At 31.8% G+C, this 461,373-nt stretch carries 416 protein-coding genes and 15 tRNA genes (2 of these 431 cut by a window edge); 244 read left to right on the top strand and 187 right to left on the bottom strand.

The window, feature by feature from the left end; translation table 11 throughout:
* The 4 genes from pnuC to LOS89_RS11500 all read left to right on the top strand — a co-directional run.
* Positions 1-331, top strand: partial view of a nicotinamide riboside transporter PnuC gene (gene pnuC, locus LOS89_RS11515; RefSeq protein ID WP_231835390.1) — the 3' portion only. The gene continues 284 nt to the left of window position 1, outside the view; only the last 331 of its 615 coding nucleotides appear in the window; its start codon lies beyond the left edge, outside the window; it ends in the stop codon at positions 329-331.
* Positions 301-1,836: a DUF4301 family protein gene (locus tag LOS89_RS11510; protein WP_231835389.1), complete on the top strand. Its 1,536-nt coding sequence runs from the start codon at positions 301-303 to the stop codon at positions 1,834-1,836. The genes pnuC and LOS89_RS11510 overlap by 31 nt, the downstream gene beginning before the upstream one ends.
* On the top strand, positions 1,829-2,230 hold the full coding sequence (gene arfB / locus LOS89_RS11505; protein ID WP_231835388.1) for an alternative ribosome rescue aminoacyl-tRNA hydrolase ArfB: 402 nt from the start codon (positions 1,829-1,831) through the stop codon (positions 2,228-2,230). The genes LOS89_RS11510 and arfB overlap by 8 nt, the downstream gene beginning before the upstream one ends.
* 231 nt (positions 2,231-2,461) lie before the next feature.
* Complete coding sequence (locus tag LOS89_RS11500; RefSeq protein WP_231835387.1) at positions 2,462-4,648, top strand: TonB-dependent receptor; 2,187 nt, start codon at positions 2,462-2,464, stop codon at positions 4,646-4,648.
* A 56-nt stretch (positions 4,649-4,704) separates the two neighbouring features.
* On the opposite strand, the gene LOS89_RS11495 is transcribed toward LOS89_RS11500, so the two are convergent.
* Positions 4,705-5,127 carry a Rieske (2Fe-2S) protein gene (locus tag LOS89_RS11495; RefSeq protein WP_231835386.1) on the bottom strand — a complete coding sequence of 141 codons (423 nt, stop codon included), beginning with the start codon at positions 5,125-5,127 and terminating at the stop codon, positions 4,705-4,707.
* 156 nt (positions 5,128-5,283) lie between these two features.
* Here LOS89_RS11495 and greA point away from each other — a divergent pair, with 156 nt between their 5' ends.
* From greA to LOS89_RS11480, 3 genes are all read left to right on the top strand, one after another.
* Complete coding sequence (gene greA / locus LOS89_RS11490) at positions 5,284-5,760, top strand: transcription elongation factor GreA (protein ID WP_231835385.1); 477 nt, start codon at positions 5,284-5,286, stop codon at positions 5,758-5,760.
* Between the two features lie 11 nt (positions 5,761-5,771).
* Entirely contained in the window at positions 5,772-6,161 is a 390-nt protein-coding gene (locus tag LOS89_RS11485) for an HIT family protein (protein ID WP_231835384.1), read from the top strand.
* Positions 6,162-6,288: 127 nt separating this feature from the next.
* Entirely contained in the window at positions 6,289-7,380 is a 1,092-nt protein-coding gene (locus tag LOS89_RS11480; protein ID WP_231835383.1) for a transglutaminase domain-containing protein, read from the top strand.
* Here LOS89_RS11480 and LOS89_RS11475 read toward each other — a convergent pair.
* Positions 7,370-8,527, bottom strand: a complete 1,158-nt coding sequence (locus tag LOS89_RS11475) for a sensor histidine kinase (protein ID WP_231835382.1) — start codon at positions 8,525-8,527, stop codon at positions 7,370-7,372. The genes LOS89_RS11480 and LOS89_RS11475 overlap by 11 nt on opposite strands.
* A 104-nt stretch (positions 8,528-8,631) precedes the next feature.
* Between LOS89_RS11475 and LOS89_RS11470 the strand changes: the two genes are divergently transcribed.
* From LOS89_RS11470 to LOS89_RS11450, 5 genes are all read left to right on the top strand, one after another.
* Positions 8,632-9,507, top strand: a complete 876-nt coding sequence (locus LOS89_RS11470) for a flavin reductase family protein (protein WP_231835381.1) — start codon at positions 8,632-8,634, stop codon at positions 9,505-9,507.
* 11 nt (positions 9,508-9,518) lie between these two features.
* Entirely contained in the window at positions 9,519-9,896 is a 378-nt protein-coding gene (locus LOS89_RS11465) for a DUF3127 domain-containing protein (protein ID WP_231835380.1), read from the top strand.
* Between the two features lie 101 nt (positions 9,897-9,997).
* On the top strand, positions 9,998-10,636 hold the full coding sequence (gene aat / locus LOS89_RS11460; protein ID WP_231835379.1) for a leucyl/phenylalanyl-tRNA--protein transferase: 639 nt from the start codon (positions 9,998-10,000) through the stop codon (positions 10,634-10,636).
* Between the two features lie 117 nt (positions 10,637-10,753).
* Complete coding sequence (locus LOS89_RS11455) at positions 10,754-12,364, top strand: sensor histidine kinase (RefSeq protein ID WP_231835378.1); 1,611 nt, start codon at positions 10,754-10,756, stop codon at positions 12,362-12,364.
* Positions 12,357-13,007, top strand: a complete 651-nt coding sequence (locus tag LOS89_RS11450) for a LytR/AlgR family response regulator transcription factor (protein ID WP_231835377.1) — start codon at positions 12,357-12,359, stop codon at positions 13,005-13,007. Before LOS89_RS11455 ends, LOS89_RS11450 begins: the two co-directional genes overlap by 8 nt.
* Before the next feature lie 285 nt (positions 13,008-13,292).
* On the opposite strand, the gene LOS89_RS11445 is transcribed toward LOS89_RS11450, so the two are convergent.
* The 7 genes from LOS89_RS11445 to rplM form a co-directional block, all read right to left on the bottom strand.
* Positions 13,293-13,505 (bottom strand): VF530 family protein, encoded by a 213-nt coding sequence (locus LOS89_RS11445; RefSeq protein WP_231835376.1) that lies wholly within the window; start codon positions 13,503-13,505, stop codon positions 13,293-13,295.
* 4 nt (positions 13,506-13,509) lie between these two features.
* On the bottom strand, positions 13,510-14,070 hold the full coding sequence (locus tag LOS89_RS11440; protein ID WP_231835375.1) for a DNA-3-methyladenine glycosylase I: 561 nt from the start codon (positions 14,068-14,070) through the stop codon (positions 13,510-13,512).
* Positions 14,060-14,713 (bottom strand): queuosine precursor transporter, encoded by a 654-nt coding sequence (locus tag LOS89_RS11435; RefSeq protein WP_231835374.1) that lies wholly within the window; start codon positions 14,711-14,713, stop codon positions 14,060-14,062. The genes LOS89_RS11440 and LOS89_RS11435 overlap by 11 nt, the downstream gene beginning before the upstream one ends.
* A 90-nt stretch (positions 14,714-14,803) precedes the next feature.
* Positions 14,804-15,625 carry a translation elongation factor Ts gene (tsf, locus tag LOS89_RS11430; RefSeq protein ID WP_231835373.1) on the bottom strand — a complete coding sequence of 274 codons (822 nt, stop codon included), beginning with the start codon at positions 15,623-15,625 and terminating at the stop codon, positions 14,804-14,806.
* A 138-nt stretch (positions 15,626-15,763) separates the two neighbouring features.
* Positions 15,764-16,525 carry a 30S ribosomal protein S2 gene (gene rpsB / locus LOS89_RS11425; protein ID WP_008256012.1) on the bottom strand — a complete coding sequence of 254 codons (762 nt, stop codon included), beginning with the start codon at positions 16,523-16,525 and terminating at the stop codon, positions 15,764-15,766.
* Between the two features lie 187 nt (positions 16,526-16,712).
* Positions 16,713-17,099, bottom strand: coding sequence for a 30S ribosomal protein S9 (gene rpsI, locus LOS89_RS11420; RefSeq protein ID WP_231835372.1), 387 nt, complete (start codon positions 17,097-17,099; stop codon positions 16,713-16,715).
* Positions 17,099-17,554, bottom strand: a complete 456-nt coding sequence (gene rplM, locus LOS89_RS11415) for a 50S ribosomal protein L13 (RefSeq protein ID WP_231835371.1) — start codon at positions 17,552-17,554, stop codon at positions 17,099-17,101. Before rplM ends, rpsI begins: the two co-directional genes overlap by 1 nt.
* Positions 17,555-17,748: 194 nt before the next feature.
* Here rplM and LOS89_RS11410 point away from each other — a divergent pair, with 194 nt between their 5' ends.
* A complete protein-coding gene (locus LOS89_RS11410) occupies positions 17,749-18,771 on the top strand; it encodes a LacI family DNA-binding transcriptional regulator (protein ID WP_231835370.1) in 1,023 nt (340 codons plus the stop codon).
* Here LOS89_RS11410 and LOS89_RS11405 read toward each other — a convergent pair.
* The 6 genes from LOS89_RS11405 to polA all read right to left on the bottom strand — a co-directional run bounded on the left by LOS89_RS11405 (position 18,766) and on the right by polA (position 25,659).
* The gene (locus tag LOS89_RS11405) at positions 18,766-19,476 is read right to left on the bottom strand and encodes a nicotinamide mononucleotide transporter family protein (protein WP_231835369.1); all 711 of its coding nucleotides are present in this window, start codon (positions 19,474-19,476) and stop codon (positions 18,766-18,768) included. The genes LOS89_RS11410 and LOS89_RS11405 overlap by 6 nt on opposite strands.
* 2 nt (positions 19,477-19,478) lie before the next feature.
* Positions 19,479-20,846 (bottom strand): serine hydrolase domain-containing protein, encoded by a 1,368-nt coding sequence (locus tag LOS89_RS11400; RefSeq protein ID WP_231835368.1) that lies wholly within the window; start codon positions 20,844-20,846, stop codon positions 19,479-19,481.
* A 42-nt stretch (positions 20,847-20,888) separates the two neighbouring features.
* On the bottom strand, positions 20,889-21,650 hold the full coding sequence (locus tag LOS89_RS11395; protein WP_231835367.1) for a GLPGLI family protein: 762 nt from the start codon (positions 21,648-21,650) through the stop codon (positions 20,889-20,891).
* Between the two features lie 68 nt (positions 21,651-21,718).
* On the bottom strand, positions 21,719-22,369 hold the full coding sequence (locus LOS89_RS11390) for an SdpI family protein (RefSeq protein ID WP_231835366.1): 651 nt from the start codon (positions 22,367-22,369) through the stop codon (positions 21,719-21,721).
* A 3-nt stretch (positions 22,370-22,372) separates the two neighbouring features.
* Positions 22,373-22,627 (bottom strand): autorepressor SdpR family transcription factor, encoded by a 255-nt coding sequence (locus LOS89_RS11385; protein ID WP_008256034.1) that lies wholly within the window; start codon positions 22,625-22,627, stop codon positions 22,373-22,375.
* Between the two features lie 179 nt (positions 22,628-22,806).
* Complete coding sequence (gene polA, locus LOS89_RS11380; protein ID WP_231835365.1) at positions 22,807-25,659, bottom strand: DNA polymerase I; 2,853 nt, start codon at positions 25,657-25,659, stop codon at positions 22,807-22,809.
* Positions 25,660-25,784: 125 nt separating this feature from the next.
* Between polA and LOS89_RS11375 the strand changes: the two genes are divergently transcribed.
* Together LOS89_RS11375 and LOS89_RS11370 are read left to right on the top strand one after the other, a co-directional pair.
* Positions 25,785-27,014 carry a metallophosphoesterase gene (locus tag LOS89_RS11375; protein ID WP_231835364.1) on the top strand — a complete coding sequence of 410 codons (1,230 nt, stop codon included), beginning with the start codon at positions 25,785-25,787 and terminating at the stop codon, positions 27,012-27,014.
* Positions 27,015-27,089: 75 nt separating this feature from the next.
* Positions 27,090-27,386 (top strand): thioredoxin family protein, encoded by a 297-nt coding sequence (locus LOS89_RS11370; protein ID WP_026724375.1) that lies wholly within the window; start codon positions 27,090-27,092, stop codon positions 27,384-27,386.
* Here LOS89_RS11370 and LOS89_RS11365 read toward each other — a convergent pair.
* The gene (locus tag LOS89_RS11365; RefSeq protein ID WP_231835363.1) at positions 27,383-28,021 is read right to left on the bottom strand and encodes a polysaccharide deacetylase family protein; all 639 of its coding nucleotides are present in this window, start codon (positions 28,019-28,021) and stop codon (positions 27,383-27,385) included. The genes LOS89_RS11370 and LOS89_RS11365 overlap by 4 nt on opposite strands.
* A 75-nt stretch (positions 28,022-28,096) precedes the next feature.
* Positions 28,097-31,297 carry a glycosyltransferase family 117 protein gene (locus LOS89_RS11360; protein ID WP_231835362.1) on the bottom strand — a complete coding sequence of 1,067 codons (3,201 nt, stop codon included), beginning with the start codon at positions 31,295-31,297 and terminating at the stop codon, positions 28,097-28,099.
* A 156-nt stretch (positions 31,298-31,453) separates the two neighbouring features.
* On the opposite strand from LOS89_RS11360, the gene LOS89_RS11355 reads away from it, so the two are divergent.
* A tRNA-Gln gene (locus LOS89_RS11355) sits at positions 31,454-31,524 on the top strand.
* Between the two features lie 119 nt (positions 31,525-31,643).
* Here LOS89_RS11355 and LOS89_RS11350 read toward each other — a convergent pair.
* Positions 31,644-32,468: a universal stress protein gene (locus tag LOS89_RS11350; RefSeq protein WP_231835361.1), complete on the bottom strand. Its 825-nt coding sequence runs from the start codon at positions 32,466-32,468 to the stop codon at positions 31,644-31,646.
* 170 nt (positions 32,469-32,638) lie between these two features.
* Between LOS89_RS11350 and rimP the strand changes: the two genes are divergently transcribed.
* From rimP to infB, 3 genes are read left to right on the top strand one after another with little or no spacing between them, the layout of a single operon-like run.
* On the top strand, positions 32,639-33,106 hold the full coding sequence (gene rimP, locus LOS89_RS11345) for a ribosome assembly cofactor RimP (RefSeq protein WP_231835360.1): 468 nt from the start codon (positions 32,639-32,641) through the stop codon (positions 33,104-33,106).
* 13 nt (positions 33,107-33,119) lie between these two features.
* Positions 33,120-34,361 carry a transcription termination factor NusA gene (gene nusA / locus LOS89_RS11340; protein ID WP_231835359.1) on the top strand — a complete coding sequence of 414 codons (1,242 nt, stop codon included), beginning with the start codon at positions 33,120-33,122 and terminating at the stop codon, positions 34,359-34,361.
* Positions 34,362-34,410: 49 nt separating this feature from the next.
* Complete coding sequence (gene infB, locus LOS89_RS11335) at positions 34,411-37,233, top strand: translation initiation factor IF-2 (RefSeq protein ID WP_231835358.1); 2,823 nt, start codon at positions 34,411-34,413, stop codon at positions 37,231-37,233.
* Between the two features lie 60 nt (positions 37,234-37,293).
* On the opposite strand, the gene LOS89_RS11330 is transcribed toward infB, so the two are convergent.
* Complete coding sequence (locus LOS89_RS11330) at positions 37,294-37,683, bottom strand: SPOR domain-containing protein (RefSeq protein ID WP_231835357.1); 390 nt, start codon at positions 37,681-37,683, stop codon at positions 37,294-37,296.
* Between the two features lie 216 nt (positions 37,684-37,899).
* Between LOS89_RS11330 and LOS89_RS11325 the strand changes: the two genes are divergently transcribed.
* The 28 genes from LOS89_RS11325 to LOS89_RS11190 all read left to right on the top strand — a co-directional run bounded on the left by LOS89_RS11325 (position 37,900) and on the right by LOS89_RS11190 (position 73,149).
* A complete protein-coding gene (locus LOS89_RS11325; RefSeq protein WP_231835356.1) occupies positions 37,900-39,171 on the top strand; it encodes a c-type cytochrome in 1,272 nt (423 codons plus the stop codon).
* A gap of 33 nt (positions 39,172-39,204) precedes the next feature.
* Positions 39,205-42,258, top strand: a complete 3,054-nt coding sequence (locus tag LOS89_RS11320) for a TAT-variant-translocated molybdopterin oxidoreductase (RefSeq protein WP_231835355.1) — start codon at positions 39,205-39,207, stop codon at positions 42,256-42,258.
* A 31-nt stretch (positions 42,259-42,289) separates the two neighbouring features.
* The gene (gene nrfD / locus LOS89_RS11315; RefSeq protein ID WP_231835354.1) at positions 42,290-43,699 is read left to right on the top strand and encodes an NrfD/PsrC family molybdoenzyme membrane anchor subunit; all 1,410 of its coding nucleotides are present in this window, start codon (positions 42,290-42,292) and stop codon (positions 43,697-43,699) included.
* A gap of 4 nt (positions 43,700-43,703) precedes the next feature.
* Positions 43,704-44,228, top strand: a complete 525-nt coding sequence (locus tag LOS89_RS11310; protein ID WP_231835353.1) for a DUF3341 domain-containing protein — start codon at positions 43,704-43,706, stop codon at positions 44,226-44,228.
* A 9-nt stretch (positions 44,229-44,237) separates the two neighbouring features.
* Entirely contained in the window at positions 44,238-44,783 is a 546-nt protein-coding gene (locus LOS89_RS11305; RefSeq protein WP_231835352.1) for a c-type cytochrome, read from the top strand.
* Between the two features lie 27 nt (positions 44,784-44,810).
* A complete protein-coding gene (locus LOS89_RS11300; RefSeq protein WP_231835351.1) occupies positions 44,811-46,301 on the top strand; it encodes a quinol:cytochrome C oxidoreductase in 1,491 nt (496 codons plus the stop codon).
* 19 nt (positions 46,302-46,320) lie between these two features.
* Positions 46,321-47,481, top strand: coding sequence for a cytochrome c oxidase subunit II (locus LOS89_RS11295; protein WP_231835350.1), 1,161 nt, complete (start codon positions 46,321-46,323; stop codon positions 47,479-47,481).
* A 31-nt stretch (positions 47,482-47,512) separates the two neighbouring features.
* Positions 47,513-49,279, top strand: a complete 1,767-nt coding sequence (locus LOS89_RS11290; RefSeq protein ID WP_231835349.1) for a cytochrome c oxidase subunit I — start codon at positions 47,513-47,515, stop codon at positions 49,277-49,279.
* Positions 49,280-49,353: 74 nt separating this feature from the next.
* A complete protein-coding gene (gene ruvB / locus LOS89_RS11285; RefSeq protein WP_231835348.1) occupies positions 49,354-50,376 on the top strand; it encodes a Holliday junction branch migration DNA helicase RuvB in 1,023 nt (340 codons plus the stop codon).
* A gap of 1 nt (position 50,377) precedes the next feature.
* Entirely contained in the window at positions 50,378-51,304 is a 927-nt protein-coding gene (gene queG, locus LOS89_RS11280) for a tRNA epoxyqueuosine(34) reductase QueG (RefSeq protein ID WP_231835347.1), read from the top strand.
* An 89-nt stretch (positions 51,305-51,393) separates the two neighbouring features.
* The gene (locus LOS89_RS11275; RefSeq protein ID WP_231835346.1) at positions 51,394-52,278 is read left to right on the top strand and encodes a DUF808 domain-containing protein; all 885 of its coding nucleotides are present in this window, start codon (positions 51,394-51,396) and stop codon (positions 52,276-52,278) included.
* 104 nt (positions 52,279-52,382) lie between these two features.
* The gene (locus tag LOS89_RS11270) at positions 52,383-54,668 is read left to right on the top strand and encodes an NADP-dependent malic enzyme (RefSeq protein WP_231835345.1); all 2,286 of its coding nucleotides are present in this window, start codon (positions 52,383-52,385) and stop codon (positions 54,666-54,668) included.
* 10 nt (positions 54,669-54,678) lie between these two features.
* Positions 54,679-55,260, top strand: a complete 582-nt coding sequence (gene ruvA, locus LOS89_RS11265) for a Holliday junction branch migration protein RuvA (protein WP_231835344.1) — start codon at positions 54,679-54,681, stop codon at positions 55,258-55,260.
* A 63-nt stretch (positions 55,261-55,323) separates the two neighbouring features.
* Entirely contained in the window at positions 55,324-62,496 is a 7,173-nt protein-coding gene (gene sov / locus LOS89_RS11260; protein ID WP_231837072.1) for a T9SS outer membrane translocon Sov/SprA, read from the top strand.
* A 133-nt stretch (positions 62,497-62,629) separates the two neighbouring features.
* A complete protein-coding gene (gcvH, locus tag LOS89_RS11255) occupies positions 62,630-63,010 on the top strand; it encodes a glycine cleavage system protein GcvH (RefSeq protein ID WP_231835343.1) in 381 nt (126 codons plus the stop codon).
* Entirely contained in the window at positions 62,979-63,371 is a 393-nt protein-coding gene (locus tag LOS89_RS11250; protein ID WP_231835342.1) for a VanZ family protein, read from the top strand. The genes gcvH and LOS89_RS11250 overlap by 32 nt, the downstream gene beginning before the upstream one ends.
* Before the next feature lie 44 nt (positions 63,372-63,415).
* The gene (locus tag LOS89_RS11245) at positions 63,416-64,153 is read left to right on the top strand and encodes an energy transducer TonB (RefSeq protein WP_231835341.1); all 738 of its coding nucleotides are present in this window, start codon (positions 63,416-63,418) and stop codon (positions 64,151-64,153) included.
* A 91-nt stretch (positions 64,154-64,244) separates the two neighbouring features.
* The gene (locus LOS89_RS11240; RefSeq protein WP_231835340.1) at positions 64,245-65,009 is read left to right on the top strand and encodes an energy transducer TonB; all 765 of its coding nucleotides are present in this window, start codon (positions 64,245-64,247) and stop codon (positions 65,007-65,009) included.
* 76 nt (positions 65,010-65,085) lie between these two features.
* Positions 65,086-65,829 (top strand): deoxyribose-phosphate aldolase, encoded by a 744-nt coding sequence (gene deoC / locus LOS89_RS11235; protein WP_231837071.1) that lies wholly within the window; start codon positions 65,086-65,088, stop codon positions 65,827-65,829.
* A 12-nt stretch (positions 65,830-65,841) separates the two neighbouring features.
* On the top strand, positions 65,842-67,947 hold the full coding sequence (remB, locus tag LOS89_RS11230) for a gliding motility outer membrane protein RemB (RefSeq protein WP_231835339.1): 2,106 nt from the start codon (positions 65,842-65,844) through the stop codon (positions 67,945-67,947).
* 90 nt (positions 67,948-68,037) lie between these two features.
* Positions 68,038-68,940 (top strand): heme o synthase, encoded by a 903-nt coding sequence (gene cyoE / locus LOS89_RS11225; protein ID WP_231835338.1) that lies wholly within the window; start codon positions 68,038-68,040, stop codon positions 68,938-68,940.
* Between the two features lie 2 nt (positions 68,941-68,942).
* Positions 68,943-69,530, top strand: a complete 588-nt coding sequence (locus LOS89_RS11220) for a cytochrome c oxidase subunit 3 (RefSeq protein ID WP_231835337.1) — start codon at positions 68,943-68,945, stop codon at positions 69,528-69,530.
* Between the two features lie 45 nt (positions 69,531-69,575).
* Positions 69,576-70,556: a cytochrome c oxidase subunit 3 gene (locus LOS89_RS11215; protein ID WP_231835336.1), complete on the top strand. Its 981-nt coding sequence runs from the start codon at positions 69,576-69,578 to the stop codon at positions 70,554-70,556.
* 19 nt (positions 70,557-70,575) lie between these two features.
* Positions 70,576-70,926 carry a cytochrome C oxidase subunit IV family protein gene (locus tag LOS89_RS11210; RefSeq protein WP_231835335.1) on the top strand — a complete coding sequence of 117 codons (351 nt, stop codon included), beginning with the start codon at positions 70,576-70,578 and terminating at the stop codon, positions 70,924-70,926.
* A 77-nt stretch (positions 70,927-71,003) separates the two neighbouring features.
* On the top strand, positions 71,004-71,705 hold the full coding sequence (locus tag LOS89_RS11205; protein WP_231835334.1) for a hypothetical protein: 702 nt from the start codon (positions 71,004-71,006) through the stop codon (positions 71,703-71,705).
* Positions 71,706-71,710: 5 nt separating this feature from the next.
* A complete protein-coding gene (locus tag LOS89_RS11200; protein ID WP_231835333.1) occupies positions 71,711-72,337 on the top strand; it encodes an SCO family protein in 627 nt (208 codons plus the stop codon).
* Position 72,338: 1 nt separating this feature from the next.
* Positions 72,339-72,881: a DUF420 domain-containing protein gene (locus LOS89_RS11195; RefSeq protein ID WP_231835332.1), complete on the top strand. Its 543-nt coding sequence runs from the start codon at positions 72,339-72,341 to the stop codon at positions 72,879-72,881.
* Positions 72,871-73,149 carry a CAMCR motif-containing small membrane protein gene (locus tag LOS89_RS11190; protein WP_374107724.1) on the top strand — a complete coding sequence of 93 codons (279 nt, stop codon included), beginning with the start codon at positions 72,871-72,873 and terminating at the stop codon, positions 73,147-73,149. Before LOS89_RS11195 ends, LOS89_RS11190 begins: the two co-directional genes overlap by 11 nt.
* Before the next feature lie 31 nt (positions 73,150-73,180).
* Here the strand turns inward: LOS89_RS11190 and LOS89_RS11185 are convergent, their stop codons facing one another.
* Positions 73,181-74,572 carry a DUF4403 family protein gene (locus LOS89_RS11185; RefSeq protein ID WP_231835330.1) on the bottom strand — a complete coding sequence of 464 codons (1,392 nt, stop codon included), beginning with the start codon at positions 74,570-74,572 and terminating at the stop codon, positions 73,181-73,183.
* A gap of 101 nt (positions 74,573-74,673) precedes the next feature.
* Between LOS89_RS11185 and LOS89_RS11180 the strand changes: the two genes are divergently transcribed.
* The 3 genes from LOS89_RS11180 (at position 74,674) to tsaB (ending at position 78,088) form a co-directional block, all read left to right on the top strand.
* A complete protein-coding gene (locus tag LOS89_RS11180; RefSeq protein WP_231835329.1) occupies positions 74,674-75,996 on the top strand; it encodes a TolC family protein in 1,323 nt (440 codons plus the stop codon).
* Between the two features lie 19 nt (positions 75,997-76,015).
* A complete protein-coding gene (locus tag LOS89_RS11175; protein WP_231835328.1) occupies positions 76,016-77,329 on the top strand; it encodes an efflux RND transporter periplasmic adaptor subunit in 1,314 nt (437 codons plus the stop codon).
* 99 nt (positions 77,330-77,428) lie between these two features.
* The gene (gene tsaB / locus LOS89_RS11170; RefSeq protein WP_231835327.1) at positions 77,429-78,088 is read left to right on the top strand and encodes a tRNA (adenosine(37)-N6)-threonylcarbamoyltransferase complex dimerization subunit type 1 TsaB; all 660 of its coding nucleotides are present in this window, start codon (positions 77,429-77,431) and stop codon (positions 78,086-78,088) included.
* Positions 78,089-78,090: 2 nt separating this feature from the next.
* On the opposite strand, the gene LOS89_RS11165 is transcribed toward tsaB, so the two are convergent.
* Positions 78,091-78,909, bottom strand: coding sequence for a mechanosensitive ion channel family protein (locus LOS89_RS11165; protein ID WP_231835326.1), 819 nt, complete (start codon positions 78,907-78,909; stop codon positions 78,091-78,093).
* A gap of 324 nt (positions 78,910-79,233) precedes the next feature.
* Here LOS89_RS11165 and LOS89_RS11160 point away from each other — a divergent pair, with 324 nt between their 5' ends.
* On the top strand, positions 79,234-81,486 hold the full coding sequence (locus LOS89_RS11160) for an inorganic phosphate transporter (protein WP_231835325.1): 2,253 nt from the start codon (positions 79,234-79,236) through the stop codon (positions 81,484-81,486).
* 46 nt (positions 81,487-81,532) lie between these two features.
* Here the strand turns inward: LOS89_RS11160 and LOS89_RS11155 are convergent, their stop codons facing one another.
* On the bottom strand, positions 81,533-82,432 hold the full coding sequence (locus LOS89_RS11155; protein ID WP_231835324.1) for a NifU family protein: 900 nt from the start codon (positions 82,430-82,432) through the stop codon (positions 81,533-81,535).
* Between the two features lie 323 nt (positions 82,433-82,755).
* Here LOS89_RS11155 and LOS89_RS11150 point away from each other — a divergent pair, with 323 nt between their 5' ends.
* A complete protein-coding gene (locus LOS89_RS11150; RefSeq protein ID WP_231835323.1) occupies positions 82,756-83,757 on the top strand; it encodes a PorP/SprF family type IX secretion system membrane protein in 1,002 nt (333 codons plus the stop codon).
* A 63-nt stretch (positions 83,758-83,820) separates the two neighbouring features.
* A complete protein-coding gene (locus LOS89_RS11145) occupies positions 83,821-84,333 on the top strand; it encodes a gamma carbonic anhydrase family protein (RefSeq protein WP_231835322.1) in 513 nt (170 codons plus the stop codon).
* A gap of 1 nt (position 84,334) precedes the next feature.
* Here the strand turns inward: LOS89_RS11145 and murI are convergent, their stop codons facing one another.
* The 8 genes from murI to LOS89_RS11105 form a co-directional block, all read right to left on the bottom strand.
* Positions 84,335-85,117 carry a glutamate racemase gene (gene murI / locus LOS89_RS11140; protein ID WP_231835321.1) on the bottom strand — a complete coding sequence of 261 codons (783 nt, stop codon included), beginning with the start codon at positions 85,115-85,117 and terminating at the stop codon, positions 84,335-84,337.
* Positions 85,118-85,190: 73 nt separating this feature from the next.
* Positions 85,191-85,694 (bottom strand): OmpH/Skp family outer membrane protein, encoded by a 504-nt coding sequence (locus LOS89_RS11135; protein ID WP_231835320.1) that lies wholly within the window; start codon positions 85,692-85,694, stop codon positions 85,191-85,193.
* 38 nt (positions 85,695-85,732) lie between these two features.
* Positions 85,733-86,797 carry an OmpH/Skp family outer membrane protein gene (locus LOS89_RS11130; protein WP_231835319.1) on the bottom strand — a complete coding sequence of 355 codons (1,065 nt, stop codon included), beginning with the start codon at positions 86,795-86,797 and terminating at the stop codon, positions 85,733-85,735.
* Positions 86,798-86,909: 112 nt separating this feature from the next.
* Positions 86,910-89,603, bottom strand: coding sequence for an outer membrane protein assembly factor BamA (gene bamA, locus LOS89_RS11125; protein ID WP_231835318.1), 2,694 nt, complete (start codon positions 89,601-89,603; stop codon positions 86,910-86,912).
* Entirely contained in the window at positions 89,521-90,276 is a 756-nt protein-coding gene (uppS, locus tag LOS89_RS11120; protein ID WP_231835317.1) for an undecaprenyl pyrophosphate synthase, read from the bottom strand. The genes bamA and uppS overlap by 83 nt, the downstream gene beginning before the upstream one ends.
* 1 nt (position 90,277) lies before the next feature.
* Complete coding sequence (gene porG, locus LOS89_RS11115; RefSeq protein WP_231835316.1) at positions 90,278-90,961, bottom strand: type IX secretion system protein PorG; 684 nt, start codon at positions 90,959-90,961, stop codon at positions 90,278-90,280.
* Positions 90,962-91,079: 118 nt separating this feature from the next.
* Entirely contained in the window at positions 91,080-91,964 is an 885-nt protein-coding gene (locus tag LOS89_RS11110; RefSeq protein ID WP_231835315.1) for an NAD kinase, read from the bottom strand.
* Positions 91,965-91,976: 12 nt separating this feature from the next.
* Positions 91,977-92,636, bottom strand: a complete 660-nt coding sequence (locus LOS89_RS11105) for a CBS domain-containing protein (RefSeq protein WP_231835314.1) — start codon at positions 92,634-92,636, stop codon at positions 91,977-91,979.
* A 93-nt stretch (positions 92,637-92,729) separates the two neighbouring features.
* On the opposite strand from LOS89_RS11105, the gene LOS89_RS11100 reads away from it, so the two are divergent.
* The 8 genes from LOS89_RS11100 (at position 92,730) to clpX (ending at position 101,128) form a co-directional block, all read left to right on the top strand.
* Positions 92,730-93,443 carry a pyridoxine 5'-phosphate synthase gene (locus LOS89_RS11100; RefSeq protein ID WP_231835313.1) on the top strand — a complete coding sequence of 238 codons (714 nt, stop codon included), beginning with the start codon at positions 92,730-92,732 and terminating at the stop codon, positions 93,441-93,443.
* Between the two features lies 1 nt (position 93,444).
* On the top strand, positions 93,445-94,209 hold the full coding sequence (locus LOS89_RS11095; RefSeq protein ID WP_231835312.1) for an alpha/beta fold hydrolase: 765 nt from the start codon (positions 93,445-93,447) through the stop codon (positions 94,207-94,209).
* A 121-nt stretch (positions 94,210-94,330) separates the two neighbouring features.
* The gene (locus LOS89_RS11090) at positions 94,331-95,569 is read left to right on the top strand and encodes an OmpP1/FadL family transporter (protein WP_231835311.1); all 1,239 of its coding nucleotides are present in this window, start codon (positions 94,331-94,333) and stop codon (positions 95,567-95,569) included.
* A 17-nt stretch (positions 95,570-95,586) separates the two neighbouring features.
* A complete protein-coding gene (locus LOS89_RS11085) occupies positions 95,587-97,149 on the top strand; it encodes an SGNH/GDSL hydrolase family protein (RefSeq protein ID WP_231835310.1) in 1,563 nt (520 codons plus the stop codon).
* A 77-nt stretch (positions 97,150-97,226) separates the two neighbouring features.
* The gene (locus LOS89_RS11080; protein WP_231835309.1) at positions 97,227-97,571 is read left to right on the top strand and encodes a phage holin family protein; all 345 of its coding nucleotides are present in this window, start codon (positions 97,227-97,229) and stop codon (positions 97,569-97,571) included.
* A gap of 101 nt (positions 97,572-97,672) precedes the next feature.
* Positions 97,673-98,998, top strand: a complete 1,326-nt coding sequence (gene tig / locus LOS89_RS11075; protein ID WP_231835308.1) for a trigger factor — start codon at positions 97,673-97,675, stop codon at positions 98,996-98,998.
* Positions 98,999-99,159: 161 nt separating this feature from the next.
* Entirely contained in the window at positions 99,160-99,816 is a 657-nt protein-coding gene (clpP, locus tag LOS89_RS11070) for an ATP-dependent Clp endopeptidase proteolytic subunit ClpP (protein ID WP_231835307.1), read from the top strand.
* 79 nt (positions 99,817-99,895) lie between these two features.
* Positions 99,896-101,128, top strand: a complete 1,233-nt coding sequence (clpX, locus tag LOS89_RS11065) for an ATP-dependent Clp protease ATP-binding subunit ClpX (RefSeq protein ID WP_231835306.1) — start codon at positions 99,896-99,898, stop codon at positions 101,126-101,128.
* A 221-nt stretch (positions 101,129-101,349) separates the two neighbouring features.
* Here clpX and LOS89_RS11060 read toward each other — a convergent pair whose 3' ends face one another.
* Both LOS89_RS11060 and LOS89_RS11055 read right to left on the bottom strand, forming a co-directional pair.
* On the bottom strand, positions 101,350-102,912 hold the full coding sequence (locus LOS89_RS11060) for an OmpA family protein (RefSeq protein WP_231835305.1): 1,563 nt from the start codon (positions 102,910-102,912) through the stop codon (positions 101,350-101,352).
* 368 nt (positions 102,913-103,280) lie between these two features.
* A complete protein-coding gene (locus LOS89_RS11055; RefSeq protein WP_231835304.1) occupies positions 103,281-104,792 on the bottom strand; it encodes a GH3 auxin-responsive promoter family protein in 1,512 nt (503 codons plus the stop codon).
* 100 nt (positions 104,793-104,892) lie between these two features.
* Between LOS89_RS11055 and LOS89_RS11050 the strand changes: the two genes are divergently transcribed.
* Positions 104,893-105,684 (top strand): DUF2797 domain-containing protein, encoded by a 792-nt coding sequence (locus LOS89_RS11050; protein ID WP_231835303.1) that lies wholly within the window; start codon positions 104,893-104,895, stop codon positions 105,682-105,684.
* A 96-nt stretch (positions 105,685-105,780) separates the two neighbouring features.
* Here LOS89_RS11050 and LOS89_RS11045 read toward each other — a convergent pair whose 3' ends face one another.
* The 4 genes from LOS89_RS11045 to sppA all read right to left on the bottom strand — a co-directional run bounded on the left by LOS89_RS11045 (position 105,781) and on the right by sppA (position 112,782).
* Positions 105,781-107,385, bottom strand: coding sequence for an Ig-like domain-containing protein (locus LOS89_RS11045; RefSeq protein ID WP_231835302.1), 1,605 nt, complete (start codon positions 107,383-107,385; stop codon positions 105,781-105,783).
* Positions 107,386-107,407: 22 nt separating this feature from the next.
* Positions 107,408-107,965, bottom strand: coding sequence for an outer membrane beta-barrel protein (locus tag LOS89_RS11040; protein ID WP_231835301.1), 558 nt, complete (start codon positions 107,963-107,965; stop codon positions 107,408-107,410).
* A 295-nt stretch (positions 107,966-108,260) separates the two neighbouring features.
* Positions 108,261-110,876 (bottom strand): AsmA-like C-terminal region-containing protein, encoded by a 2,616-nt coding sequence (locus LOS89_RS11035; RefSeq protein WP_231835300.1) that lies wholly within the window; start codon positions 110,874-110,876, stop codon positions 108,261-108,263.
* Positions 110,877-111,015: 139 nt separating this feature from the next.
* Positions 111,016-112,782, bottom strand: coding sequence for a signal peptide peptidase SppA (gene sppA, locus LOS89_RS11030; RefSeq protein ID WP_231835299.1), 1,767 nt, complete (start codon positions 112,780-112,782; stop codon positions 111,016-111,018).
* Between the two features lie 115 nt (positions 112,783-112,897).
* On the opposite strand from sppA, the gene folK reads away from it, so the two are divergent.
* Positions 112,898-114,028, top strand: coding sequence for a 2-amino-4-hydroxy-6-hydroxymethyldihydropteridine diphosphokinase (folK, locus tag LOS89_RS11025; protein WP_231835298.1), 1,131 nt, complete (start codon positions 112,898-112,900; stop codon positions 114,026-114,028).
* Between the two features lie 10 nt (positions 114,029-114,038).
* Positions 114,039-114,557: a hypothetical protein gene (locus LOS89_RS11020; RefSeq protein ID WP_231835297.1), complete on the top strand. Its 519-nt coding sequence runs from the start codon at positions 114,039-114,041 to the stop codon at positions 114,555-114,557.
* Between the two features lie 8 nt (positions 114,558-114,565).
* Here the strand turns inward: LOS89_RS11020 and LOS89_RS11015 are convergent, their stop codons facing one another.
* Positions 114,566-115,093, bottom strand: a complete 528-nt coding sequence (locus LOS89_RS11015; protein ID WP_231835296.1) for an RNA methyltransferase — start codon at positions 115,091-115,093, stop codon at positions 114,566-114,568.
* Between the two features lie 165 nt (positions 115,094-115,258).
* Here LOS89_RS11015 and mutS point away from each other — a divergent pair, with 165 nt between their 5' ends.
* The 5 genes from mutS to LOS89_RS10990 all read left to right on the top strand — a co-directional run bounded on the left by mutS (position 115,259) and on the right by LOS89_RS10990 (position 118,720).
* Positions 115,259-117,826, top strand: a complete 2,568-nt coding sequence (gene mutS / locus LOS89_RS11010; protein WP_231837070.1) for a DNA mismatch repair protein MutS — start codon at positions 115,259-115,261, stop codon at positions 117,824-117,826.
* A gap of 117 nt (positions 117,827-117,943) precedes the next feature.
* Positions 117,944-118,016, top strand: a tRNA-Gly gene (locus tag LOS89_RS11005).
* Between the two features lie 19 nt (positions 118,017-118,035).
* Positions 118,036-118,121 (top strand) — tRNA-Leu (locus LOS89_RS11000).
* A gap of 61 nt (positions 118,122-118,182) precedes the next feature.
* Positions 118,183-118,268 (top strand) — tRNA-Leu (locus LOS89_RS10995).
* Positions 118,269-118,366: 98 nt separating this feature from the next.
* Complete coding sequence (locus LOS89_RS10990) at positions 118,367-118,720, top strand: YegP family protein (protein WP_231835295.1); 354 nt, start codon at positions 118,367-118,369, stop codon at positions 118,718-118,720.
* Between the two features lie 43 nt (positions 118,721-118,763).
* On the opposite strand, the gene LOS89_RS10985 is transcribed toward LOS89_RS10990, so the two are convergent.
* The 4 genes from LOS89_RS10985 to LOS89_RS10970 form a co-directional block, all read right to left on the bottom strand.
* Positions 118,764-118,991 carry a PG1828 family lipoprotein gene (locus LOS89_RS10985; protein ID WP_231835294.1) on the bottom strand — a complete coding sequence of 76 codons (228 nt, stop codon included), beginning with the start codon at positions 118,989-118,991 and terminating at the stop codon, positions 118,764-118,766.
* A 93-nt stretch (positions 118,992-119,084) separates the two neighbouring features.
* The gene (locus LOS89_RS10980; protein ID WP_231835293.1) at positions 119,085-119,294 is read right to left on the bottom strand and encodes a hypothetical protein; all 210 of its coding nucleotides are present in this window, start codon (positions 119,292-119,294) and stop codon (positions 119,085-119,087) included.
* A gap of 164 nt (positions 119,295-119,458) precedes the next feature.
* Positions 119,459-121,612, bottom strand: a complete 2,154-nt coding sequence (locus LOS89_RS10975) for a S46 family peptidase (RefSeq protein WP_231835292.1) — start codon at positions 121,610-121,612, stop codon at positions 119,459-119,461.
* Positions 121,613-121,664: 52 nt separating this feature from the next.
* A complete protein-coding gene (locus LOS89_RS10970) occupies positions 121,665-122,909 on the bottom strand; it encodes a 3-deoxy-D-manno-octulosonic acid transferase (protein ID WP_231835291.1) in 1,245 nt (414 codons plus the stop codon).
* Between the two features lie 96 nt (positions 122,910-123,005).
* On the opposite strand from LOS89_RS10970, the gene LOS89_RS10965 reads away from it, so the two are divergent.
* Both LOS89_RS10965 and galE read left to right on the top strand, forming a co-directional pair.
* The gene (locus LOS89_RS10965; protein WP_231835290.1) at positions 123,006-124,133 is read left to right on the top strand and encodes a DegT/DnrJ/EryC1/StrS family aminotransferase; all 1,128 of its coding nucleotides are present in this window, start codon (positions 123,006-123,008) and stop codon (positions 124,131-124,133) included.
* A gap of 65 nt (positions 124,134-124,198) precedes the next feature.
* The gene (gene galE, locus LOS89_RS10960; RefSeq protein ID WP_231835289.1) at positions 124,199-125,212 is read left to right on the top strand and encodes a UDP-glucose 4-epimerase GalE; all 1,014 of its coding nucleotides are present in this window, start codon (positions 124,199-124,201) and stop codon (positions 125,210-125,212) included.
* Between the two features lie 70 nt (positions 125,213-125,282).
* On the opposite strand, the gene LOS89_RS10955 is transcribed toward galE, so the two are convergent.
* From LOS89_RS10955 to LOS89_RS10880, 16 genes are all read right to left on the bottom strand, one after another.
* Positions 125,283-125,501 (bottom strand): hypothetical protein, encoded by a 219-nt coding sequence (locus tag LOS89_RS10955; protein WP_231835288.1) that lies wholly within the window; start codon positions 125,499-125,501, stop codon positions 125,283-125,285.
* A gap of 67 nt (positions 125,502-125,568) precedes the next feature.
* Positions 125,569-125,952 (bottom strand): DUF3037 domain-containing protein, encoded by a 384-nt coding sequence (locus tag LOS89_RS10950; RefSeq protein WP_231835287.1) that lies wholly within the window; start codon positions 125,950-125,952, stop codon positions 125,569-125,571.
* Positions 125,930-126,718: a HipA family kinase gene (locus tag LOS89_RS10945; RefSeq protein ID WP_231835286.1), complete on the bottom strand. Its 789-nt coding sequence runs from the start codon at positions 126,716-126,718 to the stop codon at positions 125,930-125,932. Before LOS89_RS10945 ends, LOS89_RS10950 begins: the two co-directional genes overlap by 23 nt.
* 119 nt (positions 126,719-126,837) lie before the next feature.
* Complete coding sequence (locus tag LOS89_RS10940; protein ID WP_231835285.1) at positions 126,838-127,092, bottom strand: hypothetical protein; 255 nt, start codon at positions 127,090-127,092, stop codon at positions 126,838-126,840.
* Positions 127,093-127,122: 30 nt separating this feature from the next.
* On the bottom strand, positions 127,123-127,995 hold the full coding sequence (gene fabD, locus LOS89_RS10935; protein WP_231835284.1) for an ACP S-malonyltransferase: 873 nt from the start codon (positions 127,993-127,995) through the stop codon (positions 127,123-127,125).
* Positions 127,996-128,131: 136 nt separating this feature from the next.
* Complete coding sequence (locus LOS89_RS10930; protein WP_231835283.1) at positions 128,132-128,659, bottom strand: YceI family protein; 528 nt, start codon at positions 128,657-128,659, stop codon at positions 128,132-128,134.
* Positions 128,660-128,743: 84 nt separating this feature from the next.
* Positions 128,744-129,274: an NADPH-dependent FMN reductase gene (locus LOS89_RS10925; RefSeq protein ID WP_231835282.1), complete on the bottom strand. Its 531-nt coding sequence runs from the start codon at positions 129,272-129,274 to the stop codon at positions 128,744-128,746.
* Positions 129,267-129,497, bottom strand: coding sequence for a (4Fe-4S)-binding protein (locus LOS89_RS10920; protein WP_231835281.1), 231 nt, complete (start codon positions 129,495-129,497; stop codon positions 129,267-129,269). Before LOS89_RS10920 ends, LOS89_RS10925 begins: the two co-directional genes overlap by 8 nt.
* Before the next feature lie 74 nt (positions 129,498-129,571).
* The gene (locus tag LOS89_RS10915; protein WP_231835280.1) at positions 129,572-129,853 is read right to left on the bottom strand and encodes a GNAT family N-acetyltransferase; all 282 of its coding nucleotides are present in this window, start codon (positions 129,851-129,853) and stop codon (positions 129,572-129,574) included.
* 25 nt (positions 129,854-129,878) lie between these two features.
* Positions 129,879-130,595, bottom strand: a complete 717-nt coding sequence (locus LOS89_RS10910; RefSeq protein ID WP_231835279.1) for a pirin family protein — start codon at positions 130,593-130,595, stop codon at positions 129,879-129,881.
* Between the two features lie 78 nt (positions 130,596-130,673).
* A complete protein-coding gene (locus LOS89_RS10905) occupies positions 130,674-131,249 on the bottom strand; it encodes a Crp/Fnr family transcriptional regulator (RefSeq protein ID WP_231835278.1) in 576 nt (191 codons plus the stop codon).
* A gap of 77 nt (positions 131,250-131,326) precedes the next feature.
* Positions 131,327-133,198: a peptidase U32 family protein gene (locus tag LOS89_RS10900; RefSeq protein WP_231835277.1), complete on the bottom strand. Its 1,872-nt coding sequence runs from the start codon at positions 133,196-133,198 to the stop codon at positions 131,327-131,329.
* A gap of 281 nt (positions 133,199-133,479) precedes the next feature.
* Complete coding sequence (locus LOS89_RS10895) at positions 133,480-133,803, bottom strand: DUF6370 family protein (RefSeq protein ID WP_231835276.1); 324 nt, start codon at positions 133,801-133,803, stop codon at positions 133,480-133,482.
* A gap of 3 nt (positions 133,804-133,806) precedes the next feature.
* Positions 133,807-134,973 carry a formate-dependent phosphoribosylglycinamide formyltransferase gene (purT, locus tag LOS89_RS10890; RefSeq protein WP_231835275.1) on the bottom strand — a complete coding sequence of 389 codons (1,167 nt, stop codon included), beginning with the start codon at positions 134,971-134,973 and terminating at the stop codon, positions 133,807-133,809.
* Positions 134,974-135,016: 43 nt separating this feature from the next.
* Entirely contained in the window at positions 135,017-136,201 is a 1,185-nt protein-coding gene (locus tag LOS89_RS10885; RefSeq protein ID WP_231835274.1) for a pyridoxal phosphate-dependent aminotransferase, read from the bottom strand.
* 58 nt (positions 136,202-136,259) lie between these two features.
* On the bottom strand, positions 136,260-137,354 hold the full coding sequence (locus LOS89_RS10880; RefSeq protein WP_231835273.1) for a fatty acid desaturase family protein: 1,095 nt from the start codon (positions 137,352-137,354) through the stop codon (positions 136,260-136,262).
* A gap of 107 nt (positions 137,355-137,461) precedes the next feature.
* Here LOS89_RS10880 and rsmG point away from each other — a divergent pair, with 107 nt between their 5' ends.
* Complete coding sequence (rsmG, locus tag LOS89_RS10875; RefSeq protein ID WP_231835272.1) at positions 137,462-138,091, top strand: 16S rRNA (guanine(527)-N(7))-methyltransferase RsmG; 630 nt, start codon at positions 137,462-137,464, stop codon at positions 138,089-138,091.
* Positions 138,092-138,186: 95 nt separating this feature from the next.
* Here rsmG and pruA read toward each other — a convergent pair whose 3' ends face one another.
* The 5 genes from pruA to LOS89_RS10850 form a co-directional block, all read right to left on the bottom strand.
* Positions 138,187-139,812 carry an L-glutamate gamma-semialdehyde dehydrogenase gene (gene pruA, locus LOS89_RS10870; protein WP_231835271.1) on the bottom strand — a complete coding sequence of 542 codons (1,626 nt, stop codon included), beginning with the start codon at positions 139,810-139,812 and terminating at the stop codon, positions 138,187-138,189.
* A gap of 160 nt (positions 139,813-139,972) precedes the next feature.
* Entirely contained in the window at positions 139,973-140,359 is a 387-nt protein-coding gene (gene apaG / locus LOS89_RS10865; RefSeq protein WP_231835270.1) for a Co2+/Mg2+ efflux facilitator ApaG/CorD, read from the bottom strand.
* 3 nt (positions 140,360-140,362) lie between these two features.
* A complete protein-coding gene (locus LOS89_RS10860) occupies positions 140,363-140,905 on the bottom strand; it encodes a hypothetical protein (RefSeq protein ID WP_231835269.1) in 543 nt (180 codons plus the stop codon).
* A gap of 95 nt (positions 140,906-141,000) precedes the next feature.
* A complete protein-coding gene (locus tag LOS89_RS10855) occupies positions 141,001-141,441 on the bottom strand; it encodes a DUF3667 domain-containing protein (protein WP_231835268.1) in 441 nt (146 codons plus the stop codon).
* 2 nt (positions 141,442-141,443) lie between these two features.
* Entirely contained in the window at positions 141,444-142,691 is a 1,248-nt protein-coding gene (locus LOS89_RS10850; protein WP_231835267.1) for a type IX secretion system plug protein, read from the bottom strand.
* A 195-nt stretch (positions 142,692-142,886) separates the two neighbouring features.
* On the opposite strand from LOS89_RS10850, the gene LOS89_RS10845 reads away from it, so the two are divergent.
* The 9 genes from LOS89_RS10845 to LOS89_RS10805 all read left to right on the top strand — a co-directional run bounded on the left by LOS89_RS10845 (position 142,887) and on the right by LOS89_RS10805 (position 153,184).
* Positions 142,887-144,236 carry a Na(+)-translocating NADH-quinone reductase subunit A gene (locus LOS89_RS10845; RefSeq protein WP_231835266.1) on the top strand — a complete coding sequence of 450 codons (1,350 nt, stop codon included), beginning with the start codon at positions 142,887-142,889 and terminating at the stop codon, positions 144,234-144,236.
* Positions 144,237-144,241: 5 nt separating this feature from the next.
* Positions 144,242-145,408: an NADH:ubiquinone reductase (Na(+)-transporting) subunit B gene (locus LOS89_RS10840; RefSeq protein WP_231835265.1), complete on the top strand. Its 1,167-nt coding sequence runs from the start codon at positions 144,242-144,244 to the stop codon at positions 145,406-145,408.
* A gap of 2 nt (positions 145,409-145,410) precedes the next feature.
* The gene (gene nqrC / locus LOS89_RS10835) at positions 145,411-146,094 is read left to right on the top strand and encodes an NADH:ubiquinone reductase (Na(+)-transporting) subunit C (RefSeq protein WP_231835264.1); all 684 of its coding nucleotides are present in this window, start codon (positions 145,411-145,413) and stop codon (positions 146,092-146,094) included.
* Between the two features lie 5 nt (positions 146,095-146,099).
* A complete protein-coding gene (locus tag LOS89_RS10830; protein ID WP_231835263.1) occupies positions 146,100-146,765 on the top strand; it encodes an NADH:ubiquinone reductase (Na(+)-transporting) subunit D in 666 nt (221 codons plus the stop codon).
* Between the two features lie 5 nt (positions 146,766-146,770).
* Positions 146,771-147,529 carry an NADH:ubiquinone reductase (Na(+)-transporting) subunit E gene (nqrE, locus tag LOS89_RS10825; RefSeq protein ID WP_231835262.1) on the top strand — a complete coding sequence of 253 codons (759 nt, stop codon included), beginning with the start codon at positions 146,771-146,773 and terminating at the stop codon, positions 147,527-147,529.
* 25 nt (positions 147,530-147,554) lie between these two features.
* A complete protein-coding gene (gene nqrF / locus LOS89_RS10820) occupies positions 147,555-148,847 on the top strand; it encodes an NADH:ubiquinone reductase (Na(+)-transporting) subunit F (RefSeq protein WP_231835261.1) in 1,293 nt (430 codons plus the stop codon).
* Positions 148,848-148,927: 80 nt separating this feature from the next.
* On the top strand, positions 148,928-149,293 hold the full coding sequence (locus LOS89_RS10815) for a DUF8840 domain-containing protein (protein WP_309508550.1): 366 nt from the start codon (positions 148,928-148,930) through the stop codon (positions 149,291-149,293).
* Entirely contained in the window at positions 149,268-150,284 is a 1,017-nt protein-coding gene (locus LOS89_RS10810) for an FAD:protein FMN transferase (protein ID WP_231835260.1), read from the top strand. The genes LOS89_RS10815 and LOS89_RS10810 overlap by 26 nt, the downstream gene beginning before the upstream one ends.
* Positions 150,285-150,376: 92 nt before the next feature.
* The gene (locus tag LOS89_RS10805) at positions 150,377-153,184 is read left to right on the top strand and encodes a M16 family metallopeptidase (protein ID WP_231835259.1); all 2,808 of its coding nucleotides are present in this window, start codon (positions 150,377-150,379) and stop codon (positions 153,182-153,184) included.
* A gap of 53 nt (positions 153,185-153,237) precedes the next feature.
* Here the strand turns inward: LOS89_RS10805 and LOS89_RS10800 are convergent, their stop codons facing one another.
* Genes LOS89_RS10800 through map form a run of 3 tightly spaced genes read right to left on the bottom strand, consistent with a single transcriptional unit; the run spans position 153,238 to position 155,623 of the window.
* A complete protein-coding gene (locus LOS89_RS10800; RefSeq protein ID WP_231835258.1) occupies positions 153,238-154,002 on the bottom strand; it encodes a class I SAM-dependent methyltransferase in 765 nt (254 codons plus the stop codon).
* A complete protein-coding gene (locus LOS89_RS10795) occupies positions 153,999-154,787 on the bottom strand; it encodes a DUF3667 domain-containing protein (protein ID WP_231835257.1) in 789 nt (262 codons plus the stop codon). Before LOS89_RS10795 ends, LOS89_RS10800 begins: the two co-directional genes overlap by 4 nt.
* Positions 154,788-154,804: 17 nt before the next feature.
* On the bottom strand, positions 154,805-155,623 hold the full coding sequence (gene map / locus LOS89_RS10790) for a type I methionyl aminopeptidase (protein ID WP_231835256.1): 819 nt from the start codon (positions 155,621-155,623) through the stop codon (positions 154,805-154,807).
* Positions 155,624-155,802: 179 nt separating this feature from the next.
* Between map and LOS89_RS10785 the strand changes: the two genes are divergently transcribed.
* Together LOS89_RS10785 and rbp are read left to right on the top strand one after the other, a co-directional pair.
* Positions 155,803-157,080, top strand: a complete 1,278-nt coding sequence (locus tag LOS89_RS10785) for an acetyl-CoA hydrolase/transferase family protein (RefSeq protein ID WP_231835255.1) — start codon at positions 155,803-155,805, stop codon at positions 157,078-157,080.
* Between the two features lie 220 nt (positions 157,081-157,300).
* On the top strand, positions 157,301-157,636 hold the full coding sequence (gene rbp / locus LOS89_RS10780; RefSeq protein ID WP_231835254.1) for an RNA-binding regulator: 336 nt from the start codon (positions 157,301-157,303) through the stop codon (positions 157,634-157,636).
* A gap of 72 nt (positions 157,637-157,708) precedes the next feature.
* Here rbp and LOS89_RS10775 read toward each other — a convergent pair whose 3' ends face one another.
* The 8 genes from LOS89_RS10775 to LOS89_RS10740 all read right to left on the bottom strand — a co-directional run bounded on the left by LOS89_RS10775 (position 157,709) and on the right by LOS89_RS10740 (position 170,759).
* Complete coding sequence (locus tag LOS89_RS10775) at positions 157,709-161,314, bottom strand: T9SS type B sorting domain-containing protein (RefSeq protein WP_231835253.1); 3,606 nt, start codon at positions 161,312-161,314, stop codon at positions 157,709-157,711.
* 78 nt (positions 161,315-161,392) lie between these two features.
* Complete coding sequence (locus tag LOS89_RS10770) at positions 161,393-162,781, bottom strand: TolC family protein (protein WP_231835252.1); 1,389 nt, start codon at positions 162,779-162,781, stop codon at positions 161,393-161,395.
* Positions 162,781-164,127: an HlyD family secretion protein gene (locus LOS89_RS10765; RefSeq protein WP_231835251.1), complete on the bottom strand. Its 1,347-nt coding sequence runs from the start codon at positions 164,125-164,127 to the stop codon at positions 162,781-162,783. Before LOS89_RS10765 ends, LOS89_RS10770 begins: the two co-directional genes overlap by 1 nt.
* Before the next feature lie 3 nt (positions 164,128-164,130).
* Positions 164,131-165,783: a peptidase domain-containing ABC transporter gene (locus LOS89_RS10760; RefSeq protein WP_231835250.1), complete on the bottom strand. Its 1,653-nt coding sequence runs from the start codon at positions 165,781-165,783 to the stop codon at positions 164,131-164,133.
* On the bottom strand, positions 165,780-166,451 hold the full coding sequence (locus LOS89_RS10755; RefSeq protein ID WP_231835249.1) for a TetR/AcrR family transcriptional regulator: 672 nt from the start codon (positions 166,449-166,451) through the stop codon (positions 165,780-165,782). Before LOS89_RS10755 ends, LOS89_RS10760 begins: the two co-directional genes overlap by 4 nt.
* Positions 166,452-166,564: 113 nt before the next feature.
* Positions 166,565-166,750, bottom strand: a complete 186-nt coding sequence (locus LOS89_RS10750; protein ID WP_231835248.1) for a hypothetical protein — start codon at positions 166,748-166,750, stop codon at positions 166,565-166,567.
* On the bottom strand, positions 166,750-168,267 hold the full coding sequence (gene gpmI, locus LOS89_RS10745; RefSeq protein WP_231835247.1) for a 2,3-bisphosphoglycerate-independent phosphoglycerate mutase: 1,518 nt from the start codon (positions 168,265-168,267) through the stop codon (positions 166,750-166,752). Before gpmI ends, LOS89_RS10750 begins: the two co-directional genes overlap by 1 nt.
* Positions 168,268-168,350: 83 nt before the next feature.
* Entirely contained in the window at positions 168,351-170,759 is a 2,409-nt protein-coding gene (locus tag LOS89_RS10740) for a DUF5916 domain-containing protein (RefSeq protein ID WP_231835246.1), read from the bottom strand.
* 190 nt (positions 170,760-170,949) lie between these two features.
* Here LOS89_RS10740 and LOS89_RS10735 point away from each other — a divergent pair, with 190 nt between their 5' ends.
* Positions 170,950-171,681 carry a murein L,D-transpeptidase catalytic domain family protein gene (locus LOS89_RS10735; protein WP_231835245.1) on the top strand — a complete coding sequence of 244 codons (732 nt, stop codon included), beginning with the start codon at positions 170,950-170,952 and terminating at the stop codon, positions 171,679-171,681.
* Between the two features lie 51 nt (positions 171,682-171,732).
* Here LOS89_RS10735 and LOS89_RS10730 read toward each other — a convergent pair whose 3' ends face one another.
* Together LOS89_RS10730 and LOS89_RS10725 are read right to left on the bottom strand one after the other, a co-directional pair.
* A complete protein-coding gene (locus tag LOS89_RS10730) occupies positions 171,733-173,322 on the bottom strand; it encodes a L,D-transpeptidase family protein (RefSeq protein WP_231835244.1) in 1,590 nt (529 codons plus the stop codon).
* A 42-nt stretch (positions 173,323-173,364) separates the two neighbouring features.
* Positions 173,365-173,808: a GNAT family N-acetyltransferase gene (locus LOS89_RS10725; RefSeq protein WP_231835243.1), complete on the bottom strand. Its 444-nt coding sequence runs from the start codon at positions 173,806-173,808 to the stop codon at positions 173,365-173,367.
* A 156-nt stretch (positions 173,809-173,964) separates the two neighbouring features.
* On the opposite strand from LOS89_RS10725, the gene LOS89_RS10720 reads away from it, so the two are divergent.
* Positions 173,965-174,037, top strand: a tRNA-Gly gene (locus tag LOS89_RS10720).
* Between the two features lie 34 nt (positions 174,038-174,071).
* Positions 174,072-174,144 (top strand) — tRNA-Gly (locus LOS89_RS10715).
* A gap of 36 nt (positions 174,145-174,180) precedes the next feature.
* Here the strand turns inward: LOS89_RS10715 and pepE are convergent.
* Entirely contained in the window at positions 174,181-174,888 is a 708-nt protein-coding gene (pepE, locus tag LOS89_RS10710; RefSeq protein WP_231835242.1) for a dipeptidase PepE, read from the bottom strand.
* A 113-nt stretch (positions 174,889-175,001) separates the two neighbouring features.
* On the opposite strand from pepE, the gene LOS89_RS10705 reads away from it, so the two are divergent.
* From LOS89_RS10705 to LOS89_RS10680, 6 genes are all read left to right on the top strand, one after another.
* Positions 175,002-175,778 carry a carboxypeptidase-like regulatory domain-containing protein gene (locus LOS89_RS10705; RefSeq protein WP_231835241.1) on the top strand — a complete coding sequence of 259 codons (777 nt, stop codon included), beginning with the start codon at positions 175,002-175,004 and terminating at the stop codon, positions 175,776-175,778.
* Positions 175,768-176,601: a BamP family beta-assembly machinery protein gene (locus LOS89_RS10700; RefSeq protein WP_231835240.1), complete on the top strand. Its 834-nt coding sequence runs from the start codon at positions 175,768-175,770 to the stop codon at positions 176,599-176,601. The genes LOS89_RS10705 and LOS89_RS10700 overlap by 11 nt, the downstream gene beginning before the upstream one ends.
* A 16-nt stretch (positions 176,602-176,617) precedes the next feature.
* Entirely contained in the window at positions 176,618-177,124 is a 507-nt protein-coding gene (locus tag LOS89_RS10695; RefSeq protein ID WP_231835239.1) for a DUF6702 family protein, read from the top strand.
* Positions 177,125-177,139: 15 nt separating this feature from the next.
* Complete coding sequence (locus LOS89_RS10690) at positions 177,140-179,416, top strand: M1 family metallopeptidase (protein ID WP_231835238.1); 2,277 nt, start codon at positions 177,140-177,142, stop codon at positions 179,414-179,416.
* Positions 179,417-179,516: 100 nt separating this feature from the next.
* The gene (locus tag LOS89_RS10685) at positions 179,517-179,864 is read left to right on the top strand and encodes a twin-arginine translocase TatA/TatE family subunit (protein WP_231835237.1); all 348 of its coding nucleotides are present in this window, start codon (positions 179,517-179,519) and stop codon (positions 179,862-179,864) included.
* A complete protein-coding gene (locus LOS89_RS10680; protein ID WP_231837068.1) occupies positions 179,864-180,424 on the top strand; it encodes a phosphatase PAP2 family protein in 561 nt (186 codons plus the stop codon). The genes LOS89_RS10685 and LOS89_RS10680 overlap by 1 nt, the downstream gene beginning before the upstream one ends.
* 14 nt (positions 180,425-180,438) lie before the next feature.
* Here LOS89_RS10680 and LOS89_RS10675 read toward each other — a convergent pair whose 3' ends face one another.
* Complete coding sequence (locus LOS89_RS10675; protein ID WP_231835236.1) at positions 180,439-181,080, bottom strand: O-methyltransferase; 642 nt, start codon at positions 181,078-181,080, stop codon at positions 180,439-180,441.
* A gap of 71 nt (positions 181,081-181,151) precedes the next feature.
* Between LOS89_RS10675 and rlmN the strand changes: the two genes are divergently transcribed.
* From rlmN to dnaG, 7 genes are all read left to right on the top strand, one after another.
* Entirely contained in the window at positions 181,152-182,192 is a 1,041-nt protein-coding gene (gene rlmN, locus LOS89_RS10670) for a dual-specificity RNA methyltransferase RlmN (protein ID WP_231835235.1), read from the top strand.
* A 107-nt stretch (positions 182,193-182,299) separates the two neighbouring features.
* Entirely contained in the window at positions 182,300-183,457 is a 1,158-nt protein-coding gene (locus LOS89_RS10665; protein ID WP_231835234.1) for a carboxypeptidase-like regulatory domain-containing protein, read from the top strand.
* Between the two features lie 121 nt (positions 183,458-183,578).
* On the top strand, positions 183,579-184,559 hold the full coding sequence (locus LOS89_RS10660; protein ID WP_231835233.1) for a polyprenyl synthetase family protein: 981 nt from the start codon (positions 183,579-183,581) through the stop codon (positions 184,557-184,559).
* Positions 184,560-184,650: 91 nt separating this feature from the next.
* A complete protein-coding gene (locus tag LOS89_RS10655; protein ID WP_231835232.1) occupies positions 184,651-185,229 on the top strand; it encodes an RNA polymerase sigma factor in 579 nt (192 codons plus the stop codon).
* A 70-nt stretch (positions 185,230-185,299) separates the two neighbouring features.
* On the top strand, positions 185,300-185,983 hold the full coding sequence (locus tag LOS89_RS10650; protein WP_231835231.1) for a hypothetical protein: 684 nt from the start codon (positions 185,300-185,302) through the stop codon (positions 185,981-185,983).
* Positions 185,984-186,017: 34 nt separating this feature from the next.
* Positions 186,018-187,622 carry a hypothetical protein gene (locus LOS89_RS10645; RefSeq protein WP_231835230.1) on the top strand — a complete coding sequence of 535 codons (1,605 nt, stop codon included), beginning with the start codon at positions 186,018-186,020 and terminating at the stop codon, positions 187,620-187,622.
* Positions 187,623-187,751: 129 nt separating this feature from the next.
* Positions 187,752-189,728 carry a DNA primase gene (gene dnaG, locus LOS89_RS10640; RefSeq protein ID WP_231835229.1) on the top strand — a complete coding sequence of 659 codons (1,977 nt, stop codon included), beginning with the start codon at positions 187,752-187,754 and terminating at the stop codon, positions 189,726-189,728.
* On the opposite strand, the gene LOS89_RS10635 is transcribed toward dnaG, so the two are convergent.
* Entirely contained in the window at positions 189,725-190,357 is a 633-nt protein-coding gene (locus tag LOS89_RS10635; protein WP_231835228.1) for a response regulator transcription factor, read from the bottom strand. The two genes, dnaG and LOS89_RS10635, sit on opposite strands and share 4 nt — an antisense overlap.
* Before the next feature lie 79 nt (positions 190,358-190,436).
* A complete protein-coding gene (gene nadE / locus LOS89_RS10630; RefSeq protein ID WP_231835227.1) occupies positions 190,437-191,243 on the bottom strand; it encodes an NAD(+) synthase in 807 nt (268 codons plus the stop codon).
* 81 nt (positions 191,244-191,324) lie between these two features.
* On the opposite strand from nadE, the gene gldB reads away from it, so the two are divergent.
* Both gldB and gldC read left to right on the top strand, forming a co-directional pair.
* Positions 191,325-192,287 (top strand): gliding motility lipoprotein GldB, encoded by a 963-nt coding sequence (gldB, locus tag LOS89_RS10625; protein WP_231835226.1) that lies wholly within the window; start codon positions 191,325-191,327, stop codon positions 192,285-192,287.
* An 8-nt stretch (positions 192,288-192,295) separates the two neighbouring features.
* The gene (gldC, locus tag LOS89_RS10620) at positions 192,296-192,622 is read left to right on the top strand and encodes a gliding motility protein GldC (protein ID WP_231835225.1); all 327 of its coding nucleotides are present in this window, start codon (positions 192,296-192,298) and stop codon (positions 192,620-192,622) included.
* A gap of 43 nt (positions 192,623-192,665) precedes the next feature.
* On the opposite strand, the gene yihA is transcribed toward gldC, so the two are convergent.
* Together yihA and LOS89_RS10610 are read right to left on the bottom strand one after the other, a co-directional pair.
* On the bottom strand, positions 192,666-193,289 hold the full coding sequence (yihA, locus tag LOS89_RS10615; protein WP_231835224.1) for a ribosome biogenesis GTP-binding protein YihA/YsxC: 624 nt from the start codon (positions 193,287-193,289) through the stop codon (positions 192,666-192,668).
* 35 nt (positions 193,290-193,324) lie between these two features.
* Positions 193,325-194,080 (bottom strand): alpha/beta fold hydrolase, encoded by a 756-nt coding sequence (locus LOS89_RS10610; protein WP_374107723.1) that lies wholly within the window; start codon positions 194,078-194,080, stop codon positions 193,325-193,327.
* Between the two features lie 336 nt (positions 194,081-194,416).
* Here LOS89_RS10610 and mraZ point away from each other — a divergent pair, with 336 nt between their 5' ends.
* The 17 genes from mraZ to LOS89_RS10525 all read left to right on the top strand — a co-directional run bounded on the left by mraZ (position 194,417) and on the right by LOS89_RS10525 (position 212,333).
* Positions 194,417-194,887, top strand: a complete 471-nt coding sequence (gene mraZ, locus LOS89_RS10605; protein ID WP_231835222.1) for a division/cell wall cluster transcriptional repressor MraZ — start codon at positions 194,417-194,419, stop codon at positions 194,885-194,887.
* A complete protein-coding gene (gene rsmH, locus LOS89_RS10600; RefSeq protein ID WP_231835221.1) occupies positions 194,862-195,770 on the top strand; it encodes a 16S rRNA (cytosine(1402)-N(4))-methyltransferase RsmH in 909 nt (302 codons plus the stop codon). Before mraZ ends, rsmH begins: the two co-directional genes overlap by 26 nt.
* A gap of 4 nt (positions 195,771-195,774) precedes the next feature.
* A complete protein-coding gene (locus LOS89_RS10595; RefSeq protein WP_231835220.1) occupies positions 195,775-196,131 on the top strand; it encodes an FtsL-like putative cell division protein in 357 nt (118 codons plus the stop codon).
* A complete protein-coding gene (locus LOS89_RS10590) occupies positions 196,122-198,107 on the top strand; it encodes a PASTA domain-containing penicillin-binding protein (RefSeq protein ID WP_231835219.1) in 1,986 nt (661 codons plus the stop codon). The genes LOS89_RS10595 and LOS89_RS10590 overlap by 10 nt, the downstream gene beginning before the upstream one ends.
* Positions 198,104-199,567, top strand: a complete 1,464-nt coding sequence (locus tag LOS89_RS10585; RefSeq protein WP_231835218.1) for a UDP-N-acetylmuramoyl-L-alanyl-D-glutamate--2,6-diaminopimelate ligase — start codon at positions 198,104-198,106, stop codon at positions 199,565-199,567. The genes LOS89_RS10590 and LOS89_RS10585 overlap by 4 nt, the downstream gene beginning before the upstream one ends.
* Positions 199,568-199,603: 36 nt before the next feature.
* Positions 199,604-200,824, top strand: a complete 1,221-nt coding sequence (gene mraY / locus LOS89_RS10580) for a phospho-N-acetylmuramoyl-pentapeptide-transferase (protein ID WP_231835217.1) — start codon at positions 199,604-199,606, stop codon at positions 200,822-200,824.
* Position 200,825: 1 nt separating this feature from the next.
* Positions 200,826-202,160, top strand: coding sequence for a UDP-N-acetylmuramoyl-L-alanine--D-glutamate ligase (gene murD, locus LOS89_RS10575; RefSeq protein ID WP_231835216.1), 1,335 nt, complete (start codon positions 200,826-200,828; stop codon positions 202,158-202,160).
* Positions 202,161-202,172: 12 nt separating this feature from the next.
* The gene (locus LOS89_RS10570) at positions 202,173-203,528 is read left to right on the top strand and encodes an FtsW/RodA/SpoVE family cell cycle protein (protein WP_231835215.1); all 1,356 of its coding nucleotides are present in this window, start codon (positions 202,173-202,175) and stop codon (positions 203,526-203,528) included.
* Complete coding sequence (gene murG / locus LOS89_RS10565) at positions 203,528-204,616, top strand: undecaprenyldiphospho-muramoylpentapeptide beta-N-acetylglucosaminyltransferase (RefSeq protein ID WP_231835214.1); 1,089 nt, start codon at positions 203,528-203,530, stop codon at positions 204,614-204,616. The genes LOS89_RS10570 and murG overlap by 1 nt, the downstream gene beginning before the upstream one ends.
* A gap of 3 nt (positions 204,617-204,619) precedes the next feature.
* Complete coding sequence (murC, locus tag LOS89_RS10560; protein ID WP_231835213.1) at positions 204,620-205,966, top strand: UDP-N-acetylmuramate--L-alanine ligase; 1,347 nt, start codon at positions 204,620-204,622, stop codon at positions 205,964-205,966.
* Positions 205,953-206,675, top strand: a complete 723-nt coding sequence (locus LOS89_RS10555; RefSeq protein WP_231835212.1) for a cell division protein FtsQ/DivIB — start codon at positions 205,953-205,955, stop codon at positions 206,673-206,675. Before murC ends, LOS89_RS10555 begins: the two co-directional genes overlap by 14 nt.
* Positions 206,676-206,683: 8 nt before the next feature.
* Positions 206,684-208,063 (top strand): cell division protein FtsA, encoded by a 1,380-nt coding sequence (gene ftsA, locus LOS89_RS10550; protein ID WP_231835211.1) that lies wholly within the window; start codon positions 206,684-206,686, stop codon positions 208,061-208,063.
* 11 nt (positions 208,064-208,074) lie between these two features.
* The gene (gene ftsZ / locus LOS89_RS10545) at positions 208,075-210,051 is read left to right on the top strand and encodes a cell division protein FtsZ (RefSeq protein WP_231835210.1); all 1,977 of its coding nucleotides are present in this window, start codon (positions 208,075-208,077) and stop codon (positions 210,049-210,051) included.
* A 157-nt stretch (positions 210,052-210,208) separates the two neighbouring features.
* Positions 210,209-210,658, top strand: a complete 450-nt coding sequence (locus tag LOS89_RS10540; RefSeq protein WP_231835209.1) for a GatB/YqeY domain-containing protein — start codon at positions 210,209-210,211, stop codon at positions 210,656-210,658.
* A gap of 78 nt (positions 210,659-210,736) precedes the next feature.
* A tRNA-Arg gene (locus LOS89_RS10535) sits at positions 210,737-210,810 on the top strand.
* Positions 210,811-210,896: 86 nt separating this feature from the next.
* Positions 210,897-211,751 carry a zinc-dependent peptidase gene (locus LOS89_RS10530; protein WP_231835208.1) on the top strand — a complete coding sequence of 285 codons (855 nt, stop codon included), beginning with the start codon at positions 210,897-210,899 and terminating at the stop codon, positions 211,749-211,751.
* A 165-nt stretch (positions 211,752-211,916) separates the two neighbouring features.
* Positions 211,917-212,333, top strand: coding sequence for a CBS domain-containing protein (locus LOS89_RS10525; protein WP_231835207.1), 417 nt, complete (start codon positions 211,917-211,919; stop codon positions 212,331-212,333).
* Between the two features lie 40 nt (positions 212,334-212,373).
* On the opposite strand, the gene rpe is transcribed toward LOS89_RS10525, so the two are convergent.
* From rpe to LOS89_RS10500, 5 genes are all read right to left on the bottom strand, one after another.
* Positions 212,374-213,033: a ribulose-phosphate 3-epimerase gene (gene rpe / locus LOS89_RS10520; RefSeq protein WP_231835206.1), complete on the bottom strand. Its 660-nt coding sequence runs from the start codon at positions 213,031-213,033 to the stop codon at positions 212,374-212,376.
* Between the two features lie 189 nt (positions 213,034-213,222).
* Positions 213,223-214,086, bottom strand: coding sequence for a sigma-70 family RNA polymerase sigma factor (locus LOS89_RS10515; protein ID WP_166236498.1), 864 nt, complete (start codon positions 214,084-214,086; stop codon positions 213,223-213,225).
* 141 nt (positions 214,087-214,227) lie between these two features.
* Positions 214,228-216,396 carry a polyribonucleotide nucleotidyltransferase gene (locus LOS89_RS10510; RefSeq protein WP_231835205.1) on the bottom strand — a complete coding sequence of 723 codons (2,169 nt, stop codon included), beginning with the start codon at positions 216,394-216,396 and terminating at the stop codon, positions 214,228-214,230.
* Positions 216,397-216,530: 134 nt separating this feature from the next.
* A complete protein-coding gene (gene rpsO, locus LOS89_RS10505) occupies positions 216,531-216,800 on the bottom strand; it encodes a 30S ribosomal protein S15 (protein ID WP_026711936.1) in 270 nt (89 codons plus the stop codon).
* Positions 216,801-216,893: 93 nt separating this feature from the next.
* On the bottom strand, positions 216,894-217,349 hold the full coding sequence (locus LOS89_RS10500) for an XrtF-associated fRMsr-like GAF protein (RefSeq protein WP_231835204.1): 456 nt from the start codon (positions 217,347-217,349) through the stop codon (positions 216,894-216,896).
* Between the two features lie 54 nt (positions 217,350-217,403).
* Between LOS89_RS10500 and xrtF the strand changes: the two genes are divergently transcribed.
* Genes xrtF through LOS89_RS10465 form a run of 7 tightly spaced genes read left to right on the top strand, consistent with a single transcriptional unit; the run spans position 217,404 to position 223,780 of the window.
* Complete coding sequence (xrtF, locus tag LOS89_RS10495; protein ID WP_231835203.1) at positions 217,404-217,973, top strand: exosortase family protein XrtF; 570 nt, start codon at positions 217,404-217,406, stop codon at positions 217,971-217,973.
* Entirely contained in the window at positions 217,954-218,397 is a 444-nt protein-coding gene (locus LOS89_RS10490; RefSeq protein WP_231835202.1) for an exosortase F system-associated membrane protein, read from the top strand. Before xrtF ends, LOS89_RS10490 begins: the two co-directional genes overlap by 20 nt.
* Before the next feature lie 33 nt (positions 218,398-218,430).
* Positions 218,431-219,255, top strand: coding sequence for a restriction endonuclease (locus tag LOS89_RS10485; RefSeq protein WP_231835201.1), 825 nt, complete (start codon positions 218,431-218,433; stop codon positions 219,253-219,255).
* An 11-nt stretch (positions 219,256-219,266) separates the two neighbouring features.
* The gene (locus LOS89_RS10480; RefSeq protein WP_231835200.1) at positions 219,267-220,622 is read left to right on the top strand and encodes an MBL fold metallo-hydrolase; all 1,356 of its coding nucleotides are present in this window, start codon (positions 219,267-219,269) and stop codon (positions 220,620-220,622) included.
* A 45-nt stretch (positions 220,623-220,667) separates the two neighbouring features.
* Positions 220,668-221,075 carry an HYC_CC_PP family protein gene (locus LOS89_RS10475; RefSeq protein ID WP_231835199.1) on the top strand — a complete coding sequence of 136 codons (408 nt, stop codon included), beginning with the start codon at positions 220,668-220,670 and terminating at the stop codon, positions 221,073-221,075.
* A gap of 54 nt (positions 221,076-221,129) precedes the next feature.
* Positions 221,130-223,412, top strand: a complete 2,283-nt coding sequence (locus LOS89_RS10470) for a TonB-dependent receptor (RefSeq protein WP_231835198.1) — start codon at positions 221,130-221,132, stop codon at positions 223,410-223,412.
* Between the two features lie 23 nt (positions 223,413-223,435).
* On the top strand, positions 223,436-223,780 hold the full coding sequence (locus tag LOS89_RS10465; RefSeq protein ID WP_231835197.1) for a heavy-metal-associated domain-containing protein: 345 nt from the start codon (positions 223,436-223,438) through the stop codon (positions 223,778-223,780).
* 57 nt (positions 223,781-223,837) lie between these two features.
* Here LOS89_RS10465 and groL read toward each other — a convergent pair whose 3' ends face one another.
* From groL to miaB, 8 genes are all read right to left on the bottom strand, one after another.
* Positions 223,838-225,463 (bottom strand): chaperonin GroEL, encoded by a 1,626-nt coding sequence (gene groL, locus LOS89_RS10460; protein WP_231835196.1) that lies wholly within the window; start codon positions 225,461-225,463, stop codon positions 223,838-223,840.
* A gap of 50 nt (positions 225,464-225,513) precedes the next feature.
* Positions 225,514-225,789 carry a co-chaperone GroES gene (locus LOS89_RS10455; protein ID WP_231835195.1) on the bottom strand — a complete coding sequence of 92 codons (276 nt, stop codon included), beginning with the start codon at positions 225,787-225,789 and terminating at the stop codon, positions 225,514-225,516.
* A 139-nt stretch (positions 225,790-225,928) separates the two neighbouring features.
* Positions 225,929-226,294: a preprotein translocase subunit SecG gene (gene secG / locus LOS89_RS10450; RefSeq protein ID WP_231837067.1), complete on the bottom strand. Its 366-nt coding sequence runs from the start codon at positions 226,292-226,294 to the stop codon at positions 225,929-225,931.
* Entirely contained in the window at positions 226,294-227,100 is an 807-nt protein-coding gene (locus LOS89_RS10445) for a tetratricopeptide repeat protein (RefSeq protein ID WP_231835194.1), read from the bottom strand. The genes secG and LOS89_RS10445 overlap by 1 nt, the downstream gene beginning before the upstream one ends.
* Positions 227,101-227,115: 15 nt before the next feature.
* Positions 227,116-227,619, bottom strand: a complete 504-nt coding sequence (locus tag LOS89_RS10440; protein ID WP_231835193.1) for an LptE family protein — start codon at positions 227,617-227,619, stop codon at positions 227,116-227,118.
* The gene (locus LOS89_RS10435; RefSeq protein ID WP_231835192.1) at positions 227,619-228,875 is read right to left on the bottom strand and encodes a sigma-54 interaction domain-containing protein; all 1,257 of its coding nucleotides are present in this window, start codon (positions 228,873-228,875) and stop codon (positions 227,619-227,621) included. The genes LOS89_RS10440 and LOS89_RS10435 overlap by 1 nt, the downstream gene beginning before the upstream one ends.
* Before the next feature lie 44 nt (positions 228,876-228,919).
* Complete coding sequence (locus LOS89_RS10430) at positions 228,920-229,291, bottom strand: GxxExxY protein (RefSeq protein ID WP_166236522.1); 372 nt, start codon at positions 229,289-229,291, stop codon at positions 228,920-228,922.
* Between the two features lie 41 nt (positions 229,292-229,332).
* Positions 229,333-230,781 (bottom strand): tRNA (N6-isopentenyl adenosine(37)-C2)-methylthiotransferase MiaB, encoded by a 1,449-nt coding sequence (gene miaB / locus LOS89_RS10425; RefSeq protein WP_231835191.1) that lies wholly within the window; start codon positions 230,779-230,781, stop codon positions 229,333-229,335.
* A gap of 253 nt (positions 230,782-231,034) precedes the next feature.
* Here miaB and topA point away from each other — a divergent pair, with 253 nt between their 5' ends.
* From topA to LOS89_RS10390, 7 genes are all read left to right on the top strand, one after another.
* Entirely contained in the window at positions 231,035-233,536 is a 2,502-nt protein-coding gene (topA, locus tag LOS89_RS10420; RefSeq protein ID WP_231835190.1) for a type I DNA topoisomerase, read from the top strand.
* Between the two features lie 5 nt (positions 233,537-233,541).
* Positions 233,542-234,690 carry a formimidoylglutamase gene (locus LOS89_RS10415; protein WP_231835189.1) on the top strand — a complete coding sequence of 383 codons (1,149 nt, stop codon included), beginning with the start codon at positions 233,542-233,544 and terminating at the stop codon, positions 234,688-234,690.
* Positions 234,691-234,846: 156 nt separating this feature from the next.
* Positions 234,847-236,229 (top strand): T9SS ring complex lipoprotein PorK/GldK, encoded by a 1,383-nt coding sequence (gene porK, locus LOS89_RS10410; protein ID WP_231835188.1) that lies wholly within the window; start codon positions 234,847-234,849, stop codon positions 236,227-236,229.
* 57 nt (positions 236,230-236,286) lie between these two features.
* Positions 236,287-236,919 carry a type IX secretion system motor protein PorL/GldL gene (gene porL, locus LOS89_RS10405; protein WP_231835187.1) on the top strand — a complete coding sequence of 211 codons (633 nt, stop codon included), beginning with the start codon at positions 236,287-236,289 and terminating at the stop codon, positions 236,917-236,919.
* Positions 236,920-236,968: 49 nt separating this feature from the next.
* Positions 236,969-238,501: a type IX secretion system motor protein PorM/GldM gene (gene porM / locus LOS89_RS10400; protein WP_231835186.1), complete on the top strand. Its 1,533-nt coding sequence runs from the start codon at positions 236,969-236,971 to the stop codon at positions 238,499-238,501.
* Positions 238,502-238,550: 49 nt separating this feature from the next.
* Complete coding sequence (gene porN / locus LOS89_RS10395) at positions 238,551-239,477, top strand: type IX secretion system ring subunit PorN/GldN (RefSeq protein ID WP_231835185.1); 927 nt, start codon at positions 238,551-238,553, stop codon at positions 239,475-239,477.
* Between the two features lie 65 nt (positions 239,478-239,542).
* Positions 239,543-240,598, top strand: a complete 1,056-nt coding sequence (locus tag LOS89_RS10390) for an NAD(P)/FAD-dependent oxidoreductase (protein ID WP_231835184.1) — start codon at positions 239,543-239,545, stop codon at positions 240,596-240,598.
* A gap of 14 nt (positions 240,599-240,612) precedes the next feature.
* Here the strand turns inward: LOS89_RS10390 and LOS89_RS10385 are convergent, their stop codons facing one another.
* On the bottom strand, positions 240,613-241,026 hold the full coding sequence (locus LOS89_RS10385; protein WP_231835183.1) for a DUF983 domain-containing protein: 414 nt from the start codon (positions 241,024-241,026) through the stop codon (positions 240,613-240,615).
* Between the two features lie 83 nt (positions 241,027-241,109).
* Here LOS89_RS10385 and LOS89_RS10380 point away from each other — a divergent pair, with 83 nt between their 5' ends.
* Positions 241,110-243,032, top strand: a complete 1,923-nt coding sequence (locus LOS89_RS10380) for an ABC-F family ATP-binding cassette domain-containing protein (protein ID WP_231835182.1) — start codon at positions 241,110-241,112, stop codon at positions 243,030-243,032.
* Between the two features lie 189 nt (positions 243,033-243,221).
* On the opposite strand, the gene LOS89_RS10375 is transcribed toward LOS89_RS10380, so the two are convergent.
* From LOS89_RS10375 to LOS89_RS10350, 6 genes are all read right to left on the bottom strand, one after another.
* Positions 243,222-243,878, bottom strand: coding sequence for a response regulator transcription factor (locus tag LOS89_RS10375; protein WP_231835181.1), 657 nt, complete (start codon positions 243,876-243,878; stop codon positions 243,222-243,224).
* Between the two features lie 10 nt (positions 243,879-243,888).
* Positions 243,889-245,664: a tetratricopeptide repeat-containing sensor histidine kinase gene (locus LOS89_RS10370; RefSeq protein ID WP_231835180.1), complete on the bottom strand. Its 1,776-nt coding sequence runs from the start codon at positions 245,662-245,664 to the stop codon at positions 243,889-243,891.
* Between the two features lie 322 nt (positions 245,665-245,986).
* Positions 245,987-247,801, bottom strand: coding sequence for an outer membrane protein assembly factor BamB family protein (locus LOS89_RS10365; protein WP_231835179.1), 1,815 nt, complete (start codon positions 247,799-247,801; stop codon positions 245,987-245,989).
* Positions 247,802-247,818: 17 nt separating this feature from the next.
* Positions 247,819-248,190 carry a hypothetical protein gene (locus LOS89_RS10360; RefSeq protein WP_231835178.1) on the bottom strand — a complete coding sequence of 124 codons (372 nt, stop codon included), beginning with the start codon at positions 248,188-248,190 and terminating at the stop codon, positions 247,819-247,821.
* An 8-nt stretch (positions 248,191-248,198) separates the two neighbouring features.
* Entirely contained in the window at positions 248,199-248,717 is a 519-nt protein-coding gene (locus LOS89_RS10355) for a YbjN domain-containing protein (RefSeq protein ID WP_231835177.1), read from the bottom strand.
* A gap of 39 nt (positions 248,718-248,756) precedes the next feature.
* On the bottom strand, positions 248,757-249,719 hold the full coding sequence (locus LOS89_RS10350) for a GSCFA domain-containing protein (protein WP_231835176.1): 963 nt from the start codon (positions 249,717-249,719) through the stop codon (positions 248,757-248,759).
* Positions 249,720-249,831: 112 nt separating this feature from the next.
* Here LOS89_RS10350 and LOS89_RS10345 point away from each other — a divergent pair, with 112 nt between their 5' ends.
* The gene (locus LOS89_RS10345) at positions 249,832-251,577 is read left to right on the top strand and encodes an ABC transporter ATP-binding protein (protein WP_231835175.1); all 1,746 of its coding nucleotides are present in this window, start codon (positions 249,832-249,834) and stop codon (positions 251,575-251,577) included.
* Between the two features lie 43 nt (positions 251,578-251,620).
* On the opposite strand, the gene LOS89_RS10340 is transcribed toward LOS89_RS10345, so the two are convergent.
* Complete coding sequence (locus LOS89_RS10340) at positions 251,621-252,352, bottom strand: hypothetical protein (RefSeq protein ID WP_231835174.1); 732 nt, start codon at positions 252,350-252,352, stop codon at positions 251,621-251,623.
* Positions 252,353-252,441: 89 nt separating this feature from the next.
* Positions 252,442-255,078 (bottom strand): alanine--tRNA ligase, encoded by a 2,637-nt coding sequence (alaS, locus tag LOS89_RS10335; RefSeq protein WP_231835173.1) that lies wholly within the window; start codon positions 255,076-255,078, stop codon positions 252,442-252,444.
* Positions 255,079-255,254: 176 nt separating this feature from the next.
* On the opposite strand from alaS, the gene LOS89_RS10330 reads away from it, so the two are divergent.
* From LOS89_RS10330 to LOS89_RS10310, 5 genes are read left to right on the top strand one after another with little or no spacing between them, the layout of a single operon-like run.
* Positions 255,255-256,232 (top strand): M23 family metallopeptidase, encoded by a 978-nt coding sequence (locus LOS89_RS10330; protein WP_231835172.1) that lies wholly within the window; start codon positions 255,255-255,257, stop codon positions 256,230-256,232.
* Positions 256,232-256,564: a MerR family transcriptional regulator gene (locus LOS89_RS10325; RefSeq protein ID WP_073580604.1), complete on the top strand. Its 333-nt coding sequence runs from the start codon at positions 256,232-256,234 to the stop codon at positions 256,562-256,564. Before LOS89_RS10330 ends, LOS89_RS10325 begins: the two co-directional genes overlap by 1 nt.
* 32 nt (positions 256,565-256,596) lie before the next feature.
* On the top strand, positions 256,597-257,199 hold the full coding sequence (locus LOS89_RS10320) for a LemA family protein (RefSeq protein WP_231837066.1): 603 nt from the start codon (positions 256,597-256,599) through the stop codon (positions 257,197-257,199).
* On the top strand, positions 257,199-257,636 hold the full coding sequence (locus LOS89_RS10315) for a TPM domain-containing protein (RefSeq protein ID WP_231835171.1): 438 nt from the start codon (positions 257,199-257,201) through the stop codon (positions 257,634-257,636). The genes LOS89_RS10320 and LOS89_RS10315 overlap by 1 nt, the downstream gene beginning before the upstream one ends.
* Before the next feature lies 1 nt (position 257,637).
* On the top strand, positions 257,638-258,402 hold the full coding sequence (locus tag LOS89_RS10310; RefSeq protein WP_231835170.1) for a TPM domain-containing protein: 765 nt from the start codon (positions 257,638-257,640) through the stop codon (positions 258,400-258,402).
* Between the two features lie 73 nt (positions 258,403-258,475).
* Here LOS89_RS10310 and LOS89_RS10305 read toward each other — a convergent pair whose 3' ends face one another.
* Together LOS89_RS10305 and der are read right to left on the bottom strand one after the other, a co-directional pair.
* A complete protein-coding gene (locus tag LOS89_RS10305) occupies positions 258,476-261,259 on the bottom strand; it encodes an outer membrane beta-barrel protein (RefSeq protein WP_231835169.1) in 2,784 nt (927 codons plus the stop codon).
* 132 nt (positions 261,260-261,391) lie between these two features.
* Entirely contained in the window at positions 261,392-262,702 is a 1,311-nt protein-coding gene (gene der, locus LOS89_RS10300) for a ribosome biogenesis GTPase Der (protein ID WP_231835168.1), read from the bottom strand.
* Between the two features lie 161 nt (positions 262,703-262,863).
* On the opposite strand from der, the gene LOS89_RS10295 reads away from it, so the two are divergent.
* From LOS89_RS10295 to LOS89_RS10270, 6 genes are all read left to right on the top strand, one after another.
* Positions 262,864-263,355, top strand: coding sequence for a hypothetical protein (locus tag LOS89_RS10295; RefSeq protein ID WP_231835167.1), 492 nt, complete (start codon positions 262,864-262,866; stop codon positions 263,353-263,355).
* A 241-nt stretch (positions 263,356-263,596) separates the two neighbouring features.
* Entirely contained in the window at positions 263,597-263,923 is a 327-nt protein-coding gene (locus tag LOS89_RS10290) for a hypothetical protein (protein ID WP_231835166.1), read from the top strand.
* Positions 263,924-264,000: 77 nt separating this feature from the next.
* Positions 264,001-266,214, top strand: a complete 2,214-nt coding sequence (locus LOS89_RS10285) for a TonB-dependent receptor (protein ID WP_231835165.1) — start codon at positions 264,001-264,003, stop codon at positions 266,212-266,214.
* A gap of 42 nt (positions 266,215-266,256) precedes the next feature.
* Positions 266,257-267,120 carry a heme/hemin ABC transporter substrate-binding protein gene (locus LOS89_RS10280; RefSeq protein ID WP_231835164.1) on the top strand — a complete coding sequence of 288 codons (864 nt, stop codon included), beginning with the start codon at positions 266,257-266,259 and terminating at the stop codon, positions 267,118-267,120.
* Positions 267,120-268,148 (top strand): FecCD family ABC transporter permease, encoded by a 1,029-nt coding sequence (locus LOS89_RS10275; protein ID WP_231835163.1) that lies wholly within the window; start codon positions 267,120-267,122, stop codon positions 268,146-268,148. Before LOS89_RS10280 ends, LOS89_RS10275 begins: the two co-directional genes overlap by 1 nt.
* Position 268,149: 1 nt before the next feature.
* Entirely contained in the window at positions 268,150-268,917 is a 768-nt protein-coding gene (locus LOS89_RS10270; RefSeq protein WP_231835162.1) for an ABC transporter ATP-binding protein, read from the top strand.
* A 35-nt stretch (positions 268,918-268,952) separates the two neighbouring features.
* Here the strand turns inward: LOS89_RS10270 and era are convergent, their stop codons facing one another.
* Positions 268,953-269,837: a GTPase Era gene (era, locus tag LOS89_RS10265; RefSeq protein WP_231835161.1), complete on the bottom strand. Its 885-nt coding sequence runs from the start codon at positions 269,835-269,837 to the stop codon at positions 268,953-268,955.
* 117 nt (positions 269,838-269,954) lie between these two features.
* Here era and LOS89_RS10260 point away from each other — a divergent pair.
* The 9 genes from LOS89_RS10260 (at position 269,955) to LOS89_RS10220 (ending at position 281,717) form a co-directional block, all read left to right on the top strand.
* Positions 269,955-270,027: transfer RNA gene (locus LOS89_RS10260), tRNA-Met, on the top strand.
* A gap of 28 nt (positions 270,028-270,055) precedes the next feature.
* Positions 270,056-270,128: transfer RNA gene (locus LOS89_RS10255), tRNA-Met, on the top strand.
* Positions 270,129-270,390: 262 nt separating this feature from the next.
* Positions 270,391-271,596, top strand: a complete 1,206-nt coding sequence (locus LOS89_RS10250; RefSeq protein WP_231835160.1) for a site-specific integrase — start codon at positions 270,391-270,393, stop codon at positions 271,594-271,596.
* Between the two features lie 57 nt (positions 271,597-271,653).
* Positions 271,654-274,077 carry a DEAD/DEAH box helicase gene (locus LOS89_RS10245; protein WP_231835159.1) on the top strand — a complete coding sequence of 808 codons (2,424 nt, stop codon included), beginning with the start codon at positions 271,654-271,656 and terminating at the stop codon, positions 274,075-274,077.
* A gap of 143 nt (positions 274,078-274,220) precedes the next feature.
* Positions 274,221-275,087 carry an AAA family ATPase gene (locus tag LOS89_RS10240; protein WP_231835158.1) on the top strand — a complete coding sequence of 289 codons (867 nt, stop codon included), beginning with the start codon at positions 274,221-274,223 and terminating at the stop codon, positions 275,085-275,087.
* Positions 275,065-276,120 (top strand): DUF3871 family protein, encoded by a 1,056-nt coding sequence (locus tag LOS89_RS10235; RefSeq protein ID WP_231835157.1) that lies wholly within the window; start codon positions 275,065-275,067, stop codon positions 276,118-276,120. Before LOS89_RS10240 ends, LOS89_RS10235 begins: the two co-directional genes overlap by 23 nt.
* Positions 276,121-276,181: 61 nt before the next feature.
* Complete coding sequence (locus LOS89_RS10230; protein WP_231835156.1) at positions 276,182-278,590, top strand: dsDNA nuclease domain-containing protein; 2,409 nt, start codon at positions 276,182-276,184, stop codon at positions 278,588-278,590.
* Between the two features lie 52 nt (positions 278,591-278,642).
* Positions 278,643-280,027 (top strand): IS3 family transposase gene (locus LOS89_RS10225; RefSeq protein ID WP_374107722.1). Its coding sequence is split into 2 segments (ribosomal slippage): positions 278,643-278,958 and positions 278,958-280,027, totalling 1,386 coding nucleotides; the frame shifts between segments, so codons are not numbered across the junction.
* A gap of 64 nt (positions 280,028-280,091) precedes the next feature.
* A complete protein-coding gene (locus tag LOS89_RS10220) occupies positions 280,092-281,717 on the top strand; it encodes a hypothetical protein (protein WP_231835155.1) in 1,626 nt (541 codons plus the stop codon).
* A gap of 21 nt (positions 281,718-281,738) precedes the next feature.
* Here the strand turns inward: LOS89_RS10220 and LOS89_RS10215 are convergent, their stop codons facing one another.
* Entirely contained in the window at positions 281,739-282,503 is a 765-nt protein-coding gene (locus LOS89_RS10215; protein ID WP_231835154.1) for a hypothetical protein, read from the bottom strand.
* Between the two features lie 469 nt (positions 282,504-282,972).
* Between LOS89_RS10215 and LOS89_RS10210 the strand changes: the two genes are divergently transcribed.
* Entirely contained in the window at positions 282,973-283,368 is a 396-nt protein-coding gene (locus LOS89_RS10210; protein WP_088399729.1) for a hypothetical protein, read from the top strand.
* Positions 283,369-283,425: 57 nt separating this feature from the next.
* Positions 283,426-283,860 (top strand): JAB domain-containing protein, encoded by a 435-nt coding sequence (locus LOS89_RS10205; protein WP_231835153.1) that lies wholly within the window; start codon positions 283,426-283,428, stop codon positions 283,858-283,860.
* Between the two features lie 134 nt (positions 283,861-283,994).
* On the opposite strand, the gene LOS89_RS10200 is transcribed toward LOS89_RS10205, so the two are convergent.
* Positions 283,995-284,261, bottom strand: a complete 267-nt coding sequence (locus LOS89_RS10200; RefSeq protein WP_088399733.1) for a helix-turn-helix domain-containing protein — start codon at positions 284,259-284,261, stop codon at positions 283,995-283,997.
* A gap of 68 nt (positions 284,262-284,329) precedes the next feature.
* Between LOS89_RS10200 and LOS89_RS10195 the strand changes: the two genes are divergently transcribed.
* From LOS89_RS10195 to LOS89_RS10125, 15 genes are all read left to right on the top strand, one after another.
* Positions 284,330-284,776 carry a hypothetical protein gene (locus LOS89_RS10195; RefSeq protein WP_231835152.1) on the top strand — a complete coding sequence of 149 codons (447 nt, stop codon included), beginning with the start codon at positions 284,330-284,332 and terminating at the stop codon, positions 284,774-284,776.
* Between the two features lie 19 nt (positions 284,777-284,795).
* Entirely contained in the window at positions 284,796-285,716 is a 921-nt protein-coding gene (locus tag LOS89_RS10190; protein WP_231835151.1) for a hypothetical protein, read from the top strand.
* 21 nt (positions 285,717-285,737) lie between these two features.
* Positions 285,738-285,995, top strand: a complete 258-nt coding sequence (locus tag LOS89_RS10185; RefSeq protein ID WP_231835150.1) for a hypothetical protein — start codon at positions 285,738-285,740, stop codon at positions 285,993-285,995.
* Between the two features lie 46 nt (positions 285,996-286,041).
* Positions 286,042-287,426, top strand: a protein-coding gene (locus LOS89_RS10180) for an IS3 family transposase (RefSeq protein WP_370515718.1) whose coding sequence is annotated in 2 segments (ribosomal slippage) — positions 286,042-286,357 and positions 286,357-287,426 — 1,386 coding nt in all. Because the reading frame shifts where the segments join, the coding sequence is not laid out codon by codon here.
* A 224-nt stretch (positions 287,427-287,650) separates the two neighbouring features.
* Complete coding sequence (locus LOS89_RS10175) at positions 287,651-288,067, top strand: hypothetical protein (RefSeq protein WP_231835149.1); 417 nt, start codon at positions 287,651-287,653, stop codon at positions 288,065-288,067.
* Between the two features lie 258 nt (positions 288,068-288,325).
* Positions 288,326-288,775, top strand: coding sequence for a KTSC domain-containing protein (locus LOS89_RS10170; protein WP_231835148.1), 450 nt, complete (start codon positions 288,326-288,328; stop codon positions 288,773-288,775).
* 56 nt (positions 288,776-288,831) lie between these two features.
* Positions 288,832-289,314, top strand: a complete 483-nt coding sequence (locus tag LOS89_RS10165) for a DUF1761 domain-containing protein (protein WP_231835147.1) — start codon at positions 288,832-288,834, stop codon at positions 289,312-289,314.
* A 66-nt stretch (positions 289,315-289,380) separates the two neighbouring features.
* Positions 289,381-290,526 (top strand): peptidogalycan biosysnthesis protein, encoded by a 1,146-nt coding sequence (locus LOS89_RS10160; RefSeq protein WP_231835146.1) that lies wholly within the window; start codon positions 289,381-289,383, stop codon positions 290,524-290,526.
* A gap of 80 nt (positions 290,527-290,606) precedes the next feature.
* Positions 290,607-292,685 (top strand): OmpA family protein, encoded by a 2,079-nt coding sequence (locus LOS89_RS10155; RefSeq protein ID WP_231835145.1) that lies wholly within the window; start codon positions 290,607-290,609, stop codon positions 292,683-292,685.
* A 38-nt stretch (positions 292,686-292,723) separates the two neighbouring features.
* Complete coding sequence (locus tag LOS89_RS10150) at positions 292,724-293,410, top strand: DUF4230 domain-containing protein (protein ID WP_309508547.1); 687 nt, start codon at positions 292,724-292,726, stop codon at positions 293,408-293,410.
* A 65-nt stretch (positions 293,411-293,475) separates the two neighbouring features.
* Positions 293,476-293,730 carry a hypothetical protein gene (locus LOS89_RS10145; protein WP_231835144.1) on the top strand — a complete coding sequence of 85 codons (255 nt, stop codon included), beginning with the start codon at positions 293,476-293,478 and terminating at the stop codon, positions 293,728-293,730.
* A gap of 46 nt (positions 293,731-293,776) precedes the next feature.
* A complete protein-coding gene (locus LOS89_RS10140) occupies positions 293,777-295,633 on the top strand; it encodes a tetratricopeptide repeat-containing sensor histidine kinase (protein WP_231835143.1) in 1,857 nt (618 codons plus the stop codon).
* Between the two features lie 2 nt (positions 295,634-295,635).
* Positions 295,636-296,283, top strand: a complete 648-nt coding sequence (locus LOS89_RS10135) for a response regulator (RefSeq protein WP_309508546.1) — start codon at positions 295,636-295,638, stop codon at positions 296,281-296,283.
* A gap of 67 nt (positions 296,284-296,350) precedes the next feature.
* The gene (locus tag LOS89_RS10130) at positions 296,351-298,696 is read left to right on the top strand and encodes a T9SS type A sorting domain-containing protein (protein ID WP_231835142.1); all 2,346 of its coding nucleotides are present in this window, start codon (positions 296,351-296,353) and stop codon (positions 298,694-298,696) included.
* A 5-nt stretch (positions 298,697-298,701) separates the two neighbouring features.
* Entirely contained in the window at positions 298,702-299,151 is a 450-nt protein-coding gene (locus tag LOS89_RS10125; RefSeq protein WP_231835141.1) for a hypothetical protein, read from the top strand.
* A 49-nt stretch (positions 299,152-299,200) separates the two neighbouring features.
* Here the strand turns inward: LOS89_RS10125 and LOS89_RS10120 are convergent, their stop codons facing one another.
* From LOS89_RS10120 to LOS89_RS10060, 12 genes are all read right to left on the bottom strand, one after another.
* Complete coding sequence (locus LOS89_RS10120; RefSeq protein ID WP_231835140.1) at positions 299,201-299,509, bottom strand: rhodanese-like domain-containing protein; 309 nt, start codon at positions 299,507-299,509, stop codon at positions 299,201-299,203.
* Positions 299,510-299,674: 165 nt separating this feature from the next.
* Positions 299,675-301,435, bottom strand: a complete 1,761-nt coding sequence (locus LOS89_RS10115; protein ID WP_231835139.1) for an aromatic amino acid hydroxylase — start codon at positions 301,433-301,435, stop codon at positions 299,675-299,677.
* A 106-nt stretch (positions 301,436-301,541) separates the two neighbouring features.
* Positions 301,542-302,591 carry a DUF6340 family protein gene (locus LOS89_RS10110; RefSeq protein WP_231835138.1) on the bottom strand — a complete coding sequence of 350 codons (1,050 nt, stop codon included), beginning with the start codon at positions 302,589-302,591 and terminating at the stop codon, positions 301,542-301,544.
* 49 nt (positions 302,592-302,640) lie between these two features.
* Positions 302,641-305,520, bottom strand: coding sequence for an AsmA-like C-terminal region-containing protein (locus LOS89_RS10105; RefSeq protein ID WP_231835137.1), 2,880 nt, complete (start codon positions 305,518-305,520; stop codon positions 302,641-302,643).
* 116 nt (positions 305,521-305,636) lie between these two features.
* Positions 305,637-306,164, bottom strand: a complete 528-nt coding sequence (locus tag LOS89_RS10100) for a DUF4136 domain-containing protein (protein ID WP_231835136.1) — start codon at positions 306,162-306,164, stop codon at positions 305,637-305,639.
* A gap of 78 nt (positions 306,165-306,242) precedes the next feature.
* Entirely contained in the window at positions 306,243-308,228 is a 1,986-nt protein-coding gene (gene hutU, locus LOS89_RS10095; RefSeq protein ID WP_231835135.1) for a urocanate hydratase, read from the bottom strand.
* A 133-nt stretch (positions 308,229-308,361) separates the two neighbouring features.
* Entirely contained in the window at positions 308,362-308,538 is a 177-nt protein-coding gene (locus LOS89_RS10090; RefSeq protein ID WP_177169118.1) for a C1orf53 family protein, read from the bottom strand.
* A 351-nt stretch (positions 308,539-308,889) separates the two neighbouring features.
* The gene (locus LOS89_RS10080; protein WP_231835133.1) at positions 308,890-310,308 is read right to left on the bottom strand and encodes a phage tail-like protein; all 1,419 of its coding nucleotides are present in this window, start codon (positions 310,306-310,308) and stop codon (positions 308,890-308,892) included.
* A gap of 198 nt (positions 310,309-310,506) precedes the next feature.
* On the bottom strand, positions 310,507-313,386 hold the full coding sequence (locus tag LOS89_RS10075; RefSeq protein ID WP_231835132.1) for a RemA C-terminal-like gliding motility protein: 2,880 nt from the start codon (positions 313,384-313,386) through the stop codon (positions 310,507-310,509).
* A gap of 96 nt (positions 313,387-313,482) precedes the next feature.
* Complete coding sequence (locus tag LOS89_RS10070; protein WP_445156334.1) at positions 313,483-315,360, bottom strand: glycine-rich domain-containing protein; 1,878 nt, start codon at positions 315,358-315,360, stop codon at positions 313,483-313,485.
* Between the two features lie 367 nt (positions 315,361-315,727).
* Positions 315,728-320,812, bottom strand: a complete 5,085-nt coding sequence (locus LOS89_RS10065) for a beta strand repeat-containing protein (protein WP_309508545.1) — start codon at positions 320,810-320,812, stop codon at positions 315,728-315,730.
* The gene (locus tag LOS89_RS10060) at positions 320,809-321,015 is read right to left on the bottom strand and encodes a hypothetical protein (protein ID WP_231835130.1); all 207 of its coding nucleotides are present in this window, start codon (positions 321,013-321,015) and stop codon (positions 320,809-320,811) included. The genes LOS89_RS10065 and LOS89_RS10060 overlap by 4 nt, the downstream gene beginning before the upstream one ends.
* An 848-nt stretch (positions 321,016-321,863) precedes the next feature.
* Between LOS89_RS10060 and LOS89_RS10055 the strand changes: the two genes are divergently transcribed.
* The 4 genes from LOS89_RS10055 to hemL all read left to right on the top strand — a co-directional run bounded on the left by LOS89_RS10055 (position 321,864) and on the right by hemL (position 327,002).
* A complete protein-coding gene (locus LOS89_RS10055; RefSeq protein WP_231835129.1) occupies positions 321,864-323,699 on the top strand; it encodes a DUF8693 domain-containing protein in 1,836 nt (611 codons plus the stop codon).
* A gap of 240 nt (positions 323,700-323,939) precedes the next feature.
* Positions 323,940-324,851, top strand: coding sequence for a 1-aminocyclopropane-1-carboxylate deaminase/D-cysteine desulfhydrase (locus LOS89_RS10050; protein WP_231835128.1), 912 nt, complete (start codon positions 323,940-323,942; stop codon positions 324,849-324,851).
* Positions 324,838-325,716, top strand: a complete 879-nt coding sequence (locus tag LOS89_RS10045; protein ID WP_231835127.1) for a glucosaminidase domain-containing protein — start codon at positions 324,838-324,840, stop codon at positions 325,714-325,716. The genes LOS89_RS10050 and LOS89_RS10045 overlap by 14 nt, the downstream gene beginning before the upstream one ends.
* Entirely contained in the window at positions 325,716-327,002 is a 1,287-nt protein-coding gene (hemL, locus tag LOS89_RS10040) for a glutamate-1-semialdehyde 2,1-aminomutase (RefSeq protein WP_231835126.1), read from the top strand. The genes LOS89_RS10045 and hemL overlap by 1 nt, the downstream gene beginning before the upstream one ends.
* Before the next feature lie 32 nt (positions 327,003-327,034).
* Here hemL and LOS89_RS10035 read toward each other — a convergent pair whose 3' ends face one another.
* The 4 genes from LOS89_RS10035 to lysS form a co-directional block, all read right to left on the bottom strand.
* Positions 327,035-327,400 (bottom strand): hypothetical protein, encoded by a 366-nt coding sequence (locus LOS89_RS10035; RefSeq protein ID WP_231835125.1) that lies wholly within the window; start codon positions 327,398-327,400, stop codon positions 327,035-327,037.
* A gap of 78 nt (positions 327,401-327,478) precedes the next feature.
* Positions 327,479-327,898, bottom strand: coding sequence for a DUF4890 domain-containing protein (locus tag LOS89_RS10030; RefSeq protein ID WP_231835124.1), 420 nt, complete (start codon positions 327,896-327,898; stop codon positions 327,479-327,481).
* Positions 327,899-327,966: 68 nt separating this feature from the next.
* Complete coding sequence (locus tag LOS89_RS10025; RefSeq protein ID WP_231835123.1) at positions 327,967-329,502, bottom strand: hypothetical protein; 1,536 nt, start codon at positions 329,500-329,502, stop codon at positions 327,967-327,969.
* A 55-nt stretch (positions 329,503-329,557) separates the two neighbouring features.
* Positions 329,558-331,255: a lysine--tRNA ligase gene (gene lysS, locus LOS89_RS10020; protein WP_231835122.1), complete on the bottom strand. Its 1,698-nt coding sequence runs from the start codon at positions 331,253-331,255 to the stop codon at positions 329,558-329,560.
* A gap of 133 nt (positions 331,256-331,388) precedes the next feature.
* Between lysS and LOS89_RS10015 the strand changes: the two genes are divergently transcribed.
* Both LOS89_RS10015 and lipB read left to right on the top strand, forming a co-directional pair.
* Positions 331,389-332,219: a hypothetical protein gene (locus LOS89_RS10015; protein ID WP_231835121.1), complete on the top strand. Its 831-nt coding sequence runs from the start codon at positions 331,389-331,391 to the stop codon at positions 332,217-332,219.
* A complete protein-coding gene (lipB, locus tag LOS89_RS10010) occupies positions 332,219-332,923 on the top strand; it encodes a lipoyl(octanoyl) transferase LipB (protein ID WP_231835120.1) in 705 nt (234 codons plus the stop codon). Before LOS89_RS10015 ends, lipB begins: the two co-directional genes overlap by 1 nt.
* A gap of 20 nt (positions 332,924-332,943) precedes the next feature.
* Here the strand turns inward: lipB and rnhB are convergent, their stop codons facing one another.
* Positions 332,944-333,603 carry a ribonuclease HII gene (rnhB, locus tag LOS89_RS10005; protein WP_231835119.1) on the bottom strand — a complete coding sequence of 220 codons (660 nt, stop codon included), beginning with the start codon at positions 333,601-333,603 and terminating at the stop codon, positions 332,944-332,946.
* A 198-nt stretch (positions 333,604-333,801) separates the two neighbouring features.
* Here rnhB and LOS89_RS10000 point away from each other — a divergent pair, with 198 nt between their 5' ends.
* From LOS89_RS10000 to LOS89_RS09980, 5 genes are all read left to right on the top strand, one after another.
* Positions 333,802-337,041 (top strand): SusC/RagA family TonB-linked outer membrane protein, encoded by a 3,240-nt coding sequence (locus LOS89_RS10000; RefSeq protein WP_231835118.1) that lies wholly within the window; start codon positions 333,802-333,804, stop codon positions 337,039-337,041.
* Positions 337,042-337,053: 12 nt separating this feature from the next.
* A complete protein-coding gene (locus LOS89_RS09995; protein WP_231835117.1) occupies positions 337,054-338,553 on the top strand; it encodes a RagB/SusD family nutrient uptake outer membrane protein in 1,500 nt (499 codons plus the stop codon).
* 16 nt (positions 338,554-338,569) lie between these two features.
* A complete protein-coding gene (locus tag LOS89_RS09990) occupies positions 338,570-339,391 on the top strand; it encodes a DUF4832 domain-containing protein (RefSeq protein ID WP_231835116.1) in 822 nt (273 codons plus the stop codon).
* Positions 339,392-339,514: 123 nt separating this feature from the next.
* On the top strand, positions 339,515-341,458 hold the full coding sequence (locus LOS89_RS09985; RefSeq protein ID WP_231835115.1) for a putative porin: 1,944 nt from the start codon (positions 339,515-339,517) through the stop codon (positions 341,456-341,458).
* A gap of 89 nt (positions 341,459-341,547) precedes the next feature.
* Complete coding sequence (locus LOS89_RS09980) at positions 341,548-342,909, top strand: pyridoxal-phosphate dependent enzyme (protein WP_231835114.1); 1,362 nt, start codon at positions 341,548-341,550, stop codon at positions 342,907-342,909.
* Between the two features lie 31 nt (positions 342,910-342,940).
* Here LOS89_RS09980 and LOS89_RS09975 read toward each other — a convergent pair whose 3' ends face one another.
* On the bottom strand, positions 342,941-344,629 hold the full coding sequence (locus LOS89_RS09975; protein ID WP_231835113.1) for a GLPGLI family protein: 1,689 nt from the start codon (positions 344,627-344,629) through the stop codon (positions 342,941-342,943).
* A gap of 66 nt (positions 344,630-344,695) precedes the next feature.
* On the opposite strand from LOS89_RS09975, the gene LOS89_RS09970 reads away from it, so the two are divergent.
* The 25 genes from LOS89_RS09970 (at position 344,696) to LOS89_RS09850 (ending at position 367,631) form a co-directional block, all read left to right on the top strand.
* The gene (locus tag LOS89_RS09970; RefSeq protein ID WP_231835112.1) at positions 344,696-345,964 is read left to right on the top strand and encodes a DUF2851 family protein; all 1,269 of its coding nucleotides are present in this window, start codon (positions 344,696-344,698) and stop codon (positions 345,962-345,964) included.
* Positions 345,965-345,990: 26 nt separating this feature from the next.
* The gene (locus tag LOS89_RS09965; RefSeq protein ID WP_231837061.1) at positions 345,991-346,212 is read left to right on the top strand and encodes a PspC domain-containing protein; all 222 of its coding nucleotides are present in this window, start codon (positions 345,991-345,993) and stop codon (positions 346,210-346,212) included.
* Positions 346,213-346,287: 75 nt separating this feature from the next.
* On the top strand, positions 346,288-348,108 hold the full coding sequence (locus LOS89_RS09960) for a sodium-dependent transporter (RefSeq protein ID WP_231835111.1): 1,821 nt from the start codon (positions 346,288-346,290) through the stop codon (positions 348,106-348,108).
* The gene (locus tag LOS89_RS09955; RefSeq protein WP_231835110.1) at positions 348,105-348,260 is read left to right on the top strand and encodes a hypothetical protein; all 156 of its coding nucleotides are present in this window, start codon (positions 348,105-348,107) and stop codon (positions 348,258-348,260) included. The genes LOS89_RS09960 and LOS89_RS09955 overlap by 4 nt, the downstream gene beginning before the upstream one ends.
* Before the next feature lie 12 nt (positions 348,261-348,272).
* Positions 348,273-349,151 (top strand): ComEA family DNA-binding protein, encoded by an 879-nt coding sequence (locus LOS89_RS09950; protein ID WP_231835109.1) that lies wholly within the window; start codon positions 348,273-348,275, stop codon positions 349,149-349,151.
* Between the two features lie 42 nt (positions 349,152-349,193).
* Positions 349,194-350,363 carry an acyl-CoA dehydrogenase family protein gene (locus LOS89_RS09945; RefSeq protein ID WP_231835108.1) on the top strand — a complete coding sequence of 390 codons (1,170 nt, stop codon included), beginning with the start codon at positions 349,194-349,196 and terminating at the stop codon, positions 350,361-350,363.
* 72 nt (positions 350,364-350,435) lie between these two features.
* Positions 350,436-350,630 carry a 30S ribosomal protein S21 gene (rpsU, locus tag LOS89_RS09940; RefSeq protein ID WP_231835107.1) on the top strand — a complete coding sequence of 65 codons (195 nt, stop codon included), beginning with the start codon at positions 350,436-350,438 and terminating at the stop codon, positions 350,628-350,630.
* Between the two features lie 67 nt (positions 350,631-350,697).
* The gene (locus LOS89_RS09935) at positions 350,698-351,588 is read left to right on the top strand and encodes a tyrosine-type recombinase/integrase (protein WP_231835106.1); all 891 of its coding nucleotides are present in this window, start codon (positions 350,698-350,700) and stop codon (positions 351,586-351,588) included.
* Positions 351,589-351,620: 32 nt separating this feature from the next.
* Positions 351,621-351,923: a ribosome hibernation-promoting factor, HPF/YfiA family gene (gene hpf, locus LOS89_RS09930; RefSeq protein ID WP_231835105.1), complete on the top strand. Its 303-nt coding sequence runs from the start codon at positions 351,621-351,623 to the stop codon at positions 351,921-351,923.
* Positions 351,924-352,015: 92 nt separating this feature from the next.
* Positions 352,016-352,089, top strand: a tRNA-Thr gene (locus LOS89_RS09925).
* Between the two features lie 31 nt (positions 352,090-352,120).
* Positions 352,121-352,202: transfer RNA gene (locus LOS89_RS09920), tRNA-Tyr, on the top strand.
* 71 nt (positions 352,203-352,273) lie between these two features.
* Positions 352,274-352,345: transfer RNA gene (locus tag LOS89_RS09915), tRNA-Thr, on the top strand.
* Between the two features lie 57 nt (positions 352,346-352,402).
* A complete protein-coding gene (tuf, locus tag LOS89_RS09910) occupies positions 352,403-353,590 on the top strand; it encodes an elongation factor Tu (protein WP_231835104.1) in 1,188 nt (395 codons plus the stop codon).
* Between the two features lie 53 nt (positions 353,591-353,643).
* A tRNA-Trp gene (locus tag LOS89_RS09905) sits at positions 353,644-353,715 on the top strand.
* 15 nt (positions 353,716-353,730) lie between these two features.
* Positions 353,731-353,925, top strand: coding sequence for a preprotein translocase subunit SecE (gene secE, locus LOS89_RS09900; protein WP_231835103.1), 195 nt, complete (start codon positions 353,731-353,733; stop codon positions 353,923-353,925).
* A gap of 10 nt (positions 353,926-353,935) precedes the next feature.
* Complete coding sequence (gene nusG, locus LOS89_RS09895) at positions 353,936-354,487, top strand: transcription termination/antitermination protein NusG (protein ID WP_231835102.1); 552 nt, start codon at positions 353,936-353,938, stop codon at positions 354,485-354,487.
* Positions 354,488-354,552: 65 nt separating this feature from the next.
* Positions 354,553-354,990 carry a 50S ribosomal protein L11 gene (rplK, locus tag LOS89_RS09890; protein WP_026724872.1) on the top strand — a complete coding sequence of 146 codons (438 nt, stop codon included), beginning with the start codon at positions 354,553-354,555 and terminating at the stop codon, positions 354,988-354,990.
* A gap of 21 nt (positions 354,991-355,011) precedes the next feature.
* Positions 355,012-355,701, top strand: coding sequence for a 50S ribosomal protein L1 (rplA, locus tag LOS89_RS09885; RefSeq protein WP_166236612.1), 690 nt, complete (start codon positions 355,012-355,014; stop codon positions 355,699-355,701).
* Positions 355,702-355,723: 22 nt separating this feature from the next.
* Positions 355,724-356,221 (top strand): 50S ribosomal protein L10, encoded by a 498-nt coding sequence (gene rplJ / locus LOS89_RS09880; protein ID WP_231835101.1) that lies wholly within the window; start codon positions 355,724-355,726, stop codon positions 356,219-356,221.
* A 55-nt stretch (positions 356,222-356,276) separates the two neighbouring features.
* A complete protein-coding gene (gene rplL, locus LOS89_RS09875; RefSeq protein ID WP_231835100.1) occupies positions 356,277-356,651 on the top strand; it encodes a 50S ribosomal protein L7/L12 in 375 nt (124 codons plus the stop codon).
* Positions 356,652-356,894: 243 nt separating this feature from the next.
* Positions 356,895-360,707, top strand: a complete 3,813-nt coding sequence (gene rpoB / locus LOS89_RS09870) for a DNA-directed RNA polymerase subunit beta (RefSeq protein ID WP_231835099.1) — start codon at positions 356,895-356,897, stop codon at positions 360,705-360,707.
* Between the two features lie 68 nt (positions 360,708-360,775).
* Complete coding sequence (gene rpoC, locus LOS89_RS09865; protein WP_231835098.1) at positions 360,776-365,074, top strand: DNA-directed RNA polymerase subunit beta'; 4,299 nt, start codon at positions 360,776-360,778, stop codon at positions 365,072-365,074.
* Positions 365,075-365,180: 106 nt separating this feature from the next.
* Entirely contained in the window at positions 365,181-365,489 is a 309-nt protein-coding gene (locus LOS89_RS09860; protein ID WP_073580526.1) for a DUF3467 domain-containing protein, read from the top strand.
* A gap of 47 nt (positions 365,490-365,536) precedes the next feature.
* Positions 365,537-366,028, top strand: coding sequence for a GNAT family N-acetyltransferase (locus tag LOS89_RS09855; RefSeq protein ID WP_231835097.1), 492 nt, complete (start codon positions 365,537-365,539; stop codon positions 366,026-366,028).
* Positions 366,029-366,143: 115 nt separating this feature from the next.
* Entirely contained in the window at positions 366,144-367,631 is a 1,488-nt protein-coding gene (locus LOS89_RS09850) for an AAA family ATPase (protein WP_231835096.1), read from the top strand.
* 37 nt (positions 367,632-367,668) lie between these two features.
* Here LOS89_RS09850 and rluF read toward each other — a convergent pair whose 3' ends face one another.
* The 3 genes from rluF to LOS89_RS09835 form a co-directional block, all read right to left on the bottom strand.
* Entirely contained in the window at positions 367,669-368,457 is a 789-nt protein-coding gene (rluF, locus tag LOS89_RS09845) for a 23S rRNA pseudouridine(2604) synthase RluF (protein ID WP_231835095.1), read from the bottom strand.
* Between the two features lie 109 nt (positions 368,458-368,566).
* Positions 368,567-369,346, bottom strand: coding sequence for a zinc ribbon domain-containing protein (locus tag LOS89_RS09840; RefSeq protein ID WP_231835094.1), 780 nt, complete (start codon positions 369,344-369,346; stop codon positions 368,567-368,569).
* A gap of 2 nt (positions 369,347-369,348) precedes the next feature.
* A complete protein-coding gene (locus tag LOS89_RS09835) occupies positions 369,349-370,443 on the bottom strand; it encodes a Nif3-like dinuclear metal center hexameric protein (protein WP_231835093.1) in 1,095 nt (364 codons plus the stop codon).
* Between the two features lie 110 nt (positions 370,444-370,553).
* Here LOS89_RS09835 and lpxK point away from each other — a divergent pair, with 110 nt between their 5' ends.
* The gene (gene lpxK / locus LOS89_RS09830; protein WP_231835092.1) at positions 370,554-371,567 is read left to right on the top strand and encodes a tetraacyldisaccharide 4'-kinase; all 1,014 of its coding nucleotides are present in this window, start codon (positions 370,554-370,556) and stop codon (positions 371,565-371,567) included.
* Positions 371,539-372,351: a purine-nucleoside phosphorylase gene (locus tag LOS89_RS09825; protein WP_231835091.1), complete on the top strand. Its 813-nt coding sequence runs from the start codon at positions 371,539-371,541 to the stop codon at positions 372,349-372,351. Before lpxK ends, LOS89_RS09825 begins: the two co-directional genes overlap by 29 nt.
* Here the strand turns inward: LOS89_RS09825 and LOS89_RS09820 are convergent.
* The 15 genes from LOS89_RS09820 to recF form a co-directional block, all read right to left on the bottom strand.
* Complete coding sequence (locus LOS89_RS09820) at positions 372,326-374,536, bottom strand: tetratricopeptide repeat-containing hybrid sensor histidine kinase/response regulator (protein ID WP_231835090.1); 2,211 nt, start codon at positions 374,534-374,536, stop codon at positions 372,326-372,328. The two genes, LOS89_RS09825 and LOS89_RS09820, sit on opposite strands and share 26 nt — an antisense overlap.
* 58 nt (positions 374,537-374,594) lie before the next feature.
* Positions 374,595-375,593 (bottom strand): type I glyceraldehyde-3-phosphate dehydrogenase, encoded by a 999-nt coding sequence (gene gap, locus LOS89_RS09815; protein WP_231835089.1) that lies wholly within the window; start codon positions 375,591-375,593, stop codon positions 374,595-374,597.
* A 37-nt stretch (positions 375,594-375,630) separates the two neighbouring features.
* The gene (gene lipA, locus LOS89_RS09810; protein ID WP_231835088.1) at positions 375,631-376,506 is read right to left on the bottom strand and encodes a lipoyl synthase; all 876 of its coding nucleotides are present in this window, start codon (positions 376,504-376,506) and stop codon (positions 375,631-375,633) included.
* Between the two features lie 340 nt (positions 376,507-376,846).
* Positions 376,847-378,136 carry an HlyD family secretion protein gene (locus LOS89_RS09805; protein ID WP_231835087.1) on the bottom strand — a complete coding sequence of 430 codons (1,290 nt, stop codon included), beginning with the start codon at positions 378,134-378,136 and terminating at the stop codon, positions 376,847-376,849.
* A gap of 2 nt (positions 378,137-378,138) precedes the next feature.
* Positions 378,139-380,331, bottom strand: coding sequence for a peptidase domain-containing ABC transporter (locus LOS89_RS09800; RefSeq protein ID WP_231835086.1), 2,193 nt, complete (start codon positions 380,329-380,331; stop codon positions 378,139-378,141).
* Position 380,332: 1 nt separating this feature from the next.
* Positions 380,333-381,631 (bottom strand): amidohydrolase family protein, encoded by a 1,299-nt coding sequence (locus LOS89_RS09795; RefSeq protein WP_231835085.1) that lies wholly within the window; start codon positions 381,629-381,631, stop codon positions 380,333-380,335.
* Between the two features lie 5 nt (positions 381,632-381,636).
* On the bottom strand, positions 381,637-382,758 hold the full coding sequence (locus LOS89_RS09790; protein ID WP_231835084.1) for a hypothetical protein: 1,122 nt from the start codon (positions 382,756-382,758) through the stop codon (positions 381,637-381,639).
* A complete protein-coding gene (locus tag LOS89_RS09785; RefSeq protein WP_231835083.1) occupies positions 382,748-383,905 on the bottom strand; it encodes an aspartyl protease family protein in 1,158 nt (385 codons plus the stop codon). The genes LOS89_RS09790 and LOS89_RS09785 overlap by 11 nt, the downstream gene beginning before the upstream one ends.
* Positions 383,898-384,092 (bottom strand): hypothetical protein, encoded by a 195-nt coding sequence (locus LOS89_RS09780; protein ID WP_231835082.1) that lies wholly within the window; start codon positions 384,090-384,092, stop codon positions 383,898-383,900. Before LOS89_RS09780 ends, LOS89_RS09785 begins: the two co-directional genes overlap by 8 nt.
* Positions 384,093-384,274: 182 nt before the next feature.
* Entirely contained in the window at positions 384,275-384,946 is a 672-nt protein-coding gene (locus tag LOS89_RS09775) for a response regulator (RefSeq protein WP_231835081.1), read from the bottom strand.
* Positions 384,947-385,024: 78 nt separating this feature from the next.
* Positions 385,025-385,588 (bottom strand): RNA polymerase sigma factor, encoded by a 564-nt coding sequence (locus tag LOS89_RS09770; protein WP_231835080.1) that lies wholly within the window; start codon positions 385,586-385,588, stop codon positions 385,025-385,027.
* The gene (locus LOS89_RS09765; protein WP_231835079.1) at positions 385,579-386,688 is read right to left on the bottom strand and encodes a glycosyltransferase; all 1,110 of its coding nucleotides are present in this window, start codon (positions 386,686-386,688) and stop codon (positions 385,579-385,581) included. The genes LOS89_RS09770 and LOS89_RS09765 overlap by 10 nt, the downstream gene beginning before the upstream one ends.
* 12 nt (positions 386,689-386,700) lie before the next feature.
* Positions 386,701-386,904, bottom strand: a complete 204-nt coding sequence (locus tag LOS89_RS09760) for a hypothetical protein (protein ID WP_026724852.1) — start codon at positions 386,902-386,904, stop codon at positions 386,701-386,703.
* A 339-nt stretch (positions 386,905-387,243) separates the two neighbouring features.
* On the bottom strand, positions 387,244-388,278 hold the full coding sequence (gene murB, locus LOS89_RS09755) for a UDP-N-acetylmuramate dehydrogenase (protein ID WP_255671095.1): 1,035 nt from the start codon (positions 388,276-388,278) through the stop codon (positions 387,244-387,246).
* A gap of 10 nt (positions 388,279-388,288) precedes the next feature.
* Positions 388,289-389,368 (bottom strand): DNA replication/repair protein RecF, encoded by a 1,080-nt coding sequence (gene recF, locus LOS89_RS09750; protein WP_231835077.1) that lies wholly within the window; start codon positions 389,366-389,368, stop codon positions 388,289-388,291.
* Positions 389,369-389,503: 135 nt separating this feature from the next.
* Here recF and LOS89_RS09745 point away from each other — a divergent pair, with 135 nt between their 5' ends.
* The 8 genes from LOS89_RS09745 to LOS89_RS09710 all read left to right on the top strand — a co-directional run bounded on the left by LOS89_RS09745 (position 389,504) and on the right by LOS89_RS09710 (position 396,545).
* Positions 389,504-390,289, top strand: coding sequence for a tetratricopeptide repeat protein (locus LOS89_RS09745; RefSeq protein WP_231835076.1), 786 nt, complete (start codon positions 389,504-389,506; stop codon positions 390,287-390,289).
* Positions 390,290-390,291: 2 nt separating this feature from the next.
* On the top strand, positions 390,292-390,780 hold the full coding sequence (gene ribH / locus LOS89_RS09740; RefSeq protein WP_231835075.1) for a 6,7-dimethyl-8-ribityllumazine synthase: 489 nt from the start codon (positions 390,292-390,294) through the stop codon (positions 390,778-390,780).
* 110 nt (positions 390,781-390,890) lie between these two features.
* Positions 390,891-391,190, top strand: coding sequence for a hypothetical protein (locus LOS89_RS09735; protein ID WP_231835074.1), 300 nt, complete (start codon positions 390,891-390,893; stop codon positions 391,188-391,190).
* A 9-nt stretch (positions 391,191-391,199) separates the two neighbouring features.
* On the top strand, positions 391,200-391,868 hold the full coding sequence (locus LOS89_RS09730; RefSeq protein WP_231835073.1) for a Crp/Fnr family transcriptional regulator: 669 nt from the start codon (positions 391,200-391,202) through the stop codon (positions 391,866-391,868).
* 82 nt (positions 391,869-391,950) lie between these two features.
* Positions 391,951-393,807: a DNA mismatch repair endonuclease MutL gene (gene mutL / locus LOS89_RS09725; protein ID WP_231835072.1), complete on the top strand. Its 1,857-nt coding sequence runs from the start codon at positions 391,951-391,953 to the stop codon at positions 393,805-393,807.
* On the top strand, positions 393,804-394,601 hold the full coding sequence (locus tag LOS89_RS09720; protein WP_231835071.1) for a rhomboid family intramembrane serine protease: 798 nt from the start codon (positions 393,804-393,806) through the stop codon (positions 394,599-394,601). Before mutL ends, LOS89_RS09720 begins: the two co-directional genes overlap by 4 nt.
* A 30-nt stretch (positions 394,602-394,631) precedes the next feature.
* Positions 394,632-395,495: a rhomboid family intramembrane serine protease gene (locus LOS89_RS09715; protein ID WP_231835070.1), complete on the top strand. Its 864-nt coding sequence runs from the start codon at positions 394,632-394,634 to the stop codon at positions 395,493-395,495.
* 3 nt (positions 395,496-395,498) lie between these two features.
* The gene (locus LOS89_RS09710; RefSeq protein WP_231835069.1) at positions 395,499-396,545 is read left to right on the top strand and encodes an endonuclease/exonuclease/phosphatase family protein; all 1,047 of its coding nucleotides are present in this window, start codon (positions 395,499-395,501) and stop codon (positions 396,543-396,545) included.
* 1 nt (position 396,546) lies between these two features.
* Here the strand turns inward: LOS89_RS09710 and LOS89_RS09705 are convergent, their stop codons facing one another.
* From LOS89_RS09705 to LOS89_RS09665, 9 genes are all read right to left on the bottom strand, one after another.
* Positions 396,547-397,158, bottom strand: coding sequence for a WbqC family protein (locus LOS89_RS09705; RefSeq protein ID WP_231835068.1), 612 nt, complete (start codon positions 397,156-397,158; stop codon positions 396,547-396,549).
* A gap of 57 nt (positions 397,159-397,215) precedes the next feature.
* The gene (locus LOS89_RS09700; RefSeq protein ID WP_231835067.1) at positions 397,216-397,584 is read right to left on the bottom strand and encodes a four helix bundle protein; all 369 of its coding nucleotides are present in this window, start codon (positions 397,582-397,584) and stop codon (positions 397,216-397,218) included.
* A gap of 36 nt (positions 397,585-397,620) precedes the next feature.
* A complete protein-coding gene (gene lepB, locus LOS89_RS09695) occupies positions 397,621-399,180 on the bottom strand; it encodes a signal peptidase I (protein WP_231835066.1) in 1,560 nt (519 codons plus the stop codon).
* Positions 399,181-399,221: 41 nt separating this feature from the next.
* Complete coding sequence (dapB, locus tag LOS89_RS09690) at positions 399,222-399,923, bottom strand: 4-hydroxy-tetrahydrodipicolinate reductase (protein ID WP_231835065.1); 702 nt, start codon at positions 399,921-399,923, stop codon at positions 399,222-399,224.
* Between the two features lie 44 nt (positions 399,924-399,967).
* Complete coding sequence (locus tag LOS89_RS09685; RefSeq protein WP_231835064.1) at positions 399,968-400,474, bottom strand: DUF5683 domain-containing protein; 507 nt, start codon at positions 400,472-400,474, stop codon at positions 399,968-399,970.
* A gap of 53 nt (positions 400,475-400,527) precedes the next feature.
* Entirely contained in the window at positions 400,528-401,427 is a 900-nt protein-coding gene (locus tag LOS89_RS09680) for a ParB/RepB/Spo0J family partition protein (RefSeq protein ID WP_231835063.1), read from the bottom strand.
* A 9-nt stretch (positions 401,428-401,436) separates the two neighbouring features.
* Positions 401,437-402,201, bottom strand: coding sequence for a ParA family protein (locus LOS89_RS09675; protein ID WP_231835062.1), 765 nt, complete (start codon positions 402,199-402,201; stop codon positions 401,437-401,439).
* A gap of 155 nt (positions 402,202-402,356) precedes the next feature.
* The gene (locus LOS89_RS09670; RefSeq protein ID WP_231835061.1) at positions 402,357-404,792 is read right to left on the bottom strand and encodes a T9SS type B sorting domain-containing protein; all 2,436 of its coding nucleotides are present in this window, start codon (positions 404,790-404,792) and stop codon (positions 402,357-402,359) included.
* A gap of 192 nt (positions 404,793-404,984) precedes the next feature.
* On the bottom strand, positions 404,985-406,112 hold the full coding sequence (locus tag LOS89_RS09665; protein WP_231835060.1) for a methionine aminotransferase: 1,128 nt from the start codon (positions 406,110-406,112) through the stop codon (positions 404,985-404,987).
* A 74-nt stretch (positions 406,113-406,186) separates the two neighbouring features.
* On the opposite strand from LOS89_RS09665, the gene LOS89_RS09660 reads away from it, so the two are divergent.
* Entirely contained in the window at positions 406,187-406,747 is a 561-nt protein-coding gene (locus tag LOS89_RS09660; protein ID WP_231835059.1) for a hypothetical protein, read from the top strand.
* Between the two features lie 26 nt (positions 406,748-406,773).
* Here the strand turns inward: LOS89_RS09660 and LOS89_RS09655 are convergent, their stop codons facing one another.
* The 7 genes from LOS89_RS09655 to udk all read right to left on the bottom strand — a co-directional run bounded on the left by LOS89_RS09655 (position 406,774) and on the right by udk (position 414,389).
* On the bottom strand, positions 406,774-408,081 hold the full coding sequence (locus LOS89_RS09655; protein WP_231835058.1) for an MvaI/BcnI family restriction endonuclease: 1,308 nt from the start codon (positions 408,079-408,081) through the stop codon (positions 406,774-406,776).
* 28 nt (positions 408,082-408,109) lie between these two features.
* Positions 408,110-409,372, bottom strand: a complete 1,263-nt coding sequence (dcm, locus tag LOS89_RS09650; RefSeq protein ID WP_231835057.1) for a DNA (cytosine-5-)-methyltransferase — start codon at positions 409,370-409,372, stop codon at positions 408,110-408,112.
* Positions 409,369-409,590 carry a helix-turn-helix domain-containing protein gene (locus LOS89_RS09645; RefSeq protein WP_231835056.1) on the bottom strand — a complete coding sequence of 74 codons (222 nt, stop codon included), beginning with the start codon at positions 409,588-409,590 and terminating at the stop codon, positions 409,369-409,371. The genes dcm and LOS89_RS09645 overlap by 4 nt, the downstream gene beginning before the upstream one ends.
* A 138-nt stretch (positions 409,591-409,728) precedes the next feature.
* On the bottom strand, positions 409,729-411,849 hold the full coding sequence (gene scpA, locus LOS89_RS09640; RefSeq protein ID WP_231835055.1) for a methylmalonyl-CoA mutase: 2,121 nt from the start codon (positions 411,847-411,849) through the stop codon (positions 409,729-409,731).
* A 195-nt stretch (positions 411,850-412,044) separates the two neighbouring features.
* Complete coding sequence (locus LOS89_RS09635) at positions 412,045-413,406, bottom strand: methylmalonyl-CoA mutase subunit beta (protein ID WP_231835054.1); 1,362 nt, start codon at positions 413,404-413,406, stop codon at positions 412,045-412,047.
* A gap of 11 nt (positions 413,407-413,417) precedes the next feature.
* Entirely contained in the window at positions 413,418-413,777 is a 360-nt protein-coding gene (locus tag LOS89_RS09630) for an FtsB family cell division protein (protein WP_231835053.1), read from the bottom strand.
* A gap of 3 nt (positions 413,778-413,780) precedes the next feature.
* Entirely contained in the window at positions 413,781-414,389 is a 609-nt protein-coding gene (gene udk / locus LOS89_RS09625) for a uridine kinase (RefSeq protein ID WP_231835052.1), read from the bottom strand.
* Positions 414,390-414,578: 189 nt separating this feature from the next.
* On the opposite strand from udk, the gene LOS89_RS09620 reads away from it, so the two are divergent.
* Positions 414,579-414,653: transfer RNA gene (locus tag LOS89_RS09620), tRNA-Pro, on the top strand.
* 133 nt (positions 414,654-414,786) lie between these two features.
* Positions 414,787-415,734, top strand: coding sequence for a thioredoxin-disulfide reductase (gene trxB, locus LOS89_RS09615; protein WP_231835051.1), 948 nt, complete (start codon positions 414,787-414,789; stop codon positions 415,732-415,734).
* Positions 415,735-415,800: 66 nt separating this feature from the next.
* Here the strand turns inward: trxB and LOS89_RS09610 are convergent, their stop codons facing one another.
* Positions 415,801-417,249, bottom strand: a complete 1,449-nt coding sequence (locus LOS89_RS09610; RefSeq protein WP_231835050.1) for a glyceraldehyde-3-phosphate dehydrogenase — start codon at positions 417,247-417,249, stop codon at positions 415,801-415,803.
* A 190-nt stretch (positions 417,250-417,439) separates the two neighbouring features.
* On the opposite strand from LOS89_RS09610, the gene LOS89_RS09605 reads away from it, so the two are divergent.
* Complete coding sequence (locus LOS89_RS09605; RefSeq protein ID WP_231835049.1) at positions 417,440-418,078, top strand: acyloxyacyl hydrolase; 639 nt, start codon at positions 417,440-417,442, stop codon at positions 418,076-418,078.
* Positions 418,079-418,133: 55 nt separating this feature from the next.
* On the opposite strand, the gene LOS89_RS09600 is transcribed toward LOS89_RS09605, so the two are convergent.
* On the bottom strand, positions 418,134-419,516 hold the full coding sequence (locus tag LOS89_RS09600; RefSeq protein ID WP_231835048.1) for a Do family serine endopeptidase: 1,383 nt from the start codon (positions 419,514-419,516) through the stop codon (positions 418,134-418,136).
* Between the two features lie 125 nt (positions 419,517-419,641).
* Here LOS89_RS09600 and dapF point away from each other — a divergent pair, with 125 nt between their 5' ends.
* The 5 genes from dapF (at position 419,642) to LOS89_RS09575 (ending at position 423,764) form a co-directional block, all read left to right on the top strand.
* Positions 419,642-420,430: a diaminopimelate epimerase gene (gene dapF / locus LOS89_RS09595; RefSeq protein ID WP_231835047.1), complete on the top strand. Its 789-nt coding sequence runs from the start codon at positions 419,642-419,644 to the stop codon at positions 420,428-420,430.
* 14 nt (positions 420,431-420,444) lie between these two features.
* The gene (locus LOS89_RS09590; protein WP_231835046.1) at positions 420,445-420,975 is read left to right on the top strand and encodes a GNAT family N-acetyltransferase; all 531 of its coding nucleotides are present in this window, start codon (positions 420,445-420,447) and stop codon (positions 420,973-420,975) included.
* 13 nt (positions 420,976-420,988) lie between these two features.
* A complete protein-coding gene (gene mltG / locus LOS89_RS09585; protein WP_231835045.1) occupies positions 420,989-422,029 on the top strand; it encodes an endolytic transglycosylase MltG in 1,041 nt (346 codons plus the stop codon).
* Positions 422,030-422,141: 112 nt separating this feature from the next.
* Complete coding sequence (locus LOS89_RS09580; protein ID WP_231835044.1) at positions 422,142-423,023, top strand: DUF2279 domain-containing protein; 882 nt, start codon at positions 422,142-422,144, stop codon at positions 423,021-423,023.
* Positions 423,024-423,119: 96 nt separating this feature from the next.
* Positions 423,120-423,764 (top strand): peptidoglycan-binding protein LysM, encoded by a 645-nt coding sequence (locus tag LOS89_RS09575; protein WP_231835043.1) that lies wholly within the window; start codon positions 423,120-423,122, stop codon positions 423,762-423,764.
* 1 nt (position 423,765) lies between these two features.
* Here LOS89_RS09575 and LOS89_RS09570 read toward each other — a convergent pair whose 3' ends face one another.
* Genes LOS89_RS09570 through dnaA form a run of 3 tightly spaced genes read right to left on the bottom strand, consistent with a single transcriptional unit; the run spans position 423,766 to position 426,390 of the window.
* The gene (locus tag LOS89_RS09570; protein ID WP_231835042.1) at positions 423,766-424,500 is read right to left on the bottom strand and encodes an SAM-dependent methyltransferase; all 735 of its coding nucleotides are present in this window, start codon (positions 424,498-424,500) and stop codon (positions 423,766-423,768) included.
* 3 nt (positions 424,501-424,503) lie between these two features.
* Positions 424,504-424,959, bottom strand: a complete 456-nt coding sequence (locus LOS89_RS09565) for a low molecular weight protein-tyrosine-phosphatase (RefSeq protein ID WP_231835041.1) — start codon at positions 424,957-424,959, stop codon at positions 424,504-424,506.
* A gap of 3 nt (positions 424,960-424,962) precedes the next feature.
* On the bottom strand, positions 424,963-426,390 hold the full coding sequence (gene dnaA, locus LOS89_RS09560) for a chromosomal replication initiator protein DnaA (RefSeq protein ID WP_231835040.1): 1,428 nt from the start codon (positions 426,388-426,390) through the stop codon (positions 424,963-424,965).
* A 204-nt stretch (positions 426,391-426,594) separates the two neighbouring features.
* Here dnaA and LOS89_RS09555 point away from each other — a divergent pair, with 204 nt between their 5' ends.
* Positions 426,595-427,005 carry an acyl-CoA thioesterase gene (locus tag LOS89_RS09555; protein ID WP_231835039.1) on the top strand — a complete coding sequence of 137 codons (411 nt, stop codon included), beginning with the start codon at positions 426,595-426,597 and terminating at the stop codon, positions 427,003-427,005.
* Here LOS89_RS09555 and LOS89_RS09550 read toward each other — a convergent pair.
* The 4 genes from LOS89_RS09550 to ribD are packed head-to-tail and all read right to left on the bottom strand — an operon-like array spanning position 427,002 to position 430,120.
* The gene (locus LOS89_RS09550) at positions 427,002-427,616 is read right to left on the bottom strand and encodes an IMPACT family protein (RefSeq protein WP_231835038.1); all 615 of its coding nucleotides are present in this window, start codon (positions 427,614-427,616) and stop codon (positions 427,002-427,004) included. The two genes, LOS89_RS09555 and LOS89_RS09550, sit on opposite strands and share 4 nt — an antisense overlap.
* Position 427,617: 1 nt before the next feature.
* Entirely contained in the window at positions 427,618-428,478 is an 861-nt protein-coding gene (locus tag LOS89_RS09545; protein ID WP_231835037.1) for an EamA family transporter, read from the bottom strand.
* 6 nt (positions 428,479-428,484) lie between these two features.
* Entirely contained in the window at positions 428,485-429,087 is a 603-nt protein-coding gene (locus tag LOS89_RS09540; protein ID WP_231835036.1) for an HAD family hydrolase, read from the bottom strand.
* A complete protein-coding gene (gene ribD, locus LOS89_RS09535; protein ID WP_231835035.1) occupies positions 429,080-430,120 on the bottom strand; it encodes a bifunctional diaminohydroxyphosphoribosylaminopyrimidine deaminase/5-amino-6-(5-phosphoribosylamino)uracil reductase RibD in 1,041 nt (346 codons plus the stop codon). The genes LOS89_RS09540 and ribD overlap by 8 nt, the downstream gene beginning before the upstream one ends.
* Positions 430,121-430,201: 81 nt before the next feature.
* Between ribD and LOS89_RS09530 the strand changes: the two genes are divergently transcribed.
* From LOS89_RS09530 to LOS89_RS09515, 4 genes are all read left to right on the top strand, one after another.
* On the top strand, positions 430,202-430,681 hold the full coding sequence (locus LOS89_RS09530; protein ID WP_231835034.1) for a GNAT family N-acetyltransferase: 480 nt from the start codon (positions 430,202-430,204) through the stop codon (positions 430,679-430,681).
* Between the two features lie 12 nt (positions 430,682-430,693).
* Positions 430,694-431,605, top strand: coding sequence for a CDC27 family protein (locus LOS89_RS09525; protein WP_231835033.1), 912 nt, complete (start codon positions 430,694-430,696; stop codon positions 431,603-431,605).
* The gene (gene prmC / locus LOS89_RS09520; protein ID WP_231835032.1) at positions 431,605-432,486 is read left to right on the top strand and encodes a peptide chain release factor N(5)-glutamine methyltransferase; all 882 of its coding nucleotides are present in this window, start codon (positions 431,605-431,607) and stop codon (positions 432,484-432,486) included. Before LOS89_RS09525 ends, prmC begins: the two co-directional genes overlap by 1 nt.
* Positions 432,487-432,565: 79 nt before the next feature.
* On the top strand, positions 432,566-432,931 hold the full coding sequence (locus tag LOS89_RS09515) for a four helix bundle protein (RefSeq protein ID WP_231835031.1): 366 nt from the start codon (positions 432,566-432,568) through the stop codon (positions 432,929-432,931).
* Between the two features lie 55 nt (positions 432,932-432,986).
* Here LOS89_RS09515 and LOS89_RS09510 read toward each other — a convergent pair whose 3' ends face one another.
* Positions 432,987-434,228, bottom strand: coding sequence for an ABC transporter permease (locus LOS89_RS09510; RefSeq protein ID WP_231835030.1), 1,242 nt, complete (start codon positions 434,226-434,228; stop codon positions 432,987-432,989).
* Positions 434,229-434,522: 294 nt separating this feature from the next.
* Here LOS89_RS09510 and hisS point away from each other — a divergent pair, with 294 nt between their 5' ends.
* Together hisS and LOS89_RS09500 are read left to right on the top strand one after the other, a co-directional pair.
* Entirely contained in the window at positions 434,523-435,956 is a 1,434-nt protein-coding gene (gene hisS / locus LOS89_RS09505) for a histidine--tRNA ligase (protein ID WP_231835029.1), read from the top strand.
* Between the two features lie 8 nt (positions 435,957-435,964).
* The gene (locus tag LOS89_RS09500; RefSeq protein WP_231835028.1) at positions 435,965-436,312 is read left to right on the top strand and encodes a hypothetical protein; all 348 of its coding nucleotides are present in this window, start codon (positions 435,965-435,967) and stop codon (positions 436,310-436,312) included.
* Between the two features lie 2 nt (positions 436,313-436,314).
* On the opposite strand, the gene LOS89_RS09495 is transcribed toward LOS89_RS09500, so the two are convergent.
* The 3 genes from LOS89_RS09495 to LOS89_RS09485 all read right to left on the bottom strand — a co-directional run bounded on the left by LOS89_RS09495 (position 436,315) and on the right by LOS89_RS09485 (position 439,862).
* Positions 436,315-437,262 (bottom strand): tRNA dihydrouridine synthase, encoded by a 948-nt coding sequence (locus tag LOS89_RS09495; RefSeq protein WP_231835027.1) that lies wholly within the window; start codon positions 437,260-437,262, stop codon positions 436,315-436,317.
* A gap of 18 nt (positions 437,263-437,280) precedes the next feature.
* The gene (locus tag LOS89_RS09490; RefSeq protein ID WP_231835026.1) at positions 437,281-437,958 is read right to left on the bottom strand and encodes a carboxylesterase family protein; all 678 of its coding nucleotides are present in this window, start codon (positions 437,956-437,958) and stop codon (positions 437,281-437,283) included.
* 401 nt (positions 437,959-438,359) lie between these two features.
* Positions 438,360-439,862, bottom strand: coding sequence for a glucose/sorbosone family PQQ-dependent dehydrogenase (locus LOS89_RS09485; RefSeq protein ID WP_231835025.1), 1,503 nt, complete (start codon positions 439,860-439,862; stop codon positions 438,360-438,362).
* A gap of 63 nt (positions 439,863-439,925) precedes the next feature.
* Between LOS89_RS09485 and LOS89_RS09480 the strand changes: the two genes are divergently transcribed.
* A protein-coding gene (locus LOS89_RS09480; RefSeq protein WP_370515718.1) for an IS3 family transposase occupies positions 439,926-441,310 on the top strand; the annotation gives its coding sequence in 2 pieces (ribosomal slippage) (positions 439,926-440,241 and positions 440,241-441,310; 1,386 coding nt in all).
* Between the two features lie 12 nt (positions 441,311-441,322).
* Here the strand turns inward: LOS89_RS09480 and LOS89_RS09475 are convergent.
* Positions 441,323-441,883: a hypothetical protein gene (locus tag LOS89_RS09475; protein WP_231835024.1), complete on the bottom strand. Its 561-nt coding sequence runs from the start codon at positions 441,881-441,883 to the stop codon at positions 441,323-441,325.
* Between the two features lie 356 nt (positions 441,884-442,239).
* Positions 442,240-442,313: transfer RNA gene (locus LOS89_RS09470), tRNA-Met, on the bottom strand.
* 153 nt (positions 442,314-442,466) lie between these two features.
* Between LOS89_RS09470 and LOS89_RS09465 the strand changes: the two genes are divergently transcribed.
* Together LOS89_RS09465 and LOS89_RS09460 are read left to right on the top strand one after the other, a co-directional pair.
* Complete coding sequence (locus tag LOS89_RS09465) at positions 442,467-442,859, top strand: START-like domain-containing protein (RefSeq protein WP_231835023.1); 393 nt, start codon at positions 442,467-442,469, stop codon at positions 442,857-442,859.
* A 53-nt stretch (positions 442,860-442,912) separates the two neighbouring features.
* Positions 442,913-443,752, top strand: coding sequence for an aminotransferase class IV (locus tag LOS89_RS09460; RefSeq protein ID WP_231835022.1), 840 nt, complete (start codon positions 442,913-442,915; stop codon positions 443,750-443,752).
* On the opposite strand, the gene LOS89_RS09455 is transcribed toward LOS89_RS09460, so the two are convergent.
* From LOS89_RS09455 to LOS89_RS09435, 5 genes are all read right to left on the bottom strand, one after another.
* Positions 443,745-444,305: a YqgE/AlgH family protein gene (locus LOS89_RS09455; protein ID WP_231835021.1), complete on the bottom strand. Its 561-nt coding sequence runs from the start codon at positions 444,303-444,305 to the stop codon at positions 443,745-443,747. The two genes, LOS89_RS09460 and LOS89_RS09455, sit on opposite strands and share 8 nt — an antisense overlap.
* Before the next feature lie 124 nt (positions 444,306-444,429).
* Positions 444,430-444,705: an HU family DNA-binding protein gene (locus tag LOS89_RS09450; RefSeq protein ID WP_008256752.1), complete on the bottom strand. Its 276-nt coding sequence runs from the start codon at positions 444,703-444,705 to the stop codon at positions 444,430-444,432.
* 176 nt (positions 444,706-444,881) lie between these two features.
* Positions 444,882-445,829, bottom strand: coding sequence for a methionyl-tRNA formyltransferase (gene fmt, locus LOS89_RS09445; RefSeq protein ID WP_231835020.1), 948 nt, complete (start codon positions 445,827-445,829; stop codon positions 444,882-444,884).
* Positions 445,829-447,715: a RecQ family ATP-dependent DNA helicase gene (locus LOS89_RS09440; protein ID WP_231835019.1), complete on the bottom strand. Its 1,887-nt coding sequence runs from the start codon at positions 447,713-447,715 to the stop codon at positions 445,829-445,831. The genes fmt and LOS89_RS09440 overlap by 1 nt, the downstream gene beginning before the upstream one ends.
* Before the next feature lie 38 nt (positions 447,716-447,753).
* A complete protein-coding gene (locus LOS89_RS09435; RefSeq protein WP_231835018.1) occupies positions 447,754-448,293 on the bottom strand; it encodes an AAA family ATPase in 540 nt (179 codons plus the stop codon).
* A 126-nt stretch (positions 448,294-448,419) separates the two neighbouring features.
* Between LOS89_RS09435 and LOS89_RS09430 the strand changes: the two genes are divergently transcribed.
* The 6 genes from LOS89_RS09430 (at position 448,420) to LOS89_RS09405 (ending at position 452,031) form a co-directional block, all read left to right on the top strand.
* A complete protein-coding gene (locus LOS89_RS09430; protein WP_231835017.1) occupies positions 448,420-448,704 on the top strand; it encodes a DUF493 family protein in 285 nt (94 codons plus the stop codon).
* 5 nt (positions 448,705-448,709) lie between these two features.
* Positions 448,710-449,411 carry a DUF4290 domain-containing protein gene (locus tag LOS89_RS09425; RefSeq protein WP_231835016.1) on the top strand — a complete coding sequence of 234 codons (702 nt, stop codon included), beginning with the start codon at positions 448,710-448,712 and terminating at the stop codon, positions 449,409-449,411.
* An 8-nt stretch (positions 449,412-449,419) separates the two neighbouring features.
* Complete coding sequence (gene murA, locus LOS89_RS09420) at positions 449,420-450,730, top strand: UDP-N-acetylglucosamine 1-carboxyvinyltransferase (RefSeq protein WP_231835015.1); 1,311 nt, start codon at positions 449,420-449,422, stop codon at positions 450,728-450,730.
* Between the two features lie 84 nt (positions 450,731-450,814).
* The gene (locus LOS89_RS09415) at positions 450,815-451,582 is read left to right on the top strand and encodes a sulfite exporter TauE/SafE family protein (protein ID WP_231835014.1); all 768 of its coding nucleotides are present in this window, start codon (positions 450,815-450,817) and stop codon (positions 451,580-451,582) included.
* 69 nt (positions 451,583-451,651) lie between these two features.
* Positions 451,652-451,837 (top strand): hypothetical protein, encoded by a 186-nt coding sequence (locus tag LOS89_RS09410; RefSeq protein ID WP_073584122.1) that lies wholly within the window; start codon positions 451,652-451,654, stop codon positions 451,835-451,837.
* Positions 451,837-452,031, top strand: a complete 195-nt coding sequence (locus LOS89_RS09405) for a type II toxin-antitoxin system YafQ family toxin (RefSeq protein WP_231835013.1) — start codon at positions 451,837-451,839, stop codon at positions 452,029-452,031. The genes LOS89_RS09410 and LOS89_RS09405 overlap by 1 nt, the downstream gene beginning before the upstream one ends.
* Before the next feature lie 191 nt (positions 452,032-452,222).
* Here LOS89_RS09405 and LOS89_RS09400 read toward each other — a convergent pair whose 3' ends face one another.
* The 4 genes from LOS89_RS09400 to LOS89_RS09385 form a co-directional block, all read right to left on the bottom strand.
* The gene (locus LOS89_RS09400; protein ID WP_231835012.1) at positions 452,223-452,507 is read right to left on the bottom strand and encodes a hypothetical protein; all 285 of its coding nucleotides are present in this window, start codon (positions 452,505-452,507) and stop codon (positions 452,223-452,225) included.
* A 1,015-nt stretch (positions 452,508-453,522) separates the two neighbouring features.
* Complete coding sequence (locus tag LOS89_RS09395) at positions 453,523-454,254, bottom strand: T9SS type A sorting domain-containing protein (protein ID WP_231835011.1); 732 nt, start codon at positions 454,252-454,254, stop codon at positions 453,523-453,525.
* Between the two features lie 9 nt (positions 454,255-454,263).
* Complete coding sequence (locus tag LOS89_RS09390; protein WP_231835010.1) at positions 454,264-454,596, bottom strand: hypothetical protein; 333 nt, start codon at positions 454,594-454,596, stop codon at positions 454,264-454,266.
* A 16-nt stretch (positions 454,597-454,612) separates the two neighbouring features.
* On the bottom strand, positions 454,613-457,393 hold the full coding sequence (locus LOS89_RS09385) for a beta strand repeat-containing protein (protein ID WP_231835009.1): 2,781 nt from the start codon (positions 457,391-457,393) through the stop codon (positions 454,613-454,615).
* Positions 457,394-457,793: 400 nt separating this feature from the next.
* On the opposite strand from LOS89_RS09385, the gene LOS89_RS09380 reads away from it, so the two are divergent.
* Positions 457,794-459,020, top strand: coding sequence for a LuxR family transcriptional regulator (locus tag LOS89_RS09380; RefSeq protein ID WP_231835008.1), 1,227 nt, complete (start codon positions 457,794-457,796; stop codon positions 459,018-459,020).
* Between the two features lie 300 nt (positions 459,021-459,320).
* Here the strand turns inward: LOS89_RS09380 and LOS89_RS13105 are convergent, their stop codons facing one another.
* Positions 459,321-459,431 carry a DUF8694 domain-containing protein gene (locus tag LOS89_RS13105; protein ID WP_508349351.1) on the bottom strand — a complete coding sequence of 37 codons (111 nt, stop codon included), beginning with the start codon at positions 459,429-459,431 and terminating at the stop codon, positions 459,321-459,323.
* A 290-nt stretch (positions 459,432-459,721) separates the two neighbouring features.
* Here LOS89_RS13105 and LOS89_RS09375 point away from each other — a divergent pair, with 290 nt between their 5' ends.
* Positions 459,722-460,003, top strand: a complete 282-nt coding sequence (locus LOS89_RS09375) for a hypothetical protein (RefSeq protein WP_231835007.1) — start codon at positions 459,722-459,724, stop codon at positions 460,001-460,003.
* Between the two features lie 58 nt (positions 460,004-460,061).
* On the opposite strand, the gene LOS89_RS09370 is transcribed toward LOS89_RS09375, so the two are convergent.
* Both LOS89_RS09370 and LOS89_RS09365 read right to left on the bottom strand, forming a co-directional pair.
* The gene (locus tag LOS89_RS09370) at positions 460,062-460,808 is read right to left on the bottom strand and encodes a hypothetical protein (RefSeq protein ID WP_231835006.1); all 747 of its coding nucleotides are present in this window, start codon (positions 460,806-460,808) and stop codon (positions 460,062-460,064) included.
* 410 nt (positions 460,809-461,218) lie between these two features.
* Positions 461,219-461,373, bottom strand: partial view of a hypothetical protein gene (locus LOS89_RS09365; protein ID WP_231835005.1) — the 3' portion only. It continues 142 nt past the right edge of the window; 155 of the gene's 297 nt are visible here — the last part of the coding sequence; its start codon lies beyond the right edge, outside the window; its stop codon occupies positions 461,219-461,221.

Here is a 461,373-nt window from a genome sequence, read left to right as displayed (position 1 = left end):
AGTAATGAAAAAGAAAGACTTTTTTATTTCCAGCTTGATTTTTATCGGAACTTTGATTTTTGTAGCCTTTATTTACCATTTTTTTGATAAATTTACAGATTGGACAGCATATGTAGACACATTTACAACAGGTTTGTTTTTTGTGGGGATGTGGCTCATGGCCAAAAGAAAAATTGAAAACTGGATAATTTGGATTGTTGCCGATATTATTTCAGTTCCTTTGTATTTCTATAAAGGGTTAACGTTTTCTAGTATGCAATTTTTTGTATTTACAATTATTGCTATTTACGGTTATTTAGAATGGAAAAAATATTTACAGAACAAGATATAAAATACATTACGGAAAGAGGAAATTCATTAGAAAAAGTGCAACAACAGTTGGATTTTTTTATTCAAGGAATTCCTAAAATAAATTTAGTAAAATCGGCTACCATTAATGATGGAATTTGGCAATTTTCTAAAGAAGAAATCGATTCGTTTGTTGATTATTTTGATAAATATAAAAATCAATACACGATTGAAAAATTTATTCCAGCTTCTGGTGCTGCAACGCGTATGTTTAAGTTTCTGAATGAATTTTTAAATGAATTTGATTTTGAAAACGACACTATCAACGGTTACATCAATAAAAAGAATGCTAAAGACGTTTCTATTTTTATTTTTGGTTTGAAGAATTTTCCGTTTTATAGAGAATTAAAACAAAGAACAATTCAATTATATCCAAATTATTACTCATTATCAAGTGATAATAAGCATTATTTTTTAATTAAAACGCTTCTAAGCAAGGAAGGATTGGATTTTGCAAACAAACCAAAAGGGATATTACCTTTTCATGTAAAGGGCGAAAAAATTACAACTCCAATCGAAGAAAATATTTTTGAAGCTCATTTTTTCAAAAAGGAAAATCAAAAAACAAAAATTCACTTCACAATTACAGAAGAATTTCTAGCTGATTTTACTAAAATTACCAATCAATTTCCAGAATGTGAAGTTAGTTTTTCATATCAAAATCAATCGTCTGATACTTTAGCGGTTAATGAAGATAATTCGCCATTTAGAATTGAAGACAATCAATTGTTTTTTAGACCAGGCGGACACGGAGCTTTGATAGATAATTTAAACTCGATTCAATCAGACATTATTTTCATTAAAAATATTGATAATGTATCTCAAAACCATGTCGATATAATTGCAACTTATAAGAAGGTCTTAGGCGGTGTTTTAATTCGAATGCAATATCTAATATTCGAATATTTAAAAAAATTATCAGAAGGAAATGTTACGGAATCTGAAATCAACGAGATAAAAGATTTTGCAGAAAATAAATGTTCATTTCCGTTACCTGAAGAGTTTAATTTCTTTCAAACAGCTTATAAAATTGAGTACTTGATAAAAGTTTTAAATCGTCCAATTCGCGTTTGTGGAATGGTTAAAAATGAAGGTGAGCCTGGTGGTGGACCGTTTTGGGTTCAAGACGAAAAAGGCAGATTGACTTTGCAAATTGTTGAGACATCTCAAATTGACATGAATAATAAATCTCAAAAAAGCATAGTTAAAGAAGCAACTCATTTTAATCCTGTGGATATTGTTTGTGGGGTTAAAAACTTTAAAGGCGAAAAATTTGATTTAGTAAATTTTATTGATCATAATGCCGCTTTTATTACTGAAAAAACGAAATATGGCAAACCAATTAAAGCTTTTGAACTTCCAGGTTTATGGAATGGTGCCATGGCAAAATGGACAACTATATTTGTTGAGGTGCCGTTAGAAACTTTTAATCCTGTTAAAACTGTAAACGATTTATTAAAATCGGCTCATCAACCAGATAATGGATAAAACTATTTTACAATCCGAGTTTACTTTCAAAGCGGTAAGAAGTAGCGGAGCTGGCGGACAGAACGTCAATAAAGTATCTTCAAAAGTGGTGCTTAATTTCGATTTGGCTAATTCTAAAGGATTATCTGAGGATGAAAAAGTGTTGCTGCAAACAAAAATTGCTACAAAACTTAAGCAAGATGGAATTTTAATTTTAACTAGCGAAGAAGATAGAAGCCAACTTAAGAACAAGGAAAAAGTCATTAAGAAGTGTTTTAAGTTATTAGAAAATGCACTAAAGGTTCAAAAAGAAAGAAAAGAAACAAAAATTCCTAGAGCTGTTAAAGAAAAACGCCTTAATTCAAAAAAAGTAATGAGTGTTTTAAAACAAAACAGAAAAAAAACAAACTTTTAATTCTTTAAACTTGGAAGTTTGAAATAAAGAGTCCTATCTTTGCCGCGTCTCAAAGGGGTGCTCAAAATATCGAGCTGAGATCATACCCATAGAACCTGGGCGGGTAATGCTGCCAAGGAAATAGAGAAAAAAAGACATTGAAGGCCAAAGTGTGCTTTTATTCTCGCGAGTATCAATATTTAATTTTTAAACAAGGAATAATTACCCCTTTTATTCGTATTTATTTTACGAATGAAAACTTTATTCAAAAAAGAGGGCTTATTGCCAAAAACAAAGAATAACTATTTTAGTTTTCTTTTACCTTTTACCTTTTGCCTTTTACCTTTTGTGTCTTATTCTCAAGAAACTCAGAAAGACACTACTAAAGTAACCGAATTAAAAGAAGTTACTGTTTCGTCTGTTAGAGCGAAAGACAAAAATCCAATTACTTACACTAACGTTTCAAAAGAAGAAATTGCTCCAAGAAATTTGGGTCAAGATGTTCCAGTTTTAATGCAATATTTGCCTTCTGTTGTTAGCACTACCGATGCTGGTAACGGAGTTGGTTACACTTACATGCGCGTGCGTGGTTCCGATGGTTCTCGTATTAACGTAACATTAAATGGTGTCCCTTTTAACGATAGTGAAAGTCAAGGGACTTTCTTTGTTAATTTACCTGATTTTGCATCTTCATTAGAAAGTGTTCAGTTGCAAAGAGGTGTTGGAACATCTACAAATGGTGCTGGTGCATTTGGTGCGAGTTTGAACATGGAAACCAAATCGTATCAAGAAAAAGCATATGCTGAGGTTGCCAATTCTTTCGGAAGTTTTAATACAAGAAAGCACACATTATCTTTTGGAACGGGTTTGCATAATAATTTCGAATTAAATGCAAGAGTTTCAAATGTTGCTTCTGATGGTTTTATTGATAGAGCAACTTCTAATATGTTTGGTTATTTCTTTAATGCTAATTATGTGAAAGAATCTACTTTAATCAAGCTTTTAGCATTTGGAGGAAAAGAAAAAACCTATCAAGCTTGGTACGGGATAGAAGATTTAGATGGTGATAGAACTTTTAATCCAGCAGGGATGTACTTTGATGATAATGGTGATATGCAGTTTTATGATAATGAAACCGATAATTATTGGCAAAATCATTTCCAATTACATTGGACAGAAAAGTGGTCTGAAAAATGGATTTCAAATGCTGCATTACACTACACAATTGGAAAAGGTTATTTCGAACAATATAAAGAAGACGAAGATTTAACTGATTATAATTTACCAGCTTTTAATGGTAATTCTATTTCAGATTTAGTAAGAAAGCGTTGGTTAGATAATGATTTTTTTGGAGCAACATTCTCTTTAAATTACAAAACATCACAATTAGATTTATTGTTTGGTGGTGCAGCCAATCGTTATTTAGGATTGCATTATGGAGAAGTAGTTTGGACACCTAACTACATTCCAGCGCCAAATCGTTACTATGATAATTATGGAAACAAAGACGATATGAATGTGTATACAAAAGCATCTTACAATATTACAAGTAAGTTAAATTTGTTTGCCGATTTACAATATAGAATGGTTTTTTATAATGCAACAAGCGTAAAATTTGACGATGTTAATGATACGTTCCGATTTTTCAATCCAAAAGCAGGTTTGAATTTTCAATTGGATGAAAAGAATGCTTTTTATGGTTATTTTGGAGTTGCAAACAAAGAACCAAGACGCGACGATTACGAAAGTGGAGCAATTAAACCAGAACGTTTATTTGATTATGAATTGGGTTGGAAATACAACACTAAAAATGTGAAATTGTACGCAAATGCATTTTACATGAGATACAATAATCAGTTGGTAATGACAGGAGCCTTAAACGATGTGGGTTCTCCAATTTTCACAAATAGTGGAAAAAGTTACCGATTAGGTTTAGAAGTAGAATCTACAATTGTATTAACAGATAAGTTAATATTAAATCCAAATGTTACGATTAGTCAAAATAAAAATGAAGACTTTTATTTTCAGAGAGATGGTGTAGTTCAAAATTTAGGAAATACAAATATTGCGTATTCACCTAATTTTATCTTTGGAAATAGATTTACTTTCTTACCAGTTAAAGGATTACAACTTTCGTTATTATCTAAAATGGTAGGTGAACAATATATGGGGAATATTGATTCGGACAAGTCAAAATTAGATGGTTATTTCATAAACGATTTTAATGTTTCGTATGATTGGAAAATCAATAAAGGTATTAAGTCGATTGTGTTTTCTGGTTTAGTAAATAATATTTTTGATATAGAATATGAGTCTAATGGCTATTTCTATACGTATGACGATACTTGGTCAGGCCCAACTCCAGTTACTATTGAAGGAACAGGTTACTATCCGCAAGCTGGGATTAATTTCTTAGTTGGAGCAACCTTAAAATTTTAGTTAAATTAAGTTAAGTTAAAAAAAGCCTGAAAAAATAATTTTTTCAGGCTTTTTTGTTAGTTGTAAACTCGTAGCGAGAGCGCGTCTAATTGCTCTACTCGATATTGTTTCATTGAATATTGCATTCCTTGTGCCTGACCAGAAAACAAACTATATCTTGCGTTATCACAAGGGCAAATAGCTTCAATACCGCTTAATGTCATAGTTGAACAAGAACTTAAAGCTTGATTAGGACAAGCAGCATCAAAAGCTACATAACCACTTCCTGTGTTAAACACAAAAATTCCTCTAACTCCAACTCCCGCACTGCTAATATAAACAGCATTACTTGGAAATTGTAAAGAGCTATATTGTGGTAAATTCATATTAATATTCAAATTAAATCCATAGTTTGGAAGATAAGGATTGTTGTTTTGAAAACTTTCTTTTTCGCACCCAAAAAATAAAGGAATTAAAAAGAGTAAAATGTATTTTTTCATTCGATTTTTACTTTCAATTGTAAAACAAATTTAAATAATTACTTTTGACTAAACATTACGATATTACTTAAATTAATATTAAAAATAAATTACTATCTTTGTGAAAAGGAATCCCATGCAGGTGGGATTCTTTCTATTTATATAAACTATGAAGTTATGAGTACAGTATCTTATTACACAGCAGAAGGATTAAAAAAATTAAGAGAAGAATTAGACCAACTTAAAAGTATAGAACGCCCAAAAGCGTCACAAGCAATTGCAGAAGCAAGAGATAAAGGAGATTTATCAGAGAATGCAGAATATGATGCTGCAAAAGAAGCACAAGGATTATTAGAAATGAGAATTTCTAAAATGGAAGAGTTAGTTGCAAATGCACGTTTAATTGATGAATCACAATTGGATTTGTCAAAAGTATTGGTATTGTCGACTGTTAAGATTAAAAATCAAGCTAATGGTATGGAAATGAAATACACATTAGTAGCAGAAAGTGAAGCTGATTTAAAAACTGGAAAAATTTCTGTTACATCACCTATTGGTAAAGGATTGTTAGGGAAATCTGTTGGAGAGGTTGCAGAGATAAACGTTCCAAATGGTGTGTTAAAATTTGATGTTTTAGAAATTACAAGAGACTAATTTTACACAAAATGGCTAGTATTTTTACCAAAATAGTAAACGGCGAAATTCCGTGTTATAAAATTGCTGAAGATGAAAATTATTTGGCATTTTTAGATGTTAATCCAAATGCAAAAGGACATACATTATGTATTCCGAAGCAAGAGATTAATAAAATCTTTGACATGGATGAAGAACTTTATTTAGGATTGATGAAGTTTTCTAGAAAAGTTGCAAAAGCCATTGAAAAATCAGTAGAATGTAAGCGTATTGGTGTTGCAGTTGTTGGATTAGAAGTGCCTCATGTACATGTGCATTTAATTCCGCTACAGGATATGGACGATATGCGTTTTCAAAGAAAAACAAGTTTAACGCCTGAAGAGTTTCAGGATTTAGCAAAGCAGATAAGTTCTAATATATAATAATAAAACACCGTTAAGGTGTTTTTTTGTGTTTATTTTTATGAGATATTTAATTATAGCCCTTTTATTTTTTCAAACAGTAGTATTGTCACAACAAAAGAATATTTATACTACTGTTGAAAAGTCAATGCGACAAATTCCTGAAAATCAAACAAAATCTGTAGCTCAAATTTCAGATTATATTAAATTACATTTTAAAGGAGAGGAATTGCAAATTAAGGCGGCATATTTTTTTGTCATTTCTACAATTTCTTATGATGTAAATTTTAGTTTTACAACTGAATTATTTAGTAGTGATGAAGATTTTGTATCCAAAACAATAGCAAATAAATCAGGGGTTTGTATTCACTATGCTAAGCTTTTCAAAGCTTTGCTTGATCAATTAGGATATCAATCTCAAATCGTTTCAGGTTATACAAAACAAAATAATCAAATTGCAAAAGTTTCTCACGCTTGGTGTGCAATAAAGATGAAAGATACTAATTGGTATGTTTTTGATCCAACCTGGGATTCTGGATATGTTACAACAAGCAATATGTTTGTTTCTAATATTGCTTCTAAACATTATAAGATGTTGCCTTCAGAAGCCGTTAAATCGCACATGCCATTTGATTTTTTATGGCAATTTTCTAAAGAACCAATTTCAAATCGTGAATTTTATAACGGTAAAAATTATGATAACAAACCTTTAGTGAACTTTGATTATCAAAATGAGATAGACAAATACAACAAGTTGTCGGAAATTGATAAAGCTTTTGAAAGTTCGGAAAGAATTCAGAATAATGAAATTATAAATGATTTAATTTTAGAAGAGTACAACTATAAAAAAAGTGTATTCAATGCTACAAGATTAAATAAGAATATTGAGAAAGTAACCGAAATTATCGAAGATTACAATGTGGCAATTGTTTTATTAAACGATTTTATAATTTACCGAAACAAAGGGTTTACCCCAACTTTTTCTGATGCAATTCTTTTAGAGATGATTCAAACACCAAAAGAAAGATTGGAAAATATTCAAAGAGAAATTTTCGGGATTAGTAGTGTTGGAAAAGAAAATGCAGCAAGTTTTAATGAGTTAAGATCTTCTATAGCAGATGCAGTTAAACAATCTCAAGAACAGTATGATTTTGTAAAAGATTACATTTCAAAAAGTAAAAAGGATAGAAAAAAAATGGTGGATAAAGTAATTTGGTCTGGAAAGCCAGTTAAACAATAGTGGATTTTTTAAAACTCATTTGCATAGTCGTTCCTTTTCCAATTTCTGAATGTTCTACTTTGATTTTTCCTTTGTGATAGTCTTGAACAATACGTTTTGTTAATGATAATCCTAATCCCCATCCACGTTTTTTGGTTGTAAAACCTGGTTCAAAAACTTTTGAAAATTGGTTCTTAGGAATCCCTTTACCAGTATCGGTAATTCGGATTTTAACAAAGTTTTCAAGTTCGGTTATGTTGATGTTCAACGCACCTTTTCCTTTCATTGCATCAATCGCATTTTTTACTAAATTTTCTATTGTCCAACTATGTAAAGCTGGATTAAATTCAACATAAATAGGATGTTGAGGTGCTTTAAAAGTAAAGGAAACCTGTTGCGATACACGACTTTGTAAATATTCAACGGTATTTTTAGTGTCTTCAATGATATCGCGTTTTTCTAATACAGGTTCACTTCCAATTTTAGAAAAACGATCTGTAATTGTTTGAAGCCGCGAAATGTCTTTTTCAATTTCGGTAATCGTACTTTCTTCAACATTGTCCAATTTTAAAATTTCTAACCAACCAATTAATGAAGAAAGTGGCGTTCCTATCTGGTGAGCTGTTTCTTTTGCCATTCCTGCCCAAAGTTTGTTTTGAGTGGCCATTTTTGTAGCTCGGTAAAAATTATACACTACTGCTCCAAATAAAATAATGATCAATAAAAGTGCAACAGGATAATATTTCAATTTGTTTAAAAGAGGCGAATTTCCGTAATATACCAATTGGTATTTGTTGTTGGAACGCTCCATTTTAATGGGTTGGTTGTCGTTTTTTATCGAATTGAAATACTTGTTTAAAGCAATACTATCTTTTGAAATTTCTTCATCAATATTGTTGAAGTCGATAATATTTTCTTTGCTGTCGGTAATAAAAATGGGAATGGTAGTATTATTGGTAATAATTTGAAAAGGAAGTTCTACATCGGTATGTTCATTGGCATTAGCTAATGTTTTTTGTGCACTTGCCCAAAATTCCATTTTTGCTCTTTCTTCATTTTTAAAAATTTGAAAAAAGTTATAAGTATTCCAAAGTATTAAAGTTACTATGAAAAAAGAAGCAATTATGATAAACCAACGCGTTAGATTTCGCTTTTCTGAAAACTGCATGTACCAATATTTGATGTAAAAATAATAAAACCTTTTTAATTTGATGCTGGTTCTTGTAATTGAACTTGCAATTGTTTGTTATCTTTGTAGAAAATAATTTCAGCATGTTAAGCATCGATCCAAAAGAAATAGCGCCAGCAAAATTACAAGGGTATTTACAGAGTGCGGTTGCGCCTAGACCAATTGCATTTGCTAGTACAATTGACTCTAATGGGAATCCAAATTTATCACCATTTAGTTTCTTTAATGTGTTTAGTTCTAATCCACCGATTTTAATTTTTTCACCGGCAAGACGTGTTCGCGATAATACGATTAAACATACTTTGATTAATGCAAATAGCACAAGAGAAGTAGTAATTAATGTGGTAAATTATGATATTGTTCAGCAAATGTCATTATCGAGTACAGAATATCCTGATGGTGTAAATGAGTTTGAAAAAGCTGGATTTACAATGCTAAAATCAGATAAAGTAAAACCATTTCGCGTGGCAGAAAGTCCAGTGCAATTTGAATGTAAAATTAATGATGTTGTTGCTTTAGGAGATCAAGGTGGTGCTGGGAATTTGATTATTTGTGAAGTTGTAAAAATTCACATTAATGAGTCGGTTTTAGATGCAACCGGTATGATTGACCAACACAAAATTGATTTGGTTGCCCGAATGGGAGGAAATTGGTATAGCCGTTCTAATGTAGGGATGTTTGAAGTAGAAAAGCCGCTTACAACTCTTGGAGTAGGAGTAGATATGATTCCAGATTTCATCAAAGAAAGTGGTTATTTTAATGGAAACGATTTGGGTAAATTAGGAAACATAGAAAATATTCCAACAGAAGAAGAAATTGCTATATTTGTAAAAGAAAATTTTGAGGTAAAAGCAGTTTTAAGCGCTGATGATTTGGATACAAAATTTCAAAAAGCAAAAGAGTATGTAGATAATGGAAGAGCGATTGACGCTTGGAAATTATTATTAGCAAAGAAATAAATTTAAGTATTATGGAAGTTTTAGGAAGAGTAAAATTAATTAACCCAGTACAACAAGTAAGTGCATCTTTCAAAAAAAGAGAGTTAGTAGTTACTACAGAAGAGCAATATCCTCAACATATTTTGATTGAGTTTGCACAAGATAAAACCGATTTATTGAACAATTATAATGTAGGTGAACAAGTAAAGGTTTCTATCAACTTAAGAGGAAGAGAATGGGTTAATCCGCAAGGAGAAACAAAATATTTTAACTCTATTCAAGGTTGGAGAATTGAAAAAATGCAAGCTGAAGCTCCAGTAGCTCCACAAATGCCTCCAATGCCTGCTTCAGAAGCTTTTGAACCTGCAACAAACTTTAAAGAAGAAGAGCACGACGATTTACCTTTCTAAAAGTTAAAAGTCGGAAGATAGAAGTCAGAAGTTTAAGTGATGCTTAAATTTCTGACTTTTTTATTGAACTTGAATTTTATTTTGTAATTGTAATTGACCAAATGTATTTCCTTACCAAAGAATTGTATTTTCCTCCTGTTGAAATGGCTTCTCCTGAAGGTATTGTTGCTGTTGGTGGTGATTTGTCTCCAGAACGATTGGTTTTGGCATATAATTCAGGGATATTTCCTTGGTTTGAAGACGATGAACCTATTTTATGGTGGAGTCCACCTGAGCGAATGGTGTTGTTTTTTGAAGATTTAAAAATTTCGAAAAGCATGCGAAATATCATCAATCAAAAAAAGTTTAAAGTAACGTTTAATACAGCTTTTAGAGAAGTAATTGTAAACTGCAAAAAAATTAAACGAAAAGACCAGCCAGGTACTTGGATTACTAATAATATGGTGGAAGCGTATTGCCAGCTTCATGAGCTTGGTATTGCTAAAAGCGTTGAAGTTTGGGAAAACGATGAATTGGTTGGTGGTTTGTATGGTGTTGATTTAGGACACGTCTTTTGTGGTGAAAGTATGTTTTCAAAGGTTTCCAATGCAAGTAAAATAGCTTTTATAGCATTGGCAAAACAATTGGAATTTGCTAATTATCGTTTATTAGATTGTCAAGTTTATAACGATCATTTAGCAAGTTTGGGTTGTGTGGAAATCGAAAGGGAAGATTTTTTAATGGTTTTGAAAAATATTTAAGCCTTGTTCTAATTTTTTTTGATAAGTTTATATTTCAATAAAATAAACAAAATGATTATCAAGAGATATCACTTTTTTATTGCAACTTTTTTCTTTTTAAATATTGCTTATTGTCAATTGAATCCTGATGCTAAAATCAAAGTTTTTATTGATAATTGTCAGTATGATTCTGCCTATGTATATACTCAAAAGGTAATCAAACAATCTGCTAAAAATCCCTCAAAACTTGCAGATTATTACGTTAAGTATGCTAAAATTTTAAAATCAATTTCAAAATCTGATAGTTGTTTTTTCTATTTGGATAAAGCCGAAAACTATTATAAGAAAGAAAATAATACGGATGAGCTTTTTAATATATTAACAATACGTGCTGAAATTTCTAGATACTTGGTTAAGAGAAATATAGCATGTAATTATATATATGAAGCTGAAAAATTATATACTAAAAACAAAAATTTAGAGTACAAATTTTATTTTTTGAATAGAAGAATGGCATTGTTGGCAGAATACTACAACAATGTTCCAGATTCAGTAGTTAAAATTAAAGAAATTGGGAATTTAATTCTTAGTAATGAATCAAAAATAAAAGATAAATCTGTTATAGTATATACTTTAAATGAATTGGGTTTTTTAGACTTTAATAAAAGACCTAAAAAAGCGTTACCATTTTTTTTAAGAGCTTATGATGTTGCTAAAAAGTATGATACTAAGATGGCTTTTATAGATGTTTCTATTAACCTAGGGCGATATTATCAGCAAAAAGAAGATGATTTTGATTCAGCTATAAAGTATTATACAGAGGCTGTTAAACAAGCTAAAATAATAGACAACTTATGGCAACTGCAGCAATGTTACAATGAATTAAAAAATTCAACAGCATTAAAGAATGATTTTAAAACAGCCCTTGTTTATAGCGATACTTTAATTGGTGTAAATAATGAAATAGCTTTTTATACTAGTAATAAAAAATATGAATTGTTAGAAAACAAAGTTATTATCGATGCTAAAGAAAAAGAGTTAACTAATTCGAAGAAAAACCAATTACTATTGCTAATTATTTTAATATCAGTTTCTTGTGGTTTGGCGGTTTTATGGGTTTTTATGAAAAAAATCAAAAAAACAAACATACAGTTAGAAAAACTACATAAAGAGAACGAGTTTTTGGTAAGAGAAACCAACCATCGTGTTAATAATAATTTACAATTAATTTCAATTCTTATTTCGGATACTTTGAAGAAGAATATAAGTTCGGAAAGCAAAAACGATTTTATTAGATTGCTTTCTAAAGTTGAAACAATTGCTTTATTGCATAGACATTTATATACTTCAAAAAATAAAAATGAGATTCATTTAAATAGATATTTGATTGATGTTTTAAATAATTTTGATGAAATTTTTGCAGAGAAGAACATTTTAATTAAATACGAAATTGATGAATTGTATATCGATTCTGATACAGCAATGTATTTGGGATTGTTGATAACCGAATTGATAATAAATTCAATTAAGCATGCCTTTGAGGAAAATCAAACAAAGGAAGTTTTATTAGGAATATTAGATTTAGATGAAAGTATAAAATTTGTATATCAAGATAATGGAGAAAAACCAAAAGAAAAAATAGTAAAGCCAAAATTAATTGACCAACTTTGCTTGCAATTAGAGGCGGATTACGAGATTGATATTTCAAAAGGGTTTAAATTAACTTTTAATATAAATAAACATGACTAAAATATTGATTGTTGAAGATCAAGTTTTAATTGCTAATCATATTAAAGAGATTTTAATTGAAGTTTATGATTTTCAGGTTGAGCTCGCTTTTAAAATAAGTCAGGCAACAGAAAAGTTGCAAAATTTTATGCCAGATATTATTCTATTAGATATTAATTTAGGTGAAAAAATGTCTGGGATTGAATGGGCTCAAGAGAATATTAAAAAAGAAAAAGTAATATTTATTACTGGACAAACCGAAATTGAAACCATAAAAAACGCTTTAACAATTCACCCCATTGCTTATCTAACAAAACCTATAAAATCTGTTGATTTAATTGCTGCAATCGAATTAGCGCAAGAACAATTAAAGTCTAAAACTATTGTGATTAAAGATGGTTACAATGAAATTAAATTAAATTTTGACGAAATATTATTCATTAAAAGCGATAAAAATTACATTGATATACAACTGTCAAATCGAAAGATTACTACACGAAATACACTTGAAAATATCTCAAAACAATTGCCTGAAGAAGTTTTTATTAAAGTGCATCGTTCTTATGTGATTAATAAAAGCAAAATTTTGGTAAAATCTACAAATGCAATTCAAATTGAGAATTTTGAAATACCATTGTCAAGAAATTTAGCAGTAGGATTATAGCTCGTATACAAAGTCCTGCAGTTTGTCCCACAAACTAAAAAATTATTTATTTTAAAATTACTTTTGTTTTAAGTAAGCGTTTTTCATTTTTTGGAAGTATATGTTTTTCTAATACATCGTTAAATATGAGAAGTTGCTAAAAAAGTAACTAGAAATAATGAATTTTTTCAATAAAAATAAACTTGTAATTTTATTAATAATACTCTACATATTATTAGGAGTAATAGCGGTTTATATTTATACAATGTAATTAAAAAGGACTATCATTTGATAGTCCTTTTTAATTTATAATTTCGGCAAAGTCCTAATGTACAATTCCTCAACTTTTTTTCTAGCCCAATCCGTTTTTCTTAAGAATTTTAGACTTGAATTTACAGATGGATTTTCCTTAAAACATTTAATGTTTATTAGTTCTGCTAAAGTGTGAAATCCATAAAAACCAACTAATTGTTCTACAATAGTTTTCAAAGTTTTTCCGTGAAGTGGGTCGTTGCTCATAATTTTATTTTCTTGTCCAACAATCTATTACATGATCATTTACCATTCCAGTTGCTTGCATGTGAGCGTACACAACCGTAGAGCCGACAAATTTAAAGCCACGTTTTTTCAAATCTATGCTTAAAGCATCTGAAATAGGAGTAGTGGCTGCTACATTTTTTAATGTTTTAGGTTTGTTGTCAATCGGTTTTCCATCAACAAATCCCCAAATATATTTTGAAAAAGACCCAAATTCTTCCTGTACTTTTAAAAATGCTATTGCATTGGTAACCGTAGCCTTAATCTTTAATTTGTTTCGAATAATTCCTGTGTCTTCTGCTAATTCAGCCATTTTATCTTCTGAATAATTGGCTACTTTTATCAAATCAAAATTGTCAAATGCTTTTCTGAAGTTTTCTCTTTTTGCTAAGACCGTATACCAACTCAATCCCGCCTGAAACGTTTCTAAAACCAAAAATTCGAAAATAGTGGCATCGTCATAAACGGGTTTCCCCCATTCGTTATCATGATAATTACGGTACAAATCGTCTTTTTCGCACCAAGCGCAACGGTTTTTATTTTCCATCTTTTGCTAAGTATTTTTCAATTAAAAAATGTCCTAAATAAATTAATGGAGTCAATCCAATAGCAATTAATAGTTTTACTGTATAGCCTGTTAATGCAGATGCTATAAACATTTTAGTATCGATTTTTCCGGGTAGCCAAAAGGCTATCCCTAAGACAATGAAACTATCAAAAAGTTGTGAAATTACGGTTGAACCTGTACTTCTCAACCAAATCATTTTTTTTCCTGTTCGGTTTTTTACAAAGTGGAAAATGGTAACATCAATTAATTGAGATACCAAAAAAGCCGTGATACTTCCCACAATAATCCACATGCTTTGCCCGAACACAGCTGTGAATTGTTCATCCGTAATTAAACCATCGCCTTTAACGGCAGGAATTTGTAATCCAATTAATAATAGGAAAAATGTATAAGCAATTAATCCGGCTGTAATAAATGATAACTTTTTTACTCCTTTTTCGCCAAAATATTCGTTGATTAAGTCGGTTGTAATGAAAACTATGGGCCAAGGTAAAATTCCTAAGCTCATTACAACATCTCCGATGTAAATCAATTTTCCACCTATTAATTCGGCAACTAGAGCATTGGTTATAAATATTCCAACAAGAATTACATAAATAATATCTTTTCTTCTTTGAAACATAGCAATTGTTTTACCAAAAGTAGAGAATTATATTGCAAAAAAAAACTTCAACCCTAAGATTGAAGTTTTTATATAATTGGTTTTAGAATATTATCCTAAAGCAACTCTTCTGAATCCAGTTACAGTTAAGTTAGCATCTACAGATTTAATGTAGTTAGCAACACTCATAGAACTGTCTTTGATGAAATCTTGGTTTACTAAAGTATTGTCTTTGTAGAAACGTTGGATTTTTCCTTTAGAAATGTTATCTAACATTGCTTCTGGTTTACCTTCAGCTCTTAATTGCTCTTTAGCGATTTCGATTTCTTTTTCAATGATTGCAGCATCAACACCAGCTTCGTTTAAAGCAATTGGGTTCATAGCAGCAGCTTGCATTGCAACGTTTTTAGCAGCTTCGTCAGCACCAGCAACGTTAGCAGATAAAGCTACTAAAGTAGCAATTTTACCAGCGTGGATGTAAGATCCAACAAATGCACCTTCTAATCTTTCAAAAGCACCGATTTCGATTTTTTCTCCGATAACTCCTGTTTGCTCGATTAATTTCTCAGCAACAGTAATTCCGTTGAAATCAGAAGCTAATAATTCTTCTTTAGTAGCATAGTTTAATGCTTGGTTAGCTAAATCGTTTGCTAATTTTACGAATGCTTCATTTTTACCTACGAAGTCAGTTTCACAGTTTAAAGTGATTGCAACTCCAGCAGTATTATCAGCATTGATAACAGCAACAGCAGCTCCTTCAGTAGATTCTCTATCTGAACGGTTAGCAGCTACTTTTTGACCTTTTTTTCTTAAGTTTTCGATAGCTAAATCGAAATCTCCTTCTGCTTCCACTAATGCTTTCTTGCAATCCATCATTCCAGCACCAGTGATAGTTCTTAATTTATTTACGTCTGCAGCAGTAATATTTGCCATTTTGTATTTTTTTTATTTGTTGTTTATAAAAGTAAAAAATCCCAATCACTAAATCCCAAATTCCAATTTTACTAAATTGCTAACGAATGGTTAGAACAAGTTTGGAATTTGGAATTTAATTCTTGGAATTTAATTTATTTATGCTTCAGTTTCAGTAGCAGGAGCTTCAGTAGCTTCTACTTCTTTAGCTGGTAATTCGTCTTTTTCAACTTTTCTATCAGAAAGACCTTCGATTAAAGCAGCAGATACTAAAGATAAAACTTTATCAATAGATTTAGAAGCATCGTCATTTGCAGGAATTACGAAATCAATTGGACGTGGATCCGAGTTCGTATCTACCATTGCGAAAACTGGAATGTTTAATTTTTGTGCTTCTTTAATTGCAATATGCTCCGCTTTAACGTCTACTACAAAAAGAGCTGCTGGAAGTCTAGACATGTCAGCAATAGAACCTAAGTTTTTCTCTAATTTAGCACGTAAACGATCTACTTGTAATCTTTCTTTTTTAGATAAAGTCATGAAAGTACCGTCTTTCTTCATTCTATCAATAGAAGCCATTTTTTTAACAGCTTTACGGATAGTTACGAAGTTAGTTAACATACCACCTGGCCATCTTTCAGTGATGTAAGGCATGTTACATGCAGCTGCTTTCTCAGCAACGATATCTTTTGCTTGTTTTTTGGTAGCAACGAATAATACTTTTCTACCAGATGCAGCAATTTTTTTCAAAGCTTCGTTAGCTTCTTCAATTTTAGCTGCAGTTTTATATAAGTTAATGATATGAATACCATTACGTTCCATATAAATGTAAGGAGCCATGTTTGGATCCCATTTACGAGTCATGTGTCCGAAATGTACACCTGCTTCTAATAACTCTTTAACGTCAATTTTGTTTGCCATTGTGTAATAGTTTACGTTCCGTGATTAGCAATGTTCCGTTGGGCTTTAAGCTTTAAGCTTTAGGCTTTAGGCTTCATTTAGATGCTAAACTAATTCCCTTTTTACAAGGAATATCGACAACTTTGTTTTTAATTCAATTTTAATTGTAAAAATAAATCTGAAAATATATTCTGATAAATATCGAATATTAACGTTTCGAGAATTGGAATCTCTTACGTGCTTTTTTCTGACCGAATTTTTTACGTTCAACCATTCTAGGATCTCTTGTTAATAATCCTTCTGGTTTAAGGATAGCTCTGTTTTCAGCTTCAACCTCACACATAGCGCGAGCGATAGCCATTCTTACAGCTTCTGCTTGTCCTGTAGTACCACCACCATAAACGTTTACTTTAACGTCAAAGTTTGATGCATTTTCAGTCATAGCTAAAGGTTGCATTACTTTGTACTGTAAAGTTGCAGTTGGGAAGTAGTTACTGAATTCTCTTTTGTTTACAGTGATTTTTCCTGTTCCTTCTGAAACATAAACACGTGCAACAGCGCATTTTCTTCTACCGATTTTGTGAATAGCTCCCATTACTTAAGATCGTTTAGGTTAACGGTTTTAGGTGTTTGAGCTGCATGTTTGTGCTCAGAACCTACATATACATTTAAATTGCGGAATAATTCAGCACCTAATTTGTTTTTAGGTAACATTCCTTTTACAGCTTTTTCTACTAATAATGCAGGATTTTTTTGTTGCATTACTCTAGCAGTTAAACTTCTTTGTCCTCCTGGGTAACCAGTGTGTCTGATGTACGTTTTGTCATCTAACTTGTTACCAGTAAGGTTGATTTTTTCTGCGTTGATAACAATTACGTTATCTCCACAGTCAACGTGCGGTGTATAACTTGGTTTGTATTTACCTCTTAATAGCATAGCTACTTTTGTAGATAAACGACCTAAGTTATGCCCTTCAGCGTCCACAACAATCCACTGCTTGTCTGCAGTTGCTTTGTTTGCTGATACTGTTTTGTAGCTTAATGTGTTCACAATAATTAATTTAAATTAAACATTCCATTCCCAATAAAGGGAGTGCAAAAGTACAATTATTTATTAGAATTGCAAACACACTTTGTAAAATATTATTTTTTCTCTTCGGTTAGTTGATTTTATTGGTGTAAAAAACAAAATTAGTTGTTTCATAAATTAAAGAATTTACTAATTTTACCAAATAACAACTGTATATGAAAGCAAAAGCAACTCTAAAACAAATTGCACTTGAATTTGGTGTGTCAATTTCAACGGTATCTAAAGCATTAAGTGATAGCCCAGAAATAAGTGAAGCAACTAAAATAAAAATTCAAGAATATGCTGCTTTAAAAAATTATAAACCAAATAGCATTGCTAAGAATTTAAAAAACCAACGTACTAATACTATTGGTTTAATAATTCCAAACATACTAAATCCTTTTTTTGCTAAAGTTTTTAGTGGAATTGAAAAGAAAGCATTAGCAAGCGGTTATAATGTTATTACGGGAATTTCAAATGAATCTTTTAGAAAAGAAAAACAAGTAATGGACATGCTAAACAATGGAACCATTGACGGATTTATTGTTTCTGTTGCTGAAGAAACACAGTCGTTAAAAGATTACAAGCATTTTAAAGATATTATGAATAGTGGTACTCCTATTGTAATGTTTGATAGAGTGGCTGACGGGATTAATTGCGATAAAGTAGTGGTAGATGATTTTGATTCTGCTTATGATGCTACTTCTCATTTAATTAAATTAGGAAGTAAAAAAATTGCATTGCTTTCAACTGTAAATAATCTTAGCGTTGGGAAATTACGTTTAGAAGGATACAAAAAAGCATTAACAGATGCCAAAATAGAAATAGATAAAGAATTGATTGTTCTGGAAACGGCCACAGATGATTTAGATGTTAAATTACAAAAATTGATTTCTGCAAAAAAAATGGATGCTGTTTTTGCATTAGACGAACACAGTTCTACTATGACAATGCGAATGGCTTTGAAGCAAGGAACAAAAATTCCAGAAGAATTAAATATCATTGGTTTTGCTGATGGTGTTTGGTCAAGAAGATTAACGCCTAGTCTATCAACCGTGAGCCAACACGCGCCAGAAATTGGAGCTAAAGCAGCCGAATTGTTAATTCACAAACTCAATTCTAAAGATGAGTTTTACCAACCGCAAACTGTTGTAATAAAAACAGAGTTGCGTCAGAGAGAATCGACTAGGAAGTTATAGTTGCTTTGCTTTATCATCCTTCCAAGTGATATAACCCAAAATCGCATTGAACATATAAAACACGTATTTTGCGGTGTTGGCAATGTTCATTAGCATTACATTTTGTATGATTTTGAATAAATTATATACTTGCCAGTTAATCCAATTATCAGGATACATTCTTCCTATATTAAAGGTGCCACCAAAACTAATTCCGGCTGGAATAGCAATCGCAAAAAACAATAGCCAATCAATCGCTTTGTCTGAAAATGTTGTGAAGGCAATGTAATTCAATACTAACGAAAGTAGTAAACCAATTGCCATATTTCGGAAAAAGATACCGTCAATAGCATTCAAATATTGTTTCTTTTTCCAAATTCTGAAAGCAAAATAATTTCCAAAAAACGAAACTGGATATGTTAAAATCGCACCAATATTTCCTAAAAGATAATCGATAGAACCACTAAGTAATGTATTACAAGTACTAATTAGATTTCCAATGTTGTTTTTCTTGGTAACCAATCGCGTTGCCATCATCGACAAACACGTGTTTAAAATTGAAAAGTAACCCAAATAAAAAGAGTAATTTTTTCCGTCCCAATTAAAATCAAATGTGGTTTTGTAATATTCAAGATATACCGAAACGCCCACCACCAAAACCACTCCAATAAAATCGAGATATTTGCTATTGGTAATGCTTTTGATGGTAGCGATAGTGTTTGGCATAGTTATTCTTTTGTGAAGTTAAATTTTGCTCCGCCCTGATTTAGAACGAAAGAGTTATCTCCAAATACCATCTCAATTCCAGCAGCGGCAAAAACGAAAGTCTTTTCTTCTTTAAATGTCAATGGAAAAGCGCCTTGTCCTGTTGCTTGTGCTGATAATTCGCCATTCTTTTCAGAAACGGTAATTTTTATAGGAATGTCTTTTGATGCATAAGTTCCAGTAAATTTTGCTAATTCTGCTTTATCCATTTTCATGAATTGAGGAAAAGGAAACGGCATTTTGTAATAAATACTCAAAATTCCAATGATAATATCGTTTTGCACAAAATTATCGCCATTTGAAATCAAAGAAAAACTCAATTTCTCGGTTGGATAATAACCTAACATCGAACTGAAATTTTCAATTCTTCCACCATGACCATAAAAACGTCTTTCGCCAAAAGGAAACTGAATTAAGGCTTTTCCATAACCTTCTTTGATTTCTTTCATTTGCTCTAAAGAAGCTTGATTAACTAGTTTTCCATTGAAAAGGGCATAAATAAATTTTGTTAAATCGGCAGGAGTAGAAGTAATGCCGCCAGAAGCAAACGCAATCGAATTATGATTTTCTGGTGATTTTACCCAATTTGTGCCATCAAAATAATAGGAATAACTTTCTTTGCCTTCTGTATTTGTAGCTTCTTCACTAAAATATGTTGTAGGAATAAATACTTTTTTAGTTACAGCACCTTTATCCGTCATTTCGGTTTTGTTTTCGTAAGTGCCTAATTCTGCCTTTTTTACGATTCTATTTTGAAGATTTTCTGCGTATGATTTTTTGGTCAGTTTTTCGATAATACAACCTAAAATAAAAAAGTTAGAATTGCTGTATTCGTATTTGCTTCCAGGTTCAAAATTCGATTTATAAGCTGTAATTACTTTTAAAATGTCTTCTTTCGAATGTTTTTTATCTATTACTTTATGAAAAGTAGTGTCCTGATTTACTAAATCTACTATTCCGGTTCTATGGTGCAGTAAGTCATAAATCGAAATCTTTTCAGCATTTTTAATTTTTGGATAAAAACGATTTAATTTGGTTTGCAAGGTTAGTTTTTTCTCTTCAATCAATTGCATCACCATTACAGCGGTGAAAGTTTTAGAAATTGAACCTATTTTGTATCGTGTTAAGCGATTGGCTTTGATATTTTTTTCAACATCAGCAAAACCATACGCTTTATTAAAAACCACATTTTCCCCTTCGCGAATGGTTAACGAACCCATGAATTTGTTGTTTTCGTATAAATAGTTTAATAAACTATCCATACGGGTGAACTTATCTTGCGCAAAAGTGAAACTCGAAAAAGCAAATACAAAAAGAAGTAATTTTTTCATGGTATTTCTGTTTTTCTAATTAGTAGTTGAGATTTTATTTTGTTACTGATTTTTGATTTTATTATCAAACTCAATCTGATATTTATTGTTTAACTTATTGATCTCTTTTTCTAGTTCTTTTAGTGTCAGTTTTTTGCCTTCAAAAGTTGGTTTTTCTATTTGAATATTCTCTTTCTTTTTATGAATTTCATAGGCAATTATTTCGTTTTTTTCAGAACTAATTTTTAAAATTAAACCAGGTAATCCAGTATGATTAAATGGGCCATCCGAGATAGGTATTTCTTCTGTATAATATGCTGTTTTTATCGATCCATATTTATTTGTAATTGCTTTTTTACATTTGTAACCAAGGATTTCTTCTGTTCCTTTTATTGGTTTCCATTCCCAATTGATTAAAGAATCTTTTACAATAACTTTACTTTCTAGTTTTCTTTCAAATTCTAAAGTCTTAGAATTAAAATCTTTAAGGATTAAACTTTCTTTTGATGAATAATCAAAAGGTTTTGTATTTTTTTCTTCTACCACGATATGTTTATCACCAAAGATTTCATATAATTCAATTTCATTAATTGTGTCATTTTCTAGCGAGATTTCTACAATTTTATCATTTTTAAAAACAGAAATGTTATTACTGTTAATTAATGTGTATGAATAGTGATTTTGAGCATAGTTTGGTTTAATTTCTTTGGGAATATATTCTACAATTTGATCCGATTTAAAAATTTGATTGTTATAATATTTAACTTCTACTGTTTGCGAAAGGCCAAAAAAAGGAAATAGTAAAAACAAAGAGTGAATTTTCATGTTGTTTATTTTTAAAGGTTTAAAGTTTAAAAATATAATTTCAAATGTAAATTTGTCAGAAAAAAACGTTAAAAGTGATTAGGTTTCTTGATTTTTTTGAATTTCAAATACGAATACACAATCGGAACAATACTAATAACGGCAGTAATTCCCATAAAAGTATAGAATTGAACATTATTTGGCAATACAAATGTCAACGCCATTAAAAGTCCGCCTACGAACCATAGTTTCCCGCCTAGTATATGTGTTTTTTTCCAAACTTCTTCGTTTTCTAATGTCCAAGGCGTTCTGATTCCAATGAAATAATTAGGTTTTATGGTTTTGAAATAATTGCCTAAGAATGTAAATAGCAAACCAATAATAACAAAAATCATTTTAGGATTTGAGTTTTTCATTTGAATGCTATACACTATAAATAATGCCAATAAGGTTAAAAATACACTTATTATATATCTTAAATTATGCAATTTGTTTCCCATTTTATCTAAATTTCCTTTAGGATCTAATGACGGAATAATCAAAAATGTAAAATAACCAATTCCACTAATCAGCAACAGTGGAAAAATTATTTCTATCTTTTTACCCCAATCGTCAATCTCACCAGAACCATTCCAATGCATCGGAATTTCATCGGGTAGATTATTCCAAATAAATGCTAAATAAATGAAAGGTAATAATGAAATAATGATAAACGGAATTTCTTTTTTCAACTTCTCCATACTTTATTTTTTTAGGGTAATAATCCATTGTAAAATGTCGTCAACAATTGTAGTGTTTAAAGAATAGACTACAAATTGCCCTTTTTTCTCGCTCGTGACTAAATCGGCACGTTTTAAAATATCTAAATGATGCGAAATACTGGGTTTTGAAATATGAAATTGATCCGCAATATCGCCAGCCGTCATTTCCTGTTTGCGCAGCAATTCCAGAATATCTCTTCTGGTTTCGTCGTTTAAGGCTTTGAAAATTGCGTTCATATTAATTTATATATTTAGACAAATATCTAAATATTATTTGAAATGGCAAAATGTTTTCAAAAAATAAACCCGATAGGTTTTGTAACGTATCGGGTTTGAGGTTATATAATGTGATTTCTACTTCGTTGAAATGACAAAACTAATCCAACTGCCAACTGCTACTGTCCACTGACCACTAATTAATGCGCTTCCAACCAATTTTTACCCAATCCAATTTCTACATCTAACGGAACTGCCATTTTGAAAGCATTTTCCATTTCGTGTTTAATCATCGGTTGTATTTTCTCTAATTCGGAGTTGTGCACGTCAAATACTAATTCGTCATGTACTTGCAATAGCATTTTAGATTTCCAATTTTCAGCCGTTAGTTTTTTGTGAATGTTAATCATCGCAATTTTAATAATATCGGCTGCCGAACCTTGAATTGGCGCATTTACCGCATTTCGTTCCGCACCGCCACGAACAATCGCATTGGCTGAGTTGATGTCTTTTAAATATCGTCTTCTTCCTGAAATCGTTTCTACATAACCATGTTCTCTAGCAAAATCTACTTGCTCTTGAATAAACGATTTTAATCTTGGATACGTTTTGTAATATGCTTCAATTAAATCGGCACTTTCTTTTCTTGATAAATTGGTTTGGTTGCTCAATCCAAAAGCTGAAACCCCATAAATAATTCCGAAGTTTACGGTTTTAGCATGGCTTCTTTGTTCTTTTGTCACTTCATCTAAAGGTACATTGAATACTTTTGCAGCCGTACTTTTGTGAATGTCTTCGTGATTTTGAAACGCTTTAATCATATTTTCTTCGCCACACAAAGCGGCAATGATGCGCAATTCAATTTGAGAATAATCGGCAGAAAGTAAGGTATAATTTTCATCGCGTGCAATGAAGGCTTTTCTAATTTGTCTTCCTCTTTCGGTACGAATTGGAATGTTTTGTAAATTCGGATTATTCGAACTCAAACGACCTGTAGCAGCAACCGTTTGCATATAATCCGTATGCACTCTTCCTGTTTTTTTATCGACCTGATTTGGCAAAGCATCAATATAAGTGCTTTGCAATTTCACCATTTGACGCCATTCTAAAATATCGCGTACAATTTGATGTTCGTTTGCTAAATAACTTAACACTTCTTCACCAGTGGCATATTGACCGGTTTTGGTTTTCTTTTGTTTCGCACCACCGATTTTTAGTTTGTCGAATAAAATATCGCCCAATTGTTTTGGAGAAGCCAAATTGAATTTCTCACCCGCCGTTTCATAGATTTGTTGTTCAAACGCATCGATTTCTTTTTGCATGTCAACCGACATACTTTTTAGAAATTCCACATCCAAACGAATCCCTTCTTTTTCCATATCCGCTAAAACGGGAACTAACGGAATTTCGATTTCGTCAAACAATTTTTTTGTACCTACTTTTTCTAAAATCGGTTGGAAATGTTCTTTTAGTTGGAAGGTAATATCAGCATCTTCGGTTGCATATTCTTTTATGTCTTCCAGAGGGACATCACGCATTGACAATTGATTTTTTCCTTTTTTACCAATTAAAGTTTCAATCGATTTTGGTGCATATTTCAAATACGTTTCCGACAACACATCCATATTATGACGCATATCTGGATTAATTAGATAATGCGCAATCATGGTGTCGAATAATTTTCCTTTGACTTGAATGTTGTAATTCGAAAGAATTTTCAAGTCATATTTCATGTTCTGACCAATTTTTTCGATGGTTTCATTTTCGAAGAAAGGTCGGAATTTTTCAATTAGATTTTGCGCTTCTTCCTGATTTTCTGGAAACGGAACGTAAAATCCTTTCCCTTTTTCGAAAGAGAATGACATTCCTACTAACTCGGCATTCAAAGCGTCAATTCCAGTAGTTTCAGTATCAAAACAAACCGAAGTTTGGTTTAATAAATTCTGCATTAACAATTTTACTGGTAAATCACCTTGAACGATTTGGTAGAAATGCGTTGTGTTTTCTAAAGTCGCATAATAGGAATGATTCGCAGTTGGTTCATCCGATTCATCACTAAAACCAAACAAATCAAATTGGTCTTCGTTTGATTTTTTTACTGGCGCTTTTTTTGTTGGTTGTGGAATTTCAGAAGTATTGCCATTGCTGTCAATTTCGTCATATTCTTTTCCAGTTCCAAATAACTTATCAAATTGCGCTTTCATTTGGCGGAATTCTAATTCCTGAAATAACGCATCGGTTTTTTCCACATCAGGTTTTGATAATTCGTAATCGTCAGCATCAAAAGTCACTGGGCAATCGAGTAGGATAGTCGCTAATTTTTTGGATAGAATCCCTAATTCTTTATTCGCTTCGATTTTATCTTTCATTGCACCTTTTAATTGATGCGTGTTGGCTAGCAAGTTTTCTAAAGTTCCGTATTCCGCTAAGAATTTTTTAGCTGTTTTTTCACCCACACCAGGCAATCCTGGAATATTATCGGCAGAATCGCCCATCATTCCTAAGAAATCAATCACTTGTTCTGGGCGCTCGATTTCAAATTTTTCTAAGACTTCGGGAATTCCCCAAATCTCGATGTCATTCCCCATTCGGGCAGGTTTGTACATGAAAATATTTTCCGAAACCAATTGCGAAAAATCCTTATCTGGCGTTACCATGAATACTTGAAAACCTTCTTTTTCGGCTTGTTTGGCTAAAGTTCCAATCAAATCATCGGCTTCAAAACCTGCTTTTTCGATAATTGGAATGTGCATCGCTTTCAATAATTCTTGAATATAAGGAACCGCAATTTTAATCGCTTCTGGAGTTTCGTCACGATGCGCTTTGTATTCTTGATACATTTTAAAACGATAATCGCTTCCGCCTTTATCAAACGCTACCGCTAAATGATCTGGTTTTTCGCGCTTAATAACATCCATCAAAGAATTCATAAATCCCATAATGGCAGAAGTATCCATTCCTTTAGAATTGATTCTTGGGTTTTTGATAAAAGCGTAATATCCTCTAAAAATTAAGGCGTAGGCATCGAGTAAAAAAAGACGTTTTTGTGACATTGTTCAGAAATTTCATTTAAAATGTAAAAGTACAATTCTTTGTTTAAAAAAACTTTGTTAAATTTCATTTAATGTAGCATCAATTTGTACAACTTGTTACTTACTTTGCAAAAAAAGAATAGCTAATGATTCGTTGGATTGTTTTTTTAGTATTTGTTGTCATTCTGGAAATCTATGCGTTTCAGGCATTTAAAACTTTGATAAAATCGAAGTGGTTTTTTATTTTCTATTATATAACATCTGCAATTGCATTAGCTTATATTATTTATCAATTGTATCATTTTGATAGAAGTGTAGGGCAAACACCAAAAACAATGATGACAATGGGTTTGTTGTTACTATTATATGTGCCAAAATTATTAGTAACTATCATTCTATTTGGAGAAGATATTGTTCGTTTTTTTGTTGGGATATTTGGTGTAATAACTAAAAGTGGTTCTGAAAGTTTTTTACCCGAAAGAAGACGTTTTGTGAGTCAAATTGCTTTGGGAATTGCGGCTATACCGTTTGCTTCTTTTTTATACGGAATTACTATTGGAAAGTACAATTACAAAGTAATCAGACAAACGCTGTTTTTTCCAGATTTGCCTGATGCTTTTGATGGAACTACAATTACGCATATTTCGGATGTTCACAGTGGAAGTTTTGATGATGCTGAAAAAATTCAGTATGCAATTGATTTGATTAATGAGCAAAATTCGGATATGGTTTTGTTTACGGGTGATATTGTGAATACTCATGCAACCGAAATGGATCCATGGATTGATACTTTTAAAGGAATTCATAATCCAAAATATGGGAAGTTTTCTGTTTTAGGAAATCACGACTATGGAGAGTATGTGGATTGGCCGTCAAAACAAGATAAAGCCCGAAATTTTGAGAATATCAAAGCGATTCATGATAAGATTGATTTCAAGTTGTTATTGAATGAGCATGTAAAAATCAAAAAAGACAATCAGGAATTAGCAATTGTTGGAGTTGAAAACTGGGGAAGAAAATTCGGTGAGCGTGGCGATTTGAATTTGGCCTCAAAAGGATTATCTAAAGAAGATTTCAAAATTGTAATGAGTCACGATCCAAGTCATTGGGACGAGAAAATTCAGCATGACGACAATCATTATCATTTAACACTTTCGGGTCATACGCATGGTTTGCAATTTGGGATTGAGATTCCTGGTTGGGTAAAATGGAGTCCGGTTCAATATGTATACAAACAATGGGCTGGATTGTACGAAAATGCTGGAAGATACATTTATGTAAATCGTGGTTTTGGCTTTCATGCTTACCCTGGTAGAGTAGGAATTATGCCTGAAATTACGGTAATTGAACTAAAAAAAGGAGAAAAAGTAGTGTAATTCAGTAAAAATGCTACATTTGTATATTATTTTCGTGTGAAAATTAATATTTTTGATACTAATAAATTGCAATTTATGTCAAAATTTGGAGAACTAATCGATGCTCAAGTACCTGTACTAATCGATTTTTTTACAGAGTGGAATGAGCCTTCAGTAGCTATGAATGAAGTAATTCGTCATGTAGCAGCTGCTTTAGGAGACAAAGCACGTGTAATTAAAATTGATGTAGACAAAAATCAGGAATTAGCCGAAGCGCTTCGTATAAAAGGTTTACCTACTTTAATGATTTATAAAGAAGGTCAAATGGTATGGAGACAAAGCGGAGAACTTGATGCAAACACATTAATTTCATTAGTGCAAGAACAAGCCTAAGAAATTACATCAAAGACAAAGCCCTTTTCTTTTAAAACTTTAATTGCTTTAGGTAAAGCAAACCTCAGATTTTTTTCTGATTTAATACTATCGTGAAATACGATAATACTTCCTTGTTGCGTATTCGAAATGACATTTTCTAAACATTTTTCAGGTGAAACTGTAGCATCAAAATCGTAACTCAATACATCCCACATAATTATCTTGTAGCCTAATTGTCGAATTGCTTTTGATTGTCTTGTCTTGATTTTTCCGTACGGAGGACGAAAGAGTTTTGAGTTTTGAGTTTCGAGTTTTAACTGTTGAGTTTCGCACAACTTGAAATTATCGATATAATTACTAGTTTTTGTTTTCCAACCGTTTAAATGATTGAAAGTATGGTTTCCTGTTTGATGTCCTTCAGACAAAATTCTTTTATAAACTTCAGGATGTTTTCGGATGTTGTCGCCAATACAAAAAAAAGTAGCTTTAATCCCTTCCGATTTTAAGAGTTCTAAAACCCATTCAGTAACTTCTGGAATTGGGCCATCATCAAATGTTAAATAGATTTTTTTATCCGAATTGGGTATGTCCCAAATCAGTTTATTGAAAATTATTTTGATTAGTTTGTTAGTTTTTACCCAATAGAAGTTCATATTGTAAAATTACTATAAAAAAAATGTTCCAAACGAAATTTCTTTCACTTGGAACATTTTATGATTTGAAATTAGTTATTCCATTTTTCTACCAAAACGCTTGAACATTTTGTTGAAGTTGTTGAATTTTACTTTCTCTTGATTGTAAAATTCTAAATCATCTGCTGATTCAGCAACCTTGATTAAATCTCGATACATTTCAATGTCTGTAACAATATCCATTATTGAAAAATTCTGCTCACTAGGTTTCCAACTATTGTAGAAAGTTAGGTTCTCTTGGTATTTTTTAACAACCTGAGAAATAAGCGCTCTTGCTTTTTCTTTTTTGCCTACTTCGTAGTAGCCAATTGCAAATGGTTCAAGCATCGAATAGTAGCCAAAGTATTGAACAGGCATTTTTTCCATAGCCAAATCGATTACTTTTTCAGCTTTATCTAACTTCTCTTCATAAATTAATGTTTCCATTAAACGAGCCAAATTAGTTCTGTAGCTAATACTGTTTTTACGTGTTTCCGGATCGTAATAAATAATTGGTTTTCCACTATTACCCCAATCCCATTTCATAACAATATTGTACATTTTTTCAGAATCAATATGTCCCATTCTCATTGGGCTTGGAGTTTCTACTTCAGTTTTAATTGGAACTAACTTAAAGCACATTCCGTCTAATTGTAAGTAGTTTTTCATCCAAATGTAATCGTCTTCACCAAAACTTCCACCAGTAAAGTAAATAGGGCGTTTCCAGTTATTTTGGTTGATGATGTCAAGCATCATTAAACGATTTTTGTAAAGCGCCTTTTCTTTAATTTCAAATTCAATTGTAGGAACAATAGAATCATAGAATTTCTCAGAAACCACTTTGTTTTTTATTACTGCTGCTTTATCTACAGGATAAATAACTTTTTTAGATGGGAAGTAGTTTATTTTACGACCATTGTTCAATTCAATTTTTGCTCTTTCATCATCAAGTGCAATGAATTTAATCATTTCGTCTAATAATAATGGTTCTTTAGTTCTTTCTACATACAAACTGTAGTCTCTATTACTTCCTTTGTATTGATCTCTATTAAACGAACTTGGAATAGGATCAGAACTATGAGATTTCATTTTCATTTGATCAATATACCAATCGGTCATAAATAAACTTGTATTTACAATTCTAATATCGGTTCTGTAACCTTCAATTTCTTGCATGTACCAAAGCGGGAAAGTATCGTTGTCACCAATGGTAAATAAAATTGCATTTGGTTCACAAGAATCTAAATATGCTTTGGCCATTGTGTAAGCTGTGTCTTTGTTAGAACGATCGTGATCGTCCCAGTTTTGAGCAGCTAAAATAACTGGTGAAGCTAATAACGAAGTTGCTAAAACAACTGGAACAGCAACCTTTGGTTGAATGTATTTTTTGATTGTTTCAAAAATAGCAAAAACCCCATAGGCAATCCACATAGCAAAAACATAGAACGAACCTACCAAAGCATAATCTCTCTCTCTTGGTTCAAACGGTCTTTCGTTTAAGTAGATTTTTAATGCAAAACCTGTAAATAAGAATAAAACAAGTAAAACATAGAAGCTCTTTTTATCTCGCATAGCATGGAAAACCATTCCAATTATAGCTAAAATAAAAGGTAAAAAGAAATAAGTGTTTCTTCCTTTGTTGTTTTGCATATCAGGTGGAAGATTTTTCTGAGTTCCAATAAAAATCTCGTCAATAAAATTGATTCCACTTAACCAGTTTCCATTAGTGTTGTCATATTTCCCTTGAACATCGCTTTGTCTTCCTACAAAATTCCACATTAAATAACGAACATACATGTAACCAAATTGATATTGGAACATGAATTTCATATTGTTGAAGAAGGTTGGCTTGTCTATTATCAAATATTCACCATATCCTTTTAAGAATTTGTCATAATCTTTTGTGTCGATTTCTCCTGCTTGATAAGCTTGTCTAAATTGCGTAACAATCTGAACTAATTCATCTTCGTGAGCGTATTCTGGATTAATTCTAAACTCTAACGGTTCAGTGAAAATCATGTAATTTTCGTTGTGCTCGTTACTCCACATTCTTGGTAAAAATGCTTTGTGAGCATCATCGGTATTTTGTTTGGCGTTTTTGTAATCGTTAGTAATTACATATTTTTTTGTTTTATAATCACGCTCATAATTTGGTTTGTCATCTAAATATGGAGTAACTGGATCCAATCCTGAATAAGTATCTGAAAATTGTGGTCCGTAGAATAATTTTTGTTCACCATATTGCTCACGATTATAGTAAGCTAAAACTTCTGCGGCATCAGAAGGTTTGTTTTCGTTAATTGGTGTATTAGCATTTGCGCGTATTGGAAGCATCATCCAAGTCGAAAATCCAATTAATATAAAAAGTGTTGATAATATTAAAGTATTGTAAAAAACATGACCTTTTTTCTTGGTGTAGTTTAATCCAAAATAAAAAGCAGCTACAATTAATATAAAAGCGAAAATAGTTCCTGAATTAAATGGCATTCCAAGACTGTTAACCATGAAAATTTCCGTTTTTCCAAAGAATGCAAGTGTATAAGGAAGCAAAAGCTTGAATATGAAAAGTAAGATTGCAACAATAACAACATTTGCGATTAAAAAAGATTTTACTGTAATGTTGTTGTATTTTTTAAAGAAGTATAGAAATCCAATTGCTGGGAAAGTTAACAAAGCCATGAAGTGAACTCCAAATGAAAGTCCTATTACAAGCGATATTATTAATAACCATTTGTTTCCTCTTGGTGTGTTGATTTCTTGTTCCCAACGTAATCCCAACCAAAAAAGTAAGGCAATTAAGAAAGTAGCCATGGCATAAACCTCTGCTTCAACTGCATTAAACCAAAAACTATCAGTAAAAGCAAAAGATAAAGAAGCTACCGCAGCACTTCCTAAAATCATTACACTGTTGTTTGTAGAAAGTTCTTTTTCGCCAACAATCAATTTTTTTAGTAAAATTGTCAATGACCAAAACATAAATAAAATGGTAAAGGCACTTGAAAATACAGAAAGATAATTAACCATTAAGGCAATCTTGTCTAGACTAAAAGCAAACATTGCGAAAAAAGCACCTAACATTTGAAATAATGGTGCTCCTGGTGGGTGTCCAACTTCTAAGTTGGCAGAAGTTGCTATATACTCACCACAATCCCAAAAACTAAGGGTTGGTTCAACGGTTAATGAATAAGTAATTAATGCTACAATAAAAGTAGACCATCCTAAAATAGTGTTCCACTTTTTAAAGTTGAATGAATTCATATTGGATTTTGGTTTTTCTATATTCTCCTACAAAGAAACTATTTTTTTGTTTACGATATTGATTAAATAATTTTTTTAATATTTTTTTTAGAAAAATTTGCAGAATAAAAAATATGTTCTACATTTGCACTCGCAATCGAAAAGGTTGTTAGGTATTGGCCCATGGTGTAATGGTAACACTCCGGTTTTTGGTACCGTCATTCAAGGTTCGAGTCCTTGTGGGCCAACAAAACTCCACTCATTTTTGAGTGGAGTTTTTTTATTTTTTATATGTTTGATTTTGAGTGTAATATCAAATAAAAAAGACCGCAAATTTGCGGTCTTTTTTATTTAAAAAATCTTAAAATTAGATTTTGAAAGTAATTACAGGTCTTTTAGCATGATTTACTAAATCTTCACTAATACTTCCGTTAAAGAAGTGAGATAATCCTTTTCTTCCGTGTGTACTCATTCCTATAATGTCTGCGTCAATGCTTTTTGCAAAGTGTAAAATTCCTTTTTCAACATTAACATCATTATAAATATGAGTTGAATAGTTGTCAATTTTAAAATTTGCAACAAATTCATCCATTTGTTTTTGAGCAACTTTAGTTGATTTAAAGTTGTTTGGAGTGTTGATGTTTGCTAAATGAAGGTGAGAACCAAATTTGTTAACAAATTCAACTACTTTTTCAAATGGTTTTTTTATTTCATCAGAGAAGTCAGATGCAAAAACAAATTTTGATGCATTGAAATTTTCTTCTTCTCTTTTGATAACTAATACAGGTACATTAGAGTGTCTTACTACTTTTTCAGTATTTGATCCAATAAACATTTCTTGGAAACCACTAGCTCCGTGAGAACCCATAACAATTAAATCTACATTGTGAGCTTCGCCGTTTTTCAAAATTCCGTCAAAAGCCATTTCGAATTGGATAATTCTAGAAATTTTAACGCCATCTAGGTAAGCAGCGTCCATTAATTCATCTAGCTTAGCGACAGCTGCGTTTTTAAAGAACATTAATTCTGGAATATCGTGAGCTCTTGTAACGGCATCATTTCCTGAAGTTGGTAATTCCAACATATGTACTAAAAAGATTTCACCATCATTCTTTTTTGCTATTTGTGCTGCAACTTTTAATGCGTATTCGGCGTGTTTTGAAAAATCGGTTGGTACTAAAATTCGTTTCATAAGTTTGTTTTAGGTTAATTTATAATCGTGAATAAATTTATACTATAAAAGTACAAAAAATATCCTAACTGACAATCTTTTTTTTAATTCAAAAAAATTTGTATATTTGCAACGTTATTAAACAACAAAGGGTTATGAGGCACGCACAGCGTGCCTCTTTTTATAAAAATATGACATTTAAAAATAAAGTTCAGGAGTTGTTAGATGTTGCTTTAGCGCAGCGTGAGCATCTTTTTTTGATTGATTTATCTATAAACGAAGCTAATAAAATAAGTATTGTTTTGGATGGAGATTCGGGTGTTAATTTGCAAGATTGTATCGATGTAAGTAGAGCAGTTGAGAGTCAATTAGATCGTGAAGAGCAAGATTTTTCTTTAGAAGTAGCTTCGGCTGGGGTTTCAAGTCCGCTGAAATTAGTTAGACAATACAAGAAAAATATTGGAAGAACCTTAAAAGTTAAAACGATTTCATCTGAAGAAATTGAAGCTAAATTAACTTTGGCTGACGATGAAAAAATAACTTTAGAATGGCAGGCGCGTGAGCCTAAAAAGATTGGTAAAGGGAAAGAAACAGTTGATAAAAAACTAGAAATCCCTTATGAAAATATTAAAGAAGCAATTGTTATAATATCATTTTAAATAAAGAGTTGACATGGAGAATATTGCATTAATCGAATCGTTTTCAGAATTTAAAGACGATAAACTCATAGATAGAGTTACACTAATGGCAATTTTAGAGGATGTATTTAGAAATGCATTAAAAAAGAAATATGGATCAGACGATAACTTTGATATCATCATTAATCCTGATAAAGGAGATATGGAGATTTGGAGAAATCGTGTTGTTGTAGAAGATGGTGAAGTAGAAGATCCAAATTCTGAGATTTCTTTGTCTGAAGCAAGAAGAATCGAGCCTGATTTTGAAGTTGGGGAAGATGTTTCTGAAGAAGTGAAATTAATTCAATTAGGAAGAAGAGCTATTTTGGCATTACGTCAAAACTTAATTTCTAAGATTCATGAGCACGATAATACAAATCTTTATAAACAATTTAAAGATTTAATTGGTGATATTTATACTGCTGAAGTGCACCATGTTCGTCCAAAAGCTGTAATTTTGATGGACGATGAAGGAAATGAAATTGTTTTACCAAAAGAAAAACAAATTCCTAACGATTATTTCAAAAAAGGAGATAACGTAAGAGGTGTTATTGAAAATGTTGAATTGAAAGGTAATAAGCCGCAAATCATCATGTCAAGAACAGCTCCTGAGTTCTTAGAAAAATTATTCGAACAAGAAATTCCTGAAGTTTTTGATGGTTTAATCACAATCAAAAAAGTAGTTCGTATTCCAGGAGAAAAAGCAAAAGTTGCTGTTGATTCTTATGATGATAGAATTGATCCAGTTGGAGCTTGTGTAGGAATGAAAGGATCTCGTATTCATGGAATTGTTCGTGAATTAGGGAACGAGAATATTGATGTTATCAATTATACAACTAATGCACAACTTTATATTACAAGAGCGTTAAGTCCTGCAAAAGTTTCTACAGTTAAAATTAACGAAGAGGCAAAAACTGCAGAAGTGTTCTTGAAAATTGAGGAAGTTTCAAAAGCTATTGGTAGAGGTGGAAACAATATCAAATTGGCTAGCTTATTAACTGGTTATGAAATTGATGTTATCCGTGAAGGAGTTGCTGAAGAAGAAGATGACGTAGAATTAAGAGAATTCTCAGATGAAATCGAAGCTTGGGTAATTGAAGAATTTGAAAAAATCGGTTTAGATACAGCTAGAAGCGTATTAAATCAAGATGTTGCTGACTTGGTAAGAAGAACAGATCTTGAAGAGGAGACTATTTTAGATGTAATCAATATATTAAAAGAAGAATTAGAAGGATAATTCTTTAACCAAACAACACAACAACATACAAGAATTTTAAAAAGGTTATATGTCTGAAGAAAGAGTAATAAGAATAAACAAAATTTTAAGGGAGTTAAATATTTCTCTTGATAGAGCTGTGGATTTTCTGAAAGAAAAGGGTCATGAAATTGAATCTAGTCCAAATGCTAAAATATCACAAGAGGAGTATAAAGTCTTATGCGGTCAATTTTCTGCTGACAAAGGGAATAAGGAAGCCTCTCTTGAAGTAAGTGAAGAAAAGCGAAAAGAGAAAGAGGCTCTTAAGCGTGAACTTGAAAGAGAGCAAGAAGCAAAACGTTTGCAGGAAGAGGAACGTCAAAGACAAGAGGTTATCAAAGCTAAAGCAATTTTATCTGCTCCAAAAGCTGTTGGTAAAATCGAATTAGATCCTAAAAAACAAGAAGTTAAGTCTGAAAAGCCTGTTTCTGAAGAAAAACCAGTTGAAAAAGTTGAAGAAAAGCCTGTTGTAGCTGAACAAAAACCAGCAGTTGAAAAACCAGCTGAGCTAGTTAAATCGGAAGAGAAGAAAGAAGCTCCGGTTGCTAAAGCTGATGAATCTTCAAAAAATAAAGAAGTAGTTTCTAAAAATGAAAGTGCTGGAGAAGAAGTTGCAGAAGAAAAAATAGAAACACAATATCAAAAATTATCAGGTGCAACTTTTACAGGTCAAAAAATTGATTTATCTCAGTTTGAAAAGCCTAAGAAGAAAAAAGAGGAACCTAAAAAAGATTTTAAGAAGCCGGGTACCCCTCAAGCGCAAAACGCTGGAGGTCCTAACGCTGGGAATAATAAAAATAAACGTAAGCGTATTGTTAAACCTGGTACTCCAGGAGCGCCAGGCGCTAATAGTAATCAACCAGGCGGACCTAAGAAAGAGTTTGTTAAAGGTGGTGGAGCAGGTGGTTTTAATAAAGGGAAAAAACCTATTATTCAAAAAGTTGAGCCTTCTGAAGAAGATGTAAAAAATCAAATTAAAGAGACTCTTGAAAGATTACAAGGTAAAGGAAATAAATCGAAATCTGCTAAATATCGTAGAGATAAGAGAGATTCTCACCGTCAAAGAAACGAAGAGGAGTTACAAGCACTTGAAGAAGGCAGCAAAACATTAAAAGTAACAGAATTCGTTACTGTAGGTGAAATTGCAACTATGATGGATGTGCCTATTACTAAAGTAATCGGAACTTGTATGTCATTAGGTATCATGGTAACCATGAACCAACGTTTGGATGCTGAAACTTTGTCAATCGTAGCAGATGAGTTTGGATATGAAGTCGAATTCATTACTACAGATATCGAAGAAGCTGCTGTTGTTGTTGAAGATAATCCAGAAGATTTAGTTCATAGAGCGCCTATTGTTACGGTAATGGGTCACGTTGACCACGGTAAAACCTCTTTATTGGATTACATTCGTAAAGCTAATGTTATTGCGGGTGAGTCAGGAGGAATTACTCAGCATATTGGGGCTTATGGAGTAATCTTAGAAAATGGTGAAAAAATCACATTTTTAGATACACCAGGTCACGAGGCGTTTACCGCGATGCGTGCACGTGGAGCTCAAGTTACCGATATTGCAATTATCGTAGTTGCTGCCGATGATGAAATAATGCCGCAAACAAAAGAGGCTATCAGTCATGCTCAAGCTGCTGGAGTTCCTATGATTTTTGCAATCAATAAAGTGGATAAGCCAACGGCTAACCCTGAAAAAATTAAAGAGCAATTAGCAGGTATGAATTTACTAGTTGAAGATTGGGGTGGAAAATACCAATCTCAAGATATTTCTGCTAAATTTGGTCAAGGTGTTCCTGAGTTATTAGAAAAAGTATTATTAGAAGCTGAAATTTTAGAACTTACTGCAAATCCAAAAAAACCTGCATTAGGAACTGTTGTAGAAGCTCAATTAGATAAAGGTAGAGGATATGTATCTACTATCTTAGTTCAAGCGGGTACTCTTCGTATTGGAGATTATGTTCTAGCTGGTAAAAACCATGGTAAAATTAGAGCCATGTTTGACGAAAGAGGTCACCAAATTAAAGAGGCAGGACCATCAACTCCAGTTTCTGTTTTAGGTTTAGATGGTGCGCCAACAGCTGGTGATAAGTTCAATGTTTACGAAGATGAAAGAGAAGCAAAACAAATTGCAGCAAAACGTACGCAATTACAACGTGAGCAGTCTGTTCGTACACAAAAACATATTACGCTTGCAGAAATTGGTCGTCGTATCGCATTAGGACAATTTAAAGAGTTGAATATTATTCTTAAAGGAGACGTTGATGGTTCTGTTGAAGCATTATCGGATTCGTTCTCTAAATTATCTACAGAAGAAATTCAAATTAATATAATTCATAAAGGAGTTGGTGCAATTACTGAATCTGACGTATTGTTAGCCTCTGCTTCTGATGCAATTATTATTGGATTTAACGTTCGTCCTCAAGGAAATGCGAAACAGTTGGCAGAGAAAGAAGAAATTGATATCCGTAACTATTCAATTATTTACGATGCAATTGACGACTTGAAAGATGCAATGGAAGGAATGTTATCTCCAGAAATGAAAGAAGAGATTACAGGTACTGCAGAAATTAGAGAAATCTTTAAAGTTTCTAAAGTAGGTACAATTGCTGGATGTATGGTAACTGATGGTAAGATTCTAAGAAACTCTAAGATACGTTTAATTAGAGAAGGTGTTGTAATTTACACGGGTGAATTAGCTACTTTAAAACGTTTCAAAGACGATGTTAAAGAGGTTTCTAAAGGATACGATTGTGGTATGCAGATTAAAAATTACAACGATATTCGTGAGTATGATTTAATTGAAGGATTCCATGAAGTTGAAGTTAAGAAAAAGTTGAAATAATCAACTTATAGATATAAAAAAAGCCATTCTTTCGAATGGCTTTTTTTATTTTGCACTTTATTAATTTGTTGGTTTTATAATTAATGCTGTTGGATATTTTTTCTTAATATCAACCATTGCTTTTTCAACTTCAATTCTTGTTTTAAAATTGCCAATCCACACCTTATAGTTTGGGCTATTAAAGATTATTGTTCCATCTAAATCTTTGAACTCTTTTTTAAACTCTATCAGCTTTTTCTTAGACTCTTCACTATTTCCATAGAAAATTTGAATTTTATAGCCTTCGTTTAAAAACAAACCTGTGTTTAGTTTTCTTTTTTCTTTTAACAATTGATCAATTTTAGGGTCTACCGAAATTGTGGTTTTATTTTCTTGTCCTCTTGTTGAAAAACAGAAAATTGATGATAGAATAAAGAAGTACAATAAGTTATGTTTTGATAAGTTTTTCATATGCAAATGATTTTAATACAAAAATACAATTTAAGACGATATTTGAATACTTAAATATTATTTAGAACAAATATAAATTACATTTTAAGATAAAATTAAGGTTTTAATAATAGTTCGAATATTGTATTTTTGTCGGAGTTTTGAAAAAATAACGTGTTGTTTTTAGATTAAGTATATCTAAAAGTATACCAAATTAAGTCGATAATCATTTTAAATATGAAAAAGGTGGGTAACCATAAATCGTTTTCAAAGATTTTCTTCAGTTTAGCATTCGTGCTAGTAACTTCTTTATCGGCATTCGCTCAGGATGCAGTAAAAGGTAAAGAATTATTTAATACCAATTGTGCCGCTTGTCATAAATTAGATGCAAAAGCTACGGGTCCTGCACTTCGTGGGGTTGCTTCTAAGTATGATGCAGAATGGATTTACAAATGGGTAAAAAATAGTGGAGAATTAATCAAGTCAGGAGATGCGCAAGCTGTAAAAGTTTTTGAGGAAAATAACAAAGTTCCTATGACTGCATTTCCACAATTGTCAAATGAAGATATTGACAATATTTTAGCGTATACTTCAGAGCCAAAACCTGAGGCTCCTGCTGTAGCTCCTGGAGCTGCTGTGGCTGGTGGTGTTACTGCTGATTCTGGTGTTTCTAATAATGTGATATTAGGAGTTCTTTCTTTAGTAATGTTGATGTTAGTTGTTATGTTGTTCTTGGTGAACAATATGTTGACTAAAATTGCTAGCGCTAAAGGATTAGAAGTTGAGCAAAAAGATCGTTCTTTAATGAATCTTTTCAGGGCTTATGCTAAAAATCAATTTTTAGTTTTGGTTTCTGTAATTTTACTTTTATTGGTATCGGCGTACTTTGCTTATGGTTATTTAATGCAAGTTGGTGTTGATCAAGGGTACGAGCCAGTTCAACCAATTCACTATTCTCACAGAATTCACGCTGGTGAAAATGGAATTGACTGTAAATACTGTCACTCTTCTGCTCGTGTAAGTAAAACTTCAGGTATTCCTTCTTTAAATGTTTGTATGAACTGTCATAAAAACATTAGTGAAGTAGCTGAAACTACTGCAACTGAAGAGCATACAAAAGCATTCTATGATGCGCAAATTGCAAAATTATATGATGCAGTTGGATGGGATAAAACATTACAAAAATATACAGGGAAAACTAAACCGGTTAAGTGGGTTAGAATTCATAATTTACCTGATCACGTTTATTTCAATCACTCTCAACACGTAACTGTTGCTGGAGTTGAGTGTCAAACTTGTCACGGTCCAGTTGAAGAAATGGAAATCATGAAACAACATGCTCCATTAACAATGGGATGGTGTATCAACTGTCACAGAGAAACAAATGTGAAAGTAGAAGATAATGCTTACTACAAAAAAATCCATGAAGAGCTTTCTAAAAAATACGGAGTATCTCAGTTAACTACTGCTCAAATGGGAGGTTTAGAATGTGGTAAATGTCACTATTAATAAAAATAATTTAAGAAGCTAATATACTATACAATGGCATCAAACAAAAAATACTGGAAAAGTGTTGAGGAGCTAAACGAAAATAGCTCTATTGTTGAGACGCTAAGAAACAACGAGTTTGTGGAACCAATTCCGGTTGACCAATTTTTAGGAGATAAAGAAACTTTGTCTGCTTCGTCAACTACTCGTCGTGACTTTTTAAAATATGTTGGATTTAGCACTGCTGCTGCTTCATTAGCAGCTTGTGAGGGTCCTGTTGTAAAGTCAATTCCTTACGTAGTTCAACCAGAAGAAATTATTCCTGGTGTTGCGGATTATTATGCAACAACAATGGCTGATGGTTTTGATTTTGCTAATATTTTAATCAAAACTCGTGAGGGTCGTCCTATTAAAGTAGAAAACAATAATTTAGAAGGAGCTAAAACTGGAGCTAACGCAAGAGTTCATGCTTCTGTTCTTTCATTATATGATGGTTTACGTTTAAAACAACCTAAAATTGCTGGTAAAGATGCAACTTGGGCTGATGTAAACACTAAAGTTAAAGCTAGCTTAGAAGATGCAAAAGCTAAAGGTGGAAATGTAGTTGTATTAACTAATACAATGGCGAGTCCTTCAACTGATGCTTTAATTGCTTCTTTAGTGGCTAAATATCCTACAACTAAGCATGTTGTATATGATGCGGTTTCTGAATCAAATGCATTAGATGCTTTTCAAGCTGTTTATGGAGTTAGAGCTTTAGCTAATTATGATTTTTCAAAAGCTAACACAATTGTTTCTGTTGGTGCTGATTTCTTAGGTGATTGGCAAGGTGGAGGTTTTGATGCAGGATATGCTCAAGGTCGTATTCCTAAAAACGGAATGATGTCTAAACATATTCAAATCGAAGCTAACATGTCTTTAGCAGGTGCTAATGCTGATGTTAGAATTCCGTTGAATGTTGCAGCTCAAAAACAAGCGTTAGTAAAAATATATAATATTGTTACAGGTGCTGCTGTAAGTACATCTAAAATCGAGAAATACGATGAGGCTGTAGTTAAAGCGGCTAAACAATTAAAAGCAGCTGGTTCAAAAGGAGTTTTTGTAACTGGTTTAGACGATGTTAATGCTCAGTTATTAGCTTTAGCAATTAACAACGCTTTACAATCAGAAGCATTCAATCCTTCAGATGCTATCCTTACAAGAAAAGGTGATGCAAAAGCTGTTGCTCAGTTAGTAGCTGATATGAAAGCTGGAAAAGTTCATACTTTAATTATGAATGGTGTTAATCCGGCTTATACTTTAGCAAATTCTAAAGATTTCGTTGCGGCTTTAAAATCAGTTAAGCTTTCTGTAGCTTTCTCTATGAAAGAAGATGAAACTTCATCTTTGACTACAATTGCTGCTGCGGCTCCACACTATTTAGAGTCTTGGGGAGATGTTGCGATTACAAGAAGTAATTACAGCATTATGCAACCAACGATTCGTCCTTTATTCAATACAAAACAATTCCAAGAAGCTTTATTGACTTGGACAGATAATACAGTTGCTTATTATGATTTCTTAAAGTCTTTCTCTGCTGCTTCTTTAGCAGGAAAATCTTGGAATCAAGCAGTTCATGATGGTTTTGTTGCTTCTGAAGCTTCTCCATTAGCAGCAACTTCTGCTGATTATGCTGGTGCCGCTTCTGCTTTAGCGCAAGCAAAATCTAACAATTTCGATTTAGTATTATATACTAAAGTAGGAATGGGAGATGGTCAGCAAGCAAACAACCCATGGTTACAAGAGTTCCCAGATCCAATTACAAGAGTATCTTGGGATAACTACGTAACTATTTCAAAAGCGGATGCTGATAAAGGTGGATTTAAAAACTGGAATGTTGCTAACGGAGGTTTAAACGGAAGTTACGCTACAATTAAAGTAGGAAATGCTACTTTAGAAAATGTACCAGTTGTTATCCAACCAGGTCAAGCAAAAGGAACTTTAGGTTTGGCTTTTGGATATGGAAAAAAATTAGGATTAAAAGAAGAAATGCAAGTTGGTGTTAATGCTTATGCATTATATGCTAACTTAAATTCTAATCAATCTGCTACTATTACTGTTGCTAACGGTGAGCATGAATTTGCATGTGTACAGTTACAAAAAACGTTAATGGGTAGAGGAGATATCGTTAAAGAAACTACTTTAGAAGTTTTCAATACTCAAAAAGCAGAAATTTGGAATCCAGTTCCAATGGTATCATTAGATCACAAACCAACTGCTACTACTGAAGTTGATTTATGGGATTCTTTTGATAGATCAACAGGTCACCATTTCAATTTATCTATCGATTTAAATGCTTGTACAGGATGTGGAGCATGTGTTATTGCATGTCATGCTGAAAACAATGTGCCAGTAGTTGGTAAATCTGAAATCAGAAGAAGTAGAGATATGCACTGGTTACGTATCGATAGATATTATTCTTCACAAGATACTTTTGCTGGTGATATTGAATTTAAAGATGGTTCTGCTGGTTTAATGAACTCTATCGATACTTTCGCAAGTATGGAAGATCCTTCAGAAAATCCACAAGTTGCTTTCCAACCAGTAATGTGTCAACACTGTAATCATGCTCCTTGTGAGACTGTTTGTCCAGTAGCTGCTACATCTCATGGTAGAGAAGGTCAAAATCATATGGCTTATAACAGATGTGTTGGTACTCGTTATTGTGCAAACAACTGTCCATATAAAGTAAGACGTTTCAACTGGTTCTTATATAACAAAAACAGCGAGTTCGATTATCATATGAATGATGATTTAGGTCGTATGGTTATCAACCCAGATGTAAATGTACGTTCTCGTGGAGTTATGGAGAAATGTTCTATGTGTATCCAAATGACTCAAGCTGTAAAATTAAAAGCGAAACGTGAAGGTAGAGAAGTAGGTAAGGATGAATTCCAAACTGCATGTTCTGCTGCATGTTCAAGTGGAGCTATGAAATTTGGTGATATTAACAATTCAGAATCAGATGTTGCTAAATTAGTTGAGTCTGATAGAATGTATCATTTGTTAGAGCACATCGGAACAAAACCAAACGTGATGTACCACGTGAAAGTTAGAAACGATAAATAAGTATTAATTAATAGAAACAATATAAAGGATTATGTCGTCTCATTACGAAGCACCCATTAGAAAACCTTTAGTAGTAGGAAGTAAGTCTTACCACGATGTAACGGTAGATGTGGCTAAACCTGTAGAAGGTAGAGCAAACAAACAATGGTGGATAGTATTTTCAATCGCATTAGCCGCTTTCCTATGGGGATTAGGTTGTATGATTTATACTGTAACCACAGGTATTGGAACATGGGGATTAAATAAAACAGTAGGTTGGGCATGGGATATCACCAATTTCGTTTGGTGGGTAGGTATCGGTCACGCCGGAACTCTTATCTCAGCCGTATTATTATTATTCCGTCAAAAATGGAGAATGGCGATTAACCGTTCTGCAGAAGCAATGACGATTTTCTCAGTAATGCAAGCAGGTTTATTCCCAATCATTCACATGGGTCGTCCATGGTTAGGATACTGGGTATTACCAATACCAAATCAATTCGGATCATTATGGGTTAACTTTAACTCTCCATTATTATGGGACGTATTCGCAATCTCAACTTATTTATCAGTATCATTAGTATTCTGGTGGACTGGTTTATTACCTGACTTTGCAATGTTACGTGATAGAGCTGTAACTCCTTTTACAAAAAGAATTTATTCGACTTTATCTTTTGGATGGTCTGGTAGAGCTAAAGACTGGCAACGTTTTGAAGAGGTTTCTCTTGTATTAGCTGGTTTAGCAACTCCTCTTGTACTTTCTGTACACACAATTGTATCATTTGACTTTGCTACTTCTGTAATTCCAGGATGGCATACAACAATCTTACCTCCTTACTTCGTAGCAGGTGCGATTTTCTCAGGATTCGCAATGGTAAACACATTACTTATCATCATGAGAAAAGTTTCTAACTTAGAAGATTATATCACAATTCAACATATTGAATTAATGAACATCGTAATCATGATTACTGGTTCTATCGTAGGTTGTGCTTATATCACTGAGTTATTCGTAGCTTGGTATTCTGGAGTAGAGTACGAACAATATGCTTTCTTAAACAGAGCAACAGGTCCTTACTGGTGGTCATACTGGTTGATGATGACTTGTAATGTAATTTCTCCACAAGTTATGTGGTCTAAGAAAATTAGAACAAACATTATGGCTTCTTTCATCATTTCGATTGTAGTAAACGTAGGAATGTGGTTTGAGCGTTTTGTAATCATCGTAACTTCATTACACAGAGATTATTTACCATCTTCTTGGACAATGTTCCAACCAACTTTTGTTGATGCTGGTATCTATATTGGAACTATCGGATTCTTCTTTGTATTGTTCTTATTATATTCAAGAAGTTTCCCAGTAATTGCTCAAGCAGAGGTTAAGACTATCTTAAAATCATCTGGAGATAATTACAAGGCAGAAAGAGAAAAACACGGTCATAATCATTCAGATAATCATTAATATCATGAGTAATAAAGTAATACACGCTATATATAATGATGATGATGTTTTAATGGATGCTGTAAAACAAACTAGAGCAGCTCATCATCATATTGAAGAAATTTATACACCTTTTCCAGTTCACGGATTGGACAAAGCAATGGGGTTAGCGCCAACAAGAATTGCAATTTGTGCATTCATCTACGGATTAGTTGGACTTTCAATTTACACGGCTTTGATGAATTTCATTATGATTAATGATTGGCCACAAGATATCGGTGGTAAACCAAGTTTCAGTTATATCGATAACATGCCTGCATTTGTGCCTATCATGTTTGAAGGTACTGTATTCTTTGCTGCTCACTTAATGGTAATCACTTTTTATATGAGAAGTAAATTATGGCCATTCAAAAAAGCAGAAAATCCAGATGTAAGAACAACTGATGATCATTTTTTAATGGAAGTTGGAGTTCATGGTAACGAAGAAGAATTAGTTTCTTTCTTTACAAACACTGGAGCAGTTGAAGTTAAAGTTGTAGAAAAGCATTAATAGATAGTTATGAAAAGTTTATATAAAATAGTAGCAGTAGTAGGTTTGTCTTTTATGGCAACTTCATGTTTCGATAAAGCAAAACCTAACTATCAGTTCATGCCAAACATGTATGAAGCAGTTTCTTATGAAACGTATTCTGAGCATGATATTTTTAAAGGTGGAGTTGAAGCTCAATTACCTGCAAAAGGTTCTATTAAAAGAGGTTTTGTACCTTATGAAATTCCAAATACACCAGAAGGGTATGCTTTAGCTAAAGCTACATTAAAATCACCTTTGGATTCAATTTCTTTAAATCCTGAAAAAGGAAAAGAATTATTCAATATTTACTGTGCTATTTGTCATGGTGAAAAAGGTGATGGTAAAGGAAATTTAGTAGTTAAAGAAAAATTCCTTGGAGTTCCAAGTTATAAAGATAGAGAAATTACAGAAGGAAGTGTTTTTCACGTAATTACTTATGGATTAAATTCTATGGGTTCTCATGCTAACCAATTATCTCAACAAGAGAGATGGCAAGTAACTGATTACGTTTTAAAACTTAAATCTGGATTATAATATTAATACTTTTTGAAAATAATAGATATGTACACGTTTTCAAGTAAATTAAAAACTTTTTCATTCGTCCTAATGCTTTTAGGTGCAATCGGTATCGGAATTGGTTTCATGGCCGCTCCTAAAACAATTGAGGATGTAGAGAAAATATTAGCTGCAGATAGTCATCATGGTCACGAAGCTGCTCATGTAGAAAAAGAGGTGTCTCATGCTACTGAAGCTCATGCTACAGAAGAACATGTTGTAGTTGATACTATGAAAGTTGCTGATACTCATGTTGTAGATTCAACTCATGCAGAAGCTCATATGGTAGTTGATAGTGTAGCAGCACACGCCGAAGCTCACGCTGATAATCATGATGCTCACGCTAAAGCAGATGCTCATTCTCATGATGATCACAAAGCACATTTAGAACACGTTCTACACCAATTACAAAATAAACCTTGGGCTGCTTTATATGTAGCTTGTATCTTCTTCATGTTAATTTCTGTTGGGGTTTTAGCTTTCTATGCTATCCAATATGCTGCACAAGCAGGTTGGTCTCCAATTTTATTTAGAGTTATGGAAGGTATTACAGCTTACTTATTGCCAGGTTCTATTATTTTCTTTGTTTTATTAGTAGCTGCTGGAATGCATTTCAACCACTTATTTGTTTGGATGGATCCAGAAGTTTTAGACAAAGCAAGTGTTAAATACGATAGATTAATTGATTTAAAATCGGGTTACTTAAACGTGCCTTTCTTCTTAGGAAGAGCTGCTGTTTTCTTAATCGTTTGGAATTTATACCGTCATTTCTCTAGAAAAAATTCATTAGCTCAAGATGCTGCTTCTGACAATTCATTCTACAAGAAAAACTTCAAAATGGCTGCGGCTTTCTTAGTTTTCTTTATTGTGTCAGAATCTATTATGTCTTGGGATTGGATTATGTCAGTTGATCCTCACTGGTATAGTACTTTATTTGGATGGTATGTATTTGCAAGTTTCTTCGTAAGTGGTATTACGGTAATTGCAATGATAACATTATACTTAAAATCTAAAGGATATTTAGAATATGTAAATACAAGTCATATACATGATTTAGCTAAATTTATGTTTGGTATCAGTATTTTTTGGACATATTTATGGTTCTCTCAATTCATGTTGATTTGGTATTCAAATATTCCAGAAGAGGTTACATATTTCGTAACTAGAATCGAGCACTACAAATTACCATTCTTCGGAATGTTAGCAATGAACTTCATCTTCCCATTATTAATCTTAATCAACACTGATTTCAAACGTTTGACTTGGATTGTTGTAATGGCTGGTATCGTAATTTTATGTGGTCATTATATTGATTTCTTCAATATGATTATGCCTGCAACAGTTGGTGATCAATGGTTTATTGGTATTCCTGAAATCGGAGCTTTATTGTTCTTCTTAGGTTTATTCATTTTCGTTGTATTCTCAGCTTTAACTAAGGCTCCATTAGTTCCAAAAGGAAATCCTTTAATCGAGGAGAGTAAACATTTTCATTATTAATAGTTAAAAAGAAATAAAAATGACAAGTTTCTTGGTATTTATAATTTTAGTTCTAGTAGGTATCGCTGTATGGCAATTGACTAAAATTTTTGATTTAACCCAAATTGGCGCATCTTCAGAAAATTCTGAAATCGCTAATGATAAAGATAATACTGTAAATGGTTACTTAATGTTTGCCTTTGTTGGTTTCATTTATGTATTTACTATTTATTCATTATATGCTTGGGGAGATTTAGTATTAGGTACTCCAGCATCTGAACATGGACCAGATTATGATAACTTAATGTATATTTCATTTGCTATCATTTTCTTTGTACAAACAATTACACAGTTTTTATTACACTATTTTGCTTTCAAATATAGAGGTAAAGAGGGTCAAAAAGCACTTTACTTTGCTGATAACAATAAATTAGAAGCAGTTTGGACAATTATCCCAGTTATTGTTTTAGCAGGTTTAATTATGTATGGTTTATATACTTGGAACAACATTATGTTTGTTGACGAAGAGGATAAACAAGATGCAATTGTAATTGAATTATACGCAAAACAATTTGGTTGGGAAGCTCGTTATGCAGGTGATGATAAAACATTAGGTAAAGCGAATGTAAGATTAATTGAAGGTATCAATACTTTAGGAGTTGATTTAGCTGATCCAGCTGCTCAAGATGATAAAGTTGTTACTGAATTACACTTACCAGTTGGAAAAAAAGTAATTTTCAAAATGCGTTCTCAAGACGTATTACACTCTGCTTACATGCCTCACTTTAGAGCGCAAATGAATTGTGTGCCAGGTATGATTACTCAGTTTGCATTTACTCCAACAGTAACAACTGCTGATATGAGAAATGATGAAGCTATTATGGCTAAAGTGGATAAAATCAATAAAATTCGCACGGAGAACAGTAAGAAAATTGTTGCTGAAGGTGGAACAGCTTTAGACCCTTATACATTTGATTATTTATTATTATGTAATAAAATTTGTGGTGCTTCTCACTACAATATGCAAATGAAAATTGTTGTAGATACACCAGCAGATTTCAAAAAATGGTTAGCTGAAAAACCTACATTAGCACAACAATGGAAAGAAGCTAATGCTCCTGCACCTGCTGCTGCTCCAGCAGAAGCTACTAATGCAGTAGCTGTTGATTCAACTAAAGTTGTAGCTCAAGTTATTAAATAAGTTATTTTATATTAAATATAATAGAATTAGTATGTCACACGAACACGGTCATCATAAAGAAACTTTCATCACTAAATACATCTTTAGTCTTGATCACAAAATGATAGCGAAACAATACCTTATTTCAGGTTTATTGATGGGTATTGTTGGAGTTGTTTTATCTTTATTCTTCCGTATGCAAATTGCATGGCCAGAAGAATCTTTTGAAGTATTCAAGATTTTCTTGGGAGATAATTTTGCACCAGATGGTGTAATGCGTAATGATATTTACCTTGCTTTGGTAACTATCCATGGAACAATCATGGTATTCTTTGTACTTACCGCTGGTTTGAGTGGTACATTTAGTAACTTATTAATTCCATTACAAATTGGAGCTCGTGATATGGCTTCAGGATTCATGAACATGCTATCTTTTTGGTTGTTCTTTGTTTCTTGCATTATCATGATTAGTTCTCTATTTGTTGAATCAGGACCGGCATCTGCGGGTTGGACAATTTATCCTCCTTTAAGTGCTTTGCCTCAGGCAATTCCTGGATCTGGTTTAGGTATGACTTTATGGTTAGTTTCTATGGCTATATTTATTGCTTCTTCTTTGATGGGGTCATTAAATTATGTTGTAACAGTAATCAACATGAGAACTAAAGGTATGACAATGACTAGGCTTCCATTAACAGTTTGGACTTTTTTCTTAACTGCTATTATCGGTATAGTTTCTTTTCCAGTTTTGTTTTCTGCTGCTTTGTTATTGATTTTTGATAGAAGTTTTGGAACATCTTTCTTCTTGTCAGATATTTTCATTCAAGGTGAGGTTTTACATTATCAAGGAGGTTCTCCAGTATTATTTGAGCATTTATTTTGGTTTTTAGGACATCCTGAAGTATACATTGTTATTTTGCCTGCAATGGGACTTGTTTCAGAGATTATTGCAACAAGTTCTAGAAAGCCAATTTTTGGTTACCGAGCAATGATTGCTTCTGTTATTGCAATTGCTTTTTTATCTACAATTGTTTGGGGGCACCATATGTTCGTTTCTGGAATGAATCCTTTCTTAGGTTCAGTATTTACATTTACAACCCTATTAATTGCAATTCCTTCTGCTGTTAAAGCGTTTAACTGGATTACAACTCTATGGAAAGGTAATTTACAATTGAATCCAGCAATGTTGTTCTCTATTGGTTTCGTTTCTACTTTTATTACTGGAGGTTTAACAGGTATTATTCTTGGAGATTCAACTTTGGATATTAACGTTCACGATACATATTTCGTAGTGGCTCACTTCCACTTAGTAATGGGTATCTCTGCATTATACGGATTCTTTGCTGGTGTTTACCACTGGTTCCCTAAAATGTTCGGAAGAATGTTAAATAAAAACTTAGGTTATGTTCATTTCTGGGTAACGGCTATTTGTGCTTACGGAGTTTTCTTCCCAATGCACTTTATTGGAATGGCTGGTTTACCAAGACGTTATTATACAAATTCAGCTTTCCCATTATTCGATGAATTAGCTGATGTTAATGTTTTGATTACAGTTTTTGCAATCGTTGGAGCAGCGTTCCAAATCGTATTCTTCTGGAACTTCTTCTATAGCATTTTCTACGGTAAGAAAGCAACTCAAAATCCATGGAAATCGAATACTTTAGAATGGACTACACCAGTGGAACATATTCACGGAAACTGGCCTGGTGAAATTCCTGAAGTACACAGATGGCCTTACGACTACAGTAAACCAGGTCACGATGAAGATTTCGTTACTCAAGTTACACCAATGAAAGAAGGAGAAGAAGTTTTACATCACTAAGATTTTTTCCACAATATACAAACCTCTCCAATCGGAGAGGTTTTTGTTTTATAACTTTACTTATCTTTGCTTTTATGAACGATAATTTGAATCCCAATAAAGAATCCTATTCTCCGCAAGATATTGATATCGAAAAAGCGTTACGCCCTTTAAGTTTTGACGATTTTTCTGGTCAAGAACAAGTACTAGAAAATTTAATTGTATTCGTTAAAGCGGCTAATCTACGTAATGAAGCTTTAGATCATACGTTGTTTCATGGTCCTCCAGGATTAGGTAAAACTACTTTAGCTAATATTTTGGCGAATGAATTAGGAGTAGGAATTAAAATTACTTCGGGTCCTGTTTTAGACAAACCTGGTGATTTAGCAGGATTATTGACGAATCTTGAAGAACGAGATGTATTATTTATTGATGAAATTCATCGTTTAAGTCCAATTGTAGAGGAATATTTGTATTCGGCTATGGAAGATTTTAAGATTGATATCATGATAGAATCAGGTCCAAATGCTAGAACAGTTCAAATTAATTTAAATCCATTTACTTTAGTTGGTGCTACAACACGTTCTGGTTTATTAACTGCGCCAATGCGTGCTCGTTTTGGTATTCAAAGTCGTTTACAATATTACAATACGGAATTATTAACTACGATTGTTCAGCGAAGTTCTTCCATTTTGAAGATGCCAATTACAATGGAAGCGGCTATCGAAATTGCTGGAAGAAGTAGAGGAACGCCTCGTATTGCTAATGCGTTATTACGTCGTGTTCGTGATTTTGCTCAAATAAAAGGCAATGGGAAAATCGATATTGAAATAGCTAAATTTGCTCTAAAAGCTTTAAATGTTGATGCGCATGGATTGGATGAAATGGACAATAAAATTTTAGCTACTATTATCGACAAATTTAAAGGAGGTCCAGTTGGTTTAACTACTCTTGCAACTGCGGTTTCAGAAAGTGGAGAAACTATAGAAGAGGTTTATGAACCTTTCTTAATTCAAGAAGGATTTATTATGCGAACTCCACGTGGTAGAGAAGTGACTGAAAAAGCATACAAACATTTAGGAAAAATTAAAAACAACATTCAAGGAGGATTGTTTTAATTTGATAAACAATAAAGAAAAATATTCAGAGATGATAAAAGCCGAATCCAAAAGACTCGGCTTTTTGTCTTCTGGTATTTCTAAAGCTGGCTTTTTAGAAGAAGAAGCGCCAAGATTGGAAAATTGGTTGCAAAATTCGATGAATGGTCAGATGAGTTATATGGAAAATCATTTTGACAAACGTTTGAATCCAAATTTATTAGTTGATGATGCTAAAAGTGTGATTTCGTTATTGTTGAATTATTATCCTTCTGAATTTCAAAATGATGATTCCTATAAAATTTCCAAATACGCTTACGGTCAAGATTATCATCACGTCATAAAAGAAAAATTGAAGGAATTATTACATTTCATCCAAACCGAAATTGGTGAAGTTTCAGGAAGAGCTTTTGTGGATTCAGCACCTGTTTTAGACAAAGCTTGGGCTGCGAAAAGTGGTTTGGGTTGGGTTGGTAAAAACAGCAATTTAATTACCCAAAAAGTGGGTTCGTTTTATTTCATTGCGGAATTAATAATTGATTTAGAATTGGATTACGATACTCCAACAACTGATCATTGTGGAAGTTGTACAGCTTGTATAGATGCTTGTCCTACGGAAGCTATTGTGGCGCCTTATGTGGTAGATGGAAGTAAATGTATTTCGTATTTCACGATTGAATTGAAAGAGAATTTACCGCAAGAAATGAAAGGCAAATTCGACGATTGGATGTTTGGTTGCGATGTTTGCCAAGATGTTTGTCCGTGGAATCGATTCTCAAAACCTCATAATGAACCACTTTTTGAAGCAAATTCAGATATTTTGAATTTCTCAAAATCCGATTGGGAAGAAATTTCAGTAGATACTTTTCAAAAGGTATTTAAAAATTCTGCGGTGAAACGCACCAAATATGAAGGCTTACTTCGTAATATCAATTTTTTGAAGAAATAAAATGATATAGTGTTTTTCAGACAAAAAATATTTTCAATTTCAAAACTTTGCTGTAGTTTTGAGGGTTATTAAAAAGAAAAAATACAATTATGGCATCAGGATTTTTCGCAATCTTAGACGATATCGCTGCATTGATGGACGATGTAGCAATGACTAGTAAATTAGCAACCAAAAAAACAGCAGGAATTTTAGGTGACGACTTAGCAGTTAATGCGGAAAAAGCAACGGGATTTTTAGCTTCTAGAGAAATTCCGGTATTGTGGGCAATTACAAAAGGTTCGTTTATCAATAAATTGATTATTCTACCAGTAGTTTTTGTTTTGAATTGGTTATATCCACCAGCAATTAAAGTAGCTTTAATCATAGGAGGAATTTACTTGGCTTATGAAGGTGTGGAGAAAATAATCGAATATTTTTTTCATCATACTAAAAAAGGAGAAGAAGTTATTGCGGAAAGCGAATTAGAGGAAAATGACGAAAATTCTGAAAAAGCAAAAGTAAAATCGGCTATCAAAACCGATTTCATTTTATCCCTTGAAATTGTTATCATCGCTTTAGGAACTGCAATGGAAAAACAGCATCCGCTCATTACCCAAATTTTGAGTGTAACTTTTGTAGCAATTATTGCAACCATCGGAGTATACGGAATTGTAGCCTTTATTGTTCGAATGGATGATGCTGGATTTTATTTGATGAGAAAATCAGATAACAAAGGATTTATGTCATCTGTAGGTGGAATTTTAATCAAAGCTTTGCCACTAGTGATTAAAGGACTTGCTGTTTTAGGAACTATTGCACTTATCTTAGTTTCAGGAGGTATTTTTCTTCATAATATCGACTACTTACATCATTTAATTCCTCATAGCATTCCATCAACACTAGCTGAATTTGGTGTGGGAATCGCATTTGGGTTAGTAGCAGTTTTGTTGATTACGGGGTTTAAGAAGATAAAATTTTTTGTAAAAAACCAGTGATTTTGCTTAATTTACAGCTCAAAACTTTTTTCAAAAGAATCCCAAAATAATTTCTCATTTTATGCGTATACTACTATATTTGTAAGTTAGTAAAATAAAAAACCATGCATAAAGATAGTAAACGTAGAGAAGCCTTATTATATCACGCAAAACCAACGCCAGGAAAAATTCAGGTAGTTCCTACCAAAAAATATGCAACTCAAAGAGATTTAGCTTTGGCTTATTCTCCAGGAGTAGCAGAACCTTGTTTAGAAATTGAAAAAGACGTTAACAACGTTTATAAATATACCGCAAAAGGAAATTTAGTAGCTGTAATCTCAAACGGAACCGCAGTTTTAGGTTTAGGAGATATTGGTCCAGAAGCCTCAAAACCCGTAATGGAAGGAAAAGGTTTGTTGTTCAAAATCTTTGCCGATATTGATGTTTTTGATATTGAAGTGGATACTAAAGACGTAGACAAATTCATAGAAACGGTAAAAAATATCGCGCCAACTTTCGGTGGAATTAACTTAGAAGATATCAAAGCACCAGAATCTTTCGAAATTGAAAGACGTTTGGTAGAGGAATTGAATATTCCAGTAATGCACGATGACCAACACGGAACTGCTATTATTTCATCAGCCGCTTTATTGAATGCAGTAGAGTTAGCAGGAAAGAAAATGGATGAAGTGAAAATGGTTATTTCTGGGGCGGGTTCGGCTGCCATTGCATGTGCTAATTTATATGTTGCATTTGGTGTAAAGCCAGAAAATATCGTGATGTTCAATAGTAAAGGAGCATTACGTAAAGATGACCCTCGTGTTACAGATATGCAACGCCCTTATGCAACAGATAAACATTATGATGATTTGGCACACGCCATGAAAGGTGCTGATGTATTTATCGGATTGTCTTCTGGAGATATCGTTACGCCTGAAATGTTATTGTCTATGGCAGATAATCCAATTGTTTTTGCAATGGCAAATCCTACACCAGAGATCAACTACAATTTAGCTATCGATACGCGTAAAGATATCATTATGGCAACAGGTCGTTCAGATCATCCTAACCAAGTAAATAATGTATTAGGTTTCCCATTTATTTTCAGAGGGGCGCTAGATGTTAGAGCTACGAAAATTAATGAGGAAATGAAGAAAGCAGCCGTTGTAGCTTTAGCAGAATTAGCAAAAGAGTCGGTTCCAGAGCAAGTAAATATTGCCTATGGTGAAACAAAATTAACGTTTGGTCGCGATTATATTATTCCAAAACCTTTTGATCCGAGGTTAATTGCAGCAGTTCCGCCAGCCGTAGCCAAAGCTGCTATGGAATCAGGTGTAGCAACAGCTCCAATTACGGATTGGGAAAAATACAAAGACGAATTATTAGAGCGAATGGGTTCTGATAACAAAATGATTCGTTTGCTAACCAATAGAGCAAGAACCAATCCAAAACGCATTATTTTTGCTGAAGCGGATCAAATTGATGTATTGAAAGCGGCTCAAATTGTTCATGAAGAAGGTATTGGTTTCCCAATTTTATTAGGAAATTTAGAAATTATAAAAGAATTAAAAGAAGAAATTGGTTTTGATACTGAAGTGCCAATTTTTGATCCAAAAACCAAAGAATCTGAAGCGAAACGATTAGCGTATGCAAAACATTTTTGGGAGACCAGAAAGCGCAAAGGCATCACCTTGTTAGATGCAGAGAAATGGATGCGCGAGCGTAATTATTTTGGATTAATGATGGTTAACACGGGTGAAGCGGATGCAATGGTTACAGGATATTCTAGAAGTTACCCAACTACTATTAAACCTGTTATGCAATTGATTGATAAAGCACCTGGAGTTTCAAAAATTGCGACTACAAATATGATGATGACGGCAAGAGGACCAATTTTCTTGTCTGATACCGCAATAAATCCAAATCCTTCAGCAGATGATTTAGCAAGAATTGCTTTGATGACAGCTAAAACTGTTCGAATGTTCGGAATGGAGCCTGTTATTGCAATGGTTTCTTATTCAAATTTTGGTTCATCACATAATGAAGGACCAAGTAAAGTAAGTCAAGCTGTAGCTTATTTACATGAAAATTTCCCAGATTTAATTGTCGATGGAGAAATTCAAACAGACTTTGCATTAAATTCGGATATGTTAAAGAGTAAATTCCCGTTTTCAAAATTGGTAAATAAAAAAGTAAATACACTTATTTTTCCTAATTTAGACGCAGCAAATATTACTTATAAGTTATTGAAAGAGTTGAATAAAGCAGAATCTATTGGTCCAATTATTTTAGGATTAGACAAACCTGTACACGTTTTTCAATTAGGAGCTAGTGTAGAAGAAATGGTAAATATGGCTGCTGTAGCAGTTGTAGATGCTCAAGAAAAAGGAAGAAAACAAAATAAATTATAAGAAAGAAAGTATGATAGCCCATATCCAAGGTAGATTAGTTGAAAAAACACCAACCGAAGTCGTTATAGATTGTAATGGTGTGGGGTATCATATTAATATTTCATTACATACGTTTTCTCTATTACCAGAATCAGAAAGTTTAAAATTATTTACGTTTTTGCAAGTAAAAGAAGATGCTCATACGTTGTATGGTTTTGTTGAAAAACAAGAACGCGAATTATTTAAATTATTACTTTCGGTTTCAGGTGTTGGAGCTAGTACAGCAAGAACTATGTTGTCTTCACTTGCACCAAGTCAAATTATACAAGCGATTGCTTCAAATGATGTAGCCACAGTACAGTCTATGAAAGGAATTGGAGCTAAAACAGCACAACGTATTATTTTGGATTTGAAAGAAAAAGTGTTAAAAGTGTATAATTTAGATGAAGTTTCGGTAGTTCAAAGCAATACAAATAAAGATGAAGCGTTATCTGCATTAGAAGTTTTAGGATTTGCTAGAAAAGCAGCCGAAAAAGTAATAGATAGGATTATAAGAGAAACCCCAAATGCCTCTGTAGAGAACTTAATAAAACAAGCTTTAAAAAATTTATAAAACTTGAAAAATTTAATCTTAAAAGCTATAAATAAATTACAATATAGTCTTGCATTATTCTGTATGTTTTTTTCATTTTCACTACAAGCTCAAGTAGATGAAGAAGAAAAAGATTCTATTAAAACAGGTGTTGATTTGGGAAAATTGACTATGCCAAATCCTGTTAGTATATTAGATAGATATGTTTATGACGCAGCTTCGGATCGTTATATTTATACGAGTTCGGTAGACGGATTTAATATTAAGTATCCTATGATATTGACTCCAAAACAATATCAAGAGTTGGTCTTAAGAGAACAAATGCGTAAATATTACCAGGAAAAATCGTCGGCGATGGATGGTAAGAAAGATGGTTCTGAAGCGGCTAAAAAGAATTTGCTACCAAGGTATTATGTAAATTCGAAATTCTTTGAGAGTATTTTTGGAAGTAATACTATTGATGTAAAGCCAACTGGATCTGTAGAATTGGATTTAGGAGTGCGTTTTACAAAACAAGATAATCCTTCATTTTCGCCAAGAAATAGAAAAACTACAAGTTTTGATTTTGACCAAAGAATTAGTGTTGGATTACAAGGTAAAGTTGGTACGCGTTTAAATGTAAATGTTAATTACGATACGCAGTCAACTTTTGCTTTTCAGAATTTAATCAAATTAGAGTACACACCAACGGAAGATGATATCATTCAAAAAATTGAAGTTGGTAACGTAAGTTTTCCTTTGTCAAATTCATTGGTAAGAGGTGCGCAAAGTCTTTTCGGGGTTAAAGCACAATTGCAATTTGGGAAAACAACTTTTACAGGAGTTTTTTCAGAGCAAAAATCTCAAACGAAATCGGTTACATCGCAAGGAGGTGGTACTTTACAAGATTTTGAAGTTTTTGCATTAGACTATGATGCAGATCGCCATTATTTCTTATCGCAATATTTTAGAAACAATTATGATAGAGCACTCGAAACGTTTCCATATATAAATTCTCGTGTTCAAATTAATAGAATTGAAGTTTGGATAACGAACAAACAAAATAGAGTTAATTCAACTGAAAACAATCTTAGAAATATAGTAGCTCTTCAAGATTTAGGAGAAGCGCCATTAACTGGAGTATTGCCTCAAGAAACGGTTCATATTAATTTAGCAACCAATGCAGGTTTTTTTAATGTAGGAAATAATACACCTACAGACAACTCTAATAATAAGTATGATCCTAATGCAATAGGAAGTAACCTTTTAAATAGTTCTATTAGAGATGTTTCTTTAGCATCAAATGGATTCGCTACAAGTGTTGGTGCTTCAGAAGGTATAGATTTTGCTAAATTAGAAAATGCTAGAAAATTAACTCCTTCAGAATATACATATCATCCTCAATTAGGATACATCTCATTAAACCAAAGATTAGCTAATGACGAAGTTTTAGCTGTTGCTTATCAATATACAGTAGGTAGTGATGTTTATCAAGTAGGGGAATTTGGTACAGACGGTGTTGATGCTACTAACGTTGGGGGAACTGGTGTTCCAAATTCGCAAGCCTTGATTTTAAAATTATTGAAAAGTAACTTAACAATAAATGAATATACACTTTCGGGAGTAGATTATACAATGCCAACTTGGAATTTGATGATGAAAAATATTTATCAAATTCCTGGAGGATATCAATTACAGCAGGAAGATTTTAAATTAAACATTTTATATACGGATCCATCACCTTTAAATTATATTACAGCTGTAGACCCTAATGTTTTAGATTTGCCAAATGATGTCAAAAACACTCCTTTGCTTAAAGTGTTCAATTTGGATCAGTTAAATTATACTAATGACCCTCAAGAAGGTGGAGATGGTTTTTTTGATTTTTATCCAGGTTTAACAGTAGATACACAAAGAGGAAAAATTATTTTCCTAAAAGTTGAGCCTTTCGGAAGTCATTTATTCAACAAATTAGATGTTCCTGCATTACCAGAAAATTACGATGACCCATTAACATACAATAGCAATCAGGCAAAATACGTCTTCAGAAGTATGTATAAAAATACTCAAGCGGCTGCTTTGCAAGAAAGTGCTAAAAACAAATTCCAATTGAAAGGACGATTCAAGTCGATGGGTGGCGATGGAATTTCTATTGGGGCATTTAATGTGCCACAAGGTTCTGTTGTTGTAACTGCAGGAGGAAGAGTTTTAGTAGAAGGAGTTGATTATACGGTTAACTATCAAATGGGTAAGGTTAATATTTTAGACCCTTCACTACAAGCTTCTAATACACCAATTGAGGTTTCGGTTGAAAACAATTCGGTTTTTGGTCAGCAAACTAGAAGATTTTGGGGTTTAAATGTTGAGCACAAGTTTAATGATAAATTTTTAATGGGTGCTACCATTTTAAATATGTCTGAAAGACCGTTTACTACGAAATCAAATTACGGTCAAGAATCTGTAAACAATACAATTTTTGGATTCAACACTAATTTCTCTACAGAAGTTCCATTCTTCACAAGATTAGTAAATAAATTACCAAATATTGATACCGATGTTCCATCGAATTTGTCATTTAGAGCGGAAGTTGCCTACTTAAAACCTGGAGCGTCTAAAGCGGATCAGTTTAATGGTGAAGCAACAACTTATATTGATGATTTTGAAGGTTCGCAAACAACCATTGATATGCGCTCTCCGCAAGCTTGGACACTAGCAAGTGTGCCGCTTGAAGATAATTACGATGGTGTAGCTACTTCTGCTGAACCATTAATTGATGATTTGAGTGTTGGTAATAAAAGAAGTAAATTATCTTGGTATACAATTGACCCTGTTTTTTATACGCAAACACCATCTGGAATTGATGATAATGATATTTCGTTTAACAAAACAAGACGCGTTTACAGTAGAGAATTATATCCAGTTACTGATATTGCTCAAGGACAAACTACTGTTATTAGTACATTGGATTTGTCATATTATCCAAAAGATAGAGGGCCATACAATTATAATCCGAGTTTAAGTGCTACAAATCAGTTTACTGATACTGAAGCGCCAGAAACATGGGCGGGAATTATGCGTTCTATAAGTTCTACTAATTTTGAACAATCAAATGTAGAATATATTCAATTTTGGGTAATGGACCCATATTATGGTAATCCAGGTGATGTTGCAGACCCAACAAACGAAGGGAAATTGGTGTTCAATTTAGGTGAAATTTCTGAAGATATCCTTAAGGATGGTAGAAAATTATACGAAAACGGTCTGCCTGAAGTTGGTTCTACGCAACCAACAATTACTACAGAATGGGGGCAAGTTCCAGCATCTCAATCGTTGATTTATGCATTTGATACAAACGATGGGAATAGAGCTGTTCAGGATGCTGGTTTCGATGGTTTAACTGACGCTGAGGAAGCTGCAAAGTTTACCGATTTTGCTTCTTACCCAGATCCATCAGCGGATAATTATAGATTTTATTTAGATAGATCTGGAGATATTGTTACTCGATATAGAGATTATAATGGTTTTGAAGGTAATTCGCCGGTTTCAGTTACAAATGATAATAGAGGAAATACTACTTTTCCAGATGTAGAGGATGTAAATCGTGACAATACGATGAATACTATTAATGCTTACTTTAAATTTGAGGTTCCTTTTCAGTACTATCCTGATGGAGCTGTTCCAGTAGGTCAAAATTATATTGCTGATGTTAGAGAGGTTAGTAATGTTGATTTACCTAATGGAAATACAGGTAAAGCAAGATGGATTTTGTATAAAATTCCTATTTTAGAATTTACTGATGCAAATAAAGTTGGTCCAATTAATGATTTTCGTTCTATCCGTTTCATGAGAATGTACATGAGTGGTTTTAAAGATGAAGTGACTTTGCGTTTTGGAGCTTTAGATTTGGTACGTGGTGAATGGAGAAGATATACGGGTAATTTTGATGAATTAGATACAGATCCAGATGATCCAAATACTGGGTTTGATGTTGTTGCTTTAAATATTCAAGAAAATGGTCAGCGTTCGCCTATCAGATATGTTACGCCGCCAGGAGTAGTTCGTGAACAATTGTATAACAATAATACAGTAATCAATCAAAATGAACAATCACTTTCACTGCGTGTTTATGACAAATTAGGCGGTACAGTTAATGGTTTGGAACCAAATGATGCAAGAGCTGTATTTAAAAATGTAAGTGTTGATATGCGTCAGTTTAAAAAACTACGTATGTTTTTACATGCAGAAGGTGTTCAAGATGGAGACTTACAAGATGATGAATTAATTGCTTTTATTCGTTTTGGGAATGATTTTACTGATAATTTTTATCAAGTTGAAATTCCGTTAAAGGTTACAGATTTTGGGGCTTCGACAGCTGAAGCAGTTTGGCCAGCTGAAAATGAAATCGAATTGCCTTTAGATTTTTTAACTAAATTAAAGATTTTAAATCTTCAAAATGACCCAGCAATTGATTATACTGATCCTAGTGGAATTGGATTTATAGAGGAAGAAGATGTTAAAATAGGTTCTTCAGATAATAGGTTAACATTAGGTATTAAAGGAAATCCGAACTTTGGTTTGGTTAGAACTTTAATGATTGGGATTAAAAATAAAACAGGTAATATTCAACGTGGAGAAGTTTGGTTCAACGAGCTTCGTATGTCGGATATGGACAACAAAGGAGGTTATGCTGCTGTTGCTAATTTAGACACTAATTTAGCTGACTTTGCTACTGTTTCTGCTACAACTCGAATGAGTACAATTGGTTTTGGTTCATTAGAACAAGGTCCAAATGAAAGAAGTAGAGAAGATGTATTCCAGTATGATTTAGTAACAAATGTGAATCTTGGGAAATTATTGCCAAAAAAATGGGGAATAAATTTACCATTCAACTATGCGGTTGGAGAAGAGACAATTACACCAAAATTTGATCCGTTCTATCAAGATATTGAATTGGATCAATTGTTAGATATTACTTCAAATCCTGATGATCGTGCTAATTATGAAAACAGAGCTATAGATTATACTAAACGTACAAGTTTTAATTTAATAGGTGTTAAGAAAGAGAAGAATCCTGAAAAGAAAGCACATTTTTATGATGTCGAGAATTTAACATTATCGTACTCATTAAATGAAACAGAACATCATGATTATGAAATTGAAAATTTAATTGACAAGCAAAATAGAACTACTGTTGATTATGCTTATACATTTAAACCAAAAACTGTTGAACCTTTTAAAAACACTAAGTTGTTCAAGAAAAGTGGTTATTATAAAATGTTGAGCGATTTCAATTTTAACTTCTTGCCAACAAATATCTCGTTTAGTTCTAATATTATTCGTCAGTTCAATAGGCAGCGATTTAGATTAGTTGATGTAGAAGGAATTGGTCTAGGAGATTTGTATAGAAGAAATTATTTCTTTAATTACACTTATGGTTTTAATTATAATTTAACGAAGTCATTACGATTTAATTATACGGCTTCATCTAATAATATTGTGCGAAATTATTTAGATGAAAATAACTTACCAATTGATGGTTTGGATATTTGGGATGATTATTGGAATATTGGACAGTCAAATCAGCACAATCAACAATTGGTTGTTAATTACGATTTGCCAATAAATAAAATACCGGTTTTCAGTTTTGTTAAGTCTACTTATACGTATACAGGAGATTATAACTGGCAAAGAGCTTCAGATGCTTTTACAACAATTACTGGTGAAGATGGAAATGTTTATGCTTTAGGGAATACCATTCAAAATGCAAATTCTCATAAGTTGAATACAACTTTAAATATGGATTTGTTCTATAAATATGTAGGTTTAACTAAAACTAAAAACACTAAGAAAAAACAAGCTAATAACACCAAAGATAAAAATGCTGTTCCAAAACCTGGGCAACAAATAAAAGCGCCAAAAAACACTATTTCTTCTGAAAGAAGCGTTTTTATGAGTGGCTTAATTGGGGTAATTACTAGTGTTAAGAATATTCAGATAAATTATACGGAGAGTAATGGTACAGTTTTACCAGGTTATTTGCCAGGATTAGGTTTCTTCGGTACGTCTAAACCAACTCTAGGATTTGTTTTAGGAAGTCAATCGGATGTGCGTTATGAAGCAGCAAGAAATGGTTGGTTGACTTCTTTTCCGGAATTCAATCAGAACTTTACGCAAGTTCAAAATAAGAAATTGAATTTAACAGCTCAAATGGAAGTTTTTCCTGATTTGAAAATTGATTTAACTGCAGATAGAACTTATGCTTATAATTTCTCTGAACAATATGATGTAACAGGAGGTCAGTATAATTCTCGTTCACCATACGATTTTGGTAATTTTAATATTTCTACAATATTAATCAAAACAGCATTTTCACAAAGCGATGTGAATTTCTCTCAAGCTTTCCAAGATTTTAGAGATAATAGATTGGTAGTTGCAAATAGATTGGCTGAAGGATATTATGGAGGAACAACATTCCCAAGAGATGCTGAAGGATATCCTGTAGGTTATGGTAAAAATAGTCAACAAGTATTATTACCTTCATTCTTGGCCGCTTATTCTGGGCAAAGTGCTGATAAAGTTTCAACAGGTGTATTTAGAAATATGCCACTTCCAAATTGGACAATTAAATATACTGGTTTAATGCGTTACCAATGGTTCAAAGATAATTTTAAACGTTTTTCATTGCAACACGGATATAGAGCTAGTTACAACGTAAATGCATTTCGTTCCAATTTGAACACAGCTCCAGTTGATGCTAACGGTAACTTTTTTGCATCTAAAATTGTTTCAAATGTTAACTTAGCTGAGCAATTCAATCCACTAGTAAAGGTTGAGTTTGAAATGAAAAATTCAATCAAAGTTTTGGCAGAAATTAAAAAAGATAGAACTTTAAATATGAGTTTTGATAATAACTTGCTTACCGAGGTTAGTGGTAACGAATATATAATTGGTTTAGGTTATAGAATAAAAGATGTAACTATTAATTCTGCTTTAGCTGATAACGCAAGCGGAATTATAAAAAGTGATATTGAGATTAAAGCAGATTTTGCATTAAGAAAGAATAATACAATAGTTCGTTATTTAGATTATGATAATAACCAATTAGGCGGTGGACAAGATTTGTGGTCAATTAAGTTGACGGCGAATTATTCTTTTAGTAAAAATTTATCAGCTTTGTTCTTTTATGATCATCAGTTTTCACAAGCTGTTATTTCAACGTCTTTCCCTATTACAAATATTAGAGCCGGATTTACATTGCGATACAATTTTAGTAATTAATACTACTTTATAAAATATTTACAAACCATCTAAAATCTTATTTAGATGGTTTTTTTATTCAAAAAAATAACAAAAACCTTTTTTTCAATTCAATAAATACAATTACATTTGTACGTCAAAAAATTAAAACCAAATGAATATACCAACTAATTTAAAATACACTAAAGATCACGAATGGGTTTCAATCGATGGTGATGTTGCTACTGTAGGAATTACTGATTTTGCTCAAAAAGAATTGGGTGATATTGTATATGTTGAAGTAGAAACTTTAGATCAAACTTTAGATAAAGACGAAGTGTTTGGAACAGTTGAGGCTGTTAAAACAGTTTCTGATTTATTTTTACCTTTATCAGGTGAAATTATTGAATTTAATGATTCTTTAGAGTCTGATCCAGAAAAAGTAAACTCTGATCCTTATGGAGATGGTTGGATGGTAAAAGTAAAAATTTCTGATGCGTCTGAAGTAGATGCACTTTTATCAAGTGAAGATTATAAAGCGCTTATCGGAGCATAAATTTCTATTACTTGCCATTCTTTGGACAGTTGCAATAACTGTCGCTAGTTTGGTAAGTATGAGTTCGCTTCCAAGAGTTAAAATTGTTGGGAACGATAAAATAATACATTTTGTTTTTTACTTCGTATTTGTCATTTTGTGGGGCTTAGCTAATAAAAAATCTTATTTTAAGATAAAAAATGATTGGTCAATAGTCCTTTTTGCAATTGTTTATGGCATAATTATTGAGGTATTACAAGGCGTATTAACCAAAACAAGACAAGCTGATATTTATGATGCGCTAGCTAATTCATCAGGAGCCGTTGTAGGTTTTGTTAGTTTGTATTGTATGAAAAATAAAATTTTTAATAAATTTTTTTAAAACAGTTCTAATATTAACTATATTAGCACCTCAAAATTAAAATTATGGAAGTAAAGAAAAATCCTAATGTAGATCCTAAGAGAAATAGTTCGCTATATTTCCTTGTAGGTCTTACTGCTGTGTTATTGTTGACTTACGTTGGCATTGAGCTTAAATCAGAAGATCCAAGAGTAGAGGTTGAAAAATTAGATATAGTGGATAATTTTGTAGAAGATGAAGAGGCAATCTTAACTATGCCTCCTGTGCAAAAATTACCACCACCACCACCGCCAGCACCAGAAGTAATCCAAATCGTAGATAACAAACAAGTTATTGAAGATAAAAAAATTGAAACTACAGAGGTTGATGAAAACAAACCAGTTGTTGTAGTTAACAATGCATCTCAATATGGTAGCGAAGGTGGAACAGCTGAAGAAATTGATGAAGAAGTTCCTTTTGCAGTTATCGAAGATGTTCCTGTTTTTCCTGGTTGTGAAAAAGAGCCAAAAAATAGACGTTTAGAATGTTTTATGGAGCAAATGGCTAAGCATATTAAAAAGAATCAACAATATCCAGAGAGAGCGATGGAAGATGGAATTCAAGGTAGAGTTTCAGTTTTATTCGTAATCGATAAAGATGGTGGAATTACAAATGTACAAGTTAGAGGTCCTAAAGGTGGAGAGCTTTTAGAGAAAGAAGCAAAAAGAGTTATTGAAAAACTTCCTAAGTTTAAACCAGGAATGCAAAGAGGTAAACCTGTAAAAGTAAAATACAGTCAGCCAATTACATTCAAATTACAATAATATCAGATCCCAACTTTTTAGTTGGGATTTTTTTTGGCACATAAATTGTATAGGTTAATTAACAAACTGTTAACTATAAATCTATATACTTATGAAAGCAAATGTTGAGTTTCCGAAAAGAGCGAAAAATAGTTTCATCTATTTTCAAGTTGGTTTAATTGCCACTATGCTTGTTGTATTGTTTGTTCTTGAATTTAATTTCAAAAATGAGTCTAAGGCTGTTGCTTATATACCAACAACTGAAATATTTCCTGAGCCTACATTTGTTTATAATCCCGCACCGGCAACTAAACCACAAGAGTTAAGTAAGCCTGTAGTTGCAAAAGTTCCTAGAGTTGCTCATGTTTTTAAGCCAACAATAGATGAACCAAAGAAAGAAGATTCTAACACACAAATAGCAACACAAGACAATCCGAATAATACAAATACTGAGACAAATACTACTCCAAGCGATACTGATACTGGTAAAGAAAAAATACCTGTTGATAATCCAGTAGAGCCAAATGTTTTTTCTGTTGAAAGATTGCCAATGTTTCCAGCTTGTAAAGGTTTGAGTAGAGATCAACAAAAGGCATGTTTTGATGAGCAATTGGCCAAAGCTATTGTAAGAAATTTAATGTATCCTGAAGTGGATTTAAGTGATGGAAAACAAGGTGTTGCTCAGGTAGAGTTTGTAATTGATGAAAAAGGTGCGATTACTAATGTAAAAGCTATCAGCAATAAAAGATCAACTTTAGAAATGCAATTAGCTGCTGAAAAAGCGGTTAAAAAATTACCAAAAATAATTCCTGCAATGCAAGGAGATAAAGCGGTAAAAATCAAATACTCTATTCCAGTTGTGTTTAAAATTAGATAATGAAATATTATTTCTATAAAAAAGTCCCATTTCGATGGGATTTTTTTATTTTTACACTTTCGTAATCCAACGTAATATGAATATTAAACAATATTTAGATTCAACTTACCTTAAAACGGCTGCTCAAGCCAATCTTTCAGAAAAGGAAAACACCAAAGTTGTTGAGAATTGTATCCAAGAAGCGATCGATAATGATTTTAAATTAATTATGATTCGACCAGATAAAGTGGCTTTGGCTAAAAAAATGATTCAAGAAGCCAATTCCAAAGTTACAATTGGAACAGTGATTGATTTCCCTGAAGGTAATGGAACTCTAGAAGATAAGCTTGGTGAAGCAACTCAGGCTATCAAAAATGGTGTTGACGATTTGGATTATGTTGTCGATTATGAAGCTTTCAAAAGAGGTGAAATTGAAGCTGTAAAAGAACAAGTTTTTGAAGGAACAAAATTAGGATTAGCTCACAATAAAATAGTAAAATGGATTATTGAAGTGGCTGCGCTTGATAATCATCAAATTGTGCAACTTACAGCATTAATCAAAAATGTGGTAATTGCTAACTTTAGTGAAAAAGAATACGATAAAGTGTTTGTGAAATCTTCAACAGGTTTTTATAAAACTCCAGAAGGTGTTCCAAACGGAGCCACTTTTGCTACAATTAAATTAATGTTGGAAAACTCATGTCCGCTACCAGTAAAAGCGGCTGGTGGTGTTAGAACATACGAAGAAGCTGTTGAAATGATTCAACTTGGCGTTAAAAGAATTGGAACATCTGCTGCTAAAGCAATTGCGAATGGTGAAATAGCAAACAGCAATTATTAAAAAAGAGATTTAATGAGAAAAATATATTGTGTATTACTAATGGTTTTGGGTTTTGTAACGAATGCTCAAAATACTTCAAACGAACAATTTCCTAAATTTCCTGAATGTGAAAACGCAATAGGAAAACAACAAGAAAAATGTTTTTACAATACTCTTCAAAATTATTTTTACAACAATTTTAAAGTTCCGCAAGAGCTTCAAGAGCAAAATTACAAAGGTGTAGTTATTGCCGTTTTTGAAGTAGATACTATCGGGAATTTCAAAGTATTATACACAGATGCAGCACACGAATCTCTAAAAAATGAATCAAATCGTGTTTTTGGAACGTTGCCAAAAATCAAACCGGCTACTTATTCGGGAAAACCAACGTATTCTAAATTCTCTATTAAGATAAATATTCCGTTGGTTCCTTCAATGAGCGATGAGGAAGCTCAGGAAGCTATATTGACCAAGACCAATACAAGACTTATTGATAATAAGAAAGAATTGTTGGAATACGACGAAATAAAATTAAAACCTTTCGAAAATCCACAATTCAAAAGTACTGGAATTGTACAATTTTCACATCAAAATTATGGTGTTTTTGACGCGTTGTTAAATCAAGTAGGAAGTAATAACCATACAGCATCTAAACCATATTCTTATGATGAAGTTGCAAAATATTATGATTTTGAAACAGTAAATCAATCTTTTGCTAAACAAAAAGCTTCTTGGTGGGGAAGAAAATTATGGAATGAAAATTTAGTAGCCATTCAAGGCGAAGGTTATTGGTTTACATTGAATCCAATTTTTGATTTTAGATTAGGAAAAGATACAGAAAGTGAAGCTTCTAATACTTTTGTAAATACCAGAGGTTTGATTGTGACAGGAGGTTTGGGTTCACAATTGACTTTTACAACTTCGGTTTATGAAAGTCAAGGTCGATTTGCAGATTATTACAATACGTATGCCGAAAGTATTCGACCTTCAGGAGGAAATCCTGCTATTATTCCTGGCGTTGGAATTGCAAAACGTTTCAAAGAAGATGCGTACGATTTTCCTTTGGCCGAAGCTAATATCAAATATCAGCCAAGTAAGTTTATCAATCTTCAATTGGGTTACGGTAGAAATTTCTTAGGTGATGGATATCGTTCGTTATTGCAAAGTGATGCCACTAGTCCGTATCCGTATTTTAAAATCAATACTACATTTTGGAAAATAAAATACACCAATACCTACATGTGGTTGAAAGACGTTCGCGATGCAGCAACAATCGACGGAACCTATGCTACAAAATATATGGCAAGTCATTATTTGAGTTGGAATGTTACAAAACGATGGAATTTAGGTTTCTTCGAAAATGTTGTTTGGACAAATGCTAATGATAGAGGTTTTGATTTCAATTTTGTAAATCCATTGATTTTCTATAGAACTGTGGAGTTTGGTTCTTCTTCTAAAACAGGAAATGCATTATTAGGATTGACTTCAAAATACAAATGGAACAATCAAATTAATTTCTACGGACAATTTTTAATTGATGAATTTGCTATTGGCGATGTGAAAGAAAGCAATCAAAGTTGGAGAAATAAATTTGCTTACCAAATTGGAGCAAAATATTACGATGCTTTCAAAATAAAGAATTTATTACTACAGATAGAATACAACCAAGTGCGTCCTTACGTGTATTCGCATAGTAATCCAATAACAAACTACGGGCATAATAATCAAAGTATGGGACATGCTTGGGGAGCAAATTTCAGAGAATTAGTTGCAATTGCTCGTTATTACAGAGGAAGATATTTTGCAGATGCGAAGTTAATTTATGGACAACGTGGATTTGATTTTAACAACGGAACCGATAACTTCAACTACGGAGGGAATATTTATTTGGACTATGACGAAAATCGTCCTTATGACACCGGAGTTTCAATTGCGCAAGGAAACAAAACAACTGTTATGATTGCTGATTTGCAAGTAGGTTACTTAGTGAATCCAGCATATAATTTAAAAGTTTTCGGGAATGTGTTGTTAAGAAATTTCGATCCAACAGCTGAAACGGCTACATCTGTAAAATCAAACACGACTTGGTTTTCAATTGGACTTAGAAGCGATTTATTTAACTGGTATTTTGATTATTAGTAGATTTAACGAATTTTCTAAATTGTAAATTCTAAAATCTAATTTTCATATCGTATCTTTGCGCGCAATTTCACAGCGAAAAACACAAAAGTGGACACGAATACACAACCTCAAATTCAGAAATCGTTATACAAAGACTTTGTAGAAATTACTAAGGCACGCTTGTCTATTAGTGTAGTGGTTTCTACCATTGCAGGATATTTGTTAGGATTTAATGAGGAACAACCTTTTGAATGGTTGGTTTTATTGCTTTTGGTTGTTGGTGGTTATTGCATGGTGGGTGCTTCTAATGTTTTCAATCAAATCATCGAAATTGAATTGGATGCCAAAATGGATCGAACTAAAAATCGTCCGTTACCTTCTGGTCGTATTTCTAAACAAAAAGCGTTTATTTTAGGTTTTATTTTAACCGTTTTAGGATTGACTATCTTGTATAATGTAAATCCTAAAACCGCTATGTTTGGTGCAATTTCGATTTTCATGTATGTGAGTTTGTATACGCCATTAAAAACCGTGACACCTTTGTCGGTTTTTGTAGGTGCTTTTCCAGGGGCAATTCCTTTTATGTTGGGTTGGGTTGCGGCTACAGGTCAATTTGGAATAGAAGCAGGAACTTTATTTATTATACAATTCTTTTGGCAATTTCCTCATTTTTGGGCAATCGGCTGGTTTTTATATGAAGATTATGAAAAGGCAGGATTTTTCATGTTACCAACAGGGAAACGCGATAAAAAAACAGCTTTACAAACCATTTTATATACTATTTGGATGATTTTAGCTTCGGTAATTCCAGTTTTTGGGTTTACAGGTAAATTAATGTTGTCTAAAATTTCGGCAGGATTGGTTGTGTTGTTAGGATTATGGATGTTGTTTTATGCGGTTAAACTTTACAAAGAAATGGATGCGAAAGCGGCAAGAAAGCTTATGATAATTAGCGTTTCTTATATTTCTTTGTTACAAATAATATATGTTTTAGATAAATTTTTACGATAGTTATGGAAAATAGAATGACATTCGAAGAAGAACAAGCTAGAAAAGGAAGAACTTACAAAATGTTGTTGTGGTTTGGAATGATTAGTATTTGTATGATTTTCGCTGGTTTAACAAGTGCTTATGTAGTAAGTAAATCACGACCAGATTGGTTAAAAGATTTTGTTCTGCCTTCGGCTTTCGTAGCGAGTACTGTGGCAATGTTAGTTAGTAGTTTTACTTTTTATTTAGCGTTGCAAGCAACAAAAAAAGATAATAGAAGTGGTGCTTCAATGTTTTTATTGATTACATTAGCGCTTGGAATTACATTTATAGTATTACAGTTTAAAGGATTTGGGCAAGTAATCGAAAATGGCTATTTTTTTACTGGAAGTGAAAGTAATGTAACAACTTCATTTTTATATATTGCTGTTTTAGTTCATATTGCGCACCTTTTAGGAGGTATAATTTCACTTTTAGTAGTAATTTATAATCATTATAAACAAAAATACAATTCGGCTCAAACCCTTGGTATAGAGCTAAGTGCGATGTATTGGCACTTTATGGATTTTATTTGGGTTTATTTGTTTTTATTTTTCTATTTTTTCAAATAGAAAAAAAATAATAAATTTGGGAACTTTTTAACAATTAAAAAATTTATGGGAGCGACAGTTATTTCAGACGAACACGCTTTAGACGGAGGTCCAGGACCATTAGGGGCAACCTATGGTAAAATGATGATGTGGTATTTCATCTTATCAGATGCATTAACCTTTTCTGGTTTCTTAGCTGCGTATGGTTTTTCAAGATTTAAATTCATTGAAACTTGGCCTATCGCGGATGAAGTTTTTAACCACTTTCCATTTTTACACGGTGTAAACGCGCCAATGTATTATGTAGCGTTAATGACTTTTATCTTAATTTTCTCTTCAGTTACTATGGTTTTAGCTGTTGATGCTGGTCATCACTTGAAAAAATCGAAAGTAGCTTTCTACATGTTTTTAACTATTATTGGAGGTTTTATCTTCTTAGGTTCTCAAGCTTGGGAATGGAAAAATTTCATCAAAGGAGAATATGGAGCTGTTGAAACAAAAGGTGGTTCTATCTTACAATTTGTTCAAAAGCAAGAAGACGGAACTTATAAAAGAGTTGCTTTAGCTGATTTTGCTGCTACTTTACCAGAAGCAAGAGAGCAATTGAATAGAAATAACGGTATGTGGTTTATGAGCGAAGCTTCATTACCATCTTATTCAGTAAATGAAGTTGTTGAAGGTTTTAAAGCTGATGAGTCTATTTTAGTTCGTTCGGAGTTTTTAAATGCTGAAAAACATAAAACGGTTTTATCTAGAGAAGAATCTTTAAAAAGATTAAGCGAAGCTAAATATGTTGTTGAAGGAGCTAACTTAGTTAGAAACGAGTACGGACATAAATTATTTGCTAATTTCTTCTTCTTCATTACTGGTTTCCACGGTTTCCACGTATTTACAGGAGTATTAATTAATATCATCATTTTCTTTAATGTGTTATTAGGTACTTACGAGAAAAGAAAAAGCTACGAAATGGTTGAAAAAGTTGGATTGTACTGGCACTTTGTCGATTTAGTGTGGGTATTCGTATTTACTTTCTTCTATTTAGTATAATTATATAATAAGATTTATCATGGCACACGCACACGAATCAAATACAAAAAGAATTTGGGTAGTTTTTGGAATACTATCTGTAATTACTATCGTAGAAGTTTTATTCGGTATCTATAAACCAAAATCATTACATTTTACTAATGTTTTAGGTATGAACTTACTTAACTGGTTGTTCATCATCTTAACAATTGTAAAAGCTTACTATATTACTTGGGCTTTCATGCACATGGAAGGTGAGAAAAAATGGTTTAGAAGATCTATCGTTTGGACAGTAGTATTCTTAATCCTTTACTTATGTTTTATTTTATTAGTAGAAGGAGACTACATTTATGAAGTTTATAAAACTGGTCACTTAAAGTGGATATTTTAACACTAGTTTCTAATATATAATCCCGATTTACATCGGGATTTTTTTTATTTTTGTACGAACAAAATTAGTTTCATTTAATGAAAAATAAATTAGTCCTCATTTCTCTTTTTATATTGCCTATCGCCATTTATTTGGTGTTTTCTACGGCATCTCATAATTCACTTTTTTTACCAACAATCTCTAAGAATAATAAAGATATTCCAGCCGATTGGATTGGTTTAGAAGGTACAAAAGAATCAATGAAAGGAAAAATCACCGTTCTTGGTTTTGTTGGAGATAAAGTAATTGAAAATCGCGGCAACTTTTTTAATCTAAATCAGAAGATTTACAACAAGTATAAAGGCTTTAAAGATTTTCAAATGATTATGGTAGTGCCTTTAGGAAATGAAAAGGATTGTCAACAAATTATTGATGAATTAGCACCTATTACTGGTGATATGAGTGGTTGGAAATTTGTTTTTTCAACACCAGAGAAGATTCAAGAATTTTACGATAGTTATAAATTGATTGGGCAACTTGATGAGAATAAAGGAACGCCTGCTGTTATAATAGTTGATAAAGAATTGAATCATCGTGGTAGAAAAGGAAAAAACAAGCAAGGCGAAAGCGAGTATAAAGAAAGTTATAATACAATTTCGGCTGCTGATTTACACAATGAAATGACGGATGATATCAAAATCATTTTGCGTGAATATAGATTAGCGCTTAAAAAGAATAAAAACGAAAGAAAAGACGCTTTTAGAGATAATATTAAAGAGAATATTGAAAAACAAAAATAAAGAGAATGAAAAATAAATCGTATATTGGGATTTCATTTATTGTTTTAATTTTCGGGATTTGGGCAGTACCAAAAATTGTTGGAAAATTTCAAAAATCTGATTTAGTTGAAATCGGTCCAGTACCAGCTTTCAAACTAACCAATCAAAATAATAAAACTATTTCAAATGAAGATTATCTAGGTAAAGTATATGTGGTTGAGTTTTTCTTTTCAACTTGTCCTACTATTTGTCCAAAAATGAATCAAAGCATGTTGCAATTGCAAGATGAATTTTATGGTAATCCTAATTTTGGTATTGCATCTATTACAATTAATCCAGAACATGATACTTCAAAAGTATTAAAAGAACATGCTGATTTGTTAGGCGTAAAGCATTATAACTGGCATTTTTTAACTGGAGATAAGGCGTATATTTTCAATTTGGCAAATAAAGGATTTAATTTATATGCTGGTGTGAATAATAAAGTCGCTGGCGGATTTGAGCATTCGGGATTATTTGCTTTAATTGATAAAGAAGGAAAAATTAGATGTAGAAAAGACGCTCAAGGAAATCCAATTTTATATTATGATGGATTGGAAGAATCAGGAGTAGAAGCAATCAAAGAAGATATTAAAAAATTATTAGAGGAGTAATATGAGTTCATTAAGTAAAGAAACAAAGTATAACAAGTTAATTGTTGTTTTGTCGGTTGTTATACCAGCAGTAGTTGCATTGTTATTTGGTGTGAATTTAAGAAAGCTTGGTTATGATGTGCAACCATTGTCTTTTTTACCGCCAATTTACGCAACAATAAACGGTTTAACCGCTGTTCTTTTGGTTAGTGCTGTCGTGGCTATAAAAAATGGTAATAGAAAATTGCATGAAAATTTAATGAAATTTGCGATTGCTTGTTCTGTTGCTTTTTTAGCTATGTATGTAGCTTATCACATGACATCTGATTCGACTAAATTTGGTGGAGAAGGAGCAATTAAATACGTATATTATTTTATATTAATTACTCATATTTTATTGTCAATTATTATTATTCCATTAGTTCTGACTACTTATGTAAAAGCATGGTCAGAGCGTTTTGACAAACACAAAAAAATAGCTAAAATTACATTTCCTATTTGGTTATACGTTGCAGTTACAGGTGTAATAGTTTATTTAATGATTTCTCCTTATTATGCATCTTAAAGTGAAAAGTAAAAAGTTAAAAGTAAAAAAAACAAAGCAGGAAGTATTTAATAAAATACTTTTTACTTTATGCTTTTTGCTTTTGCCTTTCATTGCTGAGGCTCAGTGTGCTATGTGTAGAGCGGCACTTGAAAGTGAAGAAGGTGGAGTGCAAGCCGAAGCAGTAAATGATGGGATTGTATATTTAATGGCAATTCCTTACATCTTAGTAGGCATTTTAGGATATGCGATATATCGATTAAAATACACTAAAAAGAAAGTAGAATAAAAAATGCGTTTCATTAAAACGCCTTTTTTATTTATTCTAATCCATCAATCTTAATGTCCATTTTTCCTGATGTTGCTATAAATGCAATAATTGCTTTATCGGTAAGTTCAACTTTTTCAAATTCAAAATCGTTGATTGTTCCGTTTACAAAAACACCTTTCATTGGAGAATAATTGGTTAAATATGGTTTTAAGTTTTGCTTGCCTTCTTCTAAATTTCCTTTTATGGAATAGCGACAGTTCTCTTGAATACTTTTCAAAATAGTGCCATGTAATAACCAATTGGCCGATTTCATCAAAACACTTTTGGTATTTAAAACATATTCCATTTGGTCAAAATAAATTTCTTTTGTTACTGAGTTGTAATTTGGAATTCCAGATAAATAGATGGTTCCGTTGATGCTTCCCATAACATCTAAAGCAATAATCATTTTACCATCTTTTTGCCACAAGTCTACTTTTTGAACTACAATTTTTCTACTTCCCGATGCAAATTCTTGTCCTTGGAAATTTTTAGTTACAATTTTGCTTGCACTTTCAAAAGTTGAAACAGCCACCACAGATACGTTGGTGTTGTCTGGAATTGTAGCGACAGGTTTTAAAACAATTTTTGTGGCATCAAAACCGTTTTTTGGTTCTTGTCCTACCATAGTTTGCATGTTGCATTTCAATCCCATGTTCAACATGATTTTGGTTTTGTTGAGTTTTGCTTCAGTAACATACAATTCTAAAGGAACCATTTTAAACCAAGTTTCGTATTGTTCGCTAGTTAAAATCGGATTGCTTAATTTTTGTAATGCATCTAAAACATGAGGTTTAAAATCGCAGTTTTCGTTAATTGCTTTGTCAATCATTCTTGAAATTTTCGATTTAAACATGCTAAGTGTTGGGTTGATAATGTATGTTATTGGAACCTTTTTTCCAGCCACAACAATATTTGGACTTTCACTCCATTCAAAGTCTTCGATTTTTGAATCAGTAGTCAATTTCCAATTGGTTAAATGTGTTTTGCTATCAAGAGTAATGGTGCCGTTAAGATTGATTTCTCTGGTATCATTTAATCCCATAAAATCGGTTCCGTATTTGAATTTTGCCCAAATTTTTAAAGGAATAACCGATATAATATTACCGTCTTTCTCACTTAGCTTAATAGGAGCCGTTTTCCAAATCTTCATTTCGGTTTTATCGTCATTTAAAATCGAATCGTTGTAGATTAAACCCGTAACATTTTTATTTAGTTGCTGTTCTAATTCCTTTAAAGTGATTTCAACTGGCATCGAAATAAAAGAAACTTTGTTTTTAAAAACTACAGGATTGTTGTTTGATGGAGCCGGTTTTAATGCTTCTATTTTATTTGAAGTGCCACAAGAAATAGTGAAAAGCAATACTGATATTAAGGAGATTGCTACTAAAAGAGTTTTCATTAAAATGATTTTTTGAGTGTAAAAGTAAAATTTTAATTGATATGCTGTAACAAAATAATGAAAAAGAGGTCTTATAGGAAATGAGAATTAAAGCACATAAAATGATAACAAAAAAAATAGTTTTTTTTCTATTGTTGATAGGTTTTCAACTTTCGGCTCAAAGTAAAAAATGGACTTTGGAAGAATGTGTAGATTATGCTATTAAAAATAATATTTCCGTTAAGCAGTCAGAATTGGATTTAAAAACTTCAGAAGTTGAAAAATTAGAAGCGATAGGTGGTTTTTTACCGACATTAAGCGGTAATGCTAATTATAGTGTAAATACTGGGGCAAGTATTAACCCGGTTACGAATCAATTTCAAAATCAAACTTTTAAATCATTTTCTGCTTCTGCTAACTCAAATATTGTTTTGTTTAATGGTTTGGCTAATTGGAAAACATTACAGAGAACTAAGTTAAATAAAATTGCTAATTCGTATCGTTTAGATAAAATGAAAGATGATATTGCGCTTTCTGTAGCAAATTCATACTTGCAAATTCTATTTAATAAAGAACAATTAAAGGTTCAGTTAAATCAAAATTTAATTACCAAAGAGAATCTGAAAAGAACTCAAGAACTTATTGATGCAGGTTCTGTTCCAGCTGGAGATATTTATGAATTGCAAGCAACAGATGCAACACAACAACAGCAAATAATTAATACTGAAAATGCACTTTTGATTGCTAAAATTGGTTTGTGTCAAACATTGTTAATTGAAGATTATGCAACATTTGATATTTCTGATGAAGTGATTGATTTGCCTATTACAAATATTCAAAACGAATCTCAAGAAGCTATACTAGAAAAAGCAAGAGAGTCTGTAAAAGATGTAAAAATTGCTATGTCAAATGTTGATGTTGCAAAAAAAGATGTTGCAATTTCTCGTTCTTCGTACTTGCCAACATTAGCTGGTTTTGTTGGATATAATACACGTTGGTCTGAAAGTACACCTTTTAATTTTATTGATCAGTTAACATTGTTTGATGGAACGGCAGTAGGATTACAATTGAATGTGCCTATTTTAAATGGTTTTGCAAGTAGAGCAAGAGTTCAAAGAGCAAAAATTAATCAAGAGCGTTCAGAGTTTCAGTTAAAACAAGCTGAGTTGGATTTAGAACGTAATGTTTATCAAGCATATAATGATGTTTCGAATGCTAAGAAAGCGTTTGAAGCTGCTCAAAAAACATTAGAAGCTCGTAAACAAGCATTTGATTTTTCTAAAGCAAGATATGAAGTTGGCTTGTTAAATGCATTTGATTTTTCTCAATCAACAATTGCCTTAGAAAACGCACAATCAGAAGTTTTAAGAACCAAATACGATTATATTTTTAGAACCAAAATATTAGAATTCTATTTCGGAATTCCATTAATTAAAAAACAATAGTTAAAATAAATACTTAGTCATGTCAAAGAAAACCATATTCATTTTATTAGGAAGTGCAATCGGATTAATCTTATTGTTAGTTGGACTTAAAAAAGGTGGTGTTATTGGAAATAATGATGATTCAAAAATTGTTGAGTTATCAAAAGTTGCGGAAACTACAATTATAGAAACAGTATCTGCAACAGGAAAAATCCAACCTGAAATAGAAGTTAAAATATCTTCTGAAGTTTCGGGTGAAATTATTGCGTTGCCTATAAAAGAAGGACAACAAGTTAAAAAAGGAGATTTATTAGTAAGAATCAATCCTGATTTATATGAATCTGGTGTAAACCGTTCTGTTGCTTCTATGTCAACAACTAAAGCGGGTTTAAGTCAGGCAGATGCGCAAGTAAAAGAAGCAAAAGCAAATTACGATAGAAATCAAAGATTATTTGAAAAAGGAATCATTTCAAAGTCAGAATGGGATAAAGTGGTTTCATCTTATGAAGTGGCTGTAGCAAATAAACAATCGGCTTACTATCAAGTACAAAGTGCTTCGGCAACAGTTACAGAAGCTAAAGATAATTTAGGAAGAACTACAATTTATGCTCCAGCTGATGGAACAATTTCATTGTTAAATGTAGAGTTAGGTGAAAGAGTTTTAGGAACGCAACAAATGGCGGGTACTGAAATTTTGAGAATTGCGAACTTAAACAATATGGAAGTTGAAGTTGATGTAAACGAAAATGATATTGTTAAAGTTAATATCGGTGATTCTGCAAAAATTGAAGTTGATGCATATTTAAAAAGAGAGTTTAAAGGAATTGTAACAAGTATTTCTAACTCGGCTAGTACGGCTTTAACTGCAGATCAAGTAACTAATTTCAAAGTTAAAGTTAGAATTTTGAAAGAGTCATATATGGATTTATTAGAAGGTAAGCCTGAAAATTATTCACCATTTAGACCTGGAATGACAGCTACGGTTGATATTATTACAAAACGTAAAGAAAAAGTTGTTGCGGTGCCAATAAGTGCAGTTGTTGTAAAAGACGATACAACTTCGGTTAAAAAAGATGTTGTTGCTGAATTAGAAAAGAAAGAACAAGAACAAAAAGGAAATGCTCCTAAAAGTGATAAAAAATACGAATGTGTTTTTGTAAAAGTAGGAGATAAGGCTAAGTTAAGAGTTGTAAAAACAGGAATTCAAGATGATAGCAATATAGAAATCATGTCTGGATTAAAACCAGGTGAAGAAATTATTATCGGACCATATACAACGGTTTCAAAAGAATTAGCATCTAACGATAAAGTTAGAGTAGAAACTGAAAAAGATAAAAAAGAAAGTAAGAAATAGATTTCTTATAATTTAATTTGGGTTGATAAGGCGTAGGAAACTACGCCTTATTTTTTTTACGATTATAACTTCTTAACTTTGCATTTCAAAAACTCAATTATGGCGATTATACTTAATATAGAAACGGCAACAAAAAATTGTTCTGTAGCTTTGGCAAAAGAAGGGAAAACAATTGCTTTCAGAGAAATTGCTGAGCAAAATTTTTCTCATGCTGAAAAATTACACGTTTTTATTGAAGCATTATTGGCTGAAAATAATTTGCAGTTTAAAGATTTGTCAGCAGTAGCTGTTAGTCAAGGTCCAGGCTCTTACACTGGATTGCGAATTGGAGTTTCCTCTGCAAAAGGCTTTTGTTATGCTTTAAATATTCCATTAATAGCAATTGATACGTTGCAACTTTTGGCAAAACAAATTAAAGTAGAAAGTGGAATCATTATCCCAATGATCGATGCTCGCAGAATGGAAGTATTTACTGCTATTTATGATAAAGACTACAATTTAATAAGAAAAACAGAAGCTGAAATAATCGATGAGAATTCGTATCAGGAAATAAATGAAAATATTCATTTGGTAGGAGATGGTACTGAAAAATTCAAAATGACTTTAATAAATGAAAAATTCAAATTTCATTCTGATGTTGTTTTTCCATCTTCAAAAGAAATGAGCGAGTTGTCATTTGATAAGTACAAAAAAAGCGACTTTGTTGATGTCGCTTATTTTGAACCTTATTATTTAAAAGACTTTGTTTTAATCAAATAATTTTATTCTTTATGAATTTCAACTTGGTGTGGATATGGTATTTCAATTCCAACAAGATCGAATTCTTTCTTAATTTTTTCTAACACATCTGATTTTACTTTCCAAAAGTTTTCATTTTCTGTGTAAGGTCTAACAGTAAAATCAATTGAACTTGTAGCTAATTCGTTTATAAAAATTGTAGCTTCAGGTTGTTGTAAAATTTCTGGAATAGATTTTAAAACTCTATCAATAGTGTTTTTTGCTAATTGTAAATCGGTATTGTAATCTACCGAAATTATTAAATCAACTCTTCTAACACCATTTGCTGTAAAGTTGGTTATAACACCATTTGAAAGAGAAGCATTTGGAATTACAATTTGTTTATTATCTGGAGAAGTAATTACTGTGGAAAATATTTTAATGTCTTTTACTGTTCCAGCTACTCCTTGTGCTTCGATAAAATCTCCTAATCGGAAAGGTTTGAATAAAATAATCAAAATTCCTCCAGCAAAATTGGATAATGAACCTTGAAGTGATAGACCTATTGCTAAACCAGCTGCTCCTAATATAGCTACAAAAGAAGAAGTTTCTATTCCTAATTTTGAAATTACAGTTACAAAAAGTAAAATGCGTAACGTCCAGAAAATAACATTTCCAATAAAGTTAGATAACGTTGATTCGACATGGCGTTTTACCATGATGCGTTTTGCTGTTTTGGTAATGAAACTTGTTCCCCAAAGTCCAATAAGTAAAATTAGTATTGCTGCAACAAATTTTGGCGAGTATTCTAAAACTAAATTTTGAATGGTTGTAAAGTAATTTTGTATTTCAATTGCTTGCATATTTTTTTTTACAAAGATATTGAAACCAATTTTAAATTAAAAAAAGGATAAGACGCTTTCATTAGAGGTTTTGATGTTTTAAAGGAATTCTAATCTGTTATGAATTGATAATTCGATTGATATATTCAACAACTAACTATTTAAATTTCAGTAAATTTGTTTAAAGGATTTTAGGTTTTTTAGTATTTATATTGCATTAAATTTGTTTTAAATTAAGATTAACTGCTTAATTTTGAAAATGGACTGTGGTAAAATTGATAACATTAAGTTAACATAAGATTCAAAATCTTGAAGGACTTTTGTACAAAATTAATTCATTAAAGAATGGAACAAATTTATATTATAATGTTGATTGCATTAGCAATACTTGCAATTACCGATTTAATGGTAGGAGTTAGTAATGATGCAGTTAATTTCTTAAACTCAGCAATTGGGTCAAAAGCAGTTTCTTTTAAAACTATTATGATTGTTGCGAGTTTAGGTGTTGCAGTTGGAGCTCTTTATTCTAACGGAATGATGGAAATTGCTAGAAATGGTATTTTCACGCCAAGTATGTTTAGTTTTAACGATGTTATTATAATATTCCTGGCAGTAATGATTACCGATGTATTGTTGCTAGATGTATTTAATACGTTAGGTTTGCCAACATCAACAACGGTTTCTGTAATTTTCTCTTTATTAGGTTCTTCAGTTGTTTTAGCAGTTTATAAAGTATATGTTGCTGATGGTAATTTTGATGCTTTAGGAACTTATATTAACACTAAGAAAGCAACAGAAATTGTTTACAGTATATTGTTGTCAGTAGCATTATCTTTTGGATTAGGTTCCCTAGTTCAATATATTTCTCGTTTATTATTTAGTTTTCATATCGATAAAAGATATAAGTATGTAGGTGCTATTTTTGGTGGTTTTGCCATGACAGCTATTACTTTCTTTATCTTAGTAAAAGGTTTGAAATCGGTTACTTTTGTTCCTTCAGATGTTAAAGATTTCATTAAAGAAGAGCCATTTACAATTATTGGATATTCATTGGTAATTTGGACAATTATATGTCAGTTTTTAATGAGTGTTGTTAGATTTAATATTTTTAAATTTATCATAATCGTTGGAACTTTCGGTTTAGCTTTAGCTTTTGCGGGTAATGACTTAGTAAATTTTATTGGAGTTCCAATTGCAGCTTATCAAGCTTATGAAATGTATGCTGCTCCTGGACAAACTTTAGGTGCTACTGAATTCATGATGTCTGGTTTAGAAGGTGAAAATCTTCCTGCTCCATTCATTTTCTTAGCTGCAGCTGGTGCTATCATGGTTTATACTTTATGGACTTCTAAAAAAGCAAGAACCGTTTTAGAAACAGAACAAAATCTTTCAAGACAAGGAGAAGGAAATGAAAAATATAACGCAAATAATTTATCTAGAAATTTAGTTCGAGCTATAATGTATGTAGGTAATATTATTAGTTTTATTTTACCTAAATCATTACAAAAAAAATTAGACGCTCAGTTTGTTCAACCTGAATATACTGGAAAAAGAGATGAGCAACCAATGTTTGATATGGTTCGTGCATCTGTTAACTTAATTGTTGCATCTGTATTAATTTCTATTGGTACTTCAATGAAATTACCTTTATCTACTACTTATGTAACATTTATGGTTGCAATGGGTTCGTCTTTTGCGGATAGAGCTTGGGATAGAGAAAGTGCTGTTTACCGTGTTGCGGGTGTGTTCAATGTAATTGGAGGTTGGTTTGTAACAGCTATCGCAGCGTTCTTGTCATCAGCTATTATTGCTTATATTTTATTCATTGGAGAAGTTTTTGCTTTCTTCGCATTTATGATTATCGTAGCTATTTTCTTTTACAGAAGTAATCAAATTCATAAAAAGAAAGTTAAAGAAGAAGAAGAGATTAAAAGTTTGAGAAAAGAAGATATTGTAACATTAAAAGAAATGATTACAGAAAGTTCTTCTCAGATTTCTAAAGTACTAAGAAAAACTAGCGCATTATATTCTAATGTAATTGATAATTTAGGTTTACAAGATTTAGCGAAACTTAAGGAGAACAAGAAATCACTTAAGAAGTTAGAAAAAGAAATTGATGAATTAAAAAGTAATGTTTTCTATTTTATCAAGAATTTAGATGAGAATTCTGTTGAGGCAAGTAAGTTTTATATTTTAATTTTAGGTTACTTACAAGATATGGTACAGTCAATTGATTTTATTACGACAAGTAGCCATTCTCACGTAAATAACAATCACAAGAAATTAAAATTCAATCAAATTCGCGATCTAAAAACTGTAGATACGCAGTTACAAGAATTGTTTAGTCGATTAGAATCTAGTTTTAAATCAGAAGATTTCTCTAAATTAGATGAGATTTTAAATGATAAAAAAGTATTCTTAGATTCTGTTTCTGATTTAATTTCAAAACAAATTATCAGAATTAGAACAACAGAAACTAGTCCAAAAAACAGTAAGTTGTATTTTGCTTTACTTCTTGAAACAAATGATTTAATTAAATCGATTATGAATTTGTTAGAGATGTTCAAAGAATTCAATCAACACAATAATAAGAAATAAAAAAAGAGCCGAAAGGCTCTTTATTTATTTTATAATGAATTAGTGATTAACCGTTGATTGCTTCAACTTTAATTGCTTCATCTTTAAGCATGTCTTTTAACATGTTTTCGATTCCATTTTTCAAAGTAAATGTAGATGATGGACAACCGCTACAAGCGCCTTGTAAAACTACTTTTACTCTTTTTTCTTCTGGATCAAAAGATTCAAACATAATGTTTCCGCCATCACTTTGTACAGCTGGTTTAACATATTCTTCAATGATATTAATGATTTGTTGTGAAGTTACATCTAAAGCATCAAAATATGCTTCTTGTTGTTTTTGATGAATTTCTGTCTTTACAATGGCAGATTCATCAATTACTACATTTCCGTTTTCAATATACTCCTTAATGAAAGTTCTTAATTCAAGAGTGATTTCGTCCCATTCTGTTACTGCAAATTTTGTAACGGAGATGTAATTTTCGTCAATAAATACTTCTTTAACAAATGGGAATTTAAAAAGTTCTTTTGCTAAAGGGGATGCGCTTGTTTCGTCAATGTTTTTACATTCAAGAGCAGTTTTAGTTAATAGTTTATTAGAAACAAATTTAAGAACCGAAGGATTTGGAGTTGTTTCTGCGTAAATTGTAATAGGTTGTTTTTTTGCTTTATTTTCGTCTACATTAATTACAATTCCACCGTTAGTTATAAAATCATTGATTTGATTGGCTACATCCTCTTTTACGTCTTCCCATTCAACTATTGAAAATTTTTCAATAGCTATGAAATTACCAGAAATGTAAACTGTTTTTACAAATGGTAAAAAAAACAATTGTTTAGCTAAAGGAGAATTTTGAGTTTCATCAATGTTTTTGAATTCAAAATTTTCAGTTCTAACTATAATTTCATCCAATTCAAATTTTACAATGGCAGGATTTTGAGTTATTTTAGTTGCGATTACTTGCATGATGATTATTTTTTTTGCAAAGATACAAAGTTAGATAGACATCTTTGTTTATTTTAATTGGAGACTTTTTTATTTAACTTTTTATTATATTTTGACCAATTAAATCAACAATTTTCCGATTTTTAAATTTTAACATTAAAAATCACAAATTAATCTTAAGAATATTTTAAGCGAATTGTAAAAGAAACACAAAAATTTATATCTTTGGCAAGTTCGTAGTAAAAAAGGAGAAATTTCAACTTTTTTAATCACGATATCCTAAACTTAAAGTTAAGTTTTGGTTAGGATAGTAAGAAGTATGTTTTCATTAAACAATAACTACAATGAATTTTAAAAAGAGTTATTTTATTTTAGCATTTTTATTAGCTCAATTTTCTTTTTCTCAAGAGGGGGTAGCTGTGTATTCGGATTATTTATCGGATAATTATTATTTGATTCACCCTTCAATGGCAGGTGCTGCTAATTGTGGTAAAATTAGACTTACAGCTCGTCAGCAATGGTTTGGTCAGGAAGATGCACCAGCTTTACAAACAATCAGTTTCAATACTGCATTAGATGAAGATGGAAGATCTGGTATGGGAGTTATAATGTTTAATGATAAGAATGGGTATCATTCACAAAAAGGAGCAAAATTAACTTATGCTCACCACTTAAGATTCTCAAGAGGAACTTTAGATTTAAATCAGTTATCTTTTGGTTTAAGTGCTGCTTTTGTACAAAGTACTTTAGATGGAACCGATTTTGTTAGTCAACCATTTGATCCAGCAGTTGTTCCTGGTGTAATTACAAAAGATGCTTATTTTAATGTTGATTTAGGAGTTTCATACCATTATATGGATTTCTTTACTCATTTCACAATTAAAAATTTCCTAGCAAACAAAAGAGAATTGTATACAGATGTAGAATCGGATAATTTAAGTAAATATTTATGGAGTGCTGGTGCTGTTTTTGGTAATGAAAACAATTTAATGTTCGAACCATCATTCATGTTTCAATATACTTCAGAAACTAAAGAAAAAGCGATTGACTTAAACTTAAAGGTTTATAAACAATTAGATTTTGGAAAACTTTGGGGTGGTTTATCATATAGAAGAAGTTTTGATGGAGCACAGTTTGCTTCAGATGGTTCTTTAGAAGAGCAAAAATTGCAATGGATTACTCCAATTGTTGGTTTAAATTACGATAAATTCATGTTTTCTTATACTTACTCTCATGTTATGGGTGATGTTAAGTTTGATAATGGAGGATTTCACCAAATTACTCTGGGTATGAATATCTTCTGTAAAGATAAAGCTTGGGATTGTAACTGTCCTGCGGTTAACTAAAAATATAAATTCAAATATACTTGTCCCGATTTATCGGGACATTTTTTTATAAAACAAATAGTTATGTTGATTAAAGAAGTAAATGGAAAATTTCCTCAAATACCAGAAGATTGTTATGTTGCTGAGAATGCAACTATTGTTGGTGAAGTAACTTTTGGCGCAAATTGTAGCGTTTGGTTTAATGCTGTAATAAGAGGTGATGTTAATTCAATTTCAATTGGAAATAAGGTAAATATTCAGGATGGAGCTGTAATTCATTGTACTTATCAAAAACATCCAACGGTTATTGGTAATAATGTTTCAATAGGACACAATGCAATTGTTCACGGGTGTACTATTAAAGACAATGTTTTGATAGGAATGGGGGCTATTGTAATGGATAATTGTGTTATAGAGAGTAATTCAATTGTTGCGGCGGGTTCAGTTATTACACAAAACACAATTGTTGAATCTGGATGCATTTATGCAGGTGTTCCTGCTAAAAAGGTAAAAGATATTGATCAAAGTGATTTCGCTGGAGAAATTGAGCGTATATCTAATAATTACGTAATGTATTCTGGTTGGTTTAAAGAATAAACTAGAAGTTTTTAAAAACTACTTTTTCGGAATAATTTAGAATTTTTTCTAAAACTTCAGGCTCGCTATTTGTATAAAAAATTTGCGAGCTTTTTTCGTTAGAATTATTAAGTAAATTGTGTAGCTCTAATATCTTTTTAGTTTGTTTGGCTACAGCTTCACCAGAATCGATAATTTTAATATGAGAAGGTATTATCTTTTTGATTTGCGGAATTAAATAGGGATAATGACTACAGCCTAAGACCAAATAATCGATGTTTTTCTCAATCATCGGTGTTAAATAACTTTTAAGCAATTCTTCCATTTCAGGAGAATCCATATCGCCATTTTCAATTAATTGCACTAATCCGTGCCCTATTTGCTCTATAATGTTTACTTCAGGATGATTAGCAACGCTTTTGTGAAATAAATCGCTATTTAAGGTTCCTTTAGTAGCTAATATGCCAATGGTTTGCGTTTGCGACTGTAATGCTGCAGGCTTTATTGCTGGTTCAATACCAATAAAAGGAATGTCGTGGTATTTAGCTCTTAGTTCTTTTATTGCATTTGTGGTTGCTGTATTGCAAGCCACAATTATCATTTTGCAATTTTGATTCAATAAAAACTCCGTGTTTTTAATGCTTAAAGCAATAATTTCTTCTTTAGATTTTAGTCCATATGGAGCATTAATACTATCGGCTAAATAGATTGTATTTTCGTTTGGTAATAATGCGTGAACTTCTTTCCAAATAGAAGTGCCGCCAATTCCCGAATCAAATAACCCTATAGGACATTCATTTTTCATAGTAACAAAAATAAAAAAAACTGTTCAATCTTAACTTAGATTGAACAGTTTTTAAATTCTATTTTTGAATTAATTAGAAACCTAATTCTTTTTTAACGTCTGCTAATAAGTCAATTCCTTCAGCGAAAAGAACTCCAGAACCTGTTGTAGAATCTAAAACGTAGTTAACACCTTTAGCTTTAGCTACTTTTTGGATTGCTTTTTGAGCTTTTTCCATAATAGGTTTGATTAAATCTAATTCTTTTTGACCTAATTCTTTTTTTGCAGTTTGTTCAAATTGTTGAATTCGGCTACCCATATCTTGCATTTCTTTTGAACGAGTTTCATTTAAAGCGTCACCAGCTGTTGGAGCTTCTTGCTCGTATTTTTGCAATTTAGTTTGGTATTCTGCAACCATGTTTTTGTAATCTTTATCGTAAGTATCCTGAATCTTTTTCATTTGCTCTTGAGCTGTTTTCATTTCAGGCATAGTAGTCATTAATGTTTGAACATCTATATGCGCTACTTTTGATTGAGCTGAAACCTGAGTTCCAATGAAAAGTACGATTGCGATTGCTAAAGTTTTTAATTGTTTCATTTTTAATTTTAAAATTTAAGTTATTTAATTTCTGTTCTCTATTCAGTTTTCTGTTCTTTCTCTTTTTTAGCGGCTTCTTTTTCTTCAGCCATTTTTTTCTTTTTTTCTTCGATAGCCTTTTTGCGCTCTTCTAATTTTTTATTTCTATCGTCGATAGCTTTTTGTCTTATTTCAGCAGGAGTTAATTTTTTCTCTCCTTCATCTTTAACTTCGCCATCTTTTTTTGCTTCAGTTTCAGTTTTTACTTCACCTTCTTTTTTTGTTTCAGATTCTTTTGCTCCTGATTCTTTAGATTTTGTTTTTGTGTCGTCCTTAGTTTCAGTCTTGTTAGAATCTTTTTCAATTACTGTGCCATTTTTTTTAGCATCTCTCTCTTCAAGTAATTTTTTTCTTTTTTCTGCAGCTTCAGCTTTCTTTTGTTCGGTAGCTTGTTTGCGTTCTTCAATTAGCTTTTCTCTTGCTGCTTTTTTCTCGTCTAAGATTCTTTGGCGTTCTGTAAAAGCGGGGTTTTCTTCAACAGCTTCCTCTAAAGCTTCTTTAGCTTCCTGTGCTTTAAGTTGTTTTTTAGTCATTTCTTCTCTTTTTTGAGAAGCAGCTAATTTCTTAACGACAAAATCACTAATATCATACTTTTGAGCGGCAAACAACATGGTTAAATCTGAAGATTTGTCGAAGATAAAGTCGTATTTTCTTTGTTCTGCTACATCTTGAACAATTGTAAAGATTTGATCTTGTATAGGTTTAACTAAAACAGATTTTTGAATAATTAAATCACCTGCTGGTCCAAATCTTTTTTCTTGATAATCAAGTAATTCCTTTTCTTGGTGAGCGATTTCTTCTTCTCTTTCTTCAATTAGTTCTTTTGTTAAAAGAACTCTTTCTGTTTTTAAAGCTTCTTTTAACTTGTTGATTTCATTTTTTTTAACTTCTATTTCTTGCTTCCATTTTTGAGCTTTTTGCTCTAATTGATTCAAGGCATCTGCATAATCAGGCACTTTTTCTAGGATATATTCCATATCTATGTAGCCAATTTTAACACCTCTTGCGGTTTGGGCATTGGCAGAAAAAGAGATTAAAGCAAGTATAAATAATAGTTTTTTCATTTCAATTTAGTTTTGTTGGTGGTTGAATCTTTATGATTCTACTTTAATAAGTATCAAACGTAATTAATGATAAAATATTTTTACGAATTTAACAAAAAAGTACAAACAAACCTTAAAATTGTTGACCAATAATAAAGTGTGTTTGCCAACCACTTTTAACTGTCTCTCCAGGAATTGCATCAAAACCATGAGCAAAGTCAATACCAAGTAAACCGAATGCTGGCATAAATACACGAATACCAACACCAGCAGAGCGTTGAAGTTTAAATGGATTGTATTCTTTGAATGTGTCAAACGCAGAACCTGCTTCTAAGAAACTTAATGCGTAAATAGATGCGGACTGATTTAATGTAATTGGATAACGTAGCTCTAATGAAAATTTATTATAAATTGTTCCTCCATCTTGTGATGATAATGAGTTATTAGGATATCCTCTTAATTGTATAACTTCTCTTCCGTCTAAAGAAAAGTTAGCTAAACCGTCACCACCTAAGAAGAATCTTTCAAATGGAACTAAACCTCTGTCAGAGTTATAAGCCCCCATAAATCCAAACTCAGCATTAGTTCTTAAGACTAATTTTTCATAAACACGAGTATACCAATCTGCTTTAAATTTGATTTTATAATATTCTAACCAGTTGAACCTTTTTTGATCTACTTTTCCTTGGTCTACAGCAGCATCAGCAGGGTCTGTAACAGGATAACCTTCACTATTTAAATAACTTCCGGCAGGATAGTTGGATCCGTCTGGAGCTTCTCCGGCTTCGGTAGCTCTAATTTTATATGCTGCCTGGTTTTTTAAATCTGCATAGTCAATTCCATTAAATAGAGAGTAAGGCAGCGTAAATTTTCCACTGATACTGAATTCGGAACCAGTTGTAGGGAATATTGGGTTTACTCCTTTACTGTTTCTAGAAAGGCCAATTGTGTAAGCTAAGTTTCTAGAGGCTCCATTTCCAAATGTAAACAATCCAGTATTGTAGTTGTTTAAATCATAATATTGGAAAGAAACAGCTTGTGATAATACAAAATAATCATCTGGTACTTTTAATCTTTTTGCAATACCAACAGATAAAGAGGTAATATTAAAGCTTTGGTTTCTATTGACATCTCTGGATCTATAATTGTATAAAAATTGTTTACTATGAGATAAAGATGTAGAAAAACTTACGGGTTTTTTTCCTCCAAACCATGGTTCAGAGAATGATAAACTATACGTTTGGAAATACGAACTTCCTTGTAAGCGTAAGGCTAATTTTTGCCCATCTCCCATAGGTAGCGGTTTGTAAGCATCTTTTTTGAACATTTTTCTTGCAGAGAAATTATTGAAAGATAATCCTAAAGTCCCAATAAATCCACCTCCACCGTAGCCTCCTTGAAGTTCTACTTGACTCGAACCTTTTTCAACTACATTATATTCGATGTCAACTGTTCCTGCTTGAGGGTCAACATTTTTGAAATCAGGTTTGATCGCTTCAGGATCAAAGAATCCTAATTGGCCAATTTCACGAATCGAACGAACTAAATCTTCTTTGCTGTATTTTTGCCCAGGTCTTGTTTTAAGTTCTCTATAAATTACATGGTCGTTTGTTTTGTCATTACCAACAACTGTAATTTTGTTGAAATAAGCAATTGGTCCTTCGGTAATTCTGATTTCAAAATCAATGGTGTCATTTACTGTTCTAACTTCAACAGGGTTGATACTTGAAAATAAATATCCAGTGTTCTGATATAAGTTTGTTAAATCTTCCCCATCTGGTTTTGTATTGTCAGCAATTCTTTTTTGCAGGATTGTTCCGTTATACACATCTCCTTTTTTAATTCCTAAAATTGAGTTTAACTGATTGTCAGTATAAACGGTATTTCCTAAATAGCGTATGTCGCCAAAATAGTATTTTCTACCTTCTTCTAATTTTACTTTAATAGATAAAGTATTAGAAGATTTATCGTAAATAACAGAATCTGAAATTATTCGAGCATCTCTGTTTCCTTTTTCTTTATATTTATCAATTACAGAAGCTAAGTCTTCTTTGTATTTTTCTTTGATAAACTTTGATTTTTTAAAAATGCGAATTGGATTACGTTGCTTTGTGTTTTTAAAAGCTTTTCTCAACTTTGCATCACTAAGTTGTTCATTGCCTTCAAAATCTATATTTTTTACCTTTACTTTGTTTCCTCTATCAATGTTGATTACCATTTTAACTTCAGTATCAATACTATCAGGAATTGTGTTGATAACAACTTTAGTTTGGTAATAACCTTCTTTTTTATATTTATTTTCGAAGTAATTTTTTGTTGTAGTGATCAAATTTTCATTAACAATTTTCCCCTTTTTTAAGTCGGTTTCTTTAATTAGTTCTTCAGATTTACCTTTTTTAACCCCTTTTATTTTTACATCAGAAATTTTAGGTAATTCATTAATATTCAATTCTAGAAAAATACTATCTCCTTTAATTTCATTTACATAGAAGTTTACATCAGAAAACAATCCTAATTTCCATAGTTTTTTAATTGCAATACTAATGTCTTCCCCTGGAACCATTATTGTTTGTCCTTTTTCGAGTCCTGTAAAAGTAGTAACAGTTTGCTCGTTATAGGAAATTTTTCCTGTAACTTGAATTTTAGCTAAAATATATTCTTTTCCATTTTCAAGTTTAGTTTCTTGAGCAAAAATAGAAATGTTATTCAGTAATAATAGGATAGAAAATAATTGTATTGCTTTTTTAAACATTTTTTTCGGGTATAATTTGTTCGCTGGTTTTTCCAAATCTGCGTTCACGTTTTTGATAACTAATAATTGACTCATATAAATCGTTCTCTGAAAAATCTGGCCAAAGGACATCTGTAAAATAAAATTCGGCATATGCAATTTGCCATAATAGGAAATTACTTATTCTGTGTTCACCGCTAGTTCTAATTACTAAATCTACATCTGGCAAATTGTGTGTGTAAAGATGCTGATTAATAATTGATTCGTCAATAGCCTCTTCAGAAATTATATTATTTTTAACTTTGTTTGATATTTTTTTAACAGCTTGTATTAACTCTTCTCGTGAACCATAGCTTAGCGCTAGTGTTAACGTCATTCTTGTGTTTTCAGCTGTTTTATTGATTACTTCTAGTAATTCTTTTTGCACGCTATCGGGTAAATTTGTTAAATTTCCAATTGCATTTAATTTGATATTATTGCTTTGTAATGTTTTAATTTCTTTTTTTAATGAAGAAACTAATAACTTCATTAGGGTGTCAACTTCTAATTTTGGTCGATTCCAGTTTTCAGTTGAAAAAGCATAAAGTGTTAGGTTTTTAATACCTAGTTTTGCACATGCTTCTACAGTTGTTCTTACTGATTTGGTTCCATTTTCATGCCCTAAAGCACGTAACATTCCTTTTTGTTTTGCCCATCTTCCATTGCCATCCATTATAATAGCTAAATGGTTGGGTAAATAATCGGTATTTATCTTTTGTAATAATTCCATATTATTCAGAACAAAAACATGGGTTTTGCCCAAATGTGTAAGTTAGTGTTAATCCAGTAAACACATACCAATCGTTACTGTTTAAATTTCCAAAGCGTAAAGTTTCAAAATTATCATTTTTTGGATTACTTCCATCTAAATTATCAGTGAAAGAATATCGTAATCCTACCTCAGCTCCAATAATAAAATTTTCAAAGAAACGTCCTTTTAAACCTACTATTATAGGGATAGCAAATGTGCTGCTTTGATAATCTTCGTTGCTTTTATTATTTAGTATGTATATTTCATCATAAATAAAATAGCTAATTCCGCTATAAACATATGGAGATATTTTAGTTTTTGAATCATGTAAGTCAAAGTCCAGGAAGTTAAATTCTAAACCAGCTGAAAATTCTTTAACACTATTTTTAAATGAAAACCCTCTTAAATTTCTACTAGGAACATCACTGTCTTTATCATTTGAAGTTAAACTTCCTTGGGTATATGAAAATCTGTAAGAATGCCTCGGACTTCTATTCCATCTGTATAGTATTCCTATTGCAGGCTCATTTGGAGATATGTAACTTGTTGGACCTACATCACCTATATAGTTAACACCCCCAACAAAAACACCTAATTCGTTGATTTGAGAATAAGCATTGAAGTTGCAGAAAATCAGTAATGTGTAAAATAATAGGTACTTCATTTTTTTAAATAGTTTGCAAATATAATAATATTGATTTCTTATCCCTATTTTATGAGATTTTTTTGTTATTAATTATAAATAGAAACGCTAAAAAATGAATAATGATATAAGAAAGATGTTAATTTCTTTTATCTTCTCCCCAAAGTAATTTTTTTCTGATAGTGTTTAAAAAAGATTCTTCTTTGAACTCAATTATTGAAATGGTAAACGGAGATTTTTTAATTTTTACAACGGTATCTTTAGAAACTGCTGATATCCTCGAATCTAACGAAATTAAAAACTGTTCTTCACGTCCTGAAATGCGAAGTTCAATTTCCATATCATCTGGAATAACTAAAGGTCTTGCATTTAGGTTGTGTGGTGCCATTGGTGTAATTACCAAACTTTCTACATTTGGAGTAAGAACTGGTCCTCCACAACTTAAAGAATACCCTGTTGAGCCTGTAGGTGTTGAAATAATTAAACCATCTGCCCAATATGAAGTAAGATATTCGCCATTTAAATAGGTTATAATAGTAATCATCGAAGTGGTGTCTTTTCGGGCAACGGTAACTTCGTTTAGAGCAAAATCTAATTCGCTAAAATTGTCGTATTCTGGAGTAGTTTTAATACTCAATAAAGTTCTTTTTGAAATAGCATAATCATTATCAAGTAGTTTTTGCAAAAGTGGTTCAATGTTATCAAACTGAATCGTTGCTAAGAAACCTAATCTTCCAGCGTTAATTCCAATAATAGGAATATTTTTATCTCTAACAAATGTGGCGGCTTTTAGTATTGTACCGTCACCGCCAATGCTAATTAAAGCTTTAAAATCATTATTTAATGTTTTGTGGCAAGAGTATGTTTTATAATTTTTTGAAACGATATTTTTTTCTTTTAAAATGTCTAAAAAATGTGCTTCAAAAGCAATTTCAATATCTTTTGACTCTAAAAATGAAACTACTTTTTGTACCGTTTCGGCCGTACTATTTTGATAATATTGACCAAATAATGCTATTTTCATTACGATCTATTTTTAAATATTTAAATATTTGTCTAAGTAATCTGAACGTTCTTTTAAGCTATTTAAATAAGAATCTTCCTGATGTTCCGAAATGATTTCATATTCATAACGTCTAAAAGTTTGAATAATATCGTTTAAGCCACTTTGACTGATTTTTATAGTAATTTCTACTTTTTTTCCCACAACATTTGAGATAAATGATCCTAAAATTTTGGCGTTATTACTTTCTATGATTTGGGACACCTGACTCATAGAAAATTTATCCGATTCTTTTTTAACTACAATAATTCCACCTTCTTCTTTTAAGAATGGCGTTTCATGAAAAAAGCGAATTACATCTTCAAGTTCATAATATCCTAAATAAGTATTTTTGTCATCTAAAACGGGAATTAAGTTGCTTTCGTTTTTAGCAAAAATCTCCAATACATCAAGCCAAATGGTAGTAGTACGAACAAAAAAACGTTCAAAATGAAATCGACTATCATTAATGATAGAATCACTATTTAATAGTTCTACATTTTCTTTGCTCACGCAGCCAATATATACACCATCTTCGGTTACTGGAAAATGACTGTATCGAAAGTCTAAAAATAAATCCTGTGCTTCCGCTATTGAATCCGTGTGTTTTAATGGTTTTATTTCGTTAGTGATGTAGCTTGTTAAATTATTCATTGTAGATAAGATGAAAATATATCGCAAATTAATCAAAAAATACTACATGCTAGCTAACTTATACTTTGTATTTTTGTATAAATTAAAATTATTATGACAAAGTTATCTGTAAATATTAATAAAATTGCCACACTTCGAAATTCAAGAGGAGGAAATGTTCCTGATTTATTGAAAGTTGCAAAAGATATTCAGCAATTTGGAGCACAAGGAATAACCATTCATCCAAGACCCGATGAAAGACATATTCGCTATCAAGATGCACGCGATTTAAAATCGGTTGTGTATACCGAATATAATATTGAAGGAAATCCACAACATAATTTTATCGATTTGGTTTTAGAATGTAAGCCTACTCAAGTGACTTTGGTTCCCGATGCTATTGGAGCTTTGACTTCTAATGCGGGTTGGGATACTATAAAACATCAATCGTATTTAATAGAAGTTATTCAAGAATTTCAAAGAAACGGAATCCGAACATCTATTTTTGTGGATGCCGATGAACGAATGATTGAAGGAGCAAAAGCTACAGGAACAGAAAGAATTGAATTGTATACCGAATCTTTTGCTCACGAATATGGATTAGGAAATAAAAGCGGAATTGAGCCTTACGTAAAAGCCGCAATCAAAGCGAATGAACTAGGATTAGGAATTAATGCAGGGCATGATTTGAGTTTGGATAATATCAAGTTTTTCAAAGACAATATTCCTGGATTGCTTGAAGTTTCGATTGGTCATGCTCTGATTTCAGAATCTTTATATTTAGGATTGGAAAATGTAGTGAATATGTATCTTCAAAAATTGAAATAAGATGTTATTGCATTCAAGAATAGAAGGCGAAGGAAAGCCATTAGTAATTATCCACGGTTTTTTAGGAATGTCAGACAATTGGAAAACTTTAGGAACTCAATTTGCAAATGAAGGTTTTCAAGTTCACGCTTTAGACTTAAGAAATCACGGCAAAAGTTTTCATTCAGAAGATTTTTCATATGATATCATGGTAGAAGATGTAAAGCAATATTGCGATTATCATAAACTAGCAGATATCAGTATTATAGGGCATTCTATGGGTGGAAAAGTTGCAATGCTTTTAGCAACAACATATCCTGAATTAGTTTCTAAATTAATTGTGGCTGATATTGGTCCGAAATATTATGCACCACATCACCAAACCATTTTAGCAGCTTTGAATGCGGTTGATTTTTCTAAAAAACCGAGTAGAGGAGAAGTGGAAGAAATAGTTTCGGGCTACATAAAAGACTTTGGAACAAGACAATTTTTATTAAAAAATTTATATTGGGCTGCTCCAGAACAATTGGCTTTTCGTTTCAATCTAAAAGTTTTTAATGAAAAAATAGAGACCATTGGAACAGCATTGCCTTTTGAAAATATATTCTATAAAGAGGCCTTGTTTTTAAGAGGAGATAAATCGGATTATATATTGGATAGTGATTTTGAAACCATTTATCACCACTTTCCAAAATCCAAAATTGAAACAATAAAAAATGCAGGACACTGGTTGCATGCTGAAAACCCAATCGATTTTTTTAACTATGTAATAGATTTTATTAAATAAAACGTCAAAAAATTATGCATGCATAATTTTTTAGTTAAAAAAATTGTAAAATTCATATTTTGTTATACTTTTGAAGTATTGATTTATTATAACAAAGAAAAAACTAACACATTTTTACATTATGAGAAAATTACTTTCTTTAACATTATTGGCTTTAGCTGGCTCTTCTGCTTTTGCAGGAGGATACAGAGTTAGTATTCAAGGCCAAAAACAATTAGCTATGGGGCACACAGGTGTTGCTGTAGTAAATAGTGCAGAGGTTGCTTTTTTTAATCCTGCAGGTATGGCTTACCTAGATAAGAAATTTAATTTATCTGTTGGAGCAAATGGGCTGTTTGCTAACACTAAATTTCAAAATTCTCAATATGGTTGGGAAGCTGATACTAAAAATTTTGGAACTCCTTTTAGTGTTTATGCAACTTACAAGTTAAATAACTGGTTTACGGCTGGTTTAGCTGTTTATACACCTTACGGAAGTGCTGTTGAATGGGATCAAGATTGGCAAGGTTCTCACTTGGTAAATAATATTGATTTGCAAGCTATTTTTGTTCAACCTTCTCTTTCTGTAAGAATAGGAGAGCATTTTAGTGTAGGTGGCGGTCCAATTTTTGCTACAGGATCTGTTAATTTTAATAGAAACGTAGATAGATCAACTACGAACTCTGGTGGTGAAAGAACAGATTTAACTATTGAATCAAAAGGAATCACCGCTTGGGGTTATACAGCAGGATTCATGTTTAATCCTACAAATAAATTACGTATTGGGATGAACTATCGTTCAGAAATAATCATGGAGGCTAGAGATGGTGATGTTACTTTTGGAGATTATCCAGAATTCGGTACTGCACCAACTACAAAATTTAATGCAGATTTACCATTACCTGCAGAATTAACAGTAGGTATGTCATATAAGGTTACTGATAAATTCTTAGTTGCATTTGATTATAATAGAGCAATGTGGAGTGCTTACAAAAGTTTAGATGTTGACTTTACTAATAATACACCAACACTTCAAGATTCTCATAATCCTAGAAATTACAAAAATGCAAGTACTTATAGAGTGGGGATGCAGTATGTTGCAAATGATAAATTTACTTTTAGAGCAGGATGGTATTTTGATGAAAGCCCTGTACAAGATGGTTATTTTGCACCAGAAACACCTAGAAATGACTCTATGGGATATACAGGAGGTTTAACTTATCAAGTAAACAGTAAATTAGGTATTGACCTTTCTTTCCTTTACTTACATTTTGATGAAGTTGATAATTCTTACGACCATGTTAGTGATGGAAGTAGCTTTGGAGGAACATATAAATCTGTTGTTTTCTCTCCAGGAATTGGTATAACATACGGGTTTTAATTTTTAATATTTGAAAGATGAAAAATAAATTTATATACTTAGCTATTTTAGCTGCTGGTTTTGCTTCTTGTGAACCAGAATTTGAAAACGAAGTAGATGCAAATTATACTTCAGGTGATGCTGATTTTACATCATATGTGGCTATTGGTAATTCATTAACTGCTGGTTATATGGATGGTACGGTTTCAAGAGTGGGTCAAACCTATTCTTTCCCAAATTTATTAGCTCAAAAATTTGCATTAGTAGGTGGTGGTGCATTCACTCAACCTTCTTATGAAGATGATGCTAGCAATTTAGGAGGATTAATGTTGTTTGGTAATCAAATTGGTTCTACAAGATTAGTGATTGACATTTCTCAAGGTCGTCCAGAAAATTTATCTGGAACTCCATCTATTGAAGTTTCAAATTTACAAGCTACTGCATATAATAATATGGGAGTTCCAGGTGCAAAATCCTTTCATTTAGTTGCTCCTGGTTATGGAAATTTAGCAGGCGTTGCTCTTGGTCAATCTAACCCTTATTTTGTTAGACATGCAACTTCTCCATCAGCTACTGTTTTAGGAGATGCGATGACTAAAAATCCTACTTTCTTCACTAACTGGATTGGAGCAAATGATGTATTATCATATGCAACTAACGGTGGTGCTAAAGCTGACGGTGTTACACCTGCTACTGATCATAATATTACAGGAAATATGAATCCTGCTACTTATGGATCTAATGATATTACAAATTCAAATCTTTTTGCAGGGGTTTATTCAAATATTATTAATACGTTGACTTCTAATGGCGCTAAAGGAGTTGTTGCTACAATCCCAAGTGTGACTTCTATTCCTTATTTTACAACCGTTCCTTATAATGCATTACCAGCAGAAGCTACGGCGACTAATGCTACTGCAATTGCATTATATCAATTTTTATCAGTTGCTACAGGAGGTAGAATTTCTCCTTTAAATACAACACCTGGTTCAAAAAATCCAGTATTAATTAAAGATACAGATTTAACAAACATTAGTGCAACAATTCAAGCATATGCTGCTGGTTCTGGTAATTCTTTGTTGATGGCTAATGCTGCTGCATTAGGAGCAATTTATGGTCAAGCTAGACATGCTACTGCGGAAGATTTATTTGTTTTACCATCGAGTTCTATTATTGGTCAAGAAAATCCTGCAGGAACAGCTCCTTTTAATGTTAATGGTGTAACATTACCATTAGCAAATAAATGGGTTTTAACAACAAATGAAAAAGTAAAAGTTGTAAATGCTACTTCATCTTACAATGCTGCTATCAGATCAATCGCTGCTTCAAAAGGTTTGGCAGTTGCAGATATGAATTTAATCATGAATCAATTGGTTTCTGGGTTGAGAATTGATGACGGTACCATTTATACTGCAAATTATTTCTCACCTACAACCGCAAGTTCTGTGTTGTTTTCATTAGACGGTGTGCATCCAAATCCAAGAGGTTATGCTGTAATTGCTAATGAGATTATCAAAGTGATTAATAATCATTATCATGCTAATATTCCAATTTATTCTCCAGCTAATTTCCCTGGTATAAGTATTGTACCATCAAATTAAGAGTTTAAAAATAATTAAAAAAGAGGCATCATTATTGATGCCTTTTTTTGTAACTTTAAATTTTAAATAAAATCATAATGAATTTAATTATTAAACTTCTTATTAGTACAATTGTTGTTTTTGTACTGTCTTATTTTTTGCCAGGTGTTCATGTAACTGATTTAACCGGAGCTTTATTGGTAGCGGTTGTTTTGGGACTTTTAAATACATTTTTAAAACCTGTTTTAGTTTTGCTTACGATTCCTGTTACTTTTTTTACACTTGGTTTATTTTTATTAGTAATCAATGCTATAATAATTTTAATCTGCGATTATTTTATTATAGAATTCAGTGTAGACAGCTTTGTTGATGCCCTTTTGTTTAGTGTCTTATTATCAATTACACAATCCATTCTGAATAAAATTTTTGTTAGTGAAGATTAATTTTTAGCGAATTGAATTTCAATAAATTAAAAACTTGTTTGGGTTGCAAAAATTCTATAATTTTGCAACCCAAATTTTATGGTACTTAAACAAAAGAAATAATGAACATTACAAAAACGCAAGTTGATGATTTAAATGCTATTGTAACAGTAGCAATTACAAAAGAAGACTATTCTGATAAAGTAGAAAAAGTATTAGCTGACTATAGAAAAAACGCATCAGTTCCAGGTTTTAGAAAAGGAGGAGTTCCAATGAGTTTAATTCAAAAGCAATATGGTAAAGCCGTGTTGTTAGATGAAGTAAACAAAATTTTACAATCGTCTTTAAACGATTACTTAGTAGCAGAAAAATTAGATATTCTTGGAAATCCACTTCCAAAAGTAACAGAAGATTTCAACTGGGATAATGATAATTTGTCTTTTGATTTCGAATTAGGATTAGCACCTCAATTTTCAGTAGATTTAACTGCTAAAAATAATGTTACTAAATTCAATGTTATCGCAGATGATAAAATGTTGAATGAGCAAGTAGAAAGAATTCAAAAACAATACGGAAAGTTAATTTCTCAATCTGAAGTTAAAGCAGATTACGAAGTAAGAGGAACTTTTACTAACGAAGAAAAAGGAATCAGCGCTCCAGCTAATTTTGCATTAGATATTTTTGCTGATAAAAAAGCAGCAAAAGCTTTCATTGGTAAAAAAGTAGGTGATGTGGTAACTATCGGAACTAAAGGTCTATTTGACGATGACCACAAATTAATGGATTACTTAAAAGTAGGTCATGATGATGTTCATGGTTTAGATATCAATGTTGATTTTACAATTGAGGAAATCAATTCAGTTGAAAAAGCAGAATTAAACCAAGAATTATTCGATAAATTATTCGGACCTGGAGTTATCTCTTCTGTAGAAGAATTAAAAGCGAAAATCAAAGAAGATGCAGAAGCACAATTCGCACAACAAGCTGATCAAAAATTCTTAAACGATGTTACAGAATTCTTAATCGAAACTACAAAATTCGATTTACCAGCTGAATTCCTAAAAAAATGGATTCAAACAGTTGGTGAAACACCTTTAACTGCTGAACAAGCTGAAGAAGAATTTGCAAGATCTGAAAAAGGATTACGTTTCCAATTAATTGAAGGGAAAGTAATGGCTGAAAACAATTTACAAATCACTTTCGAAGATTTACAATCACATACAGCTGATTTAATCAAGAAACAAATGGCACAATTTGGTCAATTAAATCCTTCAGAAGATGAAATTAACGGAATTGTAGCTCGCGTAATGTCAAACCAAGATGAAGTAAAACGTTTATCAGAGCAAGTAATGAGCGAAAAAATGTTAGGTCTTTACAAAGAAAAAGTAAAAGCTAAAACTAAAGAAGTGAATTACGAGCAATTTATCAAAGAAATGTACGGAGAATAATATCTCACAAAAAATAATTATCTTTGAGCGTCAGACTAGTTTTGGCGCTTTTTTATTGAAGACATTTCTTTCATAAAATAAAAGATAATCATTTAAAATATAATGTTTTTTAGTTCAACTCATTTAAACTTTTAAACGCTTAAACATTTAAACAAAAAATTATGAACTACGGAAAAGAATTTAAAAAATATGCTACTAAGCATCACGGAGTAAACAGTTTATATTACGATAAAATCGTTAGCAGTATGACGCCATATATTATTGAAGAACGCCAATTAAACGTAGCTTCGATGGACGTTTTCTCTCGTTTAATGATGGATAGAATCATTTTCTTAGGAACGGGTGTTGATGATTATGTGGCGAATATTATCCAAGCGCAATTGTTGTTTTTAGAAAGTGTTGACGCTTCAAAAGATATCAGTATTTATATCAATTCACCAGGAGGAAGTGTATATGCTGGATTAGGAATTTACGATACCATGCAATTTGTAAAACCAGATGTGGCTACTATCTGTACCGGAATGGCGGCTTCTATGGGAGCAGTTTTATTATGTGCAGGAGCAGAGGGGAAACGTTCTGCTTTACCCCATTCTAGAGTGATGATTCACCAACCATCTGGAGGAGCACAAGGTGTGGCTACCGATATGGAAATCAACTTGAAAGAAATGTTGAAATTAAAAGAAGAATTATATCAAATCATTTCACATCATTCAAAACAACCTTACGATAAAGTTTATAAAGACAGCGAAAGGGATTATTGGATGAAAGCAGCTGAAGCTAAAGAATATGGAATGATTGATGAGGTTTTAACAAGATAATAAAAAGGTGTTAGGTAATGGGTTATAGGTAAAAGGTTTGCCCATCACCCATTAGCCAAAACCTTTAACCAAGAAAAAAATGGCTAAAGAAGTATTAGAGTGTTCATTCTGCGGAAGGAAAAAGCCTGAAACCAATTTATTAATTGCAGGAATTAATGCGCATATTTGCGATAAATGCATCGAACAAGCTCACGGAATTGTATTAGAGGAATTAAAGCAATCAGGAAATTCAGAATTGGTTGCTGATTTGATTCTTTTAAAACCAAAAGAAATTCGTGCGTTTTTAGATGACTACGTTATTGGACAAGATCAAACTAAAAAGGTAATGAGTGTAGCGGTTTATAATCATTACAAGCGTTTGATGCAAATTCAATTAGAAGACGAAGTTGAGATAGAGAAAAGTAATATCTTGATGGTTGGACAAACCGGAACAGGGAAAACATTAGTAGCAAAAACCATTGCTAAAATGTTGAATGTTCCTTTGGCTATAGTTGATGCAACTGTTTTAACTGAAGCTGGTTATGTAGGAGAAGATGTAGAAAGTATCTTAACTCGTTTGTTGCAAGCTGCCGATTATGATGTAGCTAAAGCCGAAAGAGGTATCGTTTTTATTGACGAGATTGATAAAATTGCCCGTAAGAGCGATAACCCTTCTATAACCCGAGATGTTTCGGGTGAAGGAGTACAGCAAGCTTTATTGAAACTGTTAGAAGGAACCGTTGTAAACGTACCACCTAAAGGAGGAAGAAAACATCCAGATCAAAAATTTGTTGAAGTAAATACTCAAAATATCTTATTCATCGCTGGTGGCGCTTTTGATGGTATTGAAAGAATCATTTCAAAACGTTTGAACAGACAAGCAGTGGGGTATAGTTCGTCTATTGGAACTGACCATATTGATAAAGATAATTTGTTGCAATATTTGATTCCAAAGGATGTTAAAGATTTTGGATTAATCCCAGAAATTATTGGCCGTTTACCCGTTTTAACACACATGGATCCTTTGGATGCAAAAACGTTAAGAGCTATTTTAACAGAGCCTAAAAATGCCTTAGTAAAACAATATAAAAAATTGTTTGAAATGGATGAAGTGACTTTAGATATCGAAGAAGAAGCTTTGGATTATATTGTTTCTAAAGCTTTAGAGTATAAACTTGGAGCAAGAGGTTTACGTTCGTTATGTGAAGCAATTTTAACCGATGCTATGTACGAATTGCCAAGTTCTGACGACAAACACCTTCAGGTTACAAAAGAATATGCTGAAAACAGTTTGAGTAAAAATTTATTGCAAAGATTGAAAGCAGTTTCTTAAGGAAATAACTAATAAATAAAAAGGTCGCCATTGGCGACCTTTTTTTATGATTAAGCATTTTTCTTTTGCTCGATTGTTTTAGTTTGTTTAGCATTTACATAGCTTGATTTACAACTCCAGCCGCTAGAGCATGATGTTAATAATACAATTGTTGATAAGGCTAATACTAGAGAGATTTTTTTCATTTTTTTATAGTTGTGATTAATTGAGAGAGTGCTTTTTTATTTTACGATTTTGAATTCAACCCTTCTATTTGTTTGGTCTTGTTTAGCTGAACATTTCTCGCATTTTTCTAACAATTCGCTTTCACCAAAACCTTTGTAAGTTAATTGCGTTGCTGGAATACCTTTTTTAAGTAAATATTGATATGCAGATTTTGCTCTACTTTCTGAAAGTGTTTGGTTGTAAGTTTCAGAACCTTTGCTATCAGTGTGAGCATTAATTGTAATACTCATGTTTGTATTGTTCTTAAGAACTTCAACAATTTTGTTCAACGATAATTCAGATTCTTTTTTAATTGTTGATTTATTGAAATCAAAATAAATATTTTCAATTACAATTGCGTCTTCAGTAACAACTGCTTTCTTTTGAGTTAAAGCAATGTTTTTATCTGTATCACCAGTAGCAATGTTTGTTTTCTTAGTTTCGTAACCATCTTTCATAACTTCAACGTTATAAAAAGTTAATGGTTCTAAAGCTAATTTAATTTTGCCATTATTATCAGATACAGTCTCTGCTAATTTAGTTCCAAATTCGTCAGTTACAACAACTGTTGCGTTTGGTAAAGCTGTTTTAGTAACTTCTTCAACTACAGTATAGCTAAAGTGTAAATTCTCTTGCTTTTTAATTTCGAATTTTAAAATATCAAAATTACCCGATTGTTTTTTATCCGTTGAAATATATCCTTTAGATGGAGAAGTCATTACAAAAGCAACATCGTCTCTTCTTGAATTTAAATCAGTACCTAAATTCATTGCCGTTAAGAATGAATTGTCAACATAAGCCGATCTAAATACATCATAACCACCTAAATTTAAATGTCCTTTAGAAGAAAAATATAAATATTTGCTGTCAGAAGACATGTATGGATATTTCTCATCGTCTGCAGTATTTACGTTTGGACCTAAGTTAACTAATTTCCCAATAGTTCCATCTTGCGCAATAGTAGCTTCATAAATATCAAATCCACCAAATCCACCAGGAATGTTTGAAGCAATATAAATTTTCTTTCCGTCAGGAGAAACGCTTGGAGTTTCAGCTGAATATTGCTCAGGAACCACATTTAAATTGGTGATGTTTGTCCATTTTTTAGCATCTTTCTCATTAAGAGTTGCTTTGTGTAGGGTAAATAATTGTTTATTATTAGGGTTTTCTTGAGTAAAGAAAATAGTTCTTTGATCAGAAGAAAATCCGATTGAACCTTCATCGTTTTCAGAATCCAACGCTTGAGAGAAAAGTAGTGGAAAAGATAAGTTTCCGTCTTCTTTCACATCTACACAATATAAGTTATTGTTTGGAGTATTTGTAATTGGATTAACAGTTACATCAGCATGTCTTCTTTTTTTATTAGATAAGATGATGTATTTGTTTTTAAAGAAAGTGGTACCAATTTCATTTAATTCCGTATTGATTCCTGTATCACTAGTAATGAAGCTAATTCCTTTTGTGTTTTTATTAATGGCATTTACAATGGCTTCTGCTCCTTCTGAACGTTTAGGTTCTTGTCCAAATGATAAAAAGCTTCCTAATAGTAAAAATAACGTAAGGATTTTGTTTAGTTTCATAAATTTAAATACTTAAATAATAGTTAGTTAATCTAGGGGTTAAATCGGGCGCAAATTTAGAGCTATTTTTTGTAAAAAAAATTATATATGCATTTATTTATTGATAACCAGCTAAAAATCCGATATAATGCAAAAAAAATCGATTTACTGCATTTTGAGTAAATCGATTTTCTTAAAGATTTCGCAATAAAATCAAATTAACAATATTGGTTTTTATAGAATTCGTTGTTAAAAGAACTTTTTTTAGTTTTTTCTATTGTGTTTTCGCACTTTCTGTAAGGTCCACATTTATAACGTCTTGGTCCGCAAGATACTGTAATTAGGACTAATGTCATAAGAGAATATATTATCTTCTTTTTCATACTGTTTTATTGTAGTGTTAATAGGCTTTCTAGATAATTTCGTTCATTAGAAAGTCGTGGTACTTTGTGTTGACCACCTAGTTTATCTTGTTGTTTTAACCAATCATAAAAAAGATTTTCACGAGCCACATTTAATACTAACGGATTTAAGGTCATGTTGTTGTAACGTTTGGCTTCATAATCAGAATTGACACTTTGAAGATTTTCGTCTAAAGCCTTTTGGAAATTCTCAATATTATTTGGTTTGGTTTTAAATTCTATTATCCATTCGTGAGCGCCTTTTTGTTTATCGTTCATAAAAATGGGAGCCACCGTATAATCCATAATTTCACAATTGAATTCTTTGCAAGTTTTGGTTAGAGCTGTATCGGTATTTTCAACCATCAATTCTTCACCAAAAACGTTGATATGATGTTTGGTTCTTCCTGTAACTTTAATTCTGTATGGGTTTAACGATGTAAAACGAATGGTGTCGCCAATTAAATAACGCCACAAACCTGAATTAGTTGTAATTACCAATGCGTAGTTTTTGTTTAATTCTACTTCATTAAGTCGGATTACTCGTTGGTTTAAAGTGCCGAAAGTTTCCATTGGAATGAATTCGTAGAAAATTCCATAATCCAACATTAATAACAATTCGTTGGAATCATTTTGGTCTTGGATTGCAAAAAATCCTTCCGAAGCATTGTATATTTCGTAATATTTGAAATCACTTTTTGGGAACAATTTTTTGTATTGTTCTCTATAAGGGTCAAAATTTACTCCACCATGAAAGTACACTTCAGCATTTGGCCAAAGTTCCAACATATTTGATTTTCCAGTGGTTTCCAATGATTTTTGTAACAAAACCATCATCCAACTAGGAACTCCAGCTAAACTAGTTACATTTTCATTGATAGTCTCATTTATAATTGCTGGAAGTTTGGTTTCCCAATCTCCCATTAAGGAAATTTTACTACTAGGAGTAGAGCTAAACTCGGCCCATATTGGCATATTGTCAATTAAAATGGCAGATAAATCACCAAAGAACGTATTATTATCTTCATACAATTGCTTGCTACCGCCAAGACGAAGACTTTTTCCTACAAACAGTTGTGAATCTTCATTATTATTTAAATACAAACACAATAAATCCTTACTTGCTTTGTAATGACAATTTTCTAATGCTTCTGAACTTACAGGAATGAATTTGCTCTTAGCATTAGTAGTTCCGCTTGATTTTGCAAACCATTTAATATTCGTATTCCAAAAAACATTTTGTTCTCCTTGTCTTGTTCGTTCAATTAAAGGTTCTAAATCTTCATAAGTTGAAATAGGTATGCGTTCATTAAATGTAGCATAATTTTTTATGGATGAAAATTCGTATTTTTTTCCAATTAGTGTATTTTCTGCCGATTTAATTAAGCTAAAAAGTAATTCTTCTTGAACTTCTTGAGGATATTTTAAAAACAATTCCATTTGATGAATTCGCTTCTTCAATATCCAAGTGGCAACAGAATTTATAATTTGCAGTGGCATTTACCTATTTCTAATTTTGAATTATTAATTGGGAATAATAACTTTACCAAAAATAGCATTTTTTTTAAATAATAATACTAAAAAGTAAATCTTAACACAAATGAATTATCAAGGCACGCTAAGTAAAATGCAAACCGAATTTGGGAATCCAATTCAATACTATCTGGTTTTTGAAAACAGTTTTTTAAATCTGAATCAATTATTAGGAAAACCAATGGAAATTGAATTTCAAGGCTACCAATGTTTGAATTGCGGAAAAGCCAAGAAAATTTTTCGTCAAGGATTTTGTTACGATTGTTTTATGAGCAGCCCAGCAGTTGGCGATTGGATTATGAAGCCCGAATTAAGTACCGCGCATTTAGATATTGAAGATAGAGACTTGGAATATGAAAAACGCATACAATTACAACCTCATGTAGTGTATTTAGCCTTATCAAGTGAAGTAAAAGTAGGGGTAACAAGAAAAACACAAGTTCCTACTAGATGGATAGACCAAGGCGCTGTGCAAGCTATTCCAATAGTTGAAGTTCCAAATAGGTATTTAGCAGGAATTACAGAAGTTGCCTTGAAAAATCATTTTGCAGATAAAACCAATTGGCAAAAAATGTTAAAAAATGAATATCTAGAGATGGATTTAATTGCTAAACGAAATAAAGTTTTCGATTGGTTGCCAACTGAAGTAAAAGACTATTTTCCAAAAGAAGAAAAAATTATCCAACTAGATTTTCCAGTATTGCAATATCCTAAAAAAATTACGAGTTTGAATTTAGATAAAACACCAAACTTCTCTGGAACGCTAACCGGCATTAAAGGTCAATATCTGCTATTTGAAGATGGAACCGTTTTTAATGTTAGAACTTATGAAGGTTATGTGGTGAAGATGAGCTTGTAGAATATTAATTTCTTTAATAAAAAACAAAAATGATAATAGCGACTTTCAATTAAACGAAAGTCGCTATAGAAAATTAAGATTAAATATAAGTATGAGTTAATTGGCAGGTGTTAATACATTTCCTCCACCTGTGCCTCCTCCACCTGTACCTGCACTAATTACGTCAAATAATTTATAAAACCAATCTGTGCAACCGCATTCATTCCATGCTCTTATGCCAATATTTAATTGATCACTACTCCTTGGATTTACATCTTTGTAAGCAGTGTCGGTATAATTTCTCACATAGCTATTAGGGATTATCCATTCGTAAGTTAAATTATAATTTCCACTTTCAGGGTAAATAAGTGCGCTATAAGTTGCCTTTAGAGTTGTCCAACTACCAGCATAAAAATCATAAGAACCAATTTTAAGTATGTTTAATCCTGAATTTTCAGGTAAACCAACCCAAACTCCTTTTCTAATTTCAACATTTGTATTTGGAATAGTATATGAAATGTAACCCGAATTTTGATTGTCAGATGGATTTTTAATTACAGTTACACTATTTGAATTTTGAGAAATTATTTGCAAGTTTGGAGAAACATCCCAATTAAAAGTGGTTATACAAGGATGACTTGCTTCTGTGATTGTGTAAGTATAATACTGATTTGAACAAACAGAACTAGAACCTGAAATAACGGCATCGTTTACATTACTAGGAATTCCAATTTGTATATTTTCTTTAGAAATCGTTGCTATTTGATTACAAGTATTTTGAACAGTAGCAGAAATAGAAACAATACCATCTGAAACTTTTGTAACTAAAATTTCATTAGTACCAGTTAAACTAACTGTTGCAATATTATTATTTGATGATGTAACAGATTGAATAACTACACTACTTGGTAGATTGTTTATGGAATAAATACCAGTATCACAAACATAATTATTACCCGAAATTGAAAGTGTGTTTGTATTAAAAGGAGCACGGCTGACAACGCAAGTTTTAGTAGCTTGAGTAACACTATTAATACTTGGGGTTACGGTTACATTTGAAGGTAAATTATTAGTAGAATTTGGTTGTAAAGTTCTAGAAGTAGCTGTTGAACTAACTAATGTCCAACCTGGATGATTCCAACTATAAGTTACATTTGCCCCACTTGGAATATTTGCTGGAGTAATAGTAAATGTTCTTAGGCTTGTATCACCACAACCTAAACTTACTGTTGAAGGTGATAATGAAAATGACGGAGGAGGGGTTTTGGTAATTGTAAAGCTACAAGCAGTTTGATATTCAACATTTCCACTTGACTTAAAAACTACAAATAAAGTACCACCAGAAGTATTAAAATCGGAAGAATTTATTGAGAAATTAGCAGTTGTAAGATAGGTACTTGGTTCTGATGTACTCCAAAATGATTCTTGAATTTGTATCCAACTTCTTTCAATTCTCGAGTCTGAGGAGGATTTCTGAGTATAAACACGCAAATCACTTAAACCAACAACTTGACCATTAGGTTTACTTAAATTTATACTTAAATATAATGATGTGCTAATACTTGATGCTAAATCTATATTCCCACAATTTGATGGATACACAGTAGGTTGACCATTATTTGTATATTGTAAATTTTGTACACTTACTGTTACTTGAGAATGAGTATTAAAACTAAAAAATAGTATTACAACTAATTTTAAAAACTTTATTTTGTTTTTCATTTTATTGTTTTTTAAAAGATTTTTATTTTTTCTCTAAATGTATTTGAAAACCAATTCCAACTGTAAAATTATTAGATTTTACATCTGAATTAAACTTTGATGAATCATAATTAAGCGAGAGTTCAAGAGCAACACTACTGTTTAAAAAAATAGCTGAACCTCCTTTAATTGTATATCCAGTGCTTTTATTTGATCCCCCTGAATCACTTTTACCTTTACTTAAACTATAACCCGTTTGTAAAAAAGGGTTAATCATTTTATCAGATTTTCTAAAGTAATATCTAATAAAGGGTGATAAACCATAACCTTGACTATTATTGTTGTCACCAGATGGATTTGAAAAGCTAAAACTTACAATAGAACCAAGAACAACATTATCTACAATAAAGTAGCCTAAATTTGGAGAAATATTTAATGCACTCCCTGTTTGACTAATTTCGGTATTACCGCTTTGAAAAGTACTTTTATAATTTGTGAAGCTTCCAGTGCCTCCAACCATCCAATTCCCTTTTGTAATTTGAGCGTTAGTTGTTAAAAATGATAATAATGCAATAGTGATAAATAATTGAATTGTCTTCATGTTTGTAATGTGTTAAATATTAAAAATGTAAAGTTAATTTTTCTTTTTGGAGGGCTGTTCCCTTGCGAAAATTTAGTTATTTTTTGTTTCATTTTTGTATAATTAAAAAATTTACACAAAAATCGGTATTAAAAATAATCTGATTTTACGGTTTTACCGTAAAAATGTTACGGTTTTTACTTTTTTTGAAGATGGAACCGTTTTTAATGTTAGAACTTATGAAGGTTATGTGGTGAAGATGAGCTTATAACAGAAAACCCTTTCAATTGAAAGGGTTTATGTTGTTATTTGTTGTTTATTCTTCTTTTTTCTTGCCGCCAAATAAATTTTTTATTGCACCAGCTTTGTCTTTAATGGTGTTTTTAATTTCTTCTTTAGGAGTAGATTTAGTTTTAGTAGTGTCTGTAGCTGTTGTAGTTCCAGAGTTATTTCCTTTTGTTCCGTTAATTAAATTGCTCAAGGCAGAAGTTCCTTGATTAACCAATTTGTCTTTCTGCATTTTAACCAACTGTGTGGTTAAATTAGTAGTAGATTGTTTTAAATCGGAATTAAATTTAGGTTGCGTGAAGTTACCAGTCATCAATCCTGTAACCGGAATACTTGTAATCTGTTTTTGGTCGGCAGGGGTTAATTTTGCCACTAAATTTGTCACTTCTTTTCCTAAGTATTTAACAGGAACATCAAATTTTAAATTATAATTCATCGTTTGATCAAAACCATGACTTCCGCCAACATTAACAGTAATATCTTGATATTTGATATCGAAAGGTTTTACATTTACTTTTCCATCTTTAAAAGAAAGAGCCGCTTTAACATCATTAAGATTTACTTTACTCATATCGATGAATTTCATGTTGGAACTCAATGCAGTTAACATAGCTGAATTCTTTTCATTAATAGTAGTTGATAATAATTGTCCAAATAAATCACCAGAAATCGTTTTTAAATTTGGGGTCATATCATTTTGTAAATCACCAGATAATTTAATGGTCGAATTCAGTTTTCCATTGACAACTCCTGCAATTGGAGCAATCGATTTTAGCATGTCTAATTGTGTAAAAGATTCTGCAATGTTAACCGAATTTAATCCTAAATTCATATCAAATTTTGGAGTTTTTCCTTTTGTTGAAACGGTTCCGGTTAAACCAATATTTCCTCCAAAAACTCCCATTTTTAAGTTGTTTAACATAACAGCTTCGTCACGAATAGTTAGGTTACCTGAAACATCTTTTAAGTTTAAATTGTCATAAATAACTGTTCCCGCTTTAGCTGTAATGCTGCAATCTAAGAATGAAGGAATTTTAACAGCTTCGGTAGTTTTTTTGCCATCATCACTAGTTGTGGTAGTAGGTGTCATGAAATCAGAAACTACTAATTTGGTCGAGTTCATATAAAAGTTTCCTTTCAAAATTTGGTTTCTAAATAAAAAGCCATAAAAATTATCTAGAGTTCCATTAATCTGAATGTCAGATGTTCCAGTTTTAGCATCAAATTGACTCAAGTTGATGTGATTTGGATTAAAAGCAACTGCAGCTTGATTAATCTTAAATGGTTTTGCCATTTCTGGACCTTCATAATTAAATCCAGTTAAACTAACGGTTCCCGAGTTTTGTATGTTTTGATACTGACTTTTCTCAACCGATTGCATATCGAACTTCGTTTTTACATCGGCTTTTAGAATTCCAGTTAAGGGTTTGTCTAATTTTACCGGATAGGCTTTTGTAACGTTTGCTAAATTGATAGTTCCTTTTAATTCGGCATCTACTAATGCGTTTGTAGCAATATTTTTCACAATTGCCTTCGCATTAAAAACGTCTTGGTCAATAGCAAATGAGAGTTGATGTAAATTTACATAAGTGTCATTCATTGCACCAGTTTCATTAACAATATGGGTGTTAATTACAATATTTTTTACTGATTTTGGTAAATCAGGATATTGGAAAGAGGCATTATTCGAAGCAATTTTCACATCAAATGTTGGAATCGAAGTTTCGGTTAAATTTCCTTTTACTTTTCCATCTACCGAGAATTGTCCTGATGTTTTTACTTTATTAATATCGCCAGAATAAGCAGCAGGAACTAATCCTAAGAAGTTTTTGAAATCAGAGGTTGGTGTTTTGAATGTTAAGTCATAGGTTTGACCCGCTTCCACCATTTGAATAAATCCATTAAATTCTAATGGTAATTGATTGATTAAGGCTTTATTGTCTTTGAATTCGTATTTGCTTTTCTCTAAATCAATTCCTAAAATAGCATCTAAAGTGATTCCTACATTGTTCATGTAGCTCATTTTCTCCATTTCAAAAGATAATTTTGCCGAAGTTTTGGTTTCTAAATCTAATTTTTGAGCAGCAAAATTTCCTTTTCCTTCATGATAAATGCTGTCTAAAACCATTTTCATGTTCGAACCTTCATCAATATAACTGAATTTTAGATTCTCAACTCCATACTTTTGTATGTCTAAAGAAAATGGCTTACTATCAGAAGGTTTTTTTTCTTCTGCTTCTTTTATAGCGATGTCAAAATTACCTACACCCTCTTTATTGAAAATGATATTTACAATTCCGTTAACAGCGCTAAAACTTTCTAAACTCATGGTTTCACCATCGCCTTTAAAAAGTTCTTTTACACTCATAGTTACATTGGTTTCTCCAGCATATAAAAGCGTATCGCCAGCAAAAGGAGCTTTGTTTATGATGCTCAGCTTATCAATTGTTACATGAGCTTGTGGAAAACTTTTAAACAAACTCAAATCCACATCTTCGAATGCAATGTTAGCATTAACATTTTCGTTTAATGTTTTAGCAATCATTTCCTTGATTTTGTCTTTAAACAAATAAGGTGCGGCTGCTAATACGATGATGGTTACCAAAAGAAATATCCCAAGTCCTTTTAAAACTTTCTTTAACATGATTATATTTTTTAAAGTGAATGATTTTAGCTACACAAAAGTAATACCAATTGTAAATTTACGCATTAAATTTGGGTAAAATATATAAAAAAATCCCAAAAACGAATTGTCTTTGGGATTTTGATGTTTACAGTAAAGATTAATGAATCTCAATTTCGTATGGCATCATGGCCTGGATACCTTTTCTGCTTTTAACTCGTTTTATTTGTTCTAGCATTTGATAGCCTTCTTCACCAAGTTGTTCTTTTAATAATTGCTCTTTAGTTTTAAACATGGCCATTCCTGTGAAATTAGCTAATAAATCTTCAAAGCTTTTTTCGTATTCTGGGAAGTTTTCAGTTCTGTACGAATTTGTTTTTCCAAGTTTTGCTGCATATTTAATGGCAGCATCTAAACCACCAATTTCGTCTACTAAGCCTAGTTTTTGAGCGTCAATTCCTGTCCAAACTCGTCCTTGTGCAATAGCATCAACTTGTTCAGTGGTCATTTTTCTTCCATCAGCTACTCTTTTAAGAAAAGTAGCATAGGTTTTTTCGATGCTTTCTAAAACAAATCCTTTAAAGTTCTCGTCAATTGGTTCAAAAATGCTATAACCACTTGCGTTTTCGTGAGTTTTAACTTGTTCGGCATTAATTCCGATATTTTTACCTAATTGGTTCATATTAGGTAGCATTCCAAAAACTCCGATAGAACCTGTAATCGTGTTTGGTTCTGCGAAAATTCGATCCGCATTAGCTGCAATGTAATATCCTCCAGAAGCGGCATAATTCCCCATAGAAACTACAACAGGCTTTGTTTTTTTAGTGATTTCAATTTCTCTCCAAATCAACTCTGAAGTCAAAGCACTTCCTCCAGGGCTATTTACACGTAAAACAATTGCTTTTACATCTTCATTCTCTCTTGCTTCTTGTAAAGATCGCTTAATTGAACCTTCTCCTATTATATTTACATCACCTTCACCTCCTGCAATTTCTCCTTGTGCATAAATTACAGCAATGATATCTTTCTTTGTATAATCTTCAACAGTTGAAGCGGCAGTTTTTGCATAATCTGTGATACTTACGATATCATATTTTTCTTTTTTGTCAAGCTTTAATTTCGCTCTAATCATATCGTGATATTCGTCTTCATAAGCTATTTTATCCACTAATTTATTTGCTAAAGCTAATTCTGGTGTTCTTGCTCCTAATGAATTGGCGATAGCATTTAATTGCGCTACTGATAGTTTTCTGCTTTTAGCAATATCTTCTACAATAGTAGTCCAAACCGAGTTTAACAAAACAGTCATTTGTTCGCGGTTTTCTGGACTCATTTCTTGTGATAAGTAAGGTTCAACAGCGCTTTTGTATTTTCCATGACGAATTACTTCAAACTTAATACCTGATTTTTCTTGTAACTCTTTCATGTAGATAATTTCAGAAGATAATCCTTTGAAATCAACTTCCCCCATTGGGTTTAAATATACTTGGTCTGCAACCGAATTTAAATAATATTCGCCTTGTGTGTAAAAATTAGCGTAAGCATAAACAAATTTTCCAGATTTTTTGAAATCTTCTAATTTATCTCGTACTGCTTTGCTTTGGGCTAAACCTAGTTGTGATTGGTTGTTAAGAATCGAAATTCCTTTAATTTTTTTATCTTTTTTTGCAGCTTCAATGGCATTTAAAATATCGGTAACACCATCATGATGCGCTTCAAAATAATTAAAGTCTTTGTAGTTGGTTTTTCCAGCATAATCCAAACTTACTTTTGATAAATCTAATTCAATAACGGAATTATTTTTTACAGTAACGGTTTCGTCTCCGCCTCCTGCAATGGCACCAATTATGATAATACCAAAAAAGGACATTATGCAAAAAACAAATAACCCAACAATTGTAGCTAATACATTTCCTAAAAATTTCATTTCATTTTCATTTTAATTCATAGCATTAGTAGAAAAAACTCAAAAATTGTTACATGTTCATAAAAAAATGGAAAAGGTAAATTAGAAGTCTAAAAATGTTTGTTATTTTGCCAATATGAGTCAACACCAAGTTATAGTATCGTTAGGAAGTAATCAAGGAAATCGTTTTGAAACGATTCAGGCTTGTATTGATTTGATTCATAGTGAAGTAGCAACGGTTGTAAAGGTTTCCAAAATTTACGAAACGCCAGCTTGGGGTTTTGAAAGTGAGCCTTTTTATAATGCTGCAATTTTAATTCACACTACAAAATCGGCTCAAAAAATTTTGAATCAGGTTTTGAGAGTAGAAAAGAAGTTAGGTAGAATTCGTACCAAAGATTCAGGATATCAAGCGCGAATTATTGATGTTGATATCATTGCTTTTGACGAGGAAATTATTTCTACTGAAAACTTGCAAGTTCCGCATCCATTAATGCAAAATCGCAAGTTTGTGTTGCAACCCATGATGGATTTAGGATTGAATTGGGAACATCCAATTTTAAAGAAAACAATTCTGCAATTGTTATCTCAAACTGAGGATAACAGCGAAATAAAAGTTGTAGCATCGTTAGTTTCGCCAATTGAAAAATTAGAATTACAACAATTCAATTATATTGCTATTGAAGGAAATATTGGCGCTGGAAAAACAACTTTGTCTTCAAAAATTGCACAAGATTGTAATGCAAAATTGGTTTTAGAGCGTTTTGCCGATAATCCGTTTTTACCTAAGTTTTACAAAGATCAAAGCCGTTATGCGTTTCCTTTAGAAATGTCTTTTTTAGCGGATAGATACCAACAATTATCAGATGATTTGGCGCAATTTGACTTGTTCAAAGATTTTGTGGTAGCCGATTATCATATTTTTAAATCGTTGATTTTTGCAAAAGTCACGCTTCAAGAAGATGAATTTCGTTTGTACAAAACCATGTTTGACATCATTCATAAAGAAATGCCAAAACCTGATTTGTACGTGTATTTGTACCAAAATACTGAAAGATTACTGGTAAACATCAAAAAGCGTGGCAGAAGTTACGAGCAAGAAATTCCGGCCGATTACCTAGAAAAAATTAATCAAGGTTATTTGGATTACATCAAAACCCAAACCGATTTAAATGTGTTGATTATTGATGTTTCTGATTTAGATTTCGTGAAAAAACAAGAAGATTATGTGAAGATTTTGAGTGAGATCAAAAAGAAAATTTGCTAATTAAAAAAAGATGAAAAAAGAAATTGTTATCCCAGTATTTTTTGGACTTTTTACTGCTTTTTTTGCAAGTTATACTTCTCCTTATGACATCATTGATATTGGTAAAGCGTCTGAGATAGTTCTTCAAAATCTAATAATACCAATTATTATTTTGTCAGGTATTCTATCTTTTTTAGTTTATAAGTTTTATTCTAAATTTATAAAACAAGAAAATGAAAGACCAAAAAAGTTTGATAGAGTTTTTGCACCTTTAGTATATTCAATATTGATTTTTTTTAGTTTGTTCTTTTTTACTCGATTTTTAGTTGTTGTAAGTAACGCTTTAATAGGAAATGAGCAAATTATAATTTCCGGTAATGTGATAGATGTTTATCATCATACAGGAAGAGGTGGAGATTATTATAATATTGAAATTAATGATGAAAAATTAAATCGAAAGATAGAATTGAGGACAGAAATATATGATAATCAAGAATTTGTGAATTATAAACTCAAAATTGGTTATTGGGGAATTATCTATGGAGATTAATATGCCATTTATTTCATCTTCTGAAACAAATCCCAAATCACAATTCCTGCACTAACTGAAATATTCAATGAATGTTTGCTTCCCAATTGCGGAATTTCAATTACACCATCACTTAAATTAATTGCTTCTTGAGAAACACCTTTAACTTCGTTTCCAAAAATTAAAGCATATTTTGTTTCAGCTTCTGGCTGAAAATCATCTAGCATAATCGAATTTTCGGTTTGTTCTACCGAATATACTTTTACATTTTCTGATTTCAATTGATTCACCACTTCTAAAACATCTTTCGCATATTCCCAATTCACAGTTTCAGTAGCGCCAAGAGCTGTTTTGTGAATTTCTTTATTTGGAGGAGTTGCCGTAATGCCACACAGATAGATTTTTTCTATTAAAAAAGCATCTGAAGTTCTAAAAACCGAACCAATATTGTGTAAACTTCTAATATCGTCTAAAACAATAATAATTGGTGTTTTTTGAGCTTCTTTGAACTCTTCAATATTTTTACGTTCTAATTCTGCGTTGGCTAATTTTCTCATGCCACAAAAGTAAAGATTAATTGTAGAATTTGAAAATTCGATTTTTGAAATTCATATTGTGATTGTATTTGAAATTCTTACCTTCGCAACTCTACTTAAAATTAAAAAATTGTGGCTAAAAAATCTGCAACAACTTCTGATAAAGCTCCAAAGGAAACCCCTTTGATGAAACAATATAACGAAATTAAAAATAAGTATCCAGATGCTTGTTTGCTGTTTCGCGTAGGGGATTTTTATGAGACTTTTGGAGAAGATGCAGTTCGTGCTGCAGGAATTTTAGGAATTACTTTAACCAAGCGTGGAGCAGGAAGTGATAGCGAAACTGCGTTAGCGGGTTTTCCACACCATTCATTAAATACCTATTTGCCTAAATTAGTTAAAGCAGGACTTCGTGTTGCAATTTGCGATCAATTAGAAGATCCAAAAATGACAAAAACGATTGTAAAACGTGGTGTTACAGAATTAGTAACTCCTGGTGTTTCGATGAATGATGAGGTGTTGCAGTCGAAATCGAATAACTTTTTGGCTTCTGTTCATTTTGGGAAGAAAATAGTAGGGGTTTCGTTTTTAGATGTTTCCACCGGAGAGTTTTTGGTATCGCAAGGAAACGAAGAGTATATTGATAAATTATTGCAAAATTTCCGCCCAAGTGAGATTTTAATACCAAAACAATTTAAAAACCAATTCAATTCTATTTTCGGAGAGGATTTTCATACTTTCTTTTTAGAAGATTGGGTGTATAAAGAAGATTATGCTTTGGAGAGTTTAACCAAGCATTTTCAAACCAATTCGCTCAAAGGTTTTGGAGTGGAGGAATTAACAGATGGATTAATCGCTTCAGGTGCTGTTTTATATTATTTATCCGAAACGCAGCATAATAAAATTCAACATATCACCAATATCCAACGTATAGCTGAAGATGCTTATGTGTGGATGGATAAGTTTACCATCAGGAATTTAGAGTTATATCACAGTTATAACCCTAATGCGGTTACGCTTTTAGATGTAATTGATAAAACACTTTCACCAATGGGAGCGAGATTGTTAAAAAGATGGTTGGCGCTTCCGTTGAAAGATATTTCAAAAATTAGAAGTCGCCATGAAGTAATTTCGTATTTGAAATCGAATCCTGAAATATTAAATCAAATTCAATATCAAATCAAACAAATTTCAGATTTGGAACGTTTGATTTCAAAAGTTGCGACAGGTAAAATTTCGCCAAGAGAAGTAAATTTCTTGAAAGATTCATTAGATGCTATAATTCCAATTAAAACTTTGGCATTAGAAAGTAATAATGAAGCTTTACGAGTAATTGGTGATAGTTTGCATGCTTGCGAATTGTTACGCGAAAAGATTAAAGCAACTATTCAAGAAGATGCTCCAGTAAGTGTGAATAAAGGAAATGCAATAGCTGTTGGTGTTCATCCGGAATTAGATGAATTGCGAAATATTTCATCTACAGGAAAAGGGTATTTGGAAGCATTGGAACAAAGAGAAAGTGCTGCAACAGGAATTCCTTCCTTAAAAGTGTCTTTCAATAATGTTTTTGGGTATTATATAGAAGTTAGAAATACACATAAAGATAAAGTTCCGGCTGAATGGATTCGTAAACAAACTTTAGTTAATGCTGAACGATATATTACAGAAGAACTAAAAGAATACGAATCGAAAATCTTAGGTGCTGAAGAAAAAATCCATCAATTAGAAACCCAATTGTTTGAACAATTAATTAATTGGATAGCAACTTATATTAAGCACGTACAATTGAATGCCAATTTGATAGCGCAATTGGATTGTTTAACTTCTTTTACGCAATTAGCGATTGATAACAAATATGTTTGTCCAGAATTGGATGATAGTTTCGATTTAGAAATTAAAGATGGTCGTCATCCAGTAATTGAAAAGCAATTACCTGTTGGAGTACCTTATATTACGAATGATGTATATTTAGATAGAGAAACCCAACAAATCATTATGATTACGGGTCCGAATATGTCGGGTAAATCGGCTATTTTGCGTCAAACGGCTTTAATTGTATTAATGGCGCAAATGGGAAGTTTTGTTCCTGCAGAAAGCGTTAGAATGGGTGTTGTGGATAAAATCTTTACTAGAGTAGGAGCAAGTGATAATATTTCGATGGGAGAATCTACTTTTATGGTAGAAATGAATGAAACAGCTTCTATTTTGAACAATATTTCAGAAAGAAGTTTGGTTTTGCTAGATGAAATTGGAAGAGGAACTTCAACTTACGATGGAATTTCGATTGCTTGGGCAATTTCAGAATACTTGCATGAACATCCAAATAAGCCAAAAACGTTGTTTGCTACGCATTATCACGAGTTAAACGAAATGGAAGTTACGTTTGATAGAATTCAAAACTTTAATGTCTCGGTAAAGGAATTAAAAGATACGGTTTTATTCATTCGTAAATTGGTTAAAGGAGGAAGTGCGCATAGTTTTGGTATTCACGTAGCAAAAATGGCTGGAATGCCTCAAATTGTAATTCAAAAAGCACAAAAACTATTGAAACAACTAGAGAAAAGACATTCAAGTGAAGAATTGGCTGGAATAAAATCGGCTAGTGATGAATTGCAATTGAGTTTCTTCAATTTAGATGATCCGCTTTTAGAAGAAATTAAAGAAGAAATTGTAAATATCGACATCAATACATTAACGCCAGTTGAAGCTTTAATGAAGTTGAACGAAATAAAACGAATGTTGGTAAAAAAATAATTTATTCGTAATCAAAGCGTTATGAAAAAGTTAGATTTTTTGTTTAAAAGTTCTTGTGGAAAGAAAAATATATTATATATTTGCACTCGCAATCAAGAAAAACGTTCTTAATTATATGCGAAAATAGCTCAGTTGGTAGAGCGCAACCTTGCCAAGGTTGAGGTCGCGGGTTCGAACCCCGTTTTTCGCTCAATGAAAATTTAAATTTTGCTCGAGTGGTGGAATTGGTAGACACGCTGGACTTAAAATCCAGTGGGTAGTAATGCCCGTGCGGGTTCAAGTCCCGCCTTGAGTACTAAAGCCTTTTTGCTTGGTTCAAAAAGGCTTTATTTTTAAATTTTCAGATAATTACCAACGCTCGAGTGGTGGAATTGGTAGACACGCTGGACTTAAAATCCAGTGGGTAGTAATGCCCGTGCGGGTTCAAGTCCCGCCTTGAGTACAAAAAGCTTCTAACTTTGTTAGAGGCTTTTTTTATTTCTAAAAGAATCAAATTGATTTTTTATTTTATCTTTAGAAAATTCATTTCAAAAAAATCTAATGGGGACATTTGTAATCAGTAAACGCCTTAATGGGAATTATAAATATGAGTTCGTCTCTAGAAGAGGTAAAACAATATTTACAAGTAATGATTTTGAATTGCGTTTTGAGTGCGAGGAAGAAATTGAAAAACTGAAAGTTTCTTTAGAGCGATGTGTTTTTATGCGCTTTAGATCTTCTGGAGGAAAGTTTTTCTTTCGATTGATATTAGATGAGCATGAAATTGCTGTAAGTAGACGATATACAACACAATTGCTTTTGCAAAAAGGAATTGATGAAATTGTAAAATATGCCGATAAGGCGGAATTCTTAGACTTTTCTTCTGCAGAAGACATATTTGGTCCGATAGAATAAAAAAGCCCTGCATAACAGGGCTTTTTGTTGTTTGAGTAAATGATTATTTTACTACTTCGTCAATTCTTTGAAGTTTTACTTTAGCAGTTTCTTGTGATTTTGCAACTGCAGAATCAACAGCAACTGCAGTAGAGTCTGCAACAGGAGCTTCTTCAACAACAGGAGTTTCAACAGCAGTTGAATCTGTAGTTTCAGTAGTCTCAGGTGTGTTTTCTTTGCAAGAAACAAACATAGTAGTAGCAAATACTAAGCTTAAAATAACTTTTTTCATTTTTTATTTTTTTATATTGATTAAACGTTTTTAATTATTGGTCAAAAAAAAGCCCCACATTGTGGAGCTTGATTTTTTACTGTCAGCAATAAATTACTTAGCTGGAGCAGCTTCAGCAGCTGGAGCTTCAGTAGCAGCAGTAGAATCAGCAACTACAGCAGTAGAATCAGCTACAGGAGCCTCTTCAACAGCTGGAGCTTCAACTACAGTTGAATCTACAGTAGCTTCTGCCTCAGCAGCATTTTCTTTACAAGAAACGAACATAGCAGCAACGATTGCTAAACTTAAAACAACTTTTTTCATCTTACTAAATTATAAAGGTTAATTATTAATTCGGAGCAAAGATATAAATTTTTTAACATGTCAAAATATTTTTAGACTTTTTTTTTAAATTTTTTTTCTCTGGATTCCGAAATGCTTTATTTCAAATGCCGTGCCAAACTTTTAATTTGAAAAATATTTTCTAATTATTTGGCTTTTTGAGACTTAGGGTATTGAATCGTCATCTCTTCAATAAGGTTTTTAGCACCGGCAAACTTGTCAATAATAAACAAAATATATCGTGCATCTACCATGATATTTCTACAGATTTCTGGACTATAATAAATGTCGCTCATTGTGCCTTCCCAAACTCTATCAAAGTTTAATCCGATAAGGTTTCCTTTCGAATCTAAAGCAGGACTACCAGAGTTTCCTCCTGTAGTATGATTAGTAGCAATGAAAGCTAATGGCATTTTACCATTCTTGTCTGCATATCTACCATAATCTTTAGCATTGTATAGATCAATTAATTTTTTTGGAACATCAAATTCGTAATCGCCTGGAACATATTTTTCAATAACACCGTCTAAGTAACTAATAGGTTCGTAGATAACAGCATCACTTGGTTTGTATCCTTTAACTTTTCCATAAGTTACACGAAGTGTACTGTTAGCATCTGGGAAAATTCTATCATTTGGAAAGAATTCCATAATTCCCTTCATATATGTTCTTTGTAATGCAACGTTTTTTAAATTGATTTCGTCAAACTTAGGTGCTACATTTTTTTGGTAACTATCCGCAATTGATTTTACCAATTTGTATGCTGCATCTTGGTTGATTTTTTCTAAAACAGATTTAGCATCTCCACTTAATAATTCTTTTAAACTAGTATAGCTAGTTAATTTTGATGTACTAAAAATAGAAGTTGTTAAAGCAGATGTGTTTGCATTGTTTAAACTTTCAGGTAAAAACTGTTTTGGTGATTTTGTTGCGTATAATGCAATTAATTGTTCGAATACTTTTTCGTCAACTTGTGCATTATAATCATTATACAAACCTTCAAATCCTGAAATTAAATTGTTTTTTCTGTCGTTAAAAGCTTGTTCACCTTTTGTGTTGTAAACTTGCTCTAATTGGTATAAACGATATCCGAAAGATAAAATCTCTGAGTTTCTTAAAACTACTTCTGTAAAATAATCCCTTGCAATTGCATATTCTCTGATTTCGTTATAATTTTTTTCAAAATCAGCTAAAAGAGTTCCGTATTCTGCTTGTTTGCCAGCTTTGTTTACTCTTTCTTGGAATTTCTTTTCAAAAGCTTTTTTAATAGCAACTGCATTTGATTTTTTTAAGCCTTTAGTTTCGCCAATCCATTTTTTCCAATAATTTGCAACACTTGCATACTTTGAAGCATATTGGATTTTAATAGCGTTATCTTTTCTCATGAAACCGTCTTGTACTTTTAATGCAGCATCACGAATTTCAATTTTAGCAGGATTTAAATCATTTACAATTTGTTCTACGGCAAAAGAAGGCAAGTATTCTTGCGTTCTTCCAGGATATCCCATTACCATTGTAAAATCGTTTTCTTGAATTCCTTTTGCAGAAACAGGGAAAAAGTGTTTTGGCGTATAAGGAACATTATCTTTTGAATATGCTGCTGGACGATTGTTTTTGTCTGCGTAAATTCTGAATAATGAAAAATCTCCTGTATGACGAGGCCAAACCCAGTTATCAGTATCTGATCCAAATTTTCCAATGGAACTTGGTGGCGCTCCAACTAAACGAACGTCTTTGAATGTTTCAGTAACGAATAATAAATATTGGTTTCCGTCATAAAAAGTTCTAATCATAGCGTCTTGCCAAGCTTCTTTTGGGAAGTTTTTGCTAACTGCTGCAATGTTTTGTTGGATTTTCTTTTGTTTGTCGCTTTCTGTTGGAAGATTTAAAACACCTTCAAAGATTTTGTTCGTTACATCTTCAATCTTAACAATAAAAGTTACTGTTAAATCTTTGTTTGGTAATTCTTCTTCTAATTTATAAGCCCAAAAACCATCAGTTAAATAATCGTGTTCTACTGTTGAATGGTTTTGAATGTTGTCATAACCACAGTGGTGATTTGTTAATAAAAGTCCTTTTGGAGAAATCATTTCTGCAGTACAACCACCATTAAAGTGTGGAACTGCATCTTTTAAACTTGAATGATTTACCGAATAAATGTCTTCTGCGCTAATTTTCATTCCTAGCGCTTTCATTTCTTTTTCATTAGTTCCTTCCAATAAAGATGGAATCCACATCCCACCTTGTTGTGCTTGAACTTGGAAAACAACTAAAACAAGTAGTAATTTTAAAAATTTCATATCAATTTAATATTTGAGGGTGCAAGTTACAATTTTAGTTTTGTAACAAAAATCAATTTATAGTTTCGTTAGTAATGTAATTCATTATCGTTTGAGTCGCTCCTTTATTCATCTGAACAAAAGTGCTACAAATATGTCCTTTTTCTAATCGTTCGTCTTTATTTTGAATAAGTAAATCAAAAGCTTCGTTTAATTGTGTTTGATTTTGAATAGAAGTACATCCATTCATATTTACTAATGCAGTAGCTTCAGCGAAATGCGAATAATTTGGTCCAATGATAACCGGAACACCAAAAGTGGCAGGTTCTAAAATATTGTGAACACCAGGATTTCCAAAACCACCGCCAACATAGGCAATATCGGCATAGGAATAAATTTTGGTTAGAATTCCAATGGTGTCAATAATGAAAACATTAAATTCTGATAATTGAACGTTCTCTTTTTCAGAAAACAAAATCGTTTTCTTTTGAATTTGATTTTTGAGATTTGAAATTTGCTCTTGTTTAATATTGTGAGGTGCAATTATAAATTTTACTTCATCAGAACTCTGATTGATATAATTCACTAATAAGCTTTCATCTTTTGGCCAAGAACTTCCAATTACAATGGTAGTCTTTTTGTCTTTAAATTGTTCTATAAAGTCTAATGAATTATCTCGTTCTAAAATTGAAACTACTCTATCGAAACGAGTGTCTCCAGAAACTTTTACATTGTGAAAACCGATACTTTGCAACAGGTTTTTTGAACTTTCATTCTGAACAAAAAAGTAGTTAAAGGTTTTTAATGCTTTTCTGTAAAATCCGCCATACCATTTAAAAAAAGCTTGATTTTCTCTTAAAATTCCAGAAATTAAATAGGTTTTAATATTGTTTTTCTTCAGTTCATTTAAGTAGTTTGGCCAATATTCATATTTGATAAAAAAAGCCATTTCAGGACGAACTAATTCGATGAATTTTTTTGCATTCGAAATAGTGTCTAAAGGCAAGTAAACAGTGACATCAGCTAAAGTATTGTTTTTTCGAACCTCATAACCAGAAGGAGAAAAGAAAGTGACAATGATTTTATGTTTTGGAAATCGCTCTTTTATTGATTCAATCACAGGTAAACCTTGTTCGTATTCACCTAATGAGGCGGCGTGAAACCAAATGGTTTTATCTGAAGAGTTGAGTTTGTTTTTAAGAGTTTCAAAAACTGTTTTTCTTCCGTTAACAAACAGTTTCATTTTCGGACTAAAAAGCGCTACAATCTTTAAAAGTTGTGAAGCTAAAAGTGTAATTATGTTGTATAGAAATAGCATAATTCTAATTTATGGTGCTAAAATACGTTTCTTTTTGTCGAACATAAAATTTGTACTATAGAATTTCTTATTTTTGCTAGACTTAATTTTATTTCAATGAAAAAATTACAAATGGTTGACTTGAAAAGTCAATACGAAAAAATAAAAGACGAAGTTAATGCTTCAATTCAAGAAGTTTTAGATACCAATACTTACATAAACGGACCTTTGGTTCATCAATTCCAAGCTGATTTAGAAAAATATTTAGGTGTAAAACATGTTATTCCATGTGCTAACGGTACCGATGCTTTACAAATTGCGATGATGGGATTGGATTTAAAACCTGGTGATGAAGTAATCACTGCTGATTTTACATTTGCAGCAACAGTTGAGGTTATTGCTTTATTGCAATTAACACCTGTTTTAGTAGATGTGGATATGAATAATATGAACATTTCTTTAGATGGAATCAGAAAAGCAATTACTCCGAAAACTAAAGCAATTGTTCCAGTTCATTTATTTGGTCGCGCTGCCAATATGGATGCAATTATGGAAATTGCAAATGAGCATAATTTATATGTTATTGAAGATAATGCTCAAGCAATTGGTGCTGATTATACAAACAAAGACGGCGTTAAAAAGAAAGTTGGAACTATCGGGCATGTAGCTGCAACCTCATTTTTTCCTTCTAAAAATTTAGGGTGTTACGGAGACGGTGGTGCTATTTTTACGAATGATGATGCTTTAGCTCATAAAATAAGAGGAATTGTAAACCACGGAATGTACGAAAGATATCATCACGATGTTGTAGGAGTAAATTCTCGTTTAGATAGTATTCAAGCAGGAGTTTTGAAAGCAAAATTACCACATTTAGATACTTATAATAAAGCACGTCAAGATGCAGCAAGAAAATATAGCTTGGCATTAGGGCAAAATTCTAATATTTGGGTTCCTACAATTTGTGATTCTTGTGATTGTCATGTATTTCATCAATATGTAATTCGTATTTTAAATGGAAAACGTGATGCTTTGTTAGCTCATTTACAAGAAAAAGGAATTCCTTGTGCTATTTATTATCCAATTCCATTACATAGTCAAAAAGCATACGCTGATTCAAGGTATAATGAAGCAGATTTTCCTGTAACAAACCAATTGTGTAAGGAAGTTATTGCATTACCAATGCATACTGAATTAGATGATGAGCAAATTAAATTTATTACAGATTCGGTTTTAGAATACGTATAATGGTGTTCAGTCTCAGTATTCAGTCTCAGTTACTGTTTACTGCGACTGCGACTGAAAACTAAAATATGAAGATACTTGTTACAGGTGGTTTAGGATTTATTGGTTCGCATACGGTTGTGGAATTGCAAAATGAAGGATTTGATGTTGTTGTTATAGATAATCTTTCAAATTCTTCAGTTGACGTAATTGATGGAATTGAAAGAATCACTGGAAAAAAACCTTTGTTTGAGAATATTGATTTACGCGATAAAAATCTAGTTACAGCTTTTTTTGAAAAGTACCATGATATAGAAGGTGTGATTCATTTTGCGGCTTCAAAAGCAGTTGGTGAAAGTGTTGAAAATCCTTTGTTGTATTATGAAAACAATATAAACTCTTTGGTTTATTTACTTCAACAATTACAAAAGAAAGATAAAGCCAGTTTTATTTTTAGTTCATCTTGTACGGTTTATGGTCAAGCCGAACAAATGCCAATTACCGAAAATGCGCCGATTCAATCTGCAATGTCTCCTTATGGCAATACTAAGCAGATAGGAGAAGAAATTATTTCAGATGTTGCCAAAGTTTCAAACATTAATGCAGTTTTGTTGCGTTATTTTAATCCAATTGGTGCGCATCCATCAACTGAGATAGGGGAATTGCCTTTAGGAGTTCCTCAAAACTTGGTGCCTTTTATTACGCAAACAGCTATTGGACTTCGTGCAAAATTATCTGTTTTTGGGAATGATTATCCAACTCCAGATGGTACTGCAATTCGTGATTATATTCATGTAGTTGATTTGGCTAAAGCGCATGTTGTTGCTTTAAAACGTTTGTTGAATAAGCAAAATTTAGAAAAAGTAGAAACTTTTAATTTAGGAACAGGTAAAGGAAGTTCGGTTTTAGAAGTAATCAATGCTTTTGAAAAGGTTTCTGAAAGAAAATTAAACTATCAGATTGTTGAAAGAAGAGAAGGTGATATTACAGAAGCTTACGCTAATACAGTAAAAGCTAATGAAGTTTTAGGTTGGCAATCACAATTTTCATTAGAAGATGCTTTAGCAAGCGCCTGGAAATGGGAACAGAAAATCAGAAAATAGTATTGTTTATAAAGTAAAAATCCGGAAACTTAATTTCCGGATTTTTTTATATTTAAATTCTGAAAATGAGTTAGTCAACTCTTTCGTCCATATGTTCAATTTCTTTTTTAACTTCTTCTTTAACTTCAGTTGCAGTAGAATCGATTTTTTCTACAGCTTCTTCTGTTGAAGCTTTAATGTCATCTCCAACTGCTTCTGTTGCTTCTTCCACTTTGTCTTTGGTTTCTTCTTTACATGAAGCTAATGATAAAATTGCTAAGAAAGCAAAACCTAAAAATACTTTTTTCATATTAAAATAGTTTTATGATTATTGAGTATCAAGGTACTAAAAAATCATAAAAGTCACAAACAATTGCTTATAAAACTAGTTCTTTGTATAATTCATCAAAGGTTTTATCTAAGTCTGTGCTAAATCCAGAATGAGGTCTTGAGGTTTGAATGCTAGAACTTTTTATAGCCGTTAACCATCTAAAACGTTCGGCTAATTCAAATTCAGCAATTGGACCGCCCTCTTTTTTGCCCGAACAAATTTTGGTGAAGGCAGCCAAGTTTATTTCTAATTGTTCCACATCAAATTCTGGACAAAATAGCGTTATTTTTTCCTTTGGAATTTGGTATTGAATGTGCAAATATTTTTGACGTTTGCAAAACAACATCAAACCAATGTTTATAAATTCTTCGCGTTCTACTCTTGGTACTACACGAATGACAGCGTAATCATATAAGTGTTTTTCGTGCATCTTGAGCTTGTTTTAAAAAAGTTGAAGCATTTTCTAATCGTATTGATAAAAATTTTAAGTAAACCAATTTGATTTCGTCTGGCGATAAATCGGTTTCTTCCCATTGTAGCCATTCATTTGGAATTCTATTTACAATTTCTTTTAAAATTGAAGGATTCAATTTTGAACTAAATTCGGCATGCGCTTCTTCAAGTTTACTTGCTTTAGGTAACAAAACATGATCTTTAATTAATGCAAATGGAGTAATGGCTGTCGTTTCCCAATTGTTCCAAGAATGATGAAAATAGAAAGAAGCACCATGATCAATTAACCACAATTCTTTTTTCCAAATCAATAAGTTGGTGTTTTTGAAAGTTCGGTCAACATTGGTAATAAAAGCATCGAGCCAAACAATTTTTGAAGCCAAAAGCGCATCGCAATCATTTACGGCTGCATCAAAAGTCAACGCACCAGATAAATAATGAAGTCCTAAATTTAACCCTTCGCTAAACTTCAATAAATCTTGAATTTCTTCATCGGCTTCAGTTCTTCCAAACGCTTCGTCTAAAGTAACATAAACCAATTCAGGAACCTGCAAACCTAAATAGCTCGCAATTTGACCTCCTAAATATTCAGCAATTAATGCTTTAACACCGTGACCGGCACCTCTAAATTTAATTACATATTTAAAATCGTCATCAGCTTCGGCCAACGCAGGAAGCGAACCACCTTCGCGTAGTGGCGTAATGTATCGAATGACGCTTACTGTTCGTAAATCCAAATTCATAAAGGGAATTTCTTTTTACAAAGATAGTTAATTCAATTTTTGGTTATGTTTTTTGTTTTATTACAGGGATTAATTATCTTAATAATGAAAAATCCCGATTTTGAACTCGGGATTTTTTATTATTTCTCAACTGATTCTTTTATTTTTTTAGCGCCTTCTTCAACTTTTTCAGCTCCTTTAGCAATAATAACTTTTGCTTTTTCACCTACTTTAGATGAATCAATAACTTTTTTTGCCTTTACTTTTGCAGAATCGGCAGCTTGTTTTAAATCTGCTCCAACTGCTTTAGAAGCTTCTCTTACTTTTTCTGTTGTTTCTTCTTTACATGAGATTAACAGCGTTAAAGCAATAACGGATAAAATTATTTTTCTCATACGATTATCTTTTGAAATTTAACTCAAAAACTAAGCCGAAATCGTTTCTACTTCTTTGTTGATTTTGTTTACCAATCCAACTAATACTTTTCCTGGCCCAACTTCCGTAAAACTAGTTGCTCCGTCAGCAATCATTTGGTTAACCGATTGTGTCCATCTAACTGCACCTGTTAATTGCGCAATTAAGTTTTTCTTAATTTCAGCAGGATCGCTAACCGCACTTGCTGTTACGTTTTGATATACTGGGCAACTTGGAGTTGAAAAATTTGTTGTTTCGATAGCAGCAGCTAATTCTTCACGAGCTGGTTCCATCATAGGCGAGTGGAAAGCACCACCAACAGGTAAAATTAAAGCACGCTTTGCACCTGCTTCTTTCATTTTTTCACAAGCCGTTTCAACTGCTTTGTATTCGCCAGAAATTACTAATTGACCTGGACAGTTGTAATTGGCTGCAACTACAACACCATCAATTGAAGCACAAATATCTTCAACAATTTTGTCATCTAAGTTTAAAACAGCCGCCATAGTAGAAGGTGTAATTTCGCAAGCTTTTTGCATTGCTGTAGCTCTTTGAGAAACTAATTTTAATCCGTCTTCAAACGATAAAGCACCATTAGCTACTAAAGCAGAAAATTCACCTAACGAGTGACCAGCAACCATTTCTGGTTTAAAATTTTCTAATGTTTTAGCTAAAATAACCGAATGTAAAAACACAGCAGGCTGTGTAACTTTCGTTTCTTTTAATTCTTCGGCTGTTCCTTCAAACATAATATCTGTAATTCTAAAACCTAGAATATCGTTTGCTTTTTCAAATAATTCTTTTGCTAATGGTGAGTTTTCGTAAAGGTCTTTACCCATTCCAGTAAATTGAGCTCCTTGACCAGGAAATACGTATGCTTTCATTTTAATTGGTTTAAAAGTTTAAAGTTTATGAGTTTAAAAGTTACTCAAAATTTCAGCAAAAGTACTATTTTTTAAACATAAAAAAACCTTACAAATTTTAAAATCTGTAAGGTTTTATATTATTTGAACAAAATAATTAAGATTTAACCAACTGTAAATCGATAATAAGTTTCACTTCTTCACCTACTAAAACACCACCAGTTTCTAAAGCTGAATTCCAGTTTAAACCCCAATCTTTTCTGTTTATTTTTCCTTCAATGTTTAAACCAGCTTTTGTATTTCCCCATGGATCTTGCATTAATCCGCTAAATTCAACAGGAAGTTTAACTTGTTTTGTTACATCTTTAATAGTTAAATCACCAGTTAATTCATAGTTATCTCCATTTGGGACAAAAGAGGTAGATGTAAAGCTTAATTTTGGAAAATTATCAGCATCAAAAAAGTCAGCACTTTTTAAGTGATTGTTTCTGTCTTCATTTCTTGTGTCTATTGAACTAATATCTGCGCTGAAAGCAAAATTACCAGTTGTAAAATCATCCTCGTTTGTTTCGATAGAAGCTTCGTAATTATCAAATTTTCCTGAAACATTTGTAAACATCATGTGTTTAACTTTAAAACCAATTTCTGAATGTGTTGGATCAATTGTCCATTTTGTAGTTGCCATATTTATCTTTTTTAAATTATTTAATATTAACACTACAAATTTACTTCGGTTACCAGAAGTAGTCACTTAACCTAGATTAAGAAATTATAATTCTATTGATTTTATGATGTTTAACAATTGATTTTTATATTCAGGATGAATAATTCCGTTTACAACATCAAAGTTTTCATAAAAGCTTGGTAATGAAAAACTACCTTTTACAATTCCTCCTTGAAAAGGGAAACGTTTTGAAGCAATATCTAAAACAGAACTTCCGCCACGAGCACCTGGTGATGTTGCTAATAATAACATTGGTTTTTCTTGAAAGGTTTTGGAATTAATACGTGAAGTCCAATCTAAAATATTTTTAAATGCAGTTGAATAATTTCCATTGTGTTCGGCAAAAGAAATAAGAATTAAATCAGCAGTTCCAAGTTTTTCATAAAATTCTTGTGCCAATGGATGAATGCCATTTTCTTTTTCTTTATCAACTGAAAAGATGGGCATTTCGTAATCGTTTAAATCTAAAATTTCAATTGAAACATTTTGAAACTGATTAGCAGCATAAGTTGCTAGTTGTTTATTAATAGAGTTTTTACTTGATGAAGCGCCGAATGCGATTATTTTTTTAGTCATTTTTATTTAGATAATAGGTTAATGCACCTGAAGGGCATTTTTTTACAGTTTCGATAATTTTTTCAGTAGTTGAGTTTTCTGGTGTAATCCAAGGTTGTTCTTTTGGTTTAAAAACATCAGGATTATTTTTAACGCAATTTGCTGAATGACTACATTTTCCAGATTGCCATACAATGGTTACTTCACCATTTGTATATTCTTTTTTAATGTTTTTTGGATCCATGATTTTTAGTTTTAGAATTGCTATTGGTATATAAAAAAATCTGCAAGCTTTTATTGAAACTTGCAGATTATAAGTTAAAGAACGTCTTTAAATTCTGGTGTTTTATCAAAAACACTTTTTGCAAAAGGACACAACGGCAATATTTTAATTTCTTTTTCTCTGGCAAATTCCACCGCTTTAGTTACCATTTTTTTACCAAAGCCTTTTCCTTCATTTCCGGGATTAACTTCAGTGTGGTCGATGATAATCTTGTCTTCACCAGCAAAAACAAAGGTCATCATTGCTTCTTGTTTTTCGTTAACTTCAATATAGAAAGCGCCTTTATTATCGTCTATTCTTAGTTGTACTTCGTTCATGGCTTATTATTTAACTGAAAATTAATTATTGTTCCATAGGAATTTCCATTACTAAAAATTTCGCATCGGTGTTTGCTTTAATTTCAATTTCTGGAGTTTCCCAAATTCCAATTGCATCTCTTTTTTCTAGTTTTTCTCCATTTACTTCGATTTCACCTTCAATGTTCATAATGTAGAAACCATTTCCTTCTTTTTTTAATCCTAATTTTTTAGAAAAATTAGCATCAAAATCACTCATATAAAACCAAGCATCTTGATGAATCCAAACACCAGCATCATCTGCATTTGGAGATAAAATTTGAGCAAAATCGTTTTTCTCTAACGATTTGTCTAATGTAATTTGTTGGTATCTAGGTGTAACATTTCTAAATTTTGGGAATAACCAAATTTGAAACAATTTTGTTTGTTGGTCATGATTTGGATTGAATTCGCTATGTTGAATTCCTGTTCCAGCACTCATTACTTGAATGTCACCACTTTTGATAGTTGTACCATTTCCCATACTGTCTTTGTGAGCTAAATCGCCTTCCAAAGGAATGGTAATAATTTCCATATTATCGTGAGGATGTGTTCCAAAGCCCATTCCAGCAGCAATGGTATCGTCGTTTAAAACGCGCAACATTCCAAACTGCACTCTTTCTGGATTGTACCAATTTGCAAAACTAAAACTGTGGTAAGCGTTTAACCAACCATGATTTGCATTTCCTCTTGTATTTGCTTTATGTAAAACCGAATTTTTCATGATATATAAATTTAGTAATTATTATGATACAAATTTACATCACGACTAAAGAAAGCGCACTTAATCTAGATTAACAAATTATTTACGCAACATTTTTGCTTTCATTTTACTGAAAAATTCTGGAGTAACTCCAATGTAAGAAGCTATTTGTTTTTGAGGAACTCGTTGGATAAGCGTTGGGTATTTAGAACAAAATTTTTCAAAACGTTCTTCCGCTGTTAAACTTAAATTATCCATTAATCGCTCTTGATGTGCTACTAATGAATTTTCGATAAGTATTCTGAAAAAGCGTTCTAATTTTGGAATTAAATGATACAATTCGTCTTGATTTTCTTTTGGCAGTAAAACAACTTCGGCATCTTCGATAACTTCTATAAATAGGTTGCCCGGTTTTTGAGTTAGTAAACTATACATGTCGCCAATCCACCAACCTTCGCAAGCAAACTGAAGTACATGTTCGGTAATATTATCATTAATAGAAAAACTTCTTAATAATCCAGAATTTACAAAATACGAATACTTGCAAATTTCTCCAGCATTAAGAATAACTGTTTTTGCTTTGTAATGTTGTGTAATGGTTTTAGATAGTAACAATTCTTGCTCTTCTGGTGTAAGAGCAACATGTTTGGCGATATTTTCAAGAATGGATTGCATACTCAAAAATACAATTTAATTTTAGTAATCAAAAAAAGAAAAACCGATGTTTACATTGTAAACATCGGTTTTTTATATTAATGAATATGATCTTCTTCGATTTCAAATTCGGCATCTTTTTCCCAAATTTCCATTTCGCAAGGTTTACAATTGAATTTTAGTTTGTATTCCAATTCACCTTGTTTCAATACCAATGGCTCTTTAAGTTTTTTGTCCATATTTTCTCTATGGTATTTAGGACAACGCTCTAATTCGTATTTGATACAGTATTTAGTAGTCATTACACGAGATTTTCCTGGATCCCATTGTAATTCGAAAGCTTTTTCAATTTCGGTTACACCATGACGTTCGTAGAATTTACGAGCTGTTTTGTTGGCAACATTATACATAAAATCCAACTTGGTTTCAGGATAAGGATGAGATGTTTTTACTAATTGATGTTCTTTTCTAACATAATTTTTTAAACGAATTTCTGATAATTGTTCGTAAACAGTTCTTCTCATTTCGTTGATTTTTGAAATAGGAAGGAACCAGTTTTCAGAAAAGACAACATCAATTTCATCAGCGTTATATGGTGTGAATCCAGTTTTAGCTAAATTTACTTTGAAGTTTTCTTCTAACGATTCACCATTTTTAGTTGGCTCTTTTGGATGAACCAAATTAGTTGTGCTTACATTTCCATCTTCATCGGTTGCGATTAATTCGAAACCAGTTTCGTTTTCAGTCAGTAATAAAGTGGTGCTGATTTTTCGAACAGCACTATCTTCTCTTTCAACCAACTTAATGAAAGCTGCATCGTTGTTTCGGTATATAAATGTTCCGTCTTTAATTTCTTTTAGAACATTAGGATAAACGATTCCGTTTTCTACTTTATTTACGTAAATTCCTTCCGCTTCATTGTTTGCATTAATAAAACACAATCCATCACCATTGTTAAGTAATTCTCCGTTTTCAATTACATACGAATTACCAACTGTTTTTACTAGTTTACCAATGTATTGTCCTTTTGATTTTGGGCTTTCCCAAGAACCAATAGCTTGATGTCTTTCATTAACAAAATAATCAGTATACCCACGATTGAAAGTTCTATCTAAAGCAGAATCAAAAGTATAGGTGCAAGTTCCAGATGAAGCTTTTGTATATTTCTCAGGATTTTCTTCTAAGAACGCGTCTAATTTTTTACGTAAGTACGAAACATTATTTTTTACATAAACAATGTCTTTTAAACGACCTTCAATTTTGAAAGAAACAATTCCGGCTTCAACTAAATTTGGAATTTGATTGGAAACATCAAAATCTTTAATAGAAAGTAAGTGACTGTTTTTGATTAAAGTTTCGCCATTACCATCAATTAAATTATAAGGTAAACGACAGTTTTGAGCACATGAACCACGGTTTGCTGAACGCTCTCCGTTTGCAACACTCATATAACAGTTTCCACTAAATGAAACACACAATGCACCTGTAACAAAGAATTCTAATTCTACATCACTTGCTTCGCTAATTTCTTTTATTTGATGTAAGTTCAATTCGCGAGCTAAAACGACACGTTTAATTCCAGCATCTGCTAAGAATTTAATTTTATCTGCATCTCTATTGTTAGTTTGTGTACTGGCATGAAGAACAATAGGAGGTAATTCCATCTCCATAATTGCCATGTCTTGAATAATTAAAGCGTCAACACCAATATCGTATAACTTCCAAATTAATTGGCGACAAGTTTCCAATTCATTATCATATAAAATAGTATTGATAACAACAAAAACTTGAACATTGTACAAATGCGCATATTCTACTAATGCTGCAACATCTTCTAATGAGTTGTGAGCATTAGAACGAGCACCAAATTGTGGTGATCCAATATAAACAGCATCGGCACCTGCGTTAATAGCTGCAATACCAGTTAGTAAATCTTTTGCTGGTGCTAAAATTTCAATCTTCTTCTTCATTTTTAAAACTTTAATCTTTCGGGAATTACCGAAAAAAAGTGTGCAAAGTTCTTATAAAAAATCCAAGATTTCTAATTCTGAATCAATTTTTTGAGGTATTTTCTTGTTCTCGATACATTCCAATGAAAAATTGGAACACTCGAACTGACGAAAATGTTTTGATTTCGTAACATTTTGCTTTTCATTTTATTAAAAAAATATGTTGGTATAATTAAATAAAAAAAACACGTTTCTTCAACTAAATGAGATGAAACGTGTTTTTAATATACTGTGAAATTTTATTACTTTTTCTTTTCTGGAAGTAATTTGAAATAGGTTACAACAAATTTATTGTCTTTTATTTCTCCAATAACCTCCGCTTTTCGAATTGCAAAGCAAAAACCATCATCAGCGTGAGCATCACCATGATCGTCTATGGTAGTTCCTTCAACGAAATAGGATTTTCCATCGATACGAACCGCTAAATCACAGCCCTTTTTTTCAGTCATAGCAAATTTGCACTGACCACATGACACTTCAACGATTCTCTTTTCTTCAGTTTTTTTCTCTTGCGAAAAACCATTAAAAAAACTTAAAAAGAAAAAGAATAGAACTAATTTTTTCATTTTTTAACTATTTACTTTTACTAATGTAGCAATTTTTTTTGCTCGTTCTACAATTTCTTCAATTGGAGAATCTAAATTGTCATAATTTAACACAACGCCCATTCTTCTGTAGGGTCTTGATGTTGGTTTTCCAAAAAGTCTAAAATCTGTTTTTGGTAATCCTGCAATATCTTCAATTCCAGAAAAAGTAGGATTGGTTGAATTTTCGGATGCTAAAATTACGGCACTAGCCCCATTTCGTTCAAGTGTAATTTCAGCAATTGGTAAACTTAAAATGGCTCTTAAATGCAATTCAAATTCGTTGAAATTTTGTGTTCCGGCTAAAGTTACCATTCCGGTATCATGAGGTCTTGGTGATAATTCTGAAAAATAAACACCTTCATTAGTTAGGAAAAATTCAACACCAAAAAGACCAGCACCACCTAATGCTTCAGTTACTTTTTTAGCCATATCTTGAGCTTCAGCTAGATCTGCATCTGAAACTTTTGCTGGTTGCCAGCTTTCCTGATAATCACCTCTTTCTTGTCTGTGTCCAATAGGTGCGCAAAACAAGGTTGGATTGTTGTTTTGAGTAACAGTTAACAAGGTAATTTCAGAATGAAAGTTTACAAAAGCTTCCACGATTACTTCAACAACATCGCCGCGAGAACCTTCGACAGCATATTTCCATGCTTTTTCAATATCTTCTTCTGATTTTATAGTTGATTGCCCTTTGCCAGATGAACTCATTAATGGTTTTACAACACATGGAATTCCAACTGCAGCAACACTCGATTTCAATTCTTCGGCTGTTGTCGCGTATTGGTATTTTGCTGTACGTAATCCTAAATCTTTAGCCGCTAAATCTCGAATAGCTTTTCTATTCATAGTAAAGTTTGCCGCTTTAGCAGATGGAACAACGGTTATTCCTTGTTTTTCGTAATCATAAAATCGTTCTGTACGAATTGCTTCTATTTCAGGAACAATAAAATCAGGATTGTGTTTTGCAATTATTCTATCTAATTCTGCACCATCTAACATATTAATTACTTCAAAACCATCTGCAACTTGCATAGCAGGTGCGTTTTCGTAACTATCAACAGCAATTACTGTTTGACCAATACGTTGTGCTGCAATTACAAATTCTTTTCCAAGTTCTCCTGATCCTAGTAATACAATTTTTTTATTCATAATTTTTATAAAAAAGCCCCAAGAAAACTTGGGGCATATAGTATTAAGCTACTGCTTCTTTAATTCTTTTTACGGCTTCTCTTAATAATTCTTCGCTAGTTGCATATGATAAACGAATACAGTTTGGATTTCCAAAAGCATCACCAGTTACCGTTGCAACATTTGCTTCGGCTAATAAGTACATAGCAAAATCATTAGCGTCTTTTATTTCTTTACCTCTTAAAGTTTTTCCAAAATAATATGAAACATCTGGGAAGAAATAGAAAGCTCCTTCTGGTTTGGTTACTTTAAAACCTGGAATTTCTGATAACAAATCATAAACAATAATACTTCTTTGGTAAAAAGCATCTACCATGTATTTGATTTTTGATGGCTCAGCTTCAATAGCAGCAATAGTTGCTCTCTGTGCAATAGAATTAGCTCCTGAAGTTACTTGACCTTGAATTTTTGTACATGCTTTTGCAATAAATTCTGGTGCGCCAATATAACCAATTCTCCATCCAGTCATGGCGAAAGCTTTAGCAACTCCGTTTACAGTGATTGTGTTGTTTTCCATTCCTGGAATTGAACCAATACTGCAATAAGTTCCAGTATAATTAATGTGTTCGTAAATTTCGTCAGAAACAACATACACGTTTGGATGTTTTTTTAACACTTCAACCAATCCTTCTAATTCTGCTTTGCTGTAAATCATTCCAGAAGGATTACAAGGAGAACTGAACCACATCATTTTAGTTTTTGGTGTAATTGCAGCTTCTAATTGTGCAGGTGTAATTTTAAAATTTGTTTCAATTGAAGTTGGAACTTCAATAGGAACACCACCAGATAATTTTACAATTTCTGAATAAGAAACCCAATATGGAGCAGGAAGAATAACTTCGTCTCCATCGTTTAACATTACTTGAGCAATATTATATAAAGATTGTTTTGCTCCAGTTGAAACAACAATTTGAGATGGTGAAAAATTTAAGTTGTTATCTCTTTTAAATTTTTTACAAATTGCTTCTTTTAATTCTGCATAACCTTCTACTGGTGTGTAAGCTGAATAATTTTCGTCAATTGCTTTTTTTGCAGCTTCTTTGATGTAGTCTGGAGTGTTAAAATCAGGCTCTCCTAAACTAAGGCTGATAATGTCTTTTCCTTGTGCTTTTAATTCTCTAGCTAAAGCTGCCATAGCTAACGTTTGTGATACAGCTAAATTGTTGATTCTGTCCGATAACGGGTTCATTGTGTGTTAGTTATTATAGTTAATACAAAAGACGCGATTTCTCGCGTCTCTTAATTTATTATGCTAATTGTGGTTTTCTGCCAAGTTCTCTTAAGTGCTTAAAGTGCGATGCAATTGCCTCTCGAGTAGTTTTGAACTCATGATATGGTAAGTTGCATTCTTTTGCAGTTTGTTTTACAATTTCTGCAATCTTATCATAGTGAATGTGGCTAATGTTTGGAAAAATATGGTGCTCAATTTGGTGATTTAAACCACCTGTGTAATAATTTACAATCCAATTTTTAGGTGCGAAGTTAGCAGTTGTAAATAATTGGTGAATAGCCCAAGTGTTTTCAATTTCGCCATTTTCATCTGGCATTGGGTTTACAGTATCTTCTACAACATGTGCTAATTGGAATACAATACTTAAAATTAATCCCGCAGTGTAGTGCATTACTACGAAACCAAATAAAACTTTCCACCAAGTAATTCCTAAAAGCATTGGTAAAACTAACCAAATTGAGAAATAAATTGCTTTTGTAACAATCAAAGTTGTCCATTGGAATGCTGGGCTTTTTGCTTCTCCGTAAGATAATTGTCTTTTTAAATAACGTTTCATTTGAAGGAAGTCAGTAGTGATAGCCCAATTGAAAGTTAATAATCCATACAAGAAAACAGAATAATAATGTTGAAATCTGTGGTGACTATACCATTTTGCAGTTTTAGAAAAACGTAAAATTCTTCCCGCTTCTAAATCTTCATCGTGACCAATAATGTTGGTATATGTATGGTGTAAAACATTGTGTTGTACTTGCCAGTTATAAACATTTCCAGCTAAAATATAAATACTTCCGCCCATTAATTTGTTTACCCAAGATTTTGTTGAATATGCACCATGATTTCCGTCATGCATTACGTTCATTCCAACTCCTGCCATACCGATACCGATAACGACATTAAGTAATAAATATACCCAGAAAGGCATATCCATTGCTAATAAGAAGAAGTATGGTGTTAGAAAAAGGCTGAACATCACAATTGTTTTTAAGTGCAATTTCCAGTTTCCAGTTTTGTTTATTTTGTTTTCTTTAAAATAGTCGTTTACTCGTTTATTTAAAGTTCTGAAAAATTTCAGATTGTCCTCTTTTGAAAAAATCGGGGTTGTGGTATTCATATTTTAATATTCAAATTTCGTCAAAGATAATTATTATAATTTTTTCATTTATGATAATCATCATTTTTTATTCACTAAAAAGCGTATTTTTGTGTAAAATTTAACTAATGGAAGCCATTTTAATGCAATTTCCTGATTTATCTGATAATCAAATACTTCAGTTTCAAAAATTACAAGGTTTATACGAAGATTGGAATGCCAAAATTAACGTGATTTCACGAAAAGATATCGACGAATTATATACGCGTCACGTTTTACATTCACTTGGGATTGCAAAAATTATCGAGTTCCGCCCAGGTTCTAAAATTATGGATGTTGGAACAGGTGGTGGGTTTCCTGGAATTCCATTAGCAATTTTATTTCCAGAAGTTGATTTTTATTTGATTGATGTAATTGCGAAAAAAATCCGTGTAGTGAATGAAGTAGCTGCAAGTTTAGGATTAAAAAATGTAAAAGCCGAACAAAAACGTGCCGAATTAGTGAAACAAGAATTTGATTTCATTGTAAGTCGTGCCGTAACCAATATGCCTGATTTTGTAAAATGGGTCGATGATAAAGTAGCTAAAAAACAAAACCACGAATTAGCTAACGGAATTTTATATTTAAAAGGCGGCGATTTAACCGAAGAATTAAAGGATTTCCCAAAAGCAACACAATATAATTTATCCGATTTCTTTTCAGATGAGTTTTTTGAAACTAAGAAAGTGGTGCATTTGCCGTTGAAGTATAAGAAATAGGTGAATAGTGAAAAGTAATTAGTGTTTAGCTATAAAAAGTAAAACCCGATTTTCAAATGAAAATCGGGTTTTTTATTTCTACTTCGTATTTCGGATTAACCTAAAAACGGATATTTATAATCTTCTGGTGTTACGAAAGTTTCTTTAATTGTTCTAACTGAAGCCCAACGCAATAAGTTTTGAGATGAACCTGCTTTATCGTTAGTTCCAGAACCTCTTGCTCCTCCAAATGGTTGCATTCCTACAACAGCACCTGTTGGTTTATCGTTGATGTAGAAGTTTCCTGCTGCATTTTGTAAAGCAACGGTTGCTTCTTCCACTGCATAACGACATTGGCTGAACACAGCGCCTGTTAAAGCGTATTCTGAAGTTTCGTCAACTAATTTTAATGTTTCAGACCATTTTGCGTCTTCGTAAATATAAATCGTAACCACTGGTCCGAATAATTCCGTACACATCGTGTTGTATTTTGGATTTGTAGTTAAGATAACCGTTGGTTCAATGAAATAACCTTTTGATTTATCATAATTTCCACCCATGATTACTTCAGCATCGCTATCGTTTTTAGCTTGATCAATGTAACGTGCTAATTTATCAAATGAAGGTTCTGAAATAACTGCTGTAATGAAATTGCTCATGTCTTCTGGAGAACCCATTTTCATTGAAGCTAAATCTGCTTCTAAATGTGATTTTACTGCTGGCCATAAACTTTGTGGAATGTAAACACGTGATGCGGCACTACATTTTTGTCCTTGGAATTCAAAAGCACCACGAGAAATTCCGGTTGCTACTTGTTTTGCATTAGCTGATGGATGTGCAATGATGAAATCTTTTCCTCCAGTTTCTCCAACAATTCTTGGATACGTTTTATAAGTTGCAATATTATTTCCGATAGTTTTCCAAATGTCGTTGAAAACTCCTGTTGATCCTGTAAAGTGAACTCCAGCTAAGTGTGGATTTGATAAAATTACATCTGAAACCATTCCAGAATCTCCCATTACCATATTGATAACACCATCTGGTAAACCTGCTTCTTTGAAAACTTGCATAATTACATTAGCAGAATATACTTGAGTTGCAGCTGGTTTCCATACAACAACATTCCCCATTAAAGCAGCGCTCGATGGTAAATTTCCTGCGATAGCTGTAAAGTTAAATGGTGTAATTGCGTATACAAATCCTTCTAATGGTCTGTATTCAACTCTATTCCACATATCTGAAGTAGATGCTGGTTGATCCGCGTAGATTTTAGTCATGAATTCTACGTTGTAACGTAAGAAATCAATTAATTCACAAGCCGAGTCAATTTCTGCTTGGTGAATTGTTTTTGATTGCGCAATCATAGTTGCTGCATTGATTTTAGCACGGTAAGGACCAGCTAATAATTCAGCCGCTTTTAAGAAAATACTAGCGCGATTTTCCCAAGATAAAGCTGCCCAATTTTTACGAGCTTCTAAAGCAGATGTAATTGCTTTTTCAACTAAAGCTCTATCTGCTTGGTGGTAAACTCCAACAACATGTTGGTGATCATGTGGAGCCGACATTTTTTTAGTGTCGCCTGTTTTGATTTCTTCTTTACCAATATATAAAGGAACTTCAACTTGAGCGTTCCACATTTTTGAATAAGTTGCTGCAACAGCTGCTCTTTCAGGAGAACCTGGAGCATACGATTTTACGGGTTCGTTAACCGCTTTTGGGACATTAAAGAATCCTTTTAACATGGTGTTGTAATTTAGCTTCCTCAATTAGGACATTGTCCTTGAGTGAAAATTAGACAATATTTTGTACTGTTTTATGGTTTAATTGTAAACCAATGCAAAAATACGAAGTATATTTTGAATTATCGATAACAAAAGTTACTTAGCTTAAAAGAGATAACTTTTAATTAATAGCAAAAGGTGCGCTAAGTTTGAAAGTAGGAATAATAACTCTAAAGCTTCTTGTTGAGGTAAAATTCACCATATTGAAATAACCTTTCATGGCTCCAATTGGAGACGAAAGTAAACAACCTGAAGAATACGTGTATCTTTCACCTGGTTTAATAACTGGTTTTTTTCCAATTACACCTTCGCCATCTACAACTTCTAAAGTGTTTAAAGCATCGTAAATTTCCCAGTGACGTGTGGTTAATTGAACCGAATCTTTACTTTGGTTTTCGATAGTAACATGGTAATTAAAGGCAAAATGAATCTTATAGTTCTTGAAGTAAGTTCCTTCAAAACTAGTTAAAACTGAAATCTTTATGCCTTTTGTTATTTGACTAACCATAGTTTAAAATAAAATTATTCCAATCAACATCATTACTAAAGTGCAAATGCCTAGAAATAAAAAGAATAACGGATTCAAAAGTATAAATTTTAAAATAGTTATCCAACGGCTTTGTTGATAAAAATTTCTTAAAGATTTATAAAAGTATATTGGGAAGAGAATTGCAAACGAAATTCCTGAGATAAAAGTTGCTAATCCACTACTTACGAAATCAATAAAATTGAAAACCATTAAGCAAATAAACATAAAAGTAAAAAAGCTATATGAAAATACTAAATGCTCTGTATAATTGATGTTTTTAGAGTAAAATACCATCCAAAAAATTAAAGTCAAGATTGGTAACGATAAAAAGATGAAGAAAGGAAGTTTTTCATAGAAATAATCAAAAATTTCTCGTTCAATTTCATTGGTTTTAAATAGTCGCGCTTTGTGATAAAAAGTTTTGTTTAGAAAACTAACTTCATGACCAAGTTCTTTAAGAGCCTGTTCGTCTGTTTTTTCAGGATATTTTTTGTGAAAATTTCTAAACGATAAAATTGTATACATAAATGGTTTTGATCCAGAAGAAATGTTTTCGTCTATAAATTGCTTTGTGTAAATAGAATCTTTGCTGTATTCAATAGTGTCATTTATTATTTTATTTACATAGTCTTTTTTTGATTTGGACTTTGTTTGAGAATTTGGTTGGTAATACTATCTTTAATTTGTCTTTCTTTATTTAAATCTTTTTCAGTTATTTTTGTGTTAGAATCCGAATCGCCCTCAGTTAAATTAAAAGAAATGAATAGTAATAAAGAAACACTTAAAAATAAACGAAACGGATTAGCGTAAGTATGTCTTTTACCTTCGTTAAATTCTTTTGCTAAAACACCTGGTTTAGTAAAAATGGAAATAATAGAGTTTCTTAATCTTGAGTCGTAAGCGTAAAAGTTTGCAAAAAACTCTTCAATAAAATCACTAATGGTTAGTTTTTTTGTTGAGTTTAATTGACCACAATGATGACAGAATTTTTCGCTTATGTCTAATGCTGTTCCACAATTTAAACACTCAGAACCTCTGTATTTTAAATCTTTTCTACCCATTTTTAATTACGTATAACTTCGCTGTTTGTATTGGCAATTCCAATTACTCTATCGTATCTTTCGTTGTTTCCTTTGTAATATACTATTGCAGTATAATTATTTTCTGTTTGAAAGAAGTTTCCATCAATTGTGTTTGCGTAATCAATTTTTCCTGATTTATCGGTAACAACGTATTGATAATTGGTAAAACCTTGTTTTAATAAAATTGCCTTTTCATACAAACCAGAATTTTTATTGAATTCCATTTTAAATTCTTCTGTTAAAGCATAATTATTAAACATGCCAACAATGTAGATGTTTTTGTCTAACATGTTTGGAGTGTTTAAAGCAAAATATACCCAAGAATAATCAGCTTGAATTTGTGAATTTGAAGAATTGGCATTTTGAATAAAAAAGTTGCCATTTATATCAGGGAAATAGGTGTAAGGATGTGTTCTTCTTGGGGTATTTACATATAAATAAGTGTTGTAAATATTGTCTCCCGAAGTTACTTGAGCAACAGTGTTATTTGTTGCTCGGATGATTTTATTGTCAATCGTATAAGTTTCATTTCCACCCCAAAATTGTGTTTCTTTATTGTATCTGTAAATTAGTTCAGAACCAATTGTGTATTGTGGTTTTACATTGGAAATACTATTTTCCCAATTTCCATTTTGAAAAATAGTGACTTTTACATTTTGGATAGGATTTTGAAGTGTTCTGTCTCCGTAATTTATAGTCATTTCAATGTTTTGTTTTTCATTGATGCTGTCAAAATCTCTAGCTCTTCTAACGAGTAAACCTACTGAAACTTGTTCTTCGTAAATCACAACCCTTCTTGAAAAAACCACTTCAGATTCGTCGTTTAAAACCGAAATTAAGTAGTTACCACTTTTCGTAATTTGGTTAAAACGATTTGGAAATACTTGTGTGTAATGAGAATAAAGTTGTAAGGTATTAAACGAATTTTCATAAGTAATAATTCGTTGGTTATCCATTCCATTCAAATATTCCACTTTTGCTAAATCGGTAGGAGCAGACCAGTCATAATTGAATTGTGTAATAGTGTAATAGTAATCGGCTTCGTCTCCGTATAAATCATCAAATTGAAGTTCAAAAACTTCCCCTAATTTAAAGTAAGGAACCACATTATTTCTATTTTGAACAAAAGAAATGGTTTTAATATTAAACGGAGGTTCTTGTTCAATTCCTGATTGAGCCAAAACAATTTGGCAAAAAAGCAAGCAAATTATGTAGCTAATTTTGTTCATTTTATATGTAATAAGAATGTAAAAATAACAAAAGTTTGAAAACAAATACCATTCCAATTCATATATTAATCTTAATTAATTTAGAATAATTATAAATAAAGCAAATCTCCAACTTTATTTTTGGTTCGCTATAATGTATTTGATTAAATTTGCACGTTTTATAGTAAATTTTTTAACATTCATATCTTCAAAAATATGTCAAAAGACATTCGAATTAAAAAAGGTTTAGACCTTAAGTTGAAGGGTGAAGCGGCTCATAAGATAGCTGACACCACTCGCTCGAAAGTCTATGCTGTTAAACCTTCTGACTTTCATGGAGTTAATCCTAAGATGGTTGTAAAAGAAGGTGATAACGTAAAAGCGGGAGAAGTGATTTTCTATTCTAAAGCAGATGAGAAAGTTAAGTTTGTTGCTCCTGTAAGCGGAAAAATTCAAGAAATCAAACGTGGTGAAAAAAGAGTCATTTTAGAGATTCTTATTGCTGCAGATTCTCAAGATGTTTTCGTTGAGCATAGCAAGAAAAATCCTAACGATTTATCAACAGAAGAAGTAAAAGCACATTTGTTAGCTTCTGGATGTTGGCCATTTATCAATCAGCGTCCTTATGATGTGATTGCTAATTCAGCTGATACTCCAAAAGCTATTTTTATTTCAGCTCATGCAACAGCTCCTTTGGCAGCGGATGTTGAGTTTGTTTTAGCTAACAAATTAGAGGCTTTTCAAGTTGGTATCGATGCTTTAACGAAATTAACATCAGGTAAAGTTCATTTATCAGTTAAAGGAAAAGGAAAATCTATTTTTAGTGATGTTAAAGGTGTTTCTTTACATCAAGTATATGGTCCTCATCCTGCTGGAAATGTTGGAGTTCAGATTGCAAAAATTTCTCCTATTAACGCAGGTGAAAGAGTTTGGACAGTAACACCACAAGATGTTGCTATTATTGGAGAATTATTTTTAACTGGGAAATTTAATGCGACAAGAACCGTTGCTTTAGCAGGTTCTGAAGTTAAAGATGCTCAATATTACAACGTAATTTCTGGTGCAGCTGTTTCTGATTTAGTTGCTGGTAAAATTGAAGGTGATAACGTGAGAGTTATTTCTGGAGATGTTTTAACAGGAGCTAAAGTAAATATGGATGGAAATTTAGGTTTCTATAGTAATACGGTAACTGTAATTCCTGAAGGAAATGTTTACAGAATGTTTGGATGGATGCCATTTGCGTCGCCAAGTGTTCATAGTGCATCAAGAACAGGATTATCATGGTTAATGCCAGGAAAAAAATATGCACCTAACACCAATTTAAACGGTGAAGAAAGAGCTTTAGTTGTAACAGGAGAAATGGAAGCAGTTATGCCTCTTGATATTTTTCCAATGCAATTATTAAAAGCTTGTTTGGCAAGTGATATCGATAAAATGGAAAGCTTAGGAATTTACGAAGTAGCTCCAGAAGATTTTGCTTTAATTGATTATACTAACACATCTAAATTAGAAGCACAACAAATCATTCGTGAAGCTCTTGATTTAATGATTAAAGAAGTAGGATAATAGCTATGAAGTTTTTAAGAGATAAAATAGACCAAATTAAAAAGCCTTTTGAGAAAGGGCAAAAATTTGAAAAATTTGCACCTGCAATCAATGCATTAGATACGTTTTTATACGTGCCTAATCATACTACAAAGCATGGAGCACATATTAGAGATGCTGTAGATTTAAAGAGAACCATGATTACTGTGGTTTTAGCTTTAGTTCCAGCTTTATTATTCGGGATTTATAATGCAGGTTACCAACATTTTATTCAATTGAATGATGGTGTTTTACCTCCATTTATGGATATCTTCTTACACGGATTGTGGAAAGTGTTACCAATGATTATTGTTTCTTATGCAGTAGGATTAGGTATTGAGTTTGCTTTTGCAATTTTTAGAGGTCACGAAGTAAACGAAGGATACTTAGTATCTGGTTTATTAATTCCAATGGTTATGCCAGTTGATTTCCCATTGTGGATGTTAGCTATTTCAGTTGCTTTTGCAGTTGTTATTGGTAAAGAAGCTTTTGGAGGAACAGGAATGAACGTTTTCAACCCAGCCTTATTAGCACGTGCATTTGCATTCTTTGCTTATCCTACATTTATGTCGGGAGATAAAATTTGGGTTAGTGATGCTTCAACTATTGATGGAGTTTCAGGAGAAACAATTTTAGGTTCATTAGCACAAGGTAAAGAAGTAGCGTACTCAACTATGGAAATGTTCTTAGGATTTATTCCAGGTTCAGTAGGTGAAACTTCTGTGTTAGCTATTTTAATCGGTGCATTTGTGTTAATTGCAACAGGAGTTGGTAGTTGGAAAATTATGGTTTCTGGAGTAGTTGGTGCTGCTGCAACGGCATTAATGTTCAATGCTGTAGGTTTAACTGCTTTAATGAACTTTGATTGGGTAAATCATTTAGTAGTTGGAGGTTTTGCTTTTGGTATTGTGTTTATGGCAACAGATCCTGTATCTGCAGCTCAAACTGATAAAGGAAAAATCATTTATGGTTTATTAATTGGATTCTTTAGTATCACTATTAGAGTTTTCAACCCTGCATATCCAGAAGGAGTAATGTTAGCTATTTTATTAATGAACACTTTAGCTCCAACTATCGATTATTTCGTAGTTAATGGAAACATTACTAAGAGAAAGAAAAGATTGGCTAAAGCAAAACAATTAAAATCTGCGTAATCATGAATAGAGAAAGTAACGGATATACATTTTTGTTTGCGACTGTTATGGTTGTTTTAGTAGCTTCTGCTTTAGCATTTGCTGCAACAGCTTTAAAGCCAGATCAAGAAGCAAACATTAAGAAAGAAAAAATGCAGTACATCCTTAAATCGTTTGGAGTTGCTGTAGATAGAGATGCTTCTGAAGAGGCATATAAAAAACACATTATTAGTGAAGCTGTTTTTGATGAAAACGGTAACGAAATAAGTAAAGAAGCTTTTACAGTTGATATTGCTAAAGTAAAAGGGAAATTTCCAATCTTTAATGCAGAAAAAGACGGTAAAAAATTCTATGTTATTCCAGTAAGAGGAATGGGATTATGGGATGCTATCTGGGGATATGTTTCAGTTGATGAAAACTTAAAAGTAGATGGTATCGTTTTTGATCATAAATCAGAAACTCCAGGATTAGGAGGAGAAATTACACAAGATTATTTTCAAAAACGTTTTGTTGGAGAAAGTATTTTTGATGCTAATGGAAACTTACAAGGTCTTAAAGTAATCAAAGGATATGCTGGTGGAGATGATAAAGCAGACGGTGAAGTTGATGCAATTTCAGGAGCTACTTTAACAGGAAATGGAGTAACAGAAATGTTAGTAAGAGGTTTAAAACCTTATGAGAAGTATTTAAAATCTATTAAAAAATAATCGTCATGGCAGAAAACAACAAAGAAGGATTATTTTCAAAAAGTAATATTAAGTTAATTACAAATCCATTTAATGACGATAACCCAGTAACAGTTCAAGTACTTGGTATTTGTTCTGCTTTAGCGGTAACTGTTCAAATGAAAAATGCCTTTGTAATGGCACTTTCAGTAACGGCGGTTGTTGCGTTAAGTAACGTTATTGTATCTTTAATTAGAAATTTAATTCCTAACCGTATTCGTATTATTGTTCAGTTAGTAGTAGTAGCTTTATTGGTAATTTTAGTAGACCAAATCTTAAAAGCTTATGCTTACGACGTAAGTAAACAATTATCGGTATTCGTTGGATTAATTATTACAAACTGTATTGTAATGGGACGTTTAGAGGCTTTCGCTTTAGGTAACGGTCCATGGAAATCATTTTTAGATGGTATTGGAAACGGATTAGGATATGGAATTATCTTAATGATTGTAGCTTTCTTCAGAGAATTATTAGGTTCTGGAAAAATCTTCGGAATTGAAATCTTAGGAAATGCAGTAGATAAAACTGGAGCATATGCACACGGATATGTTAATAATGGTTTTATGTTATTAGCACCAATGGCTCTTATTACAGTAGGTATTGTTATCTGGGTACAAAGAGGTATCAACAAAAAATTAATTGAGAAAAAATAATAGCTATGTTTGAATATATCAATATATTTTTAAAATCCATGTTCATTGATAACATGGTGTTTGCATACTTCTTAGGAATGTGTTCATTCTTGGCTGTATCTAAAAAAGTATCAACTGCTATTGGATTAGGAATTGCGGTAACTTTCGTACAAGTAATTACAGTTCCATTAAACTATTTAATTTATAAATATGTTTTAGAAGCAGGTGCTTTATCTTGGTTAGACCCATCTTTAAAAACGATGGATTTAAGTTTCTTAAATCTTATCATCTTTATTGCGGTTGTTGCAACGTTAGTTCAATTAGTAGAAATGATTGTTGAGAAATTCTCTCCATCATTATATAACTCATTAGGTATCTTCTTGCCACTTATCGCGGTTAACTGTGCTATTTTAGGAGGTTCATTATTTATGCAATTACGTGTAGATACTGGTGCTTATCAAAATATCGGTCACGTTGTTACTTTTGGTTTCTCATCTGGTTTAGGTTGGATGATTGCAATTGTAGCTATGGCTGCTATTCGTGAGAAAATGGAATATTCTAATGTTTTAGCTCCATTAAGAGGTTTAGGTATTACTTTTATCTTAACAGGTTTAATGGCTGTAGGTTTCATGAGTTTTGGTGGTATTGATCTTAACGCATTAAACAAAAAGCCTGAGGTTAAAGTTGAAGCTCCAGCTCCAGCAGTTGTTGAAACTCCAGTAGTTGATTCAGTTCAAGTAGCTGTTGATTCTGTAAAAGTAGATTCAACTCAAACAGTTAAATAATAGTATAACATTAAAAATTGAAATTATGTTTGAATTAATTACATATTCGATTTTAGCTTTCTTAGCGCTAATTTTACTAATGGTGTTTATGCTATTATACGCAAAATCAAAATTAGTAAACTCGGGTGCTGTAAAGATTAAAATTAACGGTGAAAACGAAATTGAAGTAGGTGGAGGTGCAACACTTTTAACTACTTTAGGAAATAATAAAATCTTTTTACCATCTGCTTGTGGTGGTGGGGGTTCTTGTTTACAATGTAAATGTAAAGTATTAGATGGTGGTGGTGAGCCATTACCAACAGAAATACCAAACTTTACTCGTAAAGAATTAGCTGAAGGATGGAGATTAGGATGTCAGGTTAAAGTAAAACAAGACATGATTATCGAAGTTCCAGAAGAAATTTTTGGTATCAAAAAATTCGAAGCAAAAGTATATTCTAACTACAATGTAGCTTCTTTCATTAAAGAGTTTATTGTTGAGTTACCAGAAGATATGCACTACGAAGCTGGAGGTTATATACAAATTGAAATCCCTTCTTGTGAGGTTAAATTCACGGATATCGATATTACTGCTCACCCTGTGGAACACCCAGGTGAACCAGATAAATTCCAAGTAGAGTGGGATAAGTTCAAATTATGGCCTTTAGTTATGAAAAATAACGAATTGGTTGAAAGAGCTTACTCTATGGCTTCTTACCCTGCAGAAGGAAGAAAAATCATGTTAAACGTTCGTATTGCTACACCTCCATTTGATAGAGCTACTAACGATTGGATGAAAGTGAACCCTGGAGTTGCTTCTTCTTACGTTTTCTCTAGAAAAGCAGGTGATACAGTAACGGTTTCTGGTCCTTATGGTGAATTCTTCATCAATGAGTCTGAAGCTGAAATGTTGTATGTAGGTGGTGGAGCTGGTATGGCACCAATGCGTTCGCACTTATATCACTTATTCCGTACAGTTAAAACAGGAAGAAAAGTAACCTATTGGTACGGAGGTCGTTCTAAGCGTGAGTTATTCTATGTAGATCACTTTAGAGCTTTAGAGAAAGATTTTCCTAACTTTAAATTCCATATCGCTTTATCAGAGCCTTTACCAGAAGATAACTGGAAAGTGAAAGATGGACCAAATGGAGAAGGAGATGGTTTCGTAGGATTTATCCATAACGTAGTTATCGATAATCACTTGAAATTACACGATTCACCAGAAGATATCGAATTCTATTTCTGTGGACCACCAATGATGAATAACGCAGTTGTAAAAATGTGTGACGATTGGGGTGTGCCAAAAGAAAATGTTCGTTTCGACGACTTCGGAGGTTAATCCAAATTTTATATATCAAAACCGATTCAGAAATGAGTCGGTTTTTTTATGCATTCAAATAGAATAACTACCTTTGTATCATGGAAGCATTATCACTACAAGACTTACACCATTTGGCCATGAATCACGTGGGAAAAGAACTTGAAAAAAAAGGATTTGAGTTTATTGCTATTAACAGCCAATTAAAAAAACACCCACAATTTGTTTGTGTAGATAAACCTACAAACACATTGCATTTTGTAATGGTACAAGCCGTTACCTATCCAGATAATCCTGCCGAATATGATGTGGTTTTTATGGAAACTTTCATTAATCATGCTAAAGAGAAAAAAGCTAAAGTTTTATTTGCTGGTGTAGGTTTTGCTAATGCAGAAGATTTCGAAAAACCGATTTTAAAAAATCAAGATTATATTTTAAATTATGAAGGAATTAAAGAGATTTTGTAGTTTTCTTTTTGTAACTGTTTTGTTTGTTTCGTGTACTAAAACAAGTGACTTTTTTACCATTCAAGGCGAAGCACAAGGAAGTACCTATTCTATAAAATATATTGCTAATGAAGAAAAAGTAACTAAAAATCAAATTGATTCTTTGTTAACTGCTTTCGATTTATCACTTTCAACTTATCGACCTGATTCTAAAATTTCTAAAATAAATACTGGAGATTCAACTGTTGTTGTGGATGATTTCTTTACTGAAACATTCCAACTTTCCAACCAAATTTATAAAGAAACGAATGGTTTATTCGACCCAACAATTGGTGTTTTAGTAAATGCGTACGGTTTTGGCCCCAATAAAAAGCACCAAGATTTAGCTCCAAAACAAATCGATAGTTTGTTACAATTTGTAGGTTTTAATAAAATTGCTTTAAATCTAAATAAAACCATTTCAAAAAAACACAACCAAACTTTCATCGATTTTAATGCAATTGCGCAAGGTTATTCAGTTGATGTTGTTGTGAATTATTTAAAATCGAAAGGAATTGAAAATGCCATTGTCGAAATTGGAGGTGAATTATTTGCTCTCGGTAAAAACACGATTGATAATAAAAATTGGGTTGTAGGAATAGATGATCCTTTACAAAAACCTGAAGAACGTACATTAATTGCTAAAGTAAATTTAGAGAATCTTGGAATGGCAACTTCTGGTAATTATAGAAAAGTAATGATTGATGAAAAAACAGGTGAAAAATTTGTTCATATCATTAATCCTAAAACAGGAATTGCTCAAAAAAACAATGTTTTAAGCGCTACTATCTTGTCAAAATCTGCGGGTTTGGCAGATGGTTATGCAACAGCTTTTATGTTGATGAGTTTAGATGAAAGTAAAGCTTTTTTACAAAATCATCCTGAATTATATGTCATGCTTTTATATTCGGATTCGAATAATAAGATGCAGCAGTTTACAACAGAAAATTTCAAGAGTTTAATAAAAGACTAATTCTAAATAAGAATTTAATTGTTAAAACTTGCATAATAAACTTTTGATTTTGTAGTTATAAAGATAATTTTATCCAAACAAAATCAAATTTTATGAAGAAATTTCAATTTTCTATTTCTTTATTGCTGTTTGTTCAGGCATTTCTTTTTGCTCAGGACTACAAGCTTGAAGATCCTATTCCGACTGATCCAAATGTAAAAATCGGAAAACTTTCTAATGGATTAACGTATTATATCCGTAAAAATGCAAAGCCTGAAGATAAGGTAGATTTACGTTTAGTAGTTAATGCTGGTTCTATCCAAGAAACGGATGAACAACAAGGTTTGGCGCACTTTATGGAACACATGTGTTTCAATGGTACTAAACGATTTCCAAAAAACGAATTGGTAAATTATCTTCAAAGTATTGGAGTTAAATTTGGACAACATTTAAACGCTTATACTAGTTTTGATGAAACTGTTTACTTTTTACCAATTCCGTCAGACGATAAAGAGAAAGTTGAAAAAGGATTTCAAATATTAGAAGATTGGGCTTTTAATACAACATTAACTCCTGAGGAAATTGATAAAGAAAGAGGTGTCGTTTTAGAAGAATATCGTTTAGGTCTTGGTGCTGATAAGCGAATGATGGGACGTTTTATGCCTAAAATGATGTATAATTCGTTATATGCGAAACGTCTTCCTATAGGTCAAAAGGAAATTTTAGAAAACTTCACGTATGACAAATTAACTAGTTTTTATAAAGATTGGTATCGTCCTAATTTAATGGCGGTTATTGTTGTAGGTGATATTGATGTGGCTGAAATGGAGAAAAAAATTATTGCACATTTTAGCAATTATAAAAATCCTAAAAAACAAAAAGAAAGAAAAACGTATGATGTTCCTAATCACAAAGAAACTTTTGTAGCAGTAGAATCAGATAAAGAAGCTGCATTTACTCAGGTTCAATTGTTGTATAAAGATTATGATGCTCCTAAGAAAATGGTTACTATTCGCGATTTTAAAGAGTATTTAGCAAAAGGTCTTTTTTCAACGATGTTGAATAATAGATTAGAAGAATTACAAAACAGTCCAAATCCGCCATTCAATTTTGGTTATACATATCATGGAGGAACTTGGGCAAGAACAAAAGAAGCGTTTCAATCTTTTGCTATGGTTGCACAGGATAAACAACTTGAGGCATTAAAAGTTTTGGTAAAAGAAAATGAAAGAGTAAGACAGTTTGGATTTACTCAAGGTGAATTGGATAGAGCTAAAGCTGAATTTTTATCACAAATTGAAAGACAATACAACGAAAGAGAAAAAAGTGAATCTGAAAATTTTGTTTCAGAATATCAATCTAATTTCTTAGAAAAAGAACCTATTCCAAGTATTGAATGGACGTTTGATATCTTTAAAAAAATGTTGCCAACCATTACTGTTGAAGAAACAAACGGTTTGATTGCAAAATATTTAAAAGAAGATAATAGAGTAGTTGTTTTAACTGGACCTGAAAAAGATGGATTAGTAAAACCAACAGAGCAAGATGTTTTAAATTCATTAGTTGTAAATAAAAATGAATTAACTGCTTATAAAGAAACAAAAGTTTCTGAAAGTTTATTGAGAAATCAAGTTAAAGAAGGAAGCATAGTCTCTAAAGAAACAAATGCAAAATTAGGAACAACAACATTAAAACTTTCAAATGGTGCTACTGTTGTTTATAAAAAGACTGATTTTAAAAACGATCAGGTAATGTTTGAAGCTATTAGTTTTGGAGGTTCAAATTTATTTTCAAATGATGAAATGGCTAAAGTTTCATTAGCAATGGGAGGTTTATCTGAAGCAGGTTTTTCTGGAATGTCTAAAAATGATATCAATAAATTCATGACAGGAAAAATCGCAAGAGTAAATCCTTATGTTGGTGGAATTTATGAAGGATTAAATGGTTCGTCTACTCCGAAAGATTTAGAATATTTATTCCAAATGACCTATGCTTATTTTACTGATTTGAATTTAGATAAAGATGCTTTTGCAGGTTTTATTTCAAAACAGAAAGGATTTATGGCAAACATGATGTCGCAACCAGCGTCTTATTTTTCAAATGAATTTTATACTTATTTAAACAAAGAAAATCCTAGATATAAAGGTTTTCCAAAAGAAGAAGATTTTGATAAAGCTGACTATGAATTAGCATATAAAAAATATAAAGAACGTTTTGCAAATGCTGCCGATTTTAATTTCTACTTTGTTGGAAATTTTGACGAAGCGCAATTAGAATCTTTTGTAACTAAATATATTGCTTCATTACCTTCAGATAAAAACACTAAGGAAAAAGCAAAAGACCTTGGTTATAGAATGTTAAAAGGAACACATAAAAAAGTTGTTAATAAAGGAAAAGATCCGAAAAGTAATGTGAATATTTTGTTTTATGGCGATACAAAATACGACGCAAAAGAAGCTTTTATATTTAAAGCAATTGGTGATGTATTGACTATTAAATTAGTTGAAGAGCTAAGAGAAAATGAAAGCGGAGTTTATGGAGTAGGAGCTAGAGGAAGTATGAGTAAAGTGCCTTACGGAAGTTATAATTTTTCAATTTCATTCCCATGTGGGCCAGAAAATGCTGAAAAACTTACAGAATCGGCATTAAGAGAATTAAATAAGTTAATTACAAATGGTCCAGAACAAAAAGATTTGGATAAATTTAAAGAAGCTTCAAGATTAGAATATAAAGAAAACTTAAAGGAAAATAGATATTGGATGACAATATTAAAACGTGCTTATACCGATGATGTTAATCCAGAGGAGATATTCCAGTTTGAAGAAAAATTAAATGCATTAACAGTTAAAGATCTTCAAGATATTGCTAAAAAGTATCTTTCTAAAGATAAAGTAATAGGTATGTTAATGCCTGAAGAATAAAGGGGTTGTTGTTAAATTCAAAATCCCGTAATTATAATGATTACGGGATTTTTTTATTTGTAGCAAACAGGAATTATTTCTCCTTTTGCTAAACAATATTTTTCTACTAATTCTGGAGTAATTGTTTTGGTGTAATCTACTTCATCAACTTTGAAACCAATGCTTCTTAATTTGTCAAAATAATCTCTTCCGTAAACTCTAACGTGGTCGTATTGTCCAAATATTTTAGCTCTTTCTTTTGGGTCAGTTATCGAATCATCTGCAAAAGTTATAGCTCTTGATAAGTCTTGCGGGATTTGAAAGATTCCCATTCCGCCAGGCTTTAAAACGCGATAAAGTTCTTGCATCGCTTTTGTGTCATCGGGAATATGTTCTAAAACATGATTACACAAAATAATGTCATACGAATTGTCTTCAAATGGTAAATTGCAAATATCAGCTTTTACATCAGCTAAAGGCGAAAACAAATCAGTAGTAGTGTAATCTAAATTCGATTGCTTTTTAAAACGCTTGTAAAATTCTTGCTCTGGTGCAAAATGCAATACTTTTTTAGGAGCCGTAAAAAAATCGGTTTCATTTTGTAAATACAACCATAATAATCGATGTCTTTCTAATGAAAGTGTACTTGGCGATAAAACATTATTACGTTGTGTTCCATAACCATAAGGTAAAAACATACGAAAGCTTTTCCCATCAATAGGATCGGTAAAACGATTTCCTTTTAATAAAAAGGCTAATATTGGTCGCACCACAATACTTAATCGAATTAAGATTGGACGAGGAATAGTATTTAATATAAGTTTAAATAGTTTTTTCATTTCATTAAAGTTATGGCGTATATAATTCCGAATACAATAGAAAAAAAGATAATTATTGCTAAATACATTGCTGCAAATATAAATATGTATTTAATGGCAGAAATAATACTTTGTTTAAGTGTTTGATTGTATAATTTTTTAAAAGCGTATAAGGTGAATGATATAAATAATAGCATGAATAAGATGGAATAAGTTCCAAATTTCATTCCTGAGAAATTCACTAAAATCACTTGTAAAATAAGCGAAATGAATCCTAAATTGGTTTGTAAATAGCTATTGAAAACCAAATGTTCAAAAAAGTTGTGACCTCTTTTGTAAAAAATGATATAACTAGTTAATGCATAAACCGGAATTAAAAGCAAAACAAAAAAGTTGTAATAGCTCATAATAGTTTCTACATAAGCATTCATGTCAATCTTTGGTGTTTTTGCAGCTGTATTTGCTGTTTTAAATCCACCCGAAAAACTTTCAGAATAATCGGTGATGATTTCCATTGGAAAGAATTTATAGAAAAAAACAGCTATTGTAGCATACAAAATAATGTATGAAAAAGGCTGAAAGTATTTTTTTCTAGCACCATTAATATAAGCCTCTAGCACATCTTTAGGGTTTTTGAATAAACCGAAAAAAGTTCTCCAGAAATTATTATCCCAACTAAAAAATGGACCAACAAACTCTTCCCAAGTTCCCCATAAAGAAAGTCTTTCATGTACTATTTTAGAACCACAATTAGAACAATAATTGGAAGTACTTTCAAGTTGAAAATCACAAGTTTTACAATTCATACATTAAATGAGTTATATTACAATACTAATGGTTTTTGTCTTAAGCCATCTTCTTCATTACTAACAATTCCTAAAGCTTCGTAGATATATGCAAAAGTTGATAATAATTCAGGTTTGCCATCTACAATTGCAACATCATGCTCAAAATGAGCACTTGGTTTTCCATCAGCAGTTGTTATAGTCCAACCGTCTTTATGTTGTTTAATGTTTTTGGTTCCCATATTAATCATAGGTTCAATAGCGATAACCATTCCGTTCACAAGTTTTTTTCCACGGCCACGTTTTCCATAGTTAGGTACTTCAGGATCTTCGTGCATTTTTCTTCCTAAACCATGTCCACATAATTCACGAACAACTCCATAACCATGACTTTCGCAATATTGTTGAATTGCATGTCCGATATCTTCAACTCGATTCCCAACTTTAGTTTCGCGAATTCCAACGTATAATGATTCTTTAGTAACCTGTAATAATTTTTTTGTTTCAGGAGCTACTTCACCAACTTCAAAAGTATAGGCGTGATCGCCATAAAAACCATTTTTTAAAGCGCCACAATCCACAGAAATAATATCACCATCTTGTAATGGAACATTGTTAGGAATTCCATGTACTACTTGTGTATTTGGACTCATACATAGAGAATTTGGAAAACCATACATTCCTAAAAAGGCAGGTTCAGCACCATGCGAACGCAAAAAGTCTTCCGCTAATTTGTCTAAATATAAAGTAGTAACGCCAGGTTTAATTTCCTTAGCAATCATTCCTAATGTTTTTGAAACAATCAAAGCACTTTCGCGCATTAATTCTATTTCTTCTAATGTTTTAATTACAATCATAATGCAAAATTTCGAAGCAAAAATACGAATTCAAGTTCAATTATAAGTACAATTTAAAAATTCAATTTTATTTTGTTTTAAGCAGTTATCTTTAATCTAAAACCGTTAACCAAATATGAGAATTGTCATATTTTATCCCTAAATTAGAAAGTAATTTTGCAGTATAAATTTCATTAGGTATGGGAAAATATGTAACTGCAGCTGAAGCTGTACAAGTAGTAAAAAGTGGCGATAGAGTTTACGTTCAAGCCGCGGCAGCTACACCAACAATCTTAACAAAAGCATTAACAGATAGAGCTTCTGAACTTAGAGATGTAGAAGTTTGTCATTTACACACCGAAGGTGATGCGCCTTATGCTAATCCTGAATTAGCCGATAGTTTTCATGTGAATTCATTTTTTATAGGAGCTAATGTTCGTCATACATTAAAAGCAGGAAACGGATCTTATACGCCAGTTTTTTTGAGTGAATTACCATTATTGTTTCGTAAAAATGTATTGAAGTTAGACGTGGCGTTTATTCATGTTTCTCCTCCAGATATTCACGGGTATTGTTCATTAGGAGTTTCAGTTGAAGCTTCTGTAGCGGCTATTGAAAATGCTAAAATTGTTATAGCACAGGTTAATCCAAATATGCCAAGAACTTTTGGTGATGGAATTCTACATGTTTCAGAAATTGATTATTTGGTAGAAGTTAATGTTCCAATTTATGCGCATGAAGTTGCTCCTTTTACAGTCGAGGAAGAGAAAATTGGAGCATATGTTGCTTCATTAATTGAAGATAAAAGTACGCTTCAAATGGGGATTGGTTCTATTCCAAATGCAGCCTTAAGTAAATTGACAAATCACAAAGATTTAGGATTGCATACCGAAATGTTCTCGGATGGTGTAATTGATTTAATTGAAAAAGACGTAATTAATTGTAATTATAAAGGTACTTTAAGAGGAAGAGCTTTGGCAACATTTTTAATGGGTTCAAAACGTTTGTATGATTACGTTAATGATAATCCGTTTATTGAAATGAAAGAATCTTCTATGGTAAATGATACGGCTAGAATTAGAAGAAACCCAAAAATGGTGGCTATCAATTCAGCTATTGAAGTAGATGTAACGGGCCAAGTTTGTGCTGATTCTATTGGTAGTACCATGTATTCAGGTGTAGGAGGACAAATGGATTTTATCCGTGGAGCGTCATTAAGTGAAGGAGGAAAAGCAATTATCGCTTTACCGTCAATTACAAAAAGAGGCGAAAGTAGAATTGTTCCTTATTTAAAACAAGGTGCTGGTGTAGTGACAACAAGAGCACATGCACATTATATTATTACTGAAAATGGAATTGCTGATTTATATGGTAAAACATTAAAACAAAGAGTAAATGAATTAGTTAAGATTGCGCATCCAATCCATCAAGAGTCAATTGAAAAAGCATATTATGAAATGACTGGTTGCCATATGTAATAAAAACAAGGTTAAAAAATCAAGAAAGACAATCATATATTTTTTTTCTTGTTTTTAATATTTTAAAAAAAAATGCAATCTTGTTGAAAATTTTTTAAAAAAATAACTATCTGATTTTTAAATTTTTACAAAAAATGATTCGTTTTTGAAAATAAACCAAACTTTAACCTTTTGGCAACATTAAATAGTCTACCTTTGTGGGGAATTAAATTTTTCATAGATGAACATTTTTGTAGGAAGTCTTCCTTTCAGTGTAGAGGAAGCAGATTTAAGAGGTTATTTTGAAGAGTATGGAGCTGTTGAATCAGTTAAAATTATCTCTGATAAATTTACCGGAAGAAGTAAAGGATTTGGATTTGTTGAAATGGCTAATGATGCTGAGGCTCAAAAAGCAATCGACGAATTAAACGGTGGAACTATCGAAGGTAGAAAAATCGTTGTTAACAAATCTGAACCAAAACCAGAAGGCGAAAGAAGAAGTTTCGATCGTAACTCTGGTGGAAGTAGAGGTGGTTATTCTAATAATAGAGATAACAACTCAAGAGGTCGTTATTAATATATTTTTTGGATATAAAACGCAAAAAAGCCTCCGTTTTACGGAGGCTTTTTTATTTGTGCTTTTCTGAGATTATCTTATTAAACTAAAATGCCCTTTAAATTCTTTAGTAACATTGTCTTTTGTGTATTCAATCGTAAACCAATAATCGGTTGAAGGAAGTGGTTTGTTGTTAAAAGTACCATCCCAACCATTACCATTCGGGTCTATTTGTTTCATTAATTTCCCATAACGATCAAAAATTCGAATTACAGCAGCATCTAATGCAGCACTTCCTTTGATATTCCAAGTGTCATTATGTCCATCGCCATTTGGTGTAAAGTAATTTGGATAATCAACAATTGTAAACGTTTCAGTAAGAACTCCACATCCGAATTTATTGATTACAGTTAAGGTGTAATCCCCACCAGGAATATTGGTAAACACATTGCTTTCTTGGAAATAAGTTCCATCAATTGAATATAAATAATCAGGTGATGCAGGGGCAACAATTGCAGTTACTGTATTTTCTGTATCAAAAGCTATTAATTCATCTGGTGTAATAGTTAATGAATTTGGTACAATTGAGTTTGCTGTACTTAAATTGAATATCGACGAACAGTTTGCAGCATTAGAAATATTAGTAACTTGAACAGAATATAATCCTACAGTTGATGTTACAAAAGAAGAATTGGTCTCACCACTAATTTCATTTCCAGGAATTGCATCGTGTCCATTAAACCATTGAAAAATATAATCCGTACTGTTTAATTGCGTTTTAATCTCAACCGGATAAGTAATGTTATTCAGTTGGTCAATACAAATTGTATACGGTTCGTTTAAAAGATGATTGAAAGGGTAAGGTCTTACATGCAAATCTAACTCTAAAATTTTAAAACAAGATTCACCGGTTTCGCTATCAATGTTTGTTCTACTGTTCAAACGAACATATATTTTTTGGAAGTTAATAGTTGTATTTAAAAAGTTGTTTGGATTAGAAATTCTGTTTGCATTTCCATTTGCTAATGCATCCACTAATTCTTTGTAATATCTAAAAGCAATTGTGTTAACTGGTGTAGCACCAGCCATTTGTAATTCTCTAGTTGTTAAATCAAAATATTCAAAGCCAGAATCGTTACATAATTCAATTGGTGTTGGGTTTGAATTGCTTCCAGGAAGTGACATCACAACTAAATTTAAAGTAGTAGTTGCCGCACATGAAAAGTTAGTTGGATCTACAACTTTACAAATAATTGTTGCAGTTGCACTAGTATAGCTATCAGGTGTTGCAATTGGATTGTTTGCTACTAAATCGGCATTATTTGCATAAAAAGTTACTTGATAGTTAGTGTTGCCATTTGTTATTTGATTAATTCTACTATTCAAATCAAAAGCAGCAGTTGTATCTCCACAATGACGGATTGGAGAAGGCTGTATAATTGTTGGATTTGGGAAAACCGTAATATTAGAACTTACAACTGAAAAACATCCTGTTAGAGAATCAAACAAACGAACAAATATTGTTCTAGTTCCTAAAGTTAATGGTAGTGAAACATTTTTGTTAATTACTAAAACATTATCACGTGCATTATCAAAAGTATTGAAATAAGAAGCTACAACTGTTGGGTTTTGTCCAGCAAGTGCTTCTCCATCTTTACTGTTTAATAAATACGAATCTAAAAGACATAAAGACTCATTATTTATTGTGTTTTGTAACGGCGCTTGAATTACAACTACGTTAAATGTACCAATTCCTTCACAACTTTGTGTTGTGTTCGAAATAACTCTTGTGTAAATTAAAGTTGTTCCAACAGGAATTTGACTAGCATTTGTTAGTCCGTTTAATCCTGTTGAAGCATCCGAAGTAGTCAAATGAAACGAAATTGATACATCAGAACTTGGGAAATATGTATTTTTTATTAAAACACGTTGAGCATCAAAATTGATGAAGCCGAAATTTTGATTCAATTCAGGGCATACAGCAGGAATGTCAGGATAATTAGCAACGCTTGTTGGATTAATTTGTAAAACAAAATTACCAATCCCAGCTGAAGTACAATTTGGAACTACATTTTCATTAACTGCTTTTACATAAATATTTTGTGTAAAAGGTGAACTTGTATTAATGTAGTTTGAAGGATTGTTGATTAACTGTGTTAACGCAATATCTGAATAAAAATAAAGAGTTAATCCAGGAGTGTTATTAGTAAAATAATTATACAATTGTAATAAGTTGGTTTCTGCAATTCCATCTAGAGTATTGTTGATGTAATCACATTGTTCCAAAGTTGTTAAAGCAGTATTAATTATTGGTTGTGCATTAATAGTAATTGAAACAGTGTTGGAAATATTATTACAAGTTCCTTGTTCAGTCGTTTCTAAATAATACTGTGAAGTTGTATTTAGAGCTTGATTGAATTTGTTTACTATATAAGCAGCATTTGTTGCGCCCAAAATGGCAACACCATCTTTAAACCATTGATAACTTAAACCACTATTAATTCCTGCATTTGTATTTGATGAAGTAATTGTGTAGCTGTCATTTTCACAAATAGTAGTATTAGATGAAATTTGAACATTTGGATTCGCTATTATTCGGATTACATTCGAATCGGTTACAGAACAAGGTAAATTACTTACTCTTACAAAATAATCACCAGGTAAAGTAGGAGTGAAGCTATTTGTAGTAGCTCCGTTTACTAATACATTGTTGCGATACCATTGATAATTTAAAACGTCAACAGTTGAGTCTAAATCGGCATTGTTTATAATTGTAGATGATAATATTGGGTTTGTATTTAAACAAACCGTATTAGTATTGGTAATACTTACATCTGGTTTTACGTGGAATTTTAAATCTGCTGTAGCTTCACTTTCTCTTAATCCAGTCGTATTCCCACTCGGATTTACCGTAATGTCATATGCTGTAGTAACAACTTTATAAATGCCACTTTCAGTTACTGTAATACTATTTGTTGCTGACGTAGAATTTGAAACTGTGCTTATTTGAACACCATCTTTATACCAAGTATAGTTAAATCTAAGATTACTTGGTGATCCTGGAAAATCAGTAATGTCAATTGTTGCGACAATTTCTTTAGTGTCAGGTTTGCAATAGTCTAAAGTAGTTAAAAGAGAACCATCTGTATTATTTAAAGTTACCGAAGAAAGGAAGTCACAATTCGTACTTCCAGTTCCTCCAGTTTGCGATACGGTAATATTTCCTGGTTGTCCCGAATAATTATCTATTACAATAACGTATAAATCACCTGCACTACTGTTTGGAATGTTAACTGTTTCAACAGCATCAGGTAAATAACTACAATCAACTTCGTTAGCAGGAATAAGTTGACTACAAATGTTATTTAAATTTTGAAAAGGACCCCATAATACAAAATCAACATCAGTACCAACGCCACTTAAATTTCGCTGACTAATTTGTAATACGACATTTCCTGGAGTGTCAATTTCAATAAAAAACCAAGTTGGTCCTACATATTGTGTAGGAATACAACTTGAATTAAAACTTTCACTATTTCCTCCAACAGAACTGCTAAAAGGAACGTTTGTTGCACAAGATTGGTAGGCTGTTGGATTTGCTGCTAATTGAGCACATGAAGACGCTCCTCCTTGACTATAAAGGTTATAGCTCAGGAATAGAAAGCAAATTAATAAAATAGAAACTGTTTTTTTCATCATAATAGTTTGGGGTCGCTAATTTATTAATTTTTAAATGAATAGTTATAAATAAAACGAATTACTTATTTTTTGTTGATTTTAATTAGGATTTGCTTGTGTTTTGAATAATCCAATAACTGCATTTAAATATCTGTTTTCTAATGAAATTCCATTTATTTGCGACGAAACTAAAGCGTTTTCTCTTGAGTTAATTACAAATAAAGAACTTTCTCCCATTTCAAACAATCGGTCTTCAGCATTCAATAAGGTAACGTAATCATTAATAAGCTTAGTATTATAATCCTGCTGTTTTTCAATTGATATTATTTCTTGCTGTTGTACTTTTATTTTATTTTCTAAATTTTTACGTTCAAATTGCAAACCAAATTCGGAATCTTGAATTTTTAATTTGGTTAATTTTAAGCTACCACGTTCTTTTCTCAAAAATAATGGGAATGAAAAGTTTAGCCCAATTTTATAATCTTCAAATCGATAATTATCAATATAACTTGGTTCAGACAAATAATTGTAACTCAAATCTAATTTTGGTAACAAAGCATTCACTTTTAATTTTCTTTCTACATTTAGTATCGCAATTTTTGCATCTAAAGCTTTAATTTTTGGATGATTGTTTAAATCTATCTCATTGAATTCGTTAATTTTAAGCGTTTCTTTTATTGTTTTTGATAATAAGTTTTCAGGATACAAATTTTCGTTTAATTCTAATGGGATGTTGTTTTCAAGCCATAAATAATTTGAAAGTTCTAGCCTTGCTTTTGTGAATTTTAATTTGGCTTCTTCTAAGTTTAACTTTCTTGTTTTTACGACAATTCCAGCTTCAACACTATCAATGGCAGGTTTGTCTCCTTCACTAATTAATTTAGCAACACCATTATATCGTATCAAAGCATTTTCTAAGTATTCTTCGTAAAGTTTTACTTCATCATGACTTCTTTTCCAATTAAAATAACTTATTGCTGCATCATGAATTACTTCGACTGCTTTAAGATTTCTTTCTGCAGTATTTAAACTGGTAACAATTTTAGCTTTTCTAATGTCGGCCATTCTTTGATTGATAAACAAGCCTTGTCCAACTGGAACTGAAATCCCTAAAGAAGTTAATCCACTATTAGGTAACGTGTTTTCAGGATTTACATAAATTCCTTCAGCATTGTCAAAGCCTGCTTTTAATTCAATTCCATACCATGTTGGGATTTTAAAACTGCTATTTAAAATCGAATAATATTCATTGTCTTTAAATTGCTTTTTATTATAATCTACTTCAATTTTTGGATCGAAAGCACCACGTGCAAGCATCAAATTTGCCTGAGCTTCATTAAGTTTTAAATCGGCTTGTTTTACTAAAGGATGGTATTTTTTCACATATCCTAGAAATTCATTAAAGCTGAATTCGTTAGATGTGTTTTGACTTAGTAAATTCAAACTCCAAAAAATGAAAATAAATAGTTGAAATTGTCTTGATTTCATTATTTTTTTATGTTTTCAGTTGTTGTAGGTTGATAAAAGTTTGGTGGGAAACCGTTTAATGTTCTCCATATTTCAAACCAAATTGGTACATCATCAAGTAACGCTATTGTTTGCGTTCCGGCTCCAATGCTTAGTTGTTCTGGCCATTTTTTATCTTCAGGATCTGGAGCAATCAAAACTCGATACTTTCCGTTAGCACTAATGAAATTTTCTTTGGCAACAATAACTCCACCAAAAGTTCCATAGGAAACTCCTGGCCATCCGTTAAATACAATTGTTGGCCATCCATCAAACCAAACACGAACTTTTTCGCCTTTATTTATTAATGGAAAATCCATAGGGTCTATGTATGTTTCAACAGCAATGTCATAATTGGCTGGCATAATACTAACAATAGATGTTCCTTCTTTAATAGTTTCTCCAATTCCTGATTGCAATGCTTTATTTATATATCCGTCTTGAGGTGCCGTGATATAATACAAACCATTTCTTATTTGGTAGTTTTTGTATTGGTTTTTTAATTTATTAACCTGTGCTTCTGTGTCAAATTGCGAACTCATAGCAGTTTGCTTATCGCTACTAGCTTTGGCATTTTTTTCCGCATATTCAGCACTTATACGATTCAATTCCATAGTAGCATTTAATACTTCGTTTTTGCTTGTTATGAATTTGTTTTCTTGCGTAATAATTTTTGCTTCTGTTTCTTGTAATTTCATTCGCTTTTCTTCAACATCTGTCATTGGTTTTAAACCTTCTTTGTTTAAATTAACAGAACGAGTATACTGCGTTTGTGCTATTTTAAGTTGGGTTTTGCTAGCTTCAAAATCAATACTATCACTTTGAACTTTTAAATATGCTTGTTTTAATTTGTTTTGAGCCTGTTTTAATTTTAAGTTTTTTTCGTTTTGAATAGCACTCATTTGTGCTTCTAAAGCTTTTACTTTGTCAGCATAAGATATAACAGCATTTTCTTTTGCTTTAACTTGATTGCCTGTATTTTCAATTAAATTAGGGTCTAAGTAATCTTCTTTGATTTCGGAAATAAACAGAATGGTATCTCCTTTTTTTACAAAATCACCTTCGTTTACATACCATTTTTCAATTTTACCTGCAATTACAGTTTGAATGGTTTGTGGTCGTTGATTTGGTTTTAAAGTTGTTACATTTCCATGACCTTGAATATTTTGTGTCCAAGGCAGAAATAAAAACAAAATCACTAATATTACAAATGCCCAAATAATTTTTCGAATTACTTTGTAATGCCTTTGCTCTTTAAAAATTTGTGTCGATTTGAATTGTTCAATTTTTACAAATTTGTCAATTCTATTTTTAGTTATGTTAAGCATGTCTTATAAAGATTTTAATTCTCCTTTGTCTAAAAGAATAGTTTGTTTACAAATTTGTTTCCAATAACTGTTTTTACTACTTACAATTATTGTCCAAGGATGTTTTTCGTCTATTAAATAATCTAAAATTTCTCTACAACTTTGTTCGTCTGATTTGTCTAAAGGATTTTCTAAAAACAATAATTTAGGTTGATTGATGATACATCTTGCCAAAACAATTTTCTGAATAGTTGAAGAGTTAATTTGTTTTCCTTCAGAAGAAATTCGCGTATCTAATCCTTTTGGTAACGATTTTATAATTTCTGTTAGCTTTAGTTTTTCTACCAATTCAAAAACCGTTTCCATTTTTACTTCAGGGTTATTACATGTAATGTTTTCTAAAATAGTTCCTTCAAAAGGCATTTCATGAGCTGTAATTATCCCTATTTTTGAACGATATTCGTCTGATGAGTATTTTTTATAATTTGTGTTGTTTATGAAAATACTTCCTGATGTAGGTTCAATTAAACGAGCTAACAATCGTATTAAAGTCGTTTTTCCTGATCCATTTTCGCCTAGAATAAGTGTATGTTGTTTTGGTTGTATGCTTAAGCTTACATTTTTCAAAATTTCTTTATCAGCTTTTGGATAGATAAACGAAACATTTTCAGTTTCAATAACAATTTTGTTTTTATCGACCAAGTAGTTTGAATTTTCAATATCTTCTTCCAATTCTAAATCCACTACAGAACCCAATTTTTCTAAGGAAGTTAAAACGTCATAAAACAATTCTAATCCTGAAAACAATTTTTCAACCGCTGTGATAATACTTAAGATAACAATTTCAGCTGCAACAAATTGTCCAATATTCATTTGTTGGTTAATAACTAAAAGTCCACCAATAATCAATAAACCTGCCGTGATTATAATTTTAAATCCAGTAAGCTGAATAAATTGTTTTAATAAAACTTGAAAATGACTTTCTCTTTGTTTTAAATATTCATTTACCAATTTGTCATTCTTATGAAGTGAAAAGTTGAAAATAGAATTACTTTTAAAACTTAAGTGATTTCTAGCTATTTCTTGTAACCAATGTGCGACTTTATATTTGTATTTTGATTCTTTTAAACTTGTTTCTAATCCGCTATTGAAATTCATTTTAAAGATTAAATACAACAAAAGAAGTAATACAATTCCGAAGAATATAAAGAAGGAATGATATAAGGATAGCAATATAATTCCAAAAAATATTTGCAAAGCTGCTCCCGAAATATCTAATAACAATTTAGTAAATCCTTTTTGTACAGTTAGAGTATCAAAAAAGCGATTGGCTAATTCTGGAGGATATTGACTGTGTAATTCGTTAAATTTAATTTTTGGGAAACGATAGGCAAATTCAAATGAAGAACGAACAAATATCTTTTGTTGTAAGTTTTCGGTAATTCTAAATTGCATGATTCTTAATAAACCTACAAAAGCTACACCTAATACAACTATGATTACCAATACAATCCAAGAAGTGCTTACTTTTCCGGCTTGTATAAAATTGATAATGGATTGAATTCCTAATGGTAAAGACAAACTGATTAATCCAGCGATGATGGAATACAAGAATATTTGATAAATATCTTGTTTGTCGATTAGAATAAGGTTTTTAAATCTTTTTAATGGTGTCATAGTAGTATTTTTTTAGCCATATCTGTATAGAAATCCACTGCGCATTCTTTTTCAGATAAATTGGTTATCGTTTTTAAATGATTTTTCAAGAAATGTTGATGTAAAGAACCTTCTACAATGCTAGAAGCTAAACTTTTTGCATACGGATATTGTGGGTTAACTTCTTGAATTATGGTTGTTATTTGATTAATGACTCTTTTGTAAACTAAGAAGAAACCTTCTTTGTTTTCGTTGTCAACTTCTTTCGTCATTAATGTTTTAGTAAATTCTTCCACAATGATTCTGTTTAAAACTTCTTCATTAATATGTGGAGTGGCATTGTCATCAACAACATTTTCAGTGACTAATTTGATAGCCTTTTCTAATTTTTCAATTGGATTGGAAACATTTGTGGTTGCAAATGCCATACGATATTCTATCCAAGACCAATACCAAGAAGTTAAATAAACTAAAAGCTTGTGTTTGTTTTCAAAATATCGATAAATAGAACTTTCATTCGATTGAATTCTTTCTCCTAATTTTTTAAAAGTGAAAGCTTCAAATCCAATTTCGTCAATTAATAAAATGCTATTTTTTAAAATATTACGACCAAGTTCTGAAGTTTCAGGGTCTTTTAAATACAGTTTTTGGTTTACTGTTATTTTAATATTAGAAAGAAAATTACTCATAATGCAATATTTATTATTGCAAATATAATAGTAATACTATTAATATATAAAAGTTTAACTTTTACTTTAGATTTGTTCCAAAAAAAATCCCGACTAAATCGGGACTCTTTTAATTATTTTTTAAACAAGGAGGTAGATTTTCCATCTTCACCATCTTTTCCATCTTCACCTTTTTGATTATTAGTCGTTCCGGGTTTTCCGTCTTCTCCTGGCTTACCGTCTTCTCCGTTTGATCCTTTAAAGGTTGTAGAACAACTAAGAGCTGTAAATACAATTGTAATGGCTAATATTCTTTTCATTATAAAAGCGAGTTACAAGTCATAACAGCAGGTTTTTCAATTCCCATTAAATCTAAAATGGTAGGTGCAATATCTCCTAAAACTCCATTTTGAATATTTTTTAATTCTTTATCAACTAAAATAATAGGAACAGGGTTTGTTGTATGTGCTGTATTTGGAGAACCATCTGGGTTAATCATGGTTTCGCAGTTTCCGTGATCGGCAATTATAATTGTTGTATAGTCATTATCTAAAGCTGTTTCAACAACTTCTTTTACACAAAAATCAACTGCTTCACAAGCTTTAATTGCAGCCGACATAACACCAGTGTGTCCAACCATATCTCCGTTTGCAAAATTTAAACAAACAAAGTCAACTTCCCCTTTTTTCAATTCAGTTACAAGTGCATCTTTTAATTCGTAAGCACTCATTTCAGGTTGTAAATCGTAAGTGGCCACTTTTGGTGAATTTTTTAGTATGCGAGATTCACCTACAAAAGGTTCTTCTCTTCCGCCAGAAAAGAAAAAGGTAACATGCGGATATTTTTCTGTTTCGGCTATACGAATTTGCTTTTTATTTGCTTTTTCAAGAACTTCTCCTAAAGTTTCAGTTACATTATCTTTATCATAAATTACATGAACATTTTCATATGTTTCATCATAATTTGTCATTGTAACATAATATAAATTCAATTTGTGCATGTTGAATTCATGAAAGTCTTTTTGAGATAAAACTTCAGTCAATTCTCTTCCTCTATCAGTTCTAAAATTGAAGAAAATTACAACATCTTCATCCTTAATTTTTGAAATAGGATTGTTGTTGTCGTCAACCATTACAATTGGTTGGATAAATTCGTCAGTAACGTCTTTTGCATAGCTTTCTTCAATACTTGCAACGGCATTCTTTGAATGAGTTCCTTCTGCATTTACAACTAGATCATAGGCAAGTTTTACTCTTTCCCAACGTTTATCTCGATCCATTGCATAATAACGTCCTATGATTGAAGCTAATTTAGCATTGGTGTTTTGTAAATAACTTTCTAAATCGGCAATGTATTTTGCTCCTGATTTTGGATCAACATCACGACCATCTGTAAAAGCATGAACAAACATTTTTTGAACGCCATTTTCTTGAGCAACATCGATTAAACCTCTTAAATGAGAAGTGTGTGAGTGAACACCACCATCAGAAACTAATCCTAAAAAATGTACTGCTTTGTTATTTTTTTTAGCATAGTCAAAAGCTCCCATTAATGGTTTTTCTTGACTCATTGTTTTGTTTTCAACAGCTAAATTCAATTTAGCTAAATCTTGATACACAATTCTTCCAGCACCTAAGTTCATGTGGCCAACTTCAGAATTTCCCATTTGACCTTCTGGTAAACCAACATTTAAACCATCGGTTCTTAATTGTGCGTTTGGATATTTTGTATATAAACTATCTATAAAAGGAGTATTTGCATTATCAATTGCAGAAACTTTTGGGTCAGGAGATTTTCCCCAACCGTCTAAAATCATTAAAATTACTTTTTTGTTCATTTTTGCGTGTTTGTACAAAGATAAACAATTGCTAATTTGTTGTGATAAATGAGGGCGTAAAATTGCGAAAACGATTAAGTAGTTTATCCTTTACTAATCCAATTTTTAGCTTGGTTATAATCAATGAAATAGCGAACACTAATCGAAAAGATGTGATTTAAATTATCATCGAACAAATTAGAAAAATTTGAACCAAAATCTTTATTAATTGTTCTATCAAATGTAGAAGCATTGTTACGATACAAAACGGACATTTGACTTCCTGGAGCAAACCACCAAGAGTAAGATAAGTCTAAATTCCAAGTACTAAAGTTTGAATTTCTGTTGCCTAAATATGTTGAGTTTGTTGACAAACTTCCATCTTCATTTAGATTGTTGATTTTATTGTTTTCTGCTAGCGACCAATAATGTCTTACCGATAAATTAAAATTCATTACACTACTAATAGAAAACTTGCTAGATAATGAATTAGTATAAGTATCTCTATTTCTTCTAGCGAAAATAATGTTTGAATCTTCAAAATCAATAAAACCAATATCATTTTGCTGTTTGAAATAGTTGAAACTATAAACTAATGAAAACTTATCGCTAAAACGGTATCTTGGACTAATATTTACTCCTGCTTCGTATCTGTTTTCGTTAATTACATGTGTTATGAAAGGTTCAAAATCAATTGCGAATTTGTTGTTATAATTAGAAGAAAAATAAAACCAACCACCAACATTTGTAGGATTTACAAAAAATCTATCCGCTACACGAGGCTCATAATAATCGTAATTTTTAAAAGGATTAAAGTTGATTCCTCCACCAAAAAAATGATTTTTCTTATTTGTAGAATTTAAGTTAACATTAAAATTACTCGATTGAATTTGGTTTGTTGGCGTGTAAAATTCAAAGTAAGAATTTAGGTTAATTCTAAAAGTGTTGAAAGTTTTGGTTGGATTTAAGATGCGATAGTTTGTATTTCCAGAAAAGGAATAGTAATTTGTTCTGAAATTTATTCCTAAATCGTTGATTTCAAAATCTTTTGACATGTATTCGCTTCCAACACTATATCTGAATTTTCCGTTTGTTTCTGCAAAATATAACGAAGCATTATAACCATTTTTATTTTCTACATCACTAATACTGCTCGACTTTAATCCACCAGAAAGATTGTATTTGTTAGTTTTGTTGTTTAGGTCAAATAGCAAACCTGTTACGTTTGCATCTCTGAAACTTCCGTTTCTTGTAACATTTGTATTAATGAAAGTTACAGAAGAATTTTGATTAAAACGTTGGTCAAAAACCATTACATTATAATTTGTCAATGGAGAAATTTCTACTTGTCGAGTAGAATTATCAACAGAATTTGTTGCTGTTGCCATTGTTTTTTCAGTAATGGCATTCAAAAAACCTATTCCTAATCCATCTTTGTCACGACCAGAAATTTTCAAGGCATTAACTAAGTTGATTGCTCCTGGACTTTCTACCGATTCATTTTCGTTAATATTTAAATTTAAATCTGGAGTTTGTCCAATTCTTCTCGAATACAAAAGATTTCCTTTGCTAAACATATCGGTTCCTTCAGTAAAGAAAGGTCTGTTTTCATTGAATTGTTGTTCAAATGGACCTAAGTTTAAAACCACATTATCAAATTTGGTTTGGCCAAAATCAGGAACTAAAATAGCGTCAAGAGTAAATGCATCGTTAATTCCATACTTGATGTCTAATCCGCCTTTTAATTCGCCTTTCGTCTTTTGAGTATCACTTCCAGAAAGATAAAAAGAAGAATAAGGAATTAAAAACAAGCGGGTAGGAGTTTTAATATTTTCTATACCAGTTAAAAGTCCAGCTTGTTGCGAAATAGCACCTATTTTATTGTCAATTGGACTCCAAGTGTATTTTTGTCTTTCTCGTCTAACTTCTCTAAAGAAATTAATTCCCCAAATTTGTTTTTCTTGTTCTGGAAAACGCAAAGCAGCATAAGGAATTTTCATTTCAATAACCCAACCAAAATCGGTTATTTTAGCATTGCTTTCCCAAATGGCATTCCATGAACCGTCTTCGCCATCTGTTGATGTGAAGTTGGTGTCTAGTTGTCCATTTGCAGCTGTTACGAAAAAACGAAATTCTTGTTGACCATCGTTATAACCATTGATAAAAACACCAAAAAAGTCTGATGTTCCTAAATCATCTCGTTCAACAAGTTCTTTTAAAATCTTTTCAGGATTTGGGTCGTATAGTTTTACACCTATATATACAGCATCGTTTGAGTACAATACTTTTGCTTCGGTTCTAAATTCTTCAGGTATTGGTGTTCCATTTTTTGGTTCTAAAGAAACAAAGTCAGTCGCTACTTCAGCTTTTGCCCAAGAAGTTTCATTTAATTCAGCATCAATTGAGATGGCTTCATTTATTTTAAAGGTTGAAATCGTTTTTTTTGTATGTGCAAAAGAAATAAGTACACCTGTAAAAAGAAATAAGAGTGTGATACTGAATTTGTTTCTCATGTGAATTTTTTAAAAAGCAAAATTATCGATTTATAATATTTGTCTACTTTTTTTATGTAATGTTTAACTTTTGTGCGAATTATCGACGAAAGGTTAAAATTTTCGACAAAATGCATAAAAAAGTTTGCAGGTTTAAAAATAATAAATATATTTGGCGCATTACAATAATGATGCAACTACAAGATTAACAATGATTTACAAATTTTTGCCCCTTATTTTATTTTGCATTTTTTCGTTTAAACCTTTAAATACTGCAGAGAATACAAGTGCTAAAGTAGAGAATACTGATCCTAAATTAATCGCAGCAAATGCTAAAGCGAGTTTTGAGGCTAAAAGTAAATCGTTCTATACGCTAATTGATGCTAATGGTTTTTCTTTACCAAAATTTGAAAGTTTTTTAGCTGCTTTTGAAGGATATGAGCAATTAAAACAACAGGGTAAAATTGAAAACGAAGTATTAACTATTGTAGATTTTAGTTTGTCTTCTACAGAGGAGAGAATGTGGGTAATAGATATGAAATCGCAAAAAGTTATCTTAAAAACTTTAGTTGCTCACGGAAAAAATTCTGGTTTAGAATACGCAAATGATTTTTCTAACCAAAACGAATCATTCAAAAGTAGTTTAGGTTTCTATTTAACAGGTGAAGTTTACAACGGAAAACATGGTTTGTCTTTACGTTTAGACGGAATGGAATATGGAATTAATGATAATGCAAGAAACAGAGCAGTTGTGGTTCATGGTGCTGACTATGTAAGTAAGTTGTTTATCAAAAACAACGGAAGATTAGGAAGAAGTCAAGGTTGTCCAGCTGTTCCTTATGAAGTTCACAAAGAATTAATTCAAACAATAAAAGGTAAATCTTGCATTTTTATTTACCACCCTTCTAGAAGTTATGTGGCTCAATCTAAATTAGTTTCATAAATGTTATTCTAATTTGACATTTATGTAATCACTTTTATTTGTTTGATTTGCTTAATCGTGAGTTCTTAATTTTTGAAATAAATCTTTATCGAGTTCGTAAATGTCATCTCTAAATTGAAGTTTGCCATTTTCCATCCAACTCGTCCAATAAAATAAATAAACATTTACAGTATCTTTTACAGATACTGTTTTTGTTTTCTCCAGTTTTAAAATTGAATCAATTTCGCCTTTGCTCCATTTTTCTGGATTGATTTCCGTTAAAATTTGTTTGGTTAAAACCAAAGGATTTTCAACTCTTACGCACCCAGAACTCAATGAGCGATATGTTTTTACAAAATAATCGCGATGGTTTGTATCGTGCAAATAAACCGAATGACGATTTGCGAAATTGAATTTTACCAAACCTAACGAATTGTTATAACCTGGTTTTTGAACATATTTGTAATTATTCGCTTTTGCCGGATTCCAATCGTATGGACTTACTTCTTGCCCTTGACTGTTATAAATAGTCAATTGACGCGATGGAAAATAATTTCTGTTTTTAGATGCAGAAGGCGTTAAATCTTCTTTGATAATTGTGGGAGGAATGGTCCATGTTGGGTTGAAAACAAAATTGGATAATTTTGAACTCAAAATTGGTGTTTTTCTTTTTGGTGTTCCTACAACAATTCGATGTGATGCCACAGTATCATTTTTTATTACATACTGTAACATATAATCTGGAATATTAGCTATTAAATATTTTTCACCTAAATCAAAAGGATACCATCTCCAGCGTTCTAAATTGGCAAAAATTTGTTCTATACGTTCGCTTTTGGTGGTGTTTAATGCTCTCAAGGTGCCAATTCCAATAACGCCATCTTGAGCTAATCCATGACGCGCTTGAAAACGTTTAACTGCTTTAAAAGTAATTGAATCGTAAGCCCAAGTAATTATGCTGTCTTTGTTTTTATAGTCTTTCCAATAAGCTAATCGTTTCTTAATTTTTACCATTTCAGGTAAAGTATCGTTTAATTCGATTTTATTTTTAGTAGTGATTTTTTCAAAAGGAACATTTGGGAATTTGTCAATTTCTAAAAGACTTTGTTTTAATAAGTGATAAACAATATGATTAGGTTTCAATTCTTTAAAAGAAGATGCAATGGTTTTTTCCTTTATTGAAGTTTCAAGAATAGGAGAAAGTGCAATTTCTTTTGGTTGTAAATCCCAATCTTTATAAAGTTCTTTAGGGTTTAGTTTTCCTTTATGTAAATGATTGGCAAGTTTGTCAAAAGTTTCGGTCAATAAAATGTCGTATTTGACAATTTCATCATCTTTAAGTTTATCTCTTTTGCTTTCTAAATCTTCAATAATCTCAATTTCATAATCCTTAGGATTTAATCCTTCTTGATAACAAAATTTGATTTCATTTATTAAATCTTTTCTGTTTTCATCCAAATACCAAATCTCATGAAAGTTGAACTTTTTGTAATACAATTTTACGCTGTCGGATTTTTCAGAAAGTAAATCAGGATGTACAGGTCGGATGATAATATTTAAAACAGTATCTTTAATAATGCTATTATCAAAGGCAATTGGTTCGGTTTCTTTTTTACAAGAAATTGTAGAGAATATAATAAGTAGAAGTAAAATTTTTTTCATAAAAGTTGCAATTGCGACATAAATATAAGAAGAAATATTCAATTATTTTTTCTGTATTTTCTTATACATCACAAAATGAATGCCAACATCTGGAATTTCAAAAGAATCTCCAATAATTGTATAATTTAGTTTTTTGTAAAAAGGAATAGCACTTTCTCTAGCATTAAACCAAATTAATTCTGTATTCAAATCTAAACAGTAGTCTTCTGCGGCTTTTACTAATAGCGCTCCATATCCTTTTCCTTGATAGTTATCCAAAACGGCCATTCCTCTTATTTGAAATTGTGGTTCTTCTGAAAATAATGGATTTCTTTCTTTAAAAATAGATATGATTCCGATGAGACTGTTTTCTAAGTATAAACCAAAATGAGAGGTGTCTAAATTTTCATCACCTTTAAAATAACAAGTTTCTATTGGTTTTCCTTTTCTTAAAACTTCGTTTCGTACAGGATAAGTTTCTTTTGCTTCTATTTTTTTAATTTTCATTATTGTGTAACTTGTTAAAAGTTAATATTTTAAGTAATGTAGTTGATTTTAGGGTAAATTTACTGCAATTGCTTTGAAAAAAATATGCAAAAAAATTTGCAATTAAAAAAACTTTTAAAGTATATTTGCACCCACAAAAGTAAACGCTTTTGTAATGCGGAAGTAGCTCAGTTGGTAGAGCTCCAGCCTTCCAAGCTGGTTGTCGCGAGTTCGAGCCTCGTCTTCCGCTCAAAAACAAGATAAAGTTTTAAAAATTATCACCTGCGGAAGTAGCTCAGTTGGTAGAGCTCCAGCCTTCCAAGCTGGTTGTCGCGAGTTCGAGCCTCGTCTTCCGCTCAACAAAAAGCCTTGCATTTGCAAGGCTTTTTTATTTTACTTCAATTCGTTTAATTCTGTTTCAGGAGCTACTTCAAATGGAACTTCATTTTTCTTGAAAATTCGAGCAGTTAAATTTCCTTTCAATTTAATTGAATCTCCTTTTACAGCTAACCAACTCCCTTCTCGTAATCCTACAACAGGTTGTGGATTAAAATGATGAAATTCATTAATTCGAGTTTCTCTTGTTTCTCCCATGTGAGTAGAACCTTCAATTGGATCTAAATAATGTGGATTAATATTAAACGAAACAAATCCTAAAGTTCTAAAGCTTGGCGGATATACAATTGGCATATCGTTAGTCGTACTCATGGTTAAACCACAAATATTACTACCAGCACTGGTTCCTAAGTACGGAGTTCCGTTTTTTACCACTTTTTCTAAAGAGTCTATAACATTGTTTTTGTATAATTGACTAACTAATAAAAAAGTATTTCCGCCCCCAGTGAAAATTCCTTGAGCATTTTCTACTGCTTCTGTTGGATTTTCAAATTCATGAATTCCTTTTACTGTAATATTAATTTTAGCAAATGCTTCGCTGACTTTTTTAGTGTAATCATAATGTGAAATGCCGCTTGGTCTTGCGTAGGGAATAAAAAGCAATTCTTTTACATTCTGAAAAAAGGATTGTAATTCAGGTAATAAATAATCTAAATAGGCTCCTCCATGTAATGTTGAGGTACTCGCAATAATAACATTTTTCATCTAATGGATTTTTTTACAAATTTATTAATTTGAATTAACATAAGTTTATCATCTTGTTAGGATTTCATTTTGAGGAGAAAGGAGTAAATTTACATTACAGTAATTATATATACATGATAAAAAAATTATTCTTCTTTTTTTTAATTTTTCCAGTTTTAGGTTTTTCTCAAAATGATACTATTATAAAAGGTAAAATAGTTTCGGAATCTAACCTGTTAGAAGATATTCATGTTATTAATTTAACTGAAAACAAAGGGGCTGTGACTGATTCTAGAGGTTACTTTCAAATAAAAGCAAAGATTTCAGATACTTTGCAGTTTAGTGCGGTTAATTTAAAAGCAACTCGATACGTTATCAAAGAAAATGATTTGGCTAAACAACTTTTGTTTATTCCTATGGAATCATTAATTAATGAATTGGACGAAGTTGCAATAATTCATTACAAAAACATCAATGCTGTTTCATTAGGAATTGTTCCTGCTAATCAAAAAACCTATACACCAGCCGAACGTAAATTAGCTGCGGCTGGAGATTTTAAATGGTATAGTCCTTTGTTAATTCCTCTTGGAGGGATGAGTGTTGATGGATTGATTAACTCTATAAGCGGAAGAACGGCCATGCTAAAAAAAGAGTTAGTAGTAGAACGAAAAGAATTATTGCAAGCCAAAACTTCGGATTATTTTGAAAGAAAATATTTTGTTGAGACTTTAAAAATTCCAGATGAATTTGTAGATGGTTTTCTGTTTTACATTGTAGAGAATGAAAAATTTGTAAATGCCATGAAAGATAAAAATAAAACCATGGCTACTTTTATCTTATCTGAATTAGCAACTGAATATTTAAAATTAAAAGAATCAGAACTTTCTAATACTCCTAAAGATGAAAAATAACTACTTGTTTTTGGTGTTTTTTTTAGCACTTCAAATGATGTTTGGCCAGCATATTGAAAGAAAAATTTTGAAAGGTCGAATTGCTTCTGATTCTATAGAAGTTGAAAATTTGACAGTTTTTAATATTACTTCAAATGTTGGTGCTGTTACAAATGTTGATGGTAAATTTTCAATTAAGGCAAGAGCAACTGATACGCTTTTTATTCAAGGACTTTCTGTTGATTCAAAAAAATACGTTTTAACAGATAAAGATTTTTGGTTAGAAGAATTGGAAATTAGATTACAAGTTCGTGTTACAGAATTAAATGAAGTAGAAATTACACCTTATACGTTAACTGGTATTGTTGAAGAAGATATAAGACGAATTCAAGTATATGGTGATGGTTTTACTAAAATTGATGCAAAGGCTGTTAAATATTATGAAGATGACGTTAGAACTGGAACTCCTGTAAATACAGCTATGCCAAGTCATTTTGTACCAAATGGTTCGAATTTTAATTTTCTAGCAATAGGTGCTGGATTAGTAAGTTTATTTGTTAAAAATAAAAATTCTAAAAAACACTCAGAACAAGTTTTTGAAGAAAGAAGACAACGAGACATTCAAGCTAAATCTTTTTCAGATCATATGTTTGAACGCTTTTCACATAACTTTTTTGTCGAAACATTAAAAATTAAACACGAAGAAATTCCATTATTTTTACAATTTGCTGAATTACCGCCAAAAGACTTGTCATTGTTTTTGAAGGCTGAAAATGAACTTCAATTAATTGAGTACTTAACCAAAAAAGCAAAAGAATTTAAATCTGAAAATAAAAAAGATTAATTACTATTTTTACCGAATGAACAAGAAGTTATCCCGATTTTTTTTGCCAATAATTTTGCTAACGTTTTTAAGTGCTTTTGCATGGCATAAATTTTACGTTTCAGTTTCTCAAATTGATTATGTTCCAAAAAAGAAACGTATTGAGATAACTACAAGAATTTTTATTGATGACTTAGAAAAGGCATTGGAGAAAAAATACAAGAAAAAAGTTTATTTAACATCTAAAAGAGAATTGCCAGAGGCTGAAACTTTAATTAAAAATTATTTAAAAGAAAATATTAAAATTTCAATCAATAAAAAGCCACAAGATGTTGAATTTTTGGCAAGAGAAGTAGAAGGCGATGTGTTAATTTTTTACTCTAAAATTGCTATATCAAAAAAAATAAATACCTTAGAAATCTTTAATTCACTGCTAACAGATATTTATAGTGAACAACAAAATATTGTTCATTTGAATATAAATAGTAACAAAAACAGTCTTTTGTTTACTAATAGTGATACGCAACAAAAAATAGACTATTAAAAGAAACTAAATATTATGAACAAGTCAATTTTATTTGGTGCTTTTTTAACCTTAATTTTTGCTAATGGAGCTGTTGCTCAAGATGCTAAAACGGAAGATAAAAAGCGCGAATCGGGACATTATAACGAGAATAAATTCCGTCAAATGTATGATGAAATGGCAACTCCTAATATGTTCAGAACAGCTTCTGGTGCTCCAGGACCTGAATACTATCAGCAAAAAGCCGATTATAAAATGAACATCGAATTAGATGACAAGAATAAAAAGCTTTATGGTTCTGAAACAATCACTTATCACAACAACGCTAAAGAATCGTTAGAATATTTATGGGTACAATTAGATCAAAATATCGAAAGACCTGATTCTAAAACACCATTAATAGAAAGTCAAAATATGGATAAGGCCATTTCAACAAGTGGTTTTACAAAAAAATATATGGGAAGCCCTTTTCAAGGTGGTTTTAATATCGAATATGTTAAAGATGCTAAAGGAAATCCAATGAAATATACCATCAATCAAACCATGATGCGTATCGATTTGCCTAAACCATTGAAAAATGGCGAAAAAGTTTCGTTCTCAATCAAATGGTGGTACAATATTGTAAATTACATGGAACAAGCCAATAATGGTCGTTCTGGATATGAGCAATTTCCTGATGGAAACCGTTTGTATGTAATGGCACAGTTTTTTCCAAGAATGGCTGTTTACAATGATGTAGAAGGATGGCAAAACATGCAATTCTGGGGTAGAGGTGAGTTTGCTTTAGCTTTCGGTGATTACGAAGTAAATATTACAGTTCCTGCTGACCACGTTATGGAAGGAACAGGAGTGTTACAAAACAGAAGCGAAGTTTTTACCGCAGAACAAGTAAAAAGATGGGAATTAGCAGAGAAAACTTTTGATAAGCCAGTAGTAATTGTTACCCAAGAAGAAGCAATTGCTAAAGAAAGTAGCTTTTCTGATAAAAAGAAAACATGGAAATTTAAAGCACAAAACGTTCGTGATTTTGGTTTCTCAACTTCAAGAAAATTTATAATTGATGCTATGGCAGTAGATTTGCCAACTAACAAACCATTAGCAATTTCAATTTATCCAAAAGAAGCAAATCCACTTTGGGGTGATTTATCTACAAAAGCGGTAGCACATACTTTAAAAACGTATTCTCATTTTACATTTGATTATCCTTATCCAAAAGCAGTTTCAGTTTCTGCAGAAGATCAAGGAATGGAATATCCAATGATTTGTTGGAACTACGGTCGCCCTGATGAAAAAGGTTTTGTGAGTGATAGAATTAAATATGGAATGTTAGGTGTTATTATTCACGAAGTGGGACACAACTTCTTTCCAATGATTGTAAATTCAGATGAAAGACAATGGTCTTGGATGGATGAAGGTTTAAATACATTCTTAGAATACTTAACTGAAACTTCTTTCGATCCAAATTTCCCTGCATCTAGAGGTCCAGCTAAAAATATTGTACCTTACATGAAAGGAAATCAAAAATATTTAGAGCCTATTATGTCAAATTCTGAAAATATTTACAACTTTGGAGCTAATGCTTATGGAAAACCAGCAACAGGTTTAAATATCTTGAGAGAAACTATCATGGGTCATGAATTATTTGATCATGCATTCAAAACATATGCGAATCGTTGGAAATTCAAACACCCAACACCAGAAGATTTCTTTAGAACTATGGAAGATGCTTCTGCAGTAGATTTAGATTGGTTTTGGAGAGGTTGGTTCTATTCAACAGACTTTACAGATATCGGAGTAAAATCAGTTAAGCAATATTTTGTTTCTACAGAAGCTACAAAAGAAACACAAGCATTATTCAATAGAAGAGGTAGAAAAATTAGTGATGGTGAACCAATGCTTTATTTAGTTGCAGAAGATGCTCCTGATTTTAAACCTGAATTGAAAAAAGCAATGGATATTAATAGTGTTCAAGCACTTTCTGACTATGTAAATAAAAATTATACAGCTGAAGATAAGAATGCTTTAAAATCTCCTAAATATTTCTATGAAGTAGAGTTTGAAAAACCAGGAGGATTAATCATGCCAATTATCGTAGAGCTTCAATTTGAAGACGGAACTAGTGAGATTCAAAAATTCCCAGCGCAAATTTGGAGAAAGAACAATGATACCGCTAAGAGAGTTTTCGCAACGGAGAAAAAAGTGGTGAAAATTCAAATCGACCCAAAATTAGAAACAGCCGATGTTGATGTTGAAAACAATTATTGGCCTAAAGCGGAAACAGTATCAAAATTTGATACATTAGATAAAAAATAAGAATTAAGACTATCTTCGGATAGTCTTTTTTTTGATTACTTTAAGATAAAGTAGGTGTAAAACTTTGTAACTTTGCGAAGTTAATTTTCAAAAATACACAATGTTTGGAATTGGAGGAGGTGAATTGTTTTTCATCATTTTAGTTGTTTTAATGTTATTTGGATCAGATAAGATTCCAGATATTGCTCGTGCTTTAGGTAAAGGAATGGCTCAGTTAAAAAACGCCACTAACGAAATCAAAAGCGAAATTCAAAAAGGAACTCAAGAAGCTGGATTGGATATGAATACTTTAACTGGTGGAGTTTCTGAAGAAATAGCAAAAGCTAAAGAAGGGATTGCTAAAATGGTAAATCCTATGGAAAATATTAATTTAGATGTTCAAAATCCTATAGAACAAGTAAAAGAAGATATTGAAAATATTACCGGACCTATAAAAAGACAAATGTAATTTTGGAGCACTTAATAAACTTAGATAAAGAATTATTCCTTTTTTTAAATGGATTGGGTTCTGAGCCTTTTGATGATTTTTGGAAAATTATCACCAAACAAATCTATTGGTCGCCTCTTTTTGTTGGAGTTTTTTATTTAATTCAAAAGAAATTAGGTTGGAAAGGTTTGGGAATTATTATCCTTTTTTTAGCAGTATTGTTAACTTTTACCGACCAAATTACGAATTTATTTAAATATTCATTCGAACGTTTACGACCTTGTAACAATCCCGAATTTGATGGTTTAATGCGTGAAGTTATCACTAGAAAATCATTCAGTTTTTTCTCTGGTCATGCTGCAAATTCAATGGCTTCAACAACTTTTATAGTTTTAATTATTCGAAAATATTACAAACATACCTATTTGTTGTTTTTATTCCCTCTAATTTTTGCTTACAGTAGAATTTACTTAGGATTGCACTATCCTGGAGATATTTTAGCGGGTTATCTTGTTGGAGGAATTTTTGGTTTTGGATTCTATAAATTGTATTTGATTTTAGGTAAAAAATATAATTTTTAAACTGCGACTAAAAACTATAAAACACGACTAACCGTTAAACCATCACGAATAGGCAATAAAACCGTTTCCACTCTTGGGTCTGTATTTAACAATTGATTGTATTCTAATAAAACAGGAGTACTTTTGTCATTTGGTTTTACTTCTTCCAACACTTTTCCGCTCCACAATACATTGTCGGATAAGATAATTCCGCCTTTATTCATCATTGGAATAATTAGGTGAAAGTAATTCACATAATTTTCTTTATCGGCATCAATAAAAACCAAATCAAACTTTTTGTTTAGTGTTGGGATAATATCAACTGCATCACCTAAGTGTTGAAAAATTTGATCTTTCCATGGTGAAGCGTCAAAATATTTTTTTTGAAAATCAACCAATTCTTCCTCAATATCAATGGTGTCTAAAGTTCCGTTTTCTGCTAAACCTTCTGCTAAGCACAAAGCTGCATAACCAGTATAAGTTCCTATTTCTAAAATATGTTTCGGACGAATTATTTTAGAAAGCATACTCAAAACTCTTCCCTGAAAATGTCCGCTCAACATTCTAGGTTGCATGATTTTTTGGTAGGTTTCTTTGTTTAATTTTGCTAATAATTCAGGCTCAGCTTGTGAATGATTCGCTACGTAATCTTCTAAATCGTCAGAGATAAAGTGCATGATAAATCAAATTTTGACAAAAATACAAATTAACAATTAAACGATTTAACATTTTAACCTAACTTTGCACCATGCAAACTGAGAAAAAAGACATACGAGCATTATCAAAAGAACAATTGCGTAATTTTTTTGTTGCCAATGGTGACAAAGCATTTCGTGGAAACCAAGTTTACGAATGGTTATGGAGCAAACGCGCTCATACTTTTGAAGATATGACTAATGTTTCTAAAGAAACACGTGCTATGCTAGAAGCAAACTTTGTAATAAATCATATAAAGGTAGATACATTGCAACGTAGTGAAGATGGTACAGTAAAAAATGCCGTTCGTTTGCATGATGATTTGGTTGTAGAATCGGTTTTGATTCCTACAGAAACAAGAACTACAGCTTGTGTTTCTTCTCAGGTTGGTTGTAGTTTGGATTGTAATTTTTGTGCAACCGCTCGATTAAAGCGTATGCGAAATTTAGAACCAGGAGAAATTTACGATCAGGTTGCGGCTATTGATAATGAAAGTAGATTGTATTACGATCGACCATTATCGAATATTGTTTTTATGGGAATGGGTGAACCTTTGATGAATTATCCAAACGTAATGAAAGCTATTGATATGATTACTTCAAATGAAGGTTTAGGAATGTCGCCAAAACGTATTACAGTTTCTACATCAGGAATTCCAAAGATGATTAAAAAAATGGCTGATGATGAAGTGAAATTCAAATTAGCAGTTTCATTGCACTCGGCTGTGGAAGAAATTAGAAACGAAATTATGCCATTTACCAAAAACTTTCCTTTAACTGATTTGCGTGAAAGTTTAGAGTATTGGTACAGAAAAACTAAAAGCAAAGTTACTTACGAATATGTTGTTTGGAAAGGAATTAACGACGACAAAAAATCGATTGACGCTTTGGTGAAGTTTTGTAAATATGTGCCATGTAAGGTAAACTTAATCGAATACAATCCTATTGATGATGGCGTCTTTCAGCAAGCATCTGAAGAAGCTACAAATGCTTATATCGCTGCTTTAGAAAAAAACAATATTGTTGCTAAAGTTAGAAGAAGTCGAGGAAAAGACATTGATGCGGCTTGCGGACAGTTGGCGAATAAATCTTAATTTTTATCCCAAAACATTTATTATTTATTCTTACAAGGAAAGTAATTTCTTTTGTAAGAATTGTTATATTCGTACAACATTTTAATAGATAATTAAAACTTCAATTTATGGGTAAAAGTATATTGTTTTTTCTACTGAGTTTTACATTAGGTTTCGCACAAGAAAATTTTGTAAAAGGAATTATAAAAGATTCTGAAACGAAAGAAGGAATTCCATTTGTGAATATTGTTTTTAAAAATAATTCTGGAACTTTAGCGGGAACGATGTCTAATGAAAATGGAGAGTTTTCTTTAATTAATATTAAAGAAGTTGAAATCAGCCATTTGAATTATGAAACCAAAAATGTAGTTTTTGCAGAAAATCGAGTTGAAGTTTACTTAACACCTAAAGTTTATATTTTAGATGAGTTGATAATTTCTAATGTTTCAGGAAAAGATTTTTTGAAGTCACTACTTAAAGATGCTAAAGTAAGAGCAGTAAAAAACTCTAAACTGACAACTTATGGTAGAGAAATAGTTAAGATTAACAATCAATATACTAAGTATTCAGATGCTAAAATGGATTATTACATTAAAAAAGGAAATGGAAAATCGATTTTGCAAATCAATCAGAGTAGAGCAATCAAATCAAATTTACAAGATTCTACAAGTTCGGTTTTGAATGATTTGAATTCTTTATATAATGTTAGAGATTATGTTAGATATGCCTATAATTTTGATGGAATTGAGAATATTATTAAGAGTAAAGAATACACTTTTGATAGGTATTTAAGAAGAGATGCTTCAGGTTTTGAATATGAATTCATAAAAATAATTCCTGATCCAAATAGTGATGAGTTGTTGTATGAAGGCTACGTAATTGTAGATAATAAATCAAATAAAATAGTTGAGTTTAAAGTGGAATTGGCTGAATCTCATAAGAAAAATTCAAAACTTAGAAATATATTAATTGCCAAGTTTAAACTGAATGATCAGGCAGTTTGGTGTAAATTCAAATTTGTAAAAGACCAGTATGAATTGGTTTATTATAAAAATAGTTTTAGTTTGTATATGCAAATGGGTAAAAAGGTTCATGATAACATTAGTACAACTTTCGATTTGTTAGTTCTAGATTGTAAAAATGACGTTGAGTTGCCAGAAAGTGGTTTTGGGGGTAAAACTATATTCGAAGCTGGCACAAATTACACCGAGAAGTTTTGGGATAAAAACAATATTTTTCCATTAAGAGATAGTGAGCAACAATTCGTTGATACTTTTATGAAATAAAGATGTAATGAATAATTTAAAAGAGATTTCAATTGGTTTTGAAGTCTCTTTTTTTTGATTTATTATTTTCAAAATCTAAATCTTTGGCTTTATCAATTGTTTTCGTACTTTTGAATCCTAAATGAAAATAACCGAACAAATAAAGTTACCCATCGCAAATGAAATGGAACTCTTTGAAGAGAAGTTTCGCGATTCTATGTCTTCAAAAGTAGCTTTATTAAACAGAATCACTCATTATATTGTAAACAGAAAAGGAAAGCAAATGCGACCAATGTTTGTTTTCTTAACTGCTAAAATGGTTTCCGGAGGAACAATTAATGAAAGAACTTTTAGAGGTGCTTCGGTTATTGAATTAATTCATACAGCAACTTTGGTTCATGATGATGTTGTAGATGATAGTAACAAACGTCGTGGTTTCTTCTCTTTAAATGCGTTATGGAAAAATAAGATTGCCGTTTTAGTTGGCGATTATCTACTATCAAAAGGATTGTTGCTTTCTATCGATAATAATGATTTTGATTTATTGAAAATTATTTCGGTTGCTGTTCGTGAAATGAGTGAAGGTGAATTGCTTCAAATTGAAAAAGCCCGAAGATTAGATATAACAGAAGATATTTATTATGAAATAATTCGTCAAAAAACTGCTACTTTAATTGCGGCTTGTTGTTCGCTTGGCGCTTGTTCAGTTGTTCCTGAGGATGTTGTTTTGGTTGAAAAGATGCGAAAATTTGGAGAGCTTATAGGAATGGCTTTCCAAATTAAAGACGATTTGTTTGATTATACTGATGATGCAATTGGAAAACCAACAGGTATTGATATTAAAGAGCAAAAAATGACATTGCCTTTAATTTATGCGTTGAACAATTGTACTCCAAAAGAAAAAAGCTGGGTTATTAACTCGGTAAAAAACTATAACAAAGACAAAAAGCGTGTAAAAGAAGTAATCCAGTTTGTAAAAGATAAAAACGGATTAACTTACGCTGAAGCTAAAATGGTACAATTTCAGCAAGAAGCACTTTTATTACTACAAGATTTCCCAACATCTCCCTATAAAGATTCCCTTATTTTAATGGTAAATTACGTTATTGAAAGAAAAAAATAATTTTTTTTCAACTTTTCATACAACCATTTTAAAATCATTCTCGTCTATATAATTAGAAGCAAAATTTTAAGTACTGAATTCTAAATTTTAAATGAAAGTAATTCAATTACATCAAGAGGAAAAACAACTTATAATGTTGGCTGTCGAAAATAATCGACAAGCACAACAGCAGATATATGCCAAGTTTTCTTCTAAAATGTTGAGTGTTTGTCGTCAGTATATCAAGGATATACACCATGCAGAAGATGTAATGATTACTGGATTTATGAAAGTGTTTACTAATCTGAAAAATTTTGAGTACAAAGGAAGTTTTGAAGGTTGGATTAGAAGAATAATGATATTTGAATGTATTGATTTTCTTCGGGTGAAAAAGAATAATTTCAATCATCATGATATTGAAGATGTTACTATAAGCGAAAGTGAATCGGTTTATGAAATGGAAGATTTTTCGGTAGATGATATTCAAAACATGATTGATAATTTACCCGATGGTTACAAAATGGTGTTTAATTTATATGCGATAGAAGGATACAAACATCAGGAAATAGCCGAAATGCTTAAAATAAGTGAAGGAACATCAAAATCGCAATTATCACACGCTCGGAAGTTATTGCAACAACAAATCACAGAATTAAAAAATAGACTAAATGACATCGCCACTATAAGATAGTTTGTTGAAAACAAACACTTATAAATTTAAGGCGATTGCATAAATTACTATAAAAAATATAACGAAATTTATGAAACCAAATAAATTAGATAATCAAATAAGAGAAAAGCTGAATGCTAGAGAAATTCAGCCTTCTGCTCAGGCTTGGGACCGTTTAGATGCTATGTTGACGGTTTCTGAAGATAAAAAGCCAAAAAAGGGTTATGGTTGGTTGTTTATAGCTGCCTCAACTTTACTTTTTTTCGGATTGGGATTTTTCCTTTTCAATTCAAGCGAAACACCAAATACTAATAATACAAATACAATTGTAACAACAGTTAATGAGGAAGTTGATTCTGCTGAAACAATTAAATCAGATGTAATTTCATTTGAAAAAGAACAACCTGTTTTAGTTCAGAATGAAACGAATCATGTAAAAACGGTAAGAAATAAAAAGTCAGAAAAAGTTAATAAAATCATTAAACAAGAGAATGGTGTTCAAGAAAACCCATTAGCTATTAACCATTATCCATCAACTGATACATATAAATATGTAACGCCAGAAAATCTCCTGGTTGAAGCAGAAACTGGAGAAAAGGTAATTACTTCTGATAAAAAAACAACTGTAAAATCTAAAATGAAAATTGATGCAAATTCTTTGCTAACAAATGTTGAGAAAGAATTAGACGAAACGCACAAAGAAACTACTTTAGATAAATTGAACCGAAAATTTCAAGATGCTAAATCTGCTCTTGCAAATAGAAATTACGAATAAATAAAAATCATCATTAATCGAAAATCAAACAGTCATGCAAAAAATTATTTTGTACACAATCGTTATTGTGTTTAGTTTACTAACAAAAGTTGTCGCTCAGGAAGCAGAAACTATTGAAAAATCAACCGAGTGGATGGCACGCGGAACCAAGTCGGAAAGTTACGAAATGGGTTCTGTAAAAAACAAGTCTAGTAATGAGCAAGAAGTGTTTACTATCAAATCTATTGATAAAAAAATAGATGGATTTGGAACTTTAATGCAATCAGGTAAGCCAGATTTATATTTAGGAAAAACTATCAAAATGATAGGTTATGTTAAAAGTGAAAATGTAAAATCTTGGGCAGGTCTTTGGATGCGAATTGATTATTATAATGATAAAGTTCTTGCTTTTGATAATATGCATCCTAGAGCTATTGTAGGAACAAATGATTGGACTAAATATGAAGTTGTTTTATTTGTGCCTCAAGATGCAACAGATTTTTCTTATGGAGTTTTGCTAGACGGAACAGGTCAAATTTGGTTTAAAGATATTCAAATTGAAATTGTTGATGATGCTGTTTCCGAAACTGGAACTATAAAAGGAAGAGATTTGAAAAATATATCTTTTGAAGATAAGGCTAAAGCTATTGCTAAAAGTATTGAAAAGATAACCTCTGAAGAAAAAAATGCTTTAAAGAAAGAAGTTGAAGCTATCGATTTACAAGTGAAAAATGGTGAAATTTCAGGAGAAAAAGCACAAGACTTAAAATTGGAAGTAGCTGAAAAACACGCTCAAAACATTGAAACTAAAGTTGCAATTGAAGAAGCACGATTGGCACAGTTAGTAAAAGATAAAGTTGATGGAAAAATAGTAAGTGGAAGTCCAAAGAAAAAAGGTGGAACTAGAATTGTAATAGGTGGGTCTGATGGAGAAATAGGTGATGATACTACTGAAATTGATTTAGGTTCAATGAAGATTTACAATGGAAATGAAGATAAAAAAGAGCGTAAATCAAAAAGAACTACTTCGCAATTTGTTTTTGCTTTTGGATTAAATAATGTAGTAACTGAAGGTGAAAGTTTAGAAGATTCAGATTATAGAGTTTGGGGTTCTCATTTTTATGAGTGGGGAATTACGTATAATTCAAGAATTTTCAAAAACAATAACTTGTTACATGCTAAATACGGATTGTCGTTAATGTATAACAATTTGCGCCCAACAGACAATCGTTACTTCGTTAAAAACGGAAATCAAACAGATTTAGTAGAATCAACAGTTAAATTAGATGAATCACGTTTTCGTAATGTGTATTTAGTTGCGCCATTACATTTAGAATTCGATTTTACGCCAAAAAAACTATCTAAAGATGGAACAAAAACATATTTCAGAACGCATGAATCAATTCGTTTAGGAATTGGAGGTTATGGTGGAGTTCGTATTAAGTCAAAACAAATTTTAAAATACGAAGTTGACGATGTAAAAGTAAAAGAAAGACAAAAAGGCGATTTTAATGTTTCTGACTTTACATACGGGTTGAGCGCTTATTTAGGATATGGGCAAACTAGTTTATATGTTAAATATGACTTAAATCCGATGTTTAAAAACAATAATATAGATCAAAACAACGTTTCCTTAGGTATACGCTTTGATTTTAATTAAATTTGGGGTTAAGTTAAGTTCTCTGTTTTAAAAAAGCACTTCATTTTATGGGGTGCTTTTTTGTTTTTATTTTTTTATTGAATAACAGAGCAACTTTGTATCTTTGAATCTTTCCAAAATACAAATCAATTGATTTCTAAAGACACCATAGAAAAAGTATTTGAAACCGCCCGAGTTGAGGAGGTTATTGGTGATTTTGTTCAGCTTAAACGTGCAGGAAGTAATTTAAAAGGTTTGTCTCCGTTTGTAAACGAAAAGTCGCCTTCGTTTATGGTGTCGCCAGTTAAGCAAATTTGGAAAGACTTTTCATCTGGGAAAGGAGGGAATGCTGTGACTTTTTTAATGGAGCACGAGCATTTTACTTATCCCGAAGCAATTAAATATTTGGCTGTAAAGTACAATATTGAAATTGAAGAAACTGTTCAAACGGATGAAGATGTAGCGCAAGCCAATGAAAAGGAAAGTATGTATTTGGTTTCCGAGTTTGCGCAGAAATATTTTCAATATACTTTATTAGAAACCGAAGAAGGAAAAGCCATTGGTTTGTCTTATTTTAAAGAACGTGGTTTTACAACCGATACAATTAAGAAGTTTGGTTTAGGATATTCTCCAGAAACTTGGGATGCTTTTACAAAAGAAGCGCTTGGGAAAGGATATAAGTTGGAATTCTTAGAAAAAACCGGACTTTCTATTGTTAAAGACGACAAACAATTCGATCGATTTAAAGGTCGTGTAATGTTTCCAATTCAAAGCATGAGTGGTCGTGTTTTAGGATTTGGAGGACGTATTCTTACTAATGATAAAAAGGCAGCTAAATATTTAAATTCTCCGGAAAGCGAAATTTACCACAAGAGTAAAGTGCTTTACGGAATTTTTCATGCCAAGCAATCTATTGCTAAATTGAATAATTGTTATTTGGTTGAAGGTTATACAGATGTTATTCAAATGCATCAGGCCGGGATTGAAAATGTAGTAGCGTCTTCAGGAACTGCTTTAACTCCAGATCAAATTCGTTTGATTAATCGCTTAACGCCAAATATTACAGTACTTTTTGATGGCGATGCTGCTGGACTTCGTGCTTCTATTCGTGGAATCGATTTGATTTTGGAAGCTGGAATGAATGTAAAAGTATGTACGTTTCCTGATGGCGATGATCCAGATAGTTTTGCTCGAAAAACTTCGTATGAAGATTTGCAATTATATTTCGAAGAAAATGCAAAAGACTTCATTCAGTTTAAGGCTTCATTGTTGATGCAAGAAGCAAAAAACGATCCTATTAAGAAAGCTGACTTAATTCGTGATATGGTAGTTAGTATTTCTAAAATTCCAGATCGCATTAAACGAGAAGTTTACATCAAAGAATGTTCACGCATTATGGATATTTCCGAAGATGTACTTTTTAATACTTTAGCGCAATTAGTTAAGAAAGATTTATCAGAAGCTAATAAACAATATAAAGAAGAGCAAAAAGCCTTTGAAGTAGTTAAGAATGAAATTTCTCAACCTACTTCCAAAATTGATATTCAATACGAATTAGAACATAAAATAATTCAAATTTTATTGTTGTATGGTGATAAAGAAGTAAGTTTTGAAGATACAATTTTAGCTCAAAATGAAGAAGGGGGAATGGTTGAGGTTAAAGAGCAAAATAATTATAAAGTTTTTCAACGTATTTATTTGAGTTTACAAGAAGATGAAGTCGAATTAGCAAATCCAATTTTTAAAGCTATTTATAATCATTTGATTGCTTATTTTAACGAAAATGAATCTTTTGAATTGGATAAATATTTGATGCAACTTCCAGAAGAATTAGCGCAAGAAGTAACGACTATTCTTATGAATGAAGAGCGTGAAGTGTTGCATAATTGGGAAGTACAACAAATTTATGTGAAGCAAAAAGAAGAAACAATAAGTCAATATGTAACCGAGACCATAATTACCTTGCGTTGGTATTTGGTCAACAACATCATTGATGATTTGAAATCAAATATTTCAAACGAAGAGCAAGCTGATAATTCAGAAACGCTAGAAATGGTTATGGCTTATTTAGGCCTAACGCATATTTTTTCGAAGAGTTTAGGTAGAGTTTTATCCAGATACAATTAAATTATGTCTAAATCTTTTGCTTTTTTAAGTAAATCTACAAGATTGGTAACGTTTAGTTTGGCTAATAATCGTAATTTATAAGTACTGATTGTTTTTTCATCCAAACCTAAAATTTGAGCAACTTCTTTGTTTTTCTTTCCGTCATTCAAATAGCGTAATACTTCAATTTCACGTGTAGATAATTTTTTAAATAAGCGTTCTGATTTTTTTCCTTTGCTTAGGATTTCAATACTTTTCTTAACATCGTCGCTAAAGACAACTTTACCTTCAGTAACTACTTTAGAAATTGCAGATTCAACTTCTTTAAGTTCGCTTCTTTTTGGAATGTAAGCCGAAACTCCTGCTTTTATTGCGGTTGGTGCATACATTTGTTCAGAAACGTTTGTGAAAAGCATAATTTTCGAATCAGGAAAATCTTTTAGTAAGCTTTTAATATCGCGTATACTCGACAAGCCATCTAATTCTACGTCAAGAAGAAGAACATCGCAACGTTTATTGTTTAAAATATTCAACAATGATTCTAAGTTTTTAGCAACTGCTACAACTTCCATTCTACTGTTACCTTGAAAATACGATTGCAATCCTTGGGATACAACGGGTAAGCTATCTGCGATACATATTTTAATCATAACTAAAAGAAATTACATTATTCATAATTTATTACCAAAGTTAATAAAAAAAATGTAATTACTTGTTAATTTAATATAATTATTTAAAATCTTTAGGAATTTTGCAGACCGGAATTGGATTGATTTTATGTTGGTTTATACTGTTCAATCTTGAGTAAATTTTAAAGACTTCTGCTTCTCTTCCAGAAAAATCTTCAATGGTTTTTCCGTTCTCTTTTTGGTTCATTGCCCATTCTAATTCGTCATAGTTTGCACCTATTTGGTCTTCGTCACTTCTGTCGTCACCAAATAAGCCATCAGTTGGTTTTGCAACTAATATACTTTCCGGAACTTGTAAATGTTTTGCTAGCAAACGTACTTCGCTTTTCACTAAATCTGCAATCGGACTAATATCAACGCCACCATCACCATATTTAGTAAAGAATCCAACGCCAAAATCTTCGACTTTGTTTCCAGTTCCGGCAACTAATAATCCGTGAATTCCGCCTAAATAATATAAACTTGTCATTCTCAAACGTGCTCTAGTATTGGCTAAAGAAAGATTTAATTTTGCTTCATTTTCAGAAGATGGAACTTGTAATTTGAATGTTTCAAAAACCGGCGTTAAATCTACTCTTTCGCTAAATACATTAGGAAATCGATTCTTTAATTGTGCAATATGTTCATTAGCTCTATTAACATGACTTTCTGCTTGATGTATTGGCATTTCTACACAAAGTGTTGGTAATCCTGTTTGTGCACATAATGTAGAAGTTAAGGCGCTATCAATTCCTCCAGAAATCCCTACAACAAAACCATTAACTTTTGCGTTAGTAGCATAGTCGAGTAACCATTTTACAATATGTTGATTGATTTTTTCTGCTTGGAAAGTGTCGGAATTTGTCATTTTTTTATGAAAATTTATTAGTCGATAACTGTATATTTGCAAACCAAAATAGTTTTGATAAAAATATAAAAAATACATCAAATGAAGCAATTATTATTTGCCCTTGTTGCGATTACTTTATTTTCTTGTAAGGAAGATAGTAAGGTAGAAGAAGCTGTTGCTAATATTCCAATCCAATTTAAAGTTGAACGTTTCGACCAAATTTTTTATCAATCAAAACCAGAGGATTTACAAAAAATTAAAGCGCAATATCCATTCTTTTTTCCAGATGGAAATCCAGATTCTATTTGGGTGAATAAATTAAAGAATCCGCTTTTAAAAGAATTATACAAAGAAGTACAAGTTAAGTATCCAAATTTAGGTTCAATTGAATCGGATATGGAAAAGATGTTTGCGTATGTTCAGTATTATTTTCCAAAATACAAAACACCAAGAGTTATTACAGTAATTAACGAAGTTGATACAGAAGCAAAAGCATTTTATGTAGATACTTTAGCTTTGGTTTCTTTGGATTGCTATTTAGGAAAAGAACATCGTTTTTATGTTGATTTTCCAGAATATAAAAAGCAAACATTAGAAAAGAATCAAATTTTACCCGATTTGGTTTCAACTTTCTGTTATGGAAAAATTGCACCACCTTCAGATAGAACTTTGTTGTCTGCTATGATTTATTATGGTAAAGAATTGTACATAAAAGATAAATTGATTCCGTTTTATTCTGATGCTGATAAAATAGGGTATACCGATACACAAATTAAGTTTTGTCAAGAAAACGAATATTATATGTGGAGTAATTTAGTTGAAAACAAATTGTTGTTTGATTCTAATCCTAAAAATGAATTACGATTTATAAAGCCAGCGCCTTTTTCTAAATTTTATTTAGAAATAGACAATCAAACTCCAGGAAGAGTTGGGCAATGGTTAGGTTGGCAAATTGTAAGAAGTTATATGGAAAACCATGAAGAAGTAACTTTGCAAGAATTAATGGCAATGGATACTAAAACCATTTTCGATAATTCAAAATATAAACCAAAAAAGCCTTAAGATAAAGAATGAAAAAATCAGATATAAAAATTACCGTTGGATTAGATGAGAATAATGTTCCTGAAAAATTATTATGGACGGCTCAAGATGGCGGTGTAGAACAAGAAGAAGCAAAAGCAATGTTGTTGTCTGTTTGGGATAGCAAAGCTAAAGAAACGCTTCGTATTGATTTATGGACAAAAGATATGCCAGTTGATGAAATGAAACAATTCTTTCACCAAACATTAGTTGCAATGGCTGATACATTTCAACGTGCTACTGCAGATGAAAAAATGTCTGATACAATGCGTGATTTTTGTGATTACTTCGCAGAAAAAATGGATTTAAAAGCATAAAAAAAGCCGCTAATTAATTAGCGGCTTTTTTTATATTTTGAGTTTAAATAAAATCATTACTACTATTGAATACATCTTCATTGATTTGATTGATGTATTCTAAAATACCCTCTCTTCCTATGGCGTCTAATGATGAGGTAATGAAGTATGGTGGCATTTCTGCCCAATTATTAGCTAACATTTGTTTTTTGTAAGCAGCAACATGTGAGTCAACTTTCGTTTTTCCAATTTTATCAGCTTTGGTAAAAATTATACTAAACGGAATTTCGCTTTCGCCTAAATATTCCATGAATTCTAAGTCGATTTTTTGTGCTTCTAATCGAATGTCAATCAAAACAAAAGCGCAAACTAATTGTTCTCTTCTTTCAAAATAATCGGTAATAAATTGCTGGAAAACAGCTTTTGTTTTTTTTGAAACACGAGCATAACCATATCCTGGTAAATCTACTAAAAACCAATTGTTGTTGATTTTAAAATGATTTATTAATTGTGTTTTTCCTGGTTTTGATGAGGTTTTTGCCAAATTCTTGTGGTTGGTCAGCATGTTAATCAATGATGATTTTCCTACGTTAGAGCGACCAATAAAAGCGTATTCTGGTAAACGTTCTTTCGGACATTTATCAACTTCAGAATTACTAATTATAAATTCGGCGGTATTAATTTTCATAAGCTATAAAATAAAATTCCCCAAAAGGGGAACTGTTATATATTGTTTTTTTGTAACCAACTATAAAGAATTTCGTTGAATTGTTCTGGGTGTTCCATCATGGCTGCATGACCGCATTTGTCTATCCAAAATAATTCTGAATTTGGTAAAAGCTTGTCAAATTCTTCAGCTACATTTGGTGGTGTAACCTTGTCATTTCTTCCCCAAATAATACATGTTGGCGTAGTCATTTTTGGTAAATCTTTTGCCATGTTATGACGAATAGCACTTTTAGCGATGGTTAAGGTTTTAATCAATTTGATTCTGTCGTTAACTGTAGCAAAAACCTCGTCCACAATTTCCTTAGTGGCAATTGCAGGATCATAAAATACATCTTCAGCTTTCTTTTTAATGTATTCGTAATCACCACGTTTTGGATAACTTTCGCCCATTCCGCTTTCATATAATCCTGAACTTCCAGTAATAACTAAACCTTTTACTAATTCTGGATACATTTTAGTAAAATACAATCCGATGTGTCCTCCAAGTGAGTTTCCTAGTAAAATTACTTTGTCAAAACCCTTAAAAACCACAAAGTCTTTCACAAATTTTGAAAAAGCTTTAACGTTGGTTTTTAAAATATTTTGAGTGTAAATAGGTAGTTCTGGTATTATAACTTTGTACCCTTTTGGTGGAAAATAATTTGCCACGCCGTCAAAGTTACTTAAGCCTCCCATTAATCCGTGTAGTATGATTATCGGAGTTCCTTCTCCAGCTTCAAAATAGGTATATTTCTTTTCTTTCTTTAACATAAATTCCACTTCCTGTGTTAGTTCTCATGTTTGACAAATATACTATTTTATTAAAGAATCAAAAGAAAAAAATACGGGAGTTTTTTTAAAGCTTTTAACACTTCTAAAATCTTAGTTATCAACAATTTTAAGCCATTTTATGTGTGAAAAAGAAAAATTATAGAATGAAATTTTACTGTCGATTTTCTGCTTAAATCTTGATTTTACAAATATTCTTTTGTTAAAAGTGGTAAACGGTGGTTTTCAATTCAAAAACTTATTAACAAAGTGGTAGTTTGTGGTAAAAAGTGGTAAAAAATTTCTAAATTTGTCCATATTATATCTCAAAAGAAAAAATTGAAAACATTAATCGGAACATACGAATGTAAGGTAGATGCCAAAGGGAGGCTAATGATACCTGCTTCGCTAAAGAAACAATTGGGTTCTTTAGAGGATGGTTTTGTTTTAAAACGTTCGGTTTTTCAACCTTGTTTGGAATTGTTTCCAATGAGTGAGTGGAATAAAATGATGTTGAAAATCAATAAGCTAAATCGTTTTGTGAAAAAGAATGATGATTTTATCAGAAGATTTACGGCTGGAGTTAAAATGGTAGAGATTGATGCAACTGGTAGGCTTTTAATTCCAAAAGATTTAGTGGTTTTTGCACAAATAGATAAAGATATTGTTTTGAATTCGGCAATTAATATTGTTGAAATTTGGGATAAAGATAAGTACGAAAGTGCGATTGAAAACGCTACAGACGATTTCGCAGACTTGGCAGAAGAAGTGATGGGTAATTTAAATGACGACGAAGATGGAATATCATAATCCAGTATTGTTAAAAGAAACGGTTGATGGATTGAATATTCGTCCTGATGGAGTGTATGTGGATGTTACTTTCGGTGGTGGCGGTCACTCGAGAGAAATTATGAGTCGTTTAGGTTCTAATGGTAAGTTATTTGCTTTTGATCAAGATTTAGATGCGCTTAAAAATGCAATCGATGATGAACGATTTACTTTGATTAATGAGAATTTCCGATTCATAAAGCGATTTATGCGTTTTCACGGAATCAAACAAGTTGATGGAATTTTGGCTGATTTAGGTGTTTCTTCTCATCAGTTTGACGTCGCAGAACGAGGTTTTTCAACTCGATTTGATGCAGAATTGGATATGAGAATGAATCAAAAAGGTGAGATAAGTGCTTATCACGTGGTGAATGATTATGATGAACAAGATATTGCACGTGTGTTGTTTGATTATGGTGAGTTGAAGAATGCAAGAGCAATGGCGAATGTGATTGTTACGGCTCGAAAAGATAAAGAAATTAGAAATTCTGAAGAGTTAAAAAAAGTGCTAGCGAAGTTTTTGCCGGGACATAAAAGCAATAAAATTTTAGCTCAAATATATCAAGCCATTCGAATTGAAGTAAATCAGGAAATGGATGTTTTAAAAGAGTTTTTGGAGCAATCTTTAGAAATTTTAAAACCAGGAGGACGATTAAGTGTAATATCGTACCATTCATTAGAAGATAGATTGGTAAAGCGTTTTATTAGAAACGGAATGTTTGAAGGGGAACCAGAACGAGATTTTTTTGGAAATTTTGAAGTCCCATTCAAAAGTATAGGAAAACTAATTGTTCCTACAGAAGAAGAAATAGCAATTAACAATCGAGCTAGAAGTGCTAAACTAAGAATAGCAGAAAAATTATAAAAAAATGAAAGACGGAATTTACAGTTTATTAAAAGCAAAGTTTCTTATAAGTGATGACGCTCTTAAGAACTGGAAATTCATAGTTTTTTTAGTGATTTTAGGAATGTTTGCAATTGCAAATAACCATCAGTACGATGCGAAAAATTACCGAATTACCGAATTAAACAATCAAGTTAAAGAATTACGCTCTGAATTTGTTGATAGACGTTCTGAATTAATGAAATTAAGAATGGAATCTACTGTGGCAAAAAAGATGGAAACACGTCAAATTTTGCCATCTGAAGTTCCTCCGGTTAAAATAATAGTTGAAGATAAAGAAAGTAAAAAGAGTTTTTGGGATAAATTAAAAATATGGCAATAGAAGATAAAAAAATATCGTATCGCATGTATTTTGTAGCTGTTGTGTTTTTCATGATGGCTGTATTTATTTTGATAAAACTGAACAATATTCAGTGGGTTGAAGGTCCTTATTATAGACAGTTAGCAAAGGAAAGAACAGTAAAGAATTTTACAATTCCAGCTAATAAAGGAAATGTATATTCAGCTGATGGTAGTTTATTGGCAACTTCAATTCCAGAATATACAATCTATTTTGATGCGGTTGCACCTTCATCTGAACATTTCAAAGAAAATATAGAAGCGCTTTCTGATTCACTTTCAGTAATGTTCGGAAAATCATCAGGACATTATCAAGCTAAATTACAAAAAGCGCGTGCTAATAAAAGTCGTTACGTTTTTATTGCAAAGAAGTTAAGTTATACAGAGCAAATGCGTCTGAAGTCGTTTCCGTTGTTTAATAAAGGAGCAAACCGTGGTGGTTTAATCATTGAACAAAAAATTGTTAGAGAACATCCTATTGGTTTGGTTGCAAAAAGAACTATTGGTTATGAACGTTCAAACGAAGATGGAAAAGGATTAGAATATGCTTTTCGCGATTATTTGAATGGAAAGAATGGTCATCGTATGATGCAAAAAATTGCAAAAAATCAATGGAAACCTATTAGCGATATAAATGAGAAAGAACCACAAGATGGTTACGATATCATTTCAACTATTGATGTTTACATTCAAGATATTGCACATCATGCTTTGTTGAAACAGTTAGAACATTACAGTGCCGACCATGGTTGTGTAATTGTAATGGAAACAAAAACCGGACATGTAAAAGCTATTTCAAATTTAGGAAGAGCAGAAGACGGTTCGTACTATGAAACGCAAAACTATGCAATTACAGAATCTCATGAGCCTGGTTCAACTTTTAAATTAATGGATTTAATTGCGGTAATCGACGATAAAAAAGCCGATACGAGTACAATTTATGATTCAAAAGGAGGTGAAATTGAATATTATGGACGACGAGTACGCGATTCTCATAAAGGAGGTTATGGTAAAATTTCTTTGGCAAGAGGTTTCGAAGTTTCTTCAAATACAGTTGTAGTACAATCTGTCTACAACAGTTATAAAGATAATCCAAGACAATTTGTAGATAGAATTAATAGTTACGGATTGAATAAACCACTTGGTTTGCCTATTAAAGGTGAAGGAATTCCAGTTATTCCTCAGCCTGGAACAAATCGTTGGTCTGGAGTTTCATTGCCTTGGATGGCTTTTGGTTATGGTTTGTCTGTAACGCCTTTGCAAACTTTAACATTGTACAATGCCGTTGCAAATGATGGAGTAATGATTAAGCCAATATTTGTAAGCGAAATTAAAGAATGGAGTAAAACCATCAAAAAATACAATACAGAAGTAATCAATCCAAAAATCTGTTCTCAAGAGACTTTAGATAAAGTGAGAAAAGTTTTAGAGAATGTGGTGAAAAAAGGAACAGGTTCAAAATTGTATTCTAAAGATTTTTCAATGGCTGGCAAAACAGGAACAGCTCAGGTTAATTATAAAGATAAATCGAAACTGTATTATGCTTCATCGTTTGTAGGATATTTTCCAGCAGACCAACCTAAATATTCTTGTATTGTTGTAGTGCATAAACCAAATGTGGCTGCGGGATATTATGGTGCCGATGTTGCTGGACCAGTTTTCAAAAGAATCGCACAAAAAATATTTACTGATTCACCATCAACGAATCATGTAAAAAACATAGATGCTAAAGTTGCTTCTCAGGAAAGTGAGTATTTAAAATATTATAAAGAAGTAGAAAAAGAAACTCGAATTGTGCCTAATGTAAAAGGTATGGAAGGAATGGATGCTGTGGCTTTACTTGAAAATTTGGGTTTGAAAGTGAAAGTTAAAGGTGGTGCTGGAAGAGTAAAAAGTCAATCGTTAACATCAGGTCAGGCATTCAATAAAAATCAAACAATTATTATCGAATTATCGTGAAGCAATTAAAAGACATATTATATAAAGTAGGAATTGAAGCAGTTCATGGAACTACTGATGTGACGATTTCTAAAATTGAATTTGATTCAAGAAAAGTTGAATTGAATGATGTTTTTGTGGCTATCAGAGGAACAATTTCTGACGGACATGCATATATAGAAAAAGCTCTAAGCCTTGGAGCTGTTGCTGTTATTTGCGAAGAGTTTCCAGATGTAATTGTAAATGGTGTTACGTATATAAAAGTAAAAGATTCTAACGAAGCTTTGGCTTTCTTATCGGCTAATTATTATAATAATCCTTCCGAAAATATTCGATTAGTTGGAATTACAGGAACAAACGGAAAAACAACTATTGCTTCTTTGTTGTATCAATTATTCAAAAGAGCAGGATATAAAGTTGGTTTGTTGTCAACAGTTAAAATAATGGTTGATGAACAAGAATTTAAAGCAACGCATACAACTCCAGATTCATTAACAATCAATCGTTATTTAGATTTAATGGTTGAAACGGGTTGCGAGTTTTGTTTCATGGAAGTAAGCTCTCACGGTATTCATCAGAAAAGAACGGAAGCGTTAAAGTTTGCAGGTGGCGTTTTTACCAATTTATCTCATGATCATTTAGACTATCACAATACGTTTGCAGAATATCGCGATGTTAAAAAATCATTTTTTGATCATTTACCAAAAGATGCTTTTGCAATTACCAATATCGATGATAAAAACGGCTTGGTAATGCTTCAAAATACGAAAGCTAAAAAATTGACTTATGCTTTAAAATCATATGCTGATTATAAAGCGCAAATTTTAGAAAACCAATTATCAGGATTGTTGTTAAAAATCAACGATAACGAAGTTTGGGTAAAGTTAATTGGTTCTTTTAATGCTTATAATTTATTGGCAATTTTTGGAGTTGCTGTTGAACTTGGAATCGAAAAAGTAGAAGCGTTACGTTTACTTTCCGAATTAGAAAGTGTTTCAGGAAGATTTCAATTTATTGTTTCAGAGACAAATATTACAGCAATTGTAGATTATGCTCACACGCCAGATGCATTGGAAAATGTGTTGAAAACTATCGAAGATATTCGTACAAAAAACGAACAATTAATTACAGTTGTAGGTTGTGGTGGTGATAGAGATAAAGCAAAACGACCAATAATGGCGAATATTGCATCATCATTAAGTGATAAAGCCATTTTTACTTCTGATAATCCAAGAAGCGAAAATCCAGAGACGATTATTGAAGAAATGGAAAAAGGAGTTGAACCTCAAAATTTCAAGAAAACAGTTTCGATTTTAGATAGAAAGCAAGCTATCAAAACGGCGTGTCAATTAGCAAATCCAAATGATATTATTCTTATTGCCGGAAAAGGTCACGAGACATATCAAGAGATTAACGGTGTACGAACTGATTTTGATGATTTTAAAATAGTAACCGAATTATTACAACAATTAAATAAATAAAAGCCAACAATTAACCTTTAAAACTAAGCAAACAATATGTTATACTACATCTTTCAATACTTAGACAAAGCATTTGATGTTCCGGGAGCAGGAGTGTTTCAATACATTACTTTTCGCTCGGCATTAGCTTTTATTTTGTCGTTGTTAATTGCAACAATTTACGGTAAAATAATCATCAACTATTTAAGAAACCAACAAGTTGGAGAAACTGTTCGCGAACTTGGTTTGGAAGGGCAAACTGCTAAAGCTGGTACGCCAACTATGGGTGGAATCATCATTATTTTGGCAACTTTAATTCCGGTTTTATTATTGACAAAGCTGAATAATATTTACATTATTTTATTGATTGTAACCACGCTTTGGATGGGAACAATTGGTTTTATCGACGATTATATCAAAATCTTCAAAAAAGACAAACAAGGTTTAAAAGGAATTTTTAAAGTTATTGGTCAAGTTGGACTTGGATTAATTGTTGGAACTGTTTTGTATATAAGTCCTGATGTAACAGTTCGAAAGGATACAATGTCATCTCGAGTAAAAATTGAAAACAATATAAAACCATCTGATTTAGAGGAAAAGTCTACAGCAACTACAATTCCTTTCATGAAAAACAACGAGTTTGATTATGCAGAAGTGTTGTCTTTTATGGGCGATAATTATAAAGATTATGCTTGGTTGATTTTTATTCCAATGGTAATTTTAATCATCACTGCGGTTTCAAATGGTGCAAATTTAACCGATGGAATAGATGGTTTAGCAGCAGGAACATCTGCAATTTCTGTATTAACGCTCGGTATTTTCACTTTTGTTTCGGGTAACATTATTTTTTCAGATTACTTGAATATTATGTATATCCCAAATTCAGGTGAAATGACTATTTACATAGCAGCTTTCGTTGGAGCTTTGGTTGGATTCCTTTGGTACAACGCTTATCCAGCATCTGTTTTTATGGGCGATACTGGAAGTTTAACTATTGGAGGAATTATCGCAGTTATTGCAATTGCAATCCGTAAAGAATTAATGATTCCAGTATTATGTGGAATTTTCTTAGCTGAAAATTTATCGGTAATGATACAAGTGAGTTATTTCAAATACACCAAAAAGAAATATGGCGAAGGAAGACGAATTTTCTTAATGTCTCCATTGCACCACCACTATCAGAAAAAAGGATATCATGAGAGTAGAATCGTAACACGTTTTTGGATTGTTGGAATTCTATTGGCAATTTTTTCACTCGTTTCTTTAAAATTAAGATAAGATGCGATTGGTAGTTTTAGGCGGAGGCGAAAGTGGAGTAGGAACCGCCATATTAGGAAAGAAAAAAGGGTACGATGTTTTTGTGTCGGACTTTGGAAAAATAAAAGAAAATTACAAAGAAGTTCTTACAATTAATAAAATTCCTTGGGAAGATGAAAAGCACACAGAAGAATTAATTCTGAATGCCGATGTAGTAATGAAAAGTCCGGGAATTCCTGAAAAAGCTCCGATTGTAAAAAAGCTAATTGAAAAAGGAATTTCGGTAATTTCTGAAATAGAGTTTGCTATTCAATTTACAGATGCAACCACAGTTGGGATAACGGGAAGTAACGGAAAAACAACAACAACGCTTTTAACGTATCATTTGTTAAAACAAGGTGGATTAAATGTAGGATTGGCAGGGAATATTGGAAAAAGCTTTGCATGGCAAGTCGCAGAAAACAAGCACGATATTTATGTTTTAGAATTGAGCAGTTTTCAATTGGACGGAATTGTAAATTATAAACCACACATAGCAATACTAACAAATATAAGTCCTGATCATTTGGACAGATATAATTACGATTTTAGTTTGTATATCAATTCAAAGTTTAGGATTACAAAGAACCAAACAGAAGCTGATTTTTTTATTTACGATGAAGAAGATGAAGCAATCAAAAATTGGTTAAGCAACAACAAGATTAAAGCAAACAAAGTTCCTTTTTCATTATCGAATAAACCAGAAAATGGCGGAGGATTTATAGAAGACAACAACATTAATAGCACAATTAAAAACGATTTATTTACTATGCCAATCAACGAACTAGCACTAGAAGGAAAACACAATATTAAAAACGCAATGGCAGCAACAGCTGTAGCGCAATTGTTAAATATTAGAAAGCAAACTATCAGAGAGAGTTTGACTAATTTTCAAGGTGTAGAACATCGATTAGAAAAAGTTTTAAAAATCCAAGGTGTGCAATACATCAACGATTCTAAAGCTACTAATGTAAATTCTGTTTTTTATGCTTTGGATAGTATGACTACTCCAACAGTTTGGATTGTAGGTGGTGTTGATAAAGGAAATGATTATGACGAATTAATGCCATTGGTTCGCGAAAAAGTAAAAGCTATTGTTTGTTTAGGTGTTGATAATTCTAAAATTATAAACGCATTTAATAATGTTGTTGATGTAATGGTTGAAACTTCTTCTATGTCTGAAGCGGTTCAATTGGCGCAAAGATTGTCAGAAAAAGGAGATAGCGTATTGTTATCGCCAGCTTGTGCAAGTTTTGATTTGTTTGAAAACTACGAAGACAGAGGAAGACAATTCAAACAAGCAATTTTTAATTTATAAGAAACAAGAAATATGTTTGATGTAATTGGTAAAATAAGAGGAGATAAAACCATTTGGGCAATAGTTTTTCTATTGGCTTTGGTTTCTTTTTTACCAGTTTATAGTGCTAGTACTAATTTGGTTTACGTTATCGGAAACGGAACTACTATTGGTCATCTTATCAAACATGCAATACACGTTCTGTTAGGTTTTGTGATTATCTTTTGGATTCACAAAATGCCATATCATTATTTTAAAGCATTGTCCATTTTCGGAATTCCATTGGTATTGTTATTGTTGGTTTATACCTTGTTTAAAGGAACTGAAATTGGTGGAGCAAATGCTAGTCGTTGGATTCAAATTCCTTTTGTTGGAGTTAGTTTTCAAACGTCTACATTGGCCTTTATTGTGTTAATGGTTTATGTAGCGCGTTACTTAGCAAAGGTTAGCGATAAAGAATATACGTTTAAAGAATCTTTCCTTGAATTATGGGTGCCAGTTGGTGCTGTTTTAATACTTATTTTACCAGCTAACTTTTCAACAACTGCATTAATTTTTGCCATGATTTGTATGCTAATTTTTATCGGACAATATCCGTTAAAATACTTGGGCTACATTTTAGGAATGGGAGCTTGCGCTATGTTATTGTTCATATTATTAGCAAAAGCATTTCCAGAAAATAAATTTTTTAGTAGGGTAAATACTTGGGAAAAACGAATTGAACGATTTACAAAAGACACACCAAATGAAGACGATTACCAAATTGAAAAGGCTAAAATTGCGATTGCTTCTGGTGGGATAAAAGGATTAGGTCCCGGAAAAAGTGTTCAGAAAAACTTTTTACCACAATCTTCTTCCGATTTTATTTTTGCCATCATCGTTGAGGAATACGGATTGGTTGGCGCTTTAACGGTTATAGGCTTATACTTGTTACTGTTTTTTAGATTTATTATCAATGCACAAAAGGCTTCTACTTTATTTGGAAAATTACTCATAATTGGACTTGGGTTTTCAATAATATTTCAAGCATTCATTAATATGGGAGTTGCTGTAGAATTGCTTCCAGTTACTGGTCAACCTTTGCCGTTAATTAGTAGTGGTGGTACTTCTATATGGATGACATGTATTGCAATTGGGATTATTTTGAGCGTTACCAAAAAAGAAGAAGAAGTTGCATTAGATTTAGAAGAAAAACGCAAACGCGATGAAGCATTGCAACAAATAATTGATGCGCAAGTAGCACTTAACGAAGAAAAAGAGGCTGATGAAAATCAGCAAAAAATAAATGATATGAAAAGTTCAATTAGAGAATCTTTAATTGAAGATGAAAATGGAGATGTGTTAGTAAACGGACAAAATCCGATGAATGCAGTTTTAAATAAAAAATAATGAAAAAACCTAGATTCATAATAAGCGGTGGCGGTACAGGCGGACATATTTATCCAGCCGTTGCGATTGCAAACGAATTAAAATCTCGTTTTCCAGAGGCTGAGTTTCTTTTTGTAGGAGCCAAAGATAAAATGGAAATGCAAAAAGTGCCTCAAGCAGGTTATGCTATCAAAGGATTATGGATTTCGGGAATTCAAAGAAAACTGACTTTAGATAATGCGATGTTTCCATTCAAATTACTTTCAAGTATGTGGAATTCATTCCGAATCATTAAAAGTTTTAAACCGGATGTAGTTATTGGAACTGGAGGTTTTGCAAGTGGCGCGGTTTTGAAAGTAGCTTCGATGTTGCATATTCCAACGGTAATTCAAGAGCAAAATTCGTATCCAGGAATCACGAATAAATTATTGGCTAAAAAAGCGAATAAAATTTGCGTGGCTTACGAAAATTTGGAACGATTTTTTCCAAAAGATAAAATGATTTTAACTGGAAATCCAGTACGTCAAGATTTAATTAACGAAGCTAGTAAAAGTGAAGCAATTGCTTATTTTAAATTGGATGCAAATAAAAAAGCAATATTGGTTTTAGGAGGAAGTTTAGGTGCAAGAAGAATTAACCAATTGATTGAAAAAGAGTTAGATTTTCTACTAAGTCAAAACATACAAGTCATTTGGCAATGCGGTAAATTGTATTTGAATGAGTACACAAAATATAACGATAGAGAAAACGTTCAAGTAGTAGCTTTTATTGATAAAATGGATTTGGTTTACGCTGCTGCGGATATTGTAATTTCTCGTTCTGGAGCATCATCTGTTTCGGAATTGTGCATTGTTGGAAAACCAACAATTTTCATTCCATCACCAAATGTTGCTGAGGATCATCAAACAAAAAACGCGAAAGCTATTTCAGATAAAAAAGGTGCTATTCTAATTAAAGAATCAGAATTAGAAACGCAGTTTGAAACTGTTTTTTCAGACTTAATTTCAAATGAAAATAAACAAGCAGAATTAAGTCAAAATATAAAAAAATTAGCACTGCCAAATGCTACAAAGCAAATTGCAGATGAGATTATTAAATTAATCAAATAAAAAATGAATCTAAATCAAATACATAACGTTTATTTCATCGGAATCGGAGGTATCGGAATGAGTGCTTTAGCGCGTTATTTTCAATACATTGGAAAAAAAGTAGTAGGGTATGATAAAACGCCAACGCAACTAACGGATGAATTGCAAGCTATCGGTTTAGAAATTCATTTTGAAGATAACATTAGTTTAATTCCAACCGATTTTTATTTAGAAAATACATTAGTAATCGTAACGCCAGCTGTTCCTGTTTCGCATTCGGAATGGAATTATTTCGTTGAAAGAGGCTACACCATTAAAAAGCGTGCTGAAGTGTTGGGAATCATTACAAAAGACACCTATTGTTTTGCTGTTGCTGGAACGCACGGAAAAACAACAACTTCAAGTATTTTAGGTCACGTTTTATATGAAAGTGGAGTAGATGTAACTGCTTTTTTAGGTGGAATCGTTGAAAATTACAATTCTAATTTAATTGGTTCTGGTAAAACAGTTACCGTTGTAGAGGCTGATGAGTTTGATCGTTCGTTTTTGCATTTACATCCAAATGTTTCTTGTGTAACTTCAATGGATGCTGACCATTTAGATATTTATGGCGATGCAGCAAGTATAGAAGATTCTTTTAGAGAATTCGCAGCCAAAACTCCAAGTGAAAATTTATACGTAATCAAAGGATTACCATTGGAAGGAAATACTATCGGAGTTAACAATGATGCCGATTTTTCTGCACAAAATATCCGAATCGAAAACGGGTTTTATGTATTCGATGTAAAAACACCAACTGAAGTAGTTCAAAATGTAAAATTTGGATTACCTGGTCATCACAATTTAACAAACGCATTATTAGCTTTTGCTATGGCGAAATCGTATGGCGTTTCCAATGAAAAAATAATTGCAGCATTAGCAAGTTTTAAAGGAGTAAGAAGACGTTTTTCGTTCCAAATTAGAGAAGAAAAATTGGTTTATATTGATGATTATGCGCACCATCCAACCGAAATTAACGCGGTGCATCAAGCGGTTCGTGAATTGTATCCTGGTAAGAAAATCATCGCTGCTTTTCAACCGCATTTGTTCAGTAGAACGAAAGATTTTGTAGATGGTTTTGCCGAAAGCCTTAGCAATTTTGATGAGATTTTATTGTTGGAAATTTATCCTGCTCGTGAGTTGCCTATGGAAGGTGTAAATTCGACTTGGTTGTTGAATAAAATTAACAATCCAAATAAGAAATTAGTTAGCAAAGACGAGTTGTTCACAGCTTTTGAAAATTCAGATGCCGATGTGTTTGTAACAATAGGAGCTGGCGACATAGGAGAGCTAGTAAAAGATCTAAAAAAAGCGCTTCATGAGAAGAATTAATTGGCATACTATTCGATTAGTGTTAATCATTTTTATAATGATTTTTCTTTACTCTTTCTCGTCAAAGCGAAATAGTGAACGTAAAATCAGTAAGATAGATATTAAATTCGAATCGAATGAGAATATGTTTTTAACACATGAAATGGTTAATAACTTGTTAATACAAAATTTGGGAGGTAGTTCAAGAATACAAAAAGATAAAGTAGATTTGAATACTTTAGAAACTGTTCTCGATGATCACGAGATGATTGAAAAAGCGCAAGTTTTTTCAACAGTAGACGGATTTCTAAATACGCGTATTACTCAAAAGACCCCAATCGTAAGAGTTATTACTGAGAATGAGAGTTATTACCTTGATTCAAAAGGTGTTAGAGTGTCATTGTCGGAGAATTTTTCTGCACGAGTTCCACTTGTATCTGGTGAAATTAGTGAAGAAAATTGTAGGCCGTTTTTGTTTTTGTTTAATGAAATCAAAAAAGATGATTTCTTGAGTAAAAATATTACTGGAGCCAAGGTTATGCCTTCGGGTAATGTGGTTTTAACCAATAGAAGCTATGATTATACAATAGCATTTGGAAAACCAATAAATGTTGAGAAAAAGCTCAAGAATTACAAAGCTTTTTATCATCATGCAATAAAAGATACAATGATTAAAAATTATAAAGAAGTAAACTTAATGTTTACGCAACAAGTGGTTTGTAAGAAATAGTTAACGTTATGAACAAAGACAACATTGCAGTAGGATTAGACATTGGTACAACTAAAATTGTAGCAATGATAGGGAAGAAGAATGAATACGGAAAGCTTGAGATTCTTGGAGTAGGAAAATCAAAAAGCTTAGGTGTTCATAGAGGTGTTGTGAATAATATTACACAAACTATACAATCGATTCAGCAAGCAGTAGCAGATGCTGAAAACGATTCTGGATATAAAATTAACGATGTGGTTGTTGGTATCGCTGGACAACACATTCGTAGTATTCAACATAGCGATTATATCAGTCGTTCTAATGCAGAAGAAGTGATTGGTGATGCTGATATTGATGCTTTAATAGGGCAGGTTCATAAATTGGCAATGTTACCAGGTGAAGAAATTATTCACGTGTTACCACAAGAATTTAAAATCGACGGTCAAGCCGAAATTAAAGAGCCTATCGGAATGTATGGCGGTAGATTAGAATCTAGTTTTCATGTGGTAGTTGGACAAGCAGCGTCGATTCGTAATTTAGGAAGATGTATTAAAAGTGCAGGTCTTGAATTATCTGGATTAACGTTAGAACCATTAGCATCAGCAGACGCTGTATTAAGTCAAGAAGAAAAAGAAGCAGGAGTTGCTTTAATAGATATAGGTGGTGGGACAACCGATTTAGCCATTTTTAAAGATGGTATTATTCGTCATACTGCAGTTATTCCTTTTGGAGGAAATGTAATTACAGAAGACATTAAAGAAGGATGTTCAATCATTGAAAAACAAGCAGAGTTGTTAAAAACTCGTTTTGGTTCAGCTTGGCCAGGAGAAAATAAAGACAATGAAATTGTTTCTATTCCTGGATTAAGAGGCAGAGAGCCAAAGGAAATTTCGTTGAAGAACTTATCAAAAATTATTCACGCAAGAGTTGTGGAAATTATTGAACAAGTCTATGCTGAAATTAAATTATATGGACATGAAGATCCTAAGAAAAAACTTATTGCTGGTATTGTATTAACAGGAGGTGGCGCACAATTGCAACACATCAAACAGTTAGTAGAATACATTACAGGAATGGATACAAGAATTGGTTATCCAAACGAGCACTTAGCAGGAAACTCAGACGAAGAATTGTCAAGTCCATTATATGCTACAGCTGTTGGTTTAGTAATGAACAGTATTAGAAATAATACAAAAAGTGCTACACCATTTGTAGAAATGAAAAAAGAAGAACCAGTAGTTGTGGTTCGTCCTCAAGTTGTGGTTGAAGAACCAATTATTGAGGAAGAAAAAGAAGAGCCAAAAGCATCACAACCTATCAAAATTGAAACAACGGATGATCGTATCAAACGTTCGTTTTTTGATAAGTATATAGATAAGATTAAAGAATTTTTAGATAACGCAGAATAAAAGGAGATACTATGTCAGAATTTGGAAACATTTCATTTGATTTACCTAAAAACCAATCTAACGTGATTAAAGTAATCGGCGTTGGTGGTGGAGGTAGTAATGCCATTAACCACATGTTTAAACAAGGCATTAAAGGTGTTGATTTTGTAGTTTGTAATACTGATTCTCAGGCATTACAAAATAGTCCTGTACCAAATAAGATTCAGTTAGGTGTTAGCTTAACAGAAGGATTAGGTGCTGGTGCAAATCCTGAAGTAGGACAGCAGTCTGCTATTGAAAGTATTGCGGAAATTGAAAAAATGTTGGATAGTAACACCAAAATGGTTTTCATTACTGCCGGAATGGGTGGTGGAACCGGAACAGGTGCTGCTCCAGTAATTGCTCAATTGGCAAAAGAACGCGATATTTTAACAGTAGGTATTGTTACGATTCCTTTTCAATTTGAAGGAAAAGTTCGCTCTGAGCAAGCGTTAGCTGGAGTAGAACGTTTACGTAAACAAGTAGATTCTTTAGTTGTTATCAATAATAATAAGTTACGTGAAGTATATGGAAACTTAGGTTTCAAAGCTGGTTTCTCAAAAGCAGACGAAGTGTTATCTACTGCTTCTAGAGGAATTGCTGAAGTTATTACGCATCACTATACACAAAATATCGACCTTAAAGATGCTAAAACGGTGTTGTCAAACAGCGGTACGGCTATCATGGGTTCTGCAACGGCTTCTGGTTCTGATAGAGCTAAACAAGCGATTTCTAGTGCGTTAGATTCTCCTTTATTAAATGATAATAAAATTACAGGTGCTAAAAATGTATTATTATTAATCGTTTCTGGTACTGATGAAGCTAACGAAATCACAATTGATGAAATTGGAGAAATCAACGATTTTATTCAATCGGAAGCAGGTTACAATGCTAACATCATCATGGGAGTTGGTGAAGAAGAAGCTTTAGGAGAAGCTATCTCTGTAACTGTTATTGCTACTGGATTTAATATCGAGCAACAAGCGGAGATTGTTAATACGGAACCAAAGAAAATTATTCATTCATTAGAAGATGAGCAAAAAATTGTTCATGAATTAATGAATAAAGCAGCTTCAAATATCTCAGTTAACAATCCTATTTTTGAAACTCCAAAAGTAGAAGAAGTTAAAGCAGAAATTATTAATCCTGTTAGTGATGAAGCAGTTGAAGAGAAAATTGTTTTCACTTTAGAAGAGGAAATCGAAGAGCCAAAGTTTGAAATTCATACACCAATTGCTCCAGCAATGGATTTGGTTCCAACTTCTGAATTGATTAAAAATATCGATGTTACGTTTGAAGTAATTACACCAAATGTAGCGCCATCATTCGAAATCATTACTCCTCAAATCAGAGAAATCGAAGTAAAAGATCCTGAATTTGTAGTAGCAACAGAAGAAGTAAGTTTTTCATTAGATTTATTTGGAACTAAAGAAGAAGTAAAAGATACTCCAATTGTTTTCGATTTATCTGCAGAAACACGCAACATGGAAGTTAAAGATCCAATCAACGTAGTTCCTGTTACAGAAGTAAACCAAAACGGTGTTATCAAATACTCTTTAGAAGACTATTTAGAAAAAGAAAACGAATTAGTAGCTTCAAAACCAGTTGATGTAGTAACTGAACCAGTAGACGAGGAGTTGAATTTCACAATGAAAACAAATACTCCAAAATTAGAAGATGCAATTCAGTTGGACAATGTTTCTCCTATAGAAATGTCAATTGAAGAAACGTTGAAATTCAGAGCTGAAGAGCGTAAAAGAAAAATGAAAGAATTCAATCATAAATTCAATAATAGCAATGCGCAAATTGATGAGTTTGAGAGAATTCCTGCTTATAAAAGAATGGGATTTGATGTAACTTCTACACCAAATACTGCTAGTAATCAATCTAGAATGTCATTAGGAACAGATAGCAACGACGATATCCAATTGCGTTCAAACAATTCTTTCCTACACGATAATGTGGATTAAATCTGCAAAAAACTAACCTACCCCAAAAAACCCGAAGATAGAACTTCGGGTTTTTTTATTACCTTTGCCAAGGATTTTTTTAGGCCAATTCTTAATAATAGATTATTAGTTTTTGGTGATTAAAAAAGGAAAATAATTAAGAAATAAACAGAAATATATGAGTTTAGAAGTAAAAATCATGGATCAAATGAAAGAAGCCATGAAAGCAAAAGATAGCGTTGCATTAGAAGCGTTAAGAGCAATTAAATCGGCAATTATTTTGGCTAAAACAGAAGCTGGAGCAACAGATACATTAACTGAAGATCAAGAAGTAAAAATGTTACAGCGTTTGGTTAAAATGCGTAAGGATAGTGCGGAAATTTTCACAAAACAAAACCGTCCTGATTTAGCAGAACCAGAATTGGCTCAAATTGCAGTTATCGAAAAATTCTTACCAGCTCAATTGTCAGAAGCAGAAGTAGAAGCAATTATTGCTAAAATTATTTCAGAAACTGGCGCTTCAGGAATCGCTTCAATGGGTAAAGTTATGGGATTAGCTACTACTCAAATTGGAGGTCAAGCTGAAGGAAAAGTAATTTCTGGAATTGTAAAGAAATTATTAGTTTAAGTAAGAAGAAAGAACAAAGAAAAAAGAGCAAAGATTGAGGTCTTTATTCTTTTTTCTTTGTTCTGTTATCTTATAAAGGGCTTCGTAGCTCAACTGGATAGAGCACTGGATTTCGGCTCCAGCGGTTGGGGGTTCGACTCCCTTCGAAGTCACATTATTACAACACCAACATAGCTTGGTGTTTTTTTATTTCATATAAACATTATTTTTACGTTATTTGTAAAATAGTCCCCAAATTATGCAAACGCCACCTATAGAACACGAATTGTTTTTAGCAGATTATATTGCAATGTTTGTAGTTGTTGCTCCGTTTGCAGCAATCTTTTTTGCATTTGCATTCTATGTAACTGAGATTGTGTATTTACGAAATTACAAAAAGCCATTAGTTGTATTTGCTAATGTAAATTTTTTAAACTTAAGCGATTCTCGAAAGCATATTTTAACCTCTAATTTTCAATTTTACAATCGATTAAAACCTAAATACAAGCGTTATTTTGAACACCGAGTAGCTAAGTTAATTTATCATTATAATTTTGAAGGAAGAGATATTGAAGTTACAGAAGAAATGAAAGTAACTATTTCTGCAACTTATGTGATGTTAACCTTTGGAATGCGTGAATATTTGAATCCGCTTTTTAAAAGAATTGTCATTTATCCAGATATTTACTATTCGTCTCAAAATGATAATTACCATAAAGGAGAATTCAATTCGAGAATGGAATGTATTGTTTTTTCGTGGAAACATTTTAAAGAAGGAATTGATATTACAAATGATAATCTGAATTTAGGATTGCATGAGTTTACCCACGCTTTTCATATTTATGCCTTAAAAAGTGATAAAACAACTTTTGTATTATTTAATGAATCACTTCAAAATTTATTTCGTGTGGTCTCAAAACCTGAAGTAAAACATCGTTTAGTTGAATCTGGATTTTTACGTGATTATGCTTACGAAAACCAATTTGAATTTGTAGCAGTATTGTTAGAATATTTCTTTGAATCTCCAGAAGAATTTAAACAAAAATTTCCTTCTATCTTTTTGAAAGTGAAGCATATGATTAATTTTAATGAAAAATATTTCATTTCAGAATAGTCTTTGTTTTCTGATATATATCATGTTTTGATGCTTAATTATTGAGTAACTTTATGTCAGTATAAACTCAAGGTCATGAAGTCGCTTCATAGTCAATTTTAATTTTTAAATTCTTTTACAGAAAAGCGATAACATAAGTGACATTAACATTTAAAACTTACACTTATGAAACAAAAGGTTCCTGTGTCAACAATAATGACAAAAAACGTAGTAAAGTTAAATTTATCAGATGATTTAACTAAAGCCGAAATGCTATTTAAAAAGCATCACATACGACACATTCCTGTTGTTTATAGTAACAAAATTGTAGGGATGTTAAGTTATACCGATCTTTTACGAATCTCTTTTGCTGATGCAATTGATGACGAGGATGATGTAGATACAACAGTTTATAATATGTTTACGGTAGAACAAGTTATGGCAAAAAAATTGGTTTCTATAGCACCAGATGCCACTATTAAAGAAGCGGCACAAATTTTAGCCACAAAAGAGTTTCATGCTTTGCCTGTATGTGAAGGAGATTTACTTGTAGGTATTATAACTACAACCGATTTAATAAAATACTTAATTGATCAATATTAAAAAAAGCCTAACCAAATCGGTTAGGCTTTTTTTTTGAAAATTATTTTGTTATTACTTTTAAATCTGTAATCGTTGCAATTGGATCTTGAGCGCCGAAAACATAACTTCCGGCAACTAATACATCAGCGCCAGCGTCGGCTAATTGTTTAGCATTCTTGTTGGTTACGCCACCATCAATTTCAATTAGTGTTGAAGCATTTTTTCTGTTGATTAAAGCTTTTAGTTTTTCAACTTTAGAATAAGTGTTTTCTATGAAAGATTGTCCTCCAAATCCTGGATTAACACTCATTATGCAAACTAAATCAATATCTTGGATGATATCTTCTAGTAAATCTACATTTGTGTGAGGATTTAATGCAACTCCCGCTTTCATTCCTTCAGCTTTTATAGCTTGAAGTGTTCGGTGTAAATGAGTACATGCTTCGTAATGAACAGTAAGTACATCTGCACCAAGTTTTTTAAACGTAGCAATATATCGATCTGGATCAACAATCATTAAATGTACATCAATTGTTTTTTTTGCGTGTTTGTTGATAGCATCTAAAACTGGCATTCCAAAAGAAATATTAGGAACAAAAACGCCATCCATAATGTCAATGTGAAACCAATCAGCCTCACTTGAATTAATCATTTCGATATCGCGTTGTAAATTAGCAAAATCAGCTGCAAGAACTGATGGAGCAATAAGTGTATTTTTCATAAAATCTTAAAGTGTGTGTTGTTGTGTGCAAATGTACAATATTTAAAACATTTCAACATTTAAAATTCCAAGTTGAATATTCAAAATCTTGAACTTATCTCAAAAAATAAAACTCCGGTAATCAGCCGGAGTTTCAATCATCAATCAAAAAACGAACAGTCTTAGACTGTTGTTACTGTAATTTAGGTATTATCCTAAATATGTTTTTAATATTTTACTTCTAGAAGTATGTTTTAATCTTCTAATTGCTTTTTCTTTAATCTGACGTACACGCTCACGAGTTAAATCGAAAGTTTCTCCAATTTCTTCTAGAGTCATTGGGTGTTGGTCACCTAAACCAAAATACAAACGAACAACATCAGCCTCTCTTGGAGTTAATGTTTCTAATGCTCTTTCAATTTCAGTTTGTAACGATTCATGGATTAATTCTCTATCTGGATTTGGAGATTCACCTGAGCGTAAAACGTCGTATAAGTTTGAATCTTCACCTTCAACTAAAGGAGCATCCATAGATAAATGACGACCAGAGTTTTTCATTGACTCTTTAACGTCATTAACTGTCATGTCTAATTCTTTGGCAATTTCTTCAGCAGATGGAGCACGTTCTTGTGATTGCTCTAATAACGCGTACATTTTATTGATTTTGTTGATAGAACCAATTTTGTTTAATGGTAAACGTACGATACGCGATTGTTCTGCTAAAGCTTGTAAGATAGATTGACGAATCCACCAAACGGCGTATGAAATAAATTTAAATCCACGAGTTTCGTCGAAACGTTGAGCGGCTTTAATTAATCCTAAATTTCCTTCGTTAATTAAATCAGGTAGGGTTAGTCCTTGATTTTGGTATTGTTTTGCTACTGAAACTACGAAACGTAAATTAGCTTTTGTTAATTTCTCTAAAGCTCTTTGATCTCCGGCTTTAATTCTTTGTGCTAATTCTACTTCTTCGTCAGCAGTTATAAGGTCAACTTTTCCAATTTCTTGTAGGTATTTGTCTAAGGAAGCAGTTTCACGATTGGTAACCTGCTTGGTGATTTTAAGCTGTCTCATTTATATTTCTCCTTACTTTTTTAAAAGTTCTAGTAGTTATACGTAAGAGGTTTCAAAAAAGTTACAAAAAAAATAAAAATAATTTAAAAAGCCCAGTTTCAATTTTGAAACTGGGCTTTTATATGAATTAACTTAACTAAATTAACCTTGAGGTTTATCTTTTTTCTCAGTTGGTTTTTCTTCTCTAGGAGGTCTAGGTAAAAGTGCTTTTTTAGATACTTTTTCCTTTTTAGTTTTAGGATCAACTCCTAAATATTTAACCATGAAAACATCTCCCATTTTAACAACGTCAGCTACGTTTTCTGTTCTTTCCCAAGCCAACTCAGATACGTGTAATAAAACTTCGTTTCCTGGAGCTTTAGTATATTCTACAACTGCACCAAAATCTAACATTTTAACTACTTTTACTTCGTAAGCTTCTCCCATTTCTGGTTTGAAAACGATAGAATCAATTTTTGCTAATACTGCATCGATTCCTTCTTGATTTGTTCCTAAAATTTCAACAACACCTTGTTCGTCTACTTCATTAATAACAATTGTTGTTCCAGTAGCTTTTTGTAATTCTTGAATTACTTTTCCACCAGGACCAATTAATGCACCAATAAAGTTTCCAGGAATTGTTCTTGTGATAATTTTTGGAGCTTTAGGTTTAACTTCTGCTCTTGGTTGTGCAATAGTTTCAGTGATTTTACCTAAAATATGCATACGACCATCTCTTGCTTGTCCTAACGCTTGCTCCATAATATCGTAACGTAAACCGTCGATTTTGATATCCATCTGACAAGCAGTAATACCATCTGCAGTTCCAGTTACTTTGAAGTCCATATCTCCTAAGTGATCTTCGTCACCTAAGATGTCTGACAATACAGCGAATTTTTCTCCATCTGTAATTAATCCCATTGCAATACCAGAAACTGGTTTTACCATTTGAACTCCTGAATCCATTAATGCCATTGTTCCAGCACAAACGGTAGCCATAGAAGAAGAACCATTAGATTCTAATACTTCTGAAACTACACGAATTGTATAAGGACAATCTGCAGGAATCATATTTTTTAATGCACGTTGTGCTAAGTTACCATGTCCAACTTCTCTTCTTGAAGTTCCTCTTAAAGGTTTTGCTTCACCTGTAGAGAAAGGAGGGAAGTTATAGTGTAAATAGAATTTCTCTTCACCTTGTTCTGATGGAGAATCAATTACGTTTGCTTCTCTAGAAGTTCCTAAAGTTACAGTTGCTAAAGCTTGAGTTTCTCCACGAGTGAAAAGTGATGAACCGTGTACAGATGGTAAATAATCAACTTCACACCAAATTGGACGAATATCAGTTGTTTTTCTTCCGTCTAAACGAATTCCTTTTTCTAAAATTACGTTACGAACAGCTGTTTTTTGAACTTTATAGTTGTATTTGCTTACCAATTCTGCTAAATCTGAATTTTCTGCATATTCTTCTTCTGTGAATAATGCTTTAACTTCTTCTTTAACTACAGCAAATTTTTCTCCTCTTTCGCTTTTTGCAGAAGCTTCTTGAGCAATTGCATAATATTTATCGTAAGAAGCAGTTTTTACTTTTGCATAAACGCTTTCGTCTTCTTTTTCTGGCTCATATTCTCTGTAAGCTGGTGAACCAACTGCAGCTCTTAGTCTTTCTTGAGCTTCAATTTGGATTTTGATAGCCTCGTGAGCAAATTTAATTGCTTCAACCATTTCAGCTTCTGAAATTTCTTTCATTTCACCTTCAACCATGGCAACAGAATCTTTAGAAGCACCAATCATCATATCGATGTCAGATTGTTCTAATTCTTCTCTGCTTGGGTTAATTACAAATTTTCCATTAACACGTGCAACACGTACTTCAGAAATTAAATTGTAAAATGGAATGTCAGAAACTGCTAATGCAGCAGAAGCAGCTAAACCAGCTAAAGCATCAGGCATAACATTGTCGTCGTGACTCATTAATTGAATCATAACTTGCGTTTCAGCATGGTAATCGTCTGGGAATAGTGGACGCAATACGCGATCAACTAATCTCATTGTTAAAACTTCGCTATCACTTGGACGCGCTTCTCTTTTGAAGAAACCTCCAGGAAAACGACCTGCAGCGGCAAATTTTTCACGATAATCTACTGTTAACGGTAAAAAATCAACTCCAGGATTTGCAGTTCTTGCAGATACTGCTGTTGCTAGTAACATAGCGTCGCCCATACGAACAACAACAGATCCATCTGCTTGTTTGGCTAATTTCCCAGTTTCGATTGAGATGTTTCTTCCGTCACCTAAATCGATAACTTCTTGGAATACTTTTGGAATCATAAATTTTTAATTCTAAATTAAACAAAGGGTCAGTTGTGTTGTTGTGTGTGTAGTTGTTTGTAACCCAATGAAAAACCAAACTTTTTCAATCAATATAAATAAAACAAAAAGGGGCACGAAGCCCCTTAAGTTGATTATTTTCTAATATTCAATTCTTTAATAATTTCACGATATCTGTTGATATCTTTCTTTTTTAAGTAGTCAAGAAGACTTCTTCTTTTACCTACTAAAAGAACTAATGAACGCTCAGTGTTATAATCGTGACGATTTTTTTTCAAGTGCTCAGTTAAGTGAGAAATTCTAAATGTAAATAATGCGATTTGCCCTTCAGCAGATCCAGTGTTTTCAGCTTTTCCTCCGTGTTTAGCGAAGATTTCAGCTTTAGTTTCTTTTGTCAAGTACATGCCAATATTATTTTAAATGATTTTTATGTATGAATTGTATGGTTGCAATTCGTGTGCAAAGGTAATTTTATTTTTTAAAATAACAAGTTAAACTTAGAATAACTTTGCAACTTCTTCATTTACAAACTCTAAAAAGCGTTCGTCGGCTTCTGTGAAAGGGTCAATAACATGAGAATCGATGTCGATTTGACCAATATTATTTCCGTTTACAAACAAAGGAACTACAATTTCTGATTTTACTGTAAAGCTACAAGCAATGTAATTGTCCTGCGCTTTTACATCTGGAACCACAAAATTAGCATTCGATTCTGCAACTTGTCCGCAAATCCCTTTTCCAAATGGAATTACAGTATGATCTGTTTCTGCTCCTACATATGGACCTAAATGCAATGTTCTTGTTTCATGATTAGCGAAATAAAAACCAACCCAATTGTAATAGCTTATGTTGTCACTCAATAATTGACAAATTTCTTTCAATTTTTCATCTCGCGTATTATTTTCTTTCGAAATGATTCCAGAAACAATAGGTTTTAATTCTTCAAATGTCATAAAAATATTTTTTTACAAAAGTATTTATAATATGGTATTAAAAAATCTATATTTTTGTTAAAAATCCATCTTTTGAAAAACACATTTAATCAATACAAACCATTTTTTGCTTTTTTAATAAAGTTTTTACTTTTCTATGTTGTATTCACTTTTTTTTACAAAATGTATTTGAATCAATATGATGTAACAAAAAATGAAGTGGATTGTTTTACCGAAATTGTTGCAAATCAAACGAAACAATTCATGATGATTTTTACGGATGATGTAAAGTCTATCAAGCATGATTTGGAACCTTCTTTAAAAATATTGTACAATAATAAATATGTAGCAAGAGTTATAGAAGGTTGCAATGCAGTAAGCGTTATGATATTGTTTGCGGCTTTTATCTTTGCATTTTCGACAAGTTGGAAAAAAACTTTGTTATACATCGTATCAGGTGTCGTATTGATTCATGTTTTAAATATCATTAGAATTGCGTTGTTGTCTTTTGCATTGTATTACTATCCAGAATATGAAGAAATTTTGCATGGCACTATTTTTCCACTTTTTATTTATGGAGTTGTGTTTATATTGTGGATTTTATGGGTAACCAAATTTTCGGGCTATGTTAAAAAAACTGCTTAAAGATAGAAAGAGCATTTTTTTTATAGTTTTAGCCTTAGTAGGGTTAATTCTAATAAGAGCATTTGAAGACGATTTGTTCTATGATCCTTTTTTGGCTTTTTTTAAAACAGATTACCAGAACAAACCATTACCCGATTTAAATCAGAGTTTGCTGTTTTTAAATTTGTTTCTACGATATCTTTTAAATACAGTTTTTTCATTGATGATGATTAAATTCTTATTCAACGAAAAGCAATTGGTAGCTTTTTCAGGATATTTGTTTTTAGTGCTTTTCGTAGTTTTAATTACTATATTTTTTGGATTACTTCATTTTTCAAATCAGCCTGATTATTTGATTTTGTTCTATATCAGACGATTTTTAATCCAACCACTTTTTTTGGTTTTATTTATTCCAGCGTTTTATTATCAGAAATTATCTCGTTAATTTTTAGTACCTTTAGGTATAAATTATAATAAAATGAAAGTCACTAAGTTTTCTGGTGAATTAGTTCATTATGATAGACAAAAATTAATCAATTCACTCCGAAAATCAGGAGCGAATCAGACATTGGCAGAAAAGATTGTTAGTGAAATTGAAAGCGAAATGTATGAAGGTATTCCTTCAAAGAAAATTTATAAAAAGGCATTTCAATTACTTAAAAATTGTTCAAATGTTCATGCTGCTCGATACAATTTAAGAACTGCATTACTTGGTTTAGGTCCTGCCGGATTTTTCTTTGAGAAGTTTATAGCAAAGTTGATGCAAGATCAGGGTTTTCATACCAAAGTGAATGAAACCCTACAAGGGAAATGTATTTCTCATGAGATAGATGTTTTGCTCTTTAAAAATGAAGAAGTAACCATGATTGAATGTAAATTTCATTCTGATCAAGATGCGAAAAGCGATGTTAAGGTGCCGATGTATATTTTGTCTCGCTTTAACGATATTAAGGAAAAGCAATACAATCTTTTTTCCGAGAAAAGACAAATTTCAAAATGTTTAATAGTAACAAATAGCAGGTTTACTTCAGATGCTGTTCAGTTTGGTACTTGTTCAGGGTTGAATCTTCTGAGCTGGGATTATCCTCAAAAAAAAGGAATTAGAGAGTTAATCGATTTGTTAAGAGTTTACCCAATTACGTGTTTAACCACGCTCACAAAAGCTGAAAAAGAACATTTACTTATTTTAGATTGCATTACTATAAAAGATTTGGTTCAAAATACAGATATTTTAAAAGCGATTGAATTGAGTCATAATAGAATTAAAAATGTCATAAAAGAGGCGAACCAATTGTTGAACTAAAAATTTTAATCATGAAAATTCATTTTTTAGGTGGAGCCGGAACCGTAACAGGTTCAAAAACCTTAATTGAACACAATAATTTGAGAATTTTGATTGATTGTGGAATGTTTCAAGGAATTAAATCGTTGCGTGAATTAAATCGTGAGCCACTAGGAGTTTTGCCCGAAACCATAGATTTTGTAGTGCTTACTCACGGACATTTAGATCATTGCGGTTGGTTGCCGAAATTGGTTGCAGAAGGGTTTAAAGGTAAAATTTTCTGTACTCGTCCTACTAAAGAAATTTCGCGTTTGATTTTGTATGATAGTGCTAAAATTCAAGAGGAAGAAGCAAAAAAAGCGAATGAAGAACATTTTTCAAAACACATGCCAGCCGAACCGCTTTATACAGAAGTTGATGTTGATGCTGTTATTCCAAAATTCAGAGTTGTTGAAAAAGATTTAGATGTTGTTTTAGAAGATGGTGTTTCTTTCAAATTCTTTTATGCAAGTCATATTTTAGGTGCATGTTCGATTGAACTTACAATTGATGGGAAAGTTTTGGTTTTCTCCGGAGATATTGGTCAAGATGATGATGTTTTGATGTTTCCTCCACAAAAACCTAAAAAAGCTGATTATGTTTTCTTAGAAAGTACTTATGGAAATAGATTGCATCCACAAACAGATGCTATGTTTGAACTCGACACTATTATTAATAATACATTTAATAGAGGAGGAACGGTTGTAATTCCAAGTTTTGCAGTAGAAAGAGTGCAAACAATGATGTATCTGATTTGGCAATTAAAAAAAGAAGATCGACTTCCAGATATTCCATTTATAATAGATACTCCTATGGGAATTAGTGTTTTAGATGTTTTTAAAGGCAATCGAACTTGGCACAAGCTTTCTTTTGAGGATTGTGATGAAATGCGCAAAGTTTTTACATTAATTTCTGATTTTAAAGATAGTATGAATGCTGTTTTTGATAAAAGACCAAAAGTGGTTATCGCGGCCAGTGGTATGATAACAGGAGGAAGAGTTTTGTCTTATTTAGAAAAATTGATTTCGAAACCAGAAACTACTGTAACATTAGTAGGGTATCAGGCAGAAGGAACTCGTGGAAGAAAATTGCTCGAAGGTGTTGAAGAAATTAAAATTTATGAGAATTATTATCCAGTTTTGGCAAACATTATTTTAATTGAAAGTTTGTCTGCTCATGGTGATCAGAAAGACCTGTTAAATTGGTTGTCAGAACTAGAAACTAAACCACAAAAAGTATTTATGGTTCATGGGGAAAATGAAGCCGCTGATGAACTAAGATTAAAAGTCGAAGAGCAATATGGTTTTAATTGTCAGGTTCCATTTTTAGGCCAAGTAATTGAAATTTAGAAAATTTTAATAGATTTTAATTTTCAATTTTATACTTTTGCACTAATGAATTTGAAAAAATACATAAGTACACTTCTTGCTTCTCTAATATTGCTAGCCAATTTAGGGTTGAGTCTATCTGTGCATTATTGTAAAGATGAAATAGCTTCTGTTTCATTTCAATTTCATGAAGAAGAACCGTATGTAGAGAAAACAACCTCTTGTTGTGTGAAAGAAAATTCGCATAGTTCATGTTGTTCAAATAAACTTATTAAAGTAGAAAAGAAAACCGATGATGTTCTTGTTAAAGTACTTCAATTAGATTTAGATCAAGCGGTTTTTAATACAGAATGGACTGCAACTTTGGTTCCGTTTGTGCCATTTTCTACAACATCAAACGACGCTGCATTTTATTGCGATTCAAATGCACCGCCACTCTATAAACTATATTGTCAATTGGTTTTTTACGCATAATTTATTGTTTTTATTCTGACTTTATAAAGAATTAATAACAATAAATAAATCATTATGTTTAAAAATATAGCGTTTTTGCTATTCTTTGTTTCTACTTTTATTTATTCACAAGAAACCATTAAAGGAATAGTTACAGACGAAAATAATCAGCCTTTGTTAGGGGCAAATGTCTTTTGGTTCAATACTTCTATTGGAACCACAACTGACGAAAATGGAAATTTTACTTTAAAGAAATCACCAGAAACTTCTTCGTTAGTTGTTAGTTATATTGGTTTTGAAACTCAAAAAATAGACGTAGTTAGCAATGCTGTTTCTGTTATTTTAAAAGAAGTTAATACACTTAGAGAAGTTACTATTGCTAAAACTAAAAAAGGAACCGAACACTCTTTGTATAAGGTTCAAAATGTACAAGTGATGGGACAGAAGGAGTTGTTAAAAGCAGCTTGTTGTAACTTGTCTGAAAGTTTTAGTACCAATCCTTCTATCGATGTGAATTTTTCTGATGCAGTAACAGGAAATCGACAAATAAAAATGTTAGGATTAACAAGTCCGTATATTTTAATTGCCGAAGAAAATATTCCTTCTGTTCGTGGAGCATCACAAGCTTACGGTTTGTCTTTTGTTCCTGGGACGTGGGTTGAAAGTATTCAGATTACTAAAGGTGCTGGAAGTGTAATTAATGGTTATGAAAGTATTTCGGGACAAATTAATTACGAGGTTTTAAAACCTATAAATGACATTCCATTTTTCTTGAATGCTTATGCATCGCAAGATCAGCGTTATGAAATTAACACGCATTTTAATAATAAATTTTCAGATAAATTAAGTTCAACATTATTCTTACACGGAAATACTCGTGTAGGTAAAAATGATATGAATAATGATGGTTTTTTAGATGGACCAATTGGAAAACAAGTTAATATTTTAAATCGTTGGCAATACAACGATGCTGAAAATGGAATTGTTAGTTTTTTAAATGTTCGATATATGAACGATGAAAAACAAGCTGGAGAAATGAAATTTAATCCTGATACAGATAGATTAACAACGAATGCTTGGGGAAGTGAAATTAATACCGAAAAGATTGAGATTTCAAACAAAACAGGTTATGTATTTCCAGATATGCCCTATCAAAGTTTTGGATTCCAAAATTCATTTCAATCACACAAACAAGAATCGTATTTTGGGTTAAACCAATACAATATTCAACAGAAAAGTTTTTATTCAAATCTTTTATTTAATTCTATAATCAATAACACTAAAAATAAATTTACAACAGGAATTAATTTTTCGTATGACGATTATAATGAGTTAGTTGATGTGAATTTTAGTCGCGATTTCTCAAGAGTTGATAATTCTGTTGGGGCATTTTTCGAATATACTTATGATAATTCGGATAATTTCAGTTTAGTTGCTGGTGGACGTGTTGATAATCACAATCGTTTAGGAACTTTTATTACACCAAGATTGCATATTCGTTACAATCCTTGGAAAGAAGCAGTAATTAGAGCTTCAGCAGGAAGAGGAAAACGTGCGGCTAATATTTTTGCCGAAAACCAACAATTATTTGCATCAAATAGAAGTTTTTCAATTTTAAATACAAACGGAAAATTATATGGTTTAGATCCTGAAATAGCTTGGAATTATGGTTTGAGTTTTATTCAAAAATTCAAATTAGCTGGAAAAGATTCTGAAATAATTTTAGATTATTATCGTACAGATTTCCAAAACCAAGCTGTAGTAGATATCGATTATTCTCCTCAAGAAGTATTGTTTTATAATTTAGATGGAAAAAGTTTCGCAAATTCATTTCAAGCTGAATTTTCTATTGATTTAATGACGCATTTGACTTTTAAAACTGCTTATAAGTATTACGATGTGCAAACTCAGTTTACTACAGGACAAATGCAAAGAGCGCTTCAGGCTAAGCACAGAGTTTTTGGTAATTTAGCTTATGAAACACATATTAAAGACAAAGGACAACAGTGGAAATTTGATGTTACATATAATTGGTTAGGTGAACAAAGATTACCGTTTACACAGTCGAATCCTACTGCTTATCAATTGAATGAATATGCGCCTGCATTTGGGGTTTTAAATGCGCAAATTACAAGAACATTTTCTAGCACATTTGAAGTGTATGTAGGAGGTGAGAATATGGGGAATTACAAACAAAAAAATGGAATTGTTCAAAATGATAACCCGTTTGGTACTTATTTTGATAGTAGTATGATATATGGGCCAACATTTGGTGCAATGTATTATGCTGGATTACGTTTTAAAATAAAAGATAGAAAAGAAAATCATAACATGGAAGAGCATGAAGCTCTTAATTAATCAATTTAAAAACAAATAGAAATATGAAAAAATTAGTTTTATTAGTATTAGCTTGTCTTTTTTCATTTACAATGGTAGCACAAGAAAAGAAAAGCAAAAACAAAAATGTAGAGTTTAAAGTAGCTGGAAATTGTGGAATGTGTGAAAAGCGAATAGAAAAAGCTGCTTATTCAGTTAAAGGAGTTAAAAGTGCTGAATGGCATTCCGAACATGGAGATATTCATTTAATCATTGATGAAACTAAATGTTCTAAAGAAGATGTTGCCAAAGCAATTGCGTTAGCTGGCCATGATACACAGTATATAAAAGCAAGTGATGCGGTTTACGAGAAGTTGCATGGTTGTTGTTTATACGAAAGAATGGAGTAATAAAAAAAACCGATTAGAAAATCTAATCGGTTTTTTTATAAACTATTAATTTTTTAATTACATCATTCCTGGCATTCCTCCGCCCATTGGCATTGCAGGAGTATCTTCTTTAATATCGATTAATGCACATTCAGTAGTTAAAATCATACCCGCAACTGAAGCAGCATTTTCTAATGCTACACGAGTTACTTTTTTAGGGTCGATAATTCCAGCTGATAACATTTGAACATATTCTCCTGTTTTTGCATTGAATCCAAAATCAGCAGTTCCATCTGTTACTTTAGCAATTACTACAGAACCTTCACCACCTGCATTTTCTACAATTGTACGTAATGGTGCTTCTACTGCTTTATTTACAATTTGAATTCCGGTTGCTTCATCTGCGTTCTCAGCTTTTACATTTGCTAATGCAGCTTTTGCTCTTACTAAAGCAACTCCACCACCAGCAACAATTCCTTCTTCAACTGCAGCACGAGTAGCATGTAAAGCGTCATCTACACGGTCTTTTTTCTCTTTCATTTCAACTTCAGAAGCAGCACCAACATATAAAACAGCAACACCACCAGCTAATTTAGCCAAACGTTCTTGTAATTTTTCTCTGTCGTAATCAGAAGTTGTAGTTTCAATTTGCGATTTAATTTGATTTACTCTTGCTTTGATGTTTTCAGCATCTCCAGAACCATTTACAATTGTAGTGTTGTCTTTGTCAATAGTAATGTTTTCTGCAGTACCTAGCATATCAAGAGTAGCGTTTTCTAATGAATATCCGCTTTCTTCAGCAATCACAGTTCCACCAGTTAAAATAGCAATATCTTCTAACATTGCTTTTCTTCTATCACCAAATCCAGGTGCTTTAACCGCAGCTATTTTTAATCCACCACGTAGTTTGTTCACTACTAAAGTAGCTAACGCTTGTCCGTCAACATCTTCAGCAATAATTAATAATGGTCTTCCTGATTGAGCAACTGGTTCTAAAACTGGTAATAACTCTTGTAAATTAGAAATTTTTTTGTCGTACAATAAAACATAAGGATTACTCAATTCAGCAACCATTTTGTCAGCATCTGTTACGAAGTAAGGCGATAAATAACCTCTGTCAAATTGCATTCCTTCAACAACATCTACATAAGTATCAGTTCCTTTAGCTTCTTCAACAGTAATAACTCCTTCTTTTCCTACTTTACTAAATGCTGTAGCGATTAAATCACCAATAGTTTCATCATTATTTGCAGAAATTGAAGCAACTTGTTTGATTTTTTCTGAAGAATCTCCAACAGCTACAGATTGTTTCCCTAATTCTGCAACTATAGTTTCAACTGCTTTATCGATACCTCTTTTTAAATCCATTGGGTTTGCACCAGCAGCTACGTTTTTCAATCCCTCTTTAACAATTGCTTGTGCTAGAACTGTAGCGGTAGTTGTTCCGTCTCCAGCTAAATCATTCGTTTTAGAAGCTACTTCTTTAACCATTTGAGCTCCCATATTTTCTAAAGGATCTTGTAATTCGATTTCTTTTGCAACAGAAACACCATCTTTAGTTACAGTAGGCCCACCAAATGATTTAGAAATAATTACGTTTCTTCCTTTTGGTCCTAAAGTTACTTTAACTGCATTTGCTAATGCGTCAACACCACGTTTTAAACCATCACGTGCTTCAATATCGAATTTTATATCTTTTGCCATAATTTTGTGTTTTAATTTTAGTTTTTACTTAATTTTTCAGTCTTCGATTGTTATAAAATTGCATAAATTTCATCTTCTCTCATAATCAGGTAATCTTTACCTTCATATTTGAACTCAGTTCCTGAATATTTACCGTATAAAACTGTATCCCCAACCTTAACAGTCATAGTGTAATCTTTTTTTCCATTTCCTATGGCTACCACTGTTCCTTTTTGAGGTTTTTCTTTTGCAGTGTCTGGAATAATAATTCCTGAAGCTGTTGTAGTTTCTGCTGCCAATGGAGCAATCACTACGCGATCTGAAATTGGTTTAATGTTTAATGACATAGTTGTATATTTTGTTTATTAAAATTATTTTGTTGCTTGTTGTTTTTCAGAAATTGTGCCAAAGCGATTTTCTGACAATTTTTCCTTAAAAAAAATGCCAGCACTGACATGCTGGCATTTATATATTGTTTTTTAATTCTTATTTTGTAGAATCTGTAGCTGTTGGAGCTGGTGTAGCAGCAGGAGCAGCTTGTTTTGTAGCTTCTGGAGTTGTTGGGATTGTAGTTGAAGGAGCAGAAGTTTCGTCTTCACCTAAAACTTTAGAACCAGATGCAGCTCCATTAAAACTTAAACTAGAAAGTAAAATTAAAGCAATTAAAATTCCACCTAATGTCCAAGTACTTTTATCTAAAAAGTCAGTTGTTTTTTGAACTCCACCTAATTGTTGAGAACCACCAAATGAAGAAGATAAACCTCCACCTTTAGGGTTTTGAACCATAATAGCTAAGATTAATAAAAAACAAACAATTGTTATCGCAATTAAAAAACCTGTGAATCCCATAATTAATTATTATTTTGTTGTAAATTTTTGATTTCATTTATTCGGTCTGCAAAGAAACTACTTTTTTCTGGATATTTCAAAATTAATATTTCATAAGCTTGTATGGCTTTTGTATATTTTTTTTGTTCCAAATATACTTTTGCTAAAGTTTCGGTCATTAGATGCGTTGGCTCTTCAACGCTTTTGCTAATATTTGCAGGTGCTTTGGTTGTTTCTTTTATTGGAGCAATTTTTGGATTAGCTTCAATAAATTTATCAATTAAGTCTAGTTTTTTTTGTTTTTCGACCTCGTTTACATCGTTTTTTTCATCAGAATTACGTTCTATAGGTGCAAATTTTGTCAATTGTAACCATTCTTGAAAGGAATGCCTTTCTGATGGTGTAAATTGCAAAGGTTTTCCAATTTCTAATTTTTCTTCTGATGTTTCTGTGGTAGATTCAACTTCTTGAGTTGTTTCTTCTATTTCTATAGGTATAATTTCTGGTATTACAATAACTTCTTCAACATGATGAACTTCAATATCCAATAATGATTTTTGAATTTCATCGATTTTCTCTTGCTGAATGGCTGTAAAATTATCAGAAGTAATAAATTCAAATAAAATAGTTCTATCGCTTGTGTTTGCAGCTGTTTTCTTTAATTCGTAATTGTATCTAAAACTTTCTTGATTGTACAATCCTTTTAAGTGTAAAGCACGAGCCGCTTGAAAATAAGGAAACTGCAAAACTACATTTTCTAAAGCAATGGTTTGCTTTTCATTTATAGTTTCGGGCTTGTTTAAAAGATATGTTAAATCAGATATATTCAAAAGTTTATAAATTAATTACCATTTAGCTAATGACTCATTGAAAACATCTTGTGTAATACGTTCAAAAATAACATCTAATGCTGTTGTTAATTGTGAACCAACTAATTGTTGATTGGCGTCAAAATCATAATAGAATGAAAAACGCTTTTCAAAATCATCTTCTTCTTTGTTTCGGTTTGTAAATCGAACTAAAATAGTAATTGTTAATCTATTTTGAGCCGCTCTTTGATCTGCAGTAGCAGTCATAGGTGTAATACGATAATCTGTAATTTCACCTTCGTAAATTAATTCACCGCCTTGACTAACTAAGTTTAGATTTGTTTGACTTTGTATGATGTCTTGTAATTCTAATGTAAAAGTTCTTTCAATTCCAGGTTCTACTAATGGTGCATTATTTTGGAAATAATTTACCTGAAACGTTTTAGCATTAATAGGTTGAGAACCAGTCATATTATAAATACCACAACTATTTAAAAGAAGTGAAATAGATAATACTAGTATGATTTTGAAATACTTCATTATAAATCGTATTGTTTTATTTTTCTATATAAAGTGCGTTCCGAAATTCCTAATTCATCAGCAGCAGCTTTTCTTTTTCCTTTGTTTCTTTCTAAAGATTTTTTAATCAATTCGATTTCTTTAGCTTCTAAACTCAATGTTTCTTCTTCATCAACCGTTTCTGCAAACAAATAGTTTTCGTCGTCATCATCAAACTCATCCTGAATTAAATTAGTTTGATTCGGAATCATTTCTACTCTTGGTTCTTCTTCAAAAACAGCATTTTCTTCAGGTTTACCATAAATTTTTTGAATTAATCCTTTGTTTGCTTCTTGTACTTTCGAACTTCCGTTTTGCATCAGTTCTAAAGTTAATTTTTTTAAATCGTTCAAATCACTTTTCATATCGAAAAGAACTTTGTACAGAATTTCTCTCTCGTTACTAAAGTCGCTTTCCGATTTTGGTGTCCCAATAACCGATGGTAAATTAGGGTTTTCCATTGGTAAATAGGAGAGAAGTGTTTGAGATGAAATATCACGTTTTGTTTCTAAAACTGAAATTTGTTCGGCAACATTTCGTAATTGACGAATATTTCCACTCCATCTATATTTTAAAAGCAATTCTACTGCATTATCTTCTAATTTAATAGGTGGCATTTTGTATTTATGAGCAAAATCTGAAGCGAATTTTCTAAATAACAAATGTATGTCGTCTTTACGCTCACGAAGTGGCGGCAACATAATATCTACGGTACTTAAACGATAGAATAAGTCTTCTCGAAATTTTCCTTTTTCAATGGCTTCAAACATATTTACATTTGTAGCCGCTACTATACGAACATTCGTTTTTTGAACTTGCGATGAACCTACTTTGATAAATTCGCCATTTTCCAAAACACGTAATAAACGGACTTGAGTGGTTAAAGGTAATTCGCCAACTTCGTCCAAAAATATAGTTCCTCCATCGGCTACTTCAAAATAACCTTCACGCGTGTTAGTCGCTCCTGTAAACGAACCTTTTTCGTGTCCAAATAATTCTGAATCTATAGTTCCTTCAGGAATTGCACCACAGTTTACTGCAATATATTTTCCGTGTTTTCTGTGTGAAAGCGAGTGTATAATTTTTGGAATGCTTTCTTTTCCAACACCACTTTCACCTGTTACCAATACTGAAATATCCGTTGGAGCAACCTGAATGGCTTTCTCCACGGCACGATTGAGTTTTGGGTCGTTCCCAATAATTTCAAATCGTTGTTTTATAGCTTGTACTGATTCCATTTTTTTATTTTTTTGCCACGGATTGAATGATTTTCACGGATTAATTAAAAAACTAATCTTTTATGTTGTAATGATTTGTTTTGAAAATTCACTAATAATCCAATTTCTGAATCTGAAAGTTTCATATAATTCAATACTTGTGCAGTATGTTCTCCAGAAAATTCTTTTACTGCTTTTACTTCTAAAACAATATCTTCATTTACAATGAAATCTGCATAAAATTTATGCGGTAATATAATTCCCTTATATTCGATTGAAAATTCTTTTTCTCTTTCAAAAGGAATATTATTTGCTTTAAATTCTATTTCTAACGCATCTTTATATACTACTTCAAGTAATCCTGGACCAAGATTCCTGTGAACTTCCATACAAATTCCAATAATTTTAAAAGTTTCTTCTTCTCTATAAAGTCCCATATTGAAATCTGTGTTAATCCTTTAATCCGTGGCTTATATTTTTAATTCATTATTTCAGAATATCCAACCGCTTCTCCAATTAAAGTTGCAGCTGTACAATCTGTGATTTTTACCATTACGAATTCACCAACATTATAATTTTCTTTTGGGAAAACCACTACTGTGTTTTGAGAATTTCTTCCACTCCAATGAGCATCAGAACGTTTTGATTCTTTTTCAATCAAAACTTCTACTTCTTGTCCGATGAAACGTTGCGTTCTTTCTAAACCGTGTTTTTGTTGTAAATCTACAATTTCAGTTAATCTACGTTTTTTAACTTCTTCTGGTACATCGTCTTCCATTTTACGAGCAGCTAATGTTCCAGGACGTTCCGAATACGCAAACATGAATCCGAAATCGTATTTTACATATTCCATTAAACTTAAAGTGTCTTGATGATCTTCTTCTGTTTCTGTTGGGAAACCAGCAATCATATCTTGTGATAATGAAATATCTGGAATAATCGAATATATTTTGTCAATCAACGCCATGTATTCTTCACGCGTGTGTTGACGATTCATTTCTTTTAAAATTCGTGTGCTTCCACTTTGAACAGGTAAGTGAATGTAGTTGCAAATGTTATGATGTTTAGCAATAACATGCAATACTTCTTCGTGCATATCTTGCGGATTCGAAGTAGAAAATCTAAAACGCATTTTTGGAAACAATGCCGCACATTTGTCAAGTAATTGAGCAAAATCAGTTGCAGTTGCTTTTTGCATTTCAGTTGCTTTATCAAAGTCTTTTTTCAAACCGCCACCATACCAAAGGTAACTATCAACATTTTGACCTAATAAAGTAACTTCTTTAAATCCTCTATCATATAAATCTTGAATCTCATCATAGATACTTTGTGGTTCACGACTACGCTCACGACCACGAGTAAATGGTACAACGCAGAATGTACACATATTGTCGCAACCTCTTGTGATAGATACAAAAGCGTTTACTCCATTACTGTTTAAACGAACAGGAGCAATATCGCCATACGTTTCTTCTTTTGAAAGAATTACGTTGATAGCATCTCTTCCTTCTTCAACTTCAGCTAATAAATTGGGTAAATCTTTGTAAGCATCAGGTCCAACCACCATGTCCACAATTTTCTCTTCTTCTAAAAACTGACTTTTCAAACGCTCAGCCATACAACCTAAAACCCCAACTTTCATTGTAGGATTTATTTTTTTAACGGCGTTGTATTTTTCTAAACGTTTTCGAATCGTTTGTTCTGCTTTATCACGAATAGAACAAGTGTTTACTAATACTAAATCAGCATCTTCAAGATTTTGAGTGGTATTGTAACCATTATCATATAGTATAGATGCCACAATTTCGCTATCCGAAAAATTCATTTGGCAACCATAACTTTCTATAAAAAGTTTTTTTGTATTTCCTTCTTTTTGATCCAAAACCAAACTTTGGCCTTGTTTTTTCTCGTCAATTTCCTTTTCCATATAAAGATTTCCTTTAAATCAGTCTGCAAAGATAATACTAAATTATAAAATCTGACAAGATGGCAGAAAAGGTTTAACATGAAATTTTCAATTTATTTTTTTTGCTATTTGTAAGTAACCAATTTTAGTGGTTTTTACACTTATATATATAGGAGTATTTTATCCGAAAAAAGAGTTATTTGTTCGTAAAAAAATGAGAGAGATGTTAAAATTTAAAAAAAACCTATACTTTTGCGATTCAAAAAAATGAGTAATGGCAAAGAATTTAGTAATCGTTGAGTCACCTGCAAAGGCAAAAACTATCGAAAAATTTCTAGGAAGTGAGTATCAAGTAGAGTCAAGTTATGGACATATTGCAGACTTGCCTTCGAGAGAAATTGGAGTAGATGTAGAGAATGGTTTTAAACCTAAATACGAAGTTTCGTCTGATAAAAAAGCATTGGTGGCCAAATTAAAAGGATTAGCTAAGAATGCCGAAATGGTTTGGTTGGCTTCCGATGAGGACCGCGAAGGAGAAGCAATTTCTTGGCACCTTGCAGAAGAATTGAAATTAAAGCCAGAAAAAACAAAACGTATCGTTTTTCATGAGATTACAAAAACAGCTATTCAAAAAGCAATTGAAAATCCAAGAGGAATTGATTACAACTTAGTAAACGCTCAACAAGCCCGAAGAGTTTTAGATAGATTGGTAGGATATGAATTGTCTCCAGTTCTTTGGAAAAAAGTAAAAGGAGGTTTGTCTGCTGGTCGTGTTCAGTCAGTATCTGTTCGTTTGATTGTTGAGAGAGAAAGAGAAATTCAAGATTTTAAACCAGAAGCTTCTTACAGCATTACAGCTGAATTCACAAACGAAGCTGGTAAATCTTTCAAAGCAAAATTACCTAAGAATTTTGCAACTAAAAAAGAAGCAGAAGATTTCTTAAATAAAAATATTGGCTCATCTTACAAAGTAGGAGACTTAGAAACGAAGCCAACAAAAAAATCGCCAGCAGCACCATTTACAACTTCAACTTTACAGCAAGAGGCTGCAAGAAAATTGTATTTGCCTGTTGGAATTACCATGCAAATTGCACAACGTTTATATGAAGCCGGACTTATTACTTATATGAGAACGGATAGTGTAAACTTATCGCAAGAAGCTATGACAGCAGCTCAGGCTGAGATTACAAGTTATTATGGTAAAGAATTTTCTAAACCTAGAAATTTTAACACAAAATCAAAAGGAGCGCAAGAAGCACACGAAGCAATTCGTCCAACGGATATGTCCCGTCACACTGTAGATATTGATAGAGATCAAGCACGTTTGTATGATTTAATTTGGAAAAGAACATTAGCTTCTCAAATGAGTGATGCAGAATTAGAGCGTACTAATGTGAAGATTGAAGCTAGTAATCATTCTGAAACTTTTACAGCAACTGGAGAAGTTATCAAGTTTGAAGGTTTCTTAAAAGTATATCTAGAGGGAAATGACGAAGATGATGAAGAACAAGAAGGAATGTTACCTGCTTTAAAAGTTAATGAGAAATTGACTAACAATTATATCACGGCTACGGAACGTTTTTCACGTCCTCCAAGTCGTTATACTGAAGCTTCTTTGGTAAAAAAATTAGAGGAATTAGGAATTGGTCGTCCATCAACCTATGCACCTACAATTTCTACTATTATTGCTAGAACTTATGTGGAAAAAGGAAGTTTCGAAGGTCAAGAAAGAAAATACAATCAAATTGCTTTGCAAAATGGAACAATAAAATCGCAAGTTTTAACTGAAAATGTAGGTTCAGATAAAGGGAAATTAGTTCCAACAGATATTGGAATTATTGTAAATGATTTCTTGGTTAAAAACTTTAATACTATTTTAGATTATAATTTTACGGCTAAAGTAGAACAAGATTTTGACGAAATTGCTGAAGGAAAAGTGGATTGGGCTAAAATGATGAATGATTTTTACAAACATTTCCACCCAAATGTAATTGATGTTGAAAAGAATGCCGATAGAGAAAGTGGTGAACGTATTTTAGGAATTCATCCAGTTTCTGGTAAACAGGTTTCGGTTCGTTTAGGTAAATATGGAGCGATGGCTCAAATTGGAGATGCAGATGATGAAAACAAACAATTTGCTAGTTTGCGTCAAGATCAAAATATTGGTAATATTACTTTAGAAGAAGTTTTAAATTTATTTTTACTTCCAAAACAGTTAGGTACATATAAAGGAGAAGAAATTGAAGTAAATAATGGTCGTTTTGGACCTTATGTTCGTTTTGGTTCACAATTCATTTCATTACCTAAAGGAGTAGATCCTATGGACGTTACGATGGAAACTGCTCAAGGATTAATTGATGAGAAAGTACAAGCAGATGCTCCAATCGGAACATATCAAAATTTACCAATTCAAAAAGGAGTTGGACGTTTTGGTCCATTTATAAAGTGGAATGGAATGTTTATTAACGTAAACAAAAAATACAATTTTGATAATTTATCTCAATCTGATTTAAATGAATTAATTGAAGAAAAATTACAAAAAGATATCGATAAAGTAATTCATGATTGGACTGAAGAAGGAATTAAAGTAGAAAAAGCACGTTGGGGAAGATCAGTTATTACAAAAGGTAAAATCAAAATAGAATTAAGTAAAGATGTTGATGCATCTAAATTAACTTTGGCTCAGGTGCAAGAAATGATTGAAAAGAAAGCTCCAGCTAAAAAAACAGCTGCTAAAAAAGCGCCTGCAAAGAAAACAACCGCTAAAAAGAAATAGAATAAATGGTTTTTGATTTTTTACAGCCAATAAGTGAATCTTTTGAAGATTTTTTACAATCTTTGTCTAATCAAACGTTAGGCAAAAAGGTTGTATTTCATACTAAAACCGATTTTCCTATTTTAGACAATATTTCGATTGCAATTTTTACTGTAAATGAGCATAGAGGTGCTGAAAAAGATAACGATGATTTTTCTTTTGATAATTTTAGAAAGAAATTTTATAGTTTGTATCCTGGCAATTGGAATGCTTCGATTGTAGATTTAGGAAATATTGAAGCAGGAGCTAGTATCGAAGATACTTATTTTGTTGTTAAAAGTTTGGTTACCGAATTGATTAAAAAACGAATAATTCCAATTGTTATTGGAGGCAGTCAAGATTTAACCTATTCAATGTATCGCGCTTATGATAATTTGGATCAAATGGTAAATTTGGTTGCTGTTGATAATCAATTTGATTTTGCAAAAGAAACCAATAAGATTTCAGAATCATTTTTGTCAAAAGTAATTGTTGAAGAGCCTAATAATCTTTTTAACTATAGTAATTTAGGATATCAAACCTATTTTAATTCACAAGAAGAAATCGATTTAATCGAAAAATTATATTTTGAGGCATATCGTTTAGGAGAAGTATCAAATAATATTGTTGTTGCAGAACCTGTTTTTAGAGATGCTGATTTAGTAAGTATAGATATGAATGTTGTTCAATCATCTTATTCAGGAAATTTTGATGTTTTTAATCCAAATGGATTCACAGGAAAAGAAATCTGTGCATTGTCAAGATATGCCGGAATAAGTGATAAAGTAACATCGTTTGGAGTATTTGATTTTAATCCAAACAAAAATGAAGCGATGTTGGTTTCGCAAATTTTATGGTATTTTATAGAAGGATTTTGTTTTCGTTCTCATGAATATCCATTTGGAACAAAAGAAAATTACATTAAGTATATTGTTCCTATTGATGATGAAGAATTAGTCTTTTTTAAGAGCAATAAAACAGAAAGATGGTGGATTGAAATACCGTTTTTAACAAATGTTAACAATAAATTAAAAAGAAATACGTTATTACCTTGCACACATGAAGATTATTTAGCAGCTTGCGAGCAGGAAATACCTGAAAGATGGTGGAAAGCTCAAAGACGAAATATCGTTTAAAATAGCTATTTTCCAAAGTGTTAAAGCATTGTTAAAACAGGTGTGAAGTTAAATTTCAATATTTTTTGCACGTTTTTGAAAAAAAAATTGTTTTTTTCAAAATTATTGAATAGGTTTACGCCCTTAAAAAAGAAATTACATTTAACCCAAGTTTATATGAAGAAGTTTGTTGCATTTTCAGCAATTTTGTCATTATTTATCAGTTGTGGTAAAGGCGATAAAGGAGAATTAGTAGGAGTTAAAGGGAGAAAGTGGCATCCCGAAAAACCTTACGGAATGACGTTAATCCCTGGAGGAGCCTTTATTATGGGTAAATCCGATGATGATTTAGCTAACATTCAGGACGCGCCAACTAAGACGGTTACTGTTCGTTCATTTTATATGGATGAAACAGAAATCACTAATAGTGAGTATCGTCAGTTTGTTGAATGGGTAAAAGATTCTACTATTAGAACTCGTTTAGCTATTTTAGCTGATGAGCAAGGTCAAAAACCTGGTTCAGGGAGTGGTAAAGGTGGAAGTATTGGTGATTTTGCTTTCGCTGATGTTGATCCTGCGAAAATGACTCCTTATGATAAATACATGTATGAGAATTATTACAGTGTAGGAACTGATGATGATATCTATGCAGGTAGAAAATTAAACAAAAAGATTAAGCTTGTTAAAGAGCCTAGTAAATATCCAGATGAATATTACGTTGAAGTAATGGATTCTATGTATTTACCTGAGTCTGAATCATATAATGGTTTAAAAACTATTGATGCTTCAAAATTAAAATTCAAATACAATCAAGTAGATTTAAATAAGGCGGTTAAGAAAAAAGGACGTAAAAACTTCTATGAAGATGCTCCGCCAATTGAAATCTATCCTGATACAACTGCATGGATAAAAGATTTCGCTTACTCATACAATGAGCCAATGCATAATGATTATTTTTGGCATCAAGCTTATGGAGAATATCCAGTTGTAGGTGTTTCTTGGAATCAAGCTAAAGCATTTTGTGCTTGGAGAACAATGTATAAAAATGCTTATATTAAAAAGAAAAAAGGAAGAGATCAAGTAAACTCATTCCGTTTACCAACAGAGGCTGAGTGGGAATATGCTGCTAGAGGTGGAATTGAAGGTGGAACTTATCCTTGGGGTGGTCCTTATGCTAAAAATGATAGAGGTTGTTTTATGGCTAACTTCAAGCCAAATCGTGGAGATTACGCAGCTGATGGTGCTTTGTACACTGTAGAAGCTAAATCTTACGAGCCAAATGATTTCAACTTGTACAACATGGCTGGTAATGTTTCGGAATGGACTGAGTCTTCTTATTACGCTGAAGCATATGAGTTCGTATCTACAATGAATCCACATGTTGCTGATAAGAAAAATCAAAGAAAGGTAGTTCGTGGAGGTTCTTGGAAAGATGTTGCTTACTTCTTACAAGTTTCAACTCGTGATTACGAATATGCTGACTCTGCAAGAAGTTATATCGGATTCAGAACAGTTCAAGATTATATGGGTACTGCTGCAACAGGAACAAGACCAAAATAGTATTTAACCAATTTTTATTATATTATAATTAACTTAACTAACTAAATTTTATTTATTATGGCAATTTTAAGCAAAAAAGTGATGGGATTCCTTTACGGAATGGGAGCGGCAGTAGTAATCGTTGGAGCATTATTCAAATTAATGCACTGGCCAGGTGCAGGACCAATGCTTGTTGTAGGTTTATTAACAGAGGCAGCGATTTTCGCATTATCAGCGTTTGAACCAGTAGAAAACGAATTAGATTGGTCTTTAGTTTATCCTGAATTAGCAGGTGGTGAGGCTAAACCAAAAGATAAAAAAGAAAATCCAGCTGAGGCTCAAGGATTATTATCTCAAAAATTAGATAATATGTTAAAAGAAGCTAAAATTGATGGTGAGTTAATGGCAAGCTTAGGAAATAGTATTAAAAACTTTGAAGGTGCTGCAAAATCAATTTCTCCTACTGTTGATGCTATGGCAGGTCAAAAGAAATATGCTGAAGAAATGACTACAGCTGCAGCTCAAATGGAAGCTTTAAATAATTTATACAAAATTCAATTAGAAAGTGCTGATAGAAATGCACAAGCTAATAAAGAAATTGCTGATAATGCTGCTAAATTAAAAGAGCAAATGCAGTCAATGACATCTAACATTGCATCTTTAAATGCAGTTTATGGTGGTATGCTTTCTGCTATGAATAACAGAGGATAATTAGTTTTATCATTAAATAATTTATTAATTAAAACTAATTTAAGGAAAAATGGCAGGAGGAAAATTAACCCCTAGACAGAAGATGATTAACCTAATGTACTTGGTTTTCATCGCGATGTTAGCATTAAACATGTCAAAAGAAGTATTAACTGCTTTTGGTAACTTCAATGACAAGTTTACAGAATCGAATGTATTAACTGAGCAAGCTAATGCAACATTATTAAGTGCTTTAGATACTAAAGCGGCAGATGAGCCTGCAAAATATGCAGAGCCTGCAAGAAAAGCTAAAGAAGTTGCTAAGATTTCTAAAGATTTTTCAGCCTTTTTAGAAACTGTTAAAGCTGAAGTTGTTGAAGGTATTGAACCAGATGAGAAAACAGGAAAATTACCATTCGAAGCAATGGATAAGTCAACAATTGACGAAAAATGGTTTCAAGGTGATGGGTATAGCCCAAGAGGAACAGAAATTGTTTCTAAAATTGATAAATATGTAGCTGATATTAAAAAGGTATTAGGAAATGATGTAAAATACATTCCTTTTATCAAAGAAATTGAAAAGAAATTTTCAACAGCTGATATTACTAACAGAGAAGGAGTTAAGCAAAAATTCTTAGATTATAAAACTAAAGGTTTTCCTGCTGTTTCAACTCTTACTTTATTAACAGCTATGCAAAATGATGTTAAAAATACAGAGGCAGGTGCTTACAATTTATTTTTAGGAAATGCTTTGCAAACTGCTGCTTCTATGAAAAACTTCCAAGCAATTGTAGTTTTGGATAAAAACGCATATTTTGCTGGAGAGCAAGTAACAGGTAAAGTTGTTTTAGGTCGTTATGATGCTAATACAGTACCAACATCATTCAAAGGTCCTGGTAAAATTGAAAACGGACAAGCAGTTATTTCGATGACAGCTGGAGGAATTGGAGAGCAAAATATTTCTGGAGAATTTGGTTTCATGGAAGATGGTAAAGAAATTCCATTGAAATTCGAAGGTAAATATGTAGTTGTTCCTAGACCAAACCAAGCTATTATCTCTGCTGATAAGATGAACGTTGTTTACCGTGGAGTTCCTAACCCAATTTCTATTTCTGTACCTGGTATTGCTTCTAACAAAGTAAATGCTAGTGCTCCAGGAATGTCTAAAGTTGGTGACGGTAAATTTATGTTAAAACCACAAGCTGGTAGCGAAGTTAAAATTAATGTTAATGCTACAATGCCTGATGGTAAAGCAATGACTAGTTCTCAAGTTTTCAGAATTAAAGGTTTACCTGCTCCAACAGGAAAAGTTGGTGGTTCTGAGAAAAACAAAGGTCCTAAATCTAACTTAGAAGTTTGTTCAGTAACAGCTGTAATGGAAGATTTCGATTTCCCAGTAACTGTTAATGTAACTCAATTCAACGTTAAAGTTCCAGGTCAACCTACAATCGTAGTTAATGGTAACAAAATGGACGCTAGAGCTAGAGCAGCAATTTCGAAAGCACAAAAAGGAGATGTAGTTGTTATTTCTGAAATCAAAGCTAGTTTCTCTGGAATTGATCAGATGGCTAAAAAAGTATCTATCTGTACTTACGAAATACAATAATTTAAATTAATTTGAGTTTATAATATAGACCAAATAAAAAATGAATAAAATGAATTGGAGAAATAGTATTGCAATTTTAGTATTAAGTTTAAGTACTTCTACTTTTGCTCAGTCAAATTTATTAAATGCTAAGACACCTGATCAAATCGGGAAAAAAACTGAGGCTGAATTAAGTGCTGATAATGATAAACCTCTACCATATGGTTATGTACATGATAGAGATATCTTAATGGGTAAGCGTATTTGGGAATTCATCGATTTAGATGAAAGAGTTAATTTCCCTTTATATTTCCCAGTTGAAGGTGATGTAATGTCATCTCCAGACAGAAGACCTCTTTACAATGTTTTAGTTAATGGTATTAAAGAAGGTAAGATAACTGAAGTTTATGATTCAAGTTATTTTACTACTAAAAAGACTTTAAAAGATATTGAATCTTCTTTGTTCACTGTTGATACTACAGATGTTGGTCTTGAGCAAATGAATGAAGATTTAGAGGCTTACAGAAAAGGTACTAAAAAAATTGACGCTGAATATATCAGAAAAACTGAAATTGAAGCTTACGATGTTATTGCTTACAAAATTGTAGGTTACTGGTATTTTGATAAAAGACAAGGTGAATTAAAATATAGATTATTAGGAATTTGCCCTGTTATGCCAGACGTTTTCGATAAGAAAAACGGTACTGCTCCTGAAGCATCTGAACCAGTTGAATTATTTTGGGTTTATTTCCCATCAACTAGAGATATTCTTCATGAAGCAAAAGCTTTCAATAATAGAAACTCTGCAATGCCATTTTCTTTTGATCATATGTTAAACGCTCGTCGTTTTAGTGGTATGATTTATTTAGAAGAGAATGTTTACGGTGACCGTAAAATTGCTGACTATATGAAAGAAAACGCTCAAATGCAATTATTAGAATCTGATCGCGTAAAAGAAAAGATTCGTGACTTTGAACAAGATATGTGGAATTATTAATAGTATTTCTCCAATTTCATTTAAAAAACTCTTACCATTTGGTAAGAGTTTTTTAATTTTACACCATGATAGATTTTATTATTGTTGGTAGTGGTCTTGCTGGTATTTCTTTTGCAGAAATAGCTTTGAATGCTAATAAAAGTATTGTTGTTTTTGATGATAATTCTCAACCATCTTCTCGTATTGCTGGAGGTTTATATAATCCTGTTGTTTTAAAGCGTTTTAGTGAAGTTTGGAAAGCTAAAGAGCAATTGGAATTTGCATTTCCACTTTATCATCAAATTCAAGATAAATTAAATGTTGTTTTCGATTTTAAGATTCCAATTTTGAGAAAATTGGCATCTATAGAGGAACAAAACAATTGGTTTCAAGCTGCTGATAAACCTAATTTGTCTCCTTTTTTAAATAGTACGTTAATTACTAAAAAGTATTCATCAATTGATTCTCCATTTCAATATGGTTTAGTAAATGAAACAGGTTATCTTGATATAAATAGCTTGATTTTTTCCTATTTAAATTATCTTAAAGGAATTGATTTATTAAAAAAAGAACGATTTGATTATAGTGAAATTCAGTTTTTCGATGAATATATTGTTTATAAAGATATTAAAGCAAAACATATCATTTTTTCTGAAGGCTTCGGTTTGCATTCTAATCCTTATTTTAATGACTTACCTTTAGATGGTACAAAAGGTGAATTGCTTATCATTAAAGCTAAAGATTTAGATTTAGATGTTGTAATTAAATCAAGTGTTTTTATTCTTCCTATTGGTAACGATTTATACAAGGTTGGAGCCACGTATAATTGGCAAGACAAAACAAACACACCAACAGATGAAGGTAGAGAAGAATTAGTTGAAAAATTAAAAGAAATTATTTCTTGTGATTTTGAAATTGTACAGCATTTTGGAGGTGTTCGTCCTACGGTTAAAGATAGAAGACCTCTTGTAGGAACACATCCTGATTATCTACAATTGCATGTTTTAAATGGTTTAGGAACAAGAGGAGTTATGTTAGGACCTTATTTAGCTAAACAATTATTCGAACATATTGTAAATGGTAAAACATTAGAAAAAGAAATAGATATTGTTAGATGTTATAAAAAAAGCCGAAATAATTAATTTCGGCTTTTTTGTTATCGTAAAGTTGGTTTTTTCTCATCTTTATGTTTTTCCCAATCTTTATCATAGCTTATAAACATGTTGATCCATATGTTGCGAGATAATCTCATGATAACGGGCATGAAAACTACAAGTGTTGCAATAATAATTATGAAATTGGTAATCAAACTTTGTTCACCAATAAAAAAATATGTGATAACAAATGCAGCAACTCCAAAAGCAATTCCTAGTGCATAACTTACATACATGGCACCATAAAAAAACGATGGCTCCATTTTGTATTTTGTTCCACAATGGCTGCAATTTTCGTGCATTTTATAAACATTTGTAACATTATACGGATTTTTGTCTAAATACATGCTTTCTTCTTGGCAAGTTGGACAACTTCCTGTTAAAATACTATTTAATTTGGATCCTTTTTTTAACATTTGCAAAATATTTTACACAAAGGTACAACAAGTAAGTATTCTGAGTGTAACAATTATTACATATAAACGTATAAACTTAGTAAATGCTAAACATACATAATTTATCGGTTTCTTTTGGAGGAACTTATCTTTTTGAAGAAGTAACTTTTCGTTTAGGTTCTGGAGATAGAGTAGGTCTTGTAGGAAAAAATGGTGCGGGAAAATCAACTATGTTGAAAATGCTTGCGGGAGATTTTAAACCAGATAGCGGAACTATTGCAACTGAAAAAGAAGTAAAAATAGGGTTTCTTCGTCAAGATATTGATTTTGTGAAGGGAAGAACTGTTTTAGAAGAAGCTTATATGGCTTTTGAAGAAATTAAAAAAGCCGAATTCCGTATCGATGAAATCAATCATCAATTAGTAACAAGAACCGATTATGAAAGTCAAGAATATTCAGACTTAATTGAAGAATTAAGTGATGTTACACATCATTATGAAGTGCTTGGTGGATATAATTATGTAGGAGATACCGAAAAAATTCTTTTGGGATTAGGATTTAAAAGAGAAGATTTCGATAATCAAACAGATACTTTTTCTGGAGGTTGGAGAATGCGTATTGAATTAGCCAAATTATTATTACAATCGAATGATATTTTACTTCTGGATGAGCCTACTAACCACTTGGATATTGAAAGTATTATTTGGTTAGAAGGGTTTTTACGTAATTTTCCAGGAGTTGTTGTAATTGTTTCACACGATAAAATGTTTTTGGATAATGTTACCAATAGAACTATCGAAATTTCATTAGGGAAAGCTTACGATTTCAGTAAACCGTATTCTGAATACTTAGTTTTACGTCAGGAAATTCGTGAAAAACAATTGGCTACTCAGAAAAATCAGGCTAAGAAAATTGAAGAAACAGAAAAGTTAATCGAGAAATTCAGAGCTAAAGCATCAAAAGCTTCGATGGCGCAATCGCTAATTAAAAAATTAGATAAAGTTGAGCGTATTGAAGTAGACGAAGATGATAATTCGGTAATGAATATTTCGTTTCCGGTTTCTCAAACTCCAGGTAGAGTAGTTGTAGAGGCAGAACATGTTACAAAGGCTTATGGAGATAAGGTTATTTTAAAAGACATTTCTTTATTAGTTGAAAGAGGTAGTAAAGTCGCATTCGTAGGACAAAATGGTCAAGGAAAATCGACTTTTATGAAAGCCATTGTGAATGAATTTGAGTTTCAAGGTTCGATTAAGTTAGGCCACAATGTGCAATTGGGATATTTTGCTCAAAATCAAGCGGAGTATTTAGATGGTGAAAAAACATTATTAGATACAATGCTAGAAGCGGCAACTGATACCAATCGTTCAAAAGTGCGCGATATGTTAGGGGCTTTTTTATTCCGTGGTGATGATGTAGAGAAAAAAGTAAAAGTGCTTTCGGGAGGAGAACGAAATCGTTTAGCACTATGTAAATTGCTTTTACAGCCAATTAATGTTTTGGTTATGGATGAACCAACGAATCACTTGGATATTAAGTCTAAAAACGTTTTAAAAGCCGCTTTACAGCAATTTGAAGGAACATTGTTGCTTGTTTCTCACGATCGTGATTTCTTGCAAGGAATGTCAAATATTGTATATGAATTCAAAGACCAAAAAATCAGAGAATATTTAGGTGATATCAATTTCTTCTTAGAACAGAAAAACGCTATGAATATGCGTGAAATTGAAAAGAAAGATGTTGTAGTGAATGCTCAATCTCAAAATGCGAAAGCTGTAAAAAGTATCTCATACGAAGATCAAAAGAAGGCGAAAGCGCTTCAAAATAAGTTAAGTAAAATTGAAAGCCAAATTCAGCAATTAGAAAAAGCTATTCAAGCAGATGATAAAGCTTTAGCTGCGAATTATGATAAACATATTGAAGATGCTACGTTTTTTGCAGCTTATGAAAAGAAGAAAAAAGAACTAGAACAATTATTAGAAGATTGGGAAACAGTTCAATTAGAAATTGAAATGCTGAACAGTTAATTTTAGCTGCAATACAGAATATTATAACAATTTAAAAACAAGAATAGAATGACTATGATTATAATTATCATGGTCATTTTGTTTTTTCTTAAAAATGTAAAAATATCCGTCTTCATTGCATCAAAATAATAACACTGTAAAAGTGATAAAGTTTTGTGCTCAAATCAATACGACATAAGCCGTATTTTTTTAAATAAGATTGTTTTTCTTGGCTTTTTGAACCGCTTCTAATTTGTTGTGAACTTGAAGTTTTGTATAAATATTTTCAATGTGTTTTCTTACTGTTGAAGGAGATAAAAACAAATTCTCAGCAATGTTTATGTAGTTTAATCCTTTGCTAAGTTGTTCCAAAACATCAATCTCTCGAGCAGAAAGTTTGATGATTTCTTCTTCTTTTTTATTGTTCAAATCGATAGGATTTCTAAGAAGCTTTAATGTTTTTAAAGCAATCGAAGGATTCATTGCAGCACCACCATTTAAAGTATCAACAATTCCCTCGTAAAGAGTTTTTGGATCCACTTCTTTAAGTAAATAGCCATCAGCTCCAGCTTTTATGGCATTAAAAATATTTTCATCATTATCAAAAACGGTTAGCATGATAACTTTGATGTGAGGATATTTATTTTTTATGATTTCGGTGGCTTCAATTCCGTTTAAAACAGGCATTTCGATATCCATCAAAATAACATCAACATTATGATTTGAACTTATTTTAGTAATTAAATCAGATCCGTCAAGAGCCGTGAATTTTATTTGAATATCGTCAAAAAATGATAGTTTTTCCTGAATGGCTTTGATTAGGAATGTATTGTCGTCAACGATAACTGTTTTGATGTTTTTTTGCATTGAAATGAGGCTAATTTATGTTGTTTAAATTATGCAAACTTAAATAGATACTTGTTCCTTGTTTATTAGTTTCAATAGTGAAATCTCCATTTAATTCTTTGGCTCTTTTTTTCATAGAGTTTAATCCATTTCCAATTTCAGTTGTTTCAGTACTAAAACCTTTTCCATTATCTTGAATGATGATTTTAATCTTTCTTTCAACTTCCTTAAAGCTAACATTTATTTGACTTGCATTAGCATGTTTTATAGCGTTATTTACTGCTTCCTGAATTAAACGATAAATATTCATTCCATCTCGCGAAGAAAACGATTTGAAAGATTTAGTGTCAAAGTTAAAATTGAATTCAATTCCGTTTAAAGAAAGTTGGGCATTATCGATAAAATTTGAAATTCTTGTTTTTAAATCTTCAATAGTAATTTCTTCTTTATTCATTGCCCAAATTGTATCGCGTAACTCGTAAATGGTTTCTTTGGTGAATGAACTAATTCGGTTTAATTTATCTTCTAATTTAGGGTTTTCGCCAGCAAATCCATATTTTAAAGAATCTAAAGATGAAATGATAAAGGTTAATTGTGCCCCAATATTATCATGTAAATCTCTAGAAATTTGTAGCCTTTGTTCTTGTAAACGATTTTGAGTTTCAATTTTAAGTAATGCGTCTTTTAATTCGTTTTCTTTTTGCAATTGAAGGGTTTTAATTTTTTGATTTTTTAGCATAAAATACCCAACAATTATTGATAAAATTAAGAGTGAAACAATGATTACAATATAAGTATTTTTAACGGCTAAATCTGCTTTTTGAGTTAAAATTTCCTTTTCTTTTCGTACTGTGTCAAACTCGGTATCAAGTTCTGCTTGTTTTATCCTAAGATTGATATTAGAAATGCTGTCTTTATAAATAGTATAGTTTTTAAAATTATCCAATGCTGTTTTATAATCGGAATTTAATTCGTACAACTCAGATAATTTTTGATAATTGTCTTGGGTTAAATAATTGTAATTGTAAGTTTTACTATAATCGAGAGCTTTGTTGAAATATTCAATTGATTTTTGATGGTCTTTGGTTTCAAAATAGTAGTAACCATAGAAATTGAGGTTTTCTGCAATTCCAATTTTATCATCAATCTCTAATCGAATTTGATAGGCTTTGTCTAAATTTTGTTTCGCTTTAGCAAATTGTTTTAAAGTCAATTGAAGCATTCCAATTTTATTCAAACTATACGGAATTCCAATTTTATCATTCGCTTTTTCTTTTAAAGTCAGCGATTTATTGTAGAACAAAAAAGCACTATCGTACTCTTTTTTCATTTCTTTTAAAACACCATAATTGTCATAAATAGCTCTAAGTTCGTATTCTGCATTGTGTTTTTCACCAATTTTCAAGCCTTTTTGCATGTACAAAATCCCAGAATCTAAGTTGCGTTTTTTTAAATGATAACCATAACTTCCATAAAGCGAGGCAACTTTGTCGTATTGCTTTAATTGATTAAAATAATCAATTGCCATGAAAATATATTTGGATTGTAAATCATACTTATTTTGATAAAAATAACAAAGTGCCATTTTATCATAACTGTTGGCAATACCTAATTTGTAGTTTTGTTTTTTAGCATCGGATAAAATTTTATTGAACAGTTGTAATGACTTGGAAGTATTCGCAACAATGTCATCGTATGGCATATTCAAAACCGAATCTATTTGTTTTGTGGTATAGGTTTGACTCCAGCTAAAAGTAAATAGCTGTGAAATAAATATTGCAAACAGGTATGTTATAGTATTCTTCATTTTAAAATTGGAATCATTGGTACCATAAATGTATAAAATCAAATTTAAAATACGTTTAAATTAATGCAATACATAAATGAGATTGTATACATTCAATAGTAAACAAAGTAAAACGAATAAACTTAAAAGAATTACATGTAACTCTTTCTTTTGACTCATTGATTCGATGGAAAGAAATAATTTAGACATAACTCAGCTTTTATTTGCTAAGTAAAATTCGTTTAAAACTGCACTATTTCCTATACGGCATTTGACGTATTTAAAAAAAGCGAATTGCCAAATGACAATCCGCTTTCGGTAATCAAACTATAAAAAAAACAAATTAATTATTCACTTTTATCTTCTCAACTTTTTTGCCTTTGAAAGCAAAAATGAATTCTCCATCTTCGGTAATGTCTAAACCGTCACCGTATTTTGGACTTCCACCTTTTCCTTTCGATTGAACAGAACCTTTGGTGTCGCCATTTGTCATATCAATTGCATGAAGAATGTTTTTGCTGTTTCTTTGGTCGCGTAAGAAGTAGTTTCCGTTAACATCATAGAAATAATCTACTCCTTTAATTTTCTCAGTTGCATAAGCTCTTGAACCATCTTTTTTGTTGTATGATGCTAATCCTTTTTCAGATAAAACTACCACAGTTTCTCCAAAATCAATTACGTCTTTTGCTTTTCCAACACCAGCATCGTTATGTTTTACATCAAAAATTTGTTTTCCCGAAGCAATGTCATAGCAATAGAATTGATCGCCATCTCCAACAAAAACATTTTTATTTTCATGAATAATGAAATCTGTAATACGTTTGTCAAATCTTTCAGAACGCCATGAAGTAGTTCCTGTTTTGTCATCAATTGCTATTAAGCTATTTTTTTGCGCTTTATAATCCCAGTAAATGTAAGGAACAAGTGAAGTGTAAGTTCCTCCATAAATATTTGGTTGTTGTTCTTTTCTGTACTCTTGAACTTGTACTTTTCCTCCAACTTGAACAATTACTTTATCCCCCGATCTGTAGATATTTGGCATAGAAAAAGCACCTGTAATTTTTTCAGAAGTCCACATGATTTTACCACTTTCTAAATCATGTTTTTGAACGTATTTAGCTCGGTCCCTTCCACCTAACATTACAATGTAAACCGCATTGTTTGTAAATAATGGATCAGCAATTGTTCTGTAATATTTTTTTTGCGTTGTGTTAGAGAACATGCCTCCGTTGCCACCATCCATGTCGTTTTCATAGATCGATTCCCAAAGTTTTTGTCCTGTATTGATATTGAAAACTTGTAATCCATCCAAATACATGTAAACTTTATCACCTTTAATCCATAAATCTAAGATGGCTCTTCTGGTAACTAATTCTTTTTCTACCGTTCCCATGAAAGTGTTTTCCCAAATGATTTCACCATTATTCGCGTTTAATTTCACCATCTGATTTTTGAAACCTGCAAACAAAGCTCCTAAAGCCGTTGGTTTAAAGTTCACCATGATGATTTCATTCTTTTTAGCATCGTAAATGTATTTTCCAACACCACCTTTGAAACGATTGGTTTCCCAAATTTTTTCTCCCGTATTGGCTTTTACTAAAATTACAGAAGCTTTTTGAGAAATTAAAAACGCATCCAATTCGTAAATGTATTTTACAGTTTCTAATTCCCCTTGGTCAGCACCGTCTTCCGATTTTGTTCCTTTTGGAAGTAAATTTTGGTATTGTTCTGAATTCCATAATTCTTTTCCTGAAGCAATATCAATTACAGCAACTCGGTCAGTTCCCATTTTTCTTTCGTCAAACAAGAACAAATAACCTCCATTATCTTTCCAAATAACGAATTGAAATTCACATTTATTCGTTTTGTTGGTGGTAATATTTTTGTAATCGCCATTCCAAATTAGCTTTCCTTCACCATTTAATACTGAAGCAGAGTTGTCATCAGTTCCTAAAATATAAGAGCCATCATTGTTGTTTACAGCTAATCGAGTGGCTTTGTTTCCAAATTCTGATTCCCAAACCGTAGTAAGACTTCCTGATTTTTTTGAACCTCCACTTCCTTTTACTTTGTCTAATAACTTCCCAAATTGAGCAGTTGCAGGAGTAGTTCCTACTATTGCTACAAGGAGAGAATACATAATAATTGATTTTTTCATGAGTTTAGTTTTTAGTGTTAAAATGTAATGTTGTATCTAATTTTGTATCTTTTTTTCTTCTCTAATTTGAATTTGAATTTGTGAGTAAGAATGTATTCCGACATAAAGTTGATAAAATCGATGTCTTTGATTGTGCTATCTACTTTGAAAAAAGTAGCAACTTTTCCGCTCTGAATTACAGTAATGTCAATAGTCATGTCGCCTGTTACTTCAGAAAATTTCTTGTTTTTCTTTTTAATAAAATCAGGAGATTGAAATACTTCGTGCATTTCGGATATAACCATTTCTGAAACAGTTTCTTCGTCTGTAAGAACAGGTCTTTGAGACCATATTGATTCGCTGTAAAAAAGATTAATCACAAGCAATACAAAGGCGATTCTTATTTTCATAAATATTTTTATTTAATAAGTTTACCTGTATCTTTATCTAAAGATAAATCCAATGCTGTTTTATAAAGGCGTAAAGAACTAATTAAGGATTTTTGTGTAAATCCGCCTTCCGTCCAAAAATAATAGAAATAAGTAATGGTGTTTGTACTTTCTGAATAGTAAACTTTAATTAACGCTACTTCAGCATTTAATTTGTTTACTAATTCTAAAGCATCTTTTTTTGAAGTACCATCTACAAGATTATAAACGCTACTAAAGGTTACGAATCTTTTGTTGGCGTCAATATCAAGATAAACACTATAGGTGTTTTTAATTTTTATATAAGTGTCCTTAACCTCTAATACTTCTATATAAGCATTGTCGCAAGTTTCTTTTAATAAAGATGGTGTAACTTCCGATGCATTAACTAATTTTTGAGCTGTTGCGAATTGAACAGAAAAGAATAAAACAAATAGATAAAAAACGAGGATAATTTTAAAGTTTTCATAAGAGTGATTTTTTATAATTATTGATAAATCAAAATTCATAAAAAACGAAAACTTCTGAAATACGACAATTGACGTATTTTAACAAAATTTTATAAAAGGATATTGATTTTTAATGGCTTTGATTTTTAAATCGAGTTGATTTAAGAATTTCTGATGACTTTCTGTATTCGGATTAAACGGACGATGTTGCAATCCTTTTTGAATAGAACAAATTTCATTCATCAACCCAAACACTGATTCAGAAACATAATTTTCAAAGAATTGAATCCAAATATAATCGATTGCAGTTTGATTCGGATGCAGCATATCTTCTGCATAAAAACGATAATCGCGCAATTCGTCCATCATAATTTCGTAGGCTGGGAAATAATTAACCAATTGATTGTTTTTGATAATTTTATGAACAGCCGAAATTAAATGTGCTTTACTCAATGTGTTTTCTGTAAAACCATCTTTTATATGACGAACAGGCGAAACCGTGAATGTAAAATTACAATTCGGATTAATAGCATGTATTAATGAAATGCAATTTTTCAAGCTTTCCTCGGTCTGTTCTGTAGTAAGTAATTCTTTTGTGAATTCTTTTTGTGGTACTTTATGGCAATTGGCAACTATTCCGTTTCTGTCAGACTGAGCTTGTCGAAGTCGATACACCCAAGATGTTCCTAGTGTAATAATTATATGAGTTGCATCCTTTAATTGTTGATGAGTTGAATAGATTAAATGATTTAGCGATTTTAAAAACACTTCTTTATCAGGATGTGATAATTCAGAATGTACTTCAAAACAATGCCACAAATTGTTATGAAAAAAAACATCTTCTTCAGTAAAATAACTTTTTGTGACACTTCTGCGAATTAGTTTTTCTAATGAAACCGCATTGAATATAATTCCAAAAGGATTAACAATGGTTTGAAATTTAAAGTATTGAAACTTATCTCCTATGTTTTCAGCAAAACAAGAACCTAACAACACTATTTTTGAAGTATAGTTAATTGGATTTTCACTTTTAGAAATCGGTATTTGTGTTCTGAATTGCATACAAGATATTTTATTCAAAAATACTGATTTTTATTCCAAAACCATTTAATGAATTGCGGCTACTTTTTCAATTGTTATTATCACTATTTTTGCATTTCAAAAATTGCACTTTATGAAATTACTATATTCTTACATTATTAAGCACAAACTTTTATTGTTTTTTGCTTTGGTAATGGCTACAATTAATATTTGTTTTAGTTTGTCCGATTCAATTATCACTGGTAAATTAATGCAAGATTGTGGTGTTGGCTTGGCAAAATACAAAGGAAACGAAATGGGTTTTATTAAAGCCGTTTCTTTTTGGTTGGGATTGTCACTTGGTGCCGCTATGATTTCTCGAATCACCAAAAATTTCCAAGATTATTTTACCAATATTGTTATTCAAAGAACGGGTGCCGAAATGTACACAGATGGTATCAAGAAATCATTAGACTTGCCGTTTGAGGAATTTGAAGACCAACGAAGTGGTGAAACATTAAGTAAGTTAACAAAGGTTCGTTCCGATTCTGAAAAGTTAATTACTCTTTCTATTTCATTAATTTTTCAAACTATAATCGGATTTGTTTTTGTAATTGTTTACGTGGCTAAAATTGACTCAAGAATATCTTTGATATTTTTAGTTACTGCTCCAATTATTGCTTTAGTAAGTTCGTATTTAGGAAAGAAAATTAAAGTTGTTTCTCGGAAAATTGTAACGCAAACCAATTCTTTGGCAGGTTCTACAACAGAAAGTTTACGTAACATCGAGTTGGTAAAAAGTTTAGGATTAACCCAACAAGAAGAAAAACGTTTAAATCTAAATACGCTTAAAATTTTACAACTTGAATTGCAAAAAATAAGATTTATTCGAAGTTTGAGTTTTATTCAAGGAACAACTGTTCACTTTTTAAGAACCTGTGTTGTTTTTACCTTGTATTATTTCTTATTCGGAGAGAAAATTTTGGTTGGCGATTTGCTAACTATGGTTTTCTTTACCTTCTTTATTTTTGGACCACTTCAAGAATTGGGTAATTTTATCATTACGCTAAATGAAACAAAAGTTTCAATGGAGAACTTTAAAGCCTTGTTAAATGCTCCAAAAGAATTTCGTCCTAGTAATCCTAAGAATATTGGAGCAATTACACATTTGCATTTCTCAAATGTTTCTTTCCAACATAAAACAGCCGGACAAAAAGCTGTTGAGAATATCAACTTCAATATCAAAAAAGGGGAAACCGTTGCTTTTGTTGGTCCATCAGGTTCAGGAAAAACAACTTTGGTAAAACTATTAGTTGGATTATATCCACCACAAGAAGGACAGGTTTTGTATAATAACACCGATTCTAAAGAAATTGACTTGTTAGATTTAAGAAAGCAATTGGGATTTGTAACGCAAGATGCTCAGTTGTTCTCAGGAACTATTAGAGAAAACTTGTTGTTTGTAAAGCCAAATGCAACTGATGAAGAATTGTATGATGTAATGAAAAAAGCGAGTTGTCAAAAGCTTTTAGATCGTGCCGATGATGGTTTGAATTCTACAATTGGTGAAGGAGGAATAAAAGTTTCAGGAGGAGAAAAACAACGTTTGTCGATCGCAAGAGCTATTCTACGAAATCCTAATTTATTAATTTTTGATGAGGCAACTTCGGCTTTAGATTCTATAACGGAAGAAGAAATTAATGAAACGATTCGAGCAATTTCAGATCATAGTAGAATTACGGTTTTAATTGCTCATCGATTGTCTACGGTTATGCATGCCGATAGAATTTTTGTTTTAGAGCAAGGTAAAATCATCGAGGAAGGTAAACATGATGACTTAGTGGCCGAAAAAGGATTGTATTATGCTATGTGGCGCCAACAAATAGGTGAGAGAAAATAAAAAAAAATCCCGATAAGTAATTATCGGGATTTTTTTATTCTAATTAATTATAAAAATATTGAGCAGTAGTTACTTCAAATCCAGTTTCAGTTGATGTAACGGGATAATCATTACTATTATAAGTATATGTTGTAGAAATATCTTCAAAATCAGTTGAGTCATCTTCTTGAATAATATTACGTAATACACCAGTACCTTCTTGATTACAAAAATTTATTTTATCAAATCCAGTTACATTTTTAAATGGGTTGTTTTTATCGTCATATGAATATGTTATTGTTTTACCATCTGAAAATGAAATTTGGTTTACTTCACCATTTGAAAAAGTAATTGTTGCAGTTCTGTCTAAATTAGTCTGAGAGAATGCATCGCCAGAATAATAATTTACAGATACAGATCCGTTTGCATTATAAGTATATGTTTCTTTGTTACCCCAGTCAGTGTCAATATTGTCAATTAAAATGTAGGTAGTTACTTTCCCGTTTCCATCATACTGATAAGTTTCGGTTTGTAATAATGTATTTGATTCGTAGTACTTGACTTGAGTTATTAAATCGTTTGTGTAAGTAAATTCAAAACGTCCGTCATCATCTGTCATTCGAACCAATTTAGTTCCTGAATATTGGAATTCTGTTGTTAATGTGCTGTTGTCTTCAAAGGTTTCAATGATTTTAGTTAATAAAACCGAACTTGAAGAGTTGTTTGAATCTTCATCGTTTGAACAAGACGTTAAAGTAAGTGCAACTGCACTAAAAAGATAAAGTAGTTTTTTCATTTTTTTAATTTGATAATTATGTTGCTAATATAAAAAAAAACCTATAAAACTTATGAGTTGAGTAGGTTTTTTATTATATAATTTTATTACTATTTCAAAAACTCAACAGCTTTTTCAAGTGCTTCTTTGATTCCGTCAACGTTTTTACCACCAGCAGTTGCAAAGAAAGGTTGACCACCACCACCTCCTTGGATGTATTTTCCTAGTTCACGAACCACTTGTCCCGCGTTTAGGTTTTTACTAGCTACTAATTCTTTAGAAACATAACAAGTTAACATTGGTTTTCCTTCTTCAGCAGTAGCTAAAACTAAGAATAAATTAGTTTCGTTGTTTCCTAATTCATAAGCCAAATCTTTTGCTCCTTCAGGGTTTAAATCTACCTGAGTTGCTAAGAATTTAACTCCGTTTATTTCTTGTATTTGAGTGGCTAATTCACCTTTAAGGTTTTTTGCTTTTTCTTTTAATAATTGCTCAATTTGTTTTTTCAATTTAGCATTGTCGTCTTGTAAAGCAACAACAGCTTTCATTGTATCTTGAGGGTTTTTTAATACTTCTTTGATTTCAGCTAATGTATCTTCTTGATTTTTATAAAAATCTTTCACCGCATCACCAGTAATTGCTTCAATACGACGAATGCCCGAAGCTACAGCTCCTTCTGAAACAATTTTGAAATGCCAAATGTCAGCACTATTTTTCACGTGAATTCCTCCACATAATTCTTTACTATCTCCAAATTCAATCATACGAACATTATCGCCATATTTTTCACCAAACAACGCCATTGCACCTTTGTCTAATGCTTCTTTGATTGGGATATTTCTATGTTCTACTAATTGTAATTGTGCTTCAATTTGTGCATTTACGCTTGCTTCTACTTGACGTAATTCTTCATCCGTTACTTTAGAGAAGTGTGAAAAGTCGAAACGCAAATAATTTGGATTTACTAACGAACCTTTTTGTTCAACATGTGTTCCTAAAATTGTTCTTAAAGCCAAATGCATCAAATGCGTAGCCGAGTGATTTTTAGAAGTCGAAGTTCTTAAATCAGTATTTACTTTTGCTACAAATCCAGCTTCCAAATTCTCAGGAAGTTGTTTTGCAAAATGTAATATTAAGTTGTTTTCTTTTTTAGTGTCGATAATTTCGATGGTTTCATTAGCCGAAACTAAAGTTCCTTTATCACCAACTTGTCCACCACCTTCTGGATAGAATGGTGTAGCGTCTAAAACAATCTGGTATAAAACCCCATCTTTTTTAGAATCAACTTTACGGATTCTTGTGATTTTAACATTGTTTTCCGTTTGGTCATAACCAACAAATGTTTCTACGTTTCCTTCAATTAAAACTTTCCAGTCGTCAGTAGTTACTTCTGAAGCGGCACGAGAACGTGCTTTTTGTTTTTGTAATTCTGATTCAAACTCAGTTTCATTGAACGAATAACCTTTTTCTTTTAAAATTAAAGCCGTTAAGTCTTTCGGGAAACCAAAAGTATCATACAATTCGAATACTTTTTCTCCCGAAACTTCTTTTCCAGCTGTTTCAGCAACTACTTTATCTAATAATTGTAATCCATGCTCTAAAGTTCGTAAGAAAGAAGCTTCTTCTTCACGGATTACATTGGTGACCAATTGTTGTTGCGATTTAATCTCAGGGAAAAATTCACCCATTTGATTCGCTAACACTTCAACTAACTTGTTGATGAATGGTTCTTTTGTTCCTAAGAATGTAAATCCGTAACGAATAGCACGACGTAAAATTCTTCGAATTACGTAACCAGCACCTGTGTTTGATGGCAATTGTCCATCAGCAATAGCAAATGCTACCGCACGAACGTGATCTACAATTACACGAATTGCAATATTCGTTTTGTTTTGTTCTTCTGATATATTTTTAACTTCGTTTGAAGTATATTTTAATCCCGTAATTTCCTCAACTTTTGCGATAAGCGGCGTGAAAACATCTGTATCATAATTTGAAGTTACGTTTTGCATTGCCATACACAAACGCTCAAATCCCATTCCAGTATCAACGTGTTGTGCTGGTAATTTTTCTAAAGAACCATCAGCTTTACGATTGAATTCCATGAATACGTTGTTCCAAATTTCTACTACTTGCGGATGATCAGCATTAACTAAATCTCTTCCTGAAACAGCAGCACGTTCTGCATCGGTTCTTAAATCGATATGAATTTCCGAACAAGGACCACACGGACCTTGATCTCCCATTTCCCAGAAGTTATCTTTTTTATTTCCTAAGATGATTCGGTCTTCAGAAACATATTGTTTCCAAATATCAAATGCTTCTTGGTCAAACGGAACATTCTCAGCAGGATTTCCTTCAAAAACAGAAACATACAAACGGTCTTTGTCTAACTTTAAAACTTCGGTAAGAAATTCCCAAGCCCAAGCCAATGCTTCTTTTTTGAAATAATCGCCAAAAGACCAGTTTCCTAGCATTTCGAACATCGTGTGATGGTAAGTATCAAAACCTACATCTTCTAAATCATTATGTTTTCCTGAAACACGAAGACATTTTTGCGTGTCGGCTATTCTTGGGCTTTTTGGAGTTCCATTGCCTAAGAAAAATTCTTTGAATTGTGCCATTCCCGAGTTGTTGAACATTAAGGTTGGGTCGTCTTTTAAAACGATTGGCGCAGAAGGAACAATTAAATGTCCTTTGGATTCAAAAAAGTTAAGGTATGCTTTACGAATGTCTTGCGATTTCATTATCAATAATTTAGTTCTGATTTTTACTGTTTAATGGTTTGAGGAAAATAAACCGATGATTTTAAAAAATATTCCAACTAAAAATAAAATAGCTTTAAAATGAAACATTTCTTAAATTTGTTCGTATAACCTATGTCAACCAATAAATTTGGCACAAAAATAGTATATTTTCATTTATGTCGAAGGTAAAATATTATTACGATTCAGAAAATTTAGCGTATAAACGAATTCAGACGAGAAAAAGGAAGAAATTTGGTTATGTTGTTCTGTTTTTATTGTCTTCGGCACTATTTGGATTCTTAATTTTCTTGTTGCTTATCAATACAAGTTATTTTGAAACTCCAAAAGATAAAATTCAAGCCCGTGAAATTGAAGCGTTAGCTTTAAACTATAAAGTTTTGAATAAGAAGATTGACTTAATGAATGAAGTTTTAGCTGCTATTGAAAATAGAGATAACAATATTTATCGAATTTACTTTAATACCTCTCCAATTTCTGAAGAAGAAAGAAAAGCAGGTTTTGGAGGTGTAAATCGATACAAAGATTTGCAAGGGTATAACAATTCTGAACTTATAGAAAATACAACAAAACGAGTAGATGTTTTAACTAAAGAATTGGTTATTCAATCAAAATCGTTAGATGAAATTGTGGCTTTAGCAAAGCAAAAAGAAAAATTATTAGCGGCAATTCCGGCAATTCAACCTGTCAAAAACGAAGATTTAAAACAAATGGCTTCGGGATATGGATATCGAAGTGATCCATTTACAAAAATTAGAAAGTTTCATTACGGAATGGATTTTACAGCAAGAACAGGAACGCCAATTTATGCTACTGGTGATGGCGTTGTTTATAAAGCAGATGCATCGTTATCAGGTTATGGAAATCATATTGAAGTGAATCATGGATTTGGATATAAAACATTGTACGCGCATTTGAGTAAATACAATTGTAGACCTGGTCAACGTGTGAAAAGAGGTGATATTATTGGCTATGTAGGAAGTACGGGTAGAAGCCAGGCACCACATTTGCATTATGAAGTATTTAAAAATGGCGAACGAGTAAATCCGTTGAACTTTTATTATGGAAGTATTTCGGCTAAAGAATATATTGAAATTTCTAAATTAGCGAACCAAGAAAACCAATCATTAGACTAATGCATTTAGAATTAGCACCAAATAAACGATATTATAGCATTGGCGAAATTGCCAAAGCATTTAATGTAAACGCTTCTTTAATACGTTTTTGGGACAAAGAATTTGATATTCTGAAACCAAAGAAAAACGCAAAAGGAAATCGAATGTTTACACCAGAAGATGTAAAGAATTTACAATTGATTTATCACTTGGTAAAAGAACGCGGCTTTACATTAGAAGGTGCAAAAACACATTTGAAAGAAGGTCAGAAAAAAACGCTTGATAAATTTGAAATCATAAGCAAATTAGAAGCCATTAAAGCACAATTGAACACAATTAAAAATCAACTATAAACAACAATAAACTTTAAAAATTAAACAAAATGATGAGAAAATTTTTGCCTTATTTAATCGGTGGTGGATTGTTATTAATCCTAGTATTTTGGTATGTAAGTGTTAAAAATGGAGCAGTTACTGTTGACCAGGCTGTAAAAAAAGAATGGGGAAATGTAGAAACTTCGTACCAAAGAAGAAATGACCTAATTGGCAACCTAGTTAAAACAGTTAAAGGAGCAGCGGATTTTGAAAAATCTACTTTAGAAGCGGTAATTTCTGCAAGAGCTAAAGCAACTTCAATAACTGTTGATCCAACAAACATTACTCCAGAACAATTTGAGCAATTTAATCAAGCTCAAAGCGGTGTTTCTTCAGCTTTATCGAGATTATTAGTAACAGTTGAAAAATATCCAGAATTAAAAGCAAATGAAAATTTCAGAATGTTACAAAATGAGTTAACAAGTACTGAAAATCAGATTTTAACAGCAAGAACTCGTTTTAATGAGGCGGTTGAAAAATATAATAACTATATCTTAAAAATGCCAAGAAGTTTTATATTATCTGAATACAAAGAGAAAGCATTGTTTAAAGCTGTTGCTGGCGCTGAAAAACCAGTTGATGTAGAATTTGATTTTAACAACGAGAAAAAATAATGTCTAAAACAGAAGATTTCTTATCAAAAGCTGATGAACAAGAAATTGTTCAGGCGATTATTGAAGCCGAGAAAAACACTTCGGGAGAAATCAGAGTGCATCTAGAAGAACATACAGAAAAATCACCTCTTGAAAGAGCTCAGGAGGTTTTTTTTGAATTGCACATGAATGAAACGCAAGACAGAAATGGAGTTCTTTTTTATGTAGGTGTTGCCGATAAAAAGTTTGCTATAATTGGCGATGAAGGTATTAATAATGTTGTGGAATCTGATTTTTGGGATTGTACAAAAGATGTTGTGATTGCTAATTTTAAGGAAAAGAAATTCAAAAAAGGATTGGTCGAAGGCATTTTAAGAGCTGGAGAACGATTGAAGAAATATTTTCCTTATCAGTCTGATGACACAAATGAATTGTCTAACGAAATTTCGAAAGGATAAAATGAGAAAACTAATTATACTAGTATTTTTCCTTTCTGGAATTTACGCTAATGCCCAGTTCACAATTCCGAAAGTTCCGCCTTTTCAAACGAGCGTTTACGATTATGCCGATGTTTTAAATCCGCAAGAAGAGAAAGCATTAGAAAATAAGTTGATTCGTTATTCTGATTCGACAACCACCCAAATTGTGGTGATTTCTATTGAAGATTTAAAAGGTGAGGATATTGGAATTCTAACGCCAAGATGGGCACATGAATGGGGGATTGGTCAAGAAAAAGAAGACAACGGAATTCTAATTTTAGTTGCTAAAAACGATAGAAAAATTTGGATTGCTCCAGGATATGGAGTAGAAGATAGGTTGACTGCAGGAATCAACGGAGAATTGATAAGAAACGTTATTATTCCTGAATTTAAAGCCGGTAGTTATTACCAAGGATTAGATAAAGGTGCTGATGCAATTTTCGAAGTTTTAAAAGGAAAATACAAAGGTACTCGCAAAGAATCTAAGAATAATTTTCCATTTGTCTTAATCGTTATTTTTGTTATTATACTAATTCTTATTATTTCAAAAGGGAGTAAAGGTGGAGGCGGAAATTACAGAGGAGGTAGCGGTTTAGATTTAGGGGATATCATTATTTTAAGCCGAATGGGTCGCGGTGGAGGCGGTTTTGGAGGCGGGAGTTTTGGTGGAGGTTCTTCTGGTGGATTTGGTGGAGGCTTTGGCGGTGGTGGTTTCTCTGGTGGAGGAGCTGGCGGAAGTTGGTAAACCAAAATAGAAAGTCGAAGTAAAAAATAGATAAATAAAAAACTCGTTAGCAATCTAACGAGTTTTTTATTTTTTAATCCATGAACATTATGCCGCCTTCTTTTTTCTTGCCTCCAAATTTTTCTAATTTATAGGTCAAAGAAAACATAGCATATTGTTTTAAAACGGTATTTTCCATATCGGTAATGGCAGTAGGTGTAATGGTTCTTGTTGCGCTTACGTTCTGATTTAATACGTCATATACTTTTACTTTTGCTAATAATTTGTCTTGGAAGAAATTGTATCCTAAACTTAAGTTCCACAAATAGAAATCTTTTTGGAAACCATCAGCAATGTTAGAGTTGTAATTATAACCGAAATCACTTCCAATTACTACTTTTTTAGGCCAATAACTTGTGATTTCCAACTTAGCACTGTGTTTGAAATTTTTAGTATTGTCAATTACGTAGTTGGTAAAATCATTCGTAATATAAGTGTAACGATACGAAGGATTAATTGTTATCATTTCGTCTATAGACCAAGTTAAATTAACTCTTGGATTAATATTCAATCCTTTAGATTCAAATAATTCAGCATTAGTTAAACCTTGATTATAATCGTAACCTACTTGAACTCCAAAACCATATTTAAATGTTCTTTTTTCCTTTTTTAATGATTTATTGAAATTAAATCCTACGAAACCATTATAAGCCATGTCTACATTTTGATACGTTGTAGTTGCTTTAAAATCGGCATCATAAGTTGTTGAAGCTACAATTTGATTTACATTATAATCTCCACCTGCATAACCATAAAAACCACTTCGAGTTGCATAATCATAATTGTTGAAATTCATGTAAATCGAATAATTTTCGTTTGGTTTTAAGTCGGCATTTCCAATAAAAGTGTTTAACGGATTTCCTAAATTTTGGAAAGGTAAAATTTGATTAGCCGTTGGTAAATTTACTTCGTATGAATAATAGCTATAAATCGATTTAGATTTGCCTAATGTTATACTTACATATCCGTTCATTTTTGGATACATGTAGTTTTTGTTTACAGCTGTTTTGTTAGACAAATAATCGGCTTGGTTGTTGAAATTGATGATTTCTGTTCCCATCGAAATGTTTCCTCTAATTTTTTTCTTACGAATACTAACGCCAACCATTGGAGTTACAGATGAAGTAGTGGAAATGATATCGTTTGAAAGTAAATCGTTAAAGTTTGAATAAGAATCCAATCCGCTGTCAAAGTCAAAAGTTTCTCTCGTATCTCTAGATTTTTTATAACTATAAACTGCTTTGAAATTTAAAGCCAAAGAATCTCGTAAAGGTTCATTATATCCTATTTCAGCTCTAAAGCTATCGTTTTTAGAATCGTCAACTCGGAACTGATCTCGATCATCATCAGTATTACCTGATTGAAAGAATGTGGTTGTTGTTTTGGTAAACAAATCCGATTCGTTTTTACTATTTTCGTTATTTAATGAAGCACTAATCCCTCTGCCTTTTTTCTTTAAACCTTTATAGAAGTAAATGTTGTTACGAAACGTATTGTTTTGACTTTCCCAACTATTATCTGTTGTGTTTTCATTTAATGTGGCTCCAGCTTCATCAAATGTAGCATCAAAACCTTTATTTCTATTTTTAATTTCACTTTTCGAAAAACTCGGACTCATATATATAGTTGCTGTTGAATCTAGTTTTATTTCAAAATCCATCGAAATATTATGTCCGTCTGTTATCGATTTTGTAGTTGATTCCGCTAAAGTATTTGTATTTCCTGTTGGAAGTAAATTAATTCGGTTTGTTCTACTATTGTTATTCGTTTCTGCGTTTGAATAATAATAACTTCCATTTGGATTGATTTTCTTTTTTGCCCATTCATCAGCAAAATTAATCCCAATCATATTCGATTGTGTTATTCCTGTATTACCACCAAATTGCATTCCATTAATTCCGAAACTTCCATTGTCATTTATCCAGATAGATTGATTTCTACCACCACCCATATTGTCGAAAATTTCATCCATTGAAAATCCGATTGAGTTGATGTTGTTCGACGAACCTAAAATACTGATTTTTTGGGTGTCTTTGAAATAATTAAAAAGCAAACTCGATTCATACCTTTCATCGGTTCCGTAACCAACATTTGCTTTGCCAAATGCACCTTTATTCTTGTCTTCCTGAATGGTTAAGTTGATGGTTTTTTCATCTGAAGTTGCATTTTGCCCAGACAATTCTTCTTCTTTTGTTTTGGTATCGGTTACCTGAACTTTACTAATAATGTCTGCAGGTAAATTTTGTGTTGCAATTTTTCCATCTTTTCCAAAGAATGGTTTACCGTTAACTAAAATGTTATTTACTTCTTTTCCGTTAACTGTAATTTTACCTTCTTCATCTATTTCAACACCAGGCAATTGTTTTAAAAGTGCTTCAACGTTAGCATCTGGTCTAACTTTAAATGAAGCAGCGTTAAACTCTAAAGTATCATTTTTTATGGTAACTGGTGGTGCTTCTGATTGAATAACGACTTCTTTTAATGAACTAACATTTTCTTCTAGTCTAATTGATCCGAAATCTTTATCGCTTTTTAAATTTTCTATTTGTTCAGAATATTCAATGTAGCCTATGTACGAAATTTTAAAATGAACTGCGCTTTCGATTTTTTTGGTTTTGAAAGCAAAATTTCCATTTTTATCAGAAATGGTGTAATCAATTAAAGTAGAATCTTTTGCCGATTTTATGTAAATAGTTGCCGATTCTAGTGGAATTGATGTGTTTTTGTCAATAATTTTTCCTTTTAATGAAATGGTGTTCTGACTAAAACTACTTGCTGATAATACAAATAAAACTAAGAATACTATTTTCTTGAACATGAAGAAAGTTGGTTTTTGGATTCAAATCTAATTAACAGCGAAATAAAATATTTATTGTGTAAATAAAAATTTTCTTACGAAAATATTAACATTATTAATAAAAAAACCGAAGCGTTAACTTCGGTTTTAATGTTATTTCTGTCTGAAATAAATATCGATTGGAACACCATTAAAATTATAGTTTTCTCTCAATTTATTTTCAATAAAACGTTTGTACGGATCTTTTACATATTGTGGTAAGTTGGCAAAAAACACAAATTGAGGTGTTGGTGTTGGCAACTGCATGCAATATTTAATTTTAATATATTTTCCTTTTAATGCTGGTGGTGGTGTTGCTTCGATAATTGGTAACATCAACTCATTAAATTTAGAGGTTGAAATACGTTGCTTTCTGTTTTCAAAAACTTCAACCGCTGTTTCTAAAGCTTTTAATAAACGTTGTTTTGTTAAAGCCGAAACAAATAAAATTGGCACATCTGTAAAAGGAGCAATTTCTTCTCTTATTTTTCTTTCATAATCACGAGTAGACATGGTATCTTTTTCAACTAAATCCCATTTGTTTACTAAGATTACAATTCCTTTTCTGTTCTTTTCTGCTAACCAAAAAATACTTTGATCTTGTCCTTCAAATCCACGAGTCGCATCGATAACTAATAAACACACATCACTGTGTTCAATCGCTCTTACCGAACGCATTACAGAGTAAAATTCTAAATCTTCTTTTACTTTCGCTTTACGTCTAATTCCAGCAGTATCTACTAAGTTGAATTCAAATCCAAAACGGTTATATTTTGTATCAATCGCATCACGAGTAGTTCCAGCAATATCTGTAACTACAAATCGATCTTCACCAATTAAGGCATTGATAAAAGATGATTTACCAGCATTCGGTCTTCCTACAACACAAAATCTTGGTAACGGATTTTCCTCTTCGATAGCATCTGGTAATTCAGGTAAAACTTCTACAATTTTATCTAATAATTCACCCGTTCCACTTCCACTCATTCCTGAAATAGTGAAAAAATCGCCTAATCCTAAGTTGTAGAATTCCACTGCGTCTTTTTCACGCATGGCATTATCCACTTTGTTTACAACTAAAATAACCGGTTTTTTAACTTTACGAAGCAACTTAGCCACTTCATCATCCATAGGCGTAATGCCTTCCTCGACATCAACTACAAAAACAATAGCATCCGCTTCGTCAATTGCCAATTCTACTTGACGACGAATTTCTCCTTCAAAAATATCATCCGAACCTTTTACATAACCTCCAGTATCAATTACGGAAAATTCTTTTCCATTCCATTCACTTTTCCCATAATTTCTATCACGCGTAACACCGCTTACCGAGTCAACAATAGCTTCTCTTCGCTGAATTAAACGGTTAAAAAATGTGGATTTTCCAACATTTGGTCTTCCTACAATGGCAACAATATTGTTCATAATCTTATTTTGAATCGGCAAAAGTACGATTTTTTTTGGAGAGTTTTAAGCAATTGTTTGCATCACTTACATTTTGGCTGATTTGAATTTGAAAAAAATATTTCAGATGATTAATTTCTAGATGTCTTTATTTTAATATATTAGCTTAAATTCTCATTCTTATGGAGCCAGAAAAAAGCATAGCATTACGACCACGATTTGAAGTTGTGTCGAGTAAAACAGTTGAAGAAATACTTGAAAATGCTTACCGCTTAAAAACAGAATTGAAAGCTGATTATCAAATTAAGATTATCGATGAACATTTGTATTTCTATTTTAGTAAGGAAAAAAGAAAATATTATTCTCCTTTTTTACATCTAGAATTAGAAAAAAGTGAAAATCAAACTTTGGTAAAAGGGTTATTTGGACCAGAACAGTTGTTGTGGACGCTTTTTATGTTTTTACATTTTATAATTGCAGGGTTGTTTTTGGTTTTTGCAATGATGGCATATACACACTGGTCGTTGAAACAATCAATGGTTTTAGATGTTAGTGTAATGATTGCAATGGTTGTTTTTTGGGTAGCATTATATTTTATTGGACGACAAAACCGTAAACTAGGTGTTCCTCAGATGCATGAATTAGAAGATTTGATGAAAAAAGTTTTAAGTTAAGAATGAAAAACTTTTCTTTTTTTAAGAAATAAATTTGATACATTTGGAGGTCAATAAACTAGCCCCAATTTTGATAAAAAAATACAACATATTATTTCTAGCTGTATTTATACTACTTCAATCAGTAGGGATGTTCTATTTTGCTACTTTTTCGCATAAAATTTTTAAAAAAATTGCCGAGTCAAATAAAAACCCTCATTTAATTATCACAAAAACAATTGCTAAAAAAGATTATTATTTAATGAAAATTGATGATCTTGAAATTGTTATTGAGGATGAACTTTATGATATTTTAGAAGAGACTTTTGAAGGTGATTTTGTTAAACTAAAACTTTTTAAAGACAAAAAAGAGAAAAACTTTGCTTTGAAAATCAAAAACATTCGAAAGAAAAGTCAGTCTTCAAAAGGGAAAAGTATTTTCAAAATTAAGATAGCTTGTTTAAATCAAGCAAAAGATTACACTTCAAAGTCTATTAAAAATGAGTCTTTGAAAAAATTGCTATTTAACTTCGTTTATATAAAAGAAATTTACCTTTCTATTATTGTTCCTCCTCCCGAATTAGTTTAATAATTTCAATTTAAATAATCATAGGTGTTCTTTTCAGTACGCCCAATAGTTGCTATTATTAATTTAACATAAATAAAATGAATTTATTAAATAAAACGTTAGTTCTTGGAGCTATCGTTAGCTCGGCTGTAGGTTATAGCCAAGAGATTAAAAAAGATACAGTTACAAAAGTAAACTATTTAAAAGAAGTTGAAGTAACTGCCACTTCAAATACAAATAAAACTATTCTAAGTCAGCCACAATCTATTTCTAAACTTGGAGAAAAAGAGTTGAATAGAAGTACAGGTTTGTTCTTAGATGATGCTATCAATACAAATGTTCCAGGGGTAAATATGCAAAGAAGAACAGTATCTGCTGGCCAACAATTCAATATTCGTGGGTATGGTAATGGAGTTAGAGGTACAAATGGTACCAATAGTAACTTTGACACTCAAGGAACAAAAGTATATTTAAACAATATTCCAGTAACAGATGCAGAAGGTATTACCTTAATGGATGATTTGGATTTTTCATCAATTGGAGATGTAGAAGTTGTAAAAGGACCATCAGGTTCATTATATGGTTTAGCTATTGCTGGTGTTGTAAACTTAAAAACAATCCTGCCAGAGTTAAACAAAATATCATTGGCTCAAAATACTTTGTTTGGTAGTTATGGATTAAAAAGACTAACTACTCAAGCTCAAATTGGAGGGAAAAATGGGGCTATGTTAATCAATTATGGAAGTCAAAAGTATGATGGTTTCATGGAGCATACTGCATCAAGTAAAGATTTCGTGAATATTTTTGGAAATTCAACTTTAAGCGAAAAGCAAAAAATCAATGCTTATTTAGGTTATAGTGATAGTTATGATCAAAGAAATGGTGAGTTAACTAGAGAACAATACGAAGATTTTGATTATTCGGGTAATCCAAATTATATTAAAAACGACGCGCATTCTCATATGGTAAGTTTTAGAGGAGGATTGAATCACGATTATCAATTCAATAGAAATATTGGTAACTCATTTTCGGTTTTTGGAACTGGTATTGAAAGCGATGTAAGTTCAGCAGGTGGTTGGACAGACAAATCAGCTTTAAATTTTGGTTTTAGAACTACTTTTAATTTAAACTTTGATTTAGGAACAGCTTATAAACTTTCTGGAATTGCTGGAACTGAAATGCAACAACAAAATTCGCAAGCAATTAGTTATGCTATGGTTGCTAATGGAGTTGATCCAGATGCTTACAATGTAATTGGTAGTCAAAGAAGTAATAGATATTCTATTTCAAAAACCAATCATATATTTACTGAATGGACTTTAAATATGCCTTACGATTTTTCTGTTACTGCAGGAGTTGGAAGTAGTTATATGGGAATTGAATCACAAGACAGAATGTATGTGCCTGCAAATAATACTCCAGGAACATACAGACCGTCAACTTTAAGTGCATCTTATAAAAACATGGTTTCACCAAAATTTGCAATTAATAAAGTTTTTAATAAAGCAGTTTCTGTATATGCTTCATATAACAAAGGTTACAAAGCTCCAGTGAGTTCTTATTTTTACATTCCTTACACAGGAGAAGTAAATAAAAATTTAAAAGCAGAGGTTGGAACTCAATTTGAAATTGGTTCAAAAGGTACTTTAATGAATAACAAGTTGACTTACGAATTAGCAGTTTTCCAAACAAACTTTAAAGACAAAATGACTTCTGTAGCAGTTCCAAATGCAACAAATACAGCAACTTTATATTCTTATATTGTAAATGCTGGAGAGCAAATTCATAAAGGAATTGAAGCTTCTGTAAAATATGAGTTAATTAGTAATGAAAATGGATTCTTTAAAAGTGTAAGTCCGTTTGCAAATGTTACGTATTCAGATTTTAAATATAAAGATTACATCTATCAAAGATCTTATAATATTGCATTTGATTTTTCTAATGAAAAAGTTTTAGGAACGCCTCCAGTAGTATTTAATGCTGGTGTTGATTTTGCTATTAAATATGGTTTCTACGGAAATGTAACTTACAACTATAGAGATGCTATGTTTTATAGTTATGTTCCAACAACTGCTTCTGATCCAAATATGGTTCATTATGAAACAGCTAGTTATAATTTGTTAAATGCTAAATTTGGTTACCAAAGAAATATTACAAACCACTTATCATTAGATGCAACATTTGGTGTAAACAATATTACTAATACGCAATATTACCAAATGGTATTCTCTAACCAGTTGCCAGATGCTTATTTACCAGCACCTTATAATGCAACTTTCTTTGGTGGATTAAATTTAAAATATACGTTCTAATTTATAAAAGAGCGGTTTTATGCCGCTCTTTATTTCGATAATATGAAAGCTATAAAATACTTAGTATTGTTACTTGTTGTTTCAAGTTGTGAAAGGTTTTCTAAGGAAGACAAAAAGCAAGAAACTACAACAAGAATTGTTTGCATAGCAAAACAATACAATGAAATTATTTGTGCATTAGGTGCTCAAAAAGATTTAGCTGCTGTAGATGTATCAAGTACTTATCCAGCAGAATTAAAAGAATTACCAACAGTTGGTTATCATAGAGCATTGAGTTTAGAAGCTATTTTGGCTAACAAACCAACAATCGTAATTGAAGATGATAATATTGGTCCGGAAACTGTGGTTGATCAATTAAAGAAGTTGAAAGTTCCGATGAAGCAATTTGGTAAGTATGAACAAACCATTGTAGGAACCGATTCTCTAATACATGAAATGGGTCGTTATTTTAAAAGAGAAAAAGCGGCTGATTCTCTTTGTGTTAAGTTGAAAAAAGAATTTGATGCAGCTATTGAAAAAACAAAATTTTTCACAAAAAAACCTAGAGTTTTGGTTATACATTACGGTCAAGCATCAAATGTATATTTAGTAATGACAAAAAGCAGTACTGGTGGTAAAATGCTAGAATGGGCTGGTGGCGAAATTGCTATTAATGAAGAAAAAGGAATGAAACATCTTTCTCCTGAATTAGTTGCTGCAGCAAATCCGGATGTGATTTTAATTACCGATTTTGGTTATGATAAACTGGCTGGTTCTTATGAAAAAATAGGAGAACTTCCTGGAGTTTCAAGTACAAAAGCATTCAAAGACAAGAAAATTTACAGAATAGAAGAACACGATTTGGTGTATTTAGGTCCAAGAACAGGTCAAAACATACAACTTATTCAAAAATTAATTCATCAATAATGTTTTTTACAAAACGAGATAGCTTTTTATTGATTACACTACTATTATTGCTAGTTGTGGTTTTCTTATTATCCATAGGATTAGGAGCCGTGAAAATTTCACTTGATGAGATTTTATCCTCGTTTTCTAATTTCTTTTATGGAAATGAATTTACAACTTTGAACGAACGTATTTTCATTGATATAAGATTGCCAAGATCAGTATTAAGCATTTTAGTTGGCGCTACATTAGCCGTTGGCGGAATTTTAGTTCAAGCTTTATTTAGAAACCCAATTGTAGAACCTGGCTTAATAGGAACTTCGAGCGGAGCTGCTTTTGGTGCTTCCTTTTTTATTGTATTGGGAAATACTTTCGCTTTTGCAACTAACAATATTTCATTATCATTAATTGCATGTGTCGGAGGAATAATTGGAACATTCTTGGTTTTCTCGTTATCCAAAATAAACGGAAACAACAACTCGGTAACAGTTTTGTTATTAATTGGAGTTGCTGTAAATGCCTTGTTTTTAAGTGGAATCGGATTTCTGTCTTACATTGCTAGAGATCCACAAGCGCGTTCTATTACATTTTGGAATTTAGGAACGCTTTCAGGAGCAAATTGGCAAGCAGTTCAAATGGTGGCTGTTTTTTCTGTTTCGGGTTTGATTTTATCCTATTTTTTAGGAAAGAAATTGAATACTTTGATTCTTGGAAACGATGAAGCTAGCTATTTAGGAATCAACGTGAATTTATTAAAATACCAAGTTTTAATCATCAATGTTATTATGGTTTCGGTTGCTACTTCATTTGTTGGAGTTATTGGTTTTGTGGGATTAATTGTTCCTCACATTATACGAATGATAAGTGGTTCCGATATTCGAAAACTTATTATTTTCGGTTCATTATTTGGTGCTATTTTTCTTTGTTTTGCCGATTTGGTTGCGCGACTATTGTTAAGTCCGGCTGAATTGCCAATCGGAATTGTAACCTCATTCTTAGGAGTTCCAGTATTTATTATTTTATTGCGAAAATCTAATTACTTTTTTTAATATGCTTACAACTAAAAATTTATCTGTTGGTATTGCCAATAAAGTAATTCTAGAAAATATTTCGGAAGCATTTGAAGCTGGAAAAATATCATTAATTATTGGTCCAAATGGCGCCGGAAAATCAACTTTTATAAAAGCTATTTGTGGTCAATTAAAATTAAATCAAAAAGGAACAGTTGATTATGATACAGAAGTTTTATCCATTTCAGAATTAGCAAAAGTTAGGGCTGTTTTATCGCAAAATAGTAAATTAAATTTTCCCTTAACTGTTCGCGATATTGTAATGATGGGTAGGTATCCTCATTTTAATAATTATCCTTCGGAAAAAGATAAACGGGCTTGTAACGAAGCTATTCAGTTTTTTGAATTGGAAAATTTTGTTGATCGAAACTACTTAACATTAAGTGGAGGCGAAATGCAACGCGTTCATTTTGCTCGAGTTTTAGCTCAAATTTGGTTTTCCGAAGAAAATAAAACGCGCTATTTAATATTAGATGAGCCTTTGACATTTCTAGATGTGCATTTTCAGTATAGTTTTATGTACAAGATGCAAGAATTGGCAAAAGAGAATAATATTGTGATTATTGGTGTTTTACACGATTTGAATTTGACAGCTAAATTTGCTGATAAAATTATGTTGCTTAGTCACGGGAAAGTAATTGCATCTGGAAATAAAACCGAAGTCTTGACTAAAGAAAATATATTGGAAGCTTTTAAAATGGAAGCAAAAATCCATACAGTAGAAAACGAAATCTTCATTCATTTTTAAAAAGAAAGCCTGATAAATGTATCAGGCTTTTCTATTTATTTTTGATTGTATCCAAAGCGTCTTAGTTGTCTTTCGTTTGAACGCCAATCTTTATTTACTTTTACGTAAGTTTCTAAATGAATTTGTTTTCCAAAGAATTTCTCTAAATCCTCTCTCGCCTGAATTCCCACTTTTTTAATAGCCGCTCCTTTGTGACCAATTATGATTCCTTTTTGTGTATCTCGTTCAACCATGATAACTGCACGAATTCGGATAATATCATCATCTTCCTTAAATTCTTCCGTTTCAATTTCAACTGCATACGGTATTTCTTTATCATAGTTCAATAAGATTTTCTCACGAATCGTTTCGTTAACAAAAAAACGTTCTGGTTTATCGGTTAACGCATCTTTTGGATAAAATGGTGGCGATACTGGAAGTAATTCTAAAATTCTATCAAAAACGGTTTGAACATTAAAGTTTTCTAAAGCCGAAATTGGGAAAATCTCTGCATTAGGAACTTTCTCTTTCCATAATTGTACTTGTTCTTCTAATTGTTCTTGGTTGGATTTGTCTATTTTGTTTAATAAAAGCAAAACCGGAATTTTTGAGTGAATAATTTTATTAAAAAACGCTTCATCTTTTAATTCTTTTTCACCTATTTCAACCATATAAATTAAAACATCGGCATCTTCAAAAGCCGATTTTACAAAATCCATCATTGAACTTTGTAATTCATACGCAGGCTTAATGATTCCTGGAGTATCTGAAAATAACATTTGGAAATCATCTCCATTTACAATACCTAAAATACGGTGTCTTGTGGTTTGTGCTTTAGATGTAATAATAGAAAGACGTTCTCCTACAAAAGCATTCATAAGAGTTGACTTTCCTACATTAGGATTTCCAATAATATTAACATAACCTGCTCTGTGCTCCATTTTAATAAATTTATGGTTACAAAGGTAGTGATAACGCTTGAATTACGAGAAATAAAACATTATTTTTAAAAAAGTCTTGCTATTTTAAATAAACATTGTACCTTTGCACTCACAAATCGCGGGATAGAGCAGTAGGCAGCTCGTCGGGCTCATAACCCGAAGGTCACAGGTTCGAGTCCTGTTCCCGCTACTAAATTTAATGAATTACAACCGTACATCGCGGGATAGAGCAGTAGGCAGCTCGTCGGGCTCATAACCCGAAGGTCACAGGTTCGAGTCCTGTTCCCGCTACTAAGAAGCTTCACAGAAATGTGGAGCTTTTTTTATTTATCTTCTATTCTTATCTATTCTACAAGGATTTCTTAAAAATCTACTTACTTATTACAAATTCAAATTTTAGTTTTTTTTGGGTTACAATGAGGGTTGCAAGAGGCTAACTTTTAGGTTGCAATAAATTTTGTATTGGGTTGCAAAAAGGCTAACATTTGGGTTGCAATTAAATTTTACTTGGGTTGCAACTTTTTTTATTAAAGATTTAAACAATTATTTTATCATGATTACACAACCAATAAAGATATTGTTTGTGATTTCAGCAACCAGGATTAATAAAAAAGGATTAGTTCCTATTGTGTGTAGAATTACATATTTAGGAATAAGAAAGCCATTTGCAACTGGATTATTTATTAAACCAGAGAATTGGAATAATTCATTACAGAAAGCTATTCCTGATGATACTGAACATAAACAAATTAACACTCAATTGAGCCTGATTAAACAAGAAATTAATCAGGCTTTTTTATTTCTTCAAGTTCAAAAAGAACAGTTTGATGTGGAAGACATTTACTTAAAATTCAAAGGAGAAGATATTAAACCATCTAAAACTTTAATAGAAGTATTTAATCTCCATAATGCAAGAATGGAAAAATTGGTAGGTATTGAGTACACTAAATCTACATTTTCAAAGTTTACAGAAGCCAAACAGCATATAGAAAACTTCCTTTTTCATAAATACAAAAAGAGAAATATAGCTTTAGAGGATATTTCTTTAAAGTTCTTAAATGATTTTGATTACTATTTGAAAACTGAAAAAAAGTTTAAGCAGATTACAATCAATAAAAGCATTCAAAGGGTTAGGAAGATTATTAAATTGGCTATTGCAGAGGGTTTTCTAATGACAGACCCATTCTTGCTTTATAAACCCAAAAAGGTCATAAACTCCATAACTTATCTAACTACTAAGGAACTTTACAAATTAGAGAATCATAAGTTTTTTCAAAAGAGATTGGAACAAGTTAGAGATATGTTTGTTTTCTGTTGTTATACTGGTTTACCTTATCAAGAAATGTCTATTCTAACACAAAAACATATAGTGAAAAAATTTGATGGGAAACTGTGGATTGATATGTTCAGACAAAAGACAAAGAGGCAATTTTCAATTCCATTGTTGCCTAAAGCTATTTCAATAATTGAAAAATACCAGGATGATAAAAGATTATTACCTGTTGTTAGTAATCAAAAATTCAATTCCTATTTAAAAGAAATAGCTGAGATTATAGGTATTGAAAAGAAATTAACTCATCACATTGCAAGGAAAACCTTTGCCACAACTGTATTGCTTTACAATGATGTTCCAATAGAAGTGGTTTCAGAACTTTTAGGACATTCCAAAATTTCAACTACTCAAGACCATTATGCAAAAGTGGTTCAGAGAAAAGTTAGTGAACAGATTTCAACTTTAAGCAGAAAGTTGGATAAATGATACTTTATAAATAACTGTGTTGTAATATCTTTACAGCACAGTTTTATTTTAAGTTTTATGAGTATAATAGATTTTGATTTAGTAAATGTTCCAGTAGAATACAAAAAAATAAATATAGAGGATTTTGATTCTAATTATTATAACTCAACTAAAGAGTTTATTAGTCCTAATCCTGAAACTGGTTATATTTCAGAAGAGTTAATGCCTATTTTGATAAGGGATTTAGATGTAAAAAATACAACTGTAATAAATGCAGGTACTGGTCAAGGAAAATCAAAGTGCATAATTGACATTGTTTCAGAGTATGCCAATAAAGAAGATTATATAGTTGTTTTTGCACTTCCATACAATAATTTAATTGAACAGTATTTTGAAGAATGTAAAACGATTATTGAAGAAAATAAAATATTTAGTTTATTTCATATTGACAAACCTGTTAATGAAAATATGATTGGAGCTGTAAATGATGAATTAGATATAGTTAATAGCTCAAATATTGATAAATTCAAAATTCATATTTTAACTGTCTATGCTTTACTTGAAAACCCTGGTGAAGACGCTTTATTTCAATCAAATAAAAGGAAAAAATATTTCAGAAATTTAATTAAGTATTGTGAAAATCATAATAAAAAGGTTGTGTTGATTTTTGATGAATTACACGATTCTATACATACTTTTAAAGAGGAGTATATTTTTAACCTTTGGAAATTTAAAAAAGTTGTTCATAAGAATTATGTAATCAGTGCTACTTTTAATGAAGCATCAAAAGAAATTATAAAATACCTTTCAGAATTTACAGATAACACAATTCACATAATTGAATCTAAAAGAATTGTTATTGAAGAAAAACAAGGTAACTTACATTTAATACTACATCAAGACAACAGTAATATTATTGATAATTTAAGTTTGAAAAGATTGTTTAATAGGTTAATTCATGAAAACAAAAAATTCGATGTCATTGTTTATTCAAGAAGCCAGCTTAAAAAAATGCAGAAAAAACCATATTTTGGAATAATAAACAGGTCAGAATTGAATTTTTGTTATAATGATATATTTAGCCCTAATTATATTAGAAAATACAATAAAAGTAAAATTAATATTGGCACAAATTTTTCAACTGGTATAAATATTACAAAAGAAAATCATACTCTTATTATTATACTACCTCCAAGTACAAATATTAAATATTTCAATAACAAAGGAGTGTTTACTTCTGGTTATGTTTCAATTCTTCAAGCAATTGCAAGGTTAAGGACAAAAGGGGATATTTACATTGTAATGTCAGAACCTCTTGGCATACAAGAGAACTCATTGCCTTTTGGAATTGCAGAAAAAAATAAAATAACTGAATTGTTTGAAAAGTATCAAACTCTTGGAACAATTGAATATTCAGATATTAATTTACAAAAACAAATCTTAAATGATGCTTATACCGAATATACCTACAATATTAGAAAAGCAAAGAAGTATAAAACAGAAGTAAATAGATTTGGACTAAATACTCTTAATTATTTGGAAAAAGAACAGTTTATTTTGAAAAAAGGAGAGAGGTATCTGAATAGTGATTATTTTAATGGAGATTTAGCAACATATATGTTTTATATTTCTGTTACAAATCAACTTTCAAATTGTAAATTAAAATCAATAGACTTTAATCCAGATATATATTTTCAAAGTGAATCATTAATAGAATCTTTGAGATATAATTATTATACATTAGTTAATTCAGCTTACAAAAATAGTTTAGCTCAAACAAATTTAATGGCATACTCTGGACATCAATTTTTTTCTTTATTAAATTCATTTATCAATAAGAGAAGAGTGTATATTGATGATGCTTTAGCTGATGTTGGTAAAATAAAAGAAATTAGAACACATTATTTGATGAATGTTTTAACTCTTGGTGAACCTGTTAATGAAGAAAGAATTAGAGATTATAGAAAACTAATCAAATCTCTTTATTTTAAATCTTGCTTAAGTCAAGTCATTAATTTAAGCTCAACAGGAGTAACTATTTCATTTGAAAATGAACAGTTAAATTTTTATTATAAACACTATCAGAATTGGAATGAACTATTAGATATTATTAAAGATGGTATTGTAAATAAAAAAAATAAAAATTTACTTCATACAAAAGTGTCAAGTTTGTTTATTCAAAAATTTAATGAGCTTGATATGTTTAATCAATTAGTTAAATTAATCAATGATGATTTGATTATTAAACTTGATTTATTTCCAATGTATGACACATATAAGAGGTTTACAAATAGTTCTGAAGCAGGTCAGTTTTTTTATGAGCTATTAATAGAATTATTTTTTAAGGTGGCTGACAAAAAATCTCAAATTATAATCAATGATGAAAAAGTAAGATTTTATTTAATTGAAGAACCTTTTTCACAAGAAAATTTTAGAAAAGATTTTTATGTCAATATGTTATTTAGTAATTCTGAAATAATTGGAAATGATCTAATAAATTAAATCACATATTTTCCTAATTGTATATATATAAATTAGGAAAATGTGTGACTTTCTAAAAACCAATCTCAATCAAATGAGGTTGGTTTTTTTGTTTTGTATAAACCAGGAATCTAAAATATTAATCAATTTAAAAATTATACACTATGCAATTAAGACAATCAGAAAGAAGGAAAGCCAAGATTAAAATGGCTTTGCAAGGTTCAGCGGGTAGTGGTAAGACTTATTCAAGTTTACTACTTGCACAAGGATTGACAAATGGTGATTTTAGTAAAGTTGCCATTATTGATACAGAAAATGGAAGTGCTGATTTATATGCACATTTGGGCAATTATAATGTGCTTACATTAACTCCACCATTTACACCAGACAATTACATTAAGGCAATTGATGTATGTGAAAAAGCAGGTATTGAAGTTATAATCATAGATAGCATTAGCCATTGTTGGGATTACCTACTTGATTATCATTCTTCATTAGCTGGAAATTCATTTACCAATTGGGCAAAAATTAAACCATTGGAAAAAGCCTTTATGGATAAAATTCTGCAATGTGATGTTCATGTAATTGCTACAATGAGAACCAAACAGGATTATGTTTTAAATCAAAAAGATGGCAAGTTTATTCCTGAGAAAGTTGGATTAAAAGCAGTTCAGAGAGATGGTATTGATTTTGAATTTACTTTGGTATTTGATATTGATATTAAGCATTTTGCTGTTTCAAGTAAAGACAGAACAGGCTTATTTATGGGAAAACCTGAATTTACAATTAATCCATCCACAGGAAGAAAAATTTTAGAATGGTGTAATAATGGTACAAATCTGCAAAGTGCCAGAGAAAAGATTAAAAACACCAGGAATCTTGAAGAATTAAATGTGTTGTACAACCAATACAGTAATTGGAGAGAATTATTGGAATATGATTTTAAACTTCAAAGAGATACCATTAATTCAAAAGAAATATTGTTAAACCCAAAATCATTCAGTACAAATGGAAGCACAAGTCATCGTTGAATCAAAAATAAATCAGGAATCACATAGATTAATTCCTGTAAAGCCAACTAATAACATTATGAATCCTGGTACTTTTCAGACTAATAATGTTATAACTCCTGGTACTACAAAATTTCCAAACAAACCTTTTATTGAAGCCAATACACAAGAAATTAGTTTACATAGTTTACAAAATGATTGTGTAATTCCAGTTTTCAGTAAAGATAATGAGAGGACTATTTCACACCAGGAATTTATTGAAATTGCACAAGAATCAGTTTTAAGAGTATTTCCACATCATACATTTGAGAAACCTGAAATTAGAGTAAGCCATCAAATCAAAGGCAGAACTCCAGAAGCTATTCATAAAAATGTAAAAGACTTGTTAGACCATGAGAGAACTCAATATTTTGAAAGAATGGCTTTTATTATTAGGATTCCAAGTATTGTAGATAATATCAATGGTAATGAGATTGCTCTTACAATAGGTGGGGTTAGAAGCTACAATTTGGAAAACTTGTACAATAAAAAAACTTTTGAAAAATTTAAATTCTTTATTGGATTCCAGAATAAAGTATGCTGCAATTTGTGTGTTTGGAGTGATGGTTTTGTTGATGATATGAAAGTAAGTTCTTATCAAGAATTACAGACTAAAATTATAGAAGTAATTCAAAATTACAATGCTGAAAAGCATTTGTTAGGAATGAAAGCATTTGCTAAACATTCATTAACAGAAACTCAGTTTGCTCAATTAATAGGTAGAACAAGATTATATCAACATTTACCAAAAAAGGATAAAGCATTAATTCCAAATTTGAACTTTACAGATGGTCATATTAATACCATTGTGAAAGATTATTTTGAAGATGATAGCTTTTGCAGAAATGAGCAAGGAGATATAAACCTTTGGAATGTTTATAATCTCTTTACACAAGCCAATAAATCTTCTTATATAGATACTTTTCTTGATAGAAATGTGAATGCCTATGATTTTACAAATGGCATTCAGAAAGCACTGATTGGTAATGGAGATTACAATTGGTTTTTGAGTTGAAAGTATGCCACCTTATAAATTTTGTAAGGTGGTTTTTATTAAATTTGAAAAAAAGAAAAAAATGGGAGCAGTGGCAGCACTAAAAGGATATAGAACTCAATTTTTATATTCTTTATGTAAGATTTTAACTGATTATGATAAGGGGTATAATTTTCACATTGAGGGTAAATTTGAAGATTTAGATATTTTTGATAATGATGGAAATTACATAGAAACTATACAAATTAAAAATCAGTCAGGAACCTTAAGTTTTAGTGACTTATTTTCTAAGCAATCCTCTTTTTTTAAAAGAGGGGAAAAAGTAGTTTCTTTAAATAAGGAAGCTAAAATAAAGCTCGTTTCATTTGGAAATGTTAGTGATGAACTTAAGAATAAAGAAACTTTATCAAAAAAACTAACTAATAAAAATTTCAATAAGGACAGTATCAAAAAACTTCTCCAGAATTTTTCAGTTGAAATTGCTACCGAAGACAATCTAATGTTTTTAATATTAGACAAATTAAAAGAACTAAGTATTTTTACTGACCCAAATATTGCTTTAGAACTTTTAATTTTCTGGATTTATAAATTAGCAGAAGCAGATACACCAATTCAAGCAAGTCAGCTGATTATTAACTTAGAAAGAATTGGTAATTTTGCAAACCAACAAAAAAGCTTTAATGATTCTTTTTTTAATACTATTATTCCTCTAAGTACAAAATCTGTTGATGCTGAAAATCTAGAAGTTCTTAAACAAAATTTTTATTATGGTGTATCTTCAAGATATGAACACATTTTTGCAAATTTAGATGTAATTAGAGAAGACAAACTAAATAAAATTGATAAGGCATTAAAGAGTAAAGATGTTGTTTTTATATATGGTGCTTCTGGTCAGGGTAAAAGTGCCTTAGCTTATAGGTATTTAAAAGATTTTGTTTCTAATGCTACTGCCTATGAACTTAAAATTTCTCAAAGTTTACAAGATATTTATAAAGTTATAAGTAGTTTAGAAGCACTAAGTAAAGGATTGAGTTTTCCAATAACTATATATATTGATGTTCCTCCACAAAACTTTAATTGGAATGAAATAATAAAAGAATTAAATGGTAAGAAAAATTTAAAATTTATTATCACAATTAGACAAGAAGACTGGAATAAGACAACAGATTTACAACAGTTTTATGATTTTGAAGACATTGAATTAACATTTGATAAAACTGAAGCAAAATATATTTATGAAAACTTATCTAATATCAAAGAGGATCTACAGTTTACTGACTTTGAAGAATCTTGGCAAGTTTTTGGAAATAAAGGATTGTTATTAGAGTATATTTATTTAATAAATCAGGGTAGTACACTTAAGTCTAGGTTATATGAGCAAATAAATAATATAAGAAGTTTTGTAGCTGAAAAAAAAACGGAAGAATTAGAGATTTTGAGATATGTATCACTATCTGATTCTTTTAATTCTAAAATTAGTTACAAAAAACTAATTAAAGAATTGAAGATAAAAGAGCCTATAAAATACATTAAAGATTTACAAAAAGAATACTTAATACAATATACAGAAGATGGGGAGTATTTGACAGGATTACATCCAATCAGGTCAAGAATTATAACAGAAATTTTATTTGATGAAGATGTATATGTAGATATTTTTGATTACATAAATTCTTCATTAAATCTTATCAATGAAGAAGATTTATTAAATTATTTATTATTTTCATTTTCTAAGGGTTATCATCCTAATATTTGTTTATCTAATCTAAAGGTTATTTCATTAAAATCATGGCAAGGATATTTAAATGTTTTTAATGCTTTATTATGGAAAGGTATTTATGATTTTACCATGGAGCAGAATATAGGTACTTTCGATGAAGCATATGAACTTTATGGAAAGGCTTGGTATCTTTTATTAAATTTTATTCTCACAAATGATAAACTTCTTGATGATGAAGATTTTATATTAAAAAATAAATCTGAAGAATTCTTGCAAAAAAATAAACAATTAAGAAGTAAAATAACTGATAAAGAAAATATTTATTGCTATTGTAAAATTTGGTTAAAAAGTATCAAAAAAATTGAAATTTCCCCAATTAATGCATTAGATTGGAAATCCTTAGGGGAATTTACTTTTTGGTTAAATCATTTAAAATCTGACATTTCTATAAAAATTACAAATGATTTATTTATTTCTTTTTTTTCTAAATCTATTGATAATGTAAAGGAACAAGCAACTGTTTTATTAGGTTTAAAATCAATTAATTATGATGAAAACTTGATTTTACGTTTAGAAAAATATTTTTTAACCAATGTAAGATTAAAATTTGATATAATATTTTTTAACATTGTAGATAAAGAAATTGAAACTATATATATCTATAATTTTTTAGATAAGAATCAAGCAAAAGGATTAAATAGCTTATCTGTAAATTTATTAGATATATTAAGAAAAGGATTTCCTGTAAATCGTCAGCAAAAAGTGGACTGATTTAGTTCAAAACTAAGAGAGTGTTTTCAAAAATTATTAACTTTGAAATAGTATGAAAACACCTAAGAAAAAAACAGCAGAGAATTTCATCAAAGACATTCGTAGAAATACACGAAGAATCTTTAGTTCCGAACAGAAAATTCAGATTGTTATGGAAGCTTTACGAGCAGAAATGTCAGTTGCAGAATTGTGTCGTAAGTATTCCATTAATGAATCTCAGTTTTATAAGTGGAACAAAGAATTTTTGGAAGCAGGTAAAAAGCGTTTAGCAGGCGATGTAACAAGAGAAGCTACGAGTGATGAAGTATCAGAGCTCAAGAAAGAAAATCAGTCTTTAAAAGTAATGATTGCCGATTTAGTTTTACGCTACGATATTGTAAAAAAAAGCTTGGACATGCTGGATTAACTGAAAAGTTTAAGAAATATATGCGACTTACAGTATCCGAAAAACAAGAAATCATTCACATGGTTACTCGTTCAGAAATTGGCGTAAATCGAACACTTCGGGAGATTGGAATCAATAAAAGTACGTTTTACAATTGGTATCATGCTTACAGCGAAAATGGTGTTGAAGGATTGCTTCCAACCAAAAGAGCAGCAAACAGGCAATGGAATAGCATTCCACAAGAGCAGAAGAATTTGGTTGTAAAATTAGCTTTAGATTATCCTGATTTGTCTTCTCGAGAATTAGCCTATAAAATCACTGATGAACAACAGATATTCCTATCAGAATCAAGTGTTTATCGGATTTTAAAGTCAAGAGGTTTAATTACAGCTCCAGCTCATATTTTTCTGAGTGCAGGTAATGAATTTACAGACAAAACAGGCTTTGTTCATCAAATGTGGCAAACGGATTTTACCTATTTTAAAATATTGGGTTGGGGTTGGTATTACTTGAGTACGGTTTTGGACGATTACAGCCGATACATTGTACACTGGGAACTTTGCTCAAACATGAAAGCCGATGATGTAAAAAGAACTGTTGATACAGCCATTAAGAAAGCAAAATTGATAACTAAACAAAAACCAAAACTCTTGTCCGACAATGGTTCGTGCTACATTGCAAACGAATTAAAATCGTATTTAAAAGACAATTATCAAATGCAACAAGTACATGGAAGACCCAATCATCCACAAACACAAGGAAAAATTGAACGCTATCACAGAACCATGAAAAATGTTGTAAAACTTGATAATTACTTTGCTCCCGAAGAATTAGAAGCTGCTTTAGAAAAGTTTGTTTATCGCTATAACAATGAACGCTATCATGAATCATTAAACAACTTAACCCCAGCAGATGTCTATTTTGGAAGAGGTGAAATGATTTTAAAAGAACGTGAACGATTAAAGAAAATGGCTATTATTGGCCGAAGAAATGAGTACCAAAAATTAAAATTAACAACAAATCAAAAAAAACATTTATCTTTGAATTATTAACTAAATACTCTCTTAGGAAAAGTCCACTTTAGTTTGAAGACGTACAGGATTTCCTGAAATTAATATGTATAAAACTAAATGTTATGGACAAAATATTACTGGAATAGTAATGGATTATGATGAGTCATTAAAAAACATACCTCAAAATAATTTTCATTTAGACTTTTTTATTCAAATGAATGTGTTATTTAATAATATATTTTCTTACTCTAAAAGACCTGATTCATGGAAAGAATACATTGATATCATTCAAGAAAATAGGAAATATAATCTTTCGGCATTAAAAAAATTCAAGATTGGATTAATCAAGTATTTCAATAACAACTCAGAAGGAGTAAATTATTTTGTAAAAAATCTATCTGATATAGAAAACGATATTAAAAGTATTAAAGAATGTCAGTTACCTAAATTAATATCTGATAGATGGGGTTATTATGGAGATAGCAACAATAGTTCTGATATAGACAGTAAGGTATCTTCATCAATTGAAAAGTACTCTAATTTTAATAAGTATAAACAAGATTATTTTTCACCTATTTCTACATTTATTAATGTAACAGGCTTTAAAGAAATAACAAATACTTTTCATAGACTTAGTGGAAATGCTGATAAAATACAGAATCCAAATAATAGAAACATAACAGAAATCAATTTGTTTTCAGCCATAGTTAATCTTATAAAATTCCAAAGTGAATTTGAAAAACTATTCTTAAAATATACAGATAAAGAAGAAGATAAAAATATTAAAGATGAAGAAATAGATACTTTAATTTCACTTTTTACTATATGGAAAACCTTCTTACATTCAAATCAAAGGCTATTGAAAGCTTCTCAATTATCACTTTTAAATTTCAGAAAAACAAAACTTGACTTTCAGCTAAAACTTATTAAATCAGCAAAAATAGTTTTTAATGGAACAAATTGGTTTAATAAAATTGACACTGATGAAGTAAATAAAATTCTATATTTTTATCTGAATGTAGATTTTGATAATTATAATGAAGCAGTAATTTTATGTCTTTCAATAATTATCGATAATTTTGGAAGTATTCATCACACTTCACTTAAAAAATTACTTATTGATTTGAATTATGAAAAAATTATAATAGTTCCAATGTATAATAACAATCCTATTAATCATAATTTCATAATTATAAATACTTCAATGGTGAAAATTATCAAGGATAAAATAGAGATGGGGGAATGTGAAAGTATATTTACATTAATTACACCACCTAAAGAAGAGGATATTGAGGTTTTTAATAATTTAGGATTAAAGTTTTGGAATAAAATAATACCTGAAATTAGTTCTTTTGAAATTTTAGTAGCACATTTAGATTCTTTAAAATATTATGTTTTTCATGTTAAAGATATCACTGACAGAATAGAAACTTTAGATAATGTTGGGCAAACTATTTTTGAAAACTATATTTCAAAATTATCTAATCATATACTTTCAGATATTATTGAGCCAATTAATTTAATTCTAATTCAATTAAATAATTTTGCTCTTAATCGAGATAATATTGATTTAAAGAATTTAATCTCAGATTATATATTTTATTTAAAAACCCTGAATAATGGTTTTGTAACTGATAAAAACTATATTTTATCGGATGACTTTAGGAATACTATTTATAATGCTCCTCAGCCAGAAAATTTATATAGTTTTTATAAATGTGTATTGTAATAAATTATTTTTTCTGAAAATTTATTCACCATTTGAATAATTACTTCTTAAACATATAAAATTTTCTGACTTAATGACTTTAGTAACATTCTCTTTTGGGTTGAACAAAAAAAGATAATTATTTGTTTTTCCTATTAGAATATTTGTTGTGTCAATTTTTTTATTATTATCAACATCATTATAAATTAGTTCAGATTGAACTGGATTATTTAGGATTTTCTTAATATCAATAATGTTTTTACAATATAACACAACTGATAAACTAAATATAAAAACAATCATATTACTTAAAAATTGACTTATTTCCAATTCAACAATGTCAAGAAAAACATAAATTGTCTGACATGACATCAATGTTAAATAAACAATTGCAAATTCAGAATATGTTTTCCTAAAAATAAAAATACCAATGATACTAAGTATAAATGATAATATTAATAGAATAAACAAATTCTTTTTGTTTCCAAAAAAACTATCAATTTCTCTTCTATATATTTTTTCTGAATCTCCATTATTAAATCCTTTATGGTCTTTATAAGTTAAATAAATTTTTACAACCAAAAAAATTATAATATAATAAGTAATTCCAAAAAGCAATAGCTTAACTATAAAAGGAAGCTCACCTAGAAACATAATTAAAACCTCTTCAATGGACAGGAATTTCTGAATACTAATATTGAAAGCATTGTAAAACCAATATTGCTTTAAAAAGCCAAAAAAAATAATGAGAGAACTTATAACAACTGAATACTCAGTTACATTTTGACCTAAACTTTTATTATCCATCTTAATCATAGTTTATGTAAAGATAATTTTTTTTCTAAAAAATTTTCCAAAAATTTTGAACACACAACCTACCAGAACAAAATAGCCCCCACTTGTTTTGAGAATCAAATCCCCCTACCCAAAAGATTAAGAAGGTATTTTTTTGACCAGGATATTAAATGACAATTTTTTTCAGAGGTAACTTTTATTGCAAAAGTTGAGTCTGACTTTTTTCTGTTCAAAGTTTAAATGCACCAGGAATCTAACAAAATGTATTTCTTTCAATTCCTGGTACTTGTTCAATTCTACAGAATTGTAATGCAAACTTTTATTCTATTCTACATAAGCCAGCCACCCTAAAAACCCCCACTCATCTTTGCAATGAAAATCATTGTTTAATACTTTTTTGAATAAAGAAATTCAAGGTGATAGCTGAATTTAAAGAATCATTTGAAGTATTAAAAATTACAACTCAAAAACACTCAAAACAATGGTAACAATCATTAACTACAAAGAAAGAACAACAGAAGATGGAAAGTCATTTTTTGTTTTAGAAGTACAAGGTGGTATTGAAATGGCTCAATCAAAAACCACAGGAAAATTTTATGCAACTGCAAGAAAAGCATTTGTTCCAAGTACATTTGATGAATTAACTTGTAAAGCTCTTATTGGTACTCAAATGCCTGGAGCAATTGTTAAAGAAGAATGTGAAGCCTATGAATATGTTGACCAAGCAACTGGAGAAATGGTTGTGTTAACTCATAGATATGCTTATGCTCAGGAACAAGTAGAAGTTAAAAGCCAAAAGCCAATTTTTGAGAATTTCACACCATCAGTAGATGTATTTTCAAAGAATGGTAAACACAATTATGAGCCAGTAAACTAACAGTATTAGACCTATTGTGTGTAAAAGCACAATAGGTTTATTTTTTTTTTTTTTGATATGGAAATAGCTGAAATTAAAGTGACCTATTCAACTAATAAACCTGATAAGTTAAAATTAGTTCAATGTGATGAAGTCTATAAATTCATATTATCTCAATGGGATTTGGATTTAATAGAATTTCAAGAAGAATGTAAAGTAATTTTACTCAATAGAGCCAATTTTGTACTTGGAGTTTACAATTTATCAAAAGGTGGTATTTCAGGAACAGTTGTAGATGTCAGAATAATTATGGGTGTAGCTCTAAAGTGTAATGCATCTGCCATTATCTTGGTACATAATCATCCAAGTGGGAATATGAAGCCAAGTGAAGCTGACAAGAGAATTACATCTAAATTGAAAAGTGCTTGTGAATTATTAGAGATAAGTCTGCTTGACCATTTAATAATTTACAAGAATGACTATTATAGTTTTGCTTACAATGGAAATTTATAAATCACACTTTTTCCTAAATTATATATATGAGTTTGGGAAAATCTGTGATTTTTCAAGAGTGTGAAGTAATCCAAATTCACTCTTTTTTTACTAAAATTTGTACCAAGAGTTTATAAGTAGATTATTATTAATAGCTATTTCTTTTGGATTCCTGGTTTAAGTTCAAATAGTTCAGGTAAGTCAACTTCTAATTTTTGAGCTATTCTGTATAAAGTATAACTTGTAGGATTGGTATTACCAGCTTCAATTCTATTCATGTTAGTTCTTTCAATATCACATAAATTGCCAAGTTCAGTTTGAGAGATGTTTTTCTTTTCTCTCAATTCTTTGATTCTTTGACCTAATGCTATTTGAAATTCTTTCTTATTCAACTTTTGGCTATTTGCATCAAAAGTTGTCATATTTGATAAAAATATTGTTATCAAATATGATACAGTATGTATATTTGTTAAACTTTAATAATTACAATATGAAAACAAATTTTAAAATTAAGCTCATTGTATTTGTTTCAATGATGTTTTTTAATTCAACATTATTTTCTCAAAACAATACATCTATAGATGTTAAATATAGAATGAAACCTGACAGAAGTGTTGCAAAAGAAAATCTAAATTTTAGCTTCAATGTATCAAATGGAAATTTAATTGTTTCTGATTATGATTTTAATAGCAGAAAAGATTATTTGATAAAATTTGATAAAACATTTTATGATAATGCAGGATTATTCAATGTTGTTTACTCCACAGATATTGTAAATCACACATTGGAAAAAAGACCAAAAACAGAAATAGGTTTGTTCATTATTATTTATGATGAAAAAAATGGAAACCTTTTTGGTGTTAAAACAGTTTTTGAAAATAGTGATGTTGAAACATATCTTACTCCTTTTGGAGCAAAAATGTTAGGTAAAATATAAACTATACTACAAATTATTTATGGTAAGCCAAATTCAAAATGCTATAAAAGAGTATCAAACCATTGAAAAATTGAATGATTTAGAAGTATTTTATAACTATAAAACAAAGTATAAAGTTTTATTTGAAAAATCTCTTAAAGAATTTAATAAAACTTGTACAATATGTAAGAAGGATATTTGTTTAGATTCTTATTGTTACTGTAAAATCCTTTTTAATAACGAATTTGGTATTGAAATAATAAGTAGGTCTGAGATAAAAGGATTTATTAATATTTACAATGGATTAGAGAAAAGATTAAATCTAAATGAAGATGACAATTTATCTGATGAAGAAAAATTCATTTTAAAGCAAGGTCAAATATTTGACCCAATTGATATTGAAAAAGAAGATGATTTTGACCCAATTGAAATTGGTAATGAAATTATTTTGAATGATGAAGATTTGAAGTTATTTGAAAGTAATTTTAAAGATAATCAAAATACAGAAAATCCAAAACAAGTAATTGAAAGTAAAGAGCTAAAATTCTTTAAAGATATATTTATTCCAATTGGGACATATCTGGCACTAATGCAATTACCAATATTAATATTTATTTCAAGATTTTTCAATGGTTCAAATACAATTGTTTCTAAATCAGAATTAATGCAAATCACATTTTTTGTATTTGCATTTGGAGTTTTTGGTTTAATAGTTTTGAAATCAGAATATGAGAATATAAAAATCAATTTCTTTAAAGATTTATATTCAGAAAAATCACAAACTATTCATTTCTTTTCTTCATTAGTTATTGTTGCAATATCAGCCTATGAGTTTACAATATTTTTTATAATTGTTGGATTAATAATTTGGTTAATAAGTAATTTTAATAGACTAAAATATACTTTAATCGGAGAAAAAATAATAGCTATTTGGATTAAAATTAAAAACCTTTATTCTTAATATCTCTTTATAATAAATACTATGAAAATAAAACCAATTGCTTTTACCAGCATAGAGGAAATTAATAATTGGTTAGCTAAAAATTTTAATAATTATCTTGAAACTAAAGAGTTTCTTGAAGAGAATTTATTCCATATTACTGATACAAAAGAAAGAGCAATTGCAAGTGTAAAATATAGTGCTGAAAGACTATTTTATTCTTATTATGATTCATTAAAAAGTTTATTGATTTTAAGAAATAAGGATTGTAAATCGTCAGCAAAAAGTGGACTGATTTAGTTCAAAACTAAGAGAGTGTTTTCAAAATCCTTAAATTTGAATTATTATGAAAACACCCAAGAAAAAAACAGCAGAGAATTTCATCAAAGACATTCGTAGAAACACACGAAGAATCTTTAGTTCTGAACAAAAAATTCAGATTGTTATGGAAGCTTTACGAGCAGAAATGTCAGTTGCAGAATTGTGTCGTAAGTATTCCATTAATGAATCTCAGTTTTATAAGTGGAACAAAGAATTTTTGGAAGCAGGTAAAAAGCGTTTAGCAGGCGATGTAACAAGAGAAGCTACGAGTGATGAAGTATCAGAGCTCAAGAAAGAAAATCAGTCTTTAAAAGTAATGATTGCCGATTTAGTTTTACGCTACGATATTGTAAAAAAAAGCTTGGACATGCTGGATTAACTGAAAAGTTTAAGAAATATATGCGACTTACAGTATCCGAAAAACAAGAAATCATTCACATGGTTACTCGTTCAGAAATTGGCGTAAATCGAACACTTCGGGAGATTGGAATCAATAAAAGTACGTTTTACAATTGGTATCATGCTTACAGCGAAAATGGTGTTGAAGGATTGCTTCCAACCAAAAGAGCAGCAAACAGGCAATGGAATAGCATTCCACAAGAGCAGAAGAATTTGGTTGTAAAATTAGCTTTAGATTATCCTGATTTGTCTTCTCGAGAATTAGCCTATAAAATCACTGATGAACAACAGATATTCCTATCAGAATCAAGTGTTTATCGGATTTTAAAGTCAAGAGGTTTAATTACAGCTCCAGCTCATATTTTTCTGAGTGCAGGTAATGAATTTACAGACAAAACAGGCTTTGTTCATCAAATGTGGCAAACGGATTTTACCTATTTTAAAATATTGGGTTGGGGTTGGTATTACTTGAGTACGGTTTTAGATGATTACAGCCGATACATTGTGCATTGGGAACTTTGCTCAAGCATGAAAGCCGATGATGTAAAAAGAACTGTGGATACTGCCATTAAAAAAGCAAAATTGGTAACTAAACAAAAACCAAAACTCTTGTCAGACAATGGTTCGTGCTATATTGCAAGCGAATTAAAAACGTATTTAAAAGACAATTATCAAATGCAACAAGTACATGGCAGACCCAATCATCCACAAACACAAGGAAAAATTGAACGCTATCACAGAACTATGAAAAACGTGGTAAAACTTGATAATTACTTTGCTCCCGAAGAATTAGAAGCTGCTTTAGAAAAGTTTGTTTATCGCTATAACAATGAACGCTATCATGAATCATTAAACAACTTAACCCCAGCAGATGTCTATTTTGGAAGAGGTGAAATGATTTTAAAAGAACGTGAACGATTAAAGAAAATGGCTATTATTGGCCGAAGAAATGAGTACCAAAAATTAAAATTAACAACAAATCAAAAAAAACATTTATCTTTGAATTATTAACTAAATACTCTCTTAGGAAAAGTCCACTTTAGTTTGAAGACGTACAGTTTTGAAAACTTGATTGAACTTGCAAAACTCATTAACTTAACCAAAAAGAGTTATTTGTTTGGTCAATTTCCTCAAGATTTATAAAACAACAAGTGTAGTATTACTTTGTGATTTTAATAAATCAAATATTAAATTCTAAACCACCCATAAGGTGGTTTTTTTATACCAGGAACTAAATGAAACAACTTAATTTACCTTTCAAAATAGACAAACAATATGAAAATTGGGAGTTTGAATTAGATGCTTTGGATAATAGATTAAATGGTTATGAAAGCTATAAATATATAGGTAAACAGCTTAATTATTTTCTGAACTTTTTTACACATAGAACTGAATTGATATTTAATGGAGATTATTTGACAGCAGTGATTATAATAATCAAAAAAGCTGATGAAAAACAAATTGCTGTTATCAATCAATTCCTGGTACATAATGCATCCAAGCAGATTGAAGTTGATAAATTCAGTTCAAAATTTAAAGTGTGGAGAATAATGTATTACACAAATTATAACCCAAGTAAGAAACAGATTTTAGTAATCTATGGAAAACCAAAATTTATCCAAAAACATTTACTACTTTTGCAAAATAATTGAGGCTAATCAGTTAAAGCAGGGTTGAAATTCAGGTTTAAGGCATACATTTAGGCATACAAAAAATTATTAAGTTCATAATACATTGATAATTAAGTCAGAAGTGTCACAGGTTCGAGTCCTGTTCCCGCTACTAAGAAGCTTCACAGAAATGTGAGGCTTTTTTTGTTTAATTCGCTCATTAATAAATAATTATGTTTTGTTTTTTGTTGTTCAATTCAAGAATAAAACACTAATTTTGCACCTTTATTTAAAAAACTTATGAATCCAAAAAAAATCGCAGAGTACAGAAAATTACTTAATGTTACAAAAACAGCTACTCTTAAAGAATTAAAAACAATTTACAGAAACAGCATGAAAGAAGATCATCCTGATACAATTGCTGATCCTATAGAGCGTTTGGCTGCAGAAGAAAGAAGTAAAAATATTATTGAAGCGTATCATTTTTTGGTAAGTATTGCTCCTGAAACTCAAGAGAAAAACAAAGAAGTTTATCAGAAAATTACTTCAACTGTAAATATCCAAGATTTTTATATGGATAATGGGGTATTGTATATTTCATTTTTAGATGGAAGCAATTACGAATATTTCAGTGTGCCAAAAGTAACGTACATCAAAATGGTAAATGCTGAGTCTCCAAGTCGTTTTGCAAGAAGACACATTTATAATGAGTTCTTATATCGTAGCGCAAGCAAAATCGTAGCAGAATAAACAATTGTTAAAAAATATCCCTACTTTTGATATACTAACCAAAAAACTATATCAATATGGAAATTAATTTTTTAGCGGTTTTAGTAGCTGCTTTATCAAGTTTTGTTGTTGGATTTATATGGTATAATCCTAAAGTTTTTGGAACCATTTGGATGAACGAAGTCGGAATGACTGAAGAAAAAGCCAAACAAGGTAACATGGCCAAAATTTTTGGATTAACTTTTGTTTTTGCTTTTATGTTAGCTTTTATCATGATGCCTTTAACTATTCATCAATTTGGTGCATTAGGTATGATTGGTGGAGATGAGACAAAAGCATTACCATCTTATTCGGCATTTATGGCTGATTATGCAGATGCATTTAGAACTTTCAAGCACGGAGCTTTACATGGTTTTATGTCTGGAATGTTTATCGCATTACCAATCGTAGCAACAAACTGTTTATTTGAACAAAAATCATTTAAATATGCTGCAGTAACTTCAGGTTATTGGATTGTGGTAATGACAATCATGGGAGCAATCATTTGTGGTTGGAAATAAATTAAAATTTAACATTTAATTATATAGTAATCGCTCTACATTTGTGGGGCGATTTTATTTTTCAAGTTGGACAAAATTTCATTTAAAATATACAATTCGGTTGCGGCATTGCCTGCACTTTGGGACGTTGTAGCTCAAAGCAACGTTTTTCTTCAAACGCCGTATTTAACAGTATTAGAGAAATCTGCTCCTGTTAATATGGAATGTTTTTATATTGGAATTTTTGAAAATAACGAGTTGATTGGCGTTTCTTTAGCACAATATTTAGATTTGAATAAGTTAGAATCATTTGGTGAACGCGATAAATGTTTCAAAACCGCTATTCGAAATTTTATTTTTAAGAATTTTGCTTCTCACACTCTTTTTTTAGGAAATAACATGATTACAGGTCAAAATGGTTATGTCTTTTCTAAAGAAATTGATTTTAATCACATTAGCGAAATTCTTTTACAAAGCGCTGATGAAATAACGCTTTATTTCAAGAAAAAAGGAATCAAAATTCATTTGGTTTCCTTCAAAGATTTTTATGATCATTGCTCTGTTGAATTAAAAAAATTCCGTTTTTCAGGTATTTACGAATTTAATACGCAACCGAATATGATTTTCTATTTGAATGAAAATTGGAAATCATTAGATGATTATGTGGGAGCTCTTTCTAAAAAATATCGTGACCAATTCAAACGAGCTCGTAAAAAGTTTGGCGGAATTGAAGTTAGATATCTTTCTTATGAAGAAGTACTTCAATATGAGGAGAAGATTTACGACTTGTATTATTATGTTGCTAAAAATGCACCATTCAATACTTTTTTCTTGTCAAAAAATCATTTTTCAACATTAAAAGGACAATGTGGAAATCGTTTCCAGATTTTTGGTTATTTCCAAAATGATAAATTAGTTGGATTTCATACATTACTATTGAATGACGAAACGTTAGAAACTTATTTTTTAGGTTACGACGATCAAATACAAAAAGACAATATGTTGTATTTAAATATGTTGTACAACATGACAGAATATGGAATAGAAAATAATTTTAAACGAATTATTTTCGGTCGAACTGCTTTAGAAATTAAAAGTTCAATTGGTGCTTCTCCTGTTCAAATGTCAGGATTTTTATATCATAATAATAAACTAATAAACCGTTTTATTGGTAAAATCTTTAAAAATTTAGAGCCAGAACTCAATTGGCAACAGCGTCATCCTTTTAAATAAAAAATACGTCATATTACGTATAGTTAAGATTGGTGATCAAAAATATATTTGTAAAGTTAAAACAATCAAATCTTTACAATATGCGATTCAATTTTACTTTATTTACTTTCTTACTGTTTTCTCTATTTGGTTATTCTCAAACAGTACTTTTTCAAGACGAATTTGAAGACAATAAAAGCAATCTTATTTTTAATGGAGATTCTTTTGAAGCAAAAATTGAAAAAGGAAAACTGGTTTTAGAAAACAATCACGCTACTAACTCTAAATGGCGTTATATTTCCATTACACAAAATACAGATTTGGTTGATTTTGATATTGAAACAGAAATCACAATGACAAAAACTCCAACAGAATATGCAACTTACGGATTGGTTTGGGGAATGTATAGTGATAATTCAGATTATAGAGTTGTACAATTATCGGCAAACAAGCAATCTCAAATTTACCATTATTATGCAAAGGAATTTCATTACAATAAAAAATGGAGTGCTTCTAAAAACGTTGAAGGTAAAGGAAGAAAAAATAAAATTAGACTAGAAAAACGAGCTAATGTTTACAAAGTTTATTTGAACGGAAATTTAGAATTTCAAACAGGTGATAATGCCTATTACGGTTCGTCTTTCGGGTTTATTATAGATTCTGGAGTTCATATTGAAGTGGAAAATTTAAAGATTACAGAAGTTCCGTTTTCGGTAAATGTAGTTAAAGAATTTAATTCGAATTTAAAAATGCTAAAATTACCAGAAACAGTTTCTAGTCCTACGATTGAAGAAACAAATCCGGTAATTTCTGCAGATGGAAACATCTTGTATTTTGATAGAAAAAATAATCCAGCTAACGTTGAAACCGATAAAGACGATATTTGGTATTCAGTTAAAGATAGAAATGGAAAATGGCAAGAAGCTAAAAATGCGGGTAGACCTATTAATAACAAAGATTATAATTTTGTAATTTCTACTTCACCAGATAATAACACGTTGCTTTTAGGAAATCGATATGCAGCTGATGGCGTTTCTCCAAATGGAGCAGGTGTTTCTATAGCAAAAAAAGGAGATTCGGGTTGGGAAATTCCAAAAGATGTTATCATCGATGATTATAAAAATACAAATGATCATGTGGGATATTTTTTAACGAGTGATAATAAATATTTATTAATGTCGGTTGAGCGACCAGAAGGTTTAGGTTTAAAAGATCTTTATGTAAGTAGTGTAAAAGAAGACGGAACTTTTTCAAAACCAAAAAGTTTAGGTAATGTTATTAATACTTTCGATGATGAGGCTAATCCGTTTTTAGCCGCAGATGGTAAAACATTATATTTTGCTAGTAAAGGACATCCTGGTTACGGATATTATGATTTATTTGTTTCAAAACGATTAGATGATTCGTGGACAAATTGGTCAAAACCAGAAAATTTGGGTAATATTATCAATTCAACAGGATATGAATTGAGTATTTTTCTTTCTGCAAAAGGAGATAAAGCTTATGTAGGTAGAGAAAAAGATATATGGGAAATAGACAATACAGTAAAACAAGATCCGGTAGCATTAGTTAAAGGAAAAGTTTACGATAGTAAAACAAAAAAAGTTATGAGTGCTCCAATAGTTTACAATGCACTTAAAACAAATAAAGAGTTAGGAACTGCTGTTTCAGATCCATCAACTGGAAGTTATTCCATCGTATTACCTTACGGAGAAAAATATAGTTTCATGGCTGAGAAAGAAGGATATTACGCGGTTACCCAAAACGTTGATTTATCAGATTTAAAAGAGTATAAAGAAATTGAAGTGGATTTATATTTGAATCCAATAGAAAAAGGAGAAATCATTCGATTAAACAATATTTTCTTTGCTTCAGGAAAATACGAATTATTAGCAGAATCGTATGGTGAATTAGATAAGTTACTTCAGGTTTTAAAATCAAATTCTAAAATGAAGATAGAAATTTCAGGTCATACTGATGCTGTTGGAGCGGATGCAGATAACTTAACATTATCTAATAATCGTGCTAATGCTGTTATGAATTACTTGTTAGGAAAAGGAATTGCAAAAGATAGATTATCAGCAAAAGGATACGGAGAAACAAAATTCATTGCAACAAACGATACCGATGAAGGCAAACAATTGAACCGAAGAGTAGAGTTTGTAATTCTTGAAAAATAATTCAGGTAACTTTTCTATCTTCGTGTAAAATTTAAATCATGGCACGAACAAGTTCTACCGAAACCGCAATAAAAAACATGCTTATTCCATTAGTGCAAGCGATTGGGCGTTCAGGAAAGTTAATTTATATATTGATTTTGTTGATAGTAGGGTTTTTGGTCTATCAGTTTTTTACCAAAAGCAGCGAATCTTCAACGGTAGAGTATAATTCCGCTCTCATTGAAAAACAAATTAAAAGCGTTGGAAAGTTAGTCGTTACCGAAGGTCATTATGCAGAAGTAATTACATACAAAGACCAACAAAAGTATTTCATGGATTTTATAACCTTTGAAAAAAAAGCATTAATTGTAGCTAATGCCGATGTTTTAGTAATGTATGATTTACGTCAATTAAAATATGATATTGATGAAAAGAATAAAACGGTAACTTTGAAAAATATTCCGGAACCGGAATTAAAAATCAATCAAGATTTACATTTTTACGATGTTAATCAAAGTAGATTTAATCCGTTTAACGCACAAGATTACAATAAAATAAACAAAAAGGTTAAAGCTGAATTGACTAAGAAAATTGAAAAATCGAGTCTGAAATCAAATGCTAAAAATCGTTTATTGAGCGAGTTGTCAAAAATATTAATTCTTACCAATACCATGGGTTGGACATTAAAATATGACGGCAGAGAAGTGAAAACCGATAAAGACATAGAGTTAAAAATAATCAATTAAATACGCCTTTCGGCTAATTGTTTGTTCAATACCAATTTTCCATTTTTGTCTAAAAATAGATGATTATGGAAAATTGGTATTTTATTTTGGTTCCAGCTATTTTAGTAACTATAGTTTTAACTTTCAAATTTTTTAAAATGGAAGAAGATTATAAGCGCAAGTCTATGGAAATTCAGCATAAAATTGAGGAATTGAAAAAAAAGAACTTAATATATCAGGATAAGAAAAATGCAGAATATTTTGATTCAAAAAAAATGAGTCAGATTACAAAAGACTTTTTGTATTTGCATAATTTGATAGTAAAAAGACATCTTAGATAATATTTTTAAAAAAAAGATTATATTTAATTAATATTATTCGAGACCTATGTTGAAAAAACTATTTTTATTTTTAATTTTTAGTGTCAATTATACTGTTAAAGCTCAAAATAACAAAGAGCTTTTGGTAAAAGCTTATACTTCTAAAGATTCTTCTGAATATTATTTTAAAAAAGCTAAAAAAGCAATTAAGAATGATGTCGATGAAGCGGAATATTATTTTTGTAAAAATGCTTTTCATACCGACTTCGGGGCATCTGACAGCGCTATTTATTATGGGAAAAAGGCTTTAAATGAGTTTAAGGATTCCAAAAATTACAATTCAATCATTACACTCTATTATAATTTGAGTAGAGTATATAATGATATAGGACAATATGAAAATGCAATAGGTAGCCGAATTACAGGATTAAAATTAGCGGATAGACACAATTTACAAAATTGGATTGGAACTTTTTATATCGGATTATCTTATGACTATCACGATTTTGAAGATTACCCAAAAGGAATTTATTACGGAAAAAAAGCGATTCAATACTTTTTAAATAAAAAAGGAGCTTCAGCAGAAGATATTAGATCTTCTTTTAATGCAACGGCCATTAACTATGATGATTGGAATAAACCAGAAGAAGCTTTGTTTTATCACAAACAAAATCTCAAATATATTAAAGGTAAAGACACACTACTGCTTCATAGCACATTCAACAACATAGGAAATACACTTTTAAAACAGAAAAAATTTAAAGAGGCCCAAAAATGGATTTTACGTTCAGTTAAAATTATTGATTTTAGAGTAAAAAATAATGATAGCCTATACACAGATTATAGTTATGCTACTAGCTATACAAATTTGGCCACAATTGCTACTGAATTAAATCAGTATGAGAAGGCCAAAAACTATTTTGATTTAGCATTCGAATATTCAAAAAAATCGGAAACAGCCGAAAAACTTCGGGATTACTATCAGCAAAAGATAATTTTCAACAAAAAATACAATAAACTTGCGGAAGCTATTGAAGAACAAGAAAATTACATCAAACTAAGAGATTCTATTTATACCGCTGAAAAAAACAAAACAATTGCCGAACTAGAAACGAAATACCAAACGGAAAAAAAAGAAAAGCAAATTTTGCAACACCAAGCCGAAGTGAAGCAAAAAAACATTTGGTTACTCCTAATTTCAAGTTTTACCATCATCGGTTTAATTGTGTTTCGAAATTTTAGAGCCAAAGCCAAATTGCAAAAAGAACAATTAGAATTAGAAAATAAATTATTAGAAGAACAATCCAATTATAAAATTCAAGAACAACGTTTAGATATTTCACGAGAATTACATGACAATGTGGGATCGCAATTAACCTTTATCATTTCGATTTTAGATAATTTAAAAAATTCTTCCGTTCAGTTTGACGAAACTATTGATAGAAAAATAGATACACTAACTAATTTTGCCAACAAATCCATTTCCGAGTTGCGTGACACAATTTGGGTTTTAAATTCTAAACAATTGAGTTTGTTTGAATTAAAAACTAGAATGACCAATTTTATAAAAGATGCTTCTGAATCAGTTGATACGATAAGCTTTCATTTTGATTTTGATATTCAAAATGATGTTCAGTTGTCTTCAAAACAAGCCATTAATTTGTATCGTATTCTTCAAGAAATTGTAAACAATGCCATTAAACATGCTAATGCAAAAGATATTTCGGTTTCAATTTCTCAAATAGAAAATGAATTGCAAATTAAAATTTCAGACAACGGAATTGGTTTTGATTACGAATCCAAAAAGAAAATATCATTTGGGTTAACTAACATCCAAAATCGAGTTCAAGAAGTAAACGGAAGGTTACAGGTTGAATCTAATCAAACAAAAGGAACTAATTATTCCATCACGGTTAAATTGTAATTATGATTAAAGTAATTTTAGTAGAAGATAATTTCTTTCTGCAAAAAGCATTGGAAGAAAAACTGTCTAATTTTTCAGATATTGTAATCAAAGATACGGCTCAAAACGGAGAAGAAGCAATCGCTATTTTAGAGAAAAATCATGTGGTAGATTTAATATTGATGGATATCGAAATGCCTGTGATGAACGGTATTAAAGCTACCGAAATCATCAAATCAAAATATCCACAAATTAAAATTATAATGATAACGGTTTTTGATAACGACGAAAATGTATTTGCTGCCATAAAAGCAGGCGCCGATGGCTATCTGCTAAAGGAAACCAAAGCAGAAAAAATACATGAAGCCATAAAGGAAACTTTATCAGGTGGTGCTGTCATGTCTCCTTCAATTGCATTGAAAACACTGCAATTGTTAAAAAATCCAAAAGTTTTTGAATCCTCAGAAGCAACCGAAATGGTCGAACTTACCACTCGCGAAATAGAAGTCTTAGAACAATTAAGCAAAGGATTAAAAAACAAAATCATAGCAGAAAATTTGTTTTTGTCTGCTTTTACAGTTAAAAAACATATCGAAAATATTTACCGAAAACTTCAGGCACACAACCGGATTGAAATGATACAAAAAGCCAAACAGAATAAGCTAATCTAAAATACGTCAAACGGCTTATTTCACTAAATTGTAAAACGTTAGATATTTGATAAAAATATGTAACGTCATGAAAAAAATTTACACAACATTACTTTTAGTGATAGGATTATACGCAAAAGCACAACTTACAGTGGTTAAAGATGTTGCTGCGGCAGGCATTACACCTACATCAGACAAACAAGCCTTCTGGCAAAACAATAAATGGAACAATAAGTTTTATTTTAATGCAGGAACTACCGCAAAACTAGGTGTTACTGACGGAACTGATGCCGGCACCTTTTTAGTGAAAGATTTGGCGGTGGCGGGCGTTTCAACTTTAATCTCTAAAATCATTCCGGCACAGGATTTTTTCTACATTCAGGTGGATGTTATCGATTCTTATTCTCCTTATACTCTCCATAACGAATTATGGCGTTCCGACGGAACAGCGGCCGGAACTTTTTTACTGAAAAGATTCGATGCTACCATTTCATATCCGCTTAATTTAGGAAGTGATATCACTGAATATCGCAACAATTCCATCTTAGGAAACGAAATGTTTTTTGCCGGATTTACTACCGCAAACGGTTATGAATTATGGAAATCTGACGGAACCGTTTCCGGAACCGTTATGGTGAAAGATATGACAGCTGGAGCCGGAAATACTCCAATGGACGGTTTTACCCGATTAGGCAGTGATGTTTACTTTTTCACAGGTTCAGGACAACTTTGGAGAACTAATGGAACGGATGCGGGTACCGTTAATATTCCGCTTCCTGCAGGGCTTATCGTTTATGTGTACAATACTATGGTTGCTTATAACGGGAAACTTATTTTTATAGGTTACGATGCTGCTAACGGAATGGAGCCGTGGGTTTCTGATGGTACCACAGCGGGAACTCATATAATTGCAAATACTTCACCAAGAACAGATTATTATTATGTTTTAAAAGATTTAATGTTTAAAGAAGTACCGGGTGGTGTTTTATTCCAACAATTAATGACTTCCGGCAGTAATAAAAACACGTTATGGAAAACCGATGGTACGTCTTCGGGTACGGTACAACTTTCTAATATTGATGTCATAGATGAGCAAAGTGGCCTTGATTTTGGTATGACCCAACAATCTATTTATATTTACAATCTATCCCAAAAAACTTTTTTTAAGAGTAATTATCAGCCAGGCGGCAGTACTGTAATCTCTCAGAATTTAGCCTACAATCAGTTTTCAAATTTTTACAATTTCAAAAACACACTATGGTTTAGTTCTGGTATTGCGGTATTTGGTTCTGATGCGAAAGAACCTTGGAGATGCGATGGATTCCAAACCGTGAAAACATTCGATATCAATCCTGGAGTTGGACCATCTACACCATTCGGTTATTTTGAAATCAACAACGATCTGTATTTTTTTGCTAATAATGGCGGTGGTGTAAAGTTGTATAAATTTAATGGCGATTTTACCTTTAATAATTCGGTTAACAACAATTGGAGTAATGGTTCAAATTGGAATGCCGGGACAACACCACTATTAACGGAAGACGCAACCATTCCTTCCGGATTTAATGTAAATGTAGATGCGAATGCTTTTGCCAATAACCTAAGCGTAAGTTCTCCTTTAAATTTAACGACGGGTAATTTGAACTTCAGAGGGAACTTAAACTTAAACGCACCCGTTACCTTGAATGCAAATAATATAAATCTTAAAGGGGAAAATGCCACAGTCCTAAACGGAAATGCTACAAATTATCTTGCTACAAATGGCGCAGGAACCGTAAATGTGGAAAATCTAAACCCAACAAGAGGACAAGTGAATTTGCCTATCGGAACAGCAACCAATTACAGTCCGATTACTATTGAAAACACTGGAACTTCCGATACTTTTTCGGTTAACGTTCAGGATGGAATTTCCAATACCACAGAGGGCGCAGTGAACGCTACTTGGAATATATCCGAAGCAGTAACCGGTGGTAGTAATGTAAATGTTTCGTTCACTTGGAATCAAGCGCAAGAAAACGGATTGTTTAATCGCAATACAGCTGCAGTTGGACATTTTTACAATGCAACTTGGAACGGTGAAGCTTCTTCTGCCGTAACAGGAACAAATCCTTATACCATTTCGGCAACTAATATTTCGAGCTTTTCACCTTTTGGAGTTTTAAATCAATCAGCTTTAGGAATTGAGGACAATAATTTTGTTGCAAATCAAATTCAGGTATATCCAAATCCAACGACTACTCAATTTTACATTAATGCAGCAGAAAGAATTGAGTCTGTAGAGATTTACGATGTTAATGGTCGTAAGTTAAAAAGTGTTTTACCTAAAACCATGGCAACAGAAATTGAGGTGACGGACTTGAAAACAGGTGTTTATTTCGTGAATATAAGTACTCTTATAAATAAAAATCAAACCTTTAAATTAATTAAAAACTAAATCGTATGAAAAAAATTCAATTGTATTTAATGCTTATTTTGTCTGTTACTTTACTTTCTTGTTCCAGTGATAGTGACGTTAACAATTCAAGTCAAAATCCTTCTACTAATGGTTTTTTGTATGCTGAAAACGGAAGTACAACGATGACTTCGGTGTCTTCGCCTTATGCCAGCAATCAGTACAAATCTATTTTTGCGGTAAACAACAGTAATACCATTATTGAAATTAATTTAACATCATTGGCCGTAGGAAGTTACACTATTGACGATACCACTAACTTTTTTGCCTATTTAAAACCAGGAACAACCGGAATGTGGACTGGAAGTGCAGGAACAGTTACAATTACTGCCAATGCTAACAATAAATTAACGGGAACATTTTCAATAACTTCGGGTTCGGGGATTAGTGATGTTACCACGTTATCCGGTAGTTTTACAGATATTCCGATACAGTAATGATAAAAAGGCTGCATAAAAGAAAGTCCCGATTAATCGGGACTTTCTTTTATAATTTACTTTCTAAACTTTGCCAACCACCACCGTTGATGCAATCAATTCCGTTTTGTTGTAGCATGGAAGTAGCTTGCGCACTTCGCATTCCAGAACGACAACAAGCGATAATCGGTTTGTTCCATTTTTTTATGGTTTCAATGTTTCCATTTAAAACTTGTAAAGCAATATTTTTAGAACCTTTAATGTGTCCGTCTTTAAACTCTTCAGGTGTTCTTACGTCTAAAATAATAGCGCCTTTTTGAACATATTCTTGTACATCATTTGTTTTACTTCCTAATCCTAAAAAATCTAAAATTCCCATAATTGTTTCTTTTTTTTGACAAAGATATACTTGATTGAAAATCTTTTCAGTAACAAAAGTTACGTTTGAAATTTGGAAGATTTAATAATATGATTTTCTATTGTTTTCTATGATAAGTGAAACGACTTAAATCAACATCAAGTTAAATCTATTGTGGCTATGTGTTTAAACAATCCCTTCTTTCTCAAAAATCAATTCCAATCCGTTGTCAACTAAATGAGCAATTTCTGGGCGATTGATTTTTACTTTTTCCAAGTGATTTAGCACTTTATCTACTAAATCAGTATTGCCTTCTTTTTTTGCAAGCTCAACAATTTCAACTGATAATAACCAATCATTTGAATGATTAGCTGAAACCGCACCAAAAGCTTCTTTTAATGTGGTTGTAGCCTTTTTGTTTTCTCTAATATTTCGAACACTTAAATATAAGTTTTCTAATTCTTCTCTTTCGGCAGATTTCTTTTGCTTGATTGTTTGAGATGAAGGAACATGATTAATCATATCAAAACTATTCACATCAGCTGGACCAGAAAAAGCTGAAATCACTTTTTTACCCACAGCCATATCATAAATGCCCCATTCGGGTTGGAAAAGAACCGTGTCATTATGAGTCACGGTACAATTTTTAAATTTAATCAATAAGATCTCACCTTGTAAATTGCGAGTTCCCGTTACAATTTCGCCAACAACTTTGATGTTGCCTTCAAATTCCAAAGTCACTTGCTCACCTTCGTAAATATCATATGCACGCAAGTCTCTTGGACTCATTTCTTCAATGGCCAAGTTGATGCCTTTTAGTTTTCCAATTGGCGAACCAAAGCCTTCTGCGTGATATTCTGTTCCGTGACCTACTAATTCTTTTTCTCGATGAGAAAGTGCTGTTTTTCCTGTGGTTTGAACATAAACTGGTTTTCCTTCGTCCTCAATAAAATTGGTGAAAAAACCGGAAATTTGCAAACCAGTACTCAATTCAATAGTTCCTAAAGCTTTAGAGTTTATTAGTTTTTGAATGCCCGATAATCCTCCAGTTCGTAATGCCATTTTATTCGCAAACTCCTCTAAAACTTGACTCAATTGAGCAAAATCAGATGTTACATAAAGTTGAGGTTGCGGTTTTGTAATATCAAAACTTTGGTCGGCTGCCGAAATATCGTATGGAATTTTCTTTACATTATCGGTCATGCACCAAGAGCTTTCTCCAATTGAAGAAAGTAATCCCGCGCCATAGATTTTTGGATTGTCAACGGTTCCAATTAAACCATATTCTACTGTCCACCAATGTAGGTTTCTAATACGCGACATTTCTGATAGTTCACCCATATTATTCTGTAAGAAATCCACTTGTTCCTCTGCTTTTTTAATTTCTTCTTCTGGAGTATCTTCTGCTTCTTTTAAAATAGAAAGCAAACGAATAGCTTCATACAATTCATAATCACGTGCAGATGAAATAGCTTTACAGCCAATTTCACCAAATCGTCTTAAATATTCTGCATATTCTGGATTTGCTATAATAGGAGCATGGCCAGCACCTTCGTGGATAATATCTGGAGCAGGTGTGTATTCAATATGTTCTAATTGGCGAATGTCGCAAGCAATTACTAAAACATTGTATGCTTGGAATTCCATAAAAGCATTTGGCGGAATAAAACCATCAACGGCAACTGCAGCCCAACCGATTTCTTTTAAAATTCGGTTCATGCCATACATATTTGGAATATTATCAATTTCCAAACCTGTTTTTTGCAAGCCTTCTAAGTAAGAGCTATGAGCAACTTTTGAAAGATAGTCGACATTTTTACGCATTACATATCGCCAAACAGCTTGATTTATGGGAGTATAATCCTCATAAACTTGTGGTTTAATGAATTGTTTTAAATGTTTAGGTAATCTGTCAATCAAAGGATTACTTTCAAAATGCGTTTCCATAATTTTACTTGTGATGTTTGAGGTAAAATTACGAATTTTTCAGAAAGCAAGAAAGCTTTTTGAGAATTTGATACTTAATATGCCGATTTATTTTTTCTGGCTTTTTTTAATTGCTTTCCCTAATCAATTGTTCGTTTTTTGCCTTTCTATTTTTTAGAATATTAATATAGCGTAAAGCATTTTTATCGGCATAATCAGTGTATGATTTTGTAGTCCATTCAATTGCCGCATTAATATCACCATTTATTTCATTGATGATTCCCATGTTATAGCAAGCACGACCAGCAATTTTAGGATTGGTGTTTTTGGTTTCTAATAACCACAATTCTGCTGCGCTATCCCATTTTCCAGCTTGTGCTCTACGTTTACCAATTTCAAAATTTGGAGTTCCTTTTACGTAGTAATCTCTACTAACTCTTATGTTAAATGGCAAAATTTGAAGCGCATATGATTTTCCAATGTTTTTTGAAACAGCTAAAACTGCATCTTTTCTAGATTGAACGGTTTCAAAAGCTTTTAAAGGATTTATGCCTCTTCCACTTAATTGTATAGTGTTGTTTGTATAATAAACATCAACAATGGCTTTATCATTATTATCGTAAATTCTCCAACCCGATTTTATTAAAGTCGTAATCGTGGCTTCGTGTTCTATAACAGGAATTTTTAAACCAAAAGCATTTTTAGCTTCACTTTTTATGGTTTTGTAATTGATTTTAGAATCGGTATCAAAATAAGAAAGTTCATATATAGCATCTAAATCATAAACTCGGCAAAGTTCTTCAATCTTTTGCCAAGATAATTCGCTGGTAAATTGGTCAATTCCATATTTCTTAGATTCTAAAGTGTCTATTATAGTAACACTTTGAATTTTATTGTTATTTAGAAGTTCTTTTTTCAAACTTTCAATAGCCGAGTAGCTACCTAATTTGTCTAAATCTCTTCCTTCTGCGGTTAAGATTTTATCAATAGCATCAAAAACTTCGTATTTCTTATCCGGTAAACTACGATTAAGAATTCCAATTTTTGACGATTTCTTATTTAATAAAATAGGAGCAGGCTCAGTAACCGACAAAGTTAATCCGTTTGTAGCGCTACACGATACTAATAATATGAGTAAGTTTAAAATTGTTATTATTTTGATACAATTCTTAATCATAATTTTAAATTTTGACTAAAAATAAGAATAAATATGACAATTTATAGTTTTACTCTGTTTTTTCTACAGGAACCGCTGGTGCTATTTTCGGAATGCTATCGTTTTTAATTTTAATACTGTCATTCTGAATCGTAGGAACAGGAGTTGTTGTGTTTGTAGGTGTTGCATTTACTGGTGCAGGATTGTTTATTGGAGTTACACCATCTACATATTCTGTTTCTTCTAAATCTTCAGATTTTCTACCAAGCTTAATATCGGGATTTTCTTGAGTTCCTAAAACTTTAATTGGAATTCCAATAATGCCTAATGGAGGTAAACCAATTCTCATTTTTAAATTCAATTTTCCATCTAAACTCGTTTGTCCTTCAAATCGTAATCTAAATCCAGCTACTTTAAACTTAAATCTTTCAATAGTTACAAGGTTGTTTTTTATGGTTGATTTAATTTCTACTTTCGAAATGTCAGGATCTTTAATGTCAGGGTTTTCTGTTTTGGCAGAAACGACATTTAATAATTTAAACCCTTTCATTTTAACTTGTTTTACCGATAATGTTCCGTTTCCTTCTAATGAAGGCATTATAGGTTCCATTTGATTGTTTAAAACTCCTTTTATTGAATAATTAAGACCAACGATTCCTTCAGCGCTTTCGGCTGCAGTTACAATTTCTCGGAACATTTTAATTTCATTGTAAGCACGTTTTATATCAAATTCCGAAGCATTAATTTTGTAATCGAAATAAGCTTTTTGCGAACCTTCATTTCTATAAACAGCATTCATTTTAGCAGTAGCACCAATTATGCCTAGCGTTCCGTTTGAAAGTTTTAATTCGCCATTTTGAATGCTTAAACTACCATTTAAATTTTCGATATTGATGTCGTTATATTTTGTTTTTGTAGCTTTTGCTTGAAGAAGTAAATCAATATTTTTAGGAATTTCAATTACACCAGTAACTTCTGTTTTAGGAGTTTCGTTTTCTGTTTCCTCGTCTGTAATTGTTGGAATAAATTCGTTCAGATTTAAATGGTTTGAAACAAATGAGAAATCACCTTTGAGAGTTTGATTATCAGATAAAACGAAATTGATTACGTTTTGTAAATTTCCATTCATACTAATATCGGATTCGCCATATTTTCCATTGAAATTATTGAAATGCATCTTGTCTTGATGGAAAGAAAATGTACCGTTCTCAATTATAAACGGTAATGGTAAATACTCGCTATGAGTACGAATGTTTTTTACTTCAAGCGTGCCGCTATTTTTAAGATTGCCATATTTTCCGTTTGTAGCATCACTTTGTTTTCCAGCCAAACTAACGTCAGCTTTTATTGAACCATCTAAATCCAATCCTTTTTGAGAAAACACTTTGTAAATTTTCGCAACGTTTAAAGTTCCTTTTGCTTTTACATCGTAAGTAATATCATCAAAGTTTTTAAATGAAGCATTTAAATTAAAAGGTTCACCTTCAAATGTAAAACTTGCTGGAGTCAATCTAAAACTTGCATTTTGATAATCACCTGTAGGACAATCTAAATTTGCTTTTACGTTTATGTTTTGAATAGGTTTTGGATAATAAGCCGTTTGAATTAAACCATTAACGAGTTCAAATTTTCCTTTTGTAACAGGAAATTTCTTTTCGTCTTTATTATAGTTTCCTTTTGAAACAATATCAGCATCAAGATTACCTGCTAATTTAAAGTTTGGAATTTGTAATGCATCACTAACAAATTTCAAATCGAGTTTTGATTTAATTTTAGAATCGATTGTTAGTTTTTTTCCAAAACCATCAGAGATTAAAATAGCATTTAAGTTATTTTTATTGACATCAAAATACAACGAATCCAATCTTATTTTCAATTGATTGATGTCTAAGTTAGGTAATTTCGTGTCTAAGTTTAGGAAAATGTCTTCAACTGGGTAAGGTGCTTTTGTGTGTTTTACGTAACCATCTCTAACTTTTATGTTGAAGTTTAATTCTGGACTTAAATTTTCAGAAGCAATGTATTTTCCTTTTAATGTTAAGAAAGCAGATGTTTTTCCTTTCATTTTGGTTTCATTCATCCATGAAACATATTCAGCAGGTAAGGCTGTAAATAAGTCATCTAAATTGCTGTCTTCTGTTTTTAATTTAAAATCCATTTGATAGCCATTCTTTAAGAAATCAAATGCTCCGGTAAATTCAACAGGTAGTTTGTTGATAATCAAGTCATTTTTCTCAAAAACGAAAGAAAGTGAGTTGGTGTTGATTTTAGTGATTAAATCGGCTTTTACTTTTTTGTTTTTTAAATACTCGCTTTTGTCATAAGTAAAGCTCAAGCTGTCAATTTTAGCGGATGTTTTTAAACTGAAATTTGATTCTAATAAATCACCTTTCCCTTTGTAGTTAAAACCTTTTGCTTCGATAAGAATTTTAGTTGATTTATCATTATAAACCAACTGACTATTATTGATTTGAATGTTTTCTAATTTTAATGAAGCACTTTCCGACGAAGCTGTTGTGTCTTTGGAATCTGATTTATAAATATTGTAATTGGCTTCTCCTTTTCGGTTGACTAAAATATTAATCTTTGCTTCCTCTAAATAGATTTCTTCAATTTCTGTCTGATTTCCAAAAACTACCGACCAAACATCGATTCCAAAACTTATTTCCTTAGCAGAAACTAGCGATTTACTTTTATACGGCTTTGAACCGTTAAGATTTAATTCATTCAAGGTCAGAGTCAAAGAAGGGAAATGTTTGAAAAATGATAATTCTGAGTCATTGAAATTCAATTCTCCTTCTAAGTTTTTGTTGGCTAATACTTTTACTTTTTCTGTAATGGTATCAGCAAAAATGATGGGTAACAATACAATGATTAGTAATGAAATAATAAAAGTGATTCCCGTTACTTTTAAAATTTTAATAAGTAATGTTTTTTTTGAGTTTTCCATTTTTGTAGCCGTATCGAGATAGGGCAAAATTACTACAAATATTATTTGTAAGATTTAAAAAAAAAATAAAAAAAGAGCTAACTGTTAATGTTAACTCTTTTTGTTGTCTTAAACATTTATTTGGGAGGATATTGTTCTAATATCTTTGAGACAAATTCTTTAATTCGAGCATCTTTTTTGTCGGTATTGGTAGTAAGGTATCCGCTACCTTCTCCTTGCCAAACTAATTCTTTTGTTTTTGCATCTATAATGTCGATAAACAAGGTGCCTTCTGGAGTTGTAACTACACTGCTATAACCCATTCCCCACCAAGGATTCCAACCCCAGCCCCAGCCCCAGCCGAAACCTGCATTGTTATAAATATCAACACGTTCTCTTTCTTTTGTGAAAATACTAATTAAAACATCAGGACTTTCAGATTTGGTAAAGCCTTTGGTTGCCATTACTTCATCTATAGAATAGAGAATTCTTTTCTTGTCTAAATCGGAAATTTCAACTTTATCTATTCCGCTTTTTAAATAAGCGTAGGTTTTATAATTAATAAAGTTTGTTTTTTTATCATAGTCTGCATTAACTCTAACAGAACTACAAGAAGCTAAAAATACAGCTAATAAAAATACCGATAGAAATTTTAAAGTTTTCATAATTTAATTATTTAAAGTTTCAAATCTCAGGTTTAAAGTTTTTAAAACATAAATTAACATGAAACTTTAAACTTGAAACTATAACAATGATTCATCTACTATAGTAGGGATGGTAATTTTCAATAAAGGTTGCGTCTCCATAGCTCTTTTTATTGCAAAAATGGCACCTTCATTTCTTGCCCAACTTCTCCTTGAAATGCCGTTGTTTACATCCCAAAAAAGCATTGACTCTAAGCGTCTTGATGCTTCTTTACTACCATCAAGAACCATACCAAAACCACCATTAATTACTTCTCCCCAGCCAACACCACCGCCATTGTGAATAGAAACCCAAGTAGCACCTCGGAAACTATCACCAATGACATTGTGAATCGCCATGTCAGCGGTAAATCTAGAGCCGTCATAAATGTTGGAAGTTTCTCTGTAAGGAGAATCGGTTCCGGAAACATCATGATGGTCGCGACCTAAAATTACATAGCCAATTTCACCACGGGCAATCGCTTGATTGAAAGCTTCTGCAATTTTAATTCGTCCTTCGGCATCAGCATAAAGAATTCTTGCTTGCGAACCAACCACTAATTTATTTTCTTGGGCACCTTTAATCCATTGAATGTTATCTGCCATTTGTTGTTGGATTGCTGACGGTGAATTTTTCATCATTTCTTCTAAAACATCGCAAGCAATTTTATCCGTTTTTGCTAAATCTTCTGGATTTCCTGAAGCACAAACCCAACGGAATGGTCCAAAACCATAATCGAAACACATTGGTCCCATAATATCTTGAACGTAACTTGGATATTTGAATTCACGACCTAATGTTGGATGGTCATTCATAACATCGGCACCTGCTCTTGAAGATTCTAATAAAAAGGCATTTCCATAATCAAAGAAATACGTTCCTTTAGCTGTATGTTTGTTAATTGCTTCAGCATGACGACGAAGTGTTTTTCTAACTTCTTCTTTGAAGCGCTCTGGTTCATTTGCCATCATTTCATTCGATTCTTCAAAGGTAAATCCGATAGGGTAGTAGCCTCCAGCCCAAGGATTGTGTAGAGAAGTTTGGTCAGAACCTAAATCGATATGTAAATTTTCTTGGTCAAATCGTTCCCAAACATCTACCACATTTCCTAAATAAGCAATGGAAACTACTTCTTGATTTTCTAACGCTTTTTTAACTCGAGGAACTAATTCGTCAATGTTATCAATTATCTCATTAATCCAACCTTGTGAATGACGAATGTGTGTAATTTTTGGATTTACTTCGGCACAAACCGTAACACAACCTGCAATATTTCCAGCTTTTGGTTGAGCACCACTCATACCTCCTAATCCAGAAGTTACGAATAATCCGCCTTTTGGTGATTTTTTAATTTTTCTAAATCCGTTTAAAACAGTGATTGTAGTTCCATGTACAATTCCTTGTGGACCAATGTACATATAACTTCCAGCCGTCATTTGTCCGTATTGCGAAACTCCTAAAGCATTCATTTTTTCCCAATCGTCTGGTTTGGAGTAATTTGGGATAACCATTCCATTTGTAACCACAACTCTTGGTGCTTCTTTATGCGATGGAAATAATCCCATTGGATGACCCGAATACATGACTAAGGTTTGCTCGTCAGTCATTTCGGCCAAATATTTCATCGTTAAGCGATATTGTGCCCAGTTTTGAAAAACCGCACCATTTCCGCCATAGGTAATTAACTCATGAGGATGTTGGGCTACAGCGTAATCCAAGTTGTTTTGAATCATTAGCATAATCGCTTTGGCTTGTTCGCTTTTTCCAGGATATTCTGAAATTGGACGAGCATACATCTTATAATCAGGACGCAAACGGTACATGTAAATTCTTCCGTAAGTTTCTAGTTCCGCTTTGAATTCTGGAATTAAAGTTGCATGATGTTTTGGTTCAAAATAACGAAGTGCATTTTTTAAAGCTAATTTTTTTTCTTCTTCTGTTAAGATTTCTTTCCTTTTTGGAGCGTGATTAATTTCTGCTTCATAAGGTTTTGGATTGGGTAGAACCGATGGAATACCTTCTAATATTTGTTCTTGAAATGTCATTATTCTTGATTTTAGATGTTAAGATTTTTGATTTTCAGATTGGATTGTCTAAATATCTTTAATCTATTTATCTTGTTTATTATTTATTGTTTGATGTTTAATCTGACTACTGAATACTGTGACTTAACACTGCTTATTTTTTATTAGTTCCAGTTTTTTTATCAAAACCATAAGGGCAATGTCTGCACCCACTTTTACAGCAATAACCTCTTTTTAAATGATATTTTTCTGTAAAGCATTTGTATCCTTCAGGAGTATAATAAAAATCTTCTCCTTCTTTTAAATTATTTGGATTTAATTCATTGTTCATATGGGCAAATTTACCAATTTTGTATAATATGATTGTACTAGTTATTAAATATTTAATACCGAAAGGATTTCGAGGATTTACCATTTTCCCATTTATTTTTTTATTGAATAAAAAGGATAAGTTAAATCCTGTTTTATTAAACCATGAAAGAATTCATATCAAACAACAATTAGAACTTTTAATTGTCTTATTTTTTGTTTGGTATTTTGTTGAATATTTGGTGAGGTTAATTCAATATAAAAATAGGAGAGAAGCTTATTACAACATTTCTTTTGAAAGAGAAGCGTATGCCAAAGAAAAAGACCTCGACTATTTAAAGAGGAGGTCTTTTTGGAATTTTTTGAAGTATGTTTAGTTTTTAGTTTCTTCTTTCTTTACTTCTTTTGATTTGAATCCTGGTTCTTGTACTAATTTTGGACCGATAGGAAATCTTAAGTTTTCGAAATGAGATGTTATTTCTCCATTCGTATCTTTACTATTGGCTCTTGTAGCAACGATTTGCCAAGAAAAAGTAACATCACTATTCCCGTTTTGTAATTCTTTAACGGTAAAGCCTTTGTCTGATTTGTTTGTTACGTATACACCGTTACAATCTCCTTCTAATTGAATGAAAACCTTTAGAGGATGAGTGTTGTCAACTAAGATGTTTCTACTTAAAATTTCATCTAGTTTAATCACTGCTGTTCCATTTACTAGTTTACCAATTCCATAGTCTTGGAAAAGTACTTCGGGTGCTTCTGGAGCAAACATAATTCTAGGATTGTTATCTTTATCTTTTACTATAGTTGAAACAGTTCCATCACCTAAAATTTTATAATTTGTTCCTCCTGCTCCTGTATTATCATGGTCATATTTAGTTCCTACATATGCATAAGCTTGTCCAGATCCAATTCCAGAAACGAAATACCCTCCAAATAAAGATCTTCTTAAAGGAGTTAAAAGTCCTGGTGGATCAATTTCGGTTTTACCAGCAATTAAAGCAAATGCACTAGAGTTATTTGTGCTTGGATTATTGTCAGAATCTAATGAAAAATATCCTGCAGAATTTCCATCATGAGCAGTATTGTTTGGTGCTCCATTTCCAGCCATACCAGAAATACCATGTCCGTCGATTGCTGAGCCCGCTACACCCGCACCTTTTGTAGGATAAACACCTCCTAGACCATTACTTGCTCCAATAATAGCTGTTCCAGTTGCGTGACTATTTCTACCCCAAAAAGCATTAGCAACATTGTCGTTAGCAGAACCTGCAACTGCGTCATTTGTACCAGCACCAACTACGGTAATCTGACTAGATGCTGTTCCAGCGGAGTTAACTCCTATTGTTCCACCACTAAGAATGCGCGCTCTTTCAGTATTATTGGTATGAAAACGTACGTCTTGAGCATCTGTTGTTCCTAAAAAGTTAGTTCCAGCTGTAGTTCCTGAATTTCCATTTAAAGACCAATCAAGTCCTCCTGGAGAACCTGCAAATGCCACCCATCTAGTTCCATTCCAATAGTAAAGACCTGGAGCGACAGCAGTAGCTGGAGTAGGAGAGCTAGTATTTGTGTTCCAGACAATTGTTCCAGCAGGAATAGCACCACCTTGTGGGTTAACAACTGGTGCGGCAACGTTAGTAGCTGTTAACGCTACTCTAGGTGGTATGAATCCATTAGTTGTTGAATTTACATCTAATGCTCCGGCTGGTGCAGTTGTGCCAACACCAACTTGTGCCACCATATTTAAATTAATAAATAAAGGCACTATTAAAATTAATACTTTTTTCATAATCTTTGATTTTAAAATAATTATGGTTTTTTTTCAAGTACAAAAGTATCTTTTTAAATGTTAAAATCAAAATATTATAACAAAAATTAAAATTAGTGTCATTTTTTTGTTTTCCTCATTTGAATAAGTAATGGAGGGAGTAAAAGAAAAAGCCCCAACATTACGTTGAGGCTCTTGTTTATTAAAGTTTTTAGTTGTTTAGTAAATCGCTTTTTTACTAATAACAGATCCGTTAGATAATGTAACTTGAATTATTAATCCAGCATTGTTTTTTTGAATGGTAGTTAAAGGAACTTCATAGCCATCAACATTTGGATAGTAGGCTAAGTGTCTTCCTAAAACATCAAATACTCTTACCGATTGAATTGTATTTTTTGTTGATTTCACAGATAATACATCTGAAGAGTACACCCATAAATTAGCATCATCAACTACTAAATCATCGCCACCTAAAGTTTCGTTCGTGTATCGTAATACAAAACGATTTGGATAGTTTCCTGCCTCAGCAGTAAAGCTATATGGATTTTGTCTCAAGTCATGAATAATATTATTTTCTAAATCTTCAAGATAAATGTTTTGATTAGTATTAGTAAAGAAACCATCAACAGCGCCAATACCAATTGTATAATTTCCATTTTGTGAAACTTTGATTCCCATTGGAACGCGATCTTCTTGGTCAAATGGTAATGTTCTTCCTTGAATCGTCATAGGTAAGTCGCCAATCAAACTATACAAATTGAAATTTAATTTTTCATCAGTTATTGCATCAAATAAACGATCTCTGTTATTAGAAGCGCCATCAACATAAGCAACAAGATTTCGGATGTTTGTTCCGTTTGATGCAACTAAATCTAACCAAATTCTTCCATTTTCATTAGAAGTTCTGAAAAATTGGCTATTGTCATAAGTACTGCTTCTCATAGAGTTGTTAAATGTAACATTTTCAGAAGCAGAAGCAGATGTATGATGCATCAATACAAAAAATCCTTGTCCTGCGGCTATATTTCCATTAAAAACACCAGGTCCTGACGAAGTTCCTGAACTATTGTAAGTGATGTAATCTCCAGGAGTATAGTTATAGGTATAATTATTGTAAAATGGATCAGCAATAGCAGAACTTGGTAAAGTTCCATGAGTCCATATTTTAATGAATCCGTCAATATTTGTATTTAATGTCAAGAAGTCAATAGCTCTTACTGCAGATGGATAAGGATTTCCAATTAAATTCCAATTATCATCATGGTTTGTTCCAAGAGTTGTTGATACCCCTGTAGAATACGTACCTCCATTCCATGTGCCTCTCAAAATAGGAGTTGAAATAATGCCATTATTTGGAGTTCCGGCAAAAACGGCATTAAAAGGGGTGACTGTAGATGTAAAACTATCTGGACCTCTTACGATATATCCTTTTCCAAGAACCATATTTTCATTTGCTCCGACCCAATTACAAAAACCATTTATGTTAGATGCGATTGTAGGAATCCATTTGTATTTATTACCAGTAGTTCCCGGTGAAACATTATTAACGCTGAAATTTGAAACAGGAGATGACCAATATACATAATCTAATTTTCTGATATTTGCAGTTCTGGTCATGTGCATAGTTCCTTGATTAACATCATTATTGATTTGAAGTAAACTTGCACTATTTTGTAAAATTAAATCACCTGTTGTGTTAATGTTAACCCATTCTGTAATGGTTAAGTCATTATTTGAAGTTACAGTCAAAGCAGCATTGTTTTGAACAGTTAAATTCAATCCTAAACCATTGTAATTTGTTCCTGAAATGATTGGATCATTTGCTGTGTCAGGGATGACAACGCAATCTGAAGCGGTTGGAACTCCTGCAGGTGTCCAGTTGTTAGCTGTATCCCAGTCAGTATTTAAAGAACCATTCCATACTTTGGAACCATTAATTGTAACTATAGTTTCTTCTGTTTCTACAAGGGTTGATCCATTACATAAAGTATAAGTAATTGCAGCTGTATAAGTTGTAGTGGCAGTTGGGCATACATTGATTACTGGAGTAGTTCCTATAACTGGTCCAGATGTTCCAGAACCTTCATGCCATCTTAATGTTGCAATCGAAGTACCATCAGGGATAAATCTCCAAGCTTCATTGGTTGCTGTCCAGTCAGCGTCTAATGCATTTCTTCCTGGTGCAACAGCTGCAAGAGTACCTGCTGCATTTTGAATTCCGACAACAGCATTGTTATCATTCCAAGCGTCAGGATCTAAAGGCTTATTCTGAATGTAAACTTCTATGACGTTTGAATTTTCATATAACACAATCATCCCTGTATATATTTTAGAATTATCTCCAAATAGAGGAACGCTACTCCATGAAGCAACAAGTGCTCTACAGCCTGTGTTTAATGTGATTAATTCCCATCCAACTTCACCGCTTACTCCCGGGTTAATGTCATGGAAAACACCAAAAATTGCGTTTTCAATTAGTGACGAATGTCCGCTAACTGGAAGTTGCCCTGGATTAGTAGAATCAAATTCCCAATCACAAGTACCACCTGCAGTATTGCTTCCTAAATCAAATGTAATAACTCCGTTTGAACCAATTAAACATTGATTGTAGGTGTTGCCATAAAAACAAAAATTAAAAGGTAAATTAATAACCGGAGACCAAACGTCGTCTGTATCCACACTTACAGGATTTTCTAAACAAGTAAACTGATAAGGAGGATTGTATGGGATTGATTCTACTCTATAAGTAGAAGTATTTCCTAAGTCTAAATAGGTGGCTTCTAAATCTACACAAGTAGAAGCTGCAGTACATAAAATAGCATTATGATCAGCGCCATTTAGTCCTAATCCACCAGAAACTACTGAAGGACATCCTAAATCAGTTGTTCCAGTTCCTGGACCATTTCCATTACAAGGTGTTCCGATACAGATGTTGAAATTTGAAGTTTGTCCACCAGTACTTGTATAGGTATAAACTTGTACATAATAAGTTTGTCCGATGGTTAAGCCATTTACGATACTTGAATCTGAATCTGAACATACTAATGCGGCACCAAGTGAACCACAGCCAGAGGCGCCAGAATATACTGCATGGTACATGTCAGTTGTACTGCCAGTAACATTTAATAAGTTAACATAATGAGTAGTGTTAGTTGCTACAAATTGATACCAAACATCATCATCATCTGTGCCAAATCATCCACTTCCGGCAATGCCAGAATCCGTTGCTGATGCAACACTTCCTGCAGTTGTAGTTGTACAACTAAGATCTGTATTTACGGTTAATGAGATGGCCCCACTACAATTATCGTTTGAGGGAGGAGGTGGAGGAGTTCCAATACAGATATTAAAATTTGTAGTTTGTCCTCCTGTACTTGTATAGGTGTATACTTGTACATAATAAGTTTGTCCAATTGTTAAACCATTTACAATACTTGAATCTGAATCTGAACATAAAATTGCAGCACCAAGAGTTCCGCATCCTGAAGCTCCAGAATATACAGCGTGATACATGTCGGTTGCACTACCGGTAACATTTAATAAGTTAACGTAATGAGTAGTGTTAGTTGCTACAAATCGATACCAAACGTCATCATCATCTGTACCAAAACAACCACTGCCTGCAATTCCTGAATCTGTGGCTGAAGCAACAGTTCCAGCTGTAACGACTGCACAACTTGTGTCTGGATTTACGGTTAAGGTTATAGCCCCACTACAATTATCATTTGATGGAGGGGGAGGGGGAGTTCCAATGCAAATATTGAATGTAGTGTTTTGACCTGTTGTACTTGTATAGGAGTAAACTTGTACATAATAAGTTTGTCCAATTGTTAAGCCTGTTAAAATACTTGAATTTGGATCAGAACATGTTATGGCAGCTCCAAGTGAACCACAACCTGAAGCTCCAGAATATACAGCATGGTACAGATCTGTTGCGCTACCAGAAATATTTAATAAACTCACATGATGTGTTGTGTTTGTTGCTACGAATCGATACCAAACATCATCGTCGTCTGTGCCAAAACATCCACTTCCTGTTATTCCAGAATCAGTTGCAAATTGAACTGTTCCACTAGTCACCGTTCCGCAATTTAGATCTGGATTTACAGTTAATGCTATAGCTCCAGAGCAATTGTCATTTGCGGGAGATACTATAGGAGTACAAGTTCTAGAAATTGTAAAAGTTCCTGTGTCAGTAGCTGTGCCAGTAGAACTATAATAAGCTATATAAACATAATAATTTACTCCAGCTGATGAAATAAAAGTATAGGTTTCAGTTCCGCCTGACAAACCTGAATCTTGACAAGCAATATTTGTTAGTGTTCCACAACTACCTGATGAAATTGACATTTCATGATCAAATCCAGCGCCTGCAGTAGAGGTAATTGTTGTTTGTTGTCCGTCTCCAACAAAAGTGTACCATGCTCCATAATTACTCATTAAGCACCCACTGTTATGGGTGAAATTTGAACTACCAACAGTTGTTCCTGCAAGATTTGTAGTTCCGCAAGGTAAGTTTATAGCTGATGTACATGGGCTAGTTACAGTATATGTGAAACGTATTTCACCACGTGCTCCAGAACCACCAGGTTGATTTCCACCGCCTCTTTCTCCACCACCGCCACCGCCACCGGGTGTGTTTCCAGGATTGCCAGCCGCATTTGTACTTCCAGTACCTCCAGTACCTCCATTTGGAGCGCTACCTCCATTTCCCCCAGATGTAGTACCCGCCATTCCAGGGTTTCCATTTGTGTTTGTTGTTCCTCCAGAAGCGACTCCGCCAGTCCCAACAGCACCATTGTTTCTTGCTCCACCAGTTCCACCACCAGCAGTTATTAATCCACCAAAATTTATTGTAGAATCACCTCCGTTACCTCCAGTAGCTGTATTTGCAGCTCCTCCAGCTCCCCCAGTTCCTATTGTGAACGTGTAATTTGTAGAAGGTGTTACTATCATTGTTTTAGAAGCATAAGCCCCTGAGCCTCCTCCAGACCCACCAGATCCATTAGTATTAGAACCACCACCACCACCACCAGCGCCCCATATTTCAACAGTAACCGAAGTTACTCGCAGGGACTGTCCAAGAACCAGAGGTTGTGAAAGTTTCTGTAGTTTGCGAAAACGTTGTAGTTGAGAAAATAAAAAAAAGAAAAACCCAAAAGTTTTTCTGAAAGAGGGGAATAGTTTTCATTTTTAAGTTAAATAATTGTAGTTTACAGTTGATTGTGTTGATTTTCCAACAAATTTAATTTTTTTTGTGAACTATACAAGTTTATAATGAAACATTTGTTAAAAAAAAGACAATTTGTTGATAACTTTTGTGTTTTATGTCCTTAAAAAAACACATCTTATTTTTTTTAGGTTAACTACTTGAGTTTTTAATAAATAATAAAGGGCAAACAGATGTTTGCCCTTTATACATTTAAAATCTAACTTTAGTTTAGAATATCACTTTATAGGTTTTAGTTGCACCATTTTCTAAAGTCACTTCTACTAATAGAGGACTTTGTGTTTTAGCAATGTTTTTAGAAGAGAATGAATCACTATTTACATTATTAAATATTCCTAAAACTCGACCAAGTAAATCGTGTACGCGTACCGATTTAATAACTTGGTTTGGAGCACTAATATTAATGCTTTCATTAGTATAAACGGTTACATTATTTCCAATAAAGTCTTCATTACCTAACGTTTCATTGTTGAACTTCAATACAAAACGATTTTCAAATCTACCAGTAGTAGCAGTAAAGCTATACGGAGCTACTCTTAAATCGTGAGTAATGCCTAAATTTCTATCTTCAAGATATATTCCTTGTGAAGCAGAATCAAATAATCCATCAACTGTTGAAATTCCTAAAGTATGTATTCCATTTTGAGCAATTGAGATACCTAATGGAATTTGATCTGTATCGTTAAATGGTAATGACTTTCCTTGAATATTTAATTTGTCTGTATTAGAGAACGAATATAATTCAAAGTTTGTTTTAACATCTAAAGCAGGTGCATCATACATTCTGTCTAAGTCATTAGTTGCTCCTGAAACATATCCTACTAAAGTAGTGCTTGATGTTGCTGATGGACTAATTAAATTTAACCAAATTCTATGTTTTTCTTCATTTTCAGAGTTAGTTGTATTTGAATTTCTGAAGAAAAGGTCATTTCTGTAGTCATTTCTTCTCATGCTATTATTGAAAACTACATTCTCTGTTGTAGCAGCTGACGTATGATTCATTAATACGAAGAAACCTTGTCCTGCTGCGATATTACCATTTCCTATAGGTGGATTTGCTCCAGTCGCATTGTAAGTTACATAATCTGCAACTGTATAATTTTGTGCATAATTATTGTAGAATGGATCAGATGCAACAGCTGATGGTAAAGTTCCGTGAGTCCAAAATTTAATAAATCCAGCTAGATTAGTATTCGTTGCTAAGAATGTATTAGCACTAATTGCAGATGGATATGGGTTTCCTAATAAATTCCAATTGTCATCATCTCTAGTTGCTAATGTAGATGAAAGTCCTGTATTGTAATTTGCACCATCATATGTACCTCTACTGACAGGTATTGTAATGTTTCCATTGTTTGGTACTCCAACAAAATTTGCAGTAAAGTTTTGTAATGTTGATGTATATGTACTCGGACCTCTCAAAATATAACCTTTACCATTTACCATGCTTTCGTTTCCACCAATCCAATTTCCATGATTGTTAACGGTACTACCAAGTGTAGGTGCCCATTTGTAAATGAATCCTGTTGGTGTTAAAGGTGAAACGGCACTTGAAGCAAAATTAGCAACAGGTGATGACCAGTAAACATAATCTAATTGTCTGATGTTTACATTACGTCTCATGGTAATGTTTCCTGTATTTGCTACATTGTTAACTTGGATTAAACTAGCTGAGTTTTCAATATTGAAAGTTCCACCAGCATCGACTGTGACTGCATCAGTTACAGTTAAAGTATTATCGGCTTCAATTTGTAACTGACCATTTGGTCTAACAGTTACAATCCTAGCAAAAGCATCATTTGCACTCGTATTTATGTAAGAATCATTAGGTCCATCATAAATATAAACACAAGTATTTGAATCTGGAACGCCTATAGGTTCCCAGTTATTAGCATTATACCAATCTCCATTTGTACCACCTTTCCAAAGTTTTGTTTTATTGTTAATTGTAATAAACTCTGAAATTGGACATCCGTTACCTAGTGTAGCATTGGCTGTAAATGACCATGAAGTTGAAGCTAATTGTAATGCTGTTGGTCTTACATATACAGTTGTTACAGATTGTGCAACATAGGGTATAGTACAAGCTGGGTCAGTAAATGCTGAAACGGTTCCTCCTGTCCATGTAAATGTTGTATTTAAAGGTCTTGTTCCATATACTTGGATATCATCAATAGCCCAACCATCAGCCCATGCTGAACCACCTGCAAGATGAAATCTAAATCTTATCATTAAACTTGGTTGTCCGGCATAAGCAGACAAATCAATTACTACTTGGTCAAATTGACCTGCAAATGCTTGATTAGAAGTGTAGCTGGCTATAGTGGTTGGCCATGTAGCACCTCCGTCAATCGAAATGTCGACATCCGCAAACTGAGATGGCTCTCCTGGATAATATGAAAAATAATGTCTAAAACTTAAAAACAGATCAGAATAAGCTGATGCATCTAATACCGCAGTTCTAAGTTGTGTGTCTTTAGGATTTAATGGAAAATCTGAGTTTGCACAAACGAATCTATTTCCGATAGATTTTGATGTAATTGCAGGTTTCCAAACAGCTCCATTAGGAACATAGGGACTTGTTCTGTTTGTCCATTGTGTGTCAGCATTTGCTGAGATGTTAACTCTGTTTAATACTCCAAAACCGCCGCCTTCAAAATTTTCGTTGACTAAGTAATCAATTACAAAGTCACCTCCTGCATCAATTTGAACTACATTGTTTTCTCCACAAACTTCAGGAACTGAGGGAGTAACTACAATATTTGCTGTTGGATTTACAGTTGCAACAATTTCTTGACGATACCATGATTCACAAGTGCCATTGAATGCAGTTACATAATATTTAGTAGTAGCAGTTAAGAATGGTGTTGTCCAATTAGTGATTCCAGGAACAGCTGCTTGAGAACCAATTAATGTTCCTCCATATAAAGAATCGTAAAATCTATATTGGGTTACACCAGGTGAGCCTTCAACACCTAAAACAACTGTGCCATTATCACATCTTTCTCCATCATGTAGAGTTGTAGGTTTAGCTAAGCAATCAGCAACAACAACTAATCTGTAATCTTCTGTTTCACCTGTTGTTAAGTTGCCACATGGTCCAAATGTTTGTGATGTTTCAAATGATCTGATTCGAATTCTGTAATTTCCTGGTAAAGTCGCAATAGGTACAACAAATCCACCAGATCCAGCTATGGTTTGAACTCCTCCTGTTGTGTAAACAAGTTCTGGTGCAGCATCTGTAAATGTTCCGTCGTTATTCCAGTCTACCCAAATTTTAACAAATTGTCTTGATGTTCTCAAGAAATAATCTAGTGTAACTCCACCTCCTGGTATTTGTGTAACAGGTGGTGCTGCAGTAAAATCTGAATAACCTGAAGCAGCTCTTCCAGTGTTTCTATTGTTGATATCAGTTATATAACCAACAGTCCAAACTCCATCAATCCATCTAGTACTAACATTTGAAGTTGGTACACAATAAGGAGTTGTTCCTGTAGTTGTTGAGCTACCAGAAAGTGTTCCAAGATATATTGGCCCTCCAATACATAAACTACTATATGAGTAGATATAAAAATAATATGTTGTGAAATTGCTTAGTCCTGTGGCTGAAAAAGTATTATTACTTGTGTTTGAAATTACTGTGTATCCAGCACCTACAGTACTTCCTACTGCATATGAGGTTCCATTAACTGGACTAGGAGGAGTAGCACTCGTGCTAATTATAACCAAGTAATTATCAGGTTGAGGTATAGCATGATTAAATGTTCCTGAAATGACAGTTCCATAAGGTATAAATGATAAACTAGTAGGCAGTGCAGTAGGAGCAACACATGGAATATTACAAGTTCCAGAATAACTAACATTTAATTCAAAACCTGTATTTACGTTGCTTACATCCGATTGGAATTGTATGGTTACGGTTTGACCTACAAGACTTGTAAAATTAATTGTTCCTCCGACTCCTGTGTAAGAGGCTAAAAGAGTTCCTCCAATTCCAACTCCATCATATATTCTTATAAAATCAAAGTTGTTTTCTGTATTGTATGTTCCGGAAATTGTAACTTGTGCTGTTGAGTTAACATTAATTACACTCCAATCGTTTCTGCCATTAGCATAATTACCTGTGTCTGCATGATCTCTCAAAATTGTATTTGACCCACAACTTACGTTATTTACGCCTGCACCACTTACTAGAACAATGTTGTTAACTGTTAATGTTGCAGCTGTTGAATAAGCAGATGTACCACAAGCATTTGTTGCAGAAGCGTGGTATAAATAACCATCCATTGCCAATGTAGCTCCTGTTATAGTTAAGGTTGCAGTTGTTGCGCCACTGTAAATACCACCATTGGTTATCGTTGTCCAAGTAGCACCTCCATTAGTACTAACTTGCCATGTATATGAGGTTGGAGAATTATTAGCTGTCACAGTAAAGGTAGCAGTTCCTCCATTATTTGTTGTGAAATTTGATGGGTTTGTTATAATTGAAGGGGTTGTTAATACAGTTACAGTAGTACTTCCTGAACCTACACTCCAACAACCAGTTAAATCATGTCTAGCTCTTAAGTAATATGTTCCTGAAGTTGTTACATTAAAAGTTGTACCACTATTGGTAGTGTCTGTACCTAATGCTGTTGTTTGCCAATACCATGTTACACCAGCAGGAGGTGTACCAACTCTTGTTAAAGTAACACCAGGAGGGTTACATTGTGGCGAATTACTCGTTGGGTTGGATGGATTAGCAGGGGTTACGACAGTGTAGGTAATTCTTATTTCTCCTCTAGCTCCGTTACCACCAGTGTGATTAGTATTGTCAGGAATATATGCGCCGCCGCCGCCGCCGCCAGGGGTAGCCCCGTTAGCTCCATCGTTTTCTGAAGTTCTTTGAATACCTCCAGCGCCACCAAAGTTACCTCCAGTACCTCCAGCGCCACCTATTGTAGAAGTTCCATTCGATCCGTTAACACCTGCAATTCTAGTAGTTCCGATACTTGAAGCTATTGATCCAGTGCCACCAGCAACAGTGCCTCCATTTGGTGCTTCACCTCCATTACCTCCTTCAGCAAATAAGGTTGTGTTGTTTATAAACCATGAGCCTTGGCCTTTAGTGCCGGCTGATGTTGTTCCGACAGTATTTGGTGCAACAAATAAATTGTAAGTTGTACCAGGAGTAACAGTTAAAATAGAACTTACATATGTGCCTCCTGCACCACCTCCACCACCTCGGCTTGTATTTGCTGTATTTCCTCCTCCAGAGCCTCCAGCTCCCCATGCTTCAACGGTAACCGAGGTCACACCGCATAGGCTTTCCAAGTTCCTGCACCAGTTGTGGTGTAGGTATCTGTGACAACTTGCCCAAAAGCATCAGAAAATCCTAAAAGCGTAAAAAGTAATAAAAACAAACTTTTAAAGATGTTTTTCAAGGATTTTTTTTCGCAATTTAAAACTAGAGGGGTACTAGTTTTTGTTGCATTTTTCAGAAAGTAATTTTTTTTCATAAAAATAAAAAATTTTAAGTAAAACAATAGGCTTGGGGAAGCTTATGTTTAGTAAGTAGGCAAAAAAAATAACTTATTGTAAGTAAACTCTTTAGCTTTTTGTTTTTTTTCAATTTTTATTGTAACAATATCGTAAATGTAACGAATAGTTTGTTCAAAAAAAAGAATAAGTGTATCTTTTTTTAGAATAACTGTTTAATAAACAAATGTATATTTATTTTTTTAATTACAAAATTTTAATCGTTTATGTGTAGGTTTATTTAGTTGAAATTAAGTTGTTTAGTATTTGTGTGTTTTGATTTCAACAAAAAGATAATTATTTGTTTTTTAATATTGGAAAGCATGTTTAAATTAAAAAATTAGAAAAGATTTTTTTGAGGAAACACGATAGTTTTGTTTGTGAATTTCTCTTGATTTAAAAGGTTTTTCTCTTTTTTTTAAAATTTGTAAAACCAAGAAAATAGTTCTTTCGTAAATGAAATAAATGCGTTTTTTAGAAAATGAAAAGGTAATTTAAGAATAGATAAGAGTTTGTTTTTATTGCCTAACAAGTTGATATTGTTGCTTAAAATCGGCATTAAAATTGATTAAATTTCACAAAATAACTGTTAAATATAGAATTTTAAACAATTTTTTTTAATTCGATTTTTAAGAATTTTGCTCTAGTTTTATTGCTTTTTGTTAAATTGTTTTTCTTAAAATTTTAAGTTAAAAACTGTTTTTTTTGGTTTTTAATTGCGATTAATTTAGATGAAATGCATTTTTTATCGTTCAAAAGATGTTTTTTTTAACAAATAATAAATACATAATATGTATATTTGTCAAGTAATATATTAAAATCCAGGATTATGAAAAAAATTATACTTTCCACTTTAACCTTTTTGGGTTCGTTAACCGCATTTTCTCAAATGTATGTGAGTCCTAATAGTTACGTATTTGTTAATGATCAGTTCATGTACGTAAGACAAGATGTGAATTTACAGAATAACGGAAATTTCTTTCTTAGAAATAATTCACAGTTATTACAAGGTTCCACTGGTGCTGGGGCAAACACTGGAGCAGGTAAACTTTCAGTTTTTCAGGAAGGTACCGTAAATAATTTTCAATATAATTATTGGTGTTCGCCTGTTGGTAATGCTTCGGCGGCAGTCGGAAATGAAGCTTTCGGAATTACTATGTTAAACCGTCCAACGGGATTGACAACTAGTGATCCTGCAACTATTTTAGCAACAAACAATTATAATGGTACTGCCAATCCTTTGGCAATTGCGCCTTATTGGATTTGGAAATTCATAACGTCTAATGCTTATGCGCAATGGGCTTATGTGGGAGCTGCTACAGCAATCAACGCAGGTGAAGGGTTTACCATGAAAGGGACTTCAGGTACAGATGCTACAATTGCAGATGCAACTGAGAATGTTCAGAACAATACAGGAAGTAGACAACGTTACGATTTTAGAGGAAAACCAAATGACGGTACGATTTCGGTTCCTGTTTCTAATGGTAATTTTACGTTAGTTGGGAATCCGTATCCAAGTGCAATTGATTTAGATGCTTATTTGTTACATCCAGCTAATGCGGCTGTAATTAATGGTCAAGCTTATTTTTGGGAGCAAGTAACGGTTAATACTCATATTTTAAATCAATACCAAGGAGGGTATGGAATTTATAATCCTGGAACTGGGATTTATACTCCTGCAGCTTTTTGGACGTACGATGGTGCTGGAAATCAAGGGGTTCCTGCGGGAGTTGGTACCGTTTTTCAAAGAAAATTTAGTCCAGTAGGACAAGGTTTTATGGTAATGGGTACTGCTGCGGGTAGTGTGACTATGCAAAATGCATTTCGTGTTTTTGTAAAAGAAGGAGTGGCTACTCAGTCGCAATTTGCAAGAACTGGTGAGGTTTCTTCAACTGATGTATATGACACAAGTTCTGAATTTTTTCCTGAAATTCCTAACGTAGCAGGAACAGATTATACTCAAATTAGAAAAGGTACAGCTCCTTATATTAGAATTCATGCCATGTATAATAATGGTGGTGTTCGCCCAACAACTATTGCGTTTTTAGACACTGCTACAGACGGTTTTGATTATGGTGCTGATGGACGCTCTCCTTCAGGTGAAGCTGCAGAATTTTACTATGTATTAACCGATATGCCGCATGAATATGTTGCAACAGCAGTTCAATTTGATATTGATAAAAGAATTCCTGTAGGTTTCAGATGTACTGCTGATACTAACTTTAAAGTTCAAGTTAAAGATGTGGTTAATTTTGACAATAACCAAGAGGTGTACATTCATGACAAACAATCTGATATCTATTACGATATTAAAAATGGTGTTTTTGATATGACAATGCCAGCTGGTGATAATAGAACTCGTTTTGAAGTTACATTTAAAAATTCAACTTTATCAACTCCAATTGAGGAAATTGAAACTATGTTTGTTGTTGCACAAAACAATGACAACGAAATGTTAACTTTATACAATACGCAATTAAAAGATATTTCTTCTTTAGAAGTTTATGATGTAACTGGTAAGCTTATTTTGAAAAAAGCGAATTTAGGGACTAATCCAGAATATGATTTTTCAACAGCAAGTTATAGTACTGGGGTTTATGTTGTAAAAGTGGCTACTAAAGACAATTTAAGCGTTTCTAAGAAAGTATCTGTTTATAACAAATAATTAAGTTGATGAAATTAGCGTCAGTTCGAGTGTTTTTTGTGTAATATAATGGAGCAAAAAAAGTATCGAGAACTATTTATAAATATAAATTTTCTTATTCTCGATACAAATTTTATCAAATACGGTTTAACTTTTCTAAAAATTCACTCGAATTGATGAAAATTTATTTAACATAATTAATCACACTAAAAGGGTAACTTATAGTATATTTGAAAGCAGCTTATACAAGCTGCTTTTTTTATGGATTTAATCAATCAAAAAATACTACTTAATTTACCTGATGGAATAGAGCTCTTTATAAAAAGAGAAGATAAATTGCATCCTATAGTCTCTGGAAATAAATTCAGAAAACTCAAATACAACATTCAGGAAGCAAAAAAGTTAGGACATACAACATTGTTAACTTTTGGTGGCGCTTTTTCTAATCATATTTTAGCGGTGGCAGGAGCTGGTGCAGAATTTGGTTTTAAGACTATAGGTGTTATAAGGGGAGAAGAGTTGGCTTCTAAAGTAAATCAAAACCCTACTTTGTTCAAAGCGAAAGAATTGGGAATGGATTTTTACTTTGTAAGTAGGTCTGTTTATCAAGAAAAAGAAAGTGAATCTTTTGTAATAGAGTTGAAAGATAGGTTTGGTGATTTTTATCTAATTCCCGAAGGTGGAACAAATAAGTTTGCAATTAAAGGATGCGAAGAAATTTTAACAGAAGAAGATAAACAAGTCTTTTCGCATGTTGTTTGTGCTGTTGGAACTGGAGGTACATTTTCGGGATTAATCAATTCTTCAAATGAAAAACAGCAATTAATTGGATTTTCTTCATTAAAAGGAGCATTTTTATCTGATGTAATTCGTAATTTTGCTGAGAAAACCAATTGGGAAATAAATGATGATTATCATTTTGGAGGATATGGTAAAGTTACAGATGAATTCATTCATTTTTTAAATTCCTTTTATAATCAAACAAATATTCCTTTAGATCCAGTTTATACAGGGAAAATGGTTTTTGGAATTTTGGAAATGATTAAAAATGGATATTTTGCTCCAAAATCAAAAATACTAATGATTCATACTGGAGGTTTACAAGGAATAAAAGGTATGAATTTTGCATTGCAAAAAAAGAATAAAGAAATAATACAATATGATAAAGACTAAATTTGCCCTTTTTATATTCGCGCTTTTAGTGGTAAGTTGTAACAGTACTAAACCAGTTGTAAGAACTACATCTAAGCCTAAAGTAGTTTCAAAAAAGCAACCCGTTACTCAAACAAAAACTAATCCTACAACTACAAAACCAAATACCAATACCAATACATCAACTCCTACTACTACAAAAACGAATTCAGAAGTAAATTTAGAAGCAACTTCTAATGTAAAAACGTATGCTGAAGAAATTCAATCGTATGTAAGCAATTTTAAAGATATTGCTATGAATAATATGAGGGTTCATGGTATTCCAGCTAGTATTACTTTAGCGCAAGGTATTTTAGAATCAGGTGCAGGAAAAGGGAAATTAGCAATGAGTGCTAATAATCATTTTGGTATTAAATGTCATACCGGTTGGACAGGAGAAAGTGTTAAACATGATGATGATGCAGCACAAGAATGTTTTAGAAAATACGAACATCCTTCAGAATCGTATCGAGACCATTCTTTGTTTTTAACTTCACGACCAAGATATTCTAGTTTATTCAAATTAGATAAAGGTGATTATGAGTCTTGGGCAAAAGGATTAAAAGCGGCGGGTTATGCAACTGATGTTAAGTATCCAGATAAATTAATTGGTTTGATTGAACGTTTTGAGTTATTCAAATACGATACTGAAGTTTTAGGAAATCAACCTAAACCTGTTAAAAAAGAAGTTGTAGTGGCTCAAGGTGGCGATTTTTATACTATTCAACAAGGAGATACTTTGTATTCGTTGTCTAAAAGATTCAATTTGTCTGTTGATGCAATAAAAAAATTAAATAATATGTCTGATAATACCATTTCTATTGGACAACAAATCAAGTTAAAATAATGTTGTATAAAAGAAGTAGCGAACTATTTGTTGAAGCTAATAAAGTGATTCCTGGTGGTGTAAATTCGCCGGTAAGAGCATTTAAAGGAGTTGGTGGAACTCCAATTTTTGTGAAAGAAGCTAAAGGTGCTTATTTGTATGATGAAGATGGAAATCGACTAATCGATTATATTAATTCTTGGGGACCTATGATTTTAGGACATGCTTATGAGCCTGTTGTAAATGCGGTTGTTGAGAAAGCAAAAAAGGGAACTTCTTTTGGAATGCCAACGGAATTAGAAACTAAAATTGCAGAATTAGCAGTTGCAATGGTTCCGAGTATTGATAAAATTCGTTTTGTTAATTCGGGTACAGAAGCTTGTATGAGCGCTATTCGTTTGGCAAGAGGTTACACAAAAAGAGATAAGATAATTAAATTTTCGGGTTGTTATCATGGCCATTCCGATTCTTTTTTAATTGCAGCTGGAAGTGGTTTAAGTACGTTTGGAGTACCAAATAGTCCTGGGGTTACTGAAGGTACTGCCAAAGATACATTGTTAGCTTCTTATAACGATATTGAAAATGTAAAAGCATTATTTGAAGCGAACAAAAATGAGATTGCAGCTGTAATTATTGAACCTGTAGCAGGAAACATGGGTTGTATACCTCCGTTAAAAGGTTTTTTAGAAGATTTAAGAGCAGTTTGTACTCAAAATGACACTTTGCTTATTTTTGATGAAGTAATGACTGGTTTTCGATTAGCTAAAGGTGGTGCACAAGAGTTATTTGGGATAAAAGCTGATATTGCTTGTTTCGGAAAAGTTATTGGTGGTGGATTACCAGTAGGTGCTTTTGCTGCTAGAGAAGAAATTATGAATTTTTTAGCGCCTTTAGGACCAGTTTATCAAGCAGGAACTTTGTCTGGAAATCCTTTAGCAATGGCAGCTGGATATGAGATGTTGAAATCGTTAAATTCTGATAATGAAATTTTCACTCGTTTGGATGAAAAAACAGCTTATTTGGAAAATGGCATCAGAAGAGTTTTAACAGAAGAAAATATTGATTTTACAATTAATAGAGTAGGGTCAATGATTTCTGTTCATTTTGATAAAAACGCTGTTTACGATTTTTCAACTGCTAAAAATGGAGATAATGAAACCTTTAAAAAGTTCTTTCACGGTTTGTTGAAAAGAGGAGTTTACATTGCTCCATCGGCTTATGAAACTTGGTTTATAACCGATGCTTTAACTTATGAAGATTTAAATTTTACTATTGCAGCAATTAAAGAAACTGCAAAAGAATTATAATAAAAAAGTCCCGATTTAATCGGGACTTTTTTTTAATGTGTTAATTGATGAAGTAATTTAGGTTGACTTGCAAGTTTTTCCATCTGACTTGTTGTCAAAGAAGCTCTAAGTTTTGCCTCAATTATAGTGCTAATCTTTTCTTTATCACTCGTTTCTTTAACTTTACTCATTTCTTCATGTTTGTAAAGAAATAAGCCATAAAAATCTTTATTTTTTTGTTGATCTAATTGTAACAATTGGTTTAAGTCTTTAGCATCTTTTTTAGCTAATTCGTTAAAATCAACTTTTTGTTCTGTTAATTGTAGCTTTTCTTGAGTGTTTTTAGCTTTAATTTCTTGAGCATTAACTGTTGAAGAAAAACCAACAAACAGAACAAAAGCAGTGATTATTTTTTTCATAATTGTAAAATTTGATATTGGTATGCCAAAACTAGATTAAATTTAGAAGAAAAGCAAAAAATATGCAATTTTTAATAATTACTCTTGTTTGTTTAATACTTTTCTTTTTGATTTAGCAATTTTTTCTCTGCGTTCATCTTGTTTAGTTTCCCATTTTTTCATTTGTTCAGGAGAAAGTACTTTTTTCATTTTAGCTTTCATTTCTATTTGATTGTCTAAAACTTCAATTTCTTTTTTATAACGCTCATCAGAAGAAGCTTTTTCGCCACTTTCTTTTTTAGCTTTCATTTCAGCTCTAAGTGCTTGTTTTTTCTTTGCTTGTTCTAAAAATATCGTTTTTACTTCTTTTTGCTGATTTGAATTTAAATCTAAATCAAGAGTCATTTTTTTTGTTTGAAGCTCTGCTTGTTGCTCAGGAGTCATTTCTTGAGTTTTTTTGTTTTGAGCAAATGTTAAGCTACTTAATGTAAGTGCTATAACTAAAATTAGTTTTTTCATAATTTATATTTTATTGTTTTCTTGTAGTAAGACTTTGTAAATGTAAAAAAGTTTAATTGAATATCATTTTAAAATGATAAATATCCAAATCTTGAACTATTCCCACATTTAGATCTTACAATAAAAGTGTTGTCATCAACTGCTAAGGCAAAAGATAAGTCTAGTTCATAACAAAAATTATAGGTTCTTCCAACTCCTGAGTTTTGAATGTCTTTTGTGTTTATAATTGTACCATCTTGATTAATAGTACTCATTACAGCAAATCTACTATCTTTTACAAAGTATTTTGTATTTGGATTAATATCTCTCGAATCATTATAAATTAAGTACAACTTGTTGTCTTTGAAGAAAGGAAGATATTTAAGAAAGTCACCATTGTCATTTAATGATTTTGGTTCTTCGTTTTTAATTCTTGTCATCCAATTTAATTTACCATTTTTTGGGTCAATATTTGCAACGGTAAATCCTGTAGAGATATAAGAATATTCGTAATTGTAATTTAACGGTTTTGCTGGGTCGGAAGAAGGTAGTCTTTTGGTCCCTTTGTATAATTCATTGAATAAAACCCAAAGCTTACCGTTTTCTAGTTTAATATCTTGAAAATTTAAATTGTTTTGTCTCTCTGTTTTAATTTTTTCATTTACAACTAATTGACCGTTTTTGTCAAAACTCATAAATAATAAAGTTACAACTGGATTTCCTTCTGGTAAAGCGCCACCTAAATCAACAATAACTTTGCTTTTACCATCACTTACTGTTCCTATAAAATAGGATTCTCCATTTCCTTCTTTCCATTTAAATTGTCCAATAGGATAATCTAATTCTTGTTTTAAATTATGTTCATTTACATTTGAAGTTGAGGAATTCCAAAAGAATAACGATTTAAAAGGTTTCATTTTTGGAAGGTCAATTTCTCTAATTATAGCTAAGTTTCCATCATTTGTAACATGGACATCTATTTTGAAAGATTGCTTTGTTGTAAAATTGAAAGTATAATCTAAACTCTTAATAATTTTATAATTAGCATCTAAAATCATTAAGGTTACATTTTCATTCAGTTTTTTATCGCCTAAAGGCCTTGAAACTACACCATAAAACTCTTTATTCTCTGATTGTGCGACAAAATAATCACCAATATTGAACATGTTTTTTGCACTCATCTTTGAGATGAAATTGGTTTCGTATTTTGTTCCTGTATCAAAATTTATTCTTTGAGAAGAAAGTTCATATTCCTTTGTCTTGTTGTTGTATTCAGTTAGAAAATAAACATAGTCTTTGTTTTTAAGTGGAAATAAATAAGAAACGGTTTGCATGTTTTTTCCCATTGCGGGTTGTTCAACACCAACAGAAAAATCAGTTTCATCTTTTTCAAATTCATCACGAGTATCGTAAATATCAACAAAAACATCTTTGTTAAAAATTTCTTCGTTGTATTTTGATTTTACAAAGAATACACGCTTACCATCAAAGTGATGATTTATGTCAAAATTTAATTCATTTTGAATAGGAGTATTTACTTCGTTCCATTTAAAAGTTGGGTTTTGAGCTCCAATTAAATTTACAATAAAGCAGAAGCAAATAATAGAGATGTGTTTTGAATTCATTTTTAAAGTTTTTTATAAAAGTAAAAAAAAAGACCTATAAAAGGTCTTTTAATTTTTATTTTCCAAGATATTCGGCAATTTTATTTTCACCGTCTACTTTTATTTTCATTAATCCGTGTTTGCTGATTCCTTTGCTGGCAGCATCCCATTTTTTTCCGCTTAATCCAGTTTTTTCTTTTAAATCTCCTATAGAAATTCCTTCGTTAGCTTTTAAGATTTCAATTACATGTTTCTCATCTTCTGTTAATTCTGGACCTTTTTTCTCTGGTCGCATTTGTGGGAAAAACAACACTTCTTGAATCGATTGGTTATTCGTTAAGAACATAATCAAACGATCCATTCCAATTCCTAAACCAGATGTTGGTGGCATTCCATATTCTAAAGCTCTTAAGAAATCTTCATCAATAATTCCGTTTGCTTCATCGTCACCTTTAGCCGCTAAAGCCATTTGAGCTTCAAAACGTTCTCTTTGATCGATAGGGTCGTTTAATTCCGAATAAGCATTTGCAATTTCTTTCCCACAAACCATTAATTCAAAACGCTCAGTTAATTCAGGATTATCTCTATGCGATTTACACAATGGAGACATTTCTTTTGGATAATCGGTAATGAAAGTAGGTTGTATGAAGTTGCCTTCACATTTCTCACCAAAAATTTCATCAATTAATTTTCCTTTACCCATGGTGTCGTTTACTTCAATTCCCATAGATTTTGCAGCTTCGCGTAATTCATCTTCCGATTTTCCAGTAATGTCAAAACCTGTGAATTGTTTGATAGCATCGGTCATCGTTACTCTTGCATAAGGCGCTTTAAAATCTACTTCGTGTTCTCCAAAAGTAGCTTTTGTAGTTCCATTTACTTGTAAAGCACAATATTCTAATAAATTTTCAGTCATTTCCATCATCCAGTTGTAGTCTTTGTAAGCTACATAAATTTCCATTGCAGTAAATTCTGGATTGTGCGTTCTGTCCATTCCTTCGTTACGGAAGTTTTTCGAAAATTCGTAAACACCGTCAAATCCACCAACGATTAATCTTTTTAAATATAATTCGTTAGCGATTCTCATATATAATGGAATATCTAAACTATTGTGATGTGTAATAAACGGACGAGCTGCAGCTCCACCAGGAATCGATTGTAAAACCGGAGTTTCCACTTCCATATAACCTGCTTCATTGAAGAACGTTCTCATTGCTGTGAAAAGTTTAGTTCTTTTCATGAAAACTTCTTTAACTTGTGGGTTAACTACTAAGTCAACATAACGCATTCTGTAACGTAATTCAGGATCAGTGAATGCATCAAATACATGACCTTCTTCATCTGTTTTAGGAAGAGGAAGCGGTTTTAATGTTTTACTTAACATTTTAAAATCATCCACACGAACGCACATTGCGCCAACTTTTGTCATGAATAATTCACCTTCAATTCCGATGAAATCTCCTAAATCAGTTAATTTTTTAAAAACTTGATTATACAATGTTTTGTCTTCACCTTCGCAAATTACATCACGATTGAAATACAACTGAATTCTTCCTTCGCTGTCTTGTAATTCAGCAAAAGAAGCTTTTCCTTGATCGCGAACACTCATTAAACGTCCAGCCAAAATAACCTTCTTACCTTCTTCAAAATTTTCCTTCACTTGCTTTGAAGTATGATTTACAGGGAATAAATCCGCAGGATAAGGGTTGATACCTAATTCGCGTAAAGCGTTTAGTTTGTCTCTTCTAATGATTTCTTGTTCCGAAAGTTGCATAGTATTTTATTTAAGCGTGCAAAGATAGTTATATTTTGAAAATGAAGCAATTTGAAAATTTGAAAATTATGTCTTGATTTTTTAAACCTGAATGGTTGATATCTTTTGTATCTTTGACAAAATTTAAAAAAAAATGAAAAGATATAGTTATTTGATTTTATTGTTGGTTTTTGTATTAACGAGTTGTATTGTTCAAGAGAATTTAAATTTTAATGAAGACGGTTCTGGTAGATTGACATATAAAATTGATATGTCGAAAATGATGACAATGGCTGGGGATAAGTTTGGTGGAGAAACAAATAAGAAAAAAAGTAAGAAAAACAATAAGAAAGTCGATAATTCTAAAGATATCGATTCTGTTTTTTCTTATAAAGATATGTTGGTTGGAAAAGAAGATAGTATTGCTAAGTTGCCAATAGAAGAACAAGCCAGATTGAAAAAAATGGAAAAATATTCAGGTAGATTAGTCATGAATGAAGCTCAGAAAAAAATGGAGTTTCATTTGTTTACCGATTTTAAAAATCCAGCTGAATTGCAAGATTTGGTTTCGCCAGTAAACTCATTAGCTGGGATGAATCCATCGACAGCACAATTAGGGAATGATGCTCCAAAAAATGAAGGAATCACAAGTTATGATTATAATGGTAAAAAGTTTATGAAGATTGTAAAATTAGCTCCTAAAACTGATTTGCAAAAAGATCTTGAAAAACTTGATAGAGATTCTAAAAAAGAAGGAGAAGAAGATGTTAATGTAGAAAAGTTAGCAAACGAGTTATCAGAGTCTTTTAAAATGATGTATAATGAATCGTCTTACGAAATGACAGTTAGTTTTCCAAAAAAGATAAAAAAGGTATCTATTTCTAATGCGAAAATTTCTGAAGATGGAAAAACAGTTGTTTTGGTTTTTCCTATGGAAAATTATATGGAAAGTAAAGATGTGAATTTTGAAGTAGAATTGGAATAATGAATAAGAAAGTAATTTTACAAGATTTAGGTAATAAAGACTATAAAGATACTTGGGATTATCAAGAACAATTGTTCAAGGAAATAGTCGATATAAAAGTAAGTAATAGGAGAGAGGAGTCAAATTTGCCAACTCCTAATTATTTTTTATATGTTGAACATCCTCATGTTTATACTCTTGGTAAAAGTGGTGATATTTCAAATTTACTGCTTTCTGAAAAACAGCTAGAATCAAAGGGGGCGACTTTTTACAAAATTAATAGAGGAGGTGATATAACTTATCATGGCCCTGGCCAAATTGTAGGATATCCAATTTTAGATTTAGAGAACTTCTTTACAGATATACATAAATATCTACGCTTGCTTGAAGAGTCTATTATTTTGACTTTAGCAGAATATGGATTGAAAGGAACAAGGAGCGAGGGAGAAACAGGTGTGTGGTTTGATGTGGGTACACCATTTGCTAGAAAAATTTGTGCCATGGGAGTTCGTGCTTCTCGCTGGGTAACGATGCATGGTTTTGCATTAAATGTAAATGCAGATTTAGGATATTTTGATAATATTATACCATGTGGAATTAAAGGCAAAGCAGTAACTTCAATGCATGCCGAATTAAATAGGTATGTAGACGAGCAAGAAGTAAAAGAAAAAATTCTTAAACATTTTCAAAATTTATTTGAAGCCCAAATAATTTCGGCTGAATAAAATTTAAAAAACGATGGGTATTAAAATTCTAGAGTGAGTTGCTCGGGTAATAATCGAAAACTCATTCTGTGGTATTTACAAGGGCCATATTTTTTTATGGCATCTCTGTGTTCAGTTGTAGGATAACCTTTGTTTTTCTTCCAATTGTACATTGGGAATTCTTCGTGAATTTTATCCATATATTCATCACGATATGTTTTTGCTAAAACTGAAGCGGCTGCTATGCTAAGATATTTACTGTCTCCTTTTATAATACTCGTATTTGGGATTGATTTTAAATATTCGATTTCCTCAGTAGTGAAAATTTTTCCAGATTTTTGTTTTAAGCCTAGTTTTCCATAAAGAGGTCTATTTCCATCTACTATAATATATTCAGGTTTCGGATTTAATTTTAAAACACATTCTTGCATGGCCTTCATTGAAGCGTTTAAAATATTAATTTCGTCAATTTCAATTGGGTAAAGGTTTGTTACTGAAAAAGAAACTGCTACTTCTTCAATTATAGGTTTTAGTTTTTCTCTTGCTTTTTCAGATAATTGTTTAGAATCGTTAAGGAGCTCATTTTCAAATTCTTCTGGTAAAATTATGGATGCTGCTGTTACTGGACCAGCTAAACAGCCTCTTCCGGCTTCGTCAGTTCCGCATTCCAATATTAAATTACTGTAACTTTTACTTAACATTCTTTTTTTTGACAAAAATATAATTTTTGACGCAACCTTTTTGCGAAATTTTCATCTTTACTATGAGATTCTTCCGTAAAATGTTTTTTTAAAACGAAAACTTTAACAAAAATAAATTAGTAATATTCCGAAGTATTATTTGTTTATTTAAGAAATAATTAAGAAGTTTGCGGAATAACTAACTCAAATAAATTTAATATGAGATCGAAGTTCAAATGGATTTTTACGCTTTTAGTAGCGTTTACAATGCAGTTTTCGTTCGCGCAAGAGAAAACTGTTACGGGTGTAGTTTCTGACGAACTAGGCCCAATTGCAGGTGCTAACGTTGTTGTTGAAGGAACAACTCGTGGTACTACTACAGATTTTGATGGTAATTATACTATCAAGGCTAAACAAGGTGAAGTTTTAGTAATTTCTTACACAGGTAAGAAGACGGCTAAAGTAACCATTGCTGCAGCAAGTTCTTACAACGTTGCATTAAAAGATGATGTTGTTGAAGGGGTTGATGTTGTAGTTGTAGGTTATGGTAAAACTACAAAAGAAGCGTTTACTGGTACGGCGACTGTTGTAGCGAAAGAAAATTTAGAAGCGAAAACTGTTTCAAATATTTCTCAAGCTTTAAGAGGTGAGGTTGCTGGGGTTAATGTAATTACTGGTTCTGGTGCTCCAGGTAGCGATGCTACAATTCGTATTCGTGGATTTGGTTCTGTTAATGGTAATCAATCTCCATTATATGTTGTAGATGGCGCTCCTTATAGTAGTGATATCAGTGCTATTAATCCTGCTGATATTGAAAATATTACTGTTTTAAAAGATGCTGCTGCTACTTCTATTTATGGTTCTAGAGGTGCTAATGGGGTTATTTTGGTTACTACAAAACAAGGTAAAGCTGGTAAGTCGGTTATTGCTGTTGATTTTAAAACTAGTATTAATACATTGTCTTTGCCTCAGTATGATGTTATTGATTCTCCAGAAGAGTATATTGAAACTTCTTGGAGTCAATTAAAGACTACAGGTATGGTTCAAGGGTTCTTAGATCCAGCTGCTTTTGCTAATTTAAATTTATATAATAGTACTGGTACGGGAATTGCAATGAATGAGTTCTATAATATATGGAATGTTCAAGGTTCTCAGCTTATTGATCCAGCTACAGGGAAAATTGCTAGTGGTGTAAGTAGAAGATATAATCCAACTAAATGGTCTGATGCGGCTTTTGGTACTGGTGTAAGAAACGAGGCTAATGTTCAGTTTAGTGGTGGAGATGGTTCTACGCGTTATTCTACATCTTTTGGTTATTTGGATGATCAAGGTTATACAATTAAGTCAAATTATAAGCGTTATACAGCTAGAATTAATTTAGAACACAAGCCTAAAGAATGGTTGAAAATTGGTGCTAATATGGCTTATACAGGGGCTAGATATACAAATTCTTCAAGTGATGAAGGTAGTTCTGGTTCTTCTGGAAATATATTTGCATTAACAAATACTACTCCTGCTATTTATGATGTGTATTTAAGAGATGCTGCTGGTAATTTAGTTGCTGATCCGATTTTTGGTGGTGTACAATATGATTACGGAAGTGATTACTCTCGTAGAGCTTGGACTGCTACAAATGGTATAGCTGATGCTCAATATGATTTGTCTCAAACTGATGCTAATACAATTTTAGGTAACTTTAATATCGGAGTTGATTTAACTAAAAATTTAAGTTTTGAAACTCGTTATAGTGGACAATATCAACAGTTTGATGGCGCTACTAGAAATAATCCTTATTACGGAGGATGGGCTGCAAATTTTGGATTTTTGTCAAAAGATGAAAGTTCTACGGTAAATCAAAATTTCTTACAATTATTGCGTTTTAATAAATCTTTTGGATCTCATAATTTAGAAGTTTTTGCTGCTCATGAGTCAACTTCAAATTTGTTTAAAGATTTTAACGCTGCTGCTACTAGAGCTATTATGCCTAATACTTTAGATTTGGCTCAATATACAACTCCTTATGGTAGAGCTACTTCTTATTCTCAAAGATGGACTTTAGATAGTTATTTTGGTCAGTTAAATTATAATTACAATCAAAAGTATTTCTTAACGGGATCAGTAAGAAGAGATGGTTCTTCTCGTTTTATTAATAATAAATGGGGAACATTTGGTTCTGCTGGTTTAGGTTGGATTGTGTCTAAAGAGGACTTTATGTCTAAATTAAGTTTTATTGACTTTTTAAAGTTAAAAGCTAGTTATGGTTTAATTGGTGATCAAGGTACTAGTTTACAATATGGTTGGCAATTATCATCTATAAATCAAACGCCTGGTGGAGATTACTCATTCACTGAAAGTTCAACTTTAGCTAATCCTAATTTGACTTGGGAAACGTCTAAAATTGCTCAGTTTGGTATTGAGTCAACTTGGTTTAATGAAACTTTAGATGTTAATGTTGACTATTATGTTAAAAATACCGAAAATTTATTTTTTACTCAGACATTACCTCCTTTCTTAGGTTATACTAATCAACAAATTAATGATGGTAAATTACAAAATAGTGGTGTTGAGTTTGATGTAATGGGGCATTTAATAAAAGCTAAATCTGCAGGTGGTTTTAAATTATCGGTTGGTGTAAATGGTGAAATCTTAACAAATAAGATTACAGAAATGCCTATAGATCCTGCAACAGGAGAGCCTAAAGTTTTAGATGGTAGATTATCTGAAGGTCATTCTTTATATGATTGGTATTTGCGTGAGTGGGCTGGTGTAGATCCTGCTACTGGTTCTGCTATGTGGAATTTATATTATGATGATTTAAATGATAATGGTGTTTTTGATAATGCTGATGCGCCAATTGGTAGTATGACGATTTATATGAGTCAAAATCCTGATGCTAATGTAAGAAAAACAACTACTACTGCTTATGCTCAAGCTACTCAAAAATATACTGGTAAATCTGCTATTCCTGATGTTAGAGGTTCATTCCGTTTGAATACTTCATATAAAAACTTTGATTTAACTGCTCAAGTTGGTTATAGCATTGGTGGTTATGTATACGATAATGGTTATGCTACATTAATGAGTAATAGTGGTTTATTAGGGGCTAACAACTGGCATAGAGACATTCACAATGCATGGAAGCAATATGGTGATGTAACAGATGTTCCTAGATTAACAACAGGTGTAAGTACAGATGTTCAATTTAATTCTGCTTCTTCTCGTTTCTTAACAAAAGCGGATTATTTATCTTTAAATAATGTTAGATTAGGTTATAATATCCCATCTAGTTACTTACAAAAATTACATTTATCTAAATTTAATTTATTTTTATCTGGAGACAATTTGTTAATGTTTAGTAAAAGAGATGGATTAAATCCACAGACTTTAATAAACTCTTCAAACTCTGGTATTTATATGCCAATGACTACATTTAGTTTTGGTACTAAAATTGAATTCTAAAAAAATTGAAATATGAAAAAAAGTTTAATTTATTTATTAGTAGCTGCTTCAATCATTTCGGTTGGATGTAGTGAAGATTTCTTAGATCCAGTAAGAAATACTAATGTTGTTACTAGTGAAGATATTGCAGCCAATGCAAATTTAAATCCAGCTTTGTTGGAAGGTAGTCTTAACGGGATTGGTAGTTTGTTAATTGAGCCTGCTGGTATCACAGGAACAAGACATTATGATTTAGGACAAAAAGGTGTTGATATTTGGTTAGATATCTTATCTGGTGATATGGCTTTATCAGCTAATTCTTATGGTTGGTATAGAGATACGGCTAACCTTGTATCTACAGTAGACTTTTCTCGTGAGGAGAATAGTATTATCTGGAGATTTTATTATAAGGTTATTGCTTTATCTAATAATGTTATTAATAGTTTTGGTGGTAACGATGCTGCACCAACAACTTCTGAAGCTCGTCATATTTATGCACAAGCAAAAGCTTATCGTGCTTATGCATATTTTTATTTAGCTCAAATTTTCCAAAGAGCTTATGATCCTTCTCAAGCTATCTTACCTTATAATGATGGTAATGATGCAAATATATCTTATGCTAAGGTTCCTGCTTCTCAAATCTATGATTTGATTATAAGTGACTTAACACAGTCAGTTCAGTTTTTAAGTGATTTTACACCTTCTAGCAAACAACAAATTAGTCAGCACGTTGCTAAAGGTTTGTTGGCATATACCTATGCTGCTATGGGGAATTATACTGATGCTAAAACTTTATCAGATGAAATTATTTCTTCTGGAGCTTATTCTATGACTACAACAGGACAATTAGCATTCCCTGGTTCTGGTTCAGGATTTAATGATGTTAATACTGAATCTTGGATGTGGGGTTATGATTTAACTTTAGATTTAGGTCATCAGTTATTAGATTGGTGGGGACAAATGGATTATTTTACTTATAGTTACCAATGGGCTGGAGATAGAAAAACTATCGATAACGGATTATTAGCTTTAATCCCTGCTAATGATGTTAGAAGATCTCAATTTGGTACATCTGGTACATCTATTCGTATGCCAATTAATAAGTTCTTCTCTCCTGATCGTGTTGTAGGTGGTCAACAAGTTATAACTACCGATTTGATTTTTATGCGTGTTGATGAGTTTTATTTATTAAGTGCTGAAGCTGCTGCTAAATCTGGTAATGAAGCTGCTGCTAAAGCAAGATTAAAAGAGTTGTTGGCTAGTCGTTTAGGTGGTTCAGCAAATGCTGATGCTTATGTTGATCCATTAACAGGTGCTGCTCTTAGAGAAGCAATTTACCGTCAAACTAGAATTGAATTATGGGGTGAAGGTAAAAGTTACTTAGCTATGAAACGTAATCAAGCTACTGTAACTAGAGGTACTAACCACGTTTTCCGTGCAGGTCAATCTTTCTTATATGATTCTGATGAAATGTCATTCCAAATTCCACAGTTGGAAATGGATAATAATTCTCAAATAACTGGTCAAAACTAATTTTAAAATAAAAATTATGAAATTAATTAAATCAATTGCATTTTATTCAGCTGTAGCATTGTCTTTGACAATGATGAGTTGTGAAGATGATAATTCAGGAGATAATTCAGCATCTAATTTTGTAGGATTAGAGAATTATCAAACTGTTGAGATTGCTGATGGTGAAACTGTTGTTGTTGAAGGACGTATTTTAGCTTCTGAAGCAACTGGTGAAGATAGAACTTTTAATTTAATGGTTGATCCTTCAACTACTCACGGAGCAGCTAATTATTCAGTACCTGCTACTGTAACTATTCCTGCTGGATCAAAAGAAGGTACTTATGATGTAACTATTGTTGGAAATAGTTTAGTTGATGGTAACAAAATAGTAGTTTACTTAGAAACTGCTGAAGGAGTTAATCATTCTACTACTTATGGTACATATTCTAATGGGGTATTAACTGGTGTTGGTACTGCAAAGTCAACATTTAATTTATATAGACCATGTGCTTCTGTTAGAGCTAGATTATCAATTACTTTTGATAATTATCCAGAAGAAACTGCTTGGGAATTATATGATGCTGATTTTAATGTGATTGATTCTGGTGGTATTACTGGTGGTGCAATTACAGGTTACGCAGCTTTAGGATTTGCTGATAGAAGTACTTTCTCAGTTGTAAAATGTTTAGCTCCTGGTGAATATACTTTTGTAATCTATGATGATTATGGAGATGGTATGTATACTAGTGCTACGGTTTCTGGATCTTTCTCTGGAAACAACTTAAATAATGGTGCTGTTTTATTTACTGGTGGAGGTAATTTTGGTTCTTTTTCAGAACACACATTCACTATTCAATAGTCTGTAATTTACTTTAAATATTAAACCGAAACTTTTTAGTTTCGGTTTTTTTATTTTTAGATTTTTGCTAATTCTTCTTAATTCATAAAAAACTCCTTACATTTGCCTTAATCAAAATATGCAATGAGATTTTTAATTTTTACTTGTTTTCTCTTCTTGTCTTTTATTTCTAATGCTCAAATTAGAAGTGTAGATGGTAGTATTGGTAAATTGCCTAATAATTCTTCCGATCCTAATGATACTATTGCTAAATTTAATAAGAATCGTGATGTAACCGCCAAAGCACCAATAGATTTATACAAAATATACACTTTACAAAAAGATACCACTTATGTAGACACTTCGTTAACTATTCAGAGTGAGTATAAATATAATTTACTTCGTAAAGATATATTTGGTTTAATGCCTTTTTCAAACGAAGGTCACACTTATAACACTCTTGATTTTGGTCTAAATCCTAAAACTGCTTTTCCGAATTTTGGTTTTAGAGCAAAACATTTTAACTATTTAGAAGTTGATGAAATAAAATATTATTCCGTTCCTACCCCTTTAACAGATTTATATTTTAAAACTGTTATGGAGCAAGGACAAACATTGGATGCTTTTCTAACAGTTAATACAAAACCTAACCTTAATTTTTCTATTGCCTATCGCGGTTTGCGTTCTCTTGGTAAATATGTAAATAACTTAACGAGTTCTGGTAATTTTAGATTTACATCAAGTTATTTTACAAAAGATAAGCGATATTTTTTAAATGCTCATTTTACAGGTCAGGATATTTCCAATCAAGAAAATGGAGGGATTGTTAATTTAAGTGAATTTGAATCAAGTGAAGATCCTTTTGATGAAAGAGATCGTATTAAAGTTTATTTTACTAATGCAACTTCGCTTTTAAAAGGAAATCGTTTTTTTCTAGATCATTCGTTTAAACTAAATAAAGAGAATCCAAATAGTTTGGTTTTTATACATCAATTTAATCAAGAATATAAATTTTTTGAATTTACTCAAGATACTCCAAGTGATAGATTTGGTGATAGATTTACTAATAAAATTAATAACAAAACCAGATATAATCATTTTTATAATAAATTAGGAGTTGCTTATAAGACGAAGTCTTATGGTGATTTAGAGTTTTTCATTGATGATAATAAATATAATTATTATTACGATAGAGTTGTTTATGATTCTGCAGGTGATATTGTAGTCCCTAATTCTATTTCTGATAGAATCAATAATTTAGGAGGTAATTATTCCTATTTAATTAATAAGGTGAATGTGAGGTTACATGTTTCGCAATCAATCTCTAATCAATCAATTTCAAATATTGAAGCAAGTGGAAATTATAAAATAAATGATGATTATAAATTTGAATTTAAATATCAAAAGTTAAATAGTTTACCAAATCTAAACTACAATTTATATCAAAGTGGTTATGTAGATTACAATTGGTCAAATAATTTTAAGAACGAAAAATTAAACCAATTTCAGTTTTCAGCACTTACAAAATGGTTAAATATAAATGCAACGTATAAGGTTTTAGACGATTATTTGTATTTTGATAATTTAACAAATGATATCACTCAGTTAACAGTAAAACCACAACAGTATGATAAGACTATTAATTATTTTTCGGTTAAAGCAAATAAAGAAATTAAGTTTTGGAAATTTGCATTAGATAATACGGTTTTATATCAACAAGTTGAACAATCAGATGAAGTGTTAAATGTACCAAAAATTGTAACTAGAAACACTTTGTATTTTACTGGACATGTGTTTAAAAAAGCGATGTTGCTACAAACAGGTGTTACATTCCAATATTTTACAGAATACTACGCTAACGATTATAATCCATTACTTGGCGAATTCTATGTGCAAAATGAATCTAAAATTGGAGGTTTTCCAATGTTTGATTTCTTTGTTAATGCTAGAGTTAGACAAACCAGAATCTTCTTAAAGGCAGAACACTTTAATTCGGCTTGGACAGGTTATGATTTTTATTCAGCTCCAAATTATCCTTACCGTGATTTTATGATTCGTTTTGGATTGGTTTGGAACTTTTTCAAATAACCTTACAGATTTAACTTTTTTAAACATTTTTGTTTGATTTTTTATTTGCAAAATTCACACTATCTTTGCACAATAATTCAAATTAAGAAATGAAATACGCTAAAAATATATTAGAAACTATTGGGAATACACCATTAGTTAAATTGAATAAAATTACTTCAGAAGTTGATGCTTTGGTTTTGGCTAAAGTGGAGACTTTTAATCCAGGAAATTCTGTTAAAGATAGAATGGCTGTTAAAATGATTGAAGATGCAGAAGCAGATGGTCGTTTAAAACCAGGAGGAACAATTATCGAAGGAACTTCAGGAAATACCGGAATGGGTTTGGCTTTAGCAGCAATTGTTAAAGGTTATAAATGTATTTTTGTTATTTCTGATAAACAATCTAAAGAAAAGTCGGATATTCTTCGTGCTGTTGGTGCTAAAGTTATTGTTTGTCCAACAGATGTTGAACCTACAGATCCTCGTTCGTATTATTCGGTTTCAAAAAAATTGGGAGAAGAAATTCCTAATTCTTGGTATGTAAACCAATACGATAATCCAAGTAATGCTGTTGCGCATTATGAACAAACTGGTCCTGAAATTTGGGAACAAACAGAAGGTAAAATTACGCATTTTGTTGTAGGTGTTGGAACAGGAGGAACTATTTCAGGAGTTGCAAAATATTTAAAAGAGAAAAATCCTAATATCAAAATTTGGGGTGTAGATACTTATGGTTCGGTTTTCAAAAAATACCACGAAACTGGAATTTTTGATGAGAACGAAATCTATTCTTACATCACAGAAGGTATTGGAGAAGATATTTTACCTAAGAATGTTGACTTTTCATTAATTGATGGTTTTACAAAGGTTACTGATAAAGATGCAGCAGTTTATACTCGAAAAATAGCTTTAGAAGAAGGGATTTTTGTTGGGAACTCTGCAGGAGCTGCTGTAAAGGGCTTAATTCAGTTGAAAGAGCATTTTGGTCCAAATGATGTTGTTGTGGTCTTATTTCACGATTCTGGAAGCCGTTATGTTGGAAAGATGTTTAATGATGATTGGATGAGAGAAAGAGGCTTCTTAGAAGAAGAAGTTACAAAAGCAGAAGATTTAATCAAAGAGCATATCGATAAACCTTTAGTTGTGGTTCGTACTGAAGAATTGGTTTCGCATGCAATTGAAAGAATGAGAAAATATAAAATTTCTCAAATTCCAGTAATTGATGTAAACGGATTTGTAGGTTCTGTTGATGAGTCTGATTTATTCCAAAGTTATATTACAGATAAAAATACAGCTGAAAGACCAATTAGAGAAGTTATGGGTAAACCTTTCCCAATTGTAAAATTAGGAACTCCAATTGAAGATGTTTCAAGATTAATTACTAAAGAAAATCAAGCTGTTTTGATTGATTTAGGAAATGGAAAACACCACATTATTACAAAACACGATATTATCAATTCGATTAAATAATAAAAAAAGCCGTTCAAACGAACGGCTTTTTTTATTCTCCTAGTAATATTCCAGAAACATTCCACGAACTAAAGCTTCCGCCTTCGTTTGCTCCTTGAGGAATTTTTACTTGAATTGTATGTTTTCCAGCTTTTAAATCACCAAGTTCTATATAAATTGGATTGGTTGCAGTTCCCGGACACCAGTTTGAGCGACTTAAATCTGACGATGATAATCCATCATTAAAATTTCCTGATGCAGGATTAAATAATCGGTAACCTCCACAATCTTGTCTCCATGGAATAAACGAAAACACTTCTTTACCGTTTAAAATTATTGTATTTCTTTTTGGTACAAATTCATCTCCATTTTCCCAACCACCATGACCGGTTGAAATGTAACGCAATTTTACATTCTTAATTTCTTTATCTATTGTAAATGTTACTTCTAACCCTTTTTCATGATTGAACATAGTTGCATATTCTTGTCCAGCCATTTCCATCACGTTTGTCGTATTAAATAAAGGAATTGCAACATTTGTTTTGTCTAAATTACTTTCGCTTGGATGAATGGTAATATTTAAAGAAACTTTGTGTCCGCCTTTATCGTAATTGCCGATAAAAGATCCTATGTATATCGTTTTTCCAGATAAATTTGTTTTTAAATCGGTAATTTCAGCTCGATAAGGCACAATTTCATGCCAATTTTTATCTTTTAGTTGTATGTAATTGTATTGTTTAATTCCGAATGGCGTAAAAAAGCGCATCAATTCAATTAACGAGGAATATTCTTTTGTTGAAACGACTCCTTGATATTGTTTGCCATTTCCGTTTTCATAAATAGGTAATGTTTTAACGCCATTTTGTAAGCCGTCAATAAAGGATTGTTTTTTGTCTTGAGGAATCAAAAAGACTGAACCTGTTCTATCATAAGCGTCTCCGTTGGATTGTTCTATTAAATCCAAAAAGACCAAATCACCTTTTTTAATTTCTGGAAATGTAACTTTTTTCAAAATAATGGTTCCGTTTGCAAAACGTAAAATACTATCATTCGATTTAGAAGCGTCAGAAAAGTTGATGATTTCGTTTTCAAAAATTTTTATAGTAGTAAATCGGCTTTTCCAAACCAAATCTTTATATGTCAAACCATCTAAAATAGGACTGTTTGTGGTTGAATTTTGCAAAATTAAACTCGGGCTAGCCGATTTCATTTTTTCAATTTTGGTAGCTTTTATTATAAAGTTTCCATTTCGAACCATTTCTAAAACCAATCCAATGTTTTGTCCTAAAGTTGTTGGAGCTCCTTTTACTTGTAAATCATTTGTGTACCAAAGTTCAATTGTGTTTGAATTTATAATGGTTTTCGCTTTTTGACATTTGTAGCCTAAAATCGTTTTTGATTCCGTAAGAAATTCAAAATTTTGTTTAGCCAAAGAAAGACTGTCAACTGTAGTAACCGATTTCTCTTTTTTGAGTTGGGTTACCTGAATAATTTTATTTTCAGAATGATTGATTAATGTTTGTTCGAAAGGGAAATCGGCTTTTCCTGAATTCATTTTTTCAGAAGTAATTAGTGTTTCCAATGCATTTGTAAAAATAAAAATAGCATCTTGGTTTTCTAATAATTTTCCGTTTGAGCTTCGAGTGTAAGTAATTTTAAAACCTTTTGGTGGTTTTACTCCAGTTTGTGAATGTATAAAAGCAAAAAGACTTAAAAATGTGATAGTTATAATTTTTTTCATGAATGTTAGGTTGTTCAGCAAATATAATTTTTTATCTTTGTTTTTCAATTATATACGCCATACAGAATGAAAGAAGATTTTTTGCACCACTTGTGGCAATACAAGAAATTTGATATTGCCAATTTAAAAACTACCAAAGAAGAATCGGTTCAGATTCTAAATTCGGGTCAATATTTGCAACTTGCCGGACCTGATTTTTTCAATGCACAAATTATTATTGGGAACCAAAAATGGGCTGGGAATATAGAAATTCATCTCAAGTCTTCCGATTGGTATGTTCACAATCATGAAAACGATGCAAATTATGATTCCGTTATTTTACATGTGGTTTGGGAACATGATATGCCTGTTTTTAGGAAAGATAATTCTGAAATCCCAACTCTAGAATTAAAAAATTATGTTGTATTATCAGATTTGCATAAATATCAATCGTTAATGCTTCAGAAATCTTGGATATTCTGTGAAAACGAAATAGGAAAAATTGATGATTTTGTTTTTAAAAATTGGCAGGAACGTTTGTTTTTTGAGCGCTTGGAAAGAAAATCAAAATTAATTTTTGAATTGCTTGAAGATTTGAGTCAAGATTGGGAAGCGGTTTTGTTTTGTTTGCTTGCTAGAAATTTTGGATTGAATACTAACGGTGAATCTTTTTTTGAATTGGCAAAGTCAATTCCTTTCTCTGTAATTAGAAAAGAAGCTTTTGAGGTTTGTTATTTAGAAGCTTTGTTTTTTGGACAAGCTGATTTATTGTCGAATGATTTTCAAGATGTTTATGCTAAACAATTGCTGAAGGAATATAGTTATTTGGTAAACAAACATCAGATTTCGGCTGAAGTTTTCGGTAAAGTGGAGTTTTTTAAGCACCGACCAGATAATTTTCCAACAATTCGATTGTCACAATTAGCTAATTTATACCATTCACAACAAAATCTTTTTTCTAAAATTCTAGAATGTAATTCACTTGATGGTTTATATAAGGTTTTTGATGTTGGTGTGACGAAATATTGGGAAACACATTATGTTTTTGATAAAGAAAGTTCTAAGAAATTAAAGAAACTTTCCAAATCATTCATCCATTTATTAATTGTTAATACGATTATACCCTTAAGATTTGCTTATGCGTCAATTCAACAAAAAGATTGTACCCAAGAATTAATAGATTTGGCTTTTTCAATTCCTTCAGAAGAAAATTCTATTATTGAAAGATTTCGTAGTTTGACGATACAATCTAAAAATGTGTATCATTCTCAAGCATTGCTGCAAATGAAAAAAGAATATTGCGACTTTAAAAAATGTCTCGATTGTGCAGTAGGACATTTTATACTGAGAAAATAATTGTATTTTTGAAAAAAATCTTCAAAATGGTTCAAAACCTATTACATTTTTTTGAAAAGCACGGTTTTTTTGTAGCTACTCGTTTTGCTGATCGCTTAGGTATGCGAGCTAGTAATGTGCGTTTATTTTTTATTTACATTTCATTTATTACAGTGGGTTTAGGATTTGGTTTGTATTTAACTTTAGCCTTTTTATTAAAATTAAAAGATATGATACGTACAAAAAGAAGTTCGGTTTTTGATCTTTAATAGCTATTTCTTAACTTTTATTTGATTTTTGGATAGTTTTCTTATCTTTGAAAAATTAACAACCAATAAAATTTTATGTCAACAAAAACAGAATCGTGGGGTTCACGCGTTGGACTTATCTTAGCCATGGCTGGAAATGCTGTTGGATTAGGTAACTTTTTAAGATTCCCAGTTCAGGCAGTACAAAATGGAGGAGGAGCCTTTATTATTCCTTATTTAGTGTGTTTTTTATTAATGGGTATACCGCTTTTGTTGATTGAATGGTCGACAGGTCGTTTTGGTGGTAAATTCGGAAACCATAGTACGCCATATATTTTGGATACGATGGCAAAAGGTCGTATTTGGAAATATATTGGAGTTTTTGGAATTTTTACAAACATTGCAGTAGCTGCTTACTATTGTTATATTGAGTCTTGGACAATGTCTTATGTTTATCACTCAGTTGTGGGTACATTTAATGGTATGAGTCAAGGGGATGTAGCTAATTTCTTTAATTCTTATGTAGATATTTCTCATTCTACAACTGGAATTCCTTATGAAGCAGTTGTTTTTTATATTTTATGTTTACTTTTAAATACTTGGATTTTATCAAAAGGATTAGGAGGAATTGAAAAAGTTGCTAAGATTGGTATGCCATTATTGATTTTATTTGGTGTAATTTTAGCAGTAAGAGGGGTTACTTTAGGAACAAGTGGAGCATCTGATATTTTTCCAAATGCAAATGCTTGGGATGGTCTGAATTTCTTATGGACACCTCAGTTTGATTCTTTGGCTAATCCTAAAGTTTGGTTAGCTGCTGCTGGACAAATTTTCTTTACTCTTTCAGTAGGTATGGGTACTATTCATTGTTATGCTGCCTATCTTAAAGAACGAGATGATGTTGCTTTAAATGCTGTTTCTGCAGGTTTCATGAATGAGTTTGTTGAAGTAGTATTAGGATCGTTAATCGTAATTCCAATTGCGGCTGGTTATTTAGGATTGGATTGGGTTATACAAAACGCAGGTTTTGGTATGGCTTTCCAAACTATGCCTTATTTATTCCAGCAATGGGGTGGGGTTTTGGCAATATTAGCAGGAGTTTTTTGGTTTGGGCTTTTATTCTTTGCTGGAATTACGTCATCATTAGCAATGGGAACTCCGTGGATGGGCTTTATGTCTGATGAATTTGGTTGGAGCAAAAATAAAGGGGCTTGGTCTTTTGGGGCTTTAGCATTAATTATGGGACTACCAACAGTTATTTTTTATAATGAAGGAATTTTTGATCAATATGACTATTGGGCTGGAACTGTAAGTTTGGTTGTATTTGCCTTTTTAGAAACAGTATTGTTCTCTTATATTTTTGGAATTAATAGAGGTTGGGAAGAAATCAATAAAGGAGCGGATATTAAATTGCCAAAATTCTTTAAATATGTAATATTGATTATTACACCTTTATTATTAGGAGCAGTATTAATTACAAGTATTCCAGATTGGGTTAGTAAAGTTCAAGATAAAGATACACATAATAAAGAATGGTTTGCTGATGAGTTTTATGTTGAAAATTTTGAAGGGTCAGGAATGTCTTCAGGAAAAGTCGTTGAAGTAAAGTCTGACTATGTTAAATTTGAATTTGAAAACGAAAGAAAGAAATTTGATAAAGTATCTAATCAAGTTTTAGTAGAAAAATTCACAGATGTTAAAGAGTATACATTCGATACTAAATTAAATCAAGAAACAACTATAAAAGTTGGTGATGTTGTTAAGCCGGGTGATGCAATCGCAAAAGGTAGTTTTACAAACAATGCATTATACAAATTTATAGGTAGAATGTTATTATTAACATTGTTTATTTTTATTTCAGTTATCGTTTTTGTTGCATATAAAAAGAGAGTTAAAGAAGGGAGGGCTACATTATGAATTCATCAGCATTAATTACTATGGTTTTGGCACAAGGGACTGTTATTTGTTTAACAGGTTACTTTTTTTATAAAGTTTTAACAACTCCGCCTGCTCAAGAGCCTGATTCTTTTTCAGAAAACGATGAAGAATTAGTTCGTAAAGAAGAATAAAATATTTGAATAATGAAAAAGTTAAAATCCTACTTCCTGTTTTCAAGAGAACACAGAAGTGGGATTTTTTTGTTGTTTGTAATTATAATTTGTGTTCAATTAGGATATTTTATTTTTAAAAATAATCTTATTTCGAGTAAATCTGAAGCCGAAGACAAAGCTTGGTTGTTGGTTCAAAACGAAATAGATAGTCTCAAAGAAATAAAGGTTACAAGAAAAGATACAATTTATCCTTTTAATCCAAATTATATAACCGATTATAAAGGTTATAAATTGGGAATGTCTATTGAAGAAATAGATCGTTTACATGCTTACAGAAAATCAGGAAAGTTTGTAAATTCGGCTGAAGAATTCCAAAAGGTGACAAAAGTTTCTACTGCATTTTTGTCTAAAATTAGTCCATATTTTAAATTTCCTGATTGGGTTAAAAACAAAGGAGTTGCTACTTCTGAAAAGTTTCATAAGTTTTTACCAAAAGAAAAAGAGAAAATCATTCAAAAAGATATCAATACGGCAACTCGTGAAGATTTAATTGCGGTTTATGGGATTGGTGAAAAGTTAGCAGATAAAATTTTACTTGAAAAAGAAAAATTCGGAGCTTTCGCAAGTATGGAGCAATTTCAGTTTATTTGGGGAATTAGTCCAGAAGCTATTGCGGATTTAAATAAACGCTTCGCCGTAAAAAGTAACAATGGTATCAAAAAAATAGCAATAAATGATTTGTCTCAAAAAGAATTAGCTAAGTTTCCTTATTTTAATTATTCACTTGCTAAAGAGATTGTAATCTATAGAACAATGAATGGTGAAATCAAGAATTTTGATGATTTAACAAAAATTAAGGGCTTGCCTAACGAAAAATTAAATTTAATCGTCTTATATTTGGATTTTTAAAATAATAACATAAAAAAAGTAAACAATACAATTTTATATTTTATGAATTCAATATATTTCACAGAGGAGCATAATTTGTTTAGAGCAAGTTTTAGAGACTTTTTACAAAAAGAAGTTGTGCCTCATATCGAGAAGTGGGAAAAAACTGGAACCATTGAGCGTTTTATTTGGGAAAAGTTTGGTGAAATGGGTTTTTTCGGATTAAATTATCCTGAGGCTTATGGTGGAATGAATTTAGATTTATTTTATACAGTTATCTTCTTGGAAGAGCTTCAAAAGGTAAAATCTTCTGGTTTTGCTGCAGCTATGTGGGCTCATGCATATTTAGCGATGACACATTTAAATGCTGAAGGTGATGAAAGAATCAAACAAAATTATTTAGCGCCAAGTATTGCAGGAATGAAGATTGGAGCTTTGTGTATAACTGAGCCTTTTGGAGGAAGTGATGTTGCAGGAATGCGTACAACAGCTGTTAAAAATGGTGATAAATATGTAATAAACGGTTCTAAAACCTTTATTACTAATGGTGTTTATGCAGATTACTATGTTGTGGCAGCTAAAACAAATCCTGAACTTGGTAATAAAGGTGTAAGTATATTTTTAGTTGATGCTAAAACAAATGGAATATCTGCAACTAAATTAGATAAATTAGGTTGGAGAGCTTCTGATACTGCTGAAATTGCTTTTGATAATGTGGAAATTCCATTAGAGAATTTAATGGGAGAAGAAGGAAAAGGATTTCCTTATATCATGCAACATTTTGCATTAGAGCGTTTGATTATGGCGATTAATGCACACGCAAGAGCGGAATATGCTATAGAGTATACATTAGAATATATGTCCCAACGTGAGGCTTTTGGAAGTCCTATTAACAAGTTCCAAGCTTTAAGACATACCATGGTTGAGCACGCTACTGAAGTTGAACATTGTAAAGTGTTTAATTATGCCGCTGTTGCGAGATTAAATAATAAAGAATATGTTGTTAAAGAAGCGACAATGGCAAAATTAAAATCAACTAAAGTTGCTGATCTTGCTATTTACGATTGCTTGCAAATGTTAGGTGGTTACGGTTATATGGAAGAATATCCATTAGCGCGTTTATTAAGAGATAGTCGTTTAGGGCCAATTGGTGGTGGAACTTCTGAAATTTTAAAAGAAATTCTATCTAAAATGATTATTGATAATCAGAATTATAAGCCTGCAGTAAAATAATTTCAATAAATAATTTGTTATTTAAAATTAATTTATAATTTTGCAGCCTTAACGAGAGGAGGTGTCTATATTATGTTAATTATACCAATTAAAGACGGAGAAAATATCGATAGAGCATTAAAGCGCTATAAAAGAAAATTTGATAAAACAGGAACTGTTCGTCAGTTACGTGCACGTCAAGCTTTCATTAAACCTTCTGTAGTTAAAAGAGCTCAAATTCAAAAAGCTGCTTACATTCAAGGATTAAGAGACTCATTAGAGAGTTAATATTTTTTGAATAAACTATACTAACCGCTAATTAATAAAGTGTAACTTTGTTGTTAGCGGTTTTTTTATGTCTACAAATTTACAAGCATATCAAGATTATTTGGTTAAGGAGAAGAATTATTCTCCTTTAACTGTTCGTGCTTATTTAGATGATATTTTGTCTTTTCAAGAGTATTTAAAAGAGAATTCTTTAACACTTGAAGAAGTTGTGTATCCAAACATTAGAAATTGGATTGTAATTTTAGTGGAACAAAATATGTCAACCACTTCGGTTAACCGAAAAGTTTCAGCTTTAAAATCCTATTATAAATTTTTACTGAAAGTCAAACAGATTGCTATAAATCCTTTATTGAAGCACAAGTCGTTAAAAACAGCTAAAAAAGTCCAAATTCCATTTTCGGAAAAAGAATTGCAAGATGTGTTTGTTGAAAATGAATATCCAATTGATTTTGAAGGTGTTCGAAATAGATTTGTAATAGAATTGTTTTACACAACTGGAATAAGAAGGGCAGAGTTGATTAATTTAAAAATGAGTAGTGTAAACGAATTACAAAAAACAATTAGGGTTTTAGGTAAACGAAATAAAGAGCGAATTATTCCATTATTAGATTGTACGATTGAATTATATAAGCTGTATAAAGAGCAACGAAATCATTTAGAGAGCATTAAAGATGACGAGGTGTTAATTTTATCTAAAACCGGAAATAAAGTAAGTGAATCGCTTGTATATCGTTTAATAAATGATTACTTTAGTACTGTCTCGAAAAAAGAAAAGAAGAGTCCACACGTTCTTAGGCATTCCTTTGCAACACATCTGTTGAATAATGGAGCCGATTTAAATTCCGTAAAAGAGTTATTGGGTCATGCAAGTTTGTCTTCTACTCAAATATATACGCATAGTAGTTTGGCTGAATTGAAAAAAGTATATCAAGATGCGCACCCAAGAAATAAAAAGTAACTCTATTGTATAACCTTTTAATTAACAGAATTATGAAAGTTAATGTGCAAGCAGTAAATTTTAATGTAGACAGAAAATTGGTAGATTTCATTCAAGAAAGAATGGATAAATTGGAAAAGTATTATGATAAAATAGTTTCATCGGAAGTTTTTTTAAGACTTGAAAATACCAGTGATAAAGAAAATAAAACAGTAGAGATAAAAATTAACGTTCCAGGAGATGATTTTCTAGTTAAAAAAACGGCTAAAAGTTTTGAAGAAGCAGTTGATTTATCGGTAGATTCATTAGAGCGAGTAATTGTAAAAAGAAAGGAAAAATTAAGAGCGCATTCATAAAAATAAAAAAAACATAAAAAATGTTTTGATTCAAAAATAAATTATATACATTTGCAGTCCGTTAGAAATAGCGGACTTTTTATATTCAAGTTGCCGGTGTAGCTCAGCTGGCTAGAGCAGCTGATTTGTAATCAGCAGGTCGTGGGTTCGAGTCCCTCCATCGGCTCAAATTATAAGTAACTGAATGTAAATGGTTTGGGGAGATACTCAAGCGGCCAACGAGGGCGGACTGTAAATCCGCTGACTACGTCTTCGCAGGTTCGAATCCTGCTCTCCCCACGAGATTTTGAATTTAGAGTAAAGGATTTGGTTTTTCTGAATTCTGATGGCTAACTTCTGAACACACAAAAGCCGGTGTAGCTCAGGGGTAGAGTGCTTCCTTGGTAAGGAAGAGGTCACGGGTTCAATTCCCGTCATTGGCTCTTAAAGAAGTTTATTTTTTGAACACTAATATATAACTAAGATTAAATTATTAAATCATGGCAAAAGAAACCTTTGATCGTTCGAAGCCCCATTTAAATATTGGAACTATCGGACACGTTGACCACGGTAAAACTACATTAACAGCTGCTATTACTAAAGTGTTAGCTGATGCAGGTTTATCAGAAGCAAAATCATTTGATCAAATTGATAATGCTCCAGAAGAAAAAGAAAGAGGTATTACTATTAATACATCTCACGTAGAATATTCTACAGCTAACCGTCACTACGCTCACGTTGACTGTCCAGGTCACGCGGATTACGTTAAGAACATGGTTACAGGTGCTGCTCAAATGGACGGTGCTATCTTAGTAGTTGCTGCTACTGATGGTCCTATGCCGCAAACTAGAGAGCACATCCTTTTAGGTCGTCAAGTAGGTGTACCTAGAATGGTTGTATTCATGAACAAAGTTGATATGGTTGATGATGCTGAGTTGTTAGAGTTAGTAGAAATGGAAATCAGAGATTTATTATCTTTCTATCAATATGATGGTGATAATGGACCAGTTATCCAAGGATCTGCTTTAGGAGCTTTAAATGGTGAGCCAAAATGGGTTGATACAGTATTAGCTTTAATGGAAGCTGTTGATAACTGGATTGAATTACCTGCTCGTGATGTTGATAAGCCTTTCTTGATGCCAGTTGAGGACGTATTTACAATTACAGGTCGTGGAACTGTTGCTACAGGTCGTATCGAAACTGGAGTTGCTAATACTGGTGACGCTGTTGAAATCATTGGTATGGGGGCTGACAAATTAACTTCTACTATTACAGGAGTTGAGATGTTCCGCAAAATCCTTGATAGAGGTGAAGCTGGTGATAACGTAGGTTTATTATTAAGAGGTATCGCTAAAGAAGATATCAAAAGAGGAATGGTTATTATTAAGCCAGGATCTGTTAAGCCACACGCACACTTCAAAGCTGAGGTTTATATCTTGAAAAAAGAAGAAGGTGGACGTCACACTCCATTCCACAATAACTACCGTCCACAGTTCTACGTACGTACAACTGACGTAACTGGCACAATTTCTTTACCAGCTGGTGTAGAGATGGTTATGCCTGGTGATAACTTAACAATTGATGTTCAATTATTAAGCCCTATCGCTTTATCAGTAGGTTTACGTTTCGCTATCCGTGAGGGTGGTAGAACAGTAGGTGCTGGTCAGGTTACTGAAATTTTAGACTAATTATAAGTCAACAATAAATAAAACCAGCAGTTAAGCTGCTGGTTTTTTAACAAACGGGCGTAGTACAAGGGCTAGTATAGTGGTCTCCAAAACCATTGATGGGGGTTCGAATCCCTCCGCCCGTGCAAATAAAGATTAAAATGACAAAAGTAGTTAATTACATATCTGAGGCTTTTCATGAATTGAAAACAAACGTAACTTGGCCAATTTGGGCTGATGTACAACGTTTAACAATTATTGTTGCTGTTTTTTCAGTTATTTTCGCCTTATTAACATGGGGTGTTGATGAGTTATTTGTAAAAGCTCTTGAAGGTTTTTTTAACATTTTAAAATAATACTTACAGTATGGCTGATAATAATGTTAATAAATGGTATGTGGTAAGAGCTGTAAGTGGTCAAGAAAACAAAGTTAAAGCTTACATAGAAACTGAGGCTGCTAGATTAGGAATGGCGGATTATATTTCTCAAGTTCTTGTTCCTACTGAAAAAGTAGTTCAAGTAAGAGATGGTAAAAAAATAGCTAAGGATAAAGTTTATTTTCCTGGTTATATTATGATCGAAGCTAACTTAACTGGTGAAATTCCTCATATTATCAAGTCAATTCCTGGAGTTATTGGTTTTTTAGGTGAAACTAAAGGAGGAGATGCGGTTCCATTAAGACAATCTGAAGTAAACAGAATGTTAGGAAAAGTTGATGAATTATCTGTTAAAGTTGATAATGTTGCTATACCATATAGTGTTGGTGAAACAGTTAAGGTAATTGATGGTCCTTTTAATGGTTTTAATGGTACTATTGAAAAAGTAAATGAAGAAAAGCGTAAACTTGAGGTAATGGTTAAGATTTTTGGAAGAAAAACACCATTAGAGTTGAGTTTCATGCAAGTTGAAAAAGTATAATATTAGTTACATATATAAATCACATCAATCGCTTCCAATTGATAGATGTGCTAAATTTTTTTAAAATGGCAAAAGAAGTTAGTAAAGTAGTTAAACTACAAGTTAAGGGAGGTGCTGCGAATCCATCGCCACCGGTTGGACCTGCTTTGGGGGCTGCTGGGGTTAACATCATGGAGTTCTGTAAGCAGTTCAATGCTAGAACACAAGATAAACCTGGCAAAGTATTACCAGTACAAATTACTGTGTATAAAGACAAGTCTTTTGACTTTGTTGTTAAAACGCCACCTGCTGCAATTCAATTATTAGAAGCAGCGAAATTAAAGTCTGGTTCAGGGCAACCTAACCGTAAAAAAGTAGCTAACGTTACTTGGGATCAAATTAGAACTATTGCTGAAGACAAAATGGCTGACTTAAATGCTTTCGAAATTGAGAAAGCTATGAGTATGATTGCTGGAACAGCTAGATCTATGGGTATAACAGTAACAGGAAATGCTCCTTTTTAATCTCTAAAAAGAAATTAGACAATGGCAAAATTGACAAAAAAGCAAAAAGAGGCTGCAGCAAAAATTGAGAAGAATAGACTTTACACTTTAAGAGATGCTTCTGCATTAATTAAAGAAGTTGCTTCTGCAAAATTTGATGAGTCTGTTGATATCGCAGTAAAATTAGGTGTAGATCCTAGAAAAGCGAATCAAATGGTAAGAGGGGTTGTAACATTACCTCACGGAACTGGTAAAGATGTAAGAGTTTTAGCGCTTGTTACTCCAGATAAAGAAGCTGAAGCTAAAGCTGCTGGTGCAGACCACGTAGGTTTAGATGATTATCTTCAAAAAATTAAAGATGGTTGGACAGATGTTGATGTTATCATCACTATGCCAGCTGTTATGGGTAAATTAGGTCCATTAGGACGTGTTTTAGGACCAAGAGGTTTAATGCCAAACCCTAAAACTGGGACTGTTACTATGGATGTTGCTAAAGCTGTACAAGAAGTTAAAGCTGGTAAAATCGACTTCAAAGTTGATAAAACTGGTATCGTACACGCTGGAATAGGTAGAGTGTCTTTTGATGCTGATAAAATCTATGACAATGCACACGAAATTGTTCAAACATTAATCAAATTGAAACCAACTGCAGCAAAAGGTACTTATATTAAGTCTATCCACTTATCAAGTACTCAAAGTCCTGCTATTGCTTTAGATCCTAAAGCAGTATAATTGGTAGTTAAAAATTTTTAGTATGACTAGAGAAGAAAAATCAATCGCTATTGAAGATTTAACTGCACAGTTAGCGGATGTAAATGTTGTTTATTTAGCAGACATTTCAGGACTAGATGCAGATACTACTTCAAACTTAAGAAGAGCTTGTTTTAAAGCTGGTATTAAATTAGAAGTTGTTAAGAACACATTGTTAGAAAAAGCAATGGAAGCTTCTGATAATGACTACGGTGATTTAGCATCAGTTCTTAAAGGAAATACTTCTATGTTTATTGCTGATACAGCTAACGCTCCAGCAAAAATCATTAAAGAATTCCGTAAGAAAGGTGAAAAACCAATCTTTAAAGGGGCTTACATTAACCAAGAAATTTACATCGGTGACAACTTATTAGATAGCTTAGTAGCTATTAAATCTAAAGAAGAAGTTATCGCAGAAATTATTGGATTATTACAATCTCCAGCTAAGAGAGTTCTTGCAGCTCTTCAAAATCAACCAGAGAAGGAAGATTCAGCTGAATAATAAGTACGCACTTAATAAATTATATTTTTACAAAACATTTTAAAAGATAGAAAAAATGGCAGATTTGAAACAATTCGCAGAACAATTAGTTAACTTAACAGTTAAAGAAGTTAACGAATTAGCAACAATATTAAAAGATGAGTATGGTATCGAGCCTGCTGCTGCAGCTGTAGTAGTTGCTGCTGGTGGTGGAGATGCTGGTGCAGGTGCTGCTGAGCAAACTGAATTCACAGTAGTATTAAAAGATGCTGGTGCTTCTAAATTAGGAGTTGTTAAAGCGGTTAAAGAATTAACTGGTTTAGGTCTTAAAGAAGCTAAAGATTTAGTTGATGCTGCTCCAACAAATGTTAAAGAAGGAGTTTCTAAAGATGAGGCTGAAGGTCTTAAGAAAGCTTTAGAAGAGGCAGGAGCTGTAGTTGAGTTAAAATAATTTATACTCATAAATAAGCTAGGTTTAGGTCTTGAGAGTGTTCTCAAAGACCTAAACCATTTTGCGTATATTGAATTAATGTAATTTTTTATACGCTAAAAAGGAGTCAATAACGAAGAAAAAAAACAAATATTTTCCTGGTTTGTTTTTAAAGATGTATCGGCTGCTAAATCAAAGGAAGTATTATTAGAACAGTGTTTTTACACAAAAATTACTTTTTTTAAATCAAAATTTTATCCATTGATGATTGCTAATCAGACTGAAAGATTAAATTTTGCTTCAACAAAAAACATTCCACAATATCCAGATTTTCTAGATATTCAAGTGAAATCGTTTAAAGATTTTTTCCAATTGGAAACTAAATCTGACGAAAGAGGCAACGAAGGGCTGTATAATACCTTCATGGAAAATTTTCCAATTACTGATACGAGAAACCAATTCGTATTAGAATTTTTAGATTACTTTATTGATCCACCTAGATATACTATCGAAGAGTGTATTGACAGAGGTTTAACGTATAGTGTGCCTCTTAAAGCTAGATTAAAATTATATTGTACTGACCCTGAACACGAAGATTTTGAAACTATCGTTCAAGATGTGTATTTAGGAACAATACCATATATGACGCCTAGCGGTACATTCGTTATCAATGGTGCTGAGCGTGTAGTTGTATCACAGTTACACAGATCTCCAGGGGTTTTCTTCGGACAATCTTTCCATGCAAATGGTACTAAATTATATTCTGCTAGAATTATTCCTTTTAAAGGTTCTTGGATTGAATTTGCTACCGATATTAACAATGTAATGTATGCGTATATCGATAGAAAGAAAAAATTACCTGTAACTACTTTATTCAGAGCTATCGGATTCGAAAGAGATAAAGATATCTTAGAAATTTTCGACTTAGCTGAAGAAATTAAAGTTTCAAAAACAGGAATCAAAAAGTATGCTGGAAGAAGACTTGCTGCACGTGTTTTAAATACATGGCATGAGGATTTCGTAGATGAGGATACAGGAGAGGTTGTTTCTATTGAGCGTAACGAAATTATCTTAGATCGTGATACTATTCTTGATAAAGATAATATCGAAGAAATAATTGAAGCAGATGTTAAAACTATTCTTTTACATAAAGAAGATAACAACGCTGCAGATTATACAATTATTCATAATACGCTTCAAAAAGATCCAACAAACTCTGAAAAAGAAGCTGTTGAGCATATTTATAGACAATTACGTAACGCGGAACCGCCTGATGAGGAAACGGCTCGTGGTATTATAGATAAATTGTTCTTCTCAGATCAACGTTACAACTTAGGTGAAGTTGGTCGTTATAGAATGAACAAAAAATTAAACTTAGATATCCCAATGGAAAAGCAAGTCTTAACCAAAGAGGATATCATCACTATCGTTAAGTATTTAATCGAATTGATCAACTCTAAAGCAGAGATTGATGATATCGATCACTTATCTAACCGTCGTGTAAGAACAGTTGGTGAGCAATTATCAGCTCAGTTTGGTGTAGGTTTAGCTCGTATGGCTAGAACTATCCGTGAAAGAATGAACGTTCGTGATAACGAGGTGTTTACACCTATCGATTTGATTAATGCTAAAACATTATCATCGGTAATCAATTCATTCTTCGGAACTAACCAGTTATCTCAGTTCATGGATCAAACGAATCCATTAGCAGAGATTACTCACAAACGTCGTTTATCTGCCCTTGGACCTGGAGGTTTATCTAGAGAAAGAGCTGGTTTCGAGGTTCGTGACGTTCACTATACACACTACGGAAGACTTTGTCCTATTGAAACGCCTGAGGGACCAAACATTGGTTTGATTTCTTCTTTAGGAGTTTATGCTAAAGTTAATGGTATGGGATTCATCGAAACTCCATATCGTAAAGTGACTAACGGACAAGTTGATTTAGTTTCTGAACCTATCTACTTAAGTGCAGAGGAAGAAGAAGGTAAAATGATTGCTCAGGCAAATATTGAAATGGATGGAAACGGTCAAATTACCGCTTCTAATGTTATTGCGCGTGAAGAAGGAGATTTCCCAGTTGTAGCTCCTTCTGCTGTACATTATACAGACGTTGCTCCAAATCAGATTGCTTCGATTTCGGCTTCATTAATTCCTTTCTTAGAGCATGATGATGCGAACCGTGCGTTGATGGGATCTAACATGATGCGTCAGGCCGTTCCATTATTACGTCCTGAAGCTCCAATCGTTGGTACTGGTTTAGAAAGACAAGTTGCTTCTGATTCAAGAGTATTAATCAACGCTGAAGGAAACGGAACTGTTGAGTATGTTGATGCTGATATGATCACTATCAAATACGACAGAACTGAAGAAGAGCGTATGGTAAGCTTTGATACAGATGAGAAAACATATCAGTTAATCAAATATAGAAAAACGAATCAAAGTACTTGTATCAACTTAAAACCAATCGTAAGAAAAGGTGATAGAGTTGCTAAAGGTCAAGTTCTTTGTGAAGGATATGCTACTCAAAACGGAGAATTAGCAATCGGTAGAAACTTAAAAGTGGCGTTCATGCCATGGAAAGGTTACAACTTCGAGGATGCTATCGTAATCTCTGAAAAAGTAGTACGTGATGATATTTTTACATCATTACATATTGATGACTATACATTAGAAGTTCGTGATACTAAATTAGGTAACGAAGAATTAACTAATGATATTCCAAATGTTTCTGAAGAAGCTACTAAAGATTTAGATGAAAACGGAATGATTAGAATTGGTGCAGAGGTTAAACCTGGCGATATTCTAATCGGAAAAATTACACCAAAAGGAGAATCTGATCCAACTCCAGAAGAAAAACTTTTAAGAGCTATCTTCGGTGATAAAGCTGGTGATGTTAAAGATGCATCTTTAAAAGCTTCTCCATCATTACACGGTGTAGTTTTAGACAAAAAATTATTTGCGAAAGCGGTAAAAGATAAGAGAAAACGTTCTAAAGATAAAGAAGACGTTGATAAATTAGAAACTGAATTTGAAGTTAAGTATACTGACTTGAAAGACAAATTAATTGAAAAATTATTTGTTATCATCGACGGTAAAACTTCTCAAGGTGTAATGAACGATTTAGGTGAAGAAGTATTACCAAAAGGTAAAAAATTCACTAAAAAGATGTTACAAGGAGTAGAAGATTTTGCTCACTTAACTAAAGGTCAGTGGACAACTGATGAGCATACAAATGCTATGGTAAATGACTTAATTCACAACTACAAAATCAAATTAAATGATTTACAAGGTTGGTTAAGAAGAGAGAAATTTACTATTACCGTTGGGGATGAATTACCTTCTGGAATTTTAAAACTTGCTAAAGTTTACATCGCTAAGAAACGTAAATTAAAAGTAGGGGATAAAATGGCAGGACGTCACGGTAACAAAGGTATTGTTGCTAAAATCGTTCGTCATGAAGATATGCCATTCTTAGAAGACGGAACACCAGTAGATATCGTATTGAATCCACTTGGGGTACCATCTCGTATGAACATCGGACAGATTTATGAAACTGTATTAGGATGGGCTGGTCAAAAATTAGGAAAGAAATTTGCTACGCCAATTTTTGATGGTGCAACTTTAGATCAGATTAATGAACTAACAGACGAAGCAGGAATTCCAAGATTCGGTCATACGTATTTGTATGATGGAGGAACTGGAGAGCGTTTCCACCAACGTGCTACTGTAGGTGTAATTTACATGTTGAAATTAGGACACATGGTAGATGACAAAATGCACGCACGTTCTATTGGTCCATACTCATTAATTACGCAACAACCATTAGGAGGTAAAGCTCAATTCGGAGGTCAGCGTTTTGGAGAGATGGAGGTTTGGGCTCTTGAAGCATACGGTGCATCAAGTACGCTTAGAGAAATCTTAACTGTTAAATCAGATGACGTTATTGGTAGAGCTAAAACTTACGAGTCTATCGTTAAAGGAGAAACTATGCCAGAACCAGGATTACCTGAGTCATTCAATGTATTAATGCATGAATTAAAAGGTCTTGGATTAGACATCAGATTAGAAGAATAAATTTATCCCGGGAGTAGCCTTGGTTACTCCCTTTATAACGCTTTTCATAAATCGAAAGTATTCATATCATGACAAGATTAAAAGATAAAAATACCGTTAAAAGATTTAACAAAATCACGATAGGACTAGCTTCTCCAGAATCTATTTTGGCAGAATCTAGAGGTGAGGTTTTAAAACCAGAAACTATTAACTATCGTACGCACAAGCCAGAAAGAGATGGTCTTTTCTGCGAAAGAATTTTCGGTCCAGTAAAAGATTACGAATGTGCTTGTGGTAAGTATAAAAGAATTCGCTACAAAGGAATCGTTTGTGACCGATGTGGTGTTGAAGTAACGGAGAAAAAAGTACGTAGAGATAGAGTAGGGCATATCAACCTAGTTGTGCCAATTGCTCATATTTGGTATTTCCGTTCGTTACCAAACAAAATTGGTTATATTTTAGGATTACCATCTAAGAAATTAGATATGATTATTTACTACGAAAGATACGTAGTAATTCAAGCAGGTATTGCTAAAAACGCTGATGGAGAATCTTTACAAAAATTAGATTTCCTTACGGAAGAAGAGTATTTAAATATTTTAGATACACTTCCAATGGAAAATCAATATTTAGATGATAATGATCCTAATAAATTCATCGCTAAAATGGGTGCTGAATGTATTATGGATTTATTAGCTCGTACTGACTTAGATGAACTTTCATATAGTTTACGTCATGCTGCTAATAACGAAACATCTAAACAACGTAAGACAGAAGCATTAAAACGTTTAAATGTTGTAGAATCATTCCGTGAGTCTAACTTGAATAGAGAAAACCGTCCAGAATGGATGATTTTAAAAGTAATTCCAGTTATTCCACCAGAATTACGTCCGTTAGTTCCACTTGACGGAGGTCGTTTTGCAACTTCAGATTTAAATGATTTATACAGAAGAGTTATCATACGTAACAACCGTTTAAAAAGATTAATGGAGATTAAAGCTCCTGAAGTTATCTTAAGAAACGAAAAACGTATGTTACAAGAATCTGTAGATTCATTATTTGATAATACACGTAAAGCTTCTGCTGTTAAAACAGAATCAAACAGACCATTAAAATCGTTATCAGATTCATTAAAAGGTAAACAAGGACGTTTCCGTCAAAACTTATTAGGTAAACGTGTAGATTATTCTGCTCGTTCGGTAATTGTTGTTGGACCTGAAATGAAATTGTTCGAGTGTGGTTTGCCAAAAGATATGGCTGCTGAACTATATAAACCATTCGTTATTCGTAAATTAATCGAAAGAGGAATTGTTAAAACAGTTAAGTCGGCTAAGAAAATTATTGACAAAAAAGAGCCAGTAGTATGGGATATTTTAGAGAATGTAATTAAAGGACATCCTGTATTATTAAACCGTGCTCCTACGCTTCACCGTTTAGGTATTCAAGCATTCCAACCTAAGTTAATTGAAGGAAAAGCAATCCAGTTACACCCATTAGTATGTACGGCATTCAACGCCGATTTCGATGGTGACCAGATGGCGGTTCACTTACCTTTAGGACCAGAAGCTATTTTAGAGGCACAATTATTAATGTTGGCTTCTCATAATATCTTGAATCCAGCAAATGGTGCTCCTATTACAGTACCTTCTCAGGACATGGTTCTTGGTCTTTACTATATGACTAAAGAGCGTTTGTCAACTCCAGAAATGAAAATTTTAGGTGAAGGTTTAACTTTCTATTCAGCTGAAGAGGTAAATATCGCTTTAAATGAAGGAAGATTAGAGTTAAATGCTAGAGTGAAAATTAGAGCAAAAGACTTTAATGAAGAAGGAGAATTAGTTACAAAAATTATTCAAACTACAGCAGGTAGAGTATTATTTAATGAAGTAGTACCTGAAGCTGCAGGATATATTAATGAGGTATTAACTAAGAAATCACTTCGTGATATTATTGGTAAAATATTAGCGGTTACTGACGTTCCTACAACTGCTGCTTTCTTGGATAACATGAAAGATATGGGTTATAAGTTCGCATTCCGTGGAGGATTATCTTTCTCATTAGGTGATATTAGAATTCCAGAACAAAAAGGAAAATTAATCGCTGATGCTCGTGAGCAAGTAGAAGGAATTTCGATGAACTATAGCATGGGTCTTATTACTAATAACGAGCGTTACAACCAAGTTATTGATATCTGGACTTCTGCTAATGCTCAATTAACGGAGTTAGCAATGAAAAATATCCGTGAAGACCAACAAGGTTTCAACTCGGTATATATGATGCTTGACTCTGGAGCGAGGGGTTCTAAAGAACAGATTCGTCAGTTAACTGGTATGCGTGGTTTGATGGCTAAGCCTAAAAAATCAACTGCTGGTGGTGGTGAAATTATTGAAAACCCTATCTTATCGAACTTTAAAGAAGGTCTTTCTATCCTTGAGTACTTTATCTCTACTCACGGTGCTCGTAAAGGTCTTGCGGATACGGCTCTTAAAACGGCCGATGCGGGTTACTTAACTCGTCGTTTACATGATGTATCTCAAGATGTAATTGTAAACTCTGTAGATTGTGGTACTTTAAGAGGTATTGAAGTTTCTGCTTTAAAGAAAAACGAAGAGATTGTTGAAACATTAGGAGAAAGAATCTTAGGACGTGTTGCCTTACAAGATGTTATTAATCCTCTTGATTCTGAAATTTTAGTTCATGCAGGTGAGCAAATTACAGAAGCAATCGTTAAGAAAATTGAAGCATCTCCAGTTGAAAGAGTTGATGTACGTTCTCCATTAACATGTGAAGCTACAAAAGGTATTTGTGCTAAATGTTATGGTAGAAACTTAGCTACTGGAAAAATGACTCAAAAAGGTGAAGCAGTTGGAGTTATTGCAGCGCAATCAATTGGTGAGCCAGGTACACAGTTAACACTTCGTACGTTCCACGTTGGAGGGGTTGCTGGAGGTATCTCTGAAGAGTCAAGTATTGTTACTCGTTTTGCAGGTAAATTAGAAATCGAAGATTTAAAAACAGTTAAAGGTGAGGATGCTGATGGGAATACTGTTGATATCGTAATTTCTCGTTCTACTGAGTTAAAATTAGTTGATGCTAAAACAGGTATTTTATTAAATACGCACTATATTCCTTATGGTTCTAGTATTTTTGTAAAAGACGGAGACGTTGTTGAAAAAGGTACTACAATCTGTAAATGGGATCCATATAATGGAGTTATTGTTTCTGAATTTACAGGAAAAATTGCTTATGAAGATTTAGAACAAGGACAATCGTTCTTAGTTGAAATCGATGAGCAAACAGGTTTCCAAGAGAAAGTAATTTCTGAAGGTAGAAATAAAAAATTAGTTCCTACTTTATTAATTTATGGTAAAGATGGTGAATTAATTCGTTCTTACAACTTACCAGTAGGTGCTCACCTTATGGTAGATGACGGAGAGAAAATTAAAGCTGGTAAGATTTTAGTTAAAATTCCTCGTCGTTCTTCAAAAGCGGGAGATATTACAGGAGGTTTACCAAGAATTACAGAGTTGTTAGAGGCTCGTAATCCTTCAAACCCAGCAGTAGTTTCTGAAATTGATGGTGTTGTAACTTTCGGAAAAATTAAGAGAGGTAACCGTGAAATCGCTATCGAATCTAAATTTGGTGAAGTGAAGAAATACTTGGTAAAACTTTCTAACCAAATCTTAGTTCAAGAGAATGACTTCGTAAAAGCGGGTACACCACTTTCTGATGGAGCAATTACTCCAGAGGATATCTTAAGAATTCAAGGACCATCTGCTGTTCAACAGTATTTAGTAAATGAAATTCAAGAGGTATACCGTTTACAAGGGGTAAAAATCAATGATAAGCACTTTGAGGTAGTAATTCGTCAAATGATGCGTAAAGTAAGAATTGTGGATCCGGGAGATACATTATTCTTAGAAGATCAATTAGCTCATACAAGTGATTTCATCGTTGAAAACGATAAATTATACGGAATGAAAGTTGTTGAAGACGCAGGTGATTCTGAGAATTTAAAACCAGGTCAGATTGTTTCTCCACGTCAGTTAAGAGATGAAAATTCGTTATTAAAACGTAATGATAGAAACTTAGTTGTTGCTCGTGATGTTGTTACGGCAACTGCTACTCCAGTACTTCAAGGTATTACAAGAGCGTCGTTACAAACGAAATCATTTATTTCTGCTGCATCGTTCCAGGAAACTACTAAAGTATTAAATGAAGCTGCAGTTGCAGGTAAAATAGATACATTAGAAGGATTGAAAGAGAATGTTATTGTAGGTCATAGAATCCCAGCTGGTACAGGTATGAGAGATTATGATAATACAATAGTAGGATCTAAAGAAGAATACAACGAGTTAATGGCTGCTAAAGAAGAGTTTAACTACTAATTAGCTTCATTATTTCAATACAAAGCCCAACAGATTTTCTGTTGGGCTTTTTTTTTACCCAAATTATACTTATCCTTGTATAACAAAATAGCAATCATTAAATAGCATGGAAAATAATAACCAACAAGGACAAATCAATATTGAACTAGACGAGCAAACTGCAGAAGGAATTTACTCTAATTTAGCAATTATCAATCATTCAAATTCGGAGTTTGTGGTAGATTTTGTAACAATTATGCCAGGAGTGCCTAAGGCAAAAGTAAAATCAAGAATTATCTTAACGCCACAACACGCAAAACGTTTGTTAAAAGCGTTAGGTGAAAATATTCATCGTTTTGAAAGTGCTCATGGAAAGATAGAAGAAGGAGAACAACCTCCAATTCCTTTAAATTTTGGTCCAACAGGACAAGCTTAATATTTAAAAGTCTCGTATATTGCGGGACTTTTTTAGTACAAGATATTATGAATTTAATACAAGCAAAAACTTCGGATATTTCTATCGTTATCGAATTAACCAAGAAAATTTGGCCAGTTGCTTATGGAGAAATCCTTTCTAATGCTCAGCTAAATTATATGATTGATAAGTTTTATAATGAAACTGCTCTGATTGAATTGATGCAGAAAGGGCACGTTTTTTATTTAGCTCAAAGTGATAATGGTAAATTTGTAGGTTTTGTTTCTTATGAAATTAATTGTGAGCCAAACAAAACAAAGATTCATAAAATTTACGTTTTACCCGAAACTCAAGGAACGGGTTTAGGAAAGCAGTTTTTCGAATTGGTAAAACAAAAAGCAAAAGAAAATCATCAAAAAGCCGTTTTCTTAAATGTAAACAAATACAATAACGCAATCCATTTTTATACCAAATTAGGATTTACTAAAGTTAAAGATGAGGTAATTGATATTGGCAAAGGATATGTAATGGATGATTATGTGATGGAGGTAGCTGTTTAAAAGAAGTATATAACTTTACGGATTTCTGCATTTTGGTTTGAAATGAGTTTTGTAAATTGCTGAAATAATCGCAACTAATATTTTTGTGAGCTTTTTTATTTTTACTTATTTTCATATGATTAAATTAAAGAATTTAGAGATTCAAAATTTCAGACATATTCAAAATCAAACTGTTGAATTTGGAAATTTTATAACTGTAATAACAGGTTTAAATGGGACTGGAAAGTCATCTATTTTGGGTTGGATTGCTCAATTATGTGATTATAAGCCAAAGGAAATGACAATTTTGGATACATATTTCAAAGAAGATTATAAAAATGTTTTTAGATTTTGTCCCAACAATGATTATAATCAGGAATATGAAGTTAAATTCAATTATTTATCTACAGATTTATTATTAGAAGAAAGTAAGCAAATTAATACTAGGTATGTAAAGAAAACGGACAAGTCTCCTGAAAGATATAGAACTGATTTTGATGGTAGAGGTAAAGCATTAAATCATCCAATTATTTATTTAGGTTTAAAAAGATTGATTCCTTTAGCAACTGAAAATAAAATATCTACTTTTAAAACTACAATTTCTACCAAATATAATAATACTTACTCTAATTTGATTAGGGAGATATTTGTGTTAGTTAATGATAATGTTAATCCTGAAGCTATTAAGTCTACCAATAAAAAACTTTTAGCTATACAAACGGATTCTTATAGTCATTTAGGTAATTCGGCTGGGCAAGATAATATTTCGCAAATTATTTCATCATTAATTTCTTTTGAGATTTTAAAAGAGAAACAAGGTTCAGATTTTAAAGGAGGAATTATTCTAATTGACGAACTTGATTCAACTCTTTATGCAGCTTCTCAGTGTAAATTGATTGATATTTTGTTTAGATATGCGAGAAAACTAAATATACAAATAATTTTTACTACTCATTCAATTGAAATCTTAGAATATTTGAATGATAAAGTAGGAAATGATACAACAGTTAATTATTTTAATTTAGTAGATGGTAAAGTTAAAAATACTATAAATCCATCTTTTGAATATGTAAAGAGAAAAATTAAAAATGAAGTTTCAGAAAGTGAAAAAAATGAAAAAATTAGCTTTATTTGTGAGGATGAAGTAGCACAATATTTTTCTAAAAATCTTCTAAATAATTCTGAATTAAAGAAAATTATAAATATTGAAAAAGGTCCATTTCCAGACGGCACTTTAATTAGTATGGCTGAATCAAATCATTCGATTTTTAAGAATGTTTATTATATTTTGGATGGTGATGTTAAAGAAAAATTTAAGCAAAAGAAAATTCCTCCTCGAACTGTTTTTCTTCCTACAAAGTTAAGACCAGAATCCATAATGTATGATTTTATTAAAAATTTATCAGATGATGATGAATTTTGGGATGATGAAAAGAATTTTACTAAGTCAACTTGTTTTAATAACTATACTAACAATGGAAAAGGCTCGCATAAGAATTGGTTTGTTGATCCTGTGAACAAAAGATTTTTTGGCTCTGGCTATTCAAGACTATTTAACAGATGGAAAAAAGATAATTTAAATGAAGTAGAAGAGTTTTTAAATAATATTCGTAAAATATTATAATGATTTAATAAGTGCTAATTTTATTAGCGTCTAAAATCTATCTATTTCTCTCTCCGTAATTTCTCTTCCCAGTAAACTTACCTTTATTGCTTGGTAAACTTGCTTCTTCTGTTTTGCTTGATGGAGCAATCAGTTGATTTAATTCGGTAATTTCGGCATCGGTTAAGTTACGATATTTGCCTTCTGGCACATCTAATGAAATATTAATAATGCGAGTACGTTTTAAAGCTGTTACTTCGTAATCCAAATATTCGCACATTCTACGAATTTGTCGGTTCAGTCCTTGCGTTAAAATAATTCGAAAAACATATTTACTCACTTGTTCTACTTTACATTTTTTGGTAATCGTTTCCAAAATCGGAATTCCGTTTGACATTCGGTCAATAAAACGATCTGTAATTGGTTTGTTAACCGTTACAATATATTCTTTTTCGTGATTATTTCTAGCGCGAAGAATTTTGTTTACAATATCACCATCATTTGTCATAAAAATCAAACCTTCACTGGCTTTGTCAAGTCGTCCAATTGGAAAAATACGTTCAGGATAGTTAATAAAATCTACTATATTATCACGAACACTTTGATTGGTTGTACATTCTATTCCTGCAGGTTTGTTGAAAGCTAAATAAATAGGTTTTTCATTTTTCTGTTCAACTAAAACACCATTTACTCGAACTTCGTCACCAGGCGCAACTTTGGTACCCATTTCCGGAATTTTTCCGTTAATGGTAACTCTTCCTTGATCAATTAATCGATCGGCCTCTCTACGTGAGCAAAAGCCTGTTTCAGATAAATATTTATTGATACGTACAGTGTTTTCTTCCATGCTACAAAGATAGAATATTTTAGTGATTAGCGAATTTTAGTTCTTCACTTGTTTAAAACAAAAAAGTCCTTTTATAAAAAGGACTTTCATTTATTTTGAAAACGGTTAATTAGATGCTAGCAAATAATTTTTCCATTTTTTCTTTTTCTTCGTCAGCTAACACACCGTCAACTAAGATTCTTCCACTGTGCTCGTCAGTAATAATTTTTTTACGACTTGCAATTTCCATTTGTGTTTGTGGTGGAATAGTAAAGAAAGAACCAGCAGAAGCACCACGCTCAATAGAAACAACAGCTAAACCATTTCTAACACTGTTTCTAATTCTGTCATAAGCAGCAATTAAACGCTCTTCGATTTGACCTCTTAATTCTTCTGATTTAGCTGATAAGAAGTTTTCTTCTTTTTCAGTTTCAGCCATAATATCGCTTAATTCAGCTTTTTTATGTTTTAAATGCGTTTGTTTACCGTCTAATCTTTCTTTAGTTTGAGCTACAACTTCTTTTTTGTGTTCGATAGAAGCTTTCATTTCTTTAATGTGTTTTTCAGCCAATTGAATTTCTAATTCCTGAAACTCCACTTCTTTAGTTAAAGAGTTGAATTCTCTATTATTGCGAACATTTTTTTGTTGCTCTAAATATTTTTTAATCGCAGCTTTGTGCTCGTCGATAGCATTTTTCTTCTCTTTGATTTGGTCGTCAATGGTCTCCAAATCACTTTTTAGTTTCTCCAAACGAGTAGAAAGTCCTGCAACTTCATCTTCTAAATCTTCTACTTCAAGAGGCAATTCTCCTCTTACATTTCTTATTTCGTCTATTTTAGAATCAACTAGTTGTAAAGCATAAAGGGCTCTTAACTTATCTTCTACACTTAGCTCTTTGATTGTTGCCATATTTAAAAGTACTTAACGGGATTTGTATTTTCTTCTGATAAAATGAATGCAAAATTAGTGATTTTTTCTTTAAGAAAATCAACAATATAATTTTTTGTAAATCTTTCGCTTTCAAAATGTCCAATATCAGCCAAAAGCAGTTGATTTTCAGCTTCATAGAATTGGTGATATTTTAAGTCGGCCGTAAGATAAGCATCTGCACCTGAGGAAATTGCATTTTTAATGGCAAAACTGCCACTTCCGCCCAAAACGGCTACTTTTTTTATTGATTTTCCTGTAAAAGCGGAATGCCTTATACCATCACATTGTAATTTTTCCTTTACCAATTGTAAAAATTCGGTTTCAGAAAGCGGATTTTCGAATTCGCCAACGCGTCCCAAACCAATATTTTGATGTTTGTTTTCCAATTGATAAATTTCGTAAGCCACTTCTTCATACACATGATTTTTGAATAAAGCCTTTAAAATTTTACCTTGTAAATGCTTTTCAAACGTCATTTCAATTTTAATTTCTTCGTTTTCTACAAATTCAAAACGTTCTCCAATTTGCGGATTCGAATTTTCATTTCCTAAATAGGTTCCAATTCCTTTCGAATTAAAACTACAATCTTCATAATTACCAATGGTTCCTGCGCCTGCATCAAACAAAGCATTTCGCAATTTTTCAAAATTTTCTGGAATCGTGTAAGTAACTAATTTTTGAATGTAATTTTCTTTTGGAATCAATACTTTTGAATGTTTCAAGCCTAAAGCATCACAGAAAATTTTATTCACGCCTTTTTGATGATTGTCCAATGCAGTATGAACCGCATAAATCGCAATGTCATTTTTAATGGCTTTCAAAATAGCACGTTCCACATAATTTTTACCCGTAATTTTCTTAATTCCCGAAAACAAAATAGGGTGGAAGCAAACGACTAAATTACATTTTTTCGAAATCGCCTCTTCAATCACCGATTCCAAAGCATCATGACAAACTAGCACGCCATTAATTTCTTGATTCGGGTTTCCAACTAAAAGCCCAACATTGTCAAAATCTTCGGCATAACCTAGTGGCGCCATTTCTTCAAGAACAGAAAGTATATCGGAAAGTTTCATGATGTTTGATTTTACTAAATGATTACACAAATTAACGAAATACCAGTTAGAAATGAAATGATAAATAGCATAAACTTTAATATGATAATAATTTATTATACTTTCGTAATATGATTTTGTTACGAAAAATACTTTTCCCTTTAGCCTTTTTGTATTGGCTCATTACTTATATCCGAAATTGGCTGTATGACAAAGGCATTTGCAAGAGTTCTTCTTTTGATATTCCAATTATTGCTGTTGGAAATTTAAGCGTTGGCGGTACAGGAAAAACACCTCAAATCGAATATTTAATACGATTACTTTCTGATAACTATAAAGTGGCGGTTTTGAGTCGCGGTTACAAACGTGCGACCAAGGGTTTTATTTTGGCGGATGAAAATGCAACTGCGAGTTCTATTGGAGACGAACCATTTCAGTTTTATTCGAAATTTCCTTATATTCAAGTAGCAGTTGACGCTAATCGTAAAAACGGAATTGAAAATTTATTGCAACTTCCAAATAAACCAGATGTTATTTTATTGGACGATGCTTATCAGCACAGAAAAGTAAAAGCAGGATTTTATATTTTGCTTACGGCTTATGATGATTTGTTTTGCGATGATTATATTTTGCCTTTCGGGAATTTACGCGAACCGTCTTCAGGAAAAAAACGTGCCGATATGATAATTGTCACAAAATGTCCGAATGATTTGTCCGAAATTGCGCAGCTGAAAATCAGAGAAAAGTTGAACGTGAAACAACAAGTTTTCTTTACAACCATTCAGTACGACGATTTTGTTTTTGGAAATGACAGTCAATTGTTAGTTTCCGAGATTCAATCCGAAAGTAAAGTGTTGGTTGCCGGAATTGCAAAGCCTAAATTGTTTTTCGATTTTCTAAAAAGTGAGAAGGATGACACTTTGGTATTTCCAGATCATCATCATTTTTCGAAACAAGATTGTGAGCAAATTTTGGCAAAAGCCAACGGAAGAAAAATAATTACAACAGAAAAAGATTTTGTTCGTTTAAACGGATTATTGCCAAAAGCGCAATTGTTCTATTTACCAATAAAGTCAACTTTTTTAAATACAAACATTGATAAAACGATAGAAGATTATGTGGGACAAAGTGCAAGAAACAGTTAGTTACATTAAAGATAAAACCAATTTTACTCCAGAATACGGCGTGATTTTAGGTTCAGGATTAGGTGGATTTACAGCAGATATTGCTATCGAATATACTTTGCCTTATTCGGAAATTCCAAATTTTCCAGTTTCAACAGTTCAAGGTCATCAAGGCGCTTTGGTTTTTGGAACCATTCAAGGAAAAAAAGTAGTAGCAATGCAAGGTCGTTTCCATTTTTACGAAGGGTACGACATGAAACAAGTTACGTTTCCTGTTCGTGTAATGAAATATTTAGGAGTTGAGAAATTAGTTGTTTCGAATGCTTCGGGAGGTGTTAATTCGGAATATGTTGTTGGAGATGTTGTTGTTATAACAGATCATATTAATATGATGCCCGAACATCCGTTAAGAGGTCATAACGACGAGCGTTTTGGGCCAAGATTCGTAAATATGAGCGAACCGTATTCTAAAGCTATGATTGAAAAAGCATTTGAATTGGCTGAAGATTTAAATATTTATCTTAAAAAAGGAATTTATTTAGGATTGCAAGGACCAACATTCGAAACGCTTGCCGAATATAAAATGGTAAAAGCATTAGGTGCTGACTGTGTTGGAATGTCAACTGTTCCAGAAGTGATTGTAGCGCGTCACATGAATATGGAATGCTTCGGAGTTTCAGTAATTACTGATATGGGAGACGAGGAAAATATCGAAGAAGTAAACCACGAAGAAGTGTTACAAGCAGCTCAAAAAGCAGAACCTCATGTAAGAAACTTGATTAAGAATTTGATTGCATGTTATTAGTTAAGTAACTAGTTACAACAGTATAGAAATGCTCTGGTTCGAAAGGTTTGGTGATTACTTCATTCATGCCATAGGACAAGAGCATTTCTCTATTTTCATTTAAGGAGATTGCTGTTAATGCTACAATAGGAGTGCAAGTGTTGAATTTTCTGATTTCACTAGTAGCTTCTGTTCCATTTATACCTGGTAAATGAACATCCATAAGAATCAAATCGTAGTTGTTGATTTTTACATCTTCGATAGCATCTTCGCCATTATCTATAATATTGCAAGAAATACCTCTTTTTTCAAGCATTTTTTGTGTAATCATTTGGTTGATTTTGTTATCCTCAACTAATAATACTTTTTTCTCAGTCAATAGCGATTGAGAAGGTTTTATAACTTCTTCTTTTACTTTGTTTGCTATTCCTTTTTCAAATTGTAATTCAAAACTAAAAGTGCTTCCTTTTCCAGATTCACTATGAAGATGAATTTCACTTCCCATTAATTCTAATATTTTCTTCACAATAGAAAGTCCAAGACCCGTTCCGCCATAAGTGCGGTTAATTTCAACCGAACCTTGACTAAAACTATCAAAAATAGCGTCTTGTTTGTCTTTTGGAATTCCTATTCCATTATCTTTAATTTCAAAATAAAGCGTCACATTTTCAGTGGTTTCTTGTATCTTTTTGATGGTGCACCAAACATCACCATTTTTACTGAATTTGATGGCGTTGTTCAATAAATTGATAAGGATTTGAGAAAGTTTTGTTGGGTCGCCTTTTAAATTATAGGTAATTGATTTGTCTATGTTTAAATGGCATTTGATATTGTTTTCGTGAATAAATTCTTTAAATGAAGTAACAATGTTTTCAGTTAATTCAGATAAATCGAAGTTGATTTTTTCAATGGTAACTTTATCCGATTCTAATCGGTTGATTTCTAAGATATCGTTAATGAAGTTCAAAAGATAACTTCCTGAAAATTCCAATGATTTTAAGTAGTTTAATTGACTGGCTTTTGGTTTTTCTTGAAGTAAAAGATATGTTATCCCGTTTATAGCATTTAAAGGTGTTCTTAATTCGTGACTTACCGTTGAAAGGAAATCTGCCCTGGCTTTGGATGCCATTTCAGCTTTTTCTTTTTCTATAGTTAATTCTCTGTTTTTCTCCTTTAGAAGTTTATTTGTGCTGATTCTAATTTTGTTATTTTTGTATAACGATAAACTCAATAGCGATAAAATTGAAATTAAAGCAATACTCAAAATACTAATTAACTTAGAAAAACGTAATGTTTTTTGTTGACTTTTTTTCTCTTTGTCTAATTGTTCAATCGTCTTAAGTTGTTTGTCAAATTGAATTTTATCAACGGTGTTTTCAGCTACATAACTATTGTAATATTTTCCAATAGAATCGGTTAAATTTGCGTACTTTTTTAAGTAGAAATTAGAACTTGAAATGTTCTTGTTTTTCTCATAAGTTTCGCTAAGTAGTTTATAAATTCTTTTAGTTAGCTGAAAATCGTTATTGTTTGTTTCGTTAGTTTGGTTTGCAAGATTGAAAAAATTAATCGCTTGAGGATAATTCTTTTTTATGTTTTCAATTTCACCTAACTGAATATACGCTTCTGTTTTTGTACTTAATAAAGCATCATCGCTAATGTTGTTTACAACTCCTTTCAGAATTATTACAGCTTCGTCATATTTTCTTTTCTCTTTTTTTATAATCGCTTTTTGAAGATTTATCAATTCAATAGCTTCTAAAAAGTTGAGGTCTTTATAAATTGCGGTTGCTTTTTCGAAATAAATTTCAGCATATGGAATGTTGTTCTTTTTAAGATAACATTTTCCTAATCCGTAATATGATAATGCAATATTAGATTTTGGCTTGTTTTTACTGTAAATGCTAATTGCTCTAATGTAATAATCAATAGCTAAATCATTTTTTTCAAGCTCGTAGAAAATAGTTGCTAGTTGCAAATAACAATCTGCAAGTTTGTCTTCTAGATCATTTGCTTTTGCGTATTCAATTGCTTTTTCGGTGAAAAGAATTGCTTTTGTATATGATTTTTTTGCTTCTTTGTTGAATAGACCAATTTCTAAATAATAGTCCGTACTATCACTTATTTTTCCTTCGTCTTTATAGACAGACTGGCCATAACTATTAAAAGTTAGAATAAAAAATAATATGAAAAATTGCTTTATCAAGTATAGCAGGGTTAAATTTGACACTGCAATTTAAGTTTTTTAGCGATAATAAAAAACTTTATTTTTTAGTAACAAAGCCAATTAAGTCAATTAATCGCGAAGAGTAGCCAATTTCATTATCATACCAACCCACTATTTTTACCATTTTGTCAATAACAGAAGTTAGTTGAGAGTCAAATAAGCACGAATTTCGATTACCAAGAATATCTACAGAAACAATTGGATCTTCGGTGTAATCTAAAATACCTTTAAAATTGGTTTCGGCAGCTTTTTTAAATGCTTGATTGATTTCTTCGATAGTTACTTTTCGTTTTACATTAAAAGTAATATCTGTCAAAGAACCATCTGGAACCGGAACGCGAATACCACAACCACCAATTTTTCCTTCTAATTCAGGAAATATTTTTGTTAATGCTTTGGCTGCGCCCGTTGTTGTAGGAACAATAGATTGCGCTGCACCACGAGCTCGGCGTAAATCTTTATGAGGTTGATCATGCAAACTTTGGTCGGTAGTGTAGGAGTGAACGGTGGTGATGTACGCTTGTTCAATTTCGCATAATTCCTGAATGATTTTAATCATCGGAGCGGCATTATTGGTTGTACAACTTGCGTTGGAAATTATCGTTTCGCTTCCGTCTAAAATGTGTTCGTTTACCCCTAAAACAACAGTTTTTATTTCATCCACTTCAGAAGGTGCGGAAAGAATTACTTTTTTCGCTCCAGCTAAAATGTGTTGGTTAATGTCTTCAAATGTTTTGAATTTCCCTGTCGACTCGATAACAATATCAACGTTTACCGATTTCCAATTTAAATTCTTAATTTCTCTTTCGTGAAAAAACAAAAACGATTTATCGTCAATACTAATTGAATCTTCAGAAAACGAAACTTTCTGATTCAAAACACCGTGAATGCTATCATATTTTACCAAATGCGCCATTGTTTTGTTATCTGCAATGTCGTTGATGGCAACTACTTCAATAGTAGGATGATTCAAAAGCAATCGGAACAAATTTCGTCCAATTCTTCCAAAACCATTAATAGCAATTCTTGTTTTCAATTTTATTTATTTTGAATTTGTTCTTGAATTTGAACTTTTAGTGAATATGTTTCTCTGCATGATAAGACGAACGCACTAAAGCGCCACTTTCCACATGTCTAAAACCTAATTCTTTTCCGATTTTTTCGTATTTCGCAAATTGTTCTGGTGTGATGTATTCTTTAACCGGTAAATGTTTTTTACTTGGTTGTAAGTATTGGCCAATGGTTACAATATCTACTTTCGCATCGGCTAAATCATTTAAAACTTGAATCACTTCTTCCTCAGTTTCACCTAAACCTAACATGATACCCGATTTTGTTCTTTTGATGCCTTGCTCTTTCAAATATCGCAAAACCTCTAAACTCTTTTCATATTTCGCTTGGATACGAACTTCACGTGTTAAACGTTTAACGGTTTCCATATTGTGAGAAACTACTTCTGGGGCTACTTCGATAATTCTATCCAAATTTCTCGTGTTACCTTGAAAATCTGGAATTAAGGTTTCTAAAGTGGTGTTGGGATTCATTCGGCGAATCGCTTTCACGGTTTCTGCCCAAATAATCGAACCCATATCTTTTAAATCATCGCGGTCAACACTAGTAATTACGGCATGTTTGATGTTCATAATTTTGATAGAACGCGCTACTTTTTCGGGTTCGTCCCAATCCACCGTTTCAGGTCGACCGGTTTTAACACCACAAAATCCGCACGAACGTGTACAGATATTTCCTAAAATCATGAAAGTTGCGGTTCCTTCACCCCAACATTCACCCATGTTAGGACAACTCCCCGAAGTACAAATCGTATTCAGTTTGTATTTGTCTACTAAACCTCTAAGTTCGGTGTAGTTTTTACCGGTTGGTAATTTTACGCGCAACCATTTTGGTTTGGGTTCTCTTGGTGGAAAAACATTGTCAATAGCCGTGTCCATAATCAAAATTTTGATAGGCAAAGATACGATATGAAATCGCTAAAAACAAACTCGTTTGCTTGCAAACACCGATAAAAAGAAAGCGATTCTATATGACCTTAAAAAAACAATAAAAGCGCCATATAAAATTTAGAATTTTGAAGTAAGAATTTAGAAAATGAGAAAACTTTAGGAAAGTTTTAGGAATTTTTTTAGGCGTTACCACAAGGGTCAGGCTATCCGCACTCGCTTTTTATAAAAAACTTTTATTAGTTTTTTATAAAAGAGCTCAAACAAATGCTCCACCCGAGCTTGCGAACTGACGAAGTAATCCTTAACGCAAAATGTTTTTTCAGTTGGACTATCTCCTAAAAACATCTCTAAACTGATACAATAACCTTTCTAACAAACGTAAGTCTTCTGTTATGATGTCAGCAGTTCCTGTCATTTCCTGTTGAAAGTTGATTTGCTTTTTGTATGAAGTTTGGAGACCGTTCGTTAACTTAGCATCAAGTAATAGGATTCCTTCTTTTGTCGGAATCAATGATATTGCACTTAATTTTCCTTTCAAAATCCCAAATTCTTTATCTTGATAATTAGCTAGGTGAATCACAACATCTTGATTATTTTTAATTTTTCCAGAATTTAAGGCAGCAACCCTTAATTTTGCTATACAATTTGAGCTTGATGTAGGAATTATAGAAAAAATTTCTTCACCAACTGAGACCACTTGATTTTCGGACCAAACTTGAAAATATGAAATCTTGCCTTTAATAGAAGAACGTAACACAAAATTCAAATCCCAATCGGTAATTTCTTTTTTTAATTGATTATAAGCTTGAATCGTATTTTGTAATAAAACCACATTATCTTTTAACTCTTTTATATTGGTATTTTGCTTATTTCTATTTAGATCATTTAATGAAGATCTGAGTTGGGATAATTGTGTTTTTAGTATTTGTTGATTTTTCTCTTGTTGCAAATAATCAAATTGTTTACTTTCCCATTCTTGAGCTGAAATAATACCTTTTGTAAACAATATTTCAAATCGATTCAACTCTTTCTTTTTTAATTGTAATTCTTTTGTAGCAATTGAAATTTGTTGTTGTAAAATAGAAATTCTATTATATTGTTGATTAGATTCATTTGTCTGTGAATTCTTATCTATTTGATGTGGTTTGTAATCTAAATATTGTCTATAATTGATATAGTTGTTTTTAAAATTAGTAAATGAATTCTCAATAGTTCCTAAACCATAAAAATCATATTTTTCTAATGGAAAATAAAAGGTTTCCTTTTGTTTTAATGTATCAGTAATATTTTTCAATAAAAAAACCATCTCATAATTGGCCGAATTCTCAATAATTGCTATTGGTGTATTCTCATTTATTTCTTTTTGATTTTCTATAAATATTTTTGAGATCCTCCCGCTACTTTTTGCTACCAATTTTTCGGGTGGGAATTGAGTAGTAATAGTTACTTCGGCTCTGATAATGTCGGGATATTTTATAAACCAGGATAGTAACAATAATAAAAGAATAAATACTAATAAAATTGTATTCCCCCATTTAAAAATGGCATTTGGCGGTGTCGAAAGTACATCTCGTACTTCTTCACTATAAATTTTTAAATCGTCTTGTAGTTTTTCCATTTTTAATTACCTAATTCTAACTGATTCTTTACTAATTCATAGTATTTCCCTTTTTGTTGAGTAAGATGTTCGTGATTGCCTTGTTCAACCACTTCGCCATTTTCTAAAACAATAATATTATCTGCATTTCTAACTGTACTTAATCTATGAGCCACAATTACAGACGTTTTTTTATTTAAAAACGAGTTTAGTTTTTCCATAATTGTTTTTTCATTATTAGCATCTAATGAACTTGTTGCCTCATCAAAAAATACAAATTCAGGATTTTTATAAACAGCTCTCGCTATCATTAATCTTTGTTCTTGACCTCCACTTAATCTTATACCAGAAGTGCCGAGTTCTGTATTGAGTTTATTTGGCAAACGCTCTACAAAGTCTTCTATATTAGCAATATAAACTGCGTTTTTTAGTTTATCTCTGTTAATAATTTCATTTTGCTCTGATTCTGAAATATTGCCTGCAATGGTATCATTAAAAATAAAGGTTTCTTGTAAAACAGCTCCGCAATTCATTCGCCAATAATCGTTGTTTAGGTCGTTTAAATTAGTATTTCCAATCAAAATTGCTCCATCGGTTGGCTCATAGAACTTTAAAAGTAATTTTATCAAAGTAGTTTTTCCGCTTCCACTTGCTCCTACAATAGCAGTAGTTTTTCCTTGTGGAATTTCAAACGAAAGGTTCTTTAAAACCATTTGTGAAGATTTACTACCGTATTGAAAACTTAAATTTTTAATGAAAATAGATTTATTATCAGGCAGTTCTTTTGCTTTATTTAGTTCGGCGGCATCTTCATCATCTTTTGAGTGTACTTGCCACAAACGTTCTAAACTAATTTTAGCATCTTGCCAAAGTTGAATGAAGCCAATAAAATTGCTTAATGGTAAGTTGAGTTGTCCTACAATATATTGAATGGAAAGCATCATACCCAATGTAATATCGCCATTTACAACAGCTGAAGCAGACAAAAAAGTGATGAAAATATTTTTTAATTCGTTAATAAAATTAGAACCAATACTTTGATATTGAGCTAACTTTAGTGTACTCATGGAAGTTTTAAACAAGCTAATTTGCACTTGTTCCCATTTCCAGCGGTTTTTGCGTTGCGAGTTGTTTACTTTTATCTCTCTAACGCCATTGATAATTTGAACTAAAGAGGTTTGACTTGCAGATTGCTCATCAAAACGTTTAAAATCTAGCTCGGCACGTTTTTTTAAGAAGAAAAGTGTCCAACCCACATAACAGATAGCTCCAATTAAAAAAAACACAAATATTTTGAAATTGTAAAATGCCAATACAAAGTTGAAAACTAAAAACAAAACAATTGAATACAACATATTGAACGACGATGATGATACAAAATTTTGTACTCGAGTATGATCTTGAATCCGTTGTAAATGTTCGCCAGTATTTCTAGTATCAAAAAAGTTTACAGGAAGTTTTAGCATTTTAAACAAAAAATCAGATACCATTTTTATATTGAATCTTCCTGTTACATGAAGTAACAACCATTCTCTAAAAATAGAAACCAAAGTCTGCGAAGCAAACAAAACTAATTGTGCGACTAGAATCAAATAAATAAACGGAATGTCTTGATTATTTACACCAATATCCACCACCGATTGCATTAAAAAAGGCATGATGAATTGGATGGTTGTACCCACTAATAAACCAATAAGCAACTGATTGACTAGTTTTTTATAGGGTTTTAAATATGACCAAAGAAAACCAAAGTTTTTAGTTTTGTTTTTATCTTCTTTTAAGGTAAAAAAGTTTGCATTAGGTTCTAATAATAGCACAAAACCCGTTTTATCTTGTGCCGTTGTCCAAGCTTCTAAAAAATCTTGATGACTGTATTCTAGTAATCCTTGTGCTGGGTCGGCTACAAATATTTTGTCTTTTGCGGTTTTGTGTACCACTACAAAATGTTTTTGTCGCCAAGGAACAATAAATGGTGTTGGAGCTTCTGTAACCAAACTCTCTAATGCAATACGCATACCTAAAGTACGCATTTCTATAGCTTCAGCTGCATCTGCAATACCTGCCATTGTAACGCCCATTCTGGTAATCCCAGCTTTGTCACGTAAAAACTCTCTTGAAAAGGTTTTGCCATGAAACTTTGCCACCATACGCAAACACGTAGGACCACAATCGCGATAATCTAATTGTCGAAAGAAGGGAAATTTATTTTTACTCATTTTATTTTGAAGAAGCATCTAATAACTTTTTCTTCATGTCTTCTAAGGCTTTGGTATCTAAATAATTGTAGTTAAAAAACACTCCTTTTACATTTCTCAAAGTTTGTAAATTTTCTAAAGGGTTTTTGTCTAAAATAATAAAATCGGCTGGTTTGTTTACTTTTATTACTCCGTTGTATTCTTTGTGAAAGTTTGCGAAATTAACGGTTGCCATTTGTAAAATTTCAAAATTGGATAGATTGACATTTTTTAATAATTCCATTTCGTTTACCATATTGCAACCTGTCATCATGTATTTTGATGAAGCATCAGGACTTAACAGCATTTTGATGCCTTCTTTTTGCAAGCGAGCAATTACTTGGTATTTTTCTTGTAAATCTTTTAATTCTTTGGCTACTTCATCTTTATAAGCTTGTTCACCTATTTTTTCTCGATATACTTTAGTTTTTTCAATCCATTCTTGCATGGTTAGCTTAGAAACAAACTCCATTCCATTTAATTTTTCTAGTTGTTCATACGAATATTGACCCGAACCTATACTGTACCACAAAAGAGTAGGACAAATATAAATATCATTCTTTTTGATGGCTTGTATTCTCGATTCAATCAAGTTAGGTTCGCCTACTAAACCACCTAAATGCTCAATAGATTTGTAGTTTGAATTAAAAAAAACGTCTTCGTTTAAACTATTTCCCATGGCAAGTCTTGGAAAATGACCTCCTAATGGCACATCATATTTTTTGCACAAACTGTCTAATTGTGTAAATATTTCTTGATTTTTAATACTCAATATTTTGATAAAACCATAATTATTGTCTTTTACGGCTTTTACAAATTCTTCTAATTGTGCTGTTGAAGCTTCTAAATTTCTACTAATAGGTGGAGCGGAAAGGTAAATTTTTGGATAAATAGAATTTATAGTATTGAATTTGTTTTGCCATTCTTTGTGTTTCCAATCGCCACGCATGGAACGCAATTTGGTAACGCCATTTATCAAATTTAAGTCAAACATGCGTTGCAATTCTTCCTCTGTTTCTGGTAAATGCACATGTGCATCCGCTAACGAAGGCATAATGTATTTCCCTTTTAAATCGATGGTTTTTTTCGCTTTGAGTTTAGATTTTTTTGCGTTTTCTATCACCACAATTTTACCGTTTAAAATAGCGATATTTTGATTTAACAAAACGTTATCATTTTCCATAGAAACGATGTTTGCATTTTTAAAAACAAGGTCGTAGGTTGTTTGGCTAAATAGTGTTTGAGTAATGGCTAAAACGACAAATAAAATAATCTTTTGCATAGTAATTAATTGATATTATAAAATCCTTGTTTGTCTTTCTCTAAAAACGTTTCAAAGGAATTGGTTAAACAAAATTTGTCATATCGAAAATCTAAATCGCGGTGGCTAAGGTCGAATTCTTTTAGTAATTTTTCATATTTTTTAAGGATAGTTTGGCATTTTTGAGTTAATTCTAAATACATTTCTTTTCCTTTTAGGTTAAAAACTTCATCTAAACTAAGTAATTCTAAACCTGTTTGAAAACGGGGAAACATATCAGCCATTCTGCCTAAAAGTTCATGTTTTTCTCTACCTGAAAAAACATTTTTTGAAAGTAAAATATCAAAACATTCTACTCTGCGGGTTACAGTATATAAACCATGAAAAGCACCATATAAATTTCGATAATCCCAGTCTTGTTTGGTTAAATCGCGCATAATGGTAGTTAATGAATCTATTTTAAAAAACTCTTCTTTATTGAACATCACATAATATAAATAATTGTGCGATGCTTGATGTATTATTTCTTCAATAAAATAAATTAAATTGTTTTTACCTAAGACATAAAAATAAAGTATTCCTATGGTTTCTATAGAAGTAAAATTTAAAATTTTAGGGTTATCATGCAAATAAATTCTTTTATTGGCAAAAACTAGTTCTTTGTAGAATTCCGGTAAATGTTCTTTTATGATTAAAATTGCTTGTTCTACTTCATTATGATTTTCTTTCCAAACGCTATTATGAATTGGATTTGCATTCACAATATGCCCTTTGTAGAACTCATAAAAATATTTTTCTAAAAGCGGATGACTAGATTTCAATATTTCAAATTCATCAATTTTTAATATATCGTCAACTTTTTTACATTTTCTATCATGGTATCCTAAATCAGGAACATAAGCAATTTCTTCTTTGTTAAAAGATTCTTTTAATTGTAAAGATTCTTTTTCTACAAAATATCCTTGCATTATTTCGTTTAGCATTTGAGTAGAAAACAAATTATCTTTTTTGCTGTTAAAATAAGTAAACAGCAAAGGTTCTAGAAACACGTTTTCGTTTTCAAAATCTAATTTTTCTAGCAAAGTCGGGGTTTCTTTGTAAAGAAGGAGTTTGATGGTTTCTATTATTTTGGTTTTATTATTTACCATCTAAAAAATTATTTAATATGAAACTTATTTTAAGTGGTTTTCCTTCACGAATAATTGAAAGTTCAAGTTTTTGATTTAACTTTAAGCCTCTATAAAATTTCAAGCGATCTAATTTTTCTACATGAACATTGTCTATACTAATTATTTTATCATATAAACGTAAGCCTTGTTTATAAGCATCAGTATTTAAATATATGTAGCTTACTAACCAATTTCTAACCATATCATTATTTTCAATGAATGAGAAACTTTTATAAAATTCTTTTTTATGTTTATTGTTTTTTTTATTAGGTTTTAAATATAATTTACTCTTCTTTAAATCTATAATTATATCAAAATCATCTAAAATGTCGTTCCCTATTAATCCTTGATTATTTGAGCTTGATAATGCACCATTAGTGTCATTAGAGATATCTATTGGAAAACTATATATGCATTGTTTTCCTAAATTAAATTTATTAATAAAAACAGTTTTACCTGATGTTTTACCTCCAATACCTCCAATAGATTCAAAGTCACCTAGGTTACTTGTGTTTGTTTTATTTGAACTATTTAAAACTGTGACACTTGAACCTAAATCTAATATAAATTTCCCGATATATTCTTCTTCGTTTATAGTATAAGTTACAGGAACATATATTTTATCACCGTCAAAAATTATATTAATAGAATCGTAACTTTTAGTGTTTTTAAAAAAGCTAATTTTTTTATTTATAAAATCTATTTTATGAGGTCTATCCTTAAAACTATTAACCCCTAAAATTCCATCTGTATTTTGACCTAGTATGTTTTTTAGACCAAGTAAATATGTTTTGTTTGAAAAGTTTGTTTTTTTATCTATTTTATATTTCAATGTGTCTAAGACAATTTTTGCATTTTGAATTGTATTTCCAACACCGCCTATTTTGGTATCTTGTGTTGTTTTGAAAATTAAATTGTTTTTTTTACAAAAAGCAGTGTCGAGAATTAATTCTTTAGCTCCTGTATCATAGAGAAAGTTTCCATAAATTGTATCTTCTATTTTTGTCTTTATATAAATATGCCCATTGTATTCAATTTGTAAACTCTTCTTTGCACATGAAACCAAAAATATTGAGCAACTTAATAAGCTGCTCAATATAATTAAACTATTTTCTTTATTAATCATGTAATCTACCTGGATTAGGCTGTGGTGGTGTGTCTACAGGAATTAATTTTGTGTCAACTGAAATGTGCCCAGTAAGAGTCACTCCATCATGACAAGCATTCTCTGTACCGCCACTAATTGTAGCTAATAATTCATTTGAAGCAGTTGCTTCTGCTCTTTCTTTAAGAGCGTCTAAACTTAATTTCATAATTTTAAAGTTTTATTGTTTATACTTTTTTTCAAAAAACAATAACTTTTTTGTTCATTTTTTACTTACCCGTGCACTGGTTTTCATTAAAGGAATAAAGCAATTGTTTGGTGCCAAAATAAATACAAAACAAATAATTTTCATTACGGTTTTTAGTTAAAAAAAATGCGGTTTTTTGTTAATTAAACCAAGTTTAAACCTTTTATTTTTGCAATTAACTCATCATCATTACCTGAATAATTTAAAACTTGAAATTTAATTTTCGCTTTTCTTTTCTCTATTGCACTTAATGAAATAGGTAAATAGTGTGGTAAATCTTTTGTTTTTATTCCTTTATCAATTAACGAAATGATCTCGTAATCAATAGCGTCAAAATCAAAAATATTCCGATTCAAGTTGGATAACGAATTTGATATGGTTTCTGAAACATAATTTTCATTATTTAAAATTATGTTGAAAATTTTTTTAAAAGTTTTGTAGTCTATGTCTCCCTTATTTAAGAAGCCATTAGGCTGAACTTTATTAGCAATAGTTTTTAAAATGACTCCTTCGGTATGGTGGGTTATCATTATAGTTTTAGAATTTATAAATCTTTTTTTGAAATAAAGTGCTAAATCACCACCACATAAAATATTTTTTTCTTTATATGCGGGTAAACTAATATCAAAAATTGCAATATCAATTTTATTATTTAAGTTATGGTTTTGTTTAATTGCTTTATAACCGCTTTCGCAATCCATTGCTTTAATAAAATTAAAATCATAGTTGTCAACAAAGTTCGAAATAACAGATATGTACCCATCAATAAGCATTGGATGATCATCTACAATGAGACAATTTAACGTATGATTCATTTGTTTTGATTTTTTATGAAAACGTAATTATAATGTTAAAATTATATTTTAACAAATTTAATATTACGTTTTTAGAATTTACTTCCCCGAAATAATCTCCGCCAATAATTTTTTAGCTCTAAGTAACTTAATTTTGATGTTATTTAGCGGTTCGTCAATTTGTTCTGCCATTTCTTGATAGGTCATTTCTTGAAAATAACGCATTTGAATGACTTCCTGATAAGCAGGCTTTAATTGTTTGATGTATTGGAGTAATTGAGCTAAATTTTGCTCGATAATCAATTCGTCTTCAGCAGAATTGGAATCATCGGCAACGCTATAGGCTTGATGGTCTTCTTCATCATTCATTTCAATAAATAATGACGATTTCTTTTTACGAAGCATGTCAATATGTACATTTTTTGCAATCGCAATCAACCAAGTATTAAAACCGTATTCAGGATTGTACGTAGAGATTTTATCGAATGCTTTTGCGAAAGTTTCAATGACAATATCTTCAGTATCGGTTTCGTTTTCGGTGCGTTTTAGCATAAATCCGTACACTTCATTCCAGAAAAAATCCAATAAAAACGTGAAAGCAATTTGGTCTCCCTTTTTTGCTTTTTCAATATTTTCTTGAATAATGACCGAATTTACTTCCAATGTACAGGTTTTGAGATGAGGTTTCTAAAAAACACGCTTAGTTGTGTAAAGATAAGTACAATTTCGATAATTGGATACCAATACATCACATCTTTTTCTTTTAGTTTTCCAGCGGCATAACCTAAAGAAATCCAACTGAATAAATATCTAAAAACGATAATTCCGGTCACAATCATCCATTGGAATTGAAACGCTAACAAAACAATAGCCAAAACTAAAAACCAAAACTGACTAAAGAAAAATAATCCCAACTGAAATTTATCAAATCCTTTGTAGTATTTTGCAGTCGTAGCATGTCTTCTTTTTTGGTACACCCAAGACGAAAAAGTGGTTTTTGGCTCCGAAAAAGTAAAGCTTTCTGGAGTATATAAAATAGCAGTATTCTTTTTTGTTGCCGCTTGATTAATAAATAAATCGTCATCGCCCGAACGAATTTTCATGTGATCCATAAAACCTCGAACGTTGAAAAATTCTTCTTTTTTGTAAGCTAAATTGCGCCCAACACCCATATAAGGTTTGCCGATTTTTGCCCAAGAAAAATATTGCGTAGCCGTTAACATCGTTTCAAAACGAATGATTTTGTTTAGGAATGAATTCTTAACTTTTTCATAAGCACCATAGCCTAAAATAATCGTTTTTTCTTTGGTGAATTGAGTCGAAATTTGTAACAACCAATCGTTTGAAGCTGGGTAACAATCCGCATCGGTAAATACTAAATACTCGTTTTTTGCTGCTTTAATACCTAAGGTTAACGCGAATTTTTTATTACCCCAAAACGCTTCATTGTTTTGAACTTTTACCAATTTTACGTTCGCATATTGCTTTTCGTAAGCTTCAAATAATTCCAAAGTTTCATCGCTCGAAGCATCGTCAATTAAGACAATTTCGTAATCAGGATAGTTTTGGGTAACCAAAGTTTGAAAATACTTTTTGATATTTTCTTCTTCGTTTTTAGCACAAACAATAATAGAAATAGGTAAACGTTTCGGAGTTCCTTCTTGGTTTTTACCAAATGAGAATTTTCCGAAAATAAAAAGGTAATAAATAAATTGAATAAACACGATAACCGCAAAAGCGATTAAGAGTATTGTTAGTATCATAAATTTTGAAAATTAAGAGTGCGAAGGTTCGCTGCAGTCTTTCATTTGCTCAGGAGTTTTTCCGCAGTAGCTACAGTTTTCTCCATCTTTATTCAAAAACGGACTTTGGCTAGCACAAGTTCCAGCGAATTTTCCGTCTTTTTTTGCCCAAATTTTTATCGCGATACCTGCAAACGCAAGTCCTAAAAGTCCAATGGTTACTAATACAAGTTTCATCTTTTTCTATTTTGAACTGCAAAATTAATTAAAATCCAAATAACAAATCTCAAATTCCAAACAAATCTCAAAAACAAATTCAAAATTTTTGGAACACAGATTTAAGAAATGGAAGAAATCTTTAAGTTGAAGAAAATTAGCACGCGGATACAACAGATTTGCTAATGCAAAACGCAGATTTAAACGGATTTCTTATGTTGCCTATGAAAAGTGAAACGTCCGAAGCTTCGATCCGATATTTCGGATTAAAATCAACACAAAGTAAAACTATTGTGCCTATGTGTTTCAAAAAATTAACGCAAAGATTTTAACTTCCAGCTTCCATCACCTAGCTTCTAACTAAATAATATTCACTTCTGCTTCTATCGCAATTCCGAATTTTTCTAAAATCGTTTGTTGAATGTTTCTAGAAAGCGCTACAATTTCGGCTCCAGTTGCCGTTCCGTAATTCACTAAAACTAAGGCTTGATTTTTATGAACTCCAGCATCGCCAAAACGTTTTCCTTTAAAACCAGCTTGTTCAATTAACCAACCGGCAGGAACTTTTACTTCGGTTTCAGAAACTACATAATGTGGCATTTCGGGATGAAGTGATTTTGCTTTTTCGTAAGCTTCTTTTGGAATAATCGGATTTTTAAAGAAACTTCCACTGTTACCTAATTCTTTTGGGTCAGGTAATTTACTTTGACGAATGGCAATTACAGCATTGCTAACGTCTTTTAAGGTTGGGTTTTCTATTCCGTTTTGTTTTAATTCCGTTTCAATTGCACCATAAGTCGTGGAAACTTTATGATTTCTTTTCGTTAATTTAAAACTAACCGAAGTAATGATGTATTGATTTTTCAATTCGTTTTTGAAAACACTTTCACGGTATTCAAATTTACATTGCGCATTGGTAAACGTTTCGATTTCTAATGTTTTCAAATTCAAAGCATCGCAAGTAAACATCGTATCTTTAATTTCAACTCCATATGCTCCAATATTTTGAATTGGAGTTGTACCTACATTTCCAGGAATCAAAGATAAATTTTCTATTCCACCAAAATTTTGATCGATACACCAAAGTACAAATCCGTGCCAATTTTCTCCAGCTTGTGCTTTTACAATTGCAAAATCATCATTTTCTTCAACAATTTCTCTTCCTTTTAAATTTACATGAACTACAAGTTTTTCAATATCTTGCGTTAAAAGCATGTTGCTTCCGCCACCTAATATAAAGATGTCATTGTTTTTAGAAATGATTTCTTTTAAATCTGCAATTGAAGTTGCCGAAACAAATTGTTTAGCTTTAGCTTCTATTCCAAAAGTATTGTAGTTTTTTAAAGAGAAATTGGTTTGAATATTCATCGTTGAATAATTTTTTTCAAATGTAATATTATGAATTTTAAATCGGAAATATTTTATACGATTGATGTGTTTCCTTAATAATCATTTCAGTTCTTTCAGCATGAGTATCCGAAATGAAAATTTGTCCAAAAACAGCGTCATTTACCATTTCTACGATTTTTTGAACACGTGTTTCGTCTAGTTTGTCAAAAATATCATCAAAAAGTAAAATAGGTAATTCGCCACTTTGCTTTTTCATGAATTCAAACTGTGCTAACTTTAGTGCAATTAGAAATGATTTTTGTTGTCCTTGGGAACCGAATTTTTTAATTGGGAAACCGTCAATTTCAAAAATCAAATCGTCTTTATGAATTCCAGTACTTGTATATTGAATGATTCTGTCTTTTTGAAGCGATTCTTCTAAAAGCGATAATAAATCTTTTTCGAACAATTGACTTTCATAGCGTAAAGCAACCGATTCATTTCCGCCCGAAATATTGGTGTGATGCTTTTGGAAAATCGGAATGAAATCGTTTAGAAACTGGTTTCTTTTTTCAAAAATCAATTGTCCGGTTTCGCTCAATTGTTCGTTGTAGATCGATAAATTATCTGCATCAAAAGTCTGGTTTAAAGCGAAGTATTTCAATAAGGCATTGCGTTGTGCCAACGTTTTTTGATATTGAATCAACAATTGCAAATATTGGTTGTCCAATGTTCCGATAACGCTATCAATGAATTTTCTTCTTGTTTCGCTTCCTTCCACAATTAAATCTACATCAGATGGTGAAATAATTACTAAGGGAATTAATCCTAAGTGTTCTGAAAGTTTGTCGTAAACTTTCCCATTTCGCTTAATGGTTTTTTTTTGGCCTTTTTTTAAACTACAAACAATTCTCTCCTCTTTATTGTTTTTCTCAAATAGCGCATCTATCACAAAAAACTCTTCACCATGTTTAATGTTTTGAACGGCTAATGGATTGAAATAGCTTTTGCCATAAGCCAAATGATAAATAGCGTCTAAAATGTTTGTTTTTCCAACACCGTTTTTCCCTACAAAACAATTAATTTTAGCATCAAAATCAAATTCGATTTGGGCTAAATTCTTATAATTAAGTAAAGATAACTGTTTTAAAAACACAATAATTAAGGGGTGTTAAATGACTAAAATTAAGACTTCCTGCAAAAGTAAATTGAAATTCTTAAAAATATCTACAAAAATGGTTTTAAATTTTAATAAAAATTATATTTTTGCACCTCATTAAATTTAAAATAAATGGCAACATATAACAAAAGAGGTTACAAAGCTCCAAAACCAGAAGAAGCTAAAGTTGAAAATGAATTCGAAGAAGTAGATGCTGTTGATGTACAAGATAGTACTACGGCTGAAGTTTTTGATGCATTAGATGAAAAAGCTTCTAGAACAGAAGAGTGGGTAGCTAAAAATCAAAAAGTCCTTTTAAGTATTGTAGGTGCAATTGCAATTGGAACTTTAGGATATTTATTATACAACCGTTTTATTGTTGAACCAAAAGAAGAAAAAGCTGCAAACGAAATTTTCCAAGCGCAACAATACTTTCAACAAGCTGTTGACGCTACTGAGAAAAACGATTCATTATACAATTTAGCACTTAAAGGTGGTGAAGGTAAATTAGGTTTCTTAGGAGTAGCTGAGCAATATTCAGGAACTGCTGCTGGAAATTTAGCTAACTACCACGCTGGTATGGCTTATTTAAATTTAGGTGATTTCAAAAATGCTATCACATATTTAGAAAAATTCAAATCAGAAGATGCAATTTTAAAACCATTAGCATTAGGAGCAATCGGAGATGCTTTTGCTGAAACTAACAAAGTTGATGATGCTATTTCTTACTACAAGAAAGCAGCTGAAGCTTCTGATAATGATTTCACTACGCCAAGATTTTTATTAAAAGCTGCTCAATTAAATTTAACAGCTGGTAAAAAAGAAGAAGCTCACAAATTATTTGTTGAGATTAAAGAGAAATATGAAACTTCTAAAGAAGGAATGAATATTGACGCTTTCATTGCAATGACTGAGTAAGAATGGCAACAGAAAATAAAAATTTATCCAATTACGATAAAAACACAATCCCAAACGCGAAAGATTTTCGGTTTGGGATTATTGTTTCAGAATGGAACGAGCAAGTAACAGAAGGTTTGTATAACGGAGCTTTTGCTGCTTTAACAGATTGTGGTGCTTTACCTGAGAATATTATTCGATGGAATGTGCCAGGAAGTTTTGAATTGATTTTTGGTGCACGTCAAATGCATGAAAAATTAGACCTTGATGCAGTTATTGTTATAGGTTGTGTAATCAAAGGAGAAACAATGCATTTCGAGTTTGTGTGCGAAGGTGTAACACAAGGAATGAAAGATTTGAATTTGTTATACGATGTACCAACAATCTTTTGTGTTTTAACAGATAACAATATGCAACAATCGATTGATAGAAGTGGTGGTAAACACGGAAATAAAGGTGTAGAAGCTGCAATTGCTGCAATCAAAATGGTTGACTTAAATAGGAAGTCTTAAACTTTATAAAATTTTAAATATAAAATCCCGCTTTATGGCGGGATTTTTGTTAACAAATAATTAGAAGTAAAAAGTATTTAATTTGTTAAATTTGAAAAAAATAATGCGTTATGTTTAAGTTCGGAAGAGGTTCGTTTAAATTACCACAGAATAAGAAATTTAACTATACACCTCGACACTATAAAGGCAAAGAAATAGATAATCCATTCGATTTTGATTCTTCTATCAGAAGAGATCGCGAGTCGGTTAATTACAATGATTTTAGAGCGCATTGGAGTGAAGCTCGTACAAATAGTAGACATAGAGGTAATCGTCATTTTAATATGCGTATTATGATTATTGTTTTAATTCTACTGTTTATTTTTATGTATGTAATTGATTTTGATTTATCAATTTTTAAAAGAAGATAAAAAGCTGCTATGAATAATGCTATATGGTTTTTTGATAATATTGATGTTTTTCAAATTCTTTGTCCTCATAAATTCAAAGATTATAAGAAAGACCATTCTTTTGATTATTTCAAAAAAGGAGACTACATCTATTTTGAAAATGATATAGCAAATAAAGTCTTTTTGATAAATTCGGGTAAAATAAAAGTAGGGTATGTTACTGAAGATGGAGATGAAATAATTACGGCCATTTTATCTAAAGGACAAATTTTTGGTGAAAAAGCTATTTTAGGAGAAGAAAAACGCAACGAATTTGCACAAGCGCTAGATAATGAAGTTTCAACTTGTGTAGTTTCGTTAGATATGATGCATGAACTCCTAAGACGTAACTCGGCATTTAGTATTTCAATTTATAAATTTATCGGATATCGATTTAAAAAGTTGGAAAGAAGATTGCAGATTATGCTTTTTAAAGATGCTAAAACTCGTTTGATGGAATTTTTAAAAGAATTGTCTGAGGATTATGGATTTAAAAATGCCGTTACAGGTGATACGGTAATAAAACATCCATTTACACAAAAAGAAATAGCATCACTAATCGGCTTATCTCGTCCAACGCTGAATGTTCTAATTAACGAACTTCAAGACGAAAAAGTTTTGTCGTTTGAACGAAAACAAATCATATTGTTTAAAAAATAATAGTTGCAAAGGGTTATTCGTTATAAAACCCCATTTAAATTCTTTATTTTTGCAATTCACCTAAATTCATATTTTAAGTCTAATGGCTGCTAGTATAATCCAACTTTTACCTGATCATGTTGCCAACCAAATCGCTGCCGGAGAAGTAGTTCAAAGACCTGCATCGGTTGTTAAAGAATTGCTTGAAAATGCGGTTGATGCAAAATCGTCTGATATTAAGTTAATTGTAAAAGAGGCTGGAAAAACCTTAGTGCAAGTTATTGATAATGGTTTAGGAATGAACACGACCGACGCTCGTTTGTGTTTCGAACGTCATGCTACTTCAAAAATTAGAAAAGCAGAAGATTTATTTGATTTACATACCAAAGGATTCCGTGGTGAAGCATTGGCATCAATTGCTGCAATTGCACATGTTGAAATGAAAACCAAGCAAGATCAAGAAGAGTTAGGGACGCATATCATTATGGAAGGAAGCAAATTAGTAACACAAGAAGTTGCTGTTTTGCCAAAAGGAACTTCATTTGCCGTAAAGAATTTATTTTTCAATATTCCTGCTCGAAGAAATTTTTTAAAATCAGAAACTGTTGAATTTCGTCATGTAATGGATGAATTTCAGCGTGTGGCAATGGCACATCCGTCAATTTCGTTTACATTAATTCACAACGGAAGTGAATTATACAATTTGCCAAGTTCAAATTATCGCCAGCGAATTGTTAATATTTTTGGTGGAAAAACTAATGAAAAATTAGTTCCAGTTTCAGAAGATACGGAGTTGATTAAAATTTCGGGCTTTGTTGGAAAACCAGAATTTGCAAAAAAGAGTAGAGGAGAGCAGTTTTTCTTTGTAAACGACCGTTATATTAAAAGTGCTTATTTGCATCATGCCATTATGAGTGCTTATGAAGGTTTGTTAAAAGAAGGCAATCAGCCAAGTTATTTCTTGTATTTGCAAGTGCCACCAAACACTATTGATATTAATATTCATCCAACTAAAACTGAAATTAAGTTTGATGATGAGCATTCGTTATACGCTATTTTACGTTCTGCTGTTAAACATAGTTTAGGGCAATTTAATGTGGCGCCAGTTTTGGATTTTGAACGCGATGCCAATTTAGATACACCATATCAGTATAAAAATAAAGAAGCCGATTTTCCAACAATACAAGTGGATTCTAATTTTAATCCGTTTGCTAACGAGAAACCAGAAGCAAAATCACTTTCGTCTTTTGGAAGTTATAAACGAGAAACTTCAACCGCTAGTTGGGAAAGTTTGTATGTAGGTTTAAAACAAGAAACACAAGAATTAGAGCAGTTTTCATTTGAAAGCGAAGAAGTAACTGGAAAATTATTTGATGATGAACCAGAGGAAACAAAAACATCTTCTACGTATCAAATTCATAAAAAATATATAGTTAGTGCTATTAAATCAGGAATGTTAGTTATTGATCAAGGTAGAGCACATCAGCGTGTTTTGTACGAACAATTTTTAACTAATATTACGGTTCAAAAAGCATCGAGTCAACAATTGTTATTTCCATTGGAATTGTATTTTTCTTCAGATGAAATGACGTTGTTAACTGAATTACAATCATCATTAGAAAACACAGGTTTTGTTTTTGATAAGTTCAATACCGATTCAGTTCAGATTTCAGGTTTGCCAATTGGAATGGCTGAAAGTGAAGTTACAATTGTTTTGGAAGAATTAATTAGTAACTTACAAAATGAAATTCCAGAAAGTAGTTTTTCTCAAAGTGATAGTATTGCCAAATCAATGGCAAAAAGTATGGCGGTAAAAACGGGGACTTACCTAACAGATAAAGAACAAGAGAATTTAGTAAATTCGTTATTTGCTTGTAAAGATCCAAATGTTTCCCCGTTTCAAAAACCCACATTTATTACCTTAACGGTAGAAGATTTAGATAAAAGATTTGCCTTATGATGAATATGACCGAAACAGTAAAACAGTTATTAATTATTAACGTTTTATTTTTTATAGGAAGTTATTTTGTGCCTCAAGCGAATGAGTTATTGTCACTTCATTATTTTGAAAGTGATGGTTTTAAATTTTGGCAACCTATCACGCACATGTTCATGCATGGAAGTTTGATGCATATTTTCTTTAATATGTTCGCGTTGGTTTCGTTTGGTAGTGCATTAGAACATTTTTGGGGGCCAAAGAAGTTTTTGTTTTTCTATTTTTCTTGTGGATTAGGTGCTGCTTTATTACAATCAGGAATAAATTATTATGAATTCCATTCTTTATTAAATCAATTGTCTGATATGTCAATTTCTTCTGCGGATTTACATAAGATGTTAAATGCAAATATGTCAGATGGTTTTTCATTTAGAGGGGAATTATTATATGAAAATGCTAAGCCAATAATTGAAAAATATAGTTTTAATAGTGATTCATTTTCAATATTATTTCAAGCTGCTTGTCAGAATCAATCAACAATGGTTGGAGCTTCTGGAGCTATTTACGGTTTGTTAGTTGCTTTCGCTTTCATGTTTCCAAATGCGGAATTAGCTTTAATGTTTATTCCAGTTCCCATAAAAGCCAAATATTTTGTTCCAGTAATTGTATTGTTGGACTTATTTTCTGGAGTAACAGGTTATAGTATTTTTGGTGGTGGAATTGCACATTTTGCTCACGTTGGAGGTGCTTTAATTGGTTTTATCATGATGTGGTACTGGAAGAAAAATCAATTCAATCAAAATCGTTGGGATAGATAGGTTTAGAAAATTGAATAAAGAAAATAGAACATGAACATTCTAGACGATTTAAAATTACAATACAAAACAGGTGGCATTGTGCAAAAGTTAATCTTTTGCAACATTGTTGTTTTTGTATTTTTTGCTTTGTTAGATGTGATTTTAAAACTGTCTAAAATAAACTTTGGATATTACAATTATATAGCGTTATCGTCGCTGCCTGATGAGTTTCTAATGAAGCCATGGACGTTGATTACGTTTAATTTTATGCATGCCGGATTTTTGCATTTGTTTTTTAACTTGATGGTGCTTCATTTTTCAGGAAGGTTATTCAATACTTATTTTACAGATAAGCAGTTATTAGGGGTTTATGTTTTAGGAGGTGTTTTTTCTGGACTCACCTATATTTTATCATATCTTTTCATAGACAAAGCAGGATTGTTAGTTGGTGCTAGTGGTGCAATAATGGCTATTTTGATTGCCACAACTACTTATGCGCCTTTTATGTTGTTGCGTATTCCTTTGATAGGAATTGTGAAATTATGGCATGTAGCATTTGTGATTTTATTTATCGATTTAATTCAGCTTCCATTGGATAATACCGGTGGACATATTGCGCATTTAGGTGGCGCTTTGTTTGGTTTTATTTATATTAAAATATTACAATCTGGAACCGATTTAACAAAACCATTTTCTGCTATTTTGGATTTCTTTGCTACATTTTTTAAGCCAAAGAAGAAAACTCCGTTTAAAAAGGTACATCGAAATGATACAAAAAAAAGCGTAAATTCGTTTCAAGATAATAAAGATGTAACTCAAAAACAGATTGATGATATTCTTGATAAAATCAGTAAATCGGGTTACGATAGTTTAACAAAAGAAGAAAAGGAATTCTTATTTAAAGCTGGAAAATAAATCATGCGTAAACAATCATGGTTAAGCAAAATAATGTTTTTTTTAAATATAGTCTTAGCTGTATTGACTTTTCTTGCTTATACGTTACCTTTTCTTACGCCTAAAGCTTTTCCTATATTAAGCGTTTTAACTTTAGGATTACCCTTGTTTTTGTTTTTCAATTTTTTCTTTTTTGTTTATTGGTTACTGCAGTTAAAGCGTTACATGTTGCTGTCTGGTTTGGTATTGTTGCTTGGAATAACATTTATTAATCGGTTTTATAAATTTTCTGAAACAAACTTGCCAAAAGAAGAAACCGATTTTACTTTAATGAGTTACAACGTGCGACTTTTTAATTTGTACGAGTGGCTTCCAAAAGATGATGTTCCGAATCAAATTTCGGAATTGATTGATGAGAAAAATCCTGATATTTTGTGTTTACAAGAGTTTTCTCCAAATGATCAAGTAAATACAGCAATGTTTCCTTACAGTTATGTGAAATTGTATGGTGGAAAAAATAAATACGGTCAGGCAATTTATTCCAATTATAAAATAATAAACAAAGGCGAAATTGAATTTCCGAATTCGAGTAATAATGTTATTTACGTTGATATTTTAAAGCAAAAAGACACTTTGCGCGTGTATAGTATGCACTTGCAATCCATTAAAATAAGTACGGATATTCACGAAAAGTTAGACGAAGAAAAGTCTAAATTTATTTTCAAACGTATGAGTGAAGCTTTTACTATTCAACAACATCAAGCCGAAATTATTAAAGAGCATTTTGAAACGTGCAAACATGCTAAAATTATTTGTGGCGATTTGAATAACAGTGCTTTTTCCTATGTGTACAGAACCATTAAAGGTGATGACATGAAAGATGCTTTTGAAGAGGCGGGTAATGGTTTTGGTAAATCGTATAATTTTAAATATTATCCTGCTCGAATTGATTATGTATTCGTAGAAAATACAATCGTTGTAAAACAATTTAAAACTATAGATACTTTCTTTCAAAGCGACCATTTTCCACAAATTGCTCGTTTGAATTTAGAGAAAAAATCAGAAGAATAATTTATAGTTTTTGATTTTTTAAATAATCAACTGCGTATCTTCCTTCGTTGAAAAGTAAATCAAGAATGCTAAGGTTATTGATAAAACCATGCTTGTCATTAAATACTTGTGTATATTCTTCTAACTGAGCTGTATCTTTTTTTCCGTTAGCTAAGTGTCTGAAATCAGCAAATTCTGGAACTTCATGAAAGAATTCTGTTGTTTTTTCAGGAGAAATTGTGATTCCTAATGCATCATTTACAAGTTCGAATACTTCTAAATTCAAATCCATTAAAAACTCATGGTTCTTTTCAAATAAAGGACGAAAATCATCTTCAAAATATTCAAAAAAAGGAGAAGTTCTGTAAGCCGCTTCTAATGATTTAAAGTGATTCTTTTGCCATCCAAAATCATTCTCTATTCGAACATCTTTATATTTTTGGTGTTTCTCTGTAGCATGTTTTACAGGAATATTCAACATTTGAATGCCATTTGGACTATAAATATACATCCTGTTTCTGTTGGTTTGTTTTTGGAAATTGTCTTCCATTTCAAACGTAACAGCATCAGCATTAATCATGGCAACGTAATGACTAATTGATGGAAAATAAGTTGGATGTATAAGGATATTCATTTGTAATGTAAAATTGTTGAATTGATGAACTGTTAAATTGTTTAATCGTTGAATTGATTAATTGTTATTTTTTAGAATATAATTTCTTAACGAATTCAATTTGTTTGTAATACTGTTTATTTGATTTCTACAGTCTAGATAGCTAGATTCATTAATATAGTTTAATTCGAAAGAAAGAATTAATTGGTTTAAAACTTCCATAGTTGAACTATATGACATAGAAATAAAATGCGCTTTATCTTTATCCGATATTCTTGATGTTCCTTCTGCTATATTTGAGCAAATTGAAACCGAAGCTCTTCTTAATTGCGAAACAAGTCCAAACTTTTCACTTTCTGGAAAAGATAATGTTAAGCTGTAAATTGATTTTGTTAATTCTTTGGCTTCAATCCAAACATCTAATTTTTCAAATGAAAATTTATGCATTGCTTTTGACAATTAAACAGTTTAACATTTAATCAATTAAACATTAGTTTCTTCTTTCTTTTTCTTCTTTTTTCTGAAGTAATCAAAACCAAGGTAAGCTGCTAATGCAATTAAGAAATATTGGAAATATGATTTTGGTTGACCGTCTCCGCTAACAGTAGTAAATAATCTGTCCCAACGAATTCTCCAGTTTTTTAGGCCATCGTTAATTCCATCGATACTCATCCAAATGAAGATTGGTTTACCAACAATATGATCAGCAGGTACAAATCCCCAATAACGAGAATCTAAAGAGTTATGACGGTTGTCTCCCATCATCCAAAAGTAATCTTTGTCAAAAGTATATGATGTTACTACTTTACCATCAATTCTAATTTCATTTCCGTTTACTTTTAAATCTTTGCCTTCGTATTCGCTGATGATTTTCTTGTAAAATGGTAAGGTTTCTTTGTTTAATTCTACAGTTTTTCCTGCCTCAGGAATGTAAATTGGACCTAAATTATCTACATTCCAATCCATAGTTCCTGGGAAAATAGTCTTATCAGTTCCTTTGTGAATGATACGTTCTACCTTAGTTAATCCAGGAATATTTCTTAATCTATCTACTGAGGATTGTGGTAAAGCACTAAAAACTAATGTGTCATTTGCAATTTGACCAAAAGCATCTGTGATGTTTAGTTCTTTTTTGATATAATCTAAATCAACAGGAGTTTTTCCGTCCCAAGCAACTTTATATGAATACTGCGGTTTTGCTCTTTCCGGAAGAATTGATTCTTTTCCATTAATGAAAATAATACCATCTTTGATTTCTATTTTATCACCAGGAATTGCCGTGCAACGTTTTACATAGTTCGTTTTTTTGTCAATCGGTTTATCATATCTTTTGTCTGCCGCTTTGTACATGTGAAACAAGGTATCTGCTGGCCAGTTGAAAACCACAATGTCATTACGTTCTATTTTTTGTAATGCAGGAAAACGAAAATAAGGTAATGAAGGTTTTGCTAAATATGATTTTGTTTTAATGATTGGTAAAGTATCGTGAACCATTGGAGCGGCAATTGGTGTCATTGGTGTTCTAGCTCCGTAATGGAATTTACTTACAAATAAAAAGTCACCAACTAACAACGATTTTTCTAACGATGAGGTTGGAATTGTGTATGGTTGAATGAAATAGGTGTGAACCAAAGTAGCTACTACAATAGCAAATGAAAGCGAACCTAATGTATCCATTGTTTTGTTTGGCGCTTTCAAATCACGATTAGCAAAATAAGTAGTTTCTTGAGTGTAATTCACATATGCGATATAAAATCCAAGAGTAACCACTCCTAAAACCATATCTAAAGTTGATTTTTTACCAAAAGTTCGTAAGGTTTCAATCCAAATAATTGGAAATAAAAACAAATTGATAACCGGAATAAAAAGTAATAAAATCCAATATTTTGGACGGTTGATAATTTGCATTAATACAATTCCGTTGTAAACTGGAACAAAAGCTTCCCAAGCTTTTCTGCCTGCTTTTTCATATAATTTCCAAGTTCCAATTCCGTGTATTACTTGAACTAATAAGATAAAGATTAACCAACCTGATATTTCCATTTTTAATATCGTTTAATTGTTAAATTGTATAATTGTTTGTTTTAGTTTAACCCCAAAACATCCTTCATTGTGAAAACCCCTTTTTTACCAACTATCCATTCTGCAGCAACTACAGCTCCTAAAGCAAAACCTTCTCTGCTGTGTGCTGTGTGTTTGATTTCAATTTGGTCAACTTCGCTATCATAAAAGATACTGTGTGTTCCAGGAACGTTTTCAATACGTTTTGCCTCAATATGAATTTCGTTACTTATAGGTGTTTCTAACGTCCAATTTGCATAATCCGAATGTTTGATAACACCTTCTGCTAACGAAATTGCTGTTCCACTTGGAGCGTCTAATTTTTGAGTATGATGAATTTCTTCCATTGAAACTTTATATTGTTTCAAATTTGACATCATCTTAGCTAAATATTCATTTAGTTCAAAAAAGATGTTTACTCCTAAACTAAAATTAGAACCATAAATAAAACTTCCATTCTTAGCTTCGCATAAATCAACCATTGCTTGATATTTTGCTAACCAACCAGTTGTTCCTGAAATTACAGGAATTCCGTTGTTTAAACATTCTGAAATATTCGCAACTGCACTATCTGGAACACTAAAATCAATTGCAACATCGGCTAATAATAAACCATCGAAAGTTGAATCTTGGTCTTTTTTTAGTACAATTTCATGTCCTCTCTCCAAAGCTATTCTTTCAATAACTTTTCCCATTTTTCCGTATCCTAAAAGTGCAATTTTCATGTTGGTTAGTAGTAGTGTTGATTAGATTGTTACCTAATATTTTGTTAAAAACTATAAGTTAGTGTCATCCCATAATTGAATCTGTAATCTATTTGATTTTGATTCATGTCTGGTTTTATTGAAAGATTATCATTAACATTGAATTGCATTAAGTGTGCGTCAATGTTAGCGTCTACAATGTTAAGTATGTAAATTCCAGCAGTTATTAATGCTGATAAATCTCTATTTCTTTGGTGAAATTTTTGAGCACGAATTAATCGGTCATTGTCTAAAGTTCCGTAAATAGGATGATTAGGATTAGATGTTCCGTCTAATCTTCTTTTATACTCGTCGCGATATTCATGGTATTTATTTTGATTAAAAGTATAATAATAAATTCCAGCACCTAATCCAGCATATACCAGAGGGATTTTCCAATACTTTTTATTGTATGCTTGCCCAAGTCCAGGTAAAAGAGCCGAATAAAAAGCTGCTCTTGCTGGGCGATTCGGATCGATAACAACTTTTACAGTGTCAGCTGTATGCATCGATAATTCTTTTTGTGCATTCATTTGAGTACTCAAAAAAAGACACGTAAGAATAAATATGTAACGGAGAACTTTCACTAAGAATTGATTAGTTTTAAGATACGATTAAAATCTTCTTCCGAATGAAAAGGAATCGTAATTTTTCCTTTACCATTTCCAGCCACTTTTACATCAACTTTAGTCCCGAAATAATTAGCAAATGCTTTTTTCTCGTCTTCGTTAATGTCAAATGAATTTCCTTTTGCAGGTTTTCCTGTTTTTGGTTTTAAACTATCTTGATAATTTTTAACTAAAGCTTCTGTTTCTCTTACCGAAAGATTTTGAGTAACTACTTTATGGTAAATATCGCTTTGAACGTCTTGATTTTCAATATTAATTAAAGCTCTACCATGACCCATTGAAATAAAACCGTCACGCATTCCTGTTTGAATGATTGGGTCTAATTTCAATAAACGTAAATAGTTGGTAATTGTAGAACGTTTTTTTCCTACACGTTCACTCAATTCTTCTTGAGTTAAATTGATTTCATCAATTAATCGTTGATACGAAATTGCAACCTCGATAGGATCTAAGTCATGACGTTGAATGTTTTCAACTAATGCCATAACTAGCGATTCGTTATCGTTTGCTAATCGGATGTAAGCTGGTATTGTTTTTAAACCAATAGATTTTGAAGCTCGTAAACGACGCTCTCCAGAAATTAATTGGAATTTATTAAAGTCTAATTTTCGGACAGTAATAGGTTGAATTACGCCCAATTCTTTAATCGATTTGGCTAATTCTTGTAATGTTTCTTCATTGAAATTGGTTCTCGGTTGAAACGGATTAATCTCAATCGATTCAATATCTAATTCAATAATATTTCCTACTACTTTATCTGCGTTTTTATCCTCTACCGATTTAATATCGTTTTCCGGATCTTTCAATAAAGCCGATAATCCTCTTCCTAAGGCTTGTTTTTTTACCGCTTTTGTCATCTTCCTTTATTATTGATTTTTCTTAATAATTTCTTCAGCTAAGTTCAAATAATTTGCAGCTCCTTTACTTGTAGCGTCATAATTAATGATGCTTTCTCCAAAACTTGGCGCTTCACTTAGTTTAATATTTCTTTGAATTACAGTTTCAAACACCATATCGTTAAAGTGTTTTTGTACTTCTTCTACAACTTGATTTGATAAACGTAAACGCGAATCGTACATTGTTAACAACAATCCTTCAATATCTAAATTAGGATTGTGGATTTTTTGCACACTTTTGATTGTGTTTAATAATTTGCCTAATCCTTCTAATGCAAAATATTCGCATTGAATCGGAATTACAACACTATCTGCAGCTGTTAAAGCATTCAATGTTAATAATCCTAAAGAAGGAGCACAGTCGATTAAAATGTAATCGTATTTATCTTTTACACTTTCCAATGCTTTTTTCAGCATGTACTCACGATTTTCTTTATCTACTAATTCAATTTCGATTGCCACCAAGTCGATATGAGCTGGAATCACCGAAACATTTGGTGCCGAACAAGAAACAGTTGCTTCATCTGGAGTAGCACTATGTTCTAGAACTTGATATGAACCAATTTCAACACTTTCTACATCAATACCTAAACCCGAACTAGCATTTGCTTGAGGGTCGGCATCAATTAAAAGTACTTTTTTTTCTAAAACACCAAGAGACGCAGCTAAGTTAACAGAGGTTGTTGTTTTTCCAACACCACCTTTTTGATTGGCAATTGCAATGATTTTACCCATTTGACAGTTAAAAATTTTAAGTGGTAAAAATACAATTATTTATGGTTTTTTCAAGCCAATTTTGTTAACAATGGGTTAAAGTCTAACGTAACTGATTTACAGTGTGATAAATAGTGGTTTAAAATAATTGTAATTACTGTATTTTTCTCCTTTTTCTAGCGAATTAAACTAAAATTTGATCGATATGATTTGTCAATTCCATTATCCTGATATTCAATCAAAAACCAGTAATCCGTAGAAGGTAATTTATGACCATTTAATGTCCCATCCCATGCAGAATTTGATGGATTTAGTTGTGTAATAAGTTTTCCAAATCTATCAAAAATTGAAATTTTCCATTTTTCATAAATATCTATTCCCGCTATCATCCAAAAATCATTAACTCCATCGTTGTTAGGAGTAAAATAGTTAGGAGAATTAATTACAAATACTTCTTCAAATAAAATATTACCACATCCGTTCTGATCCATTACGGATATAATATGATTACCAGCACTTACATTTTCAAAAACATTACTTTCTTGAAGATTTCCATTATCTAATTGGTAATAATAGTTGCCTGGTGGATTTGCATTAATTGTTATTATTTGATTTTCTGTAAAAGCACCAGTTATAGAATAGTCAAAATCATTGAGTGCTGATTCCAAAACAATTGTATTTATTGTTTGGGAGTTTGCACATGAACCTAGGTTTGGTGTAAAAGTATAACTTCCAGAAGTTAAATTGTCAATAACCGATGGCGACCAAGTTCCTGTTATGCCATTTGGTGATGTATTTGGTAAGATTGGTGGATTTTCACCTGAACAAAATGTTATTACATCTTCAAAATCTGGTGTAAAATCGTTTCCAACCGTAATATTTATTTGAAATGGAAGAATATTTTCACAGGTTCCAGTTTGTGGTGTAAATGTATAGGTAGTGGTTCCAGAGATGCTTGTGTCAATTGTGGAAGGATTCCAAATTCCAGAAATTGGAGTGGTATTCGAAGACATTAAAGGCAGTACTTCAGGTGTTGCATTTAAACAATATGAAGTAGTAATATTCTGAAAAATTAATGTAATTGTGGTTAAAGGAGTTACAGTTACTATAATGGTTTCTGGATTTCCTTCACAACCATTTAAAATTGGTGTTACAGTGTAAGTTACAGTTCCGGAAGTAGTTCCATTATATTGTAATGTTTGATTAATATTTGTTCCCGAACCATTTGAAAATCCAGTAACATCTGAAGAAGTTGCCGTCCAATTTAAAGTTGCATTTGTATCGGAAGAAATTAGAGAAATATTCGTACTTGTATTGGTACAGATACTCATTGAACCTGAAGCGGAAACTGTAATTGGTTGTAATAATGAAACGGCTGTTCTTGTATTACTAATACATCCACTTGTAGTAGTAATTGTTTCTGCGTAATAGGTTCCTATTGTAGATGGTGTAAAAGAGGTTGAATTTGCTAATAAAAGAGTTCCATTTACAGGACTATCATACCAGTTGACACTCTCTCCAGGCAAAACACTTACACTTAAACTTGTTGCTTGATTTGTGCAAAAACGTTGGTCACCATTTGAAGTAGGTGCATTAGGTAACGGAATAAAAATAACACTATAAACATCTGAAAAAGTAGAACAGAACGGATTATTTAAATTGGCAATATCTTGTGCTACTTTTACACGATAATAGGTAGTAGATGTTATATTTGGAATCGTATAATTTGCACTGTTTTCGCCTGGTATATCATTAAAATTCACATTGTCGCTACTTTGTTGCCATTGGTAAACATGCGATATGGCTCCCGTAGTAACAACTTGTAAATTAGGATTAGTAACACTTGAGTTTTGACAGATAGTCATAGTGTTTCCAGATGATGTAGTATTATTAATTATACTATTTTCGCCACAGGCTCTAAACATAATGTCATCAATGGCTAAATCGTTTCCACAGCCACCACCGCCATTATTTCGCATTTTTAAGATTACAGAAGTTTGACCAGCTGGCATCGTAAATACTAAACCGAACTGATTCCAAATTGGAGTTGATGTTCCTGCAATATTGCCAGTATTTCCCGAACGTAATAAAGTGGTGTCAGTTTCATCCCAAATTTCGAAAGTAACATTGATTGGAATTCCAGAGCCTGGACATGCTCCAGAAGCTGCATTGTAGATATTTAAAAGCCAAGCAGAGAATTCGAAACGAGTGTTACTACATAATCCTGTAACAGTTCTTCTATAAAATTGTCCAGGAGTGTTACTTGCGTTTACAATTAGACATTTTCCGTTAATTCCATCTGGTTCATTATCAGGAGTTCTATCAAGTGAAAAATGCCAATTGATAGTATTAGGAATTAAATTGGTTCTATTGTACAAAGTGTATTGTCCATCATCTGGAAATCCTGAATTCACATAAGTATAATTGGTAACGCCAACAGGTAACGCAGGACCGTAATTATTGCCACTTCCAAAGTTTTCTAAAAAAATTGGTGCACCTTTACTGCCAGAACAAAATCCCAACTGTCCAAATGAAAGGATAGAATAAAAAAACAAAAAAGTAAAAAAGTAAAATTCCTTTATTTTTAGCAACATCTTTTTTTGGATATTCATAATCTTTTAAAATTAGAACATTTTTTTGAAAGTTAGAATAGAGGTTCTGTAATAAAAACTATACAAATAATCTAGAGGGAATTAACATTACACTAGTTGGTTTTATTAGTTGTTCCAAAGATTAGAAAGTTATCCTGTATAGGTCTTGTTTAGGTCAAATATCAATTTTATGAGTAAGAAAAATTATCAATTTTAAATTGAACACAATTTTTCCGCTGCAGCAATCAACGTTTCATCTGTTTTGGCAAAACAAAATCGCAACATGTGTTTGTCGGTTACATCTTCATAAAAAACTGAAATTGGAATAGCGGCAACGCCATTTTCAATGATCAATTTTCTTGCAAAATCCACATCATTTTCTTTTGAAATTGCATTGTAATTCACAACCTGAAAATACGTTCCATCACAAGGCATCAATTCAAAACGACTATTTTTTATAAGTCCTTGAAACAAATCACGTTTGCGTTGGTACATTTTCGAAACTTCACTAAAATCGACCACATCCATATATTCCGAAATGGCATGTTGTGAAAAACTGTTCACACTGAACACTAAAAACTGATGTACTTTTTTCATTTCGTACATTAAATTTTCAGGAGCAATTAAATAACCCACTTTCCAACCGGTAACGTGTAACGATTTTCCAAAAGAAGAAGCAATAACGGTTCTGTGTTTTAATTTTTCTCTAGTATTGAAGGAAATATGCGGTTGTGTAAACGTAATGTATTCGTATACTTCATCACCTAAAATTAAAATTTCAGGATGTTTTTCTAATATCGTTTCTAAAGCTTCAAAATCACTTTCTGTCCAAATTCTACCCGTAGGATTGTGCGGATTATTCACCACAATCATTTTGGTTTTTGACGTAATCGCAGCTTCAATTTTATTGAAATTAGGCGTGTAATCTAAATTCAATGAAACACGAACAGGTTTTCCACCAGCTACTAAAACCGAAGGTTCGTAACTGTCATAACTAGGGTCTAAAATCAACACTTCATCACCTTGATTTACAAACGTATTAATCGCAGTAAATACACCTTGTGTCGCTCCAGCTGTAATCAACATTTCAGTCGCTGTATTGACTTTTCGGTTGTATTGTTGCAACGTTTGATTTGCAATTTTTTCCAACAAAGAAGGTAAACCTGCCATAGGCGTATACTGATGAATATTCGAACGAATTAAGCGCTCCGAAATTTGTAATAAACGTTCGTCTTCTGGGAAATTTGGAAAACCTTGCGATAAATTAATTGCTCCGTGTTCGTTCGCTAATTGCGACATTACAGAGAATATACTAGTGGTGATGTTGGGTAATTTTGACATGAAGCAAAAATATAAAAAATATACACGTTCTAATTTCTTCAAATTACTTTATTTTGTGATTTAATTCTGAGATTTTGAACATAATAATTCTAACACCGATGGAAATTGAGCGTGAAAAAGTCCTAAACGCTTTGGCTCGAATTCCAAATTTGAATCATACTTACGAAGTAATTGTATCTGGAATTGGTCGTGAAAGTACAGCTAAAGCGATGATGCATTTGCCAGCACATGATGTTTGCGTTTTAATGGGTTTTGCTGCTGTAGTTGGAAAAGCGAGTCATTTGCCAGAATATTTGCAGTTAGGAAAACCAATAGAAATTACCAATGCTTCGCTATATGGTTACGAAGGTGGTTTGTTTGAAAACGGAAAACCCATCATTACCGAAGCACCAAAACTCAACTTACCTTGTTTGTCTTCTCTAACTTCTGATAAGTTTGTAAGAACAACCGATTTAGCCGAAAAAACGGTTGTAAATATGGAAGATTATACGTTTAAATATTTGAAAAAGCCACAAGATTTTATCGTGCGTATCATCTCCGATTTTTTACCACACGAAACCGAAATCGACTTTTTTGAAGAAGTGAAAAGTATTGATTTTTTGGAGGGTGTGAAGGCGGTGGATGGAATAAAATAAGAAAACCAGCTGTGAGGTTGGTTCTTTTAAATAGTAATATCTATTATTTCATTTTTTTTATAAAGATTAGGTAAGTATTCAGATTTAATTCTAAACTGACTTCTTTTCTTTATCTTAGGTTTTGTCGACATATCCTCTAATTTAATTCCTGGATCATAATAAATATTTCCTTTTGATATTTCTTTCAAAAAGAAAAGAAAATCTGTACCAGTTCCAAGAATTACTTTACTTCCATAATGGTAGTTTCTGCCTTCGTTTATTTTTAGAATAGATGGAACATAACATGCTTGATTATGTTTTCTATTCCAGTGTAAAAGCATTGATGCAAAGCTCCAAGCGGCAGTTTCATTTTGATTACTATCTAATAATGCAATGCGTCCATTTGTATCCCTAATCTTGCCTTCTTTTGAATCAAAACCAATTAGTTGAAGAGTAAGATTTGTTCTGCTATGTAAAACCCCAATCTTATGTATGCCACCAAAATTCATTCTATCAGGTTTTCCACTAACGTCAGGATAGCCATATTTAAGTATAAATTCTTCTACACCATTTGTTTTGTAAAATCCATCTGTTGGTTCAGGAGTCATTAAAGTTATAATTTTTGAATTAATTCTATTGAAATTTACTACTCCAAATTGTTTGATTTCCCATCCCAGATAATCGGGTTCGGAATAGCCGTTTGGTGTAATTCCAAGTTCAGCCTCAAGAGTGTATCCTCCACAATTAGATGATTCACATGATAATAGATTTCCATTTGTATCTAGTCTTTTTGATTTTATCCATCCAAGATTATGAATTCTATTTAACTCAATTATTAGTTTTTGTCTATTATCTTGAAATATAGGTAGTTCAAAATATTTAAATATTCCATGATTTTTAATTTCTGAAAGTTGATTTACTTCATTAGCAATTTCAGATTCAGATGAAACTACATAACCAAGTACTTTGCCATTTCCAGAAACGCTTAAGAAAAGAATTCTTCCTTTCAATCTTGATCTCATCAATTCTGAAGGAGCATCTTTACAACCTTGTAAAAAACCTGAAAATCTAACTTCAGGATATTTTGGATAAAGTATTAATTGAGATTTTGGTGCCTCAATTAGTGATCCATCTTCTTTAATCCAAGAGAAAATTATTTTTGCTTTAAATCGTTCTTTTTTCCAATCACCTTGAGGCTCTGTTTTTATCTCTGTTATTGGTAAAATATTTAAAACTTCAAAGTTTCCCCCAAAATATACTTGATTTTTAGAATTATCGTTTGGGGATAAATATTTTAAATATATCTTATTGCATCCATGGGAAGAAAATATTTTTTTTAACTGAGTTAAATTCATATTGGATATTTATAAAGTTATTTACCAATCAAAAAAGTTGTCTTTTTATTTCATTAAAAACTGTTTGAATTACAGGAACCGAAACACTATTTCCAAATTGTTTGTATGCTTGATTGTCCGAAACAGGAATCACATAATTTTTGGGATAACCTTGTAAATTTGCGGCTTCTCTTGGAGTTAATTTTCTTGGGTTTGAATCTTTTTGCTCAATTAATATTTCACTACCGTCTTTGTAATATCTTGCAGATATTGTGCTTGTGTATGGAGCGTTTTTGTCAAAAGAAGAAAAACCGAATCCGTTCCCTTTTTCTTTGTGTTCTTTTCTGCGTCTTAAATGTCCTGCATATAATTTATCTGAAATTGTATATTTTTCGTCAGGATTTTTAATTAGTATATCTCCAACTTTAGTAGATTTAATTTTAGTTAAATCATCTTTTTCATAAATAATGTTTTCCTCAAAATCAATTCCCAAAGGAAACTTAAAGTTTTTGTTTTTATCTTTTATCCAAGCAACAATGAATATTCTCTCACGATTTTGTGGAACCCCAAAATTTTTGGAATTTAAAATTTCAGTTTTTACTTCATAACCTAAATTATTAAGAGTTTTAATAATAGTTTTTAAGGTATTTCCCTTGTCATGATTTTTTAATCCTTTGACGTTTTCTAAAAATATTATGTCTATAGGATTCCCGTTTTCAATTCTTCTGTTTATGATATCAGCAACATCAAAAAATAAAGTTCCTCTAGTGTCTTCAAAACCCTTTTTTAATCCTGCATGAGAAAATGGTTGACAAGGAAAACCTCCACAAAGAACATTAAAATCATTTGGGATAAATGATTTTGTACTTTCTTTTGTAATATCTCCAAAGGGTGTTTCACCAAAATTCGCACGATAAGTTTTCTTTGCAAATTCATCCCATTCAGAAGTAAAAACACATTTTCCGCCTAAATTTTGAAGAGCAAGTCTAAATCCTCCAATTCCTGCAAATAGATCAATAAACTTAAAGTTATAATCTTTTGGAGTTGGGAAAGGAACATTTTCAACCTCAAAAAGGAGTTGTTGCAAAACAACATCAGAAACTAACGATAAGTTTTCTTCTTGATTTTTATATTCAATAATCTGATTTAAATATTCTGTTGCTTCTTTTTCAAAATGAGATTTTACTCCGTTTCTATAATTATGCAAGTAATGAGTTAATACAGCTTTTCTATTATCTTCTTCTTCTACAAAACGAATTTTAAATTTTTTCCCGTCAAATTCATCTATTGATATTGTCTCTTTCATCATCATTTCTTAAAATTTTTATCATTGAAAAACATTGTAAAATCACTTTCTAAAGCACAAATTATTTTTTCCATAATTTCTATGGAAACATTTCTTTTACCTTTTTCAATATCAGAAATGTAATTTCTGTCAACATTGGAAATATTGGCTAAATGCTCTATTGAAAAGTTTTTTTCTTCTCTAAGAGTTTTAACTTTTTGACCAAATTTTTCTTTAATATTCATGGTTATAAATTTATTGTTATGCTTACAATTGACCCGCTTACAATTGTAAGCATGATTTCTATAGTTGTTAACAATTTTTAGGCATAAAAAAACACCAACAGAAATGTTGGTGTTTTTTGTTTTTATATTGAGTTTAAGCTATTCTTCCAATAAAACCTCCAATATCGTAATCGCGGCATCGCTAATTTTAGTTCCAGGACCAAAAACAGCTACAGCTCCGGCGTCGAATAAGAATTGGTAGTCCTGTGCAGGAATTACTCCGCCCACAATCACCATAATATCTTCACGACCGTATTTTTTTAGTTCTTCAATTACTTGAGGTACTAAGGTTTTGTGTCCGGCTGCCAATGAAGAAACGCCTAAAATGTGTACGTCGTTTTCAACAGCTTGTTTCGCTGCTTCTTGTGGTGTTTGAAATAACGGACCAATGTCTACGTCAAAACCTACATCGGCATAACCTGTAGCGACTACTTTAGCACCACGGTCGTGACCGTCTTGTCCCATTTTGGCAATCATAATTCTTGGGCGACGTCCCTCTTTTTTAGCAAAGGTATCTGCTAATTGTTTTGCTTTTTCAAAGCTTTCGTCGTTTTTAATTTCTTTACTATACACACCACTAAAACTTCTAATTTGTGCTTTGTATCTTCCGAAAACAGTTTCTAAAGCATCGCTAATTTCACCTAAAGTAGCTCTGTTACGTGCTGCATCTACTGCTAAATCTAATAAGTTGCCGTTTCCTGTTTTGGCACATTCGGTTAATTTTGCTAAACATTCGGCAACTTTAGTGTTATCGCGAGTGGCTTTGATTTGTTCTAAACGTTCAATTTGTTGTTTGCGCACCATTTGGTTATCCACATCCAAAATATGTAACGGATCTTCTTTTTCCAAACGGTATTTGTTCACCCCAACAATAATATCTTGTCCGCTGTCGATACGTGCTTGTTTACGCGCAGCCGCTTCTTCAATTCTTAGTTTTGGAATTCCAGCTTCAATAGCTTTGGTCATTCCGCCAAGTGCTTCTACTTCTTCAATTAATGCCCAAGCTTTTTCAGCAATTTCAGCTGTTAAACTTTCTACATAATAACTTCCTGACCAAGGATCAACCGTTTTGCAAATTTTGGTTTCTTCTTGTAAAAATATTTGGGTATTACGAGCAATTCGTGCTGAGAAATCGGTTGGTAAAGCAATTGCTTCGTCTAAAGCATTCGTGTGCAACGATTGCGTCCCTCCAAACGCTGCTGCGGCTGCTTCAATAGCTGTTCGAGCTACGTTATTAAAAGGATCTTGCTCGGTTAAACTCCAACCAGAAGTTTGGCAGTGTGTTCTTAAAGCTAATGATTTATCGTCTTTTGGATTGAATTGCTTCAATAATTTTGCCCACAACATACGACCTGCACGCATTTTGGCAATTTCCATAAAATGATTCATACCAATTGCCCAGAAAAACGAAAGGCGAGGAGCGAAAGTATCAATATCCATTCCAGCAGCAATTCCTGTGCGAATGTATTCCAAACCATCGGCTAACGTGTACGCCAACTCAATATCAGCTGTAGCACCTGCTTCTTGCATGTGGTAACCTGAAATCGAAATAGAGTTGAACTTCGGCATGAATTTACTCGTGTATTCGAAAATATCCGCAATAATTTTCATCGAAGGTGTTGGTGGATAAATATAAGTGTTACGCACCATGAATTCCTTCAAAATATCATTCTGAATCGTTCCAGATAATAGGTTAGGAGTAACGCCTTGTTCTTCCGCTGCCACGATGTAGAATGCCATAATAGGTAAAACCGCACCATTCATCGTCATCGAAACCGACATTTCCCCTAACGGAATTTGGTCGAAAAGTACTTTCATATCTTCCACCGAGTCAATCGCAACTCCAGCTTTTCCAACATCACCGACAACACGTTCGTGGTCAGAATCGTATCCTCTGTGTGTGGCTAAATCGAAGGCAACAGATAAACCTTTTTGCCCAGCAGCTAAGTTTCTTCTGTAAAAAGCGTTACTTTCTTCCGCAGTTGAAAATCCCGCATACTGACGAATAGTCCAAGGTCGGCGAACGTACATGGTGGCGTATGGTCCGCGTAAATTAGGTGCAAAACCAGCTGCAAAACCTATGTGTTCTAAATTGGTAATATCTTCTTCAGAATAAGTTGGTTTTACTTCAATTCCTTCAGCCGTTGTGAAAGACTTTTGACTTTCGACTTTCGACTTTTGACTTTTGACTAATTGTATATGTTGTATGTTTTTTCTCATTTTTTTAAGTTTTATAATCTACTGATTAGAATATAAAGTAGAACAAAAAGAAATGGACTCAATGCAGTAATTAAACCAATTATTATGTAAAATTTAGCTTTCTTTTTTTGTATTGTGTCTTTGTTTAATAGTGATACTCCGTAACCAGCTACTAAAAGCCCAATTATAAATAATATTGTTGAAAATCCGATCATCTTATTCCGAAGCTAATCTATCTTGTTCTAATTTTTCGGCTAATCTTCTCTCAATGATAGGAGTAATTAGCGTTTTTCTTGGATTTTGTTTCACAAAAGGATACAATTCCAAATCATCTTTCATGCGATCGTTTTTGTTGGGATACTTGTTTGTACCCAATAAAACTTCTTTTCCAGAATCGAAAAGGTCTTGTTCTTTATCAGCGCTTTCTTTGATTTTTCGTTGGATAGTTCCATCAACTAATTGCGAAAGTAAACCACCATTTTTCTCAATATCTTTAAACAATTCTAAAGCTTTTTCAGCTAATTGTTCGGTCAAAGTTTCAATATAATATGCGCCATCTGAAGCGTTATTTACTTTATCGAAATAACTTTCGTGTTTTAAAACTAACAATTGGTTTCTCGAAATTCTATCACCAAACTCGTTGTCTTTGTGGTAAATAGCATCGTAAGCTAAATTCGCAACAGCATCAGCGCCACCTAAAATTGCCGACATGCATTCGGTAGTTGTGCGCAACATATTTACATTATAATCATATAACGTTTTGTTGCGTTTTGAAGGTGTTGCAATGATATGACAATCGAAATTGTGATTGTATTCTTTAGCTACTGTATTGAATAATAATCGTAAAGCTCTTAATTTGGCTATTTCGAAGAAATAATTCGTTCCAACAGCAACTTCTATAACGATTGGTTGATTGATTGCTGGAATTCTGTTGAAATATTCGTTTGCGTGTGCTAAAGTGTAAGCCAATTGCTGTACAATATTAGCACCAGCGTTTTGATAAACTCCGCTTGATATAGTTAAAAACGGAATAGTTGTTTTAGTAGCAATTGCATTAAGCTTTTCGAAATCTTTTTCAAGGAATTCAAACCAGTTTCCTTCTTTTTCTAATTGTCCAATTGGGTCAACCTGAACATAAATATTTACCTTGTTTTTAGAAGCAAAATCATTTATTTTAGTTACGAAATCGTTTGAAAGGAAAGGTAAATTGAAATAATAAATTACGTTTTCAAAAGGAAGTTTTTGCATTAATTCTTCAACTGAAACTGTATCGTTTTCAATTGTAAAGCGAATACTTTCTGCACCTCTTTTTAACGTTTCTAATGCGCGAGAATTTGATTTTTTTACGTCGTGAACAAATATGTTTTGAACAATTGTAAAAGGTTTTGAAGGCGCAATTGCATTCAGATTTACTTCCGTTTCGTCATTATGATAAAACGGTTTTACTTTTATTCCTTCTGGACTTTCCCAAACTAAAGTTTCGTTATAATCAGCACCTTTTAGTTCGTATTGAATTTGCTGCTTCAATTGTTTGGAAGTAACTGCATCAAAATCGGAAAATAGATTATTGTTAGCCACGAATTATATATTTAATTGTTACTATTTGTTTTTTCTGCATCAGCTTCAGCTTTCTTTTCTTCTTCAAATTCGATGATGTAAATGTCTTCGTTGTCACGTTTCATATAATATTTTTCGCGACCAAACTTTTCTACATAGTCATCGTTTTTTAATTCTTTAATGCTGATGCTGTCTTTTTTTATTTCAGTTTTGTAATACTGAATGTTGTCTTCGATTTCATCAATTTCATTATCTAAAACGCGGTGTTCTAAATACGAATAGTTGTCAAAGAAAATCATCCAAATCATAAAGGGTATTAAAACCAAGACATAGCGGTTCGCTAAAAACTTTAGGAACGGATATTTGGCTAAAAGACTCTTTATTTTTTTCATTTTTTAAGCAATACGTTGGTTGATAACAGCACGTACAACATCAATTGCAACGGTGTTATATTTGTCATTTGGAATAATAATATCAGCAAACGCTTTTGTAGGCTCGATGAATTGCTCGTGCATTGGTTTTAAAGTAGTTTGATAACGATTCAAAACTTCTTCCATATCACGACCACGTTCTGCAATGTCACGTTTTAAACGACGAATTAATCGTTCATCAGAATCTGCATGTACGTAAACTTTAATGTCAAACATGTCTCTTAATTCTGGATTTGTTAGAATTAAAATTCCTTCAACAATCATAACTTTTCTTGGATGCGTAATCACTTTATCATCGGTTCTATCGTGTGTTACAAACGAGTAAACTGGTTGTTCAATAGTTTTTCCATCTTTTAAATCTTTAAGATGTGTAACCAATAATTCAAAATCAATAGCTCTTGGATGGTCAAAATTGATTTTAGTTCTTTCTTCATATGAAAGATGATGTGTTTCTTTATAATAAGAATCTTGAGAAATTATTCCTACTTCAGTAGCAGGTAACTCATTCATAATCTGATGTACAACAGTTGTTTTTCCACTTCCGGTTCCGCCGGCAATTCCAATAATAAGCATATAGATTCTTAAGGTTGATTGTTTTAGCAAAAATAGAAATAATATTCTATGTGTTTTTTGTTTTCTTTAGAAAGTTTAGGAATAATTGCTAAAAAAATATAGGTAATAAGCGGTAAATAAATTATTTTAAAAAAAGAATTGATTTATTTGCTACAATAGAAATTAGTTATATATTTGCACTCACAAATTCGGGGTGTAGCGTAGCCCGGTTATCGCGCCTGCTTTGGGAGCAGGAGGCCGCAGGTTCGAATCCTGCCACCCCGACAAAACCTTCTTGAAACTTCAGGAAGGTTTTTTTTATTGTCAAAAATTATACATTCATAATTAAAACTAATTCAATTTTAAGAAATAATTTTAATTAAAAACTTACATTTGCTACTCTTAAAAGAATAAAGTTATGTCAGATACAATCGAAAAAGTAAAATGTTTAATTATAGGTTCTGGTCCAGCAGGTTATACTGCAGCTATTTATGCGGCTAGAGCTAACATGAATCCAGTATTATATCAAGGAACACAACCAGGAGGTCAGTTAACAACAACAAATGAAGTAGAAAATTTTCCTGGTTATCCTGAAGGTGTAACTGGACCTGAAATGATGGTGCAATTGCAATCTCAAGCACAACGTTTTGGAACTGATGTACGTGATGGTTGGGCTACAAAAGTTGATTTTTCTGGAGAAGTTCATAAAGTTTGGATTAACGATACAATTGAAATTCATGCAGAAACTGTAATTATTTCTACAGGAGCTTCTGCTAAATATTTAGGTTTAGAATCAGAACAACTTTACTTAAAATTAGGAGGTGGTGTTTCAGCTTGTGCGGTTTGCGACGGATTTTTCTATAGAAATCAAGAAGTTGTAATCGTTGGAGCAGGAGATAGCGCTTGTGAAGAAGCACATTACTTATCTAAATTATGTAAAAAAGTAACGATGTTAGTACGTAGCGATAAATTTAGAGCTTCTAAAATTATGGCAGAACGTGTACAAAAAACAGAAAATATCGAAATTTTAATGCATACTGAAACAGAAGAAGTTTTAGGTGACGGACAAGTAGTAACTGGAGTTAGAGCAAAAAACAAAACTACAGGAGAAGTTGTTGAAATTCCGGCTACAGGATTTTTCGTAGCCATTGGTCATAAACCTAACACAGATATTTTTGCGGATTATATTACATTAGACGAAACAGGTTATATTGTAAATGTTCCTGGAAGTTCTAAAACAAATGTTCCTGGTGTTTTTGTTGCTGGTGATGCTGCTGATCATGTATATCGTCAGGCAATTACAGCTGCAGGAACAGGATGTATGGCAGCTTTAGATGCAGAACGTTATTTAGCTTCGAAAGAGTAATCAAATTGAATATAAATAGAAAAGCCCTTAGTGAAAACTAAGGGCTTTTTTTATTGTTGCCATCTACTAATAGTAGCTGTATCTTCTTACTTTAGCAATGTATTTTGCTAAACGAATAACTTGGTGACTGTAACCATATTCGTTATCGTACCAAACATACATAACAATGTTTTTTCCGTCTCCAGAAACAATAGTAGCATTGCTGTCAAAAATAGCAGGAGCAGAAGTTCCTACGATATCTGATGATACTAACTCGTTGTTTAAAGAGTATTTAATTTGCTCTACAAGATCACCTTCTAAAGCGTATTTTTTCATGATGTTGTTAACTTCATCAATTGAAGTGTTTTTTCCAACTTCTAAATTCAATACTACTAATGATCCGTTTGGAACAGGAACACGAATAGCGTTTGATGTTAATTTACCTGCTAATGAAGGCAATGCTTTTGCAACTGCACTTCCAGCACCAGTTTCAGTAATAACCATATTTAAAGCAGCAGCACGACCTCTACGGTATTTTTTGTGCATATTGTCTACTAAGTTTTGGTCATTTGTATATGCGTGAATCGTTTCTAAATGTCCTTTAACAACTCCTAAAGTATCTTCAACAGCTTTTAAAACTGGCGTAATAGCGTTTGTTGTACAAGAAGCAGCAGAAAAGATGTTTACTTCTTCTGGGTTGTAATCTTCATGATTAACACCGTATACAATATTTGGAACTCCTTTTCCAGGCGCAGTTAATAATACTTTTTCAGCACCTTTAGAAGTTAAATGACGTTTTAAAGCTTCTTCAGTTGTAAAAGCTCCTGTGTTATCAATTACTAAAGCATCTTCAATTCCGTAAGCAGTATAATCAATTTCTTCTGGAGTATTTGCTGTAATAATGTGAACAGTAGTTCCATTAATTAATAAAGCGTTGTTTTCTGGATCAGCAATTACGGAACCTTGAAAATCGCCATGAACTGAATCATAACGTAATAATGAAGCTCTTTTTTCTAATAAAACAGCATCATTTTTATCTCTTGTAACGATTGCTCTTAAACGTAATTGTTGTCCTTTTCCAATTTTAGACATCATTTCACGAGCTAATAAACGTCCAATTCTACCAAATCCGTAAAGAACTACATCTTTTGGTTTTATTTCTTGGAAGTTTTTAGCATTTTTTAATTTGTCGATAACAAATGCTTTTGCATCGTTGTATTTGTCATCTTCTAAATGATATTCATAAGTTAATTTACCAATGTCGATTCTTGAAGGTGGTAAATCCAAATCGATAATAGCGCTTGCAATTTCAACAGAATCAAAAACGTTAATTGGTTTTCCAACAAATGCACCAGCATACTCGTGTAAGTTGATGATTTCGCTTACGTTTTTGTCTATTAATTGATTACGGAATAAAACCAATTCGATTGATTTGTCATACCATAAATCACTGATGATTTTAATGAATTCTACCCCAGCTTTTCTTCTGTCTGCCTGAAAAGCTAATTCTTTTTCGTATAAAGAAATATTGCTCATGAAAATATAATGTGTTGTTTTGTGGTGCAAAAGTATAGATTTCAATCGTTTTCGTAAAATTTTTTTAATAAAAAAACCAGACATTATTTTGTTTAGTTTTTTGAAACCATTTTTTTTACATAAAAAAGATATAAATATTTATTAGAAAAATAATTAAGTTATTTTTGAGGTTTTATAAAATGATACATTAATGAGAAAAAAAATATTTGTTGCGCTTTTAGTTTTTAGTTCTTTAATCTCTTATTCTCAAGATTCAATTGTTGAAAAAAGATGGCTTAGAATTGGGTTTGTTTATGGATTTTCTGCTCAAAATAGAATTATTAAACAAGATAGTGATTATACTTATGAAAGTAATGCTTTTAAATTATCTAGTCAATTCAAATTATACAATAAAAATAAGCATTTTTTTGAAATTTTAATTGAACCAAGTTATTACAATTCTAAACATGAATCTTTAAATCCTTGGCATGATTTTTACACGAGTTCGGATAATCCAGATTATTATAGAGATTTATATATGAGAATGAAGACTATAAATGAATATGTTCTGAATTTAGGAATAATTTATAGGTATAGATTAACAAATAATATTTCGTTTTATGCTTTAGGTAATGTTGGGCCAATGTATATAGATACAGATACAGAAATGTTGAAAAAGGGATTTGCTTTTAGCGATATTTTTGCTCTAGGTAGTAATTATAAAGTGGGTAATTATTCATTTGATTTGAAAATGATGGCTCGTCATGTTTCTAATTTAGATTTACAAAAGCCTAATTATGGCTTAAATTCGTTTGGGTTTGAATTTGGAACATATTATGAATTTAATTAATATAAAATCGCAATAGTACCTATTGCGATTTTATATTCTTTTTTTGAATCAAAGCTTACATGATGATGCTGTACATTTGACCATTTTTAGAAATTAACTGATATCTAGCTTTTTGATTTTCTTTTTTTGCTAAGTAACTTGATACCGTTTCCATATCTTTTGCCTTGTTGCCATCAATGCTTAGGATTACAGCGCCATCTAAAATATCGCTATATTCTGCATATTCTGGATTGTTTACTTTTTTAATCTTAATTCCTTCTTTAATATTAAATTGTTTTTTATCGGCAGCATCCAAATCTTCAAATTCAATTCCGTTGAATTCGTAATTTAAAATTTCTTTTTTGGTTAACTTAACGGGTAATGTTTTTTGTTTGCCATCTCGTAAAACAACTACTTGAATAACATCATTAGGTCGTTTTGTGTTGATATATGCTGATAATTCTGAATAACTGTTGATTTTTTTGCTATCCAATTGAATAATAATATCTCCCTTTGATAATCCTGCTTTTTCGGCACCTGAATTTTTGGTTACTTTATTTACATAAAAACCTTGAGTTTCTTTAACGCCTAATTCTTTAGCATAGGTTGAATTTAATTCGCCACCTTCAACACCTAAAACGCCACGTTGTACATTTCCGAACTGCATTAAATCTTCAATGATTTTTCTCGTCAAATTCGATGGAACTGCAAAAGAATACCCAGCATAACTTCCCGTTGGAGATGAAATCATAGTATTGATTCCTACTAATTCGCCACGAGTGTTTACTAAAGCACCACCACTGTTTCCAGGGTTAACAGCTGCATCCGTTTGAATAAATGATTGAATGCCATTGTTTGATAAATTTCTCGCTTTTGCCGAAACAATACCAGCAGTAACAGTTGAGTTTAAGTTGTATGGATTCCCAACAGCCAAAACCCATTCACCTACTTTTATCGCATCAGAATCACCAAATACCACATAAGGTAATTTTTCATCAGCATCAACTTTTAATAAAGCAACGTCCATTTTGGAATCAGTTCCAACCAATTTTGCTTTGTACGATTTGTTATTATTTAAGGTAACTTCTAATTCAGTTGCATCCTGAATTACGTGATTGTTGGTTACAATATAACCATCTTCAGTAATGATAACTCCTGAACCAGTTCCGATTTGTGTTTGTTCTCTCTGTCCTTGATAACCGTAGAAAAACTCCATTAAAGGATTATTGGGAACTTTTGAAACACTCACGTTTTTAACGTGAACAACGGCATGAACCGTGTTTTCTGCCGCAGCAGTAAAATCAATATTTTCGGCTCCTAAACTCACATTTTTTGCGTAATTAGGAGTTGCAATGGTTAATTTACCTGAATTATCAGGTTCTAAAAAGAATTTGTAAGCGCCTAATGTAACGGCTCCACTTAACAATGATACGAATACTAAACTTCCAAATTTTTTCATAATAACTTCATTTTTATATTAGTAAAATTAAGAACAATTTTTTTTCACAAAATCACTTTAACGCCCGATTAACAATGTTTAACATCTTATTAATAATTTGTACTTTTGTATAAATTAAATAAGCAATGCAACTTACATTTTATAAATATCAAGGAACTGGAAACGATTTTGTTATGATTGATAATCGTAGTGAATTTTTTCCCAAAAATAATACCAAACTAGTTGAACAACTTTGTGACAGAAGATTTGGCATAGGTGCTGATGGATTGATACTTTTAGAAAACCATCCGCAATATGATTTTAGAATGGTATATTACAATTCTGATGGAAACGAAAGTAGTATGTGTGGTAATGGTGGTAGATGTTTGGTAGCTTTTGCAAAACAAATGGGAGTTGTTGCTAATAAGGCAGAGTTTGAAGCAGTAGATGGATATCATTACGCAACAGTTGATAATGAAGGAATTGTAGCGCTTCAAATGAAAGATGTTGATACTGTTAATCAATATGAAAATTATACTTTTTTAAATACAGGTTCGCCACATCATGTGCAATTGGTTGATGATTTAGTAAGTTTGGATATTAAAACTGAAGGTGCTAAAATTCGTTACTCTGATTTGTATGGAAAAGCAGGAAGTAATGTTAACTTTGTTCATCAATTAGCAAATGACATTTTTGCAGTTCGTACTTACGAGCGAGGTGTAGAAGATGAAACTTTATCTTGTGGTACTGGTGTTACTGCGGTTGCAATTGCTATGCATCAAACAGGAAAAACCAATAATAATGTAATTGATTTAAATGTTGAAGGTGGTAAATTAAAAGTGCAATTTGATGTTGATAATGGAAATTATACCAATGTTTTTTTAATTGGTCCCGCAACATTTGTTTTTGAAGGAAAGATTAATTTAGATTTTTGAACTTGAATTTGAAAGTGGTAACATTAAAAGGAAATACAATTTATCTGAGAGCTCTTGAACCAGAAGATTTAGAATTTATCTATAAAATAGAAAATAATGAAGCTATATGGGAAGTGAGCAACACTCAAACGCCTTACAGTCGCTTTTTGATACGTCAGTATTTAGAAAATGCGCAACAAGATATATATGAAGCTAAGCAATTGCGTTTGGCAATTTGTTTGAACACCATGTTTGATGCAATTGGATTAATTGATTTGTTTGATTTTGATCCAAGAAATAATAGAGCTGGTGTAGGGATTATAATCTCTGATGAAGATAACAGAAATTCCGGCATTGGTTCTGAAGCTTTGAGTTTGGTTATCCAATTTGCTTTCAATCAATTACAGTTGCATCAATTGTATGCAAATATTGGAGAAAATAATCCGATAAGTATTTCTCTTTTTACTAAATTTGGCTTTCAGAAAATAGGAGTAAAAAAAGATTGGAATAAAATAAACAATCAGTACGAAGATGAAATTTTATTTCAATTAATCAATCAACAGTAAAACGACGCACCCCTTGAACGTTAAAAAACTTATTTCAATAGTAGCTGTAGCTGGGATAGTAATAGCATCTATATTAGGAACTTTTGTTTATTTTAAAGCATTTACAGCTAATACCCAGTTTGCACAAGATGAGGTTTTTGTATATGTGCCAACAGATGCTACTTATGGTCAGGTAAAAGAAATTTTATCACCTTTAGTAAAAGATGTTGATAAGTTTGATTTTGTTGCAACTTCTAGAAATTACGATACGAATGTAAAATCGGGTAAGTTTCTTTTAAAGAAAAACATGACAAGTTTTGATATTGTTAGAAGTTTGCGTTTGAATGTTCCTGTAAAAGTGGCTTTCAATAATCAAGAAACGTTAGGAAAGTTGGTTCAGCGTTTGGCTACACAATTAGAACCAGATAGTTTAAAATTAGAAGTAGCTTTTACAAATTCTCCGTTTTTAGAAGAAAATGGTTTAACGGAAGAAACGGCATTAGCACTTTTTATTCCAAATACCTATGAATTTTATTGGAATACACCCGCTGAAAAAATTGCTCAAAAATTAGCTAAAGAATATCATGTTTTTTGGAATAATGATCGCTTGGCAAAAGCAAAAGAAAAAGGATTAACGCCTATTCAAGTATACACTTTAGCGTCTATAGTGCATAAAGAAACAGCTAAAGTTGATGAAAGACCAACAGTAGCTGGAGTTTATTTGAATCGTTTACAACAAGATATGCCGTTGCAAGCTGATCCGACAGTAATTTTTGCGATTAAAAAACGTTCTGGCGATTTTGACCAAGAAATTAAACGTGTTTTTTATAACGATTTACGAATTCAGTCACCTTATAACACTTATATAAATAAAGGATTGCCTCCAGGACCAATTGCAATGCCTGATGTTTCTGCTATAGACGCAGTTCTTAATGCTGATAATCACGATTACATTTATTTCTGTGCTAATCCAGATAAACCAGGTTATCATGTTTTTGCTTCTAGTTATGAAGCACATCAAGTTAATGCTAAAAAATATGCGGATTGGGTTTCTAAATTAGGAATCAATCGATAATTTGTATTAAATGAATAAACTAAAATCAGTATTTTTTTCTTTCGATTTTAAGAATTGTAATTTCAGGTATATTGAATTTGCATTTTTAACAAGGAAAAAAGTATTGATTTTTTTGCTTTTATTCTCTTTTTTTGCGCAATCACAATCTAAGCTTAATTCATTTTTAACACCATCTGATACTTTAAATAAAGCAAGAAAAACAAATGTTTTTATTGGAGAGTCGGTTGCGTTAGGGGTAACTTTAATTGGTCTTAATCAGGTTTGGTATAAAGATTATCCGCAAACTAATTTTCATTTTATAAACGACAATAACCAGTGGTTGCAAATGGATAAGTTCGGGCATTTATATTCGTCTTATCATTTGGGTAGAGCTGGTGCCGAGTTGTTACAATGGAGTGGCGCTTCGCAAAAAGAACAATTGCTTTATGGAGCAACTCTTGGGCTTGGTTTCTTAACAGTAGTTGAGGTTTTTGATGGTTTTTCACAAGAATGGGGTGCTTCAACTGGTGATGTTATTGCTAATGTTAGTGGGACAGCTTTATATGTAACTCAAGATTTGCTTTGGAAAGAGCAACGAATTTTACCAAAATTTTCTTTTCATCAAACAAAATATGCGAAATACCGACCAGAAACATTGGGAGCATCTTTAAATGAACAAATTTTAAAAGATTATAACGGACAAACGTATTGGTTGTCATTTAATATTCATTCGTTTACGAAAGATACGTTTTTTCCTAAGTGGTTAAATGTGGCTTTAGGGTATGGAGCTGATGGAATGATTTATGGAGATAAAGATGAAGCAATTGCAAATTCTGTAATTCAAAATCCATATCGTCAATTTTATCTTAGTTTTGATGTTGATTTGACAAAAATTGAAACAAAATCACATTTTTTAAAGACTCTTTTTTCTGTTTTTAATACAATAAAAATTCCGGCACCAACTTTGCAATACGATGATTATAACGGAGTTAAAGCGCACTTTATCTACTTTTAGAAAAGATTAACATGCTGTAAATCAATATTATAATTTTTTTTGTATATTTGCCCCGGTAATTTCAGATGGGTGACAGACGCTGAGAAATAACAATTCATGATAAAAAAAGGGTCGTATTTAATAGGATTGACACTCCTAGTATTAGTCGTTTCTTCGGGTTTTATAACCTTTAAAGAAGAAAAATTGGAAGGGTTTCATTTGGGTAATTTAGAGGTAATCAAATACCATGTTCCAAATGAATACGAAAACGAAGAAGTAATTCCAGTTAAAGTACCTCAGGTTGGTAAATCATTTGCTGGTTTTGCTCAAAAGATGGCTTACAAAGAGTCAAGGGGAATCTTACATTTAGTAAACCCATACGGATACATGGGGAAATACCAATTCGGAAGAAGTACATTACGTACAGTTGGTATTTACGATTTTCAAGAATTTTTACGTAACGCTGAATGGCAAGATGAAGCTTTTAAAGCTTTAATTGCTCGTAATAAGTGGGAATTACGTAAAGAAATCGAGAAATATTGTGGTAGAGTTATTAATGGAGTTGAAATTACAGAGTCTGGATTAGTAGCTGCTGCACATTTAGGTGGTGCTGGTTCTGTAAAAAAATATTTGAGAAGTAACGGTCGTAACGGTTTCAAAGATGGTTTTGGAACATCACTTTCAAGTTACATCAGAAAATTTTCAAATTATGATATTTCACACATTAAAGCAAATGCAAACGCTAAAGTAGATTTAGATTAATTTACATTTTGTGAATAATAAAAATACAAGGTCGATTATGTAAATCGGCCTTTTCTTTTTTCCACTGATTTACAGTTTTAGTTTTGATAAATTCCGTTGGCAAAGTAATATCACAAGCTACACACAAAAGTGTATTTGGTTGTAAAATTTGCAACAAATCTTCCATTAGTTTGTTGTTACGATAAGGTGTTTCTATAAACAATTGCGATTGGTTTTTATCTTGGGATAAACGTTCGTAATTTTTTAAAGCTTGTTTTTTATCGTTTTTATCAATAGGTAAATAACCGTTAAAAGCAAAACTTTGACCGTTCATTCCGCTAGCCATTAATGCTAATAAAATAGAACTTGGACCTACTAAAGGAACTACTTGGATTCCTTTTTCGTGAGCCAGTTTTACAATCGCAGCTCCAGGATCAGCAACGCCAGGACAACCTGATTCGCTCATTAATCCTATGTTTTCTCCTCTTAATAATGGTTGGATAAATTCGTTATGATCAGAAATGTCGGTATGTTTGTTTAATACCGAAATTTTTAATTCTGGTTGTTTTTTTTCAGGATGAATGCTTTTGATGAATTTTCGAGCAGTTTTCTCGTTTTCAACAATATAATAGTTTACAAAATCAATGGTTCTTTTTATGGTTTGAGGTAAAACATCTTCCGGAACTACTGTTGTCTCTCCAGGATTAGATAGCGTAATGGGAATTAAATACAGTTTACCTAAAGCATTTGATTTCATGATTTATCTCTTAAGTTTTCTTGCAATTTCTTCACAAGCTTGGTCTAGCATGTCAAAAACATTTTCAAATCCGTCTTGACCTCCATAATAAGGATCAGGAACATCAACATTTTCTCCAGGAAAAAGCTCATTTAAAATTAATTTTACTTTTGATTTTGCTACATCATTTGGTGCCAAAGCCAAAACATCTTTGTAATTAGAATTATCCATTACAAAGATATGGTCAAAAGTATCAAAATCACTTTTTTTGAATTGTCTTGCTCTTTGATTGGTGATATCTAAACCCCTATTTTTTGCAGTAGCAATTGAACGTTTGTCAGGTAATTCTCCTGCGTGCCAACCTCCAGTTCCTGCTGAATCTACTGTAAAATCTTCGGAAAGTTTAGAGCGCATAATACCTTCTGCCAAAGGAGAACGGCAAATATTTCCTAAGCAAACCATTAAGATTTTTGTAGCCATGAATTATAGCGATAACTTCTTGTTGATATCGTCAACGAATTTACGGAATTGTTTGTCAGTAGTAACTAAGTTATCAACTGTTTTACAAGCATGAAGAACCGTTGCGTGGTCTCTGTCTCCAATTTGCGAACCAATGTTTGCCAAAGAAGCTTTCGTAAATTTCTTAGCAAAGAACATCGCTAATTGTCTAGCTTGTACAACGTGACGTTTTCTAGTTTTTGACTGTAACGTTTCAACATCCAATTGGAAATAATCAGAAACAATTTTCTGGATATAATCAATTGAAATTTCACGCTTAACGTTTTTAACGAATTTCTCAACGACTTGTTTAGCTAATTCAATAGTAACCTCACGTTTGTTGAAAGACGATTGTGCAATTAATGAAATAATAGCACCTTCTAATTCACGAACGTTTGATTTGATGTTTTTAGCAACATATTCAACTATTTCGTCAGGCATTTCTACACCATCTCTAAATAAAATATTATTTAAGATAGAAATACGAGTTTCATAGTCTGGTTGATGTAATTCTGCAGATAATCCCCATTTGAAGCGCGATAATAAACGTTGTTCAATATCTTGCATGTCAACAGGTGCTTTGTCTGAAGTTAAGATAACTTGTTTTCCGTTTTGGTGTAAATGGTTGAAAATATGGAAAAACACATCTTGAGTTCCTGATTTACCAGATAAGAATTGTACATCATCAATAATCAAAACATCGATTAATTGATAAAAATGAATAAAATCATTACGTGTATTTTTCTTAACCGAATCAATATACTGTTGTGTGAAAATTTCAGCCGAAATATATAAAACAGTTTTTTCTGGATATTTATCTTTGATTTCAACTCCAATAGCATGAGCTAAGTGAGTCTTCCCTAGTCCAACACCACCAAAAATTAATAATGGGTTGAATGAAGTTCCTCCTGGTTTGTTGGCAACAGCCATACCAGCACTTCTTGCTAAACGGTTTGAATCTCCTTCTAAGAAGTTGTCAAAACTGTAATTAGCATTTAATTGCGATTCGATTTTTAAATTACGAATTCCAGGAATTACAAAAGGGTTTTTCAATTCAGGATTTTTATTCACAATTGGAACATCTACTTCCTGAGGTTTTACGGCAGTTCTGTTATAACTTGGTATTTGCTCAGTAAATGGAAGTTTGTTACCATAAGTGTTTTCCATTTTAATTTTATACAATAACTTTGCGCCTGGTCCTAATTCTTTAGTCAAGGCAACTTTTAATAATTTTACATAGTGTTCTTCTAACCATTCGTAGAAAAATTTACTAGGTACTTGAATAGACAACGCGTTATCGTTTAGCTCAACTGACTGTATAGGTTCAAACCAAGTTTTATAAGCTTGATCTTGAATATTGTCTTTTATGAAAGACAGACAGTTATTCCATACCGATTGCGCAGTTTTTGTCATAGATTCAATTAATTATTACTAGTTTATTTTTAGTTTTGTAAAGGTTACAAAAGTGAACAGAATGAATATTCAGTTCGAATTATTTGGGTTAGCAAATATGTGAACAATTTTTTGTAAAAAAAATTTTTTTAGACTTGATTTTTAAAAAAAAATATTGTAAGCCTAAGAGGATTTTTTTTAATGTTAATTTAATATAGATTTAATATGAGAGAATATCAGTTTCAAGTTCGTGTGCGTTATGCGGAAACAGACCAAATGGGAGTCGTTTATCATGGGAATTATGCACAGTATTTTGAGATGGGAAGAGTGGAATGGCTAAGGAATATGGGGGTTTCTTATAAATGGATGGAAGAAAATGGGGTAATGTTGCCTGTAGTTACTTTGAATATGAATTATAAAAAGCCAGCTCGCTATGATGATTTGCTAACTGTTAAAACAATATTCAAAAGTCAGACCTCAGTAAAGATAGAATTTGACTATGAAATCTATAATGAAGCAAATGAGTTATTAACAACTGGTTATTCAATGTTGGTATTTGTAGACATGAAATCTGGGCGTCCAATTTTGCCTCCAAGTTACGTTTCGGAGAAGATAAACATGTTTATTGAAAGTTAGATTTCGGTTAATTTAATCTCATATAAATTTTCAAAAGTGTCCAAAAGATTTTGGACATTTTTTTTTCGGGTTGCAATTGTAATTTCGCAATCCATTTCCATTTTTTGAGAAACAATATTTAGATTTTTTTCTTTAATAATGCGCATCACTTTATTCATGTTGGCATAGCCAAAGGAGATGGTAAATTGTTTGTCGATTGTTTTTTCGATAATTTCAGAATTTTCCAATGCCATTTGAGCTGCAATTTTATATGCAGAAATTAATCCGCCTACACCAAGTTTTACACCTCCAAAGTAACGAACTACCACAACTAATACGTTTGTGACTTCAAACGACTGAATTTGACCGTAAATAGGCATTCCAGCACTGTTATTAGGTTCACCATCATCATTGGCACGATATTGAATTTTTTCAGTACCAATTTGGTAAGCATAACACCAATGACGAGCAGAAAAATGTTCTTTTCGCAAACGTTCTAAAATTGCTTTTATTTCATCTTCGGTAGTCACGGGAAAAGCATAGCCAAAGAATTTGCTATTTTTTTCTTTGTATAATACTTCTTCTGAAGCGGTTGAAATTGTTTTGTAAGTGTCTATTTCTGAAAAGTCCATTTTAATAAGTAACTAAAAATAAGGCGAATAAAGCCAATATTATTCCAAAAGCATTTCTTTTTGAAATACTCTCTTTAAAGAAAAGTATGCCTACAAAGGTAGAAACAATTACAATAGCAATGTTGTGAATAGTAAATAAAGTAGCACTTTGAAAGGCTTTTGCTTCTAACATTTTTACTAAATAGTATAATGAAAAATAATTTGGCAATCCTAAAACGATTCCTCCAATAATATTTCTTGCTGAAAATTTGATTTGTCCTCTAATGGTTAAAAAGAGGATGGTTAAAACACCAACACTAAACGCACAAAAAAATGTAACTGTTGAAAATAATCCGATTTGATTTGAAGGAACATGATAAGTTTGAAGGTATTTTAAACTTGAATCAATTGTTCCGGCTCCTAAAAAAACTAAAATGGGATAAATTAAATTATTGGCTTCTTGTACTTCGCCTGTTTCTTTTTTTGAAGTAAAGTAAACTGCAATTAGTGCTAATACAATACCTGTAATTTTTATATAGCTTAATTTTTCATCGTATAAAATAACACCAAGAGTAATAGGGATTATAACCGACATTTTTGAAGCCACAGAAGCTACAGAAAGTCCGTTTCGTTGCGAAGTTAGTGTAGTTGCATAAAAAGTGGATATGAAAACAAAACCCAAAAGAATACTTCCTTTGAACCAATCGCATTTAAAAACCTCAGTTGCATCAGTTGTGTTGTCTAAAAAAAATAGACCTACACTAAAGGCTATCAGATAATTTATTACTAAAGCTTGTAATGCATCAATATTATATTTTGCAAAAAGTTTAATAATTACAAAAAGAACAGCATTAAATAAAATGCTTAGTAATAAATAAATCACTATAAATTAAATTATTATTTTATCAAAAAGTTGGGTAACATCCTCAGTTCCTACTTGAAGGTTCCAAACTTGCATTCCTAGTTTTTGAGCCATATCTGTATTTTCCTTTTTATCGTCGATAAATAGTGTTTTTTTTGGATTCAAATTATGATTGTTGATTACATATTTGAAAGCGTTTTCATCTGGTTTTCTTAAACCAATTTCATAGGAGAAATATACTTTTTCAAAACAACTATAAAAATCGCGTGCAAAAGTTAAGCCTTCTTTGTGCTCAAATTTTTCAATATGTGTATGATCGGTATTACTTAAAAGAAATAAACGATATTTTGATGAAATCATCTGTAGAAATTCCAAGCGTTTTAGCGGAAAATCTCCTAAAATAGAATTCCAAGCAGCTCTAATTTCTGTTAAATCAGCATTGGGTAAATGTTTTTGAAAACCTTGCATGAATTCAAGTTCGTCGATTTTTCCAATCTCGTACTTTTTATTTAGAGCATCTAAATCATCATGCCAAGCCGTTAAACCTAATTTTCTAAATTCAGTATCAATAGCTTGTTTGTTCAAATCGATAAAAACATCGCCAAAATCAAAAATAATTGCCTCAATCATAATTGCTGAAAATTTTAAGTTCATCATCTATTATGTCAAAACTAGCTACCGGTTTTCCGGAAATCTTAGGGGCTATTGTGCCGTTTTGAAATGTTGTTTTTCCTATAAAAACTCTAGCTTCATCCCATAAATTTGCATCTATAAACGATTGTAAAGTTTTATAACCTCCTTCTATTATTACCGATTGAATGTCATTTTTATACAAAATATCACAAATCGACGGAATAAGGTTAGTAAAGATAGTATTTTCATAGATACAATTTTCAGTTGATGTGAAATTTTCGTTTTCTGTAATGAAAATTGTCTTTTGTGAATTATCTTTTACGTGATAGTTTTCAGAAATTTTGCCTAATTTGTCAATGACCACTCGAATGGGATTATTCCCTTTGAAATCGCGAGCATCTAATTTTGGATTATCTTCAAAAACGGTATTCGTTCCTACTAAAATAGCTTGTTCTTCAGTTCGCCATTTATGAACCAATTGTCTCGAATAGTTATTCGTAATCCAAACCGGTTTTTTTTCTTCTTTCGAAATCGGAGCAATAAACCCATCAGCAGATTCTGCCCATTTTAAAATAATGTAAGGTCGTTTCTTTTTATGGAATGTAAAAAAGCGTTTGTTGAGTTCGTTACACTCGTCTTCCAAGACACCAACAGTAACATTTTTACCGCTTTCGATTAATTTTTTGATGCCATTTCCAGCCACTTTTGCAAATGGGTCAACTGTTCCCACTATAACATTCGGAATTTCATTTGCAATGATTAAATCGCAACAAGGAGGCGTTTTTCCAAAATGACTGCACGGTTCTAAACTCACATAAATCGTAGCTTCTTTTAATAACGATTTATCCTTTACTGAATTCACCGCATTAACTTCTGCATGAGCTTCACCTGCTTTTTTATGCCAACCTTCACCAATAATTTTACCTTCATGCACAATAACACTTCCCACTAACGGATTAGGATAGGTAGTTCCCAAACCATTTTTAGCAAGTTCAATGCAGCGTTTCATGTAAATTTCGTGCGTCGTCATAATACAAAAGTAGTATTTTTAAGATAGAATTAATAATCGATTCTACCAATTTATGTACTTTTACCCAACAATAAAAACACAATGATAATTAGAGAAATCCAACAGAAAGATAATGCGGCCATAGCTAAAGTAATTCGAGATATTTTTCATGAATTAGATGCTCCAAAAGTTGGGACAGCTTACGCAGATCCTATTTTAGATACGCTTTACGAAGTATATCAAGAACCACGTTCTGCCTATTATGTTGTAGAAAACGAAGGTAGAGTAGTTGGTGGTTGTGGTGTTGCTCCTTTAGAAAATGGTGATGTTTCGGTATGTGAATTACAAAAAATGTATTTTGCTCCCGAAATTAGAGGCACTGGTTATGCAGAAAAAATCATTGAAAAATGTTTGGAATTTGCTAAAGCGCAAGGTTTTGAAATTTGTTATTTGGAAACATTGGCTTTTATGACTGCAGCTCAAAAGTTATATAAAAGAATAGGTTTTGAAAATATCGATGGTCCTTTAGGAAACACAGGACATAACAGTTGCCAAGTTTGGATGACGAAACAATTAAAATAACATTCAAAGTTCATGAAGATTAAAATTTTAGTTTTTTTAATGATGACATTAGTTGGTTTTTCTCAAGAGAAAAAAATCAACGAGGAATACAATTACATAAACGATTATTATCAGTTTGTTTATCAAGCACATTATTCATACTTAAAGGGAGATTATCAAAAAACTTATGATTTATTAAAAACAGCTGAGAAGAATTGTCCGTTATTGAACCAAACAGGAATTTATGAACCAATGATTTTAGCAGAATCTGCGGTTAAATTAGGAAAACATAAAGAAGCATTAGCTTATATTGAGTTAACATTAAAAGAGTTTGGTATAAAATTTAGTTATTTTGAAAACAATTTTGATTTTGAAGAATTAAAATCTTCTAAACGATGGAAGAAAATTAAAAATAAAGCTGAAAAATATTACAAGGATTATATTCAAAAGATTGACTTTTCTTTGAGAAAAGAGTTAAACTTGATGAAGAAAGAAGATCAAAGAGTTAGAACTAATGGTTTTGATGCCGAAGGAGCTAAAATAGTAGATAGTGTGAATAATGAAAAGCTAAAAAGAATAGTAGCTGATTGTGATTGCTATCCTAACTACTCATTAAATTTAATTGGTAATTATGAGGTTGATGAGTTTGACCCAGACATATCAGTTTTAATAATGCATATCAGTTCTGAAGATTCTGAATATTGGCAACCGATTTTTCTCGATTTAATTAGAAGAGGTAGAGCTCCTGCCGATATCTATGGAAGTTTAATTGATAGCAATTTAAGAAGTAATGGAATTTATCGATATGGAATTTACAATAATATCAAGAAAGATAAAATTGACGATTTTGAAAATTTAGATAAACGGAGAATAGCTGTAGGTTTGCCTCCATGGCAATTACAAAAAGATATTTTCGAACTTATTAGAAAAAAATACGGATTCTAATGCTACTAAAACAATACAAACACCATTTTTTCGATTCGTTACAAGATATTCAAGAAGAACAAGAAATTGAAAGTTTTTTTTTCATCTTAACGGAATATTTGCACAATTTGAAACGAGTAGATTTGGCTTTGAATCCTAATTTTGAATTGACTGAAGCAGAAGTTGAAAAATGGAATTTTATTCTAGCTGAATTGCAACAAGAGAAACCCATTCAATATATCATAGGAGAAGCTTGGTTTTATGGTTTGCCATTTGAAGTTAATGAAAATACCTTAATTCCTAGACCAGAAACAGAGGAATTGGTTGAATGGATTTTGAATTCAGCTATAACCAATTACCCATCACCTTTAACTATTTTAGACATTGGAACAGGTACAGGTTGCATCCCTATTTCTATAAAAGCAAATTTAGCGCAAGCCAATGTTTCGGCAATTGATGTTTCCGAAAAAGCATTAGAAGTAGCCAAAAGAAATGCAGCATCAAATAAAGTTGAAATCAATTTCATTCAAGCTAACATATTAGAAGTAGAAGATTTATTAAAATTCCCTTTACCCTTTACCCAAAACCTTTTACCTTTAGACATCATTGTTTCTAATCCGCCTTATGTTCGCAATTTAGAAAAGCAAGAAATCAAAAAGAATGTTTTGGACTACGAACCACATTTGGCTTTGTTTGTTGAAGATACCGATGCACTTCTTTTTTATAGAAAAATTGCACAATTGGCTATGAAAAACTTGTCTCCAAACGGATTGTTATTTTTCGAAATCAATCAATATCTAGGAAAAGAAACAGTTGAATTACTTGAAAATCTAGGTTTCAAAAATATCGAATTACGTAAAGACTTCGTTGGTAATGATCGAATGATAAAATGTACAAGGTAAGAAGTACGAGGTACGAAATGTATTTGACTTATTAGGTAGGGAATTATATATTTACGATAATTTACTTAAAAATAAAAATATGAGAATTGATATGAAAGCTAGGACAAAAAAGTTTACTATTGATTGTTCTAATTTATGTTCCAAGTTGCCACATTCAAGAGAATTTAATGCATACGTTAATCAACTTATTAGATCTTCAAGTTCGGTGGGAGCAAATTACAGAGCTTCGCAACGTGCAAAATCAACAGCAGACTTTATTAATAAATTAAAAATTGTAGAAGAAGAAGCTGATGAAAGTAATTTCTTTCTTGAAGTTATCCTAGAAATAAACAAAAATCAAGAATTACATTCAGAAATTGAGGTACTATTGAAAGAGGGGAATGAAATTTTAGCAATTATAGTGGCTTCAATAAAAACCTCAAGAAATAATCAAAATTCTAAATAATGAAATTAGCGATCAAATTTATCGTATTTCGTACTTTGTAATTCGTACCTTGAATTTACTCATATCGCAATGCTTCAACTGGATCTAATTTTGAAGCTTTTATTGCAGGAATTAATCCCGAAAGTATAGTTACGACAAATGTTACTACGAAAGCCCAAATTATTGCCATCCAAGGTGTTACAAACACAAAACCAATAGCTGAAGCAATTCCGAAACCAATTAGAATTCCTAAAATAATTCCAACAATTCCTCCAATTTGACCAATAATCAATGTTTCGGTGAAAAACTGCCAAGCAATTGTACTTCTTTTTGCACCAAGCGATTTTCGAACACCAATTTCTCGTGTTCTTTCAGTAACAGAAACTAACATGATATTCATCAAAGCAATTGAAGAACCAAAAATGGTAATGATACCAATTACCCAAGCCGAAATTCCTAAAACTGCTGTATTTGAAAGTAATGTTTGAATCAAATCGTCGCTTCTTTCAATTCCAAAATTGTCTTTAGAAACCGGACTTAATTTTCTAACTCTTCTCATTGTTATAATAGCGTCATCAACGGCTTCATCAAGTAAAGCTTCGTTATTTACCATTACATCTAAATCATAGTTGATATTTGGGGCCGAAAAAATAGAACGCGCTACTTGAATAGGAATTAACACGCGTAAATCTTGGCTGTTGCCAAAGGTTGAACCTTTTGGTTTTAAAACACCAATTACTTTGAATCTTGCACCGCGAATCGAAATAGTTTTGTCGATAGGATTGATATTTTCAAACAATCCTTTTTCAAAATCAGAACCTACAACACAAACATAATTGTTGTTTGAAATGTCAAAAGAATTGAAGTTTCTTCCTTTTACAACTTCTAAACCTTTATTTGGACAAAAGTTTTCATCTACACCTAAAATAGAAATTTCTGGATCGGTTTTCTTTTCTCCATGTTTAACTTCTATCGAAGAACCTGCAGTAAATGATAATGATGTGCTAGTAAAAGGAAAATTATATTTGTCTTGAAATGCTTTTGCTTCTGGGTAACTTATGATTGGATTTATTCTTTGTTGGGCATCATTTTGATTGATTTCAGAAGAAAAATCATACTGACTAATTGAAAAAGTATTCGCTCCCATAGAAGCAAAATCTTTTAAAATAGTATTTTGTAAAGCCGAAACTACCGTTAGAATTCCAACCAAAGCTGTAATTCCAATTGCAATAATCATAACGGTTAACGAAGTACGTAAAGCCTGACTTCTAATTGAGTCAAGCGCAATTTTTGTATTTTCCTTAAATAATCCTACCATGACTATAAGACTAAAAAGTTGTTTGAATGTTACAATTTTGTAGTGATTTTTTTAAACACATAGACACTTTAGATTTGGATTATGTATAGTTTTAGGTGTTTCACTTTACATAGTTCACAAAGTCTATGTGTTTTGATGTAAAATGGAATACCCTTTTAGTTTAAATTTAAACTATGTGTCTATGTGTTTAAAACCAAAAATAGATTTTTTATACTGCCGAATATGTTCGATATTTGCATTATAAAAAATCAGAATTGTCTTATTGACACATTTTCAAATTGACACATTAGTAAAATGGCACAAAAACCAAGTATACCAAAAGGAACTCGTGATTTTTCACCTGCAGAAGTTGCAAAACGTAATTATATCTTCAGTGCAATAAAAACCAATTTTGAAAAGTTTGGTTTTCAACCTATTGAAACGCCTTCGTTTGAAAATTCTGAAACCTTAATGGGTAAATATGGTGAAGAAGGTGATAGACTGATTTTTAAAATTTTGAATTCGGGTAATTATTTTTTCAATAAAAATAAAATTGAAATTCCTGCTTCAATTGAAGATTTGCAAATTAAATCTGCAGAAGATATTTCTAAAGAAGAACTTATTCAATTGAATCAATTTACTTCTAAAATCTCTGAAAAAGCATTACGTTACGATTTAACGGTTCCTTTTGCACGTTACGTGGTACAACACCAAAACGAAATTGAGTTTCCGTTCAAGCGTTATCAAATTCAACCTGTTTGGAGAGCAGATCGACCTCAAAAAGGACGTTTTAGAGAGTTTTATCAATGTGATGCCGATGTTGTTGGTTCTAATTCGCTTTGGCAAGAGGTAGAATTGGTACAATTATATGATGCTGTTTTTTCACAGTTAGGAGTTGATGGTGTTACAATTAAAATCAACAATCGTAAAATTTTATCTGGAATTGCTGAGGTTATTGGTGCTTCGGATAAATTAATCGACTTTACGGTAGCTTTAGATAAATTAGACAAAATAGGTGAGGATGGCGTGAAAAAAGAAATGTTAGAAAAAGGCATTTCAGAATCTGCTATCGAAAAAGTACAACCGTTGTTCAATTTCACAGGAACTATCAACGAGAAAATCGAGAAATTAGCCAATTTGTTAACCAATTCAGAAGAAGGAATGAAAGGTGTAAATGAATTACAATTTATTTGTGACAACGTTACGACTTTAGGTTTGCAAACAGCTTTCTTAGATTTAGATGTTACGTTAGCGCGTGGTTTAAATTATTACACAGGAGCAATTTTTGAAGTTGCTGCTCCAAAAGGTGTTGCAATGGGTTCTATTGGTGGCGGTGGTCGTTATGATGATTTAACTGGAATTTTCGGGTTGAAAAATATGTCTGGTGTTGGAATTTCATTTGGATTAGACAGAATTGCTTTAGTAATTGAAGAGTTAGGCTTGTTCCCAAATACAGTTACTGCAACATCAAAAGCATTGTTCTTTAACTTTGGCGATAAGGAAGCGTTGTATGCAATGCAAGCCATTACAAAATTACGTTCTGAAGGTTTGAAAGTAGAATTGTATCCCGATGCAGCTAAAATTGATAAACAATTCAAACATGCTGAAAGAAGAGGAATTCCATTTGCAATTTTAGTTAAAGAAGAGGAAATGAATAATAACTTATTTACAGTTAAAAATTTAGCTTCTGGCGAACAGCAAAAAGTCGATTACACAGCGTTAGTTACTTTGCTACATAACTTAATATAAGTTTTAATATGAATGTAGATGACGAAGCTAAAAAGGTAATTTGGTCGCTTCAAAACAACAAGCGTTCTGAAGCTGAGCGAAATGTATTTGCTCCAACAGGCAAAAAGCCAATGAATAAAAACGTTGTTTATATTCTTTCGGCTGTAGTTGTTACCTTTTTGTTGAGTTTTGCGTTGTCGTTATTTTCAAAAGAAACAACTCAATTTTGTTTTTTAATTGATAGTTATTGTTTCAATTCGTCAGAAAATCCAATCGCATATACCTTTTATATTTTCATGAATCTTTGGATTCTAATATTGGGAATTGGTGTTGCTTATTTGATTGGGAAAAAGTTAGGAGATAAGTTTAAAATATAGATTTATCCGTTTTTAAAAATCTCCTTCACAGCCGCCTCGTAATTTTTACTATTTCCAGCTTTTTTAATCTTTTTAAACGTTTTTTGTGGATTAGAAAACGACTGAGAAAAGTATTCCCAAAAGCCCAACATTTTCATTCGGATAGGAGTTGGACCTTGTAAATAAGCATCGTATTCTTGGTAAATGGTATCGTGAAAAGCTTCAAAAATTTCCAATTTATTTTTCGGATATTCAGTTGTATTGTTTTTAATCATACTTGGTAAAAACGGATCGGCAATTAAACCTCTTCCAATCATCCAATGATCAATCGAAGGGAAACGCTCTTGCATTTCTCTAAATTTAGCAACTGAAGTAATATCACCATTGTAATAGATTTTTTGTTTGGAAGTGTCTAAACATCTTTGAAACGAATCTAAATCAACTCCGCCTTTGTACAATTGTTTTCCAATTCGAGCATGAATGGCAATATTTTTAATTGGATATTGTTCTAAAATAGGGAAAACATCTAAAATTTCGGTTGGATTTTCATAACCCATTCGCATTTTCATAGAAACAACAATGTCTGTTTCATTATGAACACGTTTTAAAATGTGTTCAATTTGCGAAGTATTGCTAATTAATCCGGAACCCATTCCACATTTTGCAACCATTGGATAAGGACAACCTAAATTCCAATTCAATTCTTTATATCCTAAACTTTGAACAAATTTCACAACAAACAAAAACTCATCAGCATCGTTCGTTATAATTTGTGGAATTACTTCTAAAGTAGAGTTGTTTTCTGGTAAAATATCACGTTCGTAAGAACCTTTAATTACCAATTTACCATTAAGTTTTATATAGGGAGAATAAAAAGTGTCGATACCTCCAAAATACTTGTGAAATGCATTTCTAAATCGGAAGTCGGTAAAGCCTTGTAAAGGAGAAGATAGTAATGTGGGATTATTCATTTGGCAAAGATAAACGAATTACTCTCTTTTTTGTTCAAATAACCAATCGTACATAGCATCTTGATGAAAAACACTTTCAACACTTCCGTGGTTACCACCTTTTATAATGGTGAAAATTAGATTTGCTTTGGCATTACATTTTCTAATAGCATTCACCACTTTTTCTGATTCCGACATTGGAACTATAAAATCTTTATCGCCATGCTGAATCCAAAGTGGAATAGTAGCTAATTTGCAACCATCTTTAACATTTCCACCGCCACAAATAGCAACTGCTGCGGTGATTTTATCGGCGTATTTTCCGGCAAAGTGTAATGTACCATAACCGCCTAAACTCATGCCACAAACATAAATTCGCGATTCATCTACGTTGTAGTTTTTCTTTACGTATTCTAAAACTTCTAAAACTTTATCTGGATTCCAATTTCCTTTTGCTACTTGTGGTGCCACAACAATCGCTGGAATTTTTCTTCCTTTATCCATTGCTCGTAAAACACCATAACGTCTCACACGATTTAAATCAGTTCCAGAAAGACTTTTTCCGTGAAGGAAAATCAAAACGGGTTGTTTTTCAGTACTTTCTTTTTCAGGTACATTAATCCAAAATGGATATGTGGTTTTACCAGTTATGGTTTTTAATTGAGAAAAAGAGTTACTTACTATGAAAAATAATAAAAAAATAGGATAGAACTTCACGACTTTATGTTTAATACACAAAAATAGTTTTAAATTATAGTTTCTTAATGTTATTCGATTGTTTTTTTGCTACAATATTTAGATTTAGACGTTTTCATTTGAACAAAATGAATACCCATACTCAAATATTTAGTATTAACTAATTTGTATAATTTTCTTGTAAAATAATAAGTGAGTCGGTTTAACTTGATATGTGTAATCAATTTTACGATAATAAGTTTGTGTGAAAATTATTAGGAGTTAATTCCTTATGTTTTATTAAATGGAAACATTTTTCATATTAGGGATTCTTTATAAAACAACAACGACTTTTAGATGAATTCATTTAAAAGTCGTTGTTGTAGCAAATTTATTTAAATTTTAAAATGCAAAAATCAAAGTTTATAAGCATTTATTTCAAATTAAAAAACAAATTTTTTAGAGATTGTTTGATTGTCAATTGTTTGAATTTGAAGTAGTAATATTTGATTTTTGGCTTCTAAATTTTCAATAATATGTCTTCTTCCATCGGTTTCTTTGTTTGCATAGATTAATCTTCCTAACAGGTCATAAATTTGAACTTCTTTAATCTCTTTATTTGAGCTGATGTTTATTTTATTGTCGGATTTGTAAATTAAAGTATTATTTGAATTATATATTTCATAATCAGGATTTCCTAAAAAGGTTTCATGGGTAAAAATTAATATTGTGCCTGGATGTGTTACAGTTAAGGAACTAGAGCCAGAAGGTCCAGAAGTAGTTCCTCCACTATCTGTAATAACATAAATAATTTTTCCATTTGGATGTATTGCAATATCTCGATATCTATTTTGGGTATACAATAGTTCTTCTGTTTCACCTATAACAGAAAGACCATCGGGTGCTAAAATAGTTCGATATAATTTTCCTTTTTTTAGAGTAGTTGATAGTAAAGAGTTGTTCCATCCTGGGATAGGATTGCTATACCCTTCGTATAGAATCATACTTGAAGGGCCAATAGTTGGCCATGTTAGCCAACCACCAGTGAAATTAAAGCCGTTATCTATAGTATAAAGTGAAGTAATTGGAGGTATAAATGTTCCTGTCCAGCTTGATTCTTGAGTTGAAGTAGCTCCTGTTCCGCAATTATAATCACTAAAAGCTAAAGCGTTACAATTTGAAGCGGAAGACCAATTGCAATACTCATAGTTTTTATTGTCTTGATAACCGCTAATATGAGGCCAACCATAGTTTCCTCCACTTTGAATAATATTGATTTCATCATCCGATTTTGGACCATGTTCATTTGCATACAATATTCCATTTGTTCCAAAAACAATTCCTTGACTATTTCGATGTCCATAACTATAAATGTGACTTCTCACACTATTTAAAACAGGATTATCAGAAGGAATACTACCATCAAGATTGATTCTTAAAATTTTACCTTCATAGGTGGAGTAATTCTGTGAGTCAATTTCAAATTGAGTTGGTAAAATTTGAGATTTTATAGGATTACACTTATTTCCAAATTGATTTGCTCCTTGATCTCCAATGGTGTAATAAATTTTAGAATCTGGGCCAATTTGCATTCTGCCTGAATTATGATCATTACTACCTGATAAACCTACAATTAAATCTGTCGGAGCACTTAATGTGCCATCATTTCCTAAAATAGAATAGGAGTAACGTACAATTTTAGTTCTTCGATTGCTATCTGATGTCCCATAGGTATAGGAAATATAGACGTAATCGTTTCCAGTGCCTTGAAGAAATTGAGGATGTAAAGCCATTCCCATTAATCCATCTTGTCCGCCATTTTGGTAAACTAAACTACTTATGTCTATTAATAAATCGACATTTCCTGAAACAGGATCCACTCTTTTTATTTTTTTTCCAACTCTTTCTGTTAGCCATAAATAACCATCTGTGTAAATCGTCAGCAAAAAGTGGACTGATTTAGTTCAAAACTAAGAGAGTGTTTTCAAAATCCTTAAATTTGAATTATTATGAAAACACCCAAGAAAAAAACAGCAGAGAATTTCATCAAAGACATTCGTAGAAACACACGAAGAATCTTTAGTTCTGAACAAAAAATTCAGATTGTTATGGAAGCTTTACGAGCAGAAATGTCAGTTGCAGAATTGTGTCGTAAGTATTCCATTAATGAATCTCAGTTTTATAAGTGGAACAAAGAATTTTTGGAAGCAGGTAAAAAGCGTTTAGCAGGCGATGTAACAAGAGAAGCTACGAGTGATGAAGTATCAGAGCTCAAGAAAGAAAATCAGTCTTTAAAAGTAATGATTGCCGATTTAGTTTTACGCTACGATATTGTAAAAAAAAGCTTGGACATGCTGGATTAACTGAAAAGTTTAAGAAATATATGCGACTTACAGTATCCGAAAAACAAGAAATCATTCACATGGTTACTCGTTCAGAAATTGGCGTAAATCGAACACTTCGGGAGATTGGAATCAATAAAAGTACGTTTTACAATTGGTATCATGCTTACAGCGAAAATGGTGTTGAAGGATTGCTTCCAACCAAAAGAGCAGCAAACAGGCAATGGAATAGCATTCCACAAGAGCAGAAGAATTTGGTTGTAAAATTAGCTTTAGATTATCCTGATTTGTCTTCTCGAGAATTAGCCTATAAAATCACTGATGAACAACAGATATTCCTATCAGAATCAAGTGTTTATCGGATTTTAAAGTCAAGAGGTTTAATTACAGCTCCAGCTCATATTTTTCTGAGTGCAGGTAATGAATTTACAGACAAAACAGGCTTTGTTCATCAAATGTGGCAAACGGATTTTACCTATTTTAAAATATTGGGTTGGGGTTGGTATTACTTGAGTACGGTTTTAGATGATTACAGCCGATACATTGTGCATTGGGAACTTTGCTCAAGCATGAAAGCCGATGATGTAAAAAGAACTGTGGATACTGCCATTAAAAAAGCAAAATTGGTAACTAAACAAAAACCAAAACTCTTGTCAGACAATGGTTCGTGCTATATTGCAAGCGAATTAAAAACGTATTTAAAAGACAATTATCAAATGCAACAAGTACATGGCAGACCCAATCATCCACAAACACAAGGAAAAATTGAACGCTATCACAGAACTATGAAAAACGTGGTAAAACTTGATAATTACTTTGCTCCCGAAGAATTAGAAGCTGCTTTAGAAAAGTTTGTTTATCGCTATAACAATGAACGCTATCATGAATCATTAAACAACTTAACCCCAGCAGATGTCTATTTTGGAAGAGGTGAAATGATTTTAAAAGAACGTGAACGATTAAAGAAAATGGCTATTATTGGCCGAAGAAATGAGTACCAAAAATTAAAATTAACAACAAATCAAAAAAAACATTTATCTTTGAATTATTAACTAAATACTCTCTTAGGAAAAGTCCACTTTAGTTTGAAGACGTACAATTTTTATCTGTGAATTTCCGTTAGGTACACTAAAGTTATATAAAGAACCAACGCTTATTCCTGTAGTAACACTGTGAATGAATGTAAGATTGTCGCTACTCGATTGTCCGTCAAATAGTTTTATTTGTGTTGGATAAGTAACGCCATTGTCGTAAGAAATATCTAAATATAAATCATCATCCACATCTACTGATCCATCTGATGTAAAGGCTATATTGACTTTTATATTAGTATATCCAACGATTGATACATTATCAAAGAGAACAAAAGGGTCGTTTGAACCATTTGCTGCACTTCCTCCAATTCTATAGCTATTTGGAGCTGAAACATAGAATGGGGCAACTGTCGAATTAATATTTGCGGTACCAGTATTTAATGTTGTGCTATATCCCCAAGTATCAATAGGGCTAGAGTCGAATCCTTGATGTTTCAAAGTAATTTGAGCATTCAATGAAATTGCTACAAACATGTTTATAACAATTACGAATAAAGAAAGGATTTTTTTGAAGGTAGTTTTTATATTCATAATGTTTAGCATTAAGATTATTAGTGCTAAAATATTATTAAAAATTCAAAAAAATCAATAAATATTTGATAATTAGATGAAATGATATAAAAACAAGACGAAATGCGTTAATAATATATTTTTAATGTTAATTATCACATATTTAATTAATTAAGAAAGTTTTTTTTATAAATGTGTGTTTTATAAATATGTTAAAAAATTGAATATTATTTAATTTGTCGGTAAAAAGTGCTTTTCGTAGAATAAATTAATATGTACTTTGGTAGTAGATTACTTGAAAATTTATGATTACATATTTTATAATAGCTGTTAAATAAAAATCCCTAAACAATTGCTGTTTAGGGATTTACTTTTCGTAGCGAGAGGCAGGGTCGAACTGCCGACCTCAGGGGTATGAATCCTGCGCTCTAACCAACTGAGCTACCTCGCCATTCTTTAGTCGTGCATCCTTGTTGAATGCGGGTGCAAATATAAAACTATTTATGTTCTTTGCAAATATAATTTCGAAAAAAAATAATTAAATTCTTTTTTTGTATATTCAATTAATTCTATATATATTTCCGACTTTAAAAAACAAACTATAATGAGTGTTAAAGTAAAATACGAGTTAGAATTCCCCATTCAATCTTCGCCACAATTATTATATCAATATATTTCAACACCTTCTGGACTTTCAGAATGGTTTGCAGATAACGTAAATTCAAGAGGAGAATTATTTACTTTTATTTGGGATGACTCTGAAGAAAAAGCTAAGTTAGCTTCAAAAAAGTCGGGAGAAAGAATTAAATTTAGATGGCTTGATGAAGATAATAGCGAAACAGATTATTTTTTTGAGATGAAAATTTTAGAAGATGAAATTACAAAAGACGTTTCAATAGTAATTTCTGATTTTGCACACGAAGATGAATTAGATGAATCGAAATTATTGTGGGAAAATCAAATTTCCGATTTAAAACATGTTTTAGGTTCAGTTTAAAAACTCAATTATAAAAGTTATATTTGTCCCGATTTTTAAATCGGGATTTTTTTATGGTAAATTTTAACGGGAATATTCAGGAAAATTGTGCAATAACTATCGATTCTAACAGAGGATTTTTATTTGGAGATAGTGTTTTTGAAACGATAAAAGTGTTAGATAATAAAGTGCTTTTTCTTGAAGATCATTATTTTAGATTGATGGCATCTATGCGTATTTGTCGTATGGAAATCCCAATGAATCTTACCATGGAATATTTCGAAACTCAAATTATTAATTTGATTCAAGCGCTTCCAATTTCAAAATCTTTTCGTGTTCGTTTTTCGGTTTATAGAAATACAGAAGGATTTTATTTGCCAAAATCGAGAGAAGTGCAATTTATAGTTACGGCTACAGCGCTTGAAAACGATTTGTATAAATTTGATGAGCGTAATTATGAAGTAGAATTATACAAAGATTTTCATGTTTCTAAACAATTACTTTCTTCATTAAAAACAAACAACAAAATGCTTCAAGTTATGGGAAGTATTTTTGCTAATGAAAATGGTTATGATAATTGTTTAGTTGTTAATGAAGATAAGAATGTAGTGGAAGCATTACAGAGTAATCTGTTTATGAAAACAGGAAATGTTGTTGTTACGCCTCCAGTTTCTGATGGGTGTTTAAATGGTGTTATGCGAAAACAAATTCTTGAAATTTTAAAAAAAATAGAAGGAATTGAAGTGAAAGAAACTTCTATTTCACCATTCGATTTGCAAAAAGCAGATGAGTTGTTTTTAACGAATGTAATTTCGGGAATACAACCCATAACAAAATACCGAAAAAAAGAATATATTTCGGAATTTGCTAATGAAGTTGTAAAACGTTTAAATGCTAAAATAAGACTTAATTAAGCATAGGGTTTTCGGGTGCGTTTGAAAACAAAACATATTCGCCACCTTGCTCAATAATTTTTTCTTTCCAAAATAAGTTACTTGCTTTTGAAAGCAACTTGTTTTTCAAAGTGTTTTCGGCTACAATCCAAGAGTTCTCTTGCATTTCCATTTCCAGTTGATTGAAACTCCAACCGCTGTAGCCTAAAAAGAAACGAATGTGATTTTTGGTTATTTTTCCTTCGTTTATTAATTGTTTGGTGGTTTCAAAATCGCCTCCCCAATAAATTCCATTCGAAATTTCAATGCTATTAGGAATGATGTCTGGAATGTTGTGTATGAAATACAAATTGTCTTGTTCAACGGGTCCGCCGTTGTATATTTTAAACGATGCGTCTATTTCTGGAATAAGATCATTAATGCTATAAGTCAACGGTTTGTTTAAGATAAAACCAATCGAGCCTTCGTCATTATGCTCTGCTAGTAACACCACAGAGCGATTAAAAGAAACATCGCCTAAAATCGAAGGTTCTGCAATGAGCAAGTGACCTTTTTTTGGTAAAGTTGATATCATAATTTCTGTAGTTTATTAACTAAAGTTATCAAAAAAAAATCACAAAATCAAAAAAATATCGATGAATTGTAAAAAAAGAGTCCCGATTTGCATCGGGACTCTAATATTTTGAAATAATAAACTATTATTTGTTTACTGCACCTTCTAATTCAGCACCAGCTTTGAATTTTACTACGTTTTTAGCAGCAATTTTGATAGTTTTACCAGTTTGTGGGTTTCTTCCGTCTCTTGCAGCTCTTTTAGATACTGACCAAGAACCAAAACCTACTAAAGATACTCTTCCACCTTTGTTTAAAGTTCCTTCAACATTGCTTAAAAATGATTCTAAAGCTAATTTAGCAGCTGCTTTTGTAATTCCAGCAGAAGCTGCCATTGCGTCGATTAATTCTGATTTGTTCATGATTAAAGTTATTTATAATTGGTTAAACTTAATTATTTATCACAAATTTAGCGGTATTGTTGAACTGTGCAAGTATTCGTGTTATTTTTCGACTAAAATGTTGATAAATCAGGCTAAATGTTAATAACATTGTTTGTTTTTTTGGATTTTGCTCTTAAATATAGTGTTTTCAAGGCTTAGAGCGCCATCGCATTTTCTGAAAAAGAAATACCATTCAATAATTCATGTGCTAACATTCTTTTCTTTCCTGGAAATTGTAAACTCATCACTTTTAGTATTCCATCTTTTGTGTTTATGAAAATCTCTTTTTTAGTTGTAGTAATTTTTCCTATACTATCATTATGGTCTTTCTTTTCAAAACTTGCAGAATAGATTTTTACATTCCATTCTTGATCGCCATCTTTAATAAATGTCCAAGCTGCTGGATAAGGAGAAAGTCCTCTAATTAAATTGAAAATGGTTTGTCCGTCTTGTGTCCAATCTATTTTGCAATTTTCTTTATTTAGTTTATAAGCCGTTTTTACATCTGGATTGTTATCTTGAATAGTAGTCGACACATTTCCAGATTCAATTAGCCTAAGTGTGTTCAAAACAGTATTGCTTCCTAAATGCATCAATCGGTCGTGCAATTCGCCAGCAGTTTCATTTGCGCCAATTTCTGTTGCCTCGCTCAAAATCATGGCTCCAGTGTCTATTTTATCATCAATAAAGAATGAAGTTACACCTGTTTTAGTTTCTCCATTTATTATTGCCCAGTTAATAGGAGCAGCACCACGATATTCAGGTAGCAAAGATGCATGTAAATTAAAAGTACCCAGTTTTGGCATTTTCCAAACTACTTCAGGTAACATTCTAAAAGCAACTACAACTTGTAAATTAGCGTTTAGGCTTTTTAATTCGGCTAAAAATTCTTCCGATTTTAAATTAGTAGGTTGTAATAAATGTAAGTTTTTTTCAAGCGCATATTCTTTAACTGCACTCATGCTTACTTTTTGTCCTCGTCCGGCTGGTTTATCTGGAGCAGTAATTACGCCTACAATTTCATAGTTATTTTGATAAATGGTATCCAAAATCCCAACAGCAAAATCTGGGGTTCCCATGAATACAATTCTAAGTTTTTCCATTATATAAGGTAATATTGATTATTTGAATTGAGTGAAATAGTATTGTTTTCTAATAACAATTGAATTGCAAAGATAGTGGCTTCTGCAGAAATGTGTAATTGGTTTTCTATTTCTCTTGAAGTCAGAGGCTCTTTTTTTAGTAATTGAATAACTGCCTGAGTTATTTCGTTAGGATTGGCTTTTTTTTTAGCAAAACAATACGAACAAATGCCACAATCATTTTCGGTTATCTCATCAAAATAAGCAAGTAACATTTTGTTTTTACAAGTAGTTTCGTTGGTAATATAATTAACAACACTCTGAAATTGTTCTTGTTTTAATTTGTTTTGATGTTCTAAAAATTTAGCAACACGATTAATTGTTAAATCGTCTTCTCTTGCTTCATTGAAAGTAATGGAGCTATCGTTGTTTTTAGCATGAAGAATAATACATTGACTTTGCGCTAGTTTATCAATTACTTCTTCAACGTTTGTCTCTGTAGTATGAGCTTTTTTAGCTACTAAATGCGGATTGATGGTGGTTTCTACATCAAAAATCCCTGAATAAGTTCTTAAAATGGTCGTAATTACAGGTTCATCATGCGGATGTAAACTGATATAACGAATTACTTCTTTACTTGGAATAATGAATTGTAAACTAATCTTTTCTGTTGATTCACTTTGGAAAGTGATAATACCTTGTCTGTCTAAAAATTGCAAACTATTGTAAGCTTTTATAACAGGAAAATGATAATGCGCACAAAACTGATTCAAATTGAAGGCAAAACTTTCATTATAACCTTCGCCATACGCAATTTGAAAGTAATTGTTTAGTTTGATATAAACTTCTTTTACAAACTGCTTATCTGGTAAAACATCTATAAATTGGGACTTTGTATAAGCAATATCTGATGAATTGGTGATTACAATTCCAAAAGCTTTTTCTCCATTTCGTCCTGCTCTTCCAGCTTCTTGATAATAATTTTCTAAATTTTCAGGTAATTGAATATGAATAACCGTTTTTACATCGGGTTTGTCAATCCCCATTCCAAAAGCATTGGTAGCAACAATAATTTGCGATTTGTTTTCCAACCACGATTGCATGTTTTTTTCTTTTTCTTTGGCAGGTAATCCACCATGATAAAAAGTACATGTAAATCCTAATTGATTTAATTGTTGCGAAGTTTCAATACACGATTTTCGATTACGAACATAAATAATAGAAGGCTGCGGATTTTTGGTCAAAATCTGTTGCATCTTAAAAAGCTTATCTTCTGTTTTTATAACATGATAAGCCAAGTTTTCTCTCGTAAACGATTTTGAGAATATTTGAGGAGTTTCAAGTGCTAAATTCGAACAAATATCTTCTTGAACTCTTTTGTTTGCAGTTGCGGTTAAAGCTAAAAAAGGAGTAGAAGGGAAGTGCGTTTTTAACGCTGAAATTTTTAAATATGCGGGTCTAAAATCATGCCCCCATTGGCTAACACAATGTGCTTCATCAATAGCAATAAGATTAACAGGTAATTGTTTTAATCGTTCAACAATCCAGTCGTGTTGCAAACGTTCTGGAGAAAGATATAAGAACTTATAATTTCCAAATTGGCAATTGTCTAAAATGTCAATTACGTCATCTTGCGAAATGCCACCTGTTAATGCAATTGCTTTGATGTTTTTGCTTTGCAGGTTTTGAACCTGATCTTTCATTAAAGCGATTAAAGGTGAAATTACAATACAAATTCCGTTTAAAATTAAAGCAGGAACCTGAAAACAAACCGATTTTCCTCCGCCAGTAGGTAATAATGCAAATGTGTCATTTCCATTTAATACCGACTGAATGATTTCTTCTTGAGGTTCTCTAAAGCTCTCGTGTTTCCAATATTTTTGAAGAATTTGTAAGGCTTCAGACATGTTAATGGGCTTTTAGTAATACTAAATTACGAAAAAAATTATTTAACAAGATGTTTCATAATAAAATCCACACGATTTTCAACCGTATCTTTTGGAACTTCAGTTATCGAATAGCCGTATTTTTTGTAAGTTTCCATTAAATGTTCGTGAATTAAAACGGCTTGCTCGTAGTTTTCATAACGTTCGGCATCACTAACATAAATTTCTTTCCAAGGCGGTAAAACAAAAATAGAAGTGTATTTATGGTCATGACACGCTTTGTCAAAAAAAGCCGGATACGAATCGCCAATGTAATGCATATACGCCAAAACATCTGGAATACCTCTGTCTAAAAATACAATATCAGAAGTTTCTTTTAATGCTTCATTAAATTGCTTTTTTCTTCCTTCTAAAAGTAATTCGCTGAATAAAAGCGGTTTCTCAAGGAATAGTTGTTCTATACCTTGTTCTTGAGCTTCACGGATTACTTCACGTGAAATTTCAGGATAACAAGTGTGTCCTTTACCTTTTAAAGCGTCTATTAAAGTGGTTTTCCCAGAACTAGGTCCGCCAATTAAAACAACAATTTCTTTATGCATATCTTAAAAAACTAGTGCGCAAAAGTAAGTTTTTTTAAAAATCTAATCAACTTAAAAATTTATAACTTACTACATTACAATTCTGAACATAAAAAAGTATATTTGCTTTTCCAATACGAAATGCAGATGGATAAGAAAACAGAAGAATTTTACATTAGATTAAAAGAAGAATTAACAAATTCAACACTTTGGCCTTCAGAGTATTTGTATAAATTTATTGTGCCTTCAGATGCAGGTAAAATAGCACAAGTAGAAGCGGCATTCAACGATATGGGAGCTGTTATTACTACACAACAATCTAAAACAGGCAAATTTACTAGTATTTCGGTGAGTGTAAACATGAAGGATCCGCAGACTGTTATTGACAAATACATTGAAGTTTCGGATATCGAAGGCATCATTTCATTATAAAAAACATGCAAGAAGAAGTAAGCTACTTAGAATATAATTCAGAACGACCTCATTTAATTATTCCAGAATACGGAAGACATTTACAAAAGTTAATTGATCAGGCCTCTGAAATTGAAGATAGAGAAGAACGTAATAAAGCGGCTAGATATATTATTTCGGTAATGGGATCATTGAATCCACATTTACGTGATGTTCTTGATTTTCAACACAAACTTTGGGATCAATTGTTTATCATGTCCGATTTTAAATTGGATGTCGATTCGCCTTATCCAATTCCATCTAAAGACATTTTAACACAAAAACCCGAACGTTTAAAATATCCGCAAAACTTTCCTAAATATCGTTTTTACGGAAACAACATCAAATACATGATTGATGTTGCAAACAGCTGGGAAGAAAGTGAATTAAAAAATGCTTTGGTACTAGTTATTGCCAATCACATGAAAAAATGTTACTTGAGTTGGAATAAAGACACAGTAGCAGATGAAGTGATTTTTGAGCATTTATTAGAACTTTCTGGAGGAAAATTAAATCTTTCTAAATCAAACGAAGAGCTTTCTAATACACATGATTTAATGAAGGTGAATAAGAAAGTGTCAAATAAAACGCAATTTGGTTCTGGTAAAACAGGTAATGTTAAGAAAAACACCAACAACAAGAACCATATGAATAAGAACAATCAAAATAAAAATACATTTAAAAAATAAGCAGTTTCATGGGAACATTTAAAATTGAAGGAGGAAAACCATTAAAAGGTGATATTACACCTCAAGGAGCAAAAAATGAAGCTTTACAAGTTTTGTGTCCGGTTTTATTAACTTCTGAAAAAGTTAGAATTACAAATATTCCAGATATTATTGATGTAAATAAATTAATTACACTTTTAGGAAACTTAGGAGTTAAAATCCAAAAAAATGGTCCTGGCGATTATACTTTTCAAGCTGATGAAGTAAATGTAAATTATCTTAAAACAGAAGCTTTCAAAAAAGAAGGTGGAAGTTTAAGAGGTTCTATTATGATTGTTGGGCCTTTATTAGCACGTTTTGGTTGTGGATATATTCCAAAGCCAGGTGGTGATAAAATTGGTCGTCGTCGTTTGGATACACACTTTGAAGGGTTTATCAATCTAGGCGCAAAATTCCGTTACGAAAGAGAAGATCACTTCTACGGAGTAGAAATCGATGGAAGATTACAAGGTTCTTACATGTTATTAGATGAAGCATCTGTAACAGGAACTGCAAATATTGTGATGGCTGCTGTTTTAGCTGAAGGAACAACAACAATTTACAACGCTGCTTGTGAGCCTTACTTGCAACAGTTATGTAAAATGTTGAATTCTATGGGAGCGAAAATCACAGGTGTTGGTTCTAACTTAATTACTATTGAAGGTGTAGAGAGTTTAGGTGGATGTGAGCATAGAATTTTACCTGATATGATTGAAATCGGATCTTGGATTGGTCTTGCAGCTATGACAAGAAGCGAAATCACAATCAAAAATGTAAGTTGGGATAACTTAGGTCAAATTCCAAATGTATTTAGAAAATTAGGGATTACTTTAGAAAGAAAAGGAGACGATATTTATATTCCAGCTCATAAAGATGGATATGAAATCAAAACAGATATCGACGGTTCTATCTTAACCGTTTCAGATGCCCCATGGCCAGGTTTTACACCAGATTTATTGAGTATCGTTTTAGTAGTTTGTACACAAGCGAAAGGTGATGTTTTAATTCACCAAAAAATGTTTGAAAGCCGTTTGTTCTTCGTAGATAAATTAATTGATATGGGAGCAAAAATTATGTTGTGTGATCCTCACAGAGCTGTCGTTATGGGACATAATTTCCAATCGCAATTAAAAGCAACCACAATGAGTTCACCAGATATTAGAGCCGGAATCTCCTTATTAATCGCCGCTTTAACAGCAAAAGGAACGTCAACCATCCAAAATATCGAACAAATCGACAGAGGTTACGAGCGCATTGACGAAAGACTTCGCGCTATCGGAGCTAATATCGTAAGAGTATAGTTTAGTGCTCAGTGTTCAGTAATAAGTTGGCAGTTAGCAAATCCTATTACTGAACACTAAAAACTGAACACTGATTACTACAAAATGGAAACCTACATCATCATTTTTCTTTGCATTGCTTCCTTCTTAGCGGGTTTTATTGATGCTATTGTGGGTGGCGGTGGCTTAATTCAAACTCCAGCAGCTTTGGTTTTATTGCCTAACTTGCCAGTTGCTTCTATCATTGGGACATTAAAAATTCCAGGCTTCAGTGGAACGAGTATGGCAACCTATCACTATTTGAAATCGGCAAAAGTGAATTGGAAGTTGTTTTTTGTATTAGCAATTGTTTCTTTCACATTTGCTTATTTAGGTTCGAGTTTACTCAACGTAATGCAAAACGATTTCATGAAACCCTTACTGTTTGTAGTTTTGATTTTGCTATTGCTTTATACATATTTTAAAAAAGATTTCGGACAATTTCAAATCAATAAACTTACTCAAAAGCAAACCTATATTTACGGAAGTATAATTTCGATTTTTTTAGGTTTTTATGATGGATTCATAGGTCCAGGAACTGGAAGTTTACTAATTATGGCTTTTATTGCAATTCTTGGCTTCGATTTTTTAAAGGCGAATATCTATGCGAAATTAGTCAATTTGGCTACCAACATTGGTTCCATAACTTTATTTGTGTTAAAAGGAAAAATCATTTGGACAATTGCTATTCCAATGGCAATTTGCAACGTTACAGGTTCTTGGTTAGGAGCCAGATTAGCCATTTCAAAAGGCAACGGATTTATTCGAATCTTCTTTTTAATTGTAGTAGGATTGGCGTTGCTTCGTTTTGGATATGATGTATTTTTGAAATAATTTATCATTTAATAAAGAATTAATTTAACTAGCACGATTTTTGTATATTTGTATTTAAATAATATAATCATGGCAGAAATAACATTAAAATTCGATGCAAGAAACCCAATTGCAAAAAAAACGATAGATTATGTTCTTTCACTTGGAGTTTTTAAAAAAGTTTCAGGCTTAGATCAAGCGCTTGAAGATGAAAAGAAAGGTAAAGTAAAAAAATATAAAAATAGCGAAGATTTGTTCAAAAAAGTATTGGGTTAATGTACACAATAACTACAACCAACAAATTTGACAAAAGTTTAAAACTTTGTAAAAAGAGAAATTATGATTTGTCTATGTTACAAGTAGTAATTGATTTACTTCAAAAAGAAGGTAAGCTACCACAAAAATACAAACCACACAAATTATCAGGAAATTACAAGGATTGTTGGGGATGTCACATAAAGCCAGATTAGCTTTTAGTTTGGAAACAAAACGATACTGAACTCATACTACTTCTTTTAGATACAGGTACGCATAGCGATTTGTTTTAGTTTTTTCACATATTCTGATGCTTCGTTTTGGATATGATGTGTTCTTGAAATAAAAAAGCACTCCTTTAATTGAAGTGCTTCTTGTAAGTATTTTTTCAAATTTTATATCAAAATTACCCTTGATATAAACCATCGATCTGATTTTTAAATTTCTCAACAACCAATCGTCTTTTTAATTTTAAAGTTTGGGTTAAAAAAACATTTTCTACAGTAAAAGGAGTGTCAAAGAAAATAAATTTCTTTGGTATTTCATAACCTCCATATTTCTCTTTCAGACTTTTTATAATCTCAATGGCTACAAACTCTTGTACAATAGGGGAATGAATTAACATGTCAAACTCTGTTTTTACGTCAAGTATTTCAGCCGTTTTTTGTATAATGGCTTTGTCAGGTACCACAATACAAATGTTTTAAGGCTTTCCTTCTCCATAAATCATAGCAGATTCTATATAGGGTAATAAATGACAAATGGTTTACAAGTGGGTGATCATACGAATTTAAAAAATGTGAACAGCTTTACTAAAAATGTATACGACTTTGGATATTATTCTGGACTATCGTTCAATATTTTTAATCTCAAATAAATTTCAATTACATACAAAATAGATATCCAAAATTTACGTCTCAAAACAAATTGGACTTTTGCTTAGAAAGTATTTCGTTATTTATTCAAAGTTTAAAGAGGGTATTTGATGTGGTATAATGTATTTTGATGTAAAATTAACTCAAAAACAGAACTTAATGTCTTAATTATCAAATATGATAATAGATAATATAGAAGGTTTATAGAAATTACATTAAGTATTTACTGCCTATCATCGTATTCAAATTTCAATCACTATGTGAATAGTAAGGCATATACGTTTAATACAATACCAACCAAGGCAAAAGCCATAAGCATTACCACCGCAAAACTATATTTTATTTTATTTTCCATATTAAATCTAAGTTTTTAATCTAAATAACACAACATTGGCTTTTGTTAAAACAATAATTGAAGAAAGTCAAAATTACTTTTTTAACTAAAAAAACGAAAAACAAAGGGGGGACAAATAGGGGACAAAAAAAACAACATATTGATTACTAGTTGATTATTGGAGTAAGGTGAATCTTTCTAGTTATAAAAAAAAACTAGCGTCATCTAAAAGATCAATCCTTAGAAAAGAATAGATTTTAAAACTTCATAGTCAACACAATTAGAAGAACAATAAAACAAAAAAGAAAAGGCAAGCGTAAAAGCAGTATAATTGTAACTGCCTTTACGATGTCACAAAGAAAAACTAAAAAAAACGGTAATAAGATTACTTAATTAAAGTAATACTTATGAGAAGTTTACTCATCGTCAATGACAACGGATAAATCATTCTATTTAAAAAACACATTCAAATTCTAATTTTAAAATAGTTTATTGAATTATTCTTTCACTATTTTTGAAACAATTGTATCTCCAAAAACATTCGTAGCCTTCAATATATATACTCCAGAAGCATATTGTGAAAGATCAAAAAAAGCGGCACCAGCTTGTACGTTTTTTTGTAAAACCATTTTCCCCATTAAATCATATACTTCTAGCTGTACTTCTTCTTGAATTTGTAGTTGAAAAATACCAGATGAAGGATTAGGATATACTTTTACATTCTCAAAATTGAATGCAAAATCATTCGAACTTAAAATGGAACAAGTACTGCCAGTTACCACACTTGAGCCAGACAACCAGTTCGACACTGTTCCGTTCAAGGCAAAATTAGTTAACGTTGCAGTGTATGCCGTTGAAGAACTATCCGCTAAAGTAGTCAGAGCTGTGTTATCCGCACTATCAATGCCTTGGTTAAATTGGTAATAAGCAACCAAACCGGTTTGAGAAGTCGGATTACTTAATTCACAATTCATATAATGCTGTATTTCTGCTGCTGTACGAGACACATTCCAAACACGCACTTCGTCTACCGCTGCATTTAAATACCTACCAATATTACTCCAAGAGCCAATCATTAGATTTTGGTTTGTACTACTAAAATAAATATTGGCACTTACTTGAGAAGCTACTAACACCCCATCTACATAAATTTTCATGGTCGTCCCATCATAAGTTGCCGCAATATGATGCCACACTCCTATAGTTACCGCATAGCTAGGGGAAGACAATTCATTCCATCAACCATTACCTAAATTAAAATTCACAATACCAGACGATCCGGCACGCAACATGTAACCATAATCAGGACTATTTTGTTCTTTATTAATAATACTTCCGTCATTAAAAGAACCTGCAAAAGATTTGAACTTAACTCTGGCTTCTAATGTGATGGCATTTCCTGAAATTTGCACCGCAGGAGCGTTACCACAGTTCACATAATCGTTAATACCGTCAAAATCCAAATGCGTTGCCGGCACAGCATTGACAGTTTTATTTTCCAAAATAGTCTGAGCATTCGATACTAATCCTGCCAAAGTAAAAGGCAACACAAAAAGGTACTTTTTTAACATGATAAAATTTAATTATTTAATTAGAAGCATTTTTTTCAAGTTTAGCGATACGTTTTTCCAGTTCCAGCAACATCGCTTTCAGTTGATCGTTTTCGGCTTGTTTTTGCTCTAACTTTTCATTGAGCTCCTGTACCGCTTTAACCAACGGTACCACAAACTGACTGTAACGCAAACCGTAATAATCTTTTTCGTTTTTAGGCGCATCTACTCCGTTAAACTCATAACCCAATTCTTTGGAGGCTTGTTCTACTTCCTGTGCCATGAAACCGGATTCCAGCGTTTTGGTATAGGTTGGTTTATACGCATCGCCACTTGCTATAGCCACGTTGGCAACACTATCCCCGCTTTCTTTCCCACGACCTGCATTTAAATACGCATTCATCGCCTCGTGGTTCACGTAATACGTTACCGGACGCAGTTTCTTGATAAAGTCGATTCCCGGTACTTTTTTGGTATTCTCGATTTTAAAGCGGGCATCGGATAAGGTTGTCCAACTCACTTGTCCGCCAATGCTGGTTACGGCATAGTTACCTAAGCGTACTTGATTGCTTGCTAAAATTACAGTTGAATATCCAAGAGCGGTTGAGTTCGAATAAGCTGTTACATTTTGAAAAGCAGCTGCTCCAACAGCAGTATTCTCTGAACCAGTAGCATTTTCTCGAAGTGCTGCATTACCTAAAGCGGTATTACGAACACCTGTAGTATTGTACATCGAACTTCCTGCTCCAATAGCAGTATTATAACTTCCAGTACTTGATCTCAGACTATAATAACCGAAAGCCGCAACCCCATTACCTGCAACATTTGAAACCAATGCATCAACACCAAGCGAAACATTATAAAATCCCAAACTTCCAGCCCTTACATTATTGCGCTTAAAGATTACATCGGCATTATTGGTGGAACCCATAAAATCAGTAGTAGCATTTACGGTGTTGCCTGCCAAAGCCCAGTTATTTCCTGTGGTACTGCCACCTATGCTTATCCAACTCGTGGTAGGGTTGTTCCAATAATAGAAACCAGGTTGATTTGCACCCACCGCTGTCGTTAAAAAAACCTGCATACCGTGTTGGGCTACCGTAGGGTTGGTAGCTGGGAATGCACTTACTCTCGGAATCAATAAGCCCTCAGTGTTCGTAGGAGCCGCAGGGTTAACAGCTTTTACCTCTAAAGCAGCATTGGGTGCTGTCGTGCCGATACCTACATTGGCGGAAGCTGTTGCTCCATTTACGCCATTGATACTTCCCAAAACCAAACTGTTGGAGGTGGTTGCTGAGGCGTTGGCCCCTATTGCGGTGGTGTTCGTTAACACGTTCGTAGCACTCCCCGTTTGGGTGTTGTACCCGATACCGGTGTTTTGAGAACCTGTGGTGTTAGAAGACAATGAAAGATACCCAGAAGCTGTGTTATCAGTACCTGTGGTATTTGATGACAATGAAGCAACTCCAGTAGCAGTGTTTCGAGAACCTGTGGAAGCAGGATTCAAAGCATCAACCCCAAAGGAAGTATTTTCTATACCGATACGTCCGGCTCTCACATTATTCCGTTTAAAAATCACATCGGCATCGTTGGTCGAGCCCATGAAATCGGTGGTAGCATTTACGGTATTGCCCGCTAACGCCCAATTGTTGCCTGAGGCACTACCGCCGATACCTACCCAACTGGTGGTAGGATCATCCCAATAATAAAAACCGGGCTGCTGGGTACCCACGGCTGTGGTTAAAAAAACTTGCATACCGTGCTGAGCAGCCGTTGGGTTGGTGGCTGGAAAAACACTTACTCTCGGTATTAACAAACCCTCTGTGTTGGCAGGAGCGGCAGGGTTAACAGCTTTTACCTCTAAAATCGCATTAGGTGCTGTGGTGCCAATACCTACATTCGTACTTGCCGTTGCGCCGTTGTCACCATTAATACTACCTAAAACCAGACTATTGGAAGTCGTTGCAGAGGCATTGGCCCCTATGGCTGTAGCGTTCGTTAAGGAATTCCCTATAGCGGTATTGTTACCAAAGCCAGCATTGTTTGAACCATTAATGTGATTGCGCAAAGCTTCGAAACCCACTGCCAAATTTCTGCTTCCATTTGTGTTGGAAAATAAAGCTCTTCTTCCAATACCTATATTATCATATGCTGCAAGATTACTAAATAATGCATCATTCCCAAAGGCAGTATTGCCATTTCCGAGCGTATTACTGAATAATGCTCCCGAACCCAAAGCGAGATTATCACTTCCTGTTAAGTTCGCTTTCAATGCATCGTTCCCTACAGCTACATTATAATTTCCCGACGTATTGCTTAACAAGCTTTGATGACCAATTGCAGTATTAATAGCGCCCGTTGTAGCGGGATTCAATGCGCTTTTACCAAACGAAGTATTGGTGTCTCCTAAGCGTCCCGCACGAATGTTATTGCGTTTAAAAATCACATCCGCATTGTTGGTCGAACCCATGAAATCCGTGGTGGCGTTTACGGTGTTACCGTTCAATTGCCACGCTTTTACATCTTTTCCTAAACCAATCCAGGTGGCAGTAGGATTGTCCCAATAATAAAACCCCGGTGCGTTGCTTCCTGAAGTGGTGGTTAGGTACAACAACATCCCTTGTTGGGCAGCGGTTGGGTTGGTGGCCGGGAAAACATCGATTTTGGGGATTAATAATCCATCCGTATTTGATGGGGCAGTGGCACTGGTGGCGCGAATGTCTAATTGCGCATTCGGGGCGGTGGTGTTAATTCCCACTTGTGCAAAAACTGTTGTTCCAAATAAAACACTGGCTGCTAAAAATAATTTTTTCTTCACTTTATGTTGTTTAAGAGTTGGTCCTAATTTATTTTGTAGGTGAATAATTTAAGCTTTCACCAAATTTGTAATTGCTTTTAAAGTCGACACTTTTATGGGGGCAAAAAGGGGACAAATCAAAACATACTACTATTCTTTTTTTTCTTAATTTATCGTTCGGACAATTTTATACTGGTTTGCTTTATAACATATCCCTACTTTATAAAAGCACGTTACTTTTTGCCTTTAAAAAAAATTGGTCAATATATTCTACCAACTGATCAATTATGTAGAAATAACTCCCACAAAAAAAATAACTGAATCCTATTTTTCCTATTTTTGTGCGGGTAGTTAACGGGTAGTTTTATAGACTACTCTTTAGTATGGTCATTAATATCATTAAAAATCAAACAGTTACAAATTGAAAGATTCAATACGCTTAAACTTTAAAAAAACTCTTTTGTACTGGATACTGTGTCTTCCTTCGCTTCTTTTTGCACAAGCTGTTGATTCAAAAAAGCTAAGTCGCGAGATTATGGAACTCAATAATCAGGCAAAATATGATGAGTCTATCGTTACATTAGAAGAAATTATTGCAGATAATTCCAGCACCTCTTTAGACAAGTATTACGCCTATCTGAATAAAGCGCTCACCTACAAACGGCTTTTCAACTATCCGGAAGTTCTAACCAATCTGGATTTGGCCTTAAAGGAAGGCGTCAAAACCGATAAAAAGAAGATTGTAACAACTCAAATACAGATTGAAAAAATGTTTATTCAATTTGATTTGCAGAAAATTGAAGAAACTCAAAGATTATTTAACCAGATAGACCCTAACAATTTAGTACTGATTGACGCTACCACAAGAGCCTTTTACCTGAACGTTAAATCAGTTTTACAACAAAAAGATAAAGATTATGCTGGTGCAAAAAAGACTCTAGACGAGGGAATTGCCCTCCTAAAAAAGGAAAATCCGGAGCATTTACCGGGCGTGTACTGCAAAATTATCAATTTGGCCGGGCACACCCACGATGAAAACATGGCTAAAACCGCTTTTGAACAGGGAATGTACTATGTTGAAAAATATAAAATACCGGTTTACAAAATTCGGCTTATGTACGATTTAAGTCATTTTTATGTAGCTCAGGGCGACTATAAAAAAGCGTACCATTTGGAACTCGAAGCTAATGAAATTTCAGGGAAATACAATGCCCCATTTGAAAGCGGTAAACTAAATCTTCTGGAGAAAGAGCTCATCAATAAAAGGCGGAATTTGGAGCTTCGCAACGAGAAAAACATACGCCTTTTTTTATTGACTATTTCGGTTGTTCTACTGGCTTTAATTGTTGTTTTATTTCTACTGTTCAGAGCAAACAAACAAAAGCGCATGCTCATAGAACGAGACAACACGCGAATGCGTAAGGAACTGGAAAAACTTTCTCAAGAGATTCTCGAAAAAGAAAACGCTAATGAAAATTTAAAAAAATACAATCTTTCCGAAAGGCAATTGGAAATTATAGAATTAGTAAAACAAGGAAAAACCAATAAAGAAATTGCTGTTCTACTTTTCATTTCGGAAAACACGGTAAAATACCATCTGAAAAACATTTATACCACCCTAAAAATCGAAAATCGTTTTGATTTATAAGAGTGCGAGTTAGTCGTATAAGATGTTTAAGGAAGATAAATCATCCAAATAATGCTTCTAAAGTACTAGACTAAAAAGCAAAACATTTCATTCAACCAAGCCATGTTGCAAAAAAAATATTTTCTGTAGAATTGCAACAACAGTTGTTTCAAAATAATTTTTTTTAAAGATTTGAAACAGTTCTTGTTGCAAAAATTTATTTTTAAAAAATTTGTAGCTACACAATGAAATGGAAAACTTATATCATTTCCCACAAAAAAAGCCCTGAATTTTCGGGGCTTTTTGTTTATTATCTTCTTTTTAGTAAATTATCTTTTTACTTACTTCTGCTCCATTCTCTAAAACCACTTTTACAATATAAGCCGATTTAGAAATAGTAACATTGGTAATAACCGTATTTGTTGCAGCCACGTTTTTCTGTTCTGATGGCCATGCTTATCTATTTCTTTCAGAGAAAGAAACATAACAAGCGTGAGGATCTTTATGAGCAAAAAGTAACCGCTCTGGAAGATCAGAAACGAAAAATGGAAAAAAAATTCAAATCTTCAAATGAAAGTCTTAGCAGTCAAGTGGAATACCTTAAAAATAAAAACGTTCAAATAAACCTACTAAAGAAAGAAATTTAAACCGTTGAAACTTCCTCCTCTTCTTGCTTAGAAAAGAAAAATGGAAAACTCCATGCACTTCTCGAATCCCATCTAATGACCGAAAGCAATTGGATTAGATTTAAGCGCGAATTTGAAAAAGAATTCCCAGATTTTTCTCAAAACCTAATAACCAATTTTCCAGAACTTACTGACTCTAATAAGAGAATTATTTTTTTACAAAAATTAGGATTTAGCAATATCGAAATTTCTCAATCGCTAGGAATCACTACAGATGCCGTTAAAAAAGCAAAACAACGTTTAAAGAAAAAACTCGGAGGCCATCAAGATCTCCTGCTCCTTTTTACCCAAAAAGAAACAACAAAAACGAAAACCTAAAAACCTTCTTTTAAAGGGGTGTTTTTTTCAATTCTCAAGCTACAACTAGTAGAACGAATTAGCTATCAATCCCCACAATTTTCATTCCTCCGCCTTTAAGTGGTACAAAACTTCCGTTTACTTTTTGAAAAAAAACTACCTCCAATACAGCTATAGGAATATTCGAATCCTGTAGAGTGGGGGTATAGGATAAAACTAAATCGTATGTAGTGGCGTCATTCAAGTTAATTAAAGTCATTGAACTTGTCTGAGTTATTGGTGTTGTAAAATGTTCAAAATCTAATTTCGCAACATGTAATTGTAATTGTACTTGGTCAGCTCCCTTTGGGGCATTAAGAGTAGAAGCGCAAAAATCTAAAACCTTTAAACTACCGGCAGTAAAATCAACCTCCATTTTAAAAGGAAAGTATCGACTAAACTTTTGAGTTTTATCAAATTCAAAAGCCAAAAGCGCCTTTTTACCTTCCGTAGTAAGCATTCCATTTCTAACAGTTCTATTTCCTCTTTTTTGTATCCCATCTAATTTCAAAATCCCTTGAAACAAACTCACAATATGGTTGTGTACATAAGGTATACGTAGCGGCATCAAACAAGAACTAAAAGCGCTTCTAAAATATTTCCCCACTTTAGCACAATGCGCAAATTCAGAACTGTTTTCTCTAACACGAGTATAATTAGCATTATTCTTAATTTTCTCGCCATCAAAACCACCCGTTTTCCGTATCACAATTTTACCATTCATCTCATAAAATGATAAACCATCAAATTTTCCAGTTAACTGTATAATCCCTTTTAATTTTCCCATGAACAATCCATTATAAATAGTTACTCACAATTTTATTTATATATATAGCACTGATATAGCACTGATATAGCATTAATATAGTACTGTTTATTAATGCAAACCAAATATAAAATGAAAAACTTTGGTAGCCTTTATTGTAACAAAATGGATTAATAGTACATTTCTTGTGTTTTTATAAAAAGTAATTCCACTAACGTCACTTCGCGAATTTTACCTTTATAAAGTCTCAGATTTATAAAGGTAAAATGTATCGAGAACTGTAGAAACGTAATTTTAATTACCACAATTATAATTTGTTGTAGTATACTCAAAGGATAAAATTAAATTTAAAACAAGAAGTATCTAATTAAAGTAAAGTGGAAAGTACACCAATAAAAAAAGACATTTCGTTTAGAAATGTCTTTAATAATTTACAACCAATGTTTGTTAGGATTTTGGTGAGTTGAAAGTACAGCGTATAAGTGAACTGTTTTGCTAAGGATATCAATAGTAAAATGAACCATATACTTGAATGTTTTCAGTGGTAAACAATGGATGTTCTTACATCTTACTTGGAAATCTGGAT

It is taken from the genome of Flavobacterium channae (genome assembly GCF_021172165.1).
GTDB classification, from domain to species: domain Bacteria; phylum Bacteroidota; class Bacteroidia; order Flavobacteriales; family Flavobacteriaceae; genus Flavobacterium; species Flavobacterium channae.
The sequence above is the reverse complement of the archived record's forward strand: the minus strand, read 5'-3'. Positions and strand labels throughout refer to the sequence as shown.

What these genes read in the sequence shown, in the direction of transcription:
- LOS89_RS10245 (WP_231835159.1), top strand. Translation starts at nt 271,654, where the DNA reads ATGAGTATAATAGATTTTGATTTAGTAAATGTTCCAGTAGAATACAAA.
- LOS89_RS11050 (WP_231835303.1), top strand. Translation starts at nt 104,893, where the DNA reads ATGAATTATCAAGGCACGCTAAGTAAAATGCAAACCGAATTTGGGAAT.
- LOS89_RS10320 (WP_231837066.1), top strand. Translation starts at nt 256,597, where the DNA reads ATGAGAAAATTTTTGCCTTATTTAATCGGTGGTGGATTGTTATTAATC.
- yihA (WP_231835224.1), bottom strand. Translation starts at nt 193,289, where the DNA reads ATGAAAATTAATACCGCCGAATTTATAATTAGTAATTCTGAAGTTGAT.
- LOS89_RS10305 (WP_231835169.1), bottom strand. Translation starts at nt 261,259, where the DNA reads ATGTTCAAGAAAATAGTATTCTTAGTTTTATTTGTATTATCAGCAAGT.
- tuf (WP_231835104.1), top strand. Translation starts at nt 352,403, where the DNA reads ATGGCAAAAGAAACCTTTGATCGTTCGAAGCCCCATTTAAATATTGGA.
- hemL (WP_231835126.1), top strand. Translation starts at nt 325,716, where the DNA reads ATGTTGTATAAAAGAAGTAGCGAACTATTTGTTGAAGCTAATAAAGTG.
- LOS89_RS11145 (WP_231835322.1), top strand. Translation starts at nt 83,821, where the DNA reads ATGTTGATTAAAGAAGTAAATGGAAAATTTCCTCAAATACCAGAAGAT.
- LOS89_RS09735 (WP_231835074.1), top strand. Translation starts at nt 390,891, where the DNA reads ATGTTTAAGTTCGGAAGAGGTTCGTTTAAATTACCACAGAATAAGAAA.
- LOS89_RS09765 (WP_231835079.1), bottom strand. Translation starts at nt 386,688, where the DNA reads ATGATACTAACAATACTCTTAATCGCTTTTGCGGTTATCGTGTTTATT.
- tsaB (WP_231835327.1), top strand. Translation starts at nt 77,429, where the DNA reads ATGGCGATTATACTTAATATAGAAACGGCAACAAAAAATTGTTCTGTA.
- LOS89_RS09970 (WP_231835112.1), top strand. Translation starts at nt 344,696, where the DNA reads ATGAAAGAAGATTTTTTGCACCACTTGTGGCAATACAAGAAATTTGAT.
- LOS89_RS10975 (WP_231835292.1), bottom strand. Translation starts at nt 121,612, where the DNA reads ATGAAATTTTTAAAATTACTACTTGTTTTAGTTGTTTTCCAAGTTCAA.
- LOS89_RS10955 (WP_231835288.1), bottom strand. Translation starts at nt 125,501, where the DNA reads ATGAAAAAAGTATTTTTAGGTTTTGCTTTCTTAGCAATTTTATCATTA.
- LOS89_RS10830 (WP_231835263.1), top strand. Translation starts at nt 146,100, where the DNA reads ATGGCAGAAAACAACAAAGAAGGATTATTTTCAAAAAGTAATATTAAG.
- LOS89_RS10080 (WP_231835133.1), bottom strand. Translation starts at nt 310,308, where the DNA reads ATGAAAAAAGTATTAATTTTAATAGTGCCTTTATTTATTAATTTAAAT.
- LOS89_RS09425 (WP_231835016.1), top strand. Translation starts at nt 448,710, where the DNA reads ATGCAAGAAGAAGTAAGCTACTTAGAATATAATTCAGAACGACCTCAT.
- LOS89_RS11395 (WP_231835367.1), bottom strand. Translation starts at nt 21,650, where the DNA reads ATGAAAATTCACTCTTTGTTTTTACTATTTCCTTTTTTTGGCCTTTCG.
- deoC (WP_231837071.1), top strand. Translation starts at nt 65,086, where the DNA reads ATGAATATTAAACAATATTTAGATTCAACTTACCTTAAAACGGCTGCT.
- LOS89_RS10120 (WP_231835140.1), bottom strand. Translation starts at nt 299,509, where the DNA reads ATGGGAATTTTAGATTTTTTAGGATTAGGAAGTAAAACAAATGATGTA.
- LOS89_RS09550 (WP_231835038.1), bottom strand. Translation starts at nt 427,616, where the DNA reads ATGGACTTTTCAGAAATAGACACTTACAAAACAATTTCAACCGCTTCA.
- LOS89_RS09855 (WP_231835097.1), top strand. Translation starts at nt 365,537, where the DNA reads ATGAATTTAATACAAGCAAAAACTTCGGATATTTCTATCGTTATCGAA.
- LOS89_RS11405 (WP_231835369.1), bottom strand. Translation starts at nt 19,476, where the DNA reads ATGCCAAACACTATCGCTACCATCAAAAGCATTACCAATAGCAAATAT.
- LOS89_RS09530 (WP_231835034.1), top strand. Translation starts at nt 430,202, where the DNA reads ATGATAATTAGAGAAATCCAACAGAAAGATAATGCGGCCATAGCTAAA.
- fmt (WP_231835020.1), bottom strand. Translation starts at nt 445,829, where the DNA reads ATGGAAAAACTTAGAATTGTATTCATGGGAACCCCAGATTTTGCTGTT.
- LOS89_RS10525 (WP_231835207.1), top strand. Translation starts at nt 211,917, where the DNA reads ATGAAACAAAAGGTTCCTGTGTCAACAATAATGACAAAAAACGTAGTA.
- LOS89_RS10195 (WP_231835152.1), top strand. Translation starts at nt 284,330, where the DNA reads ATGAAAACAAATTTTAAAATTAAGCTCATTGTATTTGTTTCAATGATG.
- LOS89_RS10765 (WP_231835251.1), bottom strand. Translation starts at nt 164,127, where the DNA reads ATGCTTAACATAACTAAAAATAGAATTGACAAATTTGTAAAAATTGAA.
- LOS89_RS10515 (WP_166236498.1), bottom strand. Translation starts at nt 214,086, where the DNA reads ATGAGACAGCTTAAAATCACCAAGCAGGTTACCAATCGTGAAACTGCT.
- rnhB (WP_231835119.1), bottom strand. Translation starts at nt 333,603, where the DNA reads ATGTTAAGTAAAAGTTACAGTAATTTAATATTGGAATGCGGAACTGAC.
- LOS89_RS10050 (WP_231835128.1), top strand. Translation starts at nt 323,940, where the DNA reads ATGGATTTAATCAATCAAAAAATACTACTTAATTTACCTGATGGAATA.
- LOS89_RS11410 (WP_231835370.1), top strand. Translation starts at nt 17,749, where the DNA reads ATGAAAGCAAAAGCAACTCTAAAACAAATTGCACTTGAATTTGGTGTG.
- LOS89_RS11465 (WP_231835380.1), top strand. Translation starts at nt 9,519, where the DNA reads ATGGAAGTTTTAGGAAGAGTAAAATTAATTAACCCAGTACAACAAGTA.
- mraY (WP_231835217.1), top strand. Translation starts at nt 199,604, where the DNA reads ATGTTATACTACATCTTTCAATACTTAGACAAAGCATTTGATGTTCCG.
- LOS89_RS10880 (WP_231835273.1), bottom strand. Translation starts at nt 137,354, where the DNA reads ATGAATACCACAACCCCGATTTTTTCAAAAGAGGACAATCTGAAATTT.
- ruvA (WP_231835344.1), top strand. Translation starts at nt 54,679, where the DNA reads ATGATAGCCCATATCCAAGGTAGATTAGTTGAAAAAACACCAACCGAA.
- rbp (WP_231835254.1), top strand. Translation starts at nt 157,301, where the DNA reads ATGAACATTTTTGTAGGAAGTCTTCCTTTCAGTGTAGAGGAAGCAGAT.
- pepE (WP_231835242.1), bottom strand. Translation starts at nt 174,888, where the DNA reads ATGAAAAATGTTATTATTGCGAGTACCTCAACATTACATGGAGGAGCC.
- LOS89_RS10175 (WP_231835149.1), top strand. Translation starts at nt 287,651, where the DNA reads ATGAAACAACTTAATTTACCTTTCAAAATAGACAAACAATATGAAAAT.
- LOS89_RS10985 (WP_231835294.1), bottom strand. Translation starts at nt 118,991, where the DNA reads ATGAAAAAAGTTATTTTAAGCTTAGTATTTGCTACTACTATGTTTGTT.
- LOS89_RS09850 (WP_231835096.1), top strand. Translation starts at nt 366,144, where the DNA reads ATGATTAAATTAAAGAATTTAGAGATTCAAAATTTCAGACATATTCAA.
- LOS89_RS09835 (WP_231835093.1), bottom strand. Translation starts at nt 370,443, where the DNA reads ATGAAACTTTCCGATATACTTTCTGTTCTTGAAGAAATGGCGCCACTA.
- LOS89_RS11015 (WP_231835296.1), bottom strand. Translation starts at nt 115,093, where the DNA reads ATGAGAAAATTAGCCAACGCAGAATTAGAACGTAAAAATATTGAAGAG.
- LOS89_RS09655 (WP_231835058.1), bottom strand. Translation starts at nt 408,081, where the DNA reads ATGAATTTAACTCAGTTAAAAAAAATATTTTCTTCCCATGGATGCAAT.
- LOS89_RS10060 (WP_231835130.1), bottom strand. Translation starts at nt 321,015, where the DNA reads ATGAAAAAAAATTACTTTCTGAAAAATGCAACAAAAACTAGTACCCCT.
- LOS89_RS11360 (WP_231835362.1), bottom strand. Translation starts at nt 31,297, where the DNA reads ATGAATTCATTCAACTTTAAAAAGTGGAACACTATTTTAGGATGGTCT.
- sppA (WP_231835299.1), bottom strand. Translation starts at nt 112,782, where the DNA reads ATGAAATTTTTAGGAAATGTATTAGCTACAATTGTTGGGTTATTTGTT.
- LOS89_RS09720 (WP_231835071.1), top strand. Translation starts at nt 393,804, where the DNA reads ATGATGAATATGACCGAAACAGTAAAACAGTTATTAATTATTAACGTT.
- lepB (WP_231835066.1), bottom strand. Translation starts at nt 399,180, where the DNA reads ATGGAAATATCAGGTTGGTTAATCTTTATCTTATTAGTTCAAGTAATA.
- sov (WP_231837072.1), top strand. Translation starts at nt 55,324, where the DNA reads ATGTTTTTTTCATTTTCACTACAAGCTCAAGTAGATGAAGAAGAAAAA.
- LOS89_RS10055 (WP_231835129.1), top strand. Translation starts at nt 321,864, where the DNA reads ATGAAAAAAATTATACTTTCCACTTTAACCTTTTTGGGTTCGTTAACC.
- LOS89_RS09680 (WP_231835063.1), bottom strand. Translation starts at nt 401,427, where the DNA reads ATGACAAAAGCGGTAAAAAAACAAGCCTTAGGAAGAGGATTATCGGCT.
- LOS89_RS10555 (WP_231835212.1), top strand. Translation starts at nt 205,953, where the DNA reads ATGAGAAGAATTAATTGGCATACTATTCGATTAGTGTTAATCATTTTT.
- LOS89_RS11040 (WP_231835301.1), bottom strand. Translation starts at nt 107,965, where the DNA reads ATGAAGACAATTCAATTATTTATCACTATTGCATTATTATCATTTTTA.
- LOS89_RS11055 (WP_231835304.1), bottom strand. Translation starts at nt 104,792, where the DNA reads ATGCCACTGCAAATTATAAATTCTGTTGCCACTTGGATATTGAAGAAG.
- LOS89_RS10770 (WP_231835252.1), bottom strand. Translation starts at nt 162,781, where the DNA reads ATGAAATCAAGACAATTTCAACTATTTATTTTCATTTTTTGGAGTTTG.
- LOS89_RS10905 (WP_231835278.1), bottom strand. Translation starts at nt 131,249, where the DNA reads ATGCAATCCATTCTTGAAAATATCGCCAAACATGTTGCTCTTACACCA.
- LOS89_RS10675 (WP_231835236.1), bottom strand. Translation starts at nt 181,080, where the DNA reads ATGCACTTTATCTCTGACGATTTAGAAGATTACGTAGCGAATCATTCA.
- LOS89_RS10440 (WP_231835193.1), bottom strand. Translation starts at nt 227,619, where the DNA reads ATGAAGTATTTCAAAATCATACTAGTATTATCTATTTCACTTCTTTTA.
- LOS89_RS10685 (WP_231835237.1), top strand. Translation starts at nt 179,517, where the DNA reads ATGTTTGGAATTGGAGGAGGTGAATTGTTTTTCATCATTTTAGTTGTT.
- tsf (WP_231835373.1), bottom strand. Translation starts at nt 15,625, where the DNA reads ATGGCAAATATTACTGCTGCAGACGTAAATAAATTAAGAACTATCACT.
- lysS (WP_231835122.1), bottom strand. Translation starts at nt 331,255, where the DNA reads ATGCAACTTTCGGAACAAGAAATCATTAGAAGAGACAAACTAAACGCT.
- LOS89_RS10940 (WP_231835285.1), bottom strand. Translation starts at nt 127,092, where the DNA reads ATGAGAAAAATAATTTTATCCGTTATTGCTTTAACGCTGTTAATCTCA.
- folK (WP_231835298.1), top strand. Translation starts at nt 112,898, where the DNA reads ATGAGTCAACACCAAGTTATAGTATCGTTAGGAAGTAATCAAGGAAAT.
- rpsO (WP_026711936.1), bottom strand. Translation starts at nt 216,800, where the DNA reads ATGTACTTGACAAAAGAAACTAAAGCTGAAATCTTCGCTAAACACGGA.
- LOS89_RS10165 (WP_231835147.1), top strand. Translation starts at nt 288,832, where the DNA reads ATGGAAATTAATTTTTTAGCGGTTTTAGTAGCTGCTTTATCAAGTTTT.
- LOS89_RS10360 (WP_231835178.1), bottom strand. Translation starts at nt 248,190, where the DNA reads ATGAAAATAAGAATCGCCTTTGTATTGCTTGTGATTAATCTTTTTTAC.
- LOS89_RS10455 (WP_231835195.1), bottom strand. Translation starts at nt 225,789, where the DNA reads ATGTCATTAAACATTAAACCAATTTCAGATCGCGTAGTGATTGCTCCA.
- ruvB (WP_231835348.1), top strand. Translation starts at nt 49,354, where the DNA reads ATGAACGATAATTTGAATCCCAATAAAGAATCCTATTCTCCGCAAGAT.
- LOS89_RS11450 (WP_231835377.1), top strand. Translation starts at nt 12,357, where the DNA reads ATGACTAAAATATTGATTGTTGAAGATCAAGTTTTAATTGCTAATCAT.
- LOS89_RS11220 (WP_231835337.1), top strand. Translation starts at nt 68,943, where the DNA reads ATGGAAAATAGAATGACATTCGAAGAAGAACAAGCTAGAAAAGGAAGA.
- murI (WP_231835321.1), bottom strand. Translation starts at nt 85,117, where the DNA reads ATGAAAAATGAATGTCCTATAGGGTTATTTGATTCGGGAATTGGCGGC.
- LOS89_RS11110 (WP_231835315.1), bottom strand. Translation starts at nt 91,964, where the DNA reads ATGAAAATAGCATTATTTGGTCAATATTATCAAAATAGTACGGCCGAA.
- miaB (WP_231835191.1), bottom strand. Translation starts at nt 230,781, where the DNA reads ATGGAAAAGGAAATTGACGAGAAAAAACAAGGCCAAAGTTTGGTTTTG.
- LOS89_RS11305 (WP_231835352.1), top strand. Translation starts at nt 44,238, where the DNA reads ATGAAAAGTTTATATAAAATAGTAGCAGTAGTAGGTTTGTCTTTTATG.
- LOS89_RS11180 (WP_231835329.1), top strand. Translation starts at nt 74,674, where the DNA reads ATGATAACAAAAAAAATAGTTTTTTTTCTATTGTTGATAGGTTTTCAA.
- gldC (WP_231835225.1), top strand. Translation starts at nt 192,296, where the DNA reads ATGAAAAAATCAGATATAAAAATTACCGTTGGATTAGATGAGAATAAT.
- LOS89_RS09575 (WP_231835043.1), top strand. Translation starts at nt 423,120, where the DNA reads ATGATAAAAAAAGGGTCGTATTTAATAGGATTGACACTCCTAGTATTA.
- LOS89_RS10370 (WP_231835180.1), bottom strand. Translation starts at nt 245,664, where the DNA reads ATGAAGAATACTATAACATACCTGTTTGCAATATTTATTTCACAGCTA.
- LOS89_RS10725 (WP_231835243.1), bottom strand. Translation starts at nt 173,808, where the DNA reads ATGAAAATTAAAAAAATAGAAGCAAAAGAAACTTATCCTGTACGAAAC.
- LOS89_RS10145 (WP_231835144.1), top strand. Translation starts at nt 293,476, where the DNA reads ATGGAAAATTGGTATTTTATTTTGGTTCCAGCTATTTTAGTAACTATA.
- LOS89_RS09800 (WP_231835086.1), bottom strand. Translation starts at nt 380,331, where the DNA reads ATGAGTAAAAATAAATTTCCCTTCTTTCGACAATTAGATTATCGCGAT.
- LOS89_RS11020 (WP_231835297.1), top strand. Translation starts at nt 114,039, where the DNA reads ATGAAAAAAGAAATTGTTATCCCAGTATTTTTTGGACTTTTTACTGCT.
- aat (WP_231835379.1), top strand. Translation starts at nt 9,998, where the DNA reads ATGTATTTCCTTACCAAAGAATTGTATTTTCCTCCTGTTGAAATGGCT.
- LOS89_RS09805 (WP_231835087.1), bottom strand. Translation starts at nt 378,136, where the DNA reads ATGGAAAAACTACAAGACGATTTAAAAATTTATAGTGAAGAAGTACGA.
- LOS89_RS10930 (WP_231835283.1), bottom strand. Translation starts at nt 128,659, where the DNA reads ATGGCAACTACAAAATGGACAATTGATCCAACACATTCAGAAATTGGT.
- gldB (WP_231835226.1), top strand. Translation starts at nt 191,325, where the DNA reads ATGAAGCAATTATTATTTGCCCTTGTTGCGATTACTTTATTTTCTTGT.
- LOS89_RS10390 (WP_231835184.1), top strand. Translation starts at nt 239,543, where the DNA reads ATGATAGATTTTATTATTGTTGGTAGTGGTCTTGCTGGTATTTCTTTT.
- der (WP_231835168.1), bottom strand. Translation starts at nt 262,702, where the DNA reads ATGAACAATATTGTTGCCATTGTAGGAAGACCAAATGTTGGAAAATCC.
- LOS89_RS09785 (WP_231835083.1), bottom strand. Translation starts at nt 383,905, where the DNA reads ATGATTAATAAAGAAAATAGTTTAATTATATTGAGCAGCTTATTAAGT.
- LOS89_RS09600 (WP_231835048.1), bottom strand. Translation starts at nt 419,516, where the DNA reads ATGAAAAAATTTGGAAGTTTAGTATTCGTATCATTGTTAAGTGGAGCC.
- LOS89_RS10375 (WP_231835181.1), bottom strand. Translation starts at nt 243,878, where the DNA reads ATGCAAAAAAACATCAAAACAGTTATCGTTGACGACAATACATTCCTA.
- polA (WP_231835365.1), bottom strand. Translation starts at nt 25,659, where the DNA reads ATGTCACAAAAACGTCTTTTTTTACTCGATGCCTACGCCTTAATTTTT.
- trxB (WP_231835051.1), top strand. Translation starts at nt 414,787, where the DNA reads ATGTCAGATACAATCGAAAAAGTAAAATGTTTAATTATAGGTTCTGGT.
- LOS89_RS10295 (WP_231835167.1), top strand. Translation starts at nt 262,864, where the DNA reads ATGGAGCCAGAAAAAAGCATAGCATTACGACCACGATTTGAAGTTGTG.
- LOS89_RS11480 (WP_231835383.1), top strand. Translation starts at nt 6,289, where the DNA reads ATGCGACAAATTCCTGAAAATCAAACAAAATCTGTAGCTCAAATTTCA.
- LOS89_RS10690 (WP_231835238.1), top strand. Translation starts at nt 177,140, where the DNA reads ATGAACAAGTCAATTTTATTTGGTGCTTTTTTAACCTTAATTTTTGCT.
- LOS89_RS09525 (WP_231835033.1), top strand. Translation starts at nt 430,694, where the DNA reads ATGAAGATTAAAATTTTAGTTTTTTTAATGATGACATTAGTTGGTTTT.
- udk (WP_231835052.1), bottom strand. Translation starts at nt 414,389, where the DNA reads ATGCTTATTATTGGAATTGCCGGCGGAACCGGAAGTGGAAAAACAACT.
- LOS89_RS09705 (WP_231835068.1), bottom strand. Translation starts at nt 397,158, where the DNA reads ATGAATATCCTTATACATCCAACTTATTTTCCATCAATTAGTCATTAC.
- LOS89_RS11275 (WP_231835346.1), top strand. Translation starts at nt 51,394, where the DNA reads ATGGCATCAGGATTTTTCGCAATCTTAGACGATATCGCTGCATTGATG.
- LOS89_RS09555 (WP_231835039.1), top strand. Translation starts at nt 426,595, where the DNA reads ATGAGAGAATATCAGTTTCAAGTTCGTGTGCGTTATGCGGAAACAGAC.
- bamA (WP_231835318.1), bottom strand. Translation starts at nt 89,603, where the DNA reads ATGAGTCAATTATTAGTTATCAAAAACGTGAACGCAGATTTGGAAAAA.
- LOS89_RS09460 (WP_231835022.1), top strand. Translation starts at nt 442,913, where the DNA reads ATGGTAAATTTTAACGGGAATATTCAGGAAAATTGTGCAATAACTATC.
- LOS89_RS09955 (WP_231835110.1), top strand. Translation starts at nt 348,105, where the DNA reads ATGAATTCATCAGCATTAATTACTATGGTTTTGGCACAAGGGACTGTT.
- uppS (WP_231835317.1), bottom strand. Translation starts at nt 90,276, where the DNA reads ATGGAATTATTACAAAAGATAAATACCGATTATTTACCCAACCATTTA.
- LOS89_RS10895 (WP_231835276.1), bottom strand. Translation starts at nt 133,803, where the DNA reads ATGAAAAAATTAGTTCTATTCTTTTTCTTTTTAAGTTTTTTTAATGGT.
- LOS89_RS10045 (WP_231835127.1), top strand. Translation starts at nt 324,838, where the DNA reads ATGATAAAGACTAAATTTGCCCTTTTTATATTCGCGCTTTTAGTGGTA.
- LOS89_RS09935 (WP_231835106.1), top strand. Translation starts at nt 350,698, where the DNA reads ATGTCTACAAATTTACAAGCATATCAAGATTATTTGGTTAAGGAGAAG.
- LOS89_RS10155 (WP_231835145.1), top strand. Translation starts at nt 290,607, where the DNA reads ATGCGATTCAATTTTACTTTATTTACTTTCTTACTGTTTTCTCTATTT.
- LOS89_RS10665 (WP_231835234.1), top strand. Translation starts at nt 182,300, where the DNA reads ATGGGTAAAAGTATATTGTTTTTTCTACTGAGTTTTACATTAGGTTTC.
- LOS89_RS10810 (WP_231835260.1), top strand. Translation starts at nt 149,268, where the DNA reads ATGAAGGAATTAAAGAGATTTTGTAGTTTTCTTTTTGTAACTGTTTTG.
- LOS89_RS10090 (WP_177169118.1), bottom strand. Translation starts at nt 308,538, where the DNA reads ATGAACAATGAATTAAATCCAAATAATTTAAAAGAAGGAGAAGATTTT.
- clpP (WP_231835307.1), top strand. Translation starts at nt 99,160, where the DNA reads ATGAACTACGGAAAAGAATTTAAAAAATATGCTACTAAGCATCACGGA.
- LOS89_RS10750 (WP_231835248.1), bottom strand. Translation starts at nt 166,750, where the DNA reads ATGAAAAGAATATTAGCCATTACAATTGTATTTACAGCTCTTAGTTGT.
- LOS89_RS11100 (WP_231835313.1), top strand. Translation starts at nt 92,730, where the DNA reads ATGACAAAGTTATCTGTAAATATTAATAAAATTGCCACACTTCGAAAT.
- LOS89_RS09370 (WP_231835006.1), bottom strand. Translation starts at nt 460,808, where the DNA reads ATGGGAAAATTAAAAGGGATTATACAGTTAACTGGAAAATTTGATGGT.
- LOS89_RS11500 (WP_231835387.1), top strand. Translation starts at nt 2,462, where the DNA reads ATGAAAACTTTATTCAAAAAAGAGGGCTTATTGCCAAAAACAAAGAAT.
- LOS89_RS10350 (WP_231835176.1), bottom strand. Translation starts at nt 249,719, where the DNA reads ATGCAATTCAGAACACAAATACCGATTTCTAAAAGTGAAAATCCAATT.
- LOS89_RS10645 (WP_231835230.1), top strand. Translation starts at nt 186,018, where the DNA reads ATGCAAAAAATTATTTTGTACACAATCGTTATTGTGTTTAGTTTACTA.
- LOS89_RS09570 (WP_231835042.1), bottom strand. Translation starts at nt 424,500, where the DNA reads ATGAAATCAAATGCTTTAGGTAAACTGTATTTAATTCCCATTACGCTA.
- LOS89_RS11400 (WP_231835368.1), bottom strand. Translation starts at nt 20,846, where the DNA reads ATGAAAAAATTACTTCTTTTTGTATTTGCTTTTTCGAGTTTCACTTTT.
- rsmH (WP_231835221.1), top strand. Translation starts at nt 194,862, where the DNA reads ATGACGACGAAGATGGAATATCATAATCCAGTATTGTTAAAAGAAACG.
- LOS89_RS11190 (WP_374107724.1), top strand. Translation starts at nt 72,871, where the DNA reads ATGCATCTTAAAGTGAAAAGTAAAAAGTTAAAAGTAAAAAAAACAAAG.
- LOS89_RS10610 (WP_374107723.1), bottom strand. Translation starts at nt 194,080, where the DNA reads ATGTTAAAGAAAGAAAAGAAATATACCTATTTTGAAGCTGGAGAAGGA.
- LOS89_RS11495 (WP_231835386.1), bottom strand. Translation starts at nt 5,127, where the DNA reads ATGAAAAAATACATTTTACTCTTTTTAATTCCTTTATTTTTTGGGTGC.
- LOS89_RS10365 (WP_231835179.1), bottom strand. Translation starts at nt 247,801, where the DNA reads ATGAAAAAATCAATTATTATGTATTCTCTCCTTGTAGCAATAGTAGGA.
- LOS89_RS11300 (WP_231835351.1), top strand. Translation starts at nt 44,811, where the DNA reads ATGTACACGTTTTCAAGTAAATTAAAAACTTTTTCATTCGTCCTAATG.
- LOS89_RS10240 (WP_231835158.1), top strand. Translation starts at nt 274,221, where the DNA reads ATGCAATTAAGACAATCAGAAAGAAGGAAAGCCAAGATTAAAATGGCT.
- LOS89_RS11165 (WP_231835326.1), bottom strand. Translation starts at nt 78,909, where the DNA reads ATGCAAGCAATTGAAATACAAAATTACTTTACAACCATTCAAAATTTA.
- LOS89_RS10815 (WP_309508550.1), top strand. Translation starts at nt 148,928, where the DNA reads ATGGAAGCATTATCACTACAAGACTTACACCATTTGGCCATGAATCAC.
- LOS89_RS09465 (WP_231835023.1), top strand. Translation starts at nt 442,467, where the DNA reads ATGAGTGTTAAAGTAAAATACGAGTTAGAATTCCCCATTCAATCTTCG.
- LOS89_RS10990 (WP_231835295.1), top strand. Translation starts at nt 118,367, where the DNA reads ATGGGGACATTTGTAATCAGTAAACGCCTTAATGGGAATTATAAATAT.
- LOS89_RS09665 (WP_231835060.1), bottom strand. Translation starts at nt 406,112, where the DNA reads ATGTCAAAATTACCCAACATCACCACTAGTATATTCTCTGTAATGTCG.
- LOS89_RS09375 (WP_231835007.1), top strand. Translation starts at nt 459,722, where the DNA reads ATGACCGAAAGCAATTGGATTAGATTTAAGCGCGAATTTGAAAAAGAA.
- LOS89_RS09390 (WP_231835010.1), bottom strand. Translation starts at nt 454,596, where the DNA reads ATGTTAAAAAAGTACCTTTTTGTGTTGCCTTTTACTTTGGCAGGATTA.
- porM (WP_231835186.1), top strand. Translation starts at nt 236,969, where the DNA reads ATGGCAGGAGGAAAATTAACCCCTAGACAGAAGATGATTAACCTAATG.
- LOS89_RS11245 (WP_231835341.1), top strand. Translation starts at nt 63,416, where the DNA reads ATGGAAGTAAAGAAAAATCCTAATGTAGATCCTAAGAGAAATAGTTCG.
- rpoC (WP_231835098.1), top strand. Translation starts at nt 360,776, where the DNA reads ATGACAAGATTAAAAGATAAAAATACCGTTAAAAGATTTAACAAAATC.
- nusA (WP_231835359.1), top strand. Translation starts at nt 33,120, where the DNA reads ATGGAGAATATTGCATTAATCGAATCGTTTTCAGAATTTAAAGACGAT.
- LOS89_RS10430 (WP_166236522.1), bottom strand. Translation starts at nt 229,291, where the DNA reads ATGGGACTTTATAGAGAAGAAGAAACTTTTAAAATTATTGGAATTTGT.
- LOS89_RS10530 (WP_231835208.1), top strand. Translation starts at nt 210,897, where the DNA reads ATGCAAACGCCACCTATAGAACACGAATTGTTTTTAGCAGATTATATT.
- LOS89_RS09645 (WP_231835056.1), bottom strand. Translation starts at nt 409,590, where the DNA reads ATGAATATTAAAGAAAAATTTGGTCAAAAAGTTAAAACTCTTAGAGAA.
- LOS89_RS09435 (WP_231835018.1), bottom strand. Translation starts at nt 448,293, where the DNA reads ATGCATAAAGAAATTGTTGTTTTAATTGGCGGACCTAGTTCTGGGAAA.
- LOS89_RS10275 (WP_231835163.1), top strand. Translation starts at nt 267,120, where the DNA reads ATGTTTTTTACAAAACGAGATAGCTTTTTATTGATTACACTACTATTA.
- LOS89_RS10125 (WP_231835141.1), top strand. Translation starts at nt 298,702, where the DNA reads ATGAAAAAAATTCAATTGTATTTAATGCTTATTTTGTCTGTTACTTTA.
- LOS89_RS11370 (WP_026724375.1), top strand. Translation starts at nt 27,090, where the DNA reads ATGTCAAAATTTGGAGAACTAATCGATGCTCAAGTACCTGTACTAATC.
- LOS89_RS10315 (WP_231835171.1), top strand. Translation starts at nt 257,199, where the DNA reads ATGTCTAAAACAGAAGATTTCTTATCAAAAGCTGATGAACAAGAAATT.
- LOS89_RS09430 (WP_231835017.1), top strand. Translation starts at nt 448,420, where the DNA reads ATGGATAAGAAAACAGAAGAATTTTACATTAGATTAAAAGAAGAATTA.
- lipA (WP_231835088.1), bottom strand. Translation starts at nt 376,506, where the DNA reads ATGGACACGGCTATTGACAATGTTTTTCCACCAAGAGAACCCAAACCA.
- ribD (WP_231835035.1), bottom strand. Translation starts at nt 430,120, where the DNA reads ATGACGACGCACGAAATTTACATGAAACGCTGCATTGAACTTGCTAAA.
- map (WP_231835256.1), bottom strand. Translation starts at nt 155,623, where the DNA reads ATGATTGTAATTAAAACATTAGAAGAAATAGAATTAATGCGCGAAAGT.
- LOS89_RS09410 (WP_073584122.1), top strand. Translation starts at nt 451,652, where the DNA reads ATGGCAGAAATAACATTAAAATTCGATGCAAGAAACCCAATTGCAAAA.
- LOS89_RS09995 (WP_231835117.1), top strand. Translation starts at nt 337,054, where the DNA reads ATGAAAAAAAGTTTAATTTATTTATTAGTAGCTGCTTCAATCATTTCG.
- LOS89_RS09710 (WP_231835069.1), top strand. Translation starts at nt 395,499, where the DNA reads ATGCGTAAACAATCATGGTTAAGCAAAATAATGTTTTTTTTAAATATA.
- nqrC (WP_231835264.1), top strand. Translation starts at nt 145,411, where the DNA reads ATGAATAGAGAAAGTAACGGATATACATTTTTGTTTGCGACTGTTATG.
- alaS (WP_231835173.1), bottom strand. Translation starts at nt 255,078, where the DNA reads ATGAAATCGCAAGACATTCGTAAAGCATACCTTAACTTTTTTGAATCC.
- LOS89_RS11085 (WP_231835310.1), top strand. Translation starts at nt 95,587, where the DNA reads ATGAAAAATAAATTTATATACTTAGCTATTTTAGCTGCTGGTTTTGCT.
- LOS89_RS10355 (WP_231835177.1), bottom strand. Translation starts at nt 248,717, where the DNA reads ATGAATTTTGATTTATCAATAATTATAAAAAATCACTCTTATGAAAAC.
- LOS89_RS10800 (WP_231835258.1), bottom strand. Translation starts at nt 154,002, where the DNA reads ATGAAAAAACTATTTAAACTTATATTAAATACTATTCCTCGTCCAATC.
- LOS89_RS10135 (WP_309508546.1), top strand. Translation starts at nt 295,636, where the DNA reads ATGATTAAAGTAATTTTAGTAGAAGATAATTTCTTTCTGCAAAAAGCA.
- LOS89_RS09730 (WP_231835073.1), top strand. Translation starts at nt 391,200, where the DNA reads ATGAATAATGCTATATGGTTTTTTGATAATATTGATGTTTTTCAAATT.
- ftsA (WP_231835211.1), top strand. Translation starts at nt 206,684, where the DNA reads ATGAACAAAGACAACATTGCAGTAGGATTAGACATTGGTACAACTAAA.
- LOS89_RS11470 (WP_231835381.1), top strand. Translation starts at nt 8,632, where the DNA reads ATGTTAAGCATCGATCCAAAAGAAATAGCGCCAGCAAAATTACAAGGG.
- LOS89_RS10635 (WP_231835228.1), bottom strand. Translation starts at nt 190,357, where the DNA reads ATGATTAAAATATGTATCGCAGATAGCTTACCCGTTGTATCCCAAGGA.
- LOS89_RS10480 (WP_231835200.1), top strand. Translation starts at nt 219,267, where the DNA reads ATGAAAATTCATTTTTTAGGTGGAGCCGGAACCGTAACAGGTTCAAAA.
- LOS89_RS10435 (WP_231835192.1), bottom strand. Translation starts at nt 228,875, where the DNA reads ATGGAATCAGTACAAGCTATAAAACAACGATTTGAAATTATTGGGAAC.
- LOS89_RS10845 (WP_231835266.1), top strand. Translation starts at nt 142,887, where the DNA reads ATGTCAAAAGACATTCGAATTAAAAAAGGTTTAGACCTTAAGTTGAAG.
- LOS89_RS11475 (WP_231835382.1), bottom strand. Translation starts at nt 8,527, where the DNA reads ATGCAGTTTTCAGAAAAGCGAAATCTAACGCGTTGGTTTATCATAATT.
- LOS89_RS10330 (WP_231835172.1), top strand. Translation starts at nt 255,255, where the DNA reads ATGTCGAAGGTAAAATATTATTACGATTCAGAAAATTTAGCGTATAAA.
- LOS89_RS09415 (WP_231835014.1), top strand. Translation starts at nt 450,815, where the DNA reads ATGGAAACCTACATCATCATTTTTCTTTGCATTGCTTCCTTCTTAGCG.
- mutL (WP_231835072.1), top strand. Translation starts at nt 391,951, where the DNA reads ATGGCTGCTAGTATAATCCAACTTTTACCTGATCATGTTGCCAACCAA.
- LOS89_RS11105 (WP_231835314.1), bottom strand. Translation starts at nt 92,636, where the DNA reads ATGAATAATTTAACAAGCTACATCACTAACGAAATAAAACCATTAAAA.
- LOS89_RS10785 (WP_231835255.1), top strand. Translation starts at nt 155,803, where the DNA reads ATGGGAAAATATGTAACTGCAGCTGAAGCTGTACAAGTAGTAAAAAGT.
- LOS89_RS10345 (WP_231835175.1), top strand. Translation starts at nt 249,832, where the DNA reads ATGAAATTACTATATTCTTACATTATTAAGCACAAACTTTTATTGTTT.
- LOS89_RS10290 (WP_231835166.1), top strand. Translation starts at nt 263,597, where the DNA reads ATGAAAATTGATGATCTTGAAATTGTTATTGAGGATGAACTTTATGAT.
- LOS89_RS11035 (WP_231835300.1), bottom strand. Translation starts at nt 110,876, where the DNA reads ATGTTAAAGAAAGTTTTAAAAGGACTTGGGATATTTCTTTTGGTAACC.
- LOS89_RS11385 (WP_008256034.1), bottom strand. Translation starts at nt 22,627, where the DNA reads ATGAACGCAATTTTCAAAGCCTTAAACGACGAAACCAGAAGAGATATT.
- rplL (WP_231835100.1), top strand. Translation starts at nt 356,277, where the DNA reads ATGGCAGATTTGAAACAATTCGCAGAACAATTAGTTAACTTAACAGTT.
- ftsZ (WP_231835210.1), top strand. Translation starts at nt 208,075, where the DNA reads ATGTCAGAATTTGGAAACATTTCATTTGATTTACCTAAAAACCAATCT.
- rpe (WP_231835206.1), bottom strand. Translation starts at nt 213,033, where the DNA reads ATGAAAAATACACTTATTGCTCCATCAGTTCTTGCAGCTGATTTTGCT.
- LOS89_RS10695 (WP_231835239.1), top strand. Translation starts at nt 176,618, where the DNA reads ATGAACAAGAAGTTATCCCGATTTTTTTTGCCAATAATTTTGCTAACG.
- LOS89_RS10915 (WP_231835280.1), bottom strand. Translation starts at nt 129,853, where the DNA reads ATGAACGAAGTACAACTAAGAATAGACGATAATAAAGGCGCTTTCTAT.
- LOS89_RS09980 (WP_231835114.1), top strand. Translation starts at nt 341,548, where the DNA reads ATGAAATACGCTAAAAATATATTAGAAACTATTGGGAATACACCATTA.
- LOS89_RS10595 (WP_231835220.1), top strand. Translation starts at nt 195,775, where the DNA reads ATGAAAGACGGAATTTACAGTTTATTAAAAGCAAAGTTTCTTATAAGT.
- tig (WP_231835308.1), top strand. Translation starts at nt 97,673, where the DNA reads ATGAACATTACAAAAACGCAAGTTGATGATTTAAATGCTATTGTAACA.
- LOS89_RS10150 (WP_309508547.1), top strand. Translation starts at nt 292,724, where the DNA reads ATGGCACGAACAAGTTCTACCGAAACCGCAATAAAAAACATGCTTATT.
- LOS89_RS11390 (WP_231835366.1), bottom strand. Translation starts at nt 22,369, where the DNA reads ATGGAGAAGTTGAAAAAAGAAATTCCGTTTATCATTATTTCATTATTA.
- LOS89_RS10730 (WP_231835244.1), bottom strand. Translation starts at nt 173,322, where the DNA reads ATGAAAAAAATTTTACTTCTACTTATTATATTCTCTACAATTTCTTGT.
- LOS89_RS09775 (WP_231835081.1), bottom strand. Translation starts at nt 384,946, where the DNA reads ATGAATCATACGTTAAATTGTCTCATTGTAGATGATCATCCAATGCTT.
- LOS89_RS09715 (WP_231835070.1), top strand. Translation starts at nt 394,632, where the DNA reads ATGAACATTCTAGACGATTTAAAATTACAATACAAAACAGGTGGCATT.
- LOS89_RS09685 (WP_231835064.1), bottom strand. Translation starts at nt 400,474, where the DNA reads ATGAATGCACAAAAAGAATTATCGATGCATACAGCTGACACTGTAAAA.
- purT (WP_231835275.1), bottom strand. Translation starts at nt 134,973, where the DNA reads ATGAATAAAAAAATTGTATTACTAGGATCAGGAGAACTTGGAAAAGAA.
- mutS (WP_231837070.1), top strand. Translation starts at nt 115,259, where the DNA reads ATGAAACAATATAACGAAATTAAAAATAAGTATCCAGATGCTTGTTTG.
- LOS89_RS09825 (WP_231835091.1), top strand. Translation starts at nt 371,539, where the DNA reads ATGTGGGACAAAGTGCAAGAAACAGTTAGTTACATTAAAGATAAAACC.
- LOS89_RS11310 (WP_231835353.1), top strand. Translation starts at nt 43,704, where the DNA reads ATGAGTAATAAAGTAATACACGCTATATATAATGATGATGATGTTTTA.
- nusG (WP_231835102.1), top strand. Translation starts at nt 353,936, where the DNA reads ATGGCTGATAATAATGTTAATAAATGGTATGTGGTAAGAGCTGTAAGT.
- LOS89_RS09605 (WP_231835049.1), top strand. Translation starts at nt 417,440, where the DNA reads ATGAGAAAAAAAATATTTGTTGCGCTTTTAGTTTTTAGTTCTTTAATC.
- LOS89_RS09840 (WP_231835094.1), bottom strand. Translation starts at nt 369,346, where the DNA reads ATGGCAACAATCAAAGAGCTAAGTGTAGAAGATAAGTTAAGAGCCCTT.
- LOS89_RS10325 (WP_073580604.1), top strand. Translation starts at nt 256,232, where the DNA reads ATGCATTTAGAATTAGCACCAAATAAACGATATTATAGCATTGGCGAA.
- nqrE (WP_231835262.1), top strand. Translation starts at nt 146,771, where the DNA reads ATGTTTGAATATATCAATATATTTTTAAAATCCATGTTCATTGATAAC.
- LOS89_RS11195 (WP_231835332.1), top strand. Translation starts at nt 72,339, where the DNA reads ATGAGTTCATTAAGTAAAGAAACAAAGTATAACAAGTTAATTGTTGTT.
- LOS89_RS10570 (WP_231835215.1), top strand. Translation starts at nt 202,173, where the DNA reads ATGTTTGATGTAATTGGTAAAATAAGAGGAGATAAAACCATTTGGGCA.
- LOS89_RS10925 (WP_231835282.1), bottom strand. Translation starts at nt 129,274, where the DNA reads ATGACTAAAAAAATAATCGCATTCGGCGCTTCATCAAGTAAAAACTCT.
- LOS89_RS10310 (WP_231835170.1), top strand. Translation starts at nt 257,638, where the DNA reads ATGAGAAAACTAATTATACTAGTATTTTTCCTTTCTGGAATTTACGCT.
- LOS89_RS11445 (WP_231835376.1), bottom strand. Translation starts at nt 13,505, where the DNA reads ATGAGCAACGACCCACTTCACGGAAAAACTTTGAAAACTATTGTAGAA.
- LOS89_RS10025 (WP_231835123.1), bottom strand. Translation starts at nt 329,502, where the DNA reads ATGAATTCAAAACACATCTCTATTATTTGCTTCTGCTTTATTGTAAAT.
- rpsB (WP_008256012.1), bottom strand. Translation starts at nt 16,525, where the DNA reads ATGGCAAACAAAATTGACGTTAAAGAGTTATTAGAAGCAGGTGTACAT.
- rplJ (WP_231835101.1), top strand. Translation starts at nt 355,724, where the DNA reads ATGACTAGAGAAGAAAAATCAATCGCTATTGAAGATTTAACTGCACAG.
- LOS89_RS10235 (WP_231835157.1), top strand. Translation starts at nt 275,065, where the DNA reads ATGGAAGCACAAGTCATCGTTGAATCAAAAATAAATCAGGAATCACAT.
- LOS89_RS11510 (WP_231835389.1), top strand. Translation starts at nt 301, where the DNA reads ATGGAAAAAATATTTACAGAACAAGATATAAAATACATTACGGAAAGA.
- LOS89_RS10110 (WP_231835138.1), bottom strand. Translation starts at nt 302,591, where the DNA reads ATGATTAAGAATTGTATCAAAATAATAACAATTTTAAACTTACTCATA.
- LOS89_RS10655 (WP_231835232.1), top strand. Translation starts at nt 184,651, where the DNA reads ATGAAAGTAATTCAATTACATCAAGAGGAAAAACAACTTATAATGTTG.
- LOS89_RS11080 (WP_231835309.1), top strand. Translation starts at nt 97,227, where the DNA reads ATGAATTTAATTATTAAACTTCTTATTAGTACAATTGTTGTTTTTGTA.
- remB (WP_231835339.1), top strand. Translation starts at nt 65,842, where the DNA reads ATGAGAAAAATATATTGTGTATTACTAATGGTTTTGGGTTTTGTAACG.
- LOS89_RS10860 (WP_231835269.1), bottom strand. Translation starts at nt 140,905, where the DNA reads ATGTATACAATTTTATCGTTTAGAAATTTTCACAAAAAATATCCTGAA.
- LOS89_RS09675 (WP_231835062.1), bottom strand. Translation starts at nt 402,201, where the DNA reads ATGGGTAAAATCATTGCAATTGCCAATCAAAAAGGTGGTGTTGGAAAA.
- LOS89_RS10170 (WP_231835148.1), top strand. Translation starts at nt 288,326, where the DNA reads ATGAATCCAAAAAAAATCGCAGAGTACAGAAAATTACTTAATGTTACA.
- arfB (WP_231835388.1), top strand. Translation starts at nt 1,829, where the DNA reads ATGGATAAAACTATTTTACAATCCGAGTTTACTTTCAAAGCGGTAAGA.
- prmC (WP_231835032.1), top strand. Translation starts at nt 431,605, where the DNA reads ATGCTACTAAAACAATACAAACACCATTTTTTCGATTCGTTACAAGAT.
- rsmG (WP_231835272.1), top strand. Translation starts at nt 137,462, where the DNA reads ATGGAAGCCATTTTAATGCAATTTCCTGATTTATCTGATAATCAAATA.
- LOS89_RS10465 (WP_231835197.1), top strand. Translation starts at nt 223,436, where the DNA reads ATGAAAAAATTAGTTTTATTAGTATTAGCTTGTCTTTTTTCATTTACA.
- gcvH (WP_231835343.1), top strand. Translation starts at nt 62,630, where the DNA reads ATGAATATACCAACTAATTTAAAATACACTAAAGATCACGAATGGGTT.
- infB (WP_231835358.1), top strand. Translation starts at nt 34,411, where the DNA reads ATGTCTGAAGAAAGAGTAATAAGAATAAACAAAATTTTAAGGGAGTTA.
- LOS89_RS11295 (WP_231835350.1), top strand. Translation starts at nt 46,321, where the DNA reads ATGACAAGTTTCTTGGTATTTATAATTTTAGTTCTAGTAGGTATCGCT.
- LOS89_RS09985 (WP_231835115.1), top strand. Translation starts at nt 339,515, where the DNA reads ATGAGATTTTTAATTTTTACTTGTTTTCTCTTCTTGTCTTTTATTTCT.
- LOS89_RS09745 (WP_231835076.1), top strand. Translation starts at nt 389,504, where the DNA reads ATGGCAACATATAACAAAAGAGGTTACAAAGCTCCAAAACCAGAAGAA.
- LOS89_RS11160 (WP_231835325.1), top strand. Translation starts at nt 79,234, where the DNA reads ATGGAACAAATTTATATTATAATGTTGATTGCATTAGCAATACTTGCA.
- LOS89_RS10015 (WP_231835121.1), top strand. Translation starts at nt 331,389, where the DNA reads ATGAAAAGATATAGTTATTTGATTTTATTGTTGGTTTTTGTATTAACG.
- LOS89_RS10185 (WP_231835150.1), top strand. Translation starts at nt 285,738, where the DNA reads ATGAAAATAAAACCAATTGCTTTTACCAGCATAGAGGAAATTAATAAT.
- LOS89_RS11440 (WP_231835375.1), bottom strand. Translation starts at nt 14,070, where the DNA reads ATGGAAAATAAAAACCGTTGCGCTTGGTGCGAAAAAGACGATTTGTAC.
- LOS89_RS09630 (WP_231835053.1), bottom strand. Translation starts at nt 413,777, where the DNA reads ATGAAAAAAATAAAGAGTCTTTTAGCCAAATATCCGTTCCTAAAGTTT.
- LOS89_RS10385 (WP_231835183.1), bottom strand. Translation starts at nt 241,026, where the DNA reads ATGTTAAAAAAAGGATCCAAATTAAATAGTATTTTAACAGGAAGTTGT.
- LOS89_RS09440 (WP_231835019.1), bottom strand. Translation starts at nt 447,715, where the DNA reads ATGTCTGAAGCCTTACAAATTCTTCAAAAATATTGGAAACACGAGAGC.
- LOS89_RS09950 (WP_231835109.1), top strand. Translation starts at nt 348,273, where the DNA reads ATGAAAAAGTTAAAATCCTACTTCCTGTTTTCAAGAGAACACAGAAGT.
- LOS89_RS10700 (WP_231835240.1), top strand. Translation starts at nt 175,768, where the DNA reads ATGAAAAATAACTACTTGTTTTTGGTGTTTTTTTTAGCACTTCAAATG.
- LOS89_RS11060 (WP_231835305.1), bottom strand. Translation starts at nt 102,912, where the DNA reads ATGAAACTAAACAAAATCCTTACGTTATTTTTACTATTAGGAAGCTTT.
- gpmI (WP_231835247.1), bottom strand. Translation starts at nt 168,267, where the DNA reads ATGAACAAAAAAGTAATTTTAATGATTTTAGACGGTTGGGGAAAATCT.
- era (WP_231835161.1), bottom strand. Translation starts at nt 269,837, where the DNA reads ATGGAGCACAGAGCAGGTTATGTTAATATTATTGGAAATCCTAATGTA.
- LOS89_RS10140 (WP_231835143.1), top strand. Translation starts at nt 293,777, where the DNA reads ATGTTGAAAAAACTATTTTTATTTTTAATTTTTAGTGTCAATTATACT.
- porL (WP_231835187.1), top strand. Translation starts at nt 236,287, where the DNA reads ATGGCAATTTTAAGCAAAAAAGTGATGGGATTCCTTTACGGAATGGGA.
- LOS89_RS11485 (WP_231835384.1), top strand. Translation starts at nt 5,772, where the DNA reads ATGGCTAGTATTTTTACCAAAATAGTAAACGGCGAAATTCCGTGTTAT.
- LOS89_RS10510 (WP_231835205.1), bottom strand. Translation starts at nt 216,396, where the DNA reads ATGATTCCAAAAGTATTCCAAGAAGTTATCGATTTAGGTGACGGAAGA.
- lpxK (WP_231835092.1), top strand. Translation starts at nt 370,554, where the DNA reads ATGATTTTGTTACGAAAAATACTTTTCCCTTTAGCCTTTTTGTATTGG.
- groL (WP_231835196.1), bottom strand. Translation starts at nt 225,463, where the DNA reads ATGGCAAAAGATATAAAATTCGATATTGAAGCACGTGATGGTTTAAAA.
- LOS89_RS10035 (WP_231835125.1), bottom strand. Translation starts at nt 327,400, where the DNA reads ATGAAAAAAATAATCACTGCTTTTGTTCTGTTTGTTGGTTTTTCTTCA.
- murD (WP_231835216.1), top strand. Translation starts at nt 200,826, where the DNA reads ATGCGATTGGTAGTTTTAGGCGGAGGCGAAAGTGGAGTAGGAACCGCC.
- LOS89_RS11215 (WP_231835336.1), top strand. Translation starts at nt 69,576, where the DNA reads ATGGGAGCGACAGTTATTTCAGACGAACACGCTTTAGACGGAGGTCCA.
- LOS89_RS11435 (WP_231835374.1), bottom strand. Translation starts at nt 14,713, where the DNA reads ATGTTTCAAAGAAGAAAAGATATTATTTATGTAATTCTTGTTGGAATA.
- LOS89_RS10850 (WP_231835267.1), bottom strand. Translation starts at nt 142,691, where the DNA reads ATGAACAAAATTAGCTACATAATTTGCTTGCTTTTTTGCCAAATTGTT.
- LOS89_RS10500 (WP_231835204.1), bottom strand. Translation starts at nt 217,349, where the DNA reads ATGACATTTGAAGAATTAAAACCTATTGTTTCTGGAATCATTTCGAAA.
- LOS89_RS11090 (WP_231835311.1), top strand. Translation starts at nt 94,331, where the DNA reads ATGAGAAAATTACTTTCTTTAACATTATTGGCTTTAGCTGGCTCTTCT.
- LOS89_RS10470 (WP_231835198.1), top strand. Translation starts at nt 221,130, where the DNA reads ATGTTTAAAAATATAGCGTTTTTGCTATTCTTTGTTTCTACTTTTATT.
- LOS89_RS10855 (WP_231835268.1), bottom strand. Translation starts at nt 141,441, where the DNA reads ATGGGTAGAAAAGATTTAAAATACAGAGGTTCTGAGTGTTTAAATTGT.
- rpoB (WP_231835099.1), top strand. Translation starts at nt 356,895, where the DNA reads ATGATTGCTAATCAGACTGAAAGATTAAATTTTGCTTCAACAAAAAAC.
- LOS89_RS09515 (WP_231835031.1), top strand. Translation starts at nt 432,566, where the DNA reads ATGAGAATTGATATGAAAGCTAGGACAAAAAAGTTTACTATTGATTGT.
- LOS89_RS10415 (WP_231835189.1), top strand. Translation starts at nt 233,542, where the DNA reads ATGGTTTTTGATTTTTTACAGCCAATAAGTGAATCTTTTGAAGATTTT.
- LOS89_RS10490 (WP_231835202.1), top strand. Translation starts at nt 217,954, where the DNA reads ATGTTAAAAAAACTGCTTAAAGATAGAAAGAGCATTTTTTTTATAGTT.
- rluF (WP_231835095.1), bottom strand. Translation starts at nt 368,457, where the DNA reads ATGGAAGAAAACACTGTACGTATCAATAAATATTTATCTGAAACAGGC.
- LOS89_RS10220 (WP_231835155.1), top strand. Translation starts at nt 280,092, where the DNA reads ATGTATAAAACTAAATGTTATGGACAAAATATTACTGGAATAGTAATG.
- nqrF (WP_231835261.1), top strand. Translation starts at nt 147,555, where the DNA reads ATGTTTGAATTAATTACATATTCGATTTTAGCTTTCTTAGCGCTAATT.
- LOS89_RS10900 (WP_231835277.1), bottom strand. Translation starts at nt 133,198, where the DNA reads ATGAAGAAGAAGATTGAAATTTTAGCACCAGCAAAAGATTTACTAACT.
- LOS89_RS11270 (WP_231835345.1), top strand. Translation starts at nt 52,383, where the DNA reads ATGCATAAAGATAGTAAACGTAGAGAAGCCTTATTATATCACGCAAAA.
- LOS89_RS11350 (WP_231835361.1), bottom strand. Translation starts at nt 32,468, where the DNA reads ATGAAACGAATTTTAGTACCAACCGATTTTTCAAAACACGCCGAATAC.
- murA (WP_231835015.1), top strand. Translation starts at nt 449,420, where the DNA reads ATGGGAACATTTAAAATTGAAGGAGGAAAACCATTAAAAGGTGATATT.
- nadE (WP_231835227.1), bottom strand. Translation starts at nt 191,243, where the DNA reads ATGACAAATTCCGACACTTTCCAAGCAGAAAAAATCAATCAACATATT.
- LOS89_RS10100 (WP_231835136.1), bottom strand. Translation starts at nt 306,164, where the DNA reads ATGAAAACTTTAAAATTTCTATCGGTATTTTTATTAGCTGTATTTTTA.
- LOS89_RS09610 (WP_231835050.1), bottom strand. Translation starts at nt 417,249, where the DNA reads ATGAGCAATATTTCTTTATACGAAAAAGAATTAGCTTTTCAGGCAGAC.
- LOS89_RS11205 (WP_231835334.1), top strand. Translation starts at nt 71,004, where the DNA reads ATGAAAAATAAATTAGTCCTCATTTCTCTTTTTATATTGCCTATCGCC.
- rpsU (WP_231835107.1), top strand. Translation starts at nt 350,436, where the DNA reads ATGTTAATTATACCAATTAAAGACGGAGAAAATATCGATAGAGCATTA.
- porK (WP_231835188.1), top strand. Translation starts at nt 234,847, where the DNA reads ATGAAGAAGTTTGTTGCATTTTCAGCAATTTTGTCATTATTTATCAGT.
- LOS89_RS10920 (WP_231835281.1), bottom strand. Translation starts at nt 129,497, where the DNA reads ATGGATCCAAAAAACATTAAAAAAGAATATACAAATGGTGAAGTAACC.
- murC (WP_231835213.1), top strand. Translation starts at nt 204,620, where the DNA reads ATGAATCTAAATCAAATACATAACGTTTATTTCATCGGAATCGGAGGT.
- LOS89_RS09700 (WP_231835067.1), bottom strand. Translation starts at nt 397,584, where the DNA reads ATGCATAAATTTTCATTTGAAAAATTAGATGTTTGGATTGAAGCCAAA.
- LOS89_RS09500 (WP_231835028.1), top strand. Translation starts at nt 435,965, where the DNA reads ATGAATGTAGATGACGAAGCTAAAAAGGTAATTTGGTCGCTTCAAAAC.
- lipB (WP_231835120.1), top strand. Translation starts at nt 332,219, where the DNA reads ATGAATAAGAAAGTAATTTTACAAGATTTAGGTAATAAAGACTATAAA.
- LOS89_RS09450 (WP_008256752.1), bottom strand. Translation starts at nt 444,705, where the DNA reads ATGAACAAATCAGAATTAATCGACGCAATGGCAGCTTCTGCTGGAATT.
- LOS89_RS10650 (WP_231835231.1), top strand. Translation starts at nt 185,300, where the DNA reads ATGAAACCAAATAAATTAGATAATCAAATAAGAGAAAAGCTGAATGCT.
- LOS89_RS10200 (WP_088399733.1), bottom strand. Translation starts at nt 284,261, where the DNA reads ATGACAACTTTTGATGCAAATAGCCAAAAGTTGAATAAGAAAGAATTT.
- porN (WP_231835185.1), top strand. Translation starts at nt 238,551, where the DNA reads ATGAATTGGAGAAATAGTATTGCAATTTTAGTATTAAGTTTAAGTACT.
- LOS89_RS11325 (WP_231835356.1), top strand. Translation starts at nt 37,900, where the DNA reads ATGAAAAAGGTGGGTAACCATAAATCGTTTTCAAAGATTTTCTTCAGT.
- LOS89_RS09795 (WP_231835085.1), bottom strand. Translation starts at nt 381,631, where the DNA reads ATGCAAAAGATTATTTTATTTGTCGTTTTAGCCATTACTCAAACACTA.
- LOS89_RS11150 (WP_231835323.1), top strand. Translation starts at nt 82,756, where the DNA reads ATGAATTTTAAAAAGAGTTATTTTATTTTAGCATTTTTATTAGCTCAA.
- rpsI (WP_231835372.1), bottom strand. Translation starts at nt 17,099, where the DNA reads ATGGGAGCTATTCACAAAATCGGTAGAAGAAAATGCGCTGTTGCACGT.
- LOS89_RS10950 (WP_231835287.1), bottom strand. Translation starts at nt 125,952, where the DNA reads ATGCACGAAAAACACTTATATGATTACGCTGTCATTCGTGTAGTACCA.
- dapF (WP_231835047.1), top strand. Translation starts at nt 419,642, where the DNA reads ATGCAACTTACATTTTATAAATATCAAGGAACTGGAAACGATTTTGTT.
- LOS89_RS11320 (WP_231835355.1), top strand. Translation starts at nt 39,205, where the DNA reads ATGGCATCAAACAAAAAATACTGGAAAAGTGTTGAGGAGCTAAACGAA.
- dapB (WP_231835065.1), bottom strand. Translation starts at nt 399,923, where the DNA reads ATGAAAATTGCACTTTTAGGATACGGAAAAATGGGAAAAGTTATTGAA.
- LOS89_RS10970 (WP_231835291.1), bottom strand. Translation starts at nt 122,909, where the DNA reads ATGCTATTTCTATACAACATAATTACACTTTTAGCTTCACAACTTTTA.
- murG (WP_231835214.1), top strand. Translation starts at nt 203,528, where the DNA reads ATGAAAAAACCTAGATTCATAATAAGCGGTGGCGGTACAGGCGGACAT.
- LOS89_RS10485 (WP_231835201.1), top strand. Translation starts at nt 218,431, where the DNA reads ATGAAAGTCACTAAGTTTTCTGGTGAATTAGTTCATTATGATAGACAA.
- LOS89_RS10965 (WP_231835290.1), top strand. Translation starts at nt 123,006, where the DNA reads ATGAAAAAATTACAAATGGTTGACTTGAAAAGTCAATACGAAAAAATA.
- LOS89_RS09565 (WP_231835041.1), bottom strand. Translation starts at nt 424,959, where the DNA reads ATGGCTACAAAAATCTTAATGGTTTGCTTAGGAAATATTTGCCGTTCT.
- LOS89_RS09670 (WP_231835061.1), bottom strand. Translation starts at nt 404,792, where the DNA reads ATGAATATCCAAAAAAAGATGTTGCTAAAAATAAAGGAATTTTACTTT.
- LOS89_RS11155 (WP_231835324.1), bottom strand. Translation starts at nt 82,432, where the DNA reads ATGCAAGTAATCGCAACTAAAATAACTCAAAATCCTGCCATTGTAAAA.
- LOS89_RS10130 (WP_231835142.1), top strand. Translation starts at nt 296,351, where the DNA reads ATGAAAAAAATTTACACAACATTACTTTTAGTGATAGGATTATACGCA.
- LOS89_RS10740 (WP_231835246.1), bottom strand. Translation starts at nt 170,759, where the DNA reads ATGAGAAACAAATTCAGTATCACACTCTTATTTCTTTTTACAGGTGTA.
- LOS89_RS10795 (WP_231835257.1), bottom strand. Translation starts at nt 154,787, where the DNA reads ATGAATTGTAAAACTTGTGATTTTCAACTTGAAAGTACTTCCAATTAT.
- LOS89_RS09475 (WP_231835024.1), bottom strand. Translation starts at nt 441,883, where the DNA reads ATGAATATAAAAACTACCTTCAAAAAAATCCTTTCTTTATTCGTAATT.
- LOS89_RS09860 (WP_073580526.1), top strand. Translation starts at nt 365,181, where the DNA reads ATGGAAAATAATAACCAACAAGGACAAATCAATATTGAACTAGACGAG.
- LOS89_RS11130 (WP_231835319.1), bottom strand. Translation starts at nt 86,797, where the DNA reads ATGAAAAAACTATTATTTATACTTGCTTTAATCTCTTTTTCTGCCAAT.
- greA (WP_231835385.1), top strand. Translation starts at nt 5,284, where the DNA reads ATGAGTACAGTATCTTATTACACAGCAGAAGGATTAAAAAAATTAAGA.
- scpA (WP_231835055.1), bottom strand. Translation starts at nt 411,849, where the DNA reads ATGAGAAAAAACATACAACATATACAATTAGTCAAAAGTCAAAAGTCG.
- LOS89_RS09405 (WP_231835013.1), top strand. Translation starts at nt 451,837, where the DNA reads ATGTACACAATAACTACAACCAACAAATTTGACAAAAGTTTAAAACTT.
- LOS89_RS10775 (WP_231835253.1), bottom strand. Translation starts at nt 161,314, where the DNA reads ATGATGAAAAAAACAGTTTCTATTTTATTAATTTGCTTTCTATTCCTG.
- LOS89_RS09990 (WP_231835116.1), top strand. Translation starts at nt 338,570, where the DNA reads ATGAAATTAATTAAATCAATTGCATTTTATTCAGCTGTAGCATTGTCT.
- LOS89_RS11365 (WP_231835363.1), bottom strand. Translation starts at nt 28,021, where the DNA reads ATGAACTTCTATTGGGTAAAAACTAACAAACTAATCAAAATAATTTTC.
- LOS89_RS09510 (WP_231835030.1), bottom strand. Translation starts at nt 434,228, where the DNA reads ATGGTAGGATTATTTAAGGAAAATACAAAAATTGCGCTTGACTCAATT.
- hpf (WP_231835105.1), top strand. Translation starts at nt 351,621, where the DNA reads ATGAAAGTTAATGTGCAAGCAGTAAATTTTAATGTAGACAGAAAATTG.
- LOS89_RS09965 (WP_231837061.1), top strand. Translation starts at nt 345,991, where the DNA reads ATGGTTCAAAACCTATTACATTTTTTTGAAAAGCACGGTTTTTTTGTA.
- LOS89_RS10270 (WP_231835162.1), top strand. Translation starts at nt 268,150, where the DNA reads ATGCTTACAACTAAAAATTTATCTGTTGGTATTGCCAATAAAGTAATT.
- LOS89_RS10190 (WP_231835151.1), top strand. Translation starts at nt 284,796, where the DNA reads ATGGTAAGCCAAATTCAAAATGCTATAAAAGAGTATCAAACCATTGAA.
- LOS89_RS11240 (WP_231835340.1), top strand. Translation starts at nt 64,245, where the DNA reads ATGAAAGCAAATGTTGAGTTTCCGAAAAGAGCGAAAAATAGTTTCATC.
- LOS89_RS11045 (WP_231835302.1), bottom strand. Translation starts at nt 107,385, where the DNA reads ATGAAAAACAAAATAAAGTTTTTAAAATTAGTTGTAATACTATTTTTT.
- LOS89_RS09945 (WP_231835108.1), top strand. Translation starts at nt 349,194, where the DNA reads ATGAATTCAATATATTTCACAGAGGAGCATAATTTGTTTAGAGCAAGT.
- LOS89_RS11135 (WP_231835320.1), bottom strand. Translation starts at nt 85,694, where the DNA reads ATGAAACAATTAAAAACTTTAGCAATCGCAATCGTACTTTTCATTGGA.
- rplA (WP_166236612.1), top strand. Translation starts at nt 355,012, where the DNA reads ATGGCAAAATTGACAAAAAAGCAAAAAGAGGCTGCAGCAAAAATTGAG.
- nrfD (WP_231835354.1), top strand. Translation starts at nt 42,290, where the DNA reads ATGTCGTCTCATTACGAAGCACCCATTAGAAAACCTTTAGTAGTAGGA.
- LOS89_RS10980 (WP_231835293.1), bottom strand. Translation starts at nt 119,294, where the DNA reads ATGAAAAAAGTTGTTTTAAGTTTAGCAATCGTTGCTGCTATGTTCGTT.
- LOS89_RS10540 (WP_231835209.1), top strand. Translation starts at nt 210,209, where the DNA reads ATGAGTTTAGAAGTAAAAATCATGGATCAAATGAAAGAAGCCATGAAA.
- LOS89_RS10380 (WP_231835182.1), top strand. Translation starts at nt 241,110, where the DNA reads ATGCTAAACATACATAATTTATCGGTTTCTTTTGGAGGAACTTATCTT.
- dcm (WP_231835057.1), bottom strand. Translation starts at nt 409,372, where the DNA reads ATGATGATGAAAGAGACAATATCAATAGATGAATTTGACGGGAAAAAA.
- dnaA (WP_231835040.1), bottom strand. Translation starts at nt 426,390, where the DNA reads ATGACAAAAACTGCGCAATCGGTATGGAATAACTGTCTGTCTTTCATA.
- LOS89_RS10210 (WP_088399729.1), top strand. Translation starts at nt 282,973, where the DNA reads ATGGTAACAATCATTAACTACAAAGAAAGAACAACAGAAGATGGAAAG.
- LOS89_RS10280 (WP_231835164.1), top strand. Translation starts at nt 266,257, where the DNA reads ATGAAAGCTATAAAATACTTAGTATTGTTACTTGTTGTTTCAAGTTGT.
- LOS89_RS10205 (WP_231835153.1), top strand. Translation starts at nt 283,426, where the DNA reads ATGGAAATAGCTGAAATTAAAGTGACCTATTCAACTAATAAACCTGAT.
- LOS89_RS11095 (WP_231835312.1), top strand. Translation starts at nt 93,445, where the DNA reads ATGTTATTGCATTCAAGAATAGAAGGCGAAGGAAAGCCATTAGTAATT.
- LOS89_RS10590 (WP_231835219.1), top strand. Translation starts at nt 196,122, where the DNA reads ATGGCAATAGAAGATAAAAAAATATCGTATCGCATGTATTTTGTAGCT.
- LOS89_RS10910 (WP_231835279.1), bottom strand. Translation starts at nt 130,595, where the DNA reads ATGAAAAATTCGGTTTTACATAAAGCAAATACAAGAGGAAATGCAAAT.
- LOS89_RS10030 (WP_231835124.1), bottom strand. Translation starts at nt 327,898, where the DNA reads ATGAAAAAACTAATTTTAGTTATAGCACTTACATTAAGTAGCTTAACA.
- hisS (WP_231835029.1), top strand. Translation starts at nt 434,523, where the DNA reads ATGGCACAAAAACCAAGTATACCAAAAGGAACTCGTGATTTTTCACCT.
- LOS89_RS11330 (WP_231835357.1), bottom strand. Translation starts at nt 37,683, where the DNA reads ATGAAAAACTTATCAAAACATAACTTATTGTACTTCTTTATTCTATCA.
- clpX (WP_231835306.1), top strand. Translation starts at nt 99,896, where the DNA reads ATGGCTAAAGAAGTATTAGAGTGTTCATTCTGCGGAAGGAAAAAGCCT.
- rplK (WP_026724872.1), top strand. Translation starts at nt 354,553, where the DNA reads ATGGCAAAAGAAGTTAGTAAAGTAGTTAAACTACAAGTTAAGGGAGGT.
- LOS89_RS10475 (WP_231835199.1), top strand. Translation starts at nt 220,668, where the DNA reads ATGAATTTGAAAAAATACATAAGTACACTTCTTGCTTCTCTAATATTG.
- LOS89_RS09455 (WP_231835021.1), bottom strand. Translation starts at nt 444,305, where the DNA reads ATGATATCAACTTTACCAAAAAAAGGTCACTTGCTCATTGCAGAACCT.
- LOS89_RS09960 (WP_231835111.1), top strand. Translation starts at nt 346,288, where the DNA reads ATGTCAACAAAAACAGAATCGTGGGGTTCACGCGTTGGACTTATCTTA.
- rlmN (WP_231835235.1), top strand. Translation starts at nt 181,152, where the DNA reads ATGCAAACTGAGAAAAAAGACATACGAGCATTATCAAAAGAACAATTG.
- LOS89_RS10885 (WP_231835274.1), bottom strand. Translation starts at nt 136,201, where the DNA reads ATGAACCCGTTATCGGACAGAATCAACAATTTAGCTGTATCACAAACG.
- LOS89_RS10105 (WP_231835137.1), bottom strand. Translation starts at nt 305,520, where the DNA reads ATGGAAAACTCAAAAAAAACATTACTTATTAAAATTTTAAAAGTAACG.
- LOS89_RS10340 (WP_231835174.1), bottom strand. Translation starts at nt 252,352, where the DNA reads ATGAAAAAACTACTTTATCTTTTTAGTGCAGTTGCACTTACTTTAACG.
- LOS89_RS10735 (WP_231835245.1), top strand. Translation starts at nt 170,950, where the DNA reads ATGATTTACAAATTTTTGCCCCTTATTTTATTTTGCATTTTTTCGTTT.
- LOS89_RS11290 (WP_231835349.1), top strand. Translation starts at nt 47,513, where the DNA reads ATGTCACACGAACACGGTCATCATAAAGAAACTTTCATCACTAAATAC.
- LOS89_RS09540 (WP_231835036.1), bottom strand. Translation starts at nt 429,087, where the DNA reads ATGATTGAGGCAATTATTTTTGATTTTGGCGATGTTTTTATCGATTTG.
- rimP (WP_231835360.1), top strand. Translation starts at nt 32,639, where the DNA reads ATGACATTTAAAAATAAAGTTCAGGAGTTGTTAGATGTTGCTTTAGCG.
- LOS89_RS10115 (WP_231835139.1), bottom strand. Translation starts at nt 301,435, where the DNA reads ATGGAAACGCATTTTGAAAGTAATCCTTTGATTGACAGATTACCTAAA.
- LOS89_RS10000 (WP_231835118.1), top strand. Translation starts at nt 333,802, where the DNA reads ATGAGATCGAAGTTCAAATGGATTTTTACGCTTTTAGTAGCGTTTACA.
- porG (WP_231835316.1), bottom strand. Translation starts at nt 90,961, where the DNA reads ATGAAGTACCTATTATTTTACACATTACTGATTTTCTGCAACTTCAAT.
- LOS89_RS11185 (WP_231835330.1), bottom strand. Translation starts at nt 74,572, where the DNA reads ATGAAAACTCTTTTAGTAGCAATCTCCTTAATATCAGTATTGCTTTTC.
- LOS89_RS10075 (WP_231835132.1), bottom strand. Translation starts at nt 313,386, where the DNA reads ATGTACCATGCAGTATATTCTGGCGCCTCTGGCTGTGGTTCACTTGGT.
- LOS89_RS10805 (WP_231835259.1), top strand. Translation starts at nt 150,377, where the DNA reads ATGAAGAAATTTCAATTTTCTATTTCTTTATTGCTGTTTGTTCAGGCA.
- LOS89_RS10250 (WP_231835160.1), top strand. Translation starts at nt 270,391, where the DNA reads ATGATTACACAACCAATAAAGATATTGTTTGTGATTTCAGCAACCAGG.
- LOS89_RS09790 (WP_231835084.1), bottom strand. Translation starts at nt 382,758, where the DNA reads ATGGTAAATAATAAAACCAAAATAATAGAAACCATCAAACTCCTTCTT.
- LOS89_RS10760 (WP_231835250.1), bottom strand. Translation starts at nt 165,783, where the DNA reads ATGACACCATTAAAAAGATTTAAAAACCTTATTCTAATCGACAAACAA.
- hutU (WP_231835135.1), bottom strand. Translation starts at nt 308,228, where the DNA reads ATGACATTTCAAGAACAAATATTAGAAGGTATTCCATCGGTTCTACCC.
- LOS89_RS11175 (WP_231835328.1), top strand. Translation starts at nt 76,016, where the DNA reads ATGTCAAAGAAAACCATATTCATTTTATTAGGAAGTGCAATCGGATTA.
- LOS89_RS10230 (WP_231835156.1), top strand. Translation starts at nt 276,182, where the DNA reads ATGGGAGCAGTGGCAGCACTAAAAGGATATAGAACTCAATTTTTATAT.
- LOS89_RS11200 (WP_231835333.1), top strand. Translation starts at nt 71,711, where the DNA reads ATGAAAAATAAATCGTATATTGGGATTTCATTTATTGTTTTAATTTTC.
- LOS89_RS10755 (WP_231835249.1), bottom strand. Translation starts at nt 166,451, where the DNA reads ATGAGTAATTTTCTTTCTAATATTAAAATAACAGTAAACCAAAAACTG.
- LOS89_RS09780 (WP_231835082.1), bottom strand. Translation starts at nt 384,092, where the DNA reads ATGAAATTAAGTTTAGACGCTCTTAAAGAAAGAGCAGAAGCAACTGCT.
- LOS89_RS10285 (WP_231835165.1), top strand. Translation starts at nt 264,001, where the DNA reads ATGAATTTATTAAATAAAACGTTAGTTCTTGGAGCTATCGTTAGCTCG.
- LOS89_RS10705 (WP_231835241.1), top strand. Translation starts at nt 175,002, where the DNA reads ATGATAAAAAAATTATTCTTCTTTTTTTTAATTTTTCCAGTTTTAGGT.
- LOS89_RS10945 (WP_231835286.1), bottom strand. Translation starts at nt 126,718, where the DNA reads ATGAATTTGGATTTACGAACAGTAAGCGTCATTCGATACATTACGCCA.
- galE (WP_231835289.1), top strand. Translation starts at nt 124,199, where the DNA reads ATGAAGATACTTGTTACAGGTGGTTTAGGATTTATTGGTTCGCATACG.
- LOS89_RS09975 (WP_231835113.1), bottom strand. Translation starts at nt 344,629, where the DNA reads ATGAAAAAAATTATAACTATCACATTTTTAAGTCTTTTTGCTTTTATA.
- LOS89_RS11210 (WP_231835335.1), top strand. Translation starts at nt 70,576, where the DNA reads ATGGCACACGCACACGAATCAAATACAAAAAGAATTTGGGTAGTTTTT.
- LOS89_RS09760 (WP_026724852.1), bottom strand. Translation starts at nt 386,904, where the DNA reads ATGAAACTTGTATTAGTAACCATTGGACTTTTAGGACTTGCGTTTGCA.
- LOS89_RS11375 (WP_231835364.1), top strand. Translation starts at nt 25,785, where the DNA reads ATGATTCGTTGGATTGTTTTTTTAGTATTTGTTGTCATTCTGGAAATC.
- LOS89_RS09495 (WP_231835027.1), bottom strand. Translation starts at nt 437,262, where the DNA reads ATGAATAATCCCACATTACTATCTTCTCCTTTACAAGGCTTTACCGAC.
- secE (WP_231835103.1), top strand. Translation starts at nt 353,731, where the DNA reads ATGACAAAAGTAGTTAATTACATATCTGAGGCTTTTCATGAATTGAAA.
- LOS89_RS10660 (WP_231835233.1), top strand. Translation starts at nt 183,579, where the DNA reads ATGAAAATAACCGAACAAATAAAGTTACCCATCGCAAATGAAATGGAA.
- LOS89_RS10215 (WP_231835154.1), bottom strand. Translation starts at nt 282,503, where the DNA reads ATGGATAATAAAAGTTTAGGTCAAAATGTAACTGAGTATTCAGTTGTT.
- LOS89_RS10840 (WP_231835265.1), top strand. Translation starts at nt 144,242, where the DNA reads ATGAAGTTTTTAAGAGATAAAATAGACCAAATTAAAAAGCCTTTTGAG.
- pruA (WP_231835271.1), bottom strand. Translation starts at nt 139,812, where the DNA reads ATGTTAAAAGGATTCTTTAATGTCCCAAAAGCGGTTAACGAACCCGTA.
- fabD (WP_231835284.1), bottom strand. Translation starts at nt 127,995, where the DNA reads ATGAAAGCATACGTATTTCCTGGTCAAGGAGCTCAATTTACTGGAATG.
- topA (WP_231835190.1), top strand. Translation starts at nt 231,035, where the DNA reads ATGGCAAAGAATTTAGTAATCGTTGAGTCACCTGCAAAGGCAAAAACT.
- ribH (WP_231835075.1), top strand. Translation starts at nt 390,292, where the DNA reads ATGGCAACAGAAAATAAAAATTTATCCAATTACGATAAAAACACAATC.
- apaG (WP_231835270.1), bottom strand. Translation starts at nt 140,359, where the DNA reads ATGGTTAGTCAAATAACAAAAGGCATAAAGATTTCAGTTTTAACTAGT.